This is a genomic window from Streptomyces sp. C36 (assembly GCF_040932295.1).
In the GTDB taxonomy this organism is placed as follows: domain Bacteria; phylum Actinomycetota; class Actinomycetes; order Streptomycetales; family Streptomycetaceae; genus Streptomyces; species Streptomyces triculaminicus.
Genome location: NZ_JBFQGI010000003.1, coordinates 1 through 459,000, shown reverse-complemented (window position 1 = coordinate 459,000; position 459,000 = coordinate 1). Strand labels below are relative to the sequence as shown.

At 72.2% G+C, this 459,000-nt stretch carries 381 protein-coding genes, 4 pseudogenes and 1 riboswitch (1 of these 386 only partly in view); of the genes and pseudogenes, 163 read left to right on the top strand and 222 right to left on the bottom strand.

Features of this window, described 5'->3' with window-relative positions:
• The 9 genes from AB4K12_RS11865 to pssA form a co-directional block, all read left to right on the top strand.
• A protein-coding gene (locus AB4K12_RS11865) for a 3-hydroxyacyl-CoA dehydrogenase family protein (protein WP_368434165.1) crosses the window boundary here: on the top strand, positions 1–1,183 show its 3' portion. The gene continues 638 nt to the left of window position 1, outside the view; only the last 1,183 of its 1,821 coding nucleotides appear in the window; its start codon lies beyond the left edge, outside the window; the stop codon is at positions 1,181–1,183.
• Between the two features lie 100 nt (positions 1,184–1,283).
• Positions 1,284–2,147 (top strand): TetR family transcriptional regulator, encoded by an 864-nt coding sequence (locus tag AB4K12_RS11860; RefSeq protein WP_086574308.1) that lies wholly within the window; start codon positions 1,284–1,286, stop codon positions 2,145–2,147.
• 389 nt (positions 2,148–2,536) lie between these two features.
• Positions 2,537–3,874: a crotonyl-CoA carboxylase/reductase gene (gene ccrA / locus AB4K12_RS11855; protein ID WP_368434164.1), complete on the top strand. Its 1,338-nt coding sequence runs from the start codon at positions 2,537–2,539 to the stop codon at positions 3,872–3,874.
• A 22-nt stretch (positions 3,875–3,896) separates the two neighbouring features.
• On the top strand, positions 3,897–5,909 hold the full coding sequence (locus AB4K12_RS11850) for a protein meaA (RefSeq protein WP_368434163.1): 2,013 nt from the start codon (positions 3,897–3,899) through the stop codon (positions 5,907–5,909).
• Positions 5,906–6,877, top strand: a complete 972-nt coding sequence (locus AB4K12_RS11845; protein ID WP_362252231.1) for a CoA ester lyase — start codon at positions 5,906–5,908, stop codon at positions 6,875–6,877. Before AB4K12_RS11850 ends, AB4K12_RS11845 begins: the two co-directional genes overlap by 4 nt.
• A gap of 5 nt (positions 6,878–6,882) precedes the next feature.
• Positions 6,883–7,395: a MaoC family dehydratase gene (locus AB4K12_RS11840; protein ID WP_362252788.1), complete on the top strand. Its 513-nt coding sequence runs from the start codon at positions 6,883–6,885 to the stop codon at positions 7,393–7,395.
• Between the two features lie 2 nt (positions 7,396–7,397).
• Positions 7,398–8,603 (top strand): acyl-CoA dehydrogenase family protein, encoded by a 1,206-nt coding sequence (locus AB4K12_RS11835; protein ID WP_086570644.1) that lies wholly within the window; start codon positions 7,398–7,400, stop codon positions 8,601–8,603.
• 178 nt (positions 8,604–8,781) lie between these two features.
• The gene (locus AB4K12_RS11830) at positions 8,782–9,438 is read left to right on the top strand and encodes a phosphatidylserine decarboxylase (RefSeq protein WP_086570646.1); all 657 of its coding nucleotides are present in this window, start codon (positions 8,782–8,784) and stop codon (positions 9,436–9,438) included.
• Positions 9,425–10,276, top strand: coding sequence for a CDP-diacylglycerol--serine O-phosphatidyltransferase (pssA, locus tag AB4K12_RS11825; RefSeq protein WP_086570648.1), 852 nt, complete (start codon positions 9,425–9,427; stop codon positions 10,274–10,276). Before AB4K12_RS11830 ends, pssA begins: the two co-directional genes overlap by 14 nt.
• 86 nt (positions 10,277–10,362) lie before the next feature.
• On the opposite strand, the gene AB4K12_RS11820 is transcribed toward pssA, so the two are convergent.
• On the bottom strand, positions 10,363–11,493 hold the full coding sequence (locus AB4K12_RS11820; protein ID WP_368434162.1) for a glycerate kinase: 1,131 nt from the start codon (positions 11,491–11,493) through the stop codon (positions 10,363–10,365).
• A gap of 135 nt (positions 11,494–11,628) precedes the next feature.
• Between AB4K12_RS11820 and AB4K12_RS11815 the strand changes: the two genes are divergently transcribed.
• Positions 11,629–13,311, top strand: coding sequence for a BCCT family transporter (locus tag AB4K12_RS11815; RefSeq protein WP_368434161.1), 1,683 nt, complete (start codon positions 11,629–11,631; stop codon positions 13,309–13,311).
• 13 nt (positions 13,312–13,324) lie between these two features.
• On the opposite strand, the gene AB4K12_RS11810 is transcribed toward AB4K12_RS11815, so the two are convergent.
• The 3 genes from AB4K12_RS11810 to AB4K12_RS11800 form a co-directional block, all read right to left on the bottom strand.
• Positions 13,325–13,843: a methylated-DNA--[protein]-cysteine S-methyltransferase gene (locus AB4K12_RS11810; RefSeq protein ID WP_086570654.1), complete on the bottom strand. Its 519-nt coding sequence runs from the start codon at positions 13,841–13,843 to the stop codon at positions 13,325–13,327.
• A 100-nt stretch (positions 13,844–13,943) separates the two neighbouring features.
• On the bottom strand, positions 13,944–15,353 hold the full coding sequence (locus tag AB4K12_RS11805; RefSeq protein ID WP_368434445.1) for a phytoene desaturase family protein: 1,410 nt from the start codon (positions 15,351–15,353) through the stop codon (positions 13,944–13,946).
• Positions 15,354–15,410: 57 nt separating this feature from the next.
• The gene (locus AB4K12_RS11800) at positions 15,411–16,247 is read right to left on the bottom strand and encodes an inositol monophosphatase (RefSeq protein WP_368434444.1); all 837 of its coding nucleotides are present in this window, start codon (positions 16,245–16,247) and stop codon (positions 15,411–15,413) included.
• 194 nt (positions 16,248–16,441) lie between these two features.
• On the opposite strand from AB4K12_RS11800, the gene AB4K12_RS11795 reads away from it, so the two are divergent.
• A complete protein-coding gene (locus AB4K12_RS11795) occupies positions 16,442–17,497 on the top strand; it encodes a biotin/lipoate A/B protein ligase family protein (RefSeq protein ID WP_368434160.1) in 1,056 nt (351 codons plus the stop codon).
• Positions 17,498–17,524: 27 nt separating this feature from the next.
• On the opposite strand, the gene AB4K12_RS11790 is transcribed toward AB4K12_RS11795, so the two are convergent.
• From AB4K12_RS11790 to AB4K12_RS11760, 7 genes are all read right to left on the bottom strand, one after another.
• Positions 17,525–18,526, bottom strand: a complete 1,002-nt coding sequence (locus AB4K12_RS11790) for a TIGR03842 family LLM class F420-dependent oxidoreductase (protein WP_362252209.1) — start codon at positions 18,524–18,526, stop codon at positions 17,525–17,527.
• Between the two features lie 26 nt (positions 18,527–18,552).
• Positions 18,553–19,953 (bottom strand): dihydropyrimidinase, encoded by a 1,401-nt coding sequence (gene hydA / locus AB4K12_RS11785; RefSeq protein WP_368434159.1) that lies wholly within the window; start codon positions 19,951–19,953, stop codon positions 18,553–18,555.
• On the bottom strand, positions 19,950–21,269 hold the full coding sequence (locus tag AB4K12_RS11780; RefSeq protein WP_368434158.1) for an aspartate aminotransferase family protein: 1,320 nt from the start codon (positions 21,267–21,269) through the stop codon (positions 19,950–19,952). The genes hydA and AB4K12_RS11780 overlap by 4 nt, the downstream gene beginning before the upstream one ends.
• Positions 21,266–22,108, bottom strand: coding sequence for a nitrilase-related carbon-nitrogen hydrolase (locus AB4K12_RS11775; RefSeq protein ID WP_362252201.1), 843 nt, complete (start codon positions 22,106–22,108; stop codon positions 21,266–21,268). The genes AB4K12_RS11780 and AB4K12_RS11775 overlap by 4 nt, the downstream gene beginning before the upstream one ends.
• A 192-nt stretch (positions 22,109–22,300) precedes the next feature.
• Complete coding sequence (locus tag AB4K12_RS11770; RefSeq protein ID WP_368434157.1) at positions 22,301–23,290, bottom strand: hypothetical protein; 990 nt, start codon at positions 23,288–23,290, stop codon at positions 22,301–22,303.
• Between the two features lie 192 nt (positions 23,291–23,482).
• Entirely contained in the window at positions 23,483–25,303 is a 1,821-nt protein-coding gene (ggt, locus tag AB4K12_RS11765; protein ID WP_368434156.1) for a gamma-glutamyltransferase, read from the bottom strand.
• Positions 25,304–25,411: 108 nt separating this feature from the next.
• Entirely contained in the window at positions 25,412–26,308 is an 897-nt protein-coding gene (locus AB4K12_RS11760) for an SGNH/GDSL hydrolase family protein (RefSeq protein ID WP_368434155.1), read from the bottom strand.
• Positions 26,309–26,466: 158 nt separating this feature from the next.
• Here AB4K12_RS11760 and AB4K12_RS11755 point away from each other — a divergent pair, with 158 nt between their 5' ends.
• The gene (locus AB4K12_RS11755; protein ID WP_362250056.1) at positions 26,467–26,916 is read left to right on the top strand and encodes an Rrf2 family transcriptional regulator; all 450 of its coding nucleotides are present in this window, start codon (positions 26,467–26,469) and stop codon (positions 26,914–26,916) included.
• An 88-nt stretch (positions 26,917–27,004) separates the two neighbouring features.
• Positions 27,005–28,195 (top strand): globin domain-containing protein, encoded by a 1,191-nt coding sequence (locus tag AB4K12_RS11750; protein WP_368434154.1) that lies wholly within the window; start codon positions 27,005–27,007, stop codon positions 28,193–28,195.
• Positions 28,196–28,226: 31 nt separating this feature from the next.
• Here AB4K12_RS11750 and AB4K12_RS11745 read toward each other — a convergent pair whose 3' ends face one another.
• The 4 genes from AB4K12_RS11745 to AB4K12_RS11730 are packed head-to-tail and all read right to left on the bottom strand — an operon-like array spanning position 28,227 to position 31,413.
• The gene (locus tag AB4K12_RS11745; protein ID WP_368434153.1) at positions 28,227–29,093 is read right to left on the bottom strand and encodes an amino acid ABC transporter permease; all 867 of its coding nucleotides are present in this window, start codon (positions 29,091–29,093) and stop codon (positions 28,227–28,229) included.
• Positions 29,090–29,734, bottom strand: a complete 645-nt coding sequence (locus tag AB4K12_RS11740; protein ID WP_368434152.1) for an amino acid ABC transporter permease — start codon at positions 29,732–29,734, stop codon at positions 29,090–29,092. The genes AB4K12_RS11745 and AB4K12_RS11740 overlap by 4 nt, the downstream gene beginning before the upstream one ends.
• A 12-nt stretch (positions 29,735–29,746) precedes the next feature.
• Entirely contained in the window at positions 29,747–30,652 is a 906-nt protein-coding gene (locus AB4K12_RS11735) for a glutamate ABC transporter substrate-binding protein (RefSeq protein ID WP_207248441.1), read from the bottom strand.
• 17 nt (positions 30,653–30,669) lie between these two features.
• Complete coding sequence (locus AB4K12_RS11730; protein ID WP_368434151.1) at positions 30,670–31,413, bottom strand: amino acid ABC transporter ATP-binding protein; 744 nt, start codon at positions 31,411–31,413, stop codon at positions 30,670–30,672.
• Positions 31,414–31,619: 206 nt separating this feature from the next.
• Between AB4K12_RS11730 and AB4K12_RS11725 the strand changes: the two genes are divergently transcribed.
• Positions 31,620–32,411, top strand: coding sequence for a GntR family transcriptional regulator (locus AB4K12_RS11725; protein WP_368434150.1), 792 nt, complete (start codon positions 31,620–31,622; stop codon positions 32,409–32,411).
• A gap of 88 nt (positions 32,412–32,499) precedes the next feature.
• Here the strand turns inward: AB4K12_RS11725 and AB4K12_RS11720 are convergent, their stop codons facing one another.
• Positions 32,500–32,940 (bottom strand): DUF6278 family protein, encoded by a 441-nt coding sequence (locus AB4K12_RS11720; RefSeq protein ID WP_086569850.1) that lies wholly within the window; start codon positions 32,938–32,940, stop codon positions 32,500–32,502.
• A 148-nt stretch (positions 32,941–33,088) separates the two neighbouring features.
• On the opposite strand from AB4K12_RS11720, the gene AB4K12_RS11715 reads away from it, so the two are divergent.
• Positions 33,089–34,933 carry an SGNH/GDSL hydrolase family protein gene (locus tag AB4K12_RS11715; RefSeq protein ID WP_368434443.1) on the top strand — a complete coding sequence of 615 codons (1,845 nt, stop codon included), beginning with the start codon at positions 33,089–33,091 and terminating at the stop codon, positions 34,931–34,933.
• 103 nt (positions 34,934–35,036) lie between these two features.
• On the opposite strand, the gene AB4K12_RS11710 is transcribed toward AB4K12_RS11715, so the two are convergent.
• The 12 genes from AB4K12_RS11710 to AB4K12_RS11655 form a co-directional block, all read right to left on the bottom strand.
• A complete protein-coding gene (locus AB4K12_RS11710; protein ID WP_368434149.1) occupies positions 35,037–35,816 on the bottom strand; it encodes an exodeoxyribonuclease III in 780 nt (259 codons plus the stop codon).
• Between the two features lie 37 nt (positions 35,817–35,853).
• Positions 35,854–36,498: an MBL fold metallo-hydrolase gene (locus AB4K12_RS11705; RefSeq protein ID WP_368434148.1), complete on the bottom strand. Its 645-nt coding sequence runs from the start codon at positions 36,496–36,498 to the stop codon at positions 35,854–35,856.
• A gap of 65 nt (positions 36,499–36,563) precedes the next feature.
• Entirely contained in the window at positions 36,564–38,120 is a 1,557-nt protein-coding gene (locus tag AB4K12_RS11700) for an alpha/beta fold hydrolase (RefSeq protein ID WP_368434147.1), read from the bottom strand.
• Between the two features lie 58 nt (positions 38,121–38,178).
• Positions 38,179–38,763: a hypothetical protein gene (locus tag AB4K12_RS11695; RefSeq protein ID WP_368434146.1), complete on the bottom strand. Its 585-nt coding sequence runs from the start codon at positions 38,761–38,763 to the stop codon at positions 38,179–38,181.
• Positions 38,764–38,768: 5 nt separating this feature from the next.
• Positions 38,769–39,890, bottom strand: coding sequence for an ROK family glucokinase (locus tag AB4K12_RS11690; RefSeq protein ID WP_207248445.1), 1,122 nt, complete (start codon positions 39,888–39,890; stop codon positions 38,769–38,771).
• Between the two features lie 328 nt (positions 39,891–40,218).
• Positions 40,219–41,040, bottom strand: a complete 822-nt coding sequence (locus AB4K12_RS11685) for an ATP-binding cassette domain-containing protein (RefSeq protein ID WP_368434145.1) — start codon at positions 41,038–41,040, stop codon at positions 40,219–40,221.
• Positions 41,037–42,077 carry an ABC transporter permease gene (locus AB4K12_RS11680; protein ID WP_368434144.1) on the bottom strand — a complete coding sequence of 347 codons (1,041 nt, stop codon included), beginning with the start codon at positions 42,075–42,077 and terminating at the stop codon, positions 41,037–41,039. The genes AB4K12_RS11685 and AB4K12_RS11680 overlap by 4 nt, the downstream gene beginning before the upstream one ends.
• Entirely contained in the window at positions 42,074–43,084 is a 1,011-nt protein-coding gene (locus tag AB4K12_RS11675) for a sugar ABC transporter substrate-binding protein (protein WP_368434143.1), read from the bottom strand. Before AB4K12_RS11675 ends, AB4K12_RS11680 begins: the two co-directional genes overlap by 4 nt.
• A gap of 208 nt (positions 43,085–43,292) precedes the next feature.
• Positions 43,293–44,042: a GntR family transcriptional regulator gene (locus AB4K12_RS11670; RefSeq protein ID WP_368434142.1), complete on the bottom strand. Its 750-nt coding sequence runs from the start codon at positions 44,040–44,042 to the stop codon at positions 43,293–43,295.
• Positions 44,043–44,138: 96 nt separating this feature from the next.
• The gene (locus AB4K12_RS11665) at positions 44,139–45,302 is read right to left on the bottom strand and encodes a cytochrome P450 (protein WP_368434442.1); all 1,164 of its coding nucleotides are present in this window, start codon (positions 45,300–45,302) and stop codon (positions 44,139–44,141) included.
• Between the two features lie 186 nt (positions 45,303–45,488).
• Positions 45,489–46,085, bottom strand: coding sequence for a DUF4865 family protein (locus AB4K12_RS11660; RefSeq protein WP_368434141.1), 597 nt, complete (start codon positions 46,083–46,085; stop codon positions 45,489–45,491).
• 133 nt (positions 46,086–46,218) lie between these two features.
• Positions 46,219–46,635 carry a ribonuclease domain-containing protein gene (locus AB4K12_RS11655; protein ID WP_368434140.1) on the bottom strand — a complete coding sequence of 139 codons (417 nt, stop codon included), beginning with the start codon at positions 46,633–46,635 and terminating at the stop codon, positions 46,219–46,221.
• Positions 46,636–46,773: 138 nt separating this feature from the next.
• Here AB4K12_RS11655 and AB4K12_RS11650 point away from each other — a divergent pair, with 138 nt between their 5' ends.
• From AB4K12_RS11650 to AB4K12_RS11635, 4 genes are read left to right on the top strand one after another with little or no spacing between them, the layout of a single operon-like run.
• Positions 46,774–47,415 carry a helix-turn-helix domain-containing protein gene (locus tag AB4K12_RS11650; RefSeq protein ID WP_368434139.1) on the top strand — a complete coding sequence of 214 codons (642 nt, stop codon included), beginning with the start codon at positions 46,774–46,776 and terminating at the stop codon, positions 47,413–47,415.
• Positions 47,412–47,570, top strand: coding sequence for a DUF6126 family protein (locus tag AB4K12_RS11645; RefSeq protein WP_179199116.1), 159 nt, complete (start codon positions 47,412–47,414; stop codon positions 47,568–47,570). Before AB4K12_RS11650 ends, AB4K12_RS11645 begins: the two co-directional genes overlap by 4 nt.
• Positions 47,571–47,607: 37 nt before the next feature.
• The gene (locus tag AB4K12_RS11640) at positions 47,608–48,282 is read left to right on the top strand and encodes a transcriptional regulator (RefSeq protein ID WP_368434138.1); all 675 of its coding nucleotides are present in this window, start codon (positions 47,608–47,610) and stop codon (positions 48,280–48,282) included.
• A gap of 9 nt (positions 48,283–48,291) precedes the next feature.
• Complete coding sequence (locus tag AB4K12_RS11635) at positions 48,292–48,834, top strand: N-acetyltransferase family protein (RefSeq protein WP_368434137.1); 543 nt, start codon at positions 48,292–48,294, stop codon at positions 48,832–48,834.
• Here AB4K12_RS11635 and alc read toward each other — a convergent pair.
• Positions 48,806–49,957 carry an allantoicase gene (alc, locus tag AB4K12_RS11630; RefSeq protein ID WP_368434136.1) on the bottom strand — a complete coding sequence of 384 codons (1,152 nt, stop codon included), beginning with the start codon at positions 49,955–49,957 and terminating at the stop codon, positions 48,806–48,808. The two genes, AB4K12_RS11635 and alc, sit on opposite strands and share 29 nt — an antisense overlap.
• Positions 49,954–51,273, bottom strand: a complete 1,320-nt coding sequence (allB, locus tag AB4K12_RS11625) for an allantoinase AllB (RefSeq protein WP_368434135.1) — start codon at positions 51,271–51,273, stop codon at positions 49,954–49,956. The genes alc and allB overlap by 4 nt, the downstream gene beginning before the upstream one ends.
• A 204-nt stretch (positions 51,274–51,477) precedes the next feature.
• Between allB and AB4K12_RS11620 the strand changes: the two genes are divergently transcribed.
• Positions 51,478–52,266, top strand: a complete 789-nt coding sequence (locus AB4K12_RS11620) for an IclR family transcriptional regulator (RefSeq protein ID WP_368434134.1) — start codon at positions 51,478–51,480, stop codon at positions 52,264–52,266.
• A 28-nt stretch (positions 52,267–52,294) separates the two neighbouring features.
• Here AB4K12_RS11620 and AB4K12_RS11615 read toward each other — a convergent pair whose 3' ends face one another.
• A complete protein-coding gene (locus AB4K12_RS11615; protein ID WP_368434441.1) occupies positions 52,295–52,675 on the bottom strand; it encodes a DUF5955 family protein in 381 nt (126 codons plus the stop codon).
• A gap of 175 nt (positions 52,676–52,850) precedes the next feature.
• On the opposite strand from AB4K12_RS11615, the gene AB4K12_RS11610 reads away from it, so the two are divergent.
• Both AB4K12_RS11610 and aceB read left to right on the top strand, forming a co-directional pair.
• A complete protein-coding gene (locus AB4K12_RS11610) occupies positions 52,851–53,477 on the top strand; it encodes an NTP transferase domain-containing protein (RefSeq protein ID WP_368434133.1) in 627 nt (208 codons plus the stop codon).
• Positions 53,478–53,604: 127 nt separating this feature from the next.
• The gene (gene aceB, locus AB4K12_RS11605) at positions 53,605–55,203 is read left to right on the top strand and encodes a malate synthase A (RefSeq protein WP_368434132.1); all 1,599 of its coding nucleotides are present in this window, start codon (positions 53,605–53,607) and stop codon (positions 55,201–55,203) included.
• 54 nt (positions 55,204–55,257) lie between these two features.
• Here the strand turns inward: aceB and AB4K12_RS11600 are convergent, their stop codons facing one another.
• From AB4K12_RS11600 to AB4K12_RS11565, 8 genes are all read right to left on the bottom strand, one after another.
• Positions 55,258–56,784, bottom strand: a complete 1,527-nt coding sequence (locus AB4K12_RS11600; protein ID WP_368434131.1) for a YfcC family protein — start codon at positions 56,782–56,784, stop codon at positions 55,258–55,260.
• An 84-nt stretch (positions 56,785–56,868) separates the two neighbouring features.
• Entirely contained in the window at positions 56,869–58,245 is a 1,377-nt protein-coding gene (locus AB4K12_RS11595) for a nucleobase:cation symporter-2 family protein (RefSeq protein WP_368434440.1), read from the bottom strand.
• A 136-nt stretch (positions 58,246–58,381) separates the two neighbouring features.
• Positions 58,382–59,770, bottom strand: a complete 1,389-nt coding sequence (locus AB4K12_RS11590; protein WP_368434130.1) for an 8-oxoguanine deaminase — start codon at positions 59,768–59,770, stop codon at positions 58,382–58,384.
• Positions 59,771–59,856: 86 nt separating this feature from the next.
• The gene (pucL, locus tag AB4K12_RS11585; protein WP_368434129.1) at positions 59,857–60,735 is read right to left on the bottom strand and encodes a factor-independent urate hydroxylase; all 879 of its coding nucleotides are present in this window, start codon (positions 60,733–60,735) and stop codon (positions 59,857–59,859) included.
• Between the two features lie 3 nt (positions 60,736–60,738).
• Positions 60,739–61,089 carry a hydroxyisourate hydrolase gene (gene uraH, locus AB4K12_RS11580; RefSeq protein WP_368434128.1) on the bottom strand — a complete coding sequence of 117 codons (351 nt, stop codon included), beginning with the start codon at positions 61,087–61,089 and terminating at the stop codon, positions 60,739–60,741.
• On the bottom strand, positions 61,086–61,640 hold the full coding sequence (gene uraD / locus AB4K12_RS11575) for a 2-oxo-4-hydroxy-4-carboxy-5-ureidoimidazoline decarboxylase (protein WP_368434127.1): 555 nt from the start codon (positions 61,638–61,640) through the stop codon (positions 61,086–61,088). The genes uraH and uraD overlap by 4 nt, the downstream gene beginning before the upstream one ends.
• A gap of 142 nt (positions 61,641–61,782) precedes the next feature.
• On the bottom strand, positions 61,783–62,175 hold the full coding sequence (locus AB4K12_RS11570) for a helix-turn-helix domain-containing protein (RefSeq protein ID WP_368434126.1): 393 nt from the start codon (positions 62,173–62,175) through the stop codon (positions 61,783–61,785).
• The gene (locus tag AB4K12_RS11565; protein WP_368434125.1) at positions 62,172–62,450 is read right to left on the bottom strand and encodes a hypothetical protein; all 279 of its coding nucleotides are present in this window, start codon (positions 62,448–62,450) and stop codon (positions 62,172–62,174) included. Before AB4K12_RS11565 ends, AB4K12_RS11570 begins: the two co-directional genes overlap by 4 nt.
• Before the next feature lie 87 nt (positions 62,451–62,537).
• Here AB4K12_RS11565 and AB4K12_RS11560 point away from each other — a divergent pair, with 87 nt between their 5' ends.
• From AB4K12_RS11560 to AB4K12_RS11545, 4 genes are all read left to right on the top strand, one after another.
• Positions 62,538–63,362: a TIM barrel protein gene (locus AB4K12_RS11560; RefSeq protein WP_368434124.1), complete on the top strand. Its 825-nt coding sequence runs from the start codon at positions 62,538–62,540 to the stop codon at positions 63,360–63,362.
• 43 nt (positions 63,363–63,405) lie between these two features.
• The gene (locus AB4K12_RS11555) at positions 63,406–64,296 is read left to right on the top strand and encodes a 2-hydroxy-3-oxopropionate reductase (protein ID WP_368434123.1); all 891 of its coding nucleotides are present in this window, start codon (positions 63,406–63,408) and stop codon (positions 64,294–64,296) included.
• Positions 64,293–66,014: a glyoxylate carboligase gene (gene gcl / locus AB4K12_RS11550; RefSeq protein ID WP_368434122.1), complete on the top strand. Its 1,722-nt coding sequence runs from the start codon at positions 64,293–64,295 to the stop codon at positions 66,012–66,014. The genes AB4K12_RS11555 and gcl overlap by 4 nt, the downstream gene beginning before the upstream one ends.
• A gap of 196 nt (positions 66,015–66,210) precedes the next feature.
• Positions 66,211–66,921 (top strand): hypothetical protein, encoded by a 711-nt coding sequence (locus tag AB4K12_RS11545; RefSeq protein ID WP_362249959.1) that lies wholly within the window; start codon positions 66,211–66,213, stop codon positions 66,919–66,921.
• A gap of 273 nt (positions 66,922–67,194) precedes the next feature.
• Here AB4K12_RS11545 and AB4K12_RS11540 read toward each other — a convergent pair whose 3' ends face one another.
• Together AB4K12_RS11540 and AB4K12_RS11535 are read right to left on the bottom strand one after the other, a co-directional pair.
• A complete protein-coding gene (locus AB4K12_RS11540; protein ID WP_368434121.1) occupies positions 67,195–68,841 on the bottom strand; it encodes an AMP-binding protein in 1,647 nt (548 codons plus the stop codon).
• Positions 68,838–70,532, bottom strand: coding sequence for an AMP-binding protein (locus AB4K12_RS11535; RefSeq protein ID WP_368434120.1), 1,695 nt, complete (start codon positions 70,530–70,532; stop codon positions 68,838–68,840). Before AB4K12_RS11535 ends, AB4K12_RS11540 begins: the two co-directional genes overlap by 4 nt.
• Before the next feature lie 352 nt (positions 70,533–70,884).
• Here AB4K12_RS11535 and AB4K12_RS11530 point away from each other — a divergent pair, with 352 nt between their 5' ends.
• A complete protein-coding gene (locus AB4K12_RS11530) occupies positions 70,885–71,277 on the top strand; it encodes an SAV_915 family protein (RefSeq protein WP_368434119.1) in 393 nt (130 codons plus the stop codon).
• A gap of 119 nt (positions 71,278–71,396) precedes the next feature.
• On the top strand, positions 71,397–72,680 hold the full coding sequence (gene lysA / locus AB4K12_RS11525; protein WP_368434439.1) for a diaminopimelate decarboxylase: 1,284 nt from the start codon (positions 71,397–71,399) through the stop codon (positions 72,678–72,680).
• Positions 72,681–72,792: 112 nt separating this feature from the next.
• Here lysA and AB4K12_RS11520 read toward each other — a convergent pair whose 3' ends face one another.
• Positions 72,793–73,269: a DUF1453 domain-containing protein gene (locus tag AB4K12_RS11520; RefSeq protein ID WP_368434118.1), complete on the bottom strand. Its 477-nt coding sequence runs from the start codon at positions 73,267–73,269 to the stop codon at positions 72,793–72,795.
• A gap of 66 nt (positions 73,270–73,335) precedes the next feature.
• Here AB4K12_RS11520 and AB4K12_RS11515 point away from each other — a divergent pair, with 66 nt between their 5' ends.
• The 3 genes from AB4K12_RS11515 to AB4K12_RS11505 all read left to right on the top strand — a co-directional run bounded on the left by AB4K12_RS11515 (position 73,336) and on the right by AB4K12_RS11505 (position 76,220).
• A complete protein-coding gene (locus tag AB4K12_RS11515; RefSeq protein ID WP_368434117.1) occupies positions 73,336–73,950 on the top strand; it encodes a TetR/AcrR family transcriptional regulator in 615 nt (204 codons plus the stop codon).
• Between the two features lie 84 nt (positions 73,951–74,034).
• The gene (locus AB4K12_RS11510) at positions 74,035–75,189 is read left to right on the top strand and encodes a magnesium and cobalt transport protein CorA (protein ID WP_368434116.1); all 1,155 of its coding nucleotides are present in this window, start codon (positions 74,035–74,037) and stop codon (positions 75,187–75,189) included.
• Between the two features lie 173 nt (positions 75,190–75,362).
• Positions 75,363–76,220 (top strand): hypothetical protein, encoded by an 858-nt coding sequence (locus AB4K12_RS11505; protein ID WP_368434115.1) that lies wholly within the window; start codon positions 75,363–75,365, stop codon positions 76,218–76,220.
• Here the strand turns inward: AB4K12_RS11505 and AB4K12_RS11500 are convergent.
• The 4 genes and pseudogenes from AB4K12_RS11500 to AB4K12_RS11485 form a co-directional block, all read right to left on the bottom strand.
• The gene (locus AB4K12_RS11500) at positions 76,208–77,068 is read right to left on the bottom strand and encodes an aldo/keto reductase (protein ID WP_368434114.1); all 861 of its coding nucleotides are present in this window, start codon (positions 77,066–77,068) and stop codon (positions 76,208–76,210) included. The two genes, AB4K12_RS11505 and AB4K12_RS11500, sit on opposite strands and share 13 nt — an antisense overlap.
• A complete protein-coding gene (locus AB4K12_RS11495) occupies positions 77,002–78,213 on the bottom strand; it encodes a cupin domain-containing protein (RefSeq protein ID WP_368434113.1) in 1,212 nt (403 codons plus the stop codon). Before AB4K12_RS11495 ends, AB4K12_RS11500 begins: the two co-directional genes overlap by 67 nt.
• A 90-nt stretch (positions 78,214–78,303) precedes the next feature.
• Entirely contained in the window at positions 78,304–78,465 is a 162-nt protein-coding gene (locus AB4K12_RS11490; protein WP_368434112.1) for a hypothetical protein, read from the bottom strand.
• A gap of 393 nt (positions 78,466–78,858) precedes the next feature.
• Positions 78,859–79,035, bottom strand: a pseudogene (locus AB4K12_RS11485) (HAD family hydrolase); the annotation flags it as partial.
• Between the two features lie 210 nt (positions 79,036–79,245).
• Between AB4K12_RS11485 and AB4K12_RS11480 the strand changes: the two are divergent.
• The 15 genes from AB4K12_RS11480 to AB4K12_RS11410 all read left to right on the top strand — a co-directional run bounded on the left by AB4K12_RS11480 (position 79,246) and on the right by AB4K12_RS11410 (position 92,896).
• Complete coding sequence (locus tag AB4K12_RS11480; RefSeq protein ID WP_368434111.1) at positions 79,246–79,461, top strand: DUF6243 family protein; 216 nt, start codon at positions 79,246–79,248, stop codon at positions 79,459–79,461.
• Positions 79,462–80,266: 805 nt separating this feature from the next.
• Complete coding sequence (locus AB4K12_RS11475; RefSeq protein ID WP_368434110.1) at positions 80,267–81,247, top strand: ABC transporter ATP-binding protein; 981 nt, start codon at positions 80,267–80,269, stop codon at positions 81,245–81,247.
• Positions 81,247–82,296, top strand: a complete 1,050-nt coding sequence (locus tag AB4K12_RS11470) for an ABC transporter permease (RefSeq protein ID WP_368434109.1) — start codon at positions 81,247–81,249, stop codon at positions 82,294–82,296. The genes AB4K12_RS11475 and AB4K12_RS11470 overlap by 1 nt, the downstream gene beginning before the upstream one ends.
• On the top strand, positions 82,293–83,627 hold the full coding sequence (locus tag AB4K12_RS11465) for a YcaO-like family protein (protein ID WP_368434108.1): 1,335 nt from the start codon (positions 82,293–82,295) through the stop codon (positions 83,625–83,627). Before AB4K12_RS11470 ends, AB4K12_RS11465 begins: the two co-directional genes overlap by 4 nt.
• 44 nt (positions 83,628–83,671) lie before the next feature.
• Complete coding sequence (locus AB4K12_RS11460) at positions 83,672–84,382, top strand: TOMM precursor leader peptide-binding protein (protein WP_368434107.1); 711 nt, start codon at positions 83,672–83,674, stop codon at positions 84,380–84,382.
• 9 nt (positions 84,383–84,391) lie between these two features.
• The gene (locus AB4K12_RS11455; protein WP_368434106.1) at positions 84,392–86,116 is read left to right on the top strand and encodes a SagB family peptide dehydrogenase; all 1,725 of its coding nucleotides are present in this window, start codon (positions 84,392–84,394) and stop codon (positions 86,114–86,116) included.
• Between the two features lie 2 nt (positions 86,117–86,118).
• Positions 86,119–86,910, top strand: coding sequence for a nitroreductase family protein (locus AB4K12_RS11450; RefSeq protein ID WP_368434105.1), 792 nt, complete (start codon positions 86,119–86,121; stop codon positions 86,908–86,910).
• An 85-nt stretch (positions 86,911–86,995) separates the two neighbouring features.
• A complete protein-coding gene (locus AB4K12_RS11445; RefSeq protein WP_358625449.1) occupies positions 86,996–87,175 on the top strand; it encodes a thiocillin family RiPP in 180 nt (59 codons plus the stop codon).
• 46 nt (positions 87,176–87,221) lie between these two features.
• Positions 87,222–87,395, top strand: coding sequence for a thiocillin family RiPP (locus AB4K12_RS11440; RefSeq protein WP_368434104.1), 174 nt, complete (start codon positions 87,222–87,224; stop codon positions 87,393–87,395).
• A gap of 51 nt (positions 87,396–87,446) precedes the next feature.
• Positions 87,447–87,611, top strand: a complete 165-nt coding sequence (locus AB4K12_RS11435) for a thiocillin family RiPP (RefSeq protein WP_358625453.1) — start codon at positions 87,447–87,449, stop codon at positions 87,609–87,611.
• A gap of 31 nt (positions 87,612–87,642) precedes the next feature.
• Entirely contained in the window at positions 87,643–87,837 is a 195-nt protein-coding gene (locus AB4K12_RS11430; RefSeq protein ID WP_368434103.1) for a thiocillin family RiPP, read from the top strand.
• Positions 87,838–87,956: 119 nt separating this feature from the next.
• Complete coding sequence (locus AB4K12_RS11425) at positions 87,957–89,138, top strand: PqqD family peptide modification chaperone (RefSeq protein WP_368434102.1); 1,182 nt, start codon at positions 87,957–87,959, stop codon at positions 89,136–89,138.
• The gene (locus tag AB4K12_RS11420; protein WP_368434101.1) at positions 89,135–91,693 is read left to right on the top strand and encodes a hypothetical protein; all 2,559 of its coding nucleotides are present in this window, start codon (positions 89,135–89,137) and stop codon (positions 91,691–91,693) included. Before AB4K12_RS11425 ends, AB4K12_RS11420 begins: the two co-directional genes overlap by 4 nt.
• Positions 91,690–92,640: a lantibiotic dehydratase C-terminal domain-containing protein gene (locus AB4K12_RS11415; RefSeq protein ID WP_368434100.1), complete on the top strand. Its 951-nt coding sequence runs from the start codon at positions 91,690–91,692 to the stop codon at positions 92,638–92,640. The genes AB4K12_RS11420 and AB4K12_RS11415 overlap by 4 nt, the downstream gene beginning before the upstream one ends.
• A 58-nt stretch (positions 92,641–92,698) precedes the next feature.
• Positions 92,699–92,896: a hypothetical protein gene (locus AB4K12_RS11410; RefSeq protein WP_368434099.1), complete on the top strand. Its 198-nt coding sequence runs from the start codon at positions 92,699–92,701 to the stop codon at positions 92,894–92,896.
• Positions 92,897–92,976: 80 nt separating this feature from the next.
• Here AB4K12_RS11410 and AB4K12_RS11405 read toward each other — a convergent pair whose 3' ends face one another.
• Complete coding sequence (locus AB4K12_RS11405; RefSeq protein WP_368434098.1) at positions 92,977–93,624, bottom strand: LuxR C-terminal-related transcriptional regulator; 648 nt, start codon at positions 93,622–93,624, stop codon at positions 92,977–92,979.
• Between the two features lie 247 nt (positions 93,625–93,871).
• Here AB4K12_RS11405 and AB4K12_RS11400 point away from each other — a divergent pair, with 247 nt between their 5' ends.
• The 4 genes from AB4K12_RS11400 to AB4K12_RS11385 all read left to right on the top strand — a co-directional run bounded on the left by AB4K12_RS11400 (position 93,872) and on the right by AB4K12_RS11385 (position 97,273).
• Complete coding sequence (locus tag AB4K12_RS11400) at positions 93,872–94,330, top strand: helix-turn-helix domain-containing protein (protein ID WP_368434097.1); 459 nt, start codon at positions 93,872–93,874, stop codon at positions 94,328–94,330.
• A gap of 134 nt (positions 94,331–94,464) precedes the next feature.
• A complete protein-coding gene (locus AB4K12_RS11395) occupies positions 94,465–94,854 on the top strand; it encodes a hypothetical protein (protein ID WP_368434096.1) in 390 nt (129 codons plus the stop codon).
• On the top strand, positions 94,845–95,981 hold the full coding sequence (locus tag AB4K12_RS11390) for an MAB_1171c family putative transporter (RefSeq protein ID WP_368434095.1): 1,137 nt from the start codon (positions 94,845–94,847) through the stop codon (positions 95,979–95,981). Before AB4K12_RS11395 ends, AB4K12_RS11390 begins: the two co-directional genes overlap by 10 nt.
• Before the next feature lie 77 nt (positions 95,982–96,058).
• Positions 96,059–97,273, top strand: a complete 1,215-nt coding sequence (locus tag AB4K12_RS11385) for an amidohydrolase family protein (protein ID WP_368434094.1) — start codon at positions 96,059–96,061, stop codon at positions 97,271–97,273.
• A 332-nt stretch (positions 97,274–97,605) separates the two neighbouring features.
• Here AB4K12_RS11385 and AB4K12_RS11380 read toward each other — a convergent pair whose 3' ends face one another.
• Both AB4K12_RS11380 and AB4K12_RS11375 read right to left on the bottom strand, forming a co-directional pair.
• Positions 97,606–100,332 carry a DNA translocase FtsK gene (locus AB4K12_RS11380; RefSeq protein WP_368434093.1) on the bottom strand — a complete coding sequence of 909 codons (2,727 nt, stop codon included), beginning with the start codon at positions 100,330–100,332 and terminating at the stop codon, positions 97,606–97,608.
• A gap of 41 nt (positions 100,333–100,373) precedes the next feature.
• Positions 100,374–100,829, bottom strand: a complete 456-nt coding sequence (locus AB4K12_RS11375) for a hypothetical protein (RefSeq protein WP_368434092.1) — start codon at positions 100,827–100,829, stop codon at positions 100,374–100,376.
• Between the two features lie 119 nt (positions 100,830–100,948).
• On the opposite strand from AB4K12_RS11375, the gene AB4K12_RS11370 reads away from it, so the two are divergent.
• The 4 genes from AB4K12_RS11370 to AB4K12_RS11355 all read left to right on the top strand — a co-directional run bounded on the left by AB4K12_RS11370 (position 100,949) and on the right by AB4K12_RS11355 (position 104,099).
• Positions 100,949–101,773 (top strand): AAA family ATPase, encoded by an 825-nt coding sequence (locus tag AB4K12_RS11370; protein WP_368434091.1) that lies wholly within the window; start codon positions 100,949–100,951, stop codon positions 101,771–101,773.
• Positions 101,774–101,913: 140 nt separating this feature from the next.
• Positions 101,914–102,096, top strand: coding sequence for a hypothetical protein (locus AB4K12_RS11365; protein ID WP_368434090.1), 183 nt, complete (start codon positions 101,914–101,916; stop codon positions 102,094–102,096).
• Between the two features lie 90 nt (positions 102,097–102,186).
• Complete coding sequence (locus tag AB4K12_RS11360; protein WP_368434089.1) at positions 102,187–102,969, top strand: alpha/beta fold hydrolase; 783 nt, start codon at positions 102,187–102,189, stop codon at positions 102,967–102,969.
• A gap of 5 nt (positions 102,970–102,974) precedes the next feature.
• Positions 102,975–104,099, top strand: coding sequence for a histidinol-phosphate transaminase (locus AB4K12_RS11355; RefSeq protein WP_368434088.1), 1,125 nt, complete (start codon positions 102,975–102,977; stop codon positions 104,097–104,099).
• A 64-nt stretch (positions 104,100–104,163) separates the two neighbouring features.
• On the opposite strand, the gene AB4K12_RS11350 is transcribed toward AB4K12_RS11355, so the two are convergent.
• The 8 genes from AB4K12_RS11350 to AB4K12_RS11315 are packed head-to-tail and all read right to left on the bottom strand — an operon-like array spanning position 104,164 to position 112,952.
• Positions 104,164–104,901, bottom strand: a complete 738-nt coding sequence (locus tag AB4K12_RS11350) for a GntR family transcriptional regulator (RefSeq protein WP_368434087.1) — start codon at positions 104,899–104,901, stop codon at positions 104,164–104,166.
• A 58-nt stretch (positions 104,902–104,959) separates the two neighbouring features.
• Positions 104,960–106,330: an aldehyde dehydrogenase gene (locus tag AB4K12_RS11345; protein WP_368434086.1), complete on the bottom strand. Its 1,371-nt coding sequence runs from the start codon at positions 106,328–106,330 to the stop codon at positions 104,960–104,962.
• Positions 106,327–107,331, bottom strand: a complete 1,005-nt coding sequence (locus tag AB4K12_RS11340; RefSeq protein ID WP_368434085.1) for a proline racemase family protein — start codon at positions 107,329–107,331, stop codon at positions 106,327–106,329. Before AB4K12_RS11340 ends, AB4K12_RS11345 begins: the two co-directional genes overlap by 4 nt.
• Positions 107,332–107,362: 31 nt before the next feature.
• Entirely contained in the window at positions 107,363–108,274 is a 912-nt protein-coding gene (locus AB4K12_RS11335) for a dihydrodipicolinate synthase family protein (RefSeq protein ID WP_368434084.1), read from the bottom strand.
• Between the two features lie 44 nt (positions 108,275–108,318).
• Positions 108,319–110,010, bottom strand: a complete 1,692-nt coding sequence (locus AB4K12_RS11330) for an FAD-dependent oxidoreductase (protein WP_368434083.1) — start codon at positions 110,008–110,010, stop codon at positions 108,319–108,321.
• Positions 109,991–110,305 (bottom strand): (2Fe-2S)-binding protein, encoded by a 315-nt coding sequence (locus AB4K12_RS11325; protein ID WP_368434082.1) that lies wholly within the window; start codon positions 110,303–110,305, stop codon positions 109,991–109,993. The genes AB4K12_RS11330 and AB4K12_RS11325 overlap by 20 nt, the downstream gene beginning before the upstream one ends.
• Positions 110,306–110,352: 47 nt before the next feature.
• Positions 110,353–111,510, bottom strand: a complete 1,158-nt coding sequence (locus tag AB4K12_RS11320) for an NAD(P)/FAD-dependent oxidoreductase (RefSeq protein ID WP_368434081.1) — start codon at positions 111,508–111,510, stop codon at positions 110,353–110,355.
• A gap of 56 nt (positions 111,511–111,566) precedes the next feature.
• Positions 111,567–112,952 carry an aminopeptidase P family protein gene (locus AB4K12_RS11315; RefSeq protein ID WP_368434080.1) on the bottom strand — a complete coding sequence of 462 codons (1,386 nt, stop codon included), beginning with the start codon at positions 112,950–112,952 and terminating at the stop codon, positions 111,567–111,569.
• Positions 112,953–113,116: 164 nt separating this feature from the next.
• Between AB4K12_RS11315 and AB4K12_RS11310 the strand changes: the two genes are divergently transcribed.
• Genes AB4K12_RS11310 through AB4K12_RS11290 form a run of 5 tightly spaced genes read left to right on the top strand, consistent with a single transcriptional unit; the run spans position 113,117 to position 118,786 of the window.
• The gene (locus AB4K12_RS11310; protein WP_368434079.1) at positions 113,117–114,862 is read left to right on the top strand and encodes an ABC transporter substrate-binding protein; all 1,746 of its coding nucleotides are present in this window, start codon (positions 113,117–113,119) and stop codon (positions 114,860–114,862) included.
• Positions 114,863–114,874: 12 nt separating this feature from the next.
• On the top strand, positions 114,875–115,807 hold the full coding sequence (locus AB4K12_RS11305) for an ABC transporter permease (RefSeq protein ID WP_368434078.1): 933 nt from the start codon (positions 114,875–114,877) through the stop codon (positions 115,805–115,807).
• Complete coding sequence (locus tag AB4K12_RS11300; protein WP_368434077.1) at positions 115,804–116,790, top strand: ABC transporter permease; 987 nt, start codon at positions 115,804–115,806, stop codon at positions 116,788–116,790. The genes AB4K12_RS11305 and AB4K12_RS11300 overlap by 4 nt, the downstream gene beginning before the upstream one ends.
• A complete protein-coding gene (locus tag AB4K12_RS11295) occupies positions 116,790–117,809 on the top strand; it encodes an ABC transporter ATP-binding protein (RefSeq protein ID WP_368434076.1) in 1,020 nt (339 codons plus the stop codon). Before AB4K12_RS11300 ends, AB4K12_RS11295 begins: the two co-directional genes overlap by 1 nt.
• Entirely contained in the window at positions 117,806–118,786 is a 981-nt protein-coding gene (locus AB4K12_RS11290; RefSeq protein WP_368434075.1) for an ABC transporter ATP-binding protein, read from the top strand. The genes AB4K12_RS11295 and AB4K12_RS11290 overlap by 4 nt, the downstream gene beginning before the upstream one ends.
• Positions 118,787–118,897: 111 nt before the next feature.
• Here AB4K12_RS11290 and AB4K12_RS11285 read toward each other — a convergent pair whose 3' ends face one another.
• Complete coding sequence (locus tag AB4K12_RS11285) at positions 118,898–120,115, bottom strand: M6 family metalloprotease domain-containing protein (protein ID WP_368434074.1); 1,218 nt, start codon at positions 120,113–120,115, stop codon at positions 118,898–118,900.
• 248 nt (positions 120,116–120,363) lie between these two features.
• Between AB4K12_RS11285 and AB4K12_RS11280 the strand changes: the two genes are divergently transcribed.
• Positions 120,364–122,724, top strand: coding sequence for a collagenase (locus tag AB4K12_RS11280; protein ID WP_368434073.1), 2,361 nt, complete (start codon positions 120,364–120,366; stop codon positions 122,722–122,724).
• Between the two features lie 98 nt (positions 122,725–122,822).
• Entirely contained in the window at positions 122,823–123,920 is a 1,098-nt protein-coding gene (locus AB4K12_RS11275; RefSeq protein ID WP_368434072.1) for an endonuclease/exonuclease/phosphatase family protein, read from the top strand.
• Positions 123,921–124,002: 82 nt separating this feature from the next.
• On the opposite strand, the gene AB4K12_RS11270 is transcribed toward AB4K12_RS11275, so the two are convergent.
• The 6 genes from AB4K12_RS11270 to AB4K12_RS11245 form a co-directional block, all read right to left on the bottom strand.
• Positions 124,003–125,793: an FG-GAP-like repeat-containing protein gene (locus tag AB4K12_RS11270; protein ID WP_368434071.1), complete on the bottom strand. Its 1,791-nt coding sequence runs from the start codon at positions 125,791–125,793 to the stop codon at positions 124,003–124,005.
• Positions 125,794–125,834: 41 nt separating this feature from the next.
• A complete protein-coding gene (locus tag AB4K12_RS11265; RefSeq protein ID WP_368434438.1) occupies positions 125,835–126,953 on the bottom strand; it encodes an XdhC family protein in 1,119 nt (372 codons plus the stop codon).
• An 87-nt stretch (positions 126,954–127,040) separates the two neighbouring features.
• Complete coding sequence (locus tag AB4K12_RS11260) at positions 127,041–128,486, bottom strand: NCS2 family permease (RefSeq protein ID WP_368434070.1); 1,446 nt, start codon at positions 128,484–128,486, stop codon at positions 127,041–127,043.
• A 79-nt stretch (positions 128,487–128,565) separates the two neighbouring features.
• A complete protein-coding gene (pucD, locus tag AB4K12_RS11255; RefSeq protein WP_368434069.1) occupies positions 128,566–130,944 on the bottom strand; it encodes a xanthine dehydrogenase subunit D in 2,379 nt (792 codons plus the stop codon).
• Between the two features lie 3 nt (positions 130,945–130,947).
• Positions 130,948–131,436 carry a (2Fe-2S)-binding protein gene (locus tag AB4K12_RS11250; RefSeq protein WP_368434068.1) on the bottom strand — a complete coding sequence of 163 codons (489 nt, stop codon included), beginning with the start codon at positions 131,434–131,436 and terminating at the stop codon, positions 130,948–130,950.
• A complete protein-coding gene (locus AB4K12_RS11245) occupies positions 131,427–132,317 on the bottom strand; it encodes a xanthine dehydrogenase family protein subunit M (protein ID WP_086568083.1) in 891 nt (296 codons plus the stop codon). Before AB4K12_RS11245 ends, AB4K12_RS11250 begins: the two co-directional genes overlap by 10 nt.
• A 257-nt stretch (positions 132,318–132,574) precedes the next feature.
• Here AB4K12_RS11245 and AB4K12_RS11240 point away from each other — a divergent pair, with 257 nt between their 5' ends.
• Positions 132,575–134,254 (top strand): PucR family transcriptional regulator, encoded by a 1,680-nt coding sequence (locus AB4K12_RS11240; RefSeq protein WP_368434067.1) that lies wholly within the window; start codon positions 132,575–132,577, stop codon positions 134,252–134,254.
• A 232-nt stretch (positions 134,255–134,486) separates the two neighbouring features.
• Positions 134,487–135,275, top strand: a complete 789-nt coding sequence (locus AB4K12_RS11235; RefSeq protein WP_368434437.1) for a hypothetical protein — start codon at positions 134,487–134,489, stop codon at positions 135,273–135,275.
• Between the two features lie 15 nt (positions 135,276–135,290).
• Here the strand turns inward: AB4K12_RS11235 and AB4K12_RS11230 are convergent, their stop codons facing one another.
• Positions 135,291–136,013: a GntR family transcriptional regulator gene (locus tag AB4K12_RS11230; RefSeq protein ID WP_368434066.1), complete on the bottom strand. Its 723-nt coding sequence runs from the start codon at positions 136,011–136,013 to the stop codon at positions 135,291–135,293.
• A 118-nt stretch (positions 136,014–136,131) separates the two neighbouring features.
• Between AB4K12_RS11230 and AB4K12_RS11225 the strand changes: the two genes are divergently transcribed.
• Both AB4K12_RS11225 and AB4K12_RS11220 read left to right on the top strand, forming a co-directional pair.
• Entirely contained in the window at positions 136,132–136,959 is an 828-nt protein-coding gene (locus tag AB4K12_RS11225) for a (2Fe-2S)-binding protein (RefSeq protein WP_368434065.1), read from the top strand.
• A 196-nt stretch (positions 136,960–137,155) separates the two neighbouring features.
• Positions 137,156–138,202 (top strand): DUF2637 domain-containing protein, encoded by a 1,047-nt coding sequence (locus AB4K12_RS11220; RefSeq protein WP_362249840.1) that lies wholly within the window; start codon positions 137,156–137,158, stop codon positions 138,200–138,202.
• A gap of 35 nt (positions 138,203–138,237) precedes the next feature.
• On the opposite strand, the gene AB4K12_RS11215 is transcribed toward AB4K12_RS11220, so the two are convergent.
• A complete protein-coding gene (locus tag AB4K12_RS11215) occupies positions 138,238–138,789 on the bottom strand; it encodes an ATP-binding protein (RefSeq protein ID WP_368434064.1) in 552 nt (183 codons plus the stop codon).
• A 204-nt stretch (positions 138,790–138,993) separates the two neighbouring features.
• On the bottom strand, positions 138,994–140,790 hold the full coding sequence (locus AB4K12_RS11210; protein ID WP_368434063.1) for a protein phosphatase 2C domain-containing protein: 1,797 nt from the start codon (positions 140,788–140,790) through the stop codon (positions 138,994–138,996).
• Positions 140,791–140,901: 111 nt separating this feature from the next.
• Here AB4K12_RS11210 and AB4K12_RS11205 point away from each other — a divergent pair, with 111 nt between their 5' ends.
• On the top strand, positions 140,902–141,585 hold the full coding sequence (locus AB4K12_RS11205; RefSeq protein ID WP_368434062.1) for a helix-turn-helix transcriptional regulator: 684 nt from the start codon (positions 140,902–140,904) through the stop codon (positions 141,583–141,585).
• Positions 141,586–141,630: 45 nt separating this feature from the next.
• Here AB4K12_RS11205 and AB4K12_RS11200 read toward each other — a convergent pair whose 3' ends face one another.
• The 4 genes from AB4K12_RS11200 to AB4K12_RS11185 all read right to left on the bottom strand — a co-directional run bounded on the left by AB4K12_RS11200 (position 141,631) and on the right by AB4K12_RS11185 (position 146,183).
• A complete protein-coding gene (locus AB4K12_RS11200) occupies positions 141,631–142,128 on the bottom strand; it encodes a methylated-DNA--[protein]-cysteine S-methyltransferase (protein WP_368434061.1) in 498 nt (165 codons plus the stop codon).
• A gap of 2 nt (positions 142,129–142,130) precedes the next feature.
• Positions 142,131–143,618, bottom strand: a complete 1,488-nt coding sequence (locus AB4K12_RS11195) for an AlkA N-terminal domain-containing protein (protein ID WP_368434060.1) — start codon at positions 143,616–143,618, stop codon at positions 142,131–142,133.
• A 105-nt stretch (positions 143,619–143,723) separates the two neighbouring features.
• A complete protein-coding gene (rsgA, locus tag AB4K12_RS11190) occupies positions 143,724–144,821 on the bottom strand; it encodes a ribosome small subunit-dependent GTPase A (protein WP_368434059.1) in 1,098 nt (365 codons plus the stop codon).
• Positions 144,822–144,986: 165 nt separating this feature from the next.
• Positions 144,987–146,183: a YihY/virulence factor BrkB family protein gene (locus tag AB4K12_RS11185; protein ID WP_368434058.1), complete on the bottom strand. Its 1,197-nt coding sequence runs from the start codon at positions 146,181–146,183 to the stop codon at positions 144,987–144,989.
• A 236-nt stretch (positions 146,184–146,419) separates the two neighbouring features.
• Between AB4K12_RS11185 and AB4K12_RS11180 the strand changes: the two genes are divergently transcribed.
• The 13 genes from AB4K12_RS11180 to AB4K12_RS11120 all read left to right on the top strand — a co-directional run bounded on the left by AB4K12_RS11180 (position 146,420) and on the right by AB4K12_RS11120 (position 157,831).
• On the top strand, positions 146,420–147,691 hold the full coding sequence (locus AB4K12_RS11180) for a GAF domain-containing protein (RefSeq protein ID WP_368434057.1): 1,272 nt from the start codon (positions 146,420–146,422) through the stop codon (positions 147,689–147,691).
• A 13-nt stretch (positions 147,692–147,704) separates the two neighbouring features.
• Positions 147,705–148,301: a GNAT family N-acetyltransferase gene (locus tag AB4K12_RS11175; protein ID WP_368434056.1), complete on the top strand. Its 597-nt coding sequence runs from the start codon at positions 147,705–147,707 to the stop codon at positions 148,299–148,301.
• Positions 148,268–148,495 (top strand): putative leader peptide, encoded by a 228-nt coding sequence (locus AB4K12_RS11170; RefSeq protein WP_368434055.1) that lies wholly within the window; start codon positions 148,268–148,270, stop codon positions 148,493–148,495. Before AB4K12_RS11175 ends, AB4K12_RS11170 begins: the two co-directional genes overlap by 34 nt.
• Positions 148,496–148,613: 118 nt before the next feature.
• On the top strand, positions 148,614–150,314 hold the full coding sequence (locus tag AB4K12_RS11165; RefSeq protein WP_368434054.1) for a nitrite/sulfite reductase: 1,701 nt from the start codon (positions 148,614–148,616) through the stop codon (positions 150,312–150,314).
• Entirely contained in the window at positions 150,311–150,487 is a 177-nt protein-coding gene (locus tag AB4K12_RS11160; protein WP_368434053.1) for a hypothetical protein, read from the top strand. The genes AB4K12_RS11165 and AB4K12_RS11160 overlap by 4 nt, the downstream gene beginning before the upstream one ends.
• Positions 150,474–151,184 carry a phosphoadenylyl-sulfate reductase gene (locus AB4K12_RS11155; RefSeq protein ID WP_368434052.1) on the top strand — a complete coding sequence of 237 codons (711 nt, stop codon included), beginning with the start codon at positions 150,474–150,476 and terminating at the stop codon, positions 151,182–151,184. Before AB4K12_RS11160 ends, AB4K12_RS11155 begins: the two co-directional genes overlap by 14 nt.
• Before the next feature lie 13 nt (positions 151,185–151,197).
• Positions 151,198–151,734, top strand: coding sequence for an adenylyl-sulfate kinase (gene cysC / locus AB4K12_RS11150; RefSeq protein ID WP_368434051.1), 537 nt, complete (start codon positions 151,198–151,200; stop codon positions 151,732–151,734).
• Entirely contained in the window at positions 151,731–152,645 is a 915-nt protein-coding gene (gene cysD / locus AB4K12_RS11145; RefSeq protein ID WP_368434050.1) for a sulfate adenylyltransferase subunit CysD, read from the top strand. Before cysC ends, cysD begins: the two co-directional genes overlap by 4 nt.
• Position 152,646: 1 nt before the next feature.
• Positions 152,647–153,975 carry a sulfate adenylyltransferase subunit 1 gene (locus AB4K12_RS11140; protein WP_368434049.1) on the top strand — a complete coding sequence of 443 codons (1,329 nt, stop codon included), beginning with the start codon at positions 152,647–152,649 and terminating at the stop codon, positions 153,973–153,975.
• Between the two features lie 210 nt (positions 153,976–154,185).
• Positions 154,186–155,295 (top strand): aliphatic sulfonate ABC transporter substrate-binding protein, encoded by a 1,110-nt coding sequence (locus AB4K12_RS11135; RefSeq protein WP_368434048.1) that lies wholly within the window; start codon positions 154,186–154,188, stop codon positions 155,293–155,295.
• 53 nt (positions 155,296–155,348) lie between these two features.
• Positions 155,349–156,182 carry an ABC transporter ATP-binding protein gene (locus AB4K12_RS11130; RefSeq protein WP_368434047.1) on the top strand — a complete coding sequence of 278 codons (834 nt, stop codon included), beginning with the start codon at positions 155,349–155,351 and terminating at the stop codon, positions 156,180–156,182.
• Positions 156,169–157,065, top strand: a complete 897-nt coding sequence (locus tag AB4K12_RS11125; protein ID WP_368434046.1) for an ABC transporter permease — start codon at positions 156,169–156,171, stop codon at positions 157,063–157,065. The genes AB4K12_RS11130 and AB4K12_RS11125 overlap by 14 nt, the downstream gene beginning before the upstream one ends.
• A 13-nt stretch (positions 157,066–157,078) precedes the next feature.
• A complete protein-coding gene (locus AB4K12_RS11120; protein WP_368434045.1) occupies positions 157,079–157,831 on the top strand; it encodes a sirohydrochlorin chelatase in 753 nt (250 codons plus the stop codon).
• Here the strand turns inward: AB4K12_RS11120 and AB4K12_RS11115 are convergent.
• Positions 157,821–157,973 (bottom strand): hypothetical protein, encoded by a 153-nt coding sequence (locus tag AB4K12_RS11115; protein WP_368434044.1) that lies wholly within the window; start codon positions 157,971–157,973, stop codon positions 157,821–157,823. The genes AB4K12_RS11120 and AB4K12_RS11115 overlap by 11 nt on opposite strands.
• 57 nt (positions 157,974–158,030) lie before the next feature.
• On the opposite strand from AB4K12_RS11115, the gene AB4K12_RS11110 reads away from it, so the two are divergent.
• The gene (locus AB4K12_RS11110) at positions 158,031–160,886 is read left to right on the top strand and encodes an NACHT domain-containing NTPase (RefSeq protein WP_368434043.1); all 2,856 of its coding nucleotides are present in this window, start codon (positions 158,031–158,033) and stop codon (positions 160,884–160,886) included.
• 84 nt (positions 160,887–160,970) lie between these two features.
• On the opposite strand, the gene AB4K12_RS11105 is transcribed toward AB4K12_RS11110, so the two are convergent.
• Positions 160,971–162,182 (bottom strand): macrolide family glycosyltransferase, encoded by a 1,212-nt coding sequence (locus AB4K12_RS11105; RefSeq protein ID WP_368434042.1) that lies wholly within the window; start codon positions 162,180–162,182, stop codon positions 160,971–160,973.
• Positions 162,183–162,325: 143 nt separating this feature from the next.
• Between AB4K12_RS11105 and AB4K12_RS11100 the strand changes: the two genes are divergently transcribed.
• Positions 162,326–163,198, top strand: a complete 873-nt coding sequence (locus AB4K12_RS11100) for a phosphotransferase enzyme family protein (protein WP_368434041.1) — start codon at positions 162,326–162,328, stop codon at positions 163,196–163,198.
• A gap of 40 nt (positions 163,199–163,238) precedes the next feature.
• Here the strand turns inward: AB4K12_RS11100 and AB4K12_RS11095 are convergent, their stop codons facing one another.
• The 3 genes from AB4K12_RS11095 to AB4K12_RS11085 all read right to left on the bottom strand — a co-directional run bounded on the left by AB4K12_RS11095 (position 163,239) and on the right by AB4K12_RS11085 (position 166,448).
• Entirely contained in the window at positions 163,239–164,177 is a 939-nt protein-coding gene (locus tag AB4K12_RS11095) for a zinc metalloprotease (protein WP_368434040.1), read from the bottom strand.
• Positions 164,178–164,390: 213 nt separating this feature from the next.
• On the bottom strand, positions 164,391–165,095 hold the full coding sequence (locus AB4K12_RS11090) for a 3'-5' exonuclease (RefSeq protein WP_368434039.1): 705 nt from the start codon (positions 165,093–165,095) through the stop codon (positions 164,391–164,393).
• 102 nt (positions 165,096–165,197) lie between these two features.
• Complete coding sequence (locus AB4K12_RS11085; RefSeq protein ID WP_368434038.1) at positions 165,198–166,448, bottom strand: SAV2148 family HEPN domain-containing protein; 1,251 nt, start codon at positions 166,446–166,448, stop codon at positions 165,198–165,200.
• A 281-nt stretch (positions 166,449–166,729) separates the two neighbouring features.
• Between AB4K12_RS11085 and glgX the strand changes: the two genes are divergently transcribed.
• Positions 166,730–168,862: a glycogen debranching protein GlgX gene (gene glgX, locus AB4K12_RS11080; protein WP_368434037.1), complete on the top strand. Its 2,133-nt coding sequence runs from the start codon at positions 166,730–166,732 to the stop codon at positions 168,860–168,862.
• A 46-nt stretch (positions 168,863–168,908) separates the two neighbouring features.
• Positions 168,909–171,287, top strand: a complete 2,379-nt coding sequence (treY, locus tag AB4K12_RS11075) for a malto-oligosyltrehalose synthase (RefSeq protein WP_368434036.1) — start codon at positions 168,909–168,911, stop codon at positions 171,285–171,287.
• 67 nt (positions 171,288–171,354) lie between these two features.
• Here treY and AB4K12_RS11070 read toward each other — a convergent pair whose 3' ends face one another.
• Together AB4K12_RS11070 and zapE are read right to left on the bottom strand one after the other, a co-directional pair.
• The gene (locus tag AB4K12_RS11070; protein WP_368434035.1) at positions 171,355–172,218 is read right to left on the bottom strand and encodes a polysaccharide deacetylase family protein; all 864 of its coding nucleotides are present in this window, start codon (positions 172,216–172,218) and stop codon (positions 171,355–171,357) included.
• A 124-nt stretch (positions 172,219–172,342) separates the two neighbouring features.
• Positions 172,343–173,476: a cell division protein ZapE gene (gene zapE / locus AB4K12_RS11065; RefSeq protein WP_368434034.1), complete on the bottom strand. Its 1,134-nt coding sequence runs from the start codon at positions 173,474–173,476 to the stop codon at positions 172,343–172,345.
• Positions 173,477–173,542: 66 nt separating this feature from the next.
• Here zapE and AB4K12_RS11060 point away from each other — a divergent pair, with 66 nt between their 5' ends.
• Together AB4K12_RS11060 and AB4K12_RS11055 are read left to right on the top strand one after the other, a co-directional pair.
• On the top strand, positions 173,543–174,316 hold the full coding sequence (locus AB4K12_RS11060; RefSeq protein WP_368434033.1) for a pyrimidine reductase family protein: 774 nt from the start codon (positions 173,543–173,545) through the stop codon (positions 174,314–174,316).
• Between the two features lie 172 nt (positions 174,317–174,488).
• A complete protein-coding gene (locus AB4K12_RS11055; protein WP_368434032.1) occupies positions 174,489–174,986 on the top strand; it encodes an indole-3-glycerol phosphate synthase in 498 nt (165 codons plus the stop codon).
• On the opposite strand, the gene AB4K12_RS11050 is transcribed toward AB4K12_RS11055, so the two are convergent.
• Positions 174,935–175,708: an ABC transporter ATP-binding protein gene (locus AB4K12_RS11050; RefSeq protein WP_368434031.1), complete on the bottom strand. Its 774-nt coding sequence runs from the start codon at positions 175,706–175,708 to the stop codon at positions 174,935–174,937. The genes AB4K12_RS11055 and AB4K12_RS11050 overlap by 52 nt on opposite strands.
• A complete protein-coding gene (locus AB4K12_RS11045) occupies positions 175,705–176,769 on the bottom strand; it encodes an ABC transporter permease (protein ID WP_368434030.1) in 1,065 nt (354 codons plus the stop codon). The genes AB4K12_RS11050 and AB4K12_RS11045 overlap by 4 nt, the downstream gene beginning before the upstream one ends.
• Positions 176,770–176,943: 174 nt before the next feature.
• Here AB4K12_RS11045 and AB4K12_RS11040 point away from each other — a divergent pair, with 174 nt between their 5' ends.
• From AB4K12_RS11040 to msrB, 4 genes are all read left to right on the top strand, one after another.
• Positions 176,944–178,185 (top strand): sensor histidine kinase, encoded by a 1,242-nt coding sequence (locus tag AB4K12_RS11040; protein ID WP_368434029.1) that lies wholly within the window; start codon positions 176,944–176,946, stop codon positions 178,183–178,185.
• On the top strand, positions 178,182–178,823 hold the full coding sequence (locus AB4K12_RS11035) for a response regulator (RefSeq protein ID WP_368434028.1): 642 nt from the start codon (positions 178,182–178,184) through the stop codon (positions 178,821–178,823). The genes AB4K12_RS11040 and AB4K12_RS11035 overlap by 4 nt, the downstream gene beginning before the upstream one ends.
• Before the next feature lie 81 nt (positions 178,824–178,904).
• The gene (murC, locus tag AB4K12_RS11030; RefSeq protein WP_368434027.1) at positions 178,905–180,299 is read left to right on the top strand and encodes a UDP-N-acetylmuramate--L-alanine ligase; all 1,395 of its coding nucleotides are present in this window, start codon (positions 178,905–178,907) and stop codon (positions 180,297–180,299) included.
• Between the two features lie 37 nt (positions 180,300–180,336).
• Positions 180,337–180,744: a peptide-methionine (R)-S-oxide reductase MsrB gene (msrB, locus tag AB4K12_RS11025; protein ID WP_368434026.1), complete on the top strand. Its 408-nt coding sequence runs from the start codon at positions 180,337–180,339 to the stop codon at positions 180,742–180,744.
• A gap of 55 nt (positions 180,745–180,799) precedes the next feature.
• On the opposite strand, the gene AB4K12_RS11020 is transcribed toward msrB, so the two are convergent.
• From AB4K12_RS11020 to AB4K12_RS11005, 4 genes are all read right to left on the bottom strand, one after another.
• A complete protein-coding gene (locus AB4K12_RS11020; protein ID WP_368434025.1) occupies positions 180,800–181,090 on the bottom strand; it encodes a hypothetical protein in 291 nt (96 codons plus the stop codon).
• A gap of 67 nt (positions 181,091–181,157) precedes the next feature.
• Positions 181,158–182,951: a malto-oligosyltrehalose trehalohydrolase gene (gene treZ / locus AB4K12_RS11015; protein WP_368434024.1), complete on the bottom strand. Its 1,794-nt coding sequence runs from the start codon at positions 182,949–182,951 to the stop codon at positions 181,158–181,160.
• A gap of 103 nt (positions 182,952–183,054) precedes the next feature.
• A complete protein-coding gene (locus AB4K12_RS11010) occupies positions 183,055–183,723 on the bottom strand; it encodes an ABC transporter (protein ID WP_368434023.1) in 669 nt (222 codons plus the stop codon).
• Entirely contained in the window at positions 183,720–184,565 is an 846-nt protein-coding gene (locus AB4K12_RS11005; protein ID WP_368434022.1) for an ATP-binding cassette domain-containing protein, read from the bottom strand. Before AB4K12_RS11005 ends, AB4K12_RS11010 begins: the two co-directional genes overlap by 4 nt.
• Positions 184,566–184,588: 23 nt before the next feature.
• Between AB4K12_RS11005 and AB4K12_RS11000 the strand changes: the two genes are divergently transcribed.
• Both AB4K12_RS11000 and AB4K12_RS10995 read left to right on the top strand, forming a co-directional pair.
• Positions 184,589–185,311, top strand: a complete 723-nt coding sequence (locus AB4K12_RS11000) for an aminoacyl-tRNA hydrolase (RefSeq protein WP_368434021.1) — start codon at positions 184,589–184,591, stop codon at positions 185,309–185,311.
• A 43-nt stretch (positions 185,312–185,354) separates the two neighbouring features.
• Positions 185,355–186,617: a hypothetical protein gene (locus tag AB4K12_RS10995; protein WP_368434020.1), complete on the top strand. Its 1,263-nt coding sequence runs from the start codon at positions 185,355–185,357 to the stop codon at positions 186,615–186,617.
• A 21-nt stretch (positions 186,618–186,638) separates the two neighbouring features.
• Here the strand turns inward: AB4K12_RS10995 and AB4K12_RS10990 are convergent, their stop codons facing one another.
• Complete coding sequence (locus AB4K12_RS10990) at positions 186,639–188,714, bottom strand: transglycosylase domain-containing protein (RefSeq protein ID WP_368434019.1); 2,076 nt, start codon at positions 188,712–188,714, stop codon at positions 186,639–186,641.
• 181 nt (positions 188,715–188,895) lie between these two features.
• Between AB4K12_RS10990 and AB4K12_RS10985 the strand changes: the two genes are divergently transcribed.
• On the top strand, positions 188,896–189,297 hold the full coding sequence (locus tag AB4K12_RS10985; RefSeq protein ID WP_362249723.1) for a BlaI/MecI/CopY family transcriptional regulator: 402 nt from the start codon (positions 188,896–188,898) through the stop codon (positions 189,295–189,297).
• Between the two features lie 18 nt (positions 189,298–189,315).
• Here the strand turns inward: AB4K12_RS10985 and AB4K12_RS10980 are convergent, their stop codons facing one another.
• Positions 189,316–190,005: a nuclease-related domain-containing protein gene (locus AB4K12_RS10980; RefSeq protein WP_368434018.1), complete on the bottom strand. Its 690-nt coding sequence runs from the start codon at positions 190,003–190,005 to the stop codon at positions 189,316–189,318.
• 365 nt (positions 190,006–190,370) lie between these two features.
• On the opposite strand from AB4K12_RS10980, the gene AB4K12_RS10975 reads away from it, so the two are divergent.
• From AB4K12_RS10975 to AB4K12_RS10965, 3 genes are all read left to right on the top strand, one after another.
• Positions 190,371–191,180 (top strand): DUF4142 domain-containing protein, encoded by an 810-nt coding sequence (locus AB4K12_RS10975; protein ID WP_368434017.1) that lies wholly within the window; start codon positions 190,371–190,373, stop codon positions 191,178–191,180.
• A 6-nt stretch (positions 191,181–191,186) separates the two neighbouring features.
• On the top strand, positions 191,187–192,245 hold the full coding sequence (locus AB4K12_RS10970; protein WP_368434016.1) for a DUF1996 domain-containing protein: 1,059 nt from the start codon (positions 191,187–191,189) through the stop codon (positions 192,243–192,245).
• Between the two features lie 154 nt (positions 192,246–192,399).
• A complete protein-coding gene (locus tag AB4K12_RS10965) occupies positions 192,400–193,968 on the top strand; it encodes an alpha/beta hydrolase (RefSeq protein ID WP_368434015.1) in 1,569 nt (522 codons plus the stop codon).
• Between the two features lie 72 nt (positions 193,969–194,040).
• Here AB4K12_RS10965 and hemQ read toward each other — a convergent pair whose 3' ends face one another.
• Positions 194,041–194,757, bottom strand: coding sequence for a hydrogen peroxide-dependent heme synthase (hemQ, locus tag AB4K12_RS10960; RefSeq protein WP_368434014.1), 717 nt, complete (start codon positions 194,755–194,757; stop codon positions 194,041–194,043).
• A 4-nt stretch (positions 194,758–194,761) separates the two neighbouring features.
• Positions 194,762–196,195 carry a protoporphyrinogen oxidase gene (hemG, locus tag AB4K12_RS10955; protein WP_368434013.1) on the bottom strand — a complete coding sequence of 478 codons (1,434 nt, stop codon included), beginning with the start codon at positions 196,193–196,195 and terminating at the stop codon, positions 194,762–194,764.
• Between the two features lie 130 nt (positions 196,196–196,325).
• Here hemG and AB4K12_RS10950 point away from each other — a divergent pair, with 130 nt between their 5' ends.
• The 4 genes from AB4K12_RS10950 to AB4K12_RS10935 all read left to right on the top strand — a co-directional run bounded on the left by AB4K12_RS10950 (position 196,326) and on the right by AB4K12_RS10935 (position 200,329).
• Positions 196,326–197,519: an acetyl-CoA C-acyltransferase gene (locus tag AB4K12_RS10950; protein ID WP_368434012.1), complete on the top strand. Its 1,194-nt coding sequence runs from the start codon at positions 196,326–196,328 to the stop codon at positions 197,517–197,519.
• Between the two features lie 97 nt (positions 197,520–197,616).
• Positions 197,617–198,369, top strand: coding sequence for a protocatechuate 3,4-dioxygenase subunit beta (pcaH, locus tag AB4K12_RS10945; RefSeq protein WP_368434011.1), 753 nt, complete (start codon positions 197,617–197,619; stop codon positions 198,367–198,369).
• 1 nt (position 198,370) lies between these two features.
• Positions 198,371–198,919: a protocatechuate 3,4-dioxygenase subunit alpha gene (gene pcaG, locus AB4K12_RS10940; protein ID WP_368434010.1), complete on the top strand. Its 549-nt coding sequence runs from the start codon at positions 198,371–198,373 to the stop codon at positions 198,917–198,919.
• 39 nt (positions 198,920–198,958) lie between these two features.
• Entirely contained in the window at positions 198,959–200,329 is a 1,371-nt protein-coding gene (locus AB4K12_RS10935; RefSeq protein WP_368434009.1) for an FAD-dependent oxidoreductase, read from the top strand.
• Positions 200,330–200,339: 10 nt separating this feature from the next.
• Here AB4K12_RS10935 and hemE read toward each other — a convergent pair whose 3' ends face one another.
• Positions 200,340–201,428: a uroporphyrinogen decarboxylase gene (gene hemE / locus AB4K12_RS10930; protein ID WP_368434008.1), complete on the bottom strand. Its 1,089-nt coding sequence runs from the start codon at positions 201,426–201,428 to the stop codon at positions 200,340–200,342.
• A gap of 91 nt (positions 201,429–201,519) precedes the next feature.
• Here hemE and AB4K12_RS10925 point away from each other — a divergent pair, with 91 nt between their 5' ends.
• From AB4K12_RS10925 to AB4K12_RS10905, 5 genes are all read left to right on the top strand, one after another.
• Positions 201,520–202,179 carry a DUF3000 domain-containing protein gene (locus tag AB4K12_RS10925; protein ID WP_368434007.1) on the top strand — a complete coding sequence of 220 codons (660 nt, stop codon included), beginning with the start codon at positions 201,520–201,522 and terminating at the stop codon, positions 202,177–202,179.
• A 297-nt stretch (positions 202,180–202,476) separates the two neighbouring features.
• Positions 202,477–203,136, top strand: a complete 660-nt coding sequence (locus tag AB4K12_RS10920) for a response regulator transcription factor (RefSeq protein ID WP_086571339.1) — start codon at positions 202,477–202,479, stop codon at positions 203,134–203,136.
• A gap of 78 nt (positions 203,137–203,214) precedes the next feature.
• Positions 203,215–204,492, top strand: coding sequence for an HRDC domain-containing protein (locus AB4K12_RS10915; RefSeq protein ID WP_368434006.1), 1,278 nt, complete (start codon positions 203,215–203,217; stop codon positions 204,490–204,492).
• 278 nt (positions 204,493–204,770) lie between these two features.
• Positions 204,771–205,991, top strand: coding sequence for an acetyl-CoA C-acyltransferase (locus tag AB4K12_RS10910; RefSeq protein ID WP_086571343.1), 1,221 nt, complete (start codon positions 204,771–204,773; stop codon positions 205,989–205,991).
• Positions 205,988–208,114, top strand: coding sequence for a 3-hydroxyacyl-CoA dehydrogenase NAD-binding domain-containing protein (locus tag AB4K12_RS10905; protein WP_368434005.1), 2,127 nt, complete (start codon positions 205,988–205,990; stop codon positions 208,112–208,114). Before AB4K12_RS10910 ends, AB4K12_RS10905 begins: the two co-directional genes overlap by 4 nt.
• A gap of 83 nt (positions 208,115–208,197) precedes the next feature.
• Here the strand turns inward: AB4K12_RS10905 and AB4K12_RS10900 are convergent, their stop codons facing one another.
• From AB4K12_RS10900 to AB4K12_RS10880, 5 genes and pseudogenes are all read right to left on the bottom strand, one after another.
• Complete coding sequence (locus tag AB4K12_RS10900) at positions 208,198–209,298, bottom strand: C40 family peptidase (protein WP_368434004.1); 1,101 nt, start codon at positions 209,296–209,298, stop codon at positions 208,198–208,200.
• A 29-nt stretch (positions 209,299–209,327) separates the two neighbouring features.
• Complete coding sequence (locus AB4K12_RS10895) at positions 209,328–209,810, bottom strand: poly-gamma-glutamate biosynthesis protein PgsC/CapC (protein WP_086571348.1); 483 nt, start codon at positions 209,808–209,810, stop codon at positions 209,328–209,330.
• Between the two features lie 80 nt (positions 209,811–209,890).
• Positions 209,891–211,075 (bottom strand): annotated as a pseudogene (pgsB, locus tag AB4K12_RS10890) (poly-gamma-glutamate synthase PgsB); the annotation flags it as partial.
• A 4-nt stretch (positions 211,076–211,079) separates the two neighbouring features.
• Positions 211,080–213,284: a HAMP domain-containing protein gene (locus AB4K12_RS10885; protein WP_368434003.1), complete on the bottom strand. Its 2,205-nt coding sequence runs from the start codon at positions 213,282–213,284 to the stop codon at positions 211,080–211,082.
• A 168-nt stretch (positions 213,285–213,452) separates the two neighbouring features.
• Positions 213,453–214,598, bottom strand: coding sequence for a CapA family protein (locus tag AB4K12_RS10880; protein ID WP_368434002.1), 1,146 nt, complete (start codon positions 214,596–214,598; stop codon positions 213,453–213,455).
• A gap of 18 nt (positions 214,599–214,616) precedes the next feature.
• On the opposite strand from AB4K12_RS10880, the gene AB4K12_RS10875 reads away from it, so the two are divergent.
• Positions 214,617–215,639, top strand: a complete 1,023-nt coding sequence (locus AB4K12_RS10875; RefSeq protein WP_368434001.1) for a hypothetical protein — start codon at positions 214,617–214,619, stop codon at positions 215,637–215,639.
• Positions 215,640–215,717: 78 nt separating this feature from the next.
• Here AB4K12_RS10875 and AB4K12_RS10870 read toward each other — a convergent pair whose 3' ends face one another.
• Positions 215,718–216,821 (bottom strand): hypothetical protein, encoded by a 1,104-nt coding sequence (locus AB4K12_RS10870; protein ID WP_368434000.1) that lies wholly within the window; start codon positions 216,819–216,821, stop codon positions 215,718–215,720.
• 112 nt (positions 216,822–216,933) lie between these two features.
• Between AB4K12_RS10870 and AB4K12_RS10865 the strand changes: the two genes are divergently transcribed.
• On the top strand, positions 216,934–217,326 hold the full coding sequence (locus AB4K12_RS10865) for an NTP pyrophosphohydrolase (RefSeq protein ID WP_368433999.1): 393 nt from the start codon (positions 216,934–216,936) through the stop codon (positions 217,324–217,326).
• A 67-nt stretch (positions 217,327–217,393) separates the two neighbouring features.
• On the opposite strand, the gene AB4K12_RS10860 is transcribed toward AB4K12_RS10865, so the two are convergent.
• The 9 genes from AB4K12_RS10860 to ngcE all read right to left on the bottom strand — a co-directional run bounded on the left by AB4K12_RS10860 (position 217,394) and on the right by ngcE (position 229,577).
• Complete coding sequence (locus AB4K12_RS10860; RefSeq protein ID WP_368433998.1) at positions 217,394–218,917, bottom strand: amino acid permease; 1,524 nt, start codon at positions 218,915–218,917, stop codon at positions 217,394–217,396.
• A gap of 207 nt (positions 218,918–219,124) precedes the next feature.
• Positions 219,125–221,074: a 1-deoxy-D-xylulose-5-phosphate synthase gene (gene dxs, locus AB4K12_RS10855; protein WP_362250083.1), complete on the bottom strand. Its 1,950-nt coding sequence runs from the start codon at positions 221,072–221,074 to the stop codon at positions 219,125–219,127.
• Between the two features lie 263 nt (positions 221,075–221,337).
• Positions 221,338–222,636: a sugar ABC transporter permease gene (locus AB4K12_RS10850; protein ID WP_368433997.1), complete on the bottom strand. Its 1,299-nt coding sequence runs from the start codon at positions 222,634–222,636 to the stop codon at positions 221,338–221,340.
• Positions 222,633–223,439, bottom strand: a complete 807-nt coding sequence (locus AB4K12_RS10845) for an ATP-binding cassette domain-containing protein (protein WP_368433996.1) — start codon at positions 223,437–223,439, stop codon at positions 222,633–222,635. The genes AB4K12_RS10850 and AB4K12_RS10845 overlap by 4 nt, the downstream gene beginning before the upstream one ends.
• A gap of 122 nt (positions 223,440–223,561) precedes the next feature.
• Positions 223,562–224,668 carry a sugar ABC transporter substrate-binding protein gene (locus AB4K12_RS10840; protein ID WP_368433995.1) on the bottom strand — a complete coding sequence of 369 codons (1,107 nt, stop codon included), beginning with the start codon at positions 224,666–224,668 and terminating at the stop codon, positions 223,562–223,564.
• Between the two features lie 159 nt (positions 224,669–224,827).
• Complete coding sequence (locus tag AB4K12_RS10835; protein ID WP_368433994.1) at positions 224,828–226,030, bottom strand: ROK family protein; 1,203 nt, start codon at positions 226,028–226,030, stop codon at positions 224,828–224,830.
• Between the two features lie 224 nt (positions 226,031–226,254).
• Positions 226,255–227,193, bottom strand: a complete 939-nt coding sequence (locus tag AB4K12_RS10830) for a carbohydrate ABC transporter permease (protein ID WP_368433993.1) — start codon at positions 227,191–227,193, stop codon at positions 226,255–226,257.
• A complete protein-coding gene (locus AB4K12_RS10825; protein WP_086571390.1) occupies positions 227,193–228,110 on the bottom strand; it encodes a carbohydrate ABC transporter permease in 918 nt (305 codons plus the stop codon). The genes AB4K12_RS10830 and AB4K12_RS10825 overlap by 1 nt, the downstream gene beginning before the upstream one ends.
• Positions 228,111–228,122: 12 nt before the next feature.
• Positions 228,123–229,577 carry an N-acetylglucosamine/diacetylchitobiose ABC transporter substrate-binding protein gene (ngcE, locus tag AB4K12_RS10820; RefSeq protein ID WP_368433992.1) on the bottom strand — a complete coding sequence of 485 codons (1,455 nt, stop codon included), beginning with the start codon at positions 229,575–229,577 and terminating at the stop codon, positions 228,123–228,125.
• 683 nt (positions 229,578–230,260) lie between these two features.
• Here ngcE and AB4K12_RS10815 point away from each other — a divergent pair.
• Together AB4K12_RS10815 and AB4K12_RS10810 are read left to right on the top strand one after the other, a co-directional pair.
• Complete coding sequence (locus AB4K12_RS10815; protein ID WP_368434436.1) at positions 230,261–234,043, top strand: GH92 family glycosyl hydrolase; 3,783 nt, start codon at positions 230,261–230,263, stop codon at positions 234,041–234,043.
• A gap of 138 nt (positions 234,044–234,181) precedes the next feature.
• Entirely contained in the window at positions 234,182–235,147 is a 966-nt protein-coding gene (locus AB4K12_RS10810) for an FG-GAP repeat domain-containing protein (RefSeq protein ID WP_368433991.1), read from the top strand.
• Between the two features lie 50 nt (positions 235,148–235,197).
• Here the strand turns inward: AB4K12_RS10810 and AB4K12_RS10805 are convergent, their stop codons facing one another.
• Positions 235,198–236,334 (bottom strand): serine hydrolase domain-containing protein, encoded by a 1,137-nt coding sequence (locus tag AB4K12_RS10805; protein WP_368433990.1) that lies wholly within the window; start codon positions 236,332–236,334, stop codon positions 235,198–235,200.
• Positions 236,335–236,444: 110 nt separating this feature from the next.
• Here AB4K12_RS10805 and AB4K12_RS10800 point away from each other — a divergent pair, with 110 nt between their 5' ends.
• Positions 236,445–237,278: a Scr1 family TA system antitoxin-like transcriptional regulator gene (locus AB4K12_RS10800; RefSeq protein ID WP_368433989.1), complete on the top strand. Its 834-nt coding sequence runs from the start codon at positions 236,445–236,447 to the stop codon at positions 237,276–237,278.
• Positions 237,275–237,550, top strand: coding sequence for a DUF397 domain-containing protein (locus tag AB4K12_RS10795; RefSeq protein ID WP_368433988.1), 276 nt, complete (start codon positions 237,275–237,277; stop codon positions 237,548–237,550). The genes AB4K12_RS10800 and AB4K12_RS10795 overlap by 4 nt, the downstream gene beginning before the upstream one ends.
• Here AB4K12_RS10795 and AB4K12_RS10790 read toward each other — a convergent pair.
• The 4 genes from AB4K12_RS10790 to acnA all read right to left on the bottom strand — a co-directional run bounded on the left by AB4K12_RS10790 (position 237,522) and on the right by acnA (position 242,505).
• Entirely contained in the window at positions 237,522–238,784 is a 1,263-nt protein-coding gene (locus AB4K12_RS10790) for a hypothetical protein (RefSeq protein WP_368433987.1), read from the bottom strand. The two genes, AB4K12_RS10795 and AB4K12_RS10790, sit on opposite strands and share 29 nt — an antisense overlap.
• Before the next feature lie 94 nt (positions 238,785–238,878).
• Entirely contained in the window at positions 238,879–239,220 is a 342-nt protein-coding gene (locus tag AB4K12_RS10785; protein WP_368433986.1) for a hypothetical protein, read from the bottom strand.
• 39 nt (positions 239,221–239,259) lie between these two features.
• The gene (locus AB4K12_RS10780; protein ID WP_086573908.1) at positions 239,260–239,532 is read right to left on the bottom strand and encodes a hypothetical protein; all 273 of its coding nucleotides are present in this window, start codon (positions 239,530–239,532) and stop codon (positions 239,260–239,262) included.
• A 258-nt stretch (positions 239,533–239,790) separates the two neighbouring features.
• Positions 239,791–242,505 (bottom strand): aconitate hydratase AcnA, encoded by a 2,715-nt coding sequence (acnA, locus tag AB4K12_RS10775; RefSeq protein WP_368433985.1) that lies wholly within the window; start codon positions 242,503–242,505, stop codon positions 239,791–239,793.
• 279 nt (positions 242,506–242,784) lie between these two features.
• Here acnA and AB4K12_RS10770 point away from each other — a divergent pair, with 279 nt between their 5' ends.
• Complete coding sequence (locus AB4K12_RS10770) at positions 242,785–243,972, top strand: PP2C family protein-serine/threonine phosphatase (protein WP_368433984.1); 1,188 nt, start codon at positions 242,785–242,787, stop codon at positions 243,970–243,972.
• Positions 243,973–243,975: 3 nt separating this feature from the next.
• Here AB4K12_RS10770 and AB4K12_RS10765 read toward each other — a convergent pair whose 3' ends face one another.
• A complete protein-coding gene (locus AB4K12_RS10765; protein ID WP_368433983.1) occupies positions 243,976–244,881 on the bottom strand; it encodes an alpha/beta fold hydrolase in 906 nt (301 codons plus the stop codon).
• Between the two features lie 300 nt (positions 244,882–245,181).
• Here AB4K12_RS10765 and AB4K12_RS10760 point away from each other — a divergent pair, with 300 nt between their 5' ends.
• Positions 245,182–246,711 carry a helix-turn-helix domain-containing protein gene (locus AB4K12_RS10760; protein ID WP_368433982.1) on the top strand — a complete coding sequence of 510 codons (1,530 nt, stop codon included), beginning with the start codon at positions 245,182–245,184 and terminating at the stop codon, positions 246,709–246,711.
• A 121-nt stretch (positions 246,712–246,832) separates the two neighbouring features.
• Here the strand turns inward: AB4K12_RS10760 and AB4K12_RS10755 are convergent, their stop codons facing one another.
• The gene (locus tag AB4K12_RS10755) at positions 246,833–247,330 is read right to left on the bottom strand and encodes an ArsI/CadI family heavy metal resistance metalloenzyme (protein WP_368433981.1); all 498 of its coding nucleotides are present in this window, start codon (positions 247,328–247,330) and stop codon (positions 246,833–246,835) included.
• An 80-nt stretch (positions 247,331–247,410) separates the two neighbouring features.
• Between AB4K12_RS10755 and AB4K12_RS10750 the strand changes: the two genes are divergently transcribed.
• The 4 genes from AB4K12_RS10750 (at position 247,411) to AB4K12_RS10735 (ending at position 250,051) form a co-directional block, all read left to right on the top strand.
• Positions 247,411–247,806: an ArsR/SmtB family transcription factor gene (locus AB4K12_RS10750; protein WP_368433980.1), complete on the top strand. Its 396-nt coding sequence runs from the start codon at positions 247,411–247,413 to the stop codon at positions 247,804–247,806.
• Complete coding sequence (gene arsB, locus AB4K12_RS10745) at positions 247,803–248,906, top strand: ACR3 family arsenite efflux transporter (RefSeq protein ID WP_368433979.1); 1,104 nt, start codon at positions 247,803–247,805, stop codon at positions 248,904–248,906. Before AB4K12_RS10750 ends, arsB begins: the two co-directional genes overlap by 4 nt.
• Positions 248,899–249,312, top strand: a complete 414-nt coding sequence (locus tag AB4K12_RS10740; RefSeq protein ID WP_368433978.1) for an arsenate reductase ArsC — start codon at positions 248,899–248,901, stop codon at positions 249,310–249,312. Before arsB ends, AB4K12_RS10740 begins: the two co-directional genes overlap by 8 nt.
• A 265-nt stretch (positions 249,313–249,577) precedes the next feature.
• On the top strand, positions 249,578–250,051 hold the full coding sequence (locus tag AB4K12_RS10735; RefSeq protein ID WP_368433977.1) for a histone deacetylase: 474 nt from the start codon (positions 249,578–249,580) through the stop codon (positions 250,049–250,051).
• 50 nt (positions 250,052–250,101) lie between these two features.
• Here the strand turns inward: AB4K12_RS10735 and AB4K12_RS10730 are convergent, their stop codons facing one another.
• Together AB4K12_RS10730 and AB4K12_RS10725 are read right to left on the bottom strand one after the other, a co-directional pair.
• Positions 250,102–250,500, bottom strand: a complete 399-nt coding sequence (locus AB4K12_RS10730; protein WP_362249599.1) for a RidA family protein — start codon at positions 250,498–250,500, stop codon at positions 250,102–250,104.
• Positions 250,497–251,648 carry an acyl-CoA dehydrogenase family protein gene (locus tag AB4K12_RS10725; RefSeq protein WP_368433976.1) on the bottom strand — a complete coding sequence of 384 codons (1,152 nt, stop codon included), beginning with the start codon at positions 251,646–251,648 and terminating at the stop codon, positions 250,497–250,499. Before AB4K12_RS10725 ends, AB4K12_RS10730 begins: the two co-directional genes overlap by 4 nt.
• 172 nt (positions 251,649–251,820) lie before the next feature.
• Here AB4K12_RS10725 and AB4K12_RS10720 point away from each other — a divergent pair, with 172 nt between their 5' ends.
• Positions 251,821–253,461 carry an AMP-binding protein gene (locus tag AB4K12_RS10720; protein ID WP_368433975.1) on the top strand — a complete coding sequence of 547 codons (1,641 nt, stop codon included), beginning with the start codon at positions 251,821–251,823 and terminating at the stop codon, positions 253,459–253,461.
• Complete coding sequence (locus AB4K12_RS10715; RefSeq protein WP_362249590.1) at positions 253,454–254,293, top strand: PaaX family transcriptional regulator C-terminal domain-containing protein; 840 nt, start codon at positions 253,454–253,456, stop codon at positions 254,291–254,293. The genes AB4K12_RS10720 and AB4K12_RS10715 overlap by 8 nt, the downstream gene beginning before the upstream one ends.
• 12 nt (positions 254,294–254,305) lie before the next feature.
• Here the strand turns inward: AB4K12_RS10715 and AB4K12_RS10710 are convergent, their stop codons facing one another.
• The 7 genes from AB4K12_RS10710 to mmuM form a co-directional block, all read right to left on the bottom strand.
• Complete coding sequence (locus AB4K12_RS10710; protein ID WP_368433974.1) at positions 254,306–256,573, bottom strand: bifunctional salicylyl-CoA 5-hydroxylase/oxidoreductase; 2,268 nt, start codon at positions 256,571–256,573, stop codon at positions 254,306–254,308.
• Entirely contained in the window at positions 256,570–257,397 is an 828-nt protein-coding gene (locus AB4K12_RS10705; RefSeq protein WP_368433973.1) for an enoyl-CoA hydratase family protein, read from the bottom strand. The genes AB4K12_RS10710 and AB4K12_RS10705 overlap by 4 nt, the downstream gene beginning before the upstream one ends.
• Positions 257,398–257,561: 164 nt before the next feature.
• Positions 257,562–258,572, bottom strand: a complete 1,011-nt coding sequence (argF, locus tag AB4K12_RS10700; protein ID WP_368433972.1) for an ornithine carbamoyltransferase — start codon at positions 258,570–258,572, stop codon at positions 257,562–257,564.
• Positions 258,573–258,656: 84 nt separating this feature from the next.
• Positions 258,657–259,889: an arginine deiminase gene (locus AB4K12_RS10695; protein ID WP_368433971.1), complete on the bottom strand. Its 1,233-nt coding sequence runs from the start codon at positions 259,887–259,889 to the stop codon at positions 258,657–258,659.
• A gap of 102 nt (positions 259,890–259,991) precedes the next feature.
• Positions 259,992–262,619, bottom strand: a complete 2,628-nt coding sequence (locus AB4K12_RS10690) for a polynucleotide kinase-phosphatase (protein ID WP_368433970.1) — start codon at positions 262,617–262,619, stop codon at positions 259,992–259,994.
• Positions 262,616–264,133 carry a 3' terminal RNA ribose 2'-O-methyltransferase Hen1 gene (locus AB4K12_RS10685; RefSeq protein WP_368433969.1) on the bottom strand — a complete coding sequence of 506 codons (1,518 nt, stop codon included), beginning with the start codon at positions 264,131–264,133 and terminating at the stop codon, positions 262,616–262,618. Before AB4K12_RS10685 ends, AB4K12_RS10690 begins: the two co-directional genes overlap by 4 nt.
• Before the next feature lie 25 nt (positions 264,134–264,158).
• Positions 264,159–265,076 carry a homocysteine S-methyltransferase gene (gene mmuM / locus AB4K12_RS10680; RefSeq protein WP_368433968.1) on the bottom strand — a complete coding sequence of 306 codons (918 nt, stop codon included), beginning with the start codon at positions 265,074–265,076 and terminating at the stop codon, positions 264,159–264,161.
• A gap of 283 nt (positions 265,077–265,359) precedes the next feature.
• Here mmuM and AB4K12_RS10675 point away from each other — a divergent pair, with 283 nt between their 5' ends.
• A complete protein-coding gene (locus AB4K12_RS10675; protein WP_368433967.1) occupies positions 265,360–265,566 on the top strand; it encodes a hypothetical protein in 207 nt (68 codons plus the stop codon).
• 14 nt (positions 265,567–265,580) lie between these two features.
• On the opposite strand, the gene AB4K12_RS10670 is transcribed toward AB4K12_RS10675, so the two are convergent.
• From AB4K12_RS10670 to AB4K12_RS10655, 4 genes are all read right to left on the bottom strand, one after another.
• Positions 265,581–266,039, bottom strand: coding sequence for a DUF6099 family protein (locus AB4K12_RS10670; protein WP_368433966.1), 459 nt, complete (start codon positions 266,037–266,039; stop codon positions 265,581–265,583).
• 119 nt (positions 266,040–266,158) lie between these two features.
• Positions 266,159–266,533 (bottom strand): nucleotide pyrophosphohydrolase, encoded by a 375-nt coding sequence (locus tag AB4K12_RS10665; RefSeq protein ID WP_368434435.1) that lies wholly within the window; start codon positions 266,531–266,533, stop codon positions 266,159–266,161.
• A 116-nt stretch (positions 266,534–266,649) separates the two neighbouring features.
• Positions 266,650–267,798 (bottom strand): AAA family ATPase, encoded by a 1,149-nt coding sequence (locus AB4K12_RS10660; protein WP_368433965.1) that lies wholly within the window; start codon positions 267,796–267,798, stop codon positions 266,650–266,652.
• A gap of 25 nt (positions 267,799–267,823) precedes the next feature.
• Positions 267,824–268,231 (bottom strand): cell division protein SepF, encoded by a 408-nt coding sequence (locus tag AB4K12_RS10655; RefSeq protein WP_086574021.1) that lies wholly within the window; start codon positions 268,229–268,231, stop codon positions 267,824–267,826.
• A gap of 227 nt (positions 268,232–268,458) precedes the next feature.
• Here AB4K12_RS10655 and AB4K12_RS10650 point away from each other — a divergent pair, with 227 nt between their 5' ends.
• Complete coding sequence (locus AB4K12_RS10650) at positions 268,459–269,463, top strand: methyltransferase (protein WP_368433964.1); 1,005 nt, start codon at positions 268,459–268,461, stop codon at positions 269,461–269,463.
• Between the two features lie 211 nt (positions 269,464–269,674).
• Here AB4K12_RS10650 and AB4K12_RS10645 read toward each other — a convergent pair whose 3' ends face one another.
• On the bottom strand, positions 269,675–275,047 hold the full coding sequence (locus tag AB4K12_RS10645; protein WP_368433963.1) for a beta-ketoacyl synthase N-terminal-like domain-containing protein: 5,373 nt from the start codon (positions 275,045–275,047) through the stop codon (positions 269,675–269,677).
• Positions 275,048–275,357: 310 nt separating this feature from the next.
• Between AB4K12_RS10645 and AB4K12_RS10640 the strand changes: the two genes are divergently transcribed.
• The 5 genes from AB4K12_RS10640 (at position 275,358) to AB4K12_RS10620 (ending at position 281,632) form a co-directional block, all read left to right on the top strand.
• A complete protein-coding gene (locus AB4K12_RS10640) occupies positions 275,358–277,064 on the top strand; it encodes a (2,3-dihydroxybenzoyl)adenylate synthase (RefSeq protein ID WP_368433962.1) in 1,707 nt (568 codons plus the stop codon).
• A 61-nt stretch (positions 277,065–277,125) separates the two neighbouring features.
• Positions 277,126–278,496, top strand: coding sequence for a cation:proton antiporter (locus AB4K12_RS10635; protein ID WP_368433961.1), 1,371 nt, complete (start codon positions 277,126–277,128; stop codon positions 278,494–278,496).
• A 122-nt stretch (positions 278,497–278,618) separates the two neighbouring features.
• On the top strand, positions 278,619–279,176 hold the full coding sequence (locus AB4K12_RS10630; protein WP_368433960.1) for a carboxymuconolactone decarboxylase family protein: 558 nt from the start codon (positions 278,619–278,621) through the stop codon (positions 279,174–279,176).
• Between the two features lie 87 nt (positions 279,177–279,263).
• The gene (locus tag AB4K12_RS10625; RefSeq protein ID WP_368433959.1) at positions 279,264–280,847 is read left to right on the top strand and encodes a tryptophan halogenase family protein; all 1,584 of its coding nucleotides are present in this window, start codon (positions 279,264–279,266) and stop codon (positions 280,845–280,847) included.
• Between the two features lie 47 nt (positions 280,848–280,894).
• Positions 280,895–281,632 (top strand): class I SAM-dependent methyltransferase, encoded by a 738-nt coding sequence (locus AB4K12_RS10620; protein WP_368433958.1) that lies wholly within the window; start codon positions 280,895–280,897, stop codon positions 281,630–281,632.
• 40 nt (positions 281,633–281,672) lie between these two features.
• Here AB4K12_RS10620 and AB4K12_RS10615 read toward each other — a convergent pair whose 3' ends face one another.
• The 3 genes and pseudogenes from AB4K12_RS10615 to AB4K12_RS10605 form a co-directional block, all read right to left on the bottom strand.
• Positions 281,673–282,569, bottom strand: coding sequence for an MFS transporter (locus tag AB4K12_RS10615; RefSeq protein ID WP_368433957.1), 897 nt, complete (start codon positions 282,567–282,569; stop codon positions 281,673–281,675).
• Positions 282,570–282,624: 55 nt separating this feature from the next.
• Positions 282,625–283,137: pseudogene (locus AB4K12_RS10610) on the bottom strand (MFS transporter); the annotation flags it as partial.
• Positions 283,134–284,522, bottom strand: coding sequence for an FAD-dependent oxidoreductase (locus AB4K12_RS10605; protein WP_368433956.1), 1,389 nt, complete (start codon positions 284,520–284,522; stop codon positions 283,134–283,136). The pseudogene AB4K12_RS10610 and the gene AB4K12_RS10605, both read right to left, overlap by 4 nt.
• Before the next feature lie 218 nt (positions 284,523–284,740).
• On the opposite strand from AB4K12_RS10605, the gene AB4K12_RS10600 reads away from it, so the two are divergent.
• The 3 genes from AB4K12_RS10600 (at position 284,741) to AB4K12_RS10590 (ending at position 288,129) form a co-directional block, all read left to right on the top strand.
• Positions 284,741–285,850: an epoxide hydrolase family protein gene (locus AB4K12_RS10600; RefSeq protein ID WP_368434434.1), complete on the top strand. Its 1,110-nt coding sequence runs from the start codon at positions 284,741–284,743 to the stop codon at positions 285,848–285,850.
• A 127-nt stretch (positions 285,851–285,977) separates the two neighbouring features.
• Positions 285,978–286,820 (top strand): alpha/beta fold hydrolase, encoded by an 843-nt coding sequence (locus AB4K12_RS10595; RefSeq protein WP_368433955.1) that lies wholly within the window; start codon positions 285,978–285,980, stop codon positions 286,818–286,820.
• Between the two features lie 70 nt (positions 286,821–286,890).
• Positions 286,891–288,129, top strand: a complete 1,239-nt coding sequence (locus AB4K12_RS10590; protein ID WP_362249533.1) for a cytochrome P450 — start codon at positions 286,891–286,893, stop codon at positions 288,127–288,129.
• Here AB4K12_RS10590 and AB4K12_RS10585 read toward each other — a convergent pair.
• Together AB4K12_RS10585 and AB4K12_RS10580 are read right to left on the bottom strand one after the other, a co-directional pair.
• Positions 288,068–289,372 carry an RNA polymerase sigma factor gene (locus AB4K12_RS10585; protein ID WP_368433954.1) on the bottom strand — a complete coding sequence of 435 codons (1,305 nt, stop codon included), beginning with the start codon at positions 289,370–289,372 and terminating at the stop codon, positions 288,068–288,070. The two genes, AB4K12_RS10590 and AB4K12_RS10585, sit on opposite strands and share 62 nt — an antisense overlap.
• Positions 289,369–289,758: a YciI family protein gene (locus AB4K12_RS10580; RefSeq protein WP_086566828.1), complete on the bottom strand. Its 390-nt coding sequence runs from the start codon at positions 289,756–289,758 to the stop codon at positions 289,369–289,371. Before AB4K12_RS10580 ends, AB4K12_RS10585 begins: the two co-directional genes overlap by 4 nt.
• A 218-nt stretch (positions 289,759–289,976) precedes the next feature.
• On the opposite strand from AB4K12_RS10580, the gene AB4K12_RS10575 reads away from it, so the two are divergent.
• A complete protein-coding gene (locus tag AB4K12_RS10575; RefSeq protein ID WP_368433953.1) occupies positions 289,977–290,738 on the top strand; it encodes an SDR family NAD(P)-dependent oxidoreductase in 762 nt (253 codons plus the stop codon).
• A gap of 149 nt (positions 290,739–290,887) precedes the next feature.
• Positions 290,888–291,709, top strand: a complete 822-nt coding sequence (locus AB4K12_RS10570; RefSeq protein ID WP_368433952.1) for an alpha/beta fold hydrolase — start codon at positions 290,888–290,890, stop codon at positions 291,707–291,709.
• 56 nt (positions 291,710–291,765) lie between these two features.
• Here the strand turns inward: AB4K12_RS10570 and AB4K12_RS10565 are convergent, their stop codons facing one another.
• From AB4K12_RS10565 to AB4K12_RS10545, 5 genes are all read right to left on the bottom strand, one after another.
• The gene (locus tag AB4K12_RS10565) at positions 291,766–292,059 is read right to left on the bottom strand and encodes a DUF1905 domain-containing protein (RefSeq protein WP_086566832.1); all 294 of its coding nucleotides are present in this window, start codon (positions 292,057–292,059) and stop codon (positions 291,766–291,768) included.
• A gap of 38 nt (positions 292,060–292,097) precedes the next feature.
• Complete coding sequence (locus AB4K12_RS10560) at positions 292,098–293,396, bottom strand: aspartate aminotransferase family protein (protein ID WP_368433951.1); 1,299 nt, start codon at positions 293,394–293,396, stop codon at positions 292,098–292,100.
• 67 nt (positions 293,397–293,463) lie between these two features.
• On the bottom strand, positions 293,464–294,957 hold the full coding sequence (locus AB4K12_RS10555) for an MFS transporter (protein WP_368433950.1): 1,494 nt from the start codon (positions 294,955–294,957) through the stop codon (positions 293,464–293,466).
• Positions 294,958–295,118: 161 nt separating this feature from the next.
• Positions 295,119–296,375 carry a cytochrome P450 gene (locus tag AB4K12_RS10550; RefSeq protein ID WP_368433949.1) on the bottom strand — a complete coding sequence of 419 codons (1,257 nt, stop codon included), beginning with the start codon at positions 296,373–296,375 and terminating at the stop codon, positions 295,119–295,121.
• Positions 296,376–296,476: 101 nt separating this feature from the next.
• Positions 296,477–297,454, bottom strand: coding sequence for a 2Fe-2S iron-sulfur cluster-binding protein (locus AB4K12_RS10545; RefSeq protein WP_368433948.1), 978 nt, complete (start codon positions 297,452–297,454; stop codon positions 296,477–296,479).
• A 187-nt stretch (positions 297,455–297,641) separates the two neighbouring features.
• Between AB4K12_RS10545 and AB4K12_RS10540 the strand changes: the two genes are divergently transcribed.
• Positions 297,642–298,286: a TetR/AcrR family transcriptional regulator gene (locus AB4K12_RS10540; RefSeq protein ID WP_368433947.1), complete on the top strand. Its 645-nt coding sequence runs from the start codon at positions 297,642–297,644 to the stop codon at positions 298,284–298,286.
• Here AB4K12_RS10540 and AB4K12_RS10535 read toward each other — a convergent pair.
• From AB4K12_RS10535 to AB4K12_RS10430, 22 genes are all read right to left on the bottom strand, one after another.
• Entirely contained in the window at positions 298,276–299,580 is a 1,305-nt protein-coding gene (locus AB4K12_RS10535; protein ID WP_368433946.1) for an FAD-binding protein, read from the bottom strand. The two genes, AB4K12_RS10540 and AB4K12_RS10535, sit on opposite strands and share 11 nt — an antisense overlap.
• 139 nt (positions 299,581–299,719) lie before the next feature.
• Positions 299,720–301,126: a dihydrolipoyl dehydrogenase gene (gene lpdA / locus AB4K12_RS10530; RefSeq protein ID WP_368433945.1), complete on the bottom strand. Its 1,407-nt coding sequence runs from the start codon at positions 301,124–301,126 to the stop codon at positions 299,720–299,722.
• Between the two features lie 207 nt (positions 301,127–301,333).
• Positions 301,334–302,209, bottom strand: coding sequence for a peptidoglycan-binding protein (locus AB4K12_RS10525; RefSeq protein WP_368433944.1), 876 nt, complete (start codon positions 302,207–302,209; stop codon positions 301,334–301,336).
• A 114-nt stretch (positions 302,210–302,323) separates the two neighbouring features.
• Positions 302,324–303,805 (bottom strand): DUF6519 domain-containing protein, encoded by a 1,482-nt coding sequence (locus tag AB4K12_RS10520; RefSeq protein ID WP_368433943.1) that lies wholly within the window; start codon positions 303,803–303,805, stop codon positions 302,324–302,326.
• A gap of 37 nt (positions 303,806–303,842) precedes the next feature.
• Positions 303,843–306,059, bottom strand: a complete 2,217-nt coding sequence (locus tag AB4K12_RS10515; protein WP_368433942.1) for a hypothetical protein — start codon at positions 306,057–306,059, stop codon at positions 303,843–303,845.
• Positions 306,056–309,970 carry a putative baseplate assembly protein gene (locus tag AB4K12_RS10510; RefSeq protein ID WP_368433941.1) on the bottom strand — a complete coding sequence of 1,305 codons (3,915 nt, stop codon included), beginning with the start codon at positions 309,968–309,970 and terminating at the stop codon, positions 306,056–306,058. Before AB4K12_RS10510 ends, AB4K12_RS10515 begins: the two co-directional genes overlap by 4 nt.
• Positions 309,967–313,044, bottom strand: coding sequence for a putative baseplate assembly protein (locus tag AB4K12_RS10505; protein ID WP_368434433.1), 3,078 nt, complete (start codon positions 313,042–313,044; stop codon positions 309,967–309,969). Before AB4K12_RS10505 ends, AB4K12_RS10510 begins: the two co-directional genes overlap by 4 nt.
• A 143-nt stretch (positions 313,045–313,187) precedes the next feature.
• Complete coding sequence (locus tag AB4K12_RS10500) at positions 313,188–313,607, bottom strand: GPW/gp25 family protein (protein WP_368433940.1); 420 nt, start codon at positions 313,605–313,607, stop codon at positions 313,188–313,190.
• Positions 313,604–313,936 (bottom strand): hypothetical protein, encoded by a 333-nt coding sequence (locus tag AB4K12_RS10495; RefSeq protein WP_368433939.1) that lies wholly within the window; start codon positions 313,934–313,936, stop codon positions 313,604–313,606. The genes AB4K12_RS10500 and AB4K12_RS10495 overlap by 4 nt, the downstream gene beginning before the upstream one ends.
• Positions 313,937–313,951: 15 nt before the next feature.
• Positions 313,952–314,467 carry a phage baseplate assembly protein V gene (locus AB4K12_RS10490; RefSeq protein ID WP_086566851.1) on the bottom strand — a complete coding sequence of 172 codons (516 nt, stop codon included), beginning with the start codon at positions 314,465–314,467 and terminating at the stop codon, positions 313,952–313,954.
• Between the two features lie 104 nt (positions 314,468–314,571).
• Positions 314,572–315,714, bottom strand: coding sequence for a hypothetical protein (locus AB4K12_RS10485; RefSeq protein ID WP_368433938.1), 1,143 nt, complete (start codon positions 315,712–315,714; stop codon positions 314,572–314,574).
• Complete coding sequence (locus tag AB4K12_RS10480; RefSeq protein WP_368433937.1) at positions 315,707–316,084, bottom strand: hypothetical protein; 378 nt, start codon at positions 316,082–316,084, stop codon at positions 315,707–315,709. Before AB4K12_RS10480 ends, AB4K12_RS10485 begins: the two co-directional genes overlap by 8 nt.
• Positions 316,084–316,734, bottom strand: a complete 651-nt coding sequence (locus AB4K12_RS10475) for a hypothetical protein (protein WP_086566855.1) — start codon at positions 316,732–316,734, stop codon at positions 316,084–316,086. Before AB4K12_RS10475 ends, AB4K12_RS10480 begins: the two co-directional genes overlap by 1 nt.
• 76 nt (positions 316,735–316,810) lie before the next feature.
• The gene (locus AB4K12_RS10470) at positions 316,811–317,374 is read right to left on the bottom strand and encodes a hypothetical protein (protein WP_368433936.1); all 564 of its coding nucleotides are present in this window, start codon (positions 317,372–317,374) and stop codon (positions 316,811–316,813) included.
• Between the two features lie 14 nt (positions 317,375–317,388).
• A complete protein-coding gene (locus AB4K12_RS10465; RefSeq protein WP_368433935.1) occupies positions 317,389–323,607 on the bottom strand; it encodes a DUF4157 domain-containing protein in 6,219 nt (2,072 codons plus the stop codon).
• Positions 323,604–323,993 (bottom strand): hypothetical protein, encoded by a 390-nt coding sequence (locus tag AB4K12_RS10460; protein WP_368433934.1) that lies wholly within the window; start codon positions 323,991–323,993, stop codon positions 323,604–323,606. Before AB4K12_RS10460 ends, AB4K12_RS10465 begins: the two co-directional genes overlap by 4 nt.
• Positions 323,984–325,993 carry an AAA family ATPase gene (locus tag AB4K12_RS10455; protein WP_368433933.1) on the bottom strand — a complete coding sequence of 670 codons (2,010 nt, stop codon included), beginning with the start codon at positions 325,991–325,993 and terminating at the stop codon, positions 323,984–323,986. The genes AB4K12_RS10460 and AB4K12_RS10455 overlap by 10 nt, the downstream gene beginning before the upstream one ends.
• A gap of 82 nt (positions 325,994–326,075) precedes the next feature.
• The gene (locus AB4K12_RS10450) at positions 326,076–327,350 is read right to left on the bottom strand and encodes a DUF4255 domain-containing protein (protein ID WP_368433932.1); all 1,275 of its coding nucleotides are present in this window, start codon (positions 327,348–327,350) and stop codon (positions 326,076–326,078) included.
• Entirely contained in the window at positions 327,347–328,099 is a 753-nt protein-coding gene (locus AB4K12_RS10445; protein WP_368433931.1) for a hypothetical protein, read from the bottom strand. The genes AB4K12_RS10450 and AB4K12_RS10445 overlap by 4 nt, the downstream gene beginning before the upstream one ends.
• Entirely contained in the window at positions 328,092–328,841 is a 750-nt protein-coding gene (locus AB4K12_RS10440) for a hypothetical protein (protein ID WP_368433930.1), read from the bottom strand. The genes AB4K12_RS10445 and AB4K12_RS10440 overlap by 8 nt, the downstream gene beginning before the upstream one ends.
• 11 nt (positions 328,842–328,852) lie before the next feature.
• Positions 328,853–329,377: a phage tail protein gene (locus AB4K12_RS10435; RefSeq protein ID WP_086569125.1), complete on the bottom strand. Its 525-nt coding sequence runs from the start codon at positions 329,375–329,377 to the stop codon at positions 328,853–328,855.
• Between the two features lie 7 nt (positions 329,378–329,384).
• Positions 329,385–331,235: a phage tail sheath family protein gene (locus tag AB4K12_RS10430; protein ID WP_368433929.1), complete on the bottom strand. Its 1,851-nt coding sequence runs from the start codon at positions 331,233–331,235 to the stop codon at positions 329,385–329,387.
• Between the two features lie 535 nt (positions 331,236–331,770).
• On the opposite strand from AB4K12_RS10430, the gene AB4K12_RS10425 reads away from it, so the two are divergent.
• The 8 genes from AB4K12_RS10425 to AB4K12_RS10390 all read left to right on the top strand — a co-directional run bounded on the left by AB4K12_RS10425 (position 331,771) and on the right by AB4K12_RS10390 (position 352,773).
• Positions 331,771–332,331 (top strand): RNA polymerase sigma factor, encoded by a 561-nt coding sequence (locus AB4K12_RS10425; RefSeq protein WP_368433928.1) that lies wholly within the window; start codon positions 331,771–331,773, stop codon positions 332,329–332,331.
• Positions 332,328–333,311 (top strand): CU044_5270 family protein, encoded by a 984-nt coding sequence (locus AB4K12_RS10420; protein WP_368433927.1) that lies wholly within the window; start codon positions 332,328–332,330, stop codon positions 333,309–333,311. The genes AB4K12_RS10425 and AB4K12_RS10420 overlap by 4 nt, the downstream gene beginning before the upstream one ends.
• A gap of 250 nt (positions 333,312–333,561) precedes the next feature.
• Positions 333,562–333,978, top strand: coding sequence for a hypothetical protein (locus tag AB4K12_RS10415; protein ID WP_368433926.1), 417 nt, complete (start codon positions 333,562–333,564; stop codon positions 333,976–333,978).
• A gap of 7 nt (positions 333,979–333,985) precedes the next feature.
• On the top strand, positions 333,986–337,858 hold the full coding sequence (locus AB4K12_RS10410) for an AAA domain-containing protein (protein ID WP_368433925.1): 3,873 nt from the start codon (positions 333,986–333,988) through the stop codon (positions 337,856–337,858).
• 149 nt (positions 337,859–338,007) lie between these two features.
• The gene (locus AB4K12_RS10405; protein ID WP_368433924.1) at positions 338,008–344,307 is read left to right on the top strand and encodes a protein kinase; all 6,300 of its coding nucleotides are present in this window, start codon (positions 338,008–338,010) and stop codon (positions 344,305–344,307) included.
• 21 nt (positions 344,308–344,328) lie between these two features.
• Entirely contained in the window at positions 344,329–347,280 is a 2,952-nt protein-coding gene (locus AB4K12_RS10400) for a helicase-related protein (RefSeq protein WP_368433923.1), read from the top strand.
• Positions 347,280–351,422, top strand: a complete 4,143-nt coding sequence (locus tag AB4K12_RS10395; protein WP_368433922.1) for a DNA methyltransferase — start codon at positions 347,280–347,282, stop codon at positions 351,420–351,422. The genes AB4K12_RS10400 and AB4K12_RS10395 overlap by 1 nt, the downstream gene beginning before the upstream one ends.
• A gap of 181 nt (positions 351,423–351,603) precedes the next feature.
• Complete coding sequence (locus AB4K12_RS10390) at positions 351,604–352,773, top strand: hypothetical protein (RefSeq protein WP_368434432.1); 1,170 nt, start codon at positions 351,604–351,606, stop codon at positions 352,771–352,773.
• Between the two features lie 8 nt (positions 352,774–352,781).
• Here AB4K12_RS10390 and AB4K12_RS10385 read toward each other — a convergent pair whose 3' ends face one another.
• Together AB4K12_RS10385 and AB4K12_RS10380 are read right to left on the bottom strand one after the other, a co-directional pair.
• Positions 352,782–352,994, bottom strand: a complete 213-nt coding sequence (locus AB4K12_RS10385; RefSeq protein WP_368433921.1) for a DUF397 domain-containing protein — start codon at positions 352,992–352,994, stop codon at positions 352,782–352,784.
• Positions 352,991–353,845 (bottom strand): helix-turn-helix domain-containing protein, encoded by an 855-nt coding sequence (locus tag AB4K12_RS10380; RefSeq protein WP_368433920.1) that lies wholly within the window; start codon positions 353,843–353,845, stop codon positions 352,991–352,993. The genes AB4K12_RS10385 and AB4K12_RS10380 overlap by 4 nt, the downstream gene beginning before the upstream one ends.
• A 197-nt stretch (positions 353,846–354,042) precedes the next feature.
• Between AB4K12_RS10380 and AB4K12_RS10375 the strand changes: the two genes are divergently transcribed.
• The 5 genes from AB4K12_RS10375 to AB4K12_RS10355 all read left to right on the top strand — a co-directional run bounded on the left by AB4K12_RS10375 (position 354,043) and on the right by AB4K12_RS10355 (position 359,472).
• On the top strand, positions 354,043–354,966 hold the full coding sequence (locus AB4K12_RS10375) for an ATP-binding protein (protein WP_368433919.1): 924 nt from the start codon (positions 354,043–354,045) through the stop codon (positions 354,964–354,966).
• Complete coding sequence (locus tag AB4K12_RS10370; protein ID WP_368433918.1) at positions 354,966–355,238, top strand: DUF6255 family natural product biosynthesis protein; 273 nt, start codon at positions 354,966–354,968, stop codon at positions 355,236–355,238. The genes AB4K12_RS10375 and AB4K12_RS10370 overlap by 1 nt, the downstream gene beginning before the upstream one ends.
• Before the next feature lie 150 nt (positions 355,239–355,388).
• Positions 355,389–357,218, top strand: coding sequence for a DUF4357 domain-containing protein (locus AB4K12_RS10365; protein WP_368433917.1), 1,830 nt, complete (start codon positions 355,389–355,391; stop codon positions 357,216–357,218).
• Positions 357,215–358,420 (top strand): McrC family protein, encoded by a 1,206-nt coding sequence (locus AB4K12_RS10360; RefSeq protein WP_368433916.1) that lies wholly within the window; start codon positions 357,215–357,217, stop codon positions 358,418–358,420. Before AB4K12_RS10365 ends, AB4K12_RS10360 begins: the two co-directional genes overlap by 4 nt.
• 335 nt (positions 358,421–358,755) lie before the next feature.
• Complete coding sequence (locus AB4K12_RS10355) at positions 358,756–359,472, top strand: hypothetical protein (protein WP_368433915.1); 717 nt, start codon at positions 358,756–358,758, stop codon at positions 359,470–359,472.
• A gap of 357 nt (positions 359,473–359,829) precedes the next feature.
• On the opposite strand, the gene AB4K12_RS10350 is transcribed toward AB4K12_RS10355, so the two are convergent.
• The 6 genes from AB4K12_RS10350 to AB4K12_RS10325 form a co-directional block, all read right to left on the bottom strand.
• Positions 359,830–360,024: a hypothetical protein gene (locus AB4K12_RS10350; RefSeq protein ID WP_368433914.1), complete on the bottom strand. Its 195-nt coding sequence runs from the start codon at positions 360,022–360,024 to the stop codon at positions 359,830–359,832.
• A 537-nt stretch (positions 360,025–360,561) separates the two neighbouring features.
• Complete coding sequence (locus AB4K12_RS10345; protein WP_368433913.1) at positions 360,562–362,217, bottom strand: protein kinase; 1,656 nt, start codon at positions 362,215–362,217, stop codon at positions 360,562–360,564.
• A 72-nt stretch (positions 362,218–362,289) separates the two neighbouring features.
• Complete coding sequence (locus AB4K12_RS10340; protein WP_368433912.1) at positions 362,290–365,511, bottom strand: type I restriction endonuclease subunit R; 3,222 nt, start codon at positions 365,509–365,511, stop codon at positions 362,290–362,292.
• 11 nt (positions 365,512–365,522) lie between these two features.
• Positions 365,523–366,785, bottom strand: a complete 1,263-nt coding sequence (locus AB4K12_RS10335) for a restriction endonuclease subunit S (protein ID WP_368434431.1) — start codon at positions 366,783–366,785, stop codon at positions 365,523–365,525.
• A gap of 14 nt (positions 366,786–366,799) precedes the next feature.
• The gene (locus AB4K12_RS10330) at positions 366,800–368,830 is read right to left on the bottom strand and encodes an N-6 DNA methylase (protein WP_368433911.1); all 2,031 of its coding nucleotides are present in this window, start codon (positions 368,828–368,830) and stop codon (positions 366,800–366,802) included.
• Positions 368,827–370,560, bottom strand: a complete 1,734-nt coding sequence (locus tag AB4K12_RS10325; protein ID WP_368433910.1) for an N-6 DNA methylase — start codon at positions 370,558–370,560, stop codon at positions 368,827–368,829. Before AB4K12_RS10325 ends, AB4K12_RS10330 begins: the two co-directional genes overlap by 4 nt.
• A 159-nt stretch (positions 370,561–370,719) precedes the next feature.
• Between AB4K12_RS10325 and AB4K12_RS10320 the strand changes: the two genes are divergently transcribed.
• Complete coding sequence (locus AB4K12_RS10320; RefSeq protein WP_368433909.1) at positions 370,720–371,292, top strand: hypothetical protein; 573 nt, start codon at positions 370,720–370,722, stop codon at positions 371,290–371,292.
• A 213-nt stretch (positions 371,293–371,505) separates the two neighbouring features.
• Entirely contained in the window at positions 371,506–373,197 is a 1,692-nt protein-coding gene (locus tag AB4K12_RS10315; RefSeq protein ID WP_368433908.1) for a DUF6119 family protein, read from the top strand.
• A gap of 586 nt (positions 373,198–373,783) precedes the next feature.
• Here the strand turns inward: AB4K12_RS10315 and AB4K12_RS10310 are convergent.
• The 9 genes and pseudogenes from AB4K12_RS10310 to AB4K12_RS10270 all read right to left on the bottom strand — a co-directional run bounded on the left by AB4K12_RS10310 (position 373,784) and on the right by AB4K12_RS10270 (position 384,726).
• Positions 373,784–375,112 carry a class I SAM-dependent RNA methyltransferase gene (locus AB4K12_RS10310; protein ID WP_368433907.1) on the bottom strand — a complete coding sequence of 443 codons (1,329 nt, stop codon included), beginning with the start codon at positions 375,110–375,112 and terminating at the stop codon, positions 373,784–373,786.
• 84 nt (positions 375,113–375,196) lie between these two features.
• The gene (locus tag AB4K12_RS10305) at positions 375,197–377,248 is read right to left on the bottom strand and encodes an APC family permease (protein WP_368433906.1); all 2,052 of its coding nucleotides are present in this window, start codon (positions 377,246–377,248) and stop codon (positions 375,197–375,199) included.
• A gap of 184 nt (positions 377,249–377,432) precedes the next feature.
• Positions 377,433–378,554 (bottom strand): cytochrome P450, encoded by a 1,122-nt coding sequence (locus AB4K12_RS10300; protein ID WP_368434430.1) that lies wholly within the window; start codon positions 378,552–378,554, stop codon positions 377,433–377,435.
• The gene (locus tag AB4K12_RS10295; protein WP_368434429.1) at positions 378,536–379,966 is read right to left on the bottom strand and encodes a cytochrome P450; all 1,431 of its coding nucleotides are present in this window, start codon (positions 379,964–379,966) and stop codon (positions 378,536–378,538) included. The genes AB4K12_RS10300 and AB4K12_RS10295 overlap by 19 nt, the downstream gene beginning before the upstream one ends.
• A 35-nt stretch (positions 379,967–380,001) precedes the next feature.
• Positions 380,002–380,634: an ATP/GTP-binding protein gene (locus tag AB4K12_RS10290; protein WP_086574269.1), complete on the bottom strand. Its 633-nt coding sequence runs from the start codon at positions 380,632–380,634 to the stop codon at positions 380,002–380,004.
• Positions 380,612–380,938, bottom strand: coding sequence for a DUF742 domain-containing protein (locus AB4K12_RS10285; protein ID WP_086574267.1), 327 nt, complete (start codon positions 380,936–380,938; stop codon positions 380,612–380,614). The genes AB4K12_RS10290 and AB4K12_RS10285 overlap by 23 nt, the downstream gene beginning before the upstream one ends.
• A gap of 32 nt (positions 380,939–380,970) precedes the next feature.
• Positions 380,971–381,390, bottom strand: coding sequence for a roadblock/LC7 domain-containing protein (locus tag AB4K12_RS10280; RefSeq protein ID WP_179199088.1), 420 nt, complete (start codon positions 381,388–381,390; stop codon positions 380,971–380,973).
• A gap of 1,415 nt (positions 381,391–382,805) precedes the next feature.
• Positions 382,806–383,804 (bottom strand): annotated as a pseudogene (locus AB4K12_RS10275) (ATP-binding protein); the annotation flags it as partial.
• Between the two features lie 199 nt (positions 383,805–384,003).
• Entirely contained in the window at positions 384,004–384,726 is a 723-nt protein-coding gene (locus AB4K12_RS10270; protein ID WP_368433905.1) for a GNAT family N-acetyltransferase, read from the bottom strand.
• 258 nt (positions 384,727–384,984) lie between these two features.
• On the opposite strand from AB4K12_RS10270, the gene AB4K12_RS10265 reads away from it, so the two are divergent.
• Together AB4K12_RS10265 and AB4K12_RS10260 are read left to right on the top strand one after the other, a co-directional pair.
• Positions 384,985–385,650, top strand: coding sequence for a TrkA family potassium uptake protein (locus tag AB4K12_RS10265; RefSeq protein WP_368433904.1), 666 nt, complete (start codon positions 384,985–384,987; stop codon positions 385,648–385,650).
• Positions 385,650–386,327 (top strand): TrkA family potassium uptake protein, encoded by a 678-nt coding sequence (locus AB4K12_RS10260; protein WP_362249406.1) that lies wholly within the window; start codon positions 385,650–385,652, stop codon positions 386,325–386,327. Before AB4K12_RS10265 ends, AB4K12_RS10260 begins: the two co-directional genes overlap by 1 nt.
• 82 nt (positions 386,328–386,409) lie before the next feature.
• On the opposite strand, the gene AB4K12_RS10255 is transcribed toward AB4K12_RS10260, so the two are convergent.
• The 4 genes from AB4K12_RS10255 to AB4K12_RS10240 all read right to left on the bottom strand — a co-directional run bounded on the left by AB4K12_RS10255 (position 386,410) and on the right by AB4K12_RS10240 (position 391,077).
• Complete coding sequence (locus AB4K12_RS10255; protein ID WP_086574045.1) at positions 386,410–387,138, bottom strand: DUF3159 domain-containing protein; 729 nt, start codon at positions 387,136–387,138, stop codon at positions 386,410–386,412.
• Positions 387,139–387,141: 3 nt separating this feature from the next.
• A complete protein-coding gene (locus AB4K12_RS10250; protein ID WP_086574043.1) occupies positions 387,142–387,540 on the bottom strand; it encodes an OB-fold nucleic acid binding domain-containing protein in 399 nt (132 codons plus the stop codon).
• A 200-nt stretch (positions 387,541–387,740) separates the two neighbouring features.
• Positions 387,741–388,430 (bottom strand): response regulator, encoded by a 690-nt coding sequence (locus tag AB4K12_RS10245; RefSeq protein ID WP_086574041.1) that lies wholly within the window; start codon positions 388,428–388,430, stop codon positions 387,741–387,743.
• A 91-nt stretch (positions 388,431–388,521) separates the two neighbouring features.
• A complete protein-coding gene (locus AB4K12_RS10240) occupies positions 388,522–391,077 on the bottom strand; it encodes an ATP-binding protein (RefSeq protein ID WP_368433903.1) in 2,556 nt (851 codons plus the stop codon).
• A 231-nt stretch (positions 391,078–391,308) separates the two neighbouring features.
• Between AB4K12_RS10240 and AB4K12_RS10235 the strand changes: the two genes are divergently transcribed.
• Positions 391,309–391,845 (top strand): GNAT family N-acetyltransferase, encoded by a 537-nt coding sequence (locus AB4K12_RS10235; protein WP_368433902.1) that lies wholly within the window; start codon positions 391,309–391,311, stop codon positions 391,843–391,845.
• Between the two features lie 58 nt (positions 391,846–391,903).
• Here the strand turns inward: AB4K12_RS10235 and AB4K12_RS10230 are convergent, their stop codons facing one another.
• The 9 genes from AB4K12_RS10230 to AB4K12_RS10190 form a co-directional block, all read right to left on the bottom strand.
• Positions 391,904–392,653: an RICIN domain-containing protein gene (locus tag AB4K12_RS10230; protein WP_368433901.1), complete on the bottom strand. Its 750-nt coding sequence runs from the start codon at positions 392,651–392,653 to the stop codon at positions 391,904–391,906.
• A gap of 264 nt (positions 392,654–392,917) precedes the next feature.
• Positions 392,918–393,583, bottom strand: coding sequence for a glyoxalase (locus AB4K12_RS10225; RefSeq protein WP_368434428.1), 666 nt, complete (start codon positions 393,581–393,583; stop codon positions 392,918–392,920).
• Between the two features lie 281 nt (positions 393,584–393,864).
• Positions 393,865–394,512 carry a K(+)-transporting ATPase subunit C gene (gene kdpC, locus AB4K12_RS10220; protein WP_368433900.1) on the bottom strand — a complete coding sequence of 216 codons (648 nt, stop codon included), beginning with the start codon at positions 394,510–394,512 and terminating at the stop codon, positions 393,865–393,867.
• 4 nt (positions 394,513–394,516) lie between these two features.
• The gene (gene kdpB / locus AB4K12_RS10215) at positions 394,517–396,625 is read right to left on the bottom strand and encodes a potassium-transporting ATPase subunit KdpB (RefSeq protein ID WP_368433899.1); all 2,109 of its coding nucleotides are present in this window, start codon (positions 396,623–396,625) and stop codon (positions 394,517–394,519) included.
• On the bottom strand, positions 396,622–398,313 hold the full coding sequence (kdpA, locus tag AB4K12_RS10210; RefSeq protein ID WP_368433898.1) for a potassium-transporting ATPase subunit KdpA: 1,692 nt from the start codon (positions 398,311–398,313) through the stop codon (positions 396,622–396,624). Before kdpA ends, kdpB begins: the two co-directional genes overlap by 4 nt.
• A gap of 8 nt (positions 398,314–398,321) precedes the next feature.
• Positions 398,322–398,411 carry a K(+)-transporting ATPase subunit F gene (gene kdpF, locus AB4K12_RS10205; protein ID WP_043188605.1) on the bottom strand — a complete coding sequence of 30 codons (90 nt, stop codon included), beginning with the start codon at positions 398,409–398,411 and terminating at the stop codon, positions 398,322–398,324.
• Positions 398,412–398,737: 326 nt separating this feature from the next.
• Positions 398,738–399,523 carry a DUF3710 domain-containing protein gene (locus tag AB4K12_RS10200; protein WP_368433897.1) on the bottom strand — a complete coding sequence of 262 codons (786 nt, stop codon included), beginning with the start codon at positions 399,521–399,523 and terminating at the stop codon, positions 398,738–398,740.
• A gap of 1 nt (position 399,524) precedes the next feature.
• Positions 399,525–400,022, bottom strand: coding sequence for a dUTP diphosphatase (gene dut / locus AB4K12_RS10195; protein WP_086571692.1), 498 nt, complete (start codon positions 400,020–400,022; stop codon positions 399,525–399,527).
• Positions 400,023–400,110: 88 nt separating this feature from the next.
• Entirely contained in the window at positions 400,111–400,695 is a 585-nt protein-coding gene (locus AB4K12_RS10190) for a PaaI family thioesterase (protein WP_368433896.1), read from the bottom strand.
• 59 nt (positions 400,696–400,754) lie between these two features.
• Between AB4K12_RS10190 and AB4K12_RS10185 the strand changes: the two genes are divergently transcribed.
• Positions 400,755–401,198 (top strand): DUF3093 domain-containing protein, encoded by a 444-nt coding sequence (locus AB4K12_RS10185; protein ID WP_368433895.1) that lies wholly within the window; start codon positions 400,755–400,757, stop codon positions 401,196–401,198.
• 3 nt (positions 401,199–401,201) lie between these two features.
• Here AB4K12_RS10185 and AB4K12_RS10180 read toward each other — a convergent pair whose 3' ends face one another.
• The 4 genes from AB4K12_RS10180 to AB4K12_RS10165 form a co-directional block, all read right to left on the bottom strand.
• Positions 401,202–402,014 (bottom strand): hypothetical protein, encoded by an 813-nt coding sequence (locus AB4K12_RS10180; protein WP_368433894.1) that lies wholly within the window; start codon positions 402,012–402,014, stop codon positions 401,202–401,204.
• Between the two features lie 14 nt (positions 402,015–402,028).
• A complete protein-coding gene (locus AB4K12_RS10175) occupies positions 402,029–402,325 on the bottom strand; it encodes a DUF4193 domain-containing protein (protein ID WP_086571686.1) in 297 nt (98 codons plus the stop codon).
• A gap of 407 nt (positions 402,326–402,732) precedes the next feature.
• The gene (locus AB4K12_RS10170) at positions 402,733–404,001 is read right to left on the bottom strand and encodes a HAMP domain-containing sensor histidine kinase (protein WP_362259950.1); all 1,269 of its coding nucleotides are present in this window, start codon (positions 403,999–404,001) and stop codon (positions 402,733–402,735) included.
• A 6-nt stretch (positions 404,002–404,007) separates the two neighbouring features.
• Entirely contained in the window at positions 404,008–404,661 is a 654-nt protein-coding gene (locus tag AB4K12_RS10165; protein WP_030368611.1) for a response regulator transcription factor, read from the bottom strand.
• Between the two features lie 298 nt (positions 404,662–404,959).
• Here AB4K12_RS10165 and AB4K12_RS10160 point away from each other — a divergent pair, with 298 nt between their 5' ends.
• A complete protein-coding gene (locus AB4K12_RS10160; RefSeq protein WP_179198786.1) occupies positions 404,960–405,127 on the top strand; it encodes a hypothetical protein in 168 nt (55 codons plus the stop codon).
• A gap of 89 nt (positions 405,128–405,216) precedes the next feature.
• Here the strand turns inward: AB4K12_RS10160 and AB4K12_RS10155 are convergent, their stop codons facing one another.
• Positions 405,217–406,017, bottom strand: coding sequence for an inositol monophosphatase family protein (locus AB4K12_RS10155; protein ID WP_368433893.1), 801 nt, complete (start codon positions 406,015–406,017; stop codon positions 405,217–405,219).
• Complete coding sequence (locus tag AB4K12_RS10150; RefSeq protein ID WP_368433892.1) at positions 406,014–407,159, bottom strand: ferrochelatase; 1,146 nt, start codon at positions 407,157–407,159, stop codon at positions 406,014–406,016. Before AB4K12_RS10150 ends, AB4K12_RS10155 begins: the two co-directional genes overlap by 4 nt.
• A 144-nt stretch (positions 407,160–407,303) precedes the next feature.
• Here AB4K12_RS10150 and AB4K12_RS10145 point away from each other — a divergent pair, with 144 nt between their 5' ends.
• Positions 407,304–408,545, top strand: a complete 1,242-nt coding sequence (locus AB4K12_RS10145; protein WP_368433891.1) for an MFS transporter — start codon at positions 407,304–407,306, stop codon at positions 408,543–408,545.
• Positions 408,508–409,824 (top strand): D-arabinono-1,4-lactone oxidase, encoded by a 1,317-nt coding sequence (locus AB4K12_RS10140; RefSeq protein WP_368433890.1) that lies wholly within the window; start codon positions 408,508–408,510, stop codon positions 409,822–409,824. The genes AB4K12_RS10145 and AB4K12_RS10140 overlap by 38 nt, the downstream gene beginning before the upstream one ends.
• A 10-nt stretch (positions 409,825–409,834) precedes the next feature.
• Here AB4K12_RS10140 and AB4K12_RS10135 read toward each other — a convergent pair whose 3' ends face one another.
• Entirely contained in the window at positions 409,835–410,842 is a 1,008-nt protein-coding gene (locus AB4K12_RS10135; RefSeq protein ID WP_368433889.1) for a hypothetical protein, read from the bottom strand.
• A gap of 371 nt (positions 410,843–411,213) precedes the next feature.
• Here AB4K12_RS10135 and sepH point away from each other — a divergent pair, with 371 nt between their 5' ends.
• Complete coding sequence (sepH, locus tag AB4K12_RS10130) at positions 411,214–412,305, top strand: septation protein SepH (RefSeq protein ID WP_368433888.1); 1,092 nt, start codon at positions 411,214–411,216, stop codon at positions 412,303–412,305.
• Positions 412,306–412,372: 67 nt separating this feature from the next.
• On the opposite strand, the gene AB4K12_RS10125 is transcribed toward sepH, so the two are convergent.
• A complete protein-coding gene (locus AB4K12_RS10125; RefSeq protein ID WP_368433887.1) occupies positions 412,373–413,209 on the bottom strand; it encodes a sulfurtransferase in 837 nt (278 codons plus the stop codon).
• 194 nt (positions 413,210–413,403) lie between these two features.
• Between AB4K12_RS10125 and AB4K12_RS10120 the strand changes: the two genes are divergently transcribed.
• Positions 413,404–414,201, top strand: coding sequence for a VOC family protein (locus tag AB4K12_RS10120; RefSeq protein WP_368433886.1), 798 nt, complete (start codon positions 413,404–413,406; stop codon positions 414,199–414,201).
• A 22-nt stretch (positions 414,202–414,223) separates the two neighbouring features.
• Here the strand turns inward: AB4K12_RS10120 and AB4K12_RS10115 are convergent, their stop codons facing one another.
• The 4 genes from AB4K12_RS10115 to AB4K12_RS10100 form a co-directional block, all read right to left on the bottom strand.
• A complete protein-coding gene (locus AB4K12_RS10115) occupies positions 414,224–414,883 on the bottom strand; it encodes a thymidine kinase (RefSeq protein ID WP_086567246.1) in 660 nt (219 codons plus the stop codon).
• Positions 414,884–415,010: 127 nt separating this feature from the next.
• Complete coding sequence (locus tag AB4K12_RS10110) at positions 415,011–416,219, bottom strand: nucleotide pyrophosphatase/phosphodiesterase family protein (protein ID WP_362259932.1); 1,209 nt, start codon at positions 416,217–416,219, stop codon at positions 415,011–415,013.
• Complete coding sequence (locus AB4K12_RS10105) at positions 416,219–416,806, bottom strand: DUF5998 family protein (RefSeq protein ID WP_086567243.1); 588 nt, start codon at positions 416,804–416,806, stop codon at positions 416,219–416,221. The genes AB4K12_RS10110 and AB4K12_RS10105 overlap by 1 nt, the downstream gene beginning before the upstream one ends.
• A 75-nt stretch (positions 416,807–416,881) precedes the next feature.
• Complete coding sequence (locus AB4K12_RS10100) at positions 416,882–419,650, bottom strand: GNAT family N-acetyltransferase (RefSeq protein WP_368433885.1); 2,769 nt, start codon at positions 419,648–419,650, stop codon at positions 416,882–416,884.
• 154 nt (positions 419,651–419,804) lie between these two features.
• Here AB4K12_RS10100 and AB4K12_RS10095 point away from each other — a divergent pair, with 154 nt between their 5' ends.
• On the top strand, positions 419,805–420,086 hold the full coding sequence (locus AB4K12_RS10095; RefSeq protein WP_086567239.1) for an HPr family phosphocarrier protein: 282 nt from the start codon (positions 419,805–419,807) through the stop codon (positions 420,084–420,086).
• A gap of 148 nt (positions 420,087–420,234) precedes the next feature.
• Here AB4K12_RS10095 and AB4K12_RS10090 read toward each other — a convergent pair whose 3' ends face one another.
• From AB4K12_RS10090 to AB4K12_RS10075, 4 genes are all read right to left on the bottom strand, one after another.
• On the bottom strand, positions 420,235–420,954 hold the full coding sequence (locus tag AB4K12_RS10090) for a GntR family transcriptional regulator (protein WP_368433884.1): 720 nt from the start codon (positions 420,952–420,954) through the stop codon (positions 420,235–420,237).
• 223 nt (positions 420,955–421,177) lie between these two features.
• Positions 421,178–421,963: a M23 family metallopeptidase gene (locus tag AB4K12_RS10085; RefSeq protein ID WP_368433883.1), complete on the bottom strand. Its 786-nt coding sequence runs from the start codon at positions 421,961–421,963 to the stop codon at positions 421,178–421,180.
• Between the two features lie 12 nt (positions 421,964–421,975).
• A riboswitch (cyclic di-AMP (ydaO/yuaA leader) is annotated at positions 421,976–422,129 on the bottom strand.
• Between the two features lie 277 nt (positions 422,130–422,406).
• Entirely contained in the window at positions 422,407–423,774 is a 1,368-nt protein-coding gene (locus tag AB4K12_RS10080) for a M16 family metallopeptidase (RefSeq protein WP_368434427.1), read from the bottom strand.
• Positions 423,775–423,815: 41 nt separating this feature from the next.
• Positions 423,816–425,165: a M16 family metallopeptidase gene (locus tag AB4K12_RS10075; protein WP_368434426.1), complete on the bottom strand. Its 1,350-nt coding sequence runs from the start codon at positions 425,163–425,165 to the stop codon at positions 423,816–423,818.
• A 222-nt stretch (positions 425,166–425,387) separates the two neighbouring features.
• Between AB4K12_RS10075 and AB4K12_RS10070 the strand changes: the two genes are divergently transcribed.
• A complete protein-coding gene (locus AB4K12_RS10070) occupies positions 425,388–427,844 on the top strand; it encodes a DNA topoisomerase (ATP-hydrolyzing) subunit A (RefSeq protein WP_368433882.1) in 2,457 nt (818 codons plus the stop codon).
• A 90-nt stretch (positions 427,845–427,934) separates the two neighbouring features.
• Here AB4K12_RS10070 and AB4K12_RS10065 read toward each other — a convergent pair whose 3' ends face one another.
• The gene (locus AB4K12_RS10065) at positions 427,935–428,975 is read right to left on the bottom strand and encodes a GTP-binding protein (RefSeq protein ID WP_368433881.1); all 1,041 of its coding nucleotides are present in this window, start codon (positions 428,973–428,975) and stop codon (positions 427,935–427,937) included.
• Between the two features lie 173 nt (positions 428,976–429,148).
• On the opposite strand from AB4K12_RS10065, the gene AB4K12_RS10060 reads away from it, so the two are divergent.
• Positions 429,149–430,054, top strand: coding sequence for a sucrase ferredoxin (locus AB4K12_RS10060; protein WP_368433880.1), 906 nt, complete (start codon positions 429,149–429,151; stop codon positions 430,052–430,054).
• 25 nt (positions 430,055–430,079) lie between these two features.
• Here AB4K12_RS10060 and AB4K12_RS10055 read toward each other — a convergent pair whose 3' ends face one another.
• The 3 genes from AB4K12_RS10055 to AB4K12_RS10045 all read right to left on the bottom strand — a co-directional run bounded on the left by AB4K12_RS10055 (position 430,080) and on the right by AB4K12_RS10045 (position 432,929).
• Positions 430,080–431,147 (bottom strand): ABC transporter substrate-binding protein, encoded by a 1,068-nt coding sequence (locus AB4K12_RS10055; protein WP_368433879.1) that lies wholly within the window; start codon positions 431,145–431,147, stop codon positions 430,080–430,082.
• A gap of 62 nt (positions 431,148–431,209) precedes the next feature.
• Positions 431,210–432,085: an ABC transporter permease gene (locus AB4K12_RS10050; protein WP_368433878.1), complete on the bottom strand. Its 876-nt coding sequence runs from the start codon at positions 432,083–432,085 to the stop codon at positions 431,210–431,212.
• Positions 432,075–432,929, bottom strand: a complete 855-nt coding sequence (locus AB4K12_RS10045; protein WP_368433877.1) for an ABC transporter ATP-binding protein — start codon at positions 432,927–432,929, stop codon at positions 432,075–432,077. The genes AB4K12_RS10050 and AB4K12_RS10045 overlap by 11 nt, the downstream gene beginning before the upstream one ends.
• Positions 432,930–433,226: 297 nt before the next feature.
• On the opposite strand from AB4K12_RS10045, the gene AB4K12_RS10040 reads away from it, so the two are divergent.
• Both AB4K12_RS10040 and AB4K12_RS10035 read left to right on the top strand, forming a co-directional pair.
• On the top strand, positions 433,227–434,858 hold the full coding sequence (locus tag AB4K12_RS10040) for an ATP-binding protein (protein ID WP_368433876.1): 1,632 nt from the start codon (positions 433,227–433,229) through the stop codon (positions 434,856–434,858).
• Positions 434,855–435,535: a response regulator gene (locus AB4K12_RS10035; protein WP_362259912.1), complete on the top strand. Its 681-nt coding sequence runs from the start codon at positions 434,855–434,857 to the stop codon at positions 435,533–435,535. Before AB4K12_RS10040 ends, AB4K12_RS10035 begins: the two co-directional genes overlap by 4 nt.
• Before the next feature lie 31 nt (positions 435,536–435,566).
• Here AB4K12_RS10035 and AB4K12_RS10030 read toward each other — a convergent pair whose 3' ends face one another.
• From AB4K12_RS10030 to AB4K12_RS10020, 3 genes are all read right to left on the bottom strand, one after another.
• Complete coding sequence (locus tag AB4K12_RS10030) at positions 435,567–437,162, bottom strand: cation acetate symporter (protein WP_368433875.1); 1,596 nt, start codon at positions 437,160–437,162, stop codon at positions 435,567–435,569.
• The gene (locus tag AB4K12_RS10025) at positions 437,159–437,668 is read right to left on the bottom strand and encodes a DUF485 domain-containing protein (protein ID WP_368433874.1); all 510 of its coding nucleotides are present in this window, start codon (positions 437,666–437,668) and stop codon (positions 437,159–437,161) included. The genes AB4K12_RS10030 and AB4K12_RS10025 overlap by 4 nt, the downstream gene beginning before the upstream one ends.
• Before the next feature lie 209 nt (positions 437,669–437,877).
• Positions 437,878–439,998 carry a type IIA DNA topoisomerase subunit B gene (locus AB4K12_RS10020; protein WP_368433873.1) on the bottom strand — a complete coding sequence of 707 codons (2,121 nt, stop codon included), beginning with the start codon at positions 439,996–439,998 and terminating at the stop codon, positions 437,878–437,880.
• A gap of 433 nt (positions 439,999–440,431) precedes the next feature.
• Here AB4K12_RS10020 and AB4K12_RS10015 point away from each other — a divergent pair, with 433 nt between their 5' ends.
• Complete coding sequence (locus AB4K12_RS10015; RefSeq protein WP_071961820.1) at positions 440,432–440,662, top strand: hypothetical protein; 231 nt, start codon at positions 440,432–440,434, stop codon at positions 440,660–440,662.
• Positions 440,663–440,813: 151 nt separating this feature from the next.
• Here AB4K12_RS10015 and AB4K12_RS10010 read toward each other — a convergent pair whose 3' ends face one another.
• The 7 genes from AB4K12_RS10010 to AB4K12_RS09980 all read right to left on the bottom strand — a co-directional run bounded on the left by AB4K12_RS10010 (position 440,814) and on the right by AB4K12_RS09980 (position 451,434).
• Positions 440,814–441,752, bottom strand: coding sequence for a serine protease (locus AB4K12_RS10010; RefSeq protein ID WP_368433872.1), 939 nt, complete (start codon positions 441,750–441,752; stop codon positions 440,814–440,816).
• A 151-nt stretch (positions 441,753–441,903) separates the two neighbouring features.
• A complete protein-coding gene (locus tag AB4K12_RS10005) occupies positions 441,904–443,463 on the bottom strand; it encodes an RNA polymerase sigma factor (RefSeq protein WP_179198785.1) in 1,560 nt (519 codons plus the stop codon).
• Between the two features lie 386 nt (positions 443,464–443,849).
• Positions 443,850–444,788: a FadR/GntR family transcriptional regulator gene (locus AB4K12_RS10000; protein ID WP_362259902.1), complete on the bottom strand. Its 939-nt coding sequence runs from the start codon at positions 444,786–444,788 to the stop codon at positions 443,850–443,852.
• Positions 444,789–444,963: 175 nt separating this feature from the next.
• On the bottom strand, positions 444,964–446,742 hold the full coding sequence (locus AB4K12_RS09995; protein ID WP_368434425.1) for an ATP-binding cassette domain-containing protein: 1,779 nt from the start codon (positions 446,740–446,742) through the stop codon (positions 444,964–444,966).
• Positions 446,743–446,894: 152 nt separating this feature from the next.
• The gene (locus tag AB4K12_RS09990) at positions 446,895–447,656 is read right to left on the bottom strand and encodes an NUDIX domain-containing protein (RefSeq protein WP_368433871.1); all 762 of its coding nucleotides are present in this window, start codon (positions 447,654–447,656) and stop codon (positions 446,895–446,897) included.
• Between the two features lie 89 nt (positions 447,657–447,745).
• Entirely contained in the window at positions 447,746–449,782 is a 2,037-nt protein-coding gene (locus AB4K12_RS09985; RefSeq protein WP_368433870.1) for a glycogen debranching N-terminal domain-containing protein, read from the bottom strand.
• A 110-nt stretch (positions 449,783–449,892) separates the two neighbouring features.
• Entirely contained in the window at positions 449,893–451,434 is a 1,542-nt protein-coding gene (locus tag AB4K12_RS09980; protein ID WP_368433869.1) for a DUF4192 domain-containing protein, read from the bottom strand.
• A 159-nt stretch (positions 451,435–451,593) separates the two neighbouring features.
• On the opposite strand from AB4K12_RS09980, the gene AB4K12_RS09975 reads away from it, so the two are divergent.
• The gene (locus tag AB4K12_RS09975) at positions 451,594–453,759 is read left to right on the top strand and encodes a RecQ family ATP-dependent DNA helicase (RefSeq protein ID WP_368433868.1); all 2,166 of its coding nucleotides are present in this window, start codon (positions 451,594–451,596) and stop codon (positions 453,757–453,759) included.
• Positions 453,760–453,982: 223 nt separating this feature from the next.
• The gene (locus AB4K12_RS09970) at positions 453,983–454,561 is read left to right on the top strand and encodes a hypothetical protein (protein WP_368433867.1); all 579 of its coding nucleotides are present in this window, start codon (positions 453,983–453,985) and stop codon (positions 454,559–454,561) included.
• Between the two features lie 61 nt (positions 454,562–454,622).
• On the opposite strand, the gene AB4K12_RS09965 is transcribed toward AB4K12_RS09970, so the two are convergent.
• The 5 genes from AB4K12_RS09965 to AB4K12_RS09945 all read right to left on the bottom strand — a co-directional run.
• Complete coding sequence (locus AB4K12_RS09965) at positions 454,623–455,198, bottom strand: hypothetical protein (protein ID WP_368433866.1); 576 nt, start codon at positions 455,196–455,198, stop codon at positions 454,623–454,625.
• 59 nt (positions 455,199–455,257) lie between these two features.
• A complete protein-coding gene (locus AB4K12_RS09960) occupies positions 455,258–455,959 on the bottom strand; it encodes a ribonuclease HII (protein WP_368433865.1) in 702 nt (233 codons plus the stop codon).
• 77 nt (positions 455,960–456,036) lie between these two features.
• Positions 456,037–456,930, bottom strand: coding sequence for an ADP-ribosylglycohydrolase family protein (locus AB4K12_RS09955; RefSeq protein WP_368433864.1), 894 nt, complete (start codon positions 456,928–456,930; stop codon positions 456,037–456,039).
• An 11-nt stretch (positions 456,931–456,941) separates the two neighbouring features.
• A complete protein-coding gene (locus AB4K12_RS09950; RefSeq protein WP_368433863.1) occupies positions 456,942–457,601 on the bottom strand; it encodes a histidine phosphatase family protein in 660 nt (219 codons plus the stop codon).
• A gap of 34 nt (positions 457,602–457,635) precedes the next feature.
• A partial coding sequence (locus AB4K12_RS09945; RefSeq protein ID WP_368433862.1) for an ATP-binding cassette domain-containing protein occupies positions 457,636–459,000 on the bottom strand: 1,365 nt, incomplete at its 5' end.

Below are 459,000 nucleotides of genomic sequence, written 5' to 3'. Positions count from 1 at the left end.
CCAGGCGGCCGCCATGTACGAGGCGCGCTACGCCACCCGCGAGGACATCGACGCGGCGATGCGGCTGGGCTGCGGGCTGCCGATGGGCCCGCTGGCGCTGCTGGACCTGATCGGCATCGACACCGCGCGCACGGTGCTGGAGGCGATGTACGCCGCCTCGCACGACCGGCTGCACGCGCCCGCGCCGGTGCTCGGGCAGCTCACGGCCGCCGGGCTGACCGGCCGTAAGGCGGGCCGCGGCTTCTACACCTACGAGGGCCCGGGCTCCGCCACCGTGGTGCCGGACGCGGACACCCCGCACCCCGACGGCGGCCGGTCGGCGGTCCGCGAGGTGCGGTCGGTCGGGGTCGCGGGCTCGGGGACGATGGCGAGCGGCATCGCCGAGGTGTTCGCCAAGGCCGGGTATCCGGTGGTGCTCGCCGCGCGCACGCTCGGCAAGGCGGAGGCGGCCAGGGCGCGCGTGGAGAAGTCCCTGGCGCGCTCGGTGGAGAAGGGCCGGCTGACGGCCGCCGAACGGGACACCGCGCTCGCCCTCGTCACCCCGGCCGGCTCGCTCGACGCGCTGGCGGAAGTGGACCTGGCCGTCGAGGCGGTGGCGGAGGACCTGGAGGTCAAGCGGCAGCTGTTCGCCACGCTGGACAAGATCTGCAAGCCCGGCGCGGTGCTGGCCACCACCACCTCCTCGCTGCCCGTGGTCGCCTGCGCCCGCGCCACCTCGCGGCCGCAGGACGTCATCGGCATGCACTTCTTCAACCCGGCACCCGCGATGAAGCTCGTCGAGGTGGTCCGTACGGTCCTGACGGCCGACGACGTGCACGCCACCGTCCGCGCGGTGTGCGCGCGGGTCCGCAAGCACGCGGTGGACTGCGGCGACCGGGCGGGGTTCATCGTCAACGCGCTGCTGTTCCCCTACCTCAACAACGCCGTGAAGATGGTGGAGGAGCACTACGCGTCGCTGGACGAGATCGACGCGGCGATGAAGCTGGGCGGCGGCTATCCCATGGGCCCCTTCGAGCTGCTGGACGTCGTGGGCCTGGACGTCTCGCTGGCCATCGAGAAGGTGCTGCACCGCGAGTTCCGCGAGCCGGGCCTCGCGCCCGCGCCGCTGCTGGAGCACCTGGTGGCGGCGGGGTGCCTGGGCCGTAAGACCGGGCGCGGCTTCCGCGAGTACGCGAAGGCCTGACCGGGCCGTGCCCGCAGATCAGGCGGGCTGGGGCGGACTGCTCGAACCGGCCGGCAGTCCGCCCCGGCACGCCCATACCACCGCGTGTTACGTTCCCCACATGTCCCAGCCCGCCAAGTCCGCCCGCGCGCCGCGCGGGGCCGCCACCACCGAGTCCCAGGGAGCCGAGGGCCCGAAGGTATCGAACGCCCGGAAGGGGACCGGCCCCGAGAGCGCCGGATCCCGCCGCGCCGCGGCCCAACGGCTCACCATGCGCCGCAAACTCGCCGCGGCCGCCATGGAGTTGTTCGCGACCAAGGGCTACGAGGCGACCACCGTCGACGAGATCGCGGCCGCGGCCGGCGTCGCCCGCCGGACGTTCTTCCGTCACTTCCGCTCCAAGGAAGAGGCCATCTTCCCCGACCACGACGACACGCTCGTGCGCGCGGCGGGCGTGCTGGACGCCGCACCGCCGCACGAGAACCCCCTGGACACCGTCTGCCGGGGCATCAAGGAGGTCATGCGGATGTACGCGGCCTCCCCGGCCGTCTCCGTCGAGCGCTACCGCCTGACCCGCGAGGTGCCCGCGCTGCGCGAGCGCGAGATCGCCTCGGTGGCCCGCTACGAGCGGCTGTTCACCCGTTACCTGCTCGGCCACTTCGACGAGCGGGCCCACCACGTGGGCGACGACGACCCGCTGCTCGCCGAGGTCGCCGCCTCCGCGGTGGTCACCGCGCACAACCACGTCCTGCGGCGCTGGCTGCGCAGCGGGGGCGAGGGCGACGTGGAGGCCCAGCTCGACCACGCCTTCGCGATCGTGCGGGAGACGTTCGGCGCGGGCATCGGTTCGGGGCGTACGGGCGCGGAGGGGACACCGCCGGCCTCGGCGCGGACCGAGGGCGAGGTGCTGGTGACGGTGGCCCGTACGGACGCGCCACTGGACGAGGTCATGCGCGTGATCGAGAAGGCCCTCAAGAAGAAGTAGGCAACAAGAAACAGGCAACAAGAAGCAGGGCAAAAGCTCTTATATACGGACAACGGCCGCCCCATCGGGGCGGCCGTTGTTGCTCATGCGTGCCCTCGAGATGACATCTGAGAGAAATTGTTGGCACCCAGTGTCTTGTCGAGTGGCACGCGGTGCCATACGTTGTGGGTGTCCGGGCGGCCGGCACGCAGACCCAAACCGTCGTGTGCCGGCTGTCCCCACAAGCGATTTGTGCGCCCGGATGCCTGCGTCACCAGGCCCCTCGAGCGCTCACCCGCGCCGCCGAGCACCACCCGCGCACCACCCGCCGAACCGACGGCACCACCGCTTCGCCATCCCCCGACGTTCCCTCAAGCCCGTTCCCCGACGTGCTTCGCCGGAGGCAATCCGTGAACCAGATACTCGACGCCATCCTCGCGTCGGACGCCAGCCCCCAGGACTTCGCCGCCCTGCCGGTCCCCGAGTCGTACCGCGCGGTCACCGTGCACAAGGACGAGGCGGAGATGTTCGCCGGGCTCACCACCCGGGAGAAGGATCCCCGCAAGTCGCTGCACGTGGAGGAGGTGCCGGTGCCCGAACTGGGCCCCGGCGAGGCACTCGTGGCCGTCATGGCCAGCTCCGTGAACTACAACTCGGTCTGGACCTCGATCTTCGAGCCGGTCTCGACCTTCGCCTTCCTCGAGCGCTACGGCAAGCTGTCGCCGCTCGGCAAGCGGCACGACCTGCCGTACCACGTCATCGGCTCCGACCTGGCGGGCGTGGTGCTGCGCACCGGCCCCGGCGTCAACGCCTGGCGGCCCGGCGACGAGGTCGTCGCCCACTGCCTGTCGGTGGAGCTGGAGTCCGCCGACGGGCACAACGACACCATGCTGGACCCGGAGCAGCGGATCTGGGGCTTCGAGACCAACTTCGGCGGCCTGGCGGAGATCGCGCTGGTGAAGTCCAACCAGCTGATGCCCAAGCCCCAGCACCTGAGCTGGGAGGAGGCCGCGGCCCCCGGGCTGGTCAACTCCACCGCCTACCGCCAGCTGGTCTCCCGCAACGGTGCCGGGATGAAGCAGGGCGACAACGTCCTGATCTGGGGCGCGAGCGGCGGACTGGGTTCGTACGCCACGCAGTTCGCGCTCGCCGGCGGGGCGAACCCGATCTGTGTGGTCTCCAGCGAGCAGAAGGCGGAGATCTGCCGCCGGATGGGCGCCGAGGCGATCATCGACCGCAGTGCCGAGGGCTACCGGTTCTGGAAGGACGAGCACCACCAGGACCAGCGCGAGTGGAAGCGGTTCGGCAAGCGCATCCGCGAGCTGACCGGCGGCGAGGACGTGGACATCGTCTTCGAGCACCCGGGCCGCGAGACCTTCGGCGCCTCGGTGTACGTCACCCGCAAGGGCGGCACGATCGTCACCTGCGCCTCGACCTCCGGCTACAACCACGAGTACGACAACCGCTACCTGTGGATGTCCCTCAAGCGCATCGTGGGCTCGCACTTCGCCAACTACCGCGAGGCGTGGGAGGCCAACCGCCTGGTCGCCAAGGGGAAGATCCACCCCACCCTGTCGAAGACCTACGCGCTCGCCGACACCGGCCAGGCCGCGTACGACGTCCACCGCAACCTCCACCAGGGCAAGGTCGGCGTGCTCTGCCTGGCGCCGGAGGAGGGCATGGGGGTGCGCGACCACGAGATGCGCGAGCGACACCTGGAAGCGATCAACCGATTCCGTAACGTCTGAGATCTGAGAGACGGCCCGATACATGACTGAGCGTCAGAAGGATCGTCCGTGGCTGATGCGGACGTACGCCGGGCACTCCACGGCCGAGGCGTCCAACGAGCTCTACCGGCGCAACCTCGCCAAGGGGCAGACCGGCCTGTCGGTCGCGTTCGACCTCCCGACGCAGACCGGATACGACCCCGACCACGTCCTCGCCCGCGGCGAGGTCGGGCGGGTCGGGGTCCCGGTCTCCCATCTCGGTGACATGCGGCGGCTGTTCCAGGACATCCCGCTGGAGCAGATGAACACCTCCATGACCATCAACGCCACCGCCATGTGGCTGCTGGCCATGTACCAGGTGGTCGCGGAGGAGCAGGGCGCCGACGTCACCAAGCTGCAGGGCACGACGCAGAACGACATCGTCAAGGAGTACCTCTCGCGCGGGACGCACGTCTTCCCGCCGGGCCCCAGCCTGCGGCTGACCACGGACATGATCACCTACACGGTGAACCACATCCCCAAGTGGAACCCCATCAACATCTGCAGCTACCACCTGCAGGAGGCGGGGGCCACCCCGGTTCAGGAGATCTCCTACGCGATGTCCACCGCGATCGCCGTGCTCGACGCGGTGTTCGCCTCCGGACAGGTGCCCGAGGAGCGCCGGGGCGACGTCGTCGCCCGCATCTCGTTCTTCGTCAACGCCGGCGTCCGGTTCATCGAGGAGATGTGCAAGATGCGCGCCTTCGGCCGCATCTGGGAGCACATCACCCGGGAGCGCTACGGCATCGAGAACCCCAAGCAGCGCCGCTTCCGCTACGGCGTCCAGGTCAACTCCCTGGGCCTGACCGAGGCCCAGCCGGAGAACAACGTCCAGCGCATCGTCCTGGAGATGCTGGCCGTCACCCTCTCCAAGGACGCCCGCGCCCGCGCCGTGCAGCTGCCCGCCTGGAACGAGGCGCTGGGCCTGCCCCGCCCCTGGGACCAGCAGTGGTCGCTGCGCATCCAGCAGGTCCTCGCGCACGAGAGCGACCTGCTGGAGTACGAGGACATCTTCGAGGGATCGCACGTGATCGAGGCCAAGGTCGGCGCCCTGGTCGAGGAGTGCCTGGCCGAGATCGCCCGGATCCAGGAGATGGGCGGGGCGATGGCGGCCGTGGAGTCCGGCTACCTCAAGTCGCAGCTGGTCTCCTCGCACGCCGAGCGGCGGGCCCGGATCGAGGCCGGCGAGGAGCGCATCGTCGGCGTCAACTGCTACGAGTCCACCGAGCCCAACCCGCTCACCGCCGACCTCGACACCGCCATCATGACCGTCGACCCGGCGGGCGAGGCCCGGGTCGTCGCCGCCCTGCACTCCTGGCGCGACGACCGCGACGAGGGCCGTGCCCAGGAGGCGCTGTCGGACCTGAAGAAGGCCGCGGCGGGCTCGGACAACCTGATGGCCGCCACCCTGGAGTGCGTGCGCGCCGGCGTGACGACCGGCGAGTGGTCCTGGGCCCTGCGGGACGTCTTCGGCGAGTTCCGCGCCCCCACGGGCGTCAGCGGCGCCCCGCTGGCCGTGACCGCCGAGGCGGGCACGCCGCTGGCGGCCGTACGCGCCAAGGTCGCCCGTACCGCCGAGGAGCTGGGCACCGGACGGCTGCGGCTGCTGGTGGGCAAGCCCGGCCTGGACGGGCACTCCAACGGCGCCGAGCAGATCGCCGTACGGGCCCGCGACGCCGGGTTCGAGGTGGTCTACCAGGGCATCCGGCTCACCCCCGAGCAGATCGTCTCGGCGGCCGTCGCCGAGGACGTGCACTGCGTGGGCCTGTCCATCCTCTCCGGCTCGCACGCCGAGCTCGTCCCCGACGTGCTGGCCCGGCTGCGTGCGGCGGGGGCGCGCGACATGCCCGTCATCGTCGGTGGCATCATCCCGTCGGCCGACGCGACCGCCCTGCGGGCGGCCGGAGTGGCCGCGGTCTTCACCCCTAAGGACTTCGGTATCACGGAGATCATCGGCCGTATCGTCGACGAGATCCGCACAGCGAACCAGCTCGACCCCCTGGAGGTCTCCGCATGAGCACGTCCTCTCCTGTCAACCGGCTGCGCCCCCGCCGCTCCTGCCTCGCCGTCCCCGGCAGCAACCCCCGCTTCCTGGAGAAGGCCCAGGGGCTCCCCGCCGACCAGGTCTTCCTGGACCTCGAGGACGCGTGCGCGCCGCTGGCCAAGGAGGGCGCCCGGCACACGATCGTCGACGCGCTCAACAACGGCGACTGGACGGGCAAGACCACGGTCGTCCGGGTCAACGACTGGACGACGCACTGGACCTACCGCGACGTGATCACGGTCGTCGAGGGCGCCGGCCCCAACCTCGACTGCATCATGCTGCCCAAGGTGCAGGACGCCCAGCAGGTGATCGCGCTGGACCTGCTGCTGACGCAGATCGAGAAGACCATGGGCTTCGAGGTCGGCCGCATCGGCATCGAGGCGCAGATCGAGAACGCCAAGGGTCTGGTGAACGTCGACGAGATCGCCGCCGCCTCGCCGCGCCTGGAGACGATCATCTTCGGCCCGGCCGACTTCATGGCCTCGATCAACATGAAGTCCCTGGTCGTCGGCGAGCAGCCGCCCGGCTACCCGGCGGACGCCTACCACTACATCCTCATGCGGATCCTGATGGCCGCCCGCGCCCACGACCTGCAGGCCATCGACGGCCCGTACCTGCAGATCAAGAACGTCGACGGCTACAAGGAGGTCGCGGGCCGGGCGGCGGCGCTGGGCTTCGACGGCAAGTGGGTGCTGCACCCGGGCCAGGTGGAGGCCGCCAACGAGGTCTTCTCGCCCTCCCAGGACGACTACGACCACGCCGAGCTGATCCTGGACGCGTACGACTGGTGCACCTCCGAGGCGGGCGGCAAGAAGGGTTCGGCCATGCTCGGCGACGAGATGATCGACGAGGCGAGCCGCAAGATGGCACTGGTCATCGCCGGCAAGGGGCGGGCGGCCGGGATGACCCGTACGTCCAAGTTCGAGATCCCGGAGGCATGAGCGCGATGCGATTCGGCCGCACCTTCGAAGAGTTCACCGTGGGCGACGTCTACAAGCACTGGCCCGGCAAGACGGTCACGGAATACGACGACCACCTCTTCTGCCTGCTGACGATGAACCACCACCCGCTGCACATGGACAGCAATTACGCCGAGAAGACGACGGATTTCGGCCGGAACGTGGTGGTGGGCAACTACATCTACTCCCTGCTGCTGGGCATGTCCGTGCCCGACGTCTCGGGCAAGGCGATCGCCAATCTCGAGGTCGAGTCGCTGAAGCACATCGCGCCGACCTTCCACGGCGACACGATCTACGGCGAGACGAAGGTGCTCGACAAGACGCCCTCACGGTCGAAGAGCGACCGCGGGATCGTCCACGTCGAGACCATCGGCTACAAGCAGGACGGCACCGTCGTCTGCGTCTTCCGGCGCAAGGTGATGGTCCCCACCGCCACATACGTCAAGGAGCGCGGCGGGGAACAGCCCGGCCGCCCCGAGCCGATCATCCGGGAGAAGTGAGCATGGGCCGCCTGGCGCAGACCGAAGGACTGACGGACGTCCAGCGGGAAATCCTCGCGACCGTCCGCGAATTCGTCGACAAAGAGATCATTCCGGTCGCCACCGAGCTGGAGCACCGCGACGAATACCCCACCCGGATAGTTGAGGGGCTGAAGGAACTCGGCCTGTTCGGCCTGATGATCCCCGAGGAGTACGGCGGGCTGGGTGAGTCTCTTCTCACATACGCGCTGTGCGTCGAGGAGATCGCCCGGGGCTGGATGAGTGTGTCGGGAATCATCAATACGCACTTCATCGTGGCCTACATGCTCAAGCAGCACGGCACCCGGGAACAGAAGGATCATTTCCTGCCGCGGATGGCGGCGGGCGAGGTCCGGGGCGCGTTCTCGATGTCGGAGCCGGGGCTGGGCTCGGATGTGTCGGCCATCACATCCAAGGGTGTGCGGGACGGCGACGACTTCCTGCTGACCGGCCAGAAGATGTGGCTGACCAACGGCGGCTCCTCGACCCTGGTGGCGGTGCTGTGCCGCACGGACGAGGGGCACCCCGAGGGGACCGCGCCGCATAAGTCGATGACCACCTTCCTGATCGAGAAGGAGCCTGGATTCGGGCAGGTCAAGCCGGGTCTGACCATCCCCGGCAAGATCGAGAAGATGGGCTACAAGGGCGTCGACACCACCGAACTGATCATGGACGGCCTGCGCGTTCCGGCCGACCGGGTCCTCGGCGGGGCCACCGGCCGCGGCTTCTACCAGATGATGGACGGCGTCGAGGTGGGGCGGGTGAACGTCGCGGCGCGTGGCTGCGGCGTCGCACAGCGTGCCTTCGAACTGGGCGTTTCCTACGCCCAGCAGCGTCACACCTTCGGAAAGGCCATCGCCCAGCATCAGGCCATTCAGTTCAAATTGGCAGAAATGGCTACGAAGGTCGAAGCCGCCCATGCGATGATGGTGAACGCGGCGCGCAAGAAGGACTCGGGTCAGCGCAACGACCTCGAGGCCGGAATGGCCAAATACCTGGCCTCCGAGTACTGCAAGGAGGTCGTCGAGGACGCCTTCCGCATCCACGGCGGCTACGGCTTCTCGAAGGAGTACGAGATCGAGCGTCTCTACCGGGAGGCGCCGATGCTTCTGATCGGTGAAGGTACGGCCGAGATCCAGAAAATGATCATCGGGCGCCGACTGCTCGAGGACTACCGAATCCACGGGTAATTGTCTGATTTAGGGAGATTTGGCGGCTTTACAACAGAGAAGAAGATCACACACTGTCATCACTGTTCGGCCATCGACTGGCCCTGGCGCTTAGCCAGTTGCCACCCGCAACCGATAGCATCCCGGAAAGCCGCCGTCCCCCGATCGTTCGCGGCACCCTCCGCTACGAAGGTCACCCATGCCCCACAGCTCTTCCTCTGCACCTCGCGTCAGCCTCCGCGGCGTACGCCTCGCGCGCGGAGCATCGCCGTGGCTCCTGCCGACCGTCGCCACCGCCGCGGTCAGCCTCTCCCAGGCCCGCCGTTCCGGCCGCTGGGCGGCGCTGGCCGTGCCCACCACCGCGCTCGCGGCGGGCATGCTGTGGTTCTTCCGCGACCCCGATCGCGAGATCGCCCAGGGCCGGGTCATCAGCCCGGCCGACGGCGTGGTGCAGAGCATCATGCCCTGGAAGGACGGACGAACCCGCGTCGCGATCTTCATGAGCCCGCTCAACGTCCACGTCAACCGCGCGCCGATGTCCGGCACGGTGACGTCGGTCGAGCACATCCCCGGCGGGTTCGTTCCGGCTTTCAACAAGGAGAGCGAGAACAACGAGCGCGTCGTCTGGCACTTCGACACCGAGCTCGGTGACATCGAGATGGTCCAGATCGCCGGCGCCGTCGCCCGCCGCATCGTGCCGTACATCGACGCGGACACCAAGGTGGAGCAGGGCGACCGTATCGGCCTGATCCGGTTCGGCTCGCGCGTCGACATCTACCTCCCCGAGGGCGTCGAGGTCGCGGTCGAGGTCGGCCAGGCCACCACGGCAGGGGTGACCCGCATTGACCGCGATTGAGCCGGACACCCAGGCCGCCTGGGTTCCCGAGGCGGACGCCGACGACACGGACGACATGCCGCTGTCCACTCGGCTGTCGATAGCGGACACCCTCACCCTGGGCAACGCGATCTGCGGGTTCATGGCGGTGTACTTCACCACCACCGGCGTCCTCATCCCCCACCTCACGGGGAACGAGGACGGCGGTATGGCCCGCCACAGCGCGGCCACCGCCGTGATACTGATGCTGCTCGCGTCGGTCTTCGACCTCTTCGACGGGCTCGTGGCGCGCAAGCTGCGCAGCTCGGCGATGGGCGCGGAGCTGGACAACCTCTCGGACCTGATCAGCTTCGGCCTGGCCCCCGCGTACTTCGTGGTCGTCTGGGGCATGGTCGCCGACGACGCCCACCAGCGGGTGTCGGCGGTCGCCGCCATCGTGGTCCTGCTGGCCGTGGTGCTGCGGCTCGCCCGCTTCTCCTGCGTCCAGCTGCGGGACGGGATCTTCCAGGGCATGCCGAGCCCCTTCGGCGCGCTGACGGTCGTCTCGATCGTGCTGCTGGAGCTGCCCTTCGTGCCGACGCTGCTCGCGATCATGGGTGTGGCGTGGCTGATGGTCAGCCGGGTCGAGTACCCCAAGCCGCGCGGGCCGCTGGCCGTGGCCATGCTCAGCTGGATCGTGCTCAGCATGGGCCTGCTGGCTGCCTGGGCCTTCGACGCGCCGGGTGGTGAGCTCCTGCTCCAGACGGGCTGCGCCCTGCAGGTCGTCCTCGGTGCGGTGATCCCGCTGTTCGCCACGGCCCGCCGGGTGAACACCTTCCGCGACAACCGTCGCGAGGCACGGGCCGCGCAGCTGCCGTAGCGCTGCGCGCGGCTTCGAACGAACGGCGTGGGGCCCGGGCGAATCGCCCGGGCCCCACGCCGTTTCGGCGTGTGGGAGCTCCGGGCTCAGCGGAGGTGGTCGCGCGCGATGGCCTCGGCGCACAGCTCCAGCAGCGGGCCCGCCTGGGCCACGCACCGCCCGAGGTCCGGTTCCAGGTCCGTCAGGGCGTACGCGCGCTCGATGCCCGCGCCCGCGAGGGCGGCGGGGCCGAGAGCCAGCCGGCCGCAGACGGCCACCACCGGCGTACCGGACGAGGCCCGGGCCACCCCCACCGGCGCCTTGCCGTGCAGCGTCTGCTCGTCCAGCGAGCCTTCCCCGGTGACGACGAGGTCCGCCCCCGCCAGCGCCGCGCGGAACCCCAGCACCTCGAGCATCACCTCGATGCCCGGCCGGAAGGCCGCTCCCAGCCCGGCCAGGGCGCCGTAGCCCAGCCCGCCCGCCGCCCCGGCTCCGCGCGCCCCGGCGAGCTCCCCGCCGTCCAGCACGCGCGCGTAGTGCGCGAGCGCGGCGTCCAGCACCGCCACGTCCTCGGGCGAGGCGCCCTTCTGCGGCCCGTAGACCGCCGCGGCCCCGCGCGGGCCCGTGAGCGGATTGTCGACGTCGCCGGCGAGCACGAGGGAGGTCCGGGCGAGCCGTGCGTCGAGCGCGGACAGATCGGCGTGGTGCAGCGCCGCGAGGGCCGCGCCGCCCGGCGCCAGAGTTCTCCCCCGCACGTCGGTCAGCCGTGCCCCGAGCGCGGCGAGCATGCCGGCTCCGCCGTCGGTGGTGGCGCTGCCGCCCACTCCCAGCACGATGGTGCGCGCGCCGGCGTCCAGCGCGGCCAGCAGCAGCTCCCCGGTGCCCCGCGTGGTGGCCGTGAGCGGCGCGAAGGCGCCGTCCGGCAGGAGCCGCAGCCCCGAGGCCTCGGCCATCTCCACGACGGCGGTGCCGTCGGCGCCGCGCAGCGCGTACGCCGCGTCCACCGGCTCTCCCAGCGGGCCGGTCACCCGCGCCGCGCGCCGCTCGAACCCGGCGGCCAGCGCGGCCGCGACCGTGCCGTCCCCGCCGTCCGCGACGGGCAGCGCGGTCACGGCCGTGTCCGGCGCGACGCGCCGCAGTCCGGCGCCCACGTGCCGGGCGACCTCGAGTGCCGTCAAGGACCCCTTGAACTTGTCCGGGGCCACCAGTACGCGTCGTCGGCGTGTCGTATCCGCCACCGTGCCTCCCCTCACCTCTGCCACCTCTGCGTCAAGCCGCCGTGACCCTACCCGGGGGACTGTCGTCGCGCCCATGCCCCGGAGGCGGCGTGCCACCCCGGCCGAACCGGTCGTTCCCGGCCATAGTGGGGCGTCATGAGCACCGAGAGCACTGATGTGCGCACGCCGAAGGACGAGCCGCCGGACATGCCGCTGGTCGTCATCGGCGGGGCCGCGGTCCTGGCGGTGGTCGCATGGGCGGCGCTGGGCAAGCACTCGTTCGATCATGTGTCGACGACGGCCCTGAGCTGGGTGCTGTCCAATTTCGCCTGGCTCTTCGTGATCGCGGCGGACGCCTTCCTGGTGCTGTGCGTGGTGATCGCCGTCAGCCGTTTCGGGCGGATCAGGCTCGGTGCGGACGACTCCGGTCCGGAGTTCGGCAATCTCGCGTGGATCGCGATGATGTTCAGCGCCGGCATGGGCATCGGCCTGATGTTCTACGGGGTCGGGGAGCCGCTGCAGCACTTCGTCGTCCCGCCCCCGGGCAGCGGCGTGCCTCCCGGCAGCCCCGCCGCCGCCCGTACGGCCCTGGAGTACTCCTTCTTCCACTGGACCCTGCACCCCTGGGCGATCTACGGCATGGCGGGCCTCGCGCTGGCCTACGCGGGCTTCCGCAAGGGCCGCGGCAACCGCCTCAGCTCCGTGTTCGTCCCGCTGCTCGGCGAGGAGCGGACGGCCGGCTGGCCCGGCCGGGCCATCGACCTGCTGGCCGTCTTCGCCACGGTCTTCGGCACCGCGACCAGCCTGGGCCTGGGCGCCCTGCAGGTCTCCAAGGGCCTGAACATCACCACCGGCGTCCAGGACTCCACCGCCCTGGAGCTGATCATCATCGTCTCGCTGTCGGCGGCGTTCGTGCTCTCGGCCTTCTCCGGGCTGCACAAGGGCGTGAAGTGGCTGAGCACCCTCAACATCGCGCTGGCCGCCTGCCTGATGGTCTTCGTCTTCCTCCTCGGCCCGACGGTCTTCGTCCTCAACACCATCCCGGCGGCCACCGGCGGCTACCTCCACGACCTCATGGTCATGGCCACCCGCACCGGAGCGTTCACCGACTCCGCGTGGCTGGGCGCGTGGACGGTCTTCTACTGGGCGTGGTGGCTGTCCTGGGCCCCGTTCGTCGGCACGTTCATCGCCCGCATCTCCCACGGCCGGACGATCCGCGAGTTCCTCATCGGCGTCCTGCTGGTGCCCAGCGGGGCGACGGTGGTGTGGTTCTGCGTGATGGGCGGCAGCGCGCTGCGGCTGGACATGACCGGGACCGCCGACATGGCGGGGACCGTCCGGGAGGGCGCGGAGGCGTCGCTGTTCGCGCTGCTGGACACCCTGCCGCTGGCCACGCTCACCTCGTGGATCGCGATGGCGCTGGTGATGACCTACTTCATCACCAGCGCCGACTCCGCGTCGCTGGTGATGGGCTCGCTCTCCAGCCGGGGCGCGCTGCACCCACGCACCTGGCTGGTGGTGGTGTGGGGCGTGCTGATGGCGGCGGTGGCGGCCGTGCTGCTGGTGGCGGGCGGCCTGAAGTCGCTGCAGTCGGCGACGATCCTGGTAGCACTGCCGTTCGTGCTGGTGATGCTCGCCCTGTGCTGGTCGCTGCTGACGGAGCTGCGGACCGACCCGGGGGCGGGCCCGGCCCGGCACCACGCCCTGCACGGGCTGGGGGACGCGCTGCGCACGATGGTCGGCGAGGCGCTGACCGAACACGGCCCGGTCCGCCACCCCCGGCTGCGCCGGGTCGCGGAGAGCGCGCGGGAGCGGGGCGAGGACACCGGCGAGAGCTGAGGGCCGGTGCGGCCTAGAACAGGCGCCCGGCGTCGGCCGGCTCGCCGCCGCCCTCGAAGGCCAGCAGCTGCCGCTTGCGGTCCAGGCCGCCGCCGTAGCCGGTGAGGCTGCCGTTGGCCCCGATGACGCGATGGCAGGGGACGATGATGCTGATGGGGTTCTTGCCGTTCGCCAGGCCGACCGCGCGGGAGGCGCTCGGGGAGCCGATGCGGGCGGCGAGCTCGCCGTAGCTGATCGTCTCCCCGTAGGGGATCCGTCGCAGCTCGTCCCAGACCCGCTGCTGGAACGGCGTGCCCTCGAGGCGGAGCGGGAGGTCGAAGTCGGTCGCCTCGCCCGCGAAGTAGGCGGTGAGCTGCCGGACCGCCTCCGGGAACGGCCCGCCGTCGTCCCGCGCCCCGAAGGTCTCCTCGGGCGGCTGGTGGCGATGGCCGAGCATGTACAGGCCGCACAGCACGCCGTCGGCGGCGACGAGGGTCAGCGGCCCGTAGGGGCTGTCGACGACGGTGTGGACACGGGTGGAGTCGGTGCGCATGGTTCCAGGATGATGCCTGGGGGCAGAGCGCGGCTGGCGGATTTCGGACATCGTCCCTGCCGTCACTGCGCCCATCGTCCCGCCCGGTGCTTCACGGCCGTCACGCCTCTCGCAGCCGTCGCCAGACCGCCTTCGCCGCGTGGTGCCCGGACATCCCGTGCACCCCCGGCCCGGGCGGTGTGGCGGACGAGCACAGGAACACGGCGGGGTGCGCCGTGGCGTACGGCACGCGCGCCAGCTTGGGCCGGATCAGCAGCCGCAGGCCCGCGACGGAGCCGGTCGCGATGTCCCCGCCGATGTAGTTGGGGTTGCGCGCGGCGAGCTCCGGCGGCCCGGCCGTGGCCCGCGCCAGGACGCGGTCGCGGAAGCCCGGCGCGAAGCGCTCGATCTGCCGCTCGATGACCTCGGTGGCGTCGCCCTCCCAGGCGCTCGGCACATGTCCGTAGACCCAGAAGGTGTGCTTGCCCTCCGGGGCCCGGGTGGGGTCCACGACGCCGGGCTGGGAGGTGATGAGGAAGGGCACGGACGGGTCGTGGCCGGCGGTGGCGGCGTCCAGGGCGGCGCCGATCTCCTCGTAGGTGGGGCCGATGTGGATCGTGCCGGCCCGGCGCGCGGGCTCGGCGGTCCAGGGCACCGGGCCGTCCAGCGCGTAGTCGATCTTGAAGACGCCGGGGCCGTAGCGGAAGTGCTCGTAGGCGTTGCCCAGGCCGGCGATGCGGGCGAGCGCGGTCGGCGAGGTGTCGAAGACGAAGGCGCGGGCGGGCGGCAGGTCGTCCAGGTGCTTGACCTCGAAGCCGGTGTGGATCGTGCCGCCGAGCTCGCGCAGGTACGAGGCGAGGGCGTCGGCGATGGCCTGCGAGCCGCCGCGCGGGACGGGCCAGCCGCACTCGTGGGCGGCGAGGGCGAACATCAGCGCCATGCCGCCGAGCCCGAAGCCGCCGAGCGGCGCGATGCCGTGGGCGGCCAGCCCCGCGAACAGGGCCCGGGCCTTGGCGTCCCGGAAGCGCGTCCTCGCCAGCAGGGCGGCCGACTGGGCGGCCACCAGGCCGAAGCGCGCGTACGTGACGGGGTCGGCCGGCAGCCCGTCCCACTGGGTGCGCAGGAAGTCCGTGGCGAGGGTGTCCCACTTGCCGTGGAAGGGCGCCATGAGCCGGCGGTAGGCGCCCGCGTCGCGCGGGCCGAGCGAGGCGGCCGTCTCGCCGACGCGCCGCGAGAGGACCGCGGCCGTGCCGTTGGGGAAGGGGTGGGCCATCGGCAGGTCGGGGTGGAGCCACCGCAGGCCGTGCCGGTCCAGCGGCATGGCGGCGAACGCGGGCGAGCGCACGGCGAGGGGATGCACGGCGGAGCACGGGTCGTGGCGGAAGCCGGGGAGGGTCAGCTCCTCGGTGCGGGCGCCGCCGCCGATGGCGTCGGCGGCCTCGAACACCTCGACCGTCAGGCCGCGGCGGGCCAGTTCCACCGCGGCGGTCAGCCCGTTGGGCCCCGCTCCCACGACGACCGCGTCGAGCATGGTGGCCACCGGACGGCTCCCCTCGTCGCCTCACGACCCGCCGGACGCCCCGTCAGGTCAGCCGGCGGATGCCAGCAGGCCCAGGATATGCCGCAGCGTCGGCTCGTCCCGCGCCGCGCTGAACGGCAGGGTGTTGCCGCCCGCGATACGGAAGGGCTCGCCGGCGAGCGTCCCGCTCGCGCCGCCCGCCTCGGCGACCAGCAGCAGCCCGGCGGCGTGATCCCAGGGGTTCTCCCAGGAAAAAGCCAGCCCGTCCAGCCGGCCCTGGGCCACGTGCAGGTATTCCAGGCCCGCCGAGCCGCAGGGGCGCGGAGCGATGCCCTCCGTCAGCAGCGCCGCCAGGACGCGCTTCTCCTCGTCGGTGGTGAAGTCGTAGTGCGATATGGCCACTTCCAGATCGCGGCCCGGCTCGGGCGAGCCGCAGCGCAGCGGCTCGCCGTTGAGCGTCGCCCCGCCGCCGCGGCGGGCGATCGCCATCTGGTCCAGGGCGGGGGCGTACGTCCAGGAGGCGAGCAGCTCGCCGTGGTGCGCGAGGCAGACCAGGGTGGCGAAGCCGGCGTCGCCGTTCACGAACTGCCGGGTGCCGTCGACCGGGTCGACGATCCACACCGGGTCCTCGCCGCGCAGCGCGCGCAGCACGCCCGGGTCCGCGTACACGGCCTCCTCGCCGACGACGACCGAGCCGGGCAGCAGGGCGGTGAGCGCTGCCGTCAGGTGCTCCTCGGCGCGCCGGTCGGCGACGGTCACCAGGTCGTAGGGGCCGTTCTTCTCGACGATCTCGTCCGTCGCGAGCTGCCGGAAGCGCGGCATGATCTCGGCGGCGGCCGCCTTGCGGACCGTCTCCTCGACCTCGTCCATCCGCCCCGCGAGGAACGCGTCGACCGTGGGAACCATGTGAGCCATATGGACATCGAACCACGTCACACCGACATTCGGTGGTGCCGCGGTGGCCCCGCGACGACATCGCGGTGAACGCCTGTGCGCACCTCGCGCCGCCGCGGCCCCGTGATGATCGGGGACGGAGTTACGGTGGGTTTCCGTCGCCGGCCGGATGAGCCGGCGGGAGAAACGAAGCTGGAGGGTGCGCCGTGCACGGTGAATACAAGGTGCCGGGCGGCAAGCTCGTCGTCGTCGACGTGGAGGTCCGGGACGGGGCGCTGCGCGACGTGCGGGTCGCCGGGGACTTCTTCCTGGAGCCGGACGAGGCGCTGCTCGACATCGACCGGGCACTGGAGGGCGCCGACGCGGACCTGACCGCCCCCGAGCTGGCCGCCCGTATCGACGCCGCCCTGCCGGAGGGCACGGTCATGTTCGGCTTCTCGTCGGAGGCCGTGGGCATCGCCGTGCGCCGCGCCCTGGCCCAGGCCACCGACTGGCACCACTACGACTGGCAGCTCATCCACGACGGCCCCCAGCCCCCCGCCCTGCACATGGCGCTGGACGAGGTGCTGACCGCCGAGGTCGCCTCCGGCCGCCGGCCGCCGACGCTGCGCGTGTGGGAATGGGAATCCCCGGCCGTGGTCATCGGCAGCTTCCAGTCCCTGCGCAACGAGGTGGACATGCCGTCCGCCGAACGTCACGGCATGACGGTGGTGCGGCGCATCAGCGGTGGCGGGGCCATGTTCGTGGAACCCCAGAGCACGATCACCTACTCGCTGTACGTGCCGGACTCGCTCGTGCAGGGGCTGTCCTTCGCGGACAGCTACGCCTACCTCGACGACTGGGTGCTGGCCGCCCTCGGGGACATGGGCGTCAAGGCCTGGTACCAGCCGCTGAACGACATCGCCACCGAGGCCGGGAAGATCGCCGGAGCCGCGCAGAAGCGGATGGTCGGCGAGAACGGTGCGGTGCTGCACCACGTGACCATGGCCTACGACATGGACGCCGACAAGATGCTCGAGGTGCTGCGCATCGGCAAGGAGAAGCTGTCCGACAAGGGCACGAAGAGCGCCAAGAAGAGGGTGGATCCCCTGCGCCGCCAGACCGGGCTCCCGCGGCCGGCCGTCATCGAGAGGATGATCGAGTCGTTCCGCGGGCGGTACGGGCTGCGGGAGGGCTCCGTCACGGCGGAGGAGCGGGCGCGGGCCGAGGAGCTCGCCGCCGTGAAGTTCTCCTCGCCGGAGTGGACGGCGCGCGTTCCGTAGCACCCCCGGCCGGCGCCGTCGTCCGCGTCATCCGCCCAGCGCCGGAATGATGTGCTCCCCGTAGGCCCGGATCGTCTCCTCCTTCGCGTCGTGCATGGCGTAGACGGCGAACTGGTCCACGCCCAGCTCCCGCAGCCGCTCCAGCCGTTCGCGGTGCGCCGCCACCGGGCCCAGCAGGCAGAAGCGGTCGACGATCTCGTCCGGCACGAAGTCCGTGGAGGGGTTGCCGGCGCGGCCGTGGTGACTGTAGTCGTAGCCCGCGCGCTGCTTGATGTACGCCGTGAGCGCCTCGGGGACCAGGCCGGAGTGCTCGCCGTAGCGGGTGACGAGGTCGGCGACGTGGTTGCCGACCATGCCACCGAACCAGCGGCACTGGTCGCGGGCGTGGCCGAGGTCGTCGCCGACGTAGGCGGGCGCGGCCACGCAGATGGTGACGGAGGCGGGGTCGCGGCCCGCTTCGGCGGCCGCGTCGCGGACGGCCTTGATCATCCACTCCGTCAGATACGGGTCGGCGAGCTGGAGGATGAACCCGTCGGCCTCCCGGCCGGCGAGGGCCAAGGCCTTGGGGCCGTAGGCCGCCATCCAGACGGGAAGCCGGCCGTCGCGCACCCAGGGCAGTCGCAGCGCCGTACCGTCTATGTCCGTCTCCCGGCCCTCCGCCAGGTCGCGGATGACCCGCATCGCCTCGCTGAGCGTGGCCAGGGTGTTGGGCTTGCGGCCCGCCACCCGCATCGCGGAGTCTCCCCGGCCGATGCCGCACACCGTGCGGTTGCCGTACATGTCGTTGAGGGTGGCGAAGGTGGAGGCGGTGACCTCCGGGCTGCGGGTGGAGGGGTTGGTGACCATGGGGCCGACGACGAGGCGTTCGGTGTGTTCCAGGATGCGGCTGTAGATGACGAAGGGCTCCTGCCACAGCACGGCGGAGTCGAAGGTCCAGCCGTAGCGGAAGCCGGACCGCTCGGCGGTGCGCATGAGCTCGACGACGGCGGAGGCGGGCGGGTCGGTCTGGAGGACGAGGCCGAAGTCCACGGTGCGGGATACTCCTTACGTGCGGGCTAGCTGAGGTACTGGCAGGTGGCGCGCGGTACGTAGCGCCCGTGTCCCGCCCGGCCGGTGAAGCGTCCGCGGTCGATGACGACCTCGCCGCGCGAGAGGACGGTCTCGACCTGTCCGGTGACGCGCTTGCCCTCGTAGGCCGAGTAGTCGACGTTCATGTGGTGGGTCTCGGCGGAGAGCGTCTGCGTGACGTGCGGGTCGTAGACGACGATGTCGGCGTCGCCGCCGGGGGCGATGCCGCCCTTGTGCGGGGCGAGGCCGAACATGCGGGCGGGCGCGGCGCAGGCGATCTCGATCCAGCGGCGGCGGGAGATGTGGCCGTCCACGACGGCCTGGTGGAGCAGGTCCATCCTGTTCTCCACGCCCGGCAGGCCGTTGGGGATCTTCGAGAAGTCGCCGCGGCCCAGCTCCTTCTGGCCGGAGAAGCAGAAGGGGCAGTGGTCGGTGGAGACCACCTGCAGATCGTCGGTGCGCAGCCCGCGCCAGAGCGCGGCCTGGTGCTCGCGCGGGCGCAGCGGCGTGGAGCAGACGTATTTGGCGCCCTCGAAGTCCGGCTCGGCGAGGTTGTCGGTGGACAGGAAGAGGTACTGCGGGCAGGTCTCGCCGAAGACCGGCAGGCCCTTGTCGCGCGCCTGGACCAGCTCGGCGACGGCCTCCTCCGCGGAGACGTGGACGACGTAGAGCGGGCTGCCGGCGACGCGGGCGAGCTGGATCGCCCGGTGGGTGGCCTCGGCCTCCAGCAGGGCCTTGCGGACTTCGCCGTGGTAGCGGGGGTCGGTCCTGCCGGCGGCGAGGGCCTGTTCGACCAGGACGTCGATGGCGATGCCGTTCTCGGCGTGCATCATGATCAGCCCGCCGTTGCCGGCGGATCTCTGCATGGCCCGCAGGATCTGCCCGTCGTCGCTGTAGAACACCCCGGGGTAGGCCATGAACAGCTTGAACGACGTCACTCCCTCCTCGACCAGGAGGTCCAGCTCCTTCAGGGAGCCGTCGTTCACATCGGAGAGGATCATGTGGAAGGCGTAGTCGATGGCGCACTTGCCCTCGGCCTTGGCGTGCCAGGCGTCCAGGCCCTCGCGCAGCGCCCGTCCGCGCGACTGGACCGCGAAGTCGACGACGGTGGTCGTGCCGCCCCAGGCGGCGGCGCGCGTGCCCGTCTCGAAGGTGTCCGAGGAGGACGTGCCGCCGAAGGGGAGCTCGAAGTGGGTGTGGGCGTCGACGCCGCCGGGGATGACGTACTTCCCCGTGGCGTCGATGGTGCGGTCGGCGCTCCAGCCGCGGGCGCAGGCGCTGCCGGGCGAGGCCAGCGCGGCGACCTTGCCGTCCTCGACGAGGACGTCGGCGCGGGTCTCGTCGGCGGCGGTGATGACCAGCCCGCCGCTGATGATCGTTGTGGTCATGGTCGTTGCTCCTCGGCGATGGTGTGTCCCGTCCGGCGCAGCGCCTCCTCCAGGGCCGCGGCGCCCTCCTCCGCCTCGGCCACGGTCAGCGTCAGGGGTGGGGCGAGGCGCAGGACGTTGCCCTCGCGGCCGCCCTTGCCGATCAGCAGGCCGGCCTCGCGGGCGTGTTCGAGGGCGAGGGAGGCGGCGCGCGGCGAGGGCGAGCCGTCGGGTCCGACGAGCTCGATGCCGATCATCAGCCCGCGGCCCCGGACCTCGCGGACGACCGGCAGCCCGGCGGCGATGGCGCGCAGCCGCTCGATGAGCAGGCCGCCGACGCGGCGGGCGTTGCCCTGCAGGTCGTGCTCGAGGAGGTAGGTGAGGTTGGCGAGCCCCGCGGCCATGGTGACGGGGCTGCCGCCGAAGGTGGAGATGGAGTTGGCCCCGAGGCAGTTCATGACCTCCGCGCGAGCGACGACCCCTCCGATCGACATGCCGTTGCCGATGCCCTTGGCGAAGGTCAGCAGGTCCGGCGGGCCGGCCGCGGCGTGCGCCTGCCAGCCCCAGAAGTGGTCGCCGGTGCGGCCCCAGCCGGTCTGCACCTCGTCGCTGATCCACAGGATGCCGCGGGGGGCGAGGACCTCGCGGAAGGCGGCGTAGAGCCCGTCGGGCGGGGCGGTGAAGCCGCCGACGCCCTGCACCGGTTCGGCGATCAGCGCGGCGACGGTGCCGTGCGTCTGGCCGAGGACGTCCTCGAGGTCCGCGACGCAGGCCTCGATGAACTCGCCGTCGGACAGGTGGGCGTAGGGGCCCCGGGTGCGGACCGCGCCGTGGACGTAGAGGGTCTGCAGCGGCGAGAGGCTGGTGGGCGACCAGGCGGAGTTGCCGGTGACGGCGACGGCGGAGAAGGAGCGGCCGTGGTAGCTGTTGCGCATGGCCAGGACCTGGTTGGAGCGCCGGTGGGCGGTGGCCAGCAGCAGGGCCGTGTCGGTGGCCTCGGTGCCCGAGGCGGTGAAGTAGACCCGGGCGTCGGGGATGCCGGACAGGGCCGCGACGCGCTCGGCGAGCTCCACCATGTGCCGGTCGAGGTAGAGGGTGGAGGTGTGCAGGATGCGCACGGCCTGCTCGCTGACGGCCTTGGCGACCTCGGGCAGGGCGTGGGCGGTCATGGTGGTGAGGATGCCGCCGAAGAAGTCGAGGTAGCGCCGGCCGCCGGCGTCCCAGACGTACCGGCCCTCGCCGTGGGTGAGCTCGAGCGGCTCGCGGTAGTAGAGGGCGAGCCACTCGGGCATGACGGCCCGGTGCCGGGCGTGCAGGGAGGGCTGCAGCGGGCTCATGGCCGCACCAGCCCGTCGTAGGCGTCGGGCCTGCGGTCCCGGTAGAACGCCCACTGCCGGCGGACCTCCTCGATGAGGTCGAAGTCCAGGTCGCGGACGAGGAGTTCCTCCTTCGTGTCGCTGGCGACCTCCCCCACGAACTGCCCGCGCGGGTCGACGAAGTAGGAGGTGCCGTAGAAGTCGTTGTCGCCGTACTGCTCCTGGCCGACGCGGTTGATCGCGGCGATGAAGTACTCGTTGGCGACGGCGGCCGCCGGCTGCTCGAGCCGCCACAGGTACCCGGACAGGCCGCGGGAGGTCGCGGAGGGGTTGTAGACGAGCTGGGCGCCCTCGAGGCCGAGCGAGCGCCAGCCCTCGGGGAAGTGGCGGTCGTAGCAGATGTAGACCCCGACCTTGCCGACGGCGGTGTCGAAGACGGGCCAGCCGAGGTTGCCGGGCTTGAAGTAGAACTTCTCCCAGAAGCCTCTGACCTGCGGGATGTGGTGCTTGCGGTACTTCCCCAGGTAGCTGCCGTCGGCGTCGATGACGGCGGCGGTGTTGTAGTAGAAGCCGGACGACTCGACCTCGAAGACCGGTACGACGATCACCATGCCGGTCTCCCGGGCGAGGTCGCGCATCCGGCGGACGGTCGGGCCGTCGGGGACGGGCTCGGCCCAGCGGAAGTGTTCGTCGTCCTGTACCTGGCAGAAGTAGGGGGCGTTGAACACCTCCTGAAAGCCGATCACCTTGGCACCCTGCGCGGCGGCCGCGCGGGCGTGCTCCTCATGCTTGGCGATCATGGACTCGGTGTCACCGGTCCAGGTCGCCTGGACCAGTGCGGCACGGACAACGTTGGCCATGAGCTGCTCCTCTGCCGGGGCGTGCTTCTACCAGGCTGATACGCGAAGATCCGCGTGTGCATGCGACCGTAGGTCTCGTCACTCCCTGTGGCAAGACCATCGCGGTTCCTGTGGAAAACCCGCCCGCGCGGCCATACGGGCGGCCGATCCCGCCTCCGCCATGAGCATGACGGGCTGGTTTCGGCGCCCGCGTCACCCCACCGCGGCCGCGCACCCCACCATCGCCCCGGCGACCAGCGCGTACCCCACCAGCCCGAACAGGGCGCCGCGGTGGTGGAGCCGTTCCACCTTTGCGGGATCCCCGCCGTGCACCGTCCAGCGCCAGGACAGCACCGTGGCGAGCACCGCCAGCAGCACGTAGACCAGCGTGAGCAGATGCAGCCCGTCGATGAGCGTGAGCCCCGCGCTGCTGGTGACGACCTCGTTGACCTGCTGCATGTTGAGCATCACCACGAAGAGCCCGCCACCCAGCAGGGCCAGCCGGCTCTGCAGGGTGTCCAGCCGCTCGGCCATGGTCAGCTCGTCGCTGTGCGAGGGGAGCAGGAAGGTGGCGGTGCCGACGAGCAGCATCAGGTACAGCGGGCCGGTCAGCTTCCAGAAGACCGTCGGGTCGTCGCGCGCGAGGTCGATCCGGACGACGAGGCGGCTGTGGGTGCTGCCGGCACCCCGGGGACGCGTGGCGTCGCCGAAGGTGGTGGGATAGCGCCGCTCCACGGTCATCACCCGGAAGCCGGTCATCCGCCAACCGGGCGGCGCGATGTCGTCGTTGGCGGCGGAGTTGGCGCTGTCCGCGGCGAAGCGGAACCGGTCGGTATTGGGCACGGAGGTCACCAGGATCTCGATCCGGTGCCGGTCGAAGGGGAAGGCCCGTACGTCCCAGTCCTGCCGGAAGACGCTCTGCAGCGGCAGCACGTCCCTGAACCGGCCCTTTTCCGTCGTCAGGACCGGCTCGCCCTTCTGAGGGTCGTTGGCGTTGGTGAAGGACGCCGTGGGCAGCGGGTCGTCGTCCTTGCCGTCGCAGACGGACCACAGGGACAGCCGGGCCGAGAAGGTGTGCTTCGCCGGATCGAGGTCGTACAGGTCACTGAGGTAGGCGCCCACGTCGCACCGCGGGACGGCCTTCCCGTCGGCGGTCGCGATCGCGGCGGGGCCGGTCAGCAGCCACGCCGCGATCAGTCCCACGAGCACGAGCCGGCCCGGGCCCGGGATGTCCCGGAAGGGCCTGGGCCGGCGGGTGCGCCCGAGTCGACGGGTACGCCTGAGCCGGATGATGCGATTCCCCCACGTCGCGGCCACAGGACTCAATCTGACCGGGGTACGACCGGTCGAATCGGGTCACCGCAGGATGCACCCATGTGGGGGACGGACGGTGGGTTATCGCGCCGGTCGTACCACCATCGCCGAGCCGCCCCCGCGCCGCGTCTTCTCGGCGGCGGCCAGCCATCGCCCGTCGGGCAGCCGCTCGACGCCCGTCGCCGCGCCGATCTCGGGGTTCTGCTTGAAGACATGACCCTTGGCCTCGAGCCGCTCGCGCACCGGGTCGTCCCACAGCCCCGGCTCCAGCTCCGTCGCCGTCGCGTTGCGCTGGCTGGCGCGCGGCGCCGCGATCGCCTCGACGAGCGGCATCTTCCGGTCGACGTGGTTGAGCAGCGTCTGCAGCACGGTGGTGATGATCGTCGCGCCGCCGGGCGAACCGAGCGCGAACGCGGGCGTGCCGTGGTCGAGGACGATCGTCGGCGACAGCGAGGAGCGCGGGCGCTTGCCCGGGCCGGGGAGGTTGGGGTCGTGGACGCCGGGGCTGACGGGCGTGAAGGAGAAGTCGGTCAGCTCGTTGTTGAGCAGGAATCCGCGGCCGGGCACGGTGATGCCGCTGCCGCCGGTCTGCTCGATGGTGAGCGTGTACGCGACGACGTTGCCCCACTTGTCGGCGACCGTCAGATGCGTGGTGTGCTCGCCCTCGTACGGCGTGGGGGCGGGCGTGCCCCGCATCGCGCACGGCGTCCGCCCGGACGGGTCGCCGGGCGGCAGCGGGCTGGTGAGGACCGCGTCGTCCCTGATGAGGCAGGCGCGCGCGTCGGCGAAGCGCTGCGAGGTGAGCCCGGCGACGGGCACCTTCTCGAACGCCGGGTCGCCCACCCAGCGGTTGCGGTCCGCGAAGGCGATCCGGCTGGCCTCGATGTAGCGGTGCAGGTAGCTCGTGCGGTCCAGGCGGCTCAGCCGGGAGTTCTCCAGGATGTTCAGCGCCTCGCCGACGGTCGTCCCGCCGGACGAGGAGGGGGCGATGCCGTAGACGTCCAGGCCTCGGTAGGACACGTGGGTGGGGGCCTGGGTGCGTGCCGCGTAGGAGCGCAGGTCCTTCTCCGTCAGGTCGCCGGGGCGGGCGACGCGCCGGGAGGCGGGGTCGACGGGGGGCTTGCGGACGGTGCGGACGATGTCACGCCCGACCGCGCCGCGGTAGACGGCGTCCACGCCCTGACGGGCCAGCAGGTCGTAGGTGCGGGCGAGGTCGGGGTTCTTCAGCGTCGAGCCCACCGCGGGCGGCTTGCCGCCGGGCAGGAACAGCTTGGCGGTGGCGGGGAAGTCCTTGAAGCGCGCCTGGTTGTCGGCCGTCTGATTGCGGAAGGTCTCGTCGACGGTGAAGCCGTCGCGGGCGATCCGCTGGGCCGGCCGCAGGACCTCGCCCAGCGGGCGGCTGCCCCAGGTGCGCAGGGCGGTGTCCCAGGTGGCGGGGGTGCCGGGGGTGCCGACGCTGAGGCCGCTGGTGACGGCGTCGGCGAAGGGCAGGGGCCGGCCCTTCTCCACGAAGAGGTCCTTGGTGGCGCTGAGCGGGGCCTTCTCGCGGCCGTCGAGGGTGGAGACCTCTCCCGACTTCGCGTCGTAGTGGACGAAGTAGCCGCCTCCGCCGATGCCGGCCGAGTAGGGCTCGGTGACGCCGAGGGCGGCGGCGGTGGCCACCGCCGCGTCCACGGCGTTGCCGCCCTTGCGGAGCACCTCGATGCCGGCCGCCGAGGCGTCGGCGTCGACGCTGGCCACCGCCCCGCCGTAGCCGACCGCGACGGGTGACTTGCCGGGCGGGCGGGCCGCCGCGGGGCCGGGCCCCGCGGCGGCCGGCGACGACAGCGCCCCGGCGAGGAGCGCGGCCGTCGCCGCCAGAACGGGCAGGCTCCGGCGGGTGTTCGGTCTGGCGAGGGCCATGGGTGCCTCCGTGTCGGACGAACGGGCCCCGGAGCCTACTCGCGGAGCCCGCCCGCCGACAGGGCACTCGCCCTAGCACTCGCCCTAGCACTCGCCCCAGCACTCGTCCTAGGAGCGCACGCGGGCGATGACCGCCCCCGCCATGGCCTGCTCGCCCTTGGCGTTCGGGTGGAAGGGGGCGGCCGGGCTCTCGGGGCTCACGCCCTCGACCCAGCGGTCCGCGGCGGGCACGCACACGTCGTGGCCGGTGGTCGGGCCGTAGGTGTCGGCGAAGCGGACGTGCGCCACGCGGGCCTGCTCCTGGAGCATCGTGTTCAGGCGCTTCTCGGTGTCCCGCAGGTAGGCGGCGTCGCCGGCGGCGATCGGCACGGCCGGGAAGCAGCTCGCGCCGCTGTCCGGCATGATCGTCGGGTAGCCGACGAGCACGACCTTGGCGTAGGGGGCGCGCTCGTGCACGGCCTTCAGCACCCGGGCGATCTTGGGGGCCGCCTCGTTGACGCGCGTGGTGAGCTGGTCGGTGCCGTCGGGCGCCGTGTACTGCTTCTTGCACGGGGCGCCGGCCGGGTCGGTGACCGAGAGCTGGGCGCAGGTGCCGATGATGGAGCCGAAGCCGATGTCGTTGCCGCCGATGCCGACGGTGACCAGCTTGGTGCGCTTGCCGAGGGCGTCCAGCTGCGGCTGGTTCTCGCCCTGCGCGCGCCACATGTCGTCGGTGGTGGCGCCGCTGCAGCTGACGTCCGTGAAGGACGTCTGCCCCAGGGCCTTCGCGGTCAGCGCGGGGTAGTTGACGCTGGACCGGGCGCAGTCGCCGCCGGTCTGCTCGGGGATGCCGGGACCGGAGGTGTACGAGTCGCCCAGGGCGACGTAGCGGGCGCCGCCGGTCTGTCCGGCCGCCGGGGTGGCCGCCCCGGCGGCGCCCGTCGCTCCCGCCGTCAGGACCGAGGCCGCGCCGAGCGCCGCCAGCGCCTTTCCGTATCGCGTACCGCGTTCGCGCAGTCGTGCCACAAGTGCTCCAAAAAGTCCGGAAACAGTCTTCACAAAGCTGGTTGTTACTGATGGGTCAACCAGCGAGGGCCCAGACTTCCGGCGTGATCGTGTCCTGTCAATCCGATGCCGTGCCCCGATAATTGGCATCTGAGAATCCAATTAGCTACGGTGGGATCGTGCGACTGACCAAGAGCACCGACATCGCCCTGCGCATCGCCATGCGCCTCGCGGTGACGGACGGGACCGAGGACGCCGCGCCGACCACCCGCGAGGTGGCCGACGCCGTCGACGTGCCCTACACCCACGCCGCCAAGGTCGTCAGCCGTCTGCAGCACCTGGGGGTCGTCGAGGCCCGCCGGGGCCGGGGCGGCGGACTGACCCTCACCCCCGCCGGACGCACGGGCTCGGTCGGCCGGCTCGTGCGCGAGCTCGAGGGCGCGGGCGACGTCGTGGGCTGCGAGGACGAGCCCCCGTGCCCGCTGCGCGGCGCCTGCCGGCTGCGCGGGGCACTGCGCGCCGCGCAGGAGGCGTTCTTCGCCGCGCTCGACCCGATCACGGTCGAGGAGCTGACCGGACCGCCGACGGGCCCGGTGCTGCTGAGCCTCGGGACGCGCCCCGGAAGCTGACGATCCCCCGCCACCGGGCCTTTCGCACATCCAAAAATACGCATCTCAGATACCAATTAACAGCCACACGCACATGCGAGGAGCGCCGATGCTGTCCCCCAGGTCGACCGAGATCGTCCGCGCCACCCTGCCCGCCGTCGGCGGAGCCATCGGCGAGATCACCCCGCTGTTCTACGACAAGCTCTTCGCCGCCCACCCCGAGCTGCTGCGCGACCTGTTCAACCGCGGCAACCAGGCCGACGGCAGCCAGCAGCGGGCTCTCGCCGGCGCCGTCGCCGCCTTCGCCACCGCGCTGGTCGAGCACCCGGACGTCCGCCCCGACGCGATGCTCTCGCGCATCGCCCACAAGCACGCCTCCCTGGGCGTCAGCCGAGAGCAGTACGCCGTCGTCCAGCGGCACCTCTTCGCCGCCATCGCCGAGGTGCTGGGCGACGCGGTCACCCCCGAGGTCGCCGCCGCCTGGGACGAGGTCTACTGGCTCATGGCCCACGCCCTCATCGCCATCGAGGCCCGGCTCTACGAGCAGGCCGGCGTCCTGCTCGGCGCTACCTGGCGGCCCTACCGCGTCGTCGCCCGCCACCAGGAGACGTCCGAGGTCACCACCTTCCTCGTCCGCCCGCAGGACGGCCGCCCGCTGCCCGCCGCCCGCCCCGGCCAGTACGTCTCCGTCCAGGTCGCCCTCCCCGACGGCGCCCGCCAGATCCGCCAGTACAGCCTTTCCGGCCACCCCGAGGACGCCCTGCAGTTCTCCGTCAAGCGCGTGGCCGGCACCCCGGCCGGCGAGGTCTCGAACCACCTCCACGACCACGTCGCCGTCGGCGACCCGTTGACTTTGAGCCACCCCTTCGGCGACGTCACCCTCGACGATGGCGACGCGCCGCTCCTGCTGGCCTCCGCCGGCATCGGCTGCACCCCGATGATCGGCATGCTCTCCCACCTCGCCGCCACCGGCGCCACCCGCCGCGTCATCGCCGTGCACGCCGACCGCGGCGAGAGCACCCACGCCTTCCGCACCAACCTCGAGCAGCTCACCGCCAAGCTCCCCGACGCCACCGCCCACGTCTGGTACGAGCACCCCGAGGCTCCCCGCCCGGCCGACCGCACGGGCCTGGCCGACCTGTCCCTCCTCGACATCCCGGCCGGCACCACCGCCTACCTCTGCGGCCCCGTCCCGTTCCTGAAGGCCGCCCGCGCCCAGCTCCTGGCGGCGGGCGTGGCGCCCGCGCGCATCCACTACGAGGTCTTCGGCCCGGACCTGTGGCAGGGCGGCGAGGCCTGAAGACCGGACGGCTGAGGATCAGGGCTGAGGATCAGGGGTGTGTCCCCGCCCCCGGCATCAGCGTGCCGGGCTCCGGCGGGGCCACCTCCACGGCCTCGGTCTTCGGGCTGCGGCGCTGCCGCTTGGCGACCCAGTTGGCGAACCAGGACAGCAGCATGCACATCCCGATGTAGACCGGGGAGATGATCATGACGACGGGGATGAAGGGCAGGTCGTAGTCGAGGTTGCCGGCGATCAGCTTGCCCGCGTGGAGGAACTCCTCGTAGGTGATCAGGAAGCCGAGCGAGGTGTCCTTCAGGGCGACGACCAGCTGGCTGATGATGGTGGGCAGCATCGCCCGCAGCGCCTGCGGGACCAGGACGTAGGTCATCACCTGGGTCTTGTGCATGCCCAGCGAGTACGCCGCCTCGCGCTGGCCGCGCTCCACGGAGTTCACGCCGGTGCGGAAGACCTCGGCCAGCACCGAGCCGTTGTAGAGGGTCAGGCCGGTGACCAGGGCGGGCAGCGGCTGGACCTTGAGGGCGACGAAGACGAAGAAGATCATCACCAGCACCGGCATGGCGCGGAAGAACTCCACCACGACCGTGGCGGCCCAGCGCAGCGGCCGGTGGACCGACAGCCGGCCGCAGGCCAGGACCCCGCCGAGGGCGAGGGAGAGCACGGCGGCGTAGGCGAAGGCCTTGAGGGTGTTGCCCAGCCCCCGCAGCAGCATCTCCTGGATGCCCTCGTACGCGAACGGACTCCACTTGGCGGCCGTGAACTGCCCGGTGTCGAAGAGGAGGTAGAGCGCCCAGGCGACGATGCCGAGGATCACCACCGTGGCGAGGACGCCGTAGAGGCGGTGACGGCGCCGGGCGAGCGGGCCGGGGATGTCGTAGAGGGCGGTGCTGGTGGTCATCGGGCCACTCCCCAGCGCTTCTCCAGCAGATTGAAGATCGCGCTGATGGACAGCGTCACGATCAGATAGCCGACGGCGATCCATACGAAGGACCAGATGATGCTGTAGCCCAGCTCGTTGAGCGTCTTGTACGTGCCCAGCAGCTCGGTGACGCTGAACGCCCCGGCGATCGCCGAGTTCTTGGCGAGCGCGATCAGGGTCGAGCCGACCGGCGGGATGACCGAGCGGAACGCCTGCGGCAGCACGACGCCGCCGAGGGTCTGGACGAAGGTCATGCCCAGGCTGCGGGCGGCCTCGCCCTGGCCGGTGGGCACGGTGTTGATGCCCGCGCGCAGCGCCTCGCAGATGAACGCGGAGGTGTAGCAGCCGAGGGCGAGGACCGCGAAGAGCTCGAAGGGCAGCACGATCCCGAAGCGCGGCAGCCCCAGCATCACCGCGAAGAACAGCAGGGTGAGCGGGGTGTTGCGGAGCACCGTCACCCACACGGTGCCGAAGACGCGCAACGAGCCGACGGGCGCCACCCGGAAGGAGGCCATGACGAAGCCGAGGACGAGCGCGAGCAGCGAGCCGTAGACGGTGAGCTCGATGGTGCCGAGCAGGCCCTCGGCGTAGAGGGAGAGGTTGTCCAGGAGAACGTTCATCCGGGTCCTTGGTCAGCTCGCCGGGTAGCGGTCGACGGGGGGCGGCTGCGGGGCGGGCACGCCGGACAGGCCGAGGGTGGCGTCGTAGGCCTTCTTCCAGTCGCCGTTCTTCTCATGGGCCGTGAGGGCGTCGTCGAGGGCGAGGCGCAGGGCCGTGTCCCCGCGCGGCACGCCGATGCCGTACGGCTCCTTGGAGAAGGGCCGGCCCACCACCTTCAGCTCGTCGGGAGCCTTGGCGGCGTACCCCATGAGGATGGTGTCGTCGGTGGTGACGGCGTCCACCTGGAGGCTGATGAGGTTGTCCACGCAGATGGAGTACGTGTCGTAGGCCACCGGGATCGCCTTGGGGTAGTCGCGCTGGATGCGCTGCAGCGGGGTGGAACCGGCGGCCGAGCAGACACGTTTTCCGGCCAGGTCCTCGGGGCCGTCGATGTCCTTCTCATCGGCCCGCACGAGCAGCGACTGCCCGGCGATGTAGTACGGGCCGGCGAAGCCGACCTGCTTCTTGCGCAGGTCGTTGATGGTGTAGGTGCCGACGTAGTAGTCGATCTGGCCGTTCTGCAGGGCGGTCTCGCGGTTGGCCGAGGCGATGGTGCGGAATTCGATGGTCTTGGGGTCGAAGCCGAGGGAGGCCGACATCATCTTGGCGATCTCGATGTCGAAGCCGGAGTAGGTGCCGGTGGCCGGGTCCTTCTCGCCCAGGTAGGGCTGGTCCTCCTTGACGCCGACGACGAGGTGGCCGCGGCGCCTGGCGGCGCTCCAGGTGGGCGAGTCCGGCAGTTGGAAGCCGGTGGCGACCTGGTAGGCGGGCAGTTGCTCGGGCTTGGGGCCCTTGACCGGGGGGCTGCCCTCCTTCCCGCAGGCGGCGGCGAGCAGGGCGACGGCGATGAGGGCGAGGGCGGCGGCGAGACGTCTCATGGTGCGGTCAGCCCCGCTCAGTGCTTGAGAATCTTGGAGAGGAAGTCCCTGGCCCGCTCGCTCTCGGGCGCGGTGAAGAACCCCTCGGGCGTGCGGTCCTCGACGATGCGGCCGTCCGCCATGAAGACCACACGGTTGGCGGCGGAGCGGGCGAAGCCCATCTCATGGGTGACGACGACCATCGTCATGCCGTCCCGGGCGAGCTGCTGCATGACCTCCAGCACCTCGTTGATCATCTCCGGGTCCAGCGCCGACGTCGGCTCGTCGAAGAGCATCACCTTCGGGTCCATCGCCAGCGCCCGGGCGATCGCCACCCGCTGCTGCTGACCGCCCGACAGCTGCGCCGGGTACTTCTCGGCGTGGGCGAGCAGCCCGACGCGCTCGAGCAGTTCCCGCGAGCGCCGGTCGGCCTCCTCCTTCCCGCGCTTGCGGACCTTGACCTGGGCGAGGGAGACGTTGGCGAGCACGGTCTTGTGCGCGAAGAGGTTGAACGACTGGAAGACCATGCCGACCTCGGCGCGCAGCCGGGCCAGCTCGCGGCCCTCGTCGGGCAGCGGCTGTCCGTCGAGCAGGATGGTGCCGGACCCCACCGGCTCCAGGCGGTTGATGGCCCGGCACAGCGTGGACTTGCCGGAGCCGGACGGGCCGATGACCACCACCACCTCCCCGCGGCCGACGGTGAGGTTGATGTCCTGCAGCACGTGCAGTTGTCCGTAGTGCTTGTTGACATCACGCAGCTCGATCAAGGGATCGACGGCCATACCAGCCCCTGCCACTCTCGGCCTCTCGCGGTCGCCGCAAACTATCCGCATCCATAGGGGACTTCTCCGCTGACACGCGTACGAACGGTGATTGAGCCGGATCGAGGACCACAAGAGCCGCCATTTGCCCTAGGTACACAGACCGAGCCTGGGTACCTAGCCTGTGGTGGCCGGTTGGGGGAAGCAGTGGGGGAAGGGAGCCCGGCGTGGGCGACAGCAGGCCCGTATACCTGCGCATCGCGGACGACCTGCGGCAGCGGATCGACGAGGGCGGGCTGGCGGTCGGCGACCGCATCCCCTCCCGCTCCGAGCTCAAACGCGCGTACGAGGCCAGCGATCAGACCGTGGACCGCGCGGTCCGCGTGCTGAAGGCCGCCGGCTACGCCCAGGGCCAGTTCGGCCGGGGCGTGTTCGTCACCGACCGGGCGCCGCTGGGCACCCTGCTGCGGTCGACCGGAGCCGTCGACTCCCCCTTCGCGGCGAAGATCGGGGAGTACGCCGGGCGGCCGGAGGCCGAGAGCGGAGCCGGCCGGGACGGCCGGGACACCGCGCTCACCTGGGAGGCCTCCTCCAGCGAGACCACCGCCCCGGCGCCCATCGCCGAACGGCTGGGCATCGGCGTGGGCGAGCCGGTGCTGTGCACCCAGTACGAGTACCTGGCCAACCGCCACCCCGTGCAGCTCGCCACCAGCTGGGAGCCGCTGACCATCACCGAGGGCACGGACGTCGCCCTGCCCGAACGCGGGCCCTACGCGCGACGCGGCGTGCGCGGCCGGCTGGCCGCCATCGGCATCCGGGTCGTACGGGCCCGGGAGCTGGTCGGCTCCCGGCCGGCCACCACCCCCGAGGCGGAGGCCCTGGGCTGCGCGGCCGGACAGTGCGTCACCGTCGTCGAACGCACCCACTTCGACGGCGACGACCGGGCCGTGGAGACCTCCGACATCGTGGTCCGCGCGGACCGCTGGCGGCTGGAGTACACCATCCCGTTCACCAGCTGACCCAGGGGCGGGGCCGCCTGACCCGGGCGCGGGCGCGGGGCCCGCGCGCCGGGGGCGCGGTCCGGCAGGCGCGCGCCGGCGGCTCGGGTCAGCGCTCCGCGATCTCCGCGTAGAGCCGGGACAGCTCCGGCGCGCCGTCCGCCGCCCACGCCTGCCCCGCCTCGACCACGTCGATCTGACGGCCGTTGCGCAGCCGCACGACCGGCTGGCCGTCCGGCCGGATCCACCACCCCGCGTCAGCGACGGTCCGCACGATCACCGTGCCCAGATACAGGCCCGCGTCGTTACCGAGCCAGGGCACCAGTTCCGGGTCCTCCCGCCAGCGCGGCTGCAGCTGGTCCAGCGCCTCCAGGGACGACGGCGAGTCGTCGAGCACGGCACCGGCCGACTGCGCGTGCGCACGCAGCAGTTCGCACTCCGACAACAGCTCGGCCAGACCCTCCGGATCCCGTTCGGACGCGCCGGGCAGCGCCCCACCGCCGGTCGGGCCGAGCCGCTTGCGCCAGCTGTCCAAGAAGGGAATGTTCATACTGGCCAGGATCTCACTCGCACGGATGGCCCCACCACAGGCGCGCTGCGCCCGACGTGGCCGATTGGCCTCCTTGACGTTCCCCACACGTCTCCTTAGCTTCATCCCGCCACTTTCACAGCGGGCAACCCTGGGAGGCATGACACGCATGCTCCGGACATCGAGACCCGGAACGGTCGGCGCACGACGGCACAGACGAACGACGGCCCTGGCCGGGGCCGTGGCGGTGGGTGCGGTGTGCGCCGTCGCCCTCGCGAACACCCCCGCCCTGGCCGCGAACCCCGCCGCCGCCAAAGAGCCGCTCCCCTTGGAGCGGCTCTTCGACAATCGGGCGGTCAGCGACGACGCCCGCCCGGCGGCCGCCGACTTCGACGGCTCCGGCGGCTCCTTCTCCGCCCAGGACCTCGCCGCCGCCGGCTGGACGCCGGGCCGCGCCCTGGACATCGACGCGTCCCACCTGACCTGGCCCCGCCCGGCGCCCGGCCGCCCCGACAACGTACGGGCCGTCGGTCAGTCGGTACGGCTGACCGGGCGCGGCGAGGCCCTGACGTTCCTGGTCGCGGGCAGCACGAAGGGCGCGGCCGGGAACACGGTCGGCGGGAAGGGCACCGTCCGCTACCGCGACGGCTCGTCCGGCACGTACACCCTCACCGCGCCCGACTGGCGGCGCGGCCCCCTCACCACCAAGGCCGTCGGCCTCGCCCACCGCAACACCCGTGACGGGCAGCGCACCGAGACCACCCGCCTCTACACCGTGACCGTTCCCGTCGCGCGGGGCCGGGAGATCAGCTCCGTGGTCCTGCCGAAGGACCCCGGCGCGACGACCGACCTGCACGTGTTCTCCATGGCCCTGCGTGCTCCCACGAAGGAGTGGACCGGCAGTTGGGCGGCGTCCACGTCCGGGTACGCCGCCGTGGGCCCGTGGACGGACCGGACGCTGCGCCTCGTCGTGCACAGCAGCGCGGGCGGACCCGTCACCCGCGTCCGGCTGGAGAACACCTTCGCCCAGCGCCCGGTGCGCGTCGGGCACGCCACGGTCGCGCTGCAGGACAAGGGCGCCGGGGCGGTCGGCCGTCCCGTGCCGCTCACCTTCGGAGGGCGGGACGGGGCCGAGATCCCGGCGGGCGCCCAGCGATTCAGCGACCCGGTGCGCTTCACCGTGCCACCGGACACCAACCTGCTGGTGAGCATCCACCTGCCCGGCACCGTACGGGCCGTGCCCGTGCACAGCTACACCAGCCAGGTCTCCTACCTCAGCGCCGACGGTCTCGGCGACCGCACCGGTGAGCGCGGCCAGGGGGCGTTCACCGAGAAGCTCGACAGCTGGCCGCTGCTGACCGGCGTCGACGTCGGCGGCGGGCCGGGCTCGCTCGTGACCCTCGGCGACTCCATCACCGACGGCGAGGCGGCCACCCCCGGGGCCAACGGCCGCTGGCCCGACCTGCTGGCCCGGCGGCTGCGCGCCCAGCACACCGTCCCGGCGCTGGGCGTCCTCAACCACGGCATCTCCGGCAACCGCGTGGTCAGCGACCGGTACCCCGGCGACGGCACCAGCACCGTCAAGAGCGGGGTGAGCGCGGGCAACCGGCTCGAGCGCGACGTCCTCGCGCAGACCTCGGCCCGTACGGTCATCGTCTTCGAGGGCGTCAACGACATCCGCGCCGGCACCAAGGCCGACGCCGTCGTCGCCGCGCTCCGGTCGATCGCCGCCCGCGCCCACGAGCGCGGACTGCGCGTCGCGGTGGCCACCATCGCACCCTGCGGGGGCTTCTACGACTGCACCCCGGAGGCCGACGCCCAGCGCACGGCCATCAACCGGCACATCCGTACCGCCGGGATCTACGACGCCGTGTTCGACTTCGACGCGGCGATCCGTGACCCCCAGCACCCGGAACGCATGCTGCCGCGCTTCGACGCCGGCGATCACCTCCACCCCAACGACGCGGGCATGAAGGCCTTCAGCGACTCCGTCGACCTGCGCAAGCTCGTCTGACGGACGGATGGACCTGGGGGCGCCCGGCGAACGGGCGCCCCCAGACCGGACCTCCGGGCTCAGGCGTTCGGGTCAGATCTCCGGGGCAGGTCTTCGGGTCGGCTCAGATGTCCAGGTCCACGACGACCGGGGCGTGGTCCGAGGCGCCCTTGCCCTTGCGCTCCTCGCGGTCCACGAACGCGTCCTTGCGGGCCTTGTCGAAGGGGGCGTTGCCGTAGACCAGGTCGATGCGCATGCCCCGGTTCTTGGGGAAGCACAGCTGGCGGTAGTCCCAGTAGGTGTACGGCCGGTCGTACTTCAGGGGACGCGGGACGACGTCCGCGAGGCCCGCGTCGCGCAGGGCGGCGAGGGCCGCGCGCTCGGCCGGGGTGACGTGCGTGGCGCCCTCGAAGACGGCCGGGTCGAAGACGTCCTCGTCGGTCGGGGCGATGTTGAAGTCGCCCAGGACGGCGAACGGCCGCTCCCCCGTCGCGTCGGCCGAGACCGCGTCGCGCAGCGCCTCCAGCCAGTGCAGCTTGTACGTGTAGTGATCGTGACCGACCTCGCGGCCGTTGGGGACGTACACCGACCACAGGCGCACGCCCCCGCACGTCGCGGAGATCGCGCGGGGCTCCTGCACACCGTCGTAGTCGGGGCCGCCCGGCAGGCCCATGACCACGTCCTCCAGGCCGACGCGGGAGAGCAGCGCCACGCCGTTCCACCGGCCGTTGGCGTTCACCGCGGACTCGTAGCCGAGCTCGCGCAGCTGGTCGGCCGGGAACTGCTCGGCGGTGCACTTGGTCTCCTGGATGCACAGCACGTCCGTGCCGCTGCTCTCCAGCCAGGCCAGCAGCCTCGGGAGGCGGGCGGTGATCGAGTTCACGTTCCAGGTGGCGATGCGCATGAAGCCACCCTAACGGCCACCTCTGACAGTGCCGGTGTCACAGGTCGATGCTCTGGCCCGCCGCCAGGCGGGAGTGGTCGGTGCCGCCCACGCCCGGACCGTCCGGGCCCAGCATCCGGTCGTAGACGGGCCGGGCCAGATCGGTCAGCAGCGCGTCGTGGATGTCGATGGCCCGGCGGGGCTTGATCTCCCTGATGTAGTCGATGACCTCCGCGACCTTGTTCCACGGGGCCATCACCGGCACCATCAGCGTCTCCACCGGCTGCCCCGGCAGCGTCAGCGCGTCGCCGGGGTGGAAGACCGAACCGTCCACCAGGTAGCCGACATTGGTGATCCGGGGGATGTCCGGGTGGATCACGGCGTGCAGCTGGCCGTGCACCTGCACGTCGAAGCCGGCCGCGGTGAAGGCGTCGCCCTCCCCGACCGTGTGCACCCGGCCCGGGAAGGCCGCCGAGACCCGCTCCGCGACGCTGCGCAGCGTCCACAGTTCGGCGGCCGGGTTGGCCTCCAGGGCGGCCCGCAGCCGGTCCTCGTCGAAGTGATCGGGGTGCTCGTGCGTGATGAGCACCGCGTCCGCCCCGACGGCCGCGTCCGCCTCGCTGAACCCTCCCGGGTCGATGACGAGGGTGCGGCCGCCCTTCTCCAGCCGGACACAGGCATGACTCTGCTTGATCAGTTTCATGAGCCCATACTGCTACGGCCGTACGCGCCGGGGGCGCGCCCCGCCCCGCCCGGGGCGAGAACGCGTCACGCGCCGGTCGCCGTCACCTCCGTCACGGCACGGCGCGCCACCGCGAGCGCCGCCCTGGCGGCGGGCAGGCCGCAGTAGGGCGCGGTCTGCACGAGCGCCTCCTCGATCTCCTCAGGAGTGACGCCGTTGCGCAGGGCGGCGCGGGCGTGCCGGGCGAGCTCGTCCAGGTGACCGCCGGCCGTGAGGGCCGCCAGGGTGACCAGGCACCGGGTGCGCCGGTCGAGTCCGGGGCGCGCCCAGGTCTCGCCCCACTCGACGCGGGTCGCGAAGGCCTCGAAACCGGTGGCGGGGGCGGCGGGCTCGGCGTCGTCGCCGAGCACCTCGGTGCGGATGCGCTGCGCTTCGGCTTCGGCGTCGACTGTTGCGGGGGCTGGGGCTGGGGCTGGGGTGGCTTCGGCGGTCGTGGGTGCCACCGGTGCCGGGAGCTCGGCCGCGTACGGGTTGCCGTCCGTCACGACGGCCGGGGCTGGCCCGAAGCCGATGTGGGGGACGGCGGCGGGGGCGGCCCCGGATGCCGTCTCGCCGGGCGGCACGGCCGGGCCGAAGGCCCCGGCGAAGCCGGGCAGCGCGGCCCCCGGAACGGCGGCGGCCTCCCCGGCGGGCTCCTCGTCCAGGTCCGCGGGCGGGCCGAAGCCGGGGATGGGTGCCGGGGCCTGATCCGTCGGCTCCACTGCCGGGGCCGGGGCCGGGGTCGCCGCCGGGGCCGGCTGTTCATCGGTCGTGGGGTGGTCGGTGGCCGGCTCGTCCGCCGTGGGCGTGGGGTGGGTCGGCTTCGCCTGCCAGGCCGTGGTGAAGTGACGGACGAGGAGGTCCGTGAGCGCCGCCGGCTGCTCCACCGGGGCGAGATGGCGGGCCGCCGGGACGACGGCCAGCCTGGCGTCGGGGATCCCCGCCACCAGCACCCGGGCCTCCGCCGGCGGCGTGAGCGGGTCCTCCGCGCCGACGACGACCAGCGCCGGCACGCCGATCCGGCCCAGCTCGGCCCGTACGTCGAAGGCGGCGAGGGCGTCGCAGGCGGCGGCGTAGGAGGGGATGTCGGTCGTGCGGACCATCTGGACGGCCCAGTCGACGATCGCGGGCTGCGCACTCGCGAACGCGGGGGTGAACCAGCGCTCGGGTGCGGAGCGCGCGACCGGTTCGAGGCCGTTCGCGCGGATCTCCGCGCCCCCGCCGAAGCTCTCCGCGCCGTCGAACCGCGCGGCCGAACCGACCACGGCCAGCGAGGCGAGCCGGTCGGGGTGGCGCAGGGCGAGGTCGGTGCCCATCGCTCCCGAGACGCAGCAGCCCGCGTAGCCGAACCGTTCCACGCCCAGGGCGTCCAGCGTGGCCAGCAGCCGGTCGGTGAGTTCGCCCACCGTCGTCGCGGGCTGGGCGGGAGCGCCGCCGTGGCCCGGAAGGTCGAAGCGCACCACGCGCCAGTGGCGGGTGAACTCCGGGATCTGGCGGTCCCACATGTGCCAGGTCGCGCCCAGCGCGGGGCCGAGGACGAGGACGGGGCCCTCCTCGGGGCCGTCGGTCCGGTACTGGAGGGTGGGGGTCTGCTTCTCGCTCACCGCGCCACGCTATCCGCCGCTGCCGGACGTCCGTTCGATGGGGTGGCGGCCCGTGGGCTCAGGGCGTGGTCGTCGAGACCACGTAGACCTGGGGGAAGTCGGGGTTGTCCAGGTTCGCCGTGATCTCGAGGTTCGGCTTGGGCCGCTCCTGCTCACGGACCGTGCCCGCCCAGTGGTGACCGTCCGCGAACTTCCAGCCCACCACGGCCGCCTCGTCCTCGTCGATCGTGACCTCGCCGTCCTTCAGCTCGGCGTCGGAGCCGACGTAGTCGTCGAGCCACTTGTCGAACTTCTCACGCGTGGTCGTGAACTGCAGGAACAGCGAGCTCGCCTTCCACGCGTTGGTCTCGTAGGAGGCCACGTGCTCCGCGTAGGGCGGCACCGACACCTCGTACAGGCGTCGCTGCAGGCGCGTGGGCCAGCCCTCCTCGAGGCCGGTGGCGGCGGCCTGCTCCTTCTTGCTCTCGCCGCCGCCGCGGCTCTGCATCGCGGAGATGTAGAGGTATCCGGCCGGGATGGCGATGAGCAGGAAGACGATCAGCGGCTTGAGCCAGCGGCGGCGGGCCGGGGCGTTGGGGGTTCCGGCGTCGGTCTCGGGGTGCTCGGGCGGCTCGTGCGCCGCCGGGCGTCCGGGCTGGTCCATGACGATCATCCTCGGCCGGCCCGCGTGTAGCGCTCGTAGCGCTCCACCCGGCGGCGGTTGGCCCTGCGGAAGCGACGGGCGACCAGGCGGGCCAGGTCGGCGGCGCCGACCATGCCCGCCTCGGGGCCCAGCTGCGCCTTGACGATACGGGCCTCGGGTCGGTAGCCGCGGCCGGTGAGGTGGCGGCGGAACGCCTCCCGGGCCGGGCCGATCAGCAGGTCGTCGGCCGCGCTGACGCCGCCGCCGATGACGAAGCAGGAGGGGTCGAGGGCCGCGGCCAGGTTGGCGATGCCGACGCCCAGCCACTGGCCGATGTCCTGGAGCAGCTCGACGCACATGGCGTCGCCGGACCGGGCCAGCTCCGTGATCAGGGGGCCGGTGATCTCGGAGATGTTGCCACCGACGCGGTCGATGATCCCGTACGCGACCGGCGACTCGGCCGCCGCCAGCTCACGGGCCTCGCGGACGAGCGCGTTGCCGGAGCTGTACTGCTCCCAGCAGCCGCGGTTGCCGCACGGGCAGCGGTGGCCGCCGGGCACGACCTGCATGTGACCGAACTCGCCCGCGACGCCGAACTTGCCGCGCTTGACCTGGCCGTCCTCGAGGATCGCGCCGCCGATGCCGGTACCAAGAGTGATCATGACGAGGTGGTCCTCGCCACGGCCGGCGCCGAAGCGCCACTCCGCCCAGGCGGCGGTGTTGGCGTCGTTGTCCACCATCACGGGGACGGCGAGGCGGCCGGCGAGGCGGTCGCGCAGCGGCTCGTTGCGCCAGGACAGGTGGGGGGCGAAGAGGACGCGGTTGCGGTCGGCGTCGACCCAGCCGGCCGCGCCGATGCCCACGGCGTGGACGTCGTGGCGGTCGGAGAGGTCGAGGACCAGCTCGACGATGGTGTCCTCGACGACCTTGGGGCTCTTGGACTTGTCCGGCGTCTCCGTGCGGAGCTTCTCCAGGATGTTGCCGTCGGCGTCGACGACGCCCGCCATGACCTTGGTGCCGCCGATGTCGATGCCGACGGTGGGGACGCGGGGGGCGGTGAGGTGCGAGCGGCGCTCGCGCGTGCCGACCGTGCGGAGCACGGTGGCTTTGGCGGTGCCTCGGTGTACCCGCTCGCGGTACATGCTCATCGCGGTTGTTGCCCCTGCGGTCGTGGTGCGGATGTGGATGGACTCGGCCGATTGTGCCTCACCGGTGGGGCGTGGTGCACAGTCGCGCTCGGGGGCGGGGCCGGGGCGGGAGGGGCCGGGCCCTTACGGGACTGGATTATTTACGGCCCGGAACCCTCTACGGGATGGGTTGCCCCGCACCTGGGCCGCAAATAACCCTGACGTCCCTCCCAGGGCCCGGCCCCTCCCACCCCGGCCCCTCCGGCCGGATCGCGCCCGCGGGTGGGCGGGTGGGCAATCGCCCGCCAGTTTGTGGGCAATCGTTCCGCTGGGCGGAACGGGTGCCCCCTCAGTCCTCGGCGGAGCCGACCGGCTTGCCGCCGATCACGTCCGGGCCCGGCGCCCGCTCCAGCTCATGGCTGAGCTGGTCGAGCTCGCTGCCGCCCGCCATCTGGCGGGTCAGTTCGTCGAGGGCGATCTCGTTCTTGTTGTGGCTGCCCGCCATCGATCCTCGCTTGAGGAGCACGAAGCGGTCACCGACCAGATACGCGTGGTGCGGGTTGTGCGTGATGAGGACCACGCCCAGGCCCGCGTCGCGGGCCGCCGCGACGTACTTCAGGACGACGCCGGACTGCTTGACGCCGAGCGCCGCGGTCGGCTCGTCCAGGACCAGCACCTTCGCGCCGAAGTACACCGCTCGGGCGATCGCCACGCACTGGCGCTCACCGCCGGAGAGCGTGCCGATGGGCTGGTCGACGTCGCGCAGGTCGATGCCCATGCGCAGCAGCTCCGCGCGGGTCGTCTCGCGCATCTTCTGTACGTCGAGGCGCTTGAAGGGGCCCTTGCCCTTCGTCGGCTCCGAGCCCAGGAAGAAGTTCCGCCAGACCGGCATCAGGGGGACTACCGCCAGGTCCTGGTAGACCGTGGCGATGCCCCGGTTCAGGGCCTCGCGGGGGGAGGAGAGCTTCGTTTCCTCGCCCTCGATCTCGAACGTTCCCGCGTCGTGCTGGTGCAGGCCCGCGATGATCTTGATCAGGGTCGACTTGCCCGCGCCGTTGTCGCCGAGGACACACGTGATCTCGCCGGCGTGCACCTCCAGGGAGACGCCCTCCAGCGCGCGGATGTTGCCGTAGAACTTGCTCACGTCCGTGAGCTTGGCCAGGGGGCTCACTTGGTCGCCTCCGCGCGCTTACGGACCCAGGCGTTCAGCAGGGTCGCCAGGAGCAGCATCGCGCCGAGGAAGAACTTGAACCAGTCGGGGTTCCACTGCGCGTACACGATGCCCTTGCTCGTCATGCCGAAGATGAACGCGCCGATCGCGGAGCCGATGGCCGAGCCGTAGCCGCCGGTCATCAGGCAGCCGCCGATCACGGCCGCGATGATGTAGAGGAGCTCGTTGCCGACGCCCTCGCCGGACTGCACGACGTCGTACGACATCAGCAGGTGCTGGCCGGAGACCCAGGCGCAGAAGGCGACGGCCATGTAGAGGCCGATCTTGGTCTTGTTGACGGGGACGCCGACCGCTCGGGCCGCGTCGGCGCCGCCGCCGACAGCGAAGATCCAGTTGCCCGCGCGGGTGCGGAGCAGGACCCAGGTGGCCAGGGCCACGAGGCCGAGCCACCACAGGATGGTGACCTGGAGGTCGACACCGCCGATGGTGAGGTGGGAGGCGAACACCGCGTGGGCCGACTCGAAGCCCTCCATGTCACCGATGGTCTTGGTGGAGACCGTGCCGCCGATGAGCTTGGTGAAGCCGAGGTTGAGCCCCGTGAGCATCAGGAACGTGGCCAGCGTGATGATGAAGCTGGGCAGTTTGGTGCGGGTGAACACGAAGCCGTTGAAGAAGCCGACGGCCAGGGTGGTCAGCAGGGAGACCCCCACGCCGACCCAGACGTTGGCCGTCATCTGGTAGCTGAACATCGACGAGACCAGGGCGGAGGTCGTGACCATCACGCCCGCCGACAGGTCGAACTCGCCGCCGATCATCAGCAGCGCGACCGGTACGGCCATGATGCCGATCGTCGAGGACGCGTACAGCACGGTCGAGAGGCTGGACGCGCGCAGGAAGCTGTCGGCGGCGAACGAGAAGAAGAGGAAGACCGCCGCCGCGCCCACGACCGCGCCCAGCTCGGGGCGGCCGAGCAGCCGGCGCAGTATGCCCCGGTGGAGCAGCCGGTCGTCGGCCGGTGCGGTTGCCGCTGTACTCATCGGGTGCCCCGCTTCGTGTACTCGGCGAGGGTCTTCGCGTCGTCCTTGGTGACGATCTGCGGGCCGGTCAGGACGGGGCGGCCGCCGCCGAGCATGTCGCGGTTGTAGCGGTAGAGCCACAGCAGGTCGACGGCCTCGTAGCCCTGGAGGTACGGGTCCTGGTCGACGGCGAAGCCGAGGGTGCCGTCCTGGAGGTCCTTGGCGACCTGGGCGTTGAGGTCGAAGGTGTCGACCTCGGCCTTGCCGCCGGCCTGCTTGGCGGCCTTGACGGCCGTGGCGGCGAAGGGGGCACCGAGGGTGACGACGGTGTCGATGTCCTTGTCGGACTGCAGCTTGGCCTCGATGGACGACTGCACGCCGGGCATGTTGGTGCCCTCGACGTAGAGGTTCTGCACGTCGCCCTTGAAGGTCTTCTTCACGCCGTCGCAGCGCTGCTCGTGGCCGACGTTGCCCTGCTCGTGCAGGACGCAGACGGCCTTCTTCCTGCCGCGCTGGTTGAGCTGCTCGCCGACGGCCTCGCCGGCGATGACCTCGTCCTGCCCGATGTGGGTGAGGGCGCCGAAGTCCTTGGACTTGTCGGAGCCGGAGTTCACCGTGATCACCGGGATGCCGGCCTTGCGCGCCTTGGCGACGACGTCCTTCATGGCGTCGGGCTTGGCGAGGGTGACGATCAGGCCGTCGACCTTCTGGTCGATCATGGCCTGCACGCTCTGGGCCTGCTTGTTCCCCTCGACGTCGTGTGCGTAGAGGAACTTGATGTTGTCCTTGACCGCCGCCTGCTTGGCACCGTTCTGGACGATGTCCCAGAAGGTGTCGCCATCACCCGAGTGGGTGACCATCGCGAAGGTCCACCGGGGGGTGTCGACCGCGGAGCGGCCCTGAGCGGCCTTGGCTGCCCGCTCCTCGGCCCGCTTACCGCCCGTGCTGCTGCACCCAGCCAGTGTGGCGCCGAGCACCGCTGCCAGCACGGCGCTCACCGCACGTACGCCTGTCCGAACCCTTGCCACGAGGACTTGCCCTTCTCACTGTCTGTCACGGTGTGGCCGGGCCCCTCTGCCGCGGACCCAACCGCCCAAGTATCCGTCACCATCCGTCACCGCTGTCGGCCGGGGCGTCGGCGGTGCCGAGGGGGGCTTCTTCCTGTGCGTGGAGTTGTAGTGGCGGAGGACACATCGCGTCAAGACTTTGTCAGAACATTCTTATGGCCTGACAGGCTCAGGACCGGGCCAGGAGCTGGAAGTCGAACGCGTAGCGCGAGGCCCGGTAGAGGTGGGAGCCGAACTCCACCGCGCGGCCGGTGTCGTCGAAGGTCGTCCGCTCCATCGTCAGCAGGGGGGCGCCCTCCGGCTCGGCCAGCAGCTCGCCCTCCCCGGCGGTGGCGGCACGGGCCCCGATCGTCTGGCGGGCGCTGTGCAGGGTGATGCCCGCCTGCCGCAGCAGGCGGTAGAGGCCGGTGCGGCCCAGGGTCTCGGCGTCGAGGTCCAGCAGGCCGACCGGCAGGTGGTTGCGCAGGTGGGCCACCGGCTCGCCGTGGGCGAGGCGCAGCCGCTCCAGGCGCAGGACGTCGGCGCCCTCGGCGATGCCCAGGGCGGCGGCGACCGGCGCGGGGGCGGGCTCGACGGCGTGGTGCAGGACGCGGGTGGCGGGCTGCTGGCCGGCCGACTCCAGGTCGTCGTAGAGGCTGCTGAGCTCCAGCGGGCGCTTGACCTGGCTGTGCACCACCTGGGTGCCGACGCCGCGGCGGCGCACCAGCAGGCCCTTGTCGACCAGTGACTGGATCGCCTGGCGGACGGTGGGGCGGGAGAGTCCCAGGCGTCCGGCGAGCTCGATCTCGTTGCCCAGGAGGCTGCCGGGGGCGAGCTCACCCCGTTCGATGGCGGCTTCGAGCTGCTGGGACAGCTGGAAGTAGAGCGGGACCGGGCTGCCGCGGTCGAGGGAGAACTGAAGGGGTCGCTGCTTCGCCACGAAGGGAGCGTAGCCGGACGACCTGATGACGGGAAGTCCGGAGGTCCGGTTGTCCGGACATGGGCCCTGCCCCGGCGGCCGGGGCAGGGCCGGGCGTCAGAAGCGGACGGGCAGCCGGTAGGGGCCGCGCATCAGCATGCCCTCGCGCCACAGGAGCGCGTCCGGGTGGCAGTCCAGCTCGAGGTCGGGGCAGCGCTCGAGCAGTGAGCGGACGGCGATGCGGCCCTCGAGGCGGGCCAGCGGCGCGCCCAGGCAGTAGTGGATGCCGTGCCCGAAGGCGACGTGGCCGCGGGCGTCGCGGCGGATGTCGAAGCGGTGGGGGTCGGGGAAGCGGGCCGGGTCGCGGTCGGCGTCGGCCAGGGCGACGACCACGAGCTCCCCGCCGCCGGGTATGGGGGTGCCGGCGATCTCCAGCGGCTCGAGGGTGAAGCGGTACGTGGAGGTCTCCACGGGGCCGTCGTAGCGCAGCATCTCCTCGACGGCGTCGTCCAGCAGCCCGAAGTCGGCGCGCAGCGCCGCGAGCTGGTCGGGGTGGCGGAGCAGGGCGAGCACGCCGTTGCTGATGAGGTTGACGGTGGTCTCGTGCCCGGCGACCAGCAGGAGCCAGGCCATGCCGATGAGCTCCTCGGGCGAGAGCCGGTCGCCGTCCTCGTCGGTGGTGCGGATGAGGTCGCTCAGCAGGTCCTCGCCCGGCTGCCGCCGCTTGGCGGCGACCAGGCCGGCGAGGTAGCCGGCGACCTCCTGGGCGTTGCGGGTCTTCTCCGCCGGCGGGGCGGAGCCGATGGCGACGTCCGACCAGCGGTGGAACGCCGCGCGGTCGAGGTCGGGAACGCCCAGCAGTTCGCAGATGACACTCATGGGCAGTGGGAAGGACAGGGCCTCGACGAGGTCGGCGCGCCGGTCCGGGGCCCGCAGCATGTTCTCGAGGAGCCCGTCGGTGATCTGCTGGACGCGCGGGGCGAGCGCCTCGACGCGGCGGGCGGTGAACTCCCTGGCCACCAGCCTGCGCAGCCGGGTGTGGTGCGGGGGGTCGGCGCTCAGCATGTGCGGGCCGGCCGCCACGACGGGCAGGCCCTGGGCCTCGGATGCCTTCTCCCAGTCCTTCGAGAGCCGGGGGTCGTTGAGGGCGGCCCGTATCTCGTCGTGGCCGACGACGAGCCAGCTCTCGACGCCCTCCGGCATGCGCACCCGGTGCACGGGGCCCCGCGCGCGCAGTTCGGCGTACACCCGGTAGGGATCGCGGGTGAACTCGTCGCCCATCGCCGCCAGATCGACCGTCCGGTCCGTGGCTCCCGTTCCGTGCGTCACTGATGTCACAGCATTGCCCCCTGGTCGTCGGATGCGTGTGCGGACGGGATCACCGTACGAGGGCGTACGGTTCCGCGGCATCGAACCTGAGGACGACTCCAAGTCCTTCTTTCCGCCGCCGGGTTGAGGGCGGGCCCGCTACCAGTGCCGCCCGGCCGGGAGGCGGGAGAGGTGGGGCGTGGACAGGTGCAGGACTTCGTAGCGTTCGGCGTCGCGGTCCTCGGAGGCGGGGGCGGCGTCGGCCCACAGCACGAAGCGCATCAGCTGCCAGCGGCCGGGGTCGAGGGCGAGGGCGGCGGTGTGCACCGCGTCGGCGCGCGCCGACGCGCGCAGCCCGGCGAGCGCCTCGGCCACGAGGGCGGCGGGGTCCGCGGTGGCCGGCAGGGGCGTCAGCAGCCGGGACGCGGCCCGGGGTTCGGCGGACCGGGCGGGGCCCGTCTCGCACGCGAGGCCGGCCCAGTGCCGGACGGCCGGGCGGCCGAAGTCCGCGACGATGCCCTGGAATCCGCCCCCGCCGACCAGGAACTCGCCCATCGCCCCGGCGTGCTCCCACAGATAGAACGGGGCGTACTCGTTGACCGGGGAGCCGTCGATCCCGCGCTCGCGGAGGAGGTAGGCCTTCAGGCCCAGGCCCTCGCGGTCGTCGAGGGCGTGGCCGCGGGTCGCCACGCGCTCCCGGATGGTCTTCATGTCGTAGTCCGCGGGCAACGTGATGGCGTACTGCATGGCGTGCACGGGCGTCCTCCCTCTACGGGCGGTCGGTGACGTGTGCGGCGATGCGAGTGTACATACCAGTAGGTACAACGCCCGGACGACGAAGGCCCCGCCACCTCCGTGGGTGGCGGGGCCCGGCGTCGTCAGGGAGGGGTCAGCAGCTGAAGTCGACCAGGTCGAAGGTCCGGTAGTGGTCGCCGGTGTAGTAGTCCTCGTGCGCCTTCTTGCCCGCGACGATCCGTCGGGCGCCGCGGTCCGGGGAGCCCGGGGTGATCACGGTGTACTCGTGGTAGTAGCCGCTCGACTGCCGGGGCAGGACGCCCTCGCGGTTGGTGAAGACGGTCCCGTCCTTGGGGTACGGGAAGGGGCCACCGGCATCGATCTTGCTGATGGTGTCGTGGGCCTGGGAGGGCAGGTCCGAGTAACAGATGTCGCCGGTGCTCTGCACGGCCGCGGCCGCGACCGGGGCGGCGGCGGAGTGGGTGGCGGCGATGGCCGGGGTGCCCAGGAGGAGCGTCGAGGTCAGGGCGACGAGCGCGGCGAAACGCGCCGGGCGGAGGGGGGTTGTCATGGACACAAGCATGACGCGGGGGCCGTATGTCATGTCAATGCCAATCCGCTCATGTTTCCCTGACGTTCATCACAGAAAGAGTTTGCCTCGCGGGCAATTTTTTTGCCTCGCAGGCACGCCCGCGTCTATACCGGAAGCATGAGGCCATCGCCCGAACAGCGGCCCGCCCCCGTCGGGGGCCCCGCGGAAGAGATACCCGTCGTCGCCCCGCAGTTGCGGTCCCTGCGCCGGCGCAGCGGGCTGACACTGGAGGCCGCCGCCTCCCTGGCGGGGCTGTCGCCCGCCCACCTGTCCCGGCTGGAGACCGGCCGGCGGACGCCGTCGCTGCCGATGCTGCTCGCGCTGGCGCGGGCGTACGGCACGACCGTGTCCGACCTGCTGGGCGAGGTGCCCGAGGGCCGCGACCCCATCGTACGGGCCGACCGCATGGAGGCCCAGGAGGCCGGCGGCTGGACGTACTGGCGGGCCGGCGGCTCCGGACGGGCCATGCAGGCCCTGCGGCTGCACGTGCCGCGGGGCGGCGGCCAGGAGGAACTGGTGCGGGTGCACCCGGGCGAGGAGTGGCTCTACGTCACCGGCGGACGGCTGCGGCTGACGCTGGGCGAGAGCACCCACCTGCTCGAGACCGGTGACGCCGCCCACTTCGACTCCCTCACCCCGCACCGCATCGCGGCGGCGTCGCCCGGCGGAGTGGACCTGCTGTTCATGCACACGCTGATGCAGAGCGGCGTCTCCGAGCTGTGCCTCGGCGCCGCACCGACCAGGAGGGAAATGCCATGAGCGACAAGGCGATCGGCGACGAGGCGAGGACCTTCGTGGAGGAGGACCGGGCCCCGATGGGCATGACGGTCCGGGTCTTCATCTATCTCGTCGCCGTCCACTTCATCGTCGCCTTCTTCTTCCTTCTCTTCTACCTGGGCGGCGCGCGGGAATAGCCGGCACGGCCGCCGCGCCCGCCGATACGCTGGCGCCATGGCCCGTACAGCCCGGAACGTCCTCGACGACGCGCTCCGCACGCTCGCACCGGGCGGCGGCACCGTCCGCCTCGTCCCCGAGATCGCCTCGGGCCGCGCACCCCGCGCGGCCCTCGCGGCGTTCGCCCTCGAACAGCACCACGTCATCACGAGCGACCGGCGCAGCTTCGCGCACCTGGCCGAGCGGGCCGGCGCGGGACGACAGCCGCTCGCCGCCGACTTCTTCGACCACCTCGCGCGCGGCGAGGACGTCGCCCTCGAACGGCTCGGCCCGCTCGCGGCCGCCTGCGGGCTCGACGAGGCGGCCGTACGCGCCCATGAGCCGCGGGCCGGGTGCCAGGCCTATCCGGCGTACGCGGCCTGGCTGGCGCTGTGCGCCGAGCCCGTGGACGTCGTCGTCGCGCTGAGCACCAACTTCGCCGCGTGGGGCGGCTACTGCGCCACCGTGGGCCTGGCGCTGCGCGAGCACTACGGCTTCGACGACGCCGCGTGCGGCTTCTTCGACTTCTTCGCGACACCCGACCCCGAGGGCGCGCAGCGGACGCTGGCCGCCGTGGGCGGCGGGCTGACGGACGGCCGGCTGTCGGAGCCGCTGGCGCACCGGTACGGGCGGCTGTTGCGGGACTACGAGTCGATGTTCTGGGAGACGCTCTCCCCATCGGACACGCCCTAGGATGACCGTATGGTGACCTACCGGCCGGCGCGGCCCGACGAGCTGACGGCGGCCCACGAGCTGGACAACTCCTTCACCACCGACACCGTCGTGCGGGTCACCGCCTCCGACGACGGCTTCGCGCTGCACCCGGTGCCGGTGGAGCCCGCGCTGCGCAAGGTCTATCCCGACGACGAGGACGAGGACGGCGAGGGCCAGGAGGTCCTCGTCGCCGACGCCGACGGCGAGCTGTGCGGCGCGGTCTCCTTCGCGTACGAGGAGTGGAACCGCCGCCTGGTGATCGCCGACATCAGGGTCTCCCCCGGCCGGCGCGGCCGGGGCATCGGCGCGGCGCTGATGGACCGTGCCCTCGCGCGCGGCCGTGAACTGGGCGCGCGGACCGCCTGGCTGGAGGTCACCAACGTCAACGCCCCTGCCGTACGGGCCTACCGCCGGATGGGGTTCGCCCTGTGCGGCCTGGACACCTCGCTCTACGCCGGCACCTCCTCCGAGGGCGAGACGGCCCTGTTCATGAGCCGTCCTCTCACCCCCGCCGCTCAGGGCCGGCCCTGAGCTCCAGGCGACGGACGGCCTCGTCGGTGAGCGAGCCGTGCACGCGCAGCCGGGCGACGCCGCCGTCGGGGTGGATGTCCAGGCGCAGGTGCGTGGCCGTGGGGGCGCCGGGGAGCGGGAGGCGGTGCACGGTGTCGGGCAGCAGTGGGGTGCGGGGCAGCAGTTCGCGCCAGCCGGCGGTGCCGGAGGGGGCGGCCCCGGTGGTGGCGTCGAGGACGGAAAGCGCCGCCCAGCCCGGGGCGTTGCCCTTGTAGCAGCCGGTGTCGATCTCGACCGCCCGCAGGACCGCCTGCCCGGTGAGGCGGTAGCGCACCCAGTCGTGGCCGCCGTCGCGCCGCCGTCGCGTCTCCCAGCCCTCGCCCATCGCGCGGGACCGGCCGGGGTGGATGCTGTGGAACGGGGAGGAGTAGAAACGGTCGGAGCAGTCCTCGACGTGGCCGCCGTTCTCCAGCGCGGCGAGGTCGAAGACGCCCAGGGCGGCGAGCCAGGCGGCGTCCGGGACGGCCTCGCCGTGGACGCGCAGCCGGGCGATGCCGCCGTCGGGGTACTGGTTGAGTCGCAGGTGGGTGAAGCGCTGCGGGGCGTCGACGCGGAAGCCGTTGGCGGCGTGGCCGCCGACGGGGGCGCGCGGCACGAGGACGGTCCATTGCACGTCGTCGGCGTGCAGGTCCGCGGGCGAGGGGGTGCCGGGCAGCGAGGTGCCCTCGAGGCTGACGGCCAGGGGGTGGTTGCCCCGGAAGTGGGCGGTGTCGACGACGACGCCCCTGACGATGCCGGGGACGCCGAGCCGTATCAGGGCCCAGTCGTGGTCGTCGTCCGCCGGGTGCGGGGCGTCGGCCGAGGCGCCGCGCCGGCGGCGGGTCTCCCAGCCGTCCATGATCTTGCCTTTGTGGCCGAAGAGTTCGGGGTCGAAGCGGGCGGGGCCGGGGGTCAGGAGGTTCTCGCGGTCGGCGAAGAACTCGTCGCCGGCGGCGATGACGGAGGCGCCCAGGAGGCGGTCCGCGAGGTCGGGCAGGGCGGTGAACGGGTGGTCGGCGGTGCGGTAGTCGGCGTAGGGGTCGCCGCCCGCGTAGGGGTTCGCGGCGCCGGTGAACGGGGAGGTGCCGCTGGCGTCTTGGCTCATGCGCGCTCCAGGAGTCGGCCGGTGGGCTCGGTCAGGGGGGTGCCGTGGTCGGCGATCCGGCGGCCGCGCAGCCACGTGGACTGGACGACTCCGTACAGGGTCCGGCCGGCGTAGGCGGTGACGGGGTTGCGGTGGTGGAGCGCGGCCGGGTCGACGGTGAAGGTCTCGTCGGGGGCGAGGACGGCGAAGTCGGCGTCGCGGCCCGGCGCGATGGCGCCCTTGCGGGACAGGCCGGCGAGGGCCGCGGGGCCGGCGGACATCCAGCGGGCCACGTCGTGGAGGGTGTGCCCGCGGCGTCTCGCCTCGGTCCAGACGGCGGGCAGGCCGAGCTGGAGGGAGGAGATGCCGCCCCAGGCGGTGGCGAAGTCGGGGACCTTGAGGTCGGCGGTGCACGGGGAGTGGTCGGAGACGACACAGCCGACGGTCCCGTCGGCCAGCGCCGCCCACAGGGCGTCCTGGTCGGCCGTCTCGCGGATCGGCGGGCAGCACTTGAACTCCGTGGCGCCGTCGGGCACGTCCTCGGCGGTGAGGGTGAGGAAATGCGGGCAGGTCTCCCCTGTGACGGGCAGGCCGCCGGCCCGGGCGGCGGCGATCAGGGGCAGCGTGCCGGAGGAGGACAGGTGCAGCACGTGGATGCGCGTACCGGCCCGGCGTGCGACGTCCACGAGCGTGGCGACGGCCGCGTTCTCGGCGGCGCGCGGGCGGGAGGCGAGGAAGTCGGCGTAGCGGGCGCCGCCGGGCGCCGCCGCCAGTTCCCGCGGGTCCTCGGCGTGCACGATCAGCAGCCCGCCCAGGCCGGCGATCTCCGTGGCCACGGCCTCGAGGTCGGCGGGGGCCAGGTGCGGGAACTCCTCGACGCCGGACGGGGAGAGGAAGGCCTTGAAGCCGAACACCCCGGCCTCGTGCAGGGACCGCAGGTCGGCGAGGTTGCCGGGCAGCGCCCCGCCCCAGAAGCCCACGTCGACGTACGCCCGGTCGCGGGCCACGGCCTGCTTGGCCCGCAGGTTCGCCACGGTCGTGGTGGGCGGGAGGCTGTTGAGCGGCATGTCGAGGAGCGTGGTGACGCCGCCGGCCGCCGCGGCCCGGGTGGCGCTCGCGAAGCCCTCCCACTCCGTGCGGCCGGGATCGTTCACATGCACATGGGTGTCGACGAGGCCGGGCAGCAGGACGTCGTCCCCCAGGTCCTCGACGACGTCGGCGGCGGGGCCGGCCCCGTACGGCAGGACCGCCTCGATCCGGCCGCCGGTGACGGCGACGCGGGCGGCGCGGACGCCGTCCGGTGTCACGACCCGCGTCGAGCGCAGTATCAGGTCCATTCCTCGGCCTCCCGCCGGCCCGAACCCCATGCGTCGCTTCAACATTCTGTTGAAGCGTGCCGACGGAGGGCAGTCTTCAACCGGGACCGGCGGAGGTCAAGACCTTTCACATATCGGAATGCCTGTTTCACGCATCAGAAACGCGCACGTGGCATCCGCGACGGCCGGTAGGCTGCTGCCACCCCCCACCCCGGAAGGAGCGCCGTGCCCTCGTCCGCCGAGCCCCGAACCGCCGCAAGCAGTGGCGGCGTCCAGTCCCTCGAGCGTGCCTTCGACCTGCTCGAGCGGATGGCCGACGCGGGCGGTGAAGTCGGACTCAGCGAGCTGTCCGCCAGCAGCGGCCTGCCGCTGCCCACCATTCACCGCCTGATGCGCACGCTGGTGGCCTGCGGATACGTACGGCAGCAGCCCAACCGCCGGTACGCCCTCGGACCCCGGCTGATCCGGCTCGGCGAGAGCTCGGCCCGGCTGCTGGGCACCTGGGCCCGCCCGCACCTGGCCCGCCTGGTCGAGGAGACCGGCGAGACCGCGAACATGGCGCTGCTCGACGGCGACGAGGTCGTGTACGTGGCGCAGGTGCCCTCGCGCCACTCGGTGCGGATGTTCACCGAGGTCGGGCGGCGCGTGCTGCCGCACACCACGGGCGTCGGCAAGGCGCTGCTCGCCCAGTCCGCCGACGACGAGGTCCGCGCACTGCTGGCGCGCACGGGCATGCCGGCCGCGACCGAGAAGACGATCACTACGCCCGACGGCTTCCTCGCGGAGCTGGCGCGGGTGCGCGAGTCGGGCTTCGCGATGGACGACAACGAGCAGGAGATCGGCGTCCGCTGCCTCGCGGTGCCGGTGCCCGACTCGCCCACGTCGGCGGCCATCTCGATCTCGGGTCCGTCGGGCCGGGTCACCGAGGCCGCCACGGAACGCATCGTCCCACTGCTGCAGGTCGTGGCCGCGGAGCTCTCGAAGTCGCTGGCCGCCACCACCGTCACCGCCTGATCGCCTGATCACCGCCCCGGCGGGGGTTTCAGCCCTCGCGGGGGCGCGGCACGTCCGCCACGTCCGGCTCCGCCGCGCCCTCGGGTCGTGCGGCCGGCGGGGCGTCCGGGAGACCGCCGAAGCGGTCGACGGCGGCGCGGACGGCGCCGAGCGCGGGGGCCAGGGCGCTGACCGAGCCCACGGCGCCCGCCACCAGCAGCAGGGAGCGGCGCAGCCGGGAGACGTCGGGGGCGCCGGCGCGGACCATGGCGTCCAGGGCGGCCAGCTCGTCCTCGGCGGCGTCCCGGTCCGGTAAGGGGGCGGGGTGCCCGGCCAGCTCGCGGCGCAGCCGGGACACGGCGGCGCCCAGCTCGTCGATTCTCGGGTCCGTCTCCTCGCCGAAACGTCCCGTTCGCTCCTCTTCCACCACTACGGCGCCTTCCGCCACGACTTGTCCCCCTCCCGCACTCGCTCGCGCGGATCAGTTAACGCCAGTTTCCGTGCGACGCGCCACACGCACAGCGAAATTCAGGCCGAGCGTTCACGTACGAGTGACGAACTGACGTCCGGCGCACATCCGCCCAGGTATGCGGTATGCAGGGGCTATGGCGCGAACGGCGGACACGGGTGCGAAACAGGCGTGCGTGGCGGGGCTGTTGCTGGCGGCCGGCGGAGGGCGGCGGCTCGGCGGGCGCCCCAAGGCGCTCCTGGCGCACCGGGGCGGCCTGCTGTTGGAGCACGCGATACGACAGTTGTCCGAGGGCGGCTGCGGGCCGGTGCACGTGGTGCTGGGCGCGGGCGCGGCCGAGGCGCGGGCCCGGCTCGGGCCGCCGGCGGCGGACCGGGTGCTCGTGGACAACCCGCACTGGGAGCGGGGCATGGGGTCGTCGCTGCGGGCCGGGCTCGCCTCGCTGGTGGCGGTCCCGGGCGTCTCGGCGGCGGTGGTCGCGCTGGTCGACCAGCCGCGCGTGGGCGCGGCGGCCGTCGCGCGCGTGCTGGCCGCGCACCGGGCCGGGGCGAGCCTCGCGGCGGCGGCCTACGGGGGCGAGCGGGGGCATCCGGTGCTGCTGGGGCGGGAGCACTGGGCGGGCGTGGCGTCGGCGGCCGAGGGCGATCTGGGGGCCCGTGCGTATCTGCGCCGGCACGCCGCGGCCGTACGGCTCGTGGAGTGCTCGGACGTGGCGGCGCCCGACGACGTGGACACCCCGGACGATCTCGCGCTGCTGGAATGACGGGCCGCTGGGGAATGCCGCGGGAACAGCGCGCCATTGAACTTCCACGATGAGAAAACTATTCTCCACAAGGTCAGTTCGGCATGTGCCGCCCTCATGCCCGCCCGCTGAAGAGGAGTGACCGCCCATGTCCGCACCCACGCCGTCCTCGCCGGCCGTCGTCCGCGCCCGGCCCGTGGAACGGCAGGAAGAGGTGCTGACCGAGGAGGCGCTCGCCTTCCTCGCCGCCCTGCACCGCCGGTTCACCCCGCGCCGCGACGAGTTGCTCGCCCGCCGGGCCGCCCGCCGAGCGGAGATCGCCCGCACCGGCACCCTGGACTTCCTCCCCCGGACCGCCGCCGTCCGCGAGGACCCCGACTGGCGGGTGGCGCCCGCGCCCGCCGCGCTCGAGGACCGGCGGGTGGAGATCACCGGGCCCGCCGACGACCGGAAGATGACCGTCAACGCCCTCAACTCCGGCGCCCGCGTCTGGCTCGCCGACTTCGAGGACGCCTCCGCGCCCACCTGGCACAACGTCGTCCACGGCCAGCTCAACCTGATCGACGCCTACGCGCGCCGCATCGACTTCACCACCCCCGAGGGCAAGGCGTACGCGCTCCGGCCGGCCGGGGAGCTCGCCACCGTCGTGATGCGGCCGCGCGGCTGGCATCTCGACGAGCGTCACCTGACCGTCGACGGCCGTCCCGTCCCCGGCGCCCTGACCGACTTCGGCCTCTACTTCCTCCACAACGCCCGGCGGCTGCTCGAGCTGGGCAAGGGCCCCTACTTCTACCTCCCCAAGACCGAGTCGCACCTCGAGGCCCGGCTGTGGAACGACGTGTTCGTCTTCGCCCAGGACCACCTCGGCATCCCCCGGGGCACCGTCCGCGCCACGGTCCTCATCGAGACCATCACGGCCGCGTACGAGATGGAGGAGATCCTCCACGAGCTGCGCGAGCACGCCTCGGGGCTCAACGCCGGACGCTGGGACTACCTCTTCTCCATCGTCAAGAACTTCCGTGACGGCGGCGAGAAGTTCCTCCTGCCCGACCGCAACGCCATCACCATGACCGCGCCGTTCATGCGCGCGTACACCGAACTGCTCGTGCGCACCTGCCACCGGCGCGGGGCGCACGCGATCGGCGGCATGGCGGCGTTCATCCCCTCCCGTAAGGATCCCGAGGCCAACGAGGCCGCGCTGGCGAAGGTCCGGGCCGACAAGGACCGCGAGGCGGCCGACGGTTTCGACGGTTCCTGGGTCGCCCACCCCGACCTGGTGCCGGTCGCCCGGGCCTGCTTCGACGCCGTCCTCGGCGACCGCCCGCACCAGAAGCACCGGCTGCGCGAGGACGTGCGGGTGACGGCGGATCAGCTCGTCGCCGTGGACACCCTCGAGGCGAGGCCGACGTACGAGGGGCTGCGCAACGCCGTCCAGGTCGCCCTGCGCTACATCGAGGCGTGGCTGCGGGGGGTGGGCGCGGTGGCCATCTTCGGCCTCATGGAGGACGCGGCCACGGCGGAGATCTCCCGTTCGCAGCTGTGGCAGTGGGTCGACGCCGGCGTCGTCCTCGAGGACGGCCGGCAGGTCACCGCGTCACTCGTGCGCGAGGTGGCGGCCGAGGAGCTCGCCGCCGTCCGCGCGGAGCCCGGCGGCTGGCAGGAGGCCCACGACCTGCTGCTGAGGGTGGCGCTCGATGAGGACTACGCGGACTTCCTGACGCTGCCGGCGTACGAGCTGCTGGACTGACGCCCGAGCCGCCGGCCCGAAGCGGCGGCGGCGCCCGGGCGCGGCCCTCCCCCGTCAGCCGAGGGCCGCGCCCAGCGCCAGGAAGCCGCAGATGAGCACGGCCAGGAGGGCCAGCAGCGGCCAGACGAACCGCAGATAGCGGTCGTAGCCGACCTTCGCCAGCGACACCCCGCCGACCACGACGGCGGTCGTGGGCACCCACAGGTTCATCCAGCCGCTCGCCGACTGCCAGGCGGTGACCGCCACCGCCCGGGAGACGCCGGCGAAGTCCGCGAGCGGGGCGAGGATCGGCATCGCCAGCGTCGCGTGGCCGGAGGTGGAGGGGATCAGGAAGGCCAGCGGCAGGTTCACGATGAAGACGAGGACCGCGAACGCCACCGGCGGCGTGCCCGAGACCACGCCCTCGACGGCGTGCAGCACGGTGTCGATGACCTTGGCGTTCGTCATGATGACGGTGACGCCCCGGGCGAGGACGATCACCAGCGCGGGGGCGATGAAGTCGGCGGCGCCCTGAATGATCGTGGCGCTCAGCTTCTGCTCGCCCAGGTGGGCGACGAGCCCGACGAGCACGGCCGCGACGATGAACAGCGCGGCCAACTGAGCGAAGGACCAGCCCAGTTCCCAGTCGTAGGGCACGGCGTCGGACCGGCCCGAGAGCGCGCTCGCCCAGGGGATCACCGAGAAGATCATGAAGGTGAAGACCAGGGTGACGAGGACGAGCACCCCCTTCTGCAGCCCGGTGAGCTCCGGCGGTTCGGCCGCCTTGGCGGCGAGCTCGCGGTCGCCCTCGAGGAAGCCCACCAGCGAGCGCTCCGGGGCGGCGCGCACCCGGTGGGCGTACCGGACGACGTAGCCGATGGTGACGGCGGTGAGCACCACCCACATCGCGAAGCGCAGGGCGATGCCGTCGCCGATCGAGATGCCGGCGGCGGAGGAGGCGACGCCGGTGGCGAAGGGGTTGACGGTGGAGGCGAGCACGCCGACGCCCGCGCCGAGGATGATGGTGCCGGTGGCGACCATGCGGTCGTAGCCGAGCGCCAGCATCAGCGGGACGAGCAGCCCGTAGAAGCCCAGTGTCTCCTCGGCGAACCCCTCCACGGTGCCCAGCAGCGAGAAGACCGTCATCACGCCGGCGATGAGCAGCGCCCCGCGCTCGCGCAGCCGGTGGGCCAGCCGTTCGATGCCCCGGTCCAGGGCGCCGGTGGCGAAGACCACGGTGATGAACGCGCCGATGGCCAGCACGAAGAGGAAGACCCCGGCGCTGCCGTAGAGCGTGCCGAGGGCGTCCGGCGCCACCTCGCCGGTCTTCGCGTCCCGCACGCCGTAGAGGCCGTTGACGGGGGCGAGGAAGAGGTCACCGAGGCGGTGGAGGAAGCCTCCGGGGGCGGGCTCGCGGTGGTAGGTGCCCTGGATCGGGTCGCCGTCGGGGGTGCGGCGGTAGGAGCCGGAGGGGATGACGAAGGTGAGGATCCAGACGACGACGGTCACCGCGGCGAGGACCGTCAGCGCGCTGGGGAAGACGAAGGCGCGTCTGCCTTCGGGTTCCTCGCGGGCCGGCTCCTCCTCGGCTTGCTGGTCCACGCGGCGGCCCTCTCTCACACCTTCGAGCGCTCTCACACCTACGAGCGATTCGGGGGAGATTGTCGCGCAATGCGTCACTCGTCCCTAGTCGCCACGCTCGGACCGGCCACCGCCGCCGAGGTGGTTGAAGGCGAGGTTGAGCAGGACCGCCGTCAGGCAGCCGGCGCTGACGCCCGAGTCCAGGACGACCTTCAGCGTCGCGGGGATCCCGGCGCCGTCGTAGAAGGTCCTGGAGACCACCGGGATCATGCCCACGCCCAGGGCGGTCGCGGCGATCAGCAGATTGTCGCCGCGCTCGAGCCCCGCCGTGCGCAGCACGCCGATGCCGCTGGCGGCGACCGTGCCGAACAGCACGATGCCCGCACCGCCGAGGACCGGCTGCGGCACCAGCGCGATCAGCGAGGCGAAGGCCGGGCTCAGGCCCAGCAGGACGAACATCAGCCCGCAGGCGGCGACGGTGAAGCGGCTGCGCACCCCGGTGACGGCGACGAGGCCGATGTTCTGGGCGAAGGCGCTGTTGGCGAAGCCGTTGAAGAGCGGGCTGACGGCCGTGCCGAGCGTGTCGGCGCGCAGCCCCGCCGCGATGACCTTCTCGTCCGCCTCGCGTCCCACGATGGCGCCCAGCGCCAGCATGTCGGCGGTGCTCTCGGTCATGCAGACCAGCATCAGCACGCACATGGAGACCACCGGCGCCGCCTCGATGTGCGGGGTGCCGAAGTGGAAGGGGGTGGGGAAGCCGGCGAGGGCGGCGTGGCGGGTGGCGGTGGTGTCGACGGCCCCGGCCGGCAGGGCGAGCAGGGTACCGGCGACGAGACCGAGCAGGATGGCGATCTGCCGCAGGAAGCCCCGCAGCAGCCTGCGCAGGAGCAGCACGATCGCCAGGGTCGCCGCCGCCAGGGCCAGGTCGACGGGGGCGGCGGGCCGCTCGGGGTGGCCGCCCTGGATCCAGCCGAAGGAGACGGGCAGGAGGGTGATGCCGATCAGGGTGATGACGGTTCCGCTGACGACGGGTGGGAAGAAGCGGACGAGCCGGCAGAAGGCGGGGGCGAGCAGGAAGCCCAGCACGCCCGCGACGATGACGGCCCCGTAGATGACGGGCAGGGCGTCGCGCCGGTCTCCCTGGGCGTCGGCGACGGCGAGCATCGGCGCGACGCCCGCGAAGGAGACGCCGTTGACGAACGGCATCCTGGCGCCGACCCGCCAGAAGCCGATCGTCTGCAGCAGGGTGGCGATGCCCGCGGTGAACAGGCTCGCGCCCACGAGGAAGGTGAGCCCGGCCGGGGAGAGCCCGACGTACGCACCGACCACGAGGGGCGGCGCGACCACGCCTGCGTACGCGGCGACCAGGTGCTGGAAGCCGCCGGCGAGCAGCTTGCCGGGGCCGGGCAGCCGGTCCACGGGGTGCCTGTCGTTCCCCGCCGGTTCCGGCGCGTCGGCGGGGTGCCGGGCGGGCCCGGGCACTACGGCCACAGCGGTTCCTCCTGATCGGTGGGAGTGGGAGGGCGAAGGGCCGGGGCACGGGCGGTGCCGCGCCCCGGCCCGGCCCCGGCCGGGAGCCGTCCCTCCCGGCGGGTCCGTGGCGGCCGGCTCCGGGCCGTCAGCCGGCGCCGTCCGCGAGCCGCGCGAGGCGGCGGGCCTCGGCGCGGGCCTCGCGGGCGATGGCCTCCTCGTCGGCGGTGACGAGCCGGCCGTGCTCGACGACGGGTCTGCCGCCGACGAGGGAGAGGGTGACGGGCGCGGGCGGGCCGAGGACGAGGGCGGCGACGGGGTCGGCGATGGTGGAGTGACCGAGCCCGTCGAGCTTCCACAGCACCAGGTCGGCGAGCTTGCCCGCTTCGAGCGAGCCGGTCTCGGCGGCCCGGCCCAGGACCTGGGCGCCGCCGTACGTTCCCAGCCGCAGCGCCTGCCGGACGCCGAGGGCCGTCGCGCCGCCGGCGAGGCGGTGGACGAGGAGGGCGTTGCGCAGTTCGGTGTGGAGTTCGCCGGACTCGTTGGAGGCGGTGCCGTCGACGCCGAGGCCCACGGGGACGCCGGCGCGCAGCATGGCGGGGACGCGGGCGGTGCCGGCGCCGAGGCGGGCGTTGGAGGAGGGGCAGTGCGCCACGCCCGTGCCCGTACGGGCGAAGGCGTCGATGTCGGCGTCGCTCATATGGACGCAGTGGGCCATCCACACGTCGTCGCCGAGCCAGCCGGTGGACTCGAGGTAGTCCGTCGGCCCCATGCCGAACAGCTCCTCGCAGAAGCGCTCCTCCTCGACCGTCTCCGAGCCGTGGGTGTGCAGCCGTACGCCCTTGCGGCGGGCGAGCACGGCGGACTCGCGCAACAGCTCGGTGGAGACGGAGAACGGCGAGCAGGGGGCGACGCCGACGCGCAGCATCGAGGCGAAGGAGGGGTCGTGGTGGGTGTCGATGGCCTCCTCGGTGGCGATGAGCGCGGCCTCGGTGGTCTCGACGGCGAAGTCCGGGGGCAGCCCGCCCGCCGACTCGCCGCGGTCCATGGACCCACGGGTGGGGCTGAACCGCACGCCGATCTCGCGGGCGGCGCGGATCTCCGCGCCGAGGAGGTCGCCCGCGCCCCGGGGGAAGACGTAGTGGTGGTCCATGGCGGTGGTGACGCCGCCGCGGACCATCATGGCCAGGGAGCCGCGCGCGGCCGCGTGGACCATGGCCTCGTCGATGCGGGCCCAGGTGGGGTAGAGGGCCACGAGCCAGTCGAAGAGGTTGCTGTCGCGGGCGAGTCCCCTGGTGAGCCATTGGTAGAAGTGGTGATGGGTGTTGACGAGCCCGGGGGTGGCCAGGTGACCGCTGCCGTCGACGCGGCGGGTGACGCCGGCCAGGTCCGCGGGGGCGGGCCCGGGGCCGACGGACTCGAGCAGCTGGCCGCTGACGACGATGTGGCCCGAGGCGTGTTCGGTGCCGGCGGCGTCGACGGTGGCGATGGCGCAGTTCTCGATGACGGTGCGGTCCGGTGAGGGGGGTGCTGCCATGGTCGCCAGGTCCTTAGGTCCTTGAGGGTCGGCCTCGGGGCGTGTCCGGTGGGGCGGTCGGGCGAGGGTGGCCGGGCGAGGGCCGGTCAGGCGAGGGTGGTCATGTCCGCCGGGATGCGGGGCTCGGCGCCCTCGCGCAGGATGGTCGCCTCGATCAGCCCGTAGGGGCGGTCGGCCGCGTGGTAGACCTCGTTGTCGTTCGTGAGCCCGAAGGGTTCGAGGTCCACGAGGAAGTGGTGCTGGTTGGGCAGGGAGAGGCGGATCTCCTCGATGCCGGGGCAGTTCTCGAGGACCCGCGTGCCCATGCGGTAGAGGGTCTGCTGCAGGGAGAGGGAGTAGGTGTCGGCGAAGGCGGCCAGGAGGTGCTCGCGGGCCTGCCGGTGGACCGGGTCCCAGTCGGCGTCGGCCGAGGCGTGCCGCCAGCACGCCTGGACGCGGGTGGCGAGGATGCGGTCGCGCGTCTCGGGGAGCGTGGTGTAGCGGTCCTTGATGTAGCCCGTGAACTCCGAGTCGGTGGAGTTCAGCACCACCAGGTCCTTGAGCCCGGAGACGATCTCCCAGTCGGTGCCGTCGAAGGTGACCTGCGCGGTGCGGGTCTCGTGGTTCTCGCGGACGAACGAGTGCCGCCGGGGGCCGGGCGTCTCGATGCGCGCCCAGGCGTACTCCTCGAGGCGGATCCTGGCCGTATGGATCGACGGCCGGCCGGCGACGAAGTGCCGGGCGAGCGCGATGCCGAACGCCTCGGCCGAGGCGATGCCGTGCTCCTTGGCGAAGGCGAAGACGGTGTTCTTGGTGGTGTCGGTGGTCAGGACGGCGGCGTTGGAGCCGGTGAGGTGCACGTCCTCCATGTCGCCGGAGAGGGCGACGCTGACGTTGAGGTCCTTGATGTGGTGGGTGGTGCCGTCGCGGGTGATCCTCACGACGCGGTTCTCGGCCTTGCCGTACTGGTTCTGACCCAGGATCACGTGCTAACTCCCTCGGTATACGGAGTATCCGAACGGGCTGAGCAGCAGGGGGACGTGATGGTGCTCGCCGGGCGCGACGGCGAAGGTCACCGCCACCTCCGGGAAGAAGGCGGGGCCGCCGGCCGGAGGTTCTCGGCGGGCCGCCACGTCGAAGCGCAGGCGCACCCGGTCGGCGGGGGGCGGCAGCGGGGGGAAGCCGGCGCAGCGCCCGTCCGCGTCGGTCCGCCCCGCCGCGAGCACGGACCACGTCCCGGCCGCGCCGTCGCGGACGGACAGCTCCACATCGATGCCGCCGGACGGGCGCCCCGTGGCGGTGTCGAGGACGTGCGTGGAGACCGTGGCGGCGGCGGTCATGGCGGGGCGGCTCCTTCGGTCGCGGGCGTGGTCGCGGAGGTTGTCGCGGGCGTCACGGCGAGGCGGGCCAGCCGGATGCGGTTGATCCGGCCCAGTTCCTGCCGGACGATCTCGCGCTCGTGGTGCGGGGCGTTGCCGATCCGGCGGCGTACGGCGTCTCGCATCTGTTCGGCGGTGAGGCCGGTGGCACAGATGAGGAAGACGTGCCCGAACTTCTCCTGGTAGGCCAGGGTGAGTTCGAGCATCTCGGCCCGCAGGGCGGCGGGGGCGCCCGCCATGCCGCGCTGCTCGCGGGAGGAGACCGGGTCGCCGGGCGTGGGCCGTCCGATGGGCGGGTGGGCGGCCATGGCCTCGGCGAGGTCGGCCGGGCCGAGCCGGGCGACGACGTCGTCGCTGGCGGTCAGCAGTTCCTCGGCGTCGCGGTAGGGCCGCCGCGCGAGGATCTCCCGCGCCCACGCGCCGCTCGCGCAGATGTCGTGCAGTGCGGCCCGCGCCGTGCCGTCCTCGGCCGCGTTGAACCGGGTGAGCCCCGGCGTCGAACTCGAAGTCACGGGAACCTCCGTGGCGCGTGGGGGGACGCGCTCGGAAACGAGAATGCGCATAGCTAACGCCCTGCGGGGAAGCCGCGTCAACAGTTTGTTGAAATCCAGGGTCCGGGGACGGCGCCCGGCCCCGACGGGACGCCGACGCCGCCTACGCGCCCTCCGGGCGGGGCGTCGCGCCGCCCGACTCCGCGTTCTCCCGGTTGAGGTAGTTGTAGACGGTGAAGCGGCTGACGCCGAGCGCCGCGGCGACGGTCTCGACGCCGTGGCGCAGCGTGAACGCGCCGCGCGCCTCCAGGTTTCGTACGACCGACTGCTTGGCCTTGCGGTCCAGTCGGGCGAGCGGCATGCCGTGGCGGCGTTCGAGGTCGGCCAGGATGCGGTCGAGCGAGTCGGCCAGGTGGGGCAGGCGTACGGCCACGACCTCGCGGCCCTCCCAGGACAGGACGACGTCGTCCGCGCCGGCCTGCTCCGGCTCGAGCAGCTGTCCGCCCAGGGCGTCGACGAGCGGGCGGACGGCGGCCCGGAACGGATGCTCGCTCACGCGCCGTCCTCCACCGCAGTGCACGCCGCGCCCACCTCGTCGATCACGCTGACCTGCAGCGACACCCGCGTGGCGCCGGCCTCGACGGCCGCGCGCAGCAGCCCGTCCACCGCGCCGAGCACGGCGTCGGCGCGCCCCTCGGCGCTCGTGCCGAACGGGCCGACGTCGACGGCGTCCAGGTCCGCGCCGCGTACGGCCTCGCGGGCCGCCACCGCGTGGGGCGGGGGCTCGTCGAGGTCGAAGGGCTCGGTCGTGAACTCCACTCTCCATCGCACGCGGTCAACGTACCGGGCCTTGACAGGGTTGTCCGAACGGGAGCAGCCTTCCTCTTAATGGAATTGACTTTCCGTCATACGGAAGTAATGGGGAGTGGGATGCGCCGCTTCGCCGTGAACCTCTCGATGCTCTTCACCGAACTGCCGCTGGTACGCCGCCCGGCGGCCGCCGCGGCGGCCGGCTTCACCGCGGTGGAGCTGTGGTGGCCGTGGCCCGCGACGCCGGTACCGCCCGAGGAGGAACTGGCCGAGCTGCGGGAGGCGTTGCGGGACGCCGGAACGCGCCTGGTCGCCCTCAACTTCTACGCCGGCCGCCTGCCCGGGCCCGACCGGGGAGCGCTGTCCGTCCCGGGCGAGGAGTCGGAGCGCTTCCGCGCCAACGTGGACGTCGCCGTCGGCTTCGCCCGGTCCACCGGCTGCCGGGCGCTCAACGCCCTGTACGGCAACCGCGTGGACGGGATCCCGCCAGGGGTCCAGGACGCGCTCGCCCTGGAGAACCTCGCGTTCACCGCGCGGGCCGCGGACCGGGCGGGGGCGGTCGTACTGGTCGAGGCGCTCAACGCCGTGGAGTCGCCGCGCTATCCGCTCACCCGGGCCGTAGACGCCGTCGCGGTGGCGGACAAGGTCGACGCGGCCACGGGCCTGCGCAACTGCCGCTTTCTGATGGACCTTTACCACCTGGCCGTGGGTGAGGAGGACCTGCCGACGGTCATCGACCGCCACGGCGGCCGGGCGGGGCACGTCCAGATCGCCGACGCGCCGGGGCGCGGAGCCCCCGGGACCGGCCGGCTCGACGTCCCCGGCCTGCTCGGACGGCTGCGCCGGACGGGATACGACGGCTGGGTCGGGCTCGAGTACCGGCCCGGCGACGGCGGCAGCGCGCGGAGCTTCGACTGGCTCGCGGACGACTGACCCCGTCCGCCCCACCTTCACTCGCTCACTGGGAAGGACACCCATGCCACTCCCCCACGTCGCCTGGATCGGGCTCGGCATCATGGGCGCGCCCATGGCCGAGAACCTCCTCAAGGCGGGGTACACCGTCACCGGCCACACCCTCGAGGCGGACCGGCTGGAACGGCTGGCCGCCGCGGGCGGCAGGCCCGCCGGCTCGGTGCGCGAGGCGGTCGCCGGCGCGGACGTCGTCGTCACCATGCTCCCGGCCGACCCCCAGGTCACCGCGGTCGCCCTCGGCGACGACGGCGTGCTGGCCAACGCCGCTCCCGGCACTCTGCTCATCGACATGTCGACGGTCGCCCCCGCCACGGCCACCGCTCTCGCCGCGGCCGGCGCGCGCCGGGGCGTACGGGTGCTCGACGCGCCCGTCTCGGGGGGCGAGGCGGGGGCCGTCGAGGGCACCCTCTCGGTCATGGCCGGCGGGGAGCCGGACGACGTCGAGGAGGCGAGGCCGCTGCTCGGGGCGCTGGGCACGACGGTCGTGCGCTGCGGCCCGCACGGCGCCGGGCAGACGGTCAAGGCGGCCAACCAGCTGATCGTCGCCGCCAACCTGCAGGCCTGCGCCGAGGCGGTCGTCTTCCTGGAGAAGTCGGGCGTGGACCTCACCGCCGCGCTCGACGTGCTCTCCGGCGGGCTCGCCGGCTCGGCCGTGCTCACCCGCAAGCGGCACAACTTCCTCGCCCGCGAGTTCGCCCCCGGCTTCCGCGTGGAGCTGCACCACAAGGACATGGGCATCGTCACCGAGGCCGCCCGCGCGGTGGGCGCCGTACTGCCGCTGGGGGCGCTCGTGGCGACGCTGGTGGCCTCCGCCCGTGCCCGGGGCGACGGCGGACTCGACCACTCCGCCCTGCTGCGCGGCGTCGAACGGCTCTCGGGAACGGTGACGCCATGACCGCCGTCACCATGCCGGCCATGGAGGCGGCGGTCCGCGTGATGAAGGACGAGGGCGTCGACATCGCCTTCGGCTGCCCCGGCGCCGCGATCCTCCCGCTGTACAAGGCGATGGAGGTCGTGGGCGGCATCGAGCACCTGATCGTGCGGCACGAGGAGGGAGCCGCGCACATGGCCGACGCCTGGGCGCGCACCAACGGCCGCGTGGGCGTGGCCGTCGCCACCTCGGGCCCCGGCGCCACCAACCTCGTCACCGGCCTGTACACGGCCTTCGCCGACTCCATACCGCTGGTGTGCGTCACCGGCCAGGCCGTCTCGGGCAAGCTGCACCAGGAGGCGTTCCAGGCGGTCGACATCGTGGGCGTGGCCCGGCCCGTCACCAAGTGGGCCGTGCAGGTCAAGGAGGCGGCCCAGATCCCCTGGGTGTTCCGCGAGGCGTTCCGCACCGCGCGGGAGGGCCGCCCCGGGCCCGTACTGATCGACATTCCGCTCGACGTCGGCAGGCGCGGGATCCGCTACGACGCGGCGACGGACGCGCCCTTGCCCGTACGGATCGTGGCGCCGCACCCGCCGCGCGTGGCGGCGGCCCTGGACCTGTTGCTGGCGGCCGAGCGGCCACTGGTCCTCGCGGGGGGCGGGGTGATCCTGGCCGAGGCGGCCGACGAGCTGCGGGCACTGGTGGAGTACCTGCGGGTGCCGTTCCAGGTCACCCTCATGGGCAAGGGCGTCATCGAGGACGACCACGAGCTGCACATGGGCACCACCGGTATCCAGACCTCGCAGCGGTACGCCAACGCCTCCTTCCTGGAGGCGGACTTCGTCCTCGCGGTGGGCGCCCGCTTCGGCGACCGGCACACCGGCGCGGACACCGGCGTCTACCGGGGCGGGCGGACGTTCGTCCACGTCGACATCGAGCCCACCCAGCTGGGCCGGGTGATCGAGCCGGACCTCGGCGTGGTCTCCGACGCGCGGCTGTTCCTCGCCGCCCTGCTGGCGCAGGCCCGCGCCCGTGCCGCCCGGCCCCGGACGGAGGCCTGGCTGACGCGCTGCCGTCACCTCAAGCGCACCCTCACCCGCCGCGAGGACTTCGACACCGTGCCGGTCAAGGCCCCGCGCGTCTACAAGGAGATCAACGAGGCGTTCGGCGAGGACACCTACTTCGTCACCGCCATCGGCCTCTACCAGATCTGGGGCGGCCAGCATCAGAAAGCCCACCGGCCCCGGCACTATCAGGTGTGCGGCCAGGCCGGGCCGCTCGGCTGGGAGATCCCGGCGGCGATCGGCGTGAAGAAGGCGCTGCAGGGCATGGGCCGGGGCGACACCGAGGTGGTGGGCATCGTCGGTGACTACGGGTTCCAGTACCTGGTCGAGGAGCTGGCGGTGGCGGCGCAGTACGCCGTGCCGTACGTCCTGATCCTGCTGAACAACCAGTACCTGGGCCTGATCCGGCAGGCCTCGGCCGGGTACGGCATGAACTACCAGGTCGACATCCACTACGACGAGCTCGGCACGGACAACGTCGCCGTCGCCCGCGCCTACGGCTGCTCCGGGCGACGCGTGGTCGATCCGGCGGGCATCCGGCCGGCCATCGAGTGGGCGCGGAAGGAGGCCGTGGCGACGTCCCGGCCGGCGCTGGTCGAGATCATGATCGAACGGGAGGCGAACACCCCGCACGGCCAGGACATCGATTCCGTACGGGAGTTCGAGCCGCCTCCGTGAGGGGGCGCCCCGGACGGCCTCCGGGCGACGGCGCGGCACCACCGCCCGTCGCGCCCCGGCACCACCGCCCGTCGCGCTCCGGCGCCGGCGCCCGGAACCTCTGCCTTCGCGCTCTGGCGTTTCGCTCCCGGGCCGCGCCCACATCGTGGACGATGGGGTACCCCACACCCCTACGGACCACTCGCTGGAGCCGAATATGGCCAAGAGCGTGCCGGTGCACTGCCCCACGTGCCACCGGGAGCACTCCTTCACCCCGCCCACCTTCCCCTGCGCCTGTGGCGCCCCGCTCACCGTGCCCGTCCTTCCCGAGGCCGAGGCCGAGTTACTGGCACACCGCACCTGGCGGGACTCCTGGGTGGCCGTGCGCTGCCCGTCCTGCGACCGCCAGGGCCAGTGGCCCCGGCCCGAGTTCGGCTGCTCGTGCGGCACGGTGGTGCGCCTACCGGTCGAGCCGGTGCGCGAGCCGGAGCGGGAGCCGGCGGACGAACCCGCGCCGCGCCGCCGGGCCGCCTCCCGCGCGGTCTTCCGGCCCGTCGCCATCCGCACCGAGCGCGACGCCGTGATGGCGGCCGAGCGCTATGTGCGCTGGCTCGGCTTCACCGACGTCCGCCGCCCCGGCACCTGCCCGGCCCCCGCCGCGACCGGCGTGGACCTGCGGGCCACCGGGCTCGTGGCCCGCGTCGACCCGACCACCCTGCCCACCACGCTGCGCGACATCGAATGCCTGTGGCTGCACGGCCTGCTGGACTCCGCCGACGCGGCCTGCTTCTCCCTGGCCGGCTACGCCCCCGACGCCCGGTGCCGGGCCGACGACCTGCGGCTTCCGCTGTTCGTGATGGACCTGACCGGCACCCCGCGGGCCCTGAACGAATGGGCCGACGCGCTGGCCGGGCGGGCCCGCGGCTGAGGCCGGCGCACCGCGCCAAGCTCAAGTCTTGCTCTGAACACGCCTTGTTCTATGGCGAGTTGGTATCAGGCGGACCCAGACTTGGGCGCAGGGCCCGCGGACCACGGGGGAACGCGGGCCCGTCCACGGGGGACACGGGGGAACAGCACGGGGGGTACGGGGGCACGGGGGACGCGACGGGGGATGACGGGGCGGGCCGCGACACGGACCCGCCCCGTACGCGTACCACCGCCCCGCCGCCCCACCGCCCCGGCCGGGGTCACGGCACGACCGTCAGGCGCGCGGCACGACCGTCGTGGGGCTCAGCAGCGTCGCCGCCTCCTCCCGCAGCTCCACCTTGCGCACCTTGCCGCTGACGGTCATGGGGAAGGACTCCATCAGCCGCAGGTGGCGCGGCACCTTGTAGTGCGCGAGGCGGCCTTGGCAGTAGCGGGCGAGCTCGTCCCGGGTGAGGGTGTCGGCCGGGTCGGCCAGGATGACGCAGGCCATGATCTCCTCGCCGTACTTCTCGTCGGGGACGCCGACGACCTGGACGTCGGAGATCTTGGGGTGGGTATGGAGGAACTCCTCGATCTCGCGCGGATAGACGTTCTCCCCGCCCCTGATGATCATGTCCTTGATGCGGCCGACGATCTGTACGTAGCCGTCCTCGTCCATCACCGCGAGGTCGCCGGTGTGCATCCAGCCGTCGGCGTCGACGGCCTCGGCGGTGCGCTCGGGCTCGTCCCAGTAGCCGAGCATCACCGAGTAGCCGCGGGTGCACAGCTCCCCCGTCTCACCGCGCCCGGCGGGCGTTCCCGTGCCGGGGTCGGCGACCTTGACCTCGATGTGCGGCAGCACCCGGCCGACGGTGCCGGTGCGGCGGTCGAGGTCGTCGTCGCGGCGGGTCTGGGTGGAGACCGGGGAGGTCTCGGTCATCCCGTAGCAGATGGCGACCTCCGACATGTGCATCTCCGCGACGACCCGCTTCATCACCTCCGACGGGCAGGGCGAGCCGGCCATGATGCCGGTGCGCAGCGAGGAGAGGTCGTAGGTGGCGAAGTCGGGCAGGCCGAGCTCGGCGATGAACATGGTGGGGACGCCGTAGAGGGAGGTGCAGCGCTCGCGTTCGACGGCATGGAGGGTGGCGGTGGGGTCGAACACGGGGGCCGGGACGACCACGCAGGCGCCGTGCGAGGTGGCGGCGAGGTTGCCCATCACCATGCCGAAGCAGTGGTAGAAGGGCACGGGCAGGGCGATGCGGTCCTCCTCGGTGTAGCCGAGCAGCTCCCCCACGAAGTAACCGTTGTTGAGAATGTTGCGGTGGGAGAGGGTGGCGCCCTTGGCGAAGCCCGTGGTGCCCGAGGTGTACTGGATGTTGACCGGGTCGTCGCAGCCGAGCAGCGCCTCGCGCTCCGTGAGCAGCGCGGGGTCGGTGCGGGCGCCGAGGGCGGTGAGCTCCTCCCAGCCGGGGTCGTCGATGTGGACGACGTCGCGCAGGTCCGGGCAGTCGGCGCGCACCTCCTCGACCATGCGACGGTAGTCGCTGGTGCGGAACTCCGTGGAGGAGATCAGGACGCCGATCCCGGCCTGCCGCAGGACGTAGGCCAGTTCGTGGACGCGGTAGGCGGGGTTGACGTTGACCATGATCGCGCCGATGCGGGCGGTGGCGTACTGCACCATCACCCACTCGGGACAGTTGACGGCCCAGATGCCCACCCGGTCGCCCTTGCGCACGCCCTTGGCGAGCAGCCCGAGGGCGACCTCCGCCACGGCCGCGCCGAACTCGGCGTACGTCCAGCGGCGGCCGCCCTGGACGTCGACGAGGGCCTCGCGGTCGGCGAAGCGCTCGACGGTGCGGGCCAGGTCCGCGCCGATGGTGTGCTCGAGCAGCGGGGTGTCGGTGGGGCCCGAGGTGTGGGAGGGGGACAGTGCGCTCACCGGTGGTCTTCCTCTCGGTACTCGTCGCCGCCACCCTGCGCGGTGCGCTCGCGCAGCTCGATGCGGCGGATCTTGCCGGAGACGGTCTTGGGCAGCTCGGCGAACTCCAGGCGGCGGACGCGCTTGTAGGGGGCGAGTACGGCGCGCGAGTGGGCGAAGAGGGCCTTGGCGGTGTCCGGGCCCGGCTCCCAGCCCTCGGCGAGGACGACGTAGGCCTTGGGCACGGACAGCCGCAGCGGGTCGGGGGCGGGTACGACGGCGGCCTCGGCGACGGCCTCGTGCTCGAGGAGGGCGCTCTCGAGCTCGAAGGGCGAGATCTTGTAGTCGCTGGACTTGAAGACGTCGTCGCTCCGCCCGATGTAGAAGACATATCCGTCTTCATCGCGCCGGCCGATGTCACCCGTGCGGTAGTAGCCGTCCGCCATCACCTCGGCGGTGCGCTCGGGGTCGCCGGAGTAGCCCGTCATCAGGCCGACGGGGCGCTCGGCGAGGGCGAGGGCGATCTCGCCCTCGTCGGCGGGCTCGCCGGTGTGCGGGTCGAGGAGGACGACGCGGAATCCGGGGCTGGGGCGGCCCATGGAACCGGCCTTGAGGGGCTGGCCGGGCGGGTTGGCGACCTGGACGGAGGTCTCGGTCTGTCCGAAGCCGTCGCGGACGGCCACCCCCCAGGACCGCCGGACGGCCTCGACGACCTCGGGGTTGAGGGGTTCGCCGGCGGCCACCACCTCGCGCGGCGGGGTGCGCAGGGCGCCCAGGTCGGCCTGGATGAGCATCCGCCAGACGGTGGGCGGGGCGCAGAAGCTCGTGACGCCGCAGCGGTCCATCTCGGCCATGAGGCGGGCGGCGTCGAAGCGGGTGTAGTTGTGGACGAAGACGGTGGCCTCGGCGTTCCAGGGGGCGAAGAGGTTGGACCAGGCGTGCTTGGCCCAGCCCGGGGAGGAGATGTTGAGGTGGACGTCCCCCGGGCGCAGCCCGATCCAGTACATGGTCGTCAAGTGACCGATGGGGTACGAGGTGTGGGTGTGCTCGACGAGCTTGGGCCGTGCGGTGGTGCCGGAGGTGAAGTAGAGGAGCAGGGGTTCGTCGGCACGGGTCGGCCCGTCGGGGGCGAAGTCCTCGCCGGCCCCGGCCGACTCCTCGTAGGCCAGCCAGCCCGGCTCGCTCGTACCGCCGACCGCGATGCGGGTGTAGTCGCCGGGCACGCCGGCGAACTTGGCGGCGTCCTCCGCCCGTACGATCACATGGGCGGCGCGGCCGCGTTCGATGCGGTCGGCGAGGTCGGCGGCGCCCAGCAGCGGGGTCGCCGGGATGACCACGGCACGCAGCTTCATCGCCGCGAGCGCGGTCTCCCACAGTTCGGTCTGGTTGCCGAGCATGACGACGACGCGGTCCCCGGCCCGTACGCCCCGCTCGCGCAGCCAGTTGGCGACCCGGTCGGAGCGGCGGCGCAGCTCGTCGAAGGACAGCCGGGCCTCGCTGCCGTCCTCCTCCACGATCCACAGCGCGGTGCGCCCGTTGTCGCGGGCGATCGCGTCGAACCAGTCGAGCGCCCAGTTGAAGTGGTCGGGCCGTGGCCAGGTGAAGCCCTCGCGGGCCCGGTCGTAGTCCTCGCGGTGGGCGAGCAGGAAGTCCCGCGCCGCCCGGAATCCGCTCGCCTGACCGGTCGTGCCGGTCGGGTTCGTCGCCCTCACGTCTCCTCCAGACTGCCGGGCCGCCGCCGACCCGCTGCGGTAAGCATCGTGCGACGGTGATCCCGTCCCGGGCCAGCCCCAAAGAAGGAGGACCCCCGTCCGTATGTGCGTACGCTCCCCGGCGCGCACCGCGCGCGGACGGCGGCGGGGACCGGGCGATGCCCGGGGCCACCGCCCTGACCAGCGCTTTCCCCCTCCGGTGCCGGGCGGTTGACGGGGCGTGGCCGTCAACGGGCCGTCAAGGGTCCGGCGTACGGGGTCAACGTGCTGTCAAAGAGACACTCGAGCGGACGCGGACCGGGCATAGCGTGACCGACGCATCACCCGACTCCTCCCGAGGACCGTCATGCATGTGAGCCGTACCCCCGCGCAAGCCGCCGCCGTCGCCGCCGTGACCGGCGCCCCCGGCCGCGAGTTCCTCGCCGCCGACGACGGCGAACCCTCCCATCCAGGCCGGGCGGACACGCTGTACGTCCCCGTCCGGCCCTGCCCCTGCGGCTTCGTCCTGCGCGTCTTCCGCACCCCGCTCGGCGGCCGCACGGCCGTCGCCTTCACCTCGCGGCGGCTGCTGACCGACTGCCTGGGCCGGGACGTGCCCTCCGTCCGCCTCGCCCTGCCCGCCGTACGGGCCCTGGCCGCGCCGCTGGGCGTCAGCCGGGTGCGCGTCGACCCGCAGCTGACCGCCCCGGCCGCGCGGCCCTCCGGCGAGGACGCCCCGCCGGTGCTGCCCGCCTTCCCCGGCTGACTCCTCGCGCCCCGCCGATCCCCCCGAAGGAGATCACCGTGTCCCTTCCCGTCGTCCCCGCGGCCGCCCCCGTCCCCGCCGCCCTTCCGCCGCTGCCCGGGGAGAGCGTCCCGGGCCCGGTGTGGCCCGCCTCCGTCCGCGTCCTGCCCTCGGGCGGCCTGGCGGTGGGCGGGGTCGCCCTCGCCGAGCTCGCCGACCGCTTCGGCACCCCCTGCTACGTCGTCGACGAGGACGAGGTCCGGGCGCGGGCCCGGGCCTGGCGCGCCGCCCTGCCGGACGGCCGCGTCGCCTACGCCGGCAAGGCGTTCCTGACCCGGGCGATGATCCGCTGGGTCCGGGAGGAGGGACTCTGGCTCGACGTCTGCTCGGCCGGCGAGCTCGAACTCGCCGCCCACGCGGGGTTCCCCGTCGAGCGGGTCATCCTGCACGGCAACGCCAAGAGCCCCGACGACCTGCGCACCGCGCTGCGGCTGGGCGTGGGCCGCGTGGTCATCGACAGCACCGGCGAGATCGCCCGGCTCGTGGCGCTGGTGCCGCCCGGCACCCGGCAGAAGGTGCTGGTGCGGGTGGTGCCCGGCGTCGAGGCCGGGGCGCACCGGGCGGTGCGGACCGGGGTCGAGGGCCAGAAGTTCGGGCTGTCCCTCGACGGCGGCGAGGCGGCGGACGCGGTGGCCCGCGTCCTGGGCCAGCCCCGCCTCGAACTCATGGGCCTGCACTGCCACCTCGGCTCCCAGATCGCCTCCGTCGACCCCTACACCGCCGCCGTACGCCGCCTGGTGCCCTTCCTCTCCGCCCTGCGCGACCTCCACGGGCTCACCTTCCCCGAGCTGGACCTGGGCGGCGGCTTCGCGATCGCCTACCGCGACGGCGAGGAGGCGCTCGACCCGGGCGAGTACGCGCGCCGCGTGAGCGCCGAACTGGCGCTGCGGTGCGCCCACGCGGACCTGCCGGTACCGCGACTGACCGTGGAGCCGGGCCGCTGGATCGCGGGGCCGGCCGGGGTGGCGCTGTACCGCGTGCTGGCGGTGAAGTCCACGGGCGGCCGGACGTTCGTCGCCGTGGACGGCGGCATGAGCGACAACCCCCGCCCCGCGCTGTACGGGGTGCGCTACACCGTCCGCCTGGCGGGGCGCGCCTCGGTGCTGCCGGCCCGGCCGGTGACGGTGGTGGGGCGCCACTGCGAGGCGGGCGACGTGCTGGCGGAGGACGTGGAGCTGCCGGGCGACATCCGCCCGGGGGACGTTCTCGCGGTGCCCGCCTCCGGCGCGTACCACCTGTCGATGGCCTCGGCGTACAACCTGGTCGGGCGGCCGCCGGTGGCCGCCGTGGCCGGCGGCCGGGCGCGGCTGCTGGTGCGCCGGGAGACGTCGGCGGACCTGTGGAGCCGGGAGGTCACGGTCTGAGGGGAGCCGGGGCCGGGGGCTCGGGCGGTCCGGGCGGTCCGGGCGGTCCGGGCGGTCCGGGCGGTCCGGGCGGTCCGGGCGGTCCGGGCGGTCCGGGCGGTCCGGGCGCAGGCTAGCGCTTGCGCTCCGGGGCGAAGGGGACGCCGCTCGTCAGACCCCGCGCGCCGACCGCCAGCGCCTCGCCCAGGAAGCCGACGCCGATCGAGAGCTGGGTGGGGCGGGCCTGCGGATGCATGCCCATGCGGCTCGCGAGCATCGCGAAGCCGATCGAGATCAGGGCCGACCCCACGAGCACGGCGAACGTCCGGCCCGTGTAGCGCTGCCACAGCACGCCCTCCTTCTCGAAGACCTGGATGGTCAGCCCGCGCAGCACGCCGAGGCTCACGCCCAGCAGCAGGCCCGCGGCCACCCAGACGTAGTCCGCGGCCCCGAGCCCCCGGGCGTCCTTCAGCGCCCAGGCGCCGATCCCGATGAGCACGAGGGGCGGCGCGAACAGGTCGCGTGCGTTGAGGGGTTCACCGGCCAGCCTCTTGACGACGACACCGACGGCGACCACGGCGACGACGCCGGCCAGCAGCCAGGGGTTCACTTCGCGCTCCTTAAATAGCTCGGTTGTGCCAAAAAGAATTTAGCCCGCCCGTGCTATAACGGCAACATGCCAAAGATCGTCGACCCCGAGGCCCGCCGCAGAGCGGTGGCCGACGCCGTGTTCCGGGTGGCGGTGCGCGACGGCCTGGAGAACGCGTCCCTGCGCAACGTCGCCGAGGAGGCCGGGCTGGCCGTCGGCTCGGTCCGGCACTACTTCGCGAGCCACTCCGAGCTGATGCTCTTCGCCATGCGGGAACTCACCCGCCGCGTCGAGGTCCGGGTCCGCAGCCGCGTCGAGCCACTGCTCGCCTCCCCGGGCGGCCCGGACCGCGCCTCCCTCGTCGAGGAGCTGCTCGCCGAACTCCTGCCCCTGGACGCGCCCCGCCACGACGAGGCGGTGCTGTGGCTGGCCTTCACCACCGCGGCCCGCGTACGCCCCGAACTGCGGCCCCGCGCGGACGAACTGCACACCGGCATGCGCGAGATGGTCGAGCGCGTCCTGCGCGGGGGGCAGCGCGAGGGCGGCTTCCCCGAGGACCTCGACGTGCCCGCCGAAACCCTGCGGCTGGTCGCACTGCTCGACGGCCTGGCCCTCACCGCCGTGCTCCAGCCCGACCGGATCACCACCGACGACATGCGGCGGGTCCTGCGCCTGCACCTGAGGTCACTGAGGGGCGCCTGACGCGCCCGCCCCGGCCTGGGGGTTTCTTTTGAGGCTGTATATCCTGTTCTGCGAGCCAGTGACGAGCGAGAGGGACACAGAACCATGCCCGAGCGCCCTCCCCGCCACCGGTCGTCCTCACCCAGGAAGCACTCCTGGCTGCGCCCGAACGGCCGCCCCGCCGACGGCCGGGCCTCCGAACCCGGCCCCGACACCGCCGACGGCCAGGCCCCCGACCAGGGCAGCGTCGTCCAGGCCGCCGTCTACCGCGACGGCCACCGGGTTGCCACGCCGGGCTCGCTCGCCGACACCTACCGCCAGCTGCGCGAACAGCCCGACAGCATGGCCTGGATCGGGCTGTACCGCCCCACCGAGGACGAACTCGTCTCCCTCGCCGAGGAGTTCGACCTCCACCAGCTCGCCGTCGAGGACGCCCTCGAGGCCCATCAGCGCCCCAAGCTGGAACGTTACGGCGACACCCTCTTCGTCGTCCTGCGGGCCGCCCGCTACCTCGACGCCCCCGAGGAGGTCGACTTCGGCGAGCTCCACGTCTTCGTCGGCCCCGACTTTGTGATCACCGTCCGGCACGGCGCCGCCCCCGACCTCTCGGCCGTCCGCCGCCGCATGGAGACCACCCCCGAGCTGCTGGCGCTGGGCCCCGAGGCCGTGCTCTACGCGATCCTCGACGCCGTCGTCGACGGCTACGCCCCGGTCGTGGCGGGCGTGCAGAACGACATCGACGAGATCGAGACCGAGGTCTTCGGCGGCGACCCGGCCGTCTCCCGCCGCATCTACGAACTCGCCCGCGAAATGGTCGAGTTCCAGCGCGCCACCCGCCCCCTGGTCGGCATGCTGCACGGCCTGATGGCCGGCTTCGCCAAATACGGCACCGACGACGAACTCCAGCGCTACCTCCGCGACGTCGCCGACCACGTCACCCACACCAGCGAACGCGTGGACGGCTTCCGCTCCGCCCTGACCGACATCCTCCAGGTCAACGCCACCCTCGTCACCCAGCAACAGAACGCCGAGATGCGCGCCCTGGCCGAGGCGGGCTTCGAACAGAACGAGGAGATCAAGAAGATCTCGTCGTGGGCGGCCATTCTGTTCGCACCGACGCTGGTGGGAACGATCTACGGCATGAACTTCGACCAGATGCCGGAGCTCCACTGGATGTTCGGCTACCCCTTCGCCATCGGCCTGATGGCGCTGGTGTGCGTGAGCCTGTACTTCATCTTCAAGCGCCGCGACTGGCTGTAGCGGACGCAACGCAGCCGGGGGGCGGCGTCCCGCGGCACGCGGCCCTCGTGCACCAGGATGGCCACCGCGATCTCGGGCCAAGAGCCGTCACCTTTCTGCGTCACGCCTGCTCCCTCTTGGCCCCCATAGGACCGATCTACTTGCTAACGTCGGTCAGTCGCCAAGGAGGTCCAGTGACGTCTTCCGCATCAGCTACCACCGCTTTTGACTTGCGAGTTGAGCCGACCGACATCGTTCTGGATGAGGTCGAGCGGATGCTTCGCACTCAGCTGGACCGCGCCACTCTCGTTCGGAAGCGCCGGTCGCTCGGCGCCAAGACGGACCGCGGCACATGGGTACGTGTCGAGCGGCGCCGGTTCGAGAAGATCGGGAGCCAGGGCTGGAACGGCACGGAATGCGCCGCGCTGCTGGTGGGCGTCGCGAAGCCGCAATGGCGGCGGGGCGCGGCGTGGCGACACCAGGACGAGCCGGTGATGTGGCGTGCCGACGAAACCGATCTGCTACCCGGTTCACCCATCGGCAGCAGCGTGCTGGTGGCTGATCCGCACTTGCCGGGGGCGTGGTGGGAGGCACTGAACCGCTCTCTGGATGCCCTCGCCGCGCAGAGCACGAGCCGGGTCGCGACCCCCGACACCGTGACGATCACGCAGAGCGGAGTGGCGGAGGCGGTGCGCCGATTCCTCCCGGCTGGCGTCGACACCCAGGCACGGCAGTGGCGGCCGGCGCATGCCGATCTGAACTGGGCGAACATGACCGGGCCTGAGTTCTGCCTGTTCGACTGGGAGGACTGGGGCTTGGCCCCGCGGGGGCTGGATGCCGCGTCGTTGTGGGGCAACTCCCTTGCCGTCCCGGATCTCGCCGAACGTGTGCGCCACGAACGGCGGCACGACCTGGAGAGCCGGGACGGCAAGTTGATGACCTTGTTCATCTGCGCGAGGATCCTTGCCCCGGACGCCCATCCCGAGGACCCTCGCCTCGAACCCGCCCGGCGGATGGCAGAGCAGGTCGCGGCGGGCCTTCAATCCGTCTGACGGCCGGTCCGCTGCCGAAGGAGCTGCCGGTACGTCCGCAGCCGGCTGTCGTCGGGCTCGTATCGGAGGGCGTCGGTCAGTTCCCGGAGGTGGGAGGGGTTGTCCGTGCCGACGGCGATCCTTCCCACCTCGGGGAGAGAGAAGGCCGTGCGGAACGCGGCCTGGAGGGCGAAGAGGGCGTCGTCCGCGTCGGCGATGAAGACGCGAGGGTCCAACCGTCCCCACACGGGATCGGTCGTATCACCTCCGAAGGGGCTCATCCCCCAGACCTGGTCCGGTGCAAGGTCCCACCGGGCTGCAAGCGCTTCAGAGGCTTCGAGAACGTCGATTCCGGCGAGGAGGCCCGCGCGGACCATGAGAACGGCGGGCCTGGGCAGGGTGGCGTCGACAAGGCCGGGCAGGGGGCGGGGATCCCAGGAGGAGATGCCCCAGACACCGCACAGACCCGCCTGCGTGGCTGCGGCCAGGGTGGCACATGACCCGCCGAGGGCGTCCCGGGCCGCAGCCGCGGGCGTGGGAAGTGAGCGTTCCGGGTTGTGCAGGAACACCACGTCCGGCGCTAGGCCCAGGTCTCGGTTGGTCTGTTCCAGGGCGGCCCGGAGGCGGGCCGGGTCGAGGGAGTGCTCGTCTTGGTCGGCGGCGGGGAAGAATCCGACCTTGGTGGAGAGGGTGAAGCGGGGCAGGAGATCGCCTGCGACGTCCGCGAGGGTGGTGTGGGCGGTGAAGCCTCGGTAGTTGAAGCTGGTGTCGATCGCGGTGATGTCCAGATCCAGCGCGCTGGTCAGGATCCGGCGTTCGTAACGAGACCGGTGTAGCCCGAGGACAATTCGGGGGTCAGGCTCGCGCACAGCTCCTCCTCCACCAGGACCTTCGCCAGTGCCTCCATCTCGGCTCCCAGCGAGCGGGAGGCCTCGTTCAGCCGTACGGGGTGCCCGCTCAGCAGCACGCGGAGGCCGGGCAGTGCCTTAGCTGTACAGGTGAGCTTCTTGCCTGCAGCCTCCACGACGACCGTCTCTCCGTCTTCCGTGATCGCCGGCGGGAAGTCGGTGACGCACACCGTGGCCTCCAGGGGACCGAAGATGTCCAGGAAGGGAATGTGGCGGCTGGGGGGCGCTTCCTGCTCGCGGCGCCGGAGAAACTCCGCCGGATGGCGGGCGTCGATGAGACGGGAGGCCTCCGTGGCCAGCCGGCGCTGCTGGTCCTGCTGCTGGTCGGGGCTGCCCCAGCGGTTGAGGTCATGTCGGAAGATCTCCTCCTGGCGGGACCAGTCGGCCAGCCAGGTCAGCCAGCTCACGGCGGTGCGCTTCGCGAAACCGAAGGTCACATGGGTGCTGTGCCCGTCACCGCGGCCGACGCGGGTGGCCGCGTGCCAGTAGCCGCGTGGGATGTGCATAACGTCGCCGGCCTTCATGGTGCCGGTCCACACGATCTCCTCGCTGGGCTTATTGTTCCGCTCGGCATCCCGGTACATCGGCACAGGACGGGAGGCACCGCGCACCTCCCACTGCTTCTCGCCGGCGAGCTGCACGGTGACGACATCGTGGTCGTCCCAGTGCAGGTCGAAGCCGGAGGCGTCGTTCGTGGTCAGGTAGACATTCGCTTGGACGTGCTCGCGCGACCACCACTGCAACACTCGGCACGCCACTTCCATGGTGGCGTCGAAGACGTTCGACTGGTCGAGTACCAGCGTCGCCCCGTCCCGCAGGTGATTGCCGACGCGGCGCATGTCGGCCATTGGTATGGCCTGCCCCCGCGGTGTGACCTGCCGGTTCAGGAACGCATCGGGGTGCAGCTCCTCGCCGCCCTTGAAGAACCGGAACTGCGGGTTGGACACGCTCCGCCGCATGACCATGTCGAGCAGCCGCTGTGGCGTGAGGAGCCTGGAGACGACCTGGGGGTCGCTAATGCTGCCCCGGGCGAACTCCTTTCCTGGCGGTGCCGGGCCGTCCCACCCCAGCGCCTCTTCAACCGCGCGGACCAGACGGTGTTCCATGAAACCGTTCCCCCTTTCCTTGCCTCGGATGGGGCTTGAGAGGCGGAGGGGCCGCGCACTGCGGCCCCTCCGCCATGGAGCCGGTGGCGTTTACGCCGCGTGGTTCAGCCCGTCACCGGTGGGCCAGGGGCCGTCGCCAGACGAGCCCTGTCCCGGGTCGGAGGCGTTGCTGTCGTGCCGGTCGTGGACGCTCGCGAGTGCTTCCACGGCGATCAGGAGGCCCTCCTCGACGGAGGGTTTGGTGTCTTTCACTTGACGCTCCTTCCTCTACCGATCTCCCGCCGGGTCCGGCGGGCAGTCTGTGGTGTGTGGAGGTGTCAGGTGCTGCGACGGTCCGCACCCCGTGGCCGTGGGGATCACAACGGTGGCGGGGCAGCGGGGCTCGCGCTTCGCTGACGGAGCGAGCGGTTTCCCGGATCCAACGGGCCGCGCCCGCAGGGGTGCAGATCTCGGTGAACCGACGCTCGATCCGGTAGCCATGCAGCTGCAGGAACAGCATCCGGATCCTGCGGATCTGGGTGACCTCCCCGATCATGTGTGCCCCCCCTTCCGCCAGTCGTCTCGTTGGAGCCCTGATCGTGGCCGAGGGGGCTGGGACCGCATCACCGCGTATACGGACGCTCCCGAGGACGTCCCGGGACGTTTTCAGCGCCCCGCGAAGCCCTCCAGAAGCGCGATGACCCGCTCCATGTCCGACAGGTCCGGCAGCACCACGGACGCGCCGGCGGCGGCCAGCTCATCGGCACTGTGGATACCTGATGCAACGGCGAGGATCTCCGATCCGGTGGCGATGGCGGCCTCGACGTCCCGGGGGGTGTCCCCGGGCGCTCGCCGAAGGCCCGGCCGGCGCCGGGGCGGCGAAAATCTTGGCGCGCGGGGCAGGCGGAACCGGGTAACGTCTTTGTCATGTTCTTCCAGACGCCGATTTACGAGTGAGAGCGCGACGGGCCCCGCTGACGTCCCTCGACGTCGCCGCGCCCGTCCCCCACCGATGAATCCGTAGATCACTTCACATCACCACCGGGAGAACCCGTGACCGACAGCAAGAACATCAACAACCCCGTGGGCCAGGGCGGCGGCCAGCGCAAGAAGCTGTCCCGCGCCGAACGGCAGAACAACGGTCCGCACCGCAACCTCGACCGCCAGGGCGCCGCCGACAAGAAGGCGGAGCTGGTTCGCAAGATGCGCGAAAAGACACGCGCGGCCGAGGCCGCCGGGCAGGCGAGCGACGACACCGCACAGAGCTGACGCACGGCCGCCGCAGGGCGGCACCCCAGAGGGCAGGGCCCGGACCGCGACGCGCGGTACGGGCCCTGCCGCCGTATCGGGGCTCCGCTGCCGTACCGGGCGCGGCCGGTCCCGCTCAGCGGGGTACGGGGACGCGCTGGTGGTGACGCCGCTGGTGCAGCTCGGGGTGGTGGCGGTGACGGAGCTGCTGAATCCGCGGCTGCCGCGGGTGGCCGGCTGAGACGCGAGTGATCCGCCACCACGGCAATGGCCCTCAGGGGCTGGGGGGCCGGCGAGTGCTACCGGAAGTTCCTGCGCAGGCACGGTGAGACCGACGTCCGCGAGAAACCGCATGAGCGCCGGTACGAGCGCGTGGTCACCCCGAACCACGCCGCCCACCCCAGGACATTCATGCTGCTCGGCCTGGATGCGCATTCTCGTACGACGCCCTGTAGCGGATGGCCGTCGCCACCCACGTATGCGGACTGCTGACGTACCTCTTCCCGCTCGTCATCGACGGCTTCACCGCCTACGGCATCAGCCGTGATCACCTGCGCGGAGCCCACTTCCGATCCCGCGCCTGCGTCTGGGGGCTTCGTCAGCGCCACCGCCGCCCCTCGGCGACCCGTGACGCCCCCGAGGCTTGTGGGGGACCTCCCGGGCTACCTCGAAGGAACTACCCGACTCCGCCTTCAGGGTGAGGCCACCGCAAACCCCGACGCGAAAGGATTCGAACACAAGCACCGGAGCCCGGCCGGACAACTCCGGGTCCGTGAAGGGAGAGCGAAGCCCGTTGGCTACGGACAGCGAGAAATCAGAAGGGACGGTGACCCCGGCGAACGACGTGGGGGTTGACGGGACACCGGCCACCGGGACCGTTATCACGATCCGCGAGCTGTCCAAGGAGTACGGCGGGAAGAGAGCCGTCGACGAGGTGAGCCTGGAGATTCGTCAGGGTGAGATCTTCGGCTTGCTGGGACCGAATGGTGCGGGAAAGACGACGACGCTGGAATGTCTGACCGGACTTCGCAGGCCGTCGTCCGGATCGGTCAAGGTGCTCGGGACGGATCCGGTCGAGGGAGGGGAAGAGTTCCGGCAGCACGTCGCGGTACAGCCGCAGGAAGCAAATCTGTTCCCGCAGCAGACCGTGCGGGAAACCGTGGAACTCTGGGCCTCTTTCTACCCTGCACCCGACGACGTCGGCGAAGTGCTGGAACGCGTCGGTCTGACGGATTCCGCGTACCGACGGGTCAAGGCGCTGTCCGGGGGGCAGGCGCGCCGGCTGCTGCTCGCCGTGGCGGTCATCGGCCGCCCTCTCGTCCTCGTGCTGGACGAGCCGGCCGCGGGGCTCGATCCGCAGGCCAAGGAGCTGTTGTGGGCAGTGATCAGGCAGCACCGCCGCAACGGCGGCACGACCTTGCTCACCACGCACGACATGAACGAGGCGACGGAGCTGTGCGACCGCGTGGCCGTGCTCGTGGACGGCCGGGTGGCCGCCTGTGACACACCGGAACGGCTCGTGTCGGCACTGACGACCACGAGCGTGGTCAGCTTCACCACCGATGTCGGCACCGACCTCGAGAAGGTCCGCGCCCTACCCGGCGTGTCCTCGCTGGAGACGCATCCCGACGGACCCGGAAGGGTGGCCGTCCGGGTCCGCACGACCGACAGCGACGCAACCCTTCGGCGCATCGCCGCGGAGCAGCGGTGGGCCGCATCGGACCTGGCCGTTGCCCGGGGCGGCATGGACGAAGTGTTCCGTGCCCTTGCCGCGAAGTCCGCCACGAACGAAGAGAGGAGCGAATGATGCCCACGCCCACTCCTGCCTTCGCGCAACTGGTCAGGACCAACAGCCGGGAACTCTTCCGGGACGGCAAGACCATCTTCTTCGTCCTGCTCTTCCCACTGCTCTTCGTCGCCATGTTCATCGGTATCGGCTTGCTCAACACGGGCGGCTCGTACAAATTGGCCGTGGCACCCTCGGGCAAGCAACGGGAAATCGTCCGACAGCTGTCGGATTCCGATGGTTTCAAGGCGGATCCATGGCGCGGGAAGGCACTTCCGGAGAATGGTGACCTGGCCGGTTACGATGCGATCGTGTATCCGTCGGCACCGTCCGGCGATCACGTGCTCGTCGTCATCGACTCCGCGAAGTTCGGTGCCCTGAAAGGTATCCGGTCGGCACTCGGGGACAGTGGGATACCCGCCTCGGACGTGGATTTCCGGACCCCTGACGGCGGAAAGCCCTTCGATCCGATCAAGATATCCTTGCCCACCGCCCTGCTGATGGCACTGATGTCGATGGCCTTCTTCGGCACGGCGACTCCGCTGATCGCACTGCGGGCCCGCGGCACGCTGCGTCTGCTGGGCACCACCCCACTACGCAGGCGGACCTTCGTACTGGCCCAGGCGCCGGTGCGGCTGGCTCTGGTCGCGGTACAGCTGGTGATCCTGGGAGCGATCGCGGTCGGACTCGGTTTCCTGTCGGCGGCCAACGCCGTACGGGTGCTCGGCACCGGTTTCCTCGGCGCCGTGATGCTCTTCGCCTTCGGGTATCTGGTGGCCGCCCGCATGCGCAACGCCGAGGTGGCCAACGGCCTGCTGGCAGTGCTGATGCCCTTGGTCCTGTTCGCCAGCGGGCTGTTCCTGCCCCTGGACCTGCTGCCCTCCGCGGTGCAGGACATCTCCAAGGCACTGCCCACCACTTACCTCGTGGACGCGCTCAGCCATGACCTGACCGGTGCCACTTCCGCGCACGGCCTCGCGCTCGACTGGCTGGTCCTACTGGCCGGAACGGTGATCTTCGGCGGGCTCGCCGCCCGTCTCTTCAGCTGGGACCAGGGAGAAGAACGATGACCACAAGAACACTGCAGTCGGGCCTCGGCCGGCTCACCGATCTGGACGCCCTGGTGGGGCCCTACGGACTGGTCAACCGCACCCAGCGGCTGCCCAACCACCCCGGTGACGCCCGTTTCCCGATCTTCACCGCCTCACTCGGCGACATCGCCCACGTGTCCGAGAACGTCGCCGTCTCCGTACGGGGGCAGGGCGCCCGCGGCGACATGGACGGCGCAGGCGGCGCACCGGACCCCGAGCGTGCCGCCCGGCTGAGCGTGGCCGAGGCGCTGGAGCGCTACTCCACCTGTGTCGAGCAGCCGGAGCGGACCATCTGGGCCACCGCGGAGGAGCTGGGCGAGGAAGCCCTCGACCTGCGGAAATTCCCCCGCTGCTCGCCCGCGGAGCTCGCCCACCCCAAGGCGCTGACCGTCGACATCGACACCCGGGCGCCGATGCGCTGGGTGCGCGGGTGGTCCCTCACGCGGCGAAAGCCGAAGTGGGTGCCCGCCGTACAGACGTGGATGCACATCTCCCCCCTCTCGGCGGGCGAACGTGCCTGGAACCCCATCTCCACCGGCTGCGCCACGCACACCGACCTCAGCCAGGCGCTCGTCAACGCACTGTGCGAGGTGGTGGAGCGGGACGCCATCGCTCTGACGTGGTACCAGCGACTGACCCTGCCGCGCATCGAGTTCGACCACGTGCCCGCCGCGCTGGCGCCGTTCCTGGAGAAGTCGCGCAAGAGCCTGGTGGAGACCGTCTTCTTCGACGCCACGACCGACCTGGGCATCCCGACGATCTACTCGATCGACCTGTCCCCGGACAACGAGGTGCTGGGGCAGATGGTCATGTGCAACACCAGCCTCGACCCCGCCGACTCGGTCGCGAAGATCATCCGGGAGTCCGCCTCGTCCCGCATCGCCATGCAGGCACAGCGGGAAATGCCGGAGTCCGTCGACGACTTCCAGCACGTCTTCCACGGCGCCTCGTACATGGGGCGGCCGGAACGACGGTCCGACTTCGACTTCCTCCTGGACGGCCGGGAGCGGCGGGCCTTCAGCGAGATGCCGACCATGACCACCGGTGAGAGCGGGCGCGACCTCGCGCTGCTCGTCGAGCTGCTCGACCGCGCGGGCTACGAGGCCGTCGCCGTGGAGTGCACCACCGACGAGGCGCGGGACGTGGGTTTCCGCGTGGTCCGGGTGCTCGTACCCGAGCTGGTGCCGCTCGCCTTCACCCACCGGGCTCGCTATCTGGCCCACCCGCGGATCTACGAGGCACCGCGCCGGATGGGGTACCCGGTGCGCCAGGAGGCGGAGATCAACCCGCTCCCGCAGCCGTTCGCCTGATCCTGGCCGTCATGACCGTAAACCTTTCGGAGAAATGGACTTCCATGACCAAGGTGCATGTGCTCGCGCTCGGTGACTTCGGTGTCGCCGTGGCGGAGCAGCTCCTCCGGGAACACGACGGGGTCGAGGTCACCTCGGACCGGGACAGCCATCAGCAGTTCTCCGCCGGCTGGCCGCAGGCGGACGTCCGTGTCCTCGTCTCATGGCGGGAGGCCCCCCACCTGGCGGAGATCCTCGACGCCCGGTCGGCGGCCTGGCGGACGCCGTGGTTCCCCATCGTGGCGGAACACCCGCGGCTGCGGATCGGCCCGCTGGTAGTGCCGGGCGCGGGTGCCTGCTACCGCTGCTTCCGCAAGCGGCGCGCCCAGCACGAGCGGGACAACGCGATCACCGCTTCCCTGCATGCCCACTACGACGCCGAGCCGGCGGCCGGACCCGAAGGGTTCCTTCCGCAGCACGTGTCCCTGGCCGTGGGATCCGTGCTCGACCTGCTGCACCGTCTGGAGGACGACGGCGGGCGGCGGGACGCGGGGACCGTACGCCACTGGCACTTGCTCGAACAGCTCATCACCAGCGCACGCGTGGTCGGCGTCCACGGCTGCGACCGCTGCCGGACCAACGCGGGGAGGAACCCGGCCGGCTCGAGCTGGGAGGACCTGGCCAACGACCTGGCCCCCTGGTTTCCCGCCACGGCACCGTCCGCGCCGGGCACGGCCGCCGAGCCGGCCGCGCCCTCGATCCCCGCCCGTCAGTGAGGTAATGGCATGGCCAACAGCAAACTCATCTCGGCCCAGGACATGCGTCGAGCCGTCGCGACGGATCCACAGTTCACCGCGCCGCGCCGACCTGCGCTCTGCCGGGGGCTGGTGCAGCTCCCCATCGAGGGCGGGCTGCTCGTCGAGGGGGCCCCCACCCGCCAGATTCTGCGGGGCACGGCCACCCGTGACCTCATCCCCAAGCTGCTGCCGCTGCTGGACGGCACCCACGACCAGGCGGAGATCGCCGAGCTCGCCGGAGTGCCCGTGGAGCACGTGGCACAGGTGGTCGCCCTGCTGTACACCTGCGGGCTGCTGGAGGAAGGCGACCCCTCGGGCACCCACCCCGCGGACCGGGCCGAGGCCGGCAGCACCGCGGCGCACGCCGCCCGGTACTGGTCGCGCAGCCTCGACTCCACCCGTGTGAACCGCAGCACCTCCGAGGTGCTGGACCGGCTGCGTGACACCCGCGTGGCCATCGCCGGTGACGCCGCACTCGGTGGGCTCGTGGGCGACCTCCTGCTCGCCGCGGGCATGGTGCGGGCGGCGCAGGTGGATGCCTCGCTGTTCGAGGGCGCACCGTCCGGTGACACGCCGGTGCCCGACCTGGTGATCGCGCTCACCGAGGACTCGGCGACGAGCCTCCACGGCATCGCCGCCTGGTGCGCGGAGCACGACGTCCCGTTGATACCGGTCCGGTTGCACGACGGCATACTCGACGTCGGCCCGTACATCGACACGAGGTTCACCGTCTCGTTCGCAGACGCGGAGCAGCAGCGTGTCACCGCGCCCGCGCCCGCGGCACGCTCCTACCTGCCGCCGGTGACAGTCCGGCGTTCCCTCGCTGCTTCCCTCGCCGCCAACCAGGTGACCACGGTCGTCGGCAGAGTGGGGTCGGCCCCGGTCCTCCGCGGACTGCTGCGGGCCGACCTGGTCGAGTGGACCCAGACCGTCCATGTCATCGCCCAGGTGCCGCAGGAGACGGACTCGCGCTCCGCGCTCACCGAGGCGGGCGTGCCGATCGCCCTGGCCTTCGAGGCGTCGGTCGGCTTCCCCCCGCGCAAGCTGCTCAACCCGCGGGACCATCAGGCACATTACAAGCCGGGCAACATCGCGCTCCAGCACGACAGCAAGCGCTGGCCGAGCGCACGCACACTGAAGCTGCCCCGCGAAGGCGCTCTTCCGGACACGCCGCTGGGCGTGGCAGCCCCCGAGCCGGCGGCACGCATCGATCTCGGGCACCTGTCATCCGTCCTGCTGCGGGGTGCCGGTCTACGTGACGAGACCGAACCCACCCGCCAGGTCCAGCGGTGGAACCCCACCGGCGGCAACCTGGGCTCGGTGCAACTCCACGTGATCACCCACGATGTGGCCGGGCTGGAGGACGGCACCTGGGGCTACGTCACCCACTCCCACCGCCTGGCCCGCCTGTCGGCGGTCAAGGACGCGGGGGCGGGGAACGCGGAGCAGTCCTCGCCCGTGGCCGTGGTGCTCACCGGGGCCCTGGCCCGTGTCGCCTCCAAGTACTCGGGGTTCGCCTGGCGTGTCGTCCACCTCGACGCAGGCGTGGCCATCGCCCAGATGAGCCATGTGGCGCGCTCCCTGGGTCTCACCGCGCAGCCCCTCGACCGCTGGGACGACCTCCACCTGGCCGACGTGCTCGACCTCGACCTCGACGCCGAACCCGTGACCGGCGTCCTGCTGCTGCGGCCCTCCGCCCTGAAGGAGTCCTGATCATGGAGATGAAGCACGCCACGGGCCCTTCGGCCCTCCGTGAACCGGACTCCCGCCGGATCCCGCTGCTGCCGGACCACGGCGACGTCCTGCGGGAGCTGCAGTCCCGCAGCCGGCTGAGCGGCGAGGACCTGCTGGTCCCGGCCCCGTCCTCCGACCCCGCGCTGCGGGCGGCGCTGGCGCCGGCCGGCGCGCACGGGATCAGTGCCGTGAGCGCCCCGCCGAGCGGAACGCCGCTGGAGACCGTGCTGCGCCGGCGCAAGTCCGTACGCGCCTACGACGGGGAACCGGTGCCGGTCGAGGTGCTCACCTCCGTGGTGCAGCAGGCCGCGGCCTTCGACCGGTCGGCCTGGCCGGACCACGAGGCCGGCGCCGGCCTGGAGTTCCTGGTCGCGGCCCGGTCCGTGGCCGGTCTGCGGCAAGGGCTGTACCTCTACTCCCCCGACCGCGGCGACTTCACCCCGCTCGCCGGCCTGCCCGACGGAGAGGCGGCGGCCGATCTGGTCCTCCAGCTGGAGTACGCGCACGCTCCCGCCATCGTGATCGTGTGCGGCCCGCTGGCGGCCTCGCTCGACCGGCACGGCGAGCACGGACACCGGCTGCTGCTGACCCGAGCCGGTGCCGCCGCTCAGACCGCCTGGCTCACGGCCCTCTCGCACGGGCTGGCCGGCAGTATCTTCGCCGGCTTCCTGGCGGCTGCGCTCAAGCCGCTGGTGCCCGTCGACGGCTACCGGAACGTCCAGCTGCTGGCCTTCTCGCTGGGCCACGAGGCACTGGGCCACGAGGCCCGCTGACCACCGCCCGGTCCCGGACTCCGTGCCCTCGCCGAGGGCACGGTTCACCGGAGGACACCGTCCTCCCCGCTCGAAGGAACACAACATGCTCGCTCAGAACGCCGAACCGATGGTCGACCTGTTCGCCGAGGACACCTCCCTCGTGGTCGACACCCTTCCCAACGAGGCGGCGCTCGCCTCCGTCGCCACGGTCGGCTCCCTGGGCTGCCTGACCTGCCCGGGCTCGACCTTCATGACCAGTGGCACGGCCAGCTCGCAGGGCTGACCCGTACCACGGGCAACACAACCGACTCTCCTGAAAGGAGCACTCCATGCGTGAGATCGAGCAGATCGATCTGTTCGCCGAGGACGCCGCCGGGCTGACGGCCGAGGTCCTCGACGACGCCGCCCTGCTGGGGACGTGGGGTTCATTCGGCACGTTCACCAGCTTCGCCTGCCCGGCGTCCAGCGCGGCGACCAGCGCCAGCGCCTCGTCCGCCGGCTGATCAGCGGCGAACCCGCTTTCCCTTCCATCCTCCAGAGAGAAGGACGTCAGCATGAACGACCAGATCCAGGTGGACCTCTTCGCCGAGGACTTCGGCAGCCTCCAGGTCGAGCAGCTGAACGAGACCGTGCTCCTCGGCACGTGGACCTCGACCAGCACCCTCGGCTCGGCGGGGTCGACCGCCTCCACCGCCAGCACCGCTTCCTGCACCAGCTGAGGCCCCCGGCCTTCCGGAAAGGACGTTGACCATGCTTCACACCGACTCGGTGAGCGCGCTCACCAACGACACCTTCGCGATCGACCTGAGCGTCGAGGACATGACCGTCGAGCAGCTCGACGACGCGGCCCTGCTGGGCACCGCCGGCAGCTTCGGCACGGGGGCCTGCGCAAGCTGCCCCGCCGCCTGCTTCACCAGCGCCGGTTCGTTCTCCTCGGCCGGCTGATCACTCAGGCTGACCGAACCGCTCATGAGCTGACGCCATGAGCAACGCCGCCGGGTCGGCAATGTGCAAGATTGCCGACCCGGCGGCGCCACCCTTCAGTATTCCCCAGGAGGTCAGCCATGCGAATCCCAGCAGCTGCCACCCCCCGTAGGAAAGCCGCGGCCGGTGACGCGGGTGCGCGGCACAGTGCTGAGGCACCCGAGGACACCGCCTGGCTCGACACCGCCCCCCTCGCTCTGAAGACCTCCATCGAGCAGATGGACGGCATCGACGGGCGCCCTCTCCTCTTCGACACCGAAACGGGGCAGTACGTCGCCCTGTCCCGCGCCGGAACGGTCATCCTGACCCTTCTCGACGACGCTCCCACGGCACGCGAGGTGGTCCGGCGGGTGACGGCGTCCTCCTCCGCCGACCCGGAGACCATCGAGACCGCCGTCCTGCGCTTTCTCGGCGAACTGCGGCAGGCGGGCGTCCTGACCCTCGCACCCCAGGGGCAGAACCGCAGGCAGCGGCTGATGAAACACTCGCTGCGCCAGCGCATGCCCAGATTCGCCCTCACGCGTTCCGTCCACGTCCTGCTGGAGCCCGTGGCCCGGCTGCTGCGAAAGCTGCCGGTCGCAGCGGTCGTCATCGGCTGGCTGCTGCTCGTGGCGGCGGGAACGACCGCGGTCTGCGTCGCCCTCGCGGAACGCGGCGTCCCGCATCTGTCCTCCTGGGCATGGCTCGCCATGCTCCTGCTCGCCGCGCAGATCGCCGTCCACGAGCTCGGGCACGCCCTGGTGTGCCAGTACCTGCGGGTGCCGGTCCGGGAAGCGGGCATCACGTTGATGCTCTACGTCATGCCGGTCGCCTACGTCGACCGCACGGACGCCTACCGGGTGCGCAAGCGCGCCCCCCGGGTCCTCATCGCCCTGGCCGGCCCGCTCAGTGACGCCATCTGGGCGGGCGTGACCGCCATGGTGCTGCTGTCCACGCACGGCGCCGTGGCCGACGTGGCCGGTGCGCTGCTCTACTCCCAGCTCTTCCTGATGATGATCAACCTGAATCCCCTGCTCCCTTCCGACGGTTACCAGGCCCTGGAGTCGGCGATCGGCTCCGTGAACCTGCGCGGCCGCTCCTTCGCCTACCTGACGCACCTGGTCACCCGGGTGCCGCTGCCCAGCCAGCTGCTCGCCGCCTCTCGCGCGAAGCGCGCCGGCTATCTGACCTTCGGCGGTCTGTGCCTGGCGTACGGAGTGTTCTTGGTGGGCGCAGTGCTGCTCTCCTGGTGGCACATCATCGAGGCGGTGCGCGGAGCATGACGACCGTCTCTTCTTTGCCCCCGCCCGCCGCCACCGGTCCGGCGGACGACCTCTTCCCCGCGCTGTCCCCCTTCACCCTGCACCGGGTCAACGACCTTCCGGTCGAGGCCCTCGACACGGCGTTGCGGGACACCTCGTCCTCACTCGCCGCCGAGACCCGTCTGGAACGGGAACTGCGGGCCGTCGCCGGACCCCTCGCCGATGCCCTCCACGCGGTGATCCCCTCCCTGGACGACGCCCCCGACGTGCGCCGCGCCGTGCTGTCACTCCGTCGCGCCGTCCACAACGGCCGCTCGTGCGCCCTGTCCGAGGAGCAGACGCGGAGGCTGGGCGGCTTCCTGGACACGGAGACCCGCGAGCTCGTCGCACACTGGCTGAAGCGGAGTCAGCGCCTTACGGAAACGCGGAACGCGACGGACGCCGTGTACGCACGGGAGACCGAGGCCGCCACGGCCCGGCTTCGCGCACTGCTCACCCGCAAGGGGCTCGCCCAGGGGCTGGCACACGCCGCACCCGACCTGCTGCGTCACCTCACCGGAAAGCCGCTGCACCCGCACAGCAAGGCATCCCGCACCGTTGTCGGCTACGCCTCGCGGGCCGCCCTCAAGACGAGCCCGTTCTCCCGGCTCACCGCGGTCGCGGTCGACGGCGTACCGGCAGACGGCCGTGCACTCACCTATGTGTCCCAGCAACACGTCCGCTCGTGGCTGGACGTGCTCTGCCGGGACGAGCGGTACGCCCGGGCCTTCGAAGTCGAGCCCAATGACGCCGTCCGGCACGTCGGCGGACGCCCGTACGTCATGACGTCGTCCTACAACCCGAAGGCCGCGCTCGCGTGGCGCTCGGACACCCTGGTCGATGCGGGCCTGTACGCCGAGCTCGTCCAGGAGGTGTCCTCCTGGCCGCGCATGAGCGTCGCCGACTGCCTCGGAAGGCTCGGCGGCAGAGATCCTTTCGCCGCCTGTCTGCGGCTGCTGGACACGGGCCTGCTGCGCGTGGTCACCCCTTGGACGAACGCCGAGGAACAGCCCTTGTCCGCGGTGGCAAGGGCCCTCGAGCGCCTGACGGACCCGGCCGCGCGAAGGACTGCGAGCCTGCTGCGCGAAGCGGAGGCCGAGACACACACACTGCACGAGCTGCCCGGGCCCGACCGCCTGTCCGTCATCGACCGTCTGCAGGCCTCCACCCGGTCCGGTGCCGGGACCTCGCTTTCCCTCGCGCCCTTCGCCGTCTACGAGGACGCGGTCTCGGACCTGCCCGTGGCCATCCCCGGTGAACACGTCGGGCAGGACCTGGCGGAGCTGGGCAGGACCGTACGACCGTACATCTTCCGGTCCTACCTCTACGACTTGCTGGTCGAGGAGTTCGTAAGACGATACGGGCAGGGTGGTCACTGCGACGACGTGGTGCAATTCCTGTGGGAAGTGGCCGCCGATCCCGCCCACGGGCAGCGCCTGTCCCGCGCGCTGATGGCGGACTACCGGGCCATCGGGACGACCACCCCGCGCGCCTGGCTGCCCGTCGGCCGCAGCAGTGCGCCTCCCACCACAGCCGTCCTGTACCAAATCGCCGCGGCGTCGGCCGAGGACGTGCGGGCGGGCCGGTACAAGCTGGTCGTCAATCAGTACAACCCCGGCATGGGCGGACTGGTGGCGCGCTTCCGCCGGCTGCTGGCTGCCAGCGGGCCCGGAGAACCGGATATGACGGACATGCTGCGCACGTGGATCCGCGGCTCCTTCCGGGAAGCGGAGCCGTTCCAGGTGACGTTGAGCGGCGACGTCAACGGCATGCACTACGCGGCCGACGGAATCCTTCCGCCCTTGCGGTGGCCTGGTGAACCGGGATCCGAAGGTGCCCTCCCGGACGCGTCCGGGGCTACCGCGAGTGTCCGGCACGACGCCGAGAACGGCACGCTCGAGCTGACGGGGGCGGACGGCCGGGCCGTCGCGCCCGTGTACCTCGGAGTTGTCCCGGCCCATCTGGTGTCCGGTGTCGCGCGGTTGCTGCTGTGCCTCGCCGACCCCTGGGTCAACGGGGCCCGTCTGTGCTGCACGCGCAGCCCCCTCGACGTGGACCCTCCGCTCCCGGAAGGGGTCGTCGAAGAGCTCCCGGGCGACGAACGCGGACGGCTGGTGCTCGGTCGGCGCACATGGAGGTTCGCGCCGGACGAGATGCCCCGGCCCGAGCGGGGCGAACGTCCCGAGGAGTTCTTCCGGCGGATGCACCGCTGGCGCACCGGACACGGGATACCGGCCGAGGTCTTCCTGTCGCTCGGCGGCTCGCCGTCCATGGCATCGGCCGCAGCCCGCAAGCCCATGTGGCTGTCCTTCCACAGCCCGCACTCGGTCTGGGCGGCGATTCACCACATCCGGGACCTCGACACGACGATGAGCGTGCGACTGTCCGAAACCATGCCGGGGCTCTCGGAGTACTGGGTGCGGGACGGAGACGGGCTCGCACACGCCACTGAGCACGTGTCACTGCTGCGCTGGGGCCGGCCGGAACGCAAGGGCGGGCACGGGCCCGCCGCCCACGCAGGACTGGAGGAGTCATGAGCAGGGCACCGCTGCCGGTGCTGACCCCCGCCGACTCGGCGCTGAACGCCGCGGGTTGGTGGTACGCGCGACTGTACCCGGGTGGCTTGAACAACCTGGACACGGCGGTGGACCGGCTGCTGCCGCCGCTGGTGGACCTCGCCGCGGAAGCCGGTGCGGACCGGTGGTTCTTCATCCGCTACACCGACTGGGACGGCCCCCACCTGCGGGTGCGCTTCCACGGAAGCCGTGACCTCCTGGACGCGCTGCACCGGCGCCTTCCGTCCCTGCGTGCCGACTGTGTACGGCTCGGACACGGGGGCCAGGCGGAATACCAGCCGCTGCTCCCGCTGGACCTGCGTCCCTTCCAGGGACACCGCAGCGGGGCCGAAGCGGCCCTCTACGAACCCGAGGATGACAAGTACGGCGGCCCGGTGGGCACCCGCCTGGCCGAGGAGGTATTCGAGCACTCCAGCCGCCTGGCCAGGTGGGCCAACGCGTACACGAGGGTTCCGGACCGGGCGGCTCTCGCGGTGCTCCTGCTGCGAGGCGCCGGCGAGGCGTTGTCGCTCGCCGGCGCGGTCGGCGAGGAAGGAGCGATAGACCCGGCACAGTTCTGGGTCCGGCACCTGCAGTGGTGGACCCGGGACGCGGGCAGTGCCGCCGAAGGACTGCGTGCTCTGCTCCGTCGCAGCGCGGAGCGTGACGACCGCGGGGTCCGGCAGCGCGCAGCAGCCTTGGAGTCCGACCCTGACGTCCGGCAGTGGACGGAGTCATGGACTGCCGTTCTGACGACGTACTTGAGCCGCACCCGGCGTCATCACGTGCCCCGCACAACGGGTCATCTCGTCTTCCACCAGGCTCATATGATGCTGAATCGCCTGGGCATTCTTCCCCGCGAAGAGGCGATGCTCGGAACGATGGCCGCATCGATGTGGCATGAAACCGCCCTCGCCGGGCAGGGCTGACAGCGACCCGGTGACAGTGAACAGCATGACGGCAGCAGCCGGAGAACGGAGAGCTCGCATGGAACAGCAGGCGTCGGCAAACGGGGTATCCCCGCTCGTCGTGGTCACCGCCCTGGCTGGGGTCGCGGCAGCGGTCGGCGCGGTCGTCTTCCACAGCACGGCACCACGAGCGGTGCTCATAGCCGTCTCCGTCGTCCTCTTCGCCACCGCCGGAAACGCCTGGCGGAGCAAGAAGAACCGGCGGTCCGGCGAGTAATCCGTACTCGGGCGGAAGGGGCTGGATGCTGTGCGTCCCGCACAGCATCCAGCCCCTCGTGCTTTCCCTGCGCGAACGGCTCACGCACTCATGGAGAGCTCCTGGGCCAGCAGGGCTATCTCGACCCTGCTCCTGAGCCCCAGTTTGGCCAGGATGCGGCTCACGTGAGTCTTGACCGTGTTCTCCGCGACCTGCATCCGGCCTGCGATCTGCATGTTGGACAGTCCCATGCTCAGGTAGTTGGTGACCTCCTGTTCGCGCCGCGTCAGCGAGCCGAGGCCCGGCAGCACGACGGTCGGTGACATGTCCGGCGGGGACACCGATACGGCGTGCACGAAGGAACGGACGACCGTCGGATCGATGAAGCCCTTACCACTCGCCACCAAGTGCACTGCGTTCACCAGTTCCTCCGGCGTGGCGTCCTTCAGCAGGAAGCCGACGGCGCCTGCCCGGAGAGCGCCTCTCACATGTGCCGCGAGTCCCAGCGCCGTCAGCACCAGTACGTCACAGCCTCTGTCCACGATGCGTCGCGTCGCGTCGACCCCTCCGCTCGTCGCGACATAGGCGTCCAGTACGACCAGATCGGGACCCAGCGCCTCGGTCAGGCCCACCGCCTCGTCACCGGTCCGGGCTTCCCCCAGGACCTCGATGTCCGGGGCCCCCGACAGCACGCTCACCACTCCTGCGCGCATCGCGTCCTGGCCATCGGCGACCACGAGTCGAACCACCACTTACTCCCCCCAACAAGGCTTGCCCGCGCCGCATACGGCAGCGACGGAGCATGCCCCTCCCATCGGGCCCGGATCCGGCGCTTAGACTCAGATGCACGATCCGGACCCAAGTCTCTTTATATGAGTGGAACTTGGCCGAACGAATCTTAAGCCCGGACGCGAACCCGTTTCAACTGTGGTGAGAGCGGTGGCTTCGTTGTACATTTACATCGGTGGAGAGCAGGGCCATGCCGATGGAGGCGTCATGAGCGAGCAGACGGGCCGCAGTCTGGCCGACAAGCTCAATCACCTGTTTGCCACCGCGAAGCCGAGAGGGGGCGGAGAGTACAGCAACGAGCACGTGGCCGAAGCCATTCGCCGGGCCGGTGTGACGATCTCGCAGAGCTACATCTGGCAGCTCCGCAAGGGAAAGAAGCACAACCCGACCCTCAAGCACGTACAGGCCCTGGCGGACTTCTTCGGCGTGCCCGCGTCGTACTTCTTCGACGACGAGGTGACAAACCGCGTCGAGCAGCAGCTCCAGCTCCTCAGGGCCGAGCAGGAACGCAGGGAAACGGACGCCGTCGGCAGTGACATGAAGCTGATGGCCATGAGAGCCGGTGAACTGTCCCAGGAACGGCGCCGGCAGGTGCTGGACCTGCTGGACGTCGTCTACCGGCTGGAGCAAGCGGAGCGCCGGGGTGAAACGGATGCCCCCGGCTGAGGAGGCACGTGCGAGAGCGAACGCTGCGGCGCCGTTGTAAACGTGAGCTGCGAGCCCTGGACATCCAGCCACCCTTGGACGTGGCGGAGTTATGCCGCCTCCTCGGTGAACGCCGGGGACGTCCCATTCGCCTGGTGCCCTATTCACTGCCGATGCCCGGCCCGTTCGGGGTCTGGATCGCCACGGCGTCCGCCGACTACATCCTGTACCAGCAGGAGACCAGCAAGGTCCACCAGGACCACATCATCCTGCACGAGGTGGGGCACATTCTCGCGGACCACCAGAGCGACGACACCGACGACGAGTTCTGGCGGCAGATGGCACCGGACATGTCCCTGGGCTCCATCAAGCGGGCACTGCGCCGCACGTCCTACGACGACCAGCACGAACGCGAGGCCGAGCTGGTCGCCACCATCATCCTGGAGTGGGCCTCCGTCCTGGACCGGGTGACACCCAGGGCCCCGAGCGACCCGTCGTTACGCCAGGTGCAGTCGGCCCTCGGAGACCGTCAGGGGTGGCTGTGATCGCGTCGGCCCTTTTCGCCGGTGCCGTACTCGTCACCGCGCTCTTCTGGAAGACCTTCCAACTGGTGAAGGCGCCACGTGACATCGCCTTGCGCGCCGTCACCCTGTGCCTGGGGTGCGCGGCTCTCGCCTTTCCCTTCGGTATCCCGCCGACCGCCCGCGCCTTCGAGACCGTCACGTTCCAGGGCGCGGCCAAGCTGCTGCAGAACGTCCTGCTGCTCAGCGCCGTCTACTTCCTGATGTGCTTCTACCTCTACTCGGCCACCGACCGGCACCGGGGGCGTACACGCGCACGGTGGGAGCTCATCCCCTTGTCGATCACCATCGCAGTGATCAGCATCCTGACGGCGCTCACTCCGCACCATGCGACGAGTCACGTATACGCCACAGCGAACATGCGGGTCACGCAGGTCGCCCTCTTCTACCTCACGGCAGGGCTGTACCTGTCCTACGCGCTCGGCTCGGCCTTCGTCTGGACACTGCGATACGCGCGCGCCTCGGTGAGGCCGCTGGCGACCGGCCTGTGGCTGGCGGCTGCGGCAATGGCCGGCATGGTGCTCTCCGGCACGGCGCGCGCGGCGTTCATCCTGGTGCGCTGGCTCGGCGGGGCCGTACCGCCGTTCCTGTCCCGCCCTGTGGCGGTGCTTCTGGCCTTCTCCATCCCGCTGTTCGTCATCGGCGTGACCTACCCGGGCATCGCCACTCGCCTCGCCGCCCTCCGGGTCTGGTGGCAGCACCGCTGTGACTACCACCGGCTGCGTCCGCTGTGGCTGCTGCTGCACACCGCGTACCCGCAGGACGCGCTCAACCGCGTGCCCACCAACCCCTGGCGTGACGCCCTCCGTGTCCGCAGCGTCCACCGCAGCCACTATCGCCGGGTGATCGAGTGCCGCGACGGCCTGGTGCGGATCAGCCCGCACCTCGCTCGCCTCGGCCTCGCGGATGCCGACCCACGGAGCGTGACCCCCGAGGACCTCGCGCAAAAGCTGCTCACCGCGTTGCGGGACCACGACCCCGGCGATCAGACGGCGGCGAAGGCCATCCCCGTGGCGATGCCCGACAGTGACGGTCTCGACTCCGACGTACAGCAGTTGGTCGCCCTGTCGACCGCGCTGAAGACCCTGTGAGCGATCCCCACGTCCGCCACGGCGGACCGCAGGAACAGCAACCCTTAGGAAATGGTGGCGTGATGGAACTTTTGGTCATGGCGGGACGAGTGCTCACGGGACCCGGGGGCGACTGGATCGCCGACGGCGCGGTGTTCGTCCGGGACGAGAGCATCGTGGCCATCGGCCCCCGGGCGGAGGTCGAGGCCGCCGTGTCGCAGGACGTGCCGCGGATGTCCCTGCCGGACGCCACGGTGCTCCCGGGGCTCATCGACTGCCACGTGCACCTCGCCTTCGACGCCGGACCCGATCCGGTCGGCGTCGTGAAGGAGAGCGGCGACGCCGATCTGCTGCTGGGCATGGCCAAGCGGGCCGGGCAGCTGCTGCGAAACGGTGTCACCACGGTGCGGGACCTCGGCGACCGCGGCGGTCTCGCCCTGCGCCTGAGGGATGCGATCGCCGCAGGTGACGTGCCCGGCCCGCGCATCCTCGCCGCCGGGCGACCGCTGACCGTGCCGGGCGGGCACTGCTGGTTCCTCGGCGGCGAGGTCGAAGGGGAGGACGCCATCCGCGAAATGGTGCGCCGGAACGCGGACGAGGGCGTGGACGTCATCAAGGTCATGGCCACGGGTGGCGGGCTCACCCCGGGCGGACACGCGAGCTGGCAGTCGCAGTTCACCACCGACGAGCTCCGGGTCGTCGTGGAGGAAGCGCATCGGCTCGGCCTGCCGGTCGCCGCGCACGCGCACGGCACGGAGGGGATCACGGCGGCCGTCGCCGCAGGGGTGGACACCATCGAGCACTGCACCTGGATGACCGACGGCGGCTTCGAGGCCCGTGAGGAGGTCGCCGCCGCCATCGCCGCGAAGGGCATCCAGGTCTGCCCGGCGGCCAGCCCCAACTGGCGCGCCTTCGCGGAGCGCTTCGGCTACGAGCGGGCCGACGCGGTATTCGCCCGGGTGCGGTGGATGGCCGAGCAGGGGATATCCCTGATCGCCGGTACGGACGCGGGTGTGCCGTGGGCGGTGTTCGACAACTTCGTGGGCAGCCTCGAATTCTTCCTCCACCTCGGTTTCACGGAGTCCCGGATCATCGACATGGCCACTGCCGAGGCTGCGCGTGCGCTGGGGCTCGCCGAGCAGACGGGCCGCCTCGCAGCCGGCTACCGCGCCGATCTCCTCGTCGTCGACGGAAACCCCCTTGAGGATCTCGGGGCCCTGCGCAACATTCGCCTGGTGCTGGCTGCAGGGCGACCTCATATCCCCGAGAGCGCGCTGACACGGTTCACAGGGGCGGGCAGCGCTGACGCGTAGGCAACCGGGGGCCGGAGCGGAACGCTATTCCGCCACCTGCTCCGGCCCGTTCGCACTCAGCCGCCGTCCCGTGATGCTCACGTTCCGCCCCTGTACACCGGGGCTCGAGATCTTCTCGCAACCGTGCTGGTCGGCCTGCGTTGGTCTGGTCGTGCAGGTGGTCTCCGCTCAGTGTTGTGAGTTCGTCGCGGTGTCCACCGGGCTTCGCCCGAGGCGGTTCCAGCGGCTGGTCAGGGCCGTCCACCGGGCTGGTGGGCAGGCCCTGGACCCGGGCCGGCCCGGACGTCCGTTGTCGCTGTCCCTTAGGAGACGGCCGCACGAGACATTGCGTCTCACTCGAAGCAATTCCCACTCTGCGCTTGGGCTCTGGCGGTTGCCGCCGCTAGGTAGGCAGCGAATGTGTCACGCTGCCTCCACGTAAAAAGAACGGTACGAGAGTTGTTCGCCCTGGCCTTCTGCGCCTCACCGGTCGCGATCCGGAGCCGTCCCCGGTCCTGCGCGGTGGCGAGCTGCACATACCCGTTCATGAGGAGAGTGGGCTCCTTGGATTCAACCCTGACAACATCGGCGAGGGGGATCACGCAGTCTCCGGCGCCGCTGACCTTCCCCATGAGGTTGCGCTTGATTTCGACCCTATCTGCGTAGAGCGTCACAGTAGAGCTGTACCCCTTGAAGGTGAGTGGGCCGGGCTGATAGGCAGGCGGACTTGGCGATCGACCGTCTCGTCCCACCGCTCCGTCCAGAGACTCTGTCTCGCCGCCGATTCCCCCCGAACGGCTGGAGTCCGCACTGGCCGTTCTCCGTGCGAGGGTGACCTGTGCAGTGCAATGAGCAACTACAGCGGCGATTTCCTCTTGGGTCACGAAGGCGCCCTGCAGACGGATCGGCTTATCCGTCCCTTTCGGCAGGAAAAGCCCGTCCCCCTTGCCGATCAACTTCTCCGCACCAGGCTGGTCAAGAATGACCCGCGAGTCGGCGAGCGAGGGGGTGACGAAGGCAAGTCGCGAGGGAACGTTCGCCTTGATCAGGCCGGTGACGACATCAGCCGACGGCCGCTGCGTGGCGAGCACCAAATGGATGCCCACCGTGTGCGCAAGCCGTGCGATGAGCACGATCACATCCTCGACGTCCCTCGGTGCGGCCATCATCAGGTCGGCGAGCTCGTCGACGACCACCAGTAGGTACGGGTGCGGCCCCATCTGCCGCTGATTGCCCACGGGCGTAGTCACGGTCCCATCGCGCACGGCCCGGTTGAAGGCGTCGATGTGCCGGTAGCCATAGGCCGCCAGGTCTTCATAGCGAAGATCCATCTCGCGGACGATCCACTGGAGTGCCTCGACCGCCCTATTCACATCGGTGATGATCGGCGTGATCAGGTGCGGGATGTCCTTGTACGCCATCAACTCCACGCGCCGGGGGTCGACAAGCACCATACGGACGTCCTCAGGTGTCGCACGCATCATGATCGATGTGATTAAGCAGTCGATCAATGACGTCGTACCCGACCCCATCGCACCGGCAACGAGCAGATGCGGCAACTTCGCGACGTTGGCCATCTCATAGCCACCTTCGACACCTTTGCCCAGCGCGACCAGCATGGGGTTGTCCTCACCGGCGGCCGCGGCCAGACGGAGCGCGTCTCCGAGGGGGACCAGTTCCCGCTCAATATTCGGGACTTCGATGCCGACCGCCATACTGCCGGGTATCGGGAAGGTGATCCGCACATCGGGGCTGGCGACCGCGTATGCGATGTTCTTCGTCAACCAAGTGATTTGCTCTGCCTGAACGGAGCGGCCGAGTTCGACCTCGTACCGCGTGACCGTCGGCCCGAGCGTGAAGCTGGTGACTGCAGCGTCGACCTTGAAGTCTGCGAAGACTTTTGTGAGCGCCGCAATCGCTGCGTTGTTGGCCGCGCTGCGTGCCTTCGCTGGGCCTCCTCGCGCGAGGAGGCCCAGCGAAGGCAGTGAATACGTGATGGCATCAGAGAGAGCTGTCTGCTCGGTATGCGGCCGCAGGTCGCGGACCTCGCCGAGCGGGGGCTCGACGGGGCCGGAGATGACCAGTGAGGAGGACGCGCGGCGCAGTGCGGTGCCGTCGGGGGCCGCATCGGCGGCTACAGCGATCCCCATTACGCCTGTTCCCAGCCCCGCGGCAGGTTGCCATACGTGAAGGGGCGGTGAGGCTTCGAGTGCTGGTTCATCACCGGCCGTCGGCTGCGCGGTCCTCGTCTTCCGGTCGGTACTGCCGCGATTGCCGGCAAGGGGCACCGGCTCCAGGGCAGCGGCAGAGGGTGTGGGCTCGGCTGCCCGCTGTGATCTGCCGTTGGCGGCTCGTGCGATGGTTACCCGATATTCGAGCGCGGTCCACATCTGCGGTCTCTGCTTCACGCCGGCAGCAAGGATGCGTTCATAGACGTACTCGTAAAGATCATGGACGGTGACGATTCCATCCTGATCCCGGTCTGCCTCGCCGGTCCGAAGGCCGTCAATGATGGCTCCGGTGAAGCGCGAGGGTTCGGGCACCATCTCCCTGAGGTGATCACCTTCCCACGCATACTCAGTGCGGTTCGTCGCCGTGAGAATGGCCCGGCCATGGCCTGCCAGCTCTTCCGTCACGTGCACGGCCGTGTCGCCCTTGACGCCGGAAAGAAAGGCCCCGCTATAGCAGCAGTCGAGGAGCACGACAATCGACTTTGCCCGGCAGCGGCGCATCTGATCATGCACGAATGTCGCGGATACCGCAGTGGAGGCGAGGAGCCTCCGGTCGGTGTCTTTCGTGGCGAAGTAGAGCAGCCCGTTGTCGTCCTTGATGCCGTGGCAAGACAGGTGCAGGAGTAGCACATCGTTCCGGCTTCGGTCCAGGAAGAAGGTCTCCAAGCAGCGATTGACTTCGTGCTGGGGTCGATCGATCACACGAGTGACGTCGAATGCGCCGATGTGTGGATCCTGAAGCACTTCCGCAAGCCCTGCGGCATCCCGGGCCGGTGAACGGAGCTGGTTCAGCTCGGGGTTCTCATATTCGCCTGTGGCGATAAGCAGTGCGTTGCGGCTACCAGGCACGGCCGCCAGCCATGCGTCTCTTCTGGGCAAAGCGGGCCGCATCAGGCACTGGAGGAACCTGTTTCACCTTCCCGCTCCACGCTCGAGACGGATTCGTGAGTCATGATGAAGGCGTCGACAAGTCGCCGCTGGTCTTCCACGGACGCCTGTTCGAGTTCGATACTGTCGTCGCCGAACACAACCCGCACCTTGCGAACGGGACGGTTGGTCATCCACGTTTCCAGCAACCGGAACACCCCTCGCAAGGCGATGGGCGATAGGGTTACGGCGAGCACCCCAAGGGCGATCGCGTCGCCGGGCTTGGACCCAGCTGGGGTCTCCTCGATGCGCACCGGATCTACACGGTCAACATCAAGTTCGAGCAGCTCCGCCCGCAACTGGACCGTGAGTTCATCGAGCTCCACCAGGTCGCTGTCGAGCACTCCCTCAAGCGTGACGGTCATCAAGTCTGCGTTGGCCACAACACCCCCCAGATGGCTACCTGTGCAGGTGAGCATATCGTCAACCTCCCCTAGTCTTCAGTAGCGTTGAACTGCTCAAATGATGCGCCACCCGATGTGCCGATGGCCGCTCGGAGTTCGAGGTGGACTCTCCTCCGGCGCGACACGAGCTGGTCATGCCGCATCGTCTTCTCAACGAGCACGGGATCAAACAACAGTGGCCCTTCACCTACTTGAGTGCACAGACCGACATCTCGTCAGGTGACTGGGTCCGTTGGTACACCCACGACGAGATGCCGCGCCGCGAGACGGCCGTCGCCTTCTCTCGCATGGCGCATCTACCGCTTGAGGATCACCTCCTCCTGCTCGGGCTTTGGGAAGCGGCCCATGAAGCGTTGGAGGCCCAGCGCCGCGTCGATGCGCTGCCAGCCCGGATCCGCTTCGACGAGGCGGCATTCGTCGTGACCGGGCCACCGGGGTCGGGACGATCGGCAGCACTGGTGAACATCAGGCGCGCTCTGCTCGCCGCCAACACCCGAGTCGTACTGGCCGCGCCGAAGACGTCTCCCCTGCGTGAGCTGGCCGGCAAGGACGGCGTGGTGAGCTGCTTCGTCCAAGACGACATCGGGCACGACGAACTCGAGGAAGCCCTGTCGTCGGCGTCCCCCGAAGAACCGGTCGTTGTAGTGATGGACAACGCAGAAGTCCTGGACAAGTGCGAGGCGGGGCACCTGCTGAAGAGCCTGGTGCAGCATGGATTCGAAGAAGGGACAGCCCTGGTGGCGGGCTGCCGCGACGACAAGCTTCCGCTCGGTTTTGGCTGGCTCCGGGAGACAAGGAAGGCCCATAATGGCCTTCTGTTGTCTCCGCAAGAGCGGAGCACAGGCGATGTGATCGGTATCAGGATCGGCGATTCCATCGTCGGCTGGCTCATCGCCCCCGGCCAGGGCTGGCTACACCTCGGGAACGGCAAGCTTGTGGCCGCGACTGTGCCAGGGTGAGGCCCCACCTCGACGCAGATACGCCTCGGCTGGGGCGGCCGTCCTCTTCACCCCGCCCCTTTCGTCTTCAAGCGCCGCGACCGGCTCCGACCGCCGGTATTGCCGCCGGGCGGCAGTTCGAGTGGCAGATGGGGCGGCAGGTGAAGGTGCCGCCCGGCGGACGCCTTCCCCATCTACTACGGCCCGCGCGCAGTGAGGGCGGCGGGTGGCGGCTGCCGATCGCCGCGGCCGAGTTCGACTCGCTGTACGAGATCCAGGAGGGCTCCCACGTCAAGGGTGGCCGGAAATCGTCGACCGGGTACTTCGCCCACGGGAAGAAGTAGGGCCCCTGGGAGATGATCTTCAACGATCTCTCCTGTGATGGTCGGCGGCCGCCGGCTCTCGTCGTGCCAGGCCCTGGAAGGACGTTCACCGTGCCCCATGCCAAGACCCCCGACGGGGTCGCCATCGCCTACCAGCTCAGCGGTGACGGACCCCCGCTCGTCCTGCTCGCCGGCCAGGCGAACAACCACCACTGGTGGGACGGCGTCCGCGACGACTTCCACGTCGCCCGCAGCACCGTGACGATCGACTACCGCGGCACCGGCGCGAGCGACGCCCCTTCCACCCCGTACAGCACCGCGCTGTTCGCCAGGGATGTCGTCGCCGTGCTCGACGAACTCGGCGTCGACCGCGCGGACGTCTACGGCACGTCCATGGGCGGGCGCGTGGCCCAGCGCCTGGCCGTCGACCACCCCGGGCGCGTGCGGTCGCTGATTCTCGGCTGCACCTCGCCCGGAGGGCGGCACGGCGTCGAGCGCGACCGGGACGTCCGCCGGTCGCTGGCCGGACCGGACCCGCAGAAGTCGCGGCAGGCGCTGCTGGAGCTCATGTACACGCCCGGCTGGCTCGCCTCGCACCCCGGCCCGTACCGGGTGCTGGGCGATCCCTCCATGTCCCCGCACGCCCGGCGGCAGCACCTGGCCGCGAGCGACGGCCACGACGCGTGGGACGCGCTGCCCGGCGTCGCGGCGCCCACGCTGGTGCTGCACGGCGGCGACGACCTCCTCAACCCCGCCGCCAACGCGCCCCTGCTCGCCGGCCGCATCCCGCACGCGCGGATGGAGATCATCCCCGGGGCCCGGCACGCCTACTTCGAGGAGTTCCGCGAGACCGCCGGATCCCTCGTCCTCGACTTCCTCGATCGTGAGGTGTGACAGATATGACCCGCATGGACGACCTCCCCGTCCGCGACGAACTGCGCGGCAGGTCCCCCTACGGGGCCCCCGAGCTGGACGTCCCGGTGCATCTGAACGTCAACGAGAACCCCTACGCCCCGCCCGCGTGGCTGGCCGACCGGATCGCCGAGCGGGTCGGGGAGGCGGTGCGCGACCTCAACCGCTACCCGGACCGCGAGGCGAACGCGCTGCGCGCGGCGCTCGCCGGCTACCTCACCCGCAGCACGGGCCACCCCCTGGACGAGCGGCACGTGTGGGCCGCCAACGGCTCCAACGAGGTCCTTCAGCAGCTCCTCCAGGCGTTCGGCGGCCCCGGCCGGGTGGCGCTCGGCTTCGAACCGTCGTACTCCGTGCACCCCCTGGCGGCCCGGGGCACGGGCACCGGCTGGGCCGCCGGCCCTCGCGGCGACGACTTCTCCGTCGACGTGCCGGCCGCGCGGGCGGCCATCGCGGAGCACCGCCCCGACGTCCTCCTGATCACCTCGCCGAACAACCCGACCGGCACCGCCGTCGACGCGGACACCGTCCTCGCGCTGTACGAGGCGGCGCAGCGCGCCAAGCCGTGCCTGGTCGTCGTCGACGAGGCGTACGCGGAGTTCTCGCGCGGCCCGTCCCTGGTGCCGCTGATCGCGGGCCGCCCCCACCTGGTGGTCGCCCGCACGCTCTCCAAGGCGTTCGGGGCGGCGGCCCTGCGGCTGGGCTACCTGGCCGCCGACCCCGGTGTGGTGGAGGCCCTGCGGCTGGTCCGGCTCCCGTACCACCTGTCGTCCGTCACCCAGGCCATCGCGCTGACCGTGCTGGAGCACGCCGACGTCCTGCTGGCGCGCGTCGAGGAGATCAAGGCCGAGCGGGACCGCGTGGTCGCCGAGTTGACCGCCTTGGGGTACGAGGTCACCCCGTCCGACGCCAACTTCGTGCAGTTCGGCCGCTTCGAGGACGGCCACCGGGTCTGGGAGGCGATTCTCGGCCATGGTGTGCTCATCCGGGACAGCGGAGTGCCCGGCCGGCTGCGGGCCTCGGTGGGTACGCCCGCGGAGAACGACGCCTTCCTCGACGCCGCGCGCGCCGTGGCGAAGGAGCTGTCCGGCGAGCGCACCCGCTCACGGTGAACGCCGGAAACGATCAACATGGCGGAGGCAACACCGCCTGAGCGGCGCCGGCGGCCGCGGCCCGTCAGGCGCCGCGGCCGGCCCCGGCGCGCGGGCCGGCGGCCGGGCGGCTCCCGTCCCTGGCGGCCTTCCCGGCCTGCTCGTTCTTCGCCCACAGGGAGCGCACATGGCCCAGGTGGCGGGTCATGCACTTCTCGGCGCCCTTGACGTCGCCGGCCAGCATGAGGTCCAGCAGCTCGAGGTGCTCCTCGGCCGAGTGGATCAGCTCGCCGCGCTCGTCCAGGGTGGTCAGGCCGTAGAGGCGGGAGCGCTTGCGCAGGTCGCTGACGGTCTCGACGAGGCGCTCGTTTCCGGAGAGGGCCAGCAGCGTGAGGTGGAACTGCCGGTCGGCCTCGAGGTAGCCGATGAGGTCGTGGTCGCGGGCGGCGCGCACGATCTCCTCGGCGACCGGGCGGAGGGCCTCGAGCTCCTCGCGGCTGGCGGTGCGGGTGATCCGGCCCGTCATGGGGACCTCGATCAGGGTGCGGATCTCGGTGTACTGGTCGAGGTCGCGTTCGTTGACCTCGGTCACCCTGAAGCCCTTGTTGCGGACGGGCTCGACCAGGCCCTCGCGGGCCAGGTCGAGCATCGCCTCGCGCACGGGGGTCGCGGAGATGCCGAAGTCCTCGGCGAGCCCCGGCGCCGAGTAGACCTCGCCGGGGCTCAGTTCGCCGGAGATGAGCGCGGCCCGCAGGGCATGGGCCACCTGATCGCGCAGTCGCTCGCTGGCGGTGACGAGGTTGCGCTGCTTGAGGTGCCCCATGGTGTCCCTTTCGTGCCCCGCTGGACTGGACCACCAGCGTACAATGTCACATTGCGATTCAGGGCATCAGCGTGTAGGTACGGCTGGAAGTGTAGAACTCCAGTGCCGCCCGGCCCTGTTCGCGCGGCCCGTGGGCGGAGGCCTTGGCGCCGCCGAAGGGCAGGTGGAAGTCGACGCCCGTGGACGGGGCGTTGACGCGGATCATGCCGGTGTCGAGGTGGTCGAGACCGTGCAGCACCGCGCCGAGGTCGGCGGTGTGCACCGAGGTGACCAGCCCGTACGGGACCTCGTTGGCGAGGCGCACGGCATGGGCCGGGTCGTCGGCCGGCAGCAGGGCCGCCAGCGGCCCGAACACCTCCTCGCGCAGCAGGGCGTGCCCCGCCGGCACCTTCTCCACCAGCACCGGGGGCGCGTACCAGCCGGGGCCGTCGGGGGCGGCTCCCGCGGCGACCACGGACAGGCCCTCCCGGGCCGGCGCCAGCCGGTCGCGCGCCGGGGCCGAGACCAGCGGCCCGCACACCGTGGCGGGGTCGGCGGGGTCGCCCACCGGCACCGCGCTCAGGGCGTCGGCGAGGGCCTCGCGCAGCGGGTCGAGGGCGGCGCCGACGGCGATCACCCTGCTGGTGGCGGTGCACTTCTGGCCGGCGTACCCGGCGATCGCGGCCGCGATGTGGGCGGCGGCCCGGCCGATGTCGGCGTCGGGCAGGACGATCGCCGCGTTGAGCCCGCCCATCTCGGCCTGCACCGGCACGCCCCGGGCGGTGGCGGCGCGGACGACCTCGGTGCCGACGCCGGTGGAGCCGGTGAAGGAGACGACGTCGGCCGAGCCCGCCACGGCACCGCCCTCGGCGGCGCCACCGGCGACGACGGTGAACACCCCCTCGGGCACGGCGTCCCGCACGATGCCGGCCAGCCGCAGGGCGCACGCGGTGGCTTCGGGCGCGGGCTTGAGGACGACCGTGTTGCCGGCCGCCAGCGCCGGGGCGGCCTTCCAGGACGGGATGGCGAAGGGGAAGTTCCACGGCGTGATCAGGCTCGCGACGCCGTGCGGGCGGCGGCGGGTGAGCAGCAGCCCGGGTCCGGCGGCCGGTTCGTGGACGGCGCCGACCGCCTCGTAGGGGGCCTGGGCGTAGTAGCGCCAGATGGCGACGGTACGGGCGATCTCGGCCCGGGCCTCGGTCAGGGGCTTGCCCACCTCGCGCACGGCGAGGCCGGCCAGCTCGTCCGCGGCGGCCTCGAGGGCCCCGGCGACCGCCGAGAGGGCGGCGGACCGGGCGGCCGCGCCGCCGGCGAGCCAGCCCGCCTGCGCGGCGCGGGCCCGCTCGACGGCCGCGGCCGCGGCCGGGGCGCCGGCGGCGGCGACCTCGGCGACGACGTCGGCCGGATCGGCCGGGTTGCGCGAGACGATCGGTGTCGGGGCGGCGGTCACAGCAGGAAACCTCCGGGGAAGGGGTCGTCCGGGTCGAGGAAGTACTGCGCGGTGCCGGTGATCCAGGCGCGTCCGGTGATGGCCGGGACGACCGCCGGGAGACCGCCGACCCGCGTCTCCCCCACCAGGCGGCCGGTGAACTCGGTGCCGATGAAGGACTCGTTGACGAAGTCCCGGTCGAGCGGCAGGAGGCCGCGGGCGTGCAGCTGGGCCATGCGGGCGGAGGTTCCGGTGCCGCAGGGCGACCGGTCGAACCAGCCCGGGTGGATGGCCATGGCGTGCCGGGAGCGGTGGGCGTCGGAGCCGGGGGCGGCGAGGTAGACGTGTTTGAGGCCGCCGATCTCGGGGCGTTCGGGGTGGACGGGCCGGTCCGGGGAGGCGTTGATCGCGTCCATGATCGCGAGCCCGGCGGCCAGCAGGTCGTCCTTGCGGGACCGCTCGAACGGCAGCCCCAGCCCCTCGAGTTCCACGAAGGCGTAGAAGTTGCCGCCGAAGGCCAGGTCGTAGGTGACCGTCCCGTAGCCGGGCACGTCGACCTTGCGGTCCAGGCCCACGCAGAAGGCGGGGACGTTGGTGAAGGTGACGGCCTTGGCCGCCCCGTCCTCGACCCGTACGTCGACGGCGACGAGGCCGGCCGGGGTGTCCAGGCGTACGGTCGTGACGGGCTCGGCGACCGGCACCATGCCCGTCTCGACGAGGACGGTGGCGACGCCGATGGTGCCGTGCCCGCACATCGGCAGCAGCCCGGAGACCTCGATGTAGAGGACCCCGTAGTCGGCGTCGGGGCGGGTGGGGGGCTGCAGGATCGCGCCGCTCATGGAGGCGTGGCCGCGCGGCTCGTACATCAGCAGCGTACGGAGGTGGTCCATGTGCTCGATGAAGTGCAGCCGGCGCTCGGCCATGGTGGCGCCGGGGATCACTCCGACGCCACCGGTGATGACGCGCGTGGGCATGCCCTCGGTGTGCGAGTCGACGGCATGGAAGACATGACGGGTGCGCACAGGCGGTCCTTTCCGCGGGTGGGCCGGCAGGTCAGCGGTGGCCGTCGGCGACGGCCTTCTCGGTCGCGGCGCGCACCGCGGCCTCGGTCTCCCCGCCGAGCGGGAGGCGCGGGGGCCGGGTGGGGCCTCCGTGCCGGCCGGCGATGTCCATGGACAGCTTGATGGCCTGCACGAACTCGGTCTTGGAGTCCCAGCGCAGCAGCGGGTGCAGGGAGCGGTAGAGGGGCAGCGCCGTCTCGAGGTCGCCGGCGACGGCCGCGTGGTAGAGCTCGGCGCAGGTGGCGGGGAAGGCGTTGGGGTAGCCGGCTATCCAGCCGACGGCCCCGGCGAGGGCGAGTTCGAGCAGGACGTCGTCGGCGCCGACGAGCAGGTCGAGCTCGGGGGCCAGTTCGGCGATCTCGTAGGCGCGCCGGACGTCGCCGCTGAACTCCTTGACCGCGACGATCGCGCCGTCGGCGTGCAGCCGGGCCAGGAGGGCGGGGGTCAGGTCGGTCTTGGTGTCGATGGGGTTGTTGTACGCCACGACCGGCACCCCGGCGGCGGCCACCGCGGCGTAGTGCTCGCGGACGGCCCGCTCGTCGGCGCGGTAGGCGTTCGGCGGCAGCAGCAGCACGGAGCCGCAGCCGGCCTCGGCGGCCTGGTCGGCCCAGCGGCGGGCCTCGGAGCTGCCGTAGGCGGCGACGCCGGGCATCACCCGGGCGCCGTCGCCCGCCGCCTCGACGGCGGTGCGCACCACGCGGGCGCGCTCGTCGGCGGTGAGGGTCTGGTACTCGCCGAGCGAGCCGTTGGGGACGACGCCGTCGCAGCCGTTGTCCAGGAGGTGGCGGACGTGTTCGGCGTAGGCGTCGTGGTCGACGGAGAGGTCCTCGCGCAGCGGGAGCGCGGTGGCGACCATGATGCCCCGCCAGGGACGGTCGCCGTGCCAGGAGGTGGTGGTGGTCATGCCGGTGGCCCTTCTTCGGTGGGTGGAGTGGTGCGGTGGGGGTGTCACGCGGGGTCGGCGCGGCCGTGGGGTCCGGCGCCGCCCTCGGGTTCGACGCCTTCGGGTCGGACGGCCTCGGGTCGGGCGGCTTCGGGTTCGGTGCCTTCGGGTCGGACGGCCTCGGGTTCGGCGGCCTCGGGTCGGACCGCCTCGGGTCGGACGGCCTCGGGTTCGGCGGCCTCGGGTCGGACCGCCTCGGGTCGGACGGCCTCGGGTTCGGCGGCCTCGGGTCGGACCGCCTCGGGTCGGACGGCCTCGGGTTCGGCGGCTTCGGGGTGGGCGGCGAGGACGCCGAGCGGTACGGGGACGGCGAGCGGCCTGCGCTCGACGGACGGCGGTACGGTCCCCTCCGCCGTACCGGCCGCCGCGAGGCAGGCCACGGCCGCTCCGCACATCCGGCCCTGGCACCAGCCCATGCCGGCCCGGGTGAGGAGCTTGACGGTGCGCGCGTCGCGGGCGCCGAGGCCGGAGACCGCCTCGCGGACGTGACCGGCGGTCACCTCCTCGCAGCGGCAGACCTCGGTGTCGTCGGTGAGCCAGCCGGTCCAGCCGGGGCCGGGCGCGTGGGCGGCGGCCATGGCGGCGGCGAAGGCCCGCAGGCGGTCCCGGCGGCGGCGCAGTTCCGCCACGCGCCCGCCGGGGGCGGGCCGGCCGCGCAGCTGGGCGGCCACCGCGAGGCCGGCGAGTTCGCCCTCGACGCGGGCCAGGAGCCAGCCGCCGACGCCGCCGGTCTCGCCCGCGGCCCACAGGCCGGGCACGGAGGTGCGCTGGAGGTGGTCCAGGGCGAGGGCGGTCGTCCCGTCGGGGGTGCGCCGCGTGGCGCAGCCCAGGCCGGTGGCGAGCTCGGTCTGCGGAACGAGGCCGTGTCCCACGGCCAGCGCGTCGCAGGCGATGCGGCGGCCCGTTCCCGGCACCGGCCGCCAGTGGCGGTCGAGGCGGGTGACGGTGACGGCCTCCACGCGGTCGGTGCCGTGGGCCTCGGTGACGGCGCTGCGGGTGAGCGGCCGGACCCGGTGGCGCAGCAGCACCGAGCCGTGGGCGGCGGCTTCGAGGAGCTTGTGCGGGTTGGCGGCGAGGGCGCGCGGGTGCCGGGCGTAGCCGAGGTAACCGGAGGCCTCGACGACGGCGGGCACGTGGGCCCCGGCGGCGGCCAGCGAGGAGGCGACGGCGAGCAGGAGCGGTCCGCTGCCGGCGACGACGATCCGCCGGCCGGGCAGGACGAGGCCGGACTTGAGCATCGCCTGGGCGCCGCCGGCCGCCACGACGCCGGGCAGGGTCCAGCCGGGGAAGGGCAGGTGCCGTTCGGAGGCGCCCGTGGCGAGCAGGACGGCCCGGGCCCGTATCCGGACCGGGCGTTCGCCGTCGCCGTCGGCGCCGGTGAGGGCGTGCACGGTCCAGGCGTCGGCGCTCTCGCGCGTCACGGTCCACACGTGGTGGGCCCGGAGGTGGTCGGCGGCGCTCGCCTCCAGGCGGCCGCGCAGGCGGGCGAAGGCGGGCCAGTCGTGGTGGAGGGCGTGCGGCCGGCGGGCGCGCAGGGTGGGGGCGGGGTGGCGGAAGTACTGGCCGCCGGTCTGTTCGGAGGCGTCCAGCAGGGCGACGGACAGGCCCGCTTCGGAGGCCGCGACGGCGCCCGCGATCCCGGCGGGGCCCGCGCCCAGCACGGCGAGGTCGTAGGGTTCAGACGCCGAGCGGGCCATGGCCGTGTCCTTCCTGGGTGGTGACGGCGTCGCCGGAGCGGGCGGGCACGAGGCAGGCCCGCCGGTTGGGCGTGCCGTTGACGGTGGCGAGGCAGTCGAAGCACTGGCCGATGCCGCAGAAGGCGCCGCGCGGGCGGCCGCCGGCGCGGGTGGTGCGCCAGGCGAGGATGCCCGCGCCCCACAGGGCGGCGGCCAGGGACTGGCCGGGCAGGGCGGTGACCGTACGGCCGTCGAAGGTGATCTCGAACGGCGGTTCCGGCTCCGCCCCGGCGAGCTCGGCGGGGGTACGGGCCACTGCGGGCTTCCTCTCGGGTGTGTCGGGGGCGGGGCGGGCGGGCCCCGTCAGGCGGCGGCCGGGAAGCGGCCGGGGTCGAACGGCTTGACGTCGAGCGGGGGTTCGGCGCCGGTCAGCAGGTGGGCGACGATGAGCCCGGTGGCCGGGGCGAGGCCGATGCCGGCGCCTTCGTGCCCGCAGGCGTGCAGCAGGCCGGGCACGCGGGGGTCGGCACCGATCGCGGGCAGGTGGTCGGGGAGATACGGGCGGAAGCCCGCGTACGCGCGCGTCGCCCGCACCCCGGCCAGCAGGGGGAAGAGCGCGGTGGCGCCCTGGGCGAGGCGGCGCAGCGCCTCGACGGACAACGTGCGGTCGAAGCCGACGCGTTCGCGGCTGGCGCCGATGAGGACCGGGCCGGCCGGGGTGCCCTCGACGACCGCGGAGGTCTGCAGGGCCGCGGAGTCGCTGGCCACGTCGGCGACGTAGTCGGCCGCGTAGACCTTGTGCCGGACCACGCGCGGCAGCGGTTCGGTGACGAGCACGAAGCCGCGGCGGGGCAGGACGGGCAGGTCGCCACCGGCGAGGCGGGCCAGCTCGCCGCCCCAGGTGCCGGCGGCGTTCACCACGTGGGGGGCGTGCAGGTCGCCGCCGGGCGTCCGCACGCCCCGCACCTCGCCGCCCGGGCCGGTGAGGACCGCGGTGACCTCGCTGCCGGTGCGGACGCGGGCGCCCGAGGCGCGCAGCAGGCGGGCGGCGGCGAGGGCGGGCTGGACCTGGGCGTCCTGGGGGTAGTGGAAGCCGCCGGCGAGGCCGGGCGCGAGATGCGGTTCCTTCTCGCGCAGCCGGTCCGCCTCGATCTCGTGGGCGGTGACGCCCGCCGTGGCCTGGGCCCGGGCGAAGTGCCGCAGGGCGTCCATGGCCGCGCTGGACGAGGCGACGACCAGGCCGCCCTTGGGCTCGTACTCGCTCGCCGCCGGGACGCCGTCCTCCATCTCCCGCCACAGGCGGGTGGAGAGCAGGGCCAGTTCGAGTTCGGGGCCGGGGCCCTTGTCGGAGACGAGGAGGTTGCCCTCGCCCGCTCCCGTGGTCCCGCCGGCGACGGGGCCGCGGTCGACCACGGTGACGGACAGGCCGGAGCGTGCGGCGTAGTAGGCGCAGGCGGCGCCGACCACGCCCGCTCCGACGACGATGACGTCGGCGACGTCCGAGGAGTTGCTCTGGGGCACAGTCAGTAATATTTCACATTGCACTGAGCGTGCCAAGAGCCGTTCCGTTGCGACTTCTACTTCCCCGTCGGCTGCTTCTCCATCAGCTCGCCCATCCACGCCTCGATCGCGTCCGGAGTCCTCGGCAGCGCCCCGGACATCAGCCGCGCCCCCTCCGCCGTGATGACCAGGTCGTCCTCGATCCGCACGCCGATGCCGCGCAGTTCGGGCGGCAGCGTCTCGTCGTCGGGCTGGAGGTAGAGACCGGGCTCGACGGTGAGGACCTGCCCCTCCTCCAGGACGCCGTCGAGGTAGGCCTCGGCCCGCGCCTGGGCGCAGTCGTGGACGTCGAGGCCGAGCATGTGCCCGCTGCTGCACAGGGTGTAGCGGCGGTGGAGGTCGCCCTCGGCGCTCTTGAGGATGCCCCACTCGGCGAGGCCCTCGGAGATGACCCGCATGCCGGCCCGGTGGAAGTCGCGGAAGCTCGCGCCGGGTTTGAGCGCGGCGATGCCCGCCTCCTGGGCGGCGAGGACGAGTTCGTAGACCTGCCGCTGCACGGGGGAGAAGCGGCCGGAGAGGGGCAGGGTGCGGGTGATGTCGGAGGTGTAGAGGGTGTCGGTCTCCACGCCGGCGTCCAGCAGGAGCAGTTCCCGGGGGTTCAGGGGGCCGTCGTTGCGTATCCAGTGCAGGACGCAGGCGTGCGCTCCGGAGGCGGCGATGGTCTCGTAGCCGGTGCCGTTGCCCTCGGCGCGGGCGCGCAGGGCGAAGACGCCCTCGATCCAGCGCTCGCCGCGCGGGTGGGTCAGGGCGCGGGGCAGCGCGCGGACGACGTCCTCGAACCCGGCGGTGGTGTGGTCCACGGCCAGCTGCAGCTGGCCGACCTCCCAGGCGTCCTTGACCAGGCGCAGTTCGCTCAGCACGGAGGCCAGCTCCGCGTCCTGGGAGGCGTCGCGGCCCGGCGGGAGCGCGCCGAGGTCGTCGAGGTGCACGCAGCGGACGCCGGTCATCCGCTCGGCCTCGGCGAGGTCGGGGCGGCGGCCGACCCAGAACTCGCCGTAGCGGCGGTCGCGGTAGAACTCCGTGCCGACGCGCGGCGAGCGGGGGCGCACGTACAGCACCGCCTCGTGGGCGTGCGGGCCGTCGGGCTCGAGGACGAGGACGTGGCCCACCTGGTCCTCGCCGGTGAGGCCGGTCAGCCAGGCGTACGCGCTGTGCGGGCGGAAGCGGTGGTCGCAGTCGTTGGAGCGGACCCTCAGCTCCCCCGCCGGGACGATCAGCCGCTCGCCGGGGAAGCGCGCGGACAGCCTGGCGCGGCGGGCGGCGGCGAGGTCCGCCGCGGGCAGCCGGATGTCGCCGGGCAGCGGGGTGGCCGCCCAGTCGGCCGCCATGAAGTCCTCGAACTCCGGCGAGACGGGCAGGTCGTGACTCACCGTCCGGATTGCGGCGGTTGTGGTGTCGTTCACGGGGACTCCTCCTCGGACACAGGTGGATAACGGAACTACTGATGCCACTGCTGATGCCTTGTCAGTGCAATTTCACATTACTATGTTACGGGTCACATTTCAGCCAGCGCCTGGCGCTCACAGGACTCCCTTGGCTGCCCGACCTGTTCACGGAGTGACCACTGATGAACAAGCGCACCTGTACCGCCCTCGCCGCCACCTTGGCGGCCACCCTCGCGCTCGGCGCGGCCGGCTGCTCGGGCGAACGGAGGGCGGGCGGGGGCGGAGGCGGCAGAAATCCCGTCGCCGCCAACGCCGGCGCCGTACTGGGCGGCACCCCGCACAAGGGCGGCACCCTCACCGTGCTGTCCAACCAGGACTTCACCCACCTCGACCCGGCCCGCAACTGGGTCATGAGCGACATGGACTTCGGCACCCGGCTGCTCTACCGCACGCTGGTGACCTACAAGGGCGCGCCCGGCAACGAGGGCGGCACGCTGGTCCCCGACCTCGCCACCGACCTCGGCACCCCCTCGAACGGCGCCAGGACCTGGACGTTCCACCTCAAGCAGGGGGTGACGTACGAGGACGGCTCGCCCATCACCGCCCAGGACGTCAAGTACAACGTGGAACGGTCCTTCTCCCCCGACCTGCCCGGCGGCGCCGACTACGCGGCCCGCTACCTCGCCGGCGCCGAGGGCTACCAGGGCCCCGCCCAGGGCAAGCACCTGGACTCGGTCAGGACGCCGGACGACCGCACCATCGTCTTCGAACTGCGCAAGCCCTTCGCCGAGTTCCCCTACGCCACGGTCATGCCCACCTTCGCGCCCGTACCACAGGCGCGGGACAAGGGCCCGCAGTACGACAACCGGCCCTTCTCCTCCGGCCCCTACAAGATCGACTCCTACGACCGGGGCAAGAAGCTGGTCCTGGTCCGCAACGACAAGTGGGATCCGAGGACGGACGAGGTCCGCAAGGCCTACCCCGACAAGCTGATCGTCGTCATGGGCCTCAAGGCCAACCAGATCGACGACCGCATGATCGCCAGCCAGGGCGCCGACGCCTCCGCCGTCCCCTGGTACGCCCTGCGGCCGGAGAGCGCGGCCAAGGTGCTGCCCAGCGCCGAGGTGCGCTCACGACTGCTCGCCGAGTCCCAGAACTGCACCGACATGCTCCAGATGCACACCGGCCGGGCCCCCTTCGACGACGTCAAAGTGCGCCGGGCCGTGCAGTACGCCCTCGACCGGGACGCCGTCCTGACCGCCTCCGGCGGCCCCGCCCTCAACGACCCGTCGACCGCCTACATGCCGGCCACGCTCTTCGGCGGCAAGCAGCCCGACACCCTGAGGATCCCCGCCACCGGCGACACCGAGAAGGCCAAGCGGCTGCTGAAGGAGGCCGGCAAGCCGGACGGCTTCTCCACCAAGCTCACCGTCTCCTCCGGCGACAAGGGCCGGGCCGAGGCGATCCAGCAGTCCCTCGGCAAGGCGGGCATCAAGGTCACCATCGAGACCGTGGACCCGTCCGCGTTCTACGCCGGTATCGGCGACACCAAGAACCGCACCGACATGGTGTACACCGGCTGGTGCCCCGACTACCCCTCCGGCTCGACCTTCCTGCCCTTCGTCTTCGACGGCCGCTTCATCAAGGAGAAGGGCAACTCCGGCAACCACTCGCTCTTCCGCGAGAACGCGACCATGAAGCGGATGGACGAGATCGCCGCCATGACCGACTCCAAGGAGGCGGCCGGGGCCTGGCGGAAGCTCGACGGCGAGATCCTCGCCAAGGCGCCCGCCGTGCCCGTGCTCGTCCGCCGGTGGCCGCTGGTCCTGGGCACCAACATCGCCGGCGCCTACGGGCACACCTCCTTCGGCGGCCAGCTCGACTACGCCACCGTCGGGCTCAAGGACCCGGCCAAGGGCCGGGGCTGAGGGCCGCCCGCCATGACCACCACCGCACCCGCCCCGCAGGCGGCCCCCGCCGCCGGCCCCTGGCGCCTGGCCCGCGCGGAACTGCGCCGCCGCGCGTCCGTACGGATCTCCCTCGCCGTCGTCGCCCTCTTCCTGATCGTGGCGGCGTCCGCCCCGCTGCTGAGCGCGCTCGGCGGCTGGTCCCCCGAGGAGTTCGACAAGACCGCCGTCGACCCCTACCTCGGCGGCCGGCCCCTCGGCCCGCTCGGCGGGATCTCCGCCGACCACTGGCTCGGCGTGGAGCCCGTCACCGGCCGCGATCTCTTCGCCCGCGTCGTCCACGGCGCGCAGGTCTCGCTGTTCATCGCGCTCACCGCCACCGCGATCGTCGTCGTCGCCGGAACGGCGGCCGGCATCGCCGCCGGCTACTTCGGCGGCCGCACCGACGCCGTGCTCTCCCGCCTGATGGACCTCACCATGTCCTTCCCCTCCCTCATCTTCATGATCGCGATGATGTCGGTGGCCAAGGACGTCAACCGCGTCGCGCTGATGACCGCCGTCATCGGGCTGTTCGGCTGGCCCGGCGTCGCCCGCGTCGTCCGCGGCCAGGCGCTGTCCCTCAAGCACCGCGAGTACGTCGACGCCGCCCGCGTCGGCGGCGCCGGCCCCTGGCGCATCCTCACCCGCGACATCCTCCCGGGCGTCTCCGGCCCCGTCATCGCCTACACCACGCTGATCATCCCCGGCATGATCGCCACCGAGGCGGCCCTGAGCTACCTGGGCGTCGGCGTCCGCCCGCCCACCCCCTCCTGGGGCCAGATGATCGCCGAGAGCGTCGCCTTCTACGACACGGACCCCATGTACTTCGTCATCCCGAGCGCCTGTCTCTTCCTGACCGTGCTCGCCTTCACCCTGCTCGGCGACGCGCTGCGCGACGTCCTCGACCCGAGGAGCGGCCGCGCGTGATCCTCTACACCGCCCGCCGGCTGCTCGGCGTCGTCGGCGTCCTCCTGGCCATCGCCGCCGTCACCTTCACCGTCTTCTACGTCCTGCCCTCCGACCCGGCGGCCGCCGCGTGCGGAAAGTCCTGCAGCACCGAACGGCTGGAGGCGATCCGCGCCCACATGGGCCTGGACCAGCCGCTGTGGCGGCAGTTCGCGGACTTCGTCACCGGCGTCTTCACCGGCCGCACCATGGGCAGCGGGCAGTACGCCCTGCACTGCGACTTCCCCTGCCTCGGCTACTCGTACGAGAACTCCGAGGCCGTCTGGGACCTGCTGATGGACCGACTGCCGGTCTCGGCCTCGCTGGCCCTGGGCGCCGCCGTGCTGTGGCTGCTGCTCGGCCTGGGCGCGGGCGTCGCCGCGGCCCTGCGCAAGGACACCCTCACCGACAAGGCCCTGATGGTCGGCGCCGTCGCCGCCGCCTCCATGCCCGTCTACTTCACCTCCATGATGCTGATCTACGGCCTGATCCGGGTGGCCGGCCTGCTGCCCTACCCGCAGTACGTGCCCTTCGCCGACGACCCCGCGCACTGGGCGTCGAACCTGCTCCTGCCGTGGCTCGCCCTGGCCGTCCTGTACGCCGCCATGTACGCGCGCCAGAGCCGCGGTTCGATGATCGAGACGATGGCGGAGCCGTACATCCGCACCGCCCGCGCCAAGGGCCTGCCGCGCCGGACCGTCGTGGTCAAGCACGCCCTGCGCGCGGGCATGACGCCCATCCTGACCATCTTCGGCATGGACCTGGGCGGCCTGCTCGCGGGCGCGGTCATCACCGAGTCCATCTTCGGACTGCCGGGCATCGGGCGGCTGTTCTACGGCGCGCTGTCCACCGGCGACCAGCCGGTCATCCTCGGCGTCACCCTGCTGGCCGCCACCTTCATCGTCGTCGCCAACCTGGCCGTCGACCTGCTCTACGCCGTCGTCGACCCGAGGGTGAGGTTCTGATGGCCGACGAGGCCCCCCTGCTGTCGGTCAAGGACCTGACCGTCACCTTCCGCACCGGCCGCGGGCCGGTGCGGGCCGTGGACTCGCTCGCCTTCTCGGTGCGCCGCGGGCACACGCTCGGCATCGTCGGCGAGTCCGGTTCCGGCAAGTCCGTCACCTCCCTGGCCGTGATGGGCCTGCACACCGGCGCCGAGGTCACCGGCTCCATCGCCCTGGACGGGCGGGAGCTCGTCGGGCTGGCCGAGGGCGAGCTGAACCGGCTGCGCGGCCGCCGGATGGCGATGATCTTCCAGGACCCGCTCTCCAGCCTCCACCCCTACTACACCGTCGGCGAGCAGATCGCCGAGCACCACCGCGTCCACTTCGGCTCCCGCCGGGCCGCCGCCCGCCGACGGGCCGTCGAGACGCTCGGCGAGGTCGGCATCCCGGAGCCCGCGCGGCGGGCGGGCGAGTACCCCCACCAGTTCTCCGGCGGCATGCGCCAGCGCGCGATGATCGCCATGGCGCTCGCCTGCGAACCCGACCTGCTCATCGCCGACGAGCCGACCACCGCCCTCGACGTCACCGTCCAGGCGCAGATCCTGGATCTGATCGTCCGCCTGCAGCAGGACCGGGGACTGGCCGTCGTCATGATCACGCACGACCTCGGCGTCATCGCCCGCGTCGCCCAGGAGGTGCTGGTGATGTACGGCGGGCGGGCCGCCGAACAGGCGCCGGTGGACGCCCTGTTCACCGACCCGGCCCACCCCTACACCCGCGGCCTGCTCGACTCCCTCCCCCGCCTCGACGACGCCGACGACGCGCCCCTGCGCGCGATCCCCGGCAGCCCGCCCTCGCTGCTGGCCCCGGCCCCCGGGTGCGCCTTCGCACCCCGCTGCCCGCGCGCGGCCGCCGCGGCCCCGGCCGAACGCGAGCGCTGCGCGCGGGAGCGGCCCGGCCTCGCCACGGCCGGCGGGCGGCTGGTCGCCTGCCACCTGCCCCTGCACACCCCCGCCCCGGCCCGGAAAGGCACCCCATGACCGCGACCGCCGCTCCCCTGCTGTCCGTACGGGACGTGAGGATGACCTTCCCCGGCCGCCGCCGCTCGGCGCCCGTACGCGCCGTCGACGGCGTCAGCTTCGACATCGCCCCCGGCGAGACCCTGGGGCTGGTCGGGGAGTCCGGCTGCGGCAAGTCCACCACCGGCCGCATGATCGTGCGGCTGCTGGAGCCGACGGCCGGATCGATCACCTACGACGGCCGCGACATCAGCCGGCTGGGCCGGCGCGAGATGAAGCCGCTGCGCCGGGAGCTGCAGATGGTCTTCCAGGACCCGCACTCCTCCCTCAACCCCCGCCAGACGGTGTCCCGGATCATCGCCGACCCGCTGCTGGTGCAGGGCACGCCGCAGGCCGAGGCGCGCCGGCGGGCGGCGGAGCTGATGGAGCTGGTCGGGCTGATCCCCGAGCATCTCGACCGCTATCCGCACGAGTTCTCCGGCGGCCAGGCCCAGCGCATCGGCATCGCCCGCTCGCTCGCCACCGGCCCCCGCCTGGTCGTCGCCGACGAACCGGTCTCCGCCCTCGACGTCTCCGTCCAGGCCCAGATCGTCAACCTGATGGAACGGCTGCGGCGGGAGCTGGGCCTGGCCTACCTCTTCATCGCCCACGACCTGTCGGTGGTCAAGCGGGTGTGCGACCGGGTGGCGGTGATGTATCTGGGGCGGATCGTGGAGATCGGCGCCAAGGAGCGGGTGTACGCCGCCCCCGCCCACCCCTACACCCAGGCCCTGCTCTCGGCCGTTCCGCTGCCGGACCCGGCCGCCGAGAGGGCCCGCGAGCGGATCACGCTGGCGGGCGACCCGCCGAGCCCGGCGGCTCCCCCGCCGGGCTGCACGTTCCATCCCCGCTGCCCCAGGGCCCAGGAGATCTGCCGGACCGAGGCCCCGCTGCTGCGGGTCGCCACGCCGGGCGAGGCGCGGGAAGTGGCGTGCCACTTCCCCGGAACGGCGGTCTGAGGCCGCCGTCGCGGTGGTGCCCTGATTCCTATGGGGGGATTCAGGGCACCACCGGTCGTACCGATCGCTGATTTCCAGGGGGTGTCCGATCGGCGAACCCATCGGACACCCCTAGGACTTGGTGACGCGGACCGTGTCGCCGAGGCCGTCGGAGCTCAGCACGTCGATGCGGACGCCGGCCGCCGCGTCGGTGAAGGACTGGCCCGCCCGGTAGGGGGCGTCGTCCAGCGGGCGGCAGCCGCTCGGCGGGGTGGCGCCGGGCCTGGCGTCCATCACCCGGACCGGGCCCTTGCCGGTCGGCACGGACGAGTCGATCTTGTAGACCAGCGCGCCGGTCCCGCAGGCCCGTTCGTCCGCCCGGACCGCCCGCCGCGACTCGACGACGTAAGCGCTCGTGGGGCCGGTGCGCACCACTGCCATCGCGGTGCCGCCGCCGTACTCGACGGCGGTCAGGCGTACGGTGTCGGCGCCTGTGGAGGCCCGGCAGGCGACCTGGCCGTCGTCGGTCCAGCCGAGCTTCCACGCGTGCCACGCGAGGTACTGCGGTCCGGCACCGCTGATCAGGCCCATCACGTCCCAGCCGCCGACGAAGCGGTGGGCGTCGCTTCCCGCGTCGAAGGCGTACAGATCGGGCAGGCCGAAGGTGTGAGCGGTCTCGTGGCCCACGAGCCGCTCGTCCCAGTGCCACATGTCCTGGCCGAAGGTCACGGCCCACCTGAGGCGGTTGCCGTCGGCGACGACGCCCGGCGTGCCGGGCTCGTAGATGTAGGTGGGGGTGAAGGAGATGGCCGCGGCGTTGCGGGTGGGGACGACGTAGAGCATGTCGTAGCGCGAGAAGTCGGTGTACGGGTCGGCGGCGCGCACGGCGTCCGCGATGTACGCCTCGTGCGTCTCGTGGGTGAGGCCGCGGGCGAAGCCGTAGTCGGTGGAGCGGTGCGGCATCCGCACCCAGCTGCGGTGCTCGCTGATGGACAGCCACGCCTTGCCGTGGGAGGCGAACCACAGCCAGTCGGCGCCGGGGGTGATCCGGGCGCTGTCGGTTTCGGGCGACTCGGTGGCGGGCGCGTCGGGGAAGTCCACGAAGATCATGCCGACGTTGACGGTCCCGATCGGCCGCTGGAAGACCGAGTCGTCGGTGTCGTGTCCTTCGTCGGTCCAGCCGGTGGCGCCGGGCAGGGCGCACCGGGCGGCGTCGTCCCGCGTCGCGGCCCGGCCGGCCGCCTCGGCGGGTGGCGGGGTGCAGAGGAACAGCAGGACGGCGGCGAGCAGCGTCGCCAGCGCGGACGATATTCGCGGCCCTGAAATAACGCTTTTTTGCTCGGTGTTCATCGAACCCCCGTTGACCTGCGTCAATGGTCTCCCCTGTGCCGCCGGGCGGAATCCAGCGCATCTAAGGGGTTGTCAGTAACATTTCACATTACTACGTTACGCATCACATGGCGCCGCAGCGGCACCTTCCGCACCGCCCGCCAGGCGGCAGTCGGGGAACCTCCCGCCGCGCCGCCGTGGACCCGCACGCCCGCACCCCCCGACTTCGCGTGCGCATCACACACACCTCCCACCCACAGGAGTCATCGGTGACCCCCTCCAGAACCCTGCGCAGATCCCTGCTCGGCACCGCGATAGCGGCGACCCTCTGCGCCACCGTCGTGCAGCCCGGCTTCGCCGACTCCCCCGCCGGCGCCCCGGCCCCCGCTTCCCCGGCCCCGGCCCGTCAGGCGTCGGCGCCCGCGCCCAACCCCTTCGACGAGGTCACCCGCCTCGCCAAGGCCCCGCGGCCCGCCATCGAGAACCCCACCGCTCCCGGCGGGCTGACGGACGGACGGGTGCCGGGCGCCGGCAAGGACAAGGCGAAGGACACCTCCGGCAAGGCCAAGGCCACCACCCCCCGCGCCACGCTCCGCGGCACCACGGTCCCCTGCACCCTCGACGGCATCACCCGGCTCACCCCGGAGCAGTTCGCCGACTTCCTCGCCGACCCGGCCGTCACCGCCGACGGCTGCCTGCGCGACCTGATCTGGAAGTGGGACCAGCGGCTGGTCCCCGTCATGTCCAAGGAGCACGTCCGGGCCGTCTCCCGGCGCGCCGAACAGCTGGCCGGCGGCCACGACGGCAAGAACGGCAGCCACCTGCTGGAGATGTTCACCTACCTCCACGCCGTGGGCTATCACGACTTCTCACACGACGAGATCGACCTCGGCGACGCGCAGACCGTGGACGCCATCCGCCGTGCCGTCTCCTCCTTCGGCACGGCCGCCCGCACCTTCGACGTCACCCGCACCAACGCCGAGACCCTGCGCGAGGCCCTCTACGCCGCCAGCTCCCCCGGCCTGCGTCAGCACCAGCTCCCGCTGGTCAAGCGCGTGCTGGCCACCATGGACGCCGCGCACCCGCAGACCGCCAAGGACACCTCCTGGGCCGGCGCCGCGCTCGCCGCGCTCTCCCTGAACTACCTCGGCGTCTACTCCGGCAACCACGACACCGCCTTCCACGCCGCCGTCACCGCCGACCCCTCCTACCGCGCCGTCTTCAAGGCCTTCGCCGGCTACACCCACCTCAAGGGCACGGCCAACGCCTGGGTGGCGCGCGACGCCGTCGGCGAGTACGGCCGGATGGGCCAGATCGACGCGCTCAAGGGCGAGATCACCTCCGCGCTGGGCGGCCTGCTGTCGACCACCGCCGGCACCTTCGGCGAGGGCAGCGAGCCCTGGGCCAAGGTCGTCACCTGGCTGAACGAGTTCGGCGCCTGCAAGCAGTACGGGGTGTGCAAGACGGACATCGAGCGCCGCCTCTTCCCCAACACGTACACGTACGACAACGGCGGCATCAAGGTCCGCACCGCCCTGCCGCGTACCACCGTCGACCGCCTCTACTACGCCAGCAAGCAGGTCAAGGCGCAGTACCACCGGGTCCTGGGCACCGAGCAGCCGCTGGCCGGCGACACCAACACCTCGCTGAACATCGTGCTGTACGCCTCCCGTTCGGACTACGAGATCTACCACCCGCTGCTCACCGGCATGGGCACCAACAACGGCGGTATCTACATCGAGAACGGCGCCACCTTCTACACCTACGAGCGGCGGGTGCCCCAGGACTCCACGCTCACCCTGGAGGAGCTCTTCCGCCACGAGTACACCCACTACCTCAACGGCCGCTGGGCCGTGCCCGGCCTCTTCGGCGAGGGCCCGTGGTACCAGGGCGACCGCACCACCGCGATGGACGAGGGCACCGCCGAGTTCTTCGACGGCGCCACCCGCGACGACGGCATCAGGGTCCGCAAGTCCCTGGTGCAGAGCGTCATCAACGACACGGCGGGCAACAAGCCGCGCATGACCGTCGACCAGCTGCTGCACGCGGAGTACGACCGCGACGGCTTCCGGTTCTACTCGTACGCGGGCACCTTCTTCGAGTTCCTGTGGACCGAACGCCCCTCGGCGCTCAGGGAGATGTACGGCTACCTGCGGGCGAACGACGTGTCCGGCTTCGACGCCTGGCGCAACCGCATGGGCCGGGACTGGTACGTGCAGCGGGACTACAACGCCTTCCTCGACAAGCAGATCGCCAAGGTCAAGGACCTGTACGTGCCGGAGACCACGTACACGCCGGTCAACCGCCTGCAGCAGGCCACGGCCGACCAGGTCCGCTCGTCGTTCGCCGCCTCGACGGGCCAGAGCCCCGAGTGCGGCACCGCCCGCACCACCGACCGCCCCCGCTTCGTCTGCACGGGCCGCATCACCGCCAACCTGAGCAGCCCCGGCAACGCCGACCTGGTCTTCAAGGACATGTCCGAGACGGTCGACTACTTCATACTCGACCGCACCAAGGGCGCCTCCAACAACCTCGCCGACATGAACTGCTCCTTCGGCAAGGTCGACATCTGGTCCGACCGCCCGGCGGGGACGGCGGACTTCCGTTGCGAGGGCCCGCTGCGCGGCTGATCCCCTCCGGTTCCGGGCCGCACCCCCGCGGGGAGCGGCCCGGTCCGTTGGACAGCTCCCGGGCGCGCTCCGAGAATCGAAGGGTGAGGAGGTGCGCCATGAGCATCCGCATCGCCACATTCAACGCCGAGAACCTCTTCCGGCGGCCCGTCGTCTTCGGCATCGAGGACGATACGAAACGCGACACGGTACTCGACGCCTTCAGGAAGCTCGTGGAAATCCTCGAGAAGGACGCGTACACGGACGACGACAAGGCGAAGATCATCGAGATCCTCCTGGCGCACAGCGTCGACGTCTCCCAGGAGATCTCCACCCAGACGATCCTGGTGAACGAGCCCAAGGGCATGGCCAAGCTCCTCAAGGGTGAGGGCCGTAACATCCAGGTCAGGGCCGACGTCAACGGACGGCCGGACTGGGTCGGCTGGGCCGAGCTGGTCCGGGGAGACCTCTCCTTGGCCGCCCTCCAGAACACCGCCAAGGTGATCGCCGAGGTGAACGCCGACATACTGATCACGGTCGAGGTCGAGGACCGGCTCACCCTGCACCGCTTCAACCAGCAGGTGCTGCACGGCCAAATCGGCGCGCCGGCCTATCCGTTCAACATGCTGATCGACGGCAATGACATCCGCGGCATCGACGTGGGGATCCTCAGCCGGCACCCGATCACCTCGATACGCTCGCACATCTTCGACAAGGAGAATCCTCAGGACATCTTCGGAATCTTCAGCCGGGACTGCCCGGAATTCGAGATCGACGTCGACGGCGAGCCGCTGTGGCTGCTGGGGAATCATTTCAAGAGCAAGCGCGGCGGCGGTGGTGCGGAAAAGCGCAGGCTGCAGGGCAAGCGCGTCGCCAAGATCTACCAGGAGGCGCTCGGGCGCTCGGACCGTGTCGTGGTCGCCGGGGACCTCAACGACACCCCGGACAGCGAGGCGGTCACGTTCCTGCGCGACGCCGGTCTTCGGGACGCGATGACCCACGACAGTTACCAGGGGCCGAAAGGCACCCACGGCCCGTGCACGGCGGACGAGAAGATCGACTACGTGATGTTCTCGCCGGAGCTGTTCGGCAAGGTGACCAAGGTGCGGGTGGAGACGCGCGGGATCGCCGAGTCCGCCGTCAGGTTCGACAGCGTCCACGGACCGAAGGACCAGGCCTCCGACCACGCCGCGCTCTTCGCCGACCTGGAGCTGTGAAGGCTGCCGGTCGTGAAAGAGCCCGGGTGCCGGGCGGCCGCGCTCTGGCGGTCCGTCCGGCACCCGGGCCCGGCAGGGGACGTTACGGCTGCACCAGCGCCGTCCACGTGCCCAGGGCGTCGCTCCGCGTCCCGCCGTACAGCGAGGTCTCGCCGTTGGACCAGCGCACGACGAGGTCGTCGGGGCGGTCGCCGCCGTTGAAGTCGCCGGCGACCATGATCGTGGGCGTCCAGGAGGCGTTGGGGCCCTGCAGCCGGGTGCCGGACAGGCCGCCGCCGGAGAGGGCGAAGCTGCCCAGCGAGCCGTCGGCCCAGCGCACGACCACGTTCGAGGTGTCCTTGCCGGCCGGGCGCAGGCTGGTCAGCGATCCGGCGTTCTTCCAGAACGAGCCGGAGGCGGCCAGGCTCCGCTCGGTGCCGAGGCCGGAGGAGGTCACCGAGGAGTGCAGGGTGACCTTGCCGTCCGCCCAGCGGACGACGAGGTCGTTCGCCTTGGAGGTGGAGTTGAAGCGGCCCGCGGTGATCTGCGCGGCGTCCTTCCAGGCGGAGCCGGCGCTCGCGAGCGTGTACTCCTTGCCGAAGCCGGAGGGCTTGACGTCCTCGTAGTAGCTGAGCTTGCCGGTGTCCCAGCGGACCATGAGGTCAGGGAGCGCGGAGCCGCTGAAGTCGCCGGCGGTGACCGCCTTGGCCCGCTGCCAGTAGGCCGCCTTGGACAGCTGCTTCTCCGCGCTGAAGCCGCCCGCGCCGTCGCCCGTGTACAGGGTGACCTCGCCGTCGCTCCAGATCGTCAGCATGTCGTCGTGGCCGTCGCCGGTGAAGTCGCCGGACGCGAGGTGGTTCGCGTGCGTCCAGGTCGAGGCGGCGCCGGACAGGCGGCCCTTGTCCGAAGGCGCGGTGTAGGCGCCGGAGCGCTGCGGGGTGCGGTCGGCGACGGCGTCGTCGTACAGGGCCCGGATCTCGCGGTCGTAGACCGGGGAGTAGCTGAGCCAGTCGTCGTTGGCGGTGTCGCCGCCGCCGTTGTAGCCGCCGATGTTGCCGATGATGTCGCCGGTGCGGGTCTTGGCGTCGTAGTTGGTGATCCACGGGCTGCCGGAGACGCCGCCGTAGTAGCCGCCGCACTTCATCTGCATCTGGCGGAAGCCCGGCAGCCGCGAGGACGGCACGGTGCAGCCGATGGCCCGCTGGTCGGGGTTGTACGCGCCGGGGTAGCCGATGACGTTGACCGTGCTGGTCCAGCGGGGGGTGTCCGTCAGCCGCAGGCCGCCCGTGCGGTCCTCCACCTGGGCGCCCTGCGCGTTGGGCGACAGGCGGGCGAAGCCGAAGTCGAGGTCGGAGTCGGCGCCCTTGCTGTTGCGGGTGTAGCGCGGGTCGGTGAAGACCTTGTCGACGGGGAAGACGCCGTAGGGCTGGTGGGCCGCGTCCAGTCCCTTGCGGTACTGCGGGACGAAGATGCGCTGGCCGCCGCCGGCCAGGGACTTGGCGCAGTGCCCGGCGGTCAGCACGAGGTTGCGGCCCGCGCTCCGCACGACGCTGGCGGTGCAGTAGGTGGCGCCGGTCGGGCCGGAGCTGCTGAAGAACGTGCCGACGGCGGGTATGCCGTCACCGTAGGAGCCCTTGGGCGTTCCGGACGGGGCGGCGAGGCCCGGGGAGCCGGTGATGCCGGAGCGCGGCTTGGCCGGCTGCGTGGTGTGGCCCGCCTCGAGCGGCTTGGCCCCGGCCATGCGCTCGGCCGTCCAGTACGTCTCGGCTGCGCGGGTGTCGCCCGTCGGCTGTGGTGCTGCGACGGCCACCGTGGCGGTGGCCGTCCCGCCGCACGCGGCCATGGCCAGTGCCACGGCGAGGGTGCGGGTCCAACCGGATCTGGAAGGAGACAAGGTGACTCTCTGAACTAGGGGAACAAGAGTGCGACGCATCGTTACACAGGGCACTCCACGGCCGTTCCCCGGGCCCCGGCCGGACGCGGTTCGTGGTGGATGGGCGTCCGCCCGCCGGTGAGCGGCCCGCCCGAGCCCCCGCGCCGGACCGCGACGATCTCCGCGGCGATGGACAGGGCCGTCTCCTCGGGCGTACGGGCCCCCAGGTCGAGCCCGATCGGGGAGCGCAGCCGCGCCAGTTCCGCCTCGCCCAGGCCCGCCTCGCGCAGCCGCTCCAGGCGCCGCTCGTGGGTGCGGCGCGAGCCCATGGCGCCGACGTACGCGACCGGAAGCCGCAGCGCCCGTTCCAGCAGGGGCACGTCGAACCTGTCGTCGTGGGTGAGGACGCACACGGCCGTGCGCGCGTCGAGGTCCTGGGTGGCGAGGTAGCGGTGCGGCCAGTCCACGACGACCTCGTCGGCCTCCGGGAAGCGGGCGGGCGTCGCGAAGACCGGGCGGGCGTCGCACACGGTGACGCGGTAGCCGAGGAACGTCCCCGCCCGCACCAGCGCGGCCGCGAAGTCGATGGCGCCGAAGACGAGCATGCGCGGCGGCGGCACGCTGCACTCGACCAGCAGCCGCACCCCGTCCTCGCGGAGGTCGACCGTGCCCGTACGGCCCGCGTCCAGCAGGGCCCGGGCCTCGGCGGCCGCGGCGTGGTCCAGGGCGGGCGGGCCCAGGGTGCCGTGCGCGGTGCCGTCGGGGCGCAGGAGCAGGGCGCGCCCCAGCGTGCCGGGCGGGCCCGCCGTCACGCGGGCCAGCGCCACCCGGTCGCCGCGCGCCGCCGCGCGCAGCGCCGCGGCCGGTACGGCCTCCAGCGGCGTCACGAGGACGTCGATCTCCCCGCCGCACGTCAGGCCGACGGCGAACGCGTCCTCGGCCGAGTAGCCGAACCGTTCCAGCACCGGCCGTCGCGTGCGCAGCGCCTCGCGGCACAGCTCGTAGACCGCGCCCTCCACGCAGCCGCCGGAGACGGAGCCGATCGCCGTGCCGCCGGCGTCGACGGCGAGGGCGGCGCCGGGCTGCCGGGGGGCGCTGCCGCGTACGGCCACGACCGTGGCGACGGCGGCGTCGCGCCCCTCCTCGCACCAGCGGCTCAGTTCCTCGGCGATGTCCAGCACGGCGTCGCTCTCCTTCATGTCGCTACTTCATGTCGCTACTTCATGTCGCTACTTCATGTCGCTACTTCATGTCGCTGCGGGCTCGCGTCACTTCACGCCGAGCCAGTGCTCGATGGGGTGCAGGGCGAAGTAGCCCGCGAAGACCAGGCTCAGCGCCCACAGGAAGGCGCCGGGCTCGCGCCACCGGCCCTGGCCCGCCTTGATGGCCGTGTACGCGATGACGCCGCCGCCGACGCCGGCCGTGATGGAGTACGTGAACGGCATCAGCACCACGGTCAGGAAGACCGGGACGGACACCGCCCGGTCGGTCCAGTCGATGTGCCGGGCCTGGCCGGCCATCATGGCGCCGATGACGACCAGCGCCGCCGCCGCGATCTCGCCGGGCACGATCCGGGTGAGCGGGGTGAAGAACAGGCAGGCGGTGAAGAGCAGGCCGGTGACGACGGACGCCAGGCCGGTGCGCGCGCCCTCGCCCACCCCGGTCGCCGACTCCACGAAGACCGTCTGGCCCGAGGCGCCCGCCGCCCCGCCGATCGCGCCGCCCGCGCCGTCGACGAGCAGCGCCCTGCTCAGGCCCGGCATCCGGCCCCGCTCGTCGGCCAGGCCCGCCTCGGTGCCCACGCCGATGATCGTGGCCATGGCGTCGAAGAAGCCGGCCAGCACCAGGGTGAAGACGATCATCGCGACGGTGACCCCGCCGACCGCGCCCCAGCCGCCGAACTCCACCTGCCCGAAGAGGGAGAAGTCCGGCATGGACACCGCGCCTCCCTCGAGCGCGGGCCGGCCGTTCTGCCAGGTCTTCGGGCCGGGGTCGGCCACCGCGTCGACGACGACGGCGAGGATCGTGCCGGCCACGATGCCGATGAGGATCGCTCCGGGGACCTCCCGCGCCTGCAGCATGAAGATCAGCAGCAGGGTGACGCAGAACAGCAGCACCGGCCAGCCCGCCAGCTCGCCGGCCGGTCCCAGGGTGACCGGGCCGCCGGACGACGCGGCGTGCACGAAGCCCGCCTTGACCAGCCCGATCAGGGCGATGAACATCCCGATGCCCATGGTGATGGCGTGCTTGAGCGCCTGCGGGATGGCGTTCATGACCCGCTCGCGCAGCCCGGTGAGGACCAGCAGCATGATGATCACGCCGTACAGGACGCACATGCCCATCGCCTGCGGCCAGGTCAGGTGGGCGACGACCTGGGTGGAGAGCACCCCGGAGACCCCCAGCCCGGCGGCGAGCGCGAGCGGCACCCTGCCGATCAGGCCCATCAGGAGGGTGGAGAGCGCGGCCGCGAAGGCGGTGGCGGTGATCAGGGCGGCCCGGCCGAGGGTGCGCCCGGCGGCGTCCGGGCCGGACAGGATCAGGGGGTTGAGCAGCAGGATGTAGCTCATGGCCATGAAGGTCGTGATGCCGCCGCGCACCTCGCGGGCGACGGTCGACCCCCGGTCGGTGAGGTGGAAGTACCGGTCGAGCCGGGACCGTCCGGCGGACGGGCGCGGGCCCGCCGCCGTGGGGTGCCGGGCGGGTGCGTAGGTCATGGTGCCTGCTCCAGGGTCCGGTGGGGGCTGCACGACCCGGGGGACGGCCCGAGACGAAACGGATGACGACGCTGTGGGGTCAGGTGCCCGTGAGGTGTTCCGGCCGCACCGGCACCCGCGTCAGGGCCAGGCCCGTGGCCTGGCGGACGGCCGCCACGACGGCGGGCGTCGAGGAGAGCGTGGGGGCCTCGCCGACCCCGCGCAGCCCGTAGGGGGCGTGGGTGTCGGCGAGTTCGAGGATGTCGACGGGGATGGCGGGGGTGTCGAGGATGGTGGGGATCAGGTAGTCGGTGAAGGAGGGGTTGCGGACCTTGGCGGTCACCGGGTCCACGACGATCTCCTCCATGACGGCGAGGCCCAGGCCCTGGGTGGTTCCGCCCTGGATCTGGCCGGTGACGGAGAGCGGGTTGAGCGCCTTGCCGACGTCCTGGGCGCAGGCCAGCTCGACGACCTTGACCAGGCCGAGCTCGGTGTCGACCTCGACGACCGCGCGGTGCGCGGCGAAGGAGTACTGCACATGGCCGAAGCCCTGGCCGGTGTGCGGGTCGAAGGGCTCGGTGGGGCGGTGCCGCCATTCCACCTCGGCCTCGACGGCCTCGTCCCCGAGCACGTCGACGAGGTCGGCGAGGACCTCGCCGCCGTCGGTGACCACCTTGCCGTCCTCCAGCAGGAGTTCGGCGGTCGCCCAGGCCGGATGGTACGTCCCGAACCGCGCCCGGCCCCGCTCGAGCACCTCCTCCCGCGCCTTCTCGCACGCGCGCCGTACCGCGCCGCCGGTGACGTAGGTCTGCCGGGAGGCGGAGGTGGAGCCGGCGGAGCCGACGCGGGTGTCGGCGGGGTGGAGGACGACCCGGGCGACGCCCAGCTCGGTGCGGGCGATCTGGGTGTGGACGGTGACGCCGCCCTGGCCCACCTCGGCCATCGCGGTGTGGACGGTGGCCACGGCCTCGCCGCCGACGGTCTCCAGCCGCACCCGGGCGGTGGAGTAGTCGTCGAAGCCCTCGGAGAAGCCCACGTTCTTGATGCCGACGGCGTAGCCGATCCCGCGTACGACGCCCTCGCCGTGGGTGGTGTTGGACAGCCCGCCGGGCAGCGCCCGTACGTCCGGTGCGCCGCCGGCGCTCTCCCACTGGCGCTCCGGCGGCAGGGGCATCGCCTTGACGCGGCGCAGGAGTTCGGCGACGGGCGCGGGGGCGTCCACGACCTGTCCGGTGGGCATCACCGACCCCTGCGTCATGGCGTTGCGGCGCCGGAACTCGACCGGGTCCATCTCCAGCGCGGCCGCGAGCCTGTCCATCTGGGCCTCGTAGGCGAAGCAGGCCTGGACCGCCCCGAAGCCGCGCATGGCGCCGCAGGGCGGGTTGTTGGTGTAGAGGGCGAGGGCCTCGATGCCGACGTGGGGGATCTCGTAGGGGCCCGCCGAGAGGGAGGCGGCGTTGCCGACGACGGCCGGGGAGGAGGAGGCGTAGGCGCCGCCGTCGAGCACGATGCGGCACGTCATGTAGAGCAGCGTGCCGTCGCGGGTGGCCCCGTGTTCGTAGGCCAGCCTGGCGGGGTGGCGGTGGACGTGGCCGAAGAAGGACTCGAAGCGGTTGTAGACGATCTTCACGGGGCGGCCGGTGCGCAGTGCCAGCAGGCAGGCGTGGGCCTGCATGGACAGGTCCTCGCGGCCGCCGAAGGCGCCGCCGACGCCGGAGAGGGTCATGCGGACCTTGTCCTCGGGCAGGCCGAGGACGGGGGCGATCTGGCGGAGGTCGGCGTGCAGCCACTGGGTGGCGATGAAGAGGTCGACGCCGCCGTCCTCGGCGGGCACGGCCAGGCCCGACTCGGGGCCGAGGAACGCCTGGTCCTGCATGCCCATCTCGTACTCGCCGGTGACGACGACCTCGGCCCGGGCCTTCGCGGCGGCCACGTCGCCGCGGACGACGGGCTGGCGGTGGACGATGTTGGGGTGCGCGACATGGGCGGCGTGGGCGTCCGTGCGGCCGGGGTGGAGGACGGGGGCGCCGGGGGCGGTGGCGGACTTCTCGTCGGTGACGACGGGGAGTTCCTCGTAGTCGACCGTGATCCTGGCGGCGGCGCGGCGGGCGGTCTCGGGGTGGTCGGCGGCGACGAGGGCGACGGGTTCCCCGTGGTGGCGCACCACGCCGTCGGCGAGGACGGGGGTGTCCTGGATCTCCAGCCCGTAGCGGGTGGCGGCGGGCAGGTCGTCGTGCGTCATGACGGCGTGCACGCCGGGCGTGGCGAGGGCCGCGGAGACGTCGATCGAGCGGATGCGGGCGTGGGCGTGCGGGCTGCGGAGGGTGAAGCCCCACAGCATGTCCTCGTGCCACAGGTCGGAGGCGTAGGCGAACTCGCCGGTGACCTTGGGGACGCCGTCGGGGCGCGGGGTGGACTCGCCGATGCCGTCCCTGGTGCGGCCGCCCTGGGCCGGGATGGCGGGGGTGGTGTCGCGCACGCCTCAGCCCCCCTGTCCGGTGCGGGCGGCGGCCAGGCGCACGGCGTCGAGGATCTTCTCGTAGCCGGTGCAGCGGCACAGGTTGCCCGAGAGGGCCTCGCGGATGTCGGCGTCGGAGGGCTCGGGGACGCGCTCGAGCAGGTCGTCGGCGGCGACGAGCAGGCCGGGCGTGCAGAAGCCGCACTGGACGGCGCCGGCGTCGACGAACGCCCGCTGGACCACGGAGAGTTCCCCCTCCGGCGTACCGGAGCGGCCCGCCAGGCCCTCGACGGTGACGACCTCGCGGCCCTCGACCTGGCCCGCCGCCACCAGGCAGGCGCAGACCGGCACGCCGTCCAGACGCACGGTGCAGGAGCCGCATTCGCCCTGTTCGCAGGCGTTCTTGGAGCCGGGCAGCCCCAGCCGCTCGCGCAGCACGTACAGCAGGCTCTCGCCCTCCCAGACGTCGTCGGCCTCCCGTCGGCGACCGTTGACGGTGAATGTCACGCGCACCGGGCTCCCCTTCCCTGGCTGTGGCGGTACTCGTCCCAGACCCAGCCCAGCGTGCGGCGGGCCATGACGGCGACGGCGCGCCTGCGGTAGGCGGCGCTGCCGCGCACGTCGTCGATGGGGTTGCAGGCGCCGGCGGCGAGCTCGGCGAAGTGGGCCGCCACCGACGGCGGTACGGCTCCCCCCGACTCCCACAGCCCGCCCTCCTCCAGGGCCGCGGCCAGGAACTCCTCGGCGACGCGGGCCCGTACGGGCGTGGGCGCCGCCGAGCCGATGCCGGTGCGTATCGTGCGGCCGTGCGGGTGCAGGGCGACGCCGAAGGCGCACACGGCGATGACCATGGCGTTGCGGGTGCCGACCTTGGAGAACTGCTGCGGGCCGGTGGCCCTGCGGATGCGTACGGCCCTGATCAGCTCGTCCGGCGCGAGGGCGTTGCGCTTGACCCCGGTGTAGAACTCCTCGACGGGGATCAGCCGGGTGCCGCGCACGGATTGGACCTCGACGTCGGCGCCGGCGGCCAGCAGCGCGGGGTGGCTGTCGCCGGCCGGGGAGGCGGCGCCGAGGTTGCCGCCGACGCTGCCGCGGTTGCGGATCTGCGGGGAGCCGACGGTGTGGGCGGCGAGCGCGAGGCCGGGCAGCTCGGCCCGCAGGTGCTCCATGACGCGGGTGTAGGGGACGGCGGCGCCGAGGCGGACGTCGGGGCCGTCGGTCTGCCACTCGTACAGTTCGCCGACGCGGTTCAGGTCGAGCAGGTACTCCGGCCGGCGGTGGTCGAAGTTGATCTCGACCATCACGTCCGTGCCGCCCGCGATGGGCACTGCCGTGGGGTGCGCGGCCTTGGCGGCCAGCGCCTCCTCCCAGTCGGCGGGGCGCAGGAAGTCCATGGGCGTTCTCTTCTCGAGGGGGGCTGCGGGCGGTCTCGCTCGTGGCTGTTCCCGAAGGGGCCCGGAGGCGTCCGGGAGCGTCGTCAGCGCGGCGCACGGCCAGTACAGCGATGCCTCACCCGACCGGTGCAGTCACCGAAAACATGAAGCGGTTGGCTGGCCAGGGCCCCCGTCTTGTAGATTCGAACGAAAGACGGGGTTCAGAAACCTCACTGCATTCCACTGGTGACAAGAAGACAGATCGGCGGCGACCCACGATGCGGCTGCGCGCACTGCTGGAGACCGATGCGCTGGGCCTGCGGCTGCTCGGCGGCGAGGACGAGCTGGACCGTACGGTCCGCGGCGTGATGACCACCGACCTGCGCGACCCCAGCCGCTACCTCTCCGGCGGGGAGCTGGTCCTGACCGGCCTCGCCTGGAGGCGGGAGCCGGCCGACTCCGAACGGTTCGTGCGGATCCTCACGTCCGCCGGAGTGGCCGGGCTGGCCGCGGGCGAGGCGGAGATCGCCTCCACCCCCGACGACCTGATCGAGGCCTGCGCCCGGCACCGGCTGCCGCTGTTCTCGGTGCACGAGACGGTCTCCTTCGCCTCCATCACCGAGCACGTCGTACGGCAGGTCTCCAGCGAGCGCGCCGGGGACCTGGCGGCCGTGGTCGACCGGCACCGCCGGCTGATGACGGGCGGCCCTGCGGGCGGCGGCCCCGAGGTCGTCCTGGACCTGCTGGGCTCCGACCTGGACCTGCGCGCCTGGGTGCTCTCCCCCACCGGCCGGCAGATCGCCGGCTCCTCCCTGGCCGGGGCGGGCCCCGACCTGCCCGCCGCCGTCGGCGCCGCGCTCGCCGGCGAGCACCTGGCCGCCTCCCGCGGCGGCCGGCGCGGCCCGCACCGGGTGAGCCTGGCGGGCAGCACGTACTCCCTCTTCCCCGTTCGCAGCAGCGGCCGCGCCTCCTCCGCGCGGGACGTGCGCGAGACGGTGCTCTCCGACTGGCTGCTGGCCGTCGAGGCGGACGCCGGCGACTGGCCGGAGGAGCGGCTCGACCTGCTGCACGGCGTCACCCAGCTGATCGCCGTCGAGCGCGACCGGCGCGACGCCGCCCGTACGGTGCGCCGCCGGCTGGCCCAGGAGGTCCTGGAGCTGGTCCAGGCGGGCGCCGCGCCCGCCGAGATCGCGGCGCGGCTGCGGGTGGCGGCCCCCGTGCTGCTGCCGGGCCTGGGCACGGCCCCGCACTGGCAGGTCGTCGTGGCCCGCGTGGAGTGGGAGGACGGCGACATCCCCGGCGGCCCGGTGGCTCAGGCGCTGCTGGAAGAGGTGCTGGTCGACCCGCGGGCCTCCGGCCCGGAGCCCTCCGACCGCATCGCCGTCGCCCACACCGGCGACGAGGCCGTCGCCCTGGTGCCGCTGCCGGCCGAGCTGACCGGGACCGAGGAGTCCGTGCCGGCCGGCCTGCACGCCGACGCCCTGCTGGCCTCCGTGCGCGAGCCGCTCACCGCGGGCCTGGCCGACGACGGCCGACTGACCTTCGGCGTCAGCGCCTCGGTCCACTCGGCGGAGGGCCTGCGCGGCGCCCTGGAGGAGGCCCGGCACGCCCGCCGCGTCGCCGCCGCCCGCCCGGGCCGGGTGTGCGCCGCCGGCCACCAGGAGCTGGCCTCGCACGTCCTGCTGCTGCCCTTCGTCCCCGACGACGTGCGCCGCGCCTTCACCGCCCGGCTGCTGGACCCGCTGCGCGACTACGACCGCCGCCACCGCGCCGAGCTCATCCCCACGCTGGAGGCGTTCCTGGACTGCGACGGCTCCTGGACGCGCTGCGCGACGCGGCTGCACCTGCACGTCAACACGCTGCGGTACCGGGTGGGGCGCATCGAGCAGCTGACGGGCCGCGACCTGTCGCGCCTGGAGGACAAGCTCGACTTCTTCCTGGCCCTGCGGATGAGCTGACGGCCGCCGGCGCGACCCCCGCTCTTCCCTCGTCACATGAGCGGACTACCGCTCAGGGAGCGGGAGTTCTTCGGTAATCTTCGCGGGGGGAGTCGCGGGCCGCGCACCCGGTGCCGAGTTTGTGAACTGGTTCACACCTGACCCTTGGCCGCGCCCGGGTCCTCGTGCTGAGATCGGAGCAGGCTTCCAGCTCGACGGCGCGCTTGGGGAGGGCACTGTGGCGGACACCGCCATGCGGAATTCTGGGTTGTCGGAGCCACACACCGAGGGGGGCGACCCCCTCGAACGAGCGGTCTGGCGGCTGCGCTCGAGGGCCTGCTGGGAGGACGCCGCCGCGCTGCTCGCCCCGCGGGCCGCCACGGAGGCGGGGGTGGCGCTGCGGCGCACGGCGGTGCTGGTCGAGCGGTGCGTGTTCACCGGCGAGGGCTGGGAGGCGGCGGAGGACTCGCTGCGCTCGGCCGAGGCCCTGGCCACCGACGACGAGGAGCGCGGGGCGGCGGCCTGCGAGCGCGGCCACCTGGCGTACGCCGCCACTCTTCTGGGCGTACGCGACCGTGCCGACGAGGCCCGGGCGGCGCTGGGGCGGGCGGCGGCGCTGCTGGCGCCGCGGTCCCCGACCCGACCGCTGCTGGACTTCCGGCGCGGCCTGATCGCCCAGCACCTGTCCGACAACCCCTCCGACGCCACCGCCGCCTTCGAGCGCGCCCACACAGGGGCGACCGCGCACGGCCACCGGCTGCTGCTGTCGTCCACCTGGCGGCACGTGGCGGCCATGGCCGAGCACGACGGCCGGCTGCCGGACGCCCGGCACGGCTTCGCCGAGTCGCTGCGCATCCGGGAGGAGCTGGGCTACCTGGTGGGCATCGCCCCGGCGCTGGCCTCCCTGGCGGCGGTGCTGCCGGACCAGGCGGAGGCGGCACGCCTGCGCGCGGAGGCCGGCCGGCTGGTCCGGCTGCTCGGCGGCGTCCCGGCCTGGCTGGCGGACCGGCTGGGCCGGCCGGCCCCGGCCCCGGCCTCGTAGGAGGGGGGCGGGAGGCTACGCGCCCGGGGCCGGGCCGCAGTGGCGCGTGGCCACCGCCTCGACGGCCGCGAGGTCGCCCGCCGCGAGGGCGTCCAGCAGGGTGAGGTGCTCGGCGGCGTCGGCCACCGGGTCGGCCGCGCCCGACCACTGCGCCCGGCGGTGCAGCTCGCCGGCGACGATCGCGAGCTGGCGGTTTCCCGACAGCTCCAGCAGCGCCCCGTGGAAGGCCCGGTCCGCCTCCGCGTACGCCGCCCGGTCGCCAGCGGCGGCGACGGCCGCCGTCGTCACGGCGAGCGGCCGCAGCTCCTGCCACCGCCGGGCGGGCACCGTGCGGGCCAGCCGCAGCAGGGCGGGCACCTCGAGCAGGGCCCGGACCTCGGCCAGCTCGGCGAGGTCGCGTGGGGTGCGGCTGGCGACGCGGAAGCCGCGGTTGGGGACGACCTCGACGGCGCCCTCGAGCGCCAGCTGCTGCATGGCCTCACGCACGGGCGTCGCGGAGACCCCGAAGCGCTCCCCCAGCACGGGACCGGAGTAGACCTCGCCCGGCACGAGCTCGCCGCTGACGAGGGCCTTGCGGAGGGCGTCGAGCACCTGGCCGCGCACGGAGTACCGCTGCGGCGCCCGGCGGATGAACTGGCTCTCGTCGTGCGTGTGCTCCCCCCGCGCGCCCGGCGTGGCCTGCCGCGGCACACCGGCGGCGGGCCGCGGCACCGCGGTGTGGGGTCTGCCCTGCTCCATTGGGGTTCCTCCTGGTCTCTGGGGGAACGATAGGCGGCTTGTGCGGCAGTTCAAACCCCGATCGACCTGGGTAAGGTAAGGCTTACCTGCCAACGATCGGGATTCGGTGGTCCCTTCCATGCCTGCTGCCTCTCCCGTCCCTTCCGGCTCTCCCCTCGCGGGCGCCTACGCCCGGATGACGGAGCTCCTCCCGGCGGTGACCGTCGTGACCGGCCCTCCGGGCCACGGCGACGGCTGGGTCACGGCGGCGGGCCTCGCGGCCGGCGGCGGCGAGCTGGACGCCTACCTCGCCTGGGACGAGGCTCAGGTGCTGCGCGACTACGGCCTGCGGGCCCGCCCGGACGTGGTGGCGAGCTTCGGGCTGCACCGCTACGCCTGGCACGTCTGCCTCCTGTTCACCCTCCCCTGGTTCCTCGACCGCCGGGTGCCCCGGCTGCCGGGGCGGGCCATCTCCCTGCACCGGGCCGACGGCCGGATCACGGCGGACGCCGGGGAGTTCACCTGCCTGCCCGGCGACCCGGCCGCCGCGCACCCCCGGGCCACGACCGTGACGGACGACGAGGCGCTGCGCCGGGAGCTGCGGACCGCGGTGGCCGCGCACCTCTCCCCGGTGCTGGAGGCCTTCGGGCCGCGCATGCGGCGCGGCCCCCGGGCGCTGTGGGGCATGGCGACCGACGAGACCGCCGAGGGACTGTGGCACCTGGGGCGGCTGCTCGGCGAGGAGGAGCGGGCCCGGCGGGAGCTGGAGCTGCTGCTGCCGGGGGCCACGGCCCCGTACGTCGGGAGCGCGGCCTTCCGCGAGCTGACCGGGCCCGGCGGGCGGACGTTCCCCACCCGCGACCGCGCCAGCTGCTGCTTCTTCTACACGCTGCGGCCCGAGGACGCCTGCATGACCTGTCCGCGCACCGCCGACGCCGTCCGCGTCGCACGGCTGTCAGCCTGCTGAAGCGTTCACGCCACTCCATCCAGTGGATTGAATAGAACTCAATTCCCTTCCCTTTGAAGGGCGTTCGAATTTATTCGTAGCTCTCCGTATATCCTTGCCGTCCATTCGCGGCGAGTTGCCGTGAAACCCCTTGGCATGCGGCCGGGTTCCGTCAGGATGGCGCGCGAAACCCCGTACTGCATGCAAGGGACGCAAGATGAGAGTGACCGACATACCGCTGAATTGGGTGCTTCCCAGTGCCGTTGCGCTCATCGGGGCAGTGGTGGCGGTGACGGTGTACGCGCGCGGCCGGCGGACCGGCCCCGAGGACACGGCGGCCGGCGCGGACTCCTGGGAGCGCAATGAGGAGCGCAGACGCCGCAAGGAAGCCATCTACGGCAGCGCCTCGTACGTACTTCTCTTCTGCTGCGCCGCCGTCGCCGCGGCCCTCTCCTTCCATGGGCTGGTCGGCTTCGGTCAGCAGAACCTGGGGCTGACCGACGGCTGGGAGTACCTCGTGCCGTTCGGCCTCGACGGGGCCGCGATGTTCTGCTCGGTCCTGGCCGTGCGCGAGGCGAGCCACGGTGACGCGGCGCTCGGCTCCCGCATGCTGGTGTGGACGTTCGCGGGCGCCGCGGCCTGGTTCAACTGGGTGCACGCACCCCGGGGGCTGGACCACGCGGGGGCTCCGCAGTTCTTCGCCGGCATGTCGCTGTCGGCGGCCGTGCTCTTCGACCGGGCGCTGAAGCAGACCCGCCGGGCCGCGCTGCGCGAGCAGGGCCTGGTGCCCCGCCCACTGCCGCAGATCCGGATAGTGCGATGGCTGCGGGCGCCGCGCGAGACCTTCGGCGCCTGGTCGCTGATGCTCCTGGAGGGCGTACGGTCGCTGGACGAGGCCGTCGAGGAGGTCCGCGAGGACAAGCGCCAGCGCGCCCAGCACCGGGAGCGCCGCCGGGAGGCGGGCAAGCTCGAGCGGGCCCGCATCAAGGCGTACAACCGTCAGCACCGCGTGTGGGGGCGCCCTCGCGGGGGCCGGCAGGTCGAGGTGACCGGCCCCGCGGTGCCCGCCGCCGCCCAGATCGGGTCACAGGCCGGGCCGGAGCCTTCCATAGTCGAGGGGCAGCTTCCGGTACGTTCCCGGCAGCTCCAGGCGGTGGGCAGGTCCGACCCCATCGACCTCACCGCCGAGGACGACACCCAGGCCATTCCGCGGCTCGACTCGCTGGAGGCCAAACTCGCCCAGATCGAGCGCCAGTTCGGCTGACGCTCGCCCGCCCTGAGCCGTCGCGCGACGCCGGCTCAGGGCTCCTGGGCGTCCAGCTCGAACCAGACGGCCTTGCCCACGCCGTGGGCCCGGACGCCCCACCCGTCGGCGAGGGCGTGGACGAGTGACAGGCCACGTCCGGAGGTGGCGGCCTCCTGGCTGGCCAAGGGCCCGGTGCCGTTGTCGGCCCGGGCCCCCGGCGTGGGCGCACGCGGGTGCCGGGCGAGGAAGTCCCGCACCTCCACCCTCAGCCGCCCCGTGGCCAGGGCCGCCGGACCGCCGTCGAACCGGACCGAGACCACGGCACCGCCGTCGGTGTGCACCAGCGCGTTGGTGACCAGCTCGCTCGTCAGCAACTCCGCGGTCTCCGCCCGCCCGGGCCCGCCCCAACCGGCCAGCAGCGCGCGCAGCTCCGCCCGCACCTCCGCCACGGCCCTCACGTCCTTGCGCCGGAGCCGTCTTTCCCAGAGCGGCCCCGCCGCCGGGGGATCGCTCTCCCCCGCCTCCTCCCGCACCGTGCCGTCGGCCGACCCCGTCCCGTCCTCACGCCGCTCCGCGCCCGCCCAGTGTGCAGTCCGCCGCTTCATCCCTCGCCGCCCCGACCCCTCCCCGGCGCCCCGGCATCGAACACGCTCACGGCAAATGCATGCCCCACGCCCGGCGGAACGACGCCTGTTGACGCATCAACATGGTGATACGAGCGAGATGCGGGCACCTCTTGTGCGCCGCGCGGAAAACTGCCAGGGGGCGCGGCGCCGGGGACCGGCGATATCGCCGGGGACGTGGGCGCGCTAAACCTCCCAGACCGCGCACGCGGAACGGTCGTCGGCGTATCCCTTGACGCGCAGTTGGGCGTCCGCGAGGAACTCCGCCAGCCCCGGCGGCTCCTCCCGGGCCCACCGCTCGGCCAGCCGTACGCTCAGTTCCGGCTCGCCCCGCAGAGGGTCGGCCAGGCCCGCCGTGCACAGCAGCAGGGCGTCGCCGGGGCGGGCGATCGACGCGCGGAAGCGGAAGGGCTCGCTCGGTACCTCGTCGGGGTCGATGACCGGCGTGGTCCCGGGCGTGGGGATGCCGAGGTCCACGGTGATCCGGTCGGCGGGGTCGTACGCGCCCACGGCGTCCGCGCGGCCCGGTGCGAGCTCTCCGGCGGACTCCGGCGCGCGCGGCTCGGGGTCCAGGTCCTGCCAGGCCCCGTCGCGCAGCCGGAAGAGCCCGCCCCCGCCGACGCCGAAGAAGACGCGCGTGCGGCAGCGGACGTCGGCGGGCAGCAGCAGACAGCGCAGCCCGGCGGTGTACTCCGAGGGGCTCAGGCCCAGTGCGGCCGCGCGGCCGCGCAGGCGGCCGTAGGTGCGGTCGGTGAGCCGGTGCAGCCCCGACTTCAGCTCGTCCCGGCGGCCGGCGTGGATGTCCTCGGCGAGCCGGGCGTGGCTGCGGCCCACGGCGCCGCCGATCCACTCGCAGATCTCGCGTGCGGCGCGGTGGGCGCCCTCGGCGGCGCGGGCGCCACTGGCCATGGCGACGAGCAGCAGCGCGTCCTCGCCGGTCCCGAACCGCGCGGTGAGCAGGGCGTCCCGGCGGGGCTCCCCGCGGAAGCGCGCCGAGTCGCCGCGCAGCGAGGTGGCCCGCAGGGTCATCGCGCCGTAACGGGCGCCGTCCAGCACGGTGTCCGGCACGAGGTCCTCCAGGCCGCCGGGGTCGGCCGGGGGCCAGGCGGTGGGCTCGGGCTCGTAGGTGGGCGGGCGGCGGCCCACGAAGTCGGCGGCCCGCAGGCGCGCGCCCTCGCGGCGCGCGGGCCGGCGGTCGGCCGGGGGCGGCGGCTCGGAGACCTCGGCGGCGCCGGAGGCGCGGGCGGCCTCCGAGGGGTCGGCGAGCCCGGGGAGGCCGGAGCCGAGGGCCATGCCGGCGATGTCCCGGGGGCCCGTGACGTCGGGGACGCCCGGCGTTCCGGCGCGGTCCGTCATCGTGGCTGCCGTCGCCTCGGCGGTCGTCACCCCGGAGCCGCCCGTGGTCTCGGCGACGCCCGTGACCTCGGCGATGTCCATGATCCCCGCGTCGTCCGGGCCTCCGTCGCCGTCCTCCGCCGGGGCCGGCCCGGGCGCGTCGGCGGGCTCGCGCGCGTCGCGGGGCACGAGCAGGGGCGGCACGGGCGGCGGCGAGACCCGGGTCCGGGGATCGGGGGGCGGCGGCCCGTCGGGCCGGGGCACGGGGCCTGCGGGCGGGCGGAGTTCGGGCGGGCCGTCGAAGCCGGGCGACTGGTGGGCCGGGACGGGCAGGGTGCCGTTGGGGGTGGCCGGCCAGCGCTTCGCCTGCCGGGGCACGCCGCGCGAGAGGGCGGGCGAGAGCCCTGCCGGGGACACGGACGGCGGCCCCAGAACGGGCCCGCCGGGTGGCTCGGTGATCCTCGGCCGCCTCGGTTCGGCCCTCGGACGGGATGATTCCGGCCCCACCACCGCCGAGGCGGAGGAGAATCTCTCGTCGAGGCTGTCGCCCGTGGATGCGGCGCCTGCCGTGTCGGGCTCACTCCTGCCGTACAACTCGCGCCACCAGGCGTCCTCTTGTTCGGCGTAATGGTCCCCCTGCTGACTCATGCCCTTATTGTCCACACTGCGGGGCATACGGGAAGAGTGCACGGCGAACACCACCCCAGGGATGATGTCCGAAGCCGCGAACACGGCTGAGGGAATGGGGAGGGATGAGGCGTGCTCGGTGCCATGGGTCTGAACGCCATCCGGCAGACGGCGCAGGGGGAATGGCCGTCGGAGCGGGATGCGGTGGAGGTGGTGACGGGAGGCGAGGCGGTGGCCCGCCGACTGGCGCGGCTGCGGCGCGGCGCGGCGGAAGAAGTGTGCGCCATGTTGACGGGCAGGCCATGGGGGTTGACGGAGAGACCATGGACCGGCGTCCCGGACGACCCGGGCGCGGTCCCGCATCGCACGGTCGTCGAACACGCCACGGCGGAGCTCGGCGCGCACTCCGGCGGGTTGCGGGTGGTCGACCGGATACCCGCCGAGCTGGTCATCGCCGACCGGGGCACGGCCCTGCTGCCGCTGGCCTCCGGCACCGCCGAGTCCGCCGCGCTCCTCGTCCGCTCCGGCCCGCTGCTGGACGCGCTGGTCGACCTCTTCGAGGACGTCTGGCACGAGGGCCGGCCGCCGCTGCCCGCCGCCCCCGGCCGCGCCCTGGCCGGCCCCGACCCCGCCGACCTGCGGATCCTGTGGCTGCTGCTGGAGGGCCTGACGGACGCCAGCGTGGCCAAGCAGCTGGGGCTGGGCCTGCGGACCGTGCAGCGCAGGGTCAAGGGGCTGATGGAGCTGGCCGGGGTGACCACCCGGCTGCAGCTGGGCCGGCACGCGGCCGAGCACGGCTGGACCGAGCGGCGCTGAGGGCGCGCGGTGCGGGGCGCCCGGCGTCCCGCACCGCGCCGCGGCTCAGACGGCCGCCCCCTCGAGGTCCAGCAGCAGCCGCTTGCGCTCCAGGCCGCCCGCGTAGCCGGTGAGCGAGCCGTCCGCGCCGATCACCCGGTGGCAGGGCCGCAGCACCAGCAGCGGGTTGGCGCCGATCGCCCCGCCCACCGCGCGGACGGCGACGCGCGAGGCGCCGATGCGGGCGGCCAGCTGCCCGTAGCTCGTGGTGGCGCCGTACGGCACGGAGTCGAGCGCGTCCCACACCGTGCGGCGGAATGCGGTGCCCTGGACGTCGAATTCAAGGGCGAAGTCCTTGCGCCGCCCGGCGAAGTAGGCCTCCAGCTGCCGTGCGGCCTCCGCGAAGGCGGCGGGCTCGCGGTGCCAGGCGGACCCGAGGGCCGGGGCGTTCTTCTGTCCCGGTACGGACAGGGACGCGATCGCCGTGCCGCCCGGGGCGGTGGCGGAGGGCCGGCCGGTGAGCAGCAGCGGGCCCAGCGGGCTGTCGATCTCGGTGTACAGCATGGTCAGTCGTCCTTCGCTGCGGTTCGGTCGGTGGCGGCGGTCCACAGGTGGTGCACGGCGTAGGAGCGCCAGGGCCGCCAGGCCTCGGCGTCGGCGGGGCCGGCGCCCAGCGCGGCGAGCCCGTGGCGCACGCCCGCGTCGCCCTGCAGGAACACGTCCGGGTCGCCCAGCGCCCGCATCCGGATGTAGCCGGCCGTCCACGGCCCGATGCCGGGAAGGCCCAGCAGGGCCCGCTCGGCGGCCTCCCGGTCGGCGCCCGCGTCGAGGCGGACCGTGCCGTCCGCCAGGGCCCTGCCGAGGGTACGCAATGTGCGCCTGCGGGCGTCGGGCATGCCCAGCTCGTCCAGGGCGGCGTCGGCCAGCGTCGCGGGCTCGGGGAAGACGTGGGTGAGCGTGCTGTCGGGGGCGGCCAGCGGCTTGCCGTACGCGGCCACGAGCGTGGCGCCGAGCTTCGCCGCCGCCGACAGGGAGACCTGCTGGCCCAGCACGGCCCGCACCGCCTGCTCCTCCGCGTCGGCCGCGCCCGGCGAGCGCAGCCCGGGCCGGGCGGCCACCGGCGCCCGCAGGTGGGGGTCGGCACCCAGGCGCTCGGCGACGGCGTAGGGGTCGGCGTCCAGGTCGAAGAGCCGACGGACGCGCTGGACGGCGGTCGACAGGTCGCGGGGGTCGGTCAGGTGCAGCCGGCAGTCGAGCCAGTCGCCCTGGCCCGCCGCGGCGGGCTCCCGGACCTCGGCCACGCCCGTGCCGTAGGGCAGCCGCAGGGTGCGGCGGTAGAGGCGGGCGCCCGGGGCGCCGGTCGTCTCCTCGATGCCGGCGACGGCCCGCCGCTCCAGGAAGTCGAAGACCTGGCGGGCGGCGTACGGGCCCCGGTGGGCCAGCCGCAGCGGAACGCCGGCGCTCGCGTGGCCGGCGGGGGCGCCGGAACGGCCGCGCAGTTCGCTGGGGGTAAGGGCGTAGACGGCCCGGATCGTGTCGTTGAACTGCCGCACGCTCGCGAATCCCGCCGCGAAGGCGATCTCCGTGACCGGCAGCGCGGTGGTCTGCAGCAGGACCCGTGCGGTGTGGGCGCGCTGGGCCCGGGCCAGGGCCACGGGTCCGGCGCCCAGCTCCTCGGTGAGCTGGCGGTTGACCTGGCGGGAGCTGTAGCCGAGCCGGGCGGCGAGGCCGGCGACGCCCTCGCGGTCGACGACGCCGTCGCCGATCAGCCGCACCGCGCGGCCGACCAGGTCGGCGCGGACGTTCCACTCGGCGGAGCCGGGGGCCGTGTCGGGACGGCAGCGCCGGCAGGCCCGGAACCCGGCCCGCTGGGCGGCGGCGGCCGAGGGGTAGAAGCGCACGTTCCGGCGCTTGGGGGTCACCGCCGGACAGCTGGGCCGGCAGTAGATGCCGGTGGTCCTCACGGCGGTGAAGAATTCGCCGTCGAAGCGGGCGTCCCTGCTGCTCACCGCCTGGTAGCGGGAGTCGTCGAGTCGGCTTGCGGTGTCCGTCATGCGTTCCAGTCTGCGCCGGCGCCACGGGAGTCACTGGCGGGAATCGGACATGGCCCTCGCCCGGGGGCGAGGGCCATGCGTGGTGCTGCCGAGGGGCGGCGGAGGCTAGCGGGAACCGCCCCGCTTCACCTCGGACCAGCGCCTGCCCTCCGCCTGCTTCCGCTTCACGTCGCGGCGCATCTCCGCGCGCAGGCGGGCGTCCGTGCGCGAGGCGATCCAGGCGTTCTCCCGGGTCAGCTTGCGGTAGCTGTCGAGCCGGCGCGCGGGCAGGTCCCCGCTGTCGGCCGCGGCCAGCACCGCGCAGCCCGGTTCGTTCTCGTGCGCGCAGTCGTGGAAGCGGCAGTCCGCCGCGAGGGCCTCGATCTCGGCGAACGTCCGGGCGACGCCGGCCTCGGCGTCCCACAGCCCCACCCCGCGCAGCCCCGGGGTGTCGATCAGCACACCCCCGTGGGGCAGGGGGAGCATGTTGCGCGTGGTGGTGGTGTGCCGGCCCTTGCCGTCCCGGTCGCGCGTGGCCTGAACGACCTGTGCCTCCTCGCCGACGAGGGCGTTGGCGAGCGTGGACTTGCCGGCCCCGGACTGGCCGAGGAGCACCGACGTGCCGCCGGCCAGCACGGCGGCGAGGACGTCGACGCCCTCGCCGGTCTCCGCGCTGACGGCCAGCACCCGGGCCCCGGGCGCCGCCGCCTCGGTGTCGGCCAGCAGATGGCCGAGCACGGTGGCGTCGGGGACGAGGTCGGCCTTGGTGAGCACGACGAGCGGGGTGGCGCCGCTCTCCCAGGCCAGGGTGAGGAACCGCTCGATCCGGCCGAGGTCGAGCTCGACGGCCAGGGAGACGGCGATGACGGCGTGGTCGACGTTGGCCGCGAGGATCTGGCCCTCGGACCGCTGGGAGGACGTGGACCGGACGAAGGCCGTACGCCGGGGCAGCAGGGCCCGGACGTACCCGGCGGCCGGGTCGACGGCGGCCCAGTCGCCGGTGCACATGATGGCCAGCGGGTCGCCGGTGGTGACGAGGGCGGTGTCGGCCAGGGCGTGGCGGGTGCCGTCGCCGTCGGCGACGACGACGTCGCAGCGGCCGCGGTCGACCCGGACGATCCGCCCGGGCACCCACCCCTGGGCGGCGTGCGGGGCGAAGCTGTCAGCGAACCCCGCGTCCCAGCCGTAGGCGGTCAGCGGGCGTGCGGAAGTGAGCTCGGACAAGACGATGGTCCTTCAGGAGGGAGGTGGGATGAATCTGCTTCCGAGTGCGGGCACGGCCCGTCGCAACGACAGTCATCGCGATACTCACCTCCTGTGGAGCGCTTCCTTCTTGCCCGGGGATCGTAAGCGCTCCCCCCGCGGCGTCACCACCGGTTTTCCGCGGCGCTATTCGCGCCGGTGCTTGGCGTGCCGGGGCCCCTGCCGGGGCGGCTGCTCGGGCTTGGTCAGCCGGGAGCGCACATCCTCGGGGGGCAGGAACTGGGCCCAGCGCTCGGGGAACTCCGAGGGCGGCTCACGGTCCTGGCCCATCACCCCGTCCTCCGGGTCGTAGGGGTCGTAGGGGTCGTCCTCCATCTCGTGGACCAGGGCCATCGCGGCCCGTTCGTAGGCGGCCCGGGCGGCGGCGGCCTCGCGCAGGCGGTCGACCTCGGCGCGGGCGGCGGCCGTGGTGACCGACGGCCACACCCGGTCCAGCGCGGCGTTGACCGCGGCGCCGACGAGCACCGCGAAGGCGGAGACGCCGATCCACAGCAGCACCGCGACGGGCGCCGCCAGCGAGCCGTAGATCGTCACGCCCTCGACCGTGTGCGTGAGGTAGATGCGCAGCAGGAGGCTGCCGAGCACCCACATGGCCAGCGCGACGAGCGCCCCGGGGATGTCCTCCGCCCAGGGCGAGCGGACCGGGACGGACACGTGGTAGAGCGTGGTGAGGAAGGCGATGGACAGCACGATGACGACGGGCCAGTACAGGAAGCGGACGGCGTCCGCGCTCCAGGGCACGATGTCCACCACCGCCTCCGGCCCCGCCACCATCAGCGGCAGCGCCACCGCCCCGACGACGAGGGCGACGATGTAGAGGAGGAAGGCCAGCAGCCTGGTGCGGACGATGCCGCGCTTGCCCTCGAGCCCGTACATGATCGTGATGGTGTCGACGAAGACGTTCACGGCCCGGGAGCCGGACCACAGGGCGATGGCGAAGCCGATGGAGATGACGTCGGGACGCCCGATTTTGATGACGTCCTGGACCAGCGGCTCGGCGATCTCCTTGGTGCCCTTGTCGGACAGGACGGTCGAGGAGGCGGCGAGGATGTTCTCCTGGATGGCGCCGATGGTGTCGGTGCCCGTCCAGTCGTCCAGGTAGCGCAGCAGGCCGAGGAGGCCCAGCAGCAGGGGCGGCAGCGACAGGAGGGTGAAGAAGGCCGCCTCCGCGGCGAGCCCCGTGACGCGGTACTCCATGCAGGAGTTGACCGTGTCCTTCAGGAGCAGCCAGGCCATCCTGCGTTTGGAGACGTTGCGATACAAGGCCCTTGCCCGGTGGAGCCGGCCGACCTGCCGGCCCGAATGTTCTTTTGCTGCCTGCACGCCCTAACCGTATCCGCCGCGGGCGGGTCGCTCGTTCCGCTCGCCCCCGGCGGCCGGGGGCGCGGGCGGGGGGCGGCGGGGGGCCGTGGAGGGTGGTGCTGCGCCGACTCGGCACCACCCTCCGGCCGCTCACCGTCACCTTCCGCCCGGGGCGGGGTGGTTCGCAATGGTTGCATGGCGTTGCAATATCGCGGATGACCCTCCACGTGCGGCCCCTCGTTGGGCACCATTGCAGCGTGAAGCGCATACCAATCGACACGGCTCTGCTTCCCGCGGTCCGCGAGGCCGCGCTCTCCGGCGCGCGGCCCCCCGCGCGGCCGCGGACCGTGATCGGTCAGTCGTGGCACCGTGCGCGCGGGCACGGGGTGGACCCGGACGCGGGCCTGTCCGTGCCGCTGATCCCGGTGGACGAGGTGGAGCACCTGCGGCACACCTCCCCGCTGGGGGTGCTGCTGCCGCAGCTGCGCGAGGGCCTGCTCGAGGCGGCCGACGCCGTGCGCCATCTGATCGTCGTCACCGACGCCGAGGGCCGGCTGCTGTGGCGGGAGGGCAGCCCGGGGGTGCGCAGGAGCGCCGACCGGCTGGGTTTCGAGGTGGGGGCCTCCTGGACGGAGGAGGTGGTGGGGACGAACGGGATCGGTCTGGCGCTGGTGGAGCGCCGCCCGGTGCAGGTGCACTCCGCCGAGCACTTCGTCCGCACCCACCACGCGTGGACGTGCGCGGCGGCGCCACTGCACGACCCGCGCGACGGGCGGCTGCTGGGCGTGCTGAACGTCAGCGGTCCCGCGTCCGCCTTCAACCCCACCACGCTCGCCCTGGTGACCGCCGTGGCCAAGGTGTCCGAGGCGGAGCTGCGGGCCCGGCACTGGGAGTCGGTCGACCGGCTGCGCGCGGTCGCGGCGCCCATGCTGGCGCGGGTCGGCGGCCGGGCGCTGGCGGTGGACCGCGACGGCTGGACGGCGGCGGTGACGGGGATGGCCCCGGTGAGCCGGGTGCTGCTGCCCCGGCAGGTGCGGCCGGGGCGGGTGTGGCTGCCGTCGCTCGGCCCGTGCTCGATAGAACCGCTCCCGGACGGCTGGCTGGTGCGCGTCGACGAGGGGGACGGCGAGGACGCCCCGCCCGGCCGGCTGGTGCTGGACCTGCGCCGTCCCCACGACTGGACGGTCACCGTCTCCGGGGGCGCGGGCGAGTGGTCGCACGAGCTCAGCCCGCGCCACGCCGAGGTCCTCTACGTCCTGGCCCGGCACCGCGCCGGGCGGACGGCCGCCGAGCTGGCCTCGGACCTCTTCGGGGACGCCACCCGCACGGTGACGGTCCGGGCGGAGCTGTCGCGGATGCGGCGCACGCTGGCGGGGGTGCTCGGCCACCGCCCGTACCGCTTCGCGGACGGGCTGGACGTCCGGCTGCTGGCGCCGCACCGGGCCGCCGACCTGCTGCCCGCCTCGACGGCCCCGGCGGTGCTGGCCGCGCGGCGGGACCTGGAGGAGGGTGGAAGGACGGGGGTGTGATGGGGTGCGGTGCATGAGTAAGAGCACGACGACGACCGTGACCACCTGGTCCATGGAACAGACCTCGCCGGCCGACCTGCGTCCGGTCCGCGTTCCGGACGCCTCGTCCGGGGTCCGGATCGAGCGGGCGGAGGTGCCCTCGCCGGAGTTCAGCCGCTTCCTGTACACGGCCGTGGGCGGTGACCACACCTGGACGGACCGGCTGCCGTGGACCTACGAGCGGTGGCTCGCGCACCTGGAGCGGCCGGGGGTGGAGACCTGGGTGGCGTACGAGCACGGGACGCCCGCGGGGTACGTCGAGCTGGACCCGCAGCCGGAGGGGACGGTGGAGATCGTCTACTTCGGGCTGATGGAGCGCTTCCAGGGCCGCCGCATCGGCGGGCACCTGCTGTCGTTCGGCACCGCGCGGGCCTGGGACCTGGCCGAGCGGTGGCCGGACCGGGAGCCGACGAAGCGGGTGTGGCTGCACACCTGCAGCAAGGACGGTCCGCACGCGCTCGCCAACTACGAGCGGCGCGGCTTCCGGGTGTTCGAGACGAAGACCGAGGACGAACCGGACACTCCGCCGCCCGGCCCATGGCCCGGCGCGCGGCGCGGCGAGACCGCGTAAGCCACGGACCATCCGAGGTCACCGAAGAGCCGTCTCGCATCTCAAGACGGCTCTTCTCATCATACGGACGACAGTGGACTGGCCGAAGACCGCCGTGCCACGCTTCCGTCATGTCCCGCGCTGGAGTTGCCCTGGTGAGTCGACGTCACGTCGACCTCGGTCGCATGTCCAGCGCCATCTGTCCGGCGGGCTGACAGTCACAGCACCACCGTTCTCCCCCGCCGCCCCCTTCGTCGCGCGGCCGGGACGCCCTTTCCTCCTCCCCTTGCGCCCATCATTGCGGACGTATGTGGACCTTAAGGACATTTCTCCATGGCTGACATCGCTTCGAACTCCCCTTCAGCCGCCCCACCCCGGCGCAAAACCGGCCGTCACCGCGGCGAGGGCCAGTGGGCCGTCGGCCATTTCACGCCGCTCAACGGCAACGAACAGGTCAAGAAGGACGACGACGGTCTCAATGTGCGGACACGCATTGAGACGATCTACTCCAAGGCCGGCTTCCACTCCATCGACCCCAGCGACCTGCGCGGCCGGATGCGCTGGTGGGGGCTCTACACCCAGCGCAAGCCCGGCATCGACGGCGGCAAGACCGCGGTGCTCGAACCGGAGGAGCTGGACGACGAGTTCTTCATGCTCCGGGTGCGCATCGACGGCGGCCGGCTGACCACCGCCCAGCTGCGCGTCATCGGCGAGGTCTCCCAGGAGTTCGCCCGCGGCACCGCCGACATCACCGACCGGCAGAACATCCAGTACCACTGGATCCGTATCGAGGACGTCCCGGAGATCTGGCGACGGCTCGAGGCCGTCGGCCTGTCGACCACCGAGGCCTGCGGCGACACCCCCCGAGTGATCCTGGGCTCGCCGGTCGCCGGCATCGCCGAGGACGAGATCGTCGACGGAACGCCCGCCATCGAGGAGATCCAGCGCCGCTTCATCGGCAACAAGGACTTCTCCAACCTCCCCCGCAAGTTCAAGTCGGCGGTCTCCGGCTCGCCGCTGCTGGACGTGGCCCACGAGATCAACGACGTCGCGTTCGTCGGCGTCCGCCACCCCGAGCACGGGCCGGGCTTCGACCTGTGGGTGGGCGGCGGCCTGTCCACCAACCCCAGAATCGGCGTCCGGCTGGGCACCTGGGTGCCGCTGGAGGACGTCGCCGACGTCTACGGTGGAGTCATCGGCATCTTCCGCGACTACGGCTACCGCCGGCTGCGCAACCGCGCCCGGCTGAAGTTCCTCGTCGCCGACTGGGGGCCGGAGAGGTTCCGGCGGGTGCTCGAGGACGAGTACCTGCGCCGCCCGCTCCTCGACGGGCCCGCGCCCGAGCAGCCGGTGGAGCGGTGGCGGGACCACGTGGGAGTCCACCGGCAGAAGGACGGCCGCTTCTACGTCGGCTTCGCGCCCCGGGTCGGCCGCGTCGACGGCGCCACCCTGACGAAGATCGCGGAGCTCGCCGAGGAGCACGGCTCGGGCCGGCTGCGCACCACCGCCGAACAGAAGATGATCGCGCTCGACGTGCCGGGCGAGCGGGTCGACTCCCTGGTGGCGGGCCTGGAGGCGCTGGACCTGCGGGTCTCCCCCTCGCCCTTCCGGCGCGGCACGATGGCCTGCACGGGCATCGAGTTCTGCAAGCTGGCCATCGTGGAGACCAAGGCACGCGGCTCCTGGGTCATCGACGAACTCGAGCGCAGGCTCCCGGAGTTCGACGAGCCCGTCACCATCAACGTCAACGGCTGCCCCAACGCCTGCGCCCGCATCCAGGTCGCGGACATCGGTCTCAAGGGCCAGCTGGTCCTGGACGACGACGGCCGGCAGGTCGAGGGATTCCAGGTCCACCTGGGCGGCGCGCTCGGCCTCGAGGCGGGGTTCGGCCGCAAGGTGCGCGGCCTGAAGGTCACCGCGGACCGGCTGCCCGACTACATCGAGCGCGTACTGACCCGTTACAGCGAACAGCGCGAGGACGGCGAGCGGTTCGCCGCGTGGGTCGGACGCGCCGCGGAGGAGGACCTCTCATGAGCGAACGAGCGGCTCCCTTCTACTGCCCCTACTGCGGCGACGAGGACCTGCGGCCCTCCGAACAGGGCCATGGCACCTGGGAGTGCGGCGCGTGCAACCGCGCGTTCCGGCTGGCGTTCCTCGGGCTCCTCGCCCGGGGCGTGGCCGAGGGGACATCCCATGACCGCATATGACGAGGACCTGCCGGCCGACCGGCTCCGGCGGCTCGCCGAGCGGGCGGGCCGCGAGCTGGAGGACGCCCCCGCGCTCGACATCCTGCGCTGGGCGGCCGACACCTTCGGCGAGCGCCTGTGCGTGACGTCCTCCATGGAGGACGCCGTGGTCGCGCACCTCGCCGCACGCGCCTTCCCCGGCGTCGACGTGGTCTTCCTGGACACCGGCTACCACTTCCCGGAGACCCTCGGCACCCGCGACGCGGTCGAGGCCGTGATGGACGTCCGCGTCGTCACGATCACCCCGCGCCACAGCGTCGCCGAGCAGGACGCCGCGTACGGGCCGAAGCTGCACGACCGCGACCCGGACCGGTGCTGCGCCCTGCGCAAGGTCGAGCCGCTCACCAGGGGCCTGGCCGGATACGACGCGTGGGCCACCGGGCTGCGCCGCGACGAGTCCCCCACCCGGGCCGGCACCCCCGTGGTGGGCTGGGACGCCCGCAGGGGGAAGGTCAAGGTCGCGCCGATAGCCCGCTGGACCCAGGACGACGTCGACGCCTACGTCGCCGAGCACGGCGTGCTCACCAACCCGCTGCTGATGGACGGCTACGCGTCCGTCGGATGTGCTCCGTGCACCCGCAGGGTACGAGAGGGCGAGGATGTGCGCGCCGGTCGCTGGTCGGGCCGGGGCAAGACGGAATGCGGGCTGCACGAATGACAGGGAGAACGACATGAGCGTGGGCGCCACGGTGTGGCTCACCGGCCTCCCCAGCGCGGGCAAGACGACGATCGCCCGCACGCTGGCGGAACGGCTGCGCGGCGAGGGCCGCCGGGTGGAGGTGCTGGACGGCGACGAGATCCGCGAGTTCCTCTCGGCGGGGCTGGGCTTCTCGCGCGAGGACCGGCACACCAATGTGCGACGGATCGGATTCGTGGCCCAGCTGCTGGCCGCGCACGGCGTGACGGTGCTCGTACCGGTCATCGCCCCCTACGCCGACTCCCGCGAGGCGGTGCGCGAGCTCCACCGGGCGCGCGGCACCGGCTATGTGGAGGTGCATGTGGCGACGCCGGTGGAGGTGTGCTCCGTACGCGATGTGAAGGGCCTGTACGCCCGGCAGGCGGCGGGCGAGATCTCCGGCCTGACGGGCGTCGACGACCCCTACGAGGCGCCGGACGCCCCGGACCTGCGGATCGCCGCGCACGAACAGGGCGTCGAGGAGTCGGCGGCCGAGCTCCACGCGCTGCTGGGTGAGAGGGGGTTGCTGTGACGACGACGGACAGTCCGTACGCCCTCTCGCACCTGGACGTGCTGGAGTCGGAGGCGGTGCACATCATCCGCGAGGTGGCGGGCGAGTTCGAGCGGCCGGTGATCCTGTTCTCCGGCGGCAAGGACTCGGTGGTCATGCTGCACCTGGCGCTGAAGGCCTTCGCGCCCGCGCCGGTGCCCTTCGCGCTGCTGCACGTGGACACCGGGCACAACTTCCCCGAGGTCCTCGCCTACCGGGACCGCACGGTCGCCGCGCACGGCCTGCGCCTGCACGTGGCCTCCGTACAGGAGTTCATCGACCGCGGCGAGCTGCGGGAGCGCCCCGACAGCACCCGCAACCCGCTGCAGACCGTGCCGCTGCTGGACGCCATCGCCCGCCACCGCTTCGACGCCGTCTTCGGCGGCGGGCGCCGCGACGAGGAGAAGGCGCGGGCCAAGGAGCGGGTGTTCTCCCTGCGCGACGAGTTCGGCGGCTGGGATCCCCGCCGCCAGCGCCCCGAGCTGTGGCAGCTGTACAACGGCCGCCACGCGCCCGGCGAGCATGTGCGGGTCTTCCCCCTGTCGAACTGGACCGAGCTCGACGTGTGGCAGTACATCGCCCGCGAGAAGATCGAACTGCCGTCGATCTACTACGCGCACGAACGCGAGGTCTTCGCCCGCGACGGCATGTGGCTCACCCCCGGCGCCTGGGGCGGCCCCAAGGAGGGCGAGCCGGTCGCCAGACGCATGGTGCGCTACCGCACCGTCGGCGACATGTCCTGCACCGGCGCCGTCGACTCCACCGCCCTGACCACGCAGGACGTCATCACCGAGATCGCCGCCTCCCGCCTGACCGAGCGCGGGGCGAGCCGGGCGGACGACCGGCTGTCCGAGGCCGCGATGGAAGACCGCAAGCGCGAGGGGTACTTCTGACATGACCGACCGCACCCTGACCGAGGGCGCGACGTCGCTGCTGCGCTTCGCGACCGCCGGCTCCGTCGACGACGGCAAGTCCACGCTCGTCGGCCGTCTCCTCCACGACTCCAAGGCCGTCCTGGCCGACCAGCTCGAGGCCGTCGAGCACGCCTCGCGCAGCCGCGGTCACGACGCCCCGGACCTGGCGCTGCTCACCGACGGGCTGCGGGCGGAGCGTGAGCAGGGCATCACCATCGACGTCGCCCACCGCTACTTCGCCACCCCCCGCCGCCGGTTCATCCTGGCCGACACCCCCGGCCATGTGCAGTACACGCGCAACATGGTCACCGGCGCGTCCACCGCCGAACTCGCCGTCGTCCTGGTCGACGCCCGCAACGGCGTGGTCGAGCAGACCCGCCGCCACGCCGCCGTGGCCGCCCTGCTGCGCGTGCCGCACGTGGTCCTGGCCGTCAACAAGATGGACCTCGCCGGCTACGCCGAGTCCGTGTTCGCCCCGATCGCCGAGGAGTTCGCCGCCTACGCCGCCTCCCTCGGCATCCCCGAGGTCACCGCGATCCCCATCTCCGCGCTCGCCGGCGACAACGTCGTGACCCCGTCCGCGCACATGGACTGGTACGGCGGCCCCACCGTCCTCGAGCACCTCGAGACCGTGCCGGTCGTCACCGACCCGACCGCCGAGCCCGCCCGCTTCCCGGTCCAGTACGTCATCCGCCCGCAGAGCGCCGCCCACCCCGACTACCGCGGCTACGCCGGCCGGCTCGACTCCGGCGTCCTGCGCGTCGGCGACCGGGTGAGCGTGCTGCCCTCGGGGCGCACCAGCACCATCGCCGGCATCGACGCCCTCGGCGAGAGCGTGGACGTCGCCTGGGCGCCCCAGTCGGTGACCGTGCGGCTGGCCGACGACCTGGACGTCTCGCGCGGCGACCTCATCGCCCCCGCCTCCGGGCCGCCCCCCATCACCCGGGACGTCGAGGCGACGGTGTGCCACGTCGCCGACCGGCCGCTGCGCGTCGGCGACCGCGTCCTGCTCAAGCACACCACCCGCACCGTCAAGGCCCTGGTGAAGGAGCTCCCCTCCCGGCTGACCCTCGACGACCTCTCCCAGCACGCCTTCCCCGGCGAGCTGGCCGCCAACGACATCGGACGGGTGGTGCTGCGTACGGCCGAGCCGCTGGCGCTCGACGCCTACGCCGACTCCCGCCGCACCGGCTCGTTCCTGCTGATCGACCCGGCCGACGGGACGACGCTGACGGCGGGCATGGCCGGCACGGCCTTCGCCGCGGGCGCCGCGCGCCCGGCGGCCGACGACGAGGGCTGGGACTTCTGACCATGACCACCATCGTGCGGGACGTCTTCGCGACCTTCGACAAGGAGGGCGGCCGTGTCGGCAGCGGCGTCCTCGGCAGCGGCCAGGGAGGCGTCGGGCGATGTGCGCGCTGACGTCCGTATCACCGTCTCTGCCCCGTCCCCGACGTCCCAGTGAACCGCCGGGCGTGCCCTAGCCGTACGCACCGGCCCGCGGAGAGGAACCCCCCTCATGCCTGCCGCCGCTCACCCGCCACGCCGCCGCGTCCTCGCGGCCGCCGCCGCCCTCCCCCTGCTGCTCGGCGCCCTGGGCGCCTGCGGCTACGGCTCGGAGAAGAAGGACGACGGCGCGAACGCCGCCGCCCAGGGCCGCAAGCTGTCGGCCGACACCGTACGCATCGGCTACTTCCCCAACCTCACCCACGCCACGCCGCTGGTCGGCGAGCAGGAGGGGATCCTGCAGAAGGCGCTGGGCGGCACCAAGCTCCGCTCGACCACCTTCAACGCGGGACCGTCGGAGATCGAGGCGCTCAACGCCGACTCCATCGACATCGGCTGGATCGGCCCGTCGCCGGCCGTCAACGGCTATGTGAAGTCCAAGGGCAAGAGCCTGAGGATCATCTCGGGTTCGGCGTCCGGCGGGGTGAAGCTCGTCGTCGACCCGAAGAAGATCGGCTCGCTGGAGGACGTCAAGGGCAAGCGGATCGCCACCCCGCAGAAGGGCAACACGCAGGACGTGGCGTTCCTGAACTGGATCGCCGGGCAGGGCTGGAAGGTCGATCCGCAGAGCGGCAAGGGCGACGTGTCCGTCGTCCGCACGGACAACAAGGTGACGCCCGACGCCTTCAAGTCCGGTTCGGTGGACGGCGCCTGGGTGCCCGAGCCGACGGCCTCCAAGCTGGTCTCGGAGGGCGGGAAGGTGCTGCTGGACGAGAGCACGCTGTGGCGGGACGGGAAGTTCGTGATCACCAATGTGATCGTGTCGCAGAAGTTCCTCGAGGAGCACCCCGACGTGGTCGAGGCCGTGCTGCGCGGATCGGTGCGCACCAACGCCTGGATCGCGGCGAACCCGGACCGCGCCAAGGCCTCGGTGAACGCGGCGCTCAAGCGGCTGGGCGGCAAGGAGCTGCCGGCCGAGGTGATCGACCCGGCGTGGCAGTCCATCACCACGACGGACGACCCGCTGGCCCCGACGCTGCAGGCGCAGGCGGACCACGCCGTCAAGGCGGGGCTGCTGGAGGAGCCGGACCTGTCCGGCATCTACGACCTGCGCCCGCTCAACAAGGTGCTCACGGCCGAGGGCAGGCCCTCGGTCGGCGCGGCGAAGCTCGGCAGGCAGTGATGTACGCGGCAGTCGGGGCCCGAAGGCCCGCTCCCCGAACAGGAGGTGGCCGGATGGCACCGGCACTGAGCACTGACACCCCCGGACCCTTCCACCCGGCCGGCGGCACATCCGCCACGGCCGTCCTCGACGAGGGGATACCGGCCGCGGTCCGCATCGACCACGTCCACAAGAGCTACGGCCGTCCCGGCGCCGAACGGCCCGTGCTCGACGACATCACGCTCGACGTGCGCCCCGGCGAGTTCGTGTGCCTGCTGGGCGCCTCGGGCTGCGGGAAGTCCACGCTGCTGAACCTGGTGGCCGGCCTGGACCGGCCGTCCGCCGGCACGATCGAGGTGCCCGGCGGGCGCCCGGCGCTGATGTTCCAGGAGCACGCGCTGTTCCCGTGGCTGACCGCGGGCCGCAACATCGAGCTGGCGCTGCGGCTGCGCGGGGTGCCGCGGGCCGCCCGGCGGGAGGAGGCCGAGCGGCTGCTGGAGCTGGTGCGGCTGGGCGGCTCGTACGGCAAGCGGGTGCACGAGCTGTCGGGCGGCATGCGGCAGCGGGTCGCGCTGGCCCGGGCGCTGGCCCAGGACAGCCGGGTGCTGCTGATGGACGAGCCGTTCGCGGCGCTGGACGCCATCACCCGCGACGTGCTGCACCACGAACTGACCCGCATCTGGGAGCGGACACGGCTGTCCGTCGTCTTCGTCACGCACAACGTCCGCGAGGCGGTGCGGCTCGGCGAGCGCGTGGTGCTGCTGTCGTCCCGCCCGGGCCGGGTCGTACGCGAGTGGAAGGTCGACATTCCGCAGCCGCGCCGCATCGAGGACGCGGCGGTGGCCGACCTCTCGGTGGAGATCACCGAGGAACTGCGGGGGGAGATCCGCCGACATGGCCGGAACTGAGACCGCCCCGGCCGGGGGCCGGCGCACCGAGGGCGACCTCGCGGGACTGGAGGCCGGCCTCGACGCCCTGGACTCCGTCCAGGTCAAGCGGACGCCCCTGCGGCAGGTGCTGCTGCACAAGGTGCTGCCGCCCGTCACGGCGGCGCTGCTCGTGCTGGTCGTCTGGAAACTCCTGGTGCTGGCCCATGTCACCGACGACTACAAGCTGCCGGATCCCTCGGCGGTCTGGGGCGGCCTGCGCGAGCTGTGGCTGAACGGCACGCTGCTCGACATCGTCTGGACCAGCGTCTCGCGCGGCCTGCTGGGCTTCCTGGCCGCGCTGGCCATCGGCACGCCGCTGGGACTGCTGGTGGCGCGGGTGCCCCTGGTCCGGGCGGCGCTGGGGCCGATCCTGTCGGGGCTGCAGTCGCTGCCGTCGGTGGCCTGGGTGCCGGCCGCCGTGATCTGGCTGGGCATCACGGACGCCGCCATGTACGCCGTGATCCTGCTGGGCGCGGTGCCGTCCATCGCCAACGGCCTGGTGTCGGGCATCGACCAGGTGCCGCCGCTGTACCTGCGGGCCGGGCGCACGATGGGCGCGACCGGGGCGCGCGGCGCCCGGCACGTGCTGCTGCCGGCCGCGCTGCCGGGCTACATCGCCGGCCTGAAGCAGGGCTGGGCGTTCTCCTGGCGATCGCTGATGGCGGCGGAGCTCATCGCCTCCTCGCCCGATCTGGGCCTGGGGCTGGGCCAGTACCTGGAGAACGCCCGTACCGACTCGGACATGCCGGGGGTGCTGCTCGGCATCCTCCTCATCCTGTTCGTGGGCATCGCCATCGACCTGATCGTCTTCAGCCCGCTCGAGCGCCGGGTGCTGCGCACGCGCGGGCTGGCGGTGCGTTGAGCCGGGACGCGTCGTGACGGTTCTGCTCCTCGTGGCCCACGGCAGCCGCGACCCGCGGCACGCGGCGACGGTCGCCGCGCTGCGCGAGCGGGTCGCGGCCCGCCGGCCGGGCCTGCGCGTGGAGACCGGCTTCCTGGACTTCTGCGCGCCGAGCGTGCCCCGGGTGCTGGAGCGACTGGCGGCACAGGGCGCGCGGGATGTGGTCGCGCTCCCCCTGCTGCTGACACGCGCCTTCCACGCCAAGGCGGACCTCCCCGCCGCCCTCGCCCGGGCCACGGCCACGCTGCCCGGCCTGACCGTGCGCCGCGCGGACGTCCTCGGCCCTTCCCCGCTGCTGACGGCCGCGCTGGAACGACGGCTGCGCCAGGCCGGGGTGCGCCCCGGCGACCGTGGCTCGACCGGGGTCGTCCTGGCCTCGGCGGGCTCTTCCGACCCGGAGGCGATCGCGGTGATCGCAGAAATCGCGCGGGAGTGGCGGCACACCGGCTGGTGCGCCGTGCGGCCCGCGTTCGCCTCCGCCTCCTCCCCCCGCACGGAGGACGCCGTACGCGCCCTGCGCGCCGAGGGCGTACGCCGCGTGGCCGTCGCTCCGTACGTCCTCGCCCCCGGCCGCCTCCCCGACCGCATCGCCGCCGGCGCCCGCGCGGCGGGGGCCGACGTCCTCGCGGACGTCCTGGGCCCGGCACCGGAGGTGGTCTCCCTGCTCCTGCGCCGGTACGACGAGGCGCGGGCGGCCGCACCGGCACTCCTGACGGCTACCGGCTGAGCAGGGTGTGGGTCAGGGTGAGAACGTTCGTGAGGGCGATCAGGACGGCTGCTTTGTCGGCGGTGGTGGTCCTGTCCGACCGGGACAGGACCACATGGACGCCGGCGCACAGCAGCATGAGGACGATCAAGTCGAGGTTCATGCGCCGAACTTCCCCGATTCCGCATTCGCCGCCGTTCACGCGCACCAAGATGAACGGATGGGTGATGCACCACGGACTCCTTCCGACGCGCTGACCGAACTGGCGGCCTCCCTCCGCCTGTTGCGGTCGGAGCGAAGGCTGACGTACGCGGCGCTGGAGCGGCGGGCGGGGTTAGGGCACACCACGGTGAGCCTGACCCTCAACGGGCGAAAGGTGCCGACGGAGGACACGGTGGTGGCCCTCGCCAAGGCCCTGGGCGTCGACCCGTCCCGGCTACTGGCACTGCGCGACATCGCGGCCGGGGAGACGGCACCAACCGCCCCGCGCGTCAGCCCGGAGGACGCGGCGTTCGAGGAGCGCTATCGCGCGTACGTCGTCGAGCGGCACGGACGGCTCACCGTCGTCGGCCTGGACCTGCGGGGCGCGGGGGCCGCGTGCTGGCCCCTGGACACGGCCTACCTCAGCCTGGAGTTGGCGAGTGATCGCTACGACTTCTTCAGGGGGCATGACGCCTCCACCGTCGTGGAGCGAGCCGAGAAGGCCCTCGAGGAGAAGCGACGGGCCCTGATCCGCGGGCTCGCGGGCAGCGGCAAGACCACGCTGCTGCAGTGGCTCGCCGTCACCTCCGCCCGGCAGGTCCCGTCCGACGCCCTCCCCCATCTGCGCGGGGCCGTCCCCTTCCTTCTCCCCTTGCGCAGGCTCGACCGCGGCGGCTCCCTGCCCGACCCGGCCCGCTTCCTGGAGGACGCCGGGTGCCCACTCGCCCCGCGGCAGCCCCCGGGCTGGGCGGACCGCGTACTCCACGACGGACGGGGGCTCCTGCTCATCGACGGCATCGACGAGGTGCCCGCCCGGCGGCGCGAGCAGACCGAGGAGTGGCTCCGCGACCTGATCGCCGCCTACCCCCACGCGAGCTTCTTCGTCACCACGCGGCCCACGGCCGTGCCCGAGGGGTGGCTACGGGGCGCGGGCTTCGCGGAGCTGACCGTACGACCCATGAACCGCAAGGACGTCCATGTCTTCGCCAAGCGCTGGCACAGGGCGGCGGGCGCCGGCCCCGAACTGGAAGAGCGCTTCAAGGACGCGGTACGGGCCCAGCGGCCGCTGGCCCAGCTGGCCACCAGCCCCCTCATGTGCGCGCTGATGTGCGCGCTGCACCGCGACCGCCGGGGACATCTCCCGCGCAGCAGGATGGAGTTGTACGAGGCGGCGCTGTCCATGCTGCTGTTCCGCAGGGACGACGAGCGGGGCATCGAGGCGCCGGAAGGCGTCAGGCTCAACCAGCACGAGGCGGTACAACTGCTCCAGCGGCTGGCCTACTGGCTCATCCGCAACGGCCAGGCGGAGATGGCCGAGAAGACCGCCCTGGCCGTCGTCGAGGAAGCCCTCCCGGCCATGCCGGCCGTCGCCGAGCAGGGCGACGCGGCGCGCGTCCTCGCGCATCTGGTCTCCCGCAGCGGGCTGCTGCGCAGACCGACGGCGGACACCGTCGACTTCGTCCACCGCACCTTCCAGGACTTCCTCGGCGCGAAGGCAGCCGTGGAGGGGCACGATCTCGGCCTGCTGGTGAGGAACGCGCACGACGACCAGTGGGAGGACGTCGTACGGATGGCCGTGGCCCATGCCCGGCCAGGGGAGCGGGCGGGCCTGCTGGGCCAGCTCGTGGCGCGGGGCGACCGCGCGGCCGGCCACGCCAAGATATTGCTGCACCTGCTCGCCGTGGCCTGCCTGGAGCAGGCCACCGAGCTGGACCCGGCGGTCCGTGCGGCCGTGGAGAAGCGGGGGGCGGCGCTGCTGCCGCCACGCACCAACGCGGAGGCATGGGAGCTTGCCAAGGTGGGACCGGTGATCCTCGACCTGCTGCCGGGCCCGGAAGGTCTGCCGGAGTACGAAGCGGTGGCTGTCGTCACGACCGCGACGTCCGTGGGCGGGGACGCGGCGCTGGCCCTGCTCAAACGGTACTGTGCGAGCTCCAGCCGACGCGTCCGCCGGGCGCTGGCCCGGAGCTGGGGCTCGTTCGACACAGAGGAGTTCGCGGAAGAGGTCCTTCACCACCTGCCCGCCGACTGCGGCGTCCATGTCCGGAGCCGCGCCGACCTGGAGATCCTGCCGAGCCTGCCGCAGAAGTCGGACATCACCTTCGTCGGGGACCACTCCCCCGCCGACATCATGTCGGCGGTCGACCCCGGTCGGCTGACAACTATCGAGCTGGCCAGCAACCATCAGATCACCGACGTGGGATTCCTCCGGCACCTGCCGAGGCTGCGCAAGCTCAAGCTGTTCAAGTGCTCCGAGATCACCGACTTGTCGCCGCTCGACGGGCTGCCCCTCACCGAACTTCTGGTGCGGGACACCCGGCCTCACGATCTGCGCCGCATCTCCGTACTCCCCCGGCTCGAGGTCCTGGACCTCGACCTTCCCGTGCATCGGTCGCATACGTCGTCGCTGCCCGCGCTGCCCGGCCTGCGCAAGCTGCACGTATGGCAACGGAACGCGTCGCGGTCGCTGACGGGGCTGGACGCCTTCGACGGACTGGAATTCCTCACCCTCCATGCTCCTGCCTTCCCTGAGCAGGAGCGCGAGGAACTCGCGAACCTGCCCAGGCTGACACGGCTGCAGCTCGTCGGACAGGACACCTCCCGGCTTGCCGGGAGCCCCCGGCTCCCGCAGGTGACAACCCTCTCGCTCACTCGCCCTTCGCAGCCGGTCGACCTGACCCCCGTGGGTGAGGTGTTCCCGAATCTGCGGTCCCTGGCGATCCGCCCCGATGCGTCCTCGCCCGCCGTCGTCGACCTCACCCCGATCGCCGGCCTCGGGCTCCACAAGGTCGGGGTCTTCGAGGCCGAAAAAGTCCTTGGCGTGGATCTCTTCCCGCCCGGCACCGTCACCGTCGTCCCCGAGCCCCGCACCTAACCCGCCCGGCGCCCAGCCGCGAACGACTGTCGCGCCCCGTGGGGGTTGGGCGCGACAGCCGATGGGACGGGACCGTACCAGGGGTTACCGGGTGGACCTAAGTTCCGCCTCGATCAGGTCGGCCGCGTACGGAGTGCCGCCCTCCGCGGCGAGCTCGGCCTTCAGGGCCGCCGAGCGTGCGGCCACGGCGGGGTCGGCGACGAGGGAGAGGACGGCTTCGCGCAGGGCCTCGGCGGTGGCCTCCTCGGCCGGCAGGTGGCGGGCCACGCCCAGGCCCTGGAGGACGTCGGCGTTGACGAACTGGTCGGCGGCCTGGGGCACGGCGACCATCGGCACCCCGGCGGCGAGCCCTTCCTTGGAGCCGCCCATTCCGGCGTGGGTGACGAAGGCGTCGGCCTGACGGAGGATGGCCACCTGCGGCACCCAGGAGCTCACCTCGACGTTGGCGGGAATCGGTCCCAGCTCGGCGACGTCGACGTGCTTGCCGATCTGCAGGACGACGTGCCAGCCCGGCAGGTCGCCGAAGGCGGCGAGGCACGCGCGGTAGAAGTCGGGGCGCTTGGTGAAGACGGAGCCGAGGGAGACCAGCAGGACCTTCTCCGCGTCCTTGGGGCGCTCCCAGTCCCCCTGGTCGGCGCGATCCCCTTGGCAGGAGCCGGTGAAGGTGTTGAGCGTCATGTCGACCCGGTCGGCGTTCGGCTGCATGGCCCGGGGGATGAGGGCGATGCGGCGGCCGGGGTGGGTGATGAAGCGGACGGGGTTCTCGGTCATGCCGTTCTCCCGCAGCCAGCCCGTGAAGCGCTCGGCGTAGGCGCGGCCCCGCTGGGTCTCCATCAGCGGGCCCACGACCGGGGCCAGCATCTCCTCCTCGTAGCCCTCCCAGGGCACCATGTGCGAGCACATCTGCACGGTGGGTACGTTCAAGCGGTGGCCCAGCACGCGGCCGGCGTAGGTGAGGCTGTCGAAGAGGACCAGGTCCGGCACGTCGTCCTCGTACTGGGCGGCGATCGAGGGCAGCGAGTGGACGGCGTTGTCGAGGAACAGTTCCATATGGTCGATCGGTTCCGCTCCCCAGTTGTCGGGATCCGCCTCCGTCGGCAGGCTCGAGTCGTAGATCCTCGGCTCGGCGCCGGTGGAGGCGACGAGCTCGGCGAAGGACTCGGGGATGGCGTAGGTGACGCGGTGGCCGCGGTCCACGAGCTCCCGGATGACGTCCAGGCTGGGATGGATGTGCCCGGAGGCCGGGATGTTGAACATCGCGATGTGGGCGGGGTGTTGACCGGTGGGTATCGTCATGTCGCGACACTACGCAAGACGATACGTCTCGCTGAATGATGTTTCGCGCCATTCCCGGGCACCCTTCCATCCCCTGCGTCGGCCATCCCCCGCGCCGGCCATCCCGTGCGCCGTCCGCTCCCGCCCCGGGAGACACTTGCGCGGTGGACACTGCATTTACGGAACACCGGGCGCGCGAGCTCCTCGCGGCGGCCGGCGCCCCCCTGCCGGCGGCGGACGCGACCCTGATCTCGCTCGGCGAGAACGCCGTCTTCGCGGCCGGCGACCTCGTCGCCAAGGTCGGCCGCGACGCCTCCCTCCTCGACCGGGCCCACCGGGAACTGCGGGTCGCCGCCTGGCTCGCCGAGGCCGGGGTGCCCGCCGTGCGCGCGGCCGCCCCCGAGCCGCTGGCGGCCGACGGCCACCCGGTCACCGTCTGGCACCGGCTCCCCGACGCGACCCGCCCCGCGACCCCCGCCGACCTCGCGGAGCTGCTGCGGGTGATCCACACGCTGCCCGCACCGGACTTCGCCCTGCCGCACCGTGACCTGCTCGGCGGCGTCGAGCGCTGGCTGCGGCTGGCCGGGGACGCGATCGACCCGGCCGACGCCGACTACCTGCGCCAGCGCCGGGACGGCTTCGCCGCCGCGGCCGCCGCGCTGACGCCCCGCCTGACGCCGGGCCCCATCCACGGCGACGCCCTCCCCCGCAACGTGCACATCGGGCCCGACGGCCCGGTGCTGGTGGACCTGGAGACCTTCGCCCTGGACCTGCGGGAGCACGACCTGGTGGTGATGGCCCTCAGCCGCGACCGGTACGGGCTGGACCCCGACGCCTACCACTCCTTCGTGCACGCCTACGGCTGGGACGTGCGCGAGTGGGACGGCTGCGCCGTGCTGCGCGGCGCCCGGGAGACGGCGAGCTGCGCGTGGGTGGCGCAGCACGCGCCGGGCAACCCGGCGGCGCTGGCGGAGTTCGGGCGCCGGGTCGCCTCCCTGCGGGACGGCGACCCGGCGGTGCGCTGGTACCCCTTCTGAGACGCCCCTCCCCGGCAGCCCTCCCCGCTGGCGTCCCCGCCTAGCAAGGGCCGGTGGGGAAGGTGGAGCGGGGGCCGTCGAGGGTGGCGTTCACGCGGACTGCCTGGCCGGTCGTGAACATGAACATGGCCGCGTCGTCGACGTAGTCCATGTAGTTCATGAACATGTCGCCGTGGGGGCCGTTGCGGCAGGAGACGTGCGGGAAGACCGGGCTGCCGAAGTTGGGGCCGCCCTGGTTGGGGGTGTCGGCGACGAAGTCGCTGCCGCTGCAGCCGGTGCCGTCGTCGCCCCAGATGTGGTGGAGGTTCAGCCAGTGGCCCACCTCGTGGGTGGCGGTGCGCCCCAGGTCGAACGGCGCGGTGGCGGTGCCGTTGGTGCCGAAGGCGGAGTGCCGGATGACCACTCCGTCGGTGTCCGCCGGGCCGCCGGGGAACTGGGCGTACCCCAGCAGGCCGCCCTCGAGCAGGCAGACCCATACGTTCAGGTAGCGGTCGGCGGGCCAGGCGTCCCGGCCGCCCTGGGCGGTGAACTTCACCGCGTCGTCGGTGCCGAAACCGGTGACCTGCGTGCGGGTGCGGGTGATGCCCGTGGTGGGGTGGCCGTCCGGGTCCACGGAGGCGAGGCGGAAGCCGACCCGGCTGTCGGCGGCGAGCTCCCGCCAGACCTCCGGCACCGCGGCGACGTCCGGATTGAGCTTGCGGAAGTCCTTGTTCAGGACGTCGAGCTGGCTGAGGACCTGGGCGTCGTCGACGTTCTCCTCGTCGGTGGCGTGGACGACGTGGACGACGACCGGGACGCACGTCACGCCCGTACGGGCCGTGCGAGCGTCGCCTCGCTCGTAGGCGAACGCGTGGTTCTCGATGGCCGTCCGGGCGGTGGCGTAGGCGGCGTTCTCGGTGAGCAGCCTGCGGTGGACCTCCATGGTCCCGCAGAGCAGCCCCTCCGGCGGCCGGGCCGGGGACTCCTGGTGCTCGGGCACGGTGCGCCTCCTCGGATCGCCGCGTGACGCGGCGGAGATGGGGGGTAGCGCGGGCCCGGTACGGAACACCGTAGACCCGGACAGCCCTGACATCCAGGGACATCACAGATTCCGGAACAAGTGCGAAGGCACCCTCCGCATCCACCCACCACCACTCGCCGGCCCTGCTACTCCCGCCCACCCAGCCCCTCTACTCCCGCCCACCCAGCCCTGCTACCCCCGCAGCGGCCAGGACGCGTCGACCACGGCCTCCGCATCCCCCTGTCGTCGCAGCCACGCCTGATATCCGGCCGCCCACTCGCCGTACCACCGGACCTGGTCGCGGTGCAGCTCCCACAGCCCGGCGCCGGCTATGCCGGGATACCGCAGGGCGGTCGCCCGGGCGACGCGGACCGCCGCCAGGGCGTCCGCCTCCGCCTCGTGGGCGCCGTCCAGCACCACGCCGTACTCCCGGCACACCGCCTCCAGCGTCCGCCGGCCCTTGCGGTAGCGGTCGACGTGCCGGTCGATGGTGTACGGGTCGACGACGGGGCCGATGCCGGCTCCGTCCAGCCGCTCACCGAGCGAGCGCAGGCCGTGACGCCGGAGCTCCGCCTCCAGCAGGCTGAGGTCGAAGGAGGCGTTGTAGGCGACGACGGGCACGCCCAGCGACCAGTGCCCGGCGAGGACGGCGGCTATCTCCTCCACCACCTCGGCCGCGGGCCGCCCCTCGGCGGCCGCCCACTCGCTGGTGATGCCGTGGATGGCGGCCGCCTCGGCCGGGATCGGCACGCCCGGGTCGGCCAGCCACAGCCGGCTCGCGGCCACGTCCCCGCCCTTGGTCTCGACGACCGCCGCGGTCACGATCCGCGCCCGCGCCGGGTCCGTGCCCGTCGTCTCCAGGTCGAAGCCGATCAGCGGCTCCTCGTGCCAGGCCATGGCGGTTTCCCCCTTCGGTGGTGCTTCCCCCGTCTGGTGTCACAGCGTCGCACAGCCCACTGACAACCCACCGGGGGCGAGCACCCCTTCACCGGGACCCGATCAGGAGACCGACCGGGAGTCCGCCCAGACCCCCTCGAACTCCTCGCGGTACGTCTCGAACAGCCCGCCGTCCTCGTCGGCCCCCCGGCCCTGGCGCAGCACGTCGCGGCCGCCGCCGCGGAGCACCAGCACCGGGGACTCCATGCCGCGGGCCTTGCGCAGGTAGGACTGCACCACGGCCAGGCCGTCCGCGCCGTCGCCGTTGACGAGGTAGGCGGTGAAGCGCGGGGTCTCGTCGAAGACCCGGATCTCGAAGGCGGCGGTGTCGCGCAGCCGGTCCCGCACCCGCCGCATGTGCATGATGTTCATCTCCACGGACCGGCTCATCTCGCCCTTCTTTATCCCCAGTTCCCGCTCGCGGCGGCGCACGGCGCTGCTGGCGGGGTTGAGGAAGAGCAGCCGGGCCCGGCAGCCGGACTCGGCCAGCCGCACCAGGCGTCGCCCGGAGTAGTTCTGGACGAGCAGGTTCAGGCCTATGCCGACCGCGTCGAGGCGGCGGGCGCTGCCGAAGAGGTCCTCCACGGGGAGCTGGCGCTGCAGCCGCACCCGGTCCGGGTGGACGCCCACGACGTCGGCGAAGCGGTCGCCCACGAGGTCCTCGACGGCGTCCACGGGCAGCCGGTCGCCGGAGCGGGCGTGGGTGCCGGCGCCGCCGCCGAGGATGTCCAGCAGCCGGGCCGAGGCGCGTTCGGCCTGGGCGAGGACGTTCTCGGAGAGCGCGCGGTTGCGGGAGACGACGTTGCGGGTCACCTCCAGCTCGTCCAGGGCCAGCTCCAGTTCGCGCCGGTCGTCCAGGTAGGGCTCGAAGCACGGCCAGTGCTGGACGAGGAGCTCGCGCAACTGGGGCAGGGTGAGGAAGCTGAGGACGTTGTCGTCCGCCGGGTCGAGCAGGTAGCCCTTGCGGCGGCTCACCTCCCGCACGGCCACGGCCCGCTGGACCCACTCCTGGCCGGCCGGCCCCGCGGCGGCGACGACCCATTCCTCGTCGCCGTGCACCGGCTCGTAGACCGGGCGCAGCACGGCGGCGACGACCGCCCGCAGCCGCTGTTCGACCAGGTTGAGCCAGATGTAGGCGCGCCCGGCCCGGCGGGCGCGGGTGCGCACCTCGTCCCAGGCCTCGGCGCCCCAGTCCAGTTCCGCCCCGATCTCCCGCGGACGGGTCAGGGACATCACGCCCGGTGGCGTGTCGGTCGAGCTGTCTCCCTCGGGACTTCCGTCTCCAGGGGGCAGCTCCAGCCCGCCCGAGCTCACCAGTGCACCGCCTTCCGCCCCCGTCCAACGATCAAGGCAGATTACTGTGCGGGCGGGAGCCGGTGCACCCGCGCCCGCCGGGGCCCCGGAACAACTCGGCCGCCGGACGTGGGGGTTGTCCGACGGCGGGGCGCGGGACGTGATCTGATTCATAGCCAGAAGGGTGGACGGGGCGCTGACCTCACCCGGTCGGCCGAGCCGTGGCGGCCGGCGGCGGCTTCCTTCCGGGGTTTTGGGGAAGATCTGCGGAAAGGGCCGCCGGGAGTGGAACACTTTCGCTCATGCAGGTCTGGCCGGGACAGGCGTACCCACTCGGCGCCACGTACGACGGCGCCGGCACCAATTTCGCGGTCTTCTCCGAGGCCGCCGAGCGGATCGAGTTGTGCCTCCTGCACGAGGACGGCTCGGAGACGGCGGTGGAGCTCCGGGAGAGCGACGCCTTCGTGCGGCACGCGTATCTGCCGGGGGTGATGCCCGGTCAGCGCTACGGCTTCCGGGCGCACGGCCCGTACGACCCGGAGCGGGGGCAGCGCTGCAACTCCGCCAAGCTGCTGCTCGACCCGTACGCGAAGGCGGTCAGCGGGGCGGTCGACTGGGGGGAGGCGGTCTACGGCTATCACTTCGGCCGGCCGGAGAAGCGCAATGACATGGACTCCGCGCCGCACATGATGACTTCGGTGGTGGTCAATCCGTACTTCGACTGGGGCGACGACCGGCCGCCGCGGACGGACTATCACCGTACGGTCATCTATGAGGCCCATGTGAAGGGCCTGACGATGCTGCATCCGGCGCTGCCGGAGGAGGTGCGCGGGACGTACGCGGCGCTCGCGCATCCGGCGGTGATCGAGCACCTGACGGAGCTGGGGGTGACCGCCATCGAGCTGATGCCGGTCCATCAGTTCGTCAACGACCACCGGCTGGTGGACGCCGGGCTGGCCAACTACTGGGGCTACAACACCATCGGCTTCTTCGCCCCGCACAACGCCTATGCGTCGTGGGGCGACAGGGGTCAGCAGGTGCTGGAGTTCAAGTCGGCGGTGCGGGCGCTGCACGCGGCGGGCATCGAGGTGATTCTCGATGTGGTCTACAACCACACGGCCGAGGGCAACCACCTGGGCCCGACCCTGTCCTTCCGGGGCCTGGACAACTGCTCGTACTACCGGCTGACGGACGATCCGCAGTACTACATGGACACCACCGGCACCGGGAACTCCCTGCTGATGCGCTCGCCGCACGTCCTGCAGCTCATCATGGACTCGCTGCGCTACTGGGTGACCGAGATGCGGGTGGATGGCTTCCGCTTCGATCTGGCGGCGACGCTGGCGCGGCAGTTCCACGAGGTGGATCGGCTGTCGTCCTTCTTCGACCTGGTGCAGCAGGACCCGGTGGTCAGCCAGGTGAAGCTGATCGCCGAGCCGTGGGACGTCGGCGAGGGCGGCTACCAGGTCGGCAACTTCCCGCCCCTGTGGACGGAGTGGAACGGTAAATTCCGTGACACCTGCCGGGATCTGTGGCGCGGCGAGCCGGCCACCCTGGCGGAGTTCGCCTCCCGCCTGACCGGCTCCTCCGACCTCTACCAGGGCGACGGCAGGCGACCGCTGGCCTCCATCAACTTCGTCACCTGCCACGACGGCTTCACCCTGCACGACCTGGTCTCGTACAACGGCAAGCACAACGAGGCCAACGGCGAGAACAACCAGGACGGCGAGGGCCACAACCGCTCGTGGAACTGCGGCGCCGAGGGCGAGAGCGACGACCCGGCGGTGCTCGCGCTGCGCGAGCGGCAGATGCGCAACTTCATCGCCACGCTGATGGTCTCCCAGGGCGTGCCGATGCTCAGCCACGGCGACGAGTTCGCCCGCACCCAGTGGGGCAACAACAACGCCTACTGCCAGGACAGCGAGATCTCCTGGGTGCGCTGGCCGCAGCCGGAGGACGGCGACGAGGCCGCCGCGCGGGCCCGCCGGATGCTGCGCTTCACCCGCTCGCTGGTCTGGCTCCGCCGCGACCACCAGGTCTTCCGGCGCCGCCGCTTCTTCCACGGCCGGCCCATGCAGGGCACCCAGGACGATCTGTCCGACATCGCATGGTTCACCCCGGAAGGGGATGGAATGCGGGACGGGGACTGGCAGGCCGCCCACGCCAGGTCGCTGACCGTCTTCCTCAACGGCAGCGCCATCACCGAACCCGGCCCGCGCGGCGAGCCGATCGTCGACGACTCCTTCCTGCTGATGTTCAACGCGCACGACCGGCCGCTGGAGTTCGTCGTCCCCGTCGACCACGGCCGGCAGTGGCGGGTCGTGGTCGACACCGCCCGCCCCGACGGCGCCGCGCCCGGCGGCCCCAAGGTCAAGGCCGGGGAGCGGCTGACACTCGCCGACCGCAGCCTGGCGGTGCTCCAGCGGCCCGCCTGACGGCCGGGATGCGGCATGACGCGCCGGGGCGGGTACGTATGTTCCCGTGAAGCGCGACACTTCCGCACCGCCGACCGCCACCTACCGGCTCCAGCTGCAGCCCGGCCTCCCCTTCCGGGAGGCCGAGCGGGCCGTGCCCCACCTCGCCGACCTCGGCGTGTCGCACCTGCACCTCTCCCCCGTCCTGGAGGCCGTCCCGGGCTCCACCCACGGCTACGACGTCGTCGGCCACGACGCGGTACGGGCCGAGCTGGGCGGCGAGGAGGGGCTGCGGGCGCTCGCCCGCACCGCCCACGCGCACGGGCTGGGGCTGATCCTCGACATCGTGCCGAACCACATGGCCCTGCCCGCGCCCGAGCGCCTCAACGGCCCGCTGTGGCACGTCCTGCGCGACGGCCCCGCCTCCCCCTACGCCCGCTGGTTCGACGTCGACTGGGCCGAGCACGGTGGCCGGCTGCTGCTGCCGGTGCTCGGCGGGCCGCTCGGCGACGAGCTGGAGCGCTTCGCGGTGGACGGCGACGTCCTGCGCTACCACGACCACGCGTTCCCGCTGCGGCCCGGCACCGAGCGACTCCCGCTGCCCGAGCTGCTGGACGCCCAGTGGTACCGCCCCGCCTGGTGGCGGCTGGCCCGCACCGAGGTGAACTACCGCCGCTTCTTCACCATCTCCGACCTGATCGCGGTGCGGGTGGAGGACCCGGAGGTCTTCGCCGCCACCCACGCCACGGTCCTCGCCCTGCTGGACGACGGCGTCGTCGACGGGCTGCGCGTGGACCACCCCGACGGCCTCGCCGACCCGGCCGGCTACCTGCGCCGGCTCACCGCCGCCACGGGCGGCCGGTGGACGGTGGTGGAGAAGATCCTCAGCGGCGACGAACGACTGCCCGCCGACTGGCCCGTCGCCGGCACCACCGGCTACGACTCCCTGCGCCACCTCGACGGCTTGTTCACCGACCCCGACGGGGCCGGTGAACTGGCCGCCGCTTACCGCGCCTTCGCCGGCCCGCCCCCCGACCGGGGCGGCGACTGGCAGGCGACCGTACGCCGCGCCGCCTACCGGGTGATCGGACACGAGCTCGCCGCCGAGGTCGAACGCCTGGTCCGCACCGCCGGGCGACTGTGCGCCTCCTCGCACCGGCTGCGCGACCACGCCCCCTGGGCCCTGCGCACCGCCCTGTGCGAGACGCTCGTCCGGCTGCCCGTCTACCGCCCGTACGCCGTGCCCGGCCTGCCCGTCGCGCCGGTGGACGCGGCACTGCTCGACGAGGCCGCCCAGGGGGCCCGTACGGCGTTCGCGGTGCCGGAGGAGGCGCGGGCCGTCGAGGTCGTCCGGGACGCGGCCCTGGGGCGGCTCGGCGAGGACCCGGACCGGCGGGACTTCTGCGCCCGGTTCGCCCAGACCGCCTCCGCCCTGCGCGCCAAGTCGGTCGAGGACACCGCCTTCTACCGCTACGCGCCCCTGCTGTCCGCCACGGAGGTCGGCGGCGCGCCGGACCGCCCGGCCGTCACGCCGGAGGAGTTCCACGCCCACTGCGCCCGCGTCCAGCGCGACTGGCCCACGACCGGCACCGTGCTCTCCACCCACGACACCAAGCGCAGCGCGGACGCGCGGGCGCGGATCGCCGCGCTGAGCGAGTACCCCGGCCGCTGGGCCGCCCTGATGGACCTGCTGTGGGCCCGCGGAGCGGCCCCCGATCCGCACGTGGCGTGGGTGGCGTGGCAGAACGCCTTCGGGCTCGGGGACGCCCACGCCGGCCGACTGGTGCCGGCGGTGCTCAAGAGCGTGCGGGAGGCGGCGCTGCTGACCACGTGGACCGAGCCGGACGCCGCGTACGAGGCGGCGGTGGAGGCCTTCGTCGCGGCGGGCCCCGGCGGGCCCGGGGCCGCGGCCGCCCTGGCCCCGCTCGAGCGGGAGGCCGCGCCGACCGTGCGGGCCAACACCCTGGGGGCGGCGCTGCTGCACCTGACGATGCCGGGGGTGCCCGATGTCTATATGAGGACGGAAGGGGTGTACCGGGCGCTGGTCGACCCGGACAACCGGCGGGTGCCGCGCTTCCCCCCGGGCCCGGAGGACGGGCTCGGCGGGGAGAAGCGTCGCCTGACGCGTACGGCGCTGCGGCTGCGGCGCGAGCACCCCGAGTGGTTCGGGGCACGTGCCACCTACGAGCCGCTCGGCGCGGCCGGGCCGGCGGCGGAGCACTGCGTGGCCTTCGGGCGCTCGGGGCAGGTGGTCGCCGTGGCGACGCGGCTGCCCCGACGGCTGGCGGCGGCCGGGGGGTGGCGGGGGACGGTGCTGGAGCTGCCGGACGGCGGGGCGTGGCGGGAGTCGCTGACGGGCGGGGTGTGGCAGGGGCGCATGGAGATGGCCGAGCTGCTCGAGGCGATGCCGGTGGCCCTGCTGGTGCGGGTGGCGGACGGGACATGAGCGCGGTGAGGGGCGGGCCGTGCGCCGACGGCGGTCGCGCCGGTCAGTGCCCGGCTCAGTGTCCGGCTCAGTGCCCGGCGACGAGGTCCGAGACCCGGACGAACTCGTAGCCCTTCGCCCGCAGCTCCGGCACGATGCGCCGCACCGCCGCCTCGGTCGTCGGGGCGGCGCTGCGCGTGCAGTGCATCACCACGACCGAGCCGGGCCGGACCTGCGAGATCACCTGCGAGGCCACCGGCCCGGCGTCCTTGGCGAAGGCGTCGCCGCTGACCACGTCCCACTGCACCGCCGTCACCTTCGCCGGCCCGAGCTCCTTGAGCACGCCGTCGTCGTGGCAGCCGCCGGGGAAGCGGAAGTACGGCACGATGTGCTCCACCCCGGCCCGCCGGAAGGCGGTGAAGGCGCGCTCCACGTCGGCGCGGGCCTCGGCCCGCGGCACGGTCGGCAGACCGTAGCAGGGCGTGGTGAAGGCGTGGTGGCTGTAGGAGTGGCTGGCGACCTCGAAGAGGGGGTCGCCGCCGATGGACTTCGCCTGGCCGGGGTACTGCTCCGCCCACCTGCCGGTCATGAAGACCGTGGCGGGCACCTTCAGGCGGCGCAGCGTCTCGATGAGCGCGGGGTTGTCGAAGTGTTCGCCGCGCGCCGCGCGCGGGCCCTGGTCGGAGGTCATGTCGGCGTCGAAGGTCAGGGCGACGCGCTTGCCGCCGTCGCGCCGGCCGTGCGAGAAGACGGGAACGGCGCCGCCGGGGCCCGGGGGCAGGGTGGGCGCGGCGGAGGGGGCCCGAGTCGGGGCCTGAGTCGGGGCCGGGGCGGACGCCTTGGGGGATGCCGTCGCGGCAACGGGCTCGTCGGCCCTGTTGCCGGCACAGGCGGTCACGGCGCAGCAGAGGAGGGCGGTCGCGGCGAGTGCGGCGCGCGAGGGTCGGGGCATGAGCCGATTCTTTCCCCCGCCCCGCCCCTTCCCGAAACCGGGGCGCGGCCCCGGGCCCCGGTCCTCGATCGCCGGACGAGCTGATTCCTCAGCCCGGCCAGCGATGGAGGGGCACGCGTGACAGCTACGCCGCCACGAGCGGCTTCGCGTCGCGCGCGAGCGCGGTCAGCCGGGAGATGGCCCGGAAGTACTTCTTGCGGTAGCCGCCGTTCAGCATCTCCTCGCTGAACAGCTCGTCGAAGGGCCGCCCGGACGCCAGGACCGGCACCTCGCGGTCGTAGAGCCGGTCGGCGAGGACCACCAGGCGCAGGGCCGTCGACTGGTCCGGCACCGGTGCGACACCGGTCAGGCACACCGCGCCGATGCCGTCGCACATGGCGCCGTAGCGGCTCGGGTGGACCTTGGAGAGGTGGTCGAGGAGGTCGGGGAAGGCGTCGTAGGAGGCGCCGTCGGTGGCGTGCGCCACCCGCTTGACGGTGTCGTCGTCGTACGGGGAGGGGGCCTGCGGCAGGCCCCGGTGGCGGTAGTCCTCGCCGTCGATGCGCAGGGGGTGGAAGTGCGCGGAGAGGCCCTGGATCTCGCGCAGGAAGTCGGCGGCGGCGAACCGGCCCTCGCCGAGCTTGCCGGGCAGGGTGTTGGAGGTGGCGGCGACCGTCACGCCGGCGTCGACGAGCTTGCCGAGCAGGGTGGAGACCAGGACGGTGTCGCCGGGGTCGTCGAGCTCGAACTCGTCGATGCACAGGAGCTTGTGGCCGCTGAGGGTCTGCACGGTCTGCTGGAAGCCCAGGGCGCCGACCAGGTTGGTCAGCTCCACGAACGTGCCGAACGCCTTCTGCTCGGGGGCGGCCGCGGTGGCGTGCCAGAGGGAGGCCAGCAGGTGGGTCTTGCCGACGCCGTAGCCGCCGTCGAGGTAGACGCCGCGCGGGCCGGCGGGGGCGGCGGCCTTGGCCTCGCGCCGGAACCAGCGCTTGCGGCCCGTACCGCCCGCGGCCGGGCCGCCGAGCCCGGCGGCGAACGTGCCGAGGGTGGTGACGGCCTGGGCCTGGCTGGGCTGGTTCGGGTCGGGGATGTAGTTGTCGAACCGCACCGAGCCGAAGCGCGGCGGGGGCACCATCTCGGCGACCAGGCGGTCGGCGGGGACGTGCGGGGCGCGCGAGGTGAGCGCGACGGGCCCGTCGGCGGTCCGCCCGGCTATGGGGCCGGGGGTGGCGGGGCCTGTGGCGCTGGAGGGGGCTGCGGTGGAGGATGACACAGCCATCCAGCGTAGCCGCGGAAGCGGGCGGGGACCGTCGCGCGCGGGGCGAGCCATGTCACACTGCCGCCTATGCGACGCCTGTTCCCCTCCCCGCTCAGCCCCGCCGACCTCGAGGACCGCGAATGGGGGCTGGACGAGCTGGCCGGGCTCTACGCCTATCCGGACGACCTCCCCGCCGGGAGCGCGTGGCTGCGGGCCAACATGGTCTCCTCCCTGGACGGCGCGGCCCACCACGAGGGCCGCTCCCAGCCGCTGTCCTCGGCGGCCGACATGCGGATCTTCGGCACGCTGCGCGGACTGGCCGACGCGGTGGTGGTCGGGGCCGAGACCGTACGCCAGGAGGGCTACCGGCCCGCGCGGGCCCGCGAGGCGTTCGCGGCGCGGCGGGCGGCGCTCGGCCAGGGGCCCGCGCCCGTGATAGCCGTGGTGAGCGCCGGGCTCGACCTGGACTTCTCGCTCCCTCTGTTCACCTCGCCGCTCGTGCCGACCGTGGTACTGACGGGCGCGGCCGCCCCGCGGGAGCGGGTCGAGGCGGCGCGCGCGGCGGGCGCCGAGGTGATCGTGGCGGGCGAGGGGCGCGGGGTGGACCCCGCGCGCGTCCCCGGCCTGCTGGCCGAGCGCGGGCTGACGCGGCTGCTCACGGAGGGTGGCCCCCGGCTGCTGGGGCAGTTCGCCGCGGCCCGGGTGCTGGACGAGATGTGTCTGTCGCTGGCTCCCGTGGTCGCCACGGGCACGGCACCGAGGATCATGGCGGGGCCGCCGCTGGCGGTGCCCGAGCGGTTCGCGCTGGGTTCGGTGCTGGAGGAGGGCGGGTTTCTCTTCACCAGCTACCGGAGGATCTGACAATCGATCCGGCAATCAACGGAATTTTCTGTTCCGCTTCTGTTCCCGTGGGCAGAATTGAGTCAGACGCTTTCCCGAGGGCAGTGGACCACAACAGGCGGGCTCACGGGAGCACGCGCAGGATGGTTTCTGTTGGGCCCGGTGGCCCAAGGAGAAGAAGGGCGCGCCCACCGTGTTCACGAGCGTATTGATGATCGAACAACCGCTGTCCGCCGCGGATGTCGACTTCGTGACGACCCTGCACGACGACGCCATGTCCTTCGTCGTCCTCATGCGGCCCAGAGGCAACGAGGACCGGCTGTTGCGGGCCATCGACGACGTGGCCCTCGGCGAGCTGGAACAGGCCGTCCACGAGGCGGACGAACCCGAGGGCGACGAGGCCCTGCGGCCCGCCGCCCTGGCCCTGGAGCACTCCCTGCAGAGACTCCGGGCCGCGGGCTGCGAGGCCGTCGGCCAGATCATCGACAACCACCCACTGGACCTGCTGCGGTCCGTCGTCGAGCAGACCCACGCCGACGAGGTGATCGTGCTGACCGCCCCGCACCTGGTCGAGGAGTTCTTCCACCGCGACTGGGCCTCCCGCGCCCGGCACAAGGTCGGCGTGCCGGTCCTCAAGCTCTACGCGCACAACGACGAGGACGAGGAGGAGGTGACCGGCGTCGACGAGTGAGCCGGACCGCCGTCCAGCCGGCCGTCGCGCATCGTCAGCACCCGGTCCGCCCGGCCGAGCAGCGCCCGGTCGTGCGTGACCAGCACCGTCGCGGTGCGGTGCCGCCGGGTGACGTCGGCCAGCAGCGCCATGACGTGATCCCCGCGCTCGTGGTCGAGCGCGGACGTCGGCTCGTCCACCAGCAGCACCGACGGCTCGCCCCACAGTGCGCGGGCGATGTTCACGCGCTGCCGCTCGCCGCCGGACAGCCGGTGCGGGCGGCGGCGCCGCTTCGCGCCGTCCAGCCCCACCGACTCCAGCAGCTCCGCCGCCCCGGCCCGGGACTCCCGTACCTTCTCGCCCCGCAGGTGCGCCACGGCCAGCAGCTGCTCCTCCGCCGTGAGGGACGGCAGCAGGTTCGACTGCTGGAAGACGATGCCGATCCGCTCGCGCCGCAGCCTCGTGCGCTCCGCTGCGCTCATCCCGGTGGTGTCCCGCCCCGCGACGACCACGCGTCCCGCGTCGGGGCGCAGCAGCGTCGCCGCCACCGCCAGGAGGCTCGACTTCCCGGAGCCGGACGGTCCGGCGACGGCCACGAGCTCGCCCGGCGCGACGGCCAGGGACACCCCGTCCAGGGCGGTGAGCCGGCGGTCGCCGTCGGGGTAGGTGAGGTCGACCGACTCCAGCGACAGTGCGGCCTCGGTCTCGGCGGGGACGGTGGTGGGGGTCGGCACAGTGGTCATCGGTGGGCTCCCAGCGCGGTCAGCGGGTCGACGGAGGTGATGTGGCGTACGGCGAGCGCGGCCCCGGCCAGCCCCAGCAGCACCATGGCCGCCACGGGGACGGCCACGGTGGCCGCGCCCAGCTCGAAGGGCACCGCGGCCGAGGCCAGGGCGCCGCCCCCGGCCCCGGCCGCCGCGCCGAGGGAGGCTCCGGCGAGGAGGACCGCGGCGGCCTGTCCCAGGGCGTCCCGCAGCAGGTGGCCGCCGCTCGCGCCCATCGCCTTGAGCACCGCGACGTCCGGGCGCCGCTGCACCGTCCACACCATGAAGAAGGCGCCCACCACCAGCGCGCTCACCACGAACAGAAAGCCCTGGACGAGCTGAAGGGTGCCGTGCTCGGCCGCGTAGCCGTCGATGCCCTCGAGCGCGTCGTCGAGCCCCACGGCCACGGTGGTGCGTGCCGCCTCACCGGAGGGGGCGCCGCCGCCGGTCACCGCCAGCGCGGACGGCCCGGTCTGGTGGCCGAACCGCCGCCAGTCGGCGAGCGTCGTCCAGACGGCCGGCGCGTGTCCGTGGCTCCGGTCGGGGGTGACGCCCGAGACGGTCAGCTCCCGGGCACCGAGCGTGATCCGGTCGCCCGGGCGCAGTCCGTGCTCGCGTGCGACGCGCTCGCTCACGGCCGCCTGCCCCTCCCCCGGTGCCGTGCCGCGCAGCGGCTCCGGGCGCAGCCGCCCGGACGTGCCGAAGACGCTCACCGAGGACGCCGAGCCGTTCGCCGTCAGCCGCGTCATCGCCACGCCCAGCGGTTCGGCGGACCGCACGCCCGGCGCCGATCGCCAGGCGGCCAGCTGCCGCTCGTCCAGGGTGCTGTTGGAGAAGGACACCTCGGGCTCGGCGCCGGCCGGGGCGCCGAAGACGATCCTGTCCGCCGGCAGGGAGGCCACGGCCGACGTCGCCTCGCGGGCGAGACCGTCGGTCAGGCCGTAGAGGAAGACCACCAGCGTGGTGATCAGCGCGACGACGGTGCCCATCAGGGCGAACCGTCCTCGGGCGAAACGGATGTCACGGAGCGCGACGAACAAGGAGGGCCTCCCGGGGCCTGGTGCGGGACGCCCCAAGCCTTCCGGGCCGGGCGCCCGCCGGCATCGGGGCAAGGAGCGGTTGCGGCCTCGTCCGTCCGGTGCACCCGAAAATCAATCGAACGGTTGACTCCCGGGCGGCCGGAGGCCCCCACGCGGGCCCGTACGCTCGAGGGGATGAGACCGACCAGCCCCTCCGCCCCCGCCACGGCCGCCGGACACGCGCGCGTGGCGCCGCGCCCGCCGTCCGGGGCGCTCGCGGCCGGCGGCGACGGCGACGTGCCCTCGCTGCGGCTGGTGCGCCTCGCGCTGCACGCGGCGTTCTACGCCCTGCTCGGCGTGGCCCTCGCCCCGGCCGTCCTCGGACGGGCGCCGGCGGCCGTGCTGCCGGTGGGTGCGGTGCTCGCCGCCGCGTACGGGGCCGGGATCGTCCGGCGCGCCGGACGTCCGGGGGCCTGGCTCGCCGCCGTCACGGGGCTGTGGCTCGTCCTGCTGGCCATGGACCGGGGCTTCTCCTACGTCGCCTTCCCGCTGTTCTTCCTCTTCCTGCACGCCCTGCCGGTGCGCTGGGCGCACCCGGCCGTCGCCGCCGCCACCGCCGCGGTCGTGGCCGCCCAGGGCGGCGCGCCGGGCGGCCTGACCGTCGCCAGGGTGATCGGCCCGGTCGCGGGGGCCTGCGTCGCCATCCTGACCGCCTACGGCTACGCGGCGCTCTACCGCGAGAGCCGCAAGCGCCAGCTGCTGATCGACGACCTCGTGCGGACCCGCGACGAGCTCGCCGCGGCACAGCGGGAGGCCGGCCGGCTCGCCGAGCGGCAGCGGCTCGCCCGCGAGATCCACGACACCCTCGCCCAGGGCCTGTCGAGCATCGTCCTGCTCGCCCGGGCGGCCGAGACGGCCGACGCCGACGCGGCACGCGCGCGTGTCCGCGAGATCGGGCGTACCGCCTCCGACAACCTCGCCGAGGCCCGCCGCTTCGTCCAGGAGCTCACCCCGCCCGCCCTCGAGGACGCCCCGCTGCCCGAGGCGCTGCGCCGGGTCACCGCCCGCACGCTGCCCACGGCCGCCTTCCGCCTCGACGGCGAGCCCTGCCCGCTGCCGGTGGAGACCGAGGTCGCCCTGCTGCGCCTGACGCAGGAGGCGCTCGCCAACGTCGCCCGGCACGCGCGGGCCGACCACGCCGCCGTGACCCTCGCCTACCTCGACGGCCAGGTAACCCTCGACGTCTACGACGACGGCGTCGGCTTCGCCCCCGGCCACGGCCCGGCGGACGGCCGCCGCACCTTCGGCCTGCACGGCATGCGCGAGCGCATCGCCGAGCTCGGCGGCACCCTCGTCGTGGAGTCCGCGCCCGGCGAGGGCACGGCCATCGCCGCGACCCTGCCGACCGGTCCCGGCGACCTGGAGGCGGCGGCGTGAGCGGGCTCATCAGGGTGCTGCTGGTCGACGACCACCCCGTCGTACGGCGCGGCCTGCGCGCCCTGGTCGACGAGCTGCCGGACGTGGAGGCGGCCGGGGAGGCCGCCGACGGCGCCGAGGCGCTGCGCCTGCTCGAGGACGGCGTCCGGCCCGACGTCGTCCTCATGGACCTGCAGATGGGCGACGGCATGCACGGCGTCGAGGCCACCCGGCGCATCACGGCCCTGCCCCGCCCGCCCGCCGTGCTGATCCTGACCACCTACAGCACCGACGCCGACATCCTGGCCGCCGTGGAGGCCGGGGCCACCGGCTACCTCCTCAAGGACGCCCCGCCCGAGGAGCTGGCCGCCGCCGTGCACGCCGCCGCCCGCTGCGAGACCGTCCTGGCCCCGCCGGTCGCCGCCCGCCTCCTGGGCCGCGTACGGTCCGGGGGCCGGCCCGCCCTCTCGCCCCGCGAGACCGAGATCCTCGGCCTGCTGGCCGAGGGCCTGGCCAACCGGCAGATCTCCCGCCGCCTCTTCATCAGCGAGGCCACCGTCAAGACCCACCTCGTGCACGTCTACGGCAAGCTCGGCGTGGACAGCCGCACGGCGGCCGTGGCGGCGGGCCTGGCGGCGGGGCTGATCCGGCCGGTCTGACGGGCGCGGCCCGCGCTGTCGGCGGCGGGTGCAACAATCGGTGCCTGTAGCTGCACCACGACCCCCCAGGGAGCACCGCATATGGCACCGGCCGTCCCCACGACGATGGACCGACCGCACTTCATCGGCATCGGCGGCGCCGGGATGTCGGGCATCGCGAAGATCCTGGCCCAGCGCGGCGCGGCCGTCGCGGGCAGCGACGCGAAGGAGTCCGCGACCGCCGGCGCGCTGCGCGAGCTCGGGGCGACGGTCCACATCGGGCACGCGGCCGGCCACCTCGCCGAGGACGCCAGCTGCGTCGTCGTCTCCAGCGCCATCCGCGCCGACAACCCGGAGCTGGCCGCCGCCGCCGAGCGCGGCATCCCGGTCGTCCACCGCTCGGACGCCCTGGCCCGCCTGATGGACGGCCTGCGCCCGATCGCGGTGGCCGGCACCCACGGCAAGACGACCACCACGTCGATGCTCGCCGTCTCCCTCGACGCGCTGGGCCTGGACCCGTCGTACGCCATCGGCGGCGACCTCGACGGCCCCGGCTCCAACGCCCGCCACGGCGGCGGCGACATCTTCGTCGCCGAGGCGGACGAGAGCGACCGCAGCTTCCACAAGTACGCGCCCGAGGTCGCGATCATCCTCAACGTGGAGCTGGACCACCACGCGAACTACGCCTCGATGGAGGAGATCTACGACTCCTTCGAGACCTTCGTCGGCCGGATCCGCCCGGGCGGCACGCTCGTCGTCTCCGCCGACCAGGCCGGCGCCCGCGAGCTCACCGAGCGCATCTCGGGGCGGCACGACATCGAGGTCGTCACCTACGGCGCGGCCGAGGACGCCGACGTCCGCGTCCTGAAGGTCACCCCGCGCGGCCTGGCCAGCGAGGTCACGGTGATGCTGAACGGCCGGATGCTCACCTTCGCCGTCTCCGTCCCCGGCAGCCACTACGCGCACAACGCCGTCGCCGCCCTCGCCGCGGGCGTCGCCCTCGGCATCCCGGCGCACAACCTGGCCTCCGCGCTCGGCAAGTACACCGGCGTCAAGCGCCGCCTGCAGCTCAAGGGCGAGGCGGCCGGCGTCCAGGTCATCGACTCCTACGCGCACCACCCCACCGAGATGACCGCCGACCTCGAGGCCATCCGCGGAGCGGCCGCCGACTCCCGGGTCCTCGTCGTCTTCCAGCCGCACCTCTTCAGCCGCACCCAGGAGCTCGGCACCGAGATGGGCCGGTCCCTGGCCCTGGCCGACGCGTCCGTGGTCCTGGACATCTACCCGGCCCGCGAGGACCCGATCCCCGGCATCACCAGCGCCCTGATCATCGACGCGGCGAAGGACGCCGGCGCCGACGTGCGCGCCGAGCACGACATGGCGGCCGTCGCGGACGTCGTCGCGGGAATGGCCCGGCCCGGTGATCTCGTTCTGACCATGGGCGCGGGAGACGTCACGGACCTCGGTCCGAAGATCCTGGCCCGGCTGGAGAACTGACACCGGCGGCGAGCAGCCGCGTTCCGAAAGGCGTGACATGGCGTACGAGGTCGAGAAGACGGACGAGCAGTGGCGCGCCGAGCTGAGTCCGGCGGAGTACGAGGTGCTCCGCCGGGCCGGCACCGAGCCCGCCTTCCGCGGCGAGTACACCGACACCCGGACGGCGGGCGTGTACGCCTGCCGGGCGTGCGGCGCCGAGTTGTTCCGCTCGACGGAGAAGTTCGAGAGCCACTGCGGCTGGCCGAGCTTCTTCGACCCCAAGGACTCCTCCGCCGTCGAGCTCCTCGAGGACCGCACGCACGGCATGGTCCGCACCGAGGTGCGCTGCGCCCGCTGCGGCTCCCACCTGGGCCACGTCTTCGAGGGTGAGGGCTACCCCACCCCCACGGACCAGCGGTACTGCATCAACTCCATCTCGCTGCGGCTGGAGCCGGAGGCGGGCTGAGACCGGCCGGCAGGGAGGCTGAGGCCGGCCGCGAGGCCCAGGAGGCCGAGGCAGGTCAGCGCAGCGCGGCGAGGCCCTTCTTCAGGTCGTCCGCGTTCATCACCGGGTGCAGCTCGACCTCGGCCTCCATCTCCGTGAAGAGCTTCTCGCAGACGGCGGGCATCTGCGAGGAGTCCTCCATGTCGAAGACCAGGAGGCAGGTGCGGCCCCCGTCCAGCGCGGTGAAGTAGGCGGCCTCCGGGTGGAGACGCTCGATCAGCTCCTCGACGACCTGCGACATGGTGCCGTTGCGGAGTGCTTCGTTCCCCGCGCGGGTGTCCATGCGGGCCCTGAGCAGTGTGCGCATCGCCCCTCACTCCTTCGGTGCGGCGCGCCGTGCCCGGCGCCGTGGACCCGCGCTCGCGAAGGAACGGTCACGCCCCTCCCAGCGTCTCTCCGGCCCCGGGAGGCCGCAACCGCCCCTCGCATCGCAGGATCGCGGCGGACTCCGCCGGCAGGGTCAGGGCGCCGTCCTCGCCCGGCGGGGCCTGCGGCCGCCAGGCGGCCAGGACCTCCGCGCGGGAGCCGCCCGGTCCCAGTGGCACGCGCACGGGCCGGTCCGTGGGATTGACGGCGACGACCAGCGGGCCGCGGCGGAAGGTCACCGTGCCGCCGGGACCGGCCGACAGGGCGTCGTAGCGCCACGTGGGGTCCGTCAGCGCGGGCTCGGCGTGCCGCAGGGCGATCAGGCGGCGGTACCAGGCGAGCAGCCGGTCGTGCGGGGCGCGGCCGGGCTCGGTCCAGTCCAGGCAGGAGCGGTCGCGGGTGGCCGGGTCCTGGGGGTCGGGGATCTCGGCGGCGGGCCAGCCGTGGGCGGCGAACTCGCGGCGGCGGCCGGTGCGTACGGCCTCGGCGAGGGCGGGGTCGGTGTGGTCGGTGAAGTACTGCCAGGGCGTGCGCGCGCCCCACTCCTCGCCCATGAACAGCATCGGGGTGAAGGGCGCGCACAGCACGAGGGCCGCCGCGCACGCCAGCCGGCCCGGGGTCAGGTGCGCGGACAGCCGGTCGCCCAGGGCGCGGTTGCCGATCTGGTCGTGGGTCTGGGAGTAGCCCAGGAGCCGGTGGGCGGGGGTGGTGGCCGGGTCGAGCGGCCGGCCGTGGCGGCGGCCGCGGAAGGCGGAGCGGGTGCCGTCGTGGAAGAAGCCGCCGCGCAGCGTCTTGGCCAGGGCGTGCGCGGGGTCGGCGGCGAAGTCGGCGTAGTAGGCCTGGGACTCGCCGGTCAGTGCGGTGTGCAGGGCGTGGTGGAAGTCGTCGTTCCACTGGGCGTGCAGGCCCAGGCCGCCGGCCTCGCGCGGGGTGGTGGTGGCCGGGTCGTTGAGGTCGGACTCGGCGATGAGGAACAGCGGCCGCTCCAGCCGGGCGGCCAGGGCGTCGACCGCCGCCGACAGCTCCGCCAGGAAGTGCTTCGGCCCGGTGTCGGCCAGCGCGTGCACCGCGTCCAGCCGCAGCCCGTCGAGGCGGTAGTCGCGCAGCCAGGCCAGCGCGCTGCCGGTCAGGTACGCCCGTACCTCCGCCGAGCCGGGCGCGTCGAGGTTGACGGCGGCGCCCCAGGGCGTGTGGTGGGTGTCGGTGAAGTAGGGCCCGAACGCGGGCAGGTGGTTGCCGGAGGGCCCCAGGTGGTTGTGCACCACGTCGAGGACGACGCCCAGGCCCAGGCCGTGCGCGGCGTCCACGAACCGGCGCAGGCCCTCGGGGCCGCCGTAGGGCTCGTGCACGGCCCAGGGGGCCACGCCGTCGTAGCCCCAGCCGTGCGTGCCGGGGAAGGGGCAGACGGGCATCAGTTCCACATGGGTGACGCCCAGGCCGGCGAGGTGGGGCAGCCGGGCGGCGGCCGCGTCGAAGGTGCCCTCGGGGGTGAAGGTGCCGGTGTGGAGCTCGTAGAGCACCGCTCCCGGCAGTGGGCGGCCGGGCCAGGGGTGACGCCAGGTGACGCGGGTGAAGTCGACGACCGCGCCCGGCCCTTCGGGGCCGTCCGGCAGCCGGCGCGCGCGGGGGTCGGGCAGGACCGGGCCCCCGTCGAGGGCGAAGCCGTAGCGGGTGCCGTCGGCGGCGGGTGCCTCGCGGCGCCACCAGCCGGCGCGGGCCGGGTCGCGTTCCATGGGGTCCGTGCGGCCGTCCGCCCACAGCCCGACGCGGTCGGCGTTCGGCGCCCACACCTCGAACAGCACAGGCAGCTCCTCTCACGAAGGACGCGAGGTTCGTGCCGTCCATGGTGCCGCGCGTCGGCCGCCGGCGGGGTGGGGTCCGCCGTCTTCCGGCGGCCGGCCCGGGCTACTCCCGGCGCCCGCTCATCGCGCAGGTGACCGCCGCGGCGCCCGCCGCCAGCACGGCGGCGAGGGCCAGGTGCGGCAACGGCACGGGCACGAACCCGCCGAGCGAGCCGGCCGTGAGCCTGCTGAGGGCACCCCTGGCCGGTGATCCCCAGGTGAACAGCGCCAGGCAGGCCGCGAGCACGGTGGCCGGAACCGCCCATGCGGTGCTGCGCAGCAGCGGCCGGTTGCACAGCGCGCCCACCGCGACGCCCAGCAGCGCGCAGACCAGGGCGGCCGTGAGGCCGGCCAGGGTGGCGGGCCCGAGCGGGACGGCCACCCGGTGGTCGGCGCTGCGCGGTGCGCCGACGGCGGCGACGAGCGCGGCGCAGACCGTGCCGAGGGCGGCCGAGGCGAGCAACGCGGTCAGCAGCGTGGCGAGATGGGCGCGGCCGGGGCCGGCGGCCGCGGCGGCGACGGCGCGCGCGGCGGGCGGCTCGTTGGTGACGCAGATCCGGGCCAGCCAGGCGGCGGTGGGCAGCAGCACGGCGGCGGCGAACGCGAAGGAGTCCAGCACCGGCTCCCCCGGGCGCACCCCGATGACCAGGAGGATGCCGTGGAAGAGCAGCGGCGCGAGCCACCGGTGCGAGCGGATAAGCAACGCGGTCTGGTAGCGCAGCAGGGCGGTCATCGGTTCGTCTCCCGTGGGGTCACCGCGTGGATGTGCCAGGGCGGCCGGGCCGCGAGGAGCGCGCGCAGCAGCTCGTCGGAGTGCGCGCCGGCGACCGTCAGCCGCAGGGCGCCCGGCCGCCCGCCGGGGGCGGGTTCGCACGTGGGGTCGCCGGGCAGGGCCGGCGGGAGCGCGGCGCCGGGCGGGCCCTCGGCCTCTATCCGCACGCGGTCCGCCGCGACCGGAGCGGGGTGCCCGTCCCGCCGCAGCCGCCCGTCCTCGACGCGGAAGACGGTGTGCGCCGCGTCGGCCAGGCGCCCGGGGTCGTGGTCGACGAAGACGACGGTGCCCCCGGCGGCGACGCGGTCGGTCACGGCCCGGTCCAGGACGGTCCGGGAGGCCGGGTCCAGGCCCGTCCAGGCCTCGTCCAGTACGAGCAGGCCGGGCGCGGCGAGCAGGCCCTGGGCCACGGCGACCTTCTGGCTGGTGCCTTTGGAGAGTTGGGACAGGCGGGTACGGGCGTGGTGGCCGGCGCCGAACCTCTCGAGCCACTCCCCGGCGGACCGGGCGGCGGCGGCCCGTCCCAGGCCGTGCACGCGGCCCATCGCGGTGAGGTAGCCGGCCGCGGTGAAGGGCAGGGCGGCGGGGAAGCGTTCGGGGACGTAGGCGGTGCGCGGCCGGCCCTCGACGCGGCCCGCGTTCGGCGCGTCGATGCCGGCGAGCACCCGCAGCAGGGTGGACTTGCCGCTGCCGTTGGCGCCCGTGACGCGCAGCAGCGCGCCTTCGGGGAGCTCCATGTCGACGTCGCGCACCACCCACGGGCCGCCGATTCCATAGCGGCGCCCGACCCCCGTCAGTCTCATGGGCCCCACGGTAGCGTGGGGGTGTGACCAGCTCAGAGACCGCTTCCGTGCTTCCCCAGGACCCTCGCGACGACGCGCCGCAGTTGGTCCTCCCGCTCGTCGTGCGGGTGGAGAAGACCGCCCCGCCCGCCCGTACCGACGCCCTGGAGACGGCGGCGCGGGCGGTGCTCACGCTGCTGTCGGACGAGCGGGCGACCGCCGAGGACGGCGAGTGGGCGCGGGCCGTACGGGACTGGCAGGACGCGCGGATCCGCAAGGTGGTGCGGCGGGCGCGGGGCGCGGAGTGGCGCAAGGCGTCCGCGCTGCCGGGGATCACGGTGCCGGGCGCGGCCGCCGAGGTGCGGGTCTTCCCGCCCGTTCCGCTGGACGGCTGGCCGAAGGAGCTCGTCAAGCTGCAGGTGTCGGGCACGGATCTGGACGACCCGGAGCCGCCGGCCGCGCCGGACGCCGGGCGGCCGGTGCTGTGGCTGAACCCGGCGCTGGAGATGTCGGCGGGCAAGGCCATGGCGCAGGCCGGGCACGGTGCGCAGCTGGCGTGGTGGGCGCTGGACGACGCGGCCCGCGAGGTCTGGCGGAAGGACGGCTTCGCCCTGTCGGTGCGGACCGCGGACCCGGCGCGCTGGGCGGAGCTGACGGGCAGCGGGCTACCGGTGGTACGCGACGCGGGTTTCACCGAGATCGCGCCCGGCTCGTGCACGGTGGTCGCGGACCATCCCGGGCTGCGGAGCGGTCGCACGGGCCTGTGATACTGGCGCCGATACACATGTACCGGCGCACAGGAGCACGAAGTTGTCGAAGAGGTCTCTGTACGGGGGGACGGCTCTGGGCGCCGCGTGCGTGGCGGCGGCCCTCGTGGCCGCGCTGACGCACGCCGATACCGGCGGGGACGGCCGCAAGGAAACCTCCGCCTCCTCCGCGTCGAAGCCGGACGGCGAGGCGAAGGAGAAGGCCAACGGCGGCAAGAAGACGGAAGAGGTGTGGGACGGGAAGGTCAGGGTCCTCGGGGACGGCTCGACGTCCTACACCGGTCCGCAGCCCAAGGTGGCCAAGCCCGAGAAGCTGAAGCCGGGCGAGAAGCCGCCGCAGTTCGTCGTCTTCTCCTGGGACGGCGCCCTGGAGAACGACGACAAGCTCTTCTCCCACTTCCGCTCGGTCGCCCGGCAGAACAACGCGCAGATGACCTACTTCCTGACCGGCATCTACCTGCTGCCGAAGGCGGACCGGCAGAAGTACCTGCCGCCCAAGCACAAGCCGGGCGACGCGGCCATCGACTTCACCTCCGACGCGCACATCAAGGACACCCTGGCCCAGCTGCGCGGCGCGTGGCTGGAGGGCAACGAGATAGGCACGCACTTCAACGGCCACTTCTGCGGCAAGAACGGCGGCGGGGACTGGACCACCGAGGAGTGGAAGAAGGAGATAGAGCAGTCCTACGCGTTCGTGCAGAACTGGAAGACGAACACCGGCTTCAAGAGCCTGCCCCCGCTGCCCTTCGACTACGAGAAGGAGCTCGTCGGCGGTCGCGCCCCCTGCCTGGAGGGGCAGAAGACGCTGATACCGGCGGCGAAGACCTTCGGCTGGCGCTACGACGCCAGCTCCCCCGGCGACTTCCAGCTGTGGCCCTCGCAGATCGACGGCATCTGGAACTTCCCGCTGCAGCTGCTGCCCTACCCGCAGAGCGAGCGCCAGGTCCTCTCGATGGACTTCAACTTCCTCTTCAACCAGTCCGGTGACAACACCAACGGCGATCCCGCCAAGCGCGCGGAATGGCAGAAGCTGACCACCCAGGGGTACCTCAACGGCTTCAACCGCGTCTACAACGGCAGCCGCGCCCCCATGTTCATCGGCAACCACTTCGAGACCTGGAACGGGGGCATCTACATGAAGGCCATGGAGGACGTGATGAAGGACGTCTGCCGCCGGGACGGGGTGCGCTGCGTCTCCTTCCGGCAGGTGGCCGACTGGCTGGACGCCCAGGACCCGAAGGTGCTCACCAAGCTGCGCGGGCTGGACCCCGCGCAGTCCCCGGACTGGAAGACCTTCATCAAGTAGCCGGCGGGGCCGTCGGCCCCGTCACTTCCCGGCGTGGCTCATGTAGCGCGTCCAGATGGCGAGGGGGTACGTGCTGCCGCGCACCGACGCGGCGGCGCCGCCCAGGCCGTCCAGCTTCAGCGGCTCCTGGGTCCTGGGGTCGATGCGGAAGAGCGAGACGGCGGTCGCGGTCCGGCCGCGGTAGCCGGCGAACCAGGCCGACTTGTTGTCCGGGCCCGTGCCGGGCGTGCCCGCCACGCCGGTCCCGGCGGCCGCGGCCGCCGTCGCGGTGCCGCGCCGGACGGCGTCGTGCAGCGCGTCGTCCACCGCCGCGGCCACGCTCACGGGCAGGGCGCGCTCGGCGGAGGGCTTCTCCACCTCCAGGGGGTCGCCGTTGCGGCTGAGCCGGTCCACGGAGTACGGCTCGCTGTTCATGCCCTTGGCGGCGAAGGTGGCGTAGGCGCCGGCCATGCGGATGGCGCTGGGCGTGCTCGTACCGAGGGAGAAGGCGGGCACCTTGGCGCCCAGGCTCTCGGCGAGCAGGCCCGTCTGCACGGCCACCCTGCCCACCCGGTCCAGGCCCACGTCCATGCCCAGCTGCATGATCGGGGAGTTCACGGACCGGGCGACGGCGTCGTTGAGGGTGATCCGGCCGTAGGACCTGCCGCCGTCGTTGGACGCCTTGACGATCTTCCCCGAGCGGTCCCAGTAGGGGCCCTCCGGGGTGCGGATGGCCACCTTGTCGTCGCCGTTGTAGACGGTCGCGGGCGTCACGGTGACGCGGGGGCCGCCCCGCTGGCGCTGGATGCCGTCGCGCAGGGCGGCCGCGTAGACGAAGGGGCCGAAGGTGGTGCCCGCGGGGACGACGGTGGAGTTGGCGTCGTTGAAGCCCTGCTTGAGGTAGTCGGGGCCGCCGTAGAGGGCGAGGATGCGCCCGTCGGTGGCCACGGAGGCGGCGCCGACGCGCACGTTCCGGTCGCTCTCGCGCCTGTCGGGGTCCAGCCCCTTGCGGACGTCCTCGACGGCCTTGGCCAGCTCCACCACGTCCTGCTTCCGGAAGGTGGTGCGGATCTGGTAGCCGCCGAGGTCGAAGTCGGCGTCGGAGACCTCGGTGTGGGCGCTGACATAGGCGCGGGCGGTGTCGACGAGGTAGCCGGTCTGGCCGCTGAGCCCGGCCGGCTTGGGCGGCGCCTTGGGCTCGGGGAAGCGGGTGTAGCCGGCCCGCTCCGCGGGCGAGAGCTTGCCGATGGTGACCATGCGGTCGAGGATCCAGTTCCAGCGCTCCACGGCGCGCTCGTGGTTGTTGGCGCTGACCGCCGGGTCGTAGAGCCCGGCGCCCTTGAGCAGGGAGGCGAGGAAGGCGCCCTCGCTCGCGTCGAGCTGCGAGACGTCCTTGCCGTAGTAGGCGTGGGCGGCGCGCTGGATGCCGTAGCTGCCGCGCCCGTACCAGCTGGTGTTGAGGTAGCCCTCGAGGATGTCCGACTTGCTCATCTTGTTGTCGAGCTTGATCGCGATGAACATCTCGGTGAGCTTGCGGCTGAAGGTCTGCTGCTGGTTGAGATAGGCGTTCTTCACGTACTGCTGCGTGATGGTGGAGCCGCCCTGGGTGTCGCCACCGGTGAGCATCCGGGAGACGGCGCGCGTCATGCCGCTGACGGAGATGCCGCTGTCGGAGTAGAAGGTCTCGTTCTCGGCGGCGAGCGCGGCCCAGCGCACCTTCTCGGGGACCTTCTCCAGGGCCGTGTCCTGCCGGTCGACCGGGCCCGTGCGGGCCATCTCGGTGCCGTCGGCGTAGTAGTAGACGTTGTCCTGCTGGGTGGCGAAGGCGTTGAGGTCGGAGGGTATGCCGGTGCGGGCGTAGAGGATCGCGACGGTGGCCGTGAGCGCGCCGGCCAGGATGCCGAAGGAGCCCAGGACCTGGCGCCAGGAGGGTATCCAGCGGCGGTAGCCCGTGCGCCCGGGGCGGGGGTAGGCGGGCCGGAGGCGGTTCAGGGCACCCCGGTTCAGGGTGAAGCGGGGCGGTGCGACGCGGCGCGGGGTGCCCCGCTTCCCCCTGCGACCATAAGCAAGTCCGGAGCCTTTGTCCGCATGTGCCCCATTTTTCCCTCGCTTGCCCACCGCTTGCCCCGACCCCGTTCGAACATCCATCGCTGTGCCTGCAGCTCGATTCTGGGGCGAGTCTGCCATAACCGGAATCTGATGCTCAGTCAGATTACCCAGGGTTCCCTCAATACCTTAGGAAGCCTTTACACTCCTGTAGAGGCAAGCGGAAGACTGACAGAAGGATCTCCCACCAGACATGGCAACGCCCACTCCCCCCGTCGTCCCCCACCAGGGCAGACGCCGCGCCAGCGGCGCACTGGAGGGCGAGGTCCTCGCCGCGCTGCAGCGGGCGGGCGCCCCTCTCACCCCGCGCGAGGTGCAGGGCACGCTCTCGGGCGAGCTGACGTACAGCACGGTGGTGACGATCCTGTCGCGGCTGCACGGCAAGGAGGTGCTCACCCGCACCCCGCGCGGCCGGGCCTACGCCTACGCGCCGCTGACCGACGAGGCGGGCCTCGCCGCCCGGCGGATGCACAAGGTCCTCGACGGCCGCGCCGACCGGGAGGTCGTGCTCACCCGCTTCGCCGACGGGCTGAACGACGAGGACGCGGCGCTGCTGCGCCGGCTGCTGACCGGGGCCGTCCCCGGCCCCTGGTAGGCACCGCCGCCCGGCGCCTCACGCCCCGAGCCACACCCGCCGGTTGCGCGCCACCGTGTGGATGCGGTCCACCCGGTCCGGGTGCAGCACCCCGCCCAGCTCGCCGAGGACCGGCACCTCCTCCTCCCGCAGCACCCGTACGTCCTCGAGCGAGTCCGCCCCGTCCACGCCGGCCGCGCCGACGAGCACCAGCACCGGCAGCACCCGCACCGGGAAGCCGCAGCCCCGCGAGAGCACCAGCGAGGACCGGCGCGCGCTGTGCCGCGCGCGGCGGACGTACGGCAGCGGGTGACGCTCCCCCGGCACCAGGACCGAGGCGTCGTCCACCTCGACCCGGCCCCCGCGGATCCGCTCGGCGGCCACGCTGAAGACGCCGCCGGGCCCGATCAGCAGATGGGAGATGACGGCCTCGCCGGGCAGCACGATGGAGTGCACGACCTCCCAGCCGCCCGGTGTCAGCCCTTCCAGCTCCGCCCCGACGAGCTGCTCGGCGGCCAGCGCGCGCCGCCAGGAGTCCTCCACGGGCCGACGCCCGAGGAGCCGGGCGATCGCCAGGCGCACCCGGCCCGCCCGGGAGGCGTCGAGCCGGGCCCGGAGGGTCTCGCCCGGCCTGTTGGGGGCGAGATCGTCGTCGGGGGGCAGAAAGAGCCTTTCGGGGTCGTACCGCTTTCCGTTCGCGCCCCTCTTCGCTTCCGGCCGTTCACGCACGCCCATCACCCCCACCCGCCATACTGCCGCAGAAGTGCGGGAACCAACCCAATCGACCACCCGTTGGGTGAGGTGAGGCCCCGCGGCGTCCCCCCGACCGCGGGGCCTCGCCATACCCCGGCGCCGCCCGCGCACGCCCCCGCGCCCCCAGGGCGAAACCGCACAACGTACCAACCACCCTCACCGCCCCGGGCCGCCTTGCCCGCGCCGTGACGCAGCACACATTCCCCTCCGGTTTTTCTCGGACGCCCCGAACGCGCAGGCCGGCGCGGGAATCGGGGCCACGCCCCCGCCCACGGATCCGCCGAATCCGCTCGCCGATCAGCTCCGGCCCCCTAGCGTGCGGTCGCGCACAAGGAGGCCCCATGCGATCCCTCACCGGCACCGGCCTGATCGTCACCGCCCTCACCGCGACCGTGGCCGCTCTGCTCTTCCCCCTCTGGTCCTACGCCGACCGCACCGGCACGGCCGCGGGCGCGGCCGCCGCCGACCCGACGGCCGGCTCCGCCCCGACGCGGTTCGGCCCGCTGTCCGCGACCGACCGCGACTTCGTCGAACGCGTCCGGCTGGCCGGGCTCTGGGAGACCCCCGCCGGCCAGCAGGCGCTGGAGCGGGGCACCACGGCCGCCGTCAAGCTGGCCGGCCGGCACCTCGTCGACGGCCACACCGCCCTCGACCAGCACGTGCGCGACGTGGGGCAGCGGCTCGGCCTCGAGCTGCCCAGCCAGCCCAACGCCGAGCAGCGCCGCTGGCTGACCCGGCTCGGCGCCGCGCACGGCGGGGCGTACGACCGGGAGTTCGCCAACATCCTGCGCTTCGCCCACGGCAAGGTCTTCGCGCTCGTCGGGCAGGTGCGCGCGAGCACCCGCAACTCCGCGGTGCGTGAACTGGCCGACGACGCGGCGACGACCGTCCTCGACCACATGAAGGTGCTCGAGGACACCGGACTGGTCGACTTCGACGCCCTGGCGTCCGGCCCGCCCCGGCCGGCTCCGCCCGCCTCGGGAGCCGAGCCGCCGCCCGCCCCCGCCGCGCCCCACGCCCACGACGCACCCGAGCCGGCCCCCCACGGCCCGGACCCGACCCCGACCGCGTCCCTCTCACCCCCGTCCCCCTCGTCCCCATCCCCCTCATCCCCATCCCCCTCATCCCCGTCTCCCTCCGAAGAGAGTTGATCCCTCATGCCGGTCAGTCACCGGCGCCGCCTCGGCGCCAAGCACCTGATCCTCATCGCCTTACTGGCGCTGCTCGGCTCGGCGGGCACGTTCGCCGCCGTGACCGGCAGCGCCTCCGCCCACCCCGACTCGTCACCCAGAGTGACACCCCCCACTGACAGTCACGACCACGCGGGCCCCTCCCCCGCCGACTTCACCGACATCCGCCGCGCCCGCCCCGACGCGCCGCCGCCCCGGAACCAGGCCTCCGCCTCCACCGGCACCTTCACCACCCGCTGCGGCCGCAACGAGAACGGCCACCGCAACCCCGACAACTTCATCGTCACGCCGGGCGTCACCAACGGCGCCCACCACCTGCACGACTACGTCGGCAACCGCTCCACCGACGCCTTCTCCACCGACGCCTCGCTGCGCGCCGCGGGCACCACCTGCGCCCAGGGCGACAAGTCCGCCTACTTCTGGCCGGTCCTGCGCCTGACCGGCGAGAAGGGCGGCGAGAAAGGCGGCGAGACCGGCAGCGGGAAGGAGAGCCGCGACGGCAACACCGGCCGCGTGCTGACCCCCGACAGCGCCTCCCTCACCTTCCGCGGCAACCCGGCGGCCAAGGTGGGCGCCATGCCGCCCGGGCTGCGGGCGATCACCGGCGACGCCAAGGCGTTCACGAACGGCCCCGGCAACGCCCGGGCCCGCTGGGGCTGCACCGGCGTCGCCGGCCGGCACCTGACGGACGCGTACCCGCTCTGCCCGGGCGGCAGCAAGGTCGTACGACAGCTGGACTTCCCCAGCTGCTGGGACGGGCGGAACACCGACAGCGGCGACCACCGCGCGCACATCGTCTTCCCGGACGCGCGGACCGGCCGCTGCGCCGGCGGCTTCCGGCCCGTGCCGCAGCTGCGGATGGAGCTGACGTACAGCGTGCCGCGGGGGCCGGTGTTCGCCGTCGACAGCTTCCCCGAGCAGCTGCGCAAGCCCGTCACGGACCACGCCGACTTCGCCAACGTGATGCCCGAGCGGCTCATGGACTCCGCCGTGCGCTGCATCAACAGCGGCCGCCGCTGCGGCTGACGTTCGGACGGGAGGGGCCGGTGACGGGCAACGGCACCGGGAGCGGGCTCTCTTCGGGCGCATTCGCGTCCGACATCGCATCCAGTGCTTTACTTCGCCGATCGATTTCCGAATTATCCCTTTTGCCGTATTGCATATGAAGGGATATATCCCCGTGAGATCAGCAGCCCTGTACGGAACCCTCGGATCTCTGATCCTCACCGGGCTCACCGGCCTGCCGGCCGCCCCGGCCCACGCCCTGGACCCCGGCCTCGTCGAGGCCCGGGGCGTGGCCCTGGCCGCCTCGCGGGCCGCCGCCAAGGGGATCGACTTCGGCGACTGCCCGGCCGTCGAGGGGCTGCCCGAACCCATCGAGTGCGGCACCGTCTCCGTCCCCCTGGACTACGCGCACCCCAACGGCAAACACATCCGCCTCACCGTCAGCCGCGCCCGCGCGGCCGGCGACGAGGACGAGCGCCAGGGGGCCATCGTCTTCAACCCCGGCGGTCCCGGCGGCAACGGCATGTTCTACCCCCTGCTCACCCGCCTGCCGCAGTGGCGCGGCATCTCCGACGCGTACGACCTGATCGGCTACGCCCCGCGCGGCGTCGGCCGCTCCGCGCCGCTGTCCTGCGTCGACCCGGCCGGCTTCGTCAAGGGCCCCACCGACGCGCCCCAGCACCCCTCCGCCGCGTACAAGAAGCGGCAGCTCGCCAAGGCCGAGGCCTACGCACGCGGCTGCGCCCGCCGGGGCGGCGCCGGCCTGCGCCACTTCACCAGCCTCAACAACGCCCGCGACCTCGACGTCCTGCGGGCCGCCCTCGGCGAGAAGAAGCTCACCTACATGGGGGCGTCGTACGGCACCTACTTCGGCGCCCTGTACGCCGAGATGTTCCCCACCCACGTGCGCCGGATGGTCTTCGACAGCATCGTCAACCCCGACCCGCGCAAGGTCTGGTACGGCAACAACCTCGACCAGTCGGAGGCCTTCGAGCGGCGCTGGGGCGACTGGCGGCGCTGGGTGGCCCACCACCACGCCGTCTACCACCTGGGGCGCACCCCCAAGGAGGTGCTGGCCTCGTACGAGAAGGCGAGCAAGCGCCTGGCCAAGCGGCCCGCGGGCGGCACGGTGGGCCCGGGCCAGCTCCAGTCCGCCTTCCTGAAGTCCGGCTACGCCGACAGCCATTGGGCACGCGACGCCCAGGCGCTCTCGGCGTACCTGCACGGCGACGACGATCCGCTGATCGCGCTGGCCGGGCCGGGGGCGGGGGCGGAGGGCGCGCGGGCCGCCGAGAACGAGAACGCCGTCTACACCGTCGTGGAGTGCAACGACACCGCCTGGCCGCACTCCTGGCCGACGTGGGAGCACGACAACGACCGGCTGGCCCGCAAGGCCCCGTTCGAGACGTGGAGCAACGCCTTCATGAACCTGCCGTGCGCGTTCTGGAAGGGCCCGCGGCAGAAGCCGCTCGAGGTCAGGGTCGACCGGAAGGGCGGTCTGCCGGGCGTGCTGCTGCTGGCCGCCGAGCGGGACGCGGCCACGCCGTACAAGGGAGCGCTCGAGCTGCAGCGCAGGCTCGGCGGCTCGGCGCTGGTCACCGAGCGCGGCGCCGGCACCCACGGCATCGGCGGCGGACCCAACGCCTGCGTCAACCGCCACCTGGAGAAGTACCTGCTCGACGGCGAGCTCCCGGCGCGGCGCACGTACTGCGCACCGCGCGCGGAACCGCGCGCGACGACGTGACACCGACGTGACGACGTGACACCGGCGTGACGAAACCCCGGCGGGGCTCGGACGAGCCCCGCCGGGTCCGGCTCAGGCCAGCCCCGCCACCAGGTCGGCCACGGCCTTGCGGCGACCCGTGTAGAACGGCACCTCTTCGCGGACGTGCATGCGCGCCTCGGACGCGCGCAGGTGGCGCATCAGGTCGACGATGCGGTAGAGGTCGTTGGCCTCGAACGCCAGGATCCACTCGTAGTCGCCCAGCGAGAACGAGGCGACCGTGTTGGCCCGGACGTCGGGGTAGCCGCGGGCCATCTTGCCGTGGTCGGCGAGCATGCGGCGGCGGTCCTCGTCGGGCAGCAGGTACCAGTCGTACGAGCGCACGAAGGGGTACACGCTGACGTAGTCGCGCGGCGTCTCGTCGGCGAGGAACGCCGGGATGTGCGACTTGTTGAACTCGGCGGGGCGGTGCAGGGCCATGTTCGACCACACCGGCTCCAGCGCGCGGCCGAGCCGGGTGCGACGGAAGAGGTTGTACGCGTCCTGGAGGGCGTCCGCGGTCTCGGAGTGCCACCAGATCATCACGTCGGCGTCGGCCCGCAGACCGGACAGGTCGTAGGTGCCGCGCACCGTGACGTCCTTCTCGGCGAGCTGGGCGAAGAGCTCCTCGACCTCGTCGGCCCAGCCGGCGCGGTCCTGCGGCAGCACGTCGCGCAGCTTGAACACCGACCAGAGGGTGTAGCGGATGACCTCGTTGAGGTCCTTGGCCTTCTTGCCGGCGTTCGGGGTCTTCCCAGGGGCGTCAGTCATGTCCCTATTCTCCCCCCTGCCCCTCGGCGCCCGGCGCCAGGGTGACCAGTAGCTCGTCGGCGGCCCGGCGGCCGCTGGAGACGCAGGCCGGAATGCCCACGCCGTCGTAGGCCGCGCCGCAGACCCGCAGGCCGGACAGGCGGGCGACGTCCTCGCGGATGCGGGCGACACGGGAGAGGTGGCCCACGGGGTACTGCGGCAGGCCGCCGTCCCAGCGGGTGACGACGCTCTCCACGGGCGCCGCCGCGAGCCCCACGGCGTCGCCGAGGTCCTTGAGCGACATCGCGACCAGCTCGGCGTCCTCGCGCCCGAGGTCCTCCTCCTCGCCGAACCGCCCGATCGAGGTACGCAGGACGAACAGGTCCGGGTCGCCGGCGGCGTTCCAGCCCCACTTGTTGCCGGAGAAGGTGGACGCCTTGATCTTCCGGCCGTCGACCGGGGGCACGAGGAAGCCGCTGCCGTGCAGCAGTCCCTCGACGTCCGGGCGGCGGAAGGCCATGGTGACCAGCGCCATGGAGGCGTACTCCACCGACGCGAGGCCGGCGGCGGCCGCGGGGGCGTGCGGGGCGAGCAGGCGGGCCGTGTGCGGTGCCGGGGTGGCCACGACGACGGCGTCGGCCGTCAGCGTCTGGTCGCCGAGGACGACCGTCCAGCCGTCCGGGCGGCGGTCGAGCCCGGTGACGCGGGCGTTCGTGCGGATCTCCCCGCCGGCCGCGCGCACCGCGTCCGCGACCGCGACCGGCAGCGTGCCGATGCCGCCGTCGATGCCCATGAAGACCGGGCCGCCGGCCGCCGGCCGGGCGGCGGCGCGTGCCTGCAGCTCGCGCACGCCCTCGATCAGCGAGCGGTGGGAGCGGGCGATCTCGAAGAGCTGCGGAACCGCGGCCCGCATCGAGATCCGGTAGGGGTCGCCCGCGTACACGCCGCCGAGCAGGGGCTCCACCAGCCGGTCGACGACCTCGCGGCCCATCCGCCCGGCCACGTACTCGCCGATGGCGACGTCGTCGCCGACCTCGGTGCGCGGCAGCTCGGCGTCCCGGGCGACGCGGGCGACGCCCTCCTCGGAGAGCACCCCGGACGCGGCCAGGGGGGCGAGGTCGCCGGGCACGCCCATCATGTGACCCGTGGGCATCGGGCGCAGGCCGCCGCGCGACCAGATCCTCGCCGTGGCGGTGGCCGGGGGCTGCAGCCGGTCGTCGAGGCCGACCGCGCGGGCCAGCTCGACGGCCTCCGGCCGCCGCGCGAGCATCGACTCGGCCCCCAGGTCGACGGGCACGCCCGCGATCTCGCCGGAGTGCAGCTTGCCGCCGAGGCGGGCCGAGCCCTCCAGGAGCGTCACGCGGGCGCCGCCCTCCAGCAGCCGGTGGGCGGCCGCCAGGCCGGAGATCCCGCCGCCGATGACCACCACGTGCCGCGAAGAGGGGTGCGCTTGGCTCATGGCTCCACTGTCTCAAATCCCCACGAGGCGCCCGTCGGCACCCCATTGACAGGGCCTCGCGCCGCGCCGAGACTCGCGCGCACACGACCGTCCCACCGCCCCACCCGTCACGAACGTTTACGGAGACCCCATGAACGACCGCATCCGGGATGTGTACATCGTCGACGCCGTCCGCACCCCGGTCGGCAAGTACGGCGGCGCCCTCTCCCGCGTACGTCCCGACGACCTCGCCGCGCACGTCGTCCGGGCGCTGGTCGACCGCTCGCCCGAACTGGACCCGGCCCGCGTCGACGACGTGGTCCTCGGCAACGCCAACGGCGCCGGCGAGGAGAACCGCGACGTGGCCCGGATGGCCGTACTGCTGGCCGGGCTGCCGGTGACCGTGCCGGGCGCCACCGTCAACCGGCTGTGCGCCTCGGGCCTGGAGGCGGTCGTCCAGGCCTACCGCGCCATCGCGGTCGGCGACGCCTCCGTGGTGATCGCGGGCGGCGTGGAGTCGATGAGCCGCGCCCCCTGGGTGATGCGCAAGCCCGACCGTGCCTTCCCCGCGGGTCCCCAGGAGATGTACTCGACCACGCTCGGCTGGCGGATGACGAACCCGCGGATGCGCCCGCGCTGGACCGTCTCCCTCGGTGAGGGCGCGGAGCGCATCGCCGACAAGCACGGCATCACCCGGCCGCGCCAGGACGCGTTCGCGCTGGCCAGCCACGAGAAGGCCGCGCGGGCCTGGAAGGAGGGGGCCTACGACGGCGAGGTCGTGCCGCTGCCCGGGGTGGACCTGCCCCGCGACGAGTGCATCCGCGACAGCACGTCCCTCGAGGCACTGTCCGCGCTGCAGCCCGCCTTCCGCATGGACGGCGGCACGGTCACCGCGGGCAACTCCTCCCCGCTGAACGACGGTGCCGCGGCCCTGCTGCTGTGCGACGAGGCGGGCCTCGCGGCCACGGGCCGGGAGCCGCTGGCCCGCGTGCGGGCGTCGGCCGTCACCGGCATCGAGCCGGACCTGTACGGGCTCGGCCCCGTGGAAGCGGTGCGGCGGGCGCTGGCCGCTGCCGGCCGCACCTTCGCCGACCTCGCGGTCCTCGAGCTCAACGAGGCCTTCGCCGCGCAGGCGCTGGGCTGCCTGGCCGAGTGGCCGGAGCTCGACCCGGACATCGTCAACCCGCGCGGCGGGGCGATCGCGATCGGCCACCCGCTGGGCTGCTCCGGCGCCCGGCTGGCGGGCTCGGTCGCCCACCAGCTCGCGGCGGCGGGCTCCGGCACCGGGCTGGCGGCGCTGTGCATCGGCGTCGGCCAGGGCCAGGCGCTGGTCCTCGAGCGCTGACCCGCCCACCACCCCCGCCCGCCATGAGCCGCGAGCCTGACCGATAACGGCCGTCCGGGCGGGGATCGCGGGTGCCGGACCGGGGTAGGGCAAGGCCATGGCAGCGAACGGACCGGCACGTGAACGGCACGGGGAGCGGCGACGGACCGGACGTGAGGCCGGCTTCGGCGAGGCGCCGCCCTACGTCGGCGCCGTCGAGCGCAGACCCCTGCGGCCACCGGTGCCGGTCGTCCTCGGCCCCGGGGCCGTCGAGCTGGCCGCGCCCCTCTTCGGCGCCCGCGACGTGGGCCCGCTGGACGCGGACCTGACCCGGCAGCATCCGGGCGAGCCGATCGGCGAGCGCATCACCGTCAGCGGACGGGTCCTGGACGGCCGGGGCCGCCCGGTGCGCGGCCAGCTGGTGGAGCTGTGGCAGGCCAACGCCGCCGGCCGCTACGCCCACCGGCTCGACGACCGCCGGGCCCCGCTCGACCCCCACTTCACCGGCACCGGCCGGTGCCTGACCGACGACTCCGGCCGCTACCGCTTCACCACCATCAGGCCCGGCGCCTACCCCTGGGCCTCCCACCCCCACTCCTGGCGCCCCGCCCACCTGCACTTCTCCCTGTTCGGCACGGCCTTCACCCAGCGTCTGGTGACCCAGATGTACTTCCCGAACGACCCGCTCCTGCCCTACGACGCCGTCCGCAACGCCCTCCCCGACGCGGACGCCCGGCGCCGCCTGGTCGCCGTCTACGACCCCGACCTGAACGAACCGGAGCTCTCCCTCGGCTACCACTGGGACATCGTTCTGGACGGTCCGGCCGCCACCTGGACGGCCCCCGCCACCCCGGCGCGGGAGGGCCGCTGACATGCCGCTGGACCCCACGCCCTCGCAGACCGTCGGGCCCTACTTCGGCATGGCCCTGCCCTACCCCGGCGGCGACGACCTCGCCCCCGCCGGACACCCCGACGCGATCACCCTGCACGGGTACGTCCTCGACGGGCCGGGCGCGCCGGTGCCGGACGCGCTGCTGGAGTTCTGGCAGGCGGCGCCGGACGGCTCCCCGGCCGGCGCCGCCCGCGGCCCGTACCGCGACGGGGACGCCTTCACCGGCTTCGCGCGCGTGCCCACCGGCGAGGACGGCCACTACGCGCTGCGCACCCTGCTGCCGGGCGGGGCGCCCTATCTGGCGCTGTGTCTGTTCGCCCGCGGGCTGACCCACCACCTCTTCACCCGCGTCTACGTCCGCCCGCCCGGGGACGACCCGCTGCTGGCCTCGCTGCCGGCCGAGCGGCGCGCCACGCTGCTGGCCGCCCACGACGCGGCGCGCCCGCGCTCGTACCGCTTCGACGTCCGCCTCCAGGGCGACGCGCTCCACGAGGAGACGGTGTTCCTCCGCTTCGGCGGGGCCCCGTAGCGTGAGCCGCACGACCGGCGGGACGACGGGAGGCGCGCGATGGCGGGGCAGCGGCGGATGGTGGTCGTCGGGGGCGACGCGGCGGGCATGTCCGCCGCGTCACGGGCCCGCAGGCTGAGGGACCGGGAGCACCTGGCGATCACCGCGTTCGAGCGCGGCCGCTTCGCCTCGTACTCCGCCTGCGGCATTCCCTACTGGACCGGCGGCGTCGTCGACGGCCCCGAGGCGCTCGTCGCCCGGACGCCCGAGGCCCACCGCGAGCGCGGCATCGACCTGCGCATGCTCACCGAGGTGACCGAGCTCGACGTCGCCGGACAGCGGGTACGGGCCCGGGAGCTGACGTCGGGCCGGGAGACCTGGCACGGCTACGACGACCTGGTCCTGGCCACCGGCGCCCGGCCGCTGCGCCCGCCGCTCGAGGGCATCGACGCCCGTGGGGTGTACGGGGTGCAGACCCTGGAGGACGGGCGGGCGCTGCTGGAGGGCCTGGAGCGGACGGCCGCCCGCCGGGCGGTGGTGATCGGCGCCGGGTACATCGGCGTGGAGATGGCGGAGGCCCTCGTCCGGCGGGGCTGCGAGGTGACGGTCGTGGAGCGTTCGGCGCAGCCGATGGCGACGCTGGACCCGGACATGGGCGCGCTGGTCCGCGAGGCGATGTCGGGGATGGGCATCGAGGTGGTCACGGACACGGCCGTGACGGGCGTTCGCACCGGGGCGGACGGTGAGGCGGTGGGGGTGGCGACGTCGGCGGGCGACGTCCCGGCCGACGTGGTCGTCCTCGGCCTGGGCGTGCGCCCCGAGACCTCGCTCGCCGCGGCGGCGGGGCTGCCGCTCGGCGAGTCGGGCGGGCTGCTGACGGACCTGGCGATGCGGGTGCGCGGGCACGCGAACATCTGGGCGGGGGGTGACTGCGTGGAGGTGCTCGACCTGGTGTCGGGGCGCACCCGGCACATCGCCCTGGGCACCCACGCCAACAAGCACGGCCAGGTGATCGGCATGAACGTGGGCGGCGGGTACGCCACGTTCCCGGGCGTGGTCGGGACGGCCGTCAGCAAGGTGTGCGACCTGGAGATCGCCCGCACCGGGCTGCGCGAGAAGGACGCCCGCGCGGTGGGGCTGCGCTTCGTGACGGCGACGATCGAGTCGACGAGCCGGGCGGGCTACTACCCCGGCGCCCGGGGGATGACCGTGAAGATGCTGGCCGAGCAGGGCACGGGCCGACTGCTGGGCGTGCAGATCGTGGGGCGGGAGGGCGCGGCGAAGCGGGTGGACGTCGCGGCGGTCGCGCTCACCGCGCGGATGACGGTGGAGCAGATGACGGCGCTGGACCTGGGGTACGCGCCGCCGTTCTCGCCCGTGTGGGATCCGGTGCTGGTGGCCGCCCGGAAGGCGGCCACCCTGATCCGCTAGCGCGTGTCCGCTAGCGGGCCGAGCGCTCGTGGACGTACTCGACGAGGTGGGTGAGCGCGTCCGGGTCGGTCGTCGGCATCACGCCGTGGCCGAGGTTGAAGACGTGGCCCTCGAGGCCGGCCGCCGCCGCCAGGACCTCGTCGGTCTTGGCGCGCACCGCCTCGCGCGGGGCGAAGAGGACGGTCGGGTCGAGGTTGCCCTGCAGCGCCTTGCCGGGGCCGACGCGGCGGGCGGCCTCGTCCAGGGGCACGCGCCAGTCGACGCCGACGACGTCCGCGCCGGCCTCGCCCATCAGGCCGAGCAGCTCGCCGGTGCCGACGCCGAAGTGGATGCGCGGCACGTCGTAGCCGGCGACGGAGTCGAAGACCTTGCGGGAGGCGGGCATGACGTAGCGGCGGTAGTCGGCCGGGGCCAGGGCGCCGGCCCAGGAGTCGAAGAGCTGGACGGCGCTCGCGCCGGCCTCGATCTGGACCCGCAGGAACGCGGAGGTGATGACGGAGAGCCGGTCCACGAGGTCGGCCCACAGCTCGGGGTCGCCGTACATCATGGCCTTGGTGTTCTCGTACGTCCGCGACGGGCCGCCCTCGATGAGGTAGCTGGCCAGCGTGAACGGCGCGCCGGCGAAGCCGATGAGCGGGGTGGCGCCCAGCTCGGCGGTGAGCATGCCGATGGCTTCGGTGACGTAAGGGACGTCGGAGGCGTCGAGGGGGCGCAGTCGCTCGAGGTCGGCGCGGGTGCGCACGGGCTCGGCGACGACCGGGCCGACGCCGGGCTTGATGTCGAGGTCGACGCCGATGGCCTTCAGCGGCACCACGATGTCGCTGAAGAAGATGGCGGCGTCGACGCCGTGGCGGCGCACCGGCTGCAGGGTGATCTCGGTGACGAGGTCGGGCCGCATGCAGGACTCGAGCATGGGGATGCCCTCGCGGACCTTGCGGTACTCGGGCAGCGAGCGCCCCGCCTGCCGCATGAACCAGACCGGGGTGTGCGGCACGGGTTCGCGGCGGCAGGCCCGCAGGAACGCCGAATCACGGACGGCGGCGGGGGCCGAATCCTGTGCCGCGGTGCGGCCCGTCTGCTGCTGGCTGCGCTCACTCATGCCCCAAATCTTCGCACGGGCCGAACGAGTGACCCGCCCGTGTGGGTGTCCCTACCCGGAACCGGGGGTGGTTCCGCCTAGTCTTCCGGGCATGGCTGCGGCGCAGGGACACCTCTCGGACGGTCCGGACGACGCGGATGGGGAGGGCACCCCGTCCGTCTTCCGGCAGGCGGTCGCGGGGTTGCAAGGGGTGCGCCTGCGGCCCGAGATCGAGCTGGACGCCACCCCGCCGCCCCAGCGGCTGGCCCCGTACTCCTACGCCCTGGAGGCGGCGGTCGTCGTGGACGACGAGGAGCTGGCGGACGGGCGGCTGATCCTGCTGCACGACCCGGCGGGGCATGACGCGTGGGGCGGTACGTTCCGGCTGGTGACGCTGGTGCACGCGGAGCTGGAGCCGGAGATGGCGGCGGACCCGCTGCTGCCGGAGGTGTGCTGGTCGTGGCTCACGGGCGCGCTGGAGGCGCGCCGGGTGCCGTACGCGGCGATCAGCGGCACGGTGACGCGGGCGGGCTCGCACTACTTCGGCGGGCTGCGCGAGCGGGAGCCCTCGACGCGGATCGAGATCCGGGCGTCGTGGTCGCCGGCGGTCCCGCCCGCGGCGCCGGGCGCGGCGGGCGGCGTGCCGGACACGGCGGCCCATCTGTCGGCGTGGTGCGATCTGCTGTGCCAGATCGCGGGGCTGCCGCCGGGCGGCGCGCCCGAGGCGGGCATCGTGACGCTGCCGCAGCGCCGGGGGCCGCACAGCCGCTGAGCTGTGCCTCTCCCCTGGTCTTACGTCCGGTCGTGCGTCCGGTCGCGCGACGCCGCGGCCTGCCGTGTCCCGCCGTGAACATCGCCGCCGCCGGGCCGCGGCCCGTTGTCGTGAAGCGAAGCAAGTTGATCGGTCAACCGTCTGAATTGCCCGAATTGTTACTCACCAATTCGTGATCATTCCCTAAAGCCGGACCGTTTCGCTGCCGAAGGACCTTGTGACCCTTCCCATACGGATCGCCCCGGCTTATCCCCAAGTCGGCACCCGTCCCCGCCACTCCCCCCAACTGGAGGCCCGGTGTCCGTACTCCTCGAGCAACCCGCTAGCCTCGCCTACCGCCCGAACAAACCGACCGCCATGGTCGTCGTCGCCGACCCCCGGGTCCGTTCCACCGTCACCCGCCACCTGTGGGCGCTGGGGGTGCGGGACGTGATCGAGGCGTCGTCCATCGCCGAGGCCCGGCCGCGCATCGGCAACCCGCGCGACATCTGCGTGGCCGACGTCCACCTCCCGGACGGCTCCGGCCTGACCCTGCTCTCCGAGACCCGCGCCGCGGGCTGGCCCAACGGCCTGGCCCTGTCCGCCGCCGACGACATCGGCGCGGTGCGCAACGCCCTCGCGGGCGGCGTCAAAGGCTATGTCGTCACCGGCACCCGCACGAACCTCGGCGTCCCCGGGCGTCCCGGCGCCGCCCCCATCGGTTCCGCCGCCGCCCGGATGCAGCGGCGCCCGCCCGGCGCCCCCGGCCACCCCGGCGGCTACCGCGAGCTGTCCGGGCGCGAGGTCGAGGTCCTGCGGCTGGTTGCGGAGGGCCAGTCCAACAAGGCCATCGGCGTCTCCATGGGCCTGTCGGCGCTCACCGTCAAGAGCCACCTCGCCCGCATCGCACGCAAGCTCGGCACGGGCGACCGGGCCGGGATGGTGGCCGTGGCGCTGCGCACCGGCATCATCCACTGACCGCGCTCCCGGCGCGCCGCGCCCGTCGCCGGAACGTTCCGGCGACGGGCGCTTGCCATCCACGGATACCCTTGAGCGGTGACCGACGCCCAAGAGACCGCAGAAGACACTGCACTGCGAACCACCGGGGGCGGCCCCCCGGACGACGTCGATTCGGCGCCGATCCCCCTGCTGGAGCCGCACGAGGGAATCCCCCCGGTCGTCGCCGACGCCGACGCCCTGGCCGCCGTGGTCGCGGCCTTCGCCGCGGGCACCGGCCCCGTCGCCGTCGACGCCGAACGTGCCTCCGGCTACCGCTACGGCCAGCGCGCCTACCTCGTCCAGCTGCGCCGCGAGGGCGCCGGGACCGCGCTGATCGACCCGGTCGGCTGCCCCGACCTGTCCTCCCTCGGCAAGGCCGTCGCCGACGCCGAGTGGGTGCTGCACGCCGCCACCCAGGACCTGCCCTGTCTGCGCGAGATAGGGATGACGCCGACGCGGCTCTTCGACACGGAGCTGGCGGGACGGCTCGCGGGCTTCGCCCGCGTGGGGCTCGGCGCCATGGTCGAGAACGTCCTGGGCTACGCCCTGGAGAAGGGCCACTCCGCCGTCGACTGGTCCACCCGCCCGCTGCCGGAGCCGTGGCTGCGCTACGCCGCCCTGGACGTGGAGCTGCTGGTCGACCTGCGCGACGCGCTGGAGGAGGAGCTGGACCGGCAGGGCAAGCTCGACTGGGCCCGCCAGGAGTTCGACGCCATCGCCTCCGCGCCGCCGCCCCCGCCCCGCAAGGACCCCTGGCGCCGCACGTCCGGGATGCACAAGGTGCGCCGGCGCCGCCAGATGGCCGTGGTGCGCGAGATGTGGACCGCGCGCGACCTCATCGCCCAGCGGCGCGACGTCTCGCCCGGCAAGGTGCTCGGCGACGGCGCGATCGTCGAGGCCGCCCTGAACATGCCGCCGAACGCCCAGGCGCTCGCCGCCCTGCCCGGCTTCGGGAACAGGATGAGCCGCAAGCAGCTCGAGCAGTGGCAGTCGGCCGTCGAACGCGCCAAGGCGCTCCCGGAGTCGGAGCTTCCGCAGCCCGGCCAGCCCCTGGCCGGCCCGCCCCCGCCGCGGGCCTGGGCGGACAAGGACCCGGTCGCGGCCGCCCGGCTGTCGGCCGCGCGCGCGGCGGTCTCGGAGCTCGCCGAGCGGCTCACCATGCCCCAGGAGAACCTGATCACCCCGGACACGGTCCGCCGTCTGTGCTGGGAGCCGCCGAAGGCTCCGACGCCGGAGACCGTGGCCGCGGTTCTCGATGCGCACGGTGCGCGGCGCTGGCAGGTGGAGCAGGTCACTCCCGTGCTGGTGAAGGCCCTGACGGAGGTTGCCGTCTGAGCACCCCCGGACCGCGCTGACGCGCGGTGTCCTCAAAAAGCCGGACGGGCTGGATTCTCCAGCCCGTCCGGCTTTTTGAGGACCGGGGTCCGGGGCGGAGCCCCGTGCGGCGGCACCGCGGGCGCGCACCCACGGCGGAATGTGACCTTCGCCGCTCCTCCCGAAGGGTCTGGGCAGCGTGGTTACCCGCAAGTAGCATGACGGTTGTCAGCCCGCACCGCGGCGGAGCCGTACCGGCATGCCCGCGCGCAGCGATCCGCACCTGGAGGAGAGCCAACGTGCCTCGTACCGCTAGGGACGTCGTTTTCGTCGACGGCGTCCGCACCCCGTTCGGCAAGGCGGGCCCGAAGGGCATCTACCACGAGACCCGCGCCGACGACCTGGTCGTCAAGGTCATCCGGGAGCTGCTGCGCCGCAACCCGGACCTCGACCCGGCCCGGATCGACGAGGTCGCCATCGCCGCGACGACGCAGATCGGCGACCAGGGCCTGACCCTGGGCCGCACGGCCGGCATCCTCGCGGGCCTCCCGCAGTCCGTGCCCGGCTACTCCATCGACCGCATGTGCGCCGGCGCCATGACCGCCGTGACCGCCGTCGCCGGCGGCGTCGCCCTCGGTGCCTACGACATCGCCCTCGCCGGCGGCGTCGAGCACATGGGCCGTCACCCCATGGGCGAGGGCGTCGACCCCAACCCGCGCTTCGTCTCGGAGAAGCTGGTCGACGAGTCCGCCCTGTTCATGGGCATGACCGCGGAGAACCTCCACGACCGCCTGCCGCACATCACCAAGCAGCGGGCCGACGAGTACGCGGTCCGTAGCCAGGAGAAGGCCGCCAAGGCCTACGCCGACGGCAAGATCCAGGCCGACCTGGTGCCGATCTCCATCCGCCGTACGTCCCCCGAGGGCGGCGAGACGGGCTGGGGCCTGGCCACCGCCGACGAGCCGATGCGCCCGGGCACCACGCTGGCCAACCTGGCCGGCCTGAAGACCCCCTTCCGTCCGCACGGCCGGGTCACCGCGGGCAACGCCGCCGGTCTCAACGACGGTGCCACCGCCTCCCTGATCGCGGCCGAGGACGTCGCCCGCGAGCTGGGCCTGCCGGTCAAGATGCGCCTGGTCTCCTACGCCTTCGCCGGCGTCGAGCCCGAGGTCATGGGCATCGGCCCGGTCCCGGCCACCGAGAAGGCGCTCGCCAAGGCGGGCCTGTCGATCGACGACATCGGCCTGTTCGAGATCAACGAGGCCTTCGCCGTCCAGGTGCTCTCGCTGCTGGACCACTACGGCATCGCCGACGACGACCCGCGCGTCAACCAGTACGGCGGCGCGATCGCCTTCGGCCACCCGCTGGCCTCCTCCGGCGTCCGTCTGATGACGCAGCTTGCCCGCCAGTTCGAGGAGCAGCCGCACGTCCGCTACGGCATCACCTCGATGTGCGTCGGCTTCGGCATGGGCGGAACGGTCATCTGGGAGAACCCGCACTTCGACGGAGGCAACAAGTGAGCACCACCGCTGAACTCCTGAAGGGCGCGGCCGAGCTGTTCCCCGACGAGGTCGTCACCCAGGCGCACGTGCGCCACCTCGACCTCCCCGGCGCCGGGCGCTTCGCGCTCATCACGCTGGACAACGGCTTCGACCACACCAAGCCGACCACCTTCGGCCCGAAGTCCCTCGCGAACCTCAACATCGCGATCGACCAGGTCGAGGCCGAGGCCGAGGCCGGCGAGATCGTGGGCGCCGGCATCACCGGCAAGCCGTTCATCTTCGCCGTCGGCGCCGACCTCAAGGGCGTCGAGCTGCTGAAGAAGCACGAGGACGCGCTGGCCATCGGCAAGGGCGGCCACGACGTCTTCAAGCGCCTGTCCTCCCTGGGCGTCCCGACCTTCGCGTACTACAACGGTGCCGCGATGGGCGGCGGCGTCGAGGTCGGCCTGCACTGCACCTACCGCACGGTCTCCAAGGCGATCCCCGCCTTCTCGCTGCCCGAGGTCTTCCTCGGCCTGGTCCCGGGCTGGGGCGGCTGCGCCCTGCTGCCGAACCTCATCGGCGCGGACCGCGCGGTCTCGGTGATCATCGAGAACTCGCTCAACCAGAACAAGCAGCTGCGCGGCAAGCAGGTCTTCGACCTGGGCATCGCCGACGCGATCTTCGAGGGCGCCGACTTCCTCGAGCAGTCGCTGCTGTGGACGGCCTCCGTCCTCAAGGGCGAGCTCGAGGTCGACCGCCCCGAGGTCGACCGCGGCGAGGCCTGGGACCAGGCCGTCGAGCGCGGCCGCGCCATCGCCGACTCCAAGGTGCACGGCGCCGCCCCGGCCGCCTACCGCGCGCTGGACATCATCGCCGCCGCCAAGAACGGCGACCTGCGCCAGGGCTTCGACGCCGAGGACCAGGCCCTCGCGGACCTGATCATGGGCGGCGAGCTGCGCAGCGGCATCTACGCCTTCAACCTGGTGCAGAAGCGTGGCAAGCGCCCCGCCGGCGCCCCGGACAAGTCCCTCGCGCGCCCGGTCAACAAGGTCGGCGTCGTCGGCGCCGGTCTGATGGCCTCCCAGCTGGCGCTGCTGTTCGCCCGCCGCCTCGAGGTGCCGGTCGTGCTGACCGACATCGACCAGGAGCGCGTCGACAAGGGCGTGGGCTACGTCCACGGCGAGATCGACAAGCTGCTGCTCAAGGGCCGCATCAACCAGGACAAGGCCAACCGCCTCAAGGCCGCGGTGACCGGCTCGCTGGACAAGGCCGCCGCCTTCGGCGACGCGGACTTCGTCATCGAGGCCGTCTTCGAGGAGATGGGCGTCAAGCAGCAGGTGTTCGCCGAGGTCGAGGCGGTCGTGCCCGAGCACGCCATCCTCGCCACCAACACCTCCTCGCTGTCGGTGACCGAGATGGCGTCGAAGCTGAAGCACCCCGAGCGGGTCGTCGGCTTCCACTTCTTCAACCCGGTCGCGATCCTCCCGCTGCTGGAGATCGTGCGCGGCGAGCGGACCGACGACGCCTCGCTGGCCACCGCCTTCGGCGTGGCCAAGAAGCTGAAGAAGACCGCGGTGCTGGTCAAGGACGCCCCGGCGTTCGTCGTCAACCGCATCCTCACCCGCTTCATGGGCGAGATCCAGAACGTCATCGACGAGGGCACCCCGGTCGTCACCGCCGAGAAGGCCGTCGAGCCGCTCGGTCTGCCGATGTCCCCGCTGGTGCTCCTGGAGCTGGTCGGCCCGGCGATCGGCCTGCACGTCTCCGAGACGCTGCACGGCGCCTTCCCCGAGCGCTTCACGGTCTCCCCCAACCTGGCCGCCGTGGTCAAGGCGGGCAAGCGCGGCTTCTACGTCTACGACTCCGGCAAGCCGGAGCTGGACCCCGAGGTGGCCGCCCTCCTGGTGCAGGGCGACAGCGTCCTGACCGAGGAGCAGGTCCGCGCCCGCGTCCTGGACGCGGTGGCGCAGGAGATCGGCCTGATGCTCGACGAGGGCGTCGTCGCCGAGGCGCAGGACATCGACCTGTGCCTGATCACCGGCGCGGGCTGGCCCTTCCACCTGGGCGGCATCACGCCGTACCTGGACCGTGAGGGCGTCTCCGAGCGCGTCATCGGCCGCCGCTTCCTGGCCGAGGGCGTGGCGAGCGTCCCGGCGTAAGGCACGCACCGAACGGACGAGGGGGCCCGGGGCTTTCGCCCCGGACCCCCTCGCGTCGTGTCGGGACGGCGGGCGTGCGGCTCTCAGAGCCGCTTGGCGCTGCGCAGGCCCGTCGCGTAGAAGCCGTTGCCGTCGAGGCGGGCGGTGCCGCCCTTGTCGCCGAAGGTGGGGCCGTTGGCCTCCTCGCGGCTGGAGATGAAGCGGGGCTTGCCGTCCGTGTCGAGGCCCATGTAGATGCCGACGTGGTCGAGCCGGTCGCCGGTGCGCTTGTCGATCTCGAAGAAGACCAGGTCGCCGGGCTGCAGCTTGTCGATGGCGTCGGGGCGCTTGCCGGTCAGCTCCAGCACCGGCACGCCGGGGGCGAGGCGGGCCATGCCGTTGGCGGTGCGGGGCAGGCCGTCGCCCTTGACGTCCTTGCCCATCAGCGGGTAGCGGGCGCGGTAGCCGAAGACGGTGCGGACGAAGCCGGAGCAGTCCATGGCCCGGAAGCGCGGCGTCTCGGGCTTCTCCACCGTGCCGTCGCGGAAGGTGTAGGGGATGCCGAGGTAGTCGTAGAAGTCGGACTGCTCCAGGCGCATGTCGCCGGCCTCGGAGCCCTTGGGGTTCAGCGGGCCGAACTGGGCGTCGCCGGCGTAGGGGACGCCCCGGGCGTCCTTCTTCTGCGGGGCGCCCTCGAGGTAGTCCATGGCGAACGCGAAGATGTCGGGGTCCTTGCCGCCCAGGTTCTTGCCGAACCAGTCCTTGAACCAGGCCGCCTTCTCCGAGCCTTCCTTCCACTGCTCCGGCAGGAGCCGTACCCAGCTGTCGGTGGTGACCTTGGCCGAGGTGGTGCTGGGCTCGGTGAAGGTACGGCTGGGGCCGGTGAGCACGGCGGTACGGGCATTGTCGGTGAAGGTGGCCAGGACCGCGCCGTCGCCGGAGCGGACGACGGTGCGCGCCGGGTTGGCCAGCCGCTCGAAGCGCCGCTCGCCGGAGGGGAGCGCCTTGCCCGCGGCGGTGCCGGAGCCGCCCACGGACTGCACCGGCGGGGCCGTCTCCTGCTGCTTGTCGCGCAGCTCCACCGTCAGGTAGGCGCTGGTGCCCAGCAGGCCGAGGACGACCAGCGTCTGTATCGCGCGGCGGCGGCCCGGGCCCTTGGCCTTCTTCCGGGCGTTCGGCTTCCGTTCCGCTGTCTTCCGGGACATGGATGTGCGCTCCGTGAGGTCGGGGACGGTCAGGCGGTGGGCATGAAGCCGAGCAGGATGCCGGCGGTCAGCACGACGTAGTTGGCGAGCGACACCGTGCCGGTGGCCAGCAGCGTCGCGCCCCGGGGCTGGCGCACCAGCTGGTAGGCGATCAGGCCGGGGACGATGAAGCCCAGCGTCTGGTTGGCGTACATCAGCGGGAACTGCTGCTGGAGGACGACGTACAGGGTCGCCTGCAGCACCACGCCGGTCAGCACCACCGCGGCGAAGAGCCGCTTGCCGTAGAGGATCACGTAGCGCTGCAGCAGCAGGGTGCCCAGGTAGGTCAGCACGGTGATGCCCACGACCATCGCCGCGCGCTGGAGGTCCTCGACCAGGGTGAGGGCCAGCCAGCCGGGGGTGATCATGCCGCCCGGGGAGAGGTTCGTCGTCAGGTAGCAGACCAGGGAGAACAGCAGGCCCAGGGCGATCCCGATGGCGGCGATCTCCGGAGTGAGGACGGCGGGGATCAACGGAAATCTCCTGTGGGCTCTATATACGTCGGGACATACACCGGGGGCTCCTCCGGCTGCTGCGGCTGCTGTGTCTGCGCCGACTCGTCCGCCGGCAGTTCGGCCAGCCGCTCGAGCAGCAGCTCGCCCTGGCCGTGGATGTTGCCGATGGCCACCAGCGAGGCGCCGGGACCGAGCCGGCCCAGGATCTCCCGCTCCAGCTCGGCGGCGTCGCGGCGGTCGCCGCCGAGGTCGACCACGCGGTCGCGCCACTCGGCGGGGATCGCGTCGTGGGCGCTCTTGGTGGGGTGGCCGATGAGGAAGACCGAGTCCGGGGCGAGCCGGGGGATGATCTCGCCCATCTGGCCGTTGCGCTCGACGCGGTCGGGACGGCAGTTGATCAGTACGTGCAGCGGCCGCTCGACGGCGCCGAGGCTCAGCAGCTGCTCGACGTTCATCAGGGTCGACTCGGGGTCGTTGGCCGCGAAGATGTTGGCGAAGCGGAACGGCATGCCCTCGGGGGTGAGGTAGCGCTCCACGGACAGCACGCCCGGGTCCGGCGGCGCGTCGTACATCCCCTGCAGGGCCGTGGCGCGGTCGACGCCGAGCAGCTCGGCGACGGCGAGCGCGATGGCGACGTTCTCCTTGAACGTGAACCAGCTGAAGCCGCGCAGCTCCGCGTCGGTGACCGTCTCCGGGTCCACGGCGATCAGCCGGCAGTCGCGCTTGGCCGCCTCCTCGCGCAGGATGTGCAGCCGGTCGCGCTCGGCGGTCACGCAGATGCCGCCGTGCGGCATGGAGCGGCTCAGGGAGCGCGCCACGTCGTCCAGCGTCGGGCCCATCTCGGCCAGGTGGTCCTCGCGGACGTTGCACAGCACGCCGATGGTGGAGCGGATCAGCTTGGTCTGGTTGACCTCCTGCAGGGCCGGCATCACGGCCATGCACTCGATCACCAGGGCGTCGGGCCGGTAGGCGGCGGCCCGTCGCACGATGCCGATCTGCTCGACGACGTTGGCGATGCCGAACTTGCGGTAGACCGGCTCCTCGGTGGCGTCCGGGTGGATGAAGCGGGCCGCGGTACCGGTGGTCTTGGCGACCGTGACCAGGTCGCCGCCGCGCAGGGCGCCCGCGCACAGCCGGGTGATGGAGCTCTTGCCGCGGATGCCGTTGATCAGCACCCGGGTGGGGATCATCTCGAGGTTGGTGAAGTGCCGGCGCTGTTCGATCACGCCGGCGACCAGCACGATGGCGCAGCAGATCACGAGGACCGTGTAGAGGAAGAGCACGGGGTCAGTTCCTTCCGGCCGTCGGCCGCTCGGCGGACGTCCGCAGCCGCTGCCGGATCAGTTCCAGGTTGCGTACGACCGCGCCGACCTCGTCGTGGTGCTGCGGGAAGAGCACGGTCTTGCGGTCGCCGCCGGCCAGCGCCTCGGCCCGGTCGGCCAGGGCGTGCAGGGGGCGGATGACGATGATGTACAGCCAGCCAAGGCAGGCCACGGCGGCGGTCAGGCCGAGCAGGCCGGCGAGCATGGTGCGCCGCTGGGCGCTGTACTCGGGCAGTTCCAGCCAGGAGGTCGGCTGGGAGCTGACGACCTGCCACTGGAGGTCCTTGACCGCGCCGCCGCCGGTGAAGGGGGCGGCGGCCGCGATGTCGGAGGAGCCGTCGCCGCGGTGGAGGATGGCGGTGCCGGAGGTCTTGGTGGTGTGGTTCCGCGCGGTGACCGCGAGGTCGTCGAGGTGGCCGCCGGGAAGCCTGGAGAAGGCCCGGAAGCCGTGGCCGCGGTCGGCGGCGATGATGCGGTGGCCCTTGTCGATCAGCCAGACCTGGCCCAGGCCCGGCCGGGTGACCAGGGATATCAGGAACTGCGGGTCGTACTCGCCGACCACCGTGCGGTCCTTGACGCCGGGCACGGCGGCGTAGGCGGCGACGGCCGGCTCCTTGCCGGAGGTGTTCAGCTGGGCGACGGAGTCCGGGCGGGGCGGCTTGCCCGCCGGGTGGCGGGGCGAGTCGCCGGCCCGGGAGAGGACCTTGCCCTGGCCGTCGATGACGTAGACCGCGCGGTAGCGGCCGTGCTCGCGCAGGGTCTTGTCCAGGACGGCCTTCTCGGCGTCCTCCTTGGCCTCGCCGCCGGCGAGGGTCTGTGCCACGGAGGCCACGTCGGCCCAGCCCTCGTTGAGGGCCTTGCGGACGCGGTCCGAGGCGGTGTCGGTGCGCCGGCGCTGGTCGTCGACGAGCTGCTGGGGCACGGCCACGGTGCTGCCCGCGCGGTTGACGAGCAGCAGCAGCGGCCCGGCCCAGGCCAGCAGGACCACCGCGCACACCAGGACGGTGGCCGTCGCGCCGATGCCGCCGCGGGCCCGGCCGGTGCGGGTGGGGCGGCCGCCGAGCAGCTGGCGGCGCAGGCTCTCCAGGGCGGCGGCGGTACGGGCCGCCTCGCGGCCCTTGAAGCGGGCCACCGGGCGGTCCAGCTCGCCGCGCGCCAGCCGACGGCTCTCCAGGTACAGCTGGAGCAGCGGCCGCTGGACCGTGCGCAGCAGCACCCAGCCGACCAGCAGGGCGAGGACGAGCAGGACGCCGGCGGCGACGAGGCCGAAGGCCTGGGTGCGGACGACGGCCGGGTCCTCGGTGACGTCGACCGAGGTGATCACCGACAGGCCGAGGGTGCCGGCCGCGCTGCTCTCGCCGGGAAGCCGGCCGGCGGCCGCGTAGCCCACGGCCGTACGGACGTCGCCGCGCTTGTCGCCCATGAGGTGGCCGCTGGCCCCGGGGTGGCCGCCGGCCTCGGGCGTCTTGGCGGAGTCGGCCGCGGCGGTCCTGCGCGCGGTCTTCGCCCAGGCCTTACGGGCCACGGACGGGCCGTCGCTGGCCAGGACGGTGCCGGCGGAGTCGACGACCAGCAGGGAGCGGTCCTCGCCGGAGGAGATGCCGGGGACGTTCAGGGTGCCGGAGGCGACGAGGAGCCGGGGCGCCGCGGCGCCGGGCAGGGCGGCCACGACGAGCATGCGCGTGTCACCGGAGGGCAGCTTCACCAGGCGCGGGCCGAGCGGGTCGTCGTCCTTGCCGTCCTTGCCGGTCCTGCCCTTGAGGACGGTGGCGAGCGGGATGTTCTCGCCGCGCGCGGCGAGCAGGGTGCCGCCGGCCGGGTCGATGACGGCGGTGCCGCGCCACTTGTTGTAGACCTTGCCGAGCTTGTCCAGGACCGCGTCGGGGTCGGAGCCCGCGTAGACGGCGGCGGCGCGCTGGAGGTCGGTGATGCTCTCGTCGAGCGAGGCGCGCAGGGAGAGGGCGCCGTCCTCGGCGACGTGCTGCTGCGAGGTGAGGACGGCCGTGTCGATCGCCGACCGGTCACGGTCGCCGAGGACCAGCGCCGTGGTGCCCGCCACGGCCAGCAGCAGTGCCAGCAGCGCGGCTATCGGCGGCCGGGCGCCGCCCAGCAGGGGCATGTCGGCGCGGCGGCGGACCTTGCGACGGCGGGCGCCGCGCGAAGCGGACAACGGTCTTCCTCTCGGTCACGGCACGCGGGCATGCCGGGACCACGAGGTTCCTGAACTGTCGGCCGCACTGCGTCGTTCTAGCGTGAATCGTTCGGATTGTAGACAATTACTAAAGTCTTGACAAAAGGATTTGTGTGTCCACGGTCAAATTCATCCCTTTAGTCGTGACTATTCTGTGATGGTGAGCGGCCGCAATCCGTCGGCATCCGCCCCACGATTGAGGACGATTCCGCGCGTGCGCTCGTACGCCGTCCGGTAACGCGCCTGCCGCTCCTTCGTGAGGTCCTCGCGACGCAGCGCCGCCCCCACGTCCACCAGGCGGATCTTCGGTTCCAGCTCCACCAGCGTCGGCACGAACCGGGCGTCCGAAACCGACCACTTGCCGTTTTTCCTGCTGAACTCGAACCAGCCCATCACGCCCTCCTCGGTGATCCCGAGGGGTTCGGCGTGCCGCGCCACCTGATTGCCCAGCCCATAGGCGACCCAGGTGTCCTCGACCTTTTCGAAGGGCTGCACCACATGGGCGTGATGGCCGATGACCAGATCGATACCGGTCTCCTTCGCGATGCGCCGGGCCAGCCGCAGCTGTGTCCTGCTGGGCTCGTTGTGGCCCTCGCTGCCCCAGTGCACGCTGGCGAAGACCACCTCGGCACCCGCCGCCCGCGCCGCCTTCTCGTCCGCCGCCATCCGCTTGACGTCGGTCTCGTTGACCAGCCACGGCTTGTCCTTGGGCACGGTCGTGTCGTTGAAGCCGTACGCGTACGACAGCTGCGCCACCTTCACCCCCTTCACGTCGAGGATGTTCGGGGTGGCCGCCTCCTTCGCGTCGCGCGCCGAGCCCGTGTGCTTGATCCCCGCCTTGTCGAGCGTGTCCAGCGTGCGCTTCACGGCCTCGGGGCCGTGGTCGAGGGTGTGGTTGGAGGCCGTCGAGCAGGTGTCGTAGCCGATGTCCTTGAGCGTGCCGGCGATCTGCGGCGGCACGCTGAACTTCCGGTAGCCGAGGAAGGGGCCCTTGGGGTCGGCCAGGACCGTCTCCAGGTGGCAGACCGCGAGATCGGCCTTGCTGACCACCGGCTTGATCCCGGCCATCACGGCGCCGAAGTCCGGGCCCGGGCGGCCCGCCTCCTTGGCGTCCTTGTTCGCCTGGTCGGTGATCTCCGGGTGGATCAGGACGTCACCGCCCGCCGCGAGCGTGAACGACGCCTCGACGGCGTCGTCGCCCCCGCCGAGGTAGACGTAGCCCGCCGTCCCTGTCGCGACGAGGGCCACAGCGGCGACGGCGGGGACGAGGCGGCGGCGGGGGAAGAGCTTCACCGGGGTAGTTTTACCGCCATGAGGCCCAAGCCGGTAATCGCCGCCCGCGTCGTCCCCGCCCTGCTCGGCGCGGCGACGCTGGCCGCGCTGGCCGGGGCGAGCGGCTGCGCCAAGCCCGGCGGCCCCGTCCGGTCGGCCACGGACGGCTCCTCCCGGCACACCGTCCCACCGGCTCCCGCGGGCTCCGTCGACCTCGCGGCCTGGATCACGTCCTTCACCGACCGCATCACGCAGGGCGGCCGGTACCGGATCCCCGCCCCCGCCGACCGCCGGGCCATCGCCGACGGGGTGCGCTTCCTCCTCGACGGCGACCACGCCGCCGCCGAGCGTTCCCTGGCCGGGGCCGGCTACACCGTACGCACCCTCGTCGACCGCGACGGCGGCCGCGAGTTCGCCGAGATCGCCGACGCCACCAAGGACGGCGAGACCACGCGCGGCTGGGGCCGGGTCTACGTGGACCTGCACGGGCCCGCCCACTGGTCGGTCCAGGTGCCGCACCCCAGCGCCGACCAGCGCACCGAACAGCTCGGCATCGGACTGCTGCGCAGCTCGCCGGGCGGGGTGCTGATCCTGGCGGGGGCCCATCGCGCCGCCGGTTCCGGCACCGACGGCGGTGAGGGCGAGGAGGGGTCCGGCCCCGCCGACGTCGCGCACCGTTCCGACTCGGTCTTCGCCGCCGTCTCCGACGCGCTCGCCGACCGCCGCCTGCCGGCCGTGCAGGTCCACGGCTTCGCCGACAGCAGCCTCCCGGACCAGGACGTGGTCGTCTCGCCCGGCAAGGGCGACGCGGGCCTGCCCGCCGCCCGCCGCCTCGCCTCCGGGCTGCGCAAGCAGCAGCTGCGGGTCTGCGAGGTCTGGCAGCGTTACTGCGGCCGCCTGGAGGGCCGTACCAATGTCGAGGGCGACCACGCGGACGCGGTCGGGGTGCCGTTCCTGCACGTCGAGCACAGCCGGCGGGTGCGGATGAGCGACGACCTGGTGGCGAAGGCCGTACGGGCCCTGACCGAGGTGACCAAGCGCTGGAGCGCGGGCCGCGCCTAGGGCGTGTCCGATGGGTCGGTGCGGGTCCTGGCCCGCCGGTCTCCCCGGTGTTTACGGAGAGACCGTTCAGTGGGGGCCTTACACCCGCGTCCAGGGCCCCAGCGCCAGCCCCGGCTCGTCCACCCGCTGCCGCGCGACGCGCAGCACGCCGTCCGCGCCGAGGGCGGCCACGACCACCCGGTCCTTGGCGTCCAGGGCCAGCGCGGGCGCGCCCACGCACTCCTCGCCGGTCTCGGACCAGGCGGCCTCGGCGGCCTCGTCCTCCTGGCCGGCGTACGCGGCCACGGCGGGCAGGCCGGAGCCGGCGCGCTGGGCCAGGATCGTGCACTCCCGCCCGTCGAGGGTGGTGCGCAGCACGGCCACGGGGCCGCTCGCGTCGCCGCCGAGGGAGGGTACGGCCACGGGCGCGGGGGCCTCGGCGCCCTCCTGGCTGCCGGGGCCGGTGGGCGCGGCGGGGCGCTGGACGTGCAGGACGCGGTCGGCGGAGTCGCGCCAGAGGTGGGCGATGGCGCCGTCGGCGGCGGGGGCCGAGGAGGCCGAGCCGGCCAGCGGCTTGGCGGGGGTGTTCAGGACGCGGCGCAGCGGGCCGCCGGGCTCCTCCTGGCGCCAGCGCAGGACGAACTCGCTCGCGGGGGCGAGGAGTTCCACGCGCCCGTCGGCGGTGACGGCGGCGGACATGGTGTCGAGGACGTGACTGCCCTTCATGTCCGTCCAGGGGCCCCAGATGCCGCGCGCGTCCTGGCGCCGGCCGCAGACGCCGCCGCCGGCGTTACGGACGAAGACGTGCAGGCCGACGCGGTCGACGACCGCGGTGGGGGCGCCGATCTGGTCGGCGCGCTGCCAGTCCTGGCCGTAGGGGGTACCGATCGAGCGCCAGGTGGTCAGCGCGCGGCCGGGCTGGAACTGGGTCGTGTAGACCACGTCGGTCTCGGCGCGGCCGTCGTCGTGGGCGCGGCGGCGCAGGCCGGCCAGGCTGACGTAGCCCTCGGGGCTCTGCGCTATGGACAGGTGGGGCTCCAGGCCCGGCACCACGAAGCGCTCGGGGCCGGTCCATTCGGGGCCGCCGGGGCGCGTCTCGGTCCAGCGGACGAGGCCTCCGGACGCCGGCGCGTAGGCCGTCAGCCGTCCGTCCTTGCCCCGCAGCAACCAGCCGGTGGTGGGGGTGGACGTCCGCACTGCCATGACTCGCTGCCAGCCTCTCTTGGAGCTTTTTGTCGACCCTCGACAATAACATTGCGTTTCCCCGCGGCTGCCGGGCCGTCGGGAGCGCGCCGGGCCGTGCCAGGCTGTCGCCATGACCCTCCCCCTTCTTGTCGTGGACGCCGCCAACGTCGTGGGATCCGTGCCCGACGGCTGGTGGCGCGACCGGGCGGGCGCGGCGCGGCGGCTGCGCGACGCGCTGGCGGCGTACGCGGAGTCCGGGCTGCCGCCGGGGACGGTCGATCCCCCGCTGCCGGGGCCGTTGGAGGTCGTGCTGGTGGTGGAGGGCGCGGCACGCGGGGTGGAGCCGGTGCCGGGGGTGGGCGTGGCGGCGGCCGGCGGCAGCGGCGACGACCGTGTGGTGGAGGTGGTGGCCGGCCGCGCGGCGGGCCGGCGCTGTGTGGTGGTGACCGCGGACCGGGAGTTGCGGCGGCGGGTCGGGGCGCTGGGCGCCGAGGTGACCGGGCCGCGCACGGTGCGGCCGTAGGGAGGGCCGCGGGGCCGTTCGCGTCCCGGGCGGGGCGCGAACGGCGAGGGAACGGACGAGGAGAGGGTCAGACGGTGGGCCGCCGGTCGGCGGCCCGGCTGACCCGGCTCTTGCGGCGTCCGTAGACGAAGTACACGACGACGCCGATGAGCATCCACACGGCGAACCGCACCCAGGTCTCGGTGGGCAGGTTCAGCATCAGCCACAGCGAGGCCAGGACGGACAGCGCGGGGACGTAGGGCACGAACGGGGTGCGGAAGGCGCGGGGCAGCTCGGGCCGGGCGCGGCGCAGGAGGACCACGCCGATCGCGACGACGATGAAGGCGAAGAGCGTGCCGATGTTGACCAGTTCGGCCAGCACGTCGATCGAGGTGAAGCCGGCGACCACGGCGACGATGACGCCGAGGAGGATCGTCGAGCGGTAGGGCGTGCCGTAGCGGGGGTGGACGATGGAGAAGAAGCGGGGCAGCAGGCCGTCGCGGCTCATGGCGAAGAAGACCCGGCTCTGTCCCAGCAGCAGGATCATGCAGACGGAGGTGAGGCCGACGGCAGCGCCGAAGCTGATCAGGCCCGCCCAGAAGGGGTGGCCCGCGGCCTTGAAGGCGTCCGCGAGCGGTGCCTTCACGGAGAGCCGGTCGTACTTCTCCATGCCGGTGACGACGATGGACACGGCCACGTAGAGCACGGTGCAGATGAGCAGCGAGCCGAGGATGCCGCGCGGGAGGTCGCGCTGGGGGTTGCGGGTCTCCTCGGCGGCGGTGGCGACGATGTCGAAGCCGATGAAGGCGAAGAAGACGACGGCGGCCGCCGAGAAGATGCCCATGACGCCGAAGTTGGACGGGGTGAAGCCGAACATCGTCTGGATGAGCGGGGCGGCGAGCCCGCCGCTGGAGGCGGCCTCCTGGGTGGGCGGGATGAACGGGCGGTAGTTGCTGCCCGTGATGAAGAAGGAGCCGACGATGATGACGATGAGGACGACGGTGACCTTGATCCCGACCACGACCGCCGTCACCCGCGAGGACAGCTTCATTCCGGCGACCAGAATGGCCGTCAGCACCAGGACGAGGACGCAGGCGAGGAGGTCGAAGCCGAAGGTGCCGTCGTGCGCCCCGGTGAGCGGTCCGGGCAGGTACCAGCCGGCGTTGGACATCAGCGACTGGATGTAGCCGGACCAGCCGACGGCCACCACGGCGCAGCCCAGTGCCAGTTCCAGGATGAGGTCCCAGCCGATGATCCAGGCGGGGAGTTCGCCGAGCGAGGCGTACGAGAAGGTGTACGCGGAGCCGGCCACCGGCACGGTGGAGGCGAATTCGGCGTAGCACAGGGCGGCGAGCCCGCAGACGATGCCGGCGAGGACGAAGGCGAGCGCCACCGAGGGCCCGGCGTTCTCCTTGGCCACCTTTCCGGTGAGGACGAAGATGCCGGTGCCGATGACGACACCGACTCCGAACACGGTCAGATCCAGGGCGGAGAGGTCCTTCCGGAGCGCGTGCTCCGGCTCCTCGGTGTCCTGGATGGACTGCTCCACGGTCTTGGTCCGGAACATGCCGCTCCTGCCGCGGCCGTTCCGGTCGGAATGCGCTGTGCTCATCGGCTCACCTCCACCTGCTCGGCGTCACTCGTCCTCCTCTGAACTGAGCGAGTGTCCGCGATGTTCGGGGCCGTTCCCGGGCGGCCACAGCCACCCCGTCCAGGATTCACCCGATGGAGGTCCGGCGCACCAGTGCGGAAGGGCCGACCGGACCACCCTCGGAAGGTGGTGCGGCCGGCCCTTCGGCTACGGCGATATGAGTGAGCGTCAGTCCCGGACGGCCCCGGCGGCCTCGGCCGGGTCCTCGGGGGTGCCCTCGGGGGTGTCCTCGTAGCGGCCGTCGAGCTTGGCGACGAGGCCGGTGACCTGACGGGCGATGTCGGGGGCGGTCAGCCCGATCTCGGCCATGATCTCCTTGCGGGAGGCGTGGTCGAGGAAGCGCGGCGGGATGCCGAAGTCGCGCAGCGGCAGGTCGACGCCGGCGTCGCGCAGCGCCTGGGAGACGGCCGAACCGACGCCACCGACACGGCCGTTGTCCTCGACGGTGACGACGACGCGGTGCTTCTCGGCGAGGCCGGGCAGGGCCTCGTCGACGGGCTTGACCCAGCGCGGGTCGACGACAGTCGAGGAGATGCCCTGCTTGTCGAGCAGGTCGGCGATCTCCAGGCACATCGGGGCGAGGGCGCCGACGGAGACGATGAGCACGTCGGGCCGGGCCGTGCCCTCGGCGGGCTCGCGCAGGACGTCCATGCCGCCGACGCGGCCGACGGCCTCGACGGCCGGGCCGACGGTGCCCTTGGAATAGCGCACGACGGTGGGCGCGTCCTTGACCTGAACGGCCTCACGCAGCTGGGCGCGGACCTGGTCGGCGTCGCGCGGGGCGGCGATCCGCAGGCCGGGGACGACCTGGAGGATCGACATGTCCCACATGCCGTTGTGGGAGGCGCCGTCGTCGCCGGTGACGCCGGCCCGGTCCAGCACGAACGTCACGCCGCACTTGTGCAGGGCGACGTCCATCAGGACCTGGTCGAAGGCGCGGTTGAGGAACGTGGCGTAGACGGCGAAGACCGGGTGCAGGCCACCGGTGGCCAGGCCCGCCGCGGAGGTGGCGGCGTGCTGCTCGGCGATGCCGACGTCGTAGACGCGCTCCGGGAAGGCCTTGGCGAACTTGCCGAGGCCCACGGGCTGCATCATCGCGGCGGTGATGGCCACGATGTCCTCGCGCTCCTGCCCGAGCTTGACCATCTCGTCGGCGAAGACGGAGGTCCAGCTGGCGCCGCCGGAGGCGACGGGCAGGCCGGTGTCGGGGTGGATGGCGCCGATGCCGTGGAAGCGGTCGGCCTCGTTCTGCTCGGCGTGCTTGTAGCCGCGACCCTTCTGGGTCAGGCAGTGCACGAGGACGGGGCCGCCGAAGCGCTTGGCGCGCTGCAGGGCGGACTCCAGGGCCTCGATGTCGTGGCCGTCGATCGGGCCGACGTACTTCAGGCCCAGGTCCTCGAACATGCCCTGCGGGGCGATGAAGTCCTTCAGGCCCTTCTTGGCGCCGTGCAGCGTCTCGTAGAGGGGCTTGCCGAGGACCGGGGTGCGCTCGAGGAGGTCCTTGCCGCGGGCCAGGAAGCGCTCGTAGCCGTCGGTGGTGCGCAGGGTCGCCAGGTGGTTGGCGAGGCCGCCGATGGTGGGCTCGTAGGAGCGCTCGTTGTCGTTGACGACGATCACGAGCGGGCGGTCCTTGGCGGCGGCGATGTTGTTCAGCGCCTCCCAGGCCATGCCGCCGGTGAGCGCGCCGTCGCCGATGACGGCCACGACGTGGTCGGACCTGTCCAGCACCTGGTTGGCCTTGGCGAGGCCGTCGGCCCAGCCCAGGACGGTGGAGGCGTGGCTGTTCTCGATGACGTCGTGCTCGGACTCCTCGCGCGAGGGGTAGCCCGACAGGCCGCCCTTGGCGCGCAGCTGGGAGAAGTCCTGGCGGCCGGTGAGCAGCTTGTGGACGTAGGCCTGGTGGCCGGTGTCGAAGAGGACCTTGTCCTTGGGCGAGTCGAAGACCCGGTGCAGGGCGATGGTCAGCTCGACGACGCCGAGGTTGGGGCCGAGGTGGCCGCCCGTCTTGGAGACGGCGTCGACGAGGAAGGTGCGGATCTCCGCGGCGAGCCGGTCGAGCTGCTCCGGGCTCAGCCGGTCCAGATCGCGCGGTCCCCTGATGCGGGTCAGCAGGGCCACCCGTGCCTCCTTCATCGAGCTGTCGTCGCCGTTGTCGAGCTCTAGACGCCGCATGCGGGCCTTCTAGATCCGTCGAGTCTAATGTTCCGCCCGGAGTGGCGGTGAACGGGTGATGCGACCAATGTCACGCGATCGGCGCAGCCACCCCGTAAATCGCCGCAAAGGGGCATGGGTGGGCGCCGGCCCCCACTGGCCGGCGCCCACCCGTTCGCGGGGACGGTCCGTGACGACCGTCCGGCCGCCCCTACGACCGTCCGGCCGCCCTACGCCCGCCCGGCCGTCTTCTGCGTCCGGCGGGAGACGGAGTCGATCACGACGGCGGCCAGCAGCACCGCGCCGGTGATCATGTACTGGACCGCCGAGGCGATGCCCAGCAGGGCCATGCCGGAGGCGATGGACTGGATCACCAGCACGCCCAGCAGCGCGGACCAGGTCTTGCCGCGGCCGCCGAAGAGGCTGGTGCCGCCGATGACGGCCGCCGCGATGGCGTTCATCAGCAGGCTGCCGGCGCCGGAGGACTGGTTGGCGGCGTTGATCTGGGAGGCCAGGAACATGCCGCCGAGGGCCGCCATGGTGCCGGAGAGCGCGAAGACGGAGATCCGGACCGCCGCGACGTTGATGCCGGCCCGGCTGGCCGCCTCGACGCTGCCGCCCAGGGCGAAGACCTTGCGCCCGTAGGAGGTGCGGCGCAGCACGAAGTCCAGCGCGACCACCACCCCGAGGAAGATCACCACGGCCATCGGCAGGCCCTTGTACTCGTTGAACAGCCACGCCACCACGTAGGCGGGCACCGCCAGGGCGGCGGTCCGCAGGACGATCTCGCTGACCGGGCGGCTGGGCACGCCGGCCGCCTCGCGCCGCTTGGCGTCGCGCAGGGACACCAGCAGGAACGCCACGACGCTCAGCGTGGCCAGCCCGTAGGCGGCGGCGACGTCGCTGAAGTAGTGGTTGGTCAGCCCCGCGACCAGACCGGAGTCGTCGAGGTTGATCGTGCCGTTGGAGCCCAGGACCTGCAGCATCAGGCCGTTCCAGCCCAGCAGACCGGCCAGGGTGACCACGAAGGCGGGCACGCCGATACGGGCGAAGAAGAAGCCGTGCAGCGCGCCGACGACGGTGCCGGAGAGGATCGCGACGACCAGGGCGAGCCACTCGGGCATGCCGTGGTTGACGTTGAGGACGGCGAAGGTGGCCGCGGCCAGGCCGCTGACCGAGCCCACGGACAGGTCGATCTCGCCGAGGATCAGCACGAAGACGATGCCGACCGCGATCAGGCCGGTGCCGGCGGCGGTGACGAAGAGGTTGGAGAGGTTCTCGGCGCCGAGGAAGGCGGAGTCCCGCAGCTGGAAGACCAGGCCGATGATGATCAGGCCGACCACCACGGGCAGCGAGCCCAGCTCGCCGCTGCGCAGCTTGCGGCGGAACTCGCTCAAGTAGCCGGCGAAGCCCTCCTGGCGGACCAGCAGGCGCGGGTCGACGGCCGTGACGGCCGCCGCGGCGGCCCGCGGGGTGTCCTCGGGCTCCTGCGGGGTGTCCTGGGGGTCCTTGGACAGGTCGGTGGTCACTTGGTGCCCTCCTCTGCCTTCTCACCTGCGGCGGATCGGGCCTTGCGGCGGGTGACGGCGTTGTCCGTCGCACCGGTGATGGCGGAGATGATTTCTTCCTGCGAGGTCGTCGCGACGTCGAACGTGCCGTTGTTGCGGCCCAGGCGCAGCACGGCGACCCGGTCGGCGACGGCCTTGACGTCGGCCATGTTGTGGCTGATCAGGATCACGCCGAGGCCCCGCTCACGCAGCCGCTCGACGAGGTCGAGGACCTGGGCGGTCTGCTCGACGCCGAGCGCGGCGGTGGGCTCGTCGAGGATGACGATCTTGGGCTCGCCGAGCAGCGAACGGGCGATGGCGACGGTCTGCCGCTGCCCGCCGGAGAGCGAGGCGATGGGGATCCGGACACTGGGGATCCGGATGGAGAGGGTGGAGAGCAGCTCGCGCGAGCGGCGTTCCATCTCGACCTCGTCGAGCACCCCGGCGCGGACGATCTCGCGCCCGAGGAAGAGGTTGCCGACCACGTCGAGGTTGTCGCACAGGGCGAGGTCCTGGTAGACGGTCGCGATGCCCAGTTCCTGGGCGGCGTGCGGCCGGTCCACGGTGACGGGGCGGCCGTCCCACTCGATGACGCCGTCGTCGGCGGGACCGACTCCGGCGATGGTCTTGACCAGGGTGGACTTTCCGGCACCGTTGTCGCCGACCAGGGCGACCACCTCACCGGCGTGAATCTCCAGCTCTACGTCCGTGAGCGCCTGGACGGCGCCGAACCGCTTGGAGATCCCGCGCAACGCCAGCACGGGCGTAGCGGACACGTGCATCATCTCCTTCGCCGCCTTGACCGGCGGACTGCTCCGCCGGAAACCGGCGGGGGGTGCTCCGTCCGGCGCCGGGGGGGAGGGCGCCGGACGGAGTCTCGAGAGGGGGGCGGGGCTGCTTCGGGGGGCTACTTCAGCCCGGCCTTCTCGCACTGCTCCTTGTACTTGTCGGTGCAGATCTCGTCGAGGCCGAAGAAGCCCTCCTTGCCGACGTACTTCCCGATGTCGGCCTTGGTCAGCGCGAAGGGGGTGACGATGACGGCGGGGATCTTCTTCTGGGTGCCGCTGTCGACGGTCGACTTGGCGACACTCTCGGCGCCCTTGCCCTTGGCCAGGGAGACGGCCAGCTCGGCCGCCGCGTCCGCCTCGGGCTTGTAGGGCTTGTAGACGCTCATGAACTGCTCGTCGGCGAGGATGCGCTGCACGGCGGAGAGCTCGGCGTCCTGGCCGGTGACCGGCGGGAGCTTGTCGAAGCCGGCGCTCTTCATGGCGGTGATGATGCCGCCGGCCATGCCGTCGTTGGCGGAGTAGACGCCGACGATGTTCTCCTTGCCCAGCGAGGAGATGGCGCCCTTCATGTTCTCGTTGGCGTTCTCCGGCTTCCACTCCTTGGTGTCGTACTCCTTGCCGACCTTGACCTTGCCGTCGAGTACGGAGTGGGCGCCGTCCTTGTACATCTTGGCGTTCGGGTCGGTGATCGCGCCGTTCATCATCACGATCTCGCCCTTGGAGGCGTTGTCGCCGAGCTCCTTGAGCAGCGACTCGCCCTGGATCTTGCCGACCCGCTCGTTGTCGACGGAGGTGTAGGCCTTGATGGGGCCCTCGGCGAGGCGGTCGTAGGCGACGACCGGGATGCCCTTGTCGGCGGCCTTCTTCACCGAGGAGGCGATCGACTTCGCGTCCACCGCGTCGACGATCAGCGCGTCGACCTTCTTGGTGATCATCGTGTCGACCTGCTGCTGCTGGACCGAGGCGTCCTGCTTGGCGTTCTCGTAGAGGACGACGGTGTCCGCGCCCGCCAATTCCTTGATCTTCTTTTCGATCAGCGGCTTGTCGAACCGCTCGTAACGCGCGGTCTGGTTCTCCGGGAGCAGGAGGCCGATGGTCAGCGGGCCGTCCTTGTCCTTCTTCTTTTCCCCGCCCGCCGCTTCCTTGGCGCTGCCACAGGCGGCCAGTCCGGCGGCCATCGAAACGGCGGCAAGGGCGATCGCGGTCCGACGCAGATGAGAATTCACGTGCAGATACCTCCCTGACGAGGCCGCGTCGTTGCGGCCGAGGTGGCTGGAAGTCAACTCGGCCGCCAAGTGACCGTCAAGAAGTAAATCCTTAACGAGATGGCAACGATGCCATTCGTTATCTGTTTGAACTCAAGAACGACGCAATACGGGCATGCGTCAGCGGCCGAACGAGGGGGCGTGCCCGGCCCCGGCGTCGTCCAGCAGGGTCGAGTCGCCCATCTCGCTGAGCACGAGCGCCAGCGCGCCCAGCACCTCCGACCGGCCGCCCAGCGCGCCCGGTACGACCTCCAACTGCCGCGCCGCGCTGGGAATCGCGTAGCGCGAGACGGACTCGCGGATGGTCGAGAGCACGAGATCGCCCGCCTCGGCGAGGTCTCCGCCGAGCACGACCCGGCTGGGATTGAGCAGATTGCACAGATTCGCCACGCCGCTGCCGATATACCGGCCTACGTCCGCGATCACCCGCCGGCAACCCGGGTCGCCGTCGTGCGCGAGCTGCACCATCCTGGCCATGGTCAGGTCGGCTCCATGAGCCGAATGCAGCAACGGCAGGACATACCGGGCGGCCGTGAACGTCTCCAGGCAGCCACGGTTGCCGCAACGGCACACCGGACCCGACTCGTCCAGAGTGATGTGCCCGATTTCGCCCGCTGTGCCGCCCGGCCCCCGGTAGATCTGCCCGTTGATCACCAGTCCGGCGCCCACACCGCTGGCGACCTTGATGTACGCCAGATCGGCGGCACCCCGGCCGGCACCCCAGACCAGCTCGCCCAGCGCACCCAGGTTGGCGTCGTTGTCCACGTGCACCGGCACGCCCAGGCGGGCCGCGAGGTCGTCACGCGGGTTGGTGCCCGCCCAGCCCGGCAGGATCGCGGTCGAGCCCAGCACCCCGGACTCCACGTCGATGGGCCCGGGCACACCGAGCCCCACCCCGACGATCTTGTCCGGACTGATCCCCGCCGCCGCGATCAGGCTCTTGACCAGGTACTCCGCCCGGGCCAGGCCCTGCGCCGCGGAGGCGTCCACATCCAGCGGCTCGGCCTCCTCGGCCAGCACCCGGTGGGCGAGATTACCGATCGCCACCCGCAGGTGGGTATGCCCGAAATCGACGCCCACGACGATCCCGGCGTCACCGGAGAGCGACACGCTACGGGCCCGCCGCCCACCGGAGGACGTGGGCGTCACCTCCACCGTCCCGCCGTCCTTCAGCTCCCGGACGATGTTGGAGACCGTGGCCGCCGACAGGCCGGTGGCCCGAGCGATCTCCGCCTGCGTGAGCGACCCCGCCATGCGCACCGCGCGCACGACCCGCTCCAGGTTGGCCCGGTGCAGCGATGACTGCGACCCCGGAGTCTCCACGCCCATCCACTCCTGCCTCACCGGGACGGCACGACCACCGCCCCATGGGCCGGACTGCGACTCTGAAGCCCGGCCATCCCTACAACATCTGAACTCTAAGCTCAGCCGTGCAGGGGAGAAGCCGTCAAGGGCTTGAACCACATTGAGGCCTCATCGTAGGACTGGGGCCGGGGCGGCCCGAGCCCGGCCGCCCCGCCGCACCACCGCACCGGCCCGGCGGCCCCCTACTTCAGCGCCCCCGCCGTCAGTCCCGCCTGGACCTGGCGCTGGAAGACGATGTAGGCGCCGAGGACCGGCAGCATGGCCATGACCAGGCCGGCGAAGAGTCCGGACCAGTCGCCCTTGTAGCCCTGGCTGACCGCGAGCGCCACCAGGCCCTGGGGCAGCAGCTTCTTGTCGTCGTCGCCGACGTTCAGCACCGTGGGCAGCAGGTACTGGTTCCACTGCCCCAGGAAGTTGAAGATCCCCACGCTGATCAGGCCGGGCCTGGCCATGGGGAGCATCACCTGGAAGAACGTACGGGTGTGCGACGCCCCGTCGATCAGCGCGGCCTCGGCGACCGAGGTGGGCAGGGTCCGGAAGAAGCCGCTGAGGAAGAAGATGGTGAACGGCAGCGAATAGGCGATGTAGACGAGGATGAGCCCGGGATAGGTGTTGAGCAGCTGCATGTTCTCCATCACGAAGAACAGCGGGACCAGCGCCAGGATGATGGGGAAGCTCATTCCGGCGACGAAGAGGAAATAGACGAAGCGGTTGCCGGGGAATTCGAAGCGGGCCAGTACATAGGCCGCCATCGAACCCAGCAGCATGGTGCCGACCAGCGAACCGGCCACGACGATGAGCGAGTTGAGGAAGTACTGGCTCATGTGGGCCTGGGACCAGGCCCGGCCCCAGGCGTCGACGTGGAGGCCGCTCGGCGGCGACCACGGCGAGGTGAAGATCTCCTTGTCGGTCTTGAAGGCGCTCATCACCGCCCACAGCAGCGGCAGCGTGACCATCAGGGCCCACAGCAGGAGGACGCCGTGCGAGAAGACGTTGAGCAGGCCGCCCTCGCTGCCGACGCGGCCCCCTGGGCCCCGCGCCCGCCGTCCGCGCTGCGCCGGAATTCCGGTGGCCGCGGCATCGGCGGCATCGGTCGCATCGGTGGTCGTACGTACGCGCATCAGTACTCCAGTCGCTCGCGCCGGCCGAGCTTCATGACGATGCCCGCGAAAAGCAGCGTGACGATGAGCAGCGCGACCCCGAGCGTGGTCGCGTATCCGGCCTGGCCGTCGCGGAACGCCTTGGTGTAGAGGTAGAAGGAGAGCACTTCGGTGGAGTAGTCCGGTCCGCCGGGCCCGATGGTCATGATCTGGACCACGGCGAACGAGTCGAGCGCCATGATGCCCATGTAGACCCAGCCCGTCTGCACGGTGTCCCACAGCAGGGGCAGGGTGATCCGGAAGAAGGTCTGCAGGCGGTTGGCGCCGTCCAGCAGCGCGGCCTCGTAGAAGTCCCGGGGAATGGAGCTCATTCCGGCCGAGAAGAGCACGACGTAGAAGCCGACGTTGCTCCAGACCATCACCGCCATCACGCACCACAGGGCCAGGTCCGGGTCGCCCAGCCATTCGGGGCGTACGGAGTCCAGGCCGACGGCGCTCAGAAAGGAGTTCAGGGCGCCGCTGTTGGGGTTGTAGGCGAACTGGAACAGCAGGGCGACGATCGCGATCGAGAGCACCTGCGGGAAGAAGTAGACGACTTTGTAGATGCCGGAGCCGCGGACTCCGGCGACCGCCGCGTTCTTCCTGCGGCGGCCGCCGACGTTGAGCATGAAGGCGAAGAAGAGTCCGAGGCCGATCGTCACCAGCGGCAGCACCAGCAGCAACAGGACGTTGTGCCCGACGGACGTCCAGAACACGTCGTCGTTCCAGAGCCGCCGGTAGTTGTCGGTCCCGGTCACGCGGAAGTCCGGGCTCAGTCCGGTCCAGTCCGTGAAGGAGTAGTAGATGGCCTGGACGAACGGCGAGATGACGAAGATGCCGTAGATCGCCAGCGGGAGGACCAGAAACCCCGCGATGAAACGGTACTTACCGTGCTGCATGGCCGCCACCGCTCACTTGTGCTTGTACTTCTTGACCGAGTCGTCCTTGGCGGTCTCGTCGGCGAAGCGCTGGATCTTCGTGATGGCCTCGTCGGGGGTGAGGCGGCCCGCCATCATCTCGCCGATCGCGGCGACGCCGATCTTCTCCTTCTGCAGGGCGACGTACCAGTCCTGCAGCCGCGGGTTGACCACGTTCTTCCCGGCCGCCTCGAGCACCTGCTGAGAGGAGGCCAGGCCGGACGGGAGGGTGAGGCCCTCGGTGCCGCCGTTGAGGGAGGTGAGCGAGGAGACGGACTTGATGAAGTTCTGGGAGGACTTCTTGCCCAGCATGACGCGGAGCAGTTCCATGCCGCCCTGCGGATTGCGGGCGTTCTTCGGCACGATGAACGGTTCGCCGCCGGAGGCCCAGATGGTGCCGAACGGCATCTTGTCGCTGTTCTTGTCGAGGCTGGACGGGGCCCCCACCGCCATCCGGAAATCCTGGGGCGTGGTCTTCTTCGCCTCGTTCTCCACCCAGGAGCCGTTGGGGAGGAACAGCGCCTTGCCCTGGTTCCAGGCGGTCTGCGAGTCGATGTGGGTCAGCCCTGGGGAGCCCTGGAGGATGTAGCCCTTCTTGTAGAGCTCGTAGTACGCCTCGAATGCGGCCTTGACGGCCGGGTCCTTCCACGCGTTGGGCTCGAGGTTGTCGATTCTCTTGAGCACCTCCACGCCGCCGATCTTGGCGATGAAGGGGTAGAGGCTGAACGGCACGTAGTACGGGTACTTTCCGGCGTACGTCCAGCCGGCGATGCCCTTCTTCTTCGCTGCCTCGCAGACCTTGAGCATCTCGTCCCAGGTCTCGGGGTACTGCGCGTCGAGCTTCTGGAGATTGGTCTTCGAATACCAGACGCCGTAGACGGTGTAGGCGTAGTAGAGGATCCAGGTCTCCTTGCCCTCGAACTGGCCCATCTCCACCACGCCGGGGCGCAGCGTGTCACGCACCTTCTTGGCGGGGTCGTCGTAGGAGGGCGCGTCCAGCAGGGCGGTGAGGTCGGTGAGCTGGTTCTTGCCGACGAGGGTGCCCATGTCCATTTGTTTGGCACCGGAGTTGTCGATGAGGTCCGGTGGGGTGCCGCCGTTGAAGCGGGGCTGGAGCTGGGTCTGGATCTCCTGGGTGGCGGAGTGCTTGACCTGGGCGTCGGGGAATGCCTTGCGGTATTCGGCCTCCGCGTCCTTGGCGTACTGCTGGCCGAATCCGCCGTCGAAGATGACGACGTCCAGGGCCGCCTTCTCGTTGACGGCGAGGGGGTTCTTCTCGCTCTTCTTCCCCTTGTCCACCTGCTTGCCGCCGTCGCCGTCCCCGCCGCTCGCGCAGGCGCTGAGCGCGCTCATGGCCGGCACCGAGATCAGGCCGATCGCCGCCGCTCGCTTGATCAGGTCGCGTCGGCCGTATTCCGGGCGCCGGCCGTGTTCCGGGGTGGATCCCATGCTCAAGTCCTCGCCTTCTCCAGGACTCAGGCGGTGTGACACCTCTCCCCTTGGGCGTTCGCCGTCGACGAAGGGCCCGACACCGCGCGTCGGTTGAAGCTGGATGTGCGTGAAACCGGATGGTGCGAGATGTACGAGATATGCGAGATGTGCGTAGAACCGGATGGTGCGAGACGTACGTGAACCGGATGTGCGGGGTGTACGTGAACCGGATGGTGCGGGGCGTACGCGAACCGGAAGCGCGGAGTGTTGCGCGGACCGCGCGGCGGGCCGGAAAAACCCGTCCCGGACGCCGACAGGTATAGTCCACTTCGATCAACTGGGCAAGATCGCAAGCGGCTTCGACCGCGCATCTTTCCCGAGTTGAGACCTCGTGACACACACCCGGCGGCCCTCTGGCGCACCGCCCGCCACCTCCCGGCGCACACCCGGCGGCCCCCCGGCAGACCGCCCCCGGCCCCCCGGCGCCCGCCCGGCGACACCAGCGCCGAGACCCTTGACACCACTGGTGTCTCACGCCCTACTTAACACTGCGCGGCTTGTATGACAACGTTGTCGGCCTGGTGGAGAGGCAAGGGATGCGACACAGACTCGGGTACCTCCGATGGCGTACGCTCGCCCGCCCCACCGCTCTGTTCGCAGCCACCGTAATGATGACGACCGCTCAGGTCACGCAAGGCGCCATGGGCGTGGCGGCCTCACCCGAAGGGCCCAAAGGGGCCGCGACCGAGCGCTTCGCCTCCTCCTTCGAGAGTGGTGAGCCGCAGCCCGACTGGCGCAACACCGTCGAGACCGACCACGACGGACGGCGGCTTTCCGCCGGGATCGACGGCGACGACTCCAGCGGCATCCCCGGCAATGTGACGGACAAGGTCACCACCGTCCGCGCCAGCGGCGAGCACGCCGAGGCGGGCGAGGTGAAGGAGAACCTGATCGACGGCGAGAGCGCCACCAAGTGGCTGGACTTCGAGCGGTCCGCCTGGCTGGAGTTCGAGCTGTCCGAGCCGGTCAAGGCCGTACGGTACGCGCTGACCTCGGCCAACGACGCGCCCGGCCGCGACCCCAGGGACTGGACGCTCAAGGGCTCCGACGACGGCAAGAACTGGAAGGTGCTGGACACCCGCCATGACGAGAGCTTCGAAAGCCGCCTGCAGACACGGGAGTTCGCCTTCGACGGCGCCGTCCCCTACCGGCAGTTCCGGCTGGAGATAACCCGCAACAGCGGCGAGCCCATCCTCCAGCTCGCCGAGGTGCAGCTGGCCACCGCCGGCGGCGGCACCCCGCCGCCCGCCGACATGCGCAGCCACATCGACCGCGGCCCCACCGGCTCCCCCACGGCCAAGGCCCGCGCGGGCTTCACCGGCACCCACGCCCTGCGCTACGGCGGCATGCACCAGGCGACCGGCCGCGGCTACTCGTACAACAAGGTGTTCGCGGTGAACACCAAGATCGCCCGGAACACCCTGCTGGCGTACAAGGTCTTCCCCGCCCTGCCCGAGGCCGACGCCCGTTACCCCGCCACGCACGTCTCCCTCGACCTGGCGTTCACCGACGGTACGTACCTCAGCCGGCTCGGCGCCGTCGACCAGCACGGGGCCGAGCTGACGCCGCAGGGGCAGGCCGCCTCCAAGACGCTCTATGTCAACCAGTGGAACAACAAGGAGGCGGACATCGGGGCCGTGGCCGCCGGCAAGACCGTCGAGCGGATCCTGATCGCCTACGACTCCCCCGTGGGCCCGGCGAAGTTCCGGGGCTGGGTGGACGACATCTCCATCGGCCCGGCCCCGACGGAGCGGCCCCCGGCCCACCCGGCGGACCGGGTCCTCACCACGCGCGGCACCAATTCCAGCTCCAACTTCTCCCGGGGCAACACCTTCCCCGCCACCGCCGTCCCGCACGGCTTCAACTTCTGGACCCCGGTCACCAACGCCGGCTCCACCGACTGGCTCTACCAGTACGCGGCCACCAACAACGCGGCCAACCTCCCCTCCGTCCAGGCCTTCGCCGCCAGTCACCAGCCCAGCCCCTGGATGGGCGACCGGCAGACCTTCCAGGTCATGCCCTCGGCCGCCGCCGGCACCCCCGACGCCTCGCGCGCCGCCCGCGCCCTGCCCTTCCGGCACCAGCGCGAGAGCGCGCGGCCCCACTACTACGGCGTCACCTTCGAGAACGGCCTCAAGGCCGAGATCGCCCCGACCGACCACGCGGCGATGATGCGCTTCACCTTCCCCGGCGACGACGCGGCCGTCGTCCTCGACAACGTCAAGAACCAGGGCGGGCTGACCCTCGACGCCGACCGTCGCTCGTTCACCGCCTACTCCGACGTCAGGAGCGGGCTGTCCACGGGCGCGGGCCGGCTGTTCGTCTACGGCGTCTTCGACCGGCCGGTCACCGCGAGCGGCAGGCTCAAGGGCGACGGCCCCGGCAGCGGCGAGGGCGTCACCGGCTACCTGCGCTTCGACGCGGGCCGGGACCGCACGGTCACGCTGCGCCTGGCGACCTCCCTCATCGGCACCGAGCAGGCCCGTGCCAACCTCGAGCAGGAGATCCCGGCGGGCGCCTCCTTCGCCCGGGTCCACGACCGCGCCCGTGCCGCGTGGGACGCCGTGCTGGGCCGCGTCGAGGTCGAGGGCGCCACCCGCGACCAGCTCACGACGCTCTACTCCAGCCTCTACCGCCTGTACCTCTATCCCAATTCCGGCTTCGAGAACACCGGCTCCGCCGCCCGCCCGCGCCCCCGCTACGCCAGCCCCTTCTCCCCGCCCGCCGGCCAGAACACCCCCACCGCCACCGGGGCGAAGGTCGTCGACGGCGAGGTGTACGTCAACAACGGCTTCTGGGACACCTACCGCACCACCTGGCCCGCCTACACCCTGCTCACCCCCAAGAGCGCCGGACGGCTCGTCGACGGCTTCGTCCGGCAGTACAAGGACGGCGGCTGGATCTCCCGCTGGTCCTCCCCCGGCTACGCCGACCTGATGACCGGCACCAGCTCGGACGTCGCCTTCGCCGACGCCTACGTCAAGGGCGTCTCCTTCGACGCGGAGGCGGCGTACGAGGCCGCGCTGAAGAACGCGACCGTGGCGCCCGGGAGCCCCGGAACCGGCCGCAAGGGCATGGACACCTCGGTCTTCCTCGGCTACACCAGCACCGCCACCCGCGAGGGCCTGTCCTGGGCGCTGGAGGGCTACCTCAACGACTTCGGGCTGGCGAAGATGGGCCGGGCGCTGTACGAGCGGACGCACAAGACGCGCTACCTGGACGAGTCCGAGTACTTCCTGGGCCGCGCCCGCAACTACGTCCGGCTCTTCGACACCCGGACCGGCTTCTTCCAGGGCCGGGACGCGAGCGGCGCCTGGCGGCTGCAGCCCGGCGCCTACGACCCGCGCGTGTGGGGCCACGACTACACCGAGACCAACGGCTGGAACTTCGCCTTCACCGCCCCCCAGGACACCCGGGGCCTGGCCACGCTGTACGGCGGCCGCACGGGCCTGGCCAAGAAGCTCGACGGCTACTTCACCACCCCCGAGACCGGCGAGGCGAAGTTCGCCGGCTCCTACGGCGGCGTCATCCACGAGATGACCGAGGCCCGGGACGTGCGCATGGGCATGTACGGGCACAGCAACCAGGTCTCGCACCACATCGCGTACCTCTACGACGCCGCGGGCGAGCCCTGGAAGACCCAGGAGAAGGTCCGCGAGGTCCTCTCCCGGCTCTACCTCGGCAGCGAGATCGGCCAGGGCTACCCGGGCGACGAGGACAACGGCGAGATGTCCGCCTGGTACCTCTTCAGCGCGCTGGGCTTCTACCCGCTGGTGATGGGGCAGGGCGAGTACGCGATCGGCTCCCCGCTCTTCACCAAGGCCACCCTGCACCTGGAGGGCGGCCGCGACCTCGTCGTGAAGGCGCCGCGCAACAGCGCCCGCAACATCTACGTCCAGGACGTGCGCCTCAACGGCCGGCCCTGGACCTCCACCGCCCTCCCGCACGTCCTGCTGGCCCAGGGCGGCACGCTGGAGTTCGCCATGGGCCCCCGGCCGTCCTCGTGGGGCTCGGGAGAGAACGCCGGCCCCACCTCCATCACCCGTGACGACAAGGTGCCGGTGCCGCCGGCGGACCTGACCGTGCCGGGCGCCACGGCCCTGACCGACGACAGCTCCCGCACGGAGGCGACCTTCACGACGACCCGCTTCGAGGTCGCCCCCGGCGCCCGCGTCGACTCCTACACCCTCACCTCCGCCGACCGCGCCAAGGCCCCGCACGGCTGGGTGCTGGCGGGCTCGGCGGACGGGCGGAGCTGGCAGGAGGTCGACCGCCGCGCGGACGAGGCCTTCGCCTGGGACCGGCAGACCCGCGTCTTCCGGCTCCGCTCCCCCGGCGAGTACCGCCACTACCGGCTGGAGCCGCTGGGCGGCGGGGAGGCCGTTCTGGCGGAGGTGGAACTGCTGGGGAGCAAGGGGATCTGACGGGGAGCAAGGTATTTGACGGGTACCCAAACCGGTTGACTCGTAAAGGCCGTGTGAAAGGATCGTGCCGATCACGTGGTGCGCCCGGCTTTATCCGGGCGTACCACGACATTTCCTTTCAAACTGATGGAGCAATACATGGCTCGATCTTCCGGCCGTTCGCGTGGGCGCGCCCTGTCGCGTCTCGTCACCGCGGCGATAGCCGCAACCCTGGCCGGTACCACCGCCGGGACCGCCATGGCGGCCACCCCGGCGGGCTCCACCGCCGCTCGCGACGCCGCGCGCGGCCTGGCCAAGGTCTCCACCGCCCCGGCTCAGCAGAGCACCGCCAAGGGCCTGGCGGCCCCCCGCGCGGTGGCGGCCCCCACCGCCAAGGCCCCGGTCATGCCGCTCGGCGCGGTCAACGACGCCGGCGAGCTGTACTTCTACGGCCCCGACGGCAAGGGCGGCCTGACCTCCCGTGAGCTGATCGACACCGGCTGGGACTCCATCCGCGCGGCCACCCACGTCGACCACGACGGCAACGGCGTCGCCGACGGCACGTACGTCCTGAGCAAGGCCGAGGAGGTCTGGTACTCCGACGGCGGCAACGGAAAGCGTGTCGCCGACGACTGGGGCCAGTACGACTCGTTCTTCTCCCCCGGCGACCTGGGCGGCTCGAAGCAGTCGGACATCCTCGTCCGCGACCGCTCCGGCGTGCTCTTCCTCTACGTGGCCAACGCCGACGGCTCGCTGTCCGGCCGCAAGAAGGTCGGCCCGGGCTGGGGCCAGTTCACCGAGATCACCGGCCGCGGCGACCTGACGGGCGACGGCAAGACCGACATCGTCGCCCGCGACAAGGACGGCGCGCTGTGGCTCTACAAGGGCACCGGCGACTCCACCAAGCCGTTCGAGGCCCGCACGAAGATCGGCCCGGGCTGGAACCAGTTCAACGAGCTGGTCGCCACCGGTGACGTCGACCTCGACGGCCGCACCGACCTGATCGCCCGCAACGGCGACGGCTCGCTGTGGCTCTACAAGGGCACGGGCAACGCCTCGTCCCCCTTCAAGTCCCGCGTGCAGATCGGCAACTCCGGCTGGAACCAGTACCGCTGGATGTTCTGAGCCTGACGCGAGGGCCGCACCCCCGGTGAGGGGGTGCGGCCCTTACGCTGTCACCCCTTCTGCGGGCAGGTGGCGCCGACGGCCGCCATCACCAGGTCGTTCACCGCCTTGCTCACAGCGGGCGGGCCGTCGACCTCGGACACCGACAGCGTCCAGCTGAAGCTCAGCTGCCGCCGGCCGTCCGGGGAGCTGAACGACATCGTGCGGTACCCGAACCCGTTGCCGGTGTTCCCCCACAGGTACTCGCCGGGCCGCGCCGGACACAGGTCGCCTCCCGGCGCCACTCCCAGCGCGTACGGCGCCACCGAGAACTCCCGCATCTCGGCCCACCGGGCGGCGGAGAGCAACGTGCCGTCGGACAACGCCCGGAAGAATCGGTTGACGTCGGCGTTGGTCGACACCACCCCCGCCGCCGCGCCCCACACCGACGGCGTGTAGACCGTGACGTCCCGCGCCGGCCGGCCCTCGACGAGGTGGTAGCCGTCGACATGCGGGCCGGTGAGATACGGGTTCACGACCGGGTACGACGTGTCCTTCATGCCCGCCGGGCGGAACACCCGCCGTTCCAGCTCGGTCCCGAGAGAACGACCGGTCTTCTTCTCGATCAGCTGCCCGATGACGAGGTAGTTGGTGTTGGAGTAATGGAATTCCGTACCGGGCTTGGACACCAGCGGCTTTTTCGCCGCCATCTTGATCAGATCGCGCGGGGGGAAGTACCGGTAGCGGTTCCGCTCCATCTCCTCGAGCTCTTTGTCGCCCGTCTCCGAATACAGCTGGTCGAAGTAATTCGGCACACCGCTGGTGTGGTTGAGCAGCTGGCGTACGGTGATCGGTTCCTTGTACGGCAGCAGCCCCGGCAGATGCTGCGACACCGGATCGTCGAGCTTCAGCCGCCCCTCGTCCACCAGTTGCATGACCACGGCCGCGACCATCGACTTGGTCACGCTGGCGATGCGGTAGCGGTCACCGGGCCGGGCGGGACGCTTGGTGCGCGTATCCCGCACCCCACTGGCCCCCGACCACGTCTTGTCCCCCACCCGCACCTCCGCGAGTGCGGCGGGTGCGCCGGCGGCGGTGAGCTTGTCGAGGGCCGACTGGAGTGCGTGGGCGTCCAACTCGGCATCCGGTGCCGGTGCCGCTGCGGCGGTCGCGGGTTGGACCGTCAGTCCGATGGCGAGTGCGGCCATTGCCGCGACGGTGCGGAGCCTCAATTTCACGGATTCCCCCAGGAGTTCGACTGTTCGCGATCCTAAGGGAATGAGCGCAATCCGGCCGCACCCGGGGCTACGCTGGCACGGTGACTCAGCCCAGGAACTCGGACCCGTACGCCGACGCTCGAGCGTTCTACGGATCGGAGCTGCGCCGCCTGAGAGAGGACGCCGGATTTTCTCAGGACCAGCTCGGCCAGCGCGCGTTCTGCTCCGGGACGTACATCGGACAGTTCGAGACAGCGGTACGGCGACCCCAGTTGGAAATCTCGAAGCTGCTCGACGAAGCGCTCGGGAGCGGCGAGCATCTGCAGCGGCTGTGCCGACTCTCCAGGGCATCCAAAGGAGTGGCAAGTTACTTCGCGGACGCGGCAGACCTCCAGTTGCGCGCGAAGACGATCAGCGAGTACTCGCCTGTGCTGATGCCAGGCCTGCTGCAGACGGAGGAGTACGCGCGTGCCGTCGTCCGTGCGGCCCAGCCGTTCGCCGCAGAGGACAAGGTCGAGGAATTCGTCCGTGCCCGGGTAGACCGCCAGCAACTGCTTGACGATACATCGCATCCTTTGATGTGGATCGTTCTTCAAGAGTCGACGCTGTGGTCCCATATCAGCGGTTCTGCCGGGATGCAACGGCAGCTCATGCACGTGATCGAAATGGCACAGCGGCCTCGGATCATCGTCCAGGTGCTCCCCTTCACAGCCATGGCCGAAGCCTTCATGGACGGCATGGTCATGCTCATGGACTTCTCCGACGCTCCACCTGTCGTATACACCGAAGGTGCCCGTAGCGGCCAACTTATCGAGGACACAGCCCTGGTGGAGAGCAACTGGAAGTCCTACGATCTCGTCAGGGCTGCGGCGCTCTCACCAGCGTCTTCCCTCAGCCTCCTTGAGTCGACAGCAGAGGGCTATGGGGCACGATGAGTGCATTACACGACCCGACCACGCTCACCTGGCGGAAGTCTTCCTACAGCGACGGCACCGGCGGTAGCTGCGTCGAAGTGGCGGAATGGCGCACATCGTCCTACAGCAATGGGGACAACGGCCTGTGCGTCGAAGTCGCCGACAACTTGCCAGGCATCATCCCTGTGCGCGACAGCAAAACGGCCCCCCGGGGCCCGGCCCTGGTCTTCGATGCCGCCACCTGGGCCGCCTTCATCCGCACCGTCAAGCGCGGCGGCGGCATCGGCGGATAAGCGCGCGGGCCGCCTGTGCGAGCATCAGGCCCAGGCCGGCGATCGGCAGGGCCAGGAGCAGGATCTGCAGGCACGCGGCGGTCATGGGGAGGACCGGGTCGTCGGCCGCGGTGGCGGCCCGTAGGAGCAGGCCGGCCTTGTCCCAGTCGGCCCGTAGCAGCTGCGGCAGGTTGATCAGCAGCAGGCCCAGCTGCAGGGAGAGTGCCGGGATCAGGAACAGGACCCAGCCCGCCACCACGATCTGCGGCCACCTCTTGAGCGCCTTCAACCGCTCGTCCTGGGGACGGCGCAGCACCACGCGCCTCAGGATCGGCCCGATGTACTTGAAGAGGTCCGGGATGCCGATCAGGTCGGCGACGATGTAGTAGCCGTCGAACCGCAGCGTGGGAAGCAACTGCTGGATCATCTCGAGGTGGACGGAGAGGATCGCCACCAGCAGCGGTGTGAAGCCGGTCGCGGCGTACAGCGCGACCAGGCCCAGGCCGAAGAGCGCGTTGAAGTAGACGCCGCCCAGGTCGGCGCGGATGCGCCCGGCGCGGCCGAGCCGGTACGAGTTGGTGATGTCGGTGTAGAAGGCGGGCCACACGAGGTAGACGCCGCACCCCATGGCGCCGGGTCGCACACCGCCGTAGCGGCAGGCGGCGCCGTGGCCCATTTCGTGGAAGGCGCAGGAGGCGATGGCCAGGAGGACGACGAGGAGCACGCTGGCCGGGGAGGAGAGCACGGACCACAGCGCGGCGCCGGTGTCCTGGGTCGTCCACAACCAGATCTCGCCCGCCACGAAGGCGCTCAGGGCCAGGACCATGACGGCCGGGCGGAACAGCCAGGCGAAGAGGCCGGAGAGGAACCAGGTGGCGTTCTCGGGGAGCACCGCCAGCCGGAACCGGAAGGCGAGGAACGGGTCCTTCCTGGGGGTGGGGGGCGGCGGCGAGCCGTCGCTGTGGGTGGTGACGCCGAGGGGGGCGAGCTTCTTGTCGAGCAGGAAGGCGACGTGCTCGGCGGTGAAGTCGCGGCCGGTCTCGCGGCTCAGTTCGGCGGCCACCCGGGTCATGACCGGTTCCGGTCCGGAACGGTGAGGGTCGTCCAGCGCCCGTACGACCTGGTAGAGCAGGGCGGGGAGGCGGACGATCTGGCCGTCGGGGCGGCAGACCAGCTGGGGCGGTTCCCGGTAGCCGGAGCCCTCGAACTCTCCGACCAGTTCCATGCCGGCCACCAGCGTGGGTTCGTGGGCCATGGGCGCTCTCCGTGACATCGGCGAGGTGGCGGGGAAGGGCCGGAGGGTTTTGGTTCCGGCCCTTCCCCGGGGGCGCGGGCGAGCCGCTAGGCGATCAGTGGGTGGAGATGGCCGTGGGCATACAGGTCATGCTGGTGGTCGGGTTCGTGGACGGCAGGCCGAGCGAGCCGAGCAGGCCCGGGGTGCCCTGCCGGTCGACGGCCTGGCAGGCCGCGAGCATCGTGGTGCCGTGGTGGTCGGCCGGGGGCGCGAACACGCCGCCCACGCCTCCGCCCGACGCGGCGCTGCTGCTGGAGGCACCCGCACCGGCGCCCGAGCCGTTGGGGCCGGGGTCGGCGAAGGCGAGGGGCGTGGCGATGACGCCCATGACGGTCCGCTCGGGCAGCACCTCACCGGCGATGTTGTCGAGTTCCTCGAAGCTGATGGCGTTGACCATGTGCGTTCCCCTTCTCGAATGACGCTCGAATGACAGAGGTCAGCGGCTGGAAATGGCCGCAGGAATGCAGGTGGTGCTGTAGCCGGGAGAGCTGGGAGCGAGTCCCAGCGCGACGAGAAGGCCGGGGCTGCCGGCGTCCTGCCGGTACTGGCAGGCGTAGGCCACCGTCGTTCCGTGATCCGTTCGCACCAGCGTCGGAAACACGGGCTGATCGGTGCCCGCGGGCAGCAACACGCTCGAGAGCGCGATCCGCGGGGGAAGTTCCTCGCCGGAGATCCCGGCGAGTTCCCCGAAGGTGACGGCGGATCCCATCGCTGACAAATCCCTCCCTCTGGGAGGAAGCAGTCGCTCCATCCCGGCGGGGAGCCTAACCGGCCGGGGAATGCCCAACACTTTCCCAACCTCCCGATCACCCGGTCGTGTTGAGGGATGCCCCGGGAGAGTGGTGGGGTGAACGCGCGCCCGGGAGCGCCGAGTTCCTCAAGTCGTCGTGTTCGCAAGGGGAAACGCACGAGGGCCGCACCCCGTACGAAACGGGGTGCGGCCCTCGCCGCTCTGCTACCGGAACCGCTAGCCGCGGATCAGGTTGCGCAGCACGTACTGCATGATGCCGCCGTTGCGGTAGTAGTCCGCCTCACCGGGGGTGTCGATGCGGACGACCGCGTCGAACTCGACACCGGTGTCGGTGGTGACCTTGACCGTGCGCGGCGTGGTGCCGTCGTTGAGCTCGGTCACGCCGGCGAAGGAGAAGGTCTCCTCGCCGGTCAGGCCCAGGGACTCCGCCGAGGCGCCCTCGGGGAACTGCAGCGGGAGGACGCCCATGCCGATGAGGTTCGAGCGGTGGATGCGCTCGTAGGACTCGGCGATGACGGCCTTGACGCCGAGGAGCGCGGTGCCCTTGGCGGCCCAGTCGCGGGACGAGCCGGAGCCGTACTCCTTGCCGGCCAGGACGACCAGCGGGATGCCCTGGTCGATGTAGTTGCGCGAGGCGTCGTAGATGAACGACACCGGGGCGTCGTCCTTCGTGAAGTCGCGGGTGAAGCCGCCCTCGGTGCCCGGCGCGATCTGGTTGCGCAGGCGGATGTTGGCGAACGTACCGCGGATCATGACCTCGTGGTTGCCTCGGCGCGAGCCGTAGGAGTTGAAGTCACGACGCTCGACACCGTGCTCGGTGAGGTACTTGCCGGCGGGGGTGTCGGCCTTGATGGCACCGGCCGGGGAGATGTGGTCGGTGGTGACCGAGTCGCCGAGCTTCGCCAGCACGCGGGCGCCGGTGATGTCGGTGACCGGGGTGGTCTCCATCGTCATGCCCTCGAAGTACGGGGGCTTCCGGACGTAGGTGGACTCGGCGTCCCACTCGAAGGTGTTGCCGGTCGGGATCGGCAGGGCCTGCCACTGGGCGTCGCCCGCGAAGACGTCGCTGTAGGACTTGTTGAACATGTCCTCGCCGATGGCGTTCGCCACGACGTCGTTGACCTCGGCCTCGGAGGGCCAGATGTCCTTGAGGAAGACCGGGTTGCCGTCGGTGTCGGTGCCCAGGGCGTCCTTGGTGATGTCCACCTTCATGGAGCCGGCGAGGGCGTACGCGACGACCAGCGGCGGCGACGCCAGGTAGTTCATCTTGACGTCGGGGTTGATGCGACCCTCGAAGTTACGGTTGCCCGAGAGCACCGAGGTGACGGCGAGGTCGTGGTCGTTGACGGCCTTGGAGACCTCCTCCGGCAGCGGGCCGGAGTTGCCGATGCAGGTGGTGCAGCCGTAGCCGACGAGGTTGAAGCCGACCTTGTCGAGGTAGGGGGTCAGGCCCGCCTTGTCGAAGTAGTCGGTGACGACCTTGGAGCCCGGGGCGAGGGTGGTCTTGACCCACGGCTTGCGGGTCAGGCCCTTCTCGACCGCCTTCTTGGCCACGAGCGCCGCGGCGACCATGACGTAGGGGTTCGAGGTGTTGGTGCAGGAGGTGATCGCGGCGACGGTGACGGCGCCGTGGTCGATCACGTAGGTCGAGCCGTCGGGGGCGGTGACGGTGACCGGGTTGCTCGGCACGCCGTTGGACGCGGCCGGGGCGTCGGAGGCCGGGAAGGACTCCTCGCCGGCCTCGTCGGCGGTGGAGACGTAGTTGAGAACGTCGCGCTCGAACTGCGAGGCGGCCTCGGCCAGGATGATGCGGTCCTGCGGGCGCTTCGGGCCGGCGATCGAGGGGACGACCGTGGACATGTCGAGCTCGAGCTTCTCGGAGAAGTCGGGCTCGGCGGCCGGGTCGAGCCAGAGGCCCTGCTCCTTGGCGTACGCCTCGACGAGCGCGACCTGCTGCTCGGAGCGGCCGGTGAGCTTGAGGTAGTTCAGGGTCTCGCCGTCGATCGGGAAGATCGCGGCGGTGGAGCCGAACTCCGGCGACATGTTGCCGATGGTGGCGCGGTTGGCCAGCGAGGTGGCGGCGACGCCCTCACCGTAGAACTCGACGAACTTGCCGACGACGCCGTGCTTGCGCAGCATCTCGGTGATCGTGAGGACGAGGTCGGTGGCGGTGGTGCCGGCCGGGAGCTCACCGGTCAGCTTGAAGCCGACGACGCGCGGGATGAGCATGGAGACCGGCTGGCCGAGCATCGCGGCCTCGGCCTCGATGCCGCCGACGCCCCAGCCCAGCACGCCGAGGCCGTTGACCATCGTGGTGTGCGAGTCGGTGCCGACCAGGGTGTCGGGGTAGGCCTGGCCGTTGCGGACCATGACCGTGCGGGCCAGGTGCTCGATGTTCACCTGGTGGACGATGCCGGTGCCCGGGGGGACGACCTTGAAGTCGTCGAAGGCGGTCTGGCCCCAGCGCAGGAACTGGTAGCGCTCCTTGTTGCGGCCGTACTCCAGCTCGACGTTCTGGCCGAAGGCGTCCTTCGTGCCGAACTTGTCGGCGATGACGGAGTGGTCGATGACCAGCTCGGCCGGGGAGAGCGGGTTGACCTTCGCCGGGTCGCCGCCGAGCTCCTTGACGGCCTCACGCATGGTGGCGAGGTCGACGACGCAGGGGACGCCGGTGAAGTCCTGCATGATCACGCGGGCCGGCGTGAACTGGATCTCCTGGCTGGGCTGGGCCTGCGAGTCCCAGTTGCCCAGCGCGCGGATGTGGTCGGCGGTGATGTTCGCGCCGTCCTCCGTGCGGAGCAGGTTCTCCAGCAGCACCTTCAGGCTGTAGGGCAGGCGGGCGGAGCCCTCGACCTTGTCCAGCTTGAAGATCTCGTACGACTCGTCGCCCACCTGCAGCGTGCTGCGGGCGTCGAAGCTGTTCGCCGACACGACAGTCTCCTTCATGCATGAATTCGCGTACTGCGGCAATCCTGCCGCCACCCCACCGCGCGCATCCGCTAAGGTGTGCCTAAGTTAGGTACGCCTTACTGGCGCGACAGCGGTACGCCTCTCGGCAGATATCTCGATGTCGAGATAACTCTAGTACATCGAGGCCGCACGGTCATGCCCGGATGGGCCGTCCGATGTCGACAGACCGGGACATACGGCATGTAACCCAACAGTCATGCCCTGACTGGCAGCCGCAAACCGGCCCGAGGATGCTTGAGCGTGGTGTACGGAACACCGCACGGCGAGCACGGCACAGCGGGCACGGCACGCGAGAGCGGGAGCGGCTACGTGAGGGCACCGGGCGCGGGAGGCGACGCGGTCAGGCGCGGATGCCTGAGCCACCTGCAGTGGCTGCCCGTCCTCCTGCTCGCCGGCGGCGCCTTCCTCGACTACTCCACCTCTCCGCACTTCAGCGCCGAGGCCTTCTACACGGCCGCGCCCATGACGGCCGCCGCCCTGCTGTCGCTGCGCGCGACGATCCTCGCGGGCCTCGGCGCCTGCGCCGCCGACGCCGCGCTGCTCATCCACTTCGGCTTCCTCGGGGACTCGGGCGGGCGCAGCGAGCTGGCGGCCGTCGCGACCGTCTCGGCCCTCGCCGTCGTCGTCAACCGCCTCATGTACTACAGCGACCTCCGCCTTCAGTCCGCCCGCCGGGTCGCCCTCGCCGTGCAGCGCGCCATCCTGCCGGAGCCGCCGGCTGCCATCGGGGTTCTGCGGATCGCCGTGCGGTACCAGTCGGCCGTGAAGGACGCGCAGATCGGCGGCGACCTGTACGGCGTACAGGACACCCCGTACGGGATGCGCTGCGTCGTCGGCGACGTGCGGGGCAAGGGGATGGAGGCGGTCAAGGCGGTGGACGTGGCGCTGGGCGCGTTCCGGGAGGCGGCCGACGAGGAGGCCACCCTCGCCGGCATCGCGGCCCGCCTGGAGCGGGCGCTGATCCGCGAGGCGGAGCGGCGGTCGGGGTTCGAGCGGACCGAAGGCTTCGTCACCGGCGTGCTGGCCGAGATCCCGCCCACCGGCGACGAACTGCGGCTGATCAACCGCGGCCACCCGGCGCCGCTCCTGCTGCACGGCGGCACGGTACGCACCGCTGATCCCCCCGAGCCGGCCCTGCCCCTGGCGCTGGCCCTGGCGGAGCCGGGCACCGGCGAGGACCGCGTCCACGCCGTGCCCTTTCCTCCGGGAACGACGCTCCTGCTGTACACGGACGGCCTCACCGAGGCGCGCGACGGCGAGGGCGTCTTCTACGACCCCGTCGCCCGCCTGTCCGGCCGCGACCTCCCCGACCCGGACGCGCTGCTCGACACCCTCCTCCACGACGTGGACCGCCACACCGACGGCCGCATCACCGACGACATGGCCCTGCTCGCCGTGACCCGCGGCGCGGGCGGGGAGGGTGTGTGAGCTTCAGGAGCGGGCGTCCTGCCGGTCCTCCTTGCCCTCGGCTTCGCGCACGAACTCCGGCACCCGGTCGTTGAACAGCGCCACCGGGATGCCGTGACCGGCACCGGGCACGACCTCGACGCGGGCACCCGGCATGAGCCGCCGCGCCCGCTCCCCCGCCCGCCGGGCGTCGTGCACACGGCTCTCGCCGCCGAGCAGGACGAGAGCGGGCACGGTGATGCCGCGCAGTTCCTCGTCGCTCATGTGCTGGGGCGGCAGCAGACGGATGCGGAAGCCGCGGATCGCCTCCAGCGAGAACCGGGCCTGGACCTCGGCCTCCTCCGCCGGCAGGCCCGTGGGGCCGATCAGCTCGTCGAACCAGCGGGTCCGGAAGCCCTCGGGGCCGACGAACTGGGCGAGGGCACCGAACACGAAGCCGGCCTTGAGGGGCGCGAGGGCACGCGGCGGGTCGTACACCGTCACCGACGCGACACGCCCGGGGGCGCGTACGGCGTGATTGAGCGCCACCCATCCGCCGTACGAGTGCCCCACCAGATGCACCCGCTCGAGCCCCAGCCCGGCCAGGACCTCCTCCAGCCACGCGGCCATGTCCCCCGCCGTCCGCACCGGCGCGCTCTGCGTGCTGTACCCGGGCTCCCCCACCCGGTCCACGGCGAACACCCGCCGCCCGTCGGCGAGCGCGGCCACATGCGGCGCCCACTCGACGGGCGCCGCACTCTGCCCGTGGAGCAGCACGACGGGAACGCCGCCGCCCTCCGCGCCGTACCCGTACACCCGGGTGGCCCCATGGGCCGTCTCGACGTCCCGCTCGTCCCGCGGCGCCGGCCAGTACGCCATGGCCCGGTCGTACGCGGCGAGCACGCGCGTACGTGCCTCGTCGCCGGCGAAGGAACCGATCCGCGTGGCCATCAGGCACACCTCCCCCTGCGGGCGGCCACCCGTAGGGCCGCCGATGATCCGATCCTCGCAGGACGGAATTTCCGGAGAACACACGGGTCTTGTTCACCAGTTCGGGTGAGCGTTGGGCCGAACGGGCGGGTCGGCAGCGGCGATTGCGCCCTCACCCCTTCGGCACCCCTCTCCACCTCCCCGAGCCCTTCGACCTCGAACTCGACACGTCCGGCTTCTGACCGCCGTACAGGCGCAGAACCTGTGCAGGAGCCATGGCGCGACAGGCGGGGATCTCATATCTGAGATACCGTCTGTCTCATGACAGACGCCTACCTCAGCCGTATCGGCAAGCTCATCCGTGACGCCCGCCAGCACCGTGGCTGGACTCAGTCCCAGCTCGCGGACGCTCTCGGGACCAGTCAGAGCGCGGTCAACCGCATCGAGCGCGGAAATCAGAACATCAGTCTTGATATGATCGCCCGCATCGGAGAGGCCCTCGACAGCGAGATCGTCTCGCTGGGGTACGCCGGGCCCATGCACCTGCGCGTCGTCGGCGGCCGCCGCCTGTCGGGTTCCATCGACGTCAAGACGAGCAAGAACGCGTGTGTCGCCCTGCTGTGCGCCACGCTGCTCAACGCCGGTCGTACGACGCTGCGTCGCGTCGCGCGGATCGAGGAGGTGTACCGGATCCTCGAGGTGCTCGCCAGCATCGGCGTCCGGCACCGGTGGATCAACGACGGCAACGACCTCGAGATCCTGCCGCCCGCCCAGCTCGACCTGGGCGCGATGGACACCGAGGCGGCCCGCCGCACCCGCAGTGTCATCATGTTCCTGGGCCCGCTGCTGCATCGCATGGACCACTTCAAGATCCCGTACGCGGGCGGCTGCGACCTCGGCACCCGGACCGTACAGCCGCATATGACGGCCCTTCGCCACTTCGGCCTCGAGATCACGGCCACCGACGGCACGTACCACGCCCAGGTGGATCGTTCCGTCGCCCCCACGCGCCCCATCGTCCTGACCGAGCGCGGCGACACCGTGACCGAGAACGCCCTGTTGGCCGCCGCCCGCCACGACGGCGTCACCGTCATCCGCAACGCCAGCTCCAACTACATGGTCCAGGACCTCTGCTTCTTCCTCGAGGAGCTCGGCGTACGGGTCGAGGGCATCGGCACCACCACCCTCACCGTGCACGGCGTGGCCACCATCGACCGCGACGTCGACTACGCGCCGTCCGAGGACCCGGTGGAGGCCATGAGCCTGCTGGCCGCCGCCGTGGTGACGGAGTCGGAGCTGACGATCCGCCGGGTGCCGATCGAGTTCATGGAGATCGAGCTCGCCGTCCTGGAGGAGATGGGCCTGGACCACGAGCGCAGCGCCGAGTACCGCGCCGACAACGGCCGCACCCGCCTGCTCGACCTGACCGTGCGCCCCTCCAAGCTCCGCGCGCCGATCGACAAGATCCACCCGATGCCGTTCCCCGGCCTCAACATCGACAACGTGCCCTTCTTCGCGGCCATCGCCGCGTTCGCCCAGGGCCAGACCCTCATCCACGACTGGGTCTACGACAACCGCGCCATCTACCTCACCGACCTCAACCGCCTCGGCGCGGACGTCAAGCTCCTCGACCCGCACCGCGTCCTCGTCGAGGGCCCCACCCGCTGGCGCTCCGCCGAGATGATGTGCCCGCCCGCCCTGCGCCCGGCCGTGGTCGTGCTCCTGGCGATGATGGCCGCCGAGGGCACCTCCGTCCTCCGCAACGTCTACGTCATCAACCGCGGCTACGAGGACCTCGCCGAACGCCTCAACTCGGTCGGCGCCCAGATCGAAACGTTCAGGGACATCTGACCGTCGCGGCGGGCCGGGGCGGCGTTGCGCCGCCCCGGGCCGGTGGGCCCGCCATCGGTCCCGGCCGGCCACCGCCCCGGCCGGTAGGCGGCTTGTGCAGGGCTCGCCGTTGGTCGCGTGCTCAGTTGCCGCAACCACAGCCGACAGTGACCTCGGCCTTCGCCTCGGCCCTGCTGTCGTCGCCCGCCGGGGCGCCGGCGCAACAGGCGTCGCCGTCGTTCAGGGCGGGGCCAGGGCTGTTGCCGAGAGTGCCGGCGTCGGCCTTGACGACGTAGACCTCCCAGGGCTCGCGGCCGGGGCCGTGGACCCAGACCTTGTCCTGGAGCGCGTAGCAGCAGGAGGTGTCGTTCTCCTCGAAGGTGGCCAGGCCCGCCCCCTTGAGGCGCTCGGCGGCGGCCGTGACCGCTTCGGTGCTCCCGACCTCGACGCCGAGGTGGTCCAGGCGGGTGTCCTGGCCGGGCTCGCCCTCGATGAGGACGAGCTTGAGCGGGGGCTCGGTGATGGCGAAGTTCGCGTAGCCGGGCCGGCGCTTGGCGGGTTCGACGCCGAAGAGCTTGGAGTAGAAGGTCACCGACGCTTCGAGGTCGGCGACGTTGAGGGCCAGCTGAACACGGGACATGACGATCTCCCCGATCGACTTGTATCGATTAACTTCGATTCAAGGTTGCGCCCTGAATCGACGGATGTCAACATAGAGATATGTCGAATCAAGAATTCGTGGTGCTCGGGCAGGAAGGCCCCGACGGCTGCTGCCCCGGCCTGCTGACCGCCCCCCTGGCCGAGGACCAGGCCGTGGAGCTGGCCAGGGTCTTCAAGGCCCTGGGCGATCCGGTCCGGCTGCGGCTGCTGTCGATGATCGCTTCCCGGGCGGGCGGCGAGGTGTGCGTCTGCGACCTCACCCCGGCCTTCGAGCTGTCCCAGCCGACGATCTCCCATCACCTCAAGCTCCTGCGCGAGGCCGGTCTGATCGCCTCCGAGCGGCGCGGGACGTGGGTGTACTACCGGCTGCTGCCGGAGACCACCGACCGCCTCGCCGGCATCCTCACCCGCCCCGCCGGGCAGCCCCTGCCCGAGCCCGCCGAGGCCCCCTCGTGACGCGCTCGACCACCGCCCCGGTGGCGGCCCGGCTGTCCTTCCTCGACCGCTACCTGGCCGTCTGGATCCTCGCCGCGATGGTCGCCGGCCTCGGCCTGGGCCGACTCGTCCCCGGCCTGGGCGACGCGCTCGCGAAGGTCACCGTCACCGGCGTCTCCCTGCCGATCGCCCTCGGCCTGCTGGTGATGATGTACCCGGTCCTGGCCAAGGTCCGCTACGACCGTCTCGACACCGTCACCCGCGACCGTCGCCTCCTGATCCCCTCGCTGGTGATCAACTGGGTGCTCGGCCCGGCGGTGATGTTCGCGCTCGCCTGGCTGTTCCTGCCGGACCTGCCCGAGTACCGGACCGGCCTGATCATCGTGGGCCTCGCCCGCTGCATCGCCATGGTGATCATCTGGAACGATCTGGCCTGCGGCGACCGCGAGGCCGCCGCCGTCCTGGTCGCGCTCAACAGCGTCTTCCAGGTGATCGCCTTCGCGGGACTGGGCTGGTTCTACCTGTCCGTCCTGCCCGGTTGGCTCGGCCTGGAGACCACCGCGCTCAACGTGTCGGTCTGGGAGATCGCCCGCAGCGTCCTGATCTTCCTGGGCATCCCGCTCGCCGCCGGCTACCTCACCCGCCGCCTCGGCGAGAAGGCCAAGGGCCGCACCTGGTACGAGGCGAAGCTGATCCCGCGCATCGGTCCGTTCGCCCTCTACGGACTGCTGTTCACGATCGTCGTGCTCTTCGCCCTTCAGGGCGAGGCGGTCACCTCCAAACCGCTGGACGTCGCGCGGATCGCGCTGCCGCTGCTGGTCTACTTCGCCGTCATGTGGGCCGGGTCCATGGCCCTCGGCCGCGCCGTCGGGCTGGACTACCCGCGCACGACGACGCTCGCCTTCACCGCCGCGGGCAACAACTTCGAACTCGCCATCGCCGTGGCCATCGCCACCTTCGGCGCTTCCTCCGGCCAGGCCCTCGCCGGCGTCGTCGGCCCCCTCATCGAGGTCCCCGTCCTCATCGGCCTCGTCCACGTCGCCCTGGCCGCCCGCCGCCGCTTCCCGTCCCCCACCACCGGCCAGCCGGCCACCGCCCCGGAAGGTTCCACCCGTGTCTGAGACCAAGCCCTCCGTCCTGTTCGTCTGCGTCCACAACGCGGGTCGCTCGCAGATGGGCGCCGCGTTCCTCACCCACCTCGGCGGCGACCGTGTCGAGGTGCGCTCCGCCGGATCCGCCCCTGCCGAGACGGTCAACCCGGCCGTCGTCGAGGCCATGCGGGAGGTCGGCATCGACATCTCCGCCGAGTCCCCCAAGGTCCTCACGACGGAGGCGGTGCAGTCCTCGGACGTGGTCATCACCATGGGCTGCGGCGACGCCTGCCCGTACTTCCCCGGCAAGCGCTACCTGGACTGGACGCTCGAGGACCCCGCCGGGCAGGGCGTCGCCGCCGTCCGACCGATCCGCGACGACATCGAACAGCGCGTCCGCGGCCTGCTCGCCGAACTCGGTATCCAGGCCCGCTGAGCGTAGCCTGGCGCCCGGCCGGGTTGCCGGCCCCGACCTCAGCCTCCACAGCCTCCACGGAGTGAGCTTGACCAGCGCCCGTCGTCTCGTCGGGCCGGGGGTTCCCGGCCGTTCCTCTCGTCCCGGCAGGGTCTGGTACGCCTCCTACGGGTCCAACATGGATCCGGGGAGGCTGCGTTACTACCTGGCCGGGGGGCGGCCGCCCGGGGCGGGGAGGTCGTATCCGGGGAGTCGTGACCGGACGCCCCCGCGGAAATCGGTGCCGGTGGAGCTGCCGGGAGCGTTGTACTTCGCGACCGAGTCGCCGGTGTGGACCGGCGGCAGGGCCTTCTACGATCCGCAGGCGCCCGGCACGGTGTGGGCGTGCGCGCATCTTGTCACCGCGCAGCAGTTCGGGGACATCGCCGCTCAGGAGATGTACGAGCCGCCGGGGGCCGACCTCGATCTCGGGGTGGTCCTCAGGGAGGGGCGGCATGTGCTGGGGCCCGGGCGGTACGAGACGTTGGTGTGCCCCGGGTATCTGGAGGGCGTGCCCGTGCTCACCTTCACCGCCCCCTGGGCGCTGTCGGCGGTGAGCCACACCCGCCCGTCCACCGCCTATCTGCGGCACCTCACGGCCGGGCTGCGCAAGGCGGGGGCGTGGGACGACCAGGCGATCGCCGCGTACCTCTGCCGGGCGCCCGGCGCGGCGGAGAGCTGGACCGTGGAGCAGATCACGGCCCTGTTCCCCGAGGAGTGAGCGGAGGGTGCCGGAACCACCGGCGGGCGGACGGAGGGCCATGCGCCCCGTCACGGCAGCACGGCCACCCCGTCCAGCTCCACCAGCGCCTGCTCGTCCCAGAGCCGGGTGGTGCCGATGACCGCCATCGCGGGGTAGTCGCGCCCGGCCAGGCGGCGCCAGACGGCGCCGAGTTCGCGGGCGTGGGAGCGGTAGGCGCCGACGTCCGTGGCGTAGACGGTCACGCGGGCCAGGTCCGCCGGCTCGCCTCCGGCTGCGCGCAGGGCGGCCAGGAGGTTGGAGAGGGCCTTCTCGAACTGTTCCGGGAGGCCGCCGGGGACGATGGCGCCGTCGGCGTCGAGCGCGGTCTGGCCGGCCAGGAGGACCAGGCGGCTGCCGGTGGCGGTGACGGCGTGGCTGAAGCCGGTGGGCGGGGAGAGGCCGGCCGGGTTGAGGCGGTGCAGGGTCATCGGTAGAGCTCCTTGGCGATGATGGCGCGCTGGACCTCGGTGGCGCCCTCGTAGATCCGTGGGGCCCGGACCTCGCGGTAGAGGTGCTCCAGGAGGTGGCCCCGGCGCAGGGCGCGGGCGCCGTGGATCTGGACGGCGGCGTCGACGACGTACTGCGCGGTCTCGGTGGCGAAGAGCTTGGCCATGGCGGAGCGGCGGGCGACGCCCGGCTCGCCCGCGTCGTAGGACGCGGCCGCGGCGAGGACGAGCAGGGCGGCGGCCTCGGTGCGGGTGGCCATCTCGGCGAGCTGGTGGGAGACGGCCTGGAGGTTCTTCAACGGGCCGCCGAAGGCCTCGCGTTCGCCCGCGTGGTCCACAGCGGCGCGCAGGGCGGCGCGGGCCATGCCGACGGCGAAGGCGCCGACGCTCGGGCGGAAGAGGTCGAGGGTGCCCAGGGCGACGGCGAAGCCGCCGCCGACCTCTCCGACGACGTCCTCCGGTCCGACCGGGACGCCGTCGAAGACGAGGGTTCCGACGGGGTGGGGGCTGAGCATCTCGAGGGGGCTGCCGCCGAGGCCGGGCCGGTCGGCGGGGACGAGGAAGGCGGTGATGCCGGAGGAGCCGGGGGCGGGGCCGGTGCGGGCGAAGACGGTGTAGAGGTCGGCCTCGGGGGCGTTGGAGATCCAGCACTTCTCGCCGGTGAGCCGCCAGCCGCCGACACCGCCGGGGTCAGGGGCGGGGTCGGGGTCGGGGTCCGCGCGCAGGCGCAGGGCCGCCGCGTCGGAGCCGGCGTCCGGCTCGCTGAGCGCGAAGGCGGTGACGACGCGGCCCGCGGCGATCTCGGGCAGCCAGCGCGCCCGTTGCCGCGCGGTGCCCCAGCGCAGGAGGGGGTGGGCGCCGAGGCCCTGGAGCGCGAGGGCGGTCTCGGCCTCGGTGCACTCCTGGGCGAGCGACTCGCGCAGCAGGCACAGGTCCATGGCGCTGACCGGGCCGTCGGCGGGCGCCACACGGGACAGCAGCCCGTGCCGGCCGAGCGCGGCGACGAGCGGACGGTTGACGCGGCCGGGGGCGCCTTCGTCGGCCAGGGGGCGCAGGGTGTCGGCGGCGAGCGCACGCAGCTCGGCGCACCACGCGCGCTGCTTTCTGTCCAGTGTGAACGCTGTGGTCACCGGGTCCACCCTTTCCCTTGTGTCCTGCCGCATCCTGCTGCGCGAGGTGCGGAAGTTATCGCGCTCTGTTGACTGCCGTCACCAACTCGCTACGCTGACAGCGGATCCGTATCGCTGGCAAGACCCCCGTTCACCTCCTTCTTCTTTCTCGGCGCGAGGGGGCGCATCCGCGATGGAGCTCAAGCCGTCGGCCCATGCCGACACCTTTGCGCGCGACCATCTCCCGCCCGCCGGGCAGTGGCCGGACCTCCGCTTCGACCTCGCCGGCCCCGGCGCGCTGTCCTATCCGGACCGGCTCAACTGCGGTGCGGAGCTGCTGGACGCGACCGTGGCACGGCTGGGGCCGGACCGGCCGGCGGTGCGGGACGCCTCGGGGCTCGTATGGTCCTACGGCGAACTCTCCGCGCACGCCGACCGGATCGCCCACGCCCTCACCGACGACCTGGGGGTGCTGCCCGGCCACCGTGTGCTGTTACGCGGCCCCACCACGCCCTGGCTCGCCGCCTGCTGGCTCGCGGTGATGAAGGCGGGAGCGGTGGCCGTGACCGTACTGGCCGCCCAGCGCGCCCATGAGCTCGCGACCGTCTGCCGGATCGCGCGCGTCAGCCACGCCCTCTGCGACACCCGATCGGCCGACGACCTGATCAAGGCGGAGGTGCCACACTTACGGATCGCGCTGTTCGGCGGCGAGGCTCCCGGTGACCTTCTGCGGCTCGCGGCAAATAAACCCACATCCTATGTGGCGTGCGACACTTCCGCCGACGACGTCGCGCTCATCGCCTTCACCTCCGGCACCACCGGCCGCCCCAAGGGCTGCGTCCACTTCCACCGCGACGTCCTCGCCATCGCCGACACCTTCTCCGCCCACGTGCTGCGCCCCCGCCCCGACGACGTCTTCGCGGGCAGCCCGCCGCTCGGCTTCACCTTCGGCCTCGGCGGCCTCGTCGTCTTCCCACTGCGCGCGGGCGCCCAGACCCTGCTCACCGACTGGGGCGGCCCCGAGCGCCTGCTCGCCGACGTCCAACGCCACCACGTCTCGGTGCTGTTCACCGCCCCCACCGCCTACCGCGCGATGCTCGGCCGGCTCGGCGCGTACGACGTCTCCTCGCTGCGCAGATGCGTCTCGGCCGGCGAGCACCTGCCCGCCGCCCTCTGGCACGACTGGCACCGCGCCACCGGGCTGCGCGTCATCAACGGCATCGGCGCCACCGAGATGCTGCACATCTTCATCTCCGCCGCCGACGACCTCATACGCCCCGGCACCACCGGACTGCCCGTCCCCGGCTACGAAGCACGCGTCGTGGACCCGGCCGGACACCCCGTCCCCGACGGCGAGCCCGGACTCCTCGCCGTGCGCGGCCCCACCGGCTGCCGCTACCTGGCGGACGAGCGCCAGAGCCGGTACGTACAGGAGGGCTGGAACCTCACCGGCGACACCTACGTCCGCGAACCGGACGGCTACTTCCGCTACGTGGCCCGCGCCGACGACATGATCATCTCGGCCGGCTACAACATCGCCGGACCCGAGGTCGAGGAGGCCCTGCTGCGCCACCCCGACGTCCTCGAAGCGGCCGTCACCGGGCGGCCGGACGAGAGGCGCGGCCAGATCGTCGTCGCCCACGTCGTACTGCGGCCGGGCGTGCCACGGAGCCCGGAAACGGTCGTGGAGCTACGGGAGTTCACCAAAAAGGAGATCGTTCCCTACAAGTGCCCTCGCGAGATCGAGTTCCTCGACGCCCTCCCACGCACGCCCACCGGCAAATTGCAGCGATTCCGGCTGCGCACGGGCCCTTTACAGTTTCCCCGTGACTGACCACCAGCAACCGCTCCACACCCCCCGGTCCCTCATCGTCACCTTCTACGGCGCGTACGGACGCGGTGGCGCCGACACCCCCGCCGGCCCGGTGCCGATCGCGGCCCTGATCCGGCTGCTGGGCGCGGTGGGCGTGGACTCGCCGTCGGTACGGTCGGCCGTCTCCCGGCTCAAACGGCGCGGGCTGCTCGTCGCCGGCCGCACGACGGACGGCGCGGCGGGCTACGGGCTGTCGGAGGCCGCGCGGCAGCTCCTCGACGACGGCGACCGGCGCATCTACGGCCGCTCCTCGGCGCGGCCCGGCCAGGGCTGGTTGCTGGCCGTCTTCTCGGTCCCCGAACAGGAGCGGCACAAGCGGCACCTGCTGCGCTCGCGGCTGGCCCGGCTGGGCTTCGGCACGGCCGCGCCCGGCGTCTGGATCGCCCCGGCGCACGTCCACGAGGAGACGCGGCACACCCTGGACCGGCTGGGGCTGGCCTCGTACGTCGACCTGTTCAAGGGCAGCCATCTGGGCTTCGAGCCCACCGCCGAGGCCGTGGCCCGGTGGTGGGACCTCGAGGCGCTGGCCCGGCAGCACCAGGCGTTCCTGGACACCCACGAGCCCGTGCTGCACCGCTGGTCGCGGCGCAGGCCCATCCCGCCGGAGGCCGCCTACCGCGACTACCTCCTCGCCCTCGACTCGTGGCGGCGGCTGCCGTACGCCGATCCCGGCCTGCCGGCGGCCCTGCTGCCCGAGGAGTGGCCGGGCGGGCGGGCGGCCCGGGTCTTCGCCGCCCTGCACACACGGCTGCGGGACGCCGGGGAGCACTTCGTGCGGCCGGTGCTGGCGTAGCCGGCACGTCCCTCACGCGCTCCGCCCCGTCGGCGGCTTGCGGCTGCCCGCCCGGTACGGCGCGGGCCACGGCGCGCCGGGGCCGGTGTAGCCCTGGTCGGCGGCGGCGTGCAGGGTCCAGTTCGGGTCGTACAGGTGAGGCCGCGCCAGCGCGCACAGGTCGGCGCGGCCGGCCAGGATCAGCGAGTTGACGTCGTCCCACGAGGAGATGGCCCCGACCGCGATGACCGGCACCGACGCCTCGTGCCGGATCCGGTCGGCGAACGGCACCTGGTACGAGCGCCCGAAGGCGGGTCGCTCGTCGGGGACGACCTGTCCGGTGGACACGTCGATGGCGTCGGCGCCGTGCTCGGCGAAGGCGCGCGCGATGGCGACGGCGTCGTCGGCTCCGGTGCCGCCGTCCGCCCAGTCGGTGGCGGAGACGCGCACCGTCATCGGCTTGTGGGCGGGCCAGACGGCCCGTACGGCGTCGAAGACCTCGAGGGGGTAGCGCAGGCGTCCCGACAGGGTGCCGCCGTAGGCGTCGTCACGGTGGTTGGTGAGCGGCGAGAGGAAGCCGGAGAGCAGGTAGCCGTGGGCGCAGTGCAGTTCGAGGAGGTCGAAGCCGGCCCGGTCGGCGGCCTCGGCGGAGCGGATGAAGTCGTCGCGGACCGCGGCGAGCCCGGCGGCGGTCAGCGCCTCGGGCGTCTGGCTGACGCCTGGGTGGTAGGGCAGCGGGGAGGCGGCGACCAGCGGCCAGTTGCCCTCGGGGAGGGGCTGGTCGATGCCCTCCCACATGAGCCGGGTGGAGCCCTTGCGGCCGCTGTGGCCGAGCTGGACGCCGATGGCCGTCCCCGGGGCCTGTTCGTGCACGAAGCCGGTGATCCGGCGCCAGGCCTCCTCGTGCTCGGGCGCGTACAGGCCCGTACAGCCGGGTGTGATCCGGCCCCGCGCGCTGACGCAGACCATCTCGGTCATGACCAGGGCGGCGCCGCCGAGGGCGCGGGCGCCGAGGTGCACGAGGTGGAAGTCGCCGGGGGTGCCGTCCTGGGCCGAGTACATGTCCATCGGCGAGACGACGACGCGGTTGCGCAGGGTCAGCCCGCGCAGCCGGAAGGGGGTGAACATCGGGGGCGTGCCGGGCGGGATGCCCGCCTCCGCCTCGACGGCGGCGACGAACCCGGCGTCCCGCAGCCGGAGGTTGTCGTGGGTGACGCGGCGGCTGCGGGTCAGGAGGTCGAAGGCGAAGCGGTACGGCGGCCGTTCGACGTGACCGGAGAGGTTCTCGAACCACTCCAGGCTGGCCCGGGCGGCCCGCTGTGTGGAGGCGACCGCCGGGCGCCGCAGCTCCTCGTAGGCCCGCAGGGCGTCGGGGAGGGCGGGGGTGTCGCGCAGGCAGCCGGCCAGGGCCAGGGCGTCCTCGACGGCGAGCTTGGTGCCGGAGCCGATGGAGAAGTGCGCGGTGTGCGCGGCGTCGCCGATCAGCACCGTGTTGCCGTGGGACCAGCGCTCGTTGACGACCGTGCGGAAGGCGGTCCATGCCGACTGGTTGGAGCGCAGCGGGCGGCCGCCGAGGAAGTCGGCGAAGTACGCGCCGCAGCGCTCGGCGGCGTCCTTCTCCTCGCACCGGTCGAGTCCGGCGCGCCGCCAGACCTCGTCGCGCATCTCGACGATGACGGTGCAGGCGCCGCCCCCGAAGGGGTAGGCGTGCAGCTGCATGACGCCGTGCTCGGTCTCGGCGATCTCGAAGCGGAAGGCGTCGAGGGGGAGGTCGGCGGCGAGCCATATGTAGCGGCAACGGTGGGTGGTGAGGGTGGGGCGGAAGGCGTCGCGGTGGCTGTCGCGGGTGCGGCTGTGGACGCCGTCGGCGGCGACGACGAGGTCGTGGGTGCGGGCCAGTTCGGCGGCGGGCGGCGCCTCGGTGCGGAAGCGGAGCCGGACGCCGAGGTCCCGGCAGCGTTCGTGGAGGAGTTCCAGGAGCCGGTGCCGGCCGAGGGCGGCGAAGCCGTGGCCGCCGGAGCGCAGGGTGGTGCCGCGGTGGACGACGTCGATGTCGTCCCAGCGGACCAGTTCGCGGCGCAGCGCGGCGAAGACCTCCGGGTCGGCGCTCTCGATGCCGCCGAGGGTCTCGTCGGAGAGGACGACGCCGAAGCCGAAGGTGTCGTCGGGGGCGTTGCGCTCCCAGAGGGTGATCTCGCGCCCGGGCTCGTGGCGTTTGAGCAGGGCGGCGGCGTACAGGCCGCCGGGGCCGCCGCCGATGACGGCGACCCGCCCGGCCACCGCCGGCGGCGCGCCGGTCATCGGCCCCGCCACATGGGGGCCCGCTTCTGGGTGAAGGCCGCGTGGAACTCGGCGTAGTCGGCGCTGTTCATCAGCAGGGCCTGGGTGGCGGCGTCGAGTTCGACGGCGGCCGCGAGCGGCATGTCGAGTTCGGCGGTGAGCAGGGCCTTGGTCTGGGCGTGGGCCAGGGCCGGGCCCTCGGCGAGCCGGCGGGCGAGGGCGAGGGCCGCGTCGGGCGCGCCGCCCTCCTCCGCCAGTTGGCTGATGAGCCCGATGCGCTCGGCCTCCGGGGCGCGTACGGGCTCGCCGAGCATCAGCAGGCGGGTGGCGTGGCCGAGGCCGACGACGCGGGGCAGGAGGTAGGCGGCGCCCATGTCGCCGCCGGAGAGGCCGACGCGGGTGAAGAGGAACGCGAAGCGCGCGGTGGGGTCGGCGACGCGGAAGTCGGCGGCCAGCGCCAGGACGGCGCCCGCGCCCGCCGCCACCCCGTGCACGGCGGCGATCACGGGGAAGGGGCATTCCCTCAAGCCGCGGACGACCTGGCCGGTCATGCGGTTGAAGTCGAGCAGCCGGCCGGTGTCCATGGCCAGGGTGGCGCCGATGATGTCGTCGACGTCGCCGCCGGAGCAGAAGCCGCGGCCCTCGCCGCCGAGCACGAGGGCCCGTACGGAGCCGTCGCGGGCCAGTTCCGGCAGCAGGTCGCGCAGGTCGGCGTAGGCGCCGAAGGTGAGGGCGTTGAGCTTGTCGGGGCGGGCGAGGGTGACGGTGGCGACGCCGGAGTCGAGGGTCAGGCGCAGGTGGCGCCATTTCTCGGTGCGGGACGCGGAGCCGGTGAACGGACTCATGGAGCGCGGCCTCCTTCAGCCTGGGGGCTGGTGCCTGCCCCGTGAAGTTATCACCGTCCTGTGACTGTCGTCACGAGTACGCGATACGCAACAGCGGGAAGAGCGCGCGAAGAAGGGGCGGCGGGCACAGGGCCCGCCGCCCCTTCGGGCGGTGCGCGGGGGTGCTACCGTCCCCAGCCCACCAGGGTCGCCACCAGCACGGCCTTGATGGTGTGCAGCCGGTTCTCCGCCTCGTCGAAGACGACGGAGTGCACCGATTCGAAGACCTCGTCCGTGACCTCCAGCGAGGTCAGGCCGTGCCGCTCGTAGATCTCCCGGCCGACCGTGGTGTCGAGGTCGTGGAAGGCCGGCAGGCAGTGCAGGAACTTCACGGCCGGGTTGCCGGTCGCGTGCAGCACGTCCATGGTCACGGCGTAGGGGGCGAGCAGGGCGATGCGGGCGTCCCAGACCTCCTTGGGCTCCCCCATCGACACCCAGACGTCCGTGGCGACGAAGTCCGCGCCGCGCACGCCCTCGGCGACGTCGGCCGTGAGGGTGATCCGGGCGCCGCTGGTCTCGGCGAGCTGCCGGGCGCGGGCGATGACCTCGGGGGCCGGCCAGAGCTCCTCGGGGGCGACGATGCGCACGTCCATGCCGAGCAGGGCGCCGGTGATCAGGTAGGAGTTGCCCATGTTGTACCGGGCGTCGCCGAGGTAGGCGTACGCCACGTGCTCCAGCGCCTTGGCCGTGTGCTCGGTCATGGTGAGCACGTCGGCGAGCATCTGGGTGGGGTGCCACTCGTCGGTCAGGCCGTTGTAGACGGGCACGTCGGCGTAGGCGGCGAGGTCCTCGACGATGTGCTGGCCATGACCGCGGTACTGAATGGCGTCGAACATCCGGCCGAGCACCCGGGCGGTGTCCCGAACCGACTCCTTGTGGCCGATCTGCGAACCGGCGGGGTCGAGATAGGTCGTACGGGCGCCCTGGTCGGCGGCGGCGACCTCGAAGGCGCAGCGGGTGCGGGTGGAGGTCTTCTCGAAGACGAGCGCGATGTTGCGCCCCGTCAGGCGAGGCTCCTCGGTGCCCGCGCGCTTGGCGGCCTTCAGCTCCGCGGCCAGTTCGACCAGACTGCGGAACTCCTCGGCGGTGAGATCCGTCTCCTTGAGGAAGTGGCGGCCCTTGAGGTCCGTCGCCATGGGTGGCTCCTACGTCGTCAGCACTGCACGGTAAATGGAACTGTATACATCAGTCAGCATCATTATGCAGATGCGTCTCTCCGGCTAAGCACCCGGTACCGGATCCCGCTCGACCGGACAGCTCATGCAGCGCGGCCCACCCCTGCCACGCCCCAGCTCGCTGCCCGGAATGGTGATGACCTCGATCCCGTGCTTACGGAGGAAAGTATTCGTCGTCGCGTTCCGCTCGTAGGCGACCACCACGCCCGGCTCTATCGCCAGAACGTTGCAGCCGTCGTCCCACTGCTCCCGCTCGGCCGCATGCACGTCCTGCCGGGCGGTCAGCACCCGGAGGGAGTCCAGGCCCAGCGCGGCGGCGATGGCGCGGTGCATGTGCTCCGGGGGATGGTCGGTGACCTTCAGGTCGCGCTCGCCGACGCCGGGCTCGATGGTGTACGAGCGGAGCATGCCCAGGCCCGCGTACTGGGTGAAGGTGTCGCCGTCCACCATCGTCATCACGGTGTCCAGGTGCATGAACGCCCGCCCCTTGGGCATGTCCAGCGCCACGATCGTGCGCGCCGAGCCGGCCGCGAACAGCCCCCGGGCCAGCATCTCCACGGCCTGGGGGGTGGTGCGCTCGCTCATCCCGATCAGCACGGCGCCCTGGCCGATGACGAGCACGTCGCCACCCTCGATCGTCGAGGGGTACGCCGACTGCCCGTCGCACCAGACGTGGAAGCCGCCCCCCGCGAACATGGGGTGATGGCGGTAGACCGCCTCGTAGTGCACCGTCTCGGGCCAACGGGCGGGCCAGCGCATCGCGTTGACGCTCACCCCGTCGTAGATCCAGGCGGAGGTGTCCCGGGTGAACAGGTGGTTGGGCAGCGGGTTGATCAGGAAGTCGTCGAGGTCCATCACATGGAAGCGGACGGAGACCGGCTCCGCGTGGCCGGCCAGGAACTCGCGCTTGGTCATCCCCCCGACCAGCAGCGACGCCAGCTGCGGCGCCGGCATCGCCTCGAACGCCGCCCGCAGGTGGTCGGTGGCCAGCGGCCCGTACTCCTTCTCGTCGAAGACCCGGTCCAGCACCAGCGCCCGCGCGGCCGGCACCCGCAGGCTCTCCTCCAGCAGGTCCTGGAAGAGATGCACCTCCACCCCGCGCTCGCGCAGCACGTCGGCGAAGCCGTCGTGCTCGGCGCGGGCCCGGCGCACCCACAGGACGTCGTCGAAGAGCAACGCGTTCTTGTTCGACGGCGTGAGCCGCTTCAGCTCCAGGTCGGGGCGGTGCAGGATGACGCGGTGGAGCCGCCCGGCCTCGGAATCGACATGGAATCCCATCCCCCCATCCTCACCTGAACCCGCCGTGATCACTCGGTACGCGGGGCACGGAGTGCCGCCACGGGCCGGGCGGCCCGGACCGCCCGGCCCCGCGCGGCCCGCCTACAGGCGCGGGTCGACCGGTTCGGACTCCAGCGCCAGCACGGCGAAGACCGCCTCGTGGACGCGCCACAGCGGCTCCCCCTCCGCCAGCCGGTCCAGCGCCTCCAGGCCGAGGGCGTACTCGCGCAGGGCGAGCGAGCGCTTGTGGCCGAGGTGGCGTACGCGCAGCCGGGCGAGGTTGTCCGGACGGGTGTACTCCGGGCCGTAGACGATGCGCAGGTACTCCCGGCCGCGGCACTTGACGCCCGGCTGGACGAGCCGGCCGTCGGGACGGCGGACGTGGGCCCCGAGCGGCTTGACGACCATGCCCTCGCCGCCGGCGGCGGTCAGCTCCAGCCACCACCGGGTGCCCTCGGCGACGGAGACCTCGTCCTCGGTGTCGACGACCAGACGGCGGGTGGGCGCGAGCAGGCCCCGGGCGTCGCCCCCCTCGCCGCCGCCGTCCGCCACGACGAGGCGGTCGATCAGGGCGAGCTGCTCGTCGTGCGGGAGCGTGGCGAGGCTGCGGCCCTGGGCCGCCAGGATCTGGAAGGGAGCCATCCGGATACCGGCCGCCGGGTCGGCGTCGTCGCCGACCGGCGCGCAGTACCGCCCGTACGCCTCGGTGAAGGCCGCGGCGTCCTCGGCGCGCTCGCGCTGGCGGCCGAGCAGACCGGAGACGTCCACACCGCGCGCCGCCGCCGACTCCAGCGCCGCGAGGGCGGCCGGCAGGACCGTGCGGGAGGCGGCGCCCACGGCCGCGTACTGGTGGCGCAGCAGGCCGGTCGCCTTCAGCGACCAGGGCATCAGCTCGACGTCCAGCAGCAGCCAGTCCGTGCCGAGCTCCTCCCACAGCCCGGCCTCCCCCACGGCGCGGCCCAGCCGCTCGAGTATCCGCGCGGTCAGGGCGGCGTCGTCGAAGAACGGCCGTCCCGTGCGGGTGTGCATCGCGCCGGGCACGCCGCCGGTCACCGCGAAGCGCTCGCGGGCGACGTCCGCGTCACGGCAGACCAGAACCACCGCGCGGGAGCCCATGTGCTTCTCCTCGCAGATCACCCGGCGCACGCCGTCCGCCCGGTAGGCCGCGAAGGCCTCGGCCGGGTGCTCCAGATAGCCCTCCTCGGCGGACGTGGCGCACGGGGCCATGGTCGGCGGGAGGTAGAGGAGCTGCTGGGGGTCGACGGCGAAGCGGCTCATGACCTCCAGGGCCGCGGCGGCGTTCTCCTCCTTGACCGCCACCGCGCCCAGGTGCCGGGTCTCCACGACCCGGCGGCCGGTGACGTCGCCCAGGTCGAGCGGGCGGCCGTCGGCGCCGCCGGGCGCCTCGGAGGCCAGCGGCCGCACGGGCTCGTACCAGACCTGCTCGGCGGGTACGTCCACCAGCTCGCGCTCCGGCCAGCGCAGAGCGGTCAGCTTGCCGCCGAAGACGGCGCCGGTGTCCAGGCAGATGGTGTTGTTCAGCCACGTCGCCGCCGGGGCTGGGGTGTGGCCGTAGACAACGGCGGCGCGGCCGCGGTAGTCCTCCGCCCACGGGTAGCGCACGGGCAGGCCGAACTCGTCGGTCTCGCCCGTGGTGTCGCCGTACAGGGCGTGCGCGCGGACGCGGCCCGAATTGCGGCCGTGGTACTTCTCGGGCAGGCCGGCATGGCAGACGACGAGCCGGCCGCCGTCGAGGACGTAGTGGCTGACGAGCGCGTCGACGAACGTCCGCGCCCGCTCCCGGAACGCGGGATCCCGCTGCTCCTCCCGCTCCAGCTGCTCGATGGTCTCCGCGAAGCCGTGCGCGACGTTGACCTGGCGGCCGTTCAGCCAGCGGCCCAGCTTGTTCTCGTGATTGCCGGGGACGCACAGGGCGTGCCCGGCGGCGACCATGCCCATGGCCAGTCGCAGCACGCCGGGGCTGTCGGGGCCGCGGTCGACGAGGTCGCCGACGAAGACGAGGGTGCGGCCCTCGGGGTGCGCGGCGTCGACGGGCCGGCCGGCCTCGTCGCGGACGAGGGCGTAGCCGAGCGCGGTGAGCAGGCTCTCCAGCTCCGAGCGGCAGCCGTGGATGTCGCCGATGATGTCGAAGGGGCCGGTGAGGTGGCGCAGGTCGTTGAACCGGCGCTCGCGCACGATCTCCGCGGCGTCCACCTGCGCGGTCTCCCGCAGGACGTGCACCCTGCGAAAGCCCTCCCGCTCCAGGTGCTTGAGGGAACGGCGCAGCTCGCGCCGGTGGCGCTGGATGACGCGGAGGCCGGCGCCGGCCCGCTCCGGGCGGGCGGCGTTGCGCTCGGCGCAGACCTCCTCGGGCATGTCCAGGACGATGGCGACGGGCAGCACGTCGTACTCGCGGGCCAGCGCCACAAGGCTCTGACGGGCCTCGGGCTGGACGTTGGTGGCGTCGACGACCGTCAGCCGGCCGGCCGCCAGACGCTTGCCGACGATGTAGTGCAGGACGTCGAAGGCGTCCTTGCCGGCGCTCTGGTCGTTCTCGTCGTCGCTGACCAGGCCCCGGCAGAAGTCGCTGGAGATGGTCTCGGTGGGCTTGAAGTGCCGTGCGGCGAAGGTGGACTTTCCGGAGCCGGTGGCGCCGACGAGGACCACGAGGCACAGATCGGGCACGGCGAGGGGCGCGGGGGCGCCGGTGGTGGTGCTGGTGCCGGTCATGCGGCCTTCGCCTCCTTCGCGGCCCCGGTGGTGCCGGTCGTGTCCTGCGGGTCGTGGGGGCCGTGCGGGTCGTGTGCGGCGCGCTTGCGGAAGACGGCCATCTGGGTCGGCGGTCCCACCTCGGGGTCCTCAGGGCCCACGGGCGCGAAGTCCACGGTGTAGGCGTGCCGCTCGGCGACCCTGGCGGCCCAGGCGCCGAACTCCTCCCGGGTCCACTCGAAGCGGTGGTCGGCGTGCCGGACCTGCCCGGCGGGCAGCGTCTCCCAGCGCACGTTGTACTCGGCGTTGGGCGTGGTCACCACCACCGTCCCGGGGCGCGCGGAGCCGAACACCGCGTACTCCAGGGCGGGCAGCCGCGGCGGGTCCACATGCTCGACGACCTCGCTGAGCACGGCCGCGTCGTAGCCGATGAGCCGGCGGTCGGTGTAGGCGAGGGATCCCTGCCACAGGGCCACCCGGGCGGCCTGCCGCTCGGTCATCCGCTCCAGCCGCAGCCGCCGGGAGGCCTCCCTCAGCGCCCGTACGGACACGTCGACGCCGACGACCTCGGTGAAGCGCGCGTCCTTGAGGAGCTCGCCCACGAGCTGGCCCTGCCCGCAGCCCAGGTCGAGCACGCGCGCCGCCCCTGACCTGCGCAGCACCCCGAGGATGGCCTGGCGCCGCCGCACGGCCAGCGGGAGGGGCCGCTCCGCGGTGTCCTCGTCCTCGTCGACGGCGTTGTCGAGCTCCTCGGGCTCGGCGTCGTCGGACTCGGCGAGACGCGCGAGGGCGAGCCGCTCGAGCGCGTCACGGGTCAGGCCCCGGCGGCGACCGAGATAGCGGTCGGCGATCAGATGCTGTTCGGGGTGGCCCTCGAGCCAGCCCTCGCCGGCGCGCAGCAGCTTGTCGACCTCGTCGGACGAGATCCAGTAGTGCTTGGCGTCGTCGAGCACGGGCAGCAGGACATACAGATGCCGCAGCGCGTCCGCGAGCCGCAGCTCGCCCTCCAGCACCAGCGACACATACCGCGAGTCGCCCCACTCGGGGAACCGCTCGTCCAGCGCCACCGGGTGCGCCGTCACCCGCCAGCCCAGCGGCGCGAACAGCCGCTCCACCAGCCCGGCCCCGCCCCGCGCCGGCAGCACCGGCACCTCGATCCGCAGCGGCCGCGCCTGCCCCGGCAGCTCCGGCCGGGCCGCGCACTGTCCCTTGACGGCGCTGGAGAAGACGCTGCCGATCGCCACGGCCAGCAGCGAGGAGGCGGCGTACGGCCGGTCGTTGACGTACTGCGCCGGCGCCGGGTCCGGCGCGCCGCCCCGCCCCCTGTCCTTGCCCTTGCGCACCAGCGCCACGGGATCGACCTCGAGCAGCAGCGCCGCCGTGCACCGCTCCTCGCCCGCCTCCGGGTAGAGCACATGCGCGGTGCCGTACGAGGTGGAGAACCGCTGCGCCTTGTCGGGGTGTTTGTGCAGCAGAAAGCCGAGGTCGGTCGCGGGGCGCCCGGCGTCGCCGGAGGTACTGATCGTCAGGAACACGTGGCCGATTATCCCTTTCCGTACGTCACGGTCGCTGTTGTTTTTCCACCACCCCCGCCAGCTTCGCGATGAGGTCCGGGCCGACGCGGCAGCAGCCGCCGACGAGGCGGGCGCCGTCGGTCCGCCAGGAGGCGGCCCGGGACGGGGCGAAGGCGGGCGGGCCCTGCCAGGTGCGGGTGGGGGCGTGCCAGGTCTCTCCGCTGTTGGGGTAGACCACCACCGGCTTGCCGCCGAAGCGCGCCGCCAGGCGCACGGCGTGGTCCGCGTCGGCCGGTTCGCAGCAGTTCACCCCCATGGCGATGACCTGGTCGTCGTCGGCGGCCAGGGCGAAGGCCTCGGCCAGCGGCTGGCCCGCCCTCGTGCGGTCGCCCGCGACGCTGTAGGACAGCCACACCGGCACCCCACAGCCACGCACCGCCGCGAGCAGCGCGCGGGCCTCGTCGACGTCGGGCACGGTCTCCAGGGCGAGCACGTCGGGGCGCGCCGCGACCAGCGCCTCGACGCGGGGGCGGTGGAAGCGCTCCAGCTCCGCCACGCTCAGGCCGTAGCGGCCGCGGTACTCGCTGCCGTCCGCGAGCATCGCGCCGTACGGCCCGACGGATGCCGCGACCCACACCTCGCGCTCCCCCAGCGCCGCCGCGCCCCGCGCCAGCTCCACGCTGCGACGCAGCAGGGCGGCGGTCTCCTCCCGGCCCAGGCCCCGGCGGGCGAAACCCTCGAACGTGGCTTGGTAGCTGCCGGTGATGAGCACCTGGGCGCCGGCCCGGACGTAGGCCGCGTGGGCCGCTTCGATCTGCTCGGGGGCGTCGGCGAGCAGGCGGGCCGACCACAGCTCGTCGGACAGGTCGCAACCCTGCGCCGCGAGTTGGTTGGACAGCCCGCCGTCCAGGACGAGCGGGCCGCGCGCGAGCGCGGTGACAAGCGGAACGGTGGGGGCGGACATCGCGATGCTCCTCTTTCGGTCTCCGGCCTGCTGACCACCTCCATCCTGCACGCTCGAACACACGTCAACCCGCTGCTGACCGGGCCCGCCGACTCACTCCGGCCGGGTGAAATTCCCCCGCCCGGCCGGGACGACGGAGTAGATGCCAGTGTCCGGCGCCCCCGGTGATCGTTGGCTCGGGCGGAGCCGGACCGCCCGGCCCGCGCACCGGTGTTCGAGGCCGGAGGCGACGATCGCATAGCCGCCCGCCCGCACCGGGAGGGCGAGGGCCGAGGAGGCCACCATGACTCAGGAAGCCGCGCCCGAAGAGGCAGTGCCCGGCCAGGCCGCTTCCCAGCAGCAGGGCGCACCCAAGGGCCTGCTGCAGCAGATGGAGGAGCTGATGGCGGCGCTCAACGCCGATCTGACACAGCTCGACGCCGACCTTCAGTCGTCGGGCCAGCAGCCCGCCGAGCGGCCCCCGGCCGAGGGCGGCGACGGCACGGACTGACCCCCGAAGAACCCTCATGCCGCACCTCCCCGCTCACGCAGGGCCAGCCGTCTGAGGAGACCGCCGACCCGGTCGCTCGTCTCGTCGGCGGCGTCGATCGCTTCCATGCACATCCAGTACACGGCGTCCTCGTCGCAGACGCAGGCCACGCCCACCAGGGCTATGCCGACCTCGCCGAGGAGCTCGCCGAGGTCGGTCAACACCCGCCATGGGTCGCGCAGTTCGGTGAGCTGCGCCGCCCGTAGGCCTCCGGCGTACAGCGCGGCCTGGCGCAGCGCGCCGGAGGCGTTTCCGCCGGCCTCGCTCAGGCCCCGGGCCGTCGCGCGGATCTCGTACGGCCCCTGCACCGCGAGCCGACTGCCGACGGCCTCCGCGAGAGCCTGCGCCTGGCATGCCTCGGCGACGATGTCCGCCACCCCCCTGGCCCGCGCCAGGGCCTGCCTCGTGGCTTCGATGAGCCGCGCTGCGTCCATGACCGTCCCCCATGTTTCCCGCTCCGCCCACTCTCACTACCCAGAGTGATGACTAACCGCCGGAAAAGCCAGGGGAATTCAGAAATCTGTGGATACCAGATGCGGTGTGGACAACTCAATCACTCCGGAGAGTGACGATCTTTTCCTTCACCGCCCCGCGCGTCACCCTGTCCGCCGTCCCGGCCCCCGGGCCGGCCGCCCCGCTCCCCCGGCACCGGAAATCTCAGCTCATTTCGGTCGATCTTCGCCGACAGCGCCGTCAGAACGTCGATCCCCAGGACGTCACAGAACTGCAGCAGGTACGCCAGCACGTCCGCGACCTCGTCCTCGACGCGCCCCGCCGTCTCCGGTTCCTTCATCACCCGGGCCGACTGCTCGGGCGTCATCCACTGGAAGATCTCGACCAGTTCGGACGCCTCCACGCTGAGCGCGCTGGCCAGGTTCTTGGGCGTATGGAACGGCTGCCAGTCGCGCGCCGCAGCGAACGCCGCCAGCCGGCGCTGGAGATCCCCGAGAGCCGGGGCGGGTCCGGGGGCCGGCGCCGGGGCCGATGCCGGTGCCGGGAGGGGTTCGAAGGGCGGGGTGTTCGGTACGTCCAGGGGTTCATCGCTCACCCCTCAAGGTCTACCATCGACGCCCCCTTGGCCTCTTCCGCCGCCTCTCCCACCTCACCCCGCACCGTCCCCACCAGCCTGATGTGGCCCCGCTCGCACATCCGCGCCGCCAGCCCCAGCAGTTCCCGTGCCTGCCGTGCGTCGAGGCACCGGTCGAGGCCGTCCGCCAGGACCGTCAGCACCTGCCGGGCGGGCAGCACCTCGGCCGCCGGATCCACCGCGAGCACCCCGGGCCCCGTCAGCAGCACCAGACACAGCGCCAGATAGCGCAGCTCCCCGTCCCCCAGCCGTTCCAGCGGGGTCACCGCCCCCGCGCTCCCGGCCAGCACGGCCCGTACCAGCCCGCCCTCCAGGGCCTGCGCCGCGAGGCCCTCGACCGGGCCGCGACATCCCGCCCGCGCCGCCGCGACCAGCAGCGCGTGCCGGGTGCCGCACTCGTCGCGGGTGCGCCCCAGGACCGCGGCAACGTTGTCACACGCGGCGCGCAGCCGGCCGTCCCGCGCGGCGACCGGGGCACGCATCAGCTCCGGGCGCGGGTCGCAGGGGAAGACGGAGCGCAGGGCCACCACGAGTTGTTCGGCGGCGTCGAGGACCATGCGCTGCCCGGCCGTCTTGCCCGCGACCCGCAGCGGCAGCAGCGCGGTGCCCAGCCGGTCGTCGGGCAGCGGGGCGCGTGTGACCGGGACGGAGCCGGCGGTGTGCCAGGCCGCCTCGACCCGGGGCAGGCCCGGGTCGCGCAGCGCCGTGGAGAGCAGGGTGCGCCCCGCGCCGGTCAGCCGTTCGCCGACGACGCGCAGCTCCGGCTCGGCCTGCACGGCGACGTCCAGCCGGACCGGACCGGCCGGCCCGTCCACGGTGCAGCCGATCCGGAACCCGCGCCGCCCCTGGGCGTCGGGCCTGGCGGTGTGCGGGACGCAGGCCCTGGCGCCGCCGGGCACGGGGGCCAGGGCCTCCTCCAGGCTGTCGCCGCCGGCGAGCCGGGCGAGCGCCGCGTAGGCGTGCAGGGCGCTGGACTTGCCGCTCCCGCTCGCGCCCCGGAAGAGGGTCATGGGGCCGAGCGGGAAGACGGCGTTGCGGTGCGACTTGAAGGCGGAGAGCCGCAGTTCGGTCACGGCGGGGCGCTGAGGGCGGGGGGCGGCGTCCATGCCCCGGACCGTAGGGGCCCGCCGCTCAGCCAAACCGTTTCAGCTGATCATTCTTCCTACGATCGGGGTACCCGGCGGCCACCTCCGTCCCTTCGGGCGCGAGCAGGAAGACATTGGTGTCGACCCGGTGCATGCCGCTGCCCAGGCCGAAGACGACGCCGCTGGAGAAGTCCAGGATGCGCTTGGCGACGTCGATGTCGGCGCTGGTGAGATCCAGCAGCACCGGAATCCGCGCCATCAGATGCTCGGCGACCTCGCGCGCGTCCGCGAAGACCTGCACGCGCAGCACGACCATCCGCCGCCGGCTCTCCTTGGGCTCCTCCTCGGGCAGGGCCCGGTGATCGGGCCAGGACGGCCATGTCTGGTGACCGCGCAGCGGGACGACCTCGGCCAGCCCCTCCCACTGCTCGTCGGTGGCTTCGGACCTGTTCACCGGATCACCCTTCCGGGGAACGTGCTGGCTATGTACATCCCACGATTCTAGGGACAAACACCCCCCGTTAGGCCGAGTGACACGCCCCGTCCGGCCCAGCCGCCGACGGCCGTGGGAGCCGTCCGTCCGGGCCCGGCCCGCCCTTCGGCCTCTTCAGCATGTACGAACAACTCCGGCGCCCCCCGTTCCCCCTACGCTCGCCACACACGGACGAAGGGAGAGCGCGGATGACGGAGGACCGGGCCCCGCGCGTCGGACTGACGACGCTGGCCGACCTGGCGACACCGATGGCGATACGGGTGGCGGCCACCCTGCGGGTCGCCGACCACATGGCCGCTGGGCGGAGTAGCGCCGCGGAGATCGCCGAGGCCACCGGAGCGCACGCGGACGCACTGGACCGCCTGCTGCGGCACCTGGTCACCGTCGGCCTGTTCACCAGGGACGACGCGGGCGCGTACGCCGTGACGGAGTACGGACGGCAGCTGCGCGACGACCACCCGGCGGGCAAGCGCAGGTGGCTGGACCTCGGCGGGGCGGTGGGCAGGGGCGACCTCAGCTTCGTCGAGCTGGCCCATACCGTGCTGACCGGCGAGGCGGCCTACCCGGTGCGCTACGGCACGTCCTTCTGGGAGGACCTCGGCGCCGACCCCGCGCTCTCGGCGTCCTTCGACGCGCTGATGGGCCACCACATCGAGCTGGACGACGCCGGGATCGCGGACTCCTACGACTGGGCGGCCCTCGGGCACGTCGTCGACGTGGGCGGTGGCAGCGGCGCGCTCCTCGGCGCGCTGCTGACGGCACACCCGGGGTTGCACGGCACCGTCGTCGACCTGCCGGGTCCGGCGGCCGCCGCGCGCCGGATGTTCGACGAGCGCGGACTGGCCGGGCGCGCACGGGCCGTCGCGGGCAGCTTCTTCGACCCGCTGCCGCCCGGGGCGGGCGGCTATGTGCTGTCCGCCGTCCTCCACGACTGGGCCGACGAGCCGGCCGCCGCGATCCTGCGCCGGTGCGCGGAGGCGGCCGGGGAGAAGGGGGTCGTCCTGGTCGTCGAGGCGGTCGGCGGCGACGGCGAGTCACCGAGCACGGCGATGGACCTGCGCATGCTCGCCTACAACGGCGGCAGGGAGCGCGGACTCGCCGAGATGCGCGCGCTCGCCGCGCGGGCGGGCCTGGCGGTCCGCGCGGTGCGCCCGGCCGGCTACGTCTCGCTCATCGAGATGACCCCGGCCTGACCACCGGCCGGGGCGCCCGCCGGCCGGACGCGCTGCTGGACGCGATGCCGGTGCCGGACACGGTGCCGGTGCCGGACACGGTGCCGGTGCCGGTGCCGGACACGGTGCCGGTGCCGGACGCGATGCCGCACCGCCACGGTCCGGCCGGACGTCCCGCCGGACCGGACGCGCACCGCCGGTGGCGGGCGCGCACCGGTCCGGCGGTCGCCGCTCACCGCCCGGCCGTGGCCGGCACCCCCGGATCCTCGGGCGCCGCCTCGGCCACCACGCCGGGCGCCTCCTCCGGCGCCTCCTCCGACGGCGGGCGGAGACTGTCGTAGACGTGGGCGGCCAGGGCGGCCACGGTCGGCTTGGCCCACAGGATCGTCGGCGGCAGGTCGAGCGCGTACCGGCGCTGCAGGCGTACGCGCAGCGCGACGGTCATGACGGAGTCGACGCCGAGTTCGACGAGCGGGCGCTTGAGCTCGACCGCCGGCGCGTCGAGGTTGAGCTCGGCGGCCACCTGCTCGCGGACGTCGGCGGTGACGCGTTCGCGGGCCTCCTCCTCGGGCAGTTCCGCGATGTCGGCCGCGAGGAGGCCGCTCGTGCCGGCGGCCGCGGTCTCCTCCGAGACGGCCAGCTCCCGGAACATCGGCAGCCGCGGGGTGTGCGAGGGGGTCGGGACGACGCGCAGGACGGCCTGGTAGTCCGCCCGGAAGCGGTCGCCGAACGCCCACGCCCGCAGCGCCTCGGCCCCCGACACGGCCTCGAGTCCCCGCGAGTTGGCCTCGAACATGGTGGTGGCGATGTCCGCCGACAGGCCCAGTCCGCGCCATGCCGTCCAGCCGAGGCTGATCGTCTCGGTGTGGCCGCCGGCGTTGCGGTGCGCGGCCAGCGTATCGAGGAAGGAGTTCGCCGCCGCGTAGCCGGCCTGGCCGGAGAGCCGGGCGAACTGGCCGCACGAGGAGAACATGACGAAGAAGTCGAGCCGGCCGGGCGGGAAGAGGCGGTGCAGCACCAGCGCGCCGCCGGCCTTGGGGGCGAGCACCTCGCGCAGCCCGTCCAACTCGACCTTGTCGACCAGGGCGTTGTTGACCACGCCGGCGGCGTGCACGACCCCGCACACCGGCGGCAGCCCGAGCGTGCCCGGGTCCAGCGCGGCCGCCACCTGGCGGGCGTCGGTGATGTCGAGGGCGAGCACCCTCACCGTCACGCCCAGCGCCTCCAGCGCGAGGACGCCGTCGATCCGGCGCCGGGTCTCCGGGTCGGTGACGGACTCCCATTCCCCGCGATCGGGCAGCCCGCGCCGGCCGGCGAGCAGGATTCTGCGCGCGCCCCGGTCGACCAGCCACCGGGCGGTCTCCAGTCCGAGTGCCCCCAGCCCGCCGGTGATCAGTACGGTGCCCGACGGCGAGCAGCGCAGGGGGGTTCCGTCGGCGCTGCGCTCGATCCGGCTCAGCCGGGCGGCCAGGGGGCCGTCCGGGTCCAGCGCGATGACGTCCTCCTGGCCGGCGGCCCCGCGCAGCACGGTGAGCAGCCGCGCGCCGGTGCCGGCGTCGAGCGCCGGGAGCCCGGGGAGATCGACGGCGCCGCCCCACAGCTCGGGGTGGTCGCCGGCGATGATCCGGGAGACGCCCCACAGCGGGCCGTGGGCGACCGACCGCTCGTCGCGTGCCTCGCGGACGCCGGTGGTCAGGCACCACACGCGCTGCGGGGCGAGGCGTCCGGGGGTGTTCGCCTGGATCTCGGCGAGGCGCTGCACGACGCGGATCAGCGTCCAGGTGACGCGTTCGGTGGCCTGATCGAGCGGTTCGCCCTCGCGGGAGAGCGAGGGCGCGACGAGGAGCGCGCCGGGCCGGGCGAACAGTTCCGGCCGCAGGTCCGCTTCCGGCCCCTCGCCCATCCGTACGCACCGCACCCCGGCGGCCTCGAGCTGCTCCGCCAGCGGATCGGTCACGTCCGCCTCGCCGACGAGGAGCACCTGCTCCATGGCGGCGGCGCCCGGCCCCGCGCCCTCGCCGAGGTCCAGCGGCCGCCACACGACCTCGTGCACCAGGTCCCGGGGCAGTACCGCCGTGCCGAGGTGCTCGACGGCCGCGAAGCGCAGGCCGAGGACCTCGCAGACGATGTCACCGCTCTCGTCGGCGACGCGTACGTCGACCGTGTCGTGCGGCGAGCGGGGCGAGCGGGTGCTGTGCACGACGATGCGGGCGGGCGGCTCCCCGCGCCATGTCACCTTCTCGATCGAGCGCGACATCCACAGGACGGAGGCGTCGCCGGGTGCCACCACCATGGCGCTGATGGTCAGCGCGCCGTCGATGACGTGCGCCCAGCTGCTCGCCCGGCGGGCGGGGGCCGGCTCGATCGTGAGGACGGCGAGCTGCTCGTCCTCGTCGTGCCGCAGCTCCTCCAGGTCCCAGGGGAAGGCGTAGCCCTCGACGCCCATCCGCTCGAACATCTCGTCGGCCCTGGTCAGCGAACCCTCCGTCAGGCGCGCGCGGAGCCGCGCGGCGTCGAGGAGGCCGGAGGGCGCGGGGGCGCCCGGGTCGAGGGTGGCCGTGGTGTGGGTGATCCACTCGTCGCCGTCGTCCTCGGTGTCGTCGGCGATGCGGGTCGCCAGCGACAGCGACCGGCCCTCGCGTACGACCTGCACGACGCGGGGCGGTTCGACGGCGAGGGGCGTGCGCAGCACGATGTCGGTCAGCGCCGGCGGCCCGTCCTCCCGTGCGGCCTCGGCGAAGGTGTTGATGATGGCGGCGGCCGGGGTGACCTCCACGCCGACGAGCCCGTGGCTCTGCGGATAGGGGCGGCTGGAGAGGTCCAGCCGCGTCTGCCAGACCTGCCGGGACGGCGCGCCGCTGACCGTCATCCGGCCGCCGAGCAGCGTGTGGCTGTCCGGGTCGTGGCCGCTGCCCAGGCCGGCGCCGCCGGTGTCCTCGGGGAAGATCCAGTACGGGCGGTGCTGCCACACGGTCGCGGGCAGGGGCAGCGGTGCGCCGGCGCCGTGGTCCCGGGTCCAGTCGATCGCCGCGCCGTGGCAGTGCAGGCGGGCCAGGCCGTCCAGCAGTGTGGCCGTCTCGTCGGCGTTCCGCCGCAGGCTGCCGGTGACGGCCGCGTCCTCGACGCCGAGGTGCAGCAGCGTCTCGCCGACCGAGTGGGCCACGACGGGGTGCGAGGAGATCTCGAGGAAGAGCCGGTGGCCGTCCTCGGCGGCGGCCTGGACCGCCTGGGCGAAGCGGACGGGCCGGCGCAGGTTCGCCACCCAGTAGTCGCCGTCGCGGGCGGCCTTCGACCGGGGGTCGTCCAGTGCGGTGCCGTAGAGGGGCACCGTGGGCGGGCGGGGGGTGAGGCGGCGGGCGGCCGCGCCGACCTCGTCGGCCACCTCCTCGACGTGCGCGCTGTGGAACGCCACGTCCGAGTCGACGTCCCGGATCCAGATTCCCGCCTCCCGCCATTCCTCGGCGATCCGGGCGATCGCCGCCCGGTCGCCGGAGACGACCGTCGCACCGGGGTCCGCCGCTATCGCGGCCTCCACGCCGGGCCGTCCGGCGAGCCGCCGCCGGGCTTCCTCGAACGGCAGGCCCGCCATGGCCATGGCGCCCCGCCCTTCCAGGCGTTGCAGCGCGGCCGCCCGGCGGCAGGCGAACCGGGCGGCCTCCTGCCGGTCGAGCGCGCCGGCGGTCACGGCGGCGGCGATCTCGCCGACGGAGTGCCCGATGACCGCGCCCGGCTCGAGGCCGTGGCTGCGCCACACCTCGGCGAGGCCGAGCTGGACGGCGAAGGTGAGCGCCTGGACGTGGGCCGCCGTCCAGGGGCCGCCGGCCTCGAGCGCCTCGCGGGGCGTCCAGCCGAGCTCGTCGCGGAAGACGTCCGCCAGCGCGTCGATCCGCGCCGCGAACGCCGGTTCGCTCGCCAGCAGTCCGCGTCCCATGCCGGACCACTGGGCGCCGTGCCCGGAGAACACCCATACGACCTCGCCCTCGTGGCCGGGGGCGGTCCGCGCCGAGGCGACGCCGGGGCCGGTGCGGCCCGCGGCGAGGTCGCGCAGCCGCTCGGCCAGGCCCCCGGCGGAGTCCGCGACGAGAGCCGCCCGCTGCGCCAGGTGCGAGCGGCGCAGGGCGAGGGTGTGACCGACCGAGGCCGACGCGACGCCGGGGTGGGCGTCCAGCCAGTCGGCGACGGAGTCCGCCAGGGCGCGCAGCCCGGCCTCCGACGCGGCGGACAGGGGGAACACCGCGGGGGTACGGGCCCGCGCGCCGGTGTCCTCGGGTGTACGGCCGGCGGGGCCCTCCTCGCCGGTCGGGCCCTCCTCCAGGATGACGTGGGCGATCGTGCCGCCGACGCCGTAGCTGGAGACGCCGGCCCGCCGGGTCCGGCCGGCGGCCGCGGTCCAGGGCCGCGGCTCGCCGACGAGGCGCAGCCCGGAGGAGGCCCAGTCGACGTCGGGGTGGGGCTCGTCGTGCAGGCTGGGCGGCAGCTGTTCGTGCCGCAGCGCGAGCACGGTCTTGATGACGCCGGCGATCCCGGAACCGCCCTCGATGTGGCCGATGTTGGGCTTCACCGATCCGATCAGGCAGGGGCGGTGCGGCGGCCGACCGGCGCCGAAGACCCTGGCGAGCGCGGTGACCTCCTCGCCGTCGCCCGCCGGCGTGCCCGTGCCGTGCGCCTCGACGTAGTCGACGCCGGCGGGGTCGACGCCCGCCCGCTCGTAGGCCTGCCGCAGCATGTGCTCCTGCGCGTCGCCGTTCGGCGCCATCATGCCCTCGGAGCGCCCGTCCTGGAACAGGCCGCTGCCGCGGACGACCGCCTGGACGGGGTCGCCGTCGCGGCGGGCGTCGGAGAGGCGCTTGAGGACGACCACCCCGGCGCCCTCGCCCCGGCCGTAGCCGTCGGCGTTCTTGTCGAAGGCCTTGCTCCGGCCGTCGGGGGACATCGCCCCGGCGCCGTGGAGGGCGACGTTGAGCGCGGGAGTGGACATGATGTTGACGCCGCCGACGATCGCCAGGGGCGTCTCCCCGGTCAGCAGGGCGCCGGCCGCGATGTGCAGGGCGGTCAGCGCGCCGGCGCAGGCGGTGTCGACGGCCATGCTGGGGCCGCGCAGGTCGAGGAAGTAGGAGACGCGGTTGGCGATTCCGTAGAAGGTGGTGCCATTGACCGCGTACGCACCGGTGAGGGGGATGTCCTCGAGGAGTCGCCGGCCGTAGTCGTTGGAATTCGCGGCGACGTACACGCCCGCGTCGGTGCCGCGCAGGGAGAGCGGGGGAATGCCCGCGTCGGCCAGCGCCTCCCAGGAGAGTTCGAGCATGAACCGCTGTTGCGGGTCGAGGAAGTCGGCCTCCCGGGGGGAGATCCCGAAGAATTCCGCGTCGAAGCCTTCGATGTCGTCGAGGAAGGAGCCGCGCCGAATGGTCGTCCGCATCACGGCGGTGGCCTGCGGGCTGCTCGAGGCGTAGGGCTTCCAGCGTTTGTCCGGCATGTCGCCGACCGTGCTGCGGCCGCTCGCGAGGAACTCCCAGAACCTCTCCGGCGAGTCGAGGTCCGGGGCGAACCTGCAACTCATGCCGATGATGGCGATTGCTTCCTCGGGTGCTGCTTTCTCCGTCAAGTCCTCGCTCCTGTTCGGTTCACCGAGCGGACACGACGCAAAGGGGGCCGGTGATCGCCTTCTCCGGCAGCCGTTTCTGCGGCGGCGTCCGGCCCTTCGCCTGTACGTCAGGAAGGGCTCACGCGAGGGCGGGCCGCCCCACTGAGCGACAGGTTCTGCCCGGCGAGGACCGTCTGACAACTTCTGACGTGCGGCTTCAGGAGGGCGCCCCGATTCAGCAATCACCGAGACGACCGGGGCCGGACGGCGTCCCTAGGCTGCGGGGAGAAAGGCGCGCACGCACGCAGCAGACATGCCCGAAGGAGCAGACATGCCCGAGCAAGCGGTCACTTCCTCCCCTCCGGACGTCGTCCCGTGGCCGGCCGGCGCGGCGGCCCGCTATGCGGCCAAGGGCTACTGGGAGGGGCGTTCGCTGGGGTCCCGTCTCGCCGAGGCCGCGCGCCGGACCCCGGAGGCGGTCTGCCTCGTGGACGGCCCGGTCCGTCTGAGCCACCGCGAGCTGATGGCGCGCGCGGACGGGGCGGCGGCGCGGATGAGCGCGCTGGGGATCGGCGCCGGCGACCGGATCGTGGTGCAGCTGCCCAACCGCTGGGAGCACGTGGTCGTCACGGTGGCCTGCTTCCGGCTGGGCGCTGTGCCGGTGTGGGCGCTGCCGCAGCACCGCCACCACGAGCTGTCCGGTGTGGTGGCGCACGCGCGGGCGAAGGCGCTGGTGGTGCCCGGCACGCTCAAGGGGTTCGACCACCAGGCGATGGCCCACGAGATCGTCGCGGCGGTACCGGGCGCGGAGCACGTCTTCGTGGCGGGCGACGACGTCGCGCCGGGCGGCCTCGCGCTGCGGGAGCTGTGCGCGCCGGCGGAGGACCCCGAGGCGACGGCGGCCCTGCTCGACAAGGCCGCGCCGGACGCCGCCGGGGTCGCGACGTTCCTGCTCTCCGGGGGGACGACCGGGCTCCCCAAGCTCGTCGCCCGGACCCACGACGACTTCGCCTACATGATCACGCGCGCGGCCGAGCTCTGCCGGTTCGGCCCGGACACCGTCTACCTCGCCGTGCTGCCGCTCGGCCACGGCTTCACCAACGCCGGTCCCGGCGTGCTGGGCGCGCTGCTGGCCGGGGGCCGGGTGGTGATAGCGGACTCCCCGGCGCCGGAGGCGGCGTTCGCGGCGATCGAGCGGGAGCGCGTCACCGCGACGTCCGTCGTCCCGGCGGTCGTCATGCGCTGGCTGGAGCACCGCGAGGAGAACCACGACGCCGATCTCTCCTCGCTGCGGCTGCTGCAGGCCGGCGCGGCGCGGCTGACGCCGGAGGCGGCGCGGCGGGTCGCACCGGTGCTGGGCTGCACGCTGCAGCAGGTGTTCGGGATGGCGGAGGGCCTGTTGTGCCTGACGCGACTCGACGACCCGGACGAAGTCGTCCACCACACCCAGGGCCGGCCCATCTCCCCCGACGACGAGATCCGCGTCGTCGGCGCGGACGGCGAGCCGGTGGCGCCGGGCGAGCCCGGCGTGCTGCTCGCCCGGGGCCCGTACACCGCCCGGAGCTACTACGACTCCCCCGCGACCGACGCGCGTTCGTTCACCGAGGACGGCTGGTACCGCACGGGCGACATCGTGCGCGAGGGGCCCGGCGGCAATCTCGTCGTGACCGGCCGGGAGAAGGACGTCGTCAACCGGGGCGGCGAGAAGATCAACGCCGAGGAGGTGGAGGACTTCGCGCTACGGGCCGACGGCGTCGCGCACGCGGCCGCGGTGGCGATGCCGGACCCCGAACTCGGCGAGCGCGTCTGCCTGTTCGTCGTGCCCGACGGCACGCGGAAGGTGGCACTGGCGGACGTACGGGCGGTGATGCTGGCGGCCGGCGTGGCCGCGTTCAAGCTGCCCGAGCGGCTGCTGACGATCCCGTCCCTGCCCATGACGCCGATCGGCAAGATCGACAAGAAGGCGCTACGGGCCGAGGCCGTGCGGCGGGCCGGGGCAGGCCCCATGGACAGTCCGACGGGTGGTGAGCAACCGTAGAGATGTGACGGCCGGTTGCCGCGGCGCATCATCGGTCGAACTCACCGAAAGGGGCGACGACATGGGCGGCTCGGCGCACTGGAAGGACCTCTCGGCGCCGGTGGCCCCGTTGTCCTCGCACGCGGTGCTGATCTTCCTCGGATCCCTGCTGCTGCTCCTGGCCCTGGCCCGGTTGCTGGGCTCCCTCGCGCAGCGGGTGGGCCTGCCGGCCATCGCCGGCGAGCTGGCCACGGGTGTGCTGCTGGGCCCCAGCCTGCTCGGGCACCTGGCGCCGGGCCTGTCCGCCACCGTGTTACCCGGCCCGGCCGAGCAGATGCACCTCCTCGACGCCTTCGGCCAGGTCGCGGTGCTGCTGCTGGTCGGCGTCACCGGCACCCACCTGGACCTGCGGATGCTGCGCACGCGGGCCAGGACGGCGGTGCTGGTGAGCCTGTTCGGGCTGCTGATCCCGCTGGGCCTGGGGGTGGGCCTGGGTCTGCTGCTGCCCGCCTCGATGGCGGGACCGGACCGGGGGGTGTTCGCCCTGTTCCTGGGCGTGGCGATGTGCGTCACGGCCATCCCGGTGATCGCCAAGACGCTCTCCGACATGCGCCTGCTGCACCGCACCATCGGGCAGCTCACGCTGGGCGCCGGGATGATCGACGACGCGGTGGGCTGGCTGCTGCTGTCGGTGGTCTCGGCCGCGGCGACCACCGGCATCACCGGCCGGGGCGTGGGGCTGTCGGTGGCGCTCCTGGCCGGCTTCGCGCTGTTCGCCGCCACCGCCGGCCGGGTGCTGGTGCGCCGGGTGATGGAGCGCGCCGCTCGGAACCCCGAGCCGGGCACCGCCGTGGCCACCGCCGTGGTGCTGGTGCTCGCCGGCGGCACGCTCACCCATCTGCTGGGCATGGAACCGGTCCTGGGCGCCTTCGCGGTCGGCATCCTCATCACCGGGGCCCCGGCCGCCCAGCCCAAGCTCGCCCCGCTGCGCACGGTCGTCCTGTCGGTGCTCGCCCCGCTGTTCCTGGCCACGGCGGGGCTGCGGATGGACCTCACGGCGCTCGCCCACCCCACGACGGCGCTCGCGGCGTTCGTCCTGCTCGCGGTCGCGGTGCTGGGCAAGTTCGCGGGGGCCTACCTGGGCGCGCGGCTGAGCGGGCTGAGCCGCTGGGAGGGGCTGGCCCTGGGCGCGGGGATGAACTCCCGGGGGGTCGTCGAGGTGATCATCGCGATGGCCGGCCTGCGCCTGGGGGTGCTGGGCACCGCCGAGTACACGATGGTCGTCCTGGTCGCCGTCTTCACCTCGCTGATGGCCCCGCCGCTGCTCCGGCTGACGATGGGCCGCGTGGCCCGCACCGAGGAGGAGCACCTGCGCCTGCTCGACCACCAGTCGTGGCAGTCGGCCGACGGCGCGGACCGGCCCGCCGGCCACCGGTCCGGCGACTCCACCTGATTCCTCCCCTCCTTCTGCGCCCCGCCCCGGCCCCCGGCATGAGCAACCTGGAGTATGGATTCCGCGGATCCGCGCACGGATTATCGGCCCTGACCGACGTCAATCCGTGGAGGGCGCTCGCAATGCCACACATCGCAGTGGACCCCGAAAAGCCCGGCATCATCGGCCTGTTCGACTTCCGCCCGGAGACCGCGAAACCGCTCGGCGAACTGGTGGAGGTACTGCTGCGCGGCCCGAATTCCCTCAGCCGCGGGGAGCGGGAACTGATCGGCGCGGTGGTGTCGCGGAGCAATGACTGCTCCTTCTGCTCCCAGGCGCACGGCGCGTTCGCCGCGGCCCAGCTCGAGGGCGGCTCCGATCTGGTGGAGCGGACCCAGAAGGACCCGCACAACGCCCCGCTGTCGGACAAGATGCGGGCCCTGCTCCGGATCGCGCTGACCACCCGGGACAGCGGGAAGGCGGTGACGGCGGAGCAGATCGCGGCCGCAAGGTCCGTCGGCGCCACCGAGACCGAGATCCACGACACCGTGCTGATCGCGGCGGTGTTCTCCCTGTTCACCCGCTACGTCGACGGTCTGGGCACCGAGGCTCCGGACGCCCCGGAGTGGTACGCGGGGGCCGCCCAGCAGCTGGTCCAGGTGGGCTACCCCGGTCTCGCCGGGGCCCCCGGGGGCCGGTGAGAGGCACCGCAACGCCGAGAGGGAGGGGACGCGGCCGCCCGGCCGCGTCCCCGCCGGCCGACCGTCGCTCGTAAAGGAGATCCGTCCGTGGCACGCCCCATCCAGAAGATCGTGATCGTCGGCGGCGGAACAGCGGGCTGGCTGTCCGCCGCCTATCTGAACCGCGCGTTCGGCGGGAAAGTCGGGATAACGCTCGTCGAATCGGCCCGCATCGGCCGGATCGGGGTGGGCGAGGCCACGGTCCCCACCCTGCGGACGACATTCGCCTTTCTCGGCATGAAGGAAGAGGACTGGATGCCGCGGTGCAATGCGGCGTTCAAGTCGGCGGTCCGGTTCAACGACTGGCGGAAACCGCGTCCGGACGGCAGCCGGCACACCTATTTCCATCCCTTCTTCACCGTTCCCGAACCACCGGTGCCGAGTTACGAGCAGCCCTTTCACAAGCGCTTCGGCCGGGGCGTCTCCCTGGCCCATTTCTGGCTGAAGCAGCGGCTGGCGGGGGATCCGCGCGTCCGCGCCACGTTCGGCGACGCCGGCATGGCCCTGCAGCGGCTGTGCGAGCTCAACAAGGCCCCCAAGCCCCTGCCCGGCACCGACGCGCCCGACCCCGGCTACCGCTACGCCTACCACTTCGACGCGGCCCTCGTCGCCGAGTACCTGAGGGACCTCGCGACGGGCCGGGGAGTGCGCCACGTGGTGGCCGACGTGAAGGCCGTCGCGCTCGACCCCCGGGGGCACATCGAGAAGGTCGTGACGGACACCGGCGCCGAACTCCACGCCGACCTCTTCCTCGACTGCTCCGGATTCCGCGGGCTGCTGATCAACGAGGCCCTGCACGAGCCGTTCGTCAGCGAGCGGGACACGCTGCTGTGCGACTCGGCGATCGCCCTGCCGGCCGACCACCACCGCGACGGGCTACGGCCCTACACGACGGCCAACGCCCGGGGCGACGGCTGGATCTGGGAGATCCCGCTCTACCACCGCGAGGGCACCGGCTACGTCTATTCGAGCCGCACCACGACCCCGGAGAAGGCCGAGCGGGAGCTGCGCGACTTCCTGGGCCCCCGGGCCCACGACGTGCCCGCCAACCACATCCGGATGCGGGTGGGTCACAACCGCCGTTCCTGGGTGAACAACTGCGTCGCGGTGGGCCTGTCCAGCTGCTTCGTCGAGCCGCTCGAGTCGACGACCATCGCGTTGATCGAGTACCAGCTGGCGCTGCTCGTCCTGCACTTCCCGGACAGCGACCTGGACGAGCGCCGGGTCACCCGTTACAACGAGCTGATGACGAGCGCGTTCGAGGACCTGCGCGACTTCATCGTCATGCACTACTGCCTCACCGACCGCGACGACACCGAGTTCTGGCGGGCGGTCCGCGAGGCGCCGGTTCCCGACAGCCTGGCGCGGAAACTCACCGAGTACGCGCAGAGCGTGATCATCCCCGACGGCAGCCAGCTGCGGCTGTTCGAGACGCGCAGCCTGTGGGCGATCCTGTCCGGCATGGAGTTCGACTTCACCAAGGCCCCGCCGTCGGTGGAGCTGATGAACGACGACGCCGCGTGGGAGATGTTCGAGCACATCGACAAGGAGCGCGACATCTACGCGGCCGCCCTGCCCGACCACCTCGAATACCTCAAGGCCGTGCACGGCGCCCACGGCACGCGCGCGTGAGCGGCACCCGGGCGGGACGCGAAGGCCATCGAGAGGACGGGACATCCATGCACTGGTACGAGAACGACGGCCTGTGGTCGGGATTCGCCGAGTTCATGTTCTCCCCGCGGCGGGCGGCCGAGGCGGCGGAGAACGTGGCCTTCTCGCCGCTGCTGGCGTTCCCGGCCGGCTCCCGGGTGCTGGACCTGTGCTGCGGGCCCGGCCTGTACCTGGTGCCGCTCGCCCGGCAGGGGTACCAAGTGACTGGCGTCGACCTCAGCGCCGCCATGCTGGAGCGGGCCAAGGAGGCCTGCGCCGCCGCCGGGACGTCCGCCGGGCTCGTCGAGGCCGACATGGCCGAGTTCGCGCGGCCCGCCGCCTTCGACGTGGTGATCAACATGTACACGTCGTTCGGGTACTTCGCCGACCCGGAGAAGAACCTCCAGGTCCTGCGCAACGCGCACGCGAGCCTCGCCCCGGGCGGACGGCTGCTCGTCGACGTCCTCGGCAAGGAGGTGCTGGCCCGGCGCGTGGGGCGACCCCAGGTCGTCGACCTGCCCGGGGCGACCGTCCTGCTGCGCGACACCGTCCTCGACGACTTCACCCGGCTGCGGACCGACTGGACGCTCATCCGCGACGGCCGGTCCCACTCCGCGTCGCTGACCTCGTACGTCTACAGCGCGGCCGAGCTGCGGGCGATGTTCGAGCGGGTCGGCTTCACCGGCGTCGAGTGCTTCGGCGACTTCGACGGCCGCGGCTACGACCCCCGCGCCAGGCGGCTGATCGTCCGCGGCGTCCGGGAGTGAGCGCTCAAGCCCGCCCCGCCCCCGGCCGCTGCCCGGCGCCCTAGGGGGTGTCCGGTGGGGAGCGGCGCAGCAGGGCGAGCGCCGGCACCAGACCGAGCGCGGCGCAGGCGGCGCACGCGAGGAAGGCGGCCCGCAGGCCTGCCGTCAGCCCGTCCGGGCCGCCCGGCGCGGCGGTGAAGGTGGTGGCCGTCGAGGTGATCACCGCGACGCCCAGCGCCCCGCCGATCTGCAGCGAGGCGACGTTGAGCCCGGAGGCCACGCCGCTGGCGTGCTCGGGGACGCGCGCCAGCGCGGCCACCGACGCCGCGGCCGTGCCGGCGCCCAGGCCGGGGCCGAACACGACCAGCCCCCACAGGATGTCGGGCACGTAGCTCCCGTCCGCCGGCACCCGGGACAGCAGCAGGGAGCCCGCGCCCAGCAGGAGCAGGCAGGCCACGACCACCGGCCGTACGCCCGCCCGGGTCACCACGCTCTGGCCGGCGTAGGCGCCCACGAAGGCCAGGGTCGGCATGACGGACTGCAGCAGGCCGAACTCGAGCGGCCCGTAGCCGAGCACGACCTGCCCGTACTGGGAGCTCGCCACCGACAGCCCGAAGGCCGCCATGCCCATCGTCAGCGTGACGAGGTCGCCGCCGGCCAGAGCGCGGCGGCGCAGCATGGCCGGTGGCAGCAGCGGTGAGGCCGACCGCCGTTCGACGGCCGCGAACACCGCGGCGAGCAGGGCGGCGACGGCGAACAGGCCGAGGGTCCGCGGGCTCGTCCAGCCGGTGGCGGACGCCCGGATGACGGCGAGGACGACCGCGAAGAGCGCGGCGGTGCCGGTCACGGCTCCGGCGACGTCGTACGAGCCCTGCCGCTCGGCGGCACGGCTCTCCGTCAGCAGGGCGGGGGCGAGCGCGAGCACGAGCAGGCTGACGGGCACGTTGATGAAGAACACAGGTCCAGCCGAGCGCCTGGGTGAGCAGGCCGCCCACGAGCAGGCCGGCCGTGGCGCCGATGCCGCCGATGCCCGCCCAGCCGGCGAGCGCGGTGTTGCGGCTCCTGCCCTCGGGGAAGGTGTTCACCAGGATCGACAGGGCGGTGGGCACCATCAGGGCGGCCGCCACCCCGCCCAGCGCCCGGGCGCCGATGAGCACCGCGCCGTTCGGGGCCAGGCCGCAGGCCGTCGAGCTGACGAGGAACAGCGCCGTGCCGGTCATGAAGACCCGGCGGCGCCCGAGGCGGTCGGCGGTCCGGCCGCCCAGCAGGAGCAGGCCGCCGAAGGTCAGCAGCTTGGCGCTGAGCACCCATTGCGCGTCGCCGGCGGACATGCCGAGGTCGGCGGTCAGCCGGGGCAGCGCCAGGATGACGCTCTGCGAGTCGAGGAGGACCGCGAAGTTGGCGAAGCACAGAAGGACCAGCGCGCCCCACCGGAAGCGCGCGGCGGGCGGGCCGGCGGACCCGGGTTCGTCGGTGCTCCCGGTTCCGCCGGCCCCTGTCGTGCCGGTCGGCCGGGGTCGGGTCACCTGAAGGCCGCCGGGGTGTTCGCGGGGACCCCGGAGCGGGACCGTGCGCCTGGTCCGAACAGCACCCGCCCGATCACGGACGGCTTCATCAGCCCCTGCGGCGAGTCGATCAGCGAGATCGTCCGGATGAACTTCCGTGCCACCACGGGGTCGTTGGCGGCGGCGGCCTGGACGCGGGGCATGAAGACGTTGGCCATCCGGGTCGCCATCGTCCGTCGGCCGCGCACCTGGGGGTAGCCGAGGTCGGCGGCGGCCGACATGCTCCAGGGCGCGTCGGTGACGCGGGCGAGGTCGCGGAAGTAGGCGTCCGCGCGGGGCCCGCCGGGCGTCCGGAGGTGCCGGGCCAGCACGGTCGCCCCGAGGGCGGCCACCGTCATCCCCTGGGCGTAGACGGGGTTGAAGACGCAGGCCGCGTCCCCGATGACCAGGTATCCCGCCGGGAAGCGCCGCAGGCGCTCGTAGCGGCGCCGGACGCTGGCGGGGAAGCGGAAACTGCCCGCGGGGGCGCGCTGTTCGGCGTCGCGGACGGCCGCGTGGACCTGGGGTATGGGCAGCGTCGCGGCGTAGGCGAGGAAGCCCTCGCGGTCGGTGGGCGCGCGGTCGCCGTTGATGCCGGTGAGTGTGAGGGCGTACCGGTCGGCCAGCCGCGCGAAGATCGCCCCGCGCGGGAACGCGGGGGTCGCGGTCGGGACCAGCGCGATGTCCTCGCCGAGCGGGTCGTCGGGCAGCGGGCCGACGAAGTCCATGGTCGTGTACGTCAGGTCCATGTGGACCTTCTCCTCGGGCGGCGGGGCGTAGCCGAGCTCCTCCAGCCAGCGCGGCGTGCGCGACGCCCGTCCCGTGGCGTCGACGACCAGGTCGGCCTCGAGGGTCTCGGCCGCGCCCGCGGCGTCGCCGTCGCCGTGCGGGCGGACGGTGACCCCGGTGATGCGGCCGTTGCCGGCCGAGGCGCGCAGGCCGGTGATGTCGGTGCCCTCGCGCAGGACGACGCCGGGCAGGGCCGCGACGCGGGTGCGGAGGAAGTGTTCGAGCACGGGGCGGTTGGCCGCCACGCACGCCATCCCGGTCTCGGTCTCCGCGAGCATCCGGCCGTTGAAGTAGTAGTGGCAGGTGGTTCCGTAGTCGCCCACCGGCACGTCGAGGGCGAGCATGTCGTCGACGAAGCCGGGGAACAGCTCCTCGATGATCTGCCGGCCGCGCTCGAGCAGGGCGTGGATGTGGACGGCCCAGGACACCGAGCGGCGCACGTCCGCGCCCGCGCCCGTGAGGTCGTCGCGGTCGATGACGGTGACCCGGTCGTAGGCGTCGGAGAGCACGCGGGCGGCGAGCAGGCCGCCGATGCTGCCACCGAGCACGACGGCGTGGTCACCGATCTTGGCTGCCATGAGGTACGCCTCCCCGTGATCCGAATGAGCAAGCGGTGGGGGAAACGCTAGTGCGACGGGCGTGAACTCCTCTTCTCCCACGTTGCGGCGTACGGACCGGACCGCGGCCGATTTCTCCGGGACTGCTCGATCCGTCCCGGACCGTAGGCGGCCGGCGGCCGGCCTTGTAGCGTCCGGGCTCGACCCCTCACGGCGGAAGCAGAAATGAGGACCAGGTGATACGCCCGTTCCGCGTCGCGACCCCGCAGGCAGCCCTGGACGATCTCCGCGCGCGGCTGGCGTCGACGCGCTGGCCCGCCCCTGTGCCCGACACCGGCTGGAGCCGCGGGGTGCCGCGGCCCTACCTCCAGGAGCTCGCCGACTACTGGCGCGAGGAGTTCGACTGGCGTGCCACGGAGGCGCGGGTCAACGCGTTCCCGCAGTTCGTCGCCACCGTCGACGGCGCCGACATCCACTTCCTGCACGTCCGCTCCCCCGAGCCCGGCGCGATGCCGCTGCTGCTCACCCATGGCTGGCCCGGTTCGTTCCTCGAGTTCCTGGACGTCCTCGGCCCGCTGAGCGACCCCCGCTCCCACGGCGGCGATCCCGCGGACGCGTTCCACGTGGTCGTCCCCTCGCTGCCCGGCTTCGGCTTCTCCGGCCCCCTGACGCGACACGGCTGGTCCGTCGAGCGGGTGGCGGGCGTGTGGGCCGCGCTGATGGCCTCGCTCGGCTACGACCGCTACGTCCCGCAGGGCGGCGACCTCGGCGCCTTCGTCTCCCTGCTCCTCGGCGCGACCGACAGCGAGCACGTCGTGGGCACGCATGTGAACTTCCTGCTGACGCCCCCGGAGGAGCCGGACCCGAAGGCGGCCGAGGGCCTGGGCTACATGGCCGTCCAGACCACCCGGCCGCAGACCCTCGGCTACGGCCTGACCGACTCGCCCGTCGGCCAACTCGCCTGGATCACCGAGAAGTTCCTGGAGTGGACCGGCGCGGACAAGGCGCCCGAGGAGGCCGTGGACCGCGACGCGCTGCTCGCCGGCGTCACGCTGTACTGGCTGACCGGGACCGCCGGCTCGTCGGCCCACTTCTACTACGACAACGCCGCGTTCCTGCCCACGTCGGCCGCCCCTCCCCGACCGCTGCCACCGGTCCCCGGGCCGCTGGGGGTGGCGGTGTACCCGCACGACATCGCGCGGCCCGAACGGCGCCTCGCCGAGGCCGCGTTCCCGGACGTCGCGCACTGGAACGAGCTCGCGCGGGGAGGGCACTTCGCCGCCCTGGAGGAGCCCGGGCTGTTCACCGACGACCTGCGGGCGTTCCTGCGCACGCTCCGGGCCCGGTAGCCGGCGACAGGCGAGCGGCCGGGGCTCCCAAGTCGGCAATCTGGAGGAAGTCACGGGCCGGTCCGGGATCTAGCGTGGTGAGCGGTCGTCACAGGCCCGTACGACCGCGACCGCGAGGAGAATCCCGATGGAGAACCCAGAGACTGCGGCCAACCTCGACAACGTCGGCTTCGGGTTACGCGGCATCGAGCTGGAGAGGGTGCCGTCGGCCGACGGCACCCCGATCGCGTTCGAGCGGTCCGGCAGCGGGCCGTCCGTGGTCATCCTCGGTGGCGGCCTCAACGAGAAGGCCATGTTCGCCCGGCTCGCCGAGGCGCTCTCCGAGCGGTTCACCGTCTTCAACTACGACCGTCGCGGCCGGGGCGGGAGCGGGGACGCGCAGCCGGAGCGGTGGTCGGTCGAGCGGGAGGTCGAGGACCTGGCGGCGGTGCTCGAGGCGGCGGGCGGATCGGCCTCGGTCTTCGCCAACTGCACCGGCGGGATGATAGCGGTCCGGGGCGCGGCCGCCGGGCTGCCCATGGCGAACCTGGCGATGTACGAACCCCCGTACGGCGGCCCCCGCGTCCCCGAGGGCTACCACGACGAGCTGCGCCGGCTGATCGCGGCCGACCGCAGGGGGGACGCGGTGGCCCTCTTCCTCAAGGTCGACATCGGCTTCGGTGCGGAGTCGATCGAGCGGTTCCGGGAGCACCCGGTCTGGCCGTCCTTCGAGGCGGTCGCACCCACCGTCATCTACGACTCGGTCATCAGCGACGACAGCACCGAGGTCCCCCTCGACCTCCTGCCGAAGATCGCCGTTCCCACCCTCGTCATCGGCGGCGACGACAGCCCCGAGTGGATGCTCGCGCCGTGCCGGGCCCTGGCCGCGGGAATTCCCCACGGCCGGTTCGTGAGCATGCCGAGCGAGGGCCACCTGTTCAACCAGAAGCTGGGCGCACCCCTGCTGGCGGAGTTCTTCACCTCCGTCTGACCCCTGGTTCCGTCTGACCCCTCGTTCCGTCTGACCCTTGGTTCCGTCTGACCCCTGGAGGAGACACCCGATGGAGAATCGTTGCCCCGTCGTCCTGGACACCACGGGCCGGGACATCCACGCGGAAGGCGCCCGCATCCGCGAGCGGGGACCGGTCGCCCGGGTCGAGCTGCCCGGCGGCGTCGAGGGCTGGTCGGTGACCGGCTACGAGATGGCCAAGCAGGTGCTGTCGGACCCCCGCTTCGTCAAGGACCCGCAGAAGTGGCCGGCGTTCGCGGCGGGCGAGATCCCCTCGAACTGGCCGCTGATCGGCTGGCTCCTGATGGACAACATGACCACCAACGACGGCGACGACCACATGCGGCTGCGCAAGCTGATCCAGCGCGGCTTCACCACCCGGCAGGTCGAGGCGACCCGGCCGCTCATCGAGAACATCGTCCGCGACCTGCTCGACCGCCTGGCCGACACCCCGCCCGGCGAGGTCGTCGACCTCAAGGGCCGCTTCGCCACCCCGCTGCCCGCCCGGGTCATCTGCGACATGTTCGGCGTACCGGAGTCGGCCCGGGCCGCCGCCCTGCGCGGCGCCGGGGTGAACGTCAGCACCTCCATCACCGGCGACGAGGCCGAGGCCAACGTCGAGCAGTGGCACCGCGAGCTGTACGAGCTCGCCGAGCTCAAGCGGCGCACGCCCGGCGAGGACCTGACCAGCCTGCTGCTCGCGGCCCGGGAGGCCGACGGCACCCATCTCAGCGACGAGGAGATGGTGGGCACCCTCCACCTCATGCTCGGCGCCGGCTCCGAGACGCTGATGAACGCCCTCAGCCACGCCGTGCTCGCCCTGCTCACCCAGCCCGACCAGCGCGAGCTGCTGGTGCGGGGGAAGGTCTCCTGGGACGACGTGATCGAGGAGACGCTACGGGTGCAGGCGCCCGTCGCCCAGCTCCCGCTGCGCTTCGCGACCGAGGACGTCACGCTGGGGGACGTCGTCGTCCGCAGGGGCGACCCGGTGCTCATGGGCTTCGCGGCGGTGGGCCGCGACCCGGAGGTGCACGGAGCGAGCGCCGGGGAGTTCGACGCCACGCGCGCGGACAAGACGCACCTCTCGTTCGGTCACGGGGTGCACTTCTGCCTCGGCGCGCCGCTGGCCCGCCTGGAGCTGAAGATCGCCCTGCCCGCCCTGTTCGAGCGCTTCCCCGACCTGTCCCTGGCGGTGGCGCCCGAGGAGCTGGAGCCGCAGGGCACCTTCATCATGAACGGTCACAAGGAGCTGCCGGTGCGTCTGGGCGAGCCGGCCCCGGCTGGCGCGTGAGGCCGGGCGACAGCTCCTCGATCCTGGCCTCGAGGTAGCGCCGCTCCAAAAGGCTCGTCGTGCGCCGGGCCGCCGTCTCGAAGGCGGCCCGCGCGCCGGCGGCGTCGCCGGCCATCGTCAGCAGGTGGGCCCGGACGGCGTGCAGCCGGTGGTGGCGCGCCATCCGGGCGTCGGCCCCCAGGGTCTCCAGCAGCTCGAGCGCGGCGTGCGGCCCGCGCACCATGGCCAGCGCCACGGCCCGGTTGAGCTGGACGACGGGGCTGGGCCAGACCGTCTCGAGCAGGTGGTAGAGCGCCAGGATCTGCTTCCAGTCGGTGTCCTCGGAGGACTTCGCCTCGTCGTGCAGCGCCGCGATCGCGGCCTGCAGCTGGTACGGGCCGACCGGGCCGCGGGCGAACGTCCGGTCCAGGAGCGCGGTGCCCTCGTCGATCAGGTCCTGCCGCCACCGGCCGCGGTCCTGCTCGGCGAGCGGCACCAGGATGCCGCCGGGGCCGGTACGGGCGGGGCGGCGGGCCTCGGTCAGCAGCATCAGGGCCAGCAGCCCCGCCACCTCGGCGTCGCCCGGCAGCCGGCCGTGCAGCTCGCGGGTGAGCCGGATGGCCTCGCGGGTCAGGTCGCCCGGGCCGGGGTCGGCGCCGAACGAGGCGGTGTAGCCCTCGTTGAAGATCAGGTACAGCACGTGCATGACGACCGGGAGGCGTTCGCGTTCCTCCTCCGGCGGCAGCGGGAAGTCGATGCCGGCCTCCCTGATCCGCTGTTTGGCCCGGCTGATGCGCTGGGCCATCGTGGCGTCGGGCACGAAGAACGCCCGGGCCACCTGCGAGGTGGTGAGCCCGCCGACGGCGCGCAGGGTGAGCGCCATCCGGGACGCGGGCGACAGCACCGGGTGGCAGCACAGCGACAGCAGGGTCAGCGTGTCGTCGCCCCGGGCCGCGGCCTCCTCGCCGGGGCCGGGCGCGCGCAGCTCGTCTGCGGGCGTCAGCGCGAAGACCGTGCTCTCCCGGTTCTGGCGGGCCGAGTCGCTGCGCCAGGCGTCGGTGAGCCGCCGGGTGGCCACGGTGACCAGCCAGCCCTTGGGGTTGTCCGGGATCCCCTTCTCGGGCCACTGCACGAAGGCGGCGAGCAGCGCCTCCTGGACGGCGTCCTCGCAGGCGTCGAACTCCCGGTGCCGCCGCACGAGCAGGCCGAGGACCTGCTGCGCCAGCTCGCGCAGCAGGTCCTCGATCGCGAGGGAGGCCGTCACATCTCCGAGCCGGACTGGTCCATGATCGGGCGGACTTCGGCGACGCCGTCACGGGTGTCGGGGAACCGGGAGGCGATCTCGACCGCGCGGTCCATGCTGTCGCAGTCGACGACGAAGTAGCCCGCCATCTGCTCCTTGGAGTCGGCGAAGGGCCCGTCCGTGACCGCCAGCGCCCCGTCGCGCATCCGCACGGTCCGGCCCAGGACCGGGTCGGCCAGCGGCTGCGCGTCGACCAGTTCGCCGGACTTGGAGATCTCCTCCATCAGCATCCCGAACTCGGCCATGCGCGCGTCCCGCTCCTCGGCCGACAGCTCCTTGTCCTGATGGAGGAACATCGGGTGCTTCCAGCTGGTGGGGTTGTTGTGCAGCAGGATCAGGTACTTCACGTCACTCTCCCTCGGATCGCGGGTGCCGGTGGCGGCGCCTCACCAAGGGGTCGGAGCGGCGGGGCGGATTTCGACATCGGCGCACGGCCGCCGGGAGCGTGACGCCGATCACGCGGCCACCCTCGCACATATGGCACACAGCGAGAAGCGGGCGGAAGGCCGGGGCACGTAGTTTCGAGACACCGATCGTGCGCCGGCGTCTTCCCCTGGGAGCAACCATGTCTGAGGCACCACTGGCGATCGTCACCGGGGCGTCCTCCGGTATCGGCGCGGAGTTCACCCGCGTCCTGCTCGCGCGCGGCCACCGGGTCCTGGCCGTGGCCCGGCGGGCCGACCGCCTCGCGGCCCTCGAGGCCGGTTCCGACGGACGCGTGGTCGCCGAGGTCCGCGACCTGACCGCGGACGGCGCGACCGAGGCGGTGGCCGCCCGCGCCGAGGAGCTCGGCGGCGCCGGGCTGCTCGTCTGCAACGCCGGCCGGGGCATCCGCGGGAGGTTCACCGAGACGGATCCCTCCGACACGCTCGCCATGCTGCGGCTGAACGTGATGGCGAGCGTGGACCTGACCTCCCGGGTCGTGCCGCGGATGGTCGCGCGCGGCTCCGGCGGCGTCATCGTCGTGGCGTCGACGCTCGGCTTCGTCACCACGCCCTACCTGGCGGCGTACGGGGCCAGCAAGGCGTTCCTGCTGTCGTTCGCCGAGGCGCTGTCGTGCGAGCTGCGGGGCACCGGCGTACGGGCCATGGCGCTGTGCCCGGGGCCGACCGTCACGGAGTTCGGGGACGTGGCGGGGCTCGGCGACCGGGTGGAGAAGACCCCGGGGCACACCACGGCCGAGGAGGTGGTGGCCGGGGCGCTGCGGGCGTGGGACGCCGGGCGGACGGTGACCGTCCCGGGCACCGTCACACGGCTGATGACGGCGGCGCTCGACCACGCGCCGCGGCCCGTGGCCCGCAGGGTGATGGAGCGCGTCTTCCGCTGAGACGCGGTGCCGGCATGTCCTTCACGCGTCCTCGGCAGTGACCTGAGCGGCTGCAGAAACGTTGAGCTGCGTGACGAACGGGAGTTGGACGGGCCCAACGGCCCCCTCCCCCGCCGTCGCCACGACCGCTCACGGAAGGACCACCGGCCATGACGATGACGCGGACCCTCGGCGTCCCGGGAGCGCACCTGCGCTACGAGGTGCGCGGGGCGGGACCGGTGCTGCTGCTCCTGGGGTCGCCCATGGGCATCGCCGCCTTCGCGCCGCTGGCCGACGCGCTCGTGGGCGACTACACCGTCGTCACCCACGACCCGCGCGGCATCGCGGGCAGCGCCCTCGACGACCCCGAGCAGGACTCCACCCCCGAGCTGCGGGCGGACGACGTCGCCGCCCTCCTGAACGTGGTGGGGGCCGGCACCGCCGACGTGTTCGGCAGCAGCGGCGGCGCTGTCACCGGGCTCGCGCTGGTGGAGCGGCACCCCGAGCGGGTGCGGACCCTCGTCGCGCACGAGCCTCCGCTGCTGGAGCTGCTGCCCGACGCCGCCGACCGACGTGCCATGGTCGACGACATCGTGGAGACGTTCCACCGGGAAGGCGCGGAGGCGGCCTGGTGGAAGTTCATGGCCGGATCCGGGCTCGCCGGCGATGGGGACGGCGACGCCCCGGCGGCCGCGCCGGACGAGCCCTCGCCCATGGACCTCGTCGACGGCGCCCGCTTCTTCGCCCACGAGCTGCGGCACACCACCCGCTACGTGCCCGGGACGCGCGCCCTGGCCTCCGGTCCGGCGCGGGTCGTCGTCGGCATCGGCGCCGACTCCGGCGCCCTGGAGACGTACCGGACGTCCATGGCGCTGTGCGAGCTGCTCGGCTCGCTGCCGGTCGAGTTCCCCGGCGAGCACGTCGGCTTCCTCGAGCGGCCCGAGGAGTTCGCCGACGTACTGAGGAAGGTGCTGAACAGCCCGGTGGCGTAGCACCGCGCGAGCAGGGCCCCGCCGTCACGGGACGGCGGGGCCCTGCGTGCGACCGGTCAGCTGAAGCGCTGCTCGAGGTGCACGGTGATCTCGTCGCCCTGGTCCTTGGCCAGGACCTTCCGCAGGGCCGCCTTGAGCGGGAGCATGTGGACTCCGTTGCCGACCGGCAGCATGGTGGCCTGGAAGGCGTGCCCGTCGACCGTGCCGGCGACCTTGACGGCCCTGCCCGTGCCGAAGAACTCGCTGGATCCGGGCATGAGCACACAGGTCCAGCCGCTGTTGTTGTCCTGGGTGATGGGCGCAGTGAACTTCGTGTCGATGGTCTGGGCGGTCTTCGGTGCCTCGGGCATGGTGCGTTCTCCTTGTTCCGTCGTTCTCTGTGGCGGGGTCATGGCGCGGGCGTCGCCGCCGCCGACACGGCGGCCAGCAGCGCGGTCGCTATCCGCTCGGTCTCGTCCCGGGTGACGATCAGCGGCGGGGCGACGAGGACGTTCGGCCCGGTGCGCCGGACGAGGACGCCGCCGTCCTTCATGTGCGCACGCACGCGTGCGGCGCGCCGCGAGCCGTCCAGTTCGAGGGAGACCAGCAGCCCGCGGCCGCGGACGTCGCGGACGTACGGCAGCGGTCGCGTCTCCTCCAGGGCGGCCAGCAGCTGGGCGCCGCGGGCCTCGGCGTTGGCGACCAGGCCCTCGGACTCGACGACGTCGAGCACCGCCAGCCCGGCCGCGCAGGCGGCGGCGTGGCCGGAGTGGGTGTGGCCGTGGACGAAGCCGGCCTTCGTCTTGTTCGCGTCGAAGACGTCGAAGACGTGCTCCGTCGTGGTGACCGCGGCCAGCGACATGTACCCGGCCGTCAGCCCCTTGCTGGTGGCCAGGAGGTCGGGGCGGACCCCGGAGTGCTGGTGGCCGAACATCCGGCCCGTTCTGCCGAATCCGGTCGTCACCTCGTCGAGGACCAGCAGGACGCCGTGCCGGTCGCAGAGCTCCCGTACGTCGCGCAGGCAGGCGTCGGGCAGGAGGTGGCCGCCCCGTGACTGCACCGGCTCGACGAGCACCGCGGCGGTGCGGTCGCCGTGCCGGGCGAGGAAGTCCCGCAGGGCGCCGGCCCCGTCGGCGGCCCGGGCGGGCCGGGGCAGGGTGACGAAGCCGGCGGGCGTCACCTCCTTCGCCACGGGCGACGAGCCCGCCGAGCACGCGGCGGCGGCCATGGTCGCGCCGTGGTAGGCGTTCTCGAACGAGACGACGAGGTGGCGCCGGGGCGCTCCGAGGACCGCGTGGTAGAAGCGCGCGATGCGGATGCACGTCTCCATCGCCTCGGACCCGCTGTTGCAGAAGAAGGTGCGGGTCAGCGGCGGCCCCGTCAGCTCCGCGACGCGCCGCGCCAGCCGGATGGCCGGCACGTTGGCGCCCTCGCCCATGTCGTAGGTCATCAGGCGGGACAGCTGGGCGTTCACCGCGTCGATGACGGGACGGCAGCCGTAGCCGAGCGTGGCGTTCAGGCCCGAGGACTTGGCGTCGAGGTAGCGGCGGCCGTCCGCGTCCCACACCTCGCACCCCCGCCCGGACACCGCGACGACGGTGTCCGGGCTGACGCGGCTCGGCGACCAGGGGTGCCACAGGTGGTCGGCGTCGACGGCGAGCAGGCCGGCCCGGCTCTCGACGGCCGGGTCCGTGGGGAGCGCGTTCATCCCTCGTACCCCTTCCGGCTCGGTTGGGCAGGCCGCCGAGCGGTCGCGGACCTCCCGGCGGCCCTCATCAGCGGGCGTCCGCGAGGCGCTCGGCCGTCGGGTCCCGCAGTGTGGTGTCGACCTTCTCCAGCAGCGCCGCGAGGAGGATCCCGCCGAAGACGATCAGCGCCCCGCCGATGCGGATGGCCAGGGCGTAGCCCTCCGTCGTCGCGATGTCGGGGCGGGTGCCGCCGCCGATGGCGTCGCCGGCGTGCCGGATCGCGAGGGCCACCAGGATGGCCACGCCGAGCGCCCCGCCGATCTGCTGCATGGTGCTCTGCACGCCCGAGGCCAGGCTGGAGTCCTGGACGGTGACCCCGTGCAGCGCGGCGTTGGTCGCGGCGGGCATGCTGGCGCCGGCGAACAGGCCGAACACCACCATGCCCGGCAGGATCCCGCCGAGGTAGGAGCTGTTCACGTCGATCGTGCTGGTGATGAAGAGGCCCACGCCGGCGCCGACGTATCCGACGGCCGCCACCGGGCGGATGCCCACGCGGGGGATCAGCGCGGTGCCCACGGCGATGCCGGCGCCGATGGCGACGCTCAGCGGCAGCCAGGCCAGCCCGCTGACCAGCGGGGAGTAGTCCAGCACCTGCTGTTCGAAGAGGGTCAGCATAAAGCTGTAGGAGATGAACGCGGCCATGAAGAACAGCGTGGCGGCGTTGACGACCGACCTGGTGCGGTTGGCGAAGAAGCCCAGCGGGATGAGGGGGTTGCGGGCGCGGCGTTCGATGAGGAGCATCGCCACGAGCAGCGCGGCGCCGGCGACGAGCGGGACCACGACCGTGGTGGAGCCCCAGGAGTGGTCGGCCGCGTGCAGCAGGCCGTAGACGACGCCGGTCAGGCCCAGGGTGAGCGTGATGCCGCCGACGACGTCGAGCGCCTGGCCCTTCTCCCGCACCATCCGGCTCTCCGACACCAGCCGGGGAACCATCACGAGGACGAGGAGGGCGACGGGGAGGTTGATGAAGAAGATCCAGCGCCAGGACGCCAGGTCGGTCAGCAGGCCGGAGATGACGGAGCCGACGGTGCTGCCCAGTCCGATGATGCCGCCCCAGACGCCGAGCGCCTTCGTGCGCTCCTTCGCGTCGGTGAAGAGCAGGGCGATCAGGCCGAGGGAGGCGGGGGCGGCGAGCGCCTCGGCGGTGCCCTGGCCGACCCGGCCCACGATCATCATCCAGGGGTCGACGGCGGCCCCGGAGACCGCCGAGGAGACCGCGAAGACGACGACGCCGGTCACCAGCAGCCGCCGCCGGCCGAAGACGTCGGCCAGCCGGCCGCCGAGCATCAACAGCCCGCCGGCCGCCAGGACATAGCCGTTGACGACCCAGGCCAGGCCGGCCGGGGAGAAGCCGAGCCCGTTCTGGATCTGCGGTAACGCCACGTTCACCGCGGTCATGTCCAGCAGGATCATGAACTGCAGACCGGATAAGAGGGCCAGCACCAGCCATCGGCGGGGGTCCGCCGCCGTGCGGGGGACCTCGGCGTCATCCGCCGCCGCACTCGAATTGACCGTGGTCACGCGATTTCTCCCTTGATCAGCGTTGTGCGCCTGCGAGATGACGCTCGGCCGGCCGCGCGATGAGGACGGGAGTTCACACTGTCCACATCAGCTGTGCCCACACGGTATATCGCATCGATGAGCGAGGCAAACACCCAGATGGGAACGGAGCGACCCCCGCACTACGGTGCGATGCGGGCCCGAACCGGAATCGAATCCCAGGCCCGCAGCGTGTTGTTGAGGCGGCGTCGGGCGGGCCCGGCGGCCTCCAGCTCCGCGACCCGTTCGACGAGGGCGGTGAGCAGGCACTCGGCCTCCAGGCGCGCCAGGTTCTGGCCCACGCACTGATGGATGCCGAAGCCGAACCCCACATGCCCGGAGGGGTCGCGGGACAGGTCGTAGGCGTGGGGTTCGGCCCAGCGCCGGGGATCGCGGTTGGCGGCGCCGAGGAACAGCAGGACCTTCGCGCCGTCGGGCACCGCCACGCCGTCGACCCGCGCGGAGGCGGTGGCGGTACGGAAGAACGTCTGCACCGGCGACGCCCAGCGCACCGCCTCCTCGAACGCCACCCGCGCCAGGCCCGGTTGGGCGCGCAGCCTCCGCCACTGCGCGGGGTGGGTGGCGAGCGCGTACAGCACCGCGGCCAGCGCGTGCACGGTGGTGTTGACGCCGGCCGCGAACAGCGAGCGCACCACGGAGGGCGCCTGTTCGGGGGTGATCTCGCCGCGGTCGGCCGCCGCCCAGATCTCCGCCCCGAACCCGCCCTCGGCGAGCGCCTCGCGCTCGCAGTGGGCGACGACCCAGTCCGACAGCTCCCTCGCCCGCGGCGCGTCCCGGACGACGAGCTCGTTGCGCGGGCCGAAGGCGTTGAGCAGGAAGTCGCTGAAGGGCAGGAGCTTCTCCCGCCCGTCCTCGGGAAGGCCGAGCGCGTCGGGGAACACCCGCAGCGGGAACGCCTCCGCGAGGCGGGTCACGGCGTCGAACTCCACGACGGAACCGGCGCGCCCGTCCCCCGCGCCCGTGGTCAGCAGCCCGTCGACCATCTCCCGCGCCGCCGCCGTCCACTCCGCGCGCAGCCGGCGTTGCGTACGGGGCCCGAGCAGGGCGGACAGCACCCGGCGCGGGGCGTCGTGGTGCGGCGGGTCGGCCTCCACCAGCGCGCTCAGCGGCCGCCAGGCCTTGTGGGTACGGAAGTTGTACAGGCCCACCCCGGCCCCGGACTGGAAGCCCTGCCAGTCGCGCAGCGCCGCGTACACGTGCTCGTGGCGGGCCACCGCGTAGATGTCGTGCGCGCTCAGGTACACCAGCGGCCCGGCCTCGCGCAGCGCGGCGTCCAGCGGCAGCGGGTCCGTCAGCACCTCGTGGCCGAAGGGGTCGGTGTCGATGACGGGCAGGGACGGCCCGCCGGCGGGTGCCCCGCCGACCGGGGTCTCGGTCATGGTCGCGACCTCCGTCGCCTCGGGGGCCGGTTCTCCGGCCGGTCGTGGTGTCCGTCGCGGGCGCGGTCGTCCCACGGGTCCGGGTCCCACCGGGCCCGGCCTCACAGGTCCAGTACGAGCCGGGCGCCGCAGGAGCGGGACACGCAGGGGTACATGCGGTCCCCGGCGGCGCGTTCGTCGTCGGTGAGCAGGGCGTCGCGGTGGTCCACCACGCCGTCGACCACGGCGGCCTCGCAGGTGCCGCAGGTGCCCTCCCGGCACGACGACAGCACGTCCGCGCCGGCCGACCGCACGGCGTCCAGCACGGTCGTGCCGGGGGCTACGGTCACCCTCGCCCCGGTGCGCGCCAGGACGACCTCGAACGGCGCGTCCCGTACCGGCGCCCGCCGCTCGCGGGCGGTGAACCGCTCGGTCCGCAGCGTCGCGGCGGGCCAGTGGGCGCACGCGGCCTCGGCGGCGGCGAGCAGCCCGGCCGGCCCGCAGCAGTACACCCGCAGGTCGTCGCGCACTTCTCCCAGCCAGGCCGCCAGGTCGGGTCTGCCGCGCTCGTCCTCGGGCAGGACGTGGACGCGGTCGCCGTAGCGGGCCAGTTCGTCGAGGAAGGCCATCGACCGGCGGCGGGGGCCGCCGTAGAGGAGGTGCCAGTCGGCCCCGACCAGCCGCGCCTGGTGGATCATCGGCAGCAGCGGGGTGATGCCGATGCCTCCCGCGACGAACAGGTAGTGGTCGGCGGGCACGAGCGGGAAGTTGTTGCGCGGGCCGCCCACGCCGACGCCGTCCCCGACCCGGAGCCGGTCGTGCACATACGCCGAGCCGCCCCGGCCGTCCGGCTCGCGCAGCACGGCGATCCGGTAGCGGTGGGCGTCCCAGCGGTCCCCGCACAGGGAGTACTGGCGGGTGACCCCGCACGGCAGGACGAGGTCGATGTGCGCGCCGGGCGTCCAGTCCGGCAGCCGGTCGCCGTCGGGGTGGGCGAGGTGGAGGACGACCACGTCGTCGGCGACGGCGTCCTTGGCCGTCACGCGCAGCGTCAGCTCGCGCGGCTCCAAACCGGGCTCCCTCCCTCGGTGTTCGAACATTCGAAAAGTAGTGATTCCGCTCCCGTCAAACGCTTCCATGCCGACCTCCGCGCCGTCTTCTCCTGACGTGCTCAAACACCCGCCGCATCACGCCAGTACGGCCCCCCGGGCACCGGCCGGGACCCGCCTCGGGCCGCTGACCAGCGATGTTCACCCTGTACACTGGGCCGGGGAGGAATTGCGGACCATGAGCCAAGACACGCGCTCGCGCTCGTACCACCACGGCGACCTGCGCGCCGCGCTGGTGGAGGCCGGGGTGAAGCTCGCGCGCGAGGGCGGGGCCGGAGCGCTGGGCCTGCGGGTGGTCACCCGCTCCGTGGGGGTCACCCCGAACGCCGCCTACCGGCACTTCGCCGACCGGCGGGCCCTCGTCCTCGCCGTCGCCGCGGAGGCCCAGGACCGGCTCGCCCACGCCATGCGCGACCGGATGACCGCCCTCGGGGACGACGCCGGCGCCGACCGCGCCGCGCGGGCCGTACGGAACCTGCGCGGAGTGGGCCTGGGCTATATCCACTTCGCGCTCAGCGAGCCCGGCTGGTTCGACGTCGCCATCCTGACCCGGGACGAGTCCGACGGCGACGCCCCGCCCGCCACCGTGGGCGACCGCGTCGCGCCGCCCTACCAGCTGCTGCTCGACGCCCTCGACGAGATGGTCGCCGCCGGCGCGCTGACCCCCGAGCGGCGGGTGAACGCCGAATGGGTGTGCTGGTCGATGGTCCACGGCTTCGCCGACCTGGCGACCCGCGGCCCGCTCAAGGGGCAGGACCGCGCCCTGGTCGACGGGCTCGCCGCGCACGTCGTCGACACCATCGTCGACGAGATCAAGTCGTAGGCGGCGTACCCGAGGTCACCCGCGCCTCGTGGAACGCGGTGGGCGCGGTGTAGCGGACGCCGCCCACGGCCGCCGCGGCCTCGCGCAGGGCCTCGTTGCCGCGCAGCATCCGTTCGAGGGTGTCCGGATCCCCGCGCCGCGCCGTGCGCTGCAGCCCGAAGAGGACGGTGACGGCGTCGCCCGCCGCCTTCGGCGCATACGGGGCGACGATGCGATCGGTGGGCACCGGGTAGAGCAGGACGCCGCCGCCGGGGCCGATATCGGCCGCCGTGAGGCCGGCGAGCGTGGCGGCGATGACGTCCTCGGCGTGCCGGCCCGGCAGCAGCACGTTGCAGCGGGGATGGGGGTCGTCCTGCCACGATCCGGTGTCGCGCAGCCGGGCCTCCAGCGGCGCGGCCCGCCGCAGGAAGTCGCCGTAGCCGGTGGTCTCGGTCTCCTCGGCGCCGCGCCGGTGGGAGAGGCCGGCGAGCAGCGCGCGGTCGTCGGGCGCGTGCGGCGGGTCGAAGGCGGCCATGGCCTCGAGGACGAAGAGCCAGCCCGCCCCTTCCCCGTCGCCGGCGGGCCGGGCCTGGCCCTCGACGTGGTGGAAGCGCCCGTCCTCGATCAGCCGTCGCTGGTCGGCGAGGAACGTGCCGAGGTCGCGGTACGGGAGCAGGTGGCGGCGGGCCGCGCCCGGGGCCCGTGTCAGCGCGAGGGTGGCGCGGGTGATGATCCCGTGCTCGCCCTGGGTGCCGCGCACCGCGTCGAAGAGCGCGGCGTTCCCGGTCGGCGAGCAGGTGACCCGTTCCCCGGACGGGGTGACGACCTCGAGGTCGCGCACGGTGTCGGCCACGCAGCCGTGGCGGTGGCTGGTGCCGCCGAAGCCGCCGGCGGACAGCGTCCCTCCGACGGTCAGCCCGAGGTGGTCCGGCAGCACGAGGGGCGTGAGCCCCGCGGGCAGGACGGCGTCGGCGACCGCGTCCCACCGGGCTCCGGCGTCCACCGCGACGGCGTCGGGGCCCGCCTCGCCCACCCCGTCCAGGGAGCTCAGGTCGACGACGATGCCGTCCCGCGCCTGGGCCTGCCCGTCGACGGCGTGCCCGCCGCCCCGGGGCACCACCGTGATGCCGTGCTCCCGGCCGAACCGTACGACCGCCGCCACGTCGCCCGCGTCGGCGGGACGCAGCACGGCGAGCGGACGCCGTCGCACCCGGTTGCCGAAGTCCCGTGCAGCGGCGTCGAGATCGGCCTCACGGGTGCTGAGGACACCACGGAGACCCGGCACGGCCTCACCGACGATCGTCTTGACCACCATCACTCCGAATACGTCGACCGCTTGACCGTGCGGGGCCGATCGTCCCCGCCGGGGCCGCCGGAACGACATATCGCGGCGTGCGCACTTCCGCGGGCGCTCCGGGCCGGGCGCTCGCGCGTACGGCCCGGAGCGCCCGGCGTCACATGTTGATCATGTGACCGGCGAGGCCGTGCACGGCCTCCTTCACCGCTTCGCCCAGCGTGGGGTGCGCGTGGATGTTGCGGGCGACCTCGTGGACGGTCAGGTCCCACTGCTGGGCCAGGGTCAGCTCGGGGAGCAGCTCGGTGACCTCGGGACCGATCAGGTGGGCGCCGAGCAGCTCGCCGTGGCGGCCGTCGCTGATGACCTTCACGAAGCCGGTGGGGTGACCGAGGCCGTGGGCCTTGCCGTTGGCCGAGAAGGGGAACTTGACCACCTGTACGTCGAAGCCCTGTTCCCGGGCCTGGGCCTCGGTCCAGCCGAAGCTGGCGATCTGCGGCTGGCAGTAGGTGGCGCGCGGGATCATGGTGAAGTCCAGCTCCATGGTCTCCGCGTCCGCGATCGTCTCGGCGGCCACCATGGCCATCGCCTCGGCGGCGTGCGCCAGCATCAGCTTGGCGGTGACGTCGCCGATGGCGAAGATGTGCGGCACGCTGGTGCGGCCGCGCGCGTCCACGTCGATCGCGCCGCGCTCGGTCAGCCGCACGCCGGTGGTCTCGAGGCCGTAGCCGGTCACGCGCGGGGCGAAGCCGATGGCCTGGAGCACCTTGTCGGCCTCGAGCACCTCCTGCTGTCCGTCGCGGGTGACGGTGACCCGGACCTTGGCCGCCGGGTCGGTGTCGTCGATCGACTCGACCCGGGTGGACGTCAGGACCTTGATGCCCAGCTTGCGGTACTGCTTGGCGAGTTCGGCCGAGACGTCGGCGTCCTCCAGCGGCACGAGCCGGTCGAGGAACTCGACGACGGTGACCTGGACGCCGTAGTTGTGCAGGACGTACGCGAACTCGACGCCGATCGCGCCGGCGCCCGCGATGATGATGCTCTCCGGCAGCCGGTCGGTGAGGATCTGCTCCTCGTAGGTGACCACGCGCTCGCTGAGGGAGGTGCCGGGCAGCAGGCGCGTCGAGGCGCCGGCGGCGATGACGCAGTGGTCGAACGTCACGGTCTCGGTGCCGCCGGCCGTCAGCGCCACCTGGAGCGTGCGGTCGTCGGTGAAGGTGCCCCGGCCGTCGTACTCGGTGATGCCGTTCTTCTTCATCAGGTAGTGCACGCCGCTGACGCGGCCGTCCGCCACCTTGCGGCTGCGCTTGAACGCCTCGGCGTAGTCGAAGCTGATGCTGCCCTCGACCTTGATGCCGTAGGTCTTCGCCTCGCGGGTGACGGTGTGGGCGAGTTCGGCGTTGCGCAGCAGCGCCTTGGAGGGGATGCAGCCGACGTTGAGGCACACCCCGCCCCAGTACTTCTCCTCGACCACGGCGACGCGCAGGCCGAGTTGGGCGGAGCGGACCGCCGCGGTGTAGCCTCCCGGGCCCGCGCCCAGGACGACGACGTCGAAGTGTGTGCTCATGATCCGTGCTCTCCCATGGAAGTGATCGGCAAGCCGCTACGGCGACCTTAGATCACCAGGCGGCGCGGGCCGGGGTCGGCCCGGCTGCGCACCACCCTCACGCGCACCACCCGCACGCGGACCGCCCGCCCGCCGGATGGGAGTCCGGCAGGCGGGCGGTATCGGTTCGCGGTCGTCCCGCACGCGCCGGGCGCGAGGGCCCGGCCTTCAGACCCTGGGCACCTTGAGCTTCGTCCAGCTCGTCTCGCCCGGCATGCCGTCGGCGTCCGAGCCGGAGTAGCCGAGCTTGCGCTGCCAGGCCGCGTACGAGGCGCGGTCGGTCTCCGTCCACTCCGGGCCGGGGCCCTCCTCGTAGCGGCCGCAGCCCTCCTCCACGAGCCGTACGCCCATGGCGGTGATGAGGGCGCTGCGCCGGCCGGCGCGGAAGAAGTCGCTGCCGGGGAAGGGGGCGTACTGGCCCTGCGGCGGGTTCGGCAGGGGGCCGTCCGGCTTGCGCCGCAGGCGGGCGCCGATCCGGGAGCGCATGGAGGCCATGGTGAAGCCCAGCGGGTCGTTCTTGGTGTTGGTCCACTCCTTGTGGCCGATCACCGAGCGCTCGGTCCAGCCGTGGGCCCGGCAGATGGCGGCCGACGCCTTCTCGATGGCCTCGAGCTGGGCGGCGGGCCAGGGGTCCTTGCCGTCGCCCAGGTTGACGCACTCGAAGCCGTAGAAGCGGGCGTTGCCGTCGGTGTCGTTCTCGTCGGGCTCGGGCAGCGGCCGCTCGGCGATGACCGCGTCGAGGACGTCGCCGTCCCCGAGCCCGGCGTGGTTGGATCTGCCGTTGCCCACGAGGTAGACCGTGCCGTCCTTGACGATGACGCCGTGACAGAGCGGGCCGGGCAGTTCGTCGTAGCCGTCGTAGCAGAGGTCGACCGAGCTCATGGTGCCCGAGGAGACGGTGTGGTGGACGACCACTCCGTTCATCGGGCCCCACGGGCCCTTGCCGTTGCGGTTGTGGGTGCGCCAGCTGCGGTGCTCCACGACCCTCAGGCCCTCCTCGCGGAGTGCGGCGACGAGTCGGTCGGCGGATAAGGGCTGTGCCATGGTTCTCCTCCTTGGGATGTGCACGCGTGTGATCCGCGCCCGCCGGGCGGCCGTGCGCCCGGCGGGACGGTGGTCCGGAACGGGTCGTTCACCCGTCGGCCGGGAACGGGTCGTTCACCCGCCGGTCGTGGCCGCCTCGACGGGTGCCGCCAGCGGCCGGAAGGTGTACCGCAGGTCGGTCACCGCCCCGTCGGCCCCCACCCAGGCGAGCGGGGCGTAGTGGACGTCGATGCCCGCCGGGGGCTGCAGCAGTGGCCGGCGGTCGGCCGCCGCCGGCCACTCCACCGCGCCGGTGGCGGTGCGGGCGGGCGCGCTCCAGTAGTCACCGGGGCGGTAGCGGCCGCCGGGCTCGAACCACACCTGCAGCCCGTCCTCCAGGTCCAGCCACGTGCCCTCGACGACCTTCAGCGCGCCGTCGCGGTGCTGCCGGGCGGTGCCGCGCGCCCCGGGCGCGCGGTGGTCCCAGCGGCGCAGGAAGGGGTGCAGGCCCGGCAGCCTGCCGGTGCCCGGGCCCGGTTCGGCGTTCAGCCGCACCCGGCGTCCGGGGACGTCCACCTCCTCCACCCGCAGCAGCTCGGCGCTCTCGCCGCGGCTGGTGTAGGCGGAGTCGGCGAGCTCGACCCGGTCCCCGGCGTTCAGGTCCAGCTTGTCGTCGCCGCCGAGCGTGGCGAGCTCCACCCAGGTGCCGTCGAGCGCGGCGACGGGGAAGACGACGGAGCCGTTCTCCCGGGACCACTTGAAGGTGGCGGTCTCGGCCGTCCCCCCGGTGTGGATCTCCACGCGGTACAGCTGGTTCTCCGGGCCCCGGTAGCGGTACTCGGGCCGGGTCAGGCACGGCTCCTCGTCGGTGCGCTCCGGGCGCTCGGCACGGAACGCGGCCGAGGCGGCCGGGGCACGGCGGGCGTCGGCCCAGGTCCGGAACGCCTCGCGGACCTGGGCGGCCGTCGGGCTCTGGGGCACGGTCAGCTCGGCGGCGGGCAGGGGCAGCACCTGCCAGACCGTCTTGATCCTGGCCGCCGTGTCCGGGAGGGCGGGGCCGAGGGCCACCTCCCGGATCTCGGGGTCCTCGGCCGCGGTGACCGCCCGCTCCCACACCGTGAGGCAGACGAGGTAGGGGAACTGCGTCGGCAGCCGGTCGGCGGGCTTCTCGGGGTCGCGGTAGGCGTCGGGCTGGTTCCAGTACGTCCAGACGGCGGGGTCGTCGCAGGGGCTCTGCCCGCCCTCCGGCTCACCTGCCGGCTCGCCCTCGGGCGCGGCGCCGTCGGCGGCCTTCGGGTCCGAGCCCTCCCCGGCGGGTATCCCCGCCGGCGGCAGGCCGGCGTCGCACAGGATGCCGTCCACGTAGTAACGCCCGCCGTGGATCGCCAGGTTGTCGAGCGTCTTCTCGCCCCGGCAGTAGGCGATGCGGAAGCCGGCGGCGCCGTACGGGCCGCCGTGCTGCCCGATCAGGTCGGCGGCCAGGGTGCGGGCCTGGTGCTGCTGGATGGCGTGCTGTTCGTTGGCGTCCGCGTCGAGCTGGACCCGGCCCTGCTGGGCGAGCACGCCGGAGTAGTGCTTGGCGGGCCGGAAGGTGATACGGGAGAGGTCTGCGTGCATGTGTGGGTTCCTCTGGGAAGGTGCCCGTCGGGCAGGGTCAGGTGACGTGGATGATCCCGGCGTCGGTGCCGGCCGGGGAGAACTCCTCCAGCCGGGCGCGCAGGCTGTCCTCGCGCTGCGGCTGGAAGAGCTCGTGGAACGCGCCGAGTTCGGATCCGTCCTCGGCGCCCCGGCCGATCTCCGGCGCGCAGCCGTCGGCCAGCTGGCCGTAGGCCGGGGTGCCGTAGCGGACGCTGGTGAACACCGGCCGGACCCGGGCCGCCTCGGCGTCCTGCAGGGCGGGAACGTCCTTCCGGTCGATCTCGCCCTTCTCGGCCCTCTCCCGCACGGCGGCGCGCACGCCGTCCGGCTGGCAGTGGTAGCGGCGGGGCGTGCGCGAGCCCGGGGGCACATAGCTGAAGCGCACACAGCCGATGCCGCGCCGGGCGGCGCTGACGCGGCCGGTGAAGACGCAGTCCTCGGCGATGTCGACGGCGTGGACGTGCACTTCGCCGATCACCGTGGTGCGGTGGGCGTGCAGCACGGCGTGGGCGTGGCGGCACTCGGGCCCGGAGAGGGCCTCGCGGTCGGAGCCGGTGGCGTCCAGGACGCTGTCGGAGATGTGGACGCGCAGCGGGTCGGTGCCGGCCTCGTCGCCGACGACCTCGATGGTGCCCAGCACGCTGCGCTCGATCTCCACGCAGGCCGTGGTGCATTCCAGGACCAGGCTGGGCTCCTGCGGCGAGTGCGGCTCGCAGCGCGGCTCCAGCGACCAGCCCGGCACCAGCGTGCAGTGCCGGATGACGACGGACCCGACGGGGCCGGTGACGTTGATGCCACGCCCGGTGACCAGCAGCCCGTCCAGGACGACGCGCGGCGGCGGCCCGTCGCCGGGGTTGCCGTGGATGTTGAGCGCGTCGGGCCGGTTGCTGTACCAGTCGAGCAGGCGGATCACCGGCCGGGCGCCCTCGGCCGCCCGCACCTCCAGCCGTTCCCCGGGCGAGAGGTCGAAGTCCAGCTGTTCCTGGTGGGCGCCGCTGTGGGTGATCTCGATGACGGCCTCGGCGCCGCCGTCGGAGCGCCACTGCTCGTAGGCGTCCATGATGCGCTCGTGGGGGCCGTCCGGCCCGACCCGGTAGACCGTGGCCCGGGGCGGGGTGTCGCGTTCGCGGGGGTATTCGCCGCCGCCCGTGTCGTCGCTGAACGCGTAGTGGTAGCTGACCCACGCCCCGTGCCGGGGCGCGGTGCGGGCGCCGAAGGCGATCCGGCCGAGCTCGGGGTCGACGACGACCTGGCCGCGCCGGGGCCGGTAGTGCCAGCCGGAGAGGTCGGCCACGACGATGTCGGCGGGCGGCACCGGCTCGTCGCCGCCGTCCCGCCAGATGGTGAACGACCGGCCGGGGCCGTAGTGGTCGGTGAGCCGGTCGGCGAGCTGCCGGCGGCGGATGAAGGCGGGGACGTCGTCCAGGGTCGCCAGGTGCGACGGCGAGGGCTCCGGCTCGGGCTTCACCACCAGCGGGCTGTCGTTGCCGAGGATGGAGAAGGTGTAGAGGTTGCGGGCCCGGTCGATGCAGTAGGCGGGGGCGTGGGTGACCGGGTAGGCCCCCAGCCGCCATACGAACAGGCCGACGCCGGCCGGGGTGTAGCCGCTCTTGCGGCGCGCGGAGCCGGCCCGCCGCACGTCGGCGGTGTGCGCGGCCGGGTCGAAGGCCCCGCCGAGCAGGTCCAGGGCGGATCCGTCGCGGACGTCGAGCAGCCGGCCCCGGGCCGGGCGGGCCGCGCCCGCGGCGTCCTGGCCCGCCCCGAACAGCCGCACCGGCTGGTGGGCGGACAGCAGCCGGGAGAACTCCACCGCCCGGGCGGGCCATTCCGCCACCGACGCCGACAGCTGTTCCAGCAGCGCCGGGGTGCCCTTGCGCCGCCGGTTGGCGACGGTCTCCGCGACGTCGCGGCGGGGGGCGAGCCGGGCGGCGAGGCGCCGCCGCGAGGCGGCCGTGCCGCCGCCGGGGCCGCCCGGGGACAGGCCGGTGGTCAGCACCTCCTCGTACCCGGGCAGGACGCGGTAGCCGACGAGGTCGCCGAGGTAGGGCACGGCCCAGTCGGCGCAGGTCTCGATGAACCAGTCCTCGTAGCCCTGTTCCACGCCCGAGCGCACCAGGTCGACCTGCTCGGCGATCACGGCGAGCAGGGCGCGCAGCGGCTCCCCCGCCTCGGCGTCGCGCAGCCGGTGCCACTGCGGGAGCAGCTCCAGCAGGCCGTCGGGCTCACGGTTCACGCCCGTGCCTCCTTAAGGATCAGTGTGTCCGGCACGTCCGGGGAGAGCAGCGCGAACTGCGCCGGGCGGATGCCGCGGAAGACGAACACCGTGCGGCCCTTCGGCAGCGGCCTGGTGTCGGTGATACCGGGGTTGAGCCGCAGCAGTTCGGCGACGGTGATGCCGTTCTTCGCTGCCACCTCGGTGAGGGTCTCGGTGGTGTGCGGGGCCGGGGGCGCGACCGTGTAGCGGTCCTCGTGGTACGCGGCGAGCCGGGCGTCCACCGCCGCCTGGGGGCGCCTGAGCCGCTCGGGCAGCTCCTCGAGCCCCCGGGGGGTCAGGCTGCCGGGCACCCCGGTGAACGCGTCCACGTCCACGTACTCGACGCCCGGCACGGACTGGGCCGTGGCCAGCACCTCCGACAGGTAGGCGGGCCGGCCGAGCTCGCGCGCCGGGTAGCCGAGCCGGGCCGCCAGCGCCCGGCGCACCGCCGGTTCCACCAGGTCCCACGAGTGGTCGGGAAGCACCTTGACGTTGGCCGCGACGACGAGCAGCACCAGCTCGCGCACGGCCACGGTGACCGGCACCCGGGGGTCGCCGTGGGAGGCGAGGGAGGTCCGCAGGGTGCGCACGATGTCGGAGTCGTCGCCGAGGGCGATGTCGTCGACGCCCGCGACGGTGACGTGCACGCGGCGCCGGGTGCCGTCGAAGACCTCGCGGGCGCTGGCCCGGCCGATGCCCGCCCGGGAGCGGGCGAAGTCCTCGTAGTCGGCGACGGAGACGAGGCGGTCGAGCGCGGTGACGGCCAGCGGGATGTTGCGGCGGGCGAGGCCGGGACCGTCCGGGTCGGCGCCGCCGGTGGCGGGCAGCGGGTTGACGACCGCGCTGACGCCCAGCGGGCGGGTGGTGGGCTGGGTGACGCGCCCCGCCTTGACGTTGGCGGCCCTGCCGACGCCGATGCGGTAGCGGGCGCGGACGTTCTCGTGGCCGGTGGGCAGGCGCGCGCCGTGGGTGCCGTCGCCGAAGGTGACGGTGACCCGGCCCGCGGCGGCCGGGTCGGCGGTGCCGGTGGTGTCCGTGGTGCCGGTGACGTAGACGCGTTCCCGGGGGCCACGGCCCGCGAGGCTGTCCACCTCGTGCCAGAGCACGCCGTCCACCCTGATCTCCAGGGTGCTGCGCGCGCCCGACGCGTTGTCGTCGGCGAGCCAGGTCAGCGGGGACTGCCACAAAACGAACGACTGGCCGGCCTTCCCGGCGTCGCCGCTGCCGATCGGCTCGTCGCGGGTGGCGCCGTGGGTGGCCCCGACCACGTTGCCGAAGACGCGCAGGCTCTCGCGCCGGTAGCGGTGGGCGAGGTCCGCGGTCAGGACGAGCAGGGTGTGCACGGCGTCGCCCGGCCGCGCGGGGTCGACGCGCTGCTCGACGCCGGCGATCATGGCGAGCTCCGTGCCGCGTACTCCGGTGGTGCCGGGGATGTCGGTGCGCTCGCCGCTGAACACCACCCAGCGGCCGGGTGCCAGCCCGTCGTACAGCCCGGCCAGTTCGATCTCGTTGCCGTCGACGTCGTCCGTGACCGTCTCCTCGGCGAGGCGGAGGGCGTCGCCGCGGGCGTGGACGGTGGCGTCCCTGATGTGCGAGAGGTTGACGTCGTAGGCGTCGAGCCAGTCGTCCTTGAGGGTGAGTTCGGTGACCTTGCCGGAGATGCCGAAGGCGGCGCGGGAGAGCACGCGCACATCGGTGACCCGGGTGACGACCTGGGCGAACTCCTTGCCGCCGGGGATCTGTCCGGGGCTGCCCTTGCGCGGCCGCTCGACGGCGATCCAGCTGCCGGGGGCGATGCCCTCGTACACGGCGTCGAGGGCGAGCTTGTTGCGGTCGGTGACCTCGAGCTGGGTGGCGATGGTGACGCTGACGGTGGCGGGCAGGTCCTTCGGCTTGCGGCGGGCCGCGGTGACCTTGAGCGTGCCGAGCGTCTGCTGCGGGCCGAGCTCGTCGGGGCCGAGGGTGACCCGCACCGTGTCGGCGCCGTCGGTGACCGTCACCAGCACCTTGTTCCGGTCGTCGGGCCGGGAGACGAACACCGTGGCCCGGGGCAGCTTGGGCAGCATCTCCGCGGAGACGCCGAGCTGGTGCGGGTCCGGGGGCTCCGGGGGCGCGGCGGCGCCGGGGTCCTTCCCGGCGGGCGCGGGCGGGCGGGGCGGCAGCTTGGTGCGTACCCGCACGTCGCCCGGTCCGACGTCGGCGACCTTCTCGTTCATCTCCCGGTCGGTGCGGAGGGTGAGTTCCCTCGAGGGCGAGGCGCCCTCGGCCACCGAGTAGGTGAACGCGATGGACGCCGGGACACCGCCGTCGTTGTCGTAGGTGACCGTCGTGTCGAGCGAGATGTTCCCGCTGAGGGGCCAGTCCTCGTAGTAGGCGATCTGGTTGTCCTTGTAGCGGGGGACGAGCGGCGCCGTCGCCCCGAAGGGGGTGGCGGTGACCCTCATCACCTGCACCGTGGCCAGCGCCGACGGCGCGGTGAGGTCCACCTGCCGCCAGGCGTCGTTCAGGCCCTCGCGGAGCCTGGGGTCGAGCGCGGCCAGCAGCTGGGCGCCGATGTCGGAGCCGGGGGCGTAGAGGCGCTCGGGGTCGCGGGCGAGGTGGCGGGCGTTGACCGGCGGCCGTACGGGGGTGGTGCGCAGGGCGGGCAGCAGGGCGCCCAGGCCCTTGACCGCCGCGTGGAGCGGACCGGCCGGCGCGCCGGCCTGCCCGCCGTCCTCCCGCGCGGGGTCGTTCCCCAGGCGCAGCCCGTCGTAGAGCGGCGTCCGGGAGCCGCCGGGCGGCAGGGGCGTCAGGGGCGGCTTGGGTGCGGCGTCCGCCGGCTGGGGCGGCTCCAGGGCGCGGGCCTGCCGGATCAGCGTGGTGAACGTCGCGGCCAGGCTACGGAACCAGGCGGCGATCTCCCGGTAGGGGCGGGCGAGTTCGGCGGCCTCGTCCGCCCGCCGCACGTCGGCGCCCAGCCGGTCGGCGAAGGCGCTCGCGGTCTTGAGCGTCTCGAGGTCCCGGCGCAGCGGGGCGAGGACGTCCTCGTCGAACCGGTCGACCAGGCGGCTCGCCTTCGGCCGGGGGTTGGGCGGCTCCTTCTCGGACGGGTCGATCCACTTCGCCAGTTCCTCGCGCAGGCCCTTGAGCGACGGCTGGGCCGTCACGGGCAGGCCGATCACGGTCACGTCGTTCTCGCGGTCGAGCCGGACGTGGGGAACGGTGCGCAGGAACCTTTTGTCGCGGGCGGACTCCTCGGCGCTGAACACGAACAGCAGCTGATCGCCGGGCTTGACGTTGTTCGCGGTGCCCTGGACGAACAGCTCGGTGCGCTCCGCCAGCAGCCGCGGCGTCACCTGGTAGGGGCGGCGGCGCCGCACGGCGAGCTCGTTCCACGACCAGCGGGCCGTCAGCTCCTCCGACGTCTCGAACGACTGCGGGTCCTCCCCCGGCCCGGGCACGCTCTGGCTGCGGGCGCCCCGGGGGATCACCACGGGCGTCTCCTGGCCGGGCCGCGGGTCCTGGTCGAGGGTGTAGGCGAGGAAGGTGCCGGCGGCCACGCCGGGGCGGGGCCGGTGTCCGACGAGCCGGCCGAGCAGGGTGAGGGAGCCGTCCTCGGTAGCGGTGCGCAGATAGCCCTCGTTGGCGATCCGCTCGGAGTAGAAGGTGAGCAGGTCGCCCAGGACGGCCCAGGTGTCGAGCAGGGCGACGGCCGGGTCGTCGGGGGTGCGTACGGTCAGGTCGCGCAGCGCCGGGTAGGCGGGCCCGGAGAGCCGGGCGAGCATGGAGGACAGGAACTCCCCGTGGGTGCCCACCCGGTAGCGGATGGCGCCGAGGCCGGGAGGGTTGGTGACCTCGGCGGGGGTGGCCGTCCCGGTGCCCCGGCAGCCGCAGTCGCATCGGCCGCTCATCGGCCGCCTCCGATCTCGATGGCGAGCCGGCCGTTCTCCGGCCGGTCCGGGTCGTTGTCGCACTGGGCGATCTCCAGCGGGCCCAGCCGCAGGATTCCGGCGTCGAGTTCGCCGTCCTCCTGGTGGTGCAGGCGGCGCAGCCGGGTGGCCTGGACGCTCACCACTCCGGGTACGGCGGCGGCCGCGGCGACCAGCCGGCTGACGCGGACGGGTTCGCCGAAGGTGAGGGCGTCCGGGTGGAAGAACCCGAGGCGGCCGTCCGGGAGGACGCCGGTGCCCAGCACCCGGCGCAGCTCGGCGAGGACGTGCCCGCGCTGGTGACCGGGGGCGACGCACACGGCCAGGGCGATGTCGAGCGGGATGAGCAGCGCGGGCAGGACCACCACGTCGTGGCCGATGCGCCGGTAGCCGCCGAGGACGTGGCCGACCCGCTCCAGCAGGACGGGTCCGGGCGCGGCGGCGCCGAGCGGGTCGACGGCCACATGGACCTCCTGGGCGGCGCCGGTCCAGCGGATGTCGGCGGCGGCCCGCTGGACCCCGGGGACACCGGCGGCCAGCTCGGCGTAGTCCTCGGCGGTGACGGCCCGCAGCCGGGTCCTCCGCAGGGCCAGGGGCGCCAGCCGGCGTACGTCCTCCAGGGACTCGGGGCCGGTGCCGCCGGCGGCGGGCAGCGGGTTGCGCACCCGGACGACGTCCGGCGAGCCGGAGCCGCACAGCAGCAGGTGGTTGACGGCCTCGGCGCCGACGTTGCCCGCCGGGCCGCCGCCGATCCGGTACGCGATCTCCATCCGGGAGCCGGGCGGCGGCGCGGCGCCGTGCGCGCCGTCGCCGAACCGCAGCGCGAGCGTGCCGTCGTCCTCCAGCTCGCCCACGAAGTGCCGGTCCCGGCGCCCGCTGGAGAGCAGATCGCGGCGGGGCCGCCAGGTCTTCCCCCCGGCCCGGGCGGTGACGGCGGGGAGGGCGGAGCGGGGGTCCTGGACGATCGCCGTGGCGGGCCCGGCGAGGCGGGGGTCGTCCGGGTCGATGCCGTCGGCGTAGGCCTCGCCCCAGCTGTGCCGCAGCTCCCAGGCGACCCGGCGGTCGAGAACGCCTCCGGCGCGGGCCCGGGCGAGCAGCACGGACAGCCGGCGCAGCTTGCCCGCCAGCAGCCGTTCGCGGCGGGCCGACAGGGCGCGCAGGGCCTGCGCGGGCCGCTGGCCCAGGTGCAGCCTCTCGAGGGTACGGGCGCCGAAGACGACCGTGAGCTCGTCGACCTGCTCCGGCGTCAGCTCCTCGCCGTCGCACACCTGCCGCCACAGCTCCTCCAGGCGCAGCCGCAGCCGCTCCGGCACGCCGGCGAGCAGATCGGCCTGGCCCTCGGCGACGTGCCCGGGCGCCGGGTACGGGGTGGCCTGGGTGACCGGCGCGTACCGCAGGACAGGGCGGAAGCGGGCCGGCACGTTCGGATAGCCGGTCTGGGCGAGCAGGGTCTCCAGGACGGCGGCCTGCGCGTCGGCGCCGGGCGGCGAGACCCGCTCCTCGCCGCCCTGACCCGGGGCCAGGTGGAGGCCGAGCCCGGCCCGGGCCACGGCCGGCTCGCCCACGACGTGGTACAGCTCGCGCACGTCGTCGGGCTCCAGCTGGTACCCGGCCCGGGTACGGTCCAGCAGGCGGTGGACCGCCGCGGCCGGCCCGGTGGGCTCGGCGCGGTCGCCGCAGCCGAAGGAGGGCGGCTCGCAGCCGGGCGCGATGACGGGGCCCGGCGGCACGGGGACGACCTCGGGTGCGCCGTCGCAGTGGGTGAGCGAGCGGCCGTGGTCGACCAGGACGACGTTGGCGCGGGCGAGGCTGACGTCGCTCAGCGGCGCGCAGTCGGTGCCGCCACGGCTGGAGAGGCACACCGGGAAGGTGAGCGCGTCGGCCCGGGACCAGGTCACCTCGACGACGGGCTGGTCGTACAGCTCGTCCACGAGGGGGGTGACCGAGGTGAGCCGTACGGCCTGCCGGTGGGCCGGGTCGGCGTCGGCGGGGGCTCCGGTGCGCGGGCCGAGCACCTCCTCGATCAGCAACACGTCGCCGGGGCTCAGCGCGAGCGCGCGTTCCCGCTCCCCGCCGTCGTCCCCCTTCTTCCCGCTCCCCCCGCACCATTCGTCGCGCAGGGTGGCCGCGGTCGCGCCCCTGGGCAACGAGCATTCCTCGTCGCCCCAGGTCCACAGGCGCACGGCGTTGTGTTCCGGGCGCAGGCCGACGTCGCACCCGCCGAGCGGTTCGAACACCTCCACCAGGGCGTTCTCGGTGAGCGCGTCGAGCTCTCCGTCGGGTACCACCGGCCCCAGGTCCGGCCGTTCCTGCGGCCCGAGCCCGCTGACGTCCACGGCGGCGAAGCGGAACGTTCCGGCCTCGAGGGTAAGGGCGCTGTCCACCTCCAGGGCCACGAACGCGCGGGCGTTGCACCCGTCGTGCATCGGGTAGTCGATCAGCCGGACGTGGCGTCGCACCGAGACCCTGCGCCGGGCGGTGTCCAGGTAGGCCTCGGTGGCGACCGCGTCCTGCTGGTAGCCGATCCGGTCCGCGGTGTGGGCGAGCAGCTCGACCAGCGTCACCCCCAGGTCCGGGACGTGCCGCTCGACCCAGTCGGGAGCGGTGAGCGTCATCCGGTCCAGGGCCAGGCGGCGCAGGCTCTCGTAGTCGCGCGCGGTGTAGTCGATGACCGGGCGCGGCGCGGCCTCCGGCAGGCACGGTTCGACGGCCCGGCAGTCGAACGTCGTGGGGCACGAGCCGTCGAAGCCGAACTCGGCCCGGTGGTAGCGCGGGTCGAAGCCGCGGTAGGGCTGCTCGCCCGGCCGCCCGTACGGATCGGCCTCGACCACGCCCAGGCGGTAGCGGGAGGTGTCCCCGGCCCGGTCGAGCGTGACGAACATCCGGTCGTCGAGCTCCGGGTCCTCCTCCGCCTCGACGGTCACCTCGACGGCGCGGATGCCGGTGATCCGGCGGCCGCCGTCGATGCGGATGTTGTGCGGGCCGATGTGGCACGGCGAGGGCGCCTTGCCGAGGAACGTGACGGTGAGCGTGCGGCCGTCGTCGGACACCTCGATCCCGTCGACGCCGTTGAGATGTGCGTGCCGGACGTCGGCGCGTCTGCGCTCGGTGGCGCAGTTCTCGGTAGCGCACTTTCCGGTGGCGCTGTTTCCGGTGGCGCTGTTTCCGGTGGCGCTGTTTCCGGTCGTCGCCCCGCCCGTCACGCCGCTCCCCGCCCTTCGAACTCCTCGACGCGGCGCGATCCGGTACGGCGCACCACATAGACCAGGTGCACCCGCACCACGTTCTCCTCGCTCTCCACGTCGAGGGACTCCACCTCGATGACGTCGCCGAGCCAGCGCTGAAGGGCCGCCTGCACCGTCAGCCGCAGCGCGGAGGCCAGCTCGGGGCTGTTCGGGGCGAAGACCAGGTCGAGCAGCCCGCAGCCGAAGTCGGGGCGCATCACGCGCTCGCCGGGGCTGGTGAACAGCAACTGCTCGATCAGGTCCCGCACATGGTCGTCGTAGCCGGCCTCCGCGGTGCGGCCCCGGCTGCCGATCCGGAACGGGAAGGCGATGTCGGTCCGGCGCGGACCGGCGCCGGGCGTCCTCAGCCCCGCGATGCCACCCGGCCCCGTCATCGTCCCACCGCCCTCTGCTGGACCACGGACACGTTCGGCGGCCCCTGCGGCACCTGCTCGGGGCTCTGGCACAGGCCCGTGGAGGAGCGCAGGACGGCCGGCGAGCCGTTGATCCTGATCCGGGTGGACGGCGCCACCCAGCGGATCGTCACGCACGGCTGCGGCTTGTTCGCCACCGTGAACGGGCAGCCGGTGACGGTGTACTGGTCGGCCACCGAGGCGGCGAAGTTCCCGCTCACGACGACCCGCGCCTGCGCGGGCAGGACCGTGGCCCGTGCTCCGTGCGGGCAGGTCACCGTCGCGTTGACGTGCAGGAGATTCCCGGACACGGAAACCCTCCCCTCTCAGGTCACGCTCAGGGCGTCCTGGTTGATGGTCACGGTCGGGCCGATGAGCGTGATCTTCGCTCCCTGGCCGTTGTCGATGTGGATCCCGGCGTCGTTGATCACGATGGAGGCGCCGGACGCCGCCTTGAGGGTGAGCCCGGTGACCGGGTCGTCGGAGAGCACCACCGTCTGCCGGCCCAACTGCGTCTGCAGCACCTGGTTGGCCACGCCGGGAAGGCCGGCGAGCGCCTGCGGCGGCAGCTCCCGCTCGTGCCCGTACCAGCAGCCGGACCAGATGGGGTCGCTGGGGTTGCCCTGCTCGAACTCCATCCACACCCCGGCCCCGACCGGAGGCACCGCGAAGTGCCCCATCCTCGGGCCGGCCACCGGGAAGCAGGGCATGGCCCAGTTGGACGGCTGGTCACCGAGGACGTCGGTCACCGTCGCCGTGATGCGGCCCTTCCGCTCCGGATCGATGTTGTTCACCACGGTGCCCCGGTACTTGCCGAGGTAGCGGGTCGGTTCAGTGGCCATGCGTCTGCTCCTGTGCTCCTTGCTGTGCCGGGCTCTTGCGGCTCGTATGCGGCTCGTACGGTGACGGCCGTCGTGTGCGCCTTGGCCGTCGTGTGCGCCTCTCGCTACGGGCGGACGACGGGCGTAAGGGAGATCAGGCCCTCGCGGGCGAGGGTGAAGTTCTGGGAGTAGGCGCCCCGCTGGAGGTTGTGGGTGACGCTCTTGACGAAGTACAGACCGTCGTACGTGATCCCGGCCCCCCGTACGCCCACCAGCTCACGGGGCCGCAGCACGTACCCGTAGCGGGCGACGTCGAGCTGACCGGAGCCGGAGACCGCGTCGGCGGACTCCATGGCCTTGGCGAGCGTCTCCGCCAGGGCCTTGCCCGTCTCCTTCTTCGCCGCGTCGTTGACCGAGGTCTTCTTCAGCGCGGGCGCCGGCTTGAGGGCCAGCGGCGGCCGCAGGATGCTCACCTCGGGGATCGGCAGCAGCGTCGAGATCTTGGTGGCCGGGATCTGCACCCGCGCCCTCGGCTCCTCCCGCGCGGTGCCGTCGAAGGCGAAGGTGAGCTGGTCGACGTTGGACAGCGCGTCCATGTTCACGTTGAGCGCGTGCTGCGGCAGGCCCAGCCGCACCTCCGGCCCCCAGTACGCCCGGCTCATGCCCGGCACGGGTCCCGGATCGAGGTAGAACACATAGCCGTTGGCCTTCGCCAGCTCGCTGATGTAGGCGAGATCGGTCCCGTTCTGGGCCTCCACCCGCTGCGTCGGCAACGACATCTGCGGAATCAGCTCCGGGACCACCAGCGGCGTGATGCCGTACTGCGCGTACCGCGTGAGCATGACGTTGACGCGCGCGGACGGCGACATCGCCGGGAAGCCCGTACCCGTCCTGTCCTCCAGGTCCATCAACACCGTCAGGTCCTCGCCGGTGACGGTGAGGGTGGACTGGCCGGGCTGATTGCTGACCCCGACCTCCTGCCGGATGAGCACGCCGTCCATGAGGACGGTCGGGGTGCCCTGGACGGTGACGACGAGCACGACCCGTATCTGCGGATCGAAGAAGCCGCCGGGGAGCAGGGCGGTGTTGATCAGCCCGTTCTTCGACAGGTCGAAGGCCAGCTGGAACCCGCTGCGCTGCCCGCTGGCCACGGTGACCTGCGCCGACAGCAGCGCATCCGTCACGGGCTGCGGCACGGGAACGGGAATCCGGGGCCCCATCATCAGCGTCAGATGAATCGGTCCGGTGGTGACCGGGGTGTCAGCCATTCGCGGCTCCGGGTATGCCCGCCGGCAACGCGATCCTGACCCTGCGGCCCGGCGTCCGGGTCAGCTCCCTGGGGTCGAGCACCGGATTGGCGTCGGCGATCTGCCACCACTGCTCGGCACTGCCGAGATAGCGGTGCGCCAGCAGATCCGGCCGGTCCCCCGCACTGACGGTGTGCTCGGCCAGCACACTCAGCCGCGCCGGATCCGGCAGCAGCCGCCTACGGAGATACGGAACCTGCCGCCCGTCCGCCTCGGTGTGCACGGCCACCGGAACGCCGTAGTACCGGCTGGACCGGGGATAGGCCGACGGCGCGGGAATCGCGTCCAGCGCCCCGGCGTTGCCGTTGATCCCACCGCTCTCGACCGTCATCAGAAACCCCCCGCATTCCCCAGCCCGAGCGCACCCCGGCTACCGGCAGCCGCCCGACCCACCGACTGCTCCTTCTGCGACAGATGCGCCAGATACAACTCCGCCCCCCGGTGCCCGGTCGGCAGATCGTTGACCGTCAGCACCCGTAACCCGATCCCGACGGCGGCGCGTATCGGATTCAGCTCGACATCGAACGCCTCCTCGGTGATGGTCAACTCGGTGAGCCGAACGGGCAGTACGCGCTTGCGCCCCCACGTGAACAACGTCAACGGCGCCTCGACGGGCGTGATCTCCAGCGTCCCCAACCCGGCGAGCGCCTGATTGCCGCGCAACGTGGCGCTGGGCGGATGCAACAACATCTCCAACGCCGCCAACTGCGGCTGAATCCCATCAGGAGCCGGCGCCTCCAACTGATCGGTGGCATCCACCTCCGCCGTGAACTTCCACGTCTCGGCCGCAGGCCCCTTCAACCGCAACGCCTCGGTCCGATCCCCGGCCCCCTCCGCCCCGGCGGCCTGCGGCGCGAGCGAACGCTCCAGGGAATCGGGATTGAACTGCAACACGATGATCCCGCGGGGGGTGCCGCGCCGGGGGTCGATGATGACGATGCCGGAACGGATGGGCTTGGGGATGTCGGCGTAGCGGGTCATCCGACCTCCCTATTTGACCGCTGCTTCGATATCGGCACGATGGTGATCTCCGCTTCCTCGGCTCGGGATCCCCGCATCAGCCACCGTCCGCCAGGTCGAGCCCCTCCAGCAGGAATCCGGCATCTCGCCGCACGGCAGGAGCCGGGTCCTCGCGTTGGATGGTCTCTGCGAGTTCCCTCAAGGCCGGCCAGGACGCGAGATATCCGATGGCCACGAGCAGTGCATGACGAGCATCCACTTCGCCGTCCTGCGCTACCCGCCGAAACGCTGCCACGATCTGTTCGTCCTGATCGAATGACGCAGTGAGCGCGACCAGGTAGATCGCGTGGATCTTCGCGTCCCTTCCGGAGGCGTGCGTCAGCAGCCCCAACGTCTCGTCGATCGACCACACGGCGAGCGCTTCACGCACATCCCGGGCGACGGCCCTCGCCTCGGGCCCTCGCATCACAAAATAACGGAGCTGTACTACGGGGTCCTCGATATATGTGATCGAGACGTCACCCTTCGACCAAAGGTCGCGCAGCGGCGAACTCCCTTCACGCCCGATCGCGTCCAACTTCCAGCCGAGGTTCCAGCCCAGCGTAGCGGTGTCATCCCTCGACACTTCCGACTTGAGTACGACTCGAATTTCCAGGTCCACCGCTGTTACACCCATCATTTCGGAAGCATCCCATGGTGCTGCATGATAAATCGCTTGATGTACTGCACGACGTCCTTACGGGTACTTCCCCAAACTCCTCCACCCATCTCCAACTTCATGGTGACCCACCGGGTAATGATTTCCAGCTTTCGCGACTCGAGTTCGCGGCGCTCGTCGTGGCTTCCGAACTCCGCCTGTGCGTCGTCCAGTCGTCGCTTTTCCTCTGCGTCGCCATGGGCCTTGACCCGCTCTTCCTCGGCCCGGTCGGCGAGCGTCCGCCCACTGTCCTCCGCCTCGAGACCGCGCGTGGCCCGATAGGCCCCCTCCATAGAAGCAGGGTAGAGCCCGCCGCCCCCCACCCTGGGTTGGGAACCGGGCCTGGCGCTCGGATCTGCGAACGACTGGAAGGCATCGTCGACGGTCAGGCGCTGATTGGCAATGAGATCGAGCGTCATGGGCGCCAGCGCCACATTCTCCGGATCACGCACGGATTCGCGGACATGCATGAGCCAGGCGAGGCGACCCAGACGCCTTTCCTCCTTCTCCGACAGCCCCGCCGGCCACTTCCCCGTGGCCACGAACGTCGATACCGCATTAGCGATGAAAGGACCGCCCAGCCGCATTGCTTTGAGATCCCGTGCGGCACTGCGGCTGACACTGGGGTCCTCCAGCGTCTCGGTTGCGTATCGACTGAGGCGGTCGGCCGTCGTATTCGTCTGCTTGGCGATGGCCGGATACTTACCGATGTGATTCACCATCGCGTTTCGCGCGTCGGCCGCGTTCTGCTTCGCACCCGGATGGAACTCGCTGACATGCATCCCGTTCTCGCCAAAGGTGAATCCCATGTAAGCCTGCGGGATGTTCGCCCCCCGTCGCTGCATGTGTCGAACCGTGCCCGGAATGTCTGCGCCGCCGGCGACGTGCGGCCATGGCGCTGTTCGTGGGCGAGTGGAGGAGGCCTTTTCCTCCCTTCGTATTCGGCGCGACGCACGTTTCACTTCGGTGTTGGCGAGGAACTCGCGCACCGCCTCGCGGACGATCTCCCGGAGCTCACCTTCAGCCGGCTGATACGGCCGTCCGGCCGAACCACCCGGGTTCAGAACCGCCCAGACCTCACGGGAGCCCTCGGCGCCCCTGACATTCAGGGATGTCAAGCGGTACCACAGACGCATTCCTCCGAGGAGGGCTCGCAGCGGGACCCCGGCCACTCCCTTGCGGAGAAGGCGTTCCAAGCGTGGTTTGATGCGAGCGAGAATCACGTCCAAGCGCGCCTGCTTGGCCTGCGGCGAGTTCTCGCGCTTGTTGCGCTCGTCCCGCTGCCGCCGGCGCTGCTCCTGCCGCTTCCTCCACCGGTCGCGCAAGCGATCCCGCTGCCGCCCGAACGCGTCGCGAATCTTCTTCGCCCCGTTCGCCAGCGCCTTGCCCAGCCGGCTGTTCTTGAGCTTGCGCCCCAGCGCCTTCGCCGCGTTGCCGACCTTCTTCAGCGCGCCCTTCACCGCGGCCTTGGCGCCATGAAGGGCGCGCCCCGCAAGCGACGGGCCGGGGCGGCGGGTCGTCGACGGCTTGGGCTTGGGGGTGGTCTGGCGGGATGTCGGCCGCTCCGGGGGCCGGTGGGCGGGGCCCGGCTTCGTGGGGGGCCGGTGGGGACCGGGGCGGGGGCCCGCTTTCGCCGTCGGGCGGCGGCGACCGCGCCCCGTCAACGCCTCCCCCGCACGGACCAGCGCGTCCTTCGCCCGGTTCACGGCCGCCCCCGCGGCCTTCCGCGGGCCCTTCGTCGCCTTGGCGAGCCCCTTCATGATCTTCTGGGCCATGGCCTTGAGCCGCCCGCCGACCCCCTTCGCCGCCATCTTCAGGCGGCTCAGCAGGAAGTTGGTGATGAAGTCGAGGAGGGCCACCACCCCGGACGCCACCGCCGCAGCGAAGAGGCATGCCGCGCCGACGCCCGACTTGACCGCCTTGAGGAAGGTCATGAACTTGCCGAACGCGGCGATGATCTTGCTGATCGTCCCCCACGCCGCCATCAGGCCCTGAATGATCGTCATGATCGCGCCGGCGGCCGGGACGATCAGCGAGACGAGCTTCTCGACGACGATCGAGATGATGATGGCGGGCAGTGACTGGACGAGCGCCTGCCAGGCCATCCGGCCGATCTGGGCGGTCGAGACGCAGCCCTTGACCAGGATGTTGATGATGGTCTTGCCGAGGCCGAGCACCGACTCGACCTTTTCGTTGAACCACGACTTCACCGCCGTCTTGACGGCGCCCCACAGATGGTTCTGGATGCCTTCCTTGGCCGCGCCGCCCAGCTTGGCCAGCCAGCCGCCGGGGTCGGGGGCGATGTCCGCGACCAGTGCCGCGAACTGGCCGAGCATCGCGATCGCCTTCTGCGCGAAGTCGATCGCGGCCAGCACCGCGCCGCGCGCCGTCTCGATGGCGGCCTTGAGGCCCTTCTCCAGGGCGTCGAGCAGTTTGTTCAGGCCGGCGGCCAGCAGGTCGAGGAGCTTGTTGACGGCGGCCTTGAGCTTGTCGGCCCACTCGTTGACCTTGGCGATCGCCTTGTCGCGCCACGCGCGGATCTTGTTGCGGAACTTCTCCCGCAGCTCCGGGAACGCCGCCAGCAGCACGTCGCCGATGGCGATCAGCGCGTCGGCGAGCTTCTTGATGAGCTCGACGGCGAGCTTCCTGGCCTGCTCGATCGCCCAGTTGGCGAACTCCCGGAACTTCTCGATGATGCCGTTGACGATCTTGCGGAAGAAGTCGAAGATCCCGGTGACCGCGCTCAGCAGCGCGTCGAACGCCGCCTTCACCTTCGACTTGACCCAGCCCCACCAGCCGGAGGACTCCTCCTTCTTGCGCTCCTTCTCCTTACGGGCCTTCTCCTCCGCCTCCTTCCGGTTGTCCTGGATCTTCTTGTTGTCGTCCTCCTGGCGCTTGCCGACCTCCTTGTCGGTGTCGGTGCGCTTGGTGTCGATCTCCTTGTTCTTCTCGCCGTGTTCCTTCACCGCGTCGGCGTCGGCCTGAGTGATCTTCTCGTCCTGCTCGGCCTGCCACTGCGTACGTTCGGCCCCCACTTGCTCGGCGGCCCGGCCGCGCTCGCCGGCCTGCGCCTCGGCGTTCTCGGCGACGGCCTGGTCCTGGGCCTCCTGGCTCCTGCGCCGTTCGTCGGCCTCGGACTGCTTCTGCCGCGACTGCTCCTCGCCCATGCGGCCCTGCGCCTGGCCCACCGCCGTCTGGATCTGCGGCCCGCGCTCCTGCTGGGCGACGACGGCCACGCCGGGCTTGGCCGCGCCGGCCCCCGCGCCGCCCCGGCGGCGCCTGCCCGTACCACCCCCGCCACCGCTCCCGGGCACCTCGCCCCGGAGGGTCTCGCCGGGCACGTCCGGGTAGATCCGGTCCTCGCCCATCGGCTTGGCCGCGTCCTCGCGGCCGACGCCGAGGATCTTCTCCGAGGACTTCTTGAGGTTCTCGGCCTGCCTGTCGGTGCGTTTCGGGTCGCTCTCGCCGGTGAGCTGCACCTTGGGGGCCGTGCCGACCGTGGTGTTCAGGGACGGGTCGGTGGTGGGCACCTCGCCGACGGCGTGCTGCACGTTCTGGACGTCCTGGGCGCTCACCTGGTTCGCCCCGTCGTCCGCGACGTGGGGCCGGGCGACGTCGGCCCCGGGGTTGTGTCCCTCGACCTTCTCGCCGTCCGCCTTCTTCTGCTCCTTGCCGCCCTCGGCGCCCTCCCGCTCGACGTGCTCGGTGACCTGCTGGGCGGGAGCGGCCTCCTCCGGAGCGCCGGAGAGCGTACGCGGCGCGCCCGAAGGGCGTTGCGCGGTGGGGGCATTGGCCTCCAGCGCGGCGTGCTGCTCACCGACCGAGCGGTCCACCGCGCCGTCCACGCCGTCGAGCGTGTCCGCCATCTGGTCGGGCGGCAGGGCGCCGGCCGTGGCGAGGGCGCTCTGCGGGTCCTGGCCGGAGACGTCGGGGGGTGCGGGCTTCTCGGCCTCCTTCTCCTTGCCGCCCGCGGCCGCGCCGCCGCCCTCGCAACCGCCCTCGCCGCCGCCCGCCTCCTCCGTGGTGGGCTGCGGCGCCCCCGCGCAGGCGCCGCCGCCCTCCTCCATCGAGGCGTCCGCCCCGGGCCCGGCGCCGGGGGCGCCGAGTCCGCCGGGCGCGTCGGCCTGTTCGGCGGCGGGCCCCATGGCGCCGAGCGCGGGCCCGCGCTCCCCGTCGTCCGCCAGCTGGCCGGGGCCGTCGAGGGCCGCCCCCGGCCCGGTGCTGGGCGCCATGTCCGCGTCGGCGGACCGTCCGGCGGCTACGGGACCGGCCACAGCCGACGGCTCCTCGTGCTGCGGGCCGGCCCCTTCGTCGTACGACGGCTCGGGCTCCGCCCGCCCGGTACCGGCACTCGCCGCCTCCGGCTCCGGGCCGACCTCCTGCTCGACCGGCTTGTCCGGCGTGAGGTCCCGCGCCGTACGGTCCTGCGACTCCCGGTCGGCCTCACGCCGGGCCGACGCCTCGGCCTCGGGTGCCGACGCGGGCTGACCGGCGTCGGCGGGCTGCTGGGGAACGGGCGCCTCCTCCGCGTCCTCCCCGGCTTCGTCGCGCCGGTCTTCCTGGATCTCGTCCGCCTTGGTCCTCGGCGGCTCGGGGAACGACGGCGCCTCCTGCGCCGCCGCGCCCCCGTCCGAGGGGTCGAGCCGGTCGGCGGTGGGCACGGACGAGACGTCGAGGTCGGTGCCGGGGACGAAGTCCTCCGGGCGCAGCTCGGGCCCGGCCGGCTTGGCGGCCTCCGGCTCGTCGTCCTTCGGGGTCTCGGGCTCCTTGTCGGCTCCCGCCTCCACGCCCAGCGGCTCGTCCTCGGCGGTGCCCTTGTCGTCGTCGAGGAGCCCGTGCCGGGCCAGGGAACCGTCCTCGGCCTCGGCGAGCCTGTCCACCCGCTCGGGCCGTACGGGCCCGGGCTGCCGCTCCGCCCGCCGGTCGACGGCGGTGGGCCGCGAGCCCTCGGCGGGCGCGCGCCGCATGGCCTTCTGCTGCTGCTCGGGGGCGCCGGGAGCCTGCGCGGCGGCGGCCGCGAGGGGCGGTTCGGCGCCGGCCGCGGGTCCGGGTCCGGGTCCGGCGGCGGCGCCGACGACACCGGCCGCCGCCACAGCACCCGGCTGCGGGCGCCCGGGCTCCTCGCCGTGCTGCCGCCCGTCCTGCTCCTCGCCCTCGCCCTTGCCCTTGCCCTTGCCCTTCTCCTGCTCCTTCTCCGCGTCCTTCTCTTCGTCTCCCCCCTTCTCCTCGCCCTTCTCCTCGCCCTTCTCTTTCTCCTTCTCCTTGCCTTGTTGCTCGTCCTGCGGCGTGTCCCGCGGTTCGTCCTTGGCCGGCGGCGGCTCTTCCTTCTCCCCGCCCTCGGCCGGATCCTTCGGCGGGGTCCCGGGCTCCTCGGCCTCCTCGGCCGGCACCCTGGGCGCCGGCTCGGTCACGGGGCCGGGTATCAGGCCCGCGTCCGTGTCCGCCGGCCCGTGTTCGCTGATCTCCACCAGTTCCAGCAGCCGCTCGTGGTCCGGCGACGGCAGACGGTGGGAGAGCCGTTCCAGCACCGACGCCTTCAGCTCAGGGGCGAAGCGGGTCAGCTGTTGCCGTACCCGTCCGGCCGCGTCGGCGGGGTCGCCGCGCAGGGAGCGGAGGATGCCCGCCGTGAGCCGGTCCACGAGCGTCGCGGGGTCGAGCAGCTCGGTGCGGAACTGGTCGGCGCGCACGCGCGCGTACCGCAGCCAGCCCGGCGTGGCGCTCCGTGTCACCTCGGGAAGCGGCTGGTCCGAGCGGGCGCCGGCCTCGGCCTGCCGTTCCACCGCGTCCTGCGGCAGGCTGACCGCGCCCAGATCGCGTCCGGCCGTCAACGCCCCCAGCGGGTGCGGCGCCTGGACGGTGTGCAGCAGCTCGTGGGCGACCAGCCGCCGCCCGTCCTCCGTGCCCGGGCTGAACCTGCCCTCGGCGAAGAAGATGTCCTCGCCGACGGTGACGGCGTCCGCGCCCAGCAGGTCGGTCAGGAGTGCCGCGTCGCGGTCGGTGTGGACGCGGACGCGGCCGAAGTCATGGCCTAATCGTTCCTCCAGCTCGCGCCGCAGCCCGAGGTCGAGCGGCTGACCGGCCGCGGTGATGATCTCCTTGGGCTCCGGGGTATGGGCCTTGGGCGCCCGGGCCTTGCGCCTGCGCTGCTCGCTCTCGGCCGCCTGTCGCCGGTCGGCGGACACCTGGGCCCGGCTCATGCGCCCCGCCCCCCGACGTCCGTACCGGAGGCGTCCGTACGCCCGTGGCCCGCACGACCAACGTCCCCACGATCACCGTCGCCACGACCGCCGTCGCCACGACCGCCGTCCGTACGACCGCCCCCCGCCAGCCCCGCGTGCACGGCGCGGGCGAGCGCCGCGCCGAGCCGGTGCGGGGTGGTGGTGGCGGGCAGCGGCGGGAGGCCGCGGAGGAGGTCCACGGAGACGTCGGCGTTCTCCGCGAGCGGGACGCCGCGGTCGCGGACGAGCCGGTGGAGTTCCCGGCGGAAGGCGTCGACGACGAGGTCGTGGTCGACGTGCTCGAAGCCGCTCAGCACCAGCTCGCCGATCTCGATGTCGACGCGCCGGGGATCCGTCACACCCATCCGCGCACCTCCGACGGCGTCAGCGAACGCTCGAGCTTCACGTACTCGGTACGCGCCGCGGCCAGCATGTGCCGCATCCGCAGCGGGCTTCCCTCGTCGGCGGCGAGGAACGCCGCCGACAGCGCGATGTTCCTGATGGAGCCGCCCGCGACCGTGAGCTGGGCCAGCCGGTCGGGGTCCAGGTCCTCGCGCGGGGTCTCGCGAGGGATGACGCGGCGCCAGATCTCGGCGCGTTCCGGTACGCCGGGGAAGGGGAAGTCGACGATGAAGCGGATCCGGCGCATGAACGCCTGGTCGAGGGCCTGCTTCATGTTCGTGGTCAGGATGGCGAGCCCCCGGTACGCCTCCATGCGCATCAGCAGATAGCTGACCTCGAGGTTGGCGTACCGGTCGTGGCTGTCCTTGACCTCGCTGCGCTTGCCGAACAGCGCGTCGGCCTCGTCGAACAGCAGGAGCGCTCCGCCGCGTTCGGCCGCGTCGAAGACCTTGCGCAGGTTCTTCTCGGTCTCGCCGATGTACTTGCTGACGATCTGGGAGAGGTCGATGACGAACAGGTCGACGCCCAGCTCGCCCGCGACGACCTCGGCGGCGAGCGTCTTGCCCGTTCCCGAGCCGCCGGCGAACAGGGCGGTGACCCCGAGGCCGCGCCGCAGCACCGACTCGAAGCCCCACTCCTGGTAGACGGTGGCACGCCGCCGCACGTGGGCGACCGCTTCGCGCAGGATCTCGTGCTGGCGGTCGGCGAGGACGAGGTCCTCCCAGCCGGCACGGGGTTCGATCCGGCGGCCGAGCTCGTCCAGGGACATCCGGGCCTCGGCCAGTCCCGCCCGCCACGCCTGCCGCCTGGCGTCGCCTCCGGGGGCCCGGCGCACCGCCGCTCCCGCCGAGCGGATGACGTGGGCGGGCAGCGAGAACTGGGCGACGAGGTCGCGTACGTCCTGTTCGCCGATGCCGTCGACGCCTTCGAGTGCCCCCGTCCACAGGTGGAGTTGTTCGTCGGAGGTCAGGGGCGGGACGGTGACGCGTTCGCGCTGGGCCGTGCCGCCCGGCCGGGGCTCGTCGCCGGAGAGGATGACGGGTACGGGCAGCTCGGCGAGGAACCCCTCGGCGCCGTCGCGGCGTTCGCCCGTCCGGTCGCCGTCCTCGATCAGCAGGGCGGCCGGGATGAGGATGGCCTCGCGCTGCCAGAGCCGGCCGAGCCGGTCCCGTTCGGCGGGGTCGGTGGGCAGGTCGTCCGCGGCGGCGGTGTACAGCGCGAGGCCCGCGTGCTCGGCGGCGGTGGCGGCGATGTCCCAGCGGGTGGCCCGGTCCGCGCCGACGAGTTCGGCGTGCGGGGGGCCGTCGAACCCGGCGCCGGTCCACACGCGGGCGACGCTCTCGACCGCGTCCCGGTGGCCGGGGGGCGGCGTCTCCTGCCGGGGGGCCCGGCGCCGCAGCAGTCCGTGCAGGCGTACGTCCAGATAGGGCACGCCGACCAGGAAGTGCAGGATGCGCTCGTCCACGCGCAGCCGCGACGTCGTCGGCGACGTCTCGTCGTCGAGCTCGATCAGCCGCCAGCGGCGCAGCGGGCCGACGGGGGTCAGGGCGCTCCAGTGCGGGTCGTCGAGGGCCGCGAGGGCGAGGGCGAACGTGGGGTGGGGGCGGGCCGGGTCGCCGCAGGCGGCGGCGCACCGGGGGCCGGTGGTCGGGTCGGTCTGCTCGGCGGCGGCGAGGACGAGGACGTCGCGTTCGAAGGGAGTGAGGCCGAAGCAGGAGACGACGACCGCCAGCGCGTCCAGGGGCGCGCCGACTTCGGCGGCGGGGTCCTCGGGCGCGCCGCCCTCGGGAGCGGGGGCCTCGGGAGCGGGGCCGGAGGTCGGTTCCTCGCCGGGGGCCGGTTCCACGTCCGGCCCGGGGTGCGGTCGTGCGGACGTGTGCGCGTGCGCGTCGAGGCGCCGCAGTACCGCCTCGACGGCGGTGGCGAGGGCCTGCTGGTGTGCTGCTCCGTACCGCTCGCTCATACCCTCCCCCGACATCCGGCGGTCCCCCGCTTCGTCATGACTCCGGCTCCGTCCCTGCCCCCGCCCTCGCCCCCGCCGCCACTCAGTGCGGCGCGCCGAGGTCGACCACCGGGCCTTCGAACGCCCCCTCGTTGGAGAAGGTCAGCGCGCTCTGCACCCCGTCGGCCTGGACGCGCGCCAGGTAGACGGCGGGCCGTACGCCCTTGACCGCGATCCGCACCCGTTTGGGGTCGGGCCGCGGGCCCAGCGGGAACGGGGCGCGGAACTGGTATCCGTACGCGGGTCGGCCCGCCGGCGGCCGCTTCTCGTCGAGCAGGAGGAGCACCCTCTGGTCGTCGCGCAGCGGCATGTCGAGGTCGAGGACGATCACGGCCGACACCGTCCCGTCGCCGGCCCGGTCCTCCACGCGGATGGGGCCGGTGATGCCGGGGCGGCGGGCGAAGGCCACTGCGTTGGACTCGAGCCCCCAGTGGGGTGTCGCCGGGATGCCCAGGTCGACGCCGTGCAGCAGCTGTACGCCGTGGACGCCGGGCGGCAGGTCCTGCGGGACGCGGACGACGGCCTGGTCGTCGCGTACCCGGCCGGCGTCGAGCGGCAGGTCGCGTCCGCCCAGCCGGGCGGTGACCCGGTCGGCGCGCAGGCCTGTCCCCTGCACGACGAGTTCGTGGTCGGCCGGCACCGGGCCCTCCACCGGGTCGGTGCCGGGCGGCGAGCCGGCGGGGCGGGAGAGCACGCGGTGGATGAGGGGCTGCCGGGACGGAACCGCGCGCACGGTGCGGCGCAGGACCGGCTTGCCGGCGGCGGGCTCCTCCCGGCCTTCGATGAGGACGGCGGTGCCCTGGTAGGTGAGGGACAGCGCGTAGGGGGTCTGGAAGAGCATCGACCAGAGCTTCGAGGCGTCGTCCACGTCCATCTGCGAGGGCGTGAACCGCACCTTCTGGGGCCCGGCCGCGAGGTCGCTGCCCACCAGGAACGGCGCGGCCGCGGCGGCGTCGATCAGTTCCTTGGGCAGGTTGGGCGTCTCGTGCAGGGTGCGGACGACGGAGCCGAGCAGCCGCTGGGCGACGAGTTCGCGTTCGTCGCCGTAGAAGCTGATGAGGTAGTGCAGGTCGAGGGCGGCGGTGGGTCGGGTGCGGAGGGTGCCGTCGCTCGCGCGGGTGGGGGTGTCGCTGTTGCGCAGCGACGCGTTGGGCGTGACCTGGTAGAGGAAGACGGTGATCGTGGGCTGGGCCGGCGGCTGGGCGGGCGGTTTGATGGCCGCGACGTCGACGGCGAAGGGGACGTCGAGGGCCACCGCGTTCGCGACGAGCAGGCGCAGCGCCTCGGTGACGGTGGCGATGGCCAGCGAGTTGCTCATGCCTGCTGTCCCTTCTCCCGCGCCAGGTACCGGTCGAGCGTCATGGCGGGCTTCGGCCGTCCGCCGTCGCCGGTTCCGGTCCCGGCCGCGGGGCGCCCGGACGGTTGCGCCGGACCGGGTCGGCGGCCGGCCGTGACCTCCAGGCGGCCGATGCTGACGTGCACCACCCGCTCGGGCGGCTGCCGGCGCCGCTCGCGCCGGTTGCCGCCGGTCGCGTTCTCGGCGGACCTCCGGGCCGACGCGGGCGCAGCGGCGGGGGCGGCCGGGGTGAAGGGTTTCGCCGCCGTGTTCCGGGGGGCGGGCGCGGCGGTCCGCCGGGGGGCCTCCCCCGAGGGGCGGCCGGGTGCGTCCGGTCGTAAGGAGCCGCCCGGGGGCTGTCGCCGTGTCCGTTCCCCGTCCGGGGAGGGGGCGGCCGGCGGCAGCGGCGGTGCGACGAGCAGGGGCCGGGCGGGGACGAGCCGTGCCGCCGGCGCGGCCGGCCGGACCGGTCCCGGTGCCGTGGCTGCGCGGGGTGCCGTCGGGGCGGCGGCCTCCGCCGGCCGGCGCGAAGCCGGAGAGGGAGGGGGCGTGGTGCCGTGGGCGGGGCCGGGCGCGGGCGAAGGCCCGTCGGCGGGGCCGGGGGCCCCGGCCCCGGTGGTCTCGACGCGTTCGAACGGCCCCGGCAGGCGCGGGCGAAGACGCGCCAGGGGCGGCCCGCCCCGGCGGCCCGGGGCGTGGCGCGCCAGCAGGCGGTCGAAGAAGTCAGGCATCCGCACACAGCTCCAGGTAGTAACGGCGCCGCAGCGGGCTGAGCGCCAGGATCTCCGGTTCGCTCCAGCCGTACGCGGTGGCGAGCAGGTGGACGTCCAGGAGGGTGTCGCGGGCCCAGGCGTCCAGCTCGGCCCACAGGTAGGAGGTGATGTCGAGTTCGGCCCGGGTCGCCTTCCCGCAGGCCGGGCAGGCGACGTTGAGGGTCACGTCGGCCAGCGGGTCGGACTCCGCGGAGACGGCGGCGATCCGCCGCTGCACGTGGTCGGGCAGCGGACGGTCCGCCACCGGCCCGCCGGCGTGCTCGGCCCGCAGGACGCAGCGGGCGAGCAGCGCCGCCCTGGCCTGTCCGGGCGCCTCGTCGTCGGCGGACTCCACGGCGGCCACGGCGGCCAGGTCGGCCGGGGTGGGCAGCCTGAACTCGACCGTCCACTCGCCGTCCTCGACCCGGAGCGGTCCGTCCGGCGCCGCGCGGGCCGTGCCCAGCCCGTCGGCGTCGAACTCGAACTCCATGTCCTCCCCGCACTCGGCGCACTCGGTGCGCACCTCCAGCCGCGCCCCGAACAGGGCCCGCCGCACGGCGAACAGCTCGGCGTCCCGCCGTCCCAGCGGGACCGAGAGCAGTTCCCCGGCGTCGGCTCCGGGGCGGGCGAGAGCGTGCAGGAGGAGGGCGCGCCCACCGTCGTCGGACGCGAGGCCCGCCTCCCACGCGGCGAGCAGCGCCCCGGCCCCCAGGTGTTCCATTCCCGGCCGGCCTAGGCCGGCAGCTGGTACGAGGGCTCTTCCGGCTCGGGGACCTCGTAGTCCCGCTCCCAGCCCTCGCATTCGAGCTTCAGGCTCTGGATCGCCACCGCGTTGGCGTTGGCGTCCAGTTCGCCCACGATCTGGTACTCGCTGATCCAGGTGCGGTAGAGCTTGTGGGAGACGGCCACCTGGCCCGCCTCGTTGAGCACCTGGATGACGATGTCCTTGCGGAAGTCGGCCAGCGAGACCTCGGACCCGCGGCCCGCTCCGACCATCCACACCTTGTTCGCCCAGCGGTCGAACTCGGCGTCGTGGGTGACGCCGCGCTCCAGCGTGACGGCCTCGAACTCGGTGCGGCCCGGGGACTTGCGCGGCGAGCTGGCGTCGCCGCCGTTGCGGTGCTTGACCACCTCGGTGGTGCGCTTGAGTGGACTGATCTTGCTGACGCCTGCGACGACGCGCCCGTCCCAGACGACCAGGAACTTGAAGTTCTTGTACGGGTCGAACCGCTGCGCGTTGACCGTGAACTCGGCCATGGAGCTCCTATACCTCGATCTGTCCGGCCATCTGCTCGATCTTGACGATCACGAACTCGGCGGGCTTGAGCGGCGCGAATCCGACCACGACGTTGACCACGCCCCGGTTGATGTCGTCCTGCGTGGTGGTGTCCCGGTCGCACTTGACGAAGTACGCCTCCCGCGCGGACGTCCCCTGGAACGCCCCCTGTTGGAAGAGGGTGTGCAGGAACGCGCCCACGTTGAGCCGGATCTGCGACCACAGGCGCTCGTCGTTGGGTTCGAAGACGACCCACTTGGTGCCGCGGTACAGGCTCTCCTCGAGCATCAGCGCCAGGCGCCTGACCGGTACGTACTTCCACTGCGAGGCGAGGGCGTCCGCCCCGGCCAGCGTCCGCGCGCCCCAGGCCACCGGGCCCACGACCGGGAACGACCGCAGGCAGTTGAGCGCCAGCGGGTTGAGCAGCCCGTTCTCCCGGTCCGTCATCGGCACGGTGAGCCCGCGCACCCCGGCGAGCTTGGTCTCGGTGCCGGCCGGCGCCTTCCACACGCCCCGCTCGCTGTCCGTGCGGGCCATCACACCCGCGACGGCACCCGACGGCGGGAAGGCCCGCAGCCGCCCGGTGAGCGGATCGACCATCTCCAGGTGCGGGAAGTACACGGCGGTGTGGGTGCCGGGTACGGACTCGAACGCGGCCAGGCCCACCCGTGCGGCGTCGATGCTCCGCCACGCGGCGGGGGCGTCGGCCACCAGGAACATCCGCTTCTCCTGGCACAGGGCCGCGGCGGCGGACAGCACGGTCGCGATGTCGTCGACGTTGCTGTACCCGGCGACCTCCGGCAGGACCAGGAGGTTGACGTCCTGGACCTCGCGCAGCGCGTTGATGCCCGTCTTCCCGGCCTCGCTGCCGATCAGGTCCATCGGCCCGGGCGGACCGGCATCGACGCCGCCCTCGAACCCGAAGACCGGCGGCCGCGCGAAGTCCTCCAGACCCAGCGGCCCCGCCGCCTCGCCGCTGAAGCGCACGACGTCGGCCTTGTCGGTGGACCCCGCCACGACCTGGAGCCGCTGCCCGAACGCGGTGACCCGCAGGCCCGCGAAGGCGCGCCTGCCCGGAGCGTCGGGAAGCGCCCGCAGTTTGCGCTCCAGCAGGAGGGCGAGCTGCGGCACGGATTTCGGCGCCGAGTCGCCGTCGGCGGCCGGATCGTAGATCTTGAATTTGTGTTTGACCGATCCGATTCCGACCTCGATCACCGGGGTCAAATCCGGAAGTTGTTCCCCGAACGGCTTCGAAACCGTCCCCACGGGGTCAGGACGGCCACCCGACGCCGACGTCACCTGGACCAAAGAGGAAGCGGAATCCACCAAGGCCTTGACATACCGGGGGTGGGCCGGATCCATCGAGATACCGGTATACGACTCCCGCGCCCCGCCGGCACTGTCGAAGACATGCAGGTTGAACGTTTCTTTCGGCTTCGGCGTGTCATAGTCCACGGCGACGCGCAGCCCCGAGCCCCACACCCCCGGCTCCTTGGCGGCCAGCCCCAGCGTCTCGGCGGCGGCCTCGCGCTCGCTCGACGTCAGCGTCACGGCCGCCGACTTGCCGGTCCCCGCGGCGCCCACCCGCACGACGACCGCGATCGATCCTCCGTTGAGGAAGAACTGCTGAACGGCGTACCCCACCGCACTGTCCGAGGCCAGACCGCCGAACCGGCGCTCGTAGTCCGCGAAGCTGGTGATCGTCACCGGCCGGTTCACCGGGCCCCGGCGGGTGTGCCCGAGGAAGGCGGCCACGGACGTACTGACCGCCGTGATGGTACGGACGCTGCTGGGAAGTTCTTCGATGTAGACGCCGGGATAGGTCGGTTGCACCGGCATTGACCCTCCATTTCCTCCAGAGGTCAAGAGATAGGGAGGGGAATTGATCTTCTTAAGCCGTCCGGCGCGCCACACATCACCGCGCATGCGAATGCAAAAGAGGACGTTCCCCGCCATACACCTCGCAACTCCGTGTCGCGAGGGACTCAAGCATCCGCTTGGGACTCCTGGCGCCTCTGCGCCTGACCATCATGAGGAGTACTTGACTGGGAGTCAAGTTTTAGAAATGGATAGCCGCATTCCCCAAAGAGGCGCGGATAAAGATCAATTGCCGGTCTGTTTTCCGCCCACCTTGATCGATCTATCCGGAAAACCAAATTCCGGCGCCGGGGGCCGGGAGGCCGGGGATGCATGGACACGGCTGCCCGCTGCAGGATGGTCACCGGCACCGCAGATCGATCACTTCTCCTCCCGCCGGGCCGTCGCACCGTACGTGGCCTTCCGCGCCCGGCTCCCGGGGCGCGAACGCTTTCGCGAGGCGGACACAAGAAGGGGAGGGGGCCGCGGAAGGCGTGGCCCGTGGAAGGGGAGGTCCGTGGCGACGGACGAGGAACTGCTGGCGCGCTCGGGAACCGACGCGTCGGCCTTCGAACCGCTCGTGGAGCGCCATTCAAGGGCGCTGCACGGCTACTTCGCACGCCGGGCACCCGGCGCGGCGGACGATCTGCTGGCCGAGGCGTGGCTACGGGCCTACGCGGGGCGCGGCACCTACGACGCGGCCCGCGGGCCGGTCCGGGCATGGCTCTTCGGCGTGGCCCGCAACGTGCTGGCCGCGCACTGGCGCGGGCTGGAACGACCCGGGGCCGTCGCCACGCTCGCCGGCGAGGCGAGCAGCGACCCGTGGCACGCCGTCGACCGGAGGCTCGACGCGGCGGCGGTCGCTCCACTGATGCGCCGGACCCTGGCCGAGCTGCCGGCCGTGGAACGGGAGCTGCTGCTCCTGATCGCGTGGGAGCAGCTCAGCCCCACCGAGGCCGCGGCCGTCGTCGGCGTCCCCGCGGGCACGGCCAGGTCCCGTCTGCACCGGGCGCGCACCCGGCTGCGCGCGGCACTCGCCCCCTCCGCCCCGCTTCCCTTGACAGGAGACCTCGCATGACCGGGCAGCAGGACATGAACGACAGGGATCTCCTCGACTTCCCCGGTGCCCGACGGCTGAAGGCCGCGGGCAAGGTCGCGCCACCTTCGGCGGACGCCGTCGCCGCGGCGCTGGCCGCCGTGCGGCAGGCGGCGGCCGGCCAGGCGGACGGGAACGGAGGCGGGCCGGCCATCGAGCTCGAACGGGAGCCGGTGGTCGCGGTCATCCCGATGCGGACATGGCGGCGGCGCCTTCCCGTGCTCGCCTCGGTGGCGGCGGTCGTGGCGGTCGCGCTGGGGGTCGCGTCCCAGCCCTGGTCAGGCTCCGAGAACGGGCACGGCAGCTCCCCGGCGGCGGAGCGGACGGGGGAGGCTCCGTACTGGAAGGTGCGGACCTTCCAGTGGAACCGGAGCAGCGAGAAGGACCGGCGGGACGAGTCGTACGAGACCGTCTGGCTGAGCCGGAACGACAAACGCGGGCAGTTCGGTGACGGTCCGGTCCGGGAGCACTCCGAGCCGGGGATCGCGGGGACGGCCTTCTGGATCGACCGCAATCCGATCATGTGGGACGAGCTGAAGAAACTGCCCACCGACCCGGCGGCACTGCGGGCCCGACTCCTCGGAAAGGCCACCGGGGAGTCGGCCGAGGAGGGGCTCTTCAACGGCATCGAGGAGCTGCTCGCCCGCTCACCCGCCGAACCGCGACTGCGGGCCGCACTGTTCAAGGTCCTCACCGGGATTCCCGGGGCACGGGTGACGGAACAGGTCAAGGACAGCACCGGTCGCCCCGGGACCGCCGTCGACCTGGACGCCGACACCTGGCGCCTGCGACTGATCATCGACACCGGGACATTCCACACCCTGGAGGCCGCGACCACGGCGCGAAACGACGACCTGAAATGGGGAACCCAGAAGCTCCGGGCAGGCGACCTCCTCCTCCGCACCACCTACCTCTCGGTAGGCCCCGCCTGGGAGGCCCCGACGCCGTCCCCGAGGCCGTAGCACCCCACCCCTTCTGCCGGGGCCGCCCACCCCGGAGGGACACGGAGCTCCGTCACGGCGCCGACCCTCCGGGGTGTGAGGGTTCAGGCGCCCGTGGCCACCGGTTCATCGTGAGTCTGAACTCCTGCGCCAGTCGCACACTTCAAGCCAACATCAAGCATATTTTCAGAATTCGAAGTCCGGCTACCCGCCCTCGTGACTAGCGTCGTTTCCCCGTGCGTCCGCTGCACGGTGGATCAAGGGGGCAGGCGTGAGCATCACTCAGGAGAGTCGGGCTCGGTATCGGATCTCGATCATCGACGACGACCCTCTACGGGCGCGCCGCGAAGCGCGAGAGCTGCTGAGTGAGATCGTCGGCACCGACCCCGCTGCCGCCCTGGACACGCCCCGGCAGCAGGCGCCCAGCGACACGGGCAAAGGTGTGGACATCGTCGGCACCATCGGGCTGGTGTTCAATGCGGGCTCGCTGGTCGCTGCCGGCGTGCAGATCTGGCTGGCCCGCGTTCCCCAGCGGACCATCGTCGCCACCCGGCCCGACGGCTCGACCTTGCGCATCACCGGCCGCGAGGCCCGCGCGGACGACGAGCGGATCGAACGGTTCCTCGCAGGCGGCGAGGGTGGGCACAACCACGGCAGTGGTGACGGCGCCGACGGCTCGATGGGCTGATCACGGGATGAGCCACAACGATCGTTACGCCATGCTCATCGGCGTATCCACGTACGACAGCGATGCTTACCACGACCTCCCACCCGTCCGCTCAGACCTCCACTACATGCAGGCGGTGCTGGAGAGCACCGAGATCGGCATGTACAACGACTGCGCGATGATGGCCGAGCCGACGCGCGCCGAGATGCTGCACGCCATCGAGTCGTTTCTGGAGGAGCGGCAGCCGAGCGAGACGGCACTGCTGTACTTCAGCGGACACGGCGAGTTCTGTGAGGCCGACAGCCAGCTGTACTTCCTGACCCGCGACACCGACCCCGACGACCTGCCGGGCACGGCCGTGCCTGCGGAGTTCCTGGAGCGGATGCTCCAGTCCTGCCGGGCATCCTCGAAGATTGTGCTGCTGGACTGCTGTTCCAGCGGCTCCGTCGTGCAGGGCTGGACAGCCAAGGGTGCACCGGACGCGGACGAGCGGCCCGCGCCCAGCACCTTGCTGCGACCGACCGGCGTGTACTTCATCACCGCATCGGACGCCCTGCAGAGCGCCTCCGCAATGGCACCGGCCGGGTCCTCGCTCGGCACGTCCCGGTTCACCGGAGAGATCGTGGAGGGCCTGCGCAACGGGCGGATCAAAGACAGCGGCTGGATCACACCGGACGACCTCTTCGAGTACCTGACGGCACAGATGGTGAGGAAGGGCGTCCCGGAGGAACAACGTCCTACCAAGTCCACGATCCGTGCGACACAGAGCCTGCCCTTCGCCCGATCAGTGGCACGCCCGGTCCACCTCCCGACCCTGCCCGGCGATGCCGCCGAGACCGCGCAGCGCTCCTCCGCCCTGCTCAAGGCGCAAGAACTGGCCGCCCTCGATATGCGGAACGGCATCGACTGGGAACGGTTGCTGCGCTACTACGCCTACTGCCTCACCGCAGAGGCGGCCGCCGGGATGCTCCCCGACCGTGACAGGGGCCGCGATTCCCAATACTTCCTGCTCAAGAGCGGCGAGGAGACGATCCAGTCGGGGCGGGCCGCAACGCTGTCCGCCCCTCCACTGCTGCCCAGACCGAAGGTCAGGGCGGCCGGGACGAACGGAACCTCCTCCGGGACAGGCTCCCAGCACGAGTACTGGTACGGCTATCCGGCGATCACCCTGCCCGTACGCGGCGGGGCAGGTGGGCGGGGCACCACCGTGCAGGTTGCGCCGTTGCTGATCCAGCAGATGGAACTCGCGCCGGACGAGGACGGTCGCGACGTGCTCCGCCCGAGCGGGGTGCCTTCTCTTCACACAGGTGTCATCACTCAGCTCCTGGCGGAAGACGAGGCCGCCGACCTCATCGCCCACTGGCAGCCGACATGGCAGGAGGGCAACGACACACAGATGGTACGAGCTGTACGGGAGCTGCTCCAGAGACTGGGCCTCCCGGAGCTCGAGCCTCTGAACCCCTCCGCCCTGAGCGACCAGTCGGTGATGCAGGCGCTTCGACCGGGCGCGCACAATGCGGCCGTGCTGCTGGCCCCTTCAGGCGTCGAGCGCTTTGCCACCGACGCCCTGGTGGGGAACCTGCTGGAGATGTCGGCGCGCACCGGGGAGATCCCCGGAACAGCACTGGACGCGCTGCTGGTCGGCAGTGGCGAGGGCACGGAGGAACCGGCTCCTGTCGTGGTGGCCGCGGGACCGTGCAATGAAAGCCAGGAGCTGGTCGTCTCATCCGCGATGACGAGAGCGCTCACCGTGGCCACCGGCCCGCCGGGCACGGGAAAGAGCGAGGTCGTCACGGCCGTCGTCACCACCTGTGTGGCCGCGGGTCAGTCCGTCCTCGTCGCATCGACCAACAATGAGGCGGTGAACGTCGTCGCCGAGCGCTGCGACAGCATCGCACCAGGGCTGATGTTGCGCACCGGCAATGCCGAGGCTCTGGAGCGGGAGGCCGCGAAGCTGGAGCAGATCATCAGCGAGGCCGTGCAGGCTCCGCGGCGTGGATCGGCGACCGTGGCGGGAGACCTGCGCAACGCCCGCGGACGGGCACTCCAACAGCAAGAGGAAGCGGCACGTCTCGTTCAAGAGGAGGGGCAGCTGCTGGAGCTGCTCGGGGAGCGGGCGGAACAGGCGAACACGCTCGGGCTGCCGGTGACGGGTCTGGCGGAAGTCTGGGCAGACGAGGACACCTCCGCACTCGCCCGTTGGGAGGCGCGCACCCACAAGGCGGCGGCAGCACGCGGGTGGTTCGGACGCTGGCGCAGGGGCCGGGTACTCAGGGCATTGACCGCGGAGCCGACACCCGGGACTTCGTGGCCGACGTGGGCCTCCGAGCGACCGGTGTCCCCCGAGCTGCTGATCACGCTGGCCGAGGCGCTCGGCACCGAGCGGGAATTGCGGGAGCTCACGCCCGTGCACCTCGGCCGGGACGAAGAGGCGCTGAAGCGTTCACGGCTGGAGACCTCGCACAGACTGTCGGAGCTGTCGACGGAGCTGTCAAAGGCGGCGTCTGCCGAAGCACTCTCACAGGCCCGCGCGCTCATGACGCAGCGGCTGCAGGCGCTACGACGCCGCTCGGGGTTCCAGAAGAGCCAGAAAAACCTGATGGCGCACATCAAGGCATGGGCCATCAGCACCCACTCGGTGCGCCAGCTGGAGCTGACGCCGAAGCTCTTCGACCTCGTCGTCATCGACGAGGCGAGCCAGTGTTCCATTCCGTCGATCCTGCCGCTGCTCTTCCGCGCCCGGCGGGCACTGATCATCGGTGACCCGATGCAGTTGGGGCACATCGCGGGCGTCTCACCACAACAGGAGCACCAGGCAAGGGCCCGGGCGGGGCTGAGCGCGGCCCAGTTGGAGGACCACCGGCTCGCCCATCACGTGTACTCCTCGTACCACGCCGCTGCTCAGCACGGTGATTCCGCACTGCTCCTCGACGAGCACTACCGTTGCCATCCGGCGATCGCGGACGTGATCAACGGGTACTGCTACGCAGGGCAGTTGCGGGTACTCACGGACGTGCGACGGCAGGTTCCGGCGCTCGATCCGGTGGGAGCGGCCGATCCGGCGCCCGTGCTGGGCTGGGTGGACGTACCGTACGGCGAATCGGCGCGGGGATCCGGTGGTAAGTCGTGGCGGAATGCCGAGGAAGCCGAGGCCGTAAGGCGCGTTGTGGACAGGCTGCTCGTAGAACTTCCCCAGGACGCCACGGTGGGAGTCGTCACGCCGTTCCGGGCGCAGAAAGAAGCCCTTGAAAAGGTGCTGAGAGACGACCGGGTACGAGTGGGTACGGTGCACGCCTTCCAAGGCGGACAACGGGACGTCATGCTCCTGAGCCCCGTGGCAACCGACAACATGCCCCCTGGCACGACCCATTGGGTGTCGAGCCAGGTCAATCTGTGGAACGTGGCTGTCACGCGAGCGAAATCCCAGCTCATCACGGTAGGCAGCAACACCTTCTGGCAAGAGCGGGCCGGTCTGCCCGCGCTGCTCGCGCGACGGTCAGCGCTGCTCCAGATGGAGGCGCACGAGGGTGCTGGCACTTCCGCCGGCGAAATGCCGGGTCGAGCAGACCCGTTCCAGGTAGAGCTCGCCGACCGGCTCCAGCAGTACCTCAGCACACGCGGGATCACGGACATGGAACGGGCTGCCGTGGTCGGCGGGCACCCGGTGGACCTGCTGTTCACCGAAGGCGGCCGCAACACCGCGGTGCTGATCGACCAGGGCCCGCTGCCCGGACAGGACCCGGCACGGCACCTGCGCTTGACACACGCACGAGGTGACCTGCTGGCCGGGTTGCCATCCGGCGGGCATGGGGCGAAGTCCTACCCGGTCAATCGGACGGTGCGGCTGGCGGCGTGGCGGATCCTGTCCGGTGAGGACGGCTTGGAGCCGCTGTTCAGGTGAGCGGCGGGGCGCTGGGCGCCCGCAGTGCAATGAGGTTTCCGCAAGCCGAGATCCGTGCACTCCGTGCTCATCGCATCAGCGAACGCGCGGGGGGGATCGGCAAACAGGCGTGCAGGCGCGTCGGAGAAGAAAGAAAAAGAGGGGCGGAAGTGGTCGAGCGGTTGATCGGGGGACGGTTCCGAATCGTGGGGGCCATCGGGGCCGGAAATATGGGCGAGGTCCACAGGGCCGAGGACCTGCATCGGGCGGAAGGTGATCCCGCTCGGACAGTTGCTGTGAAGACCATCCTCCGCCACCGCTCCGGAGCGCTGATCGATAGCGGCGCGGACCAGAAGGCCGTCCAACGATTCGCTCGCGAAGTGCGCATCATGCGGCGTCTTGAGCACCCGAACCTCACCCGCCTCGTCGACGGCGGTATCGACGAAGCCGGCGACGGTCGTCCTTACCTCGCCATGGAGTTCCTGGACGGCGAGACCTTACGCGACCTGATCGAGGAGGAGCGACAGCTCCCGCTCGACTGGGCCGCTGCCATCGGCGCCCAGATCGCAGCAGGTCTGGCGTCAGCACACGCGGCAGGCATTGTCCACCGTGACTTAAAGCCGGCCAATGTCATGCTGACCAGGGGCGGCACGGTGAAGGTGCTCGACTTCGGCATGGGGCGGATTGCCGACGATCCGGACGACACACGGCTCACCAGTACCGGCGTCAGCGTGGGAACGGCCCGCTACATGGCGCCGGAGCAGTTCGAGGCCAAACAGGCCACACAGGCGGCGGACCTCTACGCACTCGGCTGTGTGCTGTACGAGATGCTGGCCGGCGTTCCACCCTTCACCAGCGGATCCGCGTACGAGCTGGGGCGCCAGCACATCAACCAGGACCCGACTCCCGTAGAGATCGTACGACCCAGCGTTCCCGCTGAATGGGTACGTCTGCTGGACCGGCTGCTGGCCAAGGACCCTGCCGAGCGTCCCGCCGACGCTGTCGCGGTACGCGATGCTCTGCGGTCCCTGATCTCGGCAGACCGAGGGGAGAGCGAATCCGGGCTCCCGCACTGGAGTGCCCTCGACCCTGTCCGCGCCCTGCGCGCCGCGATGCCTTCAACCGCCTTGGCGCCGACTCCGGCCTCCGAGGATCGTTCCCGTCCGTCCTCGGTCGGCACCGGCATGGACGTCTTCGGTGTCCACCGTGCCTTGATCGACGAGTACCGCGATTTCACCAAGGGCGGCACCGTCATCCGAGACGACCGGATCGCTGCGTTCGTCGAGGATGACCTGAACGACAAGTCGCAGTGGCCCGACCCATGGCTGTCGCTCAACCCCTTCTTCAAGAGCGGCGGCACGGTCGAGGAATTGTCCCGGCGAGGCGTACTGCATGAGGAGTGCGCTCGGATCTTCCAGGCGAACAAGACGGAGCACGGGACCATTCCCGATGGCCGCCCTCTCACACTCCATCAACACCAGAGTGAAGCCGTTGAAGCCGCCAGGACGAGGGCGTCGTATGTGCTGACCACCGGCACCGGCTCCGGCAAATCGCTCGCCTACATCGTCCCGATCGTGAACAAGGTTCTGCACGACCGGGACGCCGAGGGCTCCAATGCCGCCAAAAAGGTACGCGCGATCATCGTCTATCCGATGAACGCGCTCGCCAACAGCCAGCTCAGGGAGCTGGAGAAGTACCTCCGCGACGGATACCCGGCTGGGCGGGAACCGGTCACCTTCGCCCGGTACACGGGCCAGGAGGACGATGAGAAGCGCAAGGAGATCCGCCGCAACCCGCCGGACATCCTGCTCACGAACTACGTGATGTTGGAACTGATGCTGACCCGTCCCGCCGACCGGGACAGTCTCATCGAAATGGCCCGCGGTCTGCAGTTCCTGGTCTTCGACGAGCTGCACACCTACCGCGGCCGACAGGGCGCCGATGTGGCGCTGCTCATCCGCCGGGTCCGTGAAGCCTGTCAGGCCCCGGAACTGCAGTGCATCGGCACGTCGGCCACGATGTCGACGGAAGGCTCGCTCGACGACCAGAAGAAGGTCGTCGCCGGAGTGGCGAGCACCCTCTTCGGCACGCCAGTCCGCCCTGAGCATGTCATCGGCGAAACCCTCGTCCGCGCGACGGAGGAAGCGCCCAGTGCCGTCACCTCTCCGCGCCTCACCGCACCCGCCGCCCCGCGCTCGTACGAGGATCTGGTGCGTGACCCTCTGGCGCGGTGGATCGAGACCCGCTTCGGGCTGGCAACGGACGAGGCCACGGGCAGGCTGGTGCGCCGGCGTCCCACGAAGGTCGAGGTCGCCGCCAAAGAACTGGCCGATCAGGCCGGGGTGAGCGAGGAACAGTGCGTGGCCGCGATCCGCGCCACTCTCGAGGCCGGCTCCCGTGCCCGGCACCCGGAGACGGAGCGGCCGCTGTTCGCGTTCCGGCTGCACCAGTTCCTTTCCAAGGGCGACACCGTCTACGTCACCCTGGAGGACAAGCTCTCCCGCCACCACACCCGCTCCTACCAGCTCGAGCAGCCGGCCAGCGGCGGCAAGCTGCTGATGCCGCTGGCGTTCTGCCGCGAATGCGGTCAGGAATACCTGACGGTGTGGCGCAGTGAGAAGGACGGCGGGGTCCGCTACGAAGCGCGACGTGACACCTCCGCGACGGGCGGACGTCAGGGAGACGGCTATCTCTACATCGACCACGAACGGGAGTGGCCGTCCAATCTCCAGTACGCGGTGGACGACCGCCGGCTGCCCGAGTCGTGGCTGGAGCTGGACGACAAGGGTCAGGAGGTCGTGAAGAACGCCTACCGCGACCGGGTACCGCGAGCCGTCACGGTCGACCCCTTCGGCTACGAGGGCCGGGGTGAGCTCAAGGCCGCGTTCGTCCCTTCCCCTTTCCTGTTCTGCCTGCACTGTGGTGTGGCCTACGAGCAGACGCGTGGCAAGGACTTCGCGAAGCTCGCGACGCTCGACCAGGAGGGCCGCTCGTCGGCGACCTCGCTGATCTCCGCCTCGGTGGTGCGCTCGCTCAAATCGGTGCCGGAAGAGGCCCTGGCCAAGGAGGCGCGCAAGCTCCTCACCTTCGTCGACAACCGGCAGGACGCGTCCCTGCAGGCGGGCCACTTCAATGACTTCGTCCAGGTCACGCAGCTGCGCGGCGCGCTGTACCGAGCAGCCTTGGAAGCGGGCGCGGAGGGCGTCCACCACGAGGAGCTGGCCTCGGCGGTGACCAACGCGCTTGCCTTGGATCCGGCCGACTGCACGGGGCAGAACGACCTCCCTCCATCGCTCGCCCGCGCCGCTGCCAAGACGCTCCGCGATGTGATCGCGTTCCGGCTCTACATCGATCTGCAACGCGGCTGGCGGATCACCATGCCGAACCTCGAGCAGACGGGCCTGCTCAAGATTGACTACGCGGACCTCGACTGGTTGGCCAACAATCCGGACAGGTGGGCCCGTACTCACCAGGCATTGCGTGACGCGGATCCGGCGCTGCGTGCCGAAATCTCCAAGGCACTGCTCGACGAGATGCGCCGCTCCCTCGCGATCGATGTCTCGTACTTCCGCGAAGACTTCGACTCTCTGCAGCGGGCGAGCGAGGAGCGGCTCGTGGACCCATGGGTACTGTCCGAGTCCGACAAGCCACGTGTGGGAACCGCATACCCGCACCCGTCCCGGCCCGGAATGGACCGCTCGGCCCTGTTCCTTTCCGCACGCGGCAAATTCGGCAAGTACCTGCGGCGTGCCGACCGGTCCTTCAGGGACCTCGGTCCCGTCGATCTCCAGCTGGTCATCGAGGAATTGCTGAAAGTGCTGGCGTCGGCGGGACTGGTGAAGGAGGTGACGGACACACCGCAGCGCGCCGACCGCTACCGCAGACCGGCCACCCCGTCCGCAACCGGCTACCGGGTGGCCGCACAGTCGCTCATCTGGCGTGCGGGCAAGGGCGAAACGGGGGCGCATGACCCGTTGACGCGCACTTACCAGAGCGGTGACGGTCCCCGCGTCAATGCGTTCTTCCGCGACCTCTACCAGGACGCGGCGGGTTCCTTGGCCGGACTGTTCGCGCGCGAGCACACAGCACAGGTTCCGCCCGAGGAGAGAGCGACGCGCGAGGACGATTTCCGGACGGCCAAACTGAAGCTGCTCTACTGCTCGCCCACCATGGAGCTGGGCGTCGACATCTCCTCGCTCAACGCGGTGATGATGCGCAATGTGCCGCCCACTCCGGCCAATTACGCGCAACGTTCCGGCCGGGCTGGCCGCAGCGGCCAGCCCGCCTTGGTGACCACGTACTGTGCGACGGGCAACAGCCACGATCAGTACTACTTCCGTCGGTCGGAGCGGATGGTCGCGGGCGCGGTCGCTCCGCCCCGCCTGGACCTGGCCAACGAGGACCTGGTCGTGTCCCACCTCCAGGCCATCTGGATCGCCGAGGCGGGCCTGAAGCTGGGCCGCGCCGTCCCCGACGTTCTGAACGTGACGAAGCCGGAATCGGGTGACCGGCCGGATCCGGCCCTGGAGCTGCGGCCCGGCATCCTCACCGGCTCCCGCGACCCGGGAGCACAGCGCCGCACTGTGGACGCCGCACTGCGCGTCCTCGGCCCGCTGCTGCCCGACTTCGTCGAGACGACGTGGTGGCACGACGACTGGATCCTGGACAAGGTCCGCACGGTACCGGAGCGGTTCGACCGTGCCTTCGACCGCTGGCGCCAGCTGTTCCGGGCGGCACTCGACGACCAGTACATCCAGAACAAGCGCCGCCTCGACTACAGCCTCACCGAAGGAGACCGAAAGCGGGCCAACGCCCGTCGCCGTGAGGCGGAGACGCAGCTGAACCTGTTGATGAACGAGAGCGTCGACAGCAAGTCCGTGCTCTCCGACTTCAACCCGTACCGGTACCTGGCCTCGGAGGGCTTCCTGCCCGGCTACAGCTTCCCGCGCCTTCCCCTCGCCGCTTACATTCCGACGTCGGGCCGGCGTCGCGGCGACGGTGACTACCTCCAACGACCCCGCTTTCTGGCGATTCGTGAATTTGGTCCGGGTTCGCTCATTTATCACGAAGGTGCCCGCTATCAGGTCACGCGCATCCAGCTGCCGCCGGACTCCTCGGGCGATCCGGCCACCGGCTCGGCCTGCCGCTGCGCGGGCTGCGGCTACCACCACGACCCGAAGGATCTGGAGGACCGCTGCGCGATGTGCGACGCGCCGCTGGTCGGCAAGACCACCGGCCTGCTGCAGCTGCATACCGTGTACACCACCCGCCGTGAGCGGATCTCGTCCGATGAGGAGGAACGGCGCCGGGCCGGCTTCAAGCTGCAGACGTCCTACCGTTTCCATGACCACGGAACCCGCAAGGGACGTCTGAACGCATCCGTCACAGACGCCGCCGGAGGCCCGCTCGCCGAGCTGGCGTACGGCGACTCGGCCACCGTCAGGGTCACCAACGTCGGCCGGGTGCGCGCCAAGGAAGGCGAACCGCCGGGCTACTGGCTGGACCTGGCAGACGGCCGCTGGATGAACGACAAGGATGCCGCCGATGCGTCCGGCGACTCCGGCGAGCTGCCAGTGATCGACCGGAACGGCAATGAGCGCCGTCGCAAACAGCGTGTCATCCCCTATGTCGAGGACCGCCGGAACATCCTCGTGATGACCCTGGCGGACCCGCTGCCCGAGCCGGTCGCGCTGTCCCTCATGTACGCCCTCGAGCGGGGCATCGAGGCCGCGTTCGAGCTGGAGGACGCCGAGCTGTCCAGCGAGCTGCTGCCGCCGGACGACGGGCCTCGCAACCGCGTGCTGTTCATGGAGGCGGCGGAGGGCGGAGCAGGCGTGCTGCGGCGCCTGCAGGCGGAGAAGGGCGCTCTGGCCAAGGCAGTACAGCACGCCCTCGCCATCTGTCACTTCGCCCCGGACGGCACCGACCTGGGCGGCCCGCACCCGGCCCGCCCCTGCGCACTCGGCTGCTACGAATGCCTGCTGACCTACGGCAACCAGCTGAACCACGCGTCGATCAACCGGCATACCGTGCGCGATCTGCTGGTGCGGCTCGCGTCGGCTTCGGCGCACCGGGAGTCCCGCGGGGAGTCACGTTCGGAGCAGTACCGCCGGCTGCTCGACCACTCCCCCGCCGAGCCCACGGCCCTTGAGCTGTCGGCCGCCGAGCTCGCGGCGCAGGGCGACTTCCTGGGCTGGGCGAAGGCACGGGGTTTCCGGCTGCCGGACGCGTCCGGCACGTTCCTCACGGAGGCGAACGCGGCCCCGGATTTCGTCTACCGACTGCCCGGCGTGAAGCTGGCCGTCTTCGTGGACACCCCGGACAAGGAGCAGGACGTCTTCCGGGACGAGGACGCCGAGGAACGTCTGATCGACGCCAGCTGGGACATCGTCCGTTTTCCGCACGACGGGGACTGGGACGCCATCGCCGCCTCCCACGTCCGCTACTTCGGCAGCCCGGCTGCCAACTGACCACAGGACTTGACGACTGACATGGCACTGACCTACTCCACGGGTTCCCTGGTGACCGCTCGCGGCCGCGAATGGGTGGTACTCCCCGAGAGCAAGCCCGATCTGCTCGTGCTGCGCCCGCTGGGTGGCTCGGACGACGACCTCGCCGCGGTGTTCCCGGCATTCGAAGAGGTGAAGGGCGCGCAGTTCGCACCGCCGGAGCCGAGTGATCTCGGCAACCAGCGAGCGGCGGGCCTGTTACGTACGGCTCTGCGGATCGGCTTCCGGTCGGGAGCCGGCCCGTTCCGGTCAATCGCCGGCATCGCGGTGGAGCCCCGTGCCTACCAGCTCGTACCTCTTCTCATGGCGCTGCGGCAGCGCACCGTACGCCTGCTGATCAGCGACGATGTGGGCATCGGGAAGACGATCGAGGCCGGGCTGATCGCGAGCGAACTGCTCGCTCAGGGCGAGGCCACGGGGCTCGCCGTCCTGTGCTCCCCCGCCCTCGCCGAGCAGTGGCAGCAGGAGCTGCGCACCAAGTTCGGCATCGATGCGGAACTGGTCCTCGCATCGACCGTTTCCCGCCTGGAGCGGAGCTTGGACCTGGGTCAGTCGCTCTTCGACAAGTACCCGAACGTGATCATCTCGACGGACTTCATCAAGTCCCCCCGGCACCGGGACGACTTCGTGCGGCACTGCCCCGACCTGGTGATCGTGGATGAGGCCCACACCTGTGTGGCCACGGACGACCCTTCGACCGGCGCGCAGAACCAGCTCCGGTACGAGCTGCTGCGCCGCGTGGCCGAGGACGCGGCCCGTCACCTGGTGCTGGTGACGGCCACCCCGCACAGCGGCAAGGAGTCCGCATTCCGCAATCTTCTGGGCCTGGTCAAGCCCGAACTCGCCCACGTGGAGCTGGATTCCGAGGCGGGCCGGAGACTGCTGGCTCAGCACTTCGTGGCACGCAAGCGGGCGGACGTACGCCAATACCTCACCAAGGAGGACGGCCTCGGCGACGACTCCCTGGCCGAGCGGACGGTCTTCCCTGCGGACCGCTACTTCAAGGACGAGACGTACAAGCTGTCCCCGGAGTACCGTTCCCTGCTCGACGACGCCATCGCCTACGCGCGCGAGCGCGTGGAGGAGGCCGACGGCCAGGGCAAGCGGGAGGCGCGGATCGCCTGGTGGTCGGCCATCGCACTGCTGCGCTCGCTGGTGTCGTCACCACGAGCCGCCGCCCAGACGCTGCGGACCCGCTCCGCCACGGCGGTGGCGGCCTCGGCCGAGGAGGCCGACCGGCTCGGTGCACCGCTCGCAAGCGATGCCGCCGACAGCGACGCCATGGAGGGCATGGATGTCGCGCCGGGTGCGGAGATCTCGGATGGGGGCCGCCGCAGCCGGCTTGCCGAGCTCGCCGACCGTGCGGAGCGGCTGGAAGGGCCGGGCACGGACCTCAAACTCAAGGCGCTCATCAAGCACCTGAAGGCACTGCTCGCGGACGGGTACAACCCGATCGTCTTCTGCCGCTACATCCCCACCGCCGAATACCTCGCCGGACAGTTGGAGGGCAAGGACGGCAAGCGCGGCCCGCTGGGGGCGAAGACCGTCGTGGCGTCCGTCACCGGCACGCTCTCCCCGCAGCAACGCATCGAGCGGATCGAGAGACTCGCCGAGGAGGCTGGGGAGGAAACAGCCGCGCGCCGCGTCCTCATCGCCACAGACTGTTTATCCGAGGGCGTCAACCTTCAGCACTATTTCGACGCCGTCCTCCACTACGACCTGGCGTGGAACCCCACCCGCCACGAACAGCGCGAGGGCCGGGTCGACCGCTACGGCCAGCGCAAGGACCAGGTTCGTGTCATCACGCTCTACGGCGATGACAACGGCATCGACGGCAAGGTCCTCGAGGTGCTCATCAAGAAGCACCGCCAGATCAAGAAGGACCTCGGTATCTCCGTCTCCGTGCCCGACGAGCTGTCGACGGGCGTCACGGACGCGATCGTCGAGTGGCTGCTGATGCGCGGCCGGGAGGACCAGGACGCGCTCTTCAGCGCGGACGCGTTCAAGGTGAGCACCACCAAGCTGGACAGCGACTGGAACTCGGCGGCCGAGCGCGAGAAGGCATCGCGCTCGCGGTTCGCGCAGCGTTCCGTACACCCCGAGGAAGTGGCCCGGGAGGTCACCTCGATCCGGGAGGCGCTGGGCGGCGCAGGGGAGATCCACGCCTTCGTCCGCGAATCCCTGAGCGCGCTCAATGCCGTACTGCGCGAGGACGGCACCGACTTCACCGCCCAGGTGGGCGGCACACCCGCCGGCCTCAGGGATGCGCTCGCGCAGGCCGTCGGCCCGGAGGTCATCGAGCGGGACCGCCCGATCCCCTTCCGTGCGGACCCGGCGGTGGGGCGCGGCGAGGCAGCGCTGGTACGCACCGATCCGGTCGTCGGCTCCCTCGCCTCCCACGTCCTCAACGCCGCACTGGACTCCCAGGTCGAGGGAGCCCGCCCGGCCCGCCGCTGCGGCGTGATCACCACGGAAGCGGTCGGCACCCGTACGACTCTGCTCCTGGTCCGCTACCGCTTCCACCTCACGCTGCCCTCCCGCCATGGCGAGAAGCAGCTGGTGGCGGAGGACGCCCGCCTGCTGGCCTTCGAGGGCTCTCCGAAGAAAGCCGAGTGGCTGACACCGCAGCAGGCCATCGAGCTGCTCGACGCGACCGCGTCCGAGAACACGGACCGGTACTTCGGGGAGCGCACGATAAGCCGCATCCTCACCCAGCTCCCGGACACATCCGGTTATCTGGAGTCGTACGGCGACCGGCTGGCCGCCGAGCTGGACGCCTCCCACCGCCGCGTCCGCACCGCGTCCGGCGAGATCGTCCGTGGCCTGTCCGTCACCGCCCAGAAGCCCGCCGACATCCTCGGCGCGTACGTCTACCTGCCCGCCGAACCGGCCGGGGCCCCTGCTTCCGCCACTCCCGCTGGAGAGTCCGCCTGATGTCCGCCACCACCCGCAATCAGGTGTTCTCCGCCGTACACACGATCGGTGGACTGCTACCGGCCGACATGCTGGTGCGGATCTCCGACGACAGGATCTCCAAGGACCTCAAGGGCCTCGCCCCTGCGGACTATCGCATCCCCGGTTCACGCTCCGTGCGCGACGAAGCGGAGCGTCACTGGGACAATCTCAAGTCCCTGTGGCGCGAGCTGCGCGAGCGGCTGCCCGCCGCGCCGGAGTCCGCAGCGCCCGCCGACAGCACCGGCTATGCCCGGGTCAACTGGGTGGAGCCCCTCTTCGAGGCTCTCGGCTTCGGCCGTCTCACCGCGCTGGGCGCCGCAGGCATCGCCGCCGACGACGGCACAAAGGCCTTCCCCGTCAGTCACCGGCGCGAGAACACGCTCGTCCACGTGACCGCCTGGAACGCCGCCCTCGACAAACGCCAGGGGCCTGGGGCGCCGGCGCCCCAGTCACTCCTGCAAGAGGCGCTCAACCGCACCGAAGCCCATGTGTGGGCACTGCTGACCAACGGCCGTCAGCTGCGTCTGCTGCGCGACTCCAGCGCACTGGCCACGACGTCGTACATCGAATTCGACCTGGAGGCCGTCTTCGACGGCGAGCTGTTCAGTGAGTTCGTGCTCCTGTACCGGCTCGTGCACGCCTCCCGCTTCGAGCCCCCGGAGGGCGGCGGGCCCTCCCAGCGGAGCTGCTGGCTGGAGGTGTGGCGGGACACCTCGATCCGCCTCGGCGCGCGATTCCTCGACGACATCGGCGAGGGCGTCCGCCTGGCACTCAGAGAGCTCGGGACGGGCTTCCTCCGGCACCCGGCCAACGCCGCGTTACGCGAGAACCTGGACGCCAACGTCTACCACGCCGCCCTGTTGCGGCTCGTCTACCGGCTCCTCTTCGTCTTCGTCGCCGAGGACCGTGCCGCCCTCCATCACCCGGAGGCGGACGACCGCGCGCGCGAGCGCTATGCGCTGTACTTCTCCACCGCGCGCTTACGCGAACAGGCCCGCCGCCGGCGGGGCACCTCGCACTCGGACCGATGGGAGACCTTGCGCCTCGTTCTCCACGCCCTCGGTGACGTGGCGGGCCGCCCCGAGCTCGGCCTGCCGGGCCTCGGTGGTCTGTTCGATGCGACAGAGGCTGACGCCCCGCTGGAGGGGCTGTCCCTCGCGAACGAACACCTGCTGGCCGCCGTACGGCACCTGTCGGTGGTCCGCGACACGGATGCCAAACGCTGGCGGTCCGTCGACTACCGCACTCTGGACGCCGAGGAACTGGGTGCGATCTACGAGTCGCTGCTCGCGCTCGTCCCCGAGTACAGCATCACGGAACGCTCATTCGAGCTGGTGACGCGGGCGGGCAACGAGCGCAAGAAGACGGGTTCGTACTACACGCCCAGCTCGCTGGTCGACGTGCTCCTCGACTCCACTCTGGACCCCATCCTCGACGAGGCGGAGAAGCGGGGCGAGCAGAAGGCTTCGAAGACTGGGCAGGTGGATGCGGCGGAGACTGTTGCCTCAGAGCTGCTGTCGTTGAAGGTCTGCGACCCGGCCTGTGGGTCCGGGCACTTCCTGGTTGCAGCGGCGCGACGCATCGCCAAGCGAGTGGCGGCGGTGCGGGAGGGTACGCCGGAGCCGACGGCGGACGGCGTCCGCCATGCGCTGCACGAGGTCATCGCGCAGTGTGTGTATGGCGTGGACCTCAATCCGATGGCCGTCGAGCTCGCAAAGGTGTCGCTGTGGATGGAGGCTCTGGAGCCGGGCAAGGCCCTGGGCTTCCTCGACGCCCACATCAAGCTCGGCAACGGCCTCATCGGCGCGACGCCGGCGCTGCTGCGGGGCGGGATTCCGGACGAGGCATTCAAGCCGGTCGAGGGTGACGACAAGTCGGTGGCTGGGAAGTGGCTGAAACGGAACAGGGAGGAACACCAGGGCATCGTCACCCTGGATGCGGCGGTGGAGGAGGCGGTGAGCGTGACGAACGCCGTCTTCGCCGCGGAACTCCGCGACCTCGTGGACAGCTCGCCAACGGACAATGTCGCCCAGGTCCGTGCTCTCGCCAAGCGCTACCGCGCTTGGCTTCAGTCACCTGCGCGGCGCGACGCCCTTCACGTCGCCAACGCCTGGTGCGCGGCGTTCATGTGGGAGAAGGCCGCTTCCGCCCCGCCCCCAGTGACCGAGCGCGTCTTCCGGGCACTCGAATCGCCCAAGGGGAAGGGTGCACTTGAGGGGACTCATCGCGAGATCGTCCGCCTGAGTGGGGAGTACCACTTTTTTCACTGGCACTTGGAGTTTCCTGAGGTCTTCAACGTGCCGGATGACGCTTCGGTGTCGGGGGTCGACCCGGTGACGGGGTGGGCGGGTGGCTTTGACTGCGTATTGGGGAACCCGCCGTGGGACAAGGTCGATTTCAAAGACCCAGAATATTTCAGCGTCGTAGAGCCGTCACTTGCTCAGCTACCAGGACAGAAACGGCGCGCAGCAATCACCCGATGGTCCATTGAGAACCCGATGGAGGCTCAGAACTACCGCGCCGCTAGGCGCAGAGTGAAGTCCTCCTTCCTGTTCCTTGGGGCATCAGGGGCATACCCGCTACTGCGGAAAGGGCTTGCAACCAAGGGCGTCAACTCCATTCAGACGGATCAGCTGTTTACGGAGCGATTCGTCTCCATCACTGCACCCACGGGGCGTTGCGGCATAGTCGTGCCCACGCAGATCGCCACAGGCGCTGGGGCACAGTTCCTCTTCCAAGATCTGACTCGCCGAGGCACCGTGAAGCATCTGTACGACTTTGAGAACGGAAAAAGGGAGAAACTGTTCCCAGCAGTAGATTCCCGCTACTCGTTCTCCCTGCTCTCTCTCACAGGCCGGGGTCTGACAGAGCCTGCTGCTCGCTTTGCGTTCTTTCTGGGCCACCCTGACGAACTCACCCAAGCAGTGTTCGAACTATCTCCGGAAGAAATCACCCTAATCAACCCGAACACTGGGACGCTGCCCATCTTCCGCACCCGACGGGACGCCGACCTCGCCGCCGCTATTCACCATCAGATGCCGGTGCTAGCAAACGAGAATTACCCAGATGGTAACCCTTGGCGAATCACCTTCAAGCGACTCTTTGACCTAACAGATGATTCCGATCTTTTTCGTGATCAATTAGAGCTGGAATCGGAAGGTTGGCAGCTAGAAGGGAATACCTTTGTTCGAGGCAGTGAACTCATGCTGCCGCTGTATGACGCAAAAATGGCCCACCTCTTCGACCATCGCTGGAACCGTTACTACGACCTCGGCAACGACGACTACGAAAATGTTCCGCTGGCCGTGAAGCAAGACCCGCACGGCGTGGCGAAGGCACGCCAGTGGATCCAGGACAAGGGACGCGTTTCAACCACACGAACCGGCAGGAAAGTCGAGATTCCTGGTGTCACGGAGCGCCTAAATGACCTGGAGTGGGACCACGGCTGGCTGATGGGGTGGCGCCGCGTGGCTCGTGTAACAGACGAGCGCACGGCAATCCCAGCCTTTCTCCCTAGAGCCGCAGTGGGAAACACTTTTCCATTAATGTTCCCCGATCAACCTGCCGAGCTCAGTGCGGCTCTCATTGCTGCACAGAGCTCGCTGGTTATCGACTATGTAGCGCGCCAAAAGGTCGCTGGCGTCGATGTCGGTCTGAGGACCTGGAAGCAGCTCCCTGTCCCCCACCCCGACGACCTCGGCAGGCATACCAGCTTCCTCACCCCCCGCACCCTAGAGCTCGTCTACACCGCATGGGATATGGAACCACTAGCCCAGGACCTTGGCGGCGCTGGCGCCCCCTTCACTTGGAGCGAAGACCGCCGCGCCCAGATCCGCGCCGAGCTGGACGCATACTTCTTCCACCTCTACGGCGTCTCCCGCGACGACACCGACTACATCCTGGAGTCCTTCCAGACCGAGAACGGCGGTCTGAAGCACAACGAAATCGCCAAGTACGGCGAGTACCGGACCAAGCGGCTGGTGCTCACCGAGTACGACCGCATGGCGGCAGCCGGGCTCAGTCTGGAGAGTCCGCTCACAGACGGCGAGAACTACACCTCCGCGCTGACCCCACCCCCAGGCCAAGGACCTCGTCACGAGGTCCTTGCAGGGAATAACTAGCGCACCGATGTGGCATGGCTGAGCCCTCGCAAGGCTCAGCCATGCCCCAGTCACCCGCGGCAGCAACGAACCCCGGAGCCCCAGCGGCCCAACCTCGTGAGGGACGTTTCCCATGCCTTTCCCGCCTGGCGACATGGTCGCCGCCTTCGGTCGGTACCTGCACTTTCAGCGCTTGGAGCAGATGCTGATTGAACGCCACCCAGAACTGACACACCTCGTAGACCTCCCCTCCACTGAACCGCTGTACCTGAGGGTGAAGCTGTCCAGCGAGAAGTCGACAATGCTGGCGCTGACGAAGTTCAGACACAGCTTCGCCTGGGCCGTGGTCGATCCCGTACTGCACACCGGGCCCTCGGTATGGCCGCTCGACACACCCGGCGAGGTCCTGGTCGACGCTCTGCACGCATACGCTTCGGCCTATCTCACCGGGTCCCCCGTACCGTCGCCGTGGCGCTGGCAGGAGAGCGAGCTCTCGGAGATAACCGAGCTGGCCGATCACCTCGACGGGCGGGGCATACGTGTACAACGGGTCGTGGCCCAGAACCGATACAGGGCAGACGGCCCGTTCTACGAACCGCACCTCACCATCGCGGATCGCAGCGCCGGCGCGTACGCAGAGATCACGTTCCCCGATGCCGAGGTCAGGGTCTCCCTCAAGCCGCACCTCGGCTGGATAGTCGACATGTACGCCCCGGAATGGGATATATGGAGCCGAGTCGACATTGGCTGGTCCCTCGGGCACGGGATCTCGCCGCGACCCGGCGGAAGGCTGCAGGACTTCCCTGTGTCAGTCGTGGCCGATCTGCTCAGCGCGGGACGTAAGGCGTGGCAGATACACGAAGCGTGGGAGACGCCTGAAGTTTCCCAGCCGCGTCACGCATCCCAAGAGGCGCTCTTCACCCTGGCCATGCCGAGCCCGATGACCTTGGATGAACTCTTCAGCGATTCCACATCACGGCCGCAGAGACGCACGGGCCTCCAAGACATCGTGGAAGCCGTGCTCGGTCAACTGACCACGTTCGGCTTCGGGGATGTCAGCGAGGGGGATGGCGACGCGCCCATCCGCTCGGACCACTTCCACATCGAATGGCGCCACCAGGCCAAGGATATCTCGACCTCCGAGATGCAGAGGCTGAACGGCGTGGCAGCCGCAGCCGCAGCCAGTGAGGAGGTTCCCAAGCGGCTGATCGTGATCACCAGTGGGGGCATCAGCCGACCCGCCTCCGCGTTCGCAGACAAGGCCAAGGCGTTCGTGTTCTACCTCGACCGCAAAACCGGGCGACTTGGCGCCCACAACGCACGCGCCCAGGAGGTGCTTCTGCCCCGGCAAGCGCCTCGAAACCAGCCGTGAGTTCATAGCTACTGTCGAGACGGGCTCTTTTGGTCATCTATGAATGCCTGCCAGGCAATGGCGGTAAAGTAGATGGTTATTCGGCGACGGGGATCCTTGGTGTCCCGGATGGCGTGACGGCCGTTATCAAGACGGGAATGTTCTAAGCAGTTATTGTCTTTGCCGCTGTAGCTGCTCGTGTGCCATGCCCCCACAAGGGGCGGATCCTGATTGGATATCATGGTCTAACTTCCTTCACGAGGTCATCGATGTATGACCGGGAGTCGGAAGGGGGCAGTGCCGCAGCTGTCAAAGCAGCCCACGCCTGAGCGTAGTTCTGCACGTCGTGCCGCTGCTCCAGCAACGTACCACCGGTCGTGTGTTCCAGCCATGCCACATCGATCGAGGCCTCTCCGCGCAGCGTGAAGAGACAGAACGGCACATACTGATCAACCGGCAACCGGGCCTTCAGAGGGAGAACTTGCAGCATGACGTTCGGCCGCTGACCTGCTTCGATGAGATACATGAGCTGCTCGACAACCTGCTCCAGGTTTCCCGGAATCCTGTGCAGAGCCAGCTGATCGACGATTGCACAGAGCCTGAAGTCTGGATGCCGTTCAAGTAGATCCTTCCGCTTCATCCGGGTATCCACCAGCGCGTCTACGCGTTCCGCTGGCCGCACAAGGGTGAACAGCTGCCTCATGTACGCCTCGGTTTGGAGCAAACCGGGAATCACGGTCGGCTCGTAGCTGCGAACCAACTCGGAATCGGACTCCAGAGTCAGGTAGTCGCGCAGCGTGTCGTGGATGAGTGGCTCTTGCGAAGACCACCAGTCAACCTTGTGCACATCCCGTGCCAGCTGCTTCAGGCTCCGCCGGTATTTTTCGTCTGTCACACCATACTTGTCCAGCAGGAGCGTCAGATCGATCTGCCGAATGCCGCGTTTGCCGTTCTCGATCTGCGAAATCTTGGGCTGGCCGCACTCCAGCAGCTCTGCGACTTGGGAGACCTTGAGTCCACTCGCAGCGCGCAGACGACGTAGTTCGCTGCCGAGGCGCTTGCTTCGCATGGTGGGCATGTCGCTCTGAGGCATGACCGCATGATGGCGCAGCCGTGCGAGCGGTCGCCCTCACCGTGCGATTGTTCACTCGATAGTGCACTTCATCGTTAGGAATACTTGCCTACGCGATATTTCCCGGTTCAGGATCCCCTTCATCACACGGCGCATCCGGATGTCGCGTAAGACGATCTATCCTGCCGGGCGGCGCTCCGCTCGGACTTGGAGGGGACATGGCCATCCACACCCAGCACTCCGACCGGCAGCTCCGTATGGAGCTCGTACCGAGACCGTCGGAGCTGGCCATAGTGCGCCGGATCGCACGCACCCACCTCCACGGCTGGGGCCTGGAAGCGGAAGCCGCCGACGTGCTGACCGTGGTCAACGAGCTGCTGACCAACGTCATGAACCACGCCCCAGGCGCCGGCTGCAAGCTGACCCTGACGCGCAAGGCATACCTCCTGGACCTACGTGTCAGCAACACCAGCCGCGCCATGCCGGTCAAGCAGCGGCCGGGTGCCGACAGCACAACCGGTCGCGGTCTGGTCCTGGTTGACGTGCTCACCCACGGACGCTGGAAGGTGATGCCACCGCCACCCGGCGGTAAGGGCAAGGAGATCCACTGCCTGTTCGACATCTCACGGGCAACACCGCCCACCGCGATGGTGAAGGGAGCAGACGTCGTCCGTGAGATCTTCTGCTACGGGCTCGCCCATCCCGAACACCTGTCGGACGTCATCCGCTACACCCGCGGCGCCTGCAACCACCTGGCGACTGGTGAACCCTGCACCCACCGCTGCCTCGACATCACCATCGGCTCGGTCGTACGCTCCGGCGACCAAGCACGTCTCCTCCATGGACCGCTGACGCGACAGGACGGCTCGCCGGCGGCCGCAGCTCGGAGGATCGCAGCCAAGGGGACGGGGCTTTGGCTGGAGCCCGGGCCGACGGCTCCGCCGCTGTGGATCGAACAGCGTCGACCTGTTCTCCGAGACCAGCAACGCCCAAAGGCCCGGCTGCAGTTCTGGTACCTCTTCGAGGCTCCACCCGGTCTTCCTGATCCACAGCGCGACGGGAGCCCATGGACACCCATCGCCGATCTCTCGCCCATTCCACTCCGGGATCTGATCCCCACGACTTCGCTCGGGAGGCACTGATGCGCAGCGTAGGGCGCCTCGTCGGCAACTGCCCGCACACGTCCGGCTGGGACTCGGCCAACGGCGAAGAACGCTGCCGCGCATGCGGAACACGCCGCTTCACCAGCTACGGCGCCCTGCGCCCACCCGGGCTGCCCGTAGCACTGGCCCCGTCACCGCGCAACAAGGCCCGGGCGGACCGCTCCGCCGCCTACGCGATCTCGCGCACAGCGGCGTACCACCGCCTCAGTCGCTGGGCACTCGGTCGCGCAACGCTCTGCCCGAGCGTCTGACCGCCTGACCACCGGCCGGCAGCACCGGTCGATCGGAGAGTGACAGCCACCGCAGGGACCTACGCCGAACGGCCACCGGTCCCTGTCAGTGGTCCGCAGTAGGCTCCGGCCTGTCACAGGATCCGACCGACCCAGGCATGCGAGGAGACCATGGCCGACGACTACCCTGCCTTCCGCCTGCGGCTGCCGAACGGTGGTCCGGAGGCTCACGGACGGCAGACTGACGAGATGGGGACGAACGGCAGCCGGAAGTTCGTCGTCGGCCCGGGTCAGCCCGTACGCCCAGAGGTCGTGCCGTCCTTTGCCAGGAGAGTGTCCTCCGCCCACAAGCTGCGCGAACAGCTCATCGCCGACGGTCGGATCAAGGAATCCCAGACCTGGCCCGGCTGGCTGGAGACGACAGAGGAGATCACGTTCAACTCCTCCTCCGAGGCAGCCGCCGTCCTCACCGGACGCAACTCGAATGGATGGGCCGATTGGAAGGCAGAGGACGGCCGGCCCCTCAGCGACTTCATGCCCGGCGTCTGGTGGGGCCCCAACCGCACCTGGCTGGTACGCGGCTCCAACGTCGCCGGTCTCGACCTCGTGCAGCGTCTGTGGCTGCCCGAGGGGCGAGTGAGCCTCGCCGCCTCCCGGCTGCGGCAAGGCGTCACCCAGGGCACAAGCAAGGACGGGCTGCGCACTCTCATTCAAGAGGACTACGAGTCCGCGGCGACGTACAGCCAGAAGCAGGACCTGGTGGAGGAGCTGCACGCCTTCCTCTCCCGGATGAAGCCCGGTGACACCGTGTGCACTATTTCCGGCGGTCGGCTGTACACCGGTGAGATCACCGGTGAAGCGGAACAGATCGAGTCCGAGGACCGAAGATCCAACCTTCGGCGTCCGGTGACCTGGCAGGACACCGGCTACTCCTACGATGAGCTGCCCGAGGAACTCCAGCAGAAGCTGTCCATCCAGCATGACGTCATCGACCTCACCTCCGTCCAGGCCGTCATCGACGGCCTCGGACTGACGGATGAGGAGCTCGCGGACGCGGCCGAAGCCATCGAACGTGACCCCAGCGTGGAGATTCCGGCGATCACCGCACTCCGCGAACTGGAGCTTCCGGAGCCGACGGATGAATTGGCCGGCCAGCTCCTCGTGCACAAGACCGAGTGGCTGCGGGAGGTGCGCGACCTCCTCTGCGACGAGCAGCAGCTCGTGCTGTACGGGCCGCCAGGCACCGGCAAGACGTACCTCGCGCTGAAGCTGGCCGAGTTCCTCGGCGGCGGGCCAGAGCAGGTGAAGCTGGTCCAGTTCCACCCGTCGTACAGCTACGAGGACTTCTTCGAGGGCTTCCGGCCGCAGGAGGACCCCGAAACCCGCGAGGTCGCCTTCCGGCTGACGGCCGGGCCCCTGCGCGAACTGGCCGACCTGGCATCGCGCGAAGGCAACCGGCACATCCCGTATTTCCTGATCATCGATGAGATCAACCGGGCCAACCTGGCCAAGGTCTTCGGCGAGCTGTACTTCCTCCTCGAGTACCGGAACAAGTCGGTGCGGCTGACCTACTCGGGCGACGACTTCCCCCTCCCTCCGAACGTGTTCGTCATCGGCACGATGAACACCGCGGACCGCTCGATCGCCCTCGTGGACGCGGCGATGCGGCGCCGGTTCGCGTTCGTGGAGCTCTCGCCGCGCACCGAGCCGACCAGAGGGCTGCTGCGCAGATGGCTCAAGTCCCAGCACAAGGACGTCGAGCCCGCCGACCTGCTGGACGCTCTCAACGCCCGTATCGACGACCCCGACTTCAAGATCGGCCCCTCGTACCTCATGAAGAAGGGCGTCTACCGGGACGGCGGCCTGGAGCGGACCTGGCGAACGAAGATCCTCCCCCTGCTGGAGGAGCATCACTACGGCGAGGACGTCGACGTCGAGAAGCGGTACGGGCTCGCCGCACTGCGGCAGTCGCTGCCAAAGCCGCCGGAGCAGCCCGCGTGACCCCGGTCGTCGAGCTCGTCGAGCACGCCCCCGCTGTCGGCCTCACCCTTCCGGAGGTCGTGGGCAGGGCACTCGCGGCCACTCGGATCGTGGATGCCTCCCCGGATCCGTACACACCGGGCCAATGGCTGTTGCGGGCAGGCAGCAAGGTCGGGGCAGTCACCATCACCGTGCCCGGCGACGGCAGCCGGTCCGTCACGGTCCGGATCACGCCCAAGGTGCCCATCACCCGGCTGTTCTTCCTGCTCGGCTACAGCCTCGATCCGCGCGGCGGCTGGCGCGACGGGCAGGTCGACATGGCCGAGCAGCGGGACGTACTCCCCGCCCTCGCCCATGCCGTCGAGCGGCAGATAGACCGGGCACTGCGCCAGGGGCTGATCCAGGGGTATCACTCGACTGACGAGACCGCCGCGGTCGTCCGGGGACGGATCCGGGAAGCCGACCAGATGCGGCGCCGCTTCGGCGCGACGTTCCCCGTAGAGGTGACCTACGACGAGTTCACCACCGACATCGCGGAGAACCGTATCCTCCGCGCCGCGGTCGAGCGATTGCTGCGCCTGCCGGGCGTGCCGAACGACGTACGCCGCCGACTGCTCCGTCAGCGAGCCCGTCTCGCCGACGTCACCTCTCTCGTACAAAGTCAACCGCTGCCCGTCTGGCACCCCACCCGCCTCAACGCGCGCTATCACCCGGCCCTGCACCTCGCCCGGGCCGTCCTGGACGGCGCATCGGCGGACCACGCACCCGGCGGTCTGCGCATCGACGGTTTCCTCTTCGATATGAACAAGCTCTTCGAGGACTTCGTGACGGTCGCGCTGCGGGAGGCGCTGCGTGGCACGGCCCTCACCGGCCGTCTCCAGGACGCACACCACCTCGACGAGGCCGCCGCGATCCGCATGAAACCGGACTTCGTCCTGTACGGCCCGCAGCGCACGCCCCTGGCGGTGGCCGATGCCAAGTACAAGGCGGAGAAGCGGGGTGGTTTCCCGGATTCCGACCTGTATCAGATGCTCGCCTACTGCACGGCGCTCGGGCTGCCGGCGGGCCACCTCATCTATGCGAAGGGGAACGCGCCGCACGCCGCCCACCGGGTGCGGCACGCCGGCATCGTGATTCATCAGCACGCACTGGATCTCGACCAGGAACCCACAGGCCTCCTGAACAGCGTCACAGCCATTAGTCAGCAGATGCACACCAACTAGCCCGTACATTCGACAGTAGAGCACCCATCCACGACTGAGGCTCGATGCCCCCAGCCGCAGTCAACCGGCATGGGTAATGTCCCGCCCTCCCTGTTGCTGTGTTGACGTCTTTCTCCATCGCAGTGCCGGCCATGGAGGATCGTTTGGCTATCGCGACCGAGCGTCCCTACCAGGGAGGCTCGCGGCCGCCTTCTGAGCAGGCAGAGGAGATATCCAGATCTATTCAGTGATCTCTCATAGTTCACGCTTAGTGACGCATATACCGGCGAGTGAGGATGATCTCCCTCCATACCGGGAAGTCGCCTGCCGAAATCGTTTCGCCAGGAGGCGATCCCATGTCCTTGCTGTGTTCGGTAGATGTGTTCAAGGCCATTGACTCACAAGTTTCGCGGCTCTTCCGCGGACAGTTGATCTGCCCCCACGCACGAGGCGAGATATGTTCGGCGAGTGAGCACCTCACGCTCTCGGAGGCAAAGGAAGCAGCAGCGCGTCACGCCGATGACACCGCCCTGCGCGATGCTGTCTGGCGGTGTGTGGAGCGCTACGCCCACAGCGACAGCCCCGACATGGCCCACCGTGGCCAGCTGCTCGCCCTGTGGTTCGTCATTCCCTATCTGCGGAAATCAGCGGCGAAAGTGTCGAGGACGCTCTACGCCGACGTTGCTGACGTGAGGTCCGCCATGATCTACGGGGCCTTGTGCGAACTGGCTGTTGTCCAAGACGGTGATGATGTCCGCGAGAGGGTCATGCGGGCCGCCAACGCCGCCGGGTGGAAGGTCGAGCGGGTGAGCCTCCTAGAGCACACGACGGATCCCCACACTCTTGGTGATCACAGGTGGCAGCAGGATGAAGGCCACAGCTTCGCCCGAGACGAGTCCGGCGTCCAAGCAGTCGGCAAGGTGGATCCTTCATTGTGGCAGCGCATCCGCGGTGAAAGCCTTGGCGCGACCCTGTATGGCATGGGCCTCTTGAACGAGTTCCTTTCCCCGGCCTGGGAGCAGGAGACCTCCGAGGCCGAGTCTGACGCACCGAAGGAGGAAGACTCCGAGTGAGCGTGAACGGATTCCGACTCTCGGACCGGCTCCCTGCGATCATGCCGCTGCGCAAAGCTGCCGAACTACTCAGCCTCGACCCGTCAAATGCTTCCGCCCTAGTGAGAGCGGGCCGTTTCCCCTGCCGGGCGTGGAAGGTACGAGGAAGGTACGCGGTCTCCGTCATGGACGTGATGGAGGCCATGGGGATCGAGGACCACGTCGTTCGAGCCGATGACCTCTTGGCAGGAGCCGAATTCGCGCAGCGGTGGGACTGACCTGCTCCGTCTCCAGCCGCGTCGAGCTCTCAAGCTCAAGCCGTCGACTCCTCTGACCGCTCGAGCTCCGTGTGCCACTCCGGTTCGGCAGCGGGGCGGATCAGCACCCGGGTTCGCCCGTGCCGTCGTGGACGACGACGGCACGGGCGAAGAGAGTCCGGCCATCCGCCGTCACCTCGGGAACGCCCAGGGCCCGCCCCAGCAGCAACTCCCCATGGCCCACAAGGGGGTAGCCCAGATCCCGGCTCCGGGCGAACTCCGCCAGGTGGCCGGGGACGTGCGCGCTGACGCCCACGACGCGGGTGTCAGCGCGGGCGAAAGCGGTGGCGTCGTCACGTACTGAGCACAGGCCGGTCGTGCGGCCGGCTAGCTCCGGGCCCCCGATGCCGGGCACGGTAATGTGCAACGCGGGCCCTCGGCTGTGGTGGGGTGGATGCCGGTGGCATGATCAACGATCTCTGCACACCGGTCAATCCCCCGGGCTCAACGCTGCCGGCTGAGGCCGTACTGAGTGGTCAGGCGTCCTTCTCCACCCGCTTCAGGATCGCCACGCACTCAACATGGTGCGTCATCGTTTACATGTCACCCGGCTGAAGACGAGACAAAACCGCAGGTCAGGGGCACTACTCGACTCCATCCGGGAGGCACCAGGCGCGCCGAGCGTCAAATGAGCGTCACGGCGGACAACAGAATGGCGCGCCGATGAGGCTATACAGCAGACGCCAGCGACCGTTGCCAAATCCAGCCCGTCGCCAACTTGCTCCGCAAGAGCGCGGCGGCTACTGATGCTTTGTGCGTCCTGCGGACCCAGAGTCGGCCACGTCACGGTCAATCAGCCCAGGTCCTGGCGAAGGCGGCGGAGATAGGTGTCGATCTGCGCCAGTCCAGGCCAGTCGCTTCCCCGTAGACGGGAGGTTTCCGACCTGAGGCGTTCTCCCATGTCCAGTGCCTGGTGAAGACTTTCCGTTGTGGCATACAGGCTCATCAGCCGTGCGAGAGCATCGAGGTGGCGGTTGACGGCGTCCTCGTCGCCCTCGTCGGGCGCGGTCTCGCTGATTCGGTCGAAGGCTTGGATGGCGGCGGTCGCTTCGCCGAGTTCCATCCGGCACTGCGCAGCGTAGTACCAGCACAGCTGAGCTTGCTCGTCATGGACGCCGTAGCGGTCGGTGTACTGGCGGGCGAGCGGCTCGAAGAGCGCGACGGCCTCTCGGTGGCTTCCGGCCAGGAACCTCACCTGGGCGAGACTGAACTCCATGCCTTCTCGGAGCTCCAGGTCAGCGGCTCTTGCGATCGCCTCGGCCAGCGCGTCGGCTGCCTGGGTGAACTGGCCCTGCTGAGCCAGCCCCGCTGCCCGGTCGGAGACCGCGTCCGCCTCCTGCTCGGTCAGTGCAGCAGGGCCTGTCGCCGGCCCCTGCGACGCGCCTGCCGCTGGGGGCGCCCACGGTGAGGGAACGACGACTGTGGGTGTGTACGAGGCGGAGACACTAGGGCTGGGCGCCCGGCCGCCGAAGGGTCGCAGGAACGGCAGACGGGGGTCGAGCATGCCCTCGTCGGTCGTAGCAGCGGTGCCGGTGGAGGCGTGGACGAAGGGCAGAAGGGTGTCGTAGACCGCCATCGCATCCATACGCTGCTCGGCTTCCTTAGTGAGCATCGCGAGCAGGAGCTTCTCGATGTCGGCTGGCACGTCCGGGCGCAGGGTGCGGATGGACGGGGGCGGGGTGTGGACGTGGTGCCACATGTGGGAGCGGCTGTCGTCAGGGGTGAACGGCGGCTTGCCGGTGAGCAGTTCATGGAGCACGCAGGCGAGGGCGTAGACGTCTGCGGCGGGGCCGACGGCGTTGGCCAGGCTCTGTTCGGGGGACATGTAGGGCGGGGTGCCTACGGTCATGCCGACCTGGGTGAGGCGGGGCAGGGTGCCGACTCCGCGCAGGGCGGCGACGCCGAAGTCGAGGACCTTGACGACGCCTCCGGGGGTGAGCATCAGGTTGGACGGTTTGATGTCGCGGTGAACGACGTCGTGGCGGTGGACGGTGTCCAGGACGGAGGCGATCTGGGCGCCGACGGCCGCGGCCCAGGAAACGGGGACCGTCTCGCTTTCGTAGTCAGTTTCGTCGATGAACGTCTGCAGTTCGCGTCCCTGTAGGAGCTGCATGACAACGAACAGCCGTCCGCTGGCCTCGTCGGTTCCGGTGTCGTAGACGGCCGGCACACCCAGGTGTTCGATGCCGGCGGTGATCTGGACCTCACGCAGGAATCGGGCGCGGCGGGTCTGCAGGGTCTCCTCGAAAGCCGCGCCCTGGAACCCGGGCGGGACCGGGCTCTCGGCCAGCATCATCTTGACCGCGACCCGGCGGTCCAGGCGCTCGTCGTACGCCTGCCAGACCTCGCCCATGCCGCCCGCGCCGATGGGCGTGTGCAGCCGGTACCGGCCCGCGATCACGCGGGCCGGTACGCCGGCGTCGAAGCTCGGCGTGCCGCCCTGCATCATGCGAGGTCCCCCTCTGTGTGGTCGGAGCGTGACCACCCCGTCCCTCTTGTCTGACGTGCTGCAAAGCACAGGCTATGCGGTCGGCGGTTCCGCCCGACGGCTTCCAGACGACTTGAGCTCGGCGGCCCGCTGCTCGGTGGCCCGGCGCTCGGCCTCACGTCGGACCGGGCGTCGAATGAGCTGGTACGCCTGCTGGGTTGCGACCTGCTTGAACAGGCGGTTGACGTCGGCGTCGTCGAAGTAGCGGACCATCAGGGCGTCGTTGGACGCTGCCTGGTCGATAACGATCCGGTCGAGGTCCTTCTCCAGTTCCCCGCCGAAGACGTCCTGGTCCTGGTGCAGGGCGATGGCCCGGAGTTCGGGGTCCTCGCTGACGGCGACAACGAGCTGGCCGAGCAGGATCTGGTCGGTGGTGGACAGCCCGGTCCCGTACTCCTCGTTGACAGACTGGATCACCTCGGCCAGCGACATCTCTTCCGCCTCAGCCACCGCTCCGGCCGCTTCGGGTACCAGGCCAGGCAGGACCTGCGCGCCCGCTGCCTCCAGGCGCAGCTCCGGGGTGCCTGTCTGAGCGATGCGCATGTGACTCGGTGCAGCGGTCCCTATGTCGGCGCCGGCGCTGCGGGCGGGCGCGGGCAGGCGGCGCAGCAGGAAGCGTCCGTACTGGTAGAGCCGTTCCAGTTCGAGGTTCTCGAATCCGATGACATGGGAGAGCCAGCCGTACGCCTTGGTGTAGGAGTCCAGGGCGCGGCGGAACTCGGAGGCCGTGTCCGGTTCGGTGGCGTTGAGGGCGTTGAACCGGTCCAGGGCGGGCTGCAGGTAGCCATAGAGGCGTGCGTGGGCCTTCATGATGGCGGTGTCGGTGGCCGAGCCGCCCTGGAAGGCAGCGAAGTACGCAGTGACGAAGGCGTCCATCTCGGCTTCCACCAGGAGCTGGTAGGCCATCACCTCGCGTTCGCGGTCAAACAGGAGGTTGGGGTCGGTGGGCTCGCTGACCGACGCCTCGTAGTACTGCTGGAACGCCTGCTCGATGTCCTCGGGCCGATTGGCGAAGTCGAGGATGAACAGGTCTTCGGTGGCCTTGAGCCGGTGAGTGCGGTTGAGCCGGGAAAGGGTCTGTACCGCGGCCAGGTTCGCCAGGATCTTGTCCACGTACATGGTGGTCAGCAGCGGCTGGTCGAAGCCGGTCTGGTACTTCTCGGCGACGACAAGGATGCGGTACTCAGGCTTGGGGACGGAAGGCGGGTTCGGGTCGTCCGCGCGGGTGTAGCCGAAACGTGCTGGCAGTTCCCGTTCGGGGAAGCCGTTGAGCTTGGCCTCGGTGTACTCGATCCCGTCGAGGCTCAGCGCCCCGGAGAACGCGACCAGGGTGCCGCAATCAGTGAAGCCTCGCTGGTCGATGTAGGCCCGCATAGCCTGGTACAGCCGTACGGCGTGGTCACGGCCGGAAGTGACCACCATCGCCTTGGCCCGGCCGCCGAGGCGCGGGCTGGAATGCGACCGGAAGTGGTCAACAATGATCTTCGCACGGGAGGCCATCGACGCCTCCGACATCAGCGCGGCCCTCACCAGCCGCGAGCGCGCCTTACGCGGGTCCACCTGCTGCTCCGCCTCCTCAGCGGCAGCTTCCTGGAGCTTGAAGTACGTGGCGTAGGTGATGTAGTTGCCGAGTACGTCGAGGATGAAGCCCTCCTCGATGGCCTGCCGCATCGAGTAGACGTGGAATGGTCCCTTCTCCTGCTCCCCCGAGCCGGCATTGGCGTAAGGGGTGCCGAAGAGGTCGATCGTCTTCGCCTTGGGGGTGGCCGTGAACGCGAAGAAGGACAGGTTCGGCTGCTTGCCGCGCGCCAGGGCCGCGGCCGTCAGCGGGTCACCGTCCTCGTCCACCGCGTCCGAGCCGAGACGTCCCAGCGCCTTCTTCAATGCCGCCGCGCTTTCCCCACCCTGCGAGGAGTGCGCCTCGTCGATGATCACCGCGTAACGCTGACTGCCCAGCCCCGCGACCTTGTCCAGGACGAAGGGGAACTTCTGCACCGTGGTGATCACGATCCGGGCCGTCGGCCCGGTCAGCGCGTCCGCGAGCTGCTGGGAGTTCTCGTCGATCCGCACGACCACGCCGGCCTTGTGGTCGAACTGGTAGATGGTGTCCTGGAGCTGCTTGTCCAGGACCCGCCGGTCGGTGATGACGATGACCTTGTCGAAGACCAGCTTGTTCGCCCCCAGACCGGAGGCGAGCGCAGCGGGTGCGATCTGCCCACGGTCGTGGGAGGTGTGCAGGCTGGACAGGTGGTGCGCGAGCCAGGCGATGGTGTTGGACTTGCCCGAGCCGGCGGAGTGCTGGATCAGGTAGTTCTCCCCCGCCCCGTGGCGGGCCGCGTGCGCGATGAGCTTGCGCACCGCGTCCCACTGGTGGAACCGCGGGAAGATCAACGGCTGCGTGTGCGCGCTCCCCGGCTTGTGTGACGGTGCCCGGCCGGCCTTCGCGGCGGCGTCCTCCACGTGCAGGAACCGCTGCAGCAGCTCCAGCCAGTTGTCCCGAGCCCACACCTCGTCGAAGAGGTAGGAGGTGGGGTACTTCCCATCAGTCGAGGCCGGGACGTTGCCCGCACCGCCGATCTGGCCAGGCCCACCGGAGCCAGTGTTGAAGGGGAGGAAGCGGGTAGCGTCGCCGGCCAGGCGGGTCGTCAGAAAGGCCAGCGTCGGATCGACCGCGAAGTGGACCAGGCTGCGCTTGGCAAAGAACAGCTCCTTCGGGTCGCGATCGCGGCGGTACTGCCGCTTGGCGTCCTCGACAGTCTGGCCGGTCAGTCCGTTCTTCAACTCCACCGACGCGACGGGCAGTCCGTTCAGGAAGAACGCCATGTCGAGGGTGTCAGCCGGGCGCGCGGCGGAGTAGTGGAACTGGCGCACGAAGGTGAGCCGGTTGGCGTCGTACTCGACCAAGGCGTCGGCGGCGAGGGTATGCGCGGGACGGAAGTAGGCAAGCTGGATCTTCACGTTCCGGTCGTTCACGCCCCGCCGCAGCACATCCAGCAGGCCACGCGAGTCGATCTCGCGCGCCACGCGCTTCGCGAACCGGCCGATGGCCTGCTCTTCGTCCTCACCGTACGCGGCCTGCAGGGCCAACCACGCGTCATTCTGCGACGCCCCGAGGAACGCGGACAACTCAGAGGTGTCGATGCCAAGCCTGGGATTATAGGTGTTCGACAGCCCGCGCTGCCAGCAGCTGCGCAGTAGCGCCGCCTCGACGGCGTTTTCAAATGCCTTCTCGGTGTATACGCGGGCGTCGTTCATCTGAATCCCCCTCAGAGATCGCGGTCGTGCACGGGGCGGGCGGTGGTGACGTCGAGCTGACCGGTGACGGCAGCGGTGATGAGCGCTTGGCGGCGCTCCTTGAGCAGCCGGTCCTGCACCGCCAAACGCCTGGAAAGGGCGTTCATCTCCCCAATTCTCCGATCAAGCAACGCAACTTTCTTGACCTGCTCGTCGCGCGAAACATTCGGGATCGGGAGCTGCTTCATGGCACCGACGTTGAAGTGTGCCTGGATACTCCCCACCGAGTTGAGCCCGACCTCCCGCATAGCATAGTCGGAATTAAGTACGTACGTCAGGTAATGCGGATCGAGCGCATCTCCGGAGCGGATAATGATCAGATCGATGCAGTTTGCCCCATCAAGTTCATGGGGGACCACAGCAGCGACTCCGGCTTGACCTGTGCGTACCACCACAACATCACCCGCGCTGAGCCTTGATTTACGATTCTCCAGGTTCCCGCTATCACTAATGCGAACGAGATCTTCCGCGAGAATTCGACCAGGCTGGACGTTGAGCCCTCGCAACGCAGGCACGCCGCCATCGTCGACATACCATTTAGCTGGCGTGACTACAATTCCTACAGATACCTCGCGCACGAGATACTTGAGTGGAACAAGTCGCGCGCCATGGCCTTCTCCCAGGCCGAGTACCTGCTCGGTGATGCGCTCCCGCCTCAGAGCCAACAAGCCGTTCATACGTCTACGCTTGGCAAGAAGCAATTCGATGCGCACGGTCTCGGCATCGAGGAAGTCTGCGATGCGACGCTGCTCGTCCAATGGGGGAAGTGGGACTGGAGCCTCTCCAAGGCGTTCACGGTTGAGCTCAATCTGGTTTGTTGCCCCCACAACGAGGGCCGCGTAGACGTACTCCTGGAATGGCTTAGAGGAGAGCCAATAGTAGGCGAATCGTGGATTTAGTACACGAATATCCGCTCGCGCAATTGTGACATGCCCATCAGCCATGCAGGGAATTCCATCAGGCGATCCCATGAACTGACCCACGCGGCCCAGCGTGCCCGTGCCAGTGGAGTTTATAATCACGTCCCCTGCATGCAAGTACCCTTTCAATTTTTGCGGATCGCCCGAAAACTCATGGAACCTTGTGCGGGACCAATCAAGCCCACTCGGCTGGTTGGCTGCCTGACTTACAGCCCTCACGGGTCCGTCGTCTACATAGTCGGGAGCTGATCCTCTATTCAAGACTGTGGTGACGTGCTTTAGGGGTGAAGAAGACCAGTCGCTGGGAATCGGCATGCCGAGCATAGAGGTCACTTCGCAACCTCCCCCAGCAGCGCCTGGATCTCGGCTTCCAGAGACTTCAACTCTGCGTCGATCTCGGCCAGCGGCTTCGGCGGCGTGTAGACGTAGAAGTGGCGAGTGAAGGGAATTTCGTACCCCAGCTTAAAACGCTCCATCTCCTTGGTCTTCGGATTGCGAGTCTCGGCGATCCAGGCATCCGGGACGTGGGGAAGTACCTCACGAGCGAAGTACTCGTCGATGTCCTCATTCAGCGGGACGTTCTCGTTGTCGCGCAGGGCAGAGTCAGGCTCAGGCTTGCCCTTGACGAGCTGAACCTCGCCCTCCGGGTCGGTCACTCCCACAGCGTCACGCAGGGCCTTCTGGAACGGTACGGCGGAGGGCCACAGCACGCCGCCGGCCACCATCGCCGCCCTCAGTGCGTCCCACGCCTCAGTCTTGGTCGACCACAGCGACCCGAGTAGCGGCTTGAGAGCGGCCAGCAACAGCTCGACCGCCGTCTCGCCCCCGACCGTCTTCCTCACGGCGGCCGAAGCGCCCAGCTGAGCGAGGCTGTCATCGGTCAGCTCGAAGCGGAGCTTGAGCGGACGGTCCACGGTGATGCGCTGGTAGCCAAAGTCTCGGTTGGCGAAGACCTTCACCCGCCCGTGATCCGGATGGGCTTCGTCGCCGGCGATGCTAAGCGCATCGCGGTAGGTCGCGCAGATGTGCCCGATCTGGGCCCGAGTCATCCTCTTGCGCTTCTCACCGAGAGACTTGCGCATCTTGGTCCACTGGTCGCGAGCGTCGAGCAGGATCACACGGCCCTTGCGATCGGCTGGCTTGCGGTTGGTGACGATCCAGAAGTACGTGGAGATGCCCGTGTTGTAGAAGAGCTGGTCCGGGAGGGCGATGATCGCCTCCAGGTAGTCGTGCTCGATGATCCACCGGCGGATCTCTGACTCGCCAGACCCAGCGCCACCGGTGAACAACGGGGAACCGTTGAAGACGATGGCAAGGCGGGTACCGCCGACCTCATCGCCCGCCTCGTCCTTCTTAAGCGGCTGCATCTTGCTCATCATGTGCTGCAGGAACAGCAGCGAACCGTCATTGATCCGAGGCAGGCCCGCTCCGAAGCGGCCGTCGAATCCGCGGTCCTCGTGCTCCTGGCGTACGACCTTCTCGACCTTCTTCCACTCCACACCAAAGGGCGGGTTGGCGAGCATGTAGTTGAAGGTCTCGCCGTCGTGGCCGTCCTGGCTGAAGGAGTTGCCGAAGCGGATGTTCTTGGCCGTGTGGCCCTTCAGAAGCATGTCGGAGCGGCAAATCGCGTACGACTCGGCGTTCAGCTCCTGTCCGAACAGGTTGACGCGCACGCGCGGGTTCAGCTTGCGGATGTGCTCTTCAGCTGCCGAGAGCATGCCGCCCGTGCCACAGGCGGGGTCGAGGATCTTGACGACCTGGCCCTCTCCATTCAGCCGGTCGTCGTCCGGGGCGAGCAGCAGCTCGACCATGAGCTCGATGACCTCGCGCGGCGTGAAGTGCTCACCGGCGGTCTCGTTGGAGGCATCGGCGAACTTGCGGATCAGCTCCTCGAAGACGTAGCCCATGTCGTGGTTGTCCACGGCCTCGAAGCTCAGGTCCAGGCCGGCGAACTTCCGCACCACCTGGTAGAGCAGGTCGGCGTTGTCCAGTCGGTCGATCTGGAGGTGGAACTCGTAGCGGTTGATGATCTCGGTGGCCTCCGAGGAGAATCCCCGGATGTAGTCCTTAAGGTTCTTCGCCACGTTGGCCGCATCGCTGCTGATGGTGTCGAAGGTCTGCTCGGAGAGGTTGTAGAACTTGAGCTTGGAGGCTGCCAGCAGCAGTCCGTCCTTGTTCTCCCCTGTGTAGGAGGCCGCCCTGTCCCACACCGCCTGGCGGGTCGGAGCCATGACGCAGTCCAGCCTGCGCAGCACCGTCAGCGGCAGGATGACCTTTCCGTACTCCGAGCGCTTGTAGTCACCGCGCAGCAGATCGGCCACCGACCAGATGAAGTCGGCCAGTTCCTGGTTCTTACTCAAAGCGTCCTATCCTCTCGCCCCACTGCGGCGTCTCCGTCGGTCATCGTGCTCTGGTGTTCAACTTTGCCGCCGTCACCGGTCGGCGGCGGATCGAGTGCGCCTCCGGTGAGGCCGTCGCGGGCGAGCCGCGCAGCCCGGTCGCCCATGCTGGCGAGTTCGGCAAGTTCGCGCTCGAACGCACCCAACGAGCGAAAGGCGTCGCCGTAGCGGTGCTGTCTCTCAACGTCCATGCGGGGTAGGCGCGCCGCCTGCAGGTCCGCTCGGAACGTACCCGAGGAGGATGTGCTACGACGGGCGTTCGCCGCGCTACTGGCGAATCCACGCACATAGTCGGGGTCCAACTGATCGCTGACGGAGACGAGCTCGTCACCATCCAAGCTGACCAGGCCGGCGGCCAGCAGGTCGCTCACCGCGACCGGGACTCCATCGGCCAGGCCGTCGGCCTGGCCACGCGGTGGCAGCTCGGGGAGCAGCGCCCGCAGGCGACTCAGGCGCGTGTCGAGATCCTCGCGCAGCTTGGCGTACTCCACCGCATAGTCGGGTTCCGGCTCGCGTACATAGCGGCTGGGCGTGAGGTCCACTTCGTTGTCCAGCAGATCGATCAGTTGCACCTCCGTTTCCTGGTGCGGCTGAGGGTCCCACGGTCCGTCCGGGCTATTGGTGCTGAGATCCACCATGCGCACGGTCCCCGTCGCCCGCCTAGGGTTGGAGGGACGGCTCAGCAGCCACAGGTGTAGCGGAAGTGCATGACTAGCGGCGAGGCCCGGCGGTAGAGCCACCACCGCGGCGACGCAGCCGCGACGCACCAACTCCGCCCGGATTCTGCGACCGGAGCGGCGATGGGCGACCGATGCCGGCAGGACCACCACGGCTCGCCCGCCGGGTGCCGTGTGGTGGTAGCAATGCTGAAGCCAGGCGAGTTCACTCTCTCCTCGCGAGGGCACACCCGCCTCCCAGCGCGGATCGACGAGCAACCGCTCGCGACCCCAGTCGGCCACGGCGGTCGGCGGCTCGCACACGACCAGGTCCGCGCGGAGATCGGGGAACGCGTCAGCCCGCAACGAGTCGCCCGCCACGACCTGAATCTGTGCCGCCACCCCGGTGGCGGCCAAGGCCGCGCGCACCCAGGCCACGCGCGTCGCGTCCGCGTGTGCGTCCTGCCCCAGCCTGCTCTGGACCGCTCTACCGCCCACCGCAACGAGAAGCGAGCCGATGCCGCACGCCGGGTCGAAGACGGTGCCAGAGGTCTCACCAGCGAATTCTCGGACAGCGCTAGCCAGCCGCAATGTCGAGGTTCCGTCCAACGCGGCACGCGCGGTGGACGCCAGCAGCCGGGCGACCAAAGCGTCCATCACCTCGGTGGGCATCCGGTCGACGGCCAGCCCGTCCACCGCCTCGCGGGCGGTCTGGTCGGTCAGCTGTTCCGCATCGCCCCGGAGATGGCCCCCGACAGCAGCCAGCGCCCTGACCATTTCCTCGCCGTAGGCGCCACGCAGCGCCTGCCAGAGTCGAACCTCACCACTGACCTCTCGCCCTTCGCGCTGCCCTTCCAGCCACTGCCGTACCTCGGCGAGCGAGAACAGGGGACTCGCCGAGGTGCCGCCGACGGGCGCGGGGAAGTCCGAACGGCGCCTGCGCCAATTAGACACCGCGGCGCGCGTCACGCCCGCCAATCGCGCGATCTCCGCAGCGGTCACCGCGGCACCGGGCACCTCGTCTTCTGCGGTCATGAGGCGACCGTACACCAGCAACACCGCGATTCAAAGTTACATCGTGTTGACGCCGCCAACGAAATAATGTTGACTTCGACGCCAGGCGTCGGCGATGCAGACGCCCGCGCCACATACCCCAACGCGCTTCGCGGGGGGGGCAAGTGAGGGGAATCAATCATGGCTGCTGATCACGAGCACGACGAAGAAGAAGACCGCGAGAGCGTCGACACCCTCTATCGCAACTGGGAGCATCTGGTCTTTCGGCTGCGCAGAACTGGCGACGAGATCCGTGCTCTCCACGCGCGCATGACACCGTGGCACGGGTCGGGACCGCGGCGCGCGGCCGATTGGGGCTGGATCATGAAAGCATTTATGCGGGAAGCCTCAACCGCCAGCAAAAGCGACTTTGAGAGCTTGATCTTCCGGACCGCAGAACTGCACCACCGTGGTACCGAGATCCTCAATCCGGACCGCGGACCCCAGCCCATTCCGTCACCGTTCGTGCGGCAAATGCCCGAAGATCAGGCCAAGACCGAAGCCGAGCGCTACCAACGCCAGGGCCGACATGTGCTCGCCTACCAAGAGCACATCCGCTACTGCCTCGACCACTTTGTCATCGCTTGGATGGCACTCGTCGACGGCTGCTCGATTTGCGACTGGGAGATGATCGACGACGAGTTCCCCAAGCTCGCCGAGTTGACCACAGAAGCCCAGAGGGCTTTCGATATCTGGGTATCCCTCGACCGATAGCTGCACATCATCATGGTTGGGAGATTGGGGCGGTGTGATATCAGGCGCTGCTCCCCTCTGCTCCGAGACCTACCGGATGAGCGAGGCGGCGGCCGAAGTTCCACCAGCCCGAGGCCGTCCCGGTCCAACGCGCAAGGGGCCCACCCGAAGATCATCACAGATTGCAACTCGTGACGGCATTCTTACCGGCACCGCGACTCGAAGGAGCACTACGTGGATGTCAAGAAGAAGAGCAACACCGGTACCCGCAGGTCCACGCTGCACCGGCTCATTGTTCCCGACGGCGGCGGGGTCGAACTCCGCGCCCTGGTGCGCCCCCACTATCTCGACAGACCCGGTTACCAAGTCCGCAAGTTCGCTCGGGAGGGAGTCACCGGCCTGCTGGTGAACGGGGGAATCCCCCGGGACCGCGCCGACTGGTGCCCGGCCGTCGAGCGGATCACCGGTCTGGAGGTCAACGAACGGAATCACTCTGCTGCGGGCCTGGTGCTCATGCGCACCGAGCGCGGCCTGTACGCCCTAAGTTACGGGGTCGGCCAGCACATGCTGGACCCGTACTACCGTGATGATGAGTTCGGCCTGGAGTTCGCCACCCGCTGCCTCGACGACGACGGCATCATCAAGGTGCGCAACCAGATCATGGACGGACGTGGGCGTGTCGACGAGTACTCCGTCGCCCGCGGGGAGCGTATCGACGGCTTCGGCCTCGACCGGTTCGGCGCAGTCGTCCGCCGCATCTGCGGAACGGTCAGTGGCATCCCGTTGACTTCACTGCCCTCCGGTACCTCCAAGCATGTTCGGGTCGAGTGTTCCGAGTCGACCATCAAGCTGCCGCTGGCCACGACTCCAGACGAATTCCTCAACGACCTGCGCGCGATAGAGGAGGTCTGCTCGCGCCCGGATCCGCTGCCCGAACTGGGCTTCGTCGATCGGCTCCGCACGCTGGACAACCGCAGTCGCAAGGCGGTAGACGCCCAGGCAGTCGTTGAGCGTATGCTCTCCGACCCGAGTCACCCGCGACTCACGCTGGGAGTTCCGGAGAGCTGCCAGGAGGGCTTCGGCTCCGCCCAGGCATTCCGGATCAGCTCGGGCAGCCGCAGCGTGGACGTCACCGACCTGGACCTTCCTGTCCTCCTCGAGTTCGTCTCGGACAAGACCGAGGGCGAGCGCCTCAAGGCGCTCGGCCAGGTCCGGGTCGTCATGTTCAGCGACGACGACCTGAAGACGCCGGCCAGCGCCGCGACCACCGGTAAGGAGTGGCTCATCGCGGACGTCCCCGTGGGAACGGCGCGGTACTTCTACGGCCACGGAAAGTGGTACGAGGTGGGAGCCGGATTCCTCGAAACGTTGGAGGAAGAGCTCCGGGAGCTACTGGGCAAGTCGTCCAGTGTCCAACTGCCCGCCTGGCCGAAGGGAGTGCCGAACGCCAAGGGGCGGGACTCTCACGATGAGGACTGGTACAACAAGCAGGCCGCAGACCGGGAGGACTACCTCCTCTTCGACAAGAAGAACATCGTCACGGACAAGTTCAACGGTGGCGGACTGGAAGTCTGCGATGTCCTCGGCCCGGACAACCAACTGATCTGCGTCAAGAAGGCCACCAGCAGCAACGGCACCGCGCCGCTGAACCACCTCTTCGCCCAGGCAGTCACCGCCGTCGAAACGCTGCGCAGCGACGAAGCGGTCCGCAGCGCCTTCCTGAGGCAGGTTGCGGACCGTACTCCCGACCACCGCCTCCTGAGCGACTTCGGCACGCTGAAGGTCGTGCTCGCCATCCTCCTCAAGGACGGAAAGGAGATCACCGTCGACTCCCTGTTCGCCTTCGCCCAGGTCTCCCTCCTCCAGTCAGCACGTCGCTTGCGCGCCATGAACGCAGAAGTCGAGGTCGTCGCAATCCGACGCTGAACCCGCACTGCTCAGAGTGCTACAGCGACTGCGGACAACGAGGGCGGCCTGGAGCCTCCCCAGCGGAGGTCAGCAGCAGTTCTGAGCGCTGCGCACGCAGTCCTACCGTTGGCCGGTGCGCTGGCAGGCCGACCGGGCGACGGCATCCGATGCCGCTACAGTCCGCGCTGAGCACTCTCCTACCCGCACACCATCACGCAAACATCTGCACCCGATTCTTGCTAAATCGGGGCCACACCCCAAATATCCGGTGCTGGTCTGTATTCGCGAGATGCGGAGCCCTTCACATCCGAGTTTTTACGGGAGAGTACTTGTCTCGTTCCGGGGCGGGCGGCCGCGATCTTGACTTCCCTAATGAGGCCGTCCCAGAACTCCATTCAGGGCGACCAGAGCAGCGACTAATTTCCATTGATGGCCCGTCAATGATGGTGCTGGATGAGCGTCAAGGCACTGAGCGATCCAGCGGGACTACGGCCGCGCCCCCTCCTTGACCATCCAAAACCGCAGGTCAGAGGGCCGTGGCTGCGAGCATCGTTGTCGGTCCGAAAACAGGTGGGGTTCCCCACCGAAACCAAGAAGGCACAGGTCAGGCGTCCTTGCCCACCGGCTTCAGGATCGCCACGCACTCCACGTGGTGCGTCATCGGGAAGAGGTCGAACGCCCGCAGCTTCACCGGCTTGTAGCCCTCCTCCGCGAAGTAGGCGAGGTCGCGGGCGAGGGCTGCCGGGTCGCAGGCTACGTAGGCGATGCGGCGGGCGCCGAGGGAGGCGAGGTGGCGGACCGTCTTCTTGCCGGCGCCGGCGCGCGGGGGGTCGAGGACGATGATGTCGGCGCTGTCGATGCGGGTGCGCGGGAGGACGTCCTCGACCTTGCCGTGCTCGATGCGCACGCGGTCGAGGTCCTGGAGGTTGTGGCGGGCGTCCTCCACCGCGCGCTTGCCGGACTCGATGCCGAGCACCGCGCCCTTCTCGCCGATGCGCTCTCCGAGGGCGCCGGCGAAGAGGCCCACGCCGCAGTAGAGATCGAGGGCCATGTCGCCCTTGCGGGGCATGAGGCCCTGCATGACGGCCTTGACCAGGGTGTCGGCCGCCTGGGGGTGAACCTGCCAGAAGCCGCCCTCGCCGACGCGGTAGGTGCGCTCGTCGGCGCGCTCGCGGACGAAGGGGCGGCCATGGACGCGGTGGATGCGCTGGTCCTTCTCGCCGACGCGCATCACCGAGACCGGCTTGTCCAGTTCGACGATCGGGAGGCGGCCGCCCGGCTTGGGGGTGAGGATCACCTGGCGGTCGGCGGAGCCCGAGGCCGCGATGGCCTCGACCGTCGCGATCTGCGGCCACTCGCGCTTCTCGATGCCCAGCTCGGTCACGCCCGGCGCGGCGATCATGCAGTGGTCGATCACCTGGACGTCGTGCGAGCGGTGCTTGCGCAGGCCCGCGTGGCCCTCGGCGTCCACGGCGTACTGCACGCGGGTGCGCCAGGCGGGGACCTCGCCCGCGGGGAGCTTGTCGCCCTCGGCCGGCATCACGGTGCCGTCCCAGCCCGCGTCCTCGGGGGTGAGGCCGGCGAGGCGCTGGAGCTGTTCGGCGATGACCTCGCCCTTGAAGCGGCGCTGGGCGCCGGGCTTGGCGTGCTGCCAGTCGCAGCCGCCGCACTTGCCGGGGCCGGAGAAGGGGCAGGGGGCCTCGACGCGGTCCTTGGAGGCCGAGAGGATCTCCACGGCGTCCGCTCGCAGGAAGCGGGAGGTCGACTCGCCCTCGGTGATCCGGGCGGTCACCCGCTCGCCGGGGAGGGCGTGGCGGACGAAGAGGACCCGGCCGGACTCGGTGCGGGCGACGCAGTGACCGCCGTGGGCGACCGGGCCGACCTCGACCTCGTACTCGTGACCGACCAGCGAGTCCTGCGATTCCTTGTGCATGCGGGTCGGCTCCAGATACGTCAAACGGGGTGAGGCGGGACAGCCGTCCAGTCTACGTCCCGCCTCACCCCGCGCGCGCATCCGCTACTTCTTCGTCGCCGCCTTCTCCTTCTTCGGCTCCGTCACCGGGCCGCGCCGCACCGAACCGGGGGCGTTCCACTCGGCGCGCTTGCGGGCGCGCAGCTTGGCGGCCTCGGAGGAGTCCAGCTGCCAGGGCACGGAGGTGACCATCACGCCGGGCGTGAAGAGCAGGCGGCCCTTGAGCCGCAGCGCGCTCTGGTTGTGCAGCAGGTGCTCGTACCAGTGGCCGACGACGTACTCGGGGATGTAGACGCTGATCACGTCGCGCGGGCTCTCCTTGCGGAGGCGCTTGACGTAGTCGATGACCGGGCGGGTGATCTCGCGGTAGGGCGAGTCGAGGACCTTCAGCGGTACGTCGATGCCGCGCCGCTGCCACTCCTCGCGCAGGGCCTTGGTCTCGTCCGCGTCGACGCTGATGGTCAGGGCCTCGAGGGTGTCGGAGCGCATCAGCTTGGAGTAGGCGAGGGCCCGCAGCGTGGGCTTGTGGATCTTGGAGACCAGGACGATGGCGTGCACCCGGGAGGGGCGGACGGTCTCGTCGCCGGGCTCGTCGCCGGCGGCGATCTCCTCGGCGACCCGGTCGTAGTGCTTCCGGATGGCGGTCATGGTGGCGTAGAAGATCACCATGCCGAGCAGGGCCACCCAGGCGCCGTGCGTGAACTTCGTGATCAGCACGACCACGAGCACCAGGCCGGTGAAGAAGGCGCCGAAGGCGTTGATCGCCCGGGAGCGGACCATGTGGCGGCGCTTGGCCGGGTCGGTCTCACCGGCCAGCAGGCGGTTCCAGTGCCGCACCATGCCGGTCTGGCTGAGGGTGAAGGAGACGAAGACGCCGACGATGTAGAGCTGGATCAGCTTCGTGGAGTCCGCGCCGTAGATGTAGACGAGTATCGCGGCGGCCGCGGCGAGCAGGACGATGCCGTTGGAGAACGCCAGCCGGTCGCCGCGGGTGTGCAGCTGACGCGGCAGGTAGCGGTCCTGGGCCAGGATCGAGCCGAGCAGCGGGAAGCCGTTGTAGGCGGTGTTGGCCGCCAGGAACAGCACGAGGGCGGTGGCGGCGGCGAGCACGATGAAGAGGAACGAGCCGTTGCCGAAGACCGCCTCGGCCACCTGCGAGATGACCGGGTTCTGGGTGTAGCCCTCGCCGACCGGCGTGCCGTTCTTGAGCAGGTCGGTGGCGGGGTGCTCGGCCATCCGCACGTCGGTGGCCATGGCCAGCGCGATGATGCCGCAGAACATGGTGACGGCCAGGCCGCCCATCAGGGCCAGGGTGGTGGCGGCGTTCTTCGACTTCGGCTTGCGGAAGGCGGGGACGCCGTTGCTGATCGCCTCGACGCCCGTCAGGGCGGCACAGCCGGAGGAGAAGGCCCGCAGCAGCAGGAAGACCAGCGCGAAGCCGGCCAGGCCCTGGTGCTCGGCGTGGATGGTGAAGTCGGCGGTGGGGGCCTTCATGGTCTCGCCCATGAGCAGGCCGCGGACGGCGCCCCAGCCGATCATCACGAAGACGCCGCCGACGAAGACGTACGTCGGGATCGCGAAGAGCTTGCCCGACTCCTTGACGCCGCGCAGGTTCATCAGCGTCAGCAGGACGATCACGGCGACGGCCGAGAACGTCTTGTGCTCGATGACGAAGGGGACGGCGGAGCCGAGGTTCTCGATGCCGGAGGAGATCGAGACGGCGACGGTCAGGACGTAGTCGACGAGCAGGGCGCTGGCGACGGTGAGGCCGGCCTTCGGGCCCAGATTGACGTTGGCGACCTCGTAGTCACCGCCGCCGGAGGGGTAGGCGTGGACGTTCTGTCGGTAGGAGGCGACCACCGTGAACATCAGCACGACGACCGCGAGGGCGATCCACGGGCTGAAGTTGTAGGCGGACACGCCTGCCACGGACAGGACGAGCAGCACCTCGCCCGGCGCGTACGCGACGGAGGAGAGGGGGTCGGACGCGAAGACGGGTAGGGCGATGCGCTTGGAGAGAAGGGTCTCCCCCAGCTTGTTGCTGTGCAACGCCCGGCCGATGAGGATCCGTTTCGGCAGGTCGGTCAATTTGGACACGCAGAGGATCGTAAGGGTTCGATATCGATGGCGCCCACCCGGCTACCCGACGGCGCCGGATTCCGTTAAAGGGGCGTTAAGACGAGCGGTTCCCCGCCCCGGCCGGTGCCGGGACGGGGTATGGGGCCGCCGAGGGGCCGCGCGAAGCGGCAGGTCGGGGCCGCGGTCGTAGCCGGAGTACGGGTCAGGGCCGCAGCCGGACCGGCAGCGTGCGGTGGCCGTTGGAGATGAAGGAGTCCACCTGGACCAGCTCCTTCGGGTCCACGGCCAGGGCCATGTCCGGGAAGCGCTCGAAGAGGGCGGGCAGGGCGACCTCCGCCTCCAGCCGGGCCAGCGGGGCGCCCAGGCAGAAGTGGACGCCGTGCCCGAAGGAGAGGTGGTCCTTGGTGGCACGAGTCACATCGAAGCGGGCGCCGTCATCGCCGTACACGGCGCGGTCGCGGCCGGCCGCGGCGTAGGCGGCGAGGATCGCGTCGCCCTGGCGCAGGGTGACGCCGCCGTCGAGCTCGATGTCCTCGACCGCGTAGCGCAGCGGGAGGCTGGCGACGGGCGCCTGGTGGCGCAGTGTCTCCTCGATCACATCGTTCCAGCCGGCCTTGCCGGCGCGGACGAGGGCGAGCTGCTCGGGGTGGGTGAGCAGGGCGTGGATGGCGTTGTCGAGGAGGTTGACGGTGGTCTCGTGGCCGGCGCCGATCATCAGCAGCAGGGTGTCGACGAGCTCCTGCTCGCTCAGCGGCGTCTCCGCGTCGTCGTCGCGGGCGGAGATCAGGACGCTGGTCATGTCGTCGCCGGGCTTGGCGCGCTTGGCGGCGACGATGCCGCCGAGGAGGCCGTAGAGCTCGGTGTAGGTGGCGGTGACCTCCTCCGGGTCGGCGGAGGTGTGGAAGATCGAGTCGACGCAGCGGCGCAGCCCCTCCCGGGTGGCCTCGTCCTCCACCCCGAACAGCTCGCAGATCACCTGGATCGGGATGGAGTAGGCGTAGTGCTCGCGCAGGTCGACGCTCTCACCGGGCGCGGTGGCGGCGAGGCCGTCGAGGAGGGCGGTGGCCATCTCCTCGATCCGGGGCCGCAGCGCGGCGGTGCGGCGGGCGGTGAAGGCCTTGGCGACGAGGGTGCGCAGCCGCTTGTGCTCGCTTCCGTAGGCGGTGAACATGTTCGTCACCGACACCCAGGTGTACAGCGGCCATTCCGGGGAGATCTCACCGTTGATCCAGGCGGGCCAGTGCCGGCGCGGGTCCTTGGAGACGCGGGGGTCGGTGAGCAGCCGCTTGAGCAGCGGCTGGCTGGTCACCGCCCATGCCACCACGCCATCAGGGAGCTCCACGGGGACCGCCGGGCCGTGGGCGCTGATGCGGGCGGCCTCGCCGTGGATGTCGGCGCCGGCGGGATCGATGGCGACGGGGCAGGTGGGGCGGTCCATCGTCTGTCTCCAGGGGTCGTGGCCGGCGGCTGCGCGGCCGGCCGAGGGTGTGCCCCACCGGGGTGCGGGGGCTGGGGCGCCGGTACGGGCACGGGGACGGGCGGGAAGCACACGGGCAGCGCGGTCAGGGCACGGTGGAAGGGGCCCGGCCGCCACACCAGGCGCTCGGCGGGCACCGCCAGCTCCAGGTCGGGGAGCCGGTCGAGGAGCTTCTCGACGGCGACGGCCGCGATGAGCCGGGCCGGGTCCTTGGCGGGGCAGTGGTGCGGGCCCGCGCTCCAGGCGAGGTGGGCGCGGTTGCCGGTGCGGCGGTCGGAGCGCAGCGCGGGGTCGGTGTTGGCGGCGGCGAAGCTGACCACGACGGGCTCGCCGGCGCGCAGCGGCACCCCGCCGAGGTCGAGGTCGGCGGTGGGGTAGTGGACGGCGTAGTTGGCCATCGGCGGGTCGAGCCAGAGGACCTCGTCGAGGGCGTCCTCGACGGGCATGCTGCCGCCGGCCAGGTCGCCGGCGAAGCGGTCGTCGGACAGCAGCAGCCGCAGCGCGTTGGCGATGAGGTTCTGCTGGGGCTCGGTGCCGGCGCCGATGAGGACGACGAGCTGGTGGAGCATCTCCTCGTCGCTGAGCTGGACCGGATGGGCCATCAGCCAGGAGGTCATGTCCGCTCCGGGGAGCTCGCGCTTGAGGGCGATGAGCTCCTGGAGGCTGCTGGTGATGAGCGCGTCGGCGCGTTCGGCGTCGACGCCGTCGAAGATGCCGGAGAAGCCCTCGACGAGGCGGTCGCCGATCTCGGTGGGGCAGCCGAAGAGCTGCTGGAAGACCAGCAGCGGGAGGATCTTGGCGTACGAGCCGAGCAGGTCGGCCTCGCCGAGCGCGGTGAAGCGGTCGATGAGGCTGTCGGCGCTGCGCTCGACATAGCCGCGCAGGGCGTTGGGGTCGATGCGGGCGAGGCTGTCGTCGACGGCCTGCCGGTAGCGGCGGTGGTCGTCGCCGTCGGAGAACAGGCAGTTGGGCCGGTAGGCCATCATCGGCACGACGGGGTTGTCGGCCTCGACGCGGCCCTCGGTGAAGGCCCGCCAGTGGCGGGCGTCCTTGACGAAGGCCTCCGGGGTGCGGAGTACGTGGAGGGCGGCCCGGTAGTCGGTGACCAGCGTGGCCCGCACGCGGGGTGCCAGCTCGACGGGTGCGGCGGGCCCGTACTCCCGCAGTCGCTCGTAGACGGCCTGCGGGTCGGCGGCGAAGTCCGGCCCGTACAGCGGGGTGCCGGGGCCCTGGTGCGCGGGGCAGACCGCCGACGGCATGGCGGACGGCGGAGGGCCGGCGTCGGGGCGGTGGGTCACACGTGCTCCTGTACGGCGGTACGGGTCTGCAGGTACTCCACCAGGCTGATCAGCGCGCGGGTGGAGGAGATCCGGTCGCGGGCGTCGCAGGTGACCAGCGGGGTCTCGGGGAGCAGGTCGAGGGCCTCGCGGATCTCCTCCTCGGGGTGCGTGGGGGCGCCGTCGAAGTGGTTGACGGCCACCGCGTACGGCAGGCCGTGCTCCTCCAGCAGTCCCATGACCTCGAAGGACTGCTCGAGACGCCGGGTGTCGGCCAGGACGAGCGCACCGAGCGCCCCCTGCGTCATGTCCTGCCACAGCCGGGTGAAACGCTGCTGGCCCGGCGCGCCGAACAGGTAGAGGACGAGGCTGTCGCTGAGGGTCAGCCGGCCGAAGTCCATGGCGACCGTGGTGGTGGTCTTGCCCTCGATGCCCGCGAGGTCGTCGACGAGCGCGCCGGCCTGCGTCATCGTCTCCTCCGTGCGCAGCGGCCGGATCTCCGAGAGCGACCCGACGAAGGTGGTCTTGCCGACGGCGAAGTGCCCGACGACGAGGATCTTGGCGGCGGTCCGTACGGTCCGCCGCAGGTAGACGCCGCCGTCGGGGTGGGCACCGTACGCGCCGTGGTCAGAGGCGAGCGCGGAGTCCATCCAGCACCTCCTGCAGGATCTGGGCCTCGGGCAGCTGTGCCGAGGGGATGGGGGCCCGGGTGGAGAGGTGGCCGCTGTCGACGAGATCGCCGAGCAGCACCTTGGTGACGCTGACGGGCAGCATCAGGTGGCCGGCGATCTCGGCCACGGACAGCGCGCCGCCCAGGCAGAGTTCCATGAGGGCGCGCTTTTCCGGGCTGAGACCGCCCAGCGGCCGGTCGTCGTGCGCCATGACCAGGGTGACCAGGTCGAAGGTGTTGCGCGTGGGGTGGGAGCGGCCGTCGGTGACGACGTACGGGCGCACCAGCCCTCTGTCGCGTCCTGGCGCCGGCGGGGTCACGCCGGGCCCGTACCCTGCCAGCCGTCCTGCCGCGGCGGGCTGGTCAGTTCCTTGCCGAGCCGGTCGACCGTCTTCTGCATGCGGTAGGTGACGGCCTCCATGTCGACGTTCTCGCCGGCGGAGACGGCGAGGTAGGCGCCGGGCCCGGCCGCGATGAGGAAGACGTAGCCGTGCGCGAACTCCACCAGCGTCTGCCGCCAGGGGGTGTCCTGGTGCTGGGGGTGGGTGCAGAAGTCGGAGGTGGAGCGGCTGATGGACTGCAGCCCCGACAGGGCGGCCGCCTGACGCTCCGCCTCGTCGCGGTGGATGCCCTGCGAGTGGGCGCGCAGCATGCCGTCGGCGGAGAGCAGGATCGCGTGCCGGGCCTCCGGCATCTTGACGACCTCGTCGAGCATCCAGCCCAGCTCTTTGTTCATGTGGTCCATCACGCGTACGGGTTCCCTTCGTCTTCTACGGGGGCATGGCCGGGGCGCCGGCCGGGCGGGGGGACGGAGCCGCTGCCGCTGGGCGGCACGGGCGGGGGCGGCCCCTGAGGAGTGCCTCCGAGCGGGGGCCGGGGTGGTCCCTGCCGGGTTCCGGGGCCGGGGCCGGGGCCGGGGCCGGTGGGCGGCTCGTGCCGGGGCGGTCCCTGCGGGACGTCTCCGAGCGGGGGCAGCGGGGGCATCTGGTGGCTGCCGGTGCGGCCGGTACGGGTACCGCGCGCGAACGCGCCCATGCGCCGGGCGTTCTCCTCCGCCGTGCGTTCCTTGGGCATCTCGGTGGGCGCGGGCGCCGGGGGCCGCCGGCCGTGCGGCCCGCCGGCGGGCTGCCGGCGCCGGCGCTTGGGCAGGCCGCCGGCGGTGGAGCCGATGACGTGCGAGGCGGCGCCGGGGTCGCCGGAGACGCCGGGCGTCTCGGGGGTGCCGGCGAGGCCGGGGGCCTCGGGGGTGCCCGGGAAGCCGGCGATCTCGGGGGCGCCCGGGAAGGCGGGGATCTCGGGGGCGCCCGGGAAGGCGGAGGCCTCGGGGGCGCCCGGGAGGCCGGGGACCTCGTGGGCTCGCGGGGTCTCGGAGGCGTCCGAGAAACCGAGGACCTCGGGTACGTCCGAGAAGCCAGGGGCCTTTGGGGCGCCCGGGAAGCCGGGTGTCCCGTGGGCTCGCGGGGTCTCGGAGGCGTCCCGGAAGCCAGGGGCCTGGTGGGCGTGCGGAGTCTCTCGGGTGCCCGAGAAACCAGGGGCCTTGGGTACCTCCGGGAAGCCCGGGGTCTCCGGTACGCCCGGGAAGCCGGGGGTCTCGGGGGTATCCGGGAAGCCAGCGGTCTCAGGGGTATCCGGGAAGCCCGGGGTCTCAGGGTTGCCCGGGAAGCCAGCGGTCTCAGGGGTATCCGGGAAGCCCGGGGTCTCAGGGTTGCCCGGGAAGCCAGGGGTCTCGGGGGTATCCGGGAAGCCAGCGGTCTCGGGAGTACCCGGGAAGCCAGGGGTCTCAGGGGTGCCCGGGAAGCCAGGGGCTTCGGGAGTACCCGGGAAGCCAGGGGTCTCAGGGGTACCCGGGAAGCCCGGGGCGGTTTTCCCGGCCCCCGCGGACGCGGGAGCGCCGGCCGGCCCGGCAGAGCGCCCGGCTGACGGCCCAGCGGTGGGCCCACCCGGCGGTCCACCGGCCGGCCCTGCCGGCGCCTCCGGAGCCTGGTGCGCCCCAGGCGCCCGGTGCGCCGCAGGCGCATGCGGCGCATGCGGCGCGTGCGTGCGCTCCGTGTGGCGGCCGGTGCGTGGGCGTGAGGGGCGGCGCGGTCTGTCGGAGGCGTCGCGGCCGCGGCCGCCGCGGCCCGCGAGCGGGGTGGTGCCGGGGCCGTCGATGTCGAGCTGGGTCAGCAGCGCGCCCGGCAGGAAGAGCACGGCCCGCACGCCCCCGAAGGGGGAGCGGGTGTCGACCGAGACGCTGAAGCCGTAGCGCGCGCCGAGCACCCCGATGACGGGGTGTCCGAACTGCGGCGGGTCGCCGAGCCGCGAGACGTCCACGACCCGGCGGCCCGACAGCATGGCCGTGGCCTGCTGGATCTCCTGGTCGTCCATGCCGACGCCGGCGTCGTCGATGACGATGCAGGCGCCGTTGTGCACAGGCTGGATGCTGACCTCGACGGTGGTGTTGGGCTGGGAGTGGCGGGCGGCGTTGTCGAGGAGCTCGGCGACGGCGAGCACGACCGGCTCGACGGCCCGGCTGACGACGGCGATGTCCGCGTGGCTGTGCACGCGGACGCGGCGGTAGTCGCGGATGCGCGAGGTGGCGCCCCGGACGACGTCGGTGAGCTGGGAGGCCACGCGCTGCCGGCCGGGCCAGGAGCCGCAGAGCACGGCGATGGCCTGGGCGCGGCGCCCGAACTGGGAGTTGGCGTGGTCGATCTCCAGCAGGTCCCGCAGTACGTCGGGGTTGTCGTGCCGCTCCTGCATCTCGGAGATGGCCAGCTGCTGTTCGTGGGCCAGGCCCTGCAGCGCGCGCATGGACGCCTTGAGCGCGGCCTTGGCGGACTGGTCGGCACGGCTCTGCGCCTTGTCCACGGCCTGGGTGAACAGGTCCATCACCGACTGGAGGTTCTGCGCGAAGGCGGTGCCGGCGAGCCGGTCGTCGAGCGGGCCGGGCAGCGGAACGTCCTGGCTGACGGCGTCGGAGACGGCCGGCAGCCGGACGCCGACCAGGTGGGCCAGCTCCTCGTCACGCGCCCGGAGGCTGTCCTCCAGTTGATCGACGCGTCTGCGCACTCCGGTGGTGATCGTCCGCTGGCGTGCGAGCAGGACCGATACGACGGTCGATGCGATGGCCAGACACCAGATCACCACCTCCGGTATGTGATGTGACATCAATTCCTCTTGGACGACGGCAACATGTGGTGGGGGACCACCCAGTGGCGACTGGGCGAGGGACAGGTCGGTGTCCTGACGTCCCGTCCGGAAGCGGAATACATCGATCATCCTAACCGCGCCCGTGACCGTGTGTCCGATCTTCGTTACGAAACTCGAACAGACATGCGCGATCGATTCCCGGCCATGTGGCGAGGCGTCAGACGCCCCTGGACCCGCCGTCCTCGGCGCCGAGAACACAGGGCGTGACCGTCGCACGCAGATCCCAGCCCAGCGCGCCGTACAGCGCGAGGCCCTCGCGCGTGGCGACGAGCACGCCGTGCTCCGCGCCCCGCTCCAGCGCGGCCGCGCCGAGGGCGCGCATCACGAGGCTGCCCAGCCCCCGGCGGCGGTGGGCGGCGTCGGTGGCGATCCGGTCGAAGACGACCACTCCCCCGGTGCGGCCGGTGCGGCCGCTCGCGGCGAGCGAGCCGTCCGCGGCCCTCACCTCGGCCTCGGTGACGCCGCCGGCGGTCACGGTGCGGACCGTGTAGCCGTCGGGGGCGGTCACGTCCGCCGGGCGCAGCGTGGTGGTCATCATGAATTCCGGGTCCTGCACCTCCCATCGGGGCGTCAGCGCCGGCGTGACGCGCCCGGCCGGGGCGCAGACCTTGATCCAGGTGCCCGGCTCGGTGGCGGCGGCCACCAGGTCGCGCAGGACGGCCGGGTCCGCCTCCGGCAGGACGTAGCGGCGTACGTGCCCCGGCAGCCCCACGTCGATGCGATAGCCGCCGGGCACCTCGACGGGGGCCGGGGCGCCCCGGGAGACCGACCAGCCGGCCACCCAGGCCCGTACCGCCTCGGCGGGCGTCAACGCGGACGAGTCGTGCGCCGCGGTGGACGAGTCGTGCGCCGCGGTGGGCGAGTCATAAGTCTTGATCATCGGGCGAGCTTATTGCGAATCGTTCGCAACAAGGAAGGGCCGTCCTGGGCAGGGGCGCCCACTCGGCGGTCCGGGGCCCGGTCCCCGGGGGGTTGCGGATACGGTGGTGCCGTGCGCCTGACGCGGGCAGCGCCCGTCGAGGGCGCCTCGCGTCGGACCCGCGAGTCATCCCTCGTGGGGCCGTGAGTTTGAGAAGGAAGATGTGAGCAGGGTGTTGGTGCAGGTCAGCGCGGTAGTCCGGAGCATGGGGTAGGCGTTGTGCACATCGTGATCATGGGGTGCGGGCGAGTGGGCTCCGCCCTCGCGCAGACCCTTGAGCAGCAGGGCCACACGGTCGCCGTGGTCGACCAGGACCCGACGGCCTTCCGCCGCCTGGGCTCCGGGTTCGGCGGCCGCCGGGTGACCGGCGTCGGCTTCGACCAGGACACCCTGCGCGAGGCAGGCATCGAGGAGGCGGGCGCCTTCGCCGCCGTCAGCAGCGGCGACAACTCCAACATCATCGCCGCCCGGGTGGCGCGCGAGATGTTCGGCGTGGAGAACGTGGCGGCCCGCATCTACGACCCCCGCCGTGCCGAGGTCTACCAGCGCCTGGGCATCCCGACCGTCGCCACCGTGCGGTGGACCGCCGACCAGATGCTGCGGCGACTGCTGCCGTCGGGCGCGGAGCCGCTGTGGCGCGACCCCAGCGGCGGCGTCCAGCTCGCCGAGGTGCCCGTCTCGGAGGGCTGGGTGGGCCGGAAGGTGAGCCTGCTGCAGGACGAGACCGGGGTGCGCGTGGCGTTCCTCACCCGACTGGGCGAGGCCATGCTGCCGACGTCGGCGACGGTGCTGCAGGAAGGCGACCTGGTGCACGTGATGATGCGCACCGACGAGGTCGAGAAGGTCGAGGCGGCGTTCTCCGCTGGTCCCGAGGAGGCGCACTGATGCGGGTTGCTATTGCTGGTGCCGGTGCCGTCGGCCGCTCCATCGCGGGCGAGCTGCTGGAGAACGGGCACGAGGTGCTGCTCATCGACAAGGCCCCCTCGGCCATCTCGGTGGAGCGGGTGCCGCTGGCGGAGTGGCTGCTGGCCGACGCGTGCGAGATCACCTCGCTCGACGAGGCCGCGCTGCAGCGCTGCAACGTCGTGATCGCGGCGACCGGTGACGACAAGGTCAACCTCGTCGTCTCGCTGCTCGCCAAGACGGAGTACGGCGTGCCGCGGGTCGTGGCCCGGGTGAACAACCCCAAGAACGAGTGGCTGTTCAACGAGTCCTGGGGCGTGGACGTGGCCGTCTCCACCCCGCGCCTGATGTCGGCGCTGGTCGAGGAGGCCGTGAGCGTCGGCGACCTGGTGCGCCTGCTGCGCTTCAGCCAGGGCGACGCCAACCTCGTCGAGCTCACCCTGCCGCCGGAGTCGGCCCTGGCCGGCACCCGCGTCGGCGACGTGGACTGGCCGGAGGACACCTCACTGGTCACCATCATCCGCGGCACCCGCGTGCTCACCCCCAACCGGGAGGACGCGCTGGAGGCCGGCGACGAGCTGCTGTTCGTGGCGGCCCCGGCGCGCGAGGAGCAGCTGGAGGACCTGCTGTCGGTGCGCCGCGAGGGCACGGCGGGCTGACCGCCACCACGCGTACGAGCGCCTACGAGGAGGGCCCCCGGGACGATTCCCGGGGGCCCTCCTCGTATGTGCGGCGGCGCGGTCAGCGCGTGGCGGCCTTGGCCTCGCGCTCGGCGCGCTCCGCCTCCTCCATCTCCGCGAAGACGTCGATCGGCGGCGGCGCCTTCGACAGGAAGATCCAGGTCAGGTAGACGGAGAGCAGCATCGGCGGAATGCCGAGCGCCACCTTCACCCAGCCCAGCTGGGTGACGTCGCCCCACCAGTAGAGCGGGAAGAGGACGGCCGACTTGGCGAGCAGGATCAGGCCCCACGCCCAGCTGGCCTTGGTGTAGGCCCTCTTGCGGCCGGGGTTGCGGGTGCGCCAGGAGAGGTTCTCCTTGAACACCGGGCCGAGGATCAGGCCCATCAGCGGATAGCCCGCGACGGCCGAGACGATGTAGGCGACGGCGAGGCCGAGGCTGTAGAGCATGCCCGGCAGGTAGAAGTTCTTGGCGTCGCCGGACATCATCGCGAAGACGGCGCCGAAGGCGACCCCGAAGACGCCGCTGAAGGCGTGCTTGAGGGTGTCCTTGCGGACGAGCCGGGCGAGGCCGAGCAGCAGGGAGAGTCCCAGCGCGGCGATCGCCGCGACGTGGATGTCCCGCTTGACCGTGTAGATCGCGACGAAGACCAGGCCGGGAACGGTGGTCTCCACCATGCCCCGCACGCCGCCGAAGGCCTCGAAGAGGGCGGCCTCGGTGGCCGCTCGGGAGTCCGCGTCCCGCGCGCCGTGGGCGGCCTGGTGATCCGTCGGCTTGTCGATGGACGACAAGGGCTACTCCTGTCCGAGCGGTCGGAGTTCGTATCGGGGGTTGAACAGCACTCTCCGGCCGCGGCTCATGGAGATCCGGCCGGAGGCGATCAGCTTACGGCCGGGCTCTATCCCGGCGATGGAACGGCGCCCGAGCCAGACGACGTCGAGCGCGGCGGAGCCGTCGAAGAGCTCGGCCTCCAGCGCGGGGACGCCGGCGCGCGGGCGCAGCGTCACGGTCCGCAGCGTGCCGGTGACCTTGACGATGTCCCGGTCGTCGCAGTCGCAGATCGGCGTGCAGCCGACGGCCGCCGCGTCCTGCTGCAGCTCCGCGTGATGGAGCTCCTCCTGGGAGGTGGACAGCCGGTCCAGCATCCGGCGGAAACGCCCGGTCGGCTTCTCGGGACGGGGTACGGCACTCATGTCACCAGCGTAGCGGGACCGGGGAGGGCTGGGATCAGCCCTCACAGCTCGCCGCACCGCCCGGGGGCAACCCCCGGACCCCCGGCCGGCTGCCCCAGCCGGCTGCCCGCCCTCACCCCTCGAACCGGTACCCCATCCCCGGCTCCGTAATGCTGCATCTCCCGGGGGCAACCCCCGGGCCCCCGGCCGGCTGCCCGCTCTCACCCCTCGAACCGGTACCCCATCCCCGGCTCCGTGATGAAGTGCTTCGGGTGCGAGGGGTCCAGCTCCAGCTTGCGCCGCAGCTGGGCCATGTAGACGCGCAGGTAGTTCGTCTCGGTCCCGTACGACGGGCCCCAGACCTCCTGCAGCAGCTGCTTCTGGCTGACGAGACGACCCGTGTTGCGAACGAGCACCTCGAGCAGGTGCCACTCCGTGGGCGTGAGGCGTACGTCCTTGCCGCCCCGGTTGACCTTCTTCGCCGCGAGGTCGACGGTGAAGACCTCCGTCTCGACGATCGCGTCGGCGCCCGCGGCCGCGGACCCGGTCGGCTCCGCGCGCCGCACGGCGGCCCTCAGTCTGGCCAGCAGCTCGTCCATGCCGAAGGGCTTGGTCACGTAGTCGTCGGCGCCCGCGTCGAGCGCCTCGACCTTCTCGTCGGAGGTCTGGCGCGCGGAGAGGACCAGGATCGGCACCCGGGTCCAGCCCCGCAGGCCCTTGATCACCTCAACGCCGTCCATGTCCGGCAGGCCGAGGTCGAGGATGACCACGTCGGGGTGGCGGGCGGCGGCCAGCTGGAGGGCCGTGGCGCCGTCGGGCGCGGCGTCGACCTCGTACTTCCGCGCCTTGAGGTTGATCACGAGCGCGCGCACGATCTGCGGCTCGTCATCCACCACGAGCACCCGGTTCATGCTGAACCACCTCTACTGTCGTGCGGGCCCCGGCCTGGGGCCCGGAATCCTGGTCCGGTTCGTTCTGCGGTCCGTACGGCCGCGGCGGGCGTCACGTCGTGGCCTGGGCCGGCAGGTCCGGTCGTACGGGCGGCCGCCCGGGCGCGGCGCGAAGGGTGAGGACCATGGTCATGCCGCCGCCCGGGGTGTCCTCGGCGGCCAGCGTGCCGCCCATGGCCTCGGCGAAGCCCCGCGCGACCGCGAGGCCGAGGCCCACCCCGGCGCCGCGGGGCGCGTCGCCGTACCGCTGGAAGGGCTCGAAGATGCGGTCCTTGGCGCTGTCGGGCACGCCGGGCCCCCGGTCGGCCACCCGCACCTCGACGCGCTCGCCGAGGGCGCTGGCGGCCACCAGGACGGGGGCGGCGCCGGGCGGGTTGTACTTGACCGCGTTCTCGACGATGTTCGCCACGCCGCGCTCGAGCAGCCCCGGGTCGACGGCGACCATCGGCAGCGTCTCGGGGATGTCGAGGGCGACGCTGCCCTCGGGGACGCCGCCCAGCGCCATCGGCACCACCTCGTCGAGGTCGATCTCCCTGATCAGCGGGGTGACGGTGCCGGTCTGCAGCCGGGACATGTCGAGCAGGTTGCCGACCAGGTGGTCGAGCCGGTCGGCGCCGTCCTCGATGCCGGCCAGCAGCTCGGCCTCGTCATCCGCCGACCAGGCGACGTCGTCGGAGCGCAGGGAGGTCACGGAGGCCTTGATGCCGGCCAGCGGGGTGCGCAGGTCGTGGCTGACGGCGGCCAGCAGGGCGGTGCGGATGCGGTTGCCCTCGGCGAGCCGGCGGGCCTCCTCCGCCTCGCCGACCAGCCGCTGGCGGTCCAGGACGACGGCGGCCTGCGCGGCGAAGGCGGCCAGCACGCGGCGGTCCTCGGCGGGCAGCACCCGGCCGGAGAGGGCGAGGGCCATGTTGTCGCCGACCGGCATGTCCACGTCCGCGTCCTCGGGCCGCAGCAGGGGCTTGCCGTCGCTGGTCACGACGCTGCTGGCGCAGGTCCACGGGTCGACGTCGCTGACGCGCTCGAGCAGGGCGACGGATTCCATGCCGAAGGTCTCGCGGACCCGTTCCAGGAGGGCGTCCAGGCTCGTCTCGCCGCGCAGCACGCTGCCCGCGAGGAAGGAGAGGATCTCCGATTCCGCCCGCAGCCGGGCGGCCTGGTGGGTGCGGCGGGCCGCGACGTCGACGACGGACGCCACGGAGATGGCGACGAGGACGAATATCGTGATGGCGACGATGTTCTTGGTGTCGGTGATGGTCCAGCGGTGGACCGGCTCGACGAAGTAGTAGTTCAGCAGGAGCGAGCCGAACGCCGCCGACGCCAGGGACGGCAGCGCGCCGCCGAGCAGGGCCGCCCCGACCGTGGTGCACAGGAACAGCAGCATGTCGTTGGCGAGCCCGAGGTCCGGGAGGACCCGCGTCAGGAGCAGACTCAGCAGCGCGGGCCCGCCGATGCCGACCAGCCAGCCGGCCACGATCCGGCCCCGGCCGAGCCGGGCGCCGCGCGCCACGGGCAGTCCGCGGCCCTTGGCGGCCTCCTCGTGGGTGACGATGTGGACGTCGAGGTCGGGGCCCGAGTCGCGGGCGACGGTCTGTCCGACGCCGGGCCCGAAGACGTACTGCCAGGTCTTGCGGCGGCTGGAGCCCAGCACGATCTGGGTGGCGTTGACGCCGCGCGCGAACTCCAGCAGCGAGGCCGGCACGTCGTCGCCTATGACGTGGTGGAACGTGCCGCCGAGGTCCTCCACGAGCGTGCGCTGGACCGCCAGCTCCTTGGGCGAAGCGGAGGTCAGGCCGTCGCTGCGGGCGATGTAGACGGCGAGGATCTCGCTGCCCGAGCCCTTGGCGGCCATGCGGGCGGCGCGGCGGATGAGCGTACGGCCCTCGGGCCCGCCGGTGAGGCCGACGACGATGCGCTCGCGGGCGTGCCAGATGGTGGAGACGCTGTGCTCGGTGCGGTACTGCCGCAGGTACTCGTCGACGCGGTCGGCGGTCCACAGCAGGGCCAGCTCGCGCAGGGCGGTGAGGTTGCCGGGGCGGAAGTAGTTGGAGAGGGCGGCGTCGACCTTGTCGGGCTTGTAGATGTTGCCGTGCGCCATGCGGCGGCGCAGGGCCTGCGGCGACATGTCGACCAGCTCGATCTGGTCCGCGCGGCGGACCACCTCGTCGGGCACGGTCTCGCGCTGCCGGACGCCCGTTATCGACTCGACGACGTCGCCGAGCGACTCCAGGTGCTGGATGTTGACGGTCGAGACGACGTCGATGCCGGCCTGCAGCAGTTCCTCGACGTCCTGCCAGCGCTTGGTGTTGCGGGAGCCGGGGACGTTGGTGTGGGCGAGCTCGTCCACGCACACGACGGCGGGACGGCGGGCGAGGACGGCGTCCACGTCCATCTCGGTGAAGGCGGCGTCCCGGTAGGCGATCTCGCGGCGGGACACCTCCTCGAGACCGTGCAGCATCACCTCGGTGCGCGGGCGGCCGTGGTGCTCCACGAAGCCGACCACGACGTCCGTCCCGCGCTCCACCCGGCGGTGGGCCTCCGAGAGCATGGCGTAGGTCTTGCCGACGCCCGGTGCCGCGCCGAGGTAGATCCGAAGGTTGCCGCGTCCCATGGCCCCATTGTCTTTCAGGAATCGCGACGGTGTTCGGGGCGGTTGTCCGCCCCGAGGTGCCACACCGTCGCGCACCGTCGACCTTACGGCCAAGGATTTGGACATTTCGGGCCGGAGGCGGCCGACCGGCAGGTATTGACGCAGCTCTGACGCCTGCGGGCGTAACGCGCACCGTCACCCCCGCGGCAGGCTCCTTGACACCCCTGTCGCCCCGTTGCGAGGTTGATCCGCATGACGGACACACGCACCGCTCACACCTCCGACCTCGCCGACGCCGAACTCGCCGCGATCCGCTCCCTCCTGACCGACGCCTTCGAGGGCGACTTCACCGACGAGGACTGGGACCACGGCATCGGCGGCATGCACGCGCTGGGGTACGAGGACGGCGAGCTCGTCGCCCACGGCTCGCTGGTGCAACGGCGCCTGCTGCACGACGGCCGCGCCCTGCGGGCGGGGTACGTCGAGGCCGTGGCGGTACGGGCCGACCGGCGCCGGCGGGGGCACGCGTCGGCCGTGCTGGAGGCCCTGGAGCACGTACTGCGCCGGGGCGCGTACGAGCTGGGGGCGCTCGGCGCGGCCGACGAGGCCGTACCGCTGTACACCGGCCGCGGCTGGCGGCAGTGGCGCGGCCCGTCGTCGGTGCTCGCCCCGACGGGCATCGAGCGCACCCCGGACGAGGACGGCTTCATCCATGTCCTGCCCCTGGGAACGCCGCTCGACCTGGACGGCGAGCTGACGTGCGACTGGCGCCCGGGCGACGTGTGGTGAGCACCCCCGGACACGCTTCCGCCCCCGCCCCGGTACACCGGGGCGGGGGCGGAAGCGGCTAGCCGACCGGGGTCACGGCCGGCTGCGGGGTGGAGGGGGCCCTCGTGGGCTGCGGGGCCGTGGTCGGCGGCACCGAGGGCTGCGCGGTGGGCCGCGGCGCGGTGCTGGGGGCCGTGGTGGGCGGCATCGAGGGCTGCGCGGTGGGCCGCGGGGTGGGCGCCGAGGTCGGCGGCACCGAGGGCTGCGGGGTGGGGTTCGCGGTGCCGGGGACCTGGACCGAGCGCCACACCTGGCCGGGGACGCCGGCGTACGACCACTGCTGGACGCGCGCACCGGGCTTGATGGAGGAGTTCTCGACCTCGAGGACCTTGGCGCTGTTCTTGTTGAAGATCAGCCCGTTGTCGTTGGCGAACTCGAAGGCCCAGGTCTGGGTGTCGAGCTTGTCGACGCAGGTCCACTGCTGGGCGGGGGCGCCGTTGTCCTTGCGGGAGTCGGCTATCTCCAGGCACTTGCCGGTGACGACGTTGACGATTCTGAAGTCGCGCGTCGTGCCGATCCGCTCGGCGCGCCACTGCGACTTCTGCCCGTTCTCGCAGAACCCCTGAACGGCGGGAGCGCCGTTGCCGGCGCTCGGGTCCGCGATCTGCAGGCACTGGTTGCTGTGGTTGTTGACGAAGAGCTGACGGGCGCCCGGCGCATCGGCGGCGTGGGCCGCGGCCGGGGTCATGGCGACGGCGGCGGCACCGACGACCGCGACGGCAGCGGCACCGGAGGCCGCGATGGTGGCGAGCTTCGTGGTGATCTTCATGTCGGCGATCGTAGCCAGCCCAAACCTTGCCGCACGCGGAGATAGACGGACAATCAGCTCAAGGCTGAACAAGCGGAAGGACCTCTACCCGAACGTCGGCAGGCAGGGCGATGAGCCCCGCCCGCCGACGTTTCCCCCCAAGGCGGTCAGCCCTTCGCTGTCGGACGGCACGATCCGTCAGAGGTGCCGTCGGCGCGTCTCGGGCCTCTTCGCGCTCCAGGCCCCGCATGGGCTCGGGTGGCTCGACTCGGGCCCGAAACCTCATCAGGACGGCGTGGGGGCGAGCGACGCGGCAGCCTCCCAGGCGAACCCGTCCGGGTCGGTGAAGGCGTCGGCGGTGCTACCGAGGACGATGCGGTGCGAACCCGTGCCGTCGGCGGGGACGCCGAGGTCCTTGGCCAGGGCGCGGCGCTTGTACAGCGCCAGCTTGACGGGGCTGTACTGGCCGGGGGCGAACTCGGCGTACTTGCCACCGAAGCTCTTGGCCACGGTCATGCCCCGGCCGGCGTAGAGCTGCTTGGTGGCCTTCACGTCCTCGACGCCGATCAGCAGGACGACCTCGTCGATCTCGCGCGTGGCGGGGCCGGTGTCCTTCTTCGCCGAGGTCGCGATCTTCCAGATCGTCCCGTCCGGGGCCTGGACGACGCCGCTGTAGCCCCACAGCGACTTCGCGGCGGGCTTCAGCACCGTGGCGCCGGCGTCCACGGCGGCGCCGACGAAGCTGTCGACGGTGGCCGGCCCGGCCACCGTGAGCGCCAGGGTGAAGCCGCGGAATCCGGTGGAGTGCGCCTCGGACGCCCGCAGGCGTATGTACGTGTCCACTCCGAAGGCGCTGTAGAAGCGGCGAGCGGCCTCGGGGTCGGCCACCTCAAGGGTGACGGACGCGATGGACGTGTCGGCTGCGGTGGAAGTGGTGGTTGCCATGACCATCACGCTAGGGGCTGCGCGGCGGCCGGGGCTTCTCCATTCCTGACCGGTCTTGAGACGTGCTTCGCCACGCACGCCGGCATCCCCTCCACCTTGATCGCCGACCTCGCGTCGCGGGCCGTACCCGCGGCATCGGCATGGTCGGCCGCCGCATCCGCCGCCTGGCGCCGGAAGGCCCCGGGCGGCATGCCGGCCGGCTCGGGGCAACGCACCAGCGCCCGGCTCCTCGTCGGCGAATCGCTCTGCGTGACGAGGAGCCGGGCACTGAGATCTTTCCTGCCGTCCTACATCGCGGCCAGCTTCTTCAGCGCCACGTTGAGCCTGAGCACGTTCACGCGCTCCTCGCCCATGAAGCCCAGCACCCGGCCGTCCACGTGGTCCTCGACCAGCTTCTCGACCTTCGCCGCCGCCAGGCCGTTGGCCTTGGCGACCCGCTTGGCCTGCAGGCGGGCGTAGGCCGGCGAGATGTCGGGGTCGACGCCGGAGGCGGAGGCGGTGAGGGCGTCCACCGGGACCGAGGACGGGGAGACGCCGTTGAAGGCCGCGACGTCCGTGCGCCGCCTCTCGACGTTGTCCAGCAGCACCTTGCTGTCCGCGGCGAGGTTGGAGGCGCCGGAGACCAGCAGCTTGTGGCGCGTGTTCTCGGTGTTGGGGCCGGCCGCCGAGGGGCGGGGCTGGAAGAACTTCGGGTCGGGCAGCGGGTTGCCGTCCTGGTCCTTCTTCGCCAGGTCGTAGGTCTGGCCGAGCCGCTCGGAGCCGACGGACCTGCCGTCGGCCGTGATCTCCGAGCCGTTGGCCTTGTCGTGGAAGGCGGCCTGGGCGATGCCGGTGACGACCAGCGGGTAGATCACACCGCAGACCACCGTGAGGACGAGCAGGGCGCGGAGCCCGGCGCCCAGCAGGCGGGCCGTGCTGCGTACGGAGATGTTCATGACGTCACCCGATGCCAGGGATGAGGGAGATGAGCAGGTCGATGATCTTGATGCCGATGAACGGGGAGATCAGGCCGCCCAGTCCGTAGACCAGGAGGTTGCGGCGGAGCATGGCGTCCGCGCTCATCGGCCGGTAGCGCACGCCCTTGAGGGCGAGCGGCACCAGGGCCACGATGATCAGCGCGTTGAAGATGACGGCCGACAGGATCGCGGACTCCGGGGAGGCCAGGCCCATGACGTTGAGCTTGTCCAGGCCGGGGTAGGCCACCGCGAACATCGCCGGGATGATGGCGAAGTACTTCGCGACGTCGTTGGCGATCGAGAAGGTCGTCAGGGCGCCGCGCGTGATGAGCAGTTGCTTGCCGATCTCGACGATCTCGATGAGCTTGGTGGGGTTGGAGTCCAGGTCCACCATGTTCCCGGCCTCCTTGGCGGCCGAGGTGCCGGTGTTCATGGCCACGCCGACGTCCGCCTGGGCGAGCGCGGGCGCGTCGTTGGTGCCGTCGCCCGTCATCGCCACGAGCTTGCCGCCGGCCTGCTCGCGCTTGATGAGCGCCATCTTGTCCTCGGGCGTGGCCTCGGCGAGGAAGTCGTCGACGCCGGCCTCCTCGGCGATGGCCTTGGCCGTCAGCGGGTTGTCGCCCGTGATCATGACGGTCTTGATGCCCATGGCACGCAGCTCGTCGAAGCGCTCCCGCATGCCCTCCTTGACGACGTCCTTGAGGTGGATGACGCCGAGCACGCGAGCACCCTTGTCGTCCTCCACAGCGACGAGCAGCGGGGTGCCGCCGGCCTGCGAGATGTCGTCGGTGAGCCGGGTGGCGTCGTCGGAGACGGTGCCGCCGTTCTCCTTGACCCAGGCCACGACCGAACCGGTCGCGCCCTTGCGGACCTTGCGGCCGTCGACGTCCACGCCCGACATACGGGTCTGCGCCGTGAAGGGCACCCACTCGGCGCCCACCAGCTCGCCCTCGTGGCGCTCGCGCAGGCCGTACTTCTCCTTGGCCAGGACGACGATCGAGCGGCCCTCGGGCGTCTCGTCGGCGAGGGAGGAGAGCTGGGCGGCGTCGGCCACCTCGGCGGCCGTGGTGCCCTTGACGGGCACGAACTCGGCGGCCTGGCGGTTGCCGTAGGTGATGGTGCCGGTCTTGTCGAGCAGCAGCGTCGAGACGTCGCCCGCGGCCTCCACCGCGCGCCCGGACATCGCCAGGACGTTGCGCTGCACCAGCCGGTCCATGCCGGCGATGCCGATCGCGGAGAGCAGCGCGCCGATGGTGGTCGGGATGAGGCAGACCAGCAGGGCCGCGAGGATGATCATCGACTGCTCGGCGCCCGCGTAAATGGCGAACGGCTGAAGGGTGATGACCGCCAGCAGGAAGACGATGGTGAGCGAGGCCAGCAGGATGTTGAGGGCGATCTCGTTCGGCGTCTTCTGCCGGGCGGCGCCCTCGACCAGGTTGATCATCCGGTCGATGAAGGTCTCGCCGGGCTTCGTCGTGATCTTGATGACGATGCGGTCGGAGAGGACCTTGGTGCCGCCGGTGACCGCCGAGCGGTCACCGCCGGACTCGCGGATGACCGGCGCCGACTCGCCCGTGATGGCGGACTCGTCGACGGAGGCCACGCCCTCGACGACGTCACCGTCGCCCGGGATGATGTCGCCGGCCTCGCAGACGACCAGGTCGCCCACGCGCAGCTCGGTACCGGGCACCGATTCCTCGCTGTCGCCGTTCAGGCGCCGCGCGACGGTGTCGGTCTTGGCCTTGCGCAGGGTGTCGGCCTGGGCCTTGCCGCGGCCCTCGGCGACGGCCTCGGCGAGGTTGGCGAAGAGGACGGTCAGCCACAGCCAGACGGTGATCGCCCAGCCGAACCAGTCGCCCGGGTCCTTCAGCGCCAGCACGGTGGTGACCACCGAGCCGATCAGGACGACGAACATCACCGGGGCCTTGACCATCACCCGGGGGTCGAGCTTGCGGAACGCGTCCGGCAGGGACTTCATCAGCTGCGCCGGGTCGAAGAGGCCACCGGAGACCCGGCCGGCCTCTGGGGAGCCCTGCGGGTGGGTGTCCTTGGGGTCCTCGGACTCCGTACGGACAGGGGTGGTCGTGCTCATGAGAGTCCCTCCGCCATCGGGCCAAGGGCCAGGGCCGGGAAGTAGGTCAAGCCGGTGATGATGAGGATCGCGCCGACGAGCAGGCCCGCGAAGAGCGGCTTCTCGGTGCGCAGGGTGCCCGCGGTCTCGGGGACGGGCTTCTGCTCGGCGAGCGAGCCGGCCAGCGCCAGGACGAACACCATCGGCAGGAAGCGGCCGAGCAGCATCGCGAGGCCGATCGTGGTGTTGTACCAGGGCGTGTTGGCGTTCAGGCCGGCGAAGGCGGAGCCGTTGTTGTTGGCACCGGAGGTGAACGCGTACAGCACCTCGGAGAAGCCGTGGGCGCCGCTGTCGTGCACGGAGTTGCCGGCCGTGTTGAGGATCGACTCCGGCGGCGAGGACAGCGCCATGGACAGCGCGGTGAAGCCCAGCACCAGGGTGGGGGTGATGAGGATGTAGCAGGCGGCGAGCTTGATCTCGCGGGTGCCGATCTTCTTGCCGAGGTACTCGGGCGTCCGGCCGACCATCAGGCCCGCGATGAAGACCGCGATGATCGCCATGACGAGCATGCCGTAGAGGCCGGAGCCGACGCCGCCCGGGGCGATCTCGCCCAGCATCATGCCCAGCAGGGTGATGCCGCCGCCGAGACCGGTGAAGGAGGAGTGGAAGGAGTCCACCGCGCCGGTGGAGGTCAGCGTCGTGGTCGTCGCGAAGATCGCGGAGGCGCCGACGCCGAAGCGCTGCTCCTTGCCCTCCATCGCGCCGCCCGCCGCCTGCAGCGCCGCGCCGTGGTGGGCGTACTCGGTCCACATCATCAGCGCGGTGAAGCCGAGCCAGATCAGGCCCATGGTGGCCAGGATCGCGTAGCCCTGCTTGACGTTGCCGACGAGCCGGCCGAAGGTCCGCGTCAGCGAGAAGGGGATGACGAGGATGAGGAACGCCTCGAAGAGGTTGGTGAAGGCGTCGGGGTTCTCGAAGGGGTGGGCGGAGTTGGCGTTGAAGTAGCCACCGCCGTTGGTGCCCAGCTCCTTGATGACCTCCTGCGAGGCCACGGCGCCGCCGTTGACCTGCTGGGTGCCGCCGGTGAGCTGACCGATCCCGTGGATGCCCGCGAAGTTCTGGATCGCGCCGCAGGCCACCAGGATCAGCGCGCCGACGACCGAGAGCGGGATCAGGATGCGCACGGTGCCGCGCACCAGGTCGGCCCAGAAGTTGCCCAGGTCGCCGGTGCGGGAGCGGGCGAAGCCCCGTACGAGGGCGATGGCGACGGCCATGCCGACGGCGGCGGAGACGAAGTTCTGCACCGCCAGGCCGAGCGTCTGCACGGCGTGGCCCATGGCCTGCTCGCCGGAGTACGACTGCCAGTTGGTGTTGGCGACGAACGACGCGGCGGTGTTGAACGCCTGGTCGGGGCTGATCGCGGTGAAGCCCAGCGACAGCGACTCGGGCAGGACGCCCTGGATGCGCTGCAGCAGGTAGAGGAAGAGGAGGCTGACCGCGGAGAAGGCGAGGACGCCGCGCAGGTACGCCGGCCAGCGCATCTCGGCGCTCGGGTCGGCGCCTATGAGGCGGTAGATCAGCTTCTCCGAGCGCAGGTGCTTGTCGGAGCCGTAGACGCGGGCCATGTGGTCGCCGAGCGGGCGGTAGGCGAGGGCCAGGGCACCCATGAGCGCGACGAGCTGGAGAATTCCGGAGAGGACGGGACTCATGTCTGTGCTCAGAACCTCTCCGGGAAGACGAGGGCGAGGATCAGGTAGCCCAGCAGGGCGACGGCCACGACGAGGCCGACGATGTTCTCGGCGGTCACAGCTTCGTCACCCCCTTGGCGACGAGAGCCACCAACGCGAAGACCGCGATCGTGGTGACGACGAAGGCCACATCGGCCATCGTGTGCTCCTAGAGAGGTTCGGATGAACGGACCTCTAGAGGAAACAACCGCTACCGATCGGTAGGAGGTTCGTTGACGTCTCCCTTACGGCCATTAGCGCCCCCTTGACGGGATCCATACGCACGCCGCCCGGACCTGCGAAAACGCCGCTGGGCCGGAACCCCTGTACGGGGTTCCGGCCCAGCGAAACGGCAGATTCCGGCCGCCCGGCGGCCGGTTGGCCGCCTGGTGACCGGGCGGGTGGGTCAGCGCACCTCGGTGGTCTCCGGGCCGCGGTTGAGGCGGTCGACGCCGCCCGCGAAGCGCGAACCCTGCTCCTCCTGCTGCAGGCCCTCGGCCACCATCTGGGCGTCCTCCGGCAGCTTCAGCACGATCGGGTCGCGGGGCGCCATCGGCGAATCGCCGCGCACCACGACGGTGTCGCGGAAGATCTGCTCCAGCAGCCCGGCGGTCTGCGGCTGCACCGCGCCCTGGCCCGAGATCACACCGCGCAGGAACCAGCGCGGCCCGTCGCAGCCGACGAAGCGCACCAGCTGTACGCCCTGGGTGCCGTCCGGCAGCGCCACGGGCACCTGGGCCCGCAGCTCCCAGCCGAGCGGCCCCTCGACCTCGTCCACGACACCGCCCTGCTGGGTGATGCCGCCGGCGATCTCTTCCCGGACCTCGTGCCAGATGCCCTCGCGCTTGGGAGCGGCGAACGCCTGGAGCTGCACGGCGCTGTCGCGCAGCACCACGGTCGCGGCGACGATCGCGTCACCGGCGACCTCGACCCGCAGCTCCATGCCCTCGACACCCGGCACGAACAGCCCGCCGAGGTCCACGCGCCCGTCGCCGGGCTCCCTGACCTCGGAGATGTCCCACGGCCCGTCGGGGCGCGGCTCCGGCTCCAGCCGGATCCGGCTCGCGGCCGCGGTGGCATATGCGTCCTCGTCGGCGGGGGCGTCCCCGGCCGACTCATCGGAGGTCACGTCGTCGAGGCGGTCGGCGCTCTCGACGACGTCCTCGCTGCGCTTGCGGCGACGACCGAACACGTCACTGTCCTTCCCGGTCGCTGGCGACCGAAGCGAATCCATTCCCCACGGCAGCGTGGCCACCGGTGGACCCGAAGCCCCCTTCGGCCCGTGCCGAGCCGGGAAGCTCCGCCACCTCGTGGAAGCGGACCTTCTCGACCTGCTGGACTACCAACTGGGCGACGCGGTCGAACCTCTCGAACCGGACGCTCTCGCGCGGGTCCAGATTGACCACAATCACCTTGATCTCTCCACGGTACCCGGCATCGATGGTGCCCGGGGCATTGACCATGGACACCCCGCAGCGGGCGGCGAGGCCCGAACGGGGATGGACGAACGCGGCGTACCCGTCGGGCAGCGCGATCGAGATGCCGGTGGGCAGCACCAGCCGCTCACCGGGAGCGAGCTCGGCGGCCTCGGTGGTGACCAGATCGCACCCGGCGTCGCCGGGGTGACCGTACGAGGGAAGGGGCACCTCGGGGTCGACCCGGCGGATGAGGACGTCGACGGGCGGACGCATCAGTGCTTGCTCCTGTTCGCTTCTCCGCCCGCGGGGCGAACGTGCGGCTCGTACGCCGACTGCGGCCCGGAGGCCTCGCGTGCGACGCTCACGGGTTCACCTCGAAGGCTCGGGCGACCTTCACCTGGTCGGGGTCGGCGAGGACGGCCTGGATCTCCTCCTTGCGGCCGTTCTCGATGAAGTGGTCGATCTTGACCTCGACGAACAGCGCGTCCGCGCGCACGGCGACCGGCCCGTCGGGGGCACCGATGCGGCCCGTGGCGGTGCAGAAGATCTTGCGTCCCGCCACCGCGACGACCTCGGCCTCGAGGTGGAGCACCGCGCCCACCGGCACCGGGCGGACGAAGTCCGTCTCCAGCCGGCCGGTGACGGCGATGACCCTCAGCAGCCAGCCCAGGCCGCCCAGCGTCTCGTCCAGGGCCGTGGCCAGCACTCCGCCGTGCGCCAGCCCGGGAGCGCCCTGGTGGGCCTCCTTGACCTGGAACTCGGCGGTGACGCTGACGCCCTCGCCGGCCCGCGTCTGAAGGTGCAGGCCATGGGCCACTCCACCGCCGCAGCCGAAGCAGTACTCGTAGTGCGACCCGATGATCTCGCCGGGTGCCGGGGCTTCGGGGTGCCGCGCCGGAGGCGCGGCGCCGGGCGGCGGTGTCGCCGCTGTCGTTCGTCCACTCACAGGGGCTGACCTTACCCGCGACGGCGGCACCCGGTCCCGCCCGTGCCAAGCTTGTGCGTATGCAGCCTTACGAAGAACGCCTGACCGCGCCCCGTTCCTGGTGGTTCATCGCGGTTCTCGCCGGGATCGCCATGGCGCTGATCCTGCTCCCGCTGGGCACGCTGCCGATGCTCTGCGGCCTGATCGGCGGCGGAGCGCTCACGGCGGTGGCGGTCAGTTCGTACGGCTCGGTGCGGATCCGGGTGGTGGGCGACGCCCTCATCGCCGGGGACGCGCGGATTCCGGTGGAGGCGCTGGGCGAGCCCGAGGTGCTGGACGCGGAGGAGGCCCGTGCCTGGCGTACGCACAAGGCCGACACCCGGGCGTTCATGCTGCTGCGCGGCTATGTGCCCACGGCGCTGCGGATCGAGGTCACGGACCCGGCGGACCCCACCCCCTACCTCTACCTCTCCACCCGCTCCCCCGAGCGCCTGGCGGCCGCTCTCGCCGCCGTTCGGGCGTAGGGCCTAGGCCAGGCCCAGGCCCTGCTCCGGCGGCCCGGAGGGGGCGGTGGGCAGCTCGTGCCAGGGCACCTGGCGGGTCCGCAGGTCCTTGCGCACCTTGCCGGCGACCCGCTTGGTGTCGCGGCGGTTCATCGCGGCGCCGACGACGGCGCCGATCATGAAGGGCGCGAGGTTCGGCAGGTTGCGGAACGAGCGCCTGAGGATCTGCTGGCGCAGCTCACGCTTGAGCTGGACGCCGAGCGCCGCGTTGACGGTCAGGGGGGACATCACGTCGATGCCCCGCTCGTCGGCCCAGGCGCCGAGGTACGCCATGGCCCGCTGGCGGGTGTTCCCGGGCGCCCGCACGCCGTAGAGCTCGTGGAGCTCGGCGATGAGCTTGAACTCCACGGCGGCGACGCCGACGATCTCCGCCGCGAGCTCGGCGGGCATGGCGGGCGGTACGGGCAGCATGGCCGCCGCACCGACGCTCGCGCCGACGGTGGAGGTGCCGTACGCGGCACCGGCCACCAGCTTGTCCGCGATCTGTTCCGGGCCGAGGCCGGGGAACTGGGCGCGGAGGGTGGCGAGGTCCCGCACGGGGACGCGCGGGGCGTTGATGATGATCCGGTCGACGACGGCGGTCAGTCCCGCCCTCGCCCCCCGGCCGCCCCGCCTCGCCGTCTCGGCGCTACGGCCGACGACCGCGGCGGCGAGCGAGGCCGCACGGCCTCGCTCGACGTTCGCGTCGACCATGTCGCCGGGTGCGTCCGCGGCCGGCCCGGCGGTCAGCCCGGGCTGCCGGGAGCGCCGCTTCCGGAACGGGGTCGAGCCTGCCATGGCAGACCCTCGCCTCACTCGCAGTCGCGGCAGATCGGCTGGCCGTTCTTCTCACCGGCCAGCTGGCTGCGGTGGTGCACGAGGAAGCAGCTCATGCACGTGAACTCGTCGGCCTGCTTGGGCAGGACCCGGACGGCGAGCTCCTCGTTCGAGAGGTCCGCGCCGGGCAGCTCCATGCCCTCGGCCGCCTCGAAGTCGTCCACGTCGACGCTCGAAGCGGACTTGTCGTTCCGCCGGGACTTCAGTTCCTCGATGCTGTCCTCATTGACGTCATCGTCGGTCTTACGTGGGGTGTCGTAGTCCGTTGCCATGTCGCTCTCCCCCTCTGGGTGTCTGCGGTGTCTCCAGCGCACGTAACGCGTGAGAGGCCGGACTTGTGCCCGACCCGAGGCGGAGATTTTGCCTCACATCAAGGTCTGTTACTCAATCGACACCCAACCGCACACCTGAAGAGGTGATCGGGATGGGTGGCGATGGGGACCGTACACGGTCCGAAAACCGTGTGCGGCCATGCCATCCCGTGTACTTCCCGTGATCAGGACCCCCGGAAACCCCCATTTTTCAGGCGCCTCCCGGCCGGTTCCGACTACGGAGAGTAGATGGCTTGAAGTCTGCGCATGTGACTGAACACACACAGCCACGGTGACGGTCGGAACGGGAAAATTCCGCCCAAAGCGAACCGATGGCCGCCCTATTCTCTCAGACTCCGCGACGCGGGTCAGGCGGGCAGCACGACCCGCATGACCAGGCCGCCCCCCTCACGGGGTTCCGCGGTGATCCGTCCGCCGTGCGCGCGGGCCACCGAGCGCACGATCGACAGGCCCAGCCCGACGCCCTTGTCGCTGCGCGTGCGCTCCGTGCGCAGCCGGCGGAAGGGCTCGAAGATGTTGTCCACCTCGTAGGCCGGGACCACCGGACCGGTGTTCTCCACCACCAGCACGGCCTGCCCGGGCCGGGTCAGGGTCGTGACCTCCACCCAGCCGTCCGGGGTGTTGTAGCGCACCGCGTTCTGCACCAGGTTCAGCGCGATGCGCTCCAGCAGCACGCCGTTGCCCTGGACGACGGCGGGCTGCCGGGTGCCGCGCAGCTCCACGCCCTTGGCCTGGGCCTCCGTACGGGCCTGGTCGAGGGCCTGGGAGGCCACCTCGGCGAGGTCCACGGGCTTGCGGTCCACGATCTCGTTGTCGCTGCGGGCGAGCAGCAGCAGGCCCTCCACGAGCTGCTCGCTGCGCTCGTTGGTGGCCAGCAGCGTCTTGCCCAGCTGCTGCAGCTCCGGGGAGGCGGCGGGGTCGGAGAGGCTGACCTCGAGCAGCGTGCGGTTGATCGCCAGCGGCGTGCGCAGCTCGTGCGAGGCGTTGGCCACGAACCGCTGCTGGGCGGTGAAGGCCCGCTCAAGCCGGTCCAGCATCTCGTCGAAGGTGTCGGACAGCTCCTTCAACTCGTCGTCCGGCCCGCCCAGTTCGATCCGCCGGGTCAGGTCCGTGCCGGCCACCCGGCGGGCGGTCCGGGTGATCTTGCCCAGCGGCGAGAGGACCCGGCCGGCCATGGCGTAGCCGAAGGCGAAGGCGATCACGGCGAGGCCGAGGAGGGCCAGCAGGGAGCGGCGCAGCAGGGACTCGAGGGCCATGGCGCGCTGGTGCTGCATGCAGGTCTCGAGGATGCGGTTGGCATCCTCGGCGGTCAGGCCGGGGGACTTCAGCTGGGGGCAGGTGGTGCCGGTCACGGTGACCTTGCTGCCGTCTATCAGTCTGATCAGCGGCTCACTGCCCACGCTCAGCGCGTTGGCGGCCAGCAGGTAGATGATCGTCAACAGCAGCACACCGGCCATCAGGAACATCCCGCCGTAGAGCAGGGTGAGCCTTATGCGGATGGTCGGCCGCAGCCACGGGAAGGGGCGTACGACCGGCTGCCGGGGATCCCAGGTGGGCTTGGGAGGTGCCGGTGGGGCCGGCGGGGCGGGAGGCGTGGGGGTGGCGGGGGAGGACATCGGGGATCAGATCCGGTATCCGGAGCCCGGCACGGTGACGATCACGGGGGGCTCCCCCAGCTTGCGTCGCAGCGTCATGACGGTGACCCGGACGACGTTGGTGAACGGGTCGGTGTTCTCGTCCCAGGCCTTCTCCAGCAGCTGCTCGGCCGACACCACGGCTCCCTCGCTGCGCATGAGCACCTCCAGCACCGCGAACTCCTTGGGTGCCAGCTGGACCTCGCGGCCGTCGCGGAAGACCTCGCGCCGGTTGGGGTCGAGCTTGATGCCGGCCCGCTCCAGGACGGGCGGCAGGGCGACGGTCGTACGCCGGCCCAGCGCCCGCACGCGCGCGGTCAGCTCGCTGAACGCGAACGGCTTGGGGAGGTAGTCGTCGGCGCCGATCTCCAGGCCCTCCACGCGGTCGCTGACGTCGCCGGAGGCGGTCAGCATCAGCACGCGGGTGGGGATGCCGAGCTCGACGACCTTGCGGCAGACGTCGTCGCCGTGGACGAGCGGGAGGTCCCGGTCGAGGACGATGACGTCGTAGTCGTTGACGGCGATGCGCTCCAGGGCGGCCGCCCCGTCGTACACGACGTCGACGGCCATGGCCTCCCGGCGCAGTCCGGTGGCGACGGCGTCTGCGAGCAGCTGCTCGTCCTCGACGACGAGTACGCGCACGGCGTTGGTCCTTCCCTTTGAGCCCTGACGGGCAGCCTCGATGACCCCGGTGGGTCACTCCATCCTGCCTCGGATGTCGATAAACCGGCCGTAAGGGGTATCCGGAGGCCGGCCAGGGAAGGGATTCCGGATTACTCCGCGATCGAAGGTTTCCGCCGGGACGAGGGTGGGGAAGACGTCTGCACACCCGCGATCACGCTTCTCCGTACGCCTTGGCGTACGCGCAACACCCTGCGCGTGATCGTTTCGCCGTGGCACACCCCCGTGCCGCCGACCCACGACGAGGGGGCGCACCACCATGGACGCATTCACCGCCGGCCTTCTGCAGCGCATAGAAGCCGCCCGGTCCGACCTCGACCACGCCCGCCGCACCGGCGACGACTTCCTCGCCGAGGTGGAGCAGGGCGAGCTGGAGGACCTCCAGCGACTCGCCGCCGAGCACGGCGTTCCCGTCAACGCGGCCTGATTCCCCGTTCCGCGACGCCCCGGTGCCGGCTCCGGCACCGGGGCGTTGCGCCGTCCGGGGGCAATACGCGGGCCCGGTGCGGCCGGCCTCTAGTCGTGCCAGGCGCCCAGCGCCTCCAGGCGCTCCCGCAGCGGCTCGAAGAGCCCGGGCGGGGCCGCCACGGTCAGCTCGCCCGACTCGCGCTGCCCGGGGCGGCCGCCCGTGAGGGCGCCCGCCTCGCGCGCGATGAGCGCGCCCGCGGCGAAGTCCCAGGGGTTGAGCCCCCGCTCGTAGTAGCCGTCGAGGCGGCCGCAGGCCACGTCGCACAGGTCGATCGCGGCCGAGCCCCCGCGCCGGATGTCGCGCACCTGCGGCAGCATCGAGCGCAGCACCTCGGCCTGGGCGGCCCGCCGGGTCTGCAGGTAGCCGAAGCCGGTGCCGATCAGGGCCTGGTCGAGGCCGGGCGCCGGGCGGACGGTCAGCCGCCGCTCCCCCAGGAACGCCCCCTCGCCCCGCACCGCCCGGTACGTCTCGCCGCGCTCCGGCGCCGCGACGACCCCCACGACCGCCTCGCCGTCGATCTCGGCGGCCACGGACACGGCCCAGGACGGCAGGCCGTAGAGGTAGTTCACGGTGCCGTCGACGGGGTCGACGACCCAGCGCACCCCGCTGGTGCCCTCGACGCTGGCGCCCTCCTCGCCCAGGATCCCGTCGTGCGGGCGCCGCTCGGCGAGGATGCCGGTGATGAGTTTCTCGGCGGCGATGTCCATCTCGGTGACGACGTCGATGGGGCTGGTCTTCGTCGCGGCCACGCCCAGGTCGGCGGGGCGGCCGTCCCTGAGCAGGGTGCCGGCCCGGTCCGCGGCCTCGAGGGCCACGGCCAGGAGTTCGGCCTTGAGGGTGTCGGTCACGAGGTGCTCGCTCCTTGGGCGTACGGACTGTCGGCCCCGGCGGCCGCCGGGCGGGGGGCCCGCGCCGGGCAGCAGCCGACGGGGCAGAGGTCGTGGCTGGGGCCGAGCGCGCCCAGGGCGCAGCGCTCGGGGCGCTCGCCCCGCTCGCTCGCGGCGCGCTCGAGCACCAGGTCGCGCACGGCGGCCACGAAGCGCGGGTCGGCTCCGACGGTCGCGGCGCGGGCCACCGGCAGGCCCAGTTCGGCGGCCTTGGCGGTGGCTTCGGTGTCGAGGTCGTACGCGACCTCCATGTGGTCCGAGACGAAGCCGATCGGGACCATGACGACGGCGGGCGCGCCCTCGCCGTGCACGGTCTCGAGGTGGTCGCAGATGTCCGGCTCGAGCCAGGGGATGTGCGGGGCGCCGCTGCGCGACTGGTAGACGAGGTCCCAGGGCCGGTCGGTGCCGGTCTCCTCGCGGACGGCCGCCGCGACGGTCCGGGCGACGTCGAGGTGCTCGGCGACGTACGCGCCGCCGTCGCCGTGCCCCTCGGCGGGCCCGGAGGCGTCCGCGGCGGAGGTGGGGATGGAGTGGGTGGTGAAGGCCAGCCGGGCGCCGGCCCGCACGTCGTCGGGCAGCCGGCCGAGGGCGGCGATCGTCGCGTCGACCATGGGGCGGACGAAGCCGGGGTGGTTGAAGTAGTGCCGCAGCTTGTCCACGCGCGGGGGCGTGAGGCCTTCCGCCGTCAGGGTGGCCAGGGCGTCCGCGAGGTTCTCGCGGTACTGCCGGCAGCCCGAGTAGGAGGCGTACGCGCTGGTGGTCAGGGTGAGCACACGTCGGTGCCCGGCGGCGGTCATCTCGCGCAGGGTGTCGGTGAGGTAGGGCGCCCAGTTGCGGTTGCCCCAATAGACCGGCAGGTCCACGCCGTGGGCGGCCAGGTCCTCGCGCAGGGCGGCGAGCAGCTCACGGTTCTGGTCGTTGATCGGGCTGACGCCGCCGAAGAGGAAGTAGTGCTGCCCGACCTCCCTCAGCCGCTCCCGGGGGATGCCCCGGCCGCGGGTGACGTTCTCCAGGAACGGGACGACGTCCTCGGGGCCCTCGGGCCCACCGAAGGAGAGCAACAGCAGGGCGTCGTAGGGGGCGTGAGCTGGCTGATCCGACATGCGTCCGATCCTGCCACCCGCCACCGGCGGCCGGGAAATGACGATGCGCCGCGCAAACGTGCGCACGTAAGCTGTATCAGCCACCTACGTCCCTTACGGCACCCTCGTCCGCGTCCCCTCCCCCGAACCCTCCGGGAGCCGTCCTTGTCCAGTCCCTACAGCGCCATATTCGCCGCCCCCGGCTCCAAGGGATTCTCGGCGGCGGGCTTCCTCGGCCGGCTGCCGCTGTCGATGCTGGGCATCGGCATCGTCACGATGATCTCCCAGATCACCGGCCGGTACGGGCTGGCGGGCGCGCTGACCGCGACGAACGCGATCGCGGCGGCCGTGCTCGGCCCGCAGGTCTCGCGCATGGTCGACCGGCACGGCCAGCGCCGGGTGCTGCGCCCGGCGACGGTCCTCTCGCTCGTGTCGCTGGCGGGGCTGCTGCTGTGCGCGCACCAGCGGTGGCCGGACTGGACGCTGTACGTCTTCGCGGCGGGCGCGGGCTGTGTGCCGAGCGTGGGGTCGATGGTGCGGGCGCGGTGGGCGGCGATCTACGGCGGCTCGCCGCGCGAACTGCACACCGCCTACGCCGCCGAGTCGGTCATCGACGAGGTGGTGTTCATCATCGGGCCGATCCTGTCGATCGGCCTGTCGACCGCGTGGTTCCCGGAGGCGGGCCCGCTGCTGGCCGGCTGCTTCCTGGCGGCCGGGGTGTTCTGGCTGACCTCTCAGCGGGCCACCGAGCCCCGGCCGCATCCCCGCGAGGCGCACGAGAGCGGCTCCGCCCTGCGCTCCCCCGGGCTGCAGGTGCTGGTGGCGACGTTCGTGGCCACGGGTGCGCTGTTCGGCTCGATCGAGGTCGTGACCGTGGCGTTCGCCGAGGAGCAGGGGCACAAGGCGGCGGCCAGCGTGGTGCTCGCCGTCTACGCGCTGGGCTCCTGCCTGGCAGGGGCGGTCTTCGGGCTGCTGCACCTGAAGGGCGAGCCGGCCCGGCGCTGGGTTGTGGGCGTCTGTGCGATGGCCGTGAGTATGATCCCCCTCCAACTGGTCGGGAACCTGCCGTTCCTGGCCGTGGCTCTCTTTGTCGCGGGCCTGTCCATCGCGCCGACGATGGTCACCACGATGGCCCTCGTCGAGCAGTACGTACCGCGCGCGCAGCTGACCGAGGGCATGACCTGGACGAGCACCGGGCTCGCGGTCGGCGTGGCGTTCGGCTCGTCGGCCGCCGGCTGGGCGGTGGACGCCGCCGGAGCCGCCGCGGGGTACCTGGTGCCCGGCACGGCGGGGATGCTCGCGGCCGCCGGCGCGTTCCTCGGGTACCGCCGGCTGCGGCCGGCGCCTGAGCGGGTGGGGGTTGGCGCTGATGACGGCGACGACGAGAGCGAGCAGGCCCTGGCGTAACTGGGCGGGGAACGTCACCGCCCACCCGGCGCGGACCGTGGCCCCGGCCACGACGGAGGAGCTGTCCGCCGCGATCGCGCGGGCGGCCGGCGAAGGACTGAAGGTGAAGGCCACCGGCTCCGGCCACTCCTTCACCACCGTGGCCGCGACGGACGGTGTGCTGATACGCCCGGACCGGCTCACCGGGCCGCTCGCGGTCGACCGGACCGCCGGCACCGTGACGGTCCGCGCGGGCACCACACTGCGGGAGCTGAACCGCGCGCTGTCCGCCCACGGCCTGTCGCTGGCGAACATGGGCGACATCATGGAGCAGACGGTCTCCGGCGCGGTCAGCACCGGCACCCATGGCACGGGCCGGGACTCGGGGGCGATCGCCGCCCAGATCCGGGGCCTGGAGCTGGTGACGGCCGACGGTTCGGTGCTGACCTGCTCGGCCCGGGAGAACCCGGAGGTGTTCGCGGCGGCCCGGGTGGGGCTGGGGGCGCTGGGCGTGATCACGGCGGTCACCTTCGCCGTGGAGCCGGAGTTCCTGCTCAGGGCGCGCGAGGAGCCGATGGCCTTCGGCCGGGTGACCGAGGACTTCGACGCCCTGGTCGCGGAGAACGAGCACTTCGAGTTCTTCTGGTTCCCCCACACCGACAGCTGTGTCACCAAGCGCAACAACCGCAGCGCGGGCCCCGCGGCCCCCACCGGTCGGGTGAGCGGATGGGTGACCGACGAACTGCTGTCCAACGGCGTCTTCGGGGCCGCCTGCGCCCTGGGCCGGGCCGTGCCCGCCACCGTGCCGGGCCTCGCCCGGCTCTCGGGCCGGGCCCTGTCGGCCCGTACGTACACCGACATCCCGTACAAGGTCTTCACCAGCCCCCGCAGGGTGCGCTTCCTGGAGATGGAGTACGCCCTGCCGCGCGAGGCGGCGATGACGGCCCTGCGGGAGCTGCGGGCGATGATCGAGCGCCGGGGGCTGCGGATCGGCTTCCCGGTGGAGGTACGGACCGCGCCCGCCGACGACATCCCGCTGTCCACGGCGTCGGGGCGGGACACCGCCTATATCGCCGTGCACATGTACCGGGGGACGCCGCACCGGCCGTATTTCACGGCGGCCGAGCAGATCATGACCGCGCACGGCGGGCGGCCGCACTGGGGGAAGCTGCACAGCCGGGACGCGGCGTATCTGGCCGGGGTCTACCCGCGCTTCGGGGAGTTCGCCGCGGTGCGGGACCGACTGGACCCGCACCGCGTGTTCGGCAACGACTACCTGCGGCGCGTCCTGGGCGAGTGAGCCGCCGGCCTCAGGAGGCCGTGCCGGTGGTGGGGCTCGTTCCGGTGCCGGCCGCGGCGTTCTGGCCCGGCGCGGGCGGCGTGGACTGACCGCCGGTGCCGGTGCCCTGGCCGCCGGCCGCGCCGCCCTTGTCGTCGGCGCCCTTGCCCGCGTCCGGCGACGTGCTCGGCCGAGGCGTGGGGGCCGGGGAGGGCGTGCCACCGCCCGAGGACGGGGAGGTCTTCGGGTCCGGCGACTTCGTGCCCGCATCCGTGCCCGGTCGCGACACGCCCGGGGACGGCGCGCCGCCCCGGCCCGGGGTCTCTCCCCCGTCGCCGCGCGAGGAGCCGGGCTCCGGCGTCCGCCCGGGGTCCGGGTCCTCGTGCCGCTCCTTCTTCTCCGGCTGGAAGAGCCGGGTGACCGTGACGCCGTCGCCGCCGTCCGCGCTGGAGCCGGAGACCAGCTCCCAGGCGGTCACCGCGCCCATGGCCACGGCGAAGACGAGGCCGGCGGCCAGCGCCGGGCGCTTCCAGCCCCGCAGCCGGGTGCCGTGGGTGGTGCCGGAGGAGAATTCCTCGGAGCAGCCGTCGAAGTGCGCCTGATCATGCGCGCCGGTGTACGCACCGGCGTGCGCCCCGGAGGGCGCCGGACCCGCTCCGGACGGTGACGCCTGGTGCAGCAGTTGCGTACGGTCCTCAGCGCTCGGCAGCACCCGCGTCGCGTCGTCCGCCGAGCGGGCCCGGTCCACGGCGCGGCCCGCGTCCCGCAGGGGCACCCGGCGGAGTCCGGGCTCCGACTGCACGGTGGCCGCCTCACGGATCTGCTCGCCCGTACGTGTGAACACGTGGTGAAAGACTGTGCCACCGGTCGTGGCCACCACGCTGACGACGCCCGCGCCAATGACCGTGCCGTATACACCGAGTTTGCCCGCGAGCAGGGCGGCGACCACCGCCGCCAGGGCGCTGCCGGACACCTGTGCGATGCTCAGGTCGAGACGCTTGCCCTTCGCTTTTGCCTCGCTTTCGGCTTTGTCGTCCATCTCCAGCCCCTGTTGGTGTTTTCCGTCCCTCTTGCAGCAAGAAGAGACATTCGAGCGTAACCAACAGTTCCGAATCGGGCGATTGTGTGAACCTCGACACTGCCTGCCATCACGTTCCCGCCCCACGCGCAAGCCCCCCTCTCAAGGGGCGCATTCCAACTCCCTTGTCGCAGGTGAACTTCCCTGGCGCGCCGATCCACGCCCAGTGGCCCAAATGGAGTACTGTGACGAGCCCTGGCCCCAATATCCCGTCCGGCTGCCCGGATCCACGGGACGGGGGCCCGGGCGGCTCTCGCCCCGTCAACTCGGCAATGTTGTGGCAGGCTGCTACCCGGGCAGGCCACACTCGACTAGCGGAAGCAGCGACGCAGGTGACGTCGGCAGGCACCACCCGGGAGGTCCCCATGCCCGAACTGCGTGTCGTGGCAGTCTCCAACGACGGCACACGGCTGGTTCTCAAGGCTGCGGACAGCACGGAGTACACGCTCCCCATCGATGAGCGGCTCCGTGCCGCAGTGCGCAACGACCGCGCGCGTCTGGGTCAGATCGAGATCGAGGTGGAGAGTCACCTCCGCCCACGGGACATCCAGGCCCGCATCCGGGCCGGCGCCACCGCCGAGGAGGTCGCGCAGCTCGCGGGCATCCCCGTGGAGCGGGTGCGGCGCTTCGAGGGCCCCGTGCTCGCCGAGCGCGCCTTCATGGCCGAGCGGGCCCGCAAGACGCCCGTACGCCGCCCCGGCGAGAACACCGGCCCACCCCTCGGCGAGACCGTGAACGAGCGGCTCGTGCTGCGCGGCGCCGACAAGGACACCGCCCAGTGGGACTCCTGGCGCCGCGACGACGGCACCTGGGAGGTTCTGCTCGTCTACCGCGCCTCCGGTGAGCCGCGCGCCGCGAGCTGGACGTACGACCCGCCGCGCCGGATCGTTCAGGCGCTGGACGACGAGGCCCGCACGCTCATCGGCGAGACCGACGACACGCCCGAGCCGAGTTTCCCGTTCGTGCCGCGGATCGCGCGCCTGCCGCGCGACCGGCCGCTGGATCGTTCCCTTGACCGGGACCGCCAGGGCTCCGGCGCGCCGACGGAGCCGGAGGCCTCCTCCGGCGAGGCGTCGGCGGACGAGCCGGGCAAGGAGCGGGACTCCCTGACCAGCCTGCTCGAGGCGGTGCCCAGCTTCCGGGGCGACATGATCGTCCCCGAGCCGCCCTCCGCGCCCCCGTCCGTCGCCGCCGACCCTCCAGCGGAGGAGACGGAGGCGGTGGAGCCGCCTGCTCCGGCGGCCAGCGCGGGGTCCGCGTACGCCGATGTGCTCATGCCGCGTTCGGTGGCGGGCCACCGGGACCGCCTGATCGGCACCACGGACCGCCAGGCGGAGGCGGACGGCGTCCGCCCGGGCCGCCGGGCGGCGGTGCCGAGCTGGGACGAGATCGTCTTCGGCACGCGCCGCAAGAAACAGGAGTAGCGCCTCCCTTGACCCGGGCTGTGCCCCCGGCCCCCGCATCGGGGCCGGGGGCACAGCCGCGTGGGCCTCAGCCCGGCAGGGCCCCCGTCGCCACGGGACGGCTCGGGTCGGACGACCATTCGCTCCACGAACCCACGTACAGGGCCGCCGGAATGCCGGCCACCGCCATCGCGAGCACCTGGTGGGCGGCGGAGACGCCCGAGCCGCAGTAGACGCCCACCTCGGTGCCGTCGGCCGCGCCGAGCTCCCCGAACCTCGCCGCGAGGTCCTTCGCCGGGCGGAAGCGGCCGTCCGCGCCGACGTTGTCGGCGGTGGGCGCGGAGACGGCGCCGGGGATGTGACCGGCCACGGCGTCCAGCGGCTCGACCTCGCCGCGGTAGCGCTCCCCCGCCCGCGCGTCGAGCAGCAGTCCCCGGCGCGCCAGCGCCGCCGCTTCGTCGGCGTCGAGCAGCGGCAGCGCCCCCGGGCGCGGCGCGAAGTCGCCCTCGGCCACGGCCGGCTCATCGGTCGTCAGCGCCCCGCCCGCCGCGGTCCAGGCGGCGAGCCCGCCGTCCAGAACCCGTACGAACGGATGACCGGCCCAGCGCAGCAGCCACCACGCCCGCGCGGCGGCCCACCCCAGTCCCCCGTCGTAGACCACGACCGGGTGGTCGGCGCGGACTCCCGCGCGGCGCATCGCGGCGCCGAACTCCGCGACGTCCGGCAGCGGATGACGGCCGCTCGCCCCCGGAGCCCCGGCGAGCTCGGAGTCCATGTCGACATAGACGGCGCCGGGGAGGTGCCCGGCCCGGTACTCCGGCCGCCCGGGCGGGCCCCCGGGTACGTAGCGGATGTCCAGGAGCGTGGGCGGCCGCTCGCCGGCCGACTCGCTCGCCCATTCCGTTGCGCTGATGATGGCGTCCATACCCCCATCCTGGCGTACCCGGCGTTGCGCCGAACGGCCCCCTGGCCAGACGCCGCGATGCTGATCGATACTGAACGGCGACGGCGCGGACACAGAAGCGGAACGCGAATTCGGGCATCCTCCTGCGGGGAACCGCCAAGCCCGCGGCCGGAGCGGGAGCGCGGCCACCACGACGGTGCGAGGAGCGACTGACGATGACCGAGGTATGGGGATCCTCCGGGACCAGCGAGGAGGAGACCCGGCGCCAGACACCGGGCACCCCCTGCTGGACCAGTCTCCTGGTGCACGACCTGGAGACGACCGAGGAGTTCTACGGCGGACTGTTCGGCTGGGACTACTACACCCCCGGGCCGCGCCACATGGGCCCGTACGTACGGGCCACCCTGGACGGGCGGGACGTCGCCGGCATCGGGGAACTTCCGCCGGACCGTCAACTCGAGGGCGCCTGGACCACCTATCTGGCGAGCGACGACGCGGACGTGTGCGCGGAGTGGATCCACTGCTGCGGCGGCACCGTGGGCGTGGGGCCGCTGGCGGCCGAGGACGCCGGGCGACTGGTGCTGGCCACGGACCCGGCGGGCGCGGCCTTCGGCGTCTGGCAGGGGCGCAGACTGACGGGATCCGGCGCCCAGGGGATGCCGGGGGCCCCGGTCTGGCACGAGCTGGTGACCTACGAGGCCGCCGTCGTACTGAAGTTCTACCGTGCACTCTTCGGATACGAGAGCAAGGCGGCGGGCTCGGTCGACACCGACGCGATCACCCTGCACGTGGACGGCCGGCCCGTGGCCGCGATCCGCGGCGCGGGGCCCGCGCTGGAGCGGCCGCACTGGATGACGTACTTCGAGGTGGCGGACGTCGACGCCGCGGCCCGGCGGGTCACCGAGCTGGGCGGACGGGTGCTGGGCGCCCCGGCGCCGGGCCCGGCCGGCCGGGTGGCGAAGGTCGCCGACCCCGAGGGCGCGGTCTTCTCGCTGCTGCGGTCGGCGCCCTGACCGCGCGGCCCCTCGTCCGGCGCTAGCGGGATCCGTCCGGGTCCACCGGCAGTACATCGGGCGACAGGGCGGCGGCGCGTGCGGCGGCCGCCGTCAGCCGGCGGCGGTGATGGCGCCGGCACAGCACCTCGTAACCCACCACGGTCTCCGGCTGGTTGACGTCGCCGACGACGACCTGGGCGCCCTCGACGACCATCTGTCCGCCGATCGTACGGGCGTTGTGCGTGGCCCGGGCCCCGCACCAGCACAGCGCCTCGACCTGCAGCACCTCCACCCGGTCGGCCAGCTCGATCAGCCGCCGGGAGCCGGGGAAGAGCCGGGTGCGGAAGTCGGTGGTGATACCGAAGGCGAAGACGTCGAGCTCGAGGTCGTCGACGACCCGGGCCAGCTGGTCGACCTGCTCGGGCTCGAGGAACTGCGCCTCGTCGGCGATCACGTAGTCGGCCCGGCCGCCCGCCGAGAGATGGCCGACGAGGTGGGCGTAGAAGTCGAAGCCCTCGCCCGCCTCCACCGAATCGGTCACCAGGCCGAGCCGGGAGGACAGCTTGCCCTCGCCCGCGCGGTCGTTGCGGGTGAAGATCCGGCCTTGCAGGCCGCGGGCGGAGCGGTTGTGCTCGATCTGCAGAGCGAGGGTGCTCTTTCCGCAGTCCATCGTTCCGGAGAAGAACACCAGCTCGGGCATGGGAAGGCCAATGCCTTTCGTTAGTCGTCGGGGCGTTAGTCGTCGGGGCGTTTGTCGTGGGGGCGGGAACGCACGTCGGGGGGAGCGCCCGGGTCAGGGGCGCGCTTCGGTCACGAGCTCACGTCGGTCAGGTGCGCACTTCGAGGAGCGGCACGAGCTGCTCGACGGGCGTCATCGAACCGTGCAACCCGACCATCTTCGACTCGTTGGGCTCGGTCTCCGTGGCGACGATCGCGATGTCGTCGCGGGCGGCGGCGACCACGTCGCCGATCCGTGCGTACACCCGGTCGTCGACGCCCTCGCCGGGCGGGCCGAACCAGCCCGCCTCGATCGCCTCGTCGCGCCCGGCGACCCACATCTGCTCGCCGAGCACCTCGCGCCAGACCGCCAGGACGTCGTCCGCGGCACCCGGAACCGCGTAGACGTGCCGGGCGCGGGCCTCGCCGCCCAGCAGCGCCACGCCCGCGCGCAGCTCCCAGTCCTCGTCGAAGTCGATGCGCGACTCCGGGTCGAACGGGATGTCGATCATGCCGTGGTCGGCGGTGACGTACAGGGCGGAGCGCGGGGGCAGCCGCTCGGCCAGGCGCCGGGCGAGCAGGTCCACGTACATCAGCTGACCGCGCCACTCCTCGGAGTCGACGCCGAAGCGGTGTCCCTTGCCGTCCACCTCGCTGTAGTAGGTGTAGACGAGCGAGCGGTCGGCGGCGCCGAGCCGGTCGGCGGCGAAGTCCATCCGCTCCTCGCCGGAGAGGCGGCCGTGGAAGGTGCCGCCGCTGAGCGCGACCTTGGTCAGCGGGGTGTGCTCGAAGTCGGGGGCCGAGACCTGGCAGGTGGCGATGCCGGCGGCGTCGGCGCGCTGGAAGACCGTGGGGTAGGGCTGCCAGACGTGCGGGTCGGTCCAGGGACGCCAGCGCAGCTGGTTCATCAGCTGGCCGGTGGCCGGGTCGGCGACGGTGTAGCCGGGCAGGCCGTGGGCGCCGGGCGGCAGGCCCGTGCCCACCGAGGCGAGCGAGGTCGCCGTGGTGGAGGGGAAGCCCGCGGTCATGGGCTCGCCGGTGCCGTTCATGGACGTCGGCAACAGCGAGTGCAGGAACGGCGCCTCGTCGGGGTGGTCGCGCAGCAGCTCCCAGCCCAGGCCGTCGATGAGGAAGACGCACACCCGGTCGGCGGGCGCCAGCTCCATGCCGCTCGGCATGCCCGGCACGCCCAGGCCCGCCGCGATGGTGGGCAGCAGGTCGGCGAGGGAGCCGGTGCCGTAGCGGGGCAGCGGGGCGTCGCGCGGGTCGAGCGGGGCCGGCTCGGGCCAGGCGGAGCCGGCGAAGGCGGGATAGGACATCAGCGGGCGGTCGCCGCGGTGGCCTCGGAGAGCGACTGGGCGAACGCCAGGGCCTGGCGGACCGTGTCCGGCCCGTCGCCCGCCTCGCTGACGCGCAGGCTCAGGTCGTCGGCGGTGGAGGAGCCGGTGTACCCGTGGTCGGCGTCGCAGTTGGGGTCGCCGCAGGCGGCGGGCTCCAGGTCGATGCGGGACACCGCGCCCCAGCCGATGGTCAGCACGACCTCGCGGGGCAGGGTGCCCGGGGTGTAGGACTCGGGGTTCGCCACGACGCGGCTGAGCACGACCGAGGAGATGCGGTCGAGCTTGACCGACTCGGTGGAGGTGGTGGCGTAGGGCGACGGGGAGGTGTTGTCGGCGGCCTGCTCGTCGGTGTGGCTGACGATGAATCGGGTGCCGGTCAGGACGAGGACCGTGACGTGACGGCGGACCTCGTTGGAATCGAAGGTCGTCTCCTGGTGGACCAGGTACGACACGACCGGCTCCCCGCCCACGGCGGCCTCCACCGCCTCGGCCACGAGAGCCGGGTAATAGCCGCTGCGCTCGATAGCTGCGCGCAGCCCCTGGGTCGTCGTACCGGTCTTCGCCATACGCCCCATTCTACGGGGCGTATGGGGCCCTCCTGCCGGGGCCTGTTCCGGCGGTAGGGACGGATCCGGCCGGGGTCAGATCGACGGCAGGCTGCGCGGGCCCACGTCGGTGCGGGCGGGCGGCGGCGCGAGGCGCAGGGACGCGCCGAGCACATGAACGCCGTGCGGGGCGACGATCACGGGCTCCAGGTCGGCGCCCACGACCTCGGGATGATCGTCGACCAGCCGGGACACGCGCAGCAGCAGCTCCTCCAGGGCCGGGGTGTCGACGGGAGTGGAGCCGCGCCAGCCGAAGAGCAGGGGTGCGGTGCGCACCGAGCGGATCAGCTCGGCGGCGTCGCGGTCGGTGGCCGGAACGAGGCGGTGGGCGGTGTCCCCCAGCAGCAGGGAGGGGGCGCCGGCCAGCCCGAAGGACAGCACGGCGCCGGCCGCGGGGTCGATGGCGGCCCGCACGACCGTGTCGACGCCGCGCGGGGCCATGGACTGCACGACCAGGCGCAGCTCCTCGGGACCGCCGAGCAGCTCGGTCAATTCCGCGTACGCCCGGCGCAGTTCCGCCTCGCCGCCGAGGTCGAGGCGGACTCCGCCGAGGTCGGCGCGGTGCCGCAGGTGGGGCGCGGTGGGCTTGAGGGCGACGGGGAAGCCGAGCCGGTGGGCGGCGCGGACGGCGCTGTCGGGGTCGGGCGCGGGCAGGGCGGGCAGCACCGCGATCCCGTACCGGGCGAGCAGGCGCTGGGTGTCGGGGGCGGAGAGCGTCACGGCGCGCGGGCCGGTGGCGTTGTGGGCCCGCAGCAGCACGTCGATGTCGGCGGCGGCGCCGCCCTCGTCGATGTCCTCGTACTCCGGCACCCGCCCGGGGTCGGCTGCCTGGCGGCGCCAGCGGGCGTAGCGCACGGCCTCGGTCAGGGCCCGTACGGCCCGCTCGGCGGCGGGGAAGGCGGGGATGCGGACGGCGGGCGCGGGGTCCTGCTCGCCGGCGGTGTCCGGCGGGGCGGCGAGCGCCTCGGCGAGGCCGGGGATCTCCAGGTGGACGACGGCGACGGGCTTGGGGGTGTCCGGCGAGGACTGGGCGACCGCCTCGCGGACGGCGGCCGCGAGGTCGGCGGCCGAGGCGCCGCCGACCCAGGGGATGGCGGTGACGACGACGGCGTCGCAGGCCCGGTCGGCGAGGGCCTCGGCCAGGGCGGCGCGGAAGTCGGCCGGGGCGGCGGAGGTGGTGAGGTCGCGGGGCAGCAGCGGGCGCAGGCCGTCCGTGAGGCAGGCGTCGTAGGTCAGCAGGGACAGCGACTGGGAGTTGCCGAGGATGGCCACGCGGGGGCCGGCGGGCAGCGGCTGCGAGGCCAGCAGCAGCCCGGTGTCGGCGAGCTCGGTGACGGTGTCGACGCGGATGACGCCGGCCTGGCGCAGCAGGTCGGAGACGGTGGTGTCGGGGATGCGGGTGGTGCGTACGGCGTGGCCGGCGGGGGCGGCGGCGCCGTGCCGCGCGCCCTTGACGACGACCAGGGGCTTGCGGGCGGAGGTCCGCCGGGCCAGCCGGGCGAACTTGCGGGGGTTCCCGATCGACTCCAGGTACATGAGGGCGACGTCGGTGTCGGGGTCGTCGTGCCAGTACTGCAGGACGTCGTTGCCGGAGAGGTCGGCGCGGTTGCCGGCGGAGACGAAGGTCGACAGGCCCACCAGTCCGGCGGCGCGACGGTGGAGGCCGGAGAGCAGGGCGATGCCGATGGCCCCGGACTGGCTGAAGAGGCCGACGCGTCCCGCGGCGGGGAGCTCGGGCGACAGGGAGGCGTTGAGCCGGACGCCCTCGGCGGTGTTGATCACACCGAAGGAGTTGGGGCCGATGACGCGCATGCCGTAGGAGCGGGCCTGGCGGACCAGCTCGCGCTGGCGGTGGCGGCCGGCGGGGCCGTTCTCGGCGTATCCGGCGGACAGGACGACGAGCCCCTGGACACCGTGCTCGCCGCACTCGGCGACGACGGAGGGCACGTGCTCGGCGGGCACGGCGATGACGGCGAGGTCCACGGGCTCCTGGATGCCGAGCACGGAGCGGTGGGCGGGCACGCCCTCCGGCTCCAGCACCGAAAGGTCCTCGGGGAAGGACCGGTTGACCGCGTACGCGCGTCCCGTGAAGCCGCCGGCCAGGAGGTTGTCCAGGACGGTCCGGCCCATGCCGCCGGGGCGGCGTCCGGCGCCGACGACGGCGACGGAGCCGGGGGCGAGCAGGCGCTCGACGGAGCGGGCCTCGGCGAGCCGCTCGCGGGCGCGCTGGACGGCGAGCGACTTGTCGGTGGGCTCGAGGTCGAGCTCGAGGCGGACGACGCCGTCCTCGAAGCTGCGCTTCTGGGTGTAGCCCGCGTCCGTGAAGACCTTGATCATCTTGCTGTTGGCGGGCAGCACCTCGGCGGCGAACCGCCTGATGGAGCGCTCGCGGGCGACGGCCGCGACGTGTTCGAGGAGGGCGGAGGCCACGCCCCGGCCCTGGTGGGCGTCCTGGACGAGGAAGGCGACCTCGGCCTCGTCCGCCGGGGCGGAGGAGGGCATGCCGCGGGCGTCGATGCGGTCGTAGCGGACGGTGGCGATGAACTCGCCGCCGACGGTCGCCGCCAGGCCCACCCGGTCGACGTAGTCGTGGTGGGTGAAGCGGTGCACGTCCCGGTCGGAGAGACGGGGGTAGGGCGCGAAGAAGCGGTAGTACTTGGACTCGTCCGAGACCTGTTCGTAGAAGCTGACCAGGCGCTGGGCGTCGTCGGGTGTGATGGGGCGGATCCGTGCGGTGCCGCCGTCACGGAGGACGACATCCGCTTCCCAGTGGGCCGGGTAGGCGTGCTCGGACGGCGAGTGCATGGGGCCAGGGTAAGGCCGGGCGCGGGCGGTCAGGAGGCGGCGTCCGGCCCCAGCTCACGGGGCCGCCCGGCCCTGCCCCGGGCGCGCGCCGGGGCACCGCGCGCCCCATGCAACAATGGTCTAGACAACCTCTCCCGACTTGAAGGGCAACACCATGGTTGAGCGCCGCGTAAACGTCGGTTGGGCCGATGGCCTGCACGCCCGCCCCGCGTCGATCTTCGTCCGTGCGGCGAACGCCGCCGGCGTCCCCGTGACGATCGCGAAGGCGGGCGGCAACCCCGTCAACGCCGCCTCCATGCTCGCCGTGCTGGGCCTGGGCGCCCAGGGTGGCGAGGAGATCGTGCTCGCCACGGAGGCCGAGGGCGCCGAGGCCGCGCTCGACCGTCTGGCCAGGCTGGTCGGCGAGGGGCTCGAGGAGCTCCCGGAGACCGTCTGATCCACCCGGATCCCGTCCCGCCGCCGCACGGTGGGTGCACGACGGGGCCGCGACCGCCCCGAGGGCGCCGCGGCCCCGTCGTCGTATGCGCGGCCGGGGACCGCCACGAATTCCCGGCCGCTATTTCTCCATGAATAGCGGCGGGTTGTTAAGAACGGGCGATCGCGGTGTTTACGGATTGTTTCGGCGGGCGCACCTGCTGGGCGACCTGCGCACGGCGCGAGCGGAATTCACCGGCGCCACGGTCCGCGCGGGCCGCGGCGAGCGCCCGGGCCCGCTCGGCGTCACCGCGGGCCACGGCGTCCACGAGCGCACCGCACGCCTCCCATGCCTCCAGGGGCCGCGCGGGCGGCTCGGCCACGTAGACCCAGGCGATCTTGCGCCGCAGCTGGGTGAGCAGCGTGGCGAGGCTGGGGCTGCCGGAGGCCTGGGCCAGGGTCTCGTCGAACCAGTCGCCGAGCGGCCGCAGCTCGCCCGTGCGGCCCGCGCGGGCCCGCTCCTGGCCCAGGCGGACGAGGCCGCGCAGGACCTTCAGATGGGCCTCGGTGCGCCGCTGCGCGGCGCGTGCGGCCCCCAGCGGCTCCAGCAGGGCGCGGACGTCGAGGAGGTCCGCCGCCTCCTGCTCGGTGGGTTCGGCGACGCAGGCCCCGGCGTGCCGGCGGGTGGTGACGAAGCCCTCGGAGGCGAGGGTGCGCAGCGCCTCGCGCACGGGCACCCGGGAGACGCCGTAGCGGCGGGCGAGGAGTTCCTCGATGAGCCGGCTGCCGGGCGGGAAAACCCCGGAGACGATGTCGTCGCGAATCGCCGTGCACACGGCGTGCGCGGAAATACGGCGGCTCCCCTGCGCCGCTTCACCACCGCCGTTCACGTACGGCCCCGCATGGCTGTACCTCCGCCTTACGACTTAATCTCCCGCGATGCGCGGCCGATTGACACCCGTTCAGCGACTCTATGGCAATCCCCGGCGATTTCCGATGGCGCCGGGGATTCATGGATATTTTTTGGCCAACGCCGGTGGGCGGGACGACGACAAGGCCCCGGCCGGGGGCCGGGGCCTTGCGTGAAGTGCGGTGCCGCGAAGGCGGCGGGACCTACAGGCTGACGCCGTGCGCGCTCATGTAGGCGATCGGGTCGATGTCGGAGCCGTAGCCGGCGCCGGTGCGGGCCTCGAAGTGCAGGTGCGGGCCGGTGACGTTGCCCGTGGCGCCCGAGAGGCCGATCTGCTGGCCCGGGGTGACCGTCTGGCCGACGGAGACGTCGAGCGACGACAGGTGGGCGTACTGGGTGTAGGTGCCGTCGTTGTGCTTGATGACGACGTTGTTGCCGTACGCGCCGCCCCAGCCGGCCTCGACGATGGTGCCGGCGGCGACCGCGTGGACCGAGGTGCCGGTCTCGGCGTGGAGGTCGATGCCGGTGTGGCTGCCGGAGGACCACAGGCCGCTGGAGGCCTTGTAGGAGGTGGAGACGTAGGAGCCGTCGAGGGGGCTCACATAGGTGCCCAGGCGCTTGCGCTCCTCGTCGCGCGCGGCACGCTCCTTGGCCTCGCGCTCCTCCTTGATCTTGCGCTCGGCCTCCGCGTGGCGCTCCTTGGCGTCGGAGGCCTTCTTCTGGGCGGTCTCCTCGGCCTGCAGGCGGGCGGCGGCCTCGTCGGCGGCGCTGCGCTGGGTCTCGGCCTGGGCGCCCACGTTGTCGGCCATGACGTCACTGATGACGACGGCCTGGGTCAGCCCGGTGTCCTCGGGACCACGCGAGTCGTCGGAGGCGGCGAAGGCCGGGGCGGCGACGCCGGCGACCACACCGGCGGCAGTGAGGGTGGCTATGCCCGCGACGTTGGCGCTGACGCGCGCGGCTCGGCTCGGACGACGGTGCTTCCCCATGGCTGGGCGAATCCTTTCCTTCCCTCTCGCCTACCGGGTTAGCTGACGGGTTCGGAGCAGGAAGGTCTCCTACGGCTCCCTCGTGAAAGGGGGCCGATTCACCCCAGGGACATGTGGGTCCCCGGCTCCCCTCGCTGGTGCTTCGGGGACTCGGCGATGGCTGCCCGGGACCGCGGATGCGGCTCCGATCTGACGGACTGCCGCCCTGACGCTAATCGGCGTCAGATTCGAACGGCAAACAGATCCGGGCTTTTATGACGTACGCCACACGACCAACATGCAACCACTGCGCGAAATCGGGCATAAAGGAGGCGCGTGGGTCTCACTCGACCCACGCGCCTCACTTGTCCGGCAATGTCCGGCTCAGCGGCCGGACGGAACAGGGGGGTTGAGCCCCTGTCAGCGTCCGCCGAAGGCCGCTGGGCCTGGCCGGTCCTGGCCGGTCAGGCCGGGATGACCGTCACCTCTCCGAGGCCCAGCGCCTTGACGGGCTCGGTGATCTCGGAGGCGTCCCCGACGAGGACGGTGACGAGCCGGTCGGCCGGGAAGGCGTTCACGACGGCCGCCGTGGCCTCCACCGTGCCGGTGTCGGCGAGGCGTTCGTACAGCCGCGCCTGGAAGTCGTCCGGCAGATACTGCTCGACCTGGTCGGCGAGGGTGCCCGCGACGGCGGCGGCCGTCTCGTACTTCAGCGGGGCGACGCCCACCAGGTTCTGCACGGCCACGTCCCGCTCGGCCTCGGTCAGGCCCTCGGCGGCGAGGGTGCGCAGCACCGCCCAGAGGTCCTCGAGCGCCGGACCGGTGTTGGGGGTGTCCACGGAGCCGCTGATGGCCAGCAGCGACAGGCCCGTGCTGTCGGGGGCGGAGCGCAGGACCTGGCCGAAGGAGCGCACGCCGTAGGTGTAGCCCTTCTCCTCGCGCAGGACGCGGTCCAGGCGGGAGGTCAGCGTGCCGCCCAGGCAGTAGGTGCCGAGCACCTGGGCGGGCCAGACGCGGTCGTGCCGGTCGGGACCGACGCGGCCCAGCAGCAGCTGGGTCTGGACGGCGCCGGGGCGGTCCACGATCACCACGCGGCCGGTGTCGTCGGCGGTGACCGACGGCACGGGGCGGGGCTGGGCGGCGGACCCGGTCCAGGCGCCGAGGGACTCGGTGAGCGCCTGGTCCAGGTCGACGCCGGTGAAGTCGCCGACGACGACGGCCGTGGCGGTGGCCGGGCGGATGTGGGCCTCGTAGAAGGCGCGCACGGAGGCGGCGTCGATGCGCTCGACGGTCTCCTGGCTGCCCTGGCGCGGCCGCGACATCCGGGAGTCCGCCGGGAAGAGCTGGGCGGACAGCGCCATGGCGGCCCGGCGGGCGGGGTTGGCCAGCTCGTGCGGGATCTCGTCGAGGCGGTTGTTGACCAGGCGCTCGACCTCGTTGTCCGGGAAGGCCGGGGCGCGCAGGGCGTCGGCCAGCAGGCCCAGGGCCTTCGGCAGGCGGGAGGCCGGGACCTCCAGGGACAGCCGCACGCCCGGGTGGTCGGCGTGCGCGTCGAGGGTGGCGCCGCAGCGCTCCAGCTCGGCGGTGAAGTCCTCGGCGCTGAGCTTGTCGGTGCCCTCGGAGAAGGCCCGGGCCATGATCGTGGCCACGCCGTCGAGGCCCTCGGGCTCGGCGTCCAGGGGCGCGTCCAGGCAGATCTCGACGGCGATCACCTGCTGGCCGGGGCGGTGGCAGCGCAGCACGGTCAGGCCGTTGGACAGCTGCCCGCGCTCGGGGGCCGGGAAGGCCCAGGGAGTGGCCTGTCCCGGCTCGGGCTGGGGGTGGAAGACCATCGAAGGCGCGGTCCCCGGGATGCTCGCGGCTGCGGCGTCGCTCACTGAGCCGTCTCCTCTTCCTCGTTCTTGTCGGCGCCGGCGTCGGCCTGGGGCGCGGTCGGCTCGTAGACCAGCACCGCGCGGTTTTCGGGGTGCAGCCGGGCCTTGGCGACCGCCTGCACCTCCTCGGGGGTGATGTCCAGGACGCGCTGCACGGCGGTGAGGGCCAGCTGCGGGTCGCCGAACAGCACGGCGAAGCGGCACAGTTCGTCGGCGCGGCCGCTGACGGTGGCGAGCCGGTCCAGCCACTCGCGCTCCAGCTGGGCCTGGGCGCGCTCCATCTCCTGCGGGGTGGGCCCCTCGACGGCGAAGCGGGCCAGCTCCTCGTCGACGGCGGCCTCGATGTCGGCCACCTCGAAGCCGCCGGACGCCTTGACGTCCAGCCATCCCAGGGAGGGGGCGCCGGCCAGGCGCAGCAGGCCGAAGCCGGCGGCGACGGCGGAGCGGTCGTGGCGCACGAGGCGGTTGTGGAGGCGGGAGGACTCGCCGCCGCCGAGGACGGTCAGGGCGAGGTCGGCGGCGTCCGCCTCGCGCGTGCCGTCGTGCGGCAGGCGGTAGGCGGCCATCAGCGCGCGGGAGGGGACCTCCTCGCGGACGATCTCGCGCAGCTGCTCACCGACGGTGTCCGGCAGGGAGCCGTCGCGGGGCGGCTGCTTGGCGTCGTGCGCGGGGATGGAGCCGAAGTACTTCTCGATCCACGCGAGCGTCTGCTCCGGGTCGATGTCGCCGACGACCGAGAGGACGGCGTTGCCGGGCGCGTAGTACGTGCGGAAGAAGGCGCGCGCGTCCTCCAGGGAGGCGGCGTCCAGGTCGGCCATCGAGCCGATGGGGGTGTGGTGGTACGGGTGGCCCTCGGGGTAGGCCATGGCGGTCAGCTTCTCGAACGCGGTGCCGTAGGGCACGTTGTCGTAGCGCTGGCGGCGCTCGTTCTTGACGACGTCGCGCTGGTTCTCCATGGACTCGTCGTCGAGCGCGGTGAGCAGCGAGCCCATCCGGTCCGCCTCGAGCCACAGGGCCAGCTCCACCTGGTGGGCGGGCATGGTCTCGAAGTAGTTGGTGCGCTCGAAGCTGGTGGTGCCGTTGAGCGAGCCGCCCGCGCCCTGCACCAGCTCGAAGTGGCCGTTGCCCTTGACCTGCGCCGAGCCCTGGAACATCAGGTGCTCGAAGAGGTGGGCGAGGCCGGTGCGGCCCTTGACTTCGTGGCGCGAGCCGACGTCGTACCAGAGGCAGACCGCGGCCACCGGCGTCAGGTGGTCCTCGGAGAGGACCACCCGCAGGCCGTTGGCCAGGCGGTGCTCGGTCGCTTTCAGACCGCCGGCGGCGGCCTGTTGCGTGGCCGTGTGACCCATGGGCATGTACGTCCCTTCGATCTCTTGAGATCCCGCGGTGCCTCGCGACGACTCGCGTGATGAACAGTGCTGTCACTGTATGCAAGCGCACCGACATCCGGAGAAGTTCCCGGCCCCCGCCACCCTTCCCGGACGGGTCGCGGTCGGGGTTGTCAGTGGGGCGGTCCACAATGGTCGGCGTCAGACCCGCCTCGGCAATCGATCGAAGGAGCAGCAGCCGCGATGGCCCGCCGCAGCACGAAGACCCCGCCGCCGGAAGACTTCGAGGAGCGCATCCTCGACATCGACGTCGTCGACGAGATGCAGGGCTCCTTCCTCGAGTACGCCTACTCGGTCATCTACTCCCGCGCCCTGCCGGACGCCCGGGACGGCCTCAAGCCGGTCCAGCGCCGCATTCTCTTCCAGATGAACGAGATGGGCCTGCGGCCGGACCGGAGCCATGTGAAGTGCGCCCGGGTCGTCGGCGAGGTGATGGGCAAGCTCCACCCGCACGGCGACGCCTCGATCTACGACGCCCTGGTGCGCATGGCGCAGCCGTTCTCCATGCGGCTGCCGCTGGTCGACGGGCACGGAAACTTCGGCTCCCTCGGCAACGACGACCCGCCTGCGGCCATGCGCTACACCGAGGCCCGGATGGCGTCCCCGTCGTCGCTGATGACGGAGTCGATCGACGAGGACACCGTCGATTTCGCGCCGAATTACGACGGCAGCGAGCGGGAGCCCGTCTCCCTCCCCGCCGCCTACCCGAACCTGCTGGTCAACGGCGCGTCCGGGATCGCGGTCGGCATGGCGACGAACATGCCGCCGCACAATCTCGGCGAGGTCATCGCCGCCGCCCGGCACCTGATCCGGCACCCGGCCGCCGATCTCGACACCCTGATGAAGTACGTGCCCGGCCCCGACCTGCCCACGGGCGGCCGGATCGTCGGCCTGAACGGCATCCGCGACGCGTACGAGACCGGCCGCGGCACGTTCAAGATCCGTGCCACCGTCTCCGTGGAGAACGTCTCCCCCCGCCGCAAGGGCCTGATCGTCACCGAACTGCCCTTCACGGTCGGTCCGGAGAAGGTCATCTCCAAGATCAAGGACCTGGTCGGCTCCAAGAAGCTGCAGGGCATCGCCGACGTCAAGGACCTCACGGACCGCGCCCACGGCCTGCGCCTGGTCATCGAGATCAAGAACGGCTTCAACCCCGAGGCCGTCCTGGAGCAGCTCTACAAGCTCACGCCGATGGAGGAGTCCTTCGGCATCAACAACGTGGCGCTGGTCGACGGCCAGCCGCTGACGCTGGGCCTCAAGGAGCTGCTGGAGGTCTATGTCGACCACCGCTTCGAGGTGGTGCGACGGCGCAGCGAGTTCCGGCGCGGCAAGCGGCAGGACCGGCTGCACCTGGTCGAGGGCCTGCTGGTGGCGCTCGTCGACATCGACGAGGTCATCCGAATCATTCGATCGAGCGATAACGCCGCGGCCGCCAAGGCATCACTCGTGGAGCGCTTCTCGCTCTCCGAGACGCAGACGCAGTACATCCTCGACACCCCGCTGCGCCGCCTGACGAAGTTCGACCGGATCGAGCTGGAGTCCGAGCGCGACCGGCTGAACTCGGAGATCACCGAGCTGACCCGGATCCTGGAGTCCGACGCCGAGCTGCGCAAGCTCGTCTCGTCCGAACTGGCCGACGTGGCGAAGAAGTTCGGCACCGACCGGCGCACGGTGCTGCTGGAGTCGGCGGGCGTCCCGGCGGCGGCGATGCCGCTGCAGGTCGCGGACGACCCGTGCCGGGTGCTGCTGTCCTCCACCGGCCTGCTGGCCCGTACGGCCACGGGCGAGCCGTTCGACGGCGCCGCCGACACCAAGCGCGTCAAGCACGACGTGATCGCCTCGGCGGTCCCGGCGACCGCGCTGGGCGAGGTGGGCGTGGTGACGTCGACGGGCCGGCTGCTGCGCCTGCGGGTGATCGACCTGCCGCAGCTGCCGGAGACGGCGGCCCCGCCGAACCTGGCGGGCGGCGTCCCGGTGCCGGAGTTCCTGTCGCTGGCGGACGGCGAGCGGGTGGTGTGCCTGACCACGCTCGACGAGTCCTCGCCGGGGCTCGCCATCGGCACGGAGCAGGGCGTCGTCAAGCGCGTGGTCCCCGACTACCCGGCCAACAAGGACGAGCTGGAGGTCATCTCCCTCAAGGACGGCGACCGCGTCGTCGGCGCGGTGGAGCTGCGCACGGGCGAGGAGGACCTGGTCTTCCTCACGGACGACGCCCAGCTGCTGCGCTACCAGGCCGCGCAGGTGCGCCCGCAGGGCCGCCCCGCGGGCGGCATGGCGGGCATCAAGCTGTCCTCCGGCGCGAAGGTCATCTCGTTCACGGCCGTCGACCCCGCCGAGGACGCGGTCGTCTTCACGGTGGCCGGCGCCCGGGGCGGGCTGCCCGGCGCGACCTGGGAGGCGACGGCGAAGCTCACGCCGTTCGACCAGTACCCCCGCAAGGGGCGGGCCACGGGCGGCGTGCGCTGCCAGCGCTTCCTCAAGGGCGAGGACTGTCTGGTGCTGGCCTGGGCCGGGGCCGCCCCGGCCCGTGCCGCGACCGCCAACGGAACGCCTGCCGCCCTGCCGGAGCCCGACCCGCGCCGCGACGGCTCGGGTACGCCCCTGGTCATTCCGGTGGCCTCGGTCGCCGGCCCGGTCTAGGACCGGCGCTCCGGGTCCTGGGCCCGGCCTCACGGGCCGGGCTCAGGACGTTCGTACCTCAGGACCTTCGTACCTCAGGACGTGCGTACGTCAGGACTGCGCGTACCGCAGGACGCCCCACATGCTGTGGTCGTCGGTCTCCTGCGGTGCGGTGTCCCGGCAGGCCTCGATGCCGTCCCGCAGGGCCCGGGCGTCGATGCCGCTGCCGATCATGACGAGCCGGGTGGCGCGCTTCTCGGAGCGCGCCCACGGCGAGGGGTAGAAGCGCAGGAAGTCGCCGACCGCGTGCAGGGTGAACTTCTGCCGGTGGCCGGCCACCCCGAAGTGCACGAAGCCCTTGACGCGGTAGAGGCCCTTCGGCCTGCTGTCGAGGAAGTCCATCAGTCGGCGCGGGTGCATGGGCTCGTCGGAGACGAACTCGACGCTCTCGTAGCCCGCGTGCAGATGACCGTGGTGGTCCTGTCCGTGGTCCTCGTCGCCGGTGCACAGGTCCTCGAACGACAGCTGCCGGATCGCTTCGACGCGCTCCTCGCGCGGCTTGCGGTCGAAGAGGAACTCCGGGTCGACACGGCCGTACGAGGCGGGGACGACGGGCGTACCGGGCGCGAGGGCGGCGAGCGTCGCGAGCAGGTCCTCGCGCGCCTCGTCCCCGATCCGGTCGGCCTTGTTGAGCACCACGAGGTCGGCGATGCCCACATGGCGGTCGAGCTCGGGGTGCCGCTCGCGCGTGGCGTCGAACTCGGCGGCGTCGACCACCTCCACCAGTCCGCCGTAGACGATGCTCTTGTTGTCGCTGGCCAGGATCATGCGAATGATCTCCTGCGGCTCGGCCAGGCCGCTGGCCTCGATGACGATGACGTCGATGCGGGCCGCCGGGCGGGCCAGCCGGTCCAGGAAGACGTCCAGCTCGCTGGTGTCCACGGCACAGCACAGGCAGCCGTTGCCCAGCGACACCATGGAGTCGACCTGGCCGGCGACGCTCATCGCGTCGATCTCAATGCTGCCGAAGTCGTTGACGATCGCTCCGATCCTGCTGCCGCCGCTCCTGCTCAGCAGGTGGTTGAGCAGGGTGGTCTTGCCGGACCCGAGAAACCCCGCGAGCACGATGACCGGGATCTGTCGCTTGGCCAAGGGGGCGCCCTCCGTCGTCGCATCGGTGCGGTGGCCGATCCGCTCGCCCGTCCGGCCGTCGGCGTGGTCCGGCCGTTGCCGGGGTCCGTCCGGGGTCCGTCCGGGGCGACTCCTCATACGAATCGACCGGCTCAAGTGTCGCATCGGCCCGAGGTCAGGTTAGGCTCACCTATGTGAGCACGTGCGCGACCGCCTCCCGACTGCTGACCGAGCCCCTGGCCGGTACCGCCGCGACCGCGCGGACATGGCTGCTGATCGAGCAGCCCGGCCCCTGGGGCTCCGACGCGCTCGTCTCCAGCCACCTCGACGCCGCCGTCGGCCGCGACCTGGACCGCGCCACCAAGGGCAGCGGCGTACGCGTCCAGCTCATCCGGCGCCCCGGGCGGCACGCCGACTGCCACGAACCGGGCGGCCGGCGGGTCTTCGTCGCCCACACCGCCCCCGGCCGCTCCTGGATCCGTACGACCCGGATCGCCGACCCCGCCGCGCTGCTCGAGCTGGACTTCGCGGCGCTCGGCGCGGGCGAGCACGGCGGCCTGTGGGACGCCTACGAGGGCGCCCCCCTGGCCTTCGTCTGCACGAACGGCAAGCGGGACCGCTGCTGCGCCCTGCTCGGCAGGCCGCTGGCCGCCGAGCTGGCCGCCTCGGGCGGCGCCGAGGCCTGGGAGGTCACCCACATAGGCGGTCATCGCTTCGCGCCGACGCTGCTCGTCCTGCCGTACGGCTACGCCTACGGCCGCGCCACCGCACATGACGTCAAGGACGCGCTCGAGGCGGCCCGCGACGGCCGGATCGTCACCCGCAACTGCCGGGGCCGCTCGGTCTGGGACCGCCCGGGCCAGGCCGCCGAGCTCGCCGTGCGCGCGCTGACCGGCGAGGAGGGCGCCGACGCCCTCGACGTCACCGCCACCGACGGCGAGGCGCCCCGCTGGACCGTGACCGTCGCCCATCGCGACGGGCGCGCCTGGCGGGTGGAGGTCGAGCAGGGCGCGGCCGAGCCGCCGCGCCCGGAGTCGTGCGGCAGGGCGCTCGGCACGCCGGCCCGGATGGACGTCGTCGCCGTCACCCCGGCCGCCTGAGCCGGGCCGGCCGCCGGGACCGCTCTCAGCCCGCGGCCTTCTCCACGAACTCGGTGGTGTAGGTCTTCTTCAGGTCCACCGTGGCGTCCTTGAGGTTGGGGTTGAAGGACTTGAGGACCTCGTGGACGGTCTTCGGCCCGTCGGCGGGCATCACTCCGTCCTTGGTGAACATCGGCAGGGTGTTCGCGATCGCCTTGACGTAGAGCTCCCGGCCGCCCTGGGCGTAGTCGCCGGGCATCTCGTCCGCGATCTCCTCCGGCGAGTGCTCGGACATCCACTTGAGGGTCTTGACCATGGCGTTGGCCAGCTTCTGGACGGTGTCCTTGTGGCCGTTGACCCAGTCGGTGTTCATGTAGAGGCTCGAGGCGGGGTAGAGCCCGCCGAGCGCGGCCCTGGCGCCCTCGGGGGTGCGCATGTCGACGAGCACCTTGCCGGAGTTCTTGGCGAGGATCTGGGCGACGGTCGGGTCGGTGGTCATGCCCCCGTCGATGGAGCCCTTCTCGAGCGCGGAGATGAAGGTCTGGCCCGCGCCGACGGCCACGGGGGTGAAGTCGCTGACCTTCACCCCGTTCTTCACGGCCAGGTACTTGGTGAGGAAGTCGGTGGAGGAGCCGAGCCCGGTCACGCCGAGCTTCTTGCCCTTGAAGTCCTTGGGCGAGGCGATGCCGGCGGCGGCCTCCCGGGAGACGACCTCCACCTCGCCCGGCGTCTGGGCCAGCTGGACCACCGACTCCACCTGCTTGCCCTTGACCTGCAGGTCGAGGGTGTGGTCGTAGAAGCCGACCACGCCCTGGACGTCGCCGGAGACCAGGGAGGTGGTGGCCTGCACGCCCGCGGGCTCGGAGAGCAGCTTGACCGTCACCCCCTCCTCCTTGAAGTAGCCGAGTCTCTGGGTGAGCACCGCCGGGAGGTAGATGACCTTGTCGAGGCCGCCGACCATGATCTTCACGGTCTCGCCGGAGGACGAGTCGTCGGCCGCGGCGCTCTTGGCCGCGGGGGACGACTCGTCGGCGCAGCCGGAGAGCACCAGACACATCACGCCCGCGAGGGCCGTCGAGGAGACCTTGGCGAGGGTGCCGAACGTACGCATCATCGATTCCTTGGGTGAGTGGGCGAGGGGGGGTGGGAAACGGGGTGGGATCGGTGAGGGACGCGTCACCGCTCGCCGCCGGGCGAGCCGGTCTTCCAGCGGAAGAGCCGCTTCTCCGCGAAGGTCAGCAGCCCCTCCGCGAGGAGGGCGACGACGGCGAGGATGGCCATCGCCGCGTAGACGCCGGCCGAGTTGAAGGTCCCCTGCGAGGTGGCGACGAGCAGGCCGATGCCCTTGGTCGCGCCGATGTACTCGCCGACGATCGCGCCGATGAGCGCGAAGCCGAAGCTCACATGGAGGCTGGTGAAGATCCACGAGGTGGCGGAGGGGATGACCACCTGAAAGGTCACGCGCCGGTTGCTCGCGCCGAGGATGCGGGCGTTGGCGACGAGATGGCGGTCCACCTCGCGGGCGCCCTGGAAGGCGTTGAAGAAGACGGGGAAGAAGACCAGCACCACGGCCGAGGCGACCTTGGAGGCGGGGCCGAGGCCGAACCAGATGAGGAAGATCGGCGCGAGCACGATCCGCGGCAGCGCGTTGAGGACCTTGATGTACGGGCCGAGGACGTCGGCCAGGAACCGGACGCGGCCGAGCGCGATGCCGAGGACCACTCCGCCCGCCACCCCGGTCACCCAGCCGAGCAGGGCCTCGTAGAGCGTGTACCAGATCTGCTCGCCGAGCGAGCCCTGGGCGGTGCCGTGCAGCGTCCACTGCACGATCTGGTCCCAGACCTTCGACGGCATGGAGAAGTTGAACGGGTCGATGACCTTGGTGCGGGCCAGCACCTCCCAGGCGCCGAGCAGCACGACGAGCAGCAGCGCGCGGGCGCCGAGGACGAGGAGGCGGCGGTGGCGGGCGGCCTTCGCACGGGTCTCGGTCCGGGTGGCCGCCGTCTTCAGGGCGGTCGGCGCGCCGACGGACTCGATCGACTCAAGCGACATGGGAGGCACCCCTCTCACGGGTGATGCGGACTTCCTCGCCCAGGCAGGACCAGATCTCGCGGTAGATCTCGACGAACTCCGGCTCCAGGCGTACGGATTCGACCTTGCGCGGCCGGGGCAGGCCGATGGGGAAGATCTGCTTGACGGTGGCCGGGCCGGCCGTCATCACCACGACCCGGTCGGCCAGCGCGATGGCCTCCTCCAGGTCGTGGGTGACGAAGACCACGGAGGCCTTCCTGCCCTCGGAATGCGAGCCGCCCCACAGCTCCAGCAGCTCGTCGGACATCAGGGCGCGGGTCTGCACGTCGAGCGCCGAGAACGGCTCATCCATGAGCAGAATCGCTGGATCACCGACGAAGGTCTGGGCGAGGGCCACCCGCTTGCGCTGGCCGCCGGACAGCTGGTGCGGGTAGCGGTCCTCGAAGGCCGCGAGGCCCACCCGCGCCAGCCAGTCGCGGGCCCGCTCGCGCGCCCGGGCCTTCGGCTCGCCGCGGAAGCGCGGCCCGGCCATCACGTTGGACAGCACGGTCCGCCAGGGGAAGAGCGCGTCCTGCTGGAAGACGAAACCGACCTCCGGCCTGATCCCCTCGACCGGCTCGCCACCGACCAGGACCTCGCCCTCGGTGGGCTCCTCCAGGCCGCTGACCAGGGTGAGCGTGGTCGACTTGCCGCAGCCGGTCGGGCCGACCACGGCCACGAACTCACCCTGCCCGACCGTGAGATCAAGATCGCGTACGGCCGTGTGCAGCGCCCCGGAGGGCGTACGGAACGTCTTGCTCGCGCCGCGCAGCTCGATCGCCGGGGCGCTTCCCGGTGGATGGGCGTTCGCCGTGTCGTTGTTCATCCGTCCGCCTCCGCTGCCGGCCGTCGTTCGGGGGTCCCGGCGCCGCGCTGTCGTGCGGGGCGACCGGTGGTGGAGGTTAGGAGGGGCCCGGGAGGCGGGGGCAGTCTTGTGAGCGCTGTGCGAGTTGAGCGCACGAAGTCTGTTCTGCTCGTTTTGCTCGCGATAGAACAACAAAAGTGACACGAGGGAGACACAAACGGCCATCTCCCGGCTACGTTCAGTGCGCGTCGTTGGTTCGCGCGCCCGCCGCGCCACGTCCCTCGACGGCCCGCACATCGGAAGACGAAAGGCACCCGTATGCGCCCCCGGTGGCCCCGTCGCGTCTTCGCGCAGGTCCTGTCGGTCCAGCTCCTGATCACCACCGGCGTCACCGCGCTCACCGCCGGGCTCTTCCTGGCGCCGCTCGGCGCCCAGCTCGACCAGCAGGCCGAGCACCGGGCCCTGGCCATCGCCGAGGCGACCGCCGCGCAGCCCGGCATCGCCCGGGCCCTGCTGGCGGGCCGGCCGGACCCCGACGGACCGGTCCAGGCCGCCGCGGAACGCATCCGCCTGGCCACGGACGCCAGTTACGTCGTCGTGGTCGACACCCGGGGCATCCGCTTCTCCCACACCACCCCGTCCGCGATCGGCCGGCACGTCAGCACCGACCCGGGCCCGGCCCTGGCCGGCCGCGAGTGGACGGGCATCGAGAACGGCACCCTCGGCCGGTCGGCGCGCGGCAAGGTGCCGCTGCGCGACACCGAGGGCGCCATCGTCGGCGCGGTCTCCGTCGGCATCGCCTACGACGACGTCCGCGACGTCCTGCTGCACGCCCTGCCCGGCATCCTCGTGTACGCGGGCGCCGCGCTCGGCGTCGGCGCGCTCGCCGCGTTCGCCGTCTCCTGGCGGCTGCGCAAGCGCACCCACGGCATCGAGCTGTCCGAGATCTCCTCGCTCCTGCAGGAGCGCGAGGCCATCCTGCACGGCATCCGCGAGGGCGTGGTCGCCCTCGACCGGCGGGGCGGGCTGCGCCTGGTCAACGATGAGGCGCAGCGCCTGCTCGGGCTGGGCCCGGACGCCATCGGCCGGCCGCTCGACGCGGTCCTGCCGCCGGGCCGGACCGCCGACGTCCTGGCGGGGCGCGTGAGCGGCACGGACCTGCTCACCGTCCGCGACGGGCGCGTCCTGGTCGTCAACCGCATGACCACCACCGGCGGCGGCGCCGTCGCCACGCTGCGCGACCGTACGGAGCTGGAGCAGCTCGGCCGGGAGCTCGACGGCACCCGGGGCCTGACCGAGGCGCTGCGCGCCCAGGACCACGAGCACGCCAACCGGATGCACACGGTGCTCGGGCTGCTGGAGCTGGAGCTGTACGACGAGGCCGCCGAGTTCGTGGCGGAGGTGACCGGGGCGCACCGCACCACCGCCGAGCAGGTCACCGAGCGGGTGCGCGAGCCGCTGGTCAGCGCCCTGCTGGTGGGCAAGGGGGCGGTCGCGGCGGAGCGCGGCGTGGCCCTGCGCGTCAGCGCGAGGACGCGGCTGCCGGAGCGCGTGGTCGATCCCCGGGACCTGGTCACGGTGCTGGGCAATCTCGTGGACAACGCGCTGGACGCGGTGGCCGGGCGGCGGCGTACGGAGGGTTTCGTGGAGGTGGAGTTGCGGGCGGTGGGCGGCACGGTCGTGCTGACGGTCTCGGACAACGGGCCGGGGGTGCCGGCCGGGTCGAGGGAGTTGGTGTTCGCCGACGGCTGGTCCACCAAGGAGGCGGCGCCCCACCGCCCCCGGGGGCTCGGCCTCGCGCTCGTACGGCGGCTGGCCGAGCGGTACGGCGGCTCGGCGCGGGTGGGTGAACGGCACGGCGGCGGGGCGGTGTTCACGGTGGAGCTGCCGGAGGCGCTGCGGCCGCGGCCGGCGGAGGATACGCGCGTACCCGAAGGAGTGAACCGGTGATCGAGGTCCTGGTCGTGGACGACGACTTCCGCGTCGCCGAGATCAACGCGGCGTACGTCGGCAGGGTTCCGGGCTTCCGCGTCCGGGCGACGGCCCACAACGCCGCGCAGGCCCTCGAGGCGCTCGAGGGCGGCGGCATCGACCTGATGCTGCTCGACCACTACCTGCCGGACGAGACGGGGCTGTCGCTGATGCGCCGCGTCCGGCAGCTGGGCCATCACACCGACGTCATCATGGTCACCGCCGCCCGGGACGTCACCACCGTGCAGACGGCGATGCGCTACGGCGCGCTGCAGTACCTGGTGAAGCCGTTCGCCTTCCCGGGGCTGCGGGTGAAGCTGGAGGCGTACGCGCGACTGCGCCGGACGCTCGACGGCGCCGGCGAGGCGGGGCAGGACCAGGTCGACCGGATCTTCGGGGCCCTGCGCACCGCCTCGACGACCGCTCCCCTGCCCAAGGGGCACTCCGCGCCGACCGCCGACCTGATACGCCGGGTGCTCGCGGACGCGGCGCGGCCGCTGTCCGCGCACGAGGTGGCGGAGCGCTCCGGACTGAGCCGCTCCACCGCCCAGCGCTACCTCAAGCGGCTGGAGGAGTCGGGCAGGCTCAGCCTGACGCTGCGGTACGGCGAGACGGGCCGGCCCGAGCACCGCTACGCCTGGGCGGCCGGGCGCTGAGTCCTGACCCGGGGGCCCGCCGCGAGGGGCGTCAGGCGGCTCCGGCGCCGGTCAGCGCCCGGACCTCGGTCTCCGCGTGGGCCGCCGGGTCGGCGGGGCGGGGCGAGAGCCGCGTGCCGAGCCAGCCGGCGAGGAAACCGGCGGGGACGGAGACCAGGCCGGGGTTCTCCAGCGGGAAGAGCGCGAAGTCCAGGCCGGGGAAGATCGCGCCGGGTGCTCCGGAGACCACCGGCGACAGGACGACGAGGAGCACGGCCGGGACCAGCCCGCCGTAGACCGACCAGACCGCGCCGCGCGTGGTGAACCGCCGCCAGAAGAGCGTGTACAGCAGCACGGGGAGGTTCGCGGAGGCCGCGACGGCGAAGGCGAGTCCCACCAGGAAGGCGACGTTGAGGTGCTGCGCGAGGAGCCCGAGCCCGATGGCGACCGCTCCGGTGCCGGCCGCGGCGAGGCGGGCGACCGCCACCTCGCCGTGCGGCCCGCGCGCGCCGCGGCGGCTCAGCGAGGCGTAGAGGTCGTGGGCCACCGAGGCGGAGGAGGCGAGGGTGACTCCGGCGACGACGGCTAGGATGGTGGCGAAGGCCACGGCCGCGACCACGGCGAAGAGGATCGTTCCTCCGGTGGACCCGGCGCCACCGCCCAGGTCGAGGGAGAGCAGCGGGACGGCCGTGTTGCCGGCGGAGCCGGCGGCCCGCACGGCGTCGCCGCCCAGCACGGCGGCCGCGCCGAAGCCGAGCACGATGGTCATCAGGTAGAAGCCGCCGATGAGGCCGATGGCCCAGACCGCCGAGCGGCGGGCGGCACGGGCGGTCGGCACGGTGTAGAAGCGCGCGAGGATGTGCGGCAGCCCCGCGGTGCCCAGGACGAGGGCGAGGCCGAGGCTGACGAAGTCCAGCCGGGAGGTGAGGTCGCGGCCGTACTTCAGGCCGGGTGCCAGGAAGTCGCGGCCGTGGCCGCTGCGGTCGGCGGCGGTGGTCAGCAGGGCCGAGAGGTCGCCGTGGAAGCGGACCAGCACGAGCACGGTCAGGGTGATCGTGCCACCCATGAGCAGCACGGCCTTGACGATCTGGATCCAGGTGGTGGCCCGCATCCCGCCGAGCGTGACGTAGAGGACCATCAGCGCCCCGACGCCGACGACGGTCCAGCCGCGCGCCCGGTCTCCGGTGCCGCCCAGCAGCAGGGCCACCAGGCTGCCCGCGCCGACCATCTGGGCGACGAGGTAGAGCACGGAGACGGTGACGGAGGAGACGCCCGAGGCGATACGGACCGGCCGCTCGCGCAGCCGGGCGACGAGGACGTCGGCGAGGGTGAACCGGCCGCAGTTGCGGACGAGTTCGGCGACGAGGAAGAGCACGACCAGCCAGGCCACGAGGAAGCCGACGGAGTAGAGCATGCCGTCGTAGCCGTAGAGGGCGATGAGGCCGGAGATCCCGAGGAAGGAGGCGGCCGACATGTAGTCACCGGCGATGGCGAAACCGTTCTCCAGGGGGGAGAACAGCCGGCCGCCCGCGTAGAACTCCTCGGCCGAGCCCCGGCGTTCACGCCCGGCCCAGGTGGCGATGGCCAGGGTGACGACCACGAAGACGCCGAAGAGCACGAGCGCCGTGCTCTGGTGGGTGCCGGTCATCGCAGGCCGTCCCGCCCCCGCGCGGCCGCCCGGGGCGCCGCCGGGAGCGCGAGCGGCTCCGGCCGGGCGGCGGGCAGCGTCCCCAGCGTGACCGCCCAGCGCAGCTCCATGGCGGCCGGATCCCGGCGCAGCCTCGCGTGGCGGGCGTACGCCCAGGTCAGCAGGAAGGTGGAGGCGAACTGGGCGAGCCCGGCCACCATCGCCACATTGACCGCGCCGGCCACGGGACGGGCCATCAGGCCCGGCGCCAGGGTCGCCGCCAGCACATAGGCCAGGTACCAGCCGAGGAAGGCGGCGGTCGCGGGGAAGGCGAACCGGCGGTAGCGGCGCCGCACTTCGCGGAAGGCGGGGCTGCGGTGGACCTCGTGGTAGATGCCCGCGGCGTCGCGCACGGGCGCGGCCTGCGGCGGGGCCGCCGCCCGCCGGACGGTCTCCCCCGGCGTCCCGGCCCGGCGGCCGCCCTTTTGACGAACCGTTACGGCAGCGCGCCCGTCGCTCTCGTCCACTTCAGCTCTCCTCGGTCGCCGACCCGGTTGGCCGCGTGCCCAAGGATGGACAGACCGGAGAGATCCGGCCCCGTTCCCAGGGGGACGTTCACTCCATCAGGTGATGGCCGAATCCGGCCGGATCCGCTCCCGGGAGCGGTCGACGGCCCCGGGCCGCCGCGCGACGCCCCGCGCGGGGGCGTTCCGCGCGGCCCGGGGCCGGAGCGCCGTCAGGCGTCGATGCGGGAGCGGTCCAGGGTGGCGGCCGAGTTGGTGATGAACTCCTTGCGCGGGGCGACCTCGTTGCCCATCAGCAGGTCGAAGGCGCGCTCGGCGGCCTCCAGGTCGCTGATGTTGATCCGGCGCAGGGTGCGGTGGCGGGGGTCCATCGTGGTCTCCGCGAGCTGGTCGGCGTCCATCTCGCCGAGACCCTTGTAGCGCTGGATGCCCTCCTTGTACGGAATGTTCTTGCGCCCCAGCTCCAGCAGCGTCTGGCGCAGCTCGCTGTCGGAGTAGGTGTAGATGTACTTGTCCTGCCCCTTCTTGGGGCGGGTGAGCTCCACCCGGTGCAGCGGGGGCACCGCCGAGAAGACCCGGCCCTCCTCCACCATCGGCCGCATGTAGCGCTGGAAGAGCGTGAGCAGCAGACAGCGGATGTGGGCGCCGTCGACGTCGGCGTCGGCGAGGAAGATCACCTTGCCGTAGCGCGCGGCGTCGATGTCGAAGGTCCGGCCGGACCCGGCCCCTATCACCTGGATGATCGCGCCGCACTCGGCGTTCTTGAGCATGTCCGAGACCGACGACTTCTGGACATTGAGGATCTTGCCGCGGATGGGCAGCAGCGCCTGGAATTCGGAGTTCCGCGCCAGCTTCGCGGTGCCCAGCGCCGAGTCGCCCTCGACGATGAACAGCTCGCTGCGCTCGACGTCGTCGCTGCGGCAGTCGGCGAGCTTGGCCGGCAGCGAGGAGGACTCGAGCGCGGTCTTCCGGCGCTGGGCCTCCTTGTGCTGGCGGGCGGCGATGCGCGTCCGCGCAGCCGCGACGACCTTCTCCAGCACGGCCCTGGCCTGCTGCTTCGCGTCCCGCTTGGTGGACGTCAGGAACGCCTTGAGCTCCTTGGCCACCACATTGGCCACGATCCGGGAGGCCGCCGAGGTGCCCAGGACCTCCTTGGTCTGGCCCTCGAACTGCGGCTCGGCGAGCCGTACGGTCACGACCGCGGTGAGCCCCTCCATGGCGTCGTCCTTGACGACGTCGTCCTCGGCGACCCGCAGCAGCTTGGACGAGCGCAGCGCCTCGTTGACGGTCTTGGTGATCGACCGTTCGAATCCGGCCACGTGAGTGCCGCCCTTGGGGGTGGCGATGATGTTGACGAAGGACTTCACCGAGGCGTCGTAGCCGGTGCCCCAGCGCAGCGCGATGTCCACGCCGAGCTCACGGGTGACCTCGGTGGGCGTCATGTGGCCGCGGTCGTCGAGGACCGGGACGGTCTCCTTGAAGGTGCCCTGCCCGGAGAGCCGCAGCACGTCGCAGACGGCCTTGTCCTGGGCGAGGTACTCGCAGAACTCGCTGATGCCCCCGTCGTAGCGGAAGGTCTCCTCGGTGGCCTCGGCGCCGTCGATGCCCCGCTCGTCGCGGACGACGATCGTCAGCCCCGGCACCAGGAAGGCGGTCTGCCGGGCCCGTCCGTAGAGGGTCTCCAGCGAGAGCTTGGCGTCCTTGAGGAAGATCTGGCGGTCGGCCCAGTAGCGCACCCGGGTGCCGGTGCGGGTCTTGGGCACCTTCTTGCCCTTGAGCAGCCCGTTCGCGGGGTCGAAGGGGGCGTCGGGGCCGGACTCGGTGAAGATGCCGGGGACGCCCCGGCGGAAGCTGATCGCGTGGGTCCGGCTGTTGCGGTCGACCTCGACGTCCAGGCGCGCGGAGAGGGCGTTGACGACGGAGGCGCCGACGCCGTGCAGACCGCCGGAGGCGGCGTACGAGCCGCCGCCGAACTTGCCGCCGGCGTGCAGCTTGGTCATCACGACCTCGACGCCCGACAGCCCGGTCTTGGGCTCCACGTCCACGGGGATGCCGCGGCCGTTGTCCCGCACCTCCACCGAACCGTCGTCGTGGAGGATCACCTCGATGTGGTCGCAGTAGCCGCCGAGGGCCTCGTCGACGGAGTTGTCGATGATCTCCCAGAGGCAGTGCATCAGGCCACGGCTGTCGGTCGAGCCGATGTACATGCCCGGCCGCTTGCGGACGGCTTCGAGTCCCTCGAGGACGAGCAGGTGCCGCGCGGTGTAGTTGGATCCGTCCCGGTCTGCCCCGGTCAGCAATGCGGTGGACGGCACGGACGTATCGGCGGTCACGCGGTTCGCTCCTCGCTGAATTTCTGTCTGGCCCGAGTGCGGGCACATGGGTGGCTCGTTCGCCGTTCAGAGGGTACCGAGGCCTGGTAGAGCCTTTGTGCCGCGACCCTTGAGAACAACCATGCTAATCGAGCATCGATCAGATGTTCGATACCTCGATGGAGTGACATGCACATCACGTTCCCTTCGAGGCATGAACCATTTAGGCTCCGGGCACGTCCTCAAGAACAACCCGGCAAGCCGGCCGGGAGGACTACAGCCCCCAGCGACGTGAAACCGTAAGCCCACGCAATACGGCTCATTCGCCGCCAAACGTCAAGATCCGGCCCGACTCGGAAGGAACTTTCGAGGAAAAGCCACGAGCGGGAACGTTTTCGGCCTGGTTGGATGTTGACCCTGGTACGACAGCTCGTCGAGCTAGAGAAGAGGCGACGTGACTACTGTTCTGACCCCCGCGAGCCCGCTGACGGCCGCAGACCGCTGCGACCGGTGCGGCGCTCAGGCTTACCTGCGCGTCGTTCTCATGAGCGGCGGTGAACTGCTCTTCTGCGCCCACCACGGTCGCAAGTTCGAGCCAGAACTCAAGAAGATCGCCGCGGAAATACAGGACGAGACGGAGCGGCTCACGGCCGTCCCGGCGTCCGCGTCCGACGAGGACCGCTGAGTCCCCGGTCGTACGCCGACCCATCGCATCCACGACGAGCGAGGTCCCGCCACCCAGGGCGGGACAGCCGCGGGCGGCTCCCCCCGAGGGGGAGGCCGCCCGCTCTCGTACCCGCCTCCGGCCACCGGCGTCACGGGAGCGGTCGCCGCTCTCACCGCGCCACCCGGCCCGGGCGCGGCACCGGTGACGGCGCGGGAACGGTCTGCGGCGCGGGCGGCGAGGCGGCCGGGGCCGCCGGAGGCGGCGGTTTCGCCGGAGGGACGTTCTCGGGCAGGGCTTCGGCACTGTGGGCCCGGACCAGAGCCGCGACGGCGGAGATGCGCGTATAGACCCCTGGATGGCCCGGCTGAGCGCAGCCGCTCCCCCAGGACACCAGGCCCACCAGCCGTCCCCGGGCCACCAGAGGGCCTCCGCTGTCCCCCTGGCACCCGTCGCGGCCGCCGCCCCGCAGTCCCGCGCAGAGCATCGTCTCCGGGCTGTACGTGCCCTCCGGGCCGCCCGGGTAGGCCTTGCGGCACAGCGCGTCCTCCAGCACGAGCACGCGCGCGGCCCGCAGCGTCTGCGAGTAGGAGCCGCTGCCGGTCGTGTCGCCCCAGCCGTAGACCCCCGCCGCGGTGCCCGGCTCGTAGGCCGGGTCGCCCTGCCGCGCCAGGCCCAGCGGACGGCTGCCCGGCAGTTGCTCCGCCAGAGTGAGGACGGCCACATCGCCGGCGTTGGTCTCCATGTTGAACTCCGGGTTCACCCACGAGGACCGCAGCGGCACCTCCACGCCCCCGGAGCCGTGCATGTCGGCGCGCCCGGCGATCACCCGGAGGTCCTTGGCCTCGGCCGCGTCCACGCCCAGGACCTCCCGGCTCAGGCAGTGGGCCGCCGTCACGATCGTCCTGGGCCCCACCACGACCGCGCCGCAGAACTGGCCGGACCGTACGTCCCCGAAGCGCTCCCGGCTCCCCAGGGCCACCATCCAGGGCACGTCGGACACCTTCACGGCCACGCCCCCCACGACCTTGTGGTCCCTCGCTCCCATCGAGGCGGGTGCCGCGAGCAGCAGCACGACCGCTCCGACGAGCAGGTACCTCAGGGCGCGCATACGGATCTCCCCACGCAGTGGAGTGCTGAGCCTACCCAGCGTCACACCTCGTGTCCGTGAGCGCATCCGGAAAGCCGCCGGGCCCGGCCCCTCCGAAGGAGGAACCGGGCCCGGTGAACCGGTCTGCCGGACGAGTCCGGGCCGTGCCGGATCAGTCCAGGTAGTCGCGCAGGACCTGCGAGCGCGACGGGTGACGCAGCTTGGACATCGTCTTGGACTCGATCTGACGGATGCGCTCACGCGTCACGCCGTAGACCTTGCCGATCTCGTCGAGGGTCTTCGGCTGACCGTCGGTGAGACCGAAGCGCATGGAGACCACGCCGGCCTCACGCTCGCTGAGCGTGTCCAGGACGGAGTGCAGCTGCTCCTGCAGCAGCGTGAAGCTGACCGCGTCGGCCGGAACGACGGCCTCGGAGTCCTCGATGAGGTCACCGAACTCGCTGTCGCCGTCCTCGCCCAGCGGGGTGTGCAGGGAGATCGGCTCGCGGCCGTACTTCTGGACCTCGATGACCTTCTCCGGGGTCATGTCGAGCTCCTTGGCCAGCTCCTCCGGGGTGGGCTCGCGGCCCAGGTCCTGGAGCATCTGACGCTGGACACGCGCGAGCTTGTTGATGACCTCGACCATGTGCACCGGGATACGGATGGTGCGGGCCTGGTCGGCCATCGCGCGCGTGATCGCCTGGCGGATCCACCAGGTGGCGTACGTGGAGAACTTGTAGCCCTTGGTGTAGTCGAACTTCTCCACGGCGCGGATCAGACCGAGGTTGCCCTCCTGGATGAGGTCCAGGAAGAGCATGCCGCGACCGGTGTAGCGCTTGGCCAGGGAGACCACCAGACGGAGGTTGGCCTCCAGCAGGTGGTTCTTGGCGCGCCGGCCGTCCTCGGCGATGATCTCCAGCTCGCGCTTGAGCTTCGGGGCGAGCTTGTCGGAGTTCGCCAGCTTGTCCTCGGCGAACAGACCGGCCTCGATGCGCTTGGCGAGCTCGACCTCCTGCTCGGCGTTGAGCAGGGGGACCTTGCCGATCTGCTTCAGGTAGTCCTTGACCGGGTCGGCGGTGGCACCGGCGACCGCGACCTGCTGCGCGGGAGCGTCGTCCTCGTCCTCGTCGGACAGGACGAAGCCCTTGGTCTCGCCGCTCTCGTCCTCGTCCTCACCCTTGCCCGGGGTGGGGGTCTCGTCGAGGAGCTCGTCGTCGAGAAGCTCGTCGGAGTCCTTCTTGGCGGCGGTCTTCTTGGCCGCCGTCTTCTTCGCGGTGGTCTTCTTGGCCACCGCCTTCTTCGCCACGGCCTTCTTGGCCGCGGTCTTCTTGGCGGGCGCCACGGCCTCGTCGGCCTCGTCGTACGCACCCGAGGCGGATGCCGAGGACGCGGTGGACGCCGAGGAAGACGACTGCCGCGACGTGACCGTCTTGGAGGAGACGGCCTTGGTGGCGGTGCGCTTCGCCGGGCTCTTCGCTGCGACGCTCTTGCGGGTGCGCTTGGGCGCCTCTGCGGCACTGACCATCAGCGTCACACCCTCCTCGTCGAGGACCTGGTTGAGGCTGCGCAGAACGTTCTTCCACTGGGTTGGCGGAATCTGGTCAGCCTCGAAGGCCCGACGCACGTCGTCGCCGGCGATCTGCCCCTCGGCCTTTCCCTGCTCGATGAGCGCCATCAGAGACTCGGATTCGGCGATCTCCGGCGGGAGCGTACGGGATGTGCTGGCCGACACGAACAACCTCTCGGAACGATGGAAACGGCTTCCGGACCCGGAGCCCTGTGAACGGGCGACCGGCTCCGACGACCGCCGGCAATGGATGAACCGACGGCGCGGGCGATAGTGCAGAGCAACACAGCGTCTCGAGCGAGACCTGTATTCCCTCCGCGGCTACCACCTCTTTAGTCATCGCGCTGCCTCAAGGAGCGTTACGCCCAATCCCCGTGGCCCGAGTCACACCGCATAACGGAGCGAAGGCCACGGATGTGGACAGATCGCCGATACGGCCGTCACGCACGGCCGTGCGGAACGGCCCGTCCGGCTCGCGCGTACGGCCGCACGCGCGCGCCGGACGAGCGGTCCCGCACGAACCGCCCCGGTGTCCTGCGACCCGCCCGCGCTCAGTGCTCGCGCGGGGCGGGCACCACTCGCTCGACCTCGGGGTGGGACACGAGCAGCTGCCGCATGGCCGCCTCCGCCCCGGTGCCGTCACCGGCCCCGACGGCGTCGACGATCCGCAGATGCTGACCGACGCCCGCCTCGGTGGGGCGGTCGCAGCCGCCGGCCGAGGCCCCGGAGACGTGCAGGGCGGCGGAGACGATGCCGGACAGGTGCTCCAGCATGCGGTTGCCCGCGACCTGCAGCAGCAGGGAGTGGAACTCGGCGTCGGCGCGCGCGAAGGTGAGCGAGTCGCCCTGAGCGAGGGCGTGGCCCATGATCTCGGCCATGTCGGCGAGCCGCTGCTGGACGTCCTCGCGGCCGTGACCGGCGGCGAGCCGGGCGGCCAGCGGCTCGATCGTCCAGCGCAGCTCGCACAGCTCACGGCGCTGGTCTTCGCGCTGCGGCCCGAAGGCCCGCCATTCGATGATGTCCGGGTCGAGGAGGTTCCAGTCGCTGACCGGACGGACCCGGGTGCCGACGTTGGGGCGGGCGCTGACCAGGCCCTTGGCCTCGAGGACGCGCAGGGATTCACGGACGACGGTGCGGGAGACCTCGAAGCGCTGCCCGATCTCCTCGGGGACCAGCGGACGGTCGGCCCCCAGGTCGCCGGAGACGATCATCTGGCCCAGCTGCTGCACGAGCTGGCCGTGCAGCCCTCGGCCCCGGCTGCCGGCGGCGCGGCGGCCGGCCCGGCTCAGCTCCGTGTCGCCGTCCCAGGCGGGCACGGCACCGCGGTCGGCCCCGGAGGCCTCCGCGTAGGAGTAGCGGTCTAGCTCGCCCGGACCGGCGAGGCCGGAGTCGGCGGGACGAGCCGCGGTCATCATGGTGTGCGCAAGGGTACTCACGCTTCCTTTGTCGGCGACACCTCCAGGCCCCTTGAGGTCTTTGGTGAAAAGCACACGAAAGGGTGATCGCCCATTACCTCACAATTGACGCCCAAACGGACAGAAAAGGGCACCCTACGGGGCCGGACAACTGCGGAGCGTGACGGTATCGGGTTTTCCCCCGCTCCCCCTCCAGGCTGATTGTCACTCTGCGTTCCCTCGCGTCCGGCATGGCGCAATAGCACAGCCATCACCTCGGGCGGCCACGGAAGACCGTCAGGACATAGGCCCCGAGCAGACCCGTCAGGCACAGGGCGAGCGCCCAGCCGATCGGCTGGGACATCAGCCGCAGCGCCGCCGAGACGCCCTGGTCCAGTCCGGCCGGCCACTGCACCACGGCGGCCGACCGCAACCGCTCCGGAAGCCCGATCAGCGACCGGGCGGCCGGCTGGGAGAGCACGCCGCCCAGCACGGGCACCACCACCGTCGGCACCGCCAGCACCGCCACCACCCCCAGGGCGGTGGACCGGAACAGGCCCGCGGCGAGCAGGCCGGCCCAGGCGCAGCCCAGGGTGAGCCCGGCCCACCCGGCGAGCATCGTGCCCCAGCCCGCGGGCCGAAGGACGACGGATCCGCCGAAGAGCAGCCGGAGCACCGCCGCGTCGAGGGCGACGGCCGCGAGGGCGAGGAGAAGGGCGACGGCGGCCGTGACGGCGAGCTTGGCCCCGAGGAGGCCCAGCCTGCGGGGCACGGAGCCCTGGTCGGGCGCGAGCGCGGGATAGCGGAACTCCTGGCCGAAGGCGAGCGCCCCGAGCAGCCCCGCGCCGAAGGCGGCCGGCGGCAGGGGCAGCCACGAGGGCCAGCCGGTGAGCAGGCGCAGATCGGCGGCGGCGCCGGTGCGCGCGAGGAGCACGGAGGCGAGCAGGGAGGCGGTGAGGGCCAGCACGGCCACCGTCCAGCCGGTGCGGACGCCCGTGGCGCGGCGCAGTTCGTAGCGCAGGGGCCAGGCGGGACCGGGGGCCGGGAGGGGCGGCTGCGGGCGGGCGGGGGCTCCCGCCGCGACCTCGGAGGCGGCTCCGGAGGCGGCCTCGGAGCCGGGAGCCTCGCCCCGGCCGTCGGCGCGCTCGAGCGGGGTCACAGGCCCGGTGTCGGCGACCTCCTCCACCAGGCGGTGCACCAGGATGCCGTGGCGATAGGCGGTCTCCCCCACGGCGGCGCAGCTGCTGCCGTAGACGCAGATCCGGCTGCCGCCCTCGTGCACCACCTCCACGGGGGGCGCGCCCACCTTCTCCTGCGCCGTGTCGGCCTCGGAGGCGAGCACATGGGCGAGCCGGTTGGCCAGGGGCGACTGGACGGCGACGCGCGGCCGCAGCCGGGAACCCGCGAACGCCGCGGCCTCCTGGTCGGCGATCAGGCGGCCCTGGTCGATGGTGACGACCTGGTCGGCCAGGCGGGCCGCTTCGATGGGGTCGCCGGAGCTGACGAGGACGGCGCCGCCCTGGGCCGCGTAGCCGCGCAGCAGCCCGTGCAGCCAGGCCGTCTCGCGGGGCGAGAGGTCGCGGGCGGGCTCGTCGAGCACGAGCGTGTGCGGGTCGCCGAGAAGGGCCGCCGCGATGCCGAGGCGGCGGTCCATGCCGAGCGAGAAGTCGCCGAGACGCTGGTCGGCGAGGCCGCTGAGGCCGACGACGTCGAGCACCTCGTCGGCGCGTTCGGCGGGGACGCCGGAGGCGGCGCTGAGCATGCGGAGATGGCCGCGGGCGGTACGGGCGGGGTGACCCGGGACGTTGCCGAGGAGGACGCCGATCTCGCGGGTGGGGTGGGGAATCCGGTCGAGGGCGCGGCCGCGGTAGAGCGTGACGCCGCGGCCCGGGTCGAGCCTCAGCATCAGGCGCAGGGCGGCGGTCTTGCCCGCTCCGGGCGCGCCGAGCAGGGCGGTGACGCGCCCCGGGCGCGCCTCGAAGGTGAGGTCGTCGACGGCGGGGGGCTGGTTGCGGCGGGGGACGCTGGTGAGTCCGATGGCCTGGATCATGGCTTCACTCACGGGACGGCGGGACCGTACCGCAGCACCGTAACCCGATATGTCCTATTTGCTACGCAACGTAGGTCTCTTCCCTCACGCGTGTCCCGCCCGACGCGTGAACGAGCCCCGTGACCCCGCCCGGGCCGCCAGGCCTCGGTCCGCTACGCCTCGGGCCGCAGCATGGGCGGGTTGAGGAGCGTGGCGCCGCCCGCCCGGAAGAGCTGCGCGGGGCGGCCGCCCTGGCGTGTCGTGGTGCCGCCGGTGGGAACCAGGAAGCCCGGGGTGCCGGTGACCTTGCGATGGAAGTTCCGGGGGTCCAAGGCCACGCCCCACACCGCTTCGTAGACCCGGCGCAGCTCGCCGACGGTGAACTCCGGCGGGCAGAAGGCGGTGGCGAGCGAGGAGTACTCGATCTTGGAGCGGGCCCGCTCCACCCCGTCCGCGAGGATGCGGGCGTGGTCGAAGGCCAGCGGGTCCTCCGGCTCTCCGTCGCGGCCGTACCCAGCCTCCTGGTCCAGCAGGTCCTCCACGGGCGCCCAGCGCACGCTGCGCGCGTCGCCGCCGGGGCGCGGGGCGGGCAGGTCCGGCGCGAGCGCCAGGTGGGCGACGCTGACCACCCGCATCCGGGGATCACGCTTGGGGTCGCCATAGGTGGCGAGCTGTTCGAGGTGCGCGCCACCGGCCACCACCGGGCCGACCGGGTCGTGCGCCTGCAGGCCCGTCTCCTCGGCGAGCTCACGCGCCGCCGCGGTCGCCAGGTCCTCGTCGCCCCGTACGAATCCGCCGGGCAGGGCCCAACGGCCCTGGTACGGCGGCTCACCACGGCGAACGACCAGCGCGCACAACGCGTGGCGCCGCACGGTGAGCACGACCAGGTCGACGGTGACAGCGAAGGGCGGGAAGGCCGACGGGTCGTAGGGCATGACGCGATCATAGTCGTCTGCCTGACGATAAACAGGTGCTTGTCCGACACCCGTCAGCCCCTCGCCGGGCAGCCGGGCCCGCACGACGCTCACACCCCCAACTGCAGGCCGTCGGCGGCCTCCTCGACCATGCCCAGCCCCAGCCTGCTGACGCGTACGGCGAACGGCTGGTCGGCGACGCGCAGACCCGTCAGCCGCAACTCGCCGAGCGGGGCGCTGCGCGGCGGCCGTACGGCCACGCTGCCGGCGGGCACGTCCGGGCGTATGCCGGCCAGCGACGTCAGCAGCTGCACCGCGCCCGCCGCCGCGACGGCGGCCGGCCGGCAGGCCGCCGGATGCGGCAACGGAGCGCTGCCGGCGGTGCGCTGCTCCCCCGCGTACATCTCCGGCAGCCGGTGGCCGAAGGTCTCGGCGGCGTCGAGCACTCCCCGCAACAGGCCCTGGGCCTCGTTCTCGTAGCCGGCGGCGAAGAGACCGGCCACCGCGACGGCCGTCTCGTGAACCCGGACGGCCCCGCTGCGGTGCCCGAACGGATTGTGGCCCGGCTCCTTCGCCCCCAGACTGCGCAGGCCCCAGCCGGAGTCGAGGGCGGGGCCACCGAACAGCCGGGCGAGCTGCTCGGTGCGGACCGCGTCGAGCAGCCCCGGGGCGTGGCCCCCCGCCCCGAGCAGGCCGGTGTCCAGCAGGTGCGCGGCGGCGGATCCCAGGTGCGGTATCCGTCGGCCGTCGGGGGCGAGGGCGGCCAAGGGGCGGCCGCCGGCCATGTCGTCGACCCAGAAGTCCTCCCGGAAACGGCGTCGCAGGGCGCTCGCCCACTCCCGCAGGCCCTCCACGCCGGGCCGCCCGTACGCCTCGAGGAGGTCCGCGCCGAGCAGGGCGGCCCGGTGGGCATGGGCCTGGACCTCGCAGCGGTACGGGCCCGCCGGGGCCGGGTCCGGCAGGTACTCCCCGTCCCCGACAGCCGTGCTCAGCCAGTCCAGGCATCGCTCGGCCGCGGGAAGCAGCGAGCGGGTCTCCTGCTCCGGTAGCCCCCACCGCCGGGCCTCGGCCAGCACCACGGGGAAGAGCAGCGTCGCCTCCACCCCCGTGCAACCGGGCGGCAGATGGGCTCCCGAGTGACGCAGCGCGCCGGGAATCAGCCCACGGTCGGGGCCGGGCCCGGGCATCTGCGTACGGGCCAGCGCGCGCAGCGTCCCGGCGGCCAGCCGCACGCCCAGGGGGAGCGTCATACGGGCCGCCCACAGCGCCTCGGCGGGCGCGAGGTGCCCGCAGCGCCAGGGGATGCCCCCGGCGAGATGCACCTCGCCCGGGTGGGCGGGGTCGCGCACCAGCAGCGCCCGCAGGTCCTCGAGGCTCGCCGCCAGCAGGGCGGCGGACCGGGGGTCGTCCCCGTCGGCCTCGGCGTCCCCCCAGGGCGGCGCGACGCCCCCGCCCTGGGCGGGCTCGGGCCCGCGCGGCCTGCCGGGCCGCTCGGCCCGGACCCGCAGCTCGATGCTCCGGGAGCCGCCGGGCGGCAGGTCCATCTCCCAGCAGAGCAGGCCGGCCGAGGCCAGAACGTCCCCGGGCGCGGGCTCCGCGCTGACCACCGCCCGCAGTCCGGGCGCCGACCAGCGCAGTCCGGAGCCGTGCACGGCGGCCGGGATCTCCGGCCCGGCCTGCCCGGCGGCGACGGCGCCCAGCTCGGCGAGGTCGGTGCCCAGGGACACCTCGAGCACGAGCCGGAGCTCCCGGACCGCCGCGCTGCGCAGGGTGATGCGCTCGACGCCCGCGGCCTCGCGCAGTCGTTCGACGGTGACGGCCGGATCGGGTCCGGCATCGGCGGCGGTCCGCACCGTGCCGACGAAGCGGGCCCGGTCCGCCGCGAGCATCCGGCCCTGCACGGGCACCGGCTCGATCCCGCCCACCCGCACCCGGCACCGGGCGAGCAGCCTGCGTCCACCCCGGTAGAAGCCGTCCAGCCCTCCCCCGGTGAGCTGCCCCTGGGCACCGGAGATCGCGAGAGCGGGCAGTGCGACGCAGATCAGCGCCTCGTGCACGGGCCGCGGTCCCTGGGGCCGGCCGGGGGCGGTGCGCTGCGGCGGGACGGGGCGGCTGAGCGGAGGACCGTGGGGGGCGATGCCTCGCATCTGTCTGCTCCCTTGCGCGTCGCGGACCTGGACGACCGACAACGAGTGAGGGCCACTCAGGTGAACGTCGGCGGCCCGGGCGAGGTCACGGCGGTCGGCCCGGAGTCGGCTCATTGCCGTCCCCGCACGCCCCGCTGCCCGGCGCGGCGGCGCGTACGCGCCTTCCCGGCGGGCCCCTTCACTCCGGCCGGCGCGCTCGGGCCCCCGGGCCGGGCGGGGCCGCCCGGCCCGGGGGAGGCGGCCCCTGCGGCGGGAACGACGGGGTCCGGGCCGACCGGGCCCACCTCCTGCGGGATGCCGCCCGGCACGCCATCCAGGTCGCCATCCCGGATGGTGTCCCGGACCACACCCGGCTCGTCGGCTCCCTCCGTCCCACGGGTGATCGCCGCGGCGTCCGTCCTGGTTTCCGTCCCCGTGTCCGTCCCTGTGTCCGTCCCTGTGTCCGTCCCTGTGTCCGTCCCAGTGGCGGCGGCCGGGGGCTCGGCGCGTCCGCGGCGCTCGCCGCGCAGGCAACGGCGCAGGGGCTCCGGGTCCATGCCGTCGTTGCAGGCGCGGTGCAGGAGCTGTGCGAAGAGGTATTCGGGGTCGGCGGTCAGTGCCTGGCTCAGGGCGACCCGCGCATCAGGGTGGTCTCCCATGGACCACGCCACCCAGCCGGCGAGGGTGAGCGGCGCGGCCGCGTGCTCGGTGTACGGCGGCACGCAGCGCCGGGCGAGGGCCCGCCAGAGGCGCAGCACCGCCGCGGCCCGCGGCCCCTCCATCCATTCCGCCGCCCGGTCACGGGTGACGCGGTCCTGCAGGCCGAGGATGATCGCGGCCGCCTCGTCGCAGGCGAGGAGCCCGTCGTCCCGGGCATCGGCCTCCGGCGGCGCGGCGAGCGGCGGCGCCGCGCGGAACCGTTCCACGATCAGGTCCGCGAGGTCCAGCGTCTCGCGGCGCAGCATCTCGCCGCCCGTGCCGCTCAGAATCCGGGGAACGAGGTCGGCGGCCGCGGCGTCGAGGGCGGACTCCTGCTCCCGGCCGCGGTCGCCCTCGAGCGGGGCGTACCGGGCCTCCATCTCACGCAGCGTCCCGCGCACCTGGATCCCCGCGTAGGCGGCGGCCGCCGCCATCACCGAGGTGCCGGGAAGGGCTAGAAGGGTGCCCTCAGCCGGGCAGCAGCGCTCATCGGGGCAGCAGTAGGACCAGAACCGGCCGTCGGACAGGCACAGCGCTTCGTACACGGGCACGTCGAGCCCTCCGCAGGCCAGGCGCAGGCTCTGGGCGAGCGGACGAAGGCGCTCCATCACCTCGTGCCCGCTCTCCCCCGTCCTGGGGTCCTGGCACAGGAACAGGACGATGCCGTCGGGGCGGGCGCCCCGCTTGACGCACCCGGCGACGAGGGTCTCGGCGAGCTGGTCGCTGACCTCGGGCCACTCCTCGCTGTTGCGCGGAATGCCGAGCCTGAGGCGGCCGCCGAAGCGGCCGCGTTCGCCGTGCAGCGCCAGCAGGACCACGCTGTCGGTGGGATGAAAACCCATCAGGTAGGGCAGGGCGTCGGCCAGTTCGCCCGGGCTGCGGAGGGTGATCTGCGTTTCGGGCCTGGCGTCCCAGGCAGGGGACGGGGCGGCGGGCGAGACGGACGGACGGGCTGATTCATCGCGCTGTGTCATGGCCCGAGAGTCCCGTGGATCCGGCCGGGCCCGCCAGGCCTGTGGATAACTCCGGAATGATGATCCGATCGATCCTGTGGATGACGTCGCCTCCCGGGTTTTCCACAGGTCGCGGCCGCCCATTCGCGCTTTGTCAGTGCCCTCGTGTTGCATGGGGGCATGACCAACGAAGCCCTCCGCACCTCGGCGGACCACGTCCTCGCCCGTCTCGTCGGGGACACCACGGGCACGGCGAAGCTGCGCGAGGACCAGTGGCGCGCGATCGAGGCCCTCGTCGCCGACCGGCGCCGGGCGCTGGTCGTCCAGCGCACCGGCTGGGGCAAGTCGGCGGTGTACTTCGTCGCCACCGCGCTGCTGCGCGAGCGCGGCAGCGGTCCCACGGTGATCATCTCCCCGCTCCTCGCGCTCATGCGCAACCAGGTGGAGGCGGCCGCGCGCGCGGGCATCCACGCGCGCACGATCAACTCCTCCAACACCGAGGAGTGGGACACGGTCCAGGCCGAGGTCGCCGCGGGCGAGGTCGACGTGCTGCTGGTGAGCCCCGAGCGGCTCAACAACCCCGACTTCCGCGACCAGGTCCTGCCCAAGCTGGCCGCCGCCACCGGTCTCCTGGTCGTCGACGAGGCGCACTGCATCTCCGACTGGGGCCATGATTTCCGGCCCGACTACCGCCGGCTGCGCACGATGCTGGCCGACCTGCCGCCGGGCGTGCCCGTGCTCGCCACGACCGCCACGGCCAACGCGCGTGTCACGGCCGACGTCGCCGAGCAGCTGGGGACGGGCGAGGGAGCGGAGCAGGCGCTGGTCCTGCGTGGGCCGCTGGACCGGGAGAGCCTCAGCCTGAGCGTGCTGAGCCTGCCCGACGCCGCCCACCGGCTGGCCTGGCTCGCCGACCATCTGGACGACCTGCCGGGCTCCGGAATCATCTACACCCTGACCGTCGCTGCGGCCGAGGAGGTCACGGCGTTCCTGCGCCGGCGCGGGCACGTCGTGGCCCCGTACACCGGCAAGACGGAGAACGCCGACCGGCAGCAGGCCGAGGAGGACCTCCTCGGCAACCGGGTCAAGGCGCTCGTGGCGACGTCCGCGCTGGGCATGGGCTTCGACAAGCCGGACCTCGGTTTCGTGGTCCACCTCGGCTCGCCCTCCTCCCCCATCGCCTACTACCAGCAGGTGGGCCGGGCGGGACGTGGCGTGCGGCATGCCGAGGTGCTGCTGCTGCCGGGCCGCGAGGACGAGGCGATCTGGAAGTACTTCGCCTCGCTGGCCTTCCCGCCGGAGGAGCAGGTCCGCCGCACGCTGGACGTGCTGGCCGCCGCGGACCGGCCCCTGTCCCTGCCCGCCCTGGAGCCGCAGGTGGAGCTGCGCCGCTCGCGCCTGGAGACCATGCTCAAGGTCCTCGACGTCGACGGCGCGGTGCACCGGGTGCGCGGCGGCTGGACGGCGACGGGCGCGCCGTGGGTCTACGACGCCGAGCGGTACGCCTGGGTCGCCCGGCAGCGTGAGGCCGAGCAGCAGGCGATGCGCGAGTACGCCACGACCACGCGATGCCGTATGGAGTTCCTGCGGCGGCAGCTGGACGACGAGCAGGCGGTTCCCTGCGGGCGGTGCGACAACTGCGCGGCGCCCCGGTTCACCGCCGAGGTGTCCTCCGGGTCGCTGGACGCCTCCCGGGGAGAGCTGGGCCGTCCGGGCGTGGAGGTGGAGCCGCGGCGGATGTGGCCGACCGGTATGCCCGCGGTGGGCGTGGATCTCAAGGGCCGCATTCCCGCCGGCGAACAGGCCGCTCCCGGCCGGGCGCTCGGGCGGCTGTCGGACATCGGCTGGGGCAACCGGCTGCGGCCCCTGCTGGCACCGCAGGCACCGGATGCGGAGATTCCGGATGACGTCGCGGACGCCGTGGTGACCGTGCTCGCCGACTGGGCTCGCGGGCCCGGCGGTTGGGCTTCGGGAGCGCCCGACGCGCCGGCCCGCCCGGTGGGCGTCGTCACCATCGCCTCCCGCACCCGGCCACGGCTGATCCGCTCCCTCGGCGAACGCATCGCCTCGGTCGGCCGCATGCCGCTCCTGGGCACCGTCGAGTACGGGGACTGGGATGCCGACACTCGTGTGCCGCGCAGCAACAGCGCCCAGCGTCTGAGGGCGTTGGACGGAGCCCTGACCGTTCCTCCCGCCCTCGCGCAAGCGCTGGCCTCGGCCAACGGGCCGGTGCTGCTGGTGGACGATCTGGCCGACACCGGCTGGACGCTCGCGGTGGCCGCCCGCATGCTGCGACGCTGTGGTGCGCCGGAGGTGTTTCCGCTGGTCCTGGCCGTACAGGGGTGAGATGGGGCGGGGTGTGCCCGAGGCCGGGGCGGAATGCGGAGGAGTGACCGTCGGATACCGGTCAGTGGCGCCAATCGATCGTTGCCGCAGGGGCGGTGGTGCCGGGAGAATCGAAGCGGCTCCCCGCTCACGCCCGTCGCCGGCCCGCCGGGACCGTCATCGCGGCACACGCCCCGCCTGACCTCCAGCCCAGCGCCGTGGGCGTGCAGACGAAGGGAGAATCATGGCCCTCGGCTTCGCCCCACCGCTGTCCGCCGATTCCGCTTCCCCTCTCGGCAGGCTGCTCGAACCCGCCGAATGGGCCGCGTCCGGCATTCCGCCGCTGTGTAATCCGCGCGAGCTCGTCACCGGCCTGTGCGACCGTCACCTGCCGGCGCCGTCCACGGCGGTCGTCGCGGTCCTCCATCCGGACGAACGACTCGCGGCGAGTGCCTCCTTCGTCCGCCGGGCCGGATCCGCCGACGGCTGGGAGCTGCGCAACGCGCTTCTCTCCCAGCTCCGCCGGGTCATCCCGCACGACCTGCGCAGACGGTCTCCGGTCCGCACGACCGTCCTGCTCTACTGCCGCGAGGGCGAGGCCCATTGGACCGAGGAGGACGGCGCCTGGATGTGGGGACTGCGTGACGCCTGCACCCTGCACGGGCTGCGCTGCGGCGCGTACATCACCCTCACCGCCGCCGGCTGGCGGATCCTCGGCGAGGGTCGCAGCGGGCGTCAGCCGCGCTCGCCCGTTCGCCACTCCCCGCGCACCGGTTCCGGCGGCGGGGTGAGCGAGGCGTACCGCCGCGCGGCCGCACGGTGACGGGACGGGACACGGTGGCCGACCGGCCCCGTACGGGACGGCCGGCCACCGGAACCACTCGTCAGACGCCTGCGGCCAGGAGGGTGTTGACCCGCTGGGGGTCGCCGCAGACGATCAGCAGCGCGCCGGCGCGGGACATCGCCGCGGGCAGCGCGTCGGCCACCTCGGCGTCCGTGCCGCCGTTGACGGCCACGACCACGACCGGGCGCGGGCAGGCCCGCTCCGCGTCGGCGGCCGCGTAGAAGACGTCGTCGCCGGCGTCGTGCTGCGCCCAGTAGGACGCTTCGCCGAAGGACAGCTCGTGCGCCGCCCACGGGTGGGGGTCGCCAGTCGTGAGCACCAGCACCTCGCTGGGCGCCCGGCCGGTGTCGAGCAGCAGGTCGACGGCCTCGTCCGCGGCGTCCAGGGCACCGTCGACGGACGCGGGTATCAGCTGGATCTGCGGGGTGGGCTCCGCCGCGCGCGGGGCGGGCCGGGGCGGGGCCGGCACCGGGCCACGGGGGCCGGGACCGGGCCGGGGGGCCGGGCGGGGACCAGGAACAGGGCGGGGGGTCGGCGCGGTGCGGCCGGGGGCCGGAACTGCGCGGGGACCCGGGACACTCTCGTGAATCTGAGGCTCCTCGGGGATGAGAGGCATGAGTCGATATTTATCAAACGCCGGTGCGAGTCGCGTCGGCGGGTGGCGTTTTGGGCCACTCAGAAGTCGAAGCCGAGCTGGCCACCGGCCTCCAAAGCCATGTTGTCGGGGGTGATGCGCACCCTCTTGAGATGCTGCCACTTCGGCAGCGCGTCCAAATAGGCCCAGGACAACCGGTGGTGCGGGGTCGGGCCCAGTTCCTCCAGCGCGGCGCGGTGCACCGGGGAGGGGTATCCGGCGTTGTCCCCGAATGCGAAATCCGCGTGGACCGCACCCAGTTCCGCCATCATCGCGTCGCGCCGGACCTTGGCGATCACGGAGGCCGCCGCGACGGCCACACAGGACTGGTCGCCCTTGATGACCGTACGGACCCTCCAGGGATCACCGAGGTAGTCGTGCTTGCCGTCGAGGATCACCGCGTCGGGCCGCACGGGCAGGGCCTCCAGCGCACGGGTAGCGGCCAGCCTCAGCGCCGCCGTCATGCCCAGCTCGTCGATCTCCCCCGGCGAGGCTTCGCCGAGGGCGTAGGCGGTGACCCAGCTCTCCAGGGTCGCGGCGAGAGCGGTGCGTCGCTTGAGGGTCAGCAGCTTGGAGTCGGTGAGACCCTCCGGCGGGCGACGGAGGCCGGTGACGGCGGCGCACACGGTGACCGGACCGGCCCAGGCCCCTCGGCCGACCTCGTCCACACCGGCGACGATCTTTGCTCCGGTCGTCGCTCGGAGAGAGCGCTCGACGCTGTGGGTAGGCGGTTGGTAGGGCATGGCGCCAGTAAGGTTACGCCCCTGGCGCCGGGCTGTCCCGCCCCGCCCCCACTCCTCGTTCCCCGGCCGCCCTCCGGTCAGCGCGGGCCGTCGGGCAACCAGGAGGGAAGCGCCTCGGTGTCGCGCAGCCAGCTCTCCGGCGGAGCGCCCCGTTCCGCGGCGGCGACCACGCCGCAGGCGATGGCGGACGTGGTGTCCACGTCACCGCCGGCCCGCGCCGTCGTCCAGAACGCCTTCTCGAACGAGCCGAGATGGCGGGCCGCCGCCCACAGCGCGAACGGCACCGTGTCATGGGCGCTGGTACGGCGCCCGCAGCCCAGCACGGCGGCCACCGTGGTGACGTCCGCGTAGTCGAGCATGTCGCGGGCGCGGCGCAGCCCGGCATGAACCGCGCTGCGGGGCACCAGCGCGATCACGCCGTCCAGCAGCGCCTCGGGGGCGACGGTCCGGGAGGGGTCTCCCGCGATGGCCGCCGCCGCGGCCACCGCCATGGTCCCGGCAACGGCCTCGCGGTGCTGGTGGGTGGTGTAGGCGGAGATCTCGGCCTGGTGCGTCGCCTGCTCGGGGTCGTCCGCGTACCAGGCGCCCAGCGGGGCGATGCGCATGGCGGCGCCGTTGCCCCAGGACCCCTGCCCCTTGAAGAGCCCGGCGGCCAGCTCACGCCAGTCGCCGCCCTCCCTGACCAGGCGCAGCATCCGGTTGACCGCCGGACCGTAGCCGCGGTCGAAGTCGTGGCGCTCGGCGAAGGACCGCGCGAGGGCGTCCTGGTCGATGCGGCCGTGCTCGGCGAGGACGGCCAGCACGGAGCAGGCCATCTCGGTGTCGTCGGTCCAGCACCACGGGGCCGGCGGCAGCTCGTGGCGCTTGAGCGACGGATAGTTGGCGGGGACGAAGAACTGGGAGCCGAGGGCGTCACCCACGGCCAGCCCTCGCAGACTCGCGAGGGCTCGGTGGAATCGGTCAGCGGTCATCGCAGCGAACTCTAACCGGTGAAGCCATACGATTCAGGGGTGCACCAGCGCTCGAACGGCCGGTCAAGGTGATAGCGGCCGTCCGACCCGAGCACCAGCATCCGTGTCTCGGCGTTGCCGGGGTTCGACAGCGACTCGAACTCGGCGACGCTCCAGTGCAGCCACCTCATGCAGAACAGCCGCATGGTGAGGCCGTGGGTGACCAGGAGAACGTTCGGCGGATGGCCGGGGTCGTCGAAGCTGCGCCACAGGCTCTCCAGGAAAGCACCCACCCGGTCGTACACATCGGCACCCGACTCGCCCTGGGCGAAGCGGTAGAAGAAGTGGCCGTAGGCGTCGCGGTAGGCCTTCTGGCGGCGGACGTCGTCGCGGTCCTGCCAGTTTCCCCAGTCCTGCTCGCGCAGTCGCGGCTCCTCGCGGACCCGGATGCGGCGCGGGTCGAGCGCCAGCGCCTGGAGGGTCTGGTGGGCGCGCCGGTACGGCGAGACGTAGACGGAGACCTCCTCGTCCCCGAAGAGCTCCCGCAGCCGGACTCCCGCCTCCTCGGCCTGCTTGCGGCCGGCCTCCGTCAGGCTCAGGGCGTGGTCCGGCTCCCGTTCGTACACCGTGTCGTCGACGTTTCCCTCCGACTCTCCGTGCCGAATGAGGACGATGCGCCGGGGCCGTGACATGCCGCCACCCTAATTCGAACGGAGGTCGGGCGCCTCACGCCCCCGACCCCGCGGGCGTGATCAGCGCCCGGCCGTCGCGGATCTCGCACCGGCCGCCGACGAAACGCCTGCTCAGGGCCCTGTCGTGGGAGACGATCACCACGGCGCCCGGCCACGCGGCCAGAGCCTGCTCGAGCTCCTCGACCAGGCCGAGGGCCAGGTGGTTCGTGGGCTCGTCGAGGAGCAGCAGATCCGCCGGGCGGGCGAGCAGCCGGGCGAGGCCGAGGCGGCGCCGCTGTCCGACCGAGAGGGAGCCGACGGGCACGTGCAGGTCGCGCTCCCGGAAGAGGCCGTAGGACAGCAGCAGCTCCCGCTGCTCCTCGGCGTCGCCCGGCAGTCCGCGCCGGAAGGCGTCGGCCAGGCGCTCCGACGGCCGGTCCACGGGTATCTCCTGGGCGAGGTATCCGATGCGTCCTCGGCGGTGAACGGTGCCACTGTCGGGCCGGCCGGCGCCGGCCATCAGCCGCAGCAGCGTCGTCTTCCCCGCGCCGTTGGTGCCATGGACCAGCAGTCGCTCACCGGCGCGGACAGTGAGCGCGTCGACCGCCAGCCGGTCGCCGACGCGTATCCCCTCGAGCGTGACCAGGTCCCCTTCGGCGGCGCCGGCCTCGGGCCGGGCGGCGAACCGCAGGGGCTCCGGCGGGCGGGGCACCGGCTCCTCCCGCAGTCTGCGCAGGCGCTCGCGCGCGTTGCGCACGCGGCTGGAGACGGAGGACTGCACGCGGCCCCGGTCGCGGTCGTAGGCCATCTTGTTGCCGTCCTTGATGGCGCGGCCCACGGCGACGTCGCGGGCCGTGGTCTCGGCCGTCTCGACGAGCGCCCGTGTCTCGGCGCACCAGCGTTCGTAGGCCTGCTCCCACCGGCCCCGGGCGGCGGCGCGCTCGGCCACGTACCCGGTGCAGCCCCCGCCGTAGCGGACGAGCGTGCGCCGGTCGGCGTCCACCTCGATCACGGCGGTGGCGACGCGTTCGAGGAAGACCCGGTCGTGGGAGACCGCCACGACCGTGCCGGAATGCGCCCGGAGGCTGTCCTCGAGCCAGGTCAGCGCCGCGTCGTCAAGATGGTTGGTGGGCTCGTCCAGGAGCATGACCTCGGGCGCCGCGGCGAGGAGACAGGCGAGGCCCAGCCGGGCCTGTTCTCCGCCCGACAGGCTCCCCAGCCGCCGGTCGCGCGCGATGTGGGCGACGCCCAGTCCGTGCAGGGCCTTGTCGACCCGGGCGTCGGCCTCGTACCCGCCACGGGCCTCGAAGGCGGTGAGGACCTCCCCGTACTCGGCGAGAGCCTCCGGACCGCCGACACCGAGACCGGCCTCGAGATCGGCCTCGAGATCGGCTTCGAGCTCCCGCAGTCTGCTCTCCAT

Excerpts from the sequence above, each read along its gene's own strand:
- AB4K12_RS11860 (WP_086574308.1), top strand. The coding sequence starts at position 1,284 with ATGTCCCAGCCCGCCAAGTCCGCCCGCGCGCCGCGCGGGGCCGCCACC.
- AB4K12_RS11850 (WP_368434163.1), top strand. The coding sequence starts at position 3,897 with ATGACTGAGCGTCAGAAGGATCGTCCGTGGCTGATGCGGACGTACGCC.
- AB4K12_RS11845 (WP_362252231.1), top strand. The coding sequence starts at position 5,906 with ATGAGCACGTCCTCTCCTGTCAACCGGCTGCGCCCCCGCCGCTCCTGC.
- AB4K12_RS11840 (WP_362252788.1), top strand. The coding sequence starts at position 6,883 with ATGCGATTCGGCCGCACCTTCGAAGAGTTCACCGTGGGCGACGTCTAC.
- AB4K12_RS11835 (WP_086570644.1), top strand. The coding sequence starts at position 7,398 with ATGGGCCGCCTGGCGCAGACCGAAGGACTGACGGACGTCCAGCGGGAA.
- AB4K12_RS11830 (WP_086570646.1), top strand. The coding sequence starts at position 8,782 with ATGCCCCACAGCTCTTCCTCTGCACCTCGCGTCAGCCTCCGCGGCGTA.
- AB4K12_RS11815 (WP_368434161.1), top strand. The coding sequence starts at position 11,629 with ATGAGCACCGAGAGCACTGATGTGCGCACGCCGAAGGACGAGCCGCCG.
- AB4K12_RS11810 (WP_086570654.1), bottom strand. The coding sequence starts at position 13,843 with ATGCGCACCGACTCCACCCGTGTCCACACCGTCGTCGACAGCCCCTAC.
- AB4K12_RS11805 (WP_368434445.1), bottom strand. The coding sequence starts at position 15,353 with ATGCTCGACGCGGTCGTCGTGGGAGCGGGGCCCAACGGGCTGACCGCC.
- AB4K12_RS11800 (WP_368434444.1), bottom strand. The coding sequence starts at position 16,247 with ATGGTTCCCACGGTCGACGCGTTCCTCGCGGGGCGGATGGACGAGGTC.
- hydA (WP_368434159.1), bottom strand. The coding sequence starts at position 19,953 with ATGACCACAACGATCATCAGCGGCGGGCTGGTCATCACCGCCGCCGAC.
- AB4K12_RS11780 (WP_368434158.1), bottom strand. The coding sequence starts at position 21,269 with ATGAGCCCGCTGCAGCCCTCCCTGCACGCCCGGCACCGGGCCGTCATG.
- AB4K12_RS11775 (WP_362252201.1), bottom strand. The coding sequence starts at position 22,108 with ATGGCCAACGTTGTCCGTGCCGCACTGGTCCAGGCGACCTGGACCGGT.
- ggt (WP_368434156.1), bottom strand. The coding sequence starts at position 25,303 with ATGGCCCTCGCCAGACCGAACACCCGCCGGAGCCTGCCCGTTCTGGCG.
- AB4K12_RS11750 (WP_368434154.1), top strand. The coding sequence starts at position 27,005 with ATGCTGTCCCCCAGGTCGACCGAGATCGTCCGCGCCACCCTGCCCGCC.
- AB4K12_RS11745 (WP_368434153.1), bottom strand. The coding sequence starts at position 29,093 with ATGACCACCAGCACCGCCCTCTACGACATCCCCGGCCCGCTCGCCCGG.
- AB4K12_RS11740 (WP_368434152.1), bottom strand. The coding sequence starts at position 29,734 with ATGAACGTTCTCCTGGACAACCTCTCCCTCTACGCCGAGGGCCTGCTC.
- AB4K12_RS11735 (WP_207248441.1), bottom strand. The coding sequence starts at position 30,652 with ATGAGACGTCTCGCCGCCGCCCTCGCCCTCATCGCCGTCGCCCTGCTC.
- AB4K12_RS11730 (WP_368434151.1), bottom strand. The coding sequence starts at position 31,413 with ATGGCCGTCGATCCCTTGATCGAGCTGCGTGATGTCAACAAGCACTAC.
- AB4K12_RS11720 (WP_086569850.1), bottom strand. The coding sequence starts at position 32,940 with ATGAACATTCCCTTCTTGGACAGCTGGCGCAAGCGGCTCGGCCCGACC.
- AB4K12_RS11715 (WP_368434443.1), top strand. The coding sequence starts at position 33,089 with ATGCTCCGGACATCGAGACCCGGAACGGTCGGCGCACGACGGCACAGA.
- AB4K12_RS11710 (WP_368434149.1), bottom strand. The coding sequence starts at position 35,816 with ATGCGCATCGCCACCTGGAACGTGAACTCGATCACCGCCCGCCTCCCG.
- AB4K12_RS11705 (WP_368434148.1), bottom strand. The coding sequence starts at position 36,498 with ATGAAACTGATCAAGCAGAGTCATGCCTGTGTCCGGCTGGAGAAGGGC.
- AB4K12_RS11695 (WP_368434146.1), bottom strand. The coding sequence starts at position 38,763 with ATGGACCAGCCCGGACGCCCGGCGGCGCACGAGCCGCCCGAGCACCCC.
- AB4K12_RS11690 (WP_207248445.1), bottom strand. The coding sequence starts at position 39,890 with ATGAGCATGTACCGCGAGCGGGTACACCGAGGCACCGCCAAAGCCACC.
- AB4K12_RS11680 (WP_368434144.1), bottom strand. The coding sequence starts at position 42,077 with ATGAGTACAGCGGCAACCGCACCGGCCGACGACCGGCTGCTCCACCGG.
- AB4K12_RS11665 (WP_368434442.1), bottom strand. The coding sequence starts at position 45,302 with ATGGGCGACGAGTTCACCCGCGATCCCTACCGGGTGTACGCCGAACTG.
- AB4K12_RS11655 (WP_368434140.1), bottom strand. The coding sequence starts at position 46,635 with ATGACAACCCCCCTCCGCCCGGCGCGTTTCGCCGCGCTCGTCGCCCTG.
- AB4K12_RS11650 (WP_368434139.1), top strand. The coding sequence starts at position 46,774 with ATGAGGCCATCGCCCGAACAGCGGCCCGCCCCCGTCGGGGGCCCCGCG.
- AB4K12_RS11645 (WP_179199116.1), top strand. The coding sequence starts at position 47,412 with ATGAGCGACAAGGCGATCGGCGACGAGGCGAGGACCTTCGTGGAGGAG.
- AB4K12_RS11640 (WP_368434138.1), top strand. The coding sequence starts at position 47,608 with ATGGCCCGTACAGCCCGGAACGTCCTCGACGACGCGCTCCGCACGCTC.
- AB4K12_RS11635 (WP_368434137.1), top strand. The coding sequence starts at position 48,292 with ATGGTGACCTACCGGCCGGCGCGGCCCGACGAGCTGACGGCGGCCCAC.
- alc (WP_368434136.1), bottom strand. The coding sequence starts at position 49,957 with ATGAGCCAAGACGCCAGCGGCACCTCCCCGTTCACCGGCGCCGCGAAC.
- allB (WP_368434135.1), bottom strand. The coding sequence starts at position 51,273 with ATGGACCTGATACTGCGCTCGACGCGGGTCGTGACACCGGACGGCGTC.
- AB4K12_RS11610 (WP_368434133.1), top strand. The coding sequence starts at position 52,851 with ATGGCGCGAACGGCGGACACGGGTGCGAAACAGGCGTGCGTGGCGGGG.
- aceB (WP_368434132.1), top strand. The coding sequence starts at position 53,605 with ATGTCCGCACCCACGCCGTCCTCGCCGGCCGTCGTCCGCGCCCGGCCC.
- AB4K12_RS11590 (WP_368434130.1), bottom strand. The coding sequence starts at position 59,770 with ATGGCAGCACCCCCCTCACCGGACCGCACCGTCATCGAGAACTGCGCC.
- uraH (WP_368434128.1), bottom strand. The coding sequence starts at position 61,089 with ATGACCGCCGCCGCCACGGTCTCCACGCACGTCCTCGACACCGCCACG.
- AB4K12_RS11560 (WP_368434124.1), top strand. The coding sequence starts at position 62,538 with ATGGGGAGTGGGATGCGCCGCTTCGCCGTGAACCTCTCGATGCTCTTC.
- AB4K12_RS11555 (WP_368434123.1), top strand. The coding sequence starts at position 63,406 with ATGCCACTCCCCCACGTCGCCTGGATCGGGCTCGGCATCATGGGCGCG.
- gcl (WP_368434122.1), top strand. The coding sequence starts at position 64,293 with ATGACCGCCGTCACCATGCCGGCCATGGAGGCGGCGGTCCGCGTGATG.
- AB4K12_RS11545 (WP_362249959.1), top strand. The coding sequence starts at position 66,211 with ATGGCCAAGAGCGTGCCGGTGCACTGCCCCACGTGCCACCGGGAGCAC.
- AB4K12_RS11515 (WP_368434117.1), top strand. The coding sequence starts at position 73,336 with ATGCCAAAGATCGTCGACCCCGAGGCCCGCCGCAGAGCGGTGGCCGAC.
- AB4K12_RS11510 (WP_368434116.1), top strand. The coding sequence starts at position 74,035 with ATGCCCGAGCGCCCTCCCCGCCACCGGTCGTCCTCACCCAGGAAGCAC.
- AB4K12_RS11495 (WP_368434113.1), bottom strand. The coding sequence starts at position 78,213 with ATGGAACACCGTCTGGTCCGCGCGGTTGAAGAGGCGCTGGGGTGGGAC.
- AB4K12_RS11470 (WP_368434109.1), top strand. The coding sequence starts at position 81,247 with ATGCCCACGCCCACTCCTGCCTTCGCGCAACTGGTCAGGACCAACAGC.
- AB4K12_RS11465 (WP_368434108.1), top strand. The coding sequence starts at position 82,293 with ATGACCACAAGAACACTGCAGTCGGGCCTCGGCCGGCTCACCGATCTG.
- AB4K12_RS11460 (WP_368434107.1), top strand. The coding sequence starts at position 83,672 with ATGACCAAGGTGCATGTGCTCGCGCTCGGTGACTTCGGTGTCGCCGTG.
- AB4K12_RS11455 (WP_368434106.1), top strand. The coding sequence starts at position 84,392 with ATGGCCAACAGCAAACTCATCTCGGCCCAGGACATGCGTCGAGCCGTC.
- AB4K12_RS11450 (WP_368434105.1), top strand. The coding sequence starts at position 86,119 with ATGGAGATGAAGCACGCCACGGGCCCTTCGGCCCTCCGTGAACCGGAC.
- AB4K12_RS11445 (WP_358625449.1), top strand. The coding sequence starts at position 86,996 with ATGCTCGCTCAGAACGCCGAACCGATGGTCGACCTGTTCGCCGAGGAC.
- AB4K12_RS11440 (WP_368434104.1), top strand. The coding sequence starts at position 87,222 with ATGCGTGAGATCGAGCAGATCGATCTGTTCGCCGAGGACGCCGCCGGG.
- AB4K12_RS11435 (WP_358625453.1), top strand. The coding sequence starts at position 87,447 with ATGAACGACCAGATCCAGGTGGACCTCTTCGCCGAGGACTTCGGCAGC.
- AB4K12_RS11430 (WP_368434103.1), top strand. The coding sequence starts at position 87,643 with ATGCTTCACACCGACTCGGTGAGCGCGCTCACCAACGACACCTTCGCG.
- AB4K12_RS11425 (WP_368434102.1), top strand. The coding sequence starts at position 87,957 with ATGCGAATCCCAGCAGCTGCCACCCCCCGTAGGAAAGCCGCGGCCGGT.
- AB4K12_RS11420 (WP_368434101.1), top strand. The coding sequence starts at position 89,135 with ATGACGACCGTCTCTTCTTTGCCCCCGCCCGCCGCCACCGGTCCGGCG.
- AB4K12_RS11415 (WP_368434100.1), top strand. The coding sequence starts at position 91,690 with ATGAGCAGGGCACCGCTGCCGGTGCTGACCCCCGCCGACTCGGCGCTG.
- AB4K12_RS11410 (WP_368434099.1), top strand. The coding sequence starts at position 92,699 with ATGGAACAGCAGGCGTCGGCAAACGGGGTATCCCCGCTCGTCGTGGTC.
- AB4K12_RS11400 (WP_368434097.1), top strand. The coding sequence starts at position 93,872 with ATGAGCGAGCAGACGGGCCGCAGTCTGGCCGACAAGCTCAATCACCTG.
- AB4K12_RS11385 (WP_368434094.1), top strand. The coding sequence starts at position 96,059 with ATGGCGGGACGAGTGCTCACGGGACCCGGGGGCGACTGGATCGCCGAC.
- AB4K12_RS11375 (WP_368434092.1), bottom strand. The coding sequence starts at position 100,829 with ATGCTCACCTGCACAGGTAGCCATCTGGGGGGTGTTGTGGCCAACGCA.
- AB4K12_RS11370 (WP_368434091.1), top strand. The coding sequence starts at position 100,949 with ATGCCGCATCGTCTTCTCAACGAGCACGGGATCAAACAACAGTGGCCC.
- AB4K12_RS11355 (WP_368434088.1), top strand. The coding sequence starts at position 102,975 with ATGACCCGCATGGACGACCTCCCCGTCCGCGACGAACTGCGCGGCAGG.
- AB4K12_RS11350 (WP_368434087.1), bottom strand. The coding sequence starts at position 104,901 with ATGGGGCACCTCAAGCAGCGCAACCTCGTCACCGCCAGCGAGCGACTG.
- AB4K12_RS11335 (WP_368434084.1), bottom strand. The coding sequence starts at position 108,274 with ATGACCACCACCACCTCCTGGCACGGCGACCGTCCCTGGCGGGGCATC.
- AB4K12_RS11330 (WP_368434083.1), bottom strand. The coding sequence starts at position 110,010 with ATGGCCCGCTCGGCGTCTGAACCCTACGACCTCGCCGTGCTGGGCGCG.
- AB4K12_RS11310 (WP_368434079.1), top strand. The coding sequence starts at position 113,117 with ATGAACAAGCGCACCTGTACCGCCCTCGCCGCCACCTTGGCGGCCACC.
- AB4K12_RS11305 (WP_368434078.1), top strand. The coding sequence starts at position 114,875 with ATGACCACCACCGCACCCGCCCCGCAGGCGGCCCCCGCCGCCGGCCCC.
- AB4K12_RS11295 (WP_368434076.1), top strand. The coding sequence starts at position 116,790 with ATGGCCGACGAGGCCCCCCTGCTGTCGGTCAAGGACCTGACCGTCACC.
- AB4K12_RS11290 (WP_368434075.1), top strand. The coding sequence starts at position 117,806 with ATGACCGCGACCGCCGCTCCCCTGCTGTCCGTACGGGACGTGAGGATG.
- AB4K12_RS11285 (WP_368434074.1), bottom strand. The coding sequence starts at position 120,115 with ATGAACACCGAGCAAAAAAGCGTTATTTCAGGGCCGCGAATATCGTCC.
- AB4K12_RS11275 (WP_368434072.1), top strand. The coding sequence starts at position 122,823 with ATGAGCATCCGCATCGCCACATTCAACGCCGAGAACCTCTTCCGGCGG.
- AB4K12_RS11260 (WP_368434070.1), bottom strand. The coding sequence starts at position 128,486 with ATGACCTACGCACCCGCCCGGCACCCCACGGCGGCGGGCCCGCGCCCG.
- AB4K12_RS11245 (WP_086568083.1), bottom strand. The coding sequence starts at position 132,317 with ATGGACTTCCTGCGCCCCGCCGACTGGGAGGAGGCGCTGGCCGCCAAG.
- AB4K12_RS11240 (WP_368434067.1), top strand. The coding sequence starts at position 132,575 with ATGCGGCTGCGCGCACTGCTGGAGACCGATGCGCTGGGCCTGCGGCTG.
- AB4K12_RS11235 (WP_368434437.1), top strand. The coding sequence starts at position 134,487 with ATGCGGAATTCTGGGTTGTCGGAGCCACACACCGAGGGGGGCGACCCC.
- AB4K12_RS11230 (WP_368434066.1), bottom strand. The coding sequence starts at position 136,013 with ATGGAGCAGGGCAGACCCCACACCGCGGTGCCGCGGCCCGCCGCCGGT.
- AB4K12_RS11225 (WP_368434065.1), top strand. The coding sequence starts at position 136,132 with ATGCCTGCTGCCTCTCCCGTCCCTTCCGGCTCTCCCCTCGCGGGCGCC.
- AB4K12_RS11220 (WP_362249840.1), top strand. The coding sequence starts at position 137,156 with ATGAGAGTGACCGACATACCGCTGAATTGGGTGCTTCCCAGTGCCGTT.
- AB4K12_RS11215 (WP_368434064.1), bottom strand. The coding sequence starts at position 138,789 with ATGAAGCGGCGGACTGCACACTGGGCGGGCGCGGAGCGGCGTGAGGAC.
- AB4K12_RS11210 (WP_368434063.1), bottom strand. The coding sequence starts at position 140,790 with ATGAGTCAGCAGGGGGACCATTACGCCGAACAAGAGGACGCCTGGTGG.
- AB4K12_RS11200 (WP_368434061.1), bottom strand. The coding sequence starts at position 142,128 with ATGCTGTACACCGAGATCGACAGCCCGCTGGGCCCGCTGCTGCTCACC.
- AB4K12_RS11195 (WP_368434060.1), bottom strand. The coding sequence starts at position 143,618 with ATGACGGACACCGCAAGCCGACTCGACGACTCCCGCTACCAGGCGGTG.
- AB4K12_RS11175 (WP_368434056.1), top strand. The coding sequence starts at position 147,705 with ATGAGTAAGAGCACGACGACGACCGTGACCACCTGGTCCATGGAACAG.
- AB4K12_RS11170 (WP_368434055.1), top strand. The coding sequence starts at position 148,268 with ATGGCCCGGCGCGCGGCGCGGCGAGACCGCGTAAGCCACGGACCATCC.
- AB4K12_RS11165 (WP_368434054.1), top strand. The coding sequence starts at position 148,614 with ATGGCTGACATCGCTTCGAACTCCCCTTCAGCCGCCCCACCCCGGCGC.
- AB4K12_RS11160 (WP_368434053.1), top strand. The coding sequence starts at position 150,311 with ATGAGCGAACGAGCGGCTCCCTTCTACTGCCCCTACTGCGGCGACGAG.
- AB4K12_RS11155 (WP_368434052.1), top strand. The coding sequence starts at position 150,474 with ATGACCGCATATGACGAGGACCTGCCGGCCGACCGGCTCCGGCGGCTC.
- cysC (WP_368434051.1), top strand. The coding sequence starts at position 151,198 with ATGAGCGTGGGCGCCACGGTGTGGCTCACCGGCCTCCCCAGCGCGGGC.
- AB4K12_RS11140 (WP_368434049.1), top strand. The coding sequence starts at position 152,647 with ATGACCGACCGCACCCTGACCGAGGGCGCGACGTCGCTGCTGCGCTTC.
- AB4K12_RS11135 (WP_368434048.1), top strand. The coding sequence starts at position 154,186 with ATGCCTGCCGCCGCTCACCCGCCACGCCGCCGCGTCCTCGCGGCCGCC.
- AB4K12_RS11130 (WP_368434047.1), top strand. The coding sequence starts at position 155,349 with ATGGCACCGGCACTGAGCACTGACACCCCCGGACCCTTCCACCCGGCC.
- AB4K12_RS11125 (WP_368434046.1), top strand. The coding sequence starts at position 156,169 with ATGGCCGGAACTGAGACCGCCCCGGCCGGGGGCCGGCGCACCGAGGGC.
- AB4K12_RS11115 (WP_368434044.1), bottom strand. The coding sequence starts at position 157,973 with ATGAACCTCGACTTGATCGTCCTCATGCTGCTGTGCGCCGGCGTCCAT.
- AB4K12_RS11110 (WP_368434043.1), top strand. The coding sequence starts at position 158,031 with ATGGGTGATGCACCACGGACTCCTTCCGACGCGCTGACCGAACTGGCG.
- AB4K12_RS11105 (WP_368434042.1), bottom strand. The coding sequence starts at position 162,182 with ATGACGATACCCACCGGTCAACACCCCGCCCACATCGCGATGTTCAAC.
- AB4K12_RS11090 (WP_368434039.1), bottom strand. The coding sequence starts at position 165,095 with ATGGCCTGGCACGAGGAGCCGCTGATCGGCTTCGACCTGGAGACGACG.
- glgX (WP_368434037.1), top strand. The coding sequence starts at position 166,730 with ATGCAGGTCTGGCCGGGACAGGCGTACCCACTCGGCGCCACGTACGAC.
- AB4K12_RS11070 (WP_368434035.1), bottom strand. The coding sequence starts at position 172,218 with ATGCCCCGACCCTCGCGCGCCGCACTCGCCGCGACCGCCCTCCTCTGC.
- zapE (WP_368434034.1), bottom strand. The coding sequence starts at position 173,476 with ATGGCTGTGTCATCCTCCACCGCAGCCCCCTCCAGCGCCACAGGCCCC.
- AB4K12_RS11060 (WP_368434033.1), top strand. The coding sequence starts at position 173,543 with ATGCGACGCCTGTTCCCCTCCCCGCTCAGCCCCGCCGACCTCGAGGAC.
- AB4K12_RS11050 (WP_368434031.1), bottom strand. The coding sequence starts at position 175,708 with ATGACCACTGTGCCGACCCCCACCACCGTCCCCGCCGAGACCGAGGCC.
- AB4K12_RS11040 (WP_368434029.1), top strand. The coding sequence starts at position 176,944 with ATGAGACCGACCAGCCCCTCCGCCCCCGCCACGGCCGCCGGACACGCG.
- murC (WP_368434027.1), top strand. The coding sequence starts at position 178,905 with ATGGCACCGGCCGTCCCCACGACGATGGACCGACCGCACTTCATCGGC.
- msrB (WP_368434026.1), top strand. The coding sequence starts at position 180,337 with ATGGCGTACGAGGTCGAGAAGACGGACGAGCAGTGGCGCGCCGAGCTG.
- AB4K12_RS11020 (WP_368434025.1), bottom strand. The coding sequence starts at position 181,090 with ATGCGCACACTGCTCAGGGCCCGCATGGACACCCGCGCGGGGAACGAA.
- AB4K12_RS11010 (WP_368434023.1), bottom strand. The coding sequence starts at position 183,723 with ATGACCGCCCTGCTGCGCTACCAGACCGCGTTGCTTATCCGCTCGCAC.
- AB4K12_RS11005 (WP_368434022.1), bottom strand. The coding sequence starts at position 184,565 with ATGAGACTGACGGGGGTCGGGCGCCGCTATGGAATCGGCGGCCCGTGG.
- AB4K12_RS10985 (WP_362249723.1), top strand. The coding sequence starts at position 188,896 with ATGGCAACGCCCACTCCCCCCGTCGTCCCCCACCAGGGCAGACGCCGC.
- AB4K12_RS10975 (WP_368434017.1), top strand. The coding sequence starts at position 190,371 with ATGCGATCCCTCACCGGCACCGGCCTGATCGTCACCGCCCTCACCGCG.
- AB4K12_RS10970 (WP_368434016.1), top strand. The coding sequence starts at position 191,187 with ATGCCGGTCAGTCACCGGCGCCGCCTCGGCGCCAAGCACCTGATCCTC.
- hemQ (WP_368434014.1), bottom strand. The coding sequence starts at position 194,757 with ATGACTGACGCCCCTGGGAAGACCCCGAACGCCGGCAAGAAGGCCAAG.
- hemG (WP_368434013.1), bottom strand. The coding sequence starts at position 196,195 with ATGAGCCAAGCGCACCCCTCTTCGCGGCACGTGGTGGTCATCGGCGGC.
- AB4K12_RS10950 (WP_368434012.1), top strand. The coding sequence starts at position 196,326 with ATGAACGACCGCATCCGGGATGTGTACATCGTCGACGCCGTCCGCACC.
- pcaH (WP_368434011.1), top strand. The coding sequence starts at position 197,617 with ATGGCAGCGAACGGACCGGCACGTGAACGGCACGGGGAGCGGCGACGG.
- pcaG (WP_368434010.1), top strand. The coding sequence starts at position 198,371 with ATGCCGCTGGACCCCACGCCCTCGCAGACCGTCGGGCCCTACTTCGGC.
- AB4K12_RS10935 (WP_368434009.1), top strand. The coding sequence starts at position 198,959 with ATGGCGGGGCAGCGGCGGATGGTGGTCGTCGGGGGCGACGCGGCGGGC.
- hemE (WP_368434008.1), bottom strand. The coding sequence starts at position 201,428 with ATGAGTGAGCGCAGCCAGCAGCAGACGGGCCGCACCGCGGCACAGGAT.
- AB4K12_RS10925 (WP_368434007.1), top strand. The coding sequence starts at position 201,520 with ATGGCTGCGGCGCAGGGACACCTCTCGGACGGTCCGGACGACGCGGAT.
- AB4K12_RS10900 (WP_368434004.1), bottom strand. The coding sequence starts at position 209,298 with ATGTCCCGGAAGACAGCGGAACGGAAGCCGAACGCCCGGAAGAAGGCC.
- AB4K12_RS10875 (WP_368434001.1), top strand. The coding sequence starts at position 214,617 with ATGAGGCCCAAGCCGGTAATCGCCGCCCGCGTCGTCCCCGCCCTGCTC.
- AB4K12_RS10870 (WP_368434000.1), bottom strand. The coding sequence starts at position 216,821 with ATGGCAGTGCGGACGTCCACCCCCACCACCGGCTGGTTGCTGCGGGGC.
- AB4K12_RS10865 (WP_368433999.1), top strand. The coding sequence starts at position 216,934 with ATGACCCTCCCCCTTCTTGTCGTGGACGCCGCCAACGTCGTGGGATCC.
- AB4K12_RS10860 (WP_368433998.1), bottom strand. The coding sequence starts at position 218,917 with ATGAGCACAGCGCATTCCGACCGGAACGGCCGCGGCAGGAGCGGCATG.
- AB4K12_RS10845 (WP_368433996.1), bottom strand. The coding sequence starts at position 223,439 with ATGATGCACGTGTCCGCTACGCCCGTGCTGGCGTTGCGCGGGATCTCC.
- AB4K12_RS10830 (WP_368433993.1), bottom strand. The coding sequence starts at position 227,193 with ATGCGCGTACGTACGACCACCGATGCGACCGATGCCGCCGATGCCGCG.
- AB4K12_RS10825 (WP_086571390.1), bottom strand. The coding sequence starts at position 228,110 with ATGCAGCACGGTAAGTACCGTTTCATCGCGGGGTTTCTGGTCCTCCCG.
- ngcE (WP_368433992.1), bottom strand. The coding sequence starts at position 229,577 with ATGGGATCCACCCCGGAACACGGCCGGCGCCCGGAATACGGCCGACGC.
- AB4K12_RS10815 (WP_368434436.1), top strand. The coding sequence starts at position 230,261 with ATGGGCGTGGCGGCCTCACCCGAAGGGCCCAAAGGGGCCGCGACCGAG.
- AB4K12_RS10810 (WP_368433991.1), top strand. The coding sequence starts at position 234,182 with ATGGCTCGATCTTCCGGCCGTTCGCGTGGGCGCGCCCTGTCGCGTCTC.
- AB4K12_RS10805 (WP_368433990.1), bottom strand. The coding sequence starts at position 236,334 with ATGGCCGCACTCGCCATCGGACTGACGGTCCAACCCGCGACCGCCGCA.
- AB4K12_RS10795 (WP_368433988.1), top strand. The coding sequence starts at position 237,275 with ATGAGTGCATTACACGACCCGACCACGCTCACCTGGCGGAAGTCTTCC.
- AB4K12_RS10790 (WP_368433987.1), bottom strand. The coding sequence starts at position 238,784 with ATGGCCCACGAACCCACGCTGGTGGCCGGCATGGAACTGGTCGGAGAG.
- AB4K12_RS10785 (WP_368433986.1), bottom strand. The coding sequence starts at position 239,220 with ATGGTCAACGCCATCAGCTTCGAGGAACTCGACAACATCGCCGGTGAG.
- AB4K12_RS10780 (WP_086573908.1), bottom strand. The coding sequence starts at position 239,532 with ATGGGATCCGCCGTCACCTTCGGGGAACTCGCCGGGATCTCCGGCGAG.
- AB4K12_RS10765 (WP_368433983.1), bottom strand. The coding sequence starts at position 244,881 with ATGGCCACGCGGATCGGTTCCTTCGCCGGCGACGAGGCACGTACGCGC.
- AB4K12_RS10760 (WP_368433982.1), top strand. The coding sequence starts at position 245,182 with ATGACAGACGCCTACCTCAGCCGTATCGGCAAGCTCATCCGTGACGCC.
- AB4K12_RS10755 (WP_368433981.1), bottom strand. The coding sequence starts at position 247,330 with ATGTCCCGTGTTCAGCTGGCCCTCAACGTCGCCGACCTCGAAGCGTCG.
- AB4K12_RS10750 (WP_368433980.1), top strand. The coding sequence starts at position 247,411 with ATGTCGAATCAAGAATTCGTGGTGCTCGGGCAGGAAGGCCCCGACGGC.
- AB4K12_RS10730 (WP_362249599.1), bottom strand. The coding sequence starts at position 250,500 with ATGACCCTGCACCGCCTCAACCCGGCCGGCCTCTCCCCGCCCACCGGC.
- AB4K12_RS10720 (WP_368433975.1), top strand. The coding sequence starts at position 251,821 with ATGGAGCTCAAGCCGTCGGCCCATGCCGACACCTTTGCGCGCGACCAT.
- AB4K12_RS10710 (WP_368433974.1), bottom strand. The coding sequence starts at position 256,573 with ATGACCGGCGCGCCGCCGGCGGTGGCCGGGCGGGTCGCCGTCATCGGC.
- AB4K12_RS10705 (WP_368433973.1), bottom strand. The coding sequence starts at position 257,397 with ATGAGTCCGTTCACCGGCTCCGCGTCCCGCACCGAGAAATGGCGCCAC.
- argF (WP_368433972.1), bottom strand. The coding sequence starts at position 258,572 with ATGGCGACGGACCTCAAGGGCCGCCACTTCCTCAAGGAGACGGATCTC.
- AB4K12_RS10695 (WP_368433971.1), bottom strand. The coding sequence starts at position 259,889 with ATGGGATTCCATGTCGATTCCGAGGCCGGGCGGCTCCACCGCGTCATC.
- AB4K12_RS10690 (WP_368433970.1), bottom strand. The coding sequence starts at position 262,619 with ATGACCGGCACCAGCACCACCACCGGCGCCCCCGCGCCCCTCGCCGTG.
- mmuM (WP_368433968.1), bottom strand. The coding sequence starts at position 265,076 with ATGTCCGCCCCCACCGTTCCGCTTGTCACCGCGCTCGCGCGCGGCCCG.
- AB4K12_RS10675 (WP_368433967.1), top strand. The coding sequence starts at position 265,360 with ATGACTCAGGAAGCCGCGCCCGAAGAGGCAGTGCCCGGCCAGGCCGCT.
- AB4K12_RS10670 (WP_368433966.1), bottom strand. The coding sequence starts at position 266,039 with ATGGACGCAGCGCGGCTCATCGAAGCCACGAGGCAGGCCCTGGCGCGG.
- AB4K12_RS10660 (WP_368433965.1), bottom strand. The coding sequence starts at position 267,798 with ATGGACGCCGCCCCCCGCCCTCAGCGCCCCGCCGTGACCGAACTGCGG.
- AB4K12_RS10650 (WP_368433964.1), top strand. The coding sequence starts at position 268,459 with ATGACGGAGGACCGGGCCCCGCGCGTCGGACTGACGACGCTGGCCGAC.
- AB4K12_RS10640 (WP_368433962.1), top strand. The coding sequence starts at position 275,358 with ATGCCCGAGCAAGCGGTCACTTCCTCCCCTCCGGACGTCGTCCCGTGG.
- AB4K12_RS10635 (WP_368433961.1), top strand. The coding sequence starts at position 277,126 with ATGGGCGGCTCGGCGCACTGGAAGGACCTCTCGGCGCCGGTGGCCCCG.
- AB4K12_RS10630 (WP_368433960.1), top strand. The coding sequence starts at position 278,619 with ATGCCACACATCGCAGTGGACCCCGAAAAGCCCGGCATCATCGGCCTG.
- AB4K12_RS10620 (WP_368433958.1), top strand. The coding sequence starts at position 280,895 with ATGCACTGGTACGAGAACGACGGCCTGTGGTCGGGATTCGCCGAGTTC.
- AB4K12_RS10605 (WP_368433956.1), bottom strand. The coding sequence starts at position 284,522 with ATGGCAGCCAAGATCGGTGACCACGCCGTCGTGCTCGGTGGCAGCATC.
- AB4K12_RS10595 (WP_368433955.1), top strand. The coding sequence starts at position 285,978 with ATGGAGAACCCAGAGACTGCGGCCAACCTCGACAACGTCGGCTTCGGG.
- AB4K12_RS10590 (WP_362249533.1), top strand. The coding sequence starts at position 286,891 with ATGGAGAATCGTTGCCCCGTCGTCCTGGACACCACGGGCCGGGACATC.
- AB4K12_RS10575 (WP_368433953.1), top strand. The coding sequence starts at position 289,977 with ATGTCTGAGGCACCACTGGCGATCGTCACCGGGGCGTCCTCCGGTATC.
- AB4K12_RS10570 (WP_368433952.1), top strand. The coding sequence starts at position 290,888 with ATGACGATGACGCGGACCCTCGGCGTCCCGGGAGCGCACCTGCGCTAC.
- AB4K12_RS10565 (WP_086566832.1), bottom strand. The coding sequence starts at position 292,059 with ATGCCCGAGGCACCGAAGACCGCCCAGACCATCGACACGAAGTTCACT.
- AB4K12_RS10560 (WP_368433951.1), bottom strand. The coding sequence starts at position 293,396 with ATGAACGCGCTCCCCACGGACCCGGCCGTCGAGAGCCGGGCCGGCCTG.
- AB4K12_RS10550 (WP_368433949.1), bottom strand. The coding sequence starts at position 296,375 with ATGACCGAGACCCCGGTCGGCGGGGCACCCGCCGGCGGGCCGTCCCTG.
- AB4K12_RS10545 (WP_368433948.1), bottom strand. The coding sequence starts at position 297,454 with ATGTTCGAACACCGAGGGAGGGAGCCCGGTTTGGAGCCGCGCGAGCTG.
- AB4K12_RS10540 (WP_368433947.1), top strand. The coding sequence starts at position 297,642 with ATGAGCCAAGACACGCGCTCGCGCTCGTACCACCACGGCGACCTGCGC.
- AB4K12_RS10535 (WP_368433946.1), bottom strand. The coding sequence starts at position 299,580 with ATGGTGGTCAAGACGATCGTCGGTGAGGCCGTGCCGGGTCTCCGTGGT.
- lpdA (WP_368433945.1), bottom strand. The coding sequence starts at position 301,126 with ATGAGCACACACTTCGACGTCGTCGTCCTGGGCGCGGGCCCGGGAGGC.
- AB4K12_RS10525 (WP_368433944.1), bottom strand. The coding sequence starts at position 302,209 with ATGGCACAGCCCTTATCCGCCGACCGACTCGTCGCCGCACTCCGCGAG.
- AB4K12_RS10520 (WP_368433943.1), bottom strand. The coding sequence starts at position 303,805 with ATGCACGCAGACCTCTCCCGTATCACCTTCCGGCCCGCCAAGCACTAC.
- AB4K12_RS10510 (WP_368433941.1), bottom strand. The coding sequence starts at position 309,970 with ATGAGCGGCCGATGCGACTGCGGCTGCCGGGGCACCGGGACGGCCACC.
- AB4K12_RS10500 (WP_368433940.1), bottom strand. The coding sequence starts at position 313,607 with ATGACGGGGCCGGGTGGCATCGCGGGGCTGAGGACGCCCGGCGCCGGT.
- AB4K12_RS10490 (WP_086566851.1), bottom strand. The coding sequence starts at position 314,467 with ATGGCCACTGAACCGACCCGCTACCTCGGCAAGTACCGGGGCACCGTG.
- AB4K12_RS10485 (WP_368433938.1), bottom strand. The coding sequence starts at position 315,714 with ATGGCTGACACCCCGGTCACCACCGGACCGATTCATCTGACGCTGATG.
- AB4K12_RS10480 (WP_368433937.1), bottom strand. The coding sequence starts at position 316,084 with ATGACGGTCGAGAGCGGTGGGATCAACGGCAACGCCGGGGCGCTGGAC.
- AB4K12_RS10475 (WP_086566855.1), bottom strand. The coding sequence starts at position 316,734 with ATGACCCGCTACGCCGACATCCCCAAGCCCATCCGTTCCGGCATCGTC.
- AB4K12_RS10465 (WP_368433935.1), bottom strand. The coding sequence starts at position 323,607 with ATGAGCCGGGCCCAGGTGTCCGCCGACCGGCGACAGGCGGCCGAGAGC.
- AB4K12_RS10460 (WP_368433934.1), bottom strand. The coding sequence starts at position 323,993 with ATGGGTGTGACGGATCCCCGGCGCGTCGACATCGAGATCGGCGAGCTG.
- AB4K12_RS10455 (WP_368433933.1), bottom strand. The coding sequence starts at position 325,993 with ATGAGCGAGCGGTACGGAGCAGCACACCAGCAGGCCCTCGCCACCGCC.
- AB4K12_RS10450 (WP_368433932.1), bottom strand. The coding sequence starts at position 327,350 with ATGAGCAACTCGCTGGCCATCGCCACCGTCACCGAGGCGCTGCGCCTG.
- AB4K12_RS10445 (WP_368433931.1), bottom strand. The coding sequence starts at position 328,099 with ATGCCTGACTTCTTCGACCGCCTGCTGGCGCGCCACGCCCCGGGCCGC.
- AB4K12_RS10440 (WP_368433930.1), bottom strand. The coding sequence starts at position 328,841 with ATGGAACACCTGGGGGCCGGGGCGCTGCTCGCCGCGTGGGAGGCGGGC.
- AB4K12_RS10435 (WP_086569125.1), bottom strand. The coding sequence starts at position 329,377 with ATGGCCGAGTTCACGGTCAACGCGCAGCGGTTCGACCCGTACAAGAAC.
- AB4K12_RS10430 (WP_368433929.1), bottom strand. The coding sequence starts at position 331,235 with ATGCCGGTGCAACCGACCTATCCCGGCGTCTACATCGAAGAACTTCCC.
- AB4K12_RS10420 (WP_368433927.1), top strand. The coding sequence starts at position 332,328 with ATGACCGGGCAGCAGGACATGAACGACAGGGATCTCCTCGACTTCCCC.
- AB4K12_RS10410 (WP_368433925.1), top strand. The coding sequence starts at position 333,986 with ATGAGCCACAACGATCGTTACGCCATGCTCATCGGCGTATCCACGTAC.
- AB4K12_RS10400 (WP_368433923.1), top strand. The coding sequence starts at position 344,329 with ATGGCACTGACCTACTCCACGGGTTCCCTGGTGACCGCTCGCGGCCGC.
- AB4K12_RS10395 (WP_368433922.1), top strand. The coding sequence starts at position 347,280 with ATGTCCGCCACCACCCGCAATCAGGTGTTCTCCGCCGTACACACGATC.
- AB4K12_RS10390 (WP_368434432.1), top strand. The coding sequence starts at position 351,604 with ATGCTGATTGAACGCCACCCAGAACTGACACACCTCGTAGACCTCCCC.
- AB4K12_RS10385 (WP_368433921.1), bottom strand. The coding sequence starts at position 352,994 with ATGATATCCAATCAGGATCCGCCCCTTGTGGGGGCATGGCACACGAGC.
- AB4K12_RS10380 (WP_368433920.1), bottom strand. The coding sequence starts at position 353,845 with ATGCCTCAGAGCGACATGCCCACCATGCGAAGCAAGCGCCTCGGCAGC.
- AB4K12_RS10375 (WP_368433919.1), top strand. The coding sequence starts at position 354,043 with ATGGCCATCCACACCCAGCACTCCGACCGGCAGCTCCGTATGGAGCTC.
- AB4K12_RS10370 (WP_368433918.1), top strand. The coding sequence starts at position 354,966 with ATGCGCAGCGTAGGGCGCCTCGTCGGCAACTGCCCGCACACGTCCGGC.
- AB4K12_RS10365 (WP_368433917.1), top strand. The coding sequence starts at position 355,389 with ATGGCCGACGACTACCCTGCCTTCCGCCTGCGGCTGCCGAACGGTGGT.
- AB4K12_RS10355 (WP_368433915.1), top strand. The coding sequence starts at position 358,756 with ATGTCCTTGCTGTGTTCGGTAGATGTGTTCAAGGCCATTGACTCACAA.
- AB4K12_RS10345 (WP_368433913.1), bottom strand. The coding sequence starts at position 362,217 with ATGATGCAGGGCGGCACGCCGAGCTTCGACGCCGGCGTACCGGCCCGC.
- AB4K12_RS10340 (WP_368433912.1), bottom strand. The coding sequence starts at position 365,511 with ATGAACGACGCCCGCGTATACACCGAGAAGGCATTTGAAAACGCCGTC.
- AB4K12_RS10335 (WP_368434431.1), bottom strand. The coding sequence starts at position 366,785 with ATGCCGATTCCCAGCGACTGGTCTTCTTCACCCCTAAAGCACGTCACC.
- AB4K12_RS10325 (WP_368433910.1), bottom strand. The coding sequence starts at position 370,560 with ATGACCGCAGAAGACGAGGTGCCCGGTGCCGCGGTGACCGCTGCGGAG.
- AB4K12_RS10320 (WP_368433909.1), top strand. The coding sequence starts at position 370,720 with ATGGCTGCTGATCACGAGCACGACGAAGAAGAAGACCGCGAGAGCGTC.
- AB4K12_RS10310 (WP_368433907.1), bottom strand. The coding sequence starts at position 375,112 with ATGCACAAGGAATCGCAGGACTCGCTGGTCGGTCACGAGTACGAGGTC.
- AB4K12_RS10295 (WP_368434429.1), bottom strand. The coding sequence starts at position 379,966 with ATGCCGTCGGCGGTCTGCCCCGCGCACCAGGGCCCCGGCACCCCGCTG.
- AB4K12_RS10290 (WP_086574269.1), bottom strand. The coding sequence starts at position 380,634 with ATGGACTCCGCGCTCGCCTCTGACCACGGCGCGTACGGTGCCCACCCC.
- AB4K12_RS10280 (WP_179199088.1), bottom strand. The coding sequence starts at position 381,390 with ATGAACAAAGAGCTGGGCTGGATGCTCGACGAGGTCGTCAAGATGCCG.
- AB4K12_RS10270 (WP_368433905.1), bottom strand. The coding sequence starts at position 384,726 with ATGATCAAGACTTATGACTCGCCCACCGCGGCGCACGACTCGTCCACC.
- AB4K12_RS10260 (WP_362249406.1), top strand. The coding sequence starts at position 385,650 with ATGCGGGTTGCTATTGCTGGTGCCGGTGCCGTCGGCCGCTCCATCGCG.
- AB4K12_RS10250 (WP_086574043.1), bottom strand. The coding sequence starts at position 387,540 with ATGAGTGCCGTACCCCGTCCCGAGAAGCCGACCGGGCGTTTCCGCCGG.
- AB4K12_RS10245 (WP_086574041.1), bottom strand. The coding sequence starts at position 388,430 with ATGAACCGGGTGCTCGTGGTGGATGACGAGCCGCAGATCGTGCGCGCG.
- AB4K12_RS10240 (WP_368433903.1), bottom strand. The coding sequence starts at position 391,077 with ATGGGACGCGGCAACCTTCGGATCTACCTCGGCGCGGCACCGGGCGTC.
- AB4K12_RS10235 (WP_368433902.1), top strand. The coding sequence starts at position 391,309 with ATGACGGACACACGCACCGCTCACACCTCCGACCTCGCCGACGCCGAA.
- AB4K12_RS10230 (WP_368433901.1), bottom strand. The coding sequence starts at position 392,653 with ATGAAGATCACCACGAAGCTCGCCACCATCGCGGCCTCCGGTGCCGCT.
- AB4K12_RS10225 (WP_368434428.1), bottom strand. The coding sequence starts at position 393,583 with ATGGTCATGGCAACCACCACTTCCACCGCAGCCGACACGTCCATCGCG.
- kdpC (WP_368433900.1), bottom strand. The coding sequence starts at position 394,512 with ATGAACATCTCCGTACGCAGCACGGCCCGCCTGCTGGGCGCCGGGCTC.
- kdpB (WP_368433899.1), bottom strand. The coding sequence starts at position 396,625 with ATGAGCACGACCACCCCTGTCCGTACGGAGTCCGAGGACCCCAAGGAC.
- kdpA (WP_368433898.1), bottom strand. The coding sequence starts at position 398,313 with ATGAGTCCCGTCCTCTCCGGAATTCTCCAGCTCGTCGCGCTCATGGGT.
- dut (WP_086571692.1), bottom strand. The coding sequence starts at position 400,022 with ATGCGTCCGCCCGTCGACGTCCTCATCCGCCGGGTCGACCCCGAGGTG.
- AB4K12_RS10185 (WP_368433895.1), top strand. The coding sequence starts at position 400,755 with ATGCAGCCTTACGAAGAACGCCTGACCGCGCCCCGTTCCTGGTGGTTC.
- AB4K12_RS10180 (WP_368433894.1), bottom strand. The coding sequence starts at position 402,014 with ATGGCAGGCTCGACCCCGTTCCGGAAGCGGCGCTCCCGGCAGCCCGGG.
- AB4K12_RS10175 (WP_086571686.1), bottom strand. The coding sequence starts at position 402,325 with ATGGCAACGGACTACGACACCCCACGTAAGACCGACGATGACGTCAAT.
- AB4K12_RS10170 (WP_362259950.1), bottom strand. The coding sequence starts at position 404,001 with ATGTCCTCCCCCGCCACCCCCACGCCTCCCGCCCCGCCGGCCCCACCG.
- AB4K12_RS10160 (WP_179198786.1), top strand. The coding sequence starts at position 404,960 with ATGGACGCATTCACCGCCGGCCTTCTGCAGCGCATAGAAGCCGCCCGG.
- AB4K12_RS10150 (WP_368433892.1), bottom strand. The coding sequence starts at position 407,159 with ATGTCGGATCAGCCAGCTCACGCCCCCTACGACGCCCTGCTGTTGCTC.
- AB4K12_RS10140 (WP_368433890.1), top strand. The coding sequence starts at position 408,508 with ATGACGGCGACGACGAGAGCGAGCAGGCCCTGGCGTAACTGGGCGGGG.
- AB4K12_RS10135 (WP_368433889.1), bottom strand. The coding sequence starts at position 410,842 with ATGGACGACAAAGCCGAAAGCGAGGCAAAAGCGAAGGGCAAGCGTCTC.
- AB4K12_RS10125 (WP_368433887.1), bottom strand. The coding sequence starts at position 413,209 with ATGGACGCCATCATCAGCGCAACGGAATGGGCGAGCGAGTCGGCCGGC.
- AB4K12_RS10120 (WP_368433886.1), top strand. The coding sequence starts at position 413,404 with ATGACCGAGGTATGGGGATCCTCCGGGACCAGCGAGGAGGAGACCCGG.
- AB4K12_RS10115 (WP_086567246.1), bottom strand. The coding sequence starts at position 414,883 with ATGCCCGAGCTGGTGTTCTTCTCCGGAACGATGGACTGCGGAAAGAGC.
- AB4K12_RS10110 (WP_362259932.1), bottom strand. The coding sequence starts at position 416,219 with ATGTCCTATCCCGCCTTCGCCGGCTCCGCCTGGCCCGAGCCGGCCCCG.
- AB4K12_RS10105 (WP_086567243.1), bottom strand. The coding sequence starts at position 416,806 with ATGGCGAAGACCGGTACGACGACCCAGGGGCTGCGCGCAGCTATCGAG.
- AB4K12_RS10100 (WP_368433885.1), bottom strand. The coding sequence starts at position 419,650 with ATGCACTCGCCGTCCGAGCACGCCTACCCGGCCCACTGGGAAGCGGAT.
- AB4K12_RS10095 (WP_086567239.1), top strand. The coding sequence starts at position 419,805 with ATGGTTGAGCGCCGCGTAAACGTCGGTTGGGCCGATGGCCTGCACGCC.
- AB4K12_RS10085 (WP_368433883.1), bottom strand. The coding sequence starts at position 421,963 with ATGGGGAAGCACCGTCGTCCGAGCCGAGCCGCGCGCGTCAGCGCCAAC.
- AB4K12_RS10080 (WP_368434427.1), bottom strand. The coding sequence starts at position 423,774 with ATGGTCTTCCACCCCCAGCCCGAGCCGGGACAGGCCACTCCCTGGGCC.
- AB4K12_RS10075 (WP_368434426.1), bottom strand. The coding sequence starts at position 425,165 with ATGGGTCACACGGCCACGCAACAGGCCGCCGCCGGCGGTCTGAAAGCG.
- AB4K12_RS10070 (WP_368433882.1), top strand. The coding sequence starts at position 425,388 with ATGGCCCGCCGCAGCACGAAGACCCCGCCGCCGGAAGACTTCGAGGAG.
- AB4K12_RS10055 (WP_368433879.1), bottom strand. The coding sequence starts at position 431,147 with ATGATGCGTACGTTCGGCACCCTCGCCAAGGTCTCCTCGACGGCCCTC.
- AB4K12_RS10050 (WP_368433878.1), bottom strand. The coding sequence starts at position 432,085 with ATGTCGCTTGAGTCGATCGAGTCCGTCGGCGCGCCGACCGCCCTGAAG.
- AB4K12_RS10045 (WP_368433877.1), bottom strand. The coding sequence starts at position 432,929 with ATGAACAACGACACGGCGAACGCCCATCCACCGGGAAGCGCCCCGGCG.
- AB4K12_RS10040 (WP_368433876.1), top strand. The coding sequence starts at position 433,227 with ATGCGCCCCCGGTGGCCCCGTCGCGTCTTCGCGCAGGTCCTGTCGGTC.
- AB4K12_RS10030 (WP_368433875.1), bottom strand. The coding sequence starts at position 437,162 with ATGACCGGCACCCACCAGAGCACGGCGCTCGTGCTCTTCGGCGTCTTC.
- AB4K12_RS10010 (WP_368433872.1), bottom strand. The coding sequence starts at position 441,752 with ATGCGCGCCCTGAGGTACCTGCTCGTCGGAGCGGTCGTGCTGCTGCTC.
- AB4K12_RS09995 (WP_368434425.1), bottom strand. The coding sequence starts at position 446,742 with ATGATCCAGGCCATCGGACTCACCAGCGTCCCCCGCCGCAACCAGCCC.
- AB4K12_RS09990 (WP_368433871.1), bottom strand. The coding sequence starts at position 447,656 with ATGCCCTACGACCCGTCGGCCTTCCCGCCCTTCGCTGTCACCGTCGAC.
- AB4K12_RS09985 (WP_368433870.1), bottom strand. The coding sequence starts at position 449,782 with ATGCGAGGCATCGCCCCCCACGGTCCTCCGCTCAGCCGCCCCGTCCCG.
- AB4K12_RS09980 (WP_368433869.1), bottom strand. The coding sequence starts at position 451,434 with ATGACACAGCGCGATGAATCAGCCCGTCCGTCCGTCTCGCCCGCCGCC.
- AB4K12_RS09975 (WP_368433868.1), top strand. The coding sequence starts at position 451,594 with ATGACCAACGAAGCCCTCCGCACCTCGGCGGACCACGTCCTCGCCCGT.
- AB4K12_RS09970 (WP_368433867.1), top strand. The coding sequence starts at position 453,983 with ATGGCCCTCGGCTTCGCCCCACCGCTGTCCGCCGATTCCGCTTCCCCT.
- AB4K12_RS09965 (WP_368433866.1), bottom strand. The coding sequence starts at position 455,198 with ATGCCTCTCATCCCCGAGGAGCCTCAGATTCACGAGAGTGTCCCGGGT.
- AB4K12_RS09960 (WP_368433865.1), bottom strand. The coding sequence starts at position 455,959 with ATGCCCTACCAACCGCCTACCCACAGCGTCGAGCGCTCTCTCCGAGCG.
- AB4K12_RS09955 (WP_368433864.1), bottom strand. The coding sequence starts at position 456,930 with ATGACCGCTGACCGATTCCACCGAGCCCTCGCGAGTCTGCGAGGGCTG.
- AB4K12_RS09950 (WP_368433863.1), bottom strand. The coding sequence starts at position 457,601 with ATGTCACGGCCCCGGCGCATCGTCCTCATTCGGCACGGAGAGTCGGAG.